The 461,373-nt window shown below is 57.3% G+C and carries 382 protein-coding genes, 3 tRNA genes and 7 pseudogenes (2 of these 392 cut by a window edge); 205 read left to right on the top strand and 187 right to left on the bottom strand.

The window, feature by feature from the left end:
• The 4 genes from QRN85_RS06670 to QRN85_RS06655 all read left to right on the top strand — a co-directional run.
• Nucleotides 1-591: the 3' portion of an ABC transporter ATP-binding protein gene (locus QRN85_RS06670; RefSeq protein WP_112963161.1), read on the top strand. The gene continues 438 nt to the left of window position 1, outside the view; only the last 591 of its 1,029 coding nucleotides appear in the window; the start codon falls outside the window, past its left edge; the stop codon is at nt 589-591.
• Nucleotides 592-653: 62 nt separating this feature from the next.
• Complete coding sequence (locus QRN85_RS06665) at nt 654-1,439, top strand: ThuA domain-containing protein (RefSeq protein ID WP_112963160.1); 786 nt, start codon at nt 654-656, stop codon at nt 1,437-1,439.
• A gap of 6 nt (nt 1,440-1,445) precedes the next feature.
• Complete coding sequence (locus QRN85_RS06660) at nt 1,446-2,495, top strand: Gfo/Idh/MocA family protein (protein WP_113221278.1); 1,050 nt, start codon at nt 1,446-1,448, stop codon at nt 2,493-2,495.
• 170 nt (nt 2,496-2,665) lie between these two features.
• Nucleotides 2,666-4,003: a Gfo/Idh/MocA family protein gene (locus tag QRN85_RS06655; protein WP_284756703.1), complete on the top strand. Its 1,338-nt coding sequence runs from the start codon at nt 2,666-2,668 to the stop codon at nt 4,001-4,003.
• A gap of 275 nt (nt 4,004-4,278) precedes the next feature.
• On the opposite strand, the gene QRN85_RS06650 is transcribed toward QRN85_RS06655, so the two are convergent.
• Both QRN85_RS06650 and QRN85_RS06645 read right to left on the bottom strand, forming a co-directional pair.
• On the bottom strand, nt 4,279-5,028 hold the full coding sequence (locus QRN85_RS06650) for an SDR family oxidoreductase (RefSeq protein ID WP_113219706.1): 750 nt from the start codon (nt 5,026-5,028) through the stop codon (nt 4,279-4,281).
• A gap of 17 nt (nt 5,029-5,045) precedes the next feature.
• Nucleotides 5,046-5,627, bottom strand: a complete 582-nt coding sequence (locus QRN85_RS06645) for a nucleoside 2-deoxyribosyltransferase (protein WP_062588942.1) — start codon at nt 5,625-5,627, stop codon at nt 5,046-5,048.
• Between the two features lie 162 nt (nt 5,628-5,789).
• Here QRN85_RS06645 and QRN85_RS06640 point away from each other — a divergent pair, with 162 nt between their 5' ends.
• Together QRN85_RS06640 and QRN85_RS06635 are read left to right on the top strand one after the other, a co-directional pair.
• Nucleotides 5,790-6,416 (top strand): ribonuclease D, encoded by a 627-nt coding sequence (locus QRN85_RS06640; RefSeq protein ID WP_113221300.1) that lies wholly within the window; start codon nt 5,790-5,792, stop codon nt 6,414-6,416.
• Nucleotides 6,417-6,694: 278 nt separating this feature from the next.
• Nucleotides 6,695-8,305, top strand: coding sequence for a hypothetical protein (locus QRN85_RS06635; protein WP_284756704.1), 1,611 nt, complete (start codon nt 6,695-6,697; stop codon nt 8,303-8,305).
• A gap of 101 nt (nt 8,306-8,406) precedes the next feature.
• Here the strand turns inward: QRN85_RS06635 and rpsA are convergent, their stop codons facing one another.
• On the bottom strand, nt 8,407-10,107 hold the full coding sequence (rpsA, locus tag QRN85_RS06630; RefSeq protein ID WP_062588945.1) for a 30S ribosomal protein S1: 1,701 nt from the start codon (nt 10,105-10,107) through the stop codon (nt 8,407-8,409).
• A 170-nt stretch (nt 10,108-10,277) separates the two neighbouring features.
• Complete coding sequence (gene cmk, locus QRN85_RS06625) at nt 10,278-10,910, bottom strand: (d)CMP kinase (protein ID WP_112963155.1); 633 nt, start codon at nt 10,908-10,910, stop codon at nt 10,278-10,280.
• 226 nt (nt 10,911-11,136) lie between these two features.
• Here cmk and QRN85_RS06620 point away from each other — a divergent pair, with 226 nt between their 5' ends.
• The 4 genes from QRN85_RS06620 to treZ all read left to right on the top strand — a co-directional run bounded on the left by QRN85_RS06620 (nt 11,137) and on the right by treZ (nt 15,054).
• Nucleotides 11,137-11,523, top strand: coding sequence for a TIGR02300 family protein (locus QRN85_RS06620; protein WP_062588948.1), 387 nt, complete (start codon nt 11,137-11,139; stop codon nt 11,521-11,523).
• A gap of 149 nt (nt 11,524-11,672) precedes the next feature.
• Nucleotides 11,673-11,748, top strand: a tRNA-Ala gene (locus QRN85_RS06615).
• A gap of 297 nt (nt 11,749-12,045) precedes the next feature.
• Nucleotides 12,046-13,209: a zinc-dependent alcohol dehydrogenase gene (locus QRN85_RS06610; protein ID WP_284756705.1), complete on the top strand. Its 1,164-nt coding sequence runs from the start codon at nt 12,046-12,048 to the stop codon at nt 13,207-13,209.
• A 54-nt stretch (nt 13,210-13,263) separates the two neighbouring features.
• Nucleotides 13,264-15,054: a malto-oligosyltrehalose trehalohydrolase gene (gene treZ, locus QRN85_RS06605; protein ID WP_284756707.1), complete on the top strand. Its 1,791-nt coding sequence runs from the start codon at nt 13,264-13,266 to the stop codon at nt 15,052-15,054.
• A 67-nt stretch (nt 15,055-15,121) separates the two neighbouring features.
• Here treZ and QRN85_RS06600 read toward each other — a convergent pair whose 3' ends face one another.
• From QRN85_RS06600 to QRN85_RS06580, 5 genes are all read right to left on the bottom strand, one after another.
• Nucleotides 15,122-16,042: an SMP-30/gluconolactonase/LRE family protein gene (locus QRN85_RS06600; protein ID WP_284756708.1), complete on the bottom strand. Its 921-nt coding sequence runs from the start codon at nt 16,040-16,042 to the stop codon at nt 15,122-15,124.
• A 38-nt stretch (nt 16,043-16,080) separates the two neighbouring features.
• Nucleotides 16,081-17,031 carry an ABC transporter permease gene (locus tag QRN85_RS06595; protein WP_284756710.1) on the bottom strand — a complete coding sequence of 317 codons (951 nt, stop codon included), beginning with the start codon at nt 17,029-17,031 and terminating at the stop codon, nt 16,081-16,083.
• Entirely contained in the window at nt 17,028-17,972 is a 945-nt protein-coding gene (locus QRN85_RS06590) for an ABC transporter permease (RefSeq protein WP_284756711.1), read from the bottom strand. The genes QRN85_RS06595 and QRN85_RS06590 overlap by 4 nt, the downstream gene beginning before the upstream one ends.
• Entirely contained in the window at nt 17,969-19,426 is a 1,458-nt protein-coding gene (locus QRN85_RS06585; RefSeq protein WP_284756713.1) for an ATP-binding cassette domain-containing protein, read from the bottom strand. Before QRN85_RS06585 ends, QRN85_RS06590 begins: the two co-directional genes overlap by 4 nt.
• A gap of 101 nt (nt 19,427-19,527) precedes the next feature.
• A complete protein-coding gene (locus QRN85_RS06580; protein ID WP_502870751.1) occupies nt 19,528-20,538 on the bottom strand; it encodes an ABC transporter substrate-binding protein in 1,011 nt (336 codons plus the stop codon).
• Nucleotides 20,539-20,813: 275 nt separating this feature from the next.
• Here QRN85_RS06580 and QRN85_RS06575 point away from each other — a divergent pair, with 275 nt between their 5' ends.
• Both QRN85_RS06575 and QRN85_RS06570 read left to right on the top strand, forming a co-directional pair.
• Nucleotides 20,814-22,043: a GAF domain-containing sensor histidine kinase gene (locus tag QRN85_RS06575; protein ID WP_284756717.1), complete on the top strand. Its 1,230-nt coding sequence runs from the start codon at nt 20,814-20,816 to the stop codon at nt 22,041-22,043.
• The gene (locus QRN85_RS06570) at nt 22,040-22,762 is read left to right on the top strand and encodes a response regulator transcription factor (protein ID WP_062588961.1); all 723 of its coding nucleotides are present in this window, start codon (nt 22,040-22,042) and stop codon (nt 22,760-22,762) included. The genes QRN85_RS06575 and QRN85_RS06570 overlap by 4 nt, the downstream gene beginning before the upstream one ends.
• A 12-nt stretch (nt 22,763-22,774) precedes the next feature.
• Here the strand turns inward: QRN85_RS06570 and QRN85_RS06565 are convergent, their stop codons facing one another.
• A complete protein-coding gene (locus QRN85_RS06565) occupies nt 22,775-23,848 on the bottom strand; it encodes a sensor histidine kinase (protein WP_062588962.1) in 1,074 nt (357 codons plus the stop codon).
• A 349-nt stretch (nt 23,849-24,197) separates the two neighbouring features.
• On the opposite strand from QRN85_RS06565, the gene QRN85_RS06560 reads away from it, so the two are divergent.
• Both QRN85_RS06560 and QRN85_RS06555 read left to right on the top strand, forming a co-directional pair.
• Nucleotides 24,198-25,697: an ATPase domain-containing protein gene (locus QRN85_RS06560; protein WP_284756721.1), complete on the top strand. Its 1,500-nt coding sequence runs from the start codon at nt 24,198-24,200 to the stop codon at nt 25,695-25,697.
• Nucleotides 25,663-27,744: an ATP-binding protein gene (locus QRN85_RS06555; RefSeq protein WP_284756723.1), complete on the top strand. Its 2,082-nt coding sequence runs from the start codon at nt 25,663-25,665 to the stop codon at nt 27,742-27,744. Before QRN85_RS06560 ends, QRN85_RS06555 begins: the two co-directional genes overlap by 35 nt.
• Nucleotides 27,745-27,753: 9 nt before the next feature.
• Here QRN85_RS06555 and QRN85_RS06550 read toward each other — a convergent pair whose 3' ends face one another.
• From QRN85_RS06550 to QRN85_RS06540, 3 genes are all read right to left on the bottom strand, one after another.
• Nucleotides 27,754-28,419, bottom strand: coding sequence for a GntR family transcriptional regulator (locus QRN85_RS06550; protein ID WP_284756725.1), 666 nt, complete (start codon nt 28,417-28,419; stop codon nt 27,754-27,756).
• A 110-nt stretch (nt 28,420-28,529) separates the two neighbouring features.
• Complete coding sequence (acs, locus tag QRN85_RS06545; protein WP_284756727.1) at nt 28,530-30,488, bottom strand: acetate--CoA ligase; 1,959 nt, start codon at nt 30,486-30,488, stop codon at nt 28,530-28,532.
• Between the two features lie 53 nt (nt 30,489-30,541).
• Complete coding sequence (locus QRN85_RS06540; RefSeq protein ID WP_284756729.1) at nt 30,542-31,876, bottom strand: SLC13 family permease; 1,335 nt, start codon at nt 31,874-31,876, stop codon at nt 30,542-30,544.
• 195 nt (nt 31,877-32,071) lie between these two features.
• Here QRN85_RS06540 and mdcA point away from each other — a divergent pair, with 195 nt between their 5' ends.
• The 7 genes from mdcA to QRN85_RS06505 are packed head-to-tail and all read left to right on the top strand — an operon-like array spanning nt 32,072 to nt 38,035.
• Nucleotides 32,072-33,703: a malonate decarboxylase subunit alpha gene (gene mdcA / locus QRN85_RS06535; protein ID WP_284756731.1), complete on the top strand. Its 1,632-nt coding sequence runs from the start codon at nt 32,072-32,074 to the stop codon at nt 33,701-33,703.
• Nucleotides 33,704-33,712: 9 nt separating this feature from the next.
• The gene (mdcC, locus tag QRN85_RS06530; protein ID WP_284756733.1) at nt 33,713-34,042 is read left to right on the top strand and encodes a malonate decarboxylase acyl carrier protein; all 330 of its coding nucleotides are present in this window, start codon (nt 33,713-33,715) and stop codon (nt 34,040-34,042) included.
• Nucleotides 34,039-34,920: a biotin-independent malonate decarboxylase subunit beta gene (locus QRN85_RS06525; RefSeq protein ID WP_284756735.1), complete on the top strand. Its 882-nt coding sequence runs from the start codon at nt 34,039-34,041 to the stop codon at nt 34,918-34,920. Before mdcC ends, QRN85_RS06525 begins: the two co-directional genes overlap by 4 nt.
• Nucleotides 34,917-35,630 (top strand): biotin-independent malonate decarboxylase subunit gamma, encoded by a 714-nt coding sequence (mdcE, locus tag QRN85_RS06520; RefSeq protein WP_284756737.1) that lies wholly within the window; start codon nt 34,917-34,919, stop codon nt 35,628-35,630. The genes QRN85_RS06525 and mdcE overlap by 4 nt, the downstream gene beginning before the upstream one ends.
• Complete coding sequence (mdcG, locus tag QRN85_RS06515) at nt 35,617-36,264, top strand: malonate decarboxylase holo-[acyl-carrier-protein] synthase (RefSeq protein WP_284756738.1); 648 nt, start codon at nt 35,617-35,619, stop codon at nt 36,262-36,264. Before mdcE ends, mdcG begins: the two co-directional genes overlap by 14 nt.
• Nucleotides 36,261-37,127 (top strand): triphosphoribosyl-dephospho-CoA synthase MdcB, encoded by an 867-nt coding sequence (gene mdcB / locus QRN85_RS06510; protein WP_284756740.1) that lies wholly within the window; start codon nt 36,261-36,263, stop codon nt 37,125-37,127. The genes mdcG and mdcB overlap by 4 nt, the downstream gene beginning before the upstream one ends.
• Nucleotides 37,124-38,035, top strand: a complete 912-nt coding sequence (locus tag QRN85_RS06505; protein ID WP_284756742.1) for an ACP S-malonyltransferase — start codon at nt 37,124-37,126, stop codon at nt 38,033-38,035. Before mdcB ends, QRN85_RS06505 begins: the two co-directional genes overlap by 4 nt.
• 27 nt (nt 38,036-38,062) lie before the next feature.
• Here the strand turns inward: QRN85_RS06505 and QRN85_RS06500 are convergent, their stop codons facing one another.
• The 3 genes from QRN85_RS06500 to QRN85_RS06490 form a co-directional block, all read right to left on the bottom strand.
• Nucleotides 38,063-39,253: an MFS transporter gene (locus tag QRN85_RS06500; RefSeq protein WP_284756744.1), complete on the bottom strand. Its 1,191-nt coding sequence runs from the start codon at nt 39,251-39,253 to the stop codon at nt 38,063-38,065.
• Between the two features lie 64 nt (nt 39,254-39,317).
• The gene (locus tag QRN85_RS06495; RefSeq protein WP_284756746.1) at nt 39,318-40,511 is read right to left on the bottom strand and encodes a CocE/NonD family hydrolase; all 1,194 of its coding nucleotides are present in this window, start codon (nt 40,509-40,511) and stop codon (nt 39,318-39,320) included.
• A 6-nt stretch (nt 40,512-40,517) separates the two neighbouring features.
• Nucleotides 40,518-41,093, bottom strand: a complete 576-nt coding sequence (locus tag QRN85_RS06490; RefSeq protein ID WP_284756748.1) for a CocE/NonD family hydrolase — start codon at nt 41,091-41,093, stop codon at nt 40,518-40,520.
• Nucleotides 41,094-41,464: 371 nt separating this feature from the next.
• Between QRN85_RS06490 and QRN85_RS06485 the strand changes: the two are divergent.
• Both QRN85_RS06485 and QRN85_RS06480 read left to right on the top strand, forming a co-directional pair.
• Nucleotides 41,465-42,373: pseudogene (locus QRN85_RS06485) on the top strand (LysR family transcriptional regulator).
• 380 nt (nt 42,374-42,753) lie between these two features.
• Nucleotides 42,754-44,544, top strand: a complete 1,791-nt coding sequence (locus QRN85_RS06480; RefSeq protein WP_284756749.1) for a CocE/NonD family hydrolase — start codon at nt 42,754-42,756, stop codon at nt 44,542-44,544.
• Nucleotides 44,545-44,593: 49 nt separating this feature from the next.
• Here QRN85_RS06480 and QRN85_RS06475 read toward each other — a convergent pair whose 3' ends face one another.
• The 7 genes from QRN85_RS06475 to QRN85_RS06445 all read right to left on the bottom strand — a co-directional run bounded on the left by QRN85_RS06475 (nt 44,594) and on the right by QRN85_RS06445 (nt 54,161).
• Nucleotides 44,594-45,280 (bottom strand): response regulator, encoded by a 687-nt coding sequence (locus QRN85_RS06475; protein ID WP_112960795.1) that lies wholly within the window; start codon nt 45,278-45,280, stop codon nt 44,594-44,596.
• Nucleotides 45,277-47,970, bottom strand: a complete 2,694-nt coding sequence (locus QRN85_RS06470; protein ID WP_284756751.1) for an ATP-binding protein — start codon at nt 47,968-47,970, stop codon at nt 45,277-45,279. Before QRN85_RS06470 ends, QRN85_RS06475 begins: the two co-directional genes overlap by 4 nt.
• Nucleotides 47,971-47,976: 6 nt before the next feature.
• Nucleotides 47,977-48,546 carry a potassium-transporting ATPase subunit KdpC gene (gene kdpC, locus QRN85_RS06465; RefSeq protein WP_062589943.1) on the bottom strand — a complete coding sequence of 190 codons (570 nt, stop codon included), beginning with the start codon at nt 48,544-48,546 and terminating at the stop codon, nt 47,977-47,979.
• A 3-nt stretch (nt 48,547-48,549) separates the two neighbouring features.
• A complete protein-coding gene (gene kdpB / locus QRN85_RS06460; RefSeq protein ID WP_284756753.1) occupies nt 48,550-50,586 on the bottom strand; it encodes a potassium-transporting ATPase subunit KdpB in 2,037 nt (678 codons plus the stop codon).
• 13 nt (nt 50,587-50,599) lie between these two features.
• A complete protein-coding gene (gene kdpA, locus QRN85_RS06455; RefSeq protein WP_284756754.1) occupies nt 50,600-52,309 on the bottom strand; it encodes a potassium-transporting ATPase subunit KdpA in 1,710 nt (569 codons plus the stop codon).
• Nucleotides 52,310-52,327: 18 nt separating this feature from the next.
• The gene (gene kdpF / locus QRN85_RS06450) at nt 52,328-52,462 is read right to left on the bottom strand and encodes a K(+)-transporting ATPase subunit F (RefSeq protein ID WP_284756756.1); all 135 of its coding nucleotides are present in this window, start codon (nt 52,460-52,462) and stop codon (nt 52,328-52,330) included.
• 151 nt (nt 52,463-52,613) lie between these two features.
• Entirely contained in the window at nt 52,614-54,161 is a 1,548-nt protein-coding gene (locus QRN85_RS06445) for a cryptochrome/photolyase family protein (RefSeq protein WP_284756757.1), read from the bottom strand.
• A 378-nt stretch (nt 54,162-54,539) separates the two neighbouring features.
• On the opposite strand from QRN85_RS06445, the gene QRN85_RS06440 reads away from it, so the two are divergent.
• The 5 genes from QRN85_RS06440 to QRN85_RS06420 all read left to right on the top strand — a co-directional run bounded on the left by QRN85_RS06440 (nt 54,540) and on the right by QRN85_RS06420 (nt 58,454).
• Complete coding sequence (locus QRN85_RS06440) at nt 54,540-55,208, top strand: amino acid ABC transporter permease (RefSeq protein ID WP_062589947.1); 669 nt, start codon at nt 54,540-54,542, stop codon at nt 55,206-55,208.
• Nucleotides 55,209-55,217: 9 nt separating this feature from the next.
• Nucleotides 55,218-55,868: an amino acid ABC transporter permease gene (locus QRN85_RS06435; protein WP_284756760.1), complete on the top strand. Its 651-nt coding sequence runs from the start codon at nt 55,218-55,220 to the stop codon at nt 55,866-55,868.
• Nucleotides 55,869-55,902: 34 nt separating this feature from the next.
• A complete protein-coding gene (locus tag QRN85_RS06430) occupies nt 55,903-56,742 on the top strand; it encodes a transporter substrate-binding domain-containing protein (protein ID WP_284756761.1) in 840 nt (279 codons plus the stop codon).
• Nucleotides 56,743-56,756: 14 nt separating this feature from the next.
• Entirely contained in the window at nt 56,757-57,518 is a 762-nt protein-coding gene (locus tag QRN85_RS06425) for an amino acid ABC transporter ATP-binding protein (RefSeq protein WP_062590178.1), read from the top strand.
• Nucleotides 57,519-57,584: 66 nt separating this feature from the next.
• The gene (locus QRN85_RS06420) at nt 57,585-58,454 is read left to right on the top strand and encodes a shikimate dehydrogenase (protein WP_284756764.1); all 870 of its coding nucleotides are present in this window, start codon (nt 57,585-57,587) and stop codon (nt 58,452-58,454) included.
• Between the two features lie 53 nt (nt 58,455-58,507).
• Here the strand turns inward: QRN85_RS06420 and QRN85_RS06415 are convergent, their stop codons facing one another.
• Nucleotides 58,508-59,200 carry a TetR/AcrR family transcriptional regulator gene (locus tag QRN85_RS06415; protein WP_062589950.1) on the bottom strand — a complete coding sequence of 231 codons (693 nt, stop codon included), beginning with the start codon at nt 59,198-59,200 and terminating at the stop codon, nt 58,508-58,510.
• A gap of 121 nt (nt 59,201-59,321) precedes the next feature.
• On the opposite strand from QRN85_RS06415, the gene QRN85_RS06410 reads away from it, so the two are divergent.
• The gene (locus tag QRN85_RS06410; RefSeq protein ID WP_284757235.1) at nt 59,322-61,220 is read left to right on the top strand and encodes a bifunctional sugar phosphate isomerase/epimerase/4-hydroxyphenylpyruvate dioxygenase family protein; all 1,899 of its coding nucleotides are present in this window, start codon (nt 59,322-59,324) and stop codon (nt 61,218-61,220) included.
• A gap of 18 nt (nt 61,221-61,238) precedes the next feature.
• On the opposite strand, the gene QRN85_RS06405 is transcribed toward QRN85_RS06410, so the two are convergent.
• From QRN85_RS06405 to QRN85_RS06380, 6 genes are all read right to left on the bottom strand, one after another.
• Nucleotides 61,239-62,507, bottom strand: a complete 1,269-nt coding sequence (locus QRN85_RS06405; RefSeq protein ID WP_284756767.1) for a glucoamylase family protein — start codon at nt 62,505-62,507, stop codon at nt 61,239-61,241.
• 139 nt (nt 62,508-62,646) lie between these two features.
• The gene (locus tag QRN85_RS06400; RefSeq protein ID WP_284756768.1) at nt 62,647-64,371 is read right to left on the bottom strand and encodes an acetyl/propionyl/methylcrotonyl-CoA carboxylase subunit alpha; all 1,725 of its coding nucleotides are present in this window, start codon (nt 64,369-64,371) and stop codon (nt 62,647-62,649) included.
• Nucleotides 64,368-65,987 (bottom strand): 5-oxoprolinase subunit B/C family protein, encoded by a 1,620-nt coding sequence (locus QRN85_RS06395; protein WP_284756770.1) that lies wholly within the window; start codon nt 65,985-65,987, stop codon nt 64,368-64,370. Before QRN85_RS06395 ends, QRN85_RS06400 begins: the two co-directional genes overlap by 4 nt.
• Before the next feature lie 7 nt (nt 65,988-65,994).
• Nucleotides 65,995-66,801, bottom strand: coding sequence for a putative hydro-lyase (locus QRN85_RS06390; protein WP_284756771.1), 807 nt, complete (start codon nt 66,799-66,801; stop codon nt 65,995-65,997).
• A gap of 3 nt (nt 66,802-66,804) precedes the next feature.
• Nucleotides 66,805-67,581: a LamB/YcsF family protein gene (locus tag QRN85_RS06385; RefSeq protein ID WP_284756772.1), complete on the bottom strand. Its 777-nt coding sequence runs from the start codon at nt 67,579-67,581 to the stop codon at nt 66,805-66,807.
• 10 nt (nt 67,582-67,591) lie between these two features.
• A complete protein-coding gene (locus QRN85_RS06380; protein ID WP_284756774.1) occupies nt 67,592-68,833 on the bottom strand; it encodes an NRAMP family divalent metal transporter in 1,242 nt (413 codons plus the stop codon).
• 251 nt (nt 68,834-69,084) lie between these two features.
• Between QRN85_RS06380 and QRN85_RS06375 the strand changes: the two genes are divergently transcribed.
• The 3 genes from QRN85_RS06375 to QRN85_RS06365 all read left to right on the top strand — a co-directional run bounded on the left by QRN85_RS06375 (nt 69,085) and on the right by QRN85_RS06365 (nt 71,433).
• A complete protein-coding gene (locus tag QRN85_RS06375) occupies nt 69,085-69,732 on the top strand; it encodes a GntR family transcriptional regulator (protein ID WP_062589956.1) in 648 nt (215 codons plus the stop codon).
• 109 nt (nt 69,733-69,841) lie between these two features.
• Nucleotides 69,842-70,717 carry a pyridoxal kinase PdxY gene (pdxY, locus tag QRN85_RS06370; protein WP_284756776.1) on the top strand — a complete coding sequence of 292 codons (876 nt, stop codon included), beginning with the start codon at nt 69,842-69,844 and terminating at the stop codon, nt 70,715-70,717.
• A 74-nt stretch (nt 70,718-70,791) separates the two neighbouring features.
• Nucleotides 70,792-71,433: a carbonic anhydrase gene (locus tag QRN85_RS06365; protein ID WP_062589958.1), complete on the top strand. Its 642-nt coding sequence runs from the start codon at nt 70,792-70,794 to the stop codon at nt 71,431-71,433.
• Between the two features lie 25 nt (nt 71,434-71,458).
• Here QRN85_RS06365 and QRN85_RS06360 read toward each other — a convergent pair whose 3' ends face one another.
• Together QRN85_RS06360 and QRN85_RS06355 are read right to left on the bottom strand one after the other, a co-directional pair.
• Complete coding sequence (locus QRN85_RS06360) at nt 71,459-72,274, bottom strand: lytic murein transglycosylase (protein ID WP_113218385.1); 816 nt, start codon at nt 72,272-72,274, stop codon at nt 71,459-71,461.
• A 193-nt stretch (nt 72,275-72,467) separates the two neighbouring features.
• Complete coding sequence (locus tag QRN85_RS06355) at nt 72,468-73,502, bottom strand: aspartate-semialdehyde dehydrogenase (protein ID WP_062589960.1); 1,035 nt, start codon at nt 73,500-73,502, stop codon at nt 72,468-72,470.
• A 502-nt stretch (nt 73,503-74,004) separates the two neighbouring features.
• Here QRN85_RS06355 and QRN85_RS06350 point away from each other — a divergent pair.
• Entirely contained in the window at nt 74,005-75,891 is a 1,887-nt protein-coding gene (locus tag QRN85_RS06350; RefSeq protein ID WP_113092266.1) for an MFS transporter, read from the top strand.
• Nucleotides 75,892-75,976: 85 nt separating this feature from the next.
• Here QRN85_RS06350 and arsH read toward each other — a convergent pair whose 3' ends face one another.
• The 5 genes from arsH to QRN85_RS06325 all read right to left on the bottom strand — a co-directional run bounded on the left by arsH (nt 75,977) and on the right by QRN85_RS06325 (nt 79,234).
• On the bottom strand, nt 75,977-76,723 hold the full coding sequence (gene arsH, locus QRN85_RS06345; protein ID WP_502870740.1) for an arsenical resistance protein ArsH: 747 nt from the start codon (nt 76,721-76,723) through the stop codon (nt 75,977-75,979).
• Entirely contained in the window at nt 76,680-77,105 is a 426-nt protein-coding gene (gene arsC / locus QRN85_RS06340) for an arsenate reductase (glutaredoxin) (RefSeq protein ID WP_284756780.1), read from the bottom strand. The genes arsH and arsC overlap by 44 nt, the downstream gene beginning before the upstream one ends.
• Before the next feature lie 2 nt (nt 77,106-77,107).
• Nucleotides 77,108-78,169: an ACR3 family arsenite efflux transporter gene (gene arsB / locus QRN85_RS06335; protein WP_113100185.1), complete on the bottom strand. Its 1,062-nt coding sequence runs from the start codon at nt 78,167-78,169 to the stop codon at nt 77,108-77,110.
• A 1-nt stretch (nt 78,170) separates the two neighbouring features.
• Nucleotides 78,171-78,698, bottom strand: coding sequence for an arsenate reductase ArsC (locus QRN85_RS06330; RefSeq protein WP_113092264.1), 528 nt, complete (start codon nt 78,696-78,698; stop codon nt 78,171-78,173).
• A 182-nt stretch (nt 78,699-78,880) separates the two neighbouring features.
• The gene (locus tag QRN85_RS06325) at nt 78,881-79,234 is read right to left on the bottom strand and encodes an ArsR/SmtB family transcription factor (RefSeq protein WP_284756784.1); all 354 of its coding nucleotides are present in this window, start codon (nt 79,232-79,234) and stop codon (nt 78,881-78,883) included.
• Between the two features lie 272 nt (nt 79,235-79,506).
• On the opposite strand from QRN85_RS06325, the gene QRN85_RS06320 reads away from it, so the two are divergent.
• From QRN85_RS06320 to QRN85_RS06295, 6 genes are all read left to right on the top strand, one after another.
• Entirely contained in the window at nt 79,507-80,262 is a 756-nt protein-coding gene (locus QRN85_RS06320; RefSeq protein WP_062589967.1) for a GntR family transcriptional regulator, read from the top strand.
• Nucleotides 80,263-80,394: 132 nt separating this feature from the next.
• Nucleotides 80,395-81,612 carry an ABC transporter substrate-binding protein gene (locus tag QRN85_RS06315; protein ID WP_284756786.1) on the top strand — a complete coding sequence of 406 codons (1,218 nt, stop codon included), beginning with the start codon at nt 80,395-80,397 and terminating at the stop codon, nt 81,610-81,612.
• A 63-nt stretch (nt 81,613-81,675) separates the two neighbouring features.
• A complete protein-coding gene (locus tag QRN85_RS06310; RefSeq protein WP_284756787.1) occupies nt 81,676-82,593 on the top strand; it encodes a carbohydrate ABC transporter permease in 918 nt (305 codons plus the stop codon).
• Nucleotides 82,593-83,423 (top strand): carbohydrate ABC transporter permease, encoded by an 831-nt coding sequence (locus QRN85_RS06305; RefSeq protein ID WP_284756789.1) that lies wholly within the window; start codon nt 82,593-82,595, stop codon nt 83,421-83,423. Before QRN85_RS06310 ends, QRN85_RS06305 begins: the two co-directional genes overlap by 1 nt.
• Nucleotides 83,424-83,435: 12 nt before the next feature.
• A complete protein-coding gene (locus tag QRN85_RS06300; protein ID WP_284756790.1) occupies nt 83,436-84,593 on the top strand; it encodes an ABC transporter ATP-binding protein in 1,158 nt (385 codons plus the stop codon).
• Nucleotides 84,594-85,042: 449 nt separating this feature from the next.
• Nucleotides 85,043-85,684, top strand: coding sequence for a TetR/AcrR family transcriptional regulator (locus QRN85_RS06295; protein ID WP_284756791.1), 642 nt, complete (start codon nt 85,043-85,045; stop codon nt 85,682-85,684).
• Between the two features lie 198 nt (nt 85,685-85,882).
• On the opposite strand, the gene QRN85_RS06290 is transcribed toward QRN85_RS06295, so the two are convergent.
• From QRN85_RS06290 to QRN85_RS06275, 4 genes are read right to left on the bottom strand one after another with little or no spacing between them, the layout of a single operon-like run.
• The gene (locus tag QRN85_RS06290; RefSeq protein WP_284756793.1) at nt 85,883-86,806 is read right to left on the bottom strand and encodes a hydroxymethylglutaryl-CoA lyase; all 924 of its coding nucleotides are present in this window, start codon (nt 86,804-86,806) and stop codon (nt 85,883-85,885) included.
• Nucleotides 86,807-86,810: 4 nt separating this feature from the next.
• Entirely contained in the window at nt 86,811-88,805 is a 1,995-nt protein-coding gene (locus QRN85_RS06285) for an acetyl/propionyl/methylcrotonyl-CoA carboxylase subunit alpha (RefSeq protein WP_284756795.1), read from the bottom strand.
• Between the two features lie 4 nt (nt 88,806-88,809).
• The gene (locus QRN85_RS06280) at nt 88,810-89,616 is read right to left on the bottom strand and encodes an enoyl-CoA hydratase-related protein (protein WP_284756797.1); all 807 of its coding nucleotides are present in this window, start codon (nt 89,614-89,616) and stop codon (nt 88,810-88,812) included.
• Nucleotides 89,617-89,623: 7 nt separating this feature from the next.
• A complete protein-coding gene (locus tag QRN85_RS06275; protein WP_502870752.1) occupies nt 89,624-91,159 on the bottom strand; it encodes a carboxyl transferase domain-containing protein in 1,536 nt (511 codons plus the stop codon).
• 189 nt (nt 91,160-91,348) lie between these two features.
• Here QRN85_RS06275 and QRN85_RS06270 point away from each other — a divergent pair, with 189 nt between their 5' ends.
• From QRN85_RS06270 to QRN85_RS06260, 3 genes are all read left to right on the top strand, one after another.
• The gene (locus QRN85_RS06270) at nt 91,349-92,368 is read left to right on the top strand and encodes an AraC family transcriptional regulator (RefSeq protein WP_284756799.1); all 1,020 of its coding nucleotides are present in this window, start codon (nt 91,349-91,351) and stop codon (nt 92,366-92,368) included.
• Between the two features lie 175 nt (nt 92,369-92,543).
• A complete protein-coding gene (locus tag QRN85_RS06265; RefSeq protein WP_284756800.1) occupies nt 92,544-93,899 on the top strand; it encodes an AMP-binding protein in 1,356 nt (451 codons plus the stop codon).
• 59 nt (nt 93,900-93,958) lie between these two features.
• The gene (locus QRN85_RS06260; protein WP_284756802.1) at nt 93,959-95,386 is read left to right on the top strand and encodes an aldehyde dehydrogenase family protein; all 1,428 of its coding nucleotides are present in this window, start codon (nt 93,959-93,961) and stop codon (nt 95,384-95,386) included.
• Nucleotides 95,387-95,536: 150 nt separating this feature from the next.
• Here the strand turns inward: QRN85_RS06260 and QRN85_RS24500 are convergent, their stop codons facing one another.
• Nucleotides 95,537-95,716 (bottom strand): 2Fe-2S iron-sulfur cluster-binding protein, encoded by a 180-nt coding sequence (locus QRN85_RS24500; RefSeq protein WP_350225058.1) that lies wholly within the window; start codon nt 95,714-95,716, stop codon nt 95,537-95,539.
• Between the two features lie 298 nt (nt 95,717-96,014).
• Between QRN85_RS24500 and QRN85_RS06255 the strand changes: the two genes are divergently transcribed.
• Entirely contained in the window at nt 96,015-96,719 is a 705-nt protein-coding gene (locus QRN85_RS06255; RefSeq protein WP_062589979.1) for an FkbM family methyltransferase, read from the top strand.
• A 531-nt stretch (nt 96,720-97,250) separates the two neighbouring features.
• Here the strand turns inward: QRN85_RS06255 and QRN85_RS06250 are convergent.
• Nucleotides 97,251-97,335, bottom strand: a tRNA-Leu gene (locus QRN85_RS06250).
• A gap of 242 nt (nt 97,336-97,577) precedes the next feature.
• Here QRN85_RS06250 and QRN85_RS06245 point away from each other — a divergent pair.
• On the top strand, nt 97,578-98,093 hold the full coding sequence (locus QRN85_RS06245; RefSeq protein WP_284756803.1) for a disulfide bond formation protein B: 516 nt from the start codon (nt 97,578-97,580) through the stop codon (nt 98,091-98,093).
• Nucleotides 98,094-98,098: 5 nt separating this feature from the next.
• Here the strand turns inward: QRN85_RS06245 and QRN85_RS06240 are convergent, their stop codons facing one another.
• From QRN85_RS06240 to aptA, 20 genes are all read right to left on the bottom strand, one after another.
• Nucleotides 98,099-98,656: an HNH endonuclease gene (locus tag QRN85_RS06240; protein ID WP_284756804.1), complete on the bottom strand. Its 558-nt coding sequence runs from the start codon at nt 98,654-98,656 to the stop codon at nt 98,099-98,101.
• A 225-nt stretch (nt 98,657-98,881) separates the two neighbouring features.
• Nucleotides 98,882-100,309, bottom strand: a complete 1,428-nt coding sequence (locus QRN85_RS06235) for a mannitol dehydrogenase family protein (RefSeq protein WP_284756806.1) — start codon at nt 100,307-100,309, stop codon at nt 98,882-98,884.
• 4 nt (nt 100,310-100,313) lie between these two features.
• A complete protein-coding gene (uxuA, locus tag QRN85_RS06230) occupies nt 100,314-101,510 on the bottom strand; it encodes a mannonate dehydratase (protein WP_284756808.1) in 1,197 nt (398 codons plus the stop codon).
• Between the two features lie 18 nt (nt 101,511-101,528).
• Nucleotides 101,529-102,578, bottom strand: a complete 1,050-nt coding sequence (locus QRN85_RS06225; RefSeq protein ID WP_284756810.1) for an L-idonate 5-dehydrogenase — start codon at nt 102,576-102,578, stop codon at nt 101,529-101,531.
• A gap of 58 nt (nt 102,579-102,636) precedes the next feature.
• Nucleotides 102,637-104,043 (bottom strand): TRAP transporter large permease, encoded by a 1,407-nt coding sequence (locus QRN85_RS06220; RefSeq protein WP_112960763.1) that lies wholly within the window; start codon nt 104,041-104,043, stop codon nt 102,637-102,639.
• Nucleotide 104,044: 1 nt separating this feature from the next.
• Complete coding sequence (locus tag QRN85_RS06215) at nt 104,045-104,620, bottom strand: TRAP transporter small permease (protein ID WP_062589986.1); 576 nt, start codon at nt 104,618-104,620, stop codon at nt 104,045-104,047.
• 59 nt (nt 104,621-104,679) lie between these two features.
• Nucleotides 104,680-105,654, bottom strand: a complete 975-nt coding sequence (locus tag QRN85_RS06210; RefSeq protein ID WP_284756812.1) for a sialic acid TRAP transporter substrate-binding protein SiaP — start codon at nt 105,652-105,654, stop codon at nt 104,680-104,682.
• A 74-nt stretch (nt 105,655-105,728) separates the two neighbouring features.
• A complete protein-coding gene (locus tag QRN85_RS06205; RefSeq protein WP_062589988.1) occupies nt 105,729-106,433 on the bottom strand; it encodes a FadR/GntR family transcriptional regulator in 705 nt (234 codons plus the stop codon).
• A gap of 206 nt (nt 106,434-106,639) precedes the next feature.
• Entirely contained in the window at nt 106,640-107,164 is a 525-nt protein-coding gene (locus tag QRN85_RS06200; RefSeq protein ID WP_284756815.1) for a flavin reductase, read from the bottom strand.
• A gap of 25 nt (nt 107,165-107,189) precedes the next feature.
• On the bottom strand, nt 107,190-107,774 hold the full coding sequence (locus tag QRN85_RS06195; RefSeq protein WP_284756816.1) for a malonic semialdehyde reductase: 585 nt from the start codon (nt 107,772-107,774) through the stop codon (nt 107,190-107,192).
• 14 nt (nt 107,775-107,788) lie between these two features.
• Entirely contained in the window at nt 107,789-108,571 is a 783-nt protein-coding gene (gene rutD / locus QRN85_RS06190; protein ID WP_284756817.1) for a pyrimidine utilization protein D, read from the bottom strand.
• 14 nt (nt 108,572-108,585) lie between these two features.
• Nucleotides 108,586-108,975 (bottom strand): pyrimidine utilization protein C, encoded by a 390-nt coding sequence (gene rutC, locus QRN85_RS06185; protein ID WP_062589992.1) that lies wholly within the window; start codon nt 108,973-108,975, stop codon nt 108,586-108,588.
• A 24-nt stretch (nt 108,976-108,999) separates the two neighbouring features.
• Complete coding sequence (gene rutB, locus QRN85_RS06180; RefSeq protein ID WP_284756819.1) at nt 109,000-109,740, bottom strand: pyrimidine utilization protein B; 741 nt, start codon at nt 109,738-109,740, stop codon at nt 109,000-109,002.
• Entirely contained in the window at nt 109,737-110,828 is a 1,092-nt protein-coding gene (rutA, locus tag QRN85_RS06175) for a pyrimidine utilization protein A (RefSeq protein ID WP_113218412.1), read from the bottom strand. Before rutA ends, rutB begins: the two co-directional genes overlap by 4 nt.
• 360 nt (nt 110,829-111,188) lie before the next feature.
• Nucleotides 111,189-112,178 carry a Bug family tripartite tricarboxylate transporter substrate binding protein gene (locus QRN85_RS06170; protein WP_284756820.1) on the bottom strand — a complete coding sequence of 330 codons (990 nt, stop codon included), beginning with the start codon at nt 112,176-112,178 and terminating at the stop codon, nt 111,189-111,191.
• A 93-nt stretch (nt 112,179-112,271) separates the two neighbouring features.
• Nucleotides 112,272-112,886, bottom strand: a complete 615-nt coding sequence (locus QRN85_RS06165; RefSeq protein ID WP_113092239.1) for a biliverdin-producing heme oxygenase — start codon at nt 112,884-112,886, stop codon at nt 112,272-112,274.
• 99 nt (nt 112,887-112,985) lie between these two features.
• A complete protein-coding gene (gene repC / locus QRN85_RS06160) occupies nt 112,986-114,260 on the bottom strand; it encodes a plasmid replication protein RepC (protein ID WP_284756821.1) in 1,275 nt (424 codons plus the stop codon).
• 194 nt (nt 114,261-114,454) lie between these two features.
• A complete protein-coding gene (repB, locus tag QRN85_RS06155) occupies nt 114,455-115,468 on the bottom strand; it encodes a plasmid partitioning protein RepB (protein ID WP_284756822.1) in 1,014 nt (337 codons plus the stop codon).
• A complete protein-coding gene (repA, locus tag QRN85_RS06150; protein ID WP_082469796.1) occupies nt 115,465-116,679 on the bottom strand; it encodes a plasmid partitioning protein RepA in 1,215 nt (404 codons plus the stop codon). The genes repB and repA overlap by 4 nt, the downstream gene beginning before the upstream one ends.
• A 1,396-nt stretch (nt 116,680-118,075) precedes the next feature.
• Nucleotides 118,076-119,410 (bottom strand): omega-aminotransferase AptA, encoded by a 1,335-nt coding sequence (gene aptA / locus QRN85_RS06145; RefSeq protein WP_284756823.1) that lies wholly within the window; start codon nt 119,408-119,410, stop codon nt 118,076-118,078.
• Nucleotides 119,411-119,550: 140 nt separating this feature from the next.
• Between aptA and QRN85_RS06140 the strand changes: the two genes are divergently transcribed.
• The 3 genes from QRN85_RS06140 (at nt 119,551) to QRN85_RS06130 (ending at nt 121,662) form a co-directional block, all read left to right on the top strand.
• On the top strand, nt 119,551-119,787 hold the full coding sequence (locus QRN85_RS06140; protein ID WP_284756824.1) for a hypothetical protein: 237 nt from the start codon (nt 119,551-119,553) through the stop codon (nt 119,785-119,787).
• 141 nt (nt 119,788-119,928) lie between these two features.
• Nucleotides 119,929-120,957 (top strand): four-carbon acid sugar kinase family protein, encoded by a 1,029-nt coding sequence (locus tag QRN85_RS06135; RefSeq protein ID WP_284756825.1) that lies wholly within the window; start codon nt 119,929-119,931, stop codon nt 120,955-120,957.
• A 3-nt stretch (nt 120,958-120,960) separates the two neighbouring features.
• Complete coding sequence (locus QRN85_RS06130; RefSeq protein ID WP_062590002.1) at nt 120,961-121,662, top strand: FadR/GntR family transcriptional regulator; 702 nt, start codon at nt 120,961-120,963, stop codon at nt 121,660-121,662.
• A 76-nt stretch (nt 121,663-121,738) separates the two neighbouring features.
• On the opposite strand, the gene QRN85_RS06125 is transcribed toward QRN85_RS06130, so the two are convergent.
• The 3 genes from QRN85_RS06125 to QRN85_RS06115 are packed head-to-tail and all read right to left on the bottom strand — an operon-like array spanning nt 121,739 to nt 125,015.
• On the bottom strand, nt 121,739-122,860 hold the full coding sequence (locus tag QRN85_RS06125) for an iron-containing alcohol dehydrogenase (protein WP_284756826.1): 1,122 nt from the start codon (nt 122,858-122,860) through the stop codon (nt 121,739-121,741).
• Complete coding sequence (gene pdxA / locus QRN85_RS06120; RefSeq protein ID WP_284756827.1) at nt 122,857-123,822, bottom strand: 4-hydroxythreonine-4-phosphate dehydrogenase PdxA; 966 nt, start codon at nt 123,820-123,822, stop codon at nt 122,857-122,859. The genes QRN85_RS06125 and pdxA overlap by 4 nt, the downstream gene beginning before the upstream one ends.
• Complete coding sequence (locus tag QRN85_RS06115) at nt 123,819-125,015, bottom strand: sialidase family protein (RefSeq protein ID WP_284756828.1); 1,197 nt, start codon at nt 125,013-125,015, stop codon at nt 123,819-123,821. Before QRN85_RS06115 ends, pdxA begins: the two co-directional genes overlap by 4 nt.
• A gap of 351 nt (nt 125,016-125,366) precedes the next feature.
• Here QRN85_RS06115 and QRN85_RS06110 point away from each other — a divergent pair, with 351 nt between their 5' ends.
• The 5 genes from QRN85_RS06110 (at nt 125,367) to QRN85_RS06090 (ending at nt 131,485) form a co-directional block, all read left to right on the top strand.
• Complete coding sequence (locus QRN85_RS06110) at nt 125,367-126,884, top strand: ABC transporter substrate-binding protein (RefSeq protein ID WP_284756829.1); 1,518 nt, start codon at nt 125,367-125,369, stop codon at nt 126,882-126,884.
• Nucleotides 126,885-127,076: 192 nt separating this feature from the next.
• Complete coding sequence (locus QRN85_RS06105) at nt 127,077-127,991, top strand: ABC transporter permease (protein WP_062590189.1); 915 nt, start codon at nt 127,077-127,079, stop codon at nt 127,989-127,991.
• Nucleotides 127,992-128,041: 50 nt separating this feature from the next.
• Entirely contained in the window at nt 128,042-128,953 is a 912-nt protein-coding gene (locus tag QRN85_RS06100; RefSeq protein ID WP_284756832.1) for an ABC transporter permease, read from the top strand.
• Nucleotides 128,946-130,565, top strand: a complete 1,620-nt coding sequence (locus tag QRN85_RS06095) for an ABC transporter ATP-binding protein (RefSeq protein ID WP_284756834.1) — start codon at nt 128,946-128,948, stop codon at nt 130,563-130,565. Before QRN85_RS06100 ends, QRN85_RS06095 begins: the two co-directional genes overlap by 8 nt.
• A gap of 23 nt (nt 130,566-130,588) precedes the next feature.
• Entirely contained in the window at nt 130,589-131,485 is an 897-nt protein-coding gene (locus tag QRN85_RS06090) for a dihydrodipicolinate synthase family protein (RefSeq protein WP_284756836.1), read from the top strand.
• A 142-nt stretch (nt 131,486-131,627) separates the two neighbouring features.
• On the opposite strand, the gene QRN85_RS06085 is transcribed toward QRN85_RS06090, so the two are convergent.
• Both QRN85_RS06085 and denD read right to left on the bottom strand, forming a co-directional pair.
• On the bottom strand, nt 131,628-132,773 hold the full coding sequence (locus tag QRN85_RS06085; RefSeq protein ID WP_082469797.1) for a PLP-dependent cysteine synthase family protein: 1,146 nt from the start codon (nt 132,771-132,773) through the stop codon (nt 131,628-131,630).
• Between the two features lie 254 nt (nt 132,774-133,027).
• A complete protein-coding gene (gene denD, locus QRN85_RS06080; RefSeq protein WP_284756838.1) occupies nt 133,028-134,017 on the bottom strand; it encodes a D-erythronate dehydrogenase in 990 nt (329 codons plus the stop codon).
• 182 nt (nt 134,018-134,199) lie between these two features.
• Between denD and QRN85_RS06075 the strand changes: the two genes are divergently transcribed.
• From QRN85_RS06075 to pglB, 14 genes are all read left to right on the top strand, one after another.
• Nucleotides 134,200-135,645: an FAD-binding oxidoreductase gene (locus QRN85_RS06075; protein WP_284756840.1), complete on the top strand. Its 1,446-nt coding sequence runs from the start codon at nt 134,200-134,202 to the stop codon at nt 135,643-135,645.
• Nucleotides 135,646-135,678: 33 nt separating this feature from the next.
• Entirely contained in the window at nt 135,679-136,395 is a 717-nt protein-coding gene (locus QRN85_RS06070) for a FadR/GntR family transcriptional regulator (RefSeq protein WP_284756841.1), read from the top strand.
• Nucleotides 136,396-136,563: 168 nt separating this feature from the next.
• Nucleotides 136,564-137,733 carry a fumarylacetoacetate hydrolase family protein gene (locus QRN85_RS06065; RefSeq protein WP_156462132.1) on the top strand — a complete coding sequence of 390 codons (1,170 nt, stop codon included), beginning with the start codon at nt 136,564-136,566 and terminating at the stop codon, nt 137,731-137,733.
• A gap of 3 nt (nt 137,734-137,736) precedes the next feature.
• Entirely contained in the window at nt 137,737-138,270 is a 534-nt protein-coding gene (locus QRN85_RS06060) for a TRAP transporter small permease (RefSeq protein WP_062590013.1), read from the top strand.
• Nucleotides 138,270-139,547 (top strand): TRAP transporter large permease, encoded by a 1,278-nt coding sequence (locus QRN85_RS06055; RefSeq protein ID WP_062590015.1) that lies wholly within the window; start codon nt 138,270-138,272, stop codon nt 139,545-139,547. Before QRN85_RS06060 ends, QRN85_RS06055 begins: the two co-directional genes overlap by 1 nt.
• Nucleotides 139,548-139,593: 46 nt before the next feature.
• On the top strand, nt 139,594-140,598 hold the full coding sequence (locus QRN85_RS06050) for a TRAP transporter substrate-binding protein (protein WP_062590017.1): 1,005 nt from the start codon (nt 139,594-139,596) through the stop codon (nt 140,596-140,598).
• A gap of 167 nt (nt 140,599-140,765) precedes the next feature.
• The gene (locus QRN85_RS06045) at nt 140,766-140,984 is read left to right on the top strand and encodes a hypothetical protein (protein WP_113092226.1); all 219 of its coding nucleotides are present in this window, start codon (nt 140,766-140,768) and stop codon (nt 140,982-140,984) included.
• A 478-nt stretch (nt 140,985-141,462) separates the two neighbouring features.
• Nucleotides 141,463-142,764, top strand: coding sequence for an ABC transporter substrate-binding protein (locus QRN85_RS06040; RefSeq protein ID WP_112960737.1), 1,302 nt, complete (start codon nt 141,463-141,465; stop codon nt 142,762-142,764).
• A gap of 62 nt (nt 142,765-142,826) precedes the next feature.
• The gene (locus QRN85_RS06035) at nt 142,827-143,768 is read left to right on the top strand and encodes a carbohydrate ABC transporter permease (protein WP_113170763.1); all 942 of its coding nucleotides are present in this window, start codon (nt 142,827-142,829) and stop codon (nt 143,766-143,768) included.
• 11 nt (nt 143,769-143,779) lie between these two features.
• Entirely contained in the window at nt 143,780-144,619 is an 840-nt protein-coding gene (locus QRN85_RS06030; protein ID WP_113170743.1) for a carbohydrate ABC transporter permease, read from the top strand.
• 35 nt (nt 144,620-144,654) lie between these two features.
• Nucleotides 144,655-145,743, top strand: a complete 1,089-nt coding sequence (locus tag QRN85_RS06025; RefSeq protein WP_113170742.1) for an ABC transporter ATP-binding protein — start codon at nt 144,655-144,657, stop codon at nt 145,741-145,743.
• A gap of 36 nt (nt 145,744-145,779) precedes the next feature.
• Nucleotides 145,780-146,691 carry an SMP-30/gluconolactonase/LRE family protein gene (locus QRN85_RS06020; RefSeq protein ID WP_113170741.1) on the top strand — a complete coding sequence of 304 codons (912 nt, stop codon included), beginning with the start codon at nt 145,780-145,782 and terminating at the stop codon, nt 146,689-146,691.
• A gap of 57 nt (nt 146,692-146,748) precedes the next feature.
• Complete coding sequence (locus QRN85_RS06015; RefSeq protein WP_113170740.1) at nt 146,749-147,720, top strand: mannonate dehydratase; 972 nt, start codon at nt 146,749-146,751, stop codon at nt 147,718-147,720.
• Nucleotides 147,721-147,788: 68 nt separating this feature from the next.
• On the top strand, nt 147,789-149,141 hold the full coding sequence (gene pglB / locus QRN85_RS06010) for a polygalacturonase PglB (protein ID WP_113170739.1): 1,353 nt from the start codon (nt 147,789-147,791) through the stop codon (nt 149,139-149,141).
• Between the two features lie 20 nt (nt 149,142-149,161).
• Here the strand turns inward: pglB and QRN85_RS06005 are convergent, their stop codons facing one another.
• Genes QRN85_RS06005 through QRN85_RS05990 form a run of 4 tightly spaced genes read right to left on the bottom strand, consistent with a single transcriptional unit; the run spans nt 149,162 to nt 155,587 of the window.
• Nucleotides 149,162-150,301 (bottom strand): alpha/beta fold hydrolase, encoded by a 1,140-nt coding sequence (locus tag QRN85_RS06005; protein WP_113100345.1) that lies wholly within the window; start codon nt 150,299-150,301, stop codon nt 149,162-149,164.
• A 56-nt stretch (nt 150,302-150,357) separates the two neighbouring features.
• Nucleotides 150,358-153,435: an efflux RND transporter permease subunit gene (locus QRN85_RS06000; RefSeq protein WP_284756854.1), complete on the bottom strand. Its 3,078-nt coding sequence runs from the start codon at nt 153,433-153,435 to the stop codon at nt 150,358-150,360.
• On the bottom strand, nt 153,432-154,517 hold the full coding sequence (locus QRN85_RS05995) for an efflux RND transporter periplasmic adaptor subunit (protein ID WP_113170737.1): 1,086 nt from the start codon (nt 154,515-154,517) through the stop codon (nt 153,432-153,434). The genes QRN85_RS06000 and QRN85_RS05995 overlap by 4 nt, the downstream gene beginning before the upstream one ends.
• Nucleotides 154,514-155,587, bottom strand: coding sequence for an efflux RND transporter periplasmic adaptor subunit (locus QRN85_RS05990; RefSeq protein WP_062590033.1), 1,074 nt, complete (start codon nt 155,585-155,587; stop codon nt 154,514-154,516). The genes QRN85_RS05995 and QRN85_RS05990 overlap by 4 nt, the downstream gene beginning before the upstream one ends.
• A 109-nt stretch (nt 155,588-155,696) precedes the next feature.
• Between QRN85_RS05990 and QRN85_RS05985 the strand changes: the two genes are divergently transcribed.
• The 6 genes and pseudogenes from QRN85_RS05985 (at nt 155,697) to QRN85_RS05960 (ending at nt 163,622) form a co-directional block, all read left to right on the top strand.
• On the top strand, nt 155,697-156,320 hold the full coding sequence (locus QRN85_RS05985) for a TetR/AcrR family transcriptional regulator (protein ID WP_113170736.1): 624 nt from the start codon (nt 155,697-155,699) through the stop codon (nt 156,318-156,320).
• 161 nt (nt 156,321-156,481) lie between these two features.
• A pseudogene (locus QRN85_RS05980) lies at nt 156,482-157,117 on the top strand (ABC transporter ATP-binding protein); the annotation flags it as partial.
• Nucleotides 157,118-158,826: 1,709 nt separating this feature from the next.
• Entirely contained in the window at nt 158,827-159,516 is a 690-nt protein-coding gene (locus tag QRN85_RS24495; protein WP_502870753.1) for a ZinT family metal-binding protein, read from the top strand.
• Between the two features lie 388 nt (nt 159,517-159,904).
• Complete coding sequence (locus tag QRN85_RS05970) at nt 159,905-161,284, top strand: GntP family permease (RefSeq protein ID WP_284756856.1); 1,380 nt, start codon at nt 159,905-159,907, stop codon at nt 161,282-161,284.
• 136 nt (nt 161,285-161,420) lie between these two features.
• A complete protein-coding gene (locus QRN85_RS05965; protein WP_062586231.1) occupies nt 161,421-162,224 on the top strand; it encodes a potassium channel family protein in 804 nt (267 codons plus the stop codon).
• A gap of 120 nt (nt 162,225-162,344) precedes the next feature.
• Nucleotides 162,345-163,622: a DUF2254 domain-containing protein gene (locus tag QRN85_RS05960; RefSeq protein WP_113170734.1), complete on the top strand. Its 1,278-nt coding sequence runs from the start codon at nt 162,345-162,347 to the stop codon at nt 163,620-163,622.
• A gap of 57 nt (nt 163,623-163,679) precedes the next feature.
• Here the strand turns inward: QRN85_RS05960 and QRN85_RS05955 are convergent, their stop codons facing one another.
• Nucleotides 163,680-164,660, bottom strand: coding sequence for an AraC family transcriptional regulator (locus tag QRN85_RS05955; RefSeq protein ID WP_284756860.1), 981 nt, complete (start codon nt 164,658-164,660; stop codon nt 163,680-163,682).
• Nucleotides 164,661-165,088: 428 nt separating this feature from the next.
• Between QRN85_RS05955 and QRN85_RS05950 the strand changes: the two genes are divergently transcribed.
• Nucleotides 165,089-168,577 (top strand): autotransporter outer membrane beta-barrel domain-containing protein, encoded by a 3,489-nt coding sequence (locus tag QRN85_RS05950; RefSeq protein ID WP_162734077.1) that lies wholly within the window; start codon nt 165,089-165,091, stop codon nt 168,575-168,577.
• 229 nt (nt 168,578-168,806) lie between these two features.
• Here QRN85_RS05950 and QRN85_RS05945 read toward each other — a convergent pair.
• Both QRN85_RS05945 and QRN85_RS05940 read right to left on the bottom strand, forming a co-directional pair.
• Nucleotides 168,807-168,929: pseudogene (locus QRN85_RS05945) on the bottom strand (IS6 family transposase); the annotation flags it as partial.
• A gap of 94 nt (nt 168,930-169,023) precedes the next feature.
• Nucleotides 169,024-169,692 carry a GntR family transcriptional regulator gene (locus QRN85_RS05940; RefSeq protein WP_284756864.1) on the bottom strand — a complete coding sequence of 223 codons (669 nt, stop codon included), beginning with the start codon at nt 169,690-169,692 and terminating at the stop codon, nt 169,024-169,026.
• 316 nt (nt 169,693-170,008) lie between these two features.
• On the opposite strand from QRN85_RS05940, the gene QRN85_RS05935 reads away from it, so the two are divergent.
• From QRN85_RS05935 to QRN85_RS05860, 16 genes are all read left to right on the top strand, one after another.
• Nucleotides 170,009-171,136 carry a BMP family ABC transporter substrate-binding protein gene (locus tag QRN85_RS05935; RefSeq protein WP_113092190.1) on the top strand — a complete coding sequence of 376 codons (1,128 nt, stop codon included), beginning with the start codon at nt 170,009-170,011 and terminating at the stop codon, nt 171,134-171,136.
• Nucleotides 171,137-171,159: 23 nt separating this feature from the next.
• Nucleotides 171,160-172,287 carry an ABC transporter permease gene (locus QRN85_RS05930; RefSeq protein ID WP_113170730.1) on the top strand — a complete coding sequence of 376 codons (1,128 nt, stop codon included), beginning with the start codon at nt 171,160-171,162 and terminating at the stop codon, nt 172,285-172,287.
• A gap of 2 nt (nt 172,288-172,289) precedes the next feature.
• Nucleotides 172,290-173,216, top strand: a complete 927-nt coding sequence (locus QRN85_RS05925; RefSeq protein WP_284756868.1) for an ABC transporter permease — start codon at nt 172,290-172,292, stop codon at nt 173,214-173,216.
• An 11-nt stretch (nt 173,217-173,227) separates the two neighbouring features.
• Nucleotides 173,228-174,244: a formamidase gene (locus QRN85_RS05920; protein WP_113170728.1), complete on the top strand. Its 1,017-nt coding sequence runs from the start codon at nt 173,228-173,230 to the stop codon at nt 174,242-174,244.
• A 10-nt stretch (nt 174,245-174,254) separates the two neighbouring features.
• Entirely contained in the window at nt 174,255-174,956 is a 702-nt protein-coding gene (gene biuH / locus QRN85_RS05915; RefSeq protein WP_113170727.1) for a biuret amidohydrolase, read from the top strand.
• Nucleotides 174,956-176,011: a cyanuric acid amidohydrolase gene (gene atzD, locus QRN85_RS05910; protein ID WP_113170726.1), complete on the top strand. Its 1,056-nt coding sequence runs from the start codon at nt 174,956-174,958 to the stop codon at nt 176,009-176,011. Before biuH ends, atzD begins: the two co-directional genes overlap by 1 nt.
• Nucleotide 176,012: 1 nt before the next feature.
• A complete protein-coding gene (locus tag QRN85_RS05905) occupies nt 176,013-177,563 on the top strand; it encodes an ABC transporter ATP-binding protein (RefSeq protein WP_113170725.1) in 1,551 nt (516 codons plus the stop codon).
• The gene (locus QRN85_RS05900; protein WP_284756873.1) at nt 177,563-178,231 is read left to right on the top strand and encodes a cysteine hydrolase family protein; all 669 of its coding nucleotides are present in this window, start codon (nt 177,563-177,565) and stop codon (nt 178,229-178,231) included. The genes QRN85_RS05905 and QRN85_RS05900 overlap by 1 nt, the downstream gene beginning before the upstream one ends.
• Nucleotides 178,224-178,577, top strand: coding sequence for a cupin domain-containing protein (locus tag QRN85_RS05895; protein ID WP_113170723.1), 354 nt, complete (start codon nt 178,224-178,226; stop codon nt 178,575-178,577). Before QRN85_RS05900 ends, QRN85_RS05895 begins: the two co-directional genes overlap by 8 nt.
• Entirely contained in the window at nt 178,577-180,391 is a 1,815-nt protein-coding gene (gene atzF / locus QRN85_RS05890; RefSeq protein WP_113170722.1) for an allophanate hydrolase, read from the top strand. The genes QRN85_RS05895 and atzF overlap by 1 nt, the downstream gene beginning before the upstream one ends.
• A gap of 518 nt (nt 180,392-180,909) precedes the next feature.
• The gene (locus QRN85_RS05885; RefSeq protein ID WP_113170762.1) at nt 180,910-181,746 is read left to right on the top strand and encodes a transporter substrate-binding domain-containing protein; all 837 of its coding nucleotides are present in this window, start codon (nt 180,910-180,912) and stop codon (nt 181,744-181,746) included.
• 23 nt (nt 181,747-181,769) lie between these two features.
• Nucleotides 181,770-182,522: an amino acid ABC transporter permease gene (locus QRN85_RS05880; protein WP_113098839.1), complete on the top strand. Its 753-nt coding sequence runs from the start codon at nt 181,770-181,772 to the stop codon at nt 182,520-182,522.
• Nucleotides 182,523-182,581: 59 nt separating this feature from the next.
• Nucleotides 182,582-183,295, top strand: coding sequence for an amino acid ABC transporter permease (locus QRN85_RS05875; RefSeq protein WP_284757236.1), 714 nt, complete (start codon nt 182,582-182,584; stop codon nt 183,293-183,295).
• 12 nt (nt 183,296-183,307) lie between these two features.
• On the top strand, nt 183,308-184,096 hold the full coding sequence (locus tag QRN85_RS05870) for an amino acid ABC transporter ATP-binding protein (protein ID WP_113170720.1): 789 nt from the start codon (nt 183,308-183,310) through the stop codon (nt 184,094-184,096).
• A 2-nt stretch (nt 184,097-184,098) separates the two neighbouring features.
• On the top strand, nt 184,099-185,439 hold the full coding sequence (locus tag QRN85_RS05865; protein WP_113170719.1) for an MmgE/PrpD family protein: 1,341 nt from the start codon (nt 184,099-184,101) through the stop codon (nt 185,437-185,439).
• 14 nt (nt 185,440-185,453) lie between these two features.
• Complete coding sequence (locus QRN85_RS05860; RefSeq protein WP_113170718.1) at nt 185,454-186,749, top strand: LLM class flavin-dependent oxidoreductase; 1,296 nt, start codon at nt 185,454-185,456, stop codon at nt 186,747-186,749.
• 166 nt (nt 186,750-186,915) lie between these two features.
• On the opposite strand, the gene QRN85_RS05855 is transcribed toward QRN85_RS05860, so the two are convergent.
• From QRN85_RS05855 to QRN85_RS05845, 3 genes are read right to left on the bottom strand one after another with little or no spacing between them, the layout of a single operon-like run.
• Nucleotides 186,916-189,999: an efflux RND transporter permease subunit gene (locus tag QRN85_RS05855; protein WP_113170717.1), complete on the bottom strand. Its 3,084-nt coding sequence runs from the start codon at nt 189,997-189,999 to the stop codon at nt 186,916-186,918.
• Complete coding sequence (locus QRN85_RS05850; RefSeq protein ID WP_113170716.1) at nt 189,996-191,117, bottom strand: efflux RND transporter periplasmic adaptor subunit; 1,122 nt, start codon at nt 191,115-191,117, stop codon at nt 189,996-189,998. The genes QRN85_RS05855 and QRN85_RS05850 overlap by 4 nt, the downstream gene beginning before the upstream one ends.
• Nucleotides 191,117-192,541: an efflux transporter outer membrane subunit gene (locus QRN85_RS05845; RefSeq protein WP_113170715.1), complete on the bottom strand. Its 1,425-nt coding sequence runs from the start codon at nt 192,539-192,541 to the stop codon at nt 191,117-191,119. The genes QRN85_RS05850 and QRN85_RS05845 overlap by 1 nt, the downstream gene beginning before the upstream one ends.
• Nucleotides 192,542-192,688: 147 nt before the next feature.
• Here QRN85_RS05845 and QRN85_RS05840 point away from each other — a divergent pair, with 147 nt between their 5' ends.
• Both QRN85_RS05840 and QRN85_RS05835 read left to right on the top strand, forming a co-directional pair.
• Nucleotides 192,689-193,375, top strand: coding sequence for a response regulator (locus tag QRN85_RS05840; RefSeq protein WP_113170761.1), 687 nt, complete (start codon nt 192,689-192,691; stop codon nt 193,373-193,375).
• Between the two features lie 2 nt (nt 193,376-193,377).
• Entirely contained in the window at nt 193,378-194,658 is a 1,281-nt protein-coding gene (locus QRN85_RS05835) for a HAMP domain-containing sensor histidine kinase (protein WP_113170714.1), read from the top strand.
• Between the two features lie 228 nt (nt 194,659-194,886).
• Here the strand turns inward: QRN85_RS05835 and QRN85_RS05830 are convergent, their stop codons facing one another.
• Entirely contained in the window at nt 194,887-195,435 is a 549-nt protein-coding gene (locus QRN85_RS05830) for a TetR/AcrR family transcriptional regulator (protein ID WP_284756885.1), read from the bottom strand.
• A 138-nt stretch (nt 195,436-195,573) separates the two neighbouring features.
• Between QRN85_RS05830 and bdcA the strand changes: the two genes are divergently transcribed.
• Entirely contained in the window at nt 195,574-196,287 is a 714-nt protein-coding gene (bdcA, locus tag QRN85_RS05825) for an SDR family oxidoreductase (protein ID WP_113170712.1), read from the top strand.
• A 77-nt stretch (nt 196,288-196,364) separates the two neighbouring features.
• On the opposite strand, the pseudogene QRN85_RS05820 reads toward bdcA, so the two are convergent.
• The 6 genes and pseudogenes from QRN85_RS05820 to QRN85_RS05795 form a co-directional block, all read right to left on the bottom strand.
• A pseudogene (locus QRN85_RS05820) lies at nt 196,365-196,546 on the bottom strand (IS3 family transposase); the annotation flags it as partial.
• A gap of 9 nt (nt 196,547-196,555) precedes the next feature.
• Entirely contained in the window at nt 196,556-197,428 is an 873-nt protein-coding gene (locus QRN85_RS05815) for a MurR/RpiR family transcriptional regulator (protein WP_350225060.1), read from the bottom strand.
• Nucleotides 197,429-197,519: 91 nt separating this feature from the next.
• Nucleotides 197,520-198,464 (bottom strand): ABC transporter substrate-binding protein, encoded by a 945-nt coding sequence (locus tag QRN85_RS05810; protein ID WP_113170711.1) that lies wholly within the window; start codon nt 198,462-198,464, stop codon nt 197,520-197,522.
• Nucleotides 198,465-198,475: 11 nt separating this feature from the next.
• Nucleotides 198,476-199,444, bottom strand: coding sequence for a FecCD family ABC transporter permease (locus QRN85_RS05805; protein WP_284757237.1), 969 nt, complete (start codon nt 199,442-199,444; stop codon nt 198,476-198,478).
• A 74-nt stretch (nt 199,445-199,518) separates the two neighbouring features.
• On the bottom strand, nt 199,519-200,544 hold the full coding sequence (locus QRN85_RS05800; RefSeq protein ID WP_284756886.1) for a FecCD family ABC transporter permease: 1,026 nt from the start codon (nt 200,542-200,544) through the stop codon (nt 199,519-199,521).
• Nucleotides 200,541-201,356 (bottom strand): ABC transporter ATP-binding protein, encoded by an 816-nt coding sequence (locus QRN85_RS05795; RefSeq protein ID WP_113170708.1) that lies wholly within the window; start codon nt 201,354-201,356, stop codon nt 200,541-200,543. Before QRN85_RS05795 ends, QRN85_RS05800 begins: the two co-directional genes overlap by 4 nt.
• Before the next feature lie 267 nt (nt 201,357-201,623).
• Here QRN85_RS05795 and QRN85_RS05790 point away from each other — a divergent pair, with 267 nt between their 5' ends.
• Nucleotides 201,624-203,804, top strand: a complete 2,181-nt coding sequence (locus QRN85_RS05790) for a TonB-dependent siderophore receptor (RefSeq protein ID WP_284756888.1) — start codon at nt 201,624-201,626, stop codon at nt 203,802-203,804.
• Between the two features lie 116 nt (nt 203,805-203,920).
• Here the strand turns inward: QRN85_RS05790 and QRN85_RS05785 are convergent, their stop codons facing one another.
• The 5 genes from QRN85_RS05785 to QRN85_RS05765 form a co-directional block, all read right to left on the bottom strand.
• On the bottom strand, nt 203,921-204,976 hold the full coding sequence (locus QRN85_RS05785) for a prolipoprotein diacylglyceryl transferase (RefSeq protein WP_113170706.1): 1,056 nt from the start codon (nt 204,974-204,976) through the stop codon (nt 203,921-203,923).
• A gap of 592 nt (nt 204,977-205,568) precedes the next feature.
• Nucleotides 205,569-207,761 (bottom strand): sensor domain-containing phosphodiesterase, encoded by a 2,193-nt coding sequence (locus QRN85_RS05780; protein ID WP_113170705.1) that lies wholly within the window; start codon nt 207,759-207,761, stop codon nt 205,569-205,571.
• Nucleotides 207,762-208,052: 291 nt separating this feature from the next.
• On the bottom strand, nt 208,053-209,870 hold the full coding sequence (locus QRN85_RS05775; RefSeq protein WP_502870741.1) for a methyl-accepting chemotaxis protein: 1,818 nt from the start codon (nt 209,868-209,870) through the stop codon (nt 208,053-208,055).
• Between the two features lie 472 nt (nt 209,871-210,342).
• Nucleotides 210,343-211,017, bottom strand: a complete 675-nt coding sequence (locus QRN85_RS05770) for an RraA family protein (protein ID WP_113170704.1) — start codon at nt 211,015-211,017, stop codon at nt 210,343-210,345.
• 29 nt (nt 211,018-211,046) lie between these two features.
• On the bottom strand, nt 211,047-212,069 hold the full coding sequence (locus tag QRN85_RS05765; protein ID WP_284756889.1) for a hydroxyacid dehydrogenase: 1,023 nt from the start codon (nt 212,067-212,069) through the stop codon (nt 211,047-211,049).
• Between the two features lie 131 nt (nt 212,070-212,200).
• On the opposite strand from QRN85_RS05765, the gene QRN85_RS05760 reads away from it, so the two are divergent.
• From QRN85_RS05760 to QRN85_RS05740, 5 genes are all read left to right on the top strand, one after another.
• On the top strand, nt 212,201-212,896 hold the full coding sequence (locus QRN85_RS05760) for an IclR family transcriptional regulator (RefSeq protein WP_062590081.1): 696 nt from the start codon (nt 212,201-212,203) through the stop codon (nt 212,894-212,896).
• Nucleotides 212,897-212,947: 51 nt separating this feature from the next.
• Nucleotides 212,948-213,907: a tripartite tricarboxylate transporter substrate binding protein gene (locus QRN85_RS05755; RefSeq protein ID WP_062590082.1), complete on the top strand. Its 960-nt coding sequence runs from the start codon at nt 212,948-212,950 to the stop codon at nt 213,905-213,907.
• Nucleotides 213,904-214,365 (top strand): tripartite tricarboxylate transporter TctB family protein, encoded by a 462-nt coding sequence (locus QRN85_RS05750; RefSeq protein WP_062590083.1) that lies wholly within the window; start codon nt 213,904-213,906, stop codon nt 214,363-214,365. Before QRN85_RS05755 ends, QRN85_RS05750 begins: the two co-directional genes overlap by 4 nt.
• 31 nt (nt 214,366-214,396) lie before the next feature.
• Nucleotides 214,397-215,905, top strand: a complete 1,509-nt coding sequence (locus QRN85_RS05745) for a tripartite tricarboxylate transporter permease (RefSeq protein WP_113170703.1) — start codon at nt 214,397-214,399, stop codon at nt 215,903-215,905.
• Nucleotides 215,906-215,991: 86 nt separating this feature from the next.
• On the top strand, nt 215,992-217,176 hold the full coding sequence (locus QRN85_RS05740; RefSeq protein ID WP_113170702.1) for an alpha-hydroxy acid oxidase: 1,185 nt from the start codon (nt 215,992-215,994) through the stop codon (nt 217,174-217,176).
• Nucleotides 217,177-217,324: 148 nt separating this feature from the next.
• Here QRN85_RS05740 and QRN85_RS05735 read toward each other — a convergent pair whose 3' ends face one another.
• A complete protein-coding gene (locus QRN85_RS05735; RefSeq protein ID WP_113170701.1) occupies nt 217,325-219,391 on the bottom strand; it encodes an ATP-dependent helicase in 2,067 nt (688 codons plus the stop codon).
• A gap of 344 nt (nt 219,392-219,735) precedes the next feature.
• Here QRN85_RS05735 and QRN85_RS05730 point away from each other — a divergent pair, with 344 nt between their 5' ends.
• From QRN85_RS05730 to QRN85_RS05710, 5 genes are all read left to right on the top strand, one after another.
• Nucleotides 219,736-221,529: a YbhB/YbcL family Raf kinase inhibitor-like protein gene (locus tag QRN85_RS05730; RefSeq protein ID WP_113170700.1), complete on the top strand. Its 1,794-nt coding sequence runs from the start codon at nt 219,736-219,738 to the stop codon at nt 221,527-221,529.
• 34 nt (nt 221,530-221,563) lie between these two features.
• Nucleotides 221,564-222,664 carry an alpha/beta hydrolase gene (locus tag QRN85_RS05725; RefSeq protein ID WP_062590088.1) on the top strand — a complete coding sequence of 367 codons (1,101 nt, stop codon included), beginning with the start codon at nt 221,564-221,566 and terminating at the stop codon, nt 222,662-222,664.
• A 23-nt stretch (nt 222,665-222,687) separates the two neighbouring features.
• The gene (locus QRN85_RS05720; RefSeq protein WP_062590089.1) at nt 222,688-223,233 is read left to right on the top strand and encodes a DUF4142 domain-containing protein; all 546 of its coding nucleotides are present in this window, start codon (nt 222,688-222,690) and stop codon (nt 223,231-223,233) included.
• 244 nt (nt 223,234-223,477) lie between these two features.
• The gene (locus QRN85_RS05715) at nt 223,478-223,963 is read left to right on the top strand and encodes an MgtC/SapB family protein (RefSeq protein ID WP_062590090.1); all 486 of its coding nucleotides are present in this window, start codon (nt 223,478-223,480) and stop codon (nt 223,961-223,963) included.
• A gap of 90 nt (nt 223,964-224,053) precedes the next feature.
• Nucleotides 224,054-226,258 (top strand): methyl-accepting chemotaxis protein, encoded by a 2,205-nt coding sequence (locus QRN85_RS05710; RefSeq protein WP_284756892.1) that lies wholly within the window; start codon nt 224,054-224,056, stop codon nt 226,256-226,258.
• A 114-nt stretch (nt 226,259-226,372) separates the two neighbouring features.
• On the opposite strand, the gene QRN85_RS05705 is transcribed toward QRN85_RS05710, so the two are convergent.
• From QRN85_RS05705 to QRN85_RS05685, 5 genes are all read right to left on the bottom strand, one after another.
• On the bottom strand, nt 226,373-227,200 hold the full coding sequence (locus tag QRN85_RS05705; RefSeq protein ID WP_284756893.1) for a beta-keto acid cleavage family enzyme: 828 nt from the start codon (nt 227,198-227,200) through the stop codon (nt 226,373-226,375).
• Between the two features lie 7 nt (nt 227,201-227,207).
• Complete coding sequence (locus QRN85_RS05700) at nt 227,208-228,437, bottom strand: MFS transporter (RefSeq protein WP_113170697.1); 1,230 nt, start codon at nt 228,435-228,437, stop codon at nt 227,208-227,210.
• A 15-nt stretch (nt 228,438-228,452) separates the two neighbouring features.
• Entirely contained in the window at nt 228,453-229,223 is a 771-nt protein-coding gene (locus tag QRN85_RS05695; RefSeq protein ID WP_062590094.1) for a cyclase family protein, read from the bottom strand.
• 419 nt (nt 229,224-229,642) lie between these two features.
• The gene (locus tag QRN85_RS05690; protein ID WP_113170696.1) at nt 229,643-231,586 is read right to left on the bottom strand and encodes a methyl-accepting chemotaxis protein; all 1,944 of its coding nucleotides are present in this window, start codon (nt 231,584-231,586) and stop codon (nt 229,643-229,645) included.
• A gap of 678 nt (nt 231,587-232,264) precedes the next feature.
• Nucleotides 232,265-233,032: an EAL domain-containing protein gene (locus QRN85_RS05685; RefSeq protein WP_062590096.1), complete on the bottom strand. Its 768-nt coding sequence runs from the start codon at nt 233,030-233,032 to the stop codon at nt 232,265-232,267.
• A gap of 186 nt (nt 233,033-233,218) precedes the next feature.
• Between QRN85_RS05685 and QRN85_RS24490 the strand changes: the two are divergent.
• The 7 genes and pseudogenes from QRN85_RS24490 (at nt 233,219) to QRN85_RS05645 (ending at nt 240,796) form a co-directional block, all read left to right on the top strand.
• Nucleotides 233,219-234,501: pseudogene (locus QRN85_RS24490) on the top strand (ABC transporter substrate-binding protein).
• Nucleotides 234,502-234,707: 206 nt separating this feature from the next.
• Complete coding sequence (locus tag QRN85_RS05670) at nt 234,708-235,535, top strand: DUF3100 domain-containing protein (RefSeq protein WP_113170695.1); 828 nt, start codon at nt 234,708-234,710, stop codon at nt 235,533-235,535.
• Nucleotides 235,532-236,044: a hypothetical protein gene (locus QRN85_RS05665; protein ID WP_062590099.1), complete on the top strand. Its 513-nt coding sequence runs from the start codon at nt 235,532-235,534 to the stop codon at nt 236,042-236,044. Before QRN85_RS05670 ends, QRN85_RS05665 begins: the two co-directional genes overlap by 4 nt.
• A 58-nt stretch (nt 236,045-236,102) precedes the next feature.
• The gene (locus tag QRN85_RS05660) at nt 236,103-237,260 is read left to right on the top strand and encodes a M20 aminoacylase family protein (RefSeq protein WP_113170694.1); all 1,158 of its coding nucleotides are present in this window, start codon (nt 236,103-236,105) and stop codon (nt 237,258-237,260) included.
• Nucleotides 237,261-237,293: 33 nt separating this feature from the next.
• Nucleotides 237,294-238,229, top strand: a complete 936-nt coding sequence (locus tag QRN85_RS05655; RefSeq protein ID WP_244475535.1) for a LysR family transcriptional regulator — start codon at nt 237,294-237,296, stop codon at nt 238,227-238,229.
• A 128-nt stretch (nt 238,230-238,357) separates the two neighbouring features.
• Nucleotides 238,358-239,245: an NAD(P)-dependent oxidoreductase gene (locus tag QRN85_RS05650; protein ID WP_113170693.1), complete on the top strand. Its 888-nt coding sequence runs from the start codon at nt 238,358-238,360 to the stop codon at nt 239,243-239,245.
• Nucleotides 239,246-239,251: 6 nt separating this feature from the next.
• A complete protein-coding gene (locus QRN85_RS05645; RefSeq protein WP_502870742.1) occupies nt 239,252-240,796 on the top strand; it encodes an aldehyde dehydrogenase family protein in 1,545 nt (514 codons plus the stop codon).
• A 180-nt stretch (nt 240,797-240,976) separates the two neighbouring features.
• Here the strand turns inward: QRN85_RS05645 and QRN85_RS05640 are convergent, their stop codons facing one another.
• The 4 genes and pseudogenes from QRN85_RS05640 to QRN85_RS05625 all read right to left on the bottom strand — a co-directional run bounded on the left by QRN85_RS05640 (nt 240,977) and on the right by QRN85_RS05625 (nt 244,725).
• Nucleotides 240,977-241,357: a RidA family protein gene (locus tag QRN85_RS05640; RefSeq protein ID WP_062590103.1), complete on the bottom strand. Its 381-nt coding sequence runs from the start codon at nt 241,355-241,357 to the stop codon at nt 240,977-240,979.
• Between the two features lie 132 nt (nt 241,358-241,489).
• Nucleotides 241,490-242,387, bottom strand: a pseudogene (gene purU / locus QRN85_RS05635) (formyltetrahydrofolate deformylase).
• 20 nt (nt 242,388-242,407) lie between these two features.
• Nucleotides 242,408-243,298 (bottom strand): bifunctional methylenetetrahydrofolate dehydrogenase/methenyltetrahydrofolate cyclohydrolase FolD, encoded by an 891-nt coding sequence (folD, locus tag QRN85_RS05630; RefSeq protein ID WP_284756900.1) that lies wholly within the window; start codon nt 243,296-243,298, stop codon nt 242,408-242,410.
• A gap of 149 nt (nt 243,299-243,447) precedes the next feature.
• Nucleotides 243,448-244,725: a 2-methylserine hydroxymethyltransferase gene (locus QRN85_RS05625; RefSeq protein WP_113098751.1), complete on the bottom strand. Its 1,278-nt coding sequence runs from the start codon at nt 244,723-244,725 to the stop codon at nt 243,448-243,450.
• A 129-nt stretch (nt 244,726-244,854) separates the two neighbouring features.
• Here QRN85_RS05625 and QRN85_RS05620 point away from each other — a divergent pair, with 129 nt between their 5' ends.
• Nucleotides 244,855-245,748 carry a LysR family transcriptional regulator gene (locus tag QRN85_RS05620; protein ID WP_062590108.1) on the top strand — a complete coding sequence of 298 codons (894 nt, stop codon included), beginning with the start codon at nt 244,855-244,857 and terminating at the stop codon, nt 245,746-245,748.
• Between the two features lie 23 nt (nt 245,749-245,771).
• Here the strand turns inward: QRN85_RS05620 and dsdA are convergent, their stop codons facing one another.
• A complete protein-coding gene (gene dsdA / locus QRN85_RS05615) occupies nt 245,772-247,088 on the bottom strand; it encodes a D-serine ammonia-lyase (RefSeq protein WP_284756903.1) in 1,317 nt (438 codons plus the stop codon).
• A 731-nt stretch (nt 247,089-247,819) separates the two neighbouring features.
• Here dsdA and QRN85_RS05610 point away from each other — a divergent pair.
• Entirely contained in the window at nt 247,820-249,955 is a 2,136-nt protein-coding gene (locus QRN85_RS05610; RefSeq protein ID WP_284756904.1) for a TonB-dependent receptor, read from the top strand.
• A 67-nt stretch (nt 249,956-250,022) separates the two neighbouring features.
• On the opposite strand, the gene QRN85_RS05605 is transcribed toward QRN85_RS05610, so the two are convergent.
• From QRN85_RS05605 to QRN85_RS05590, 4 genes are read right to left on the bottom strand one after another with little or no spacing between them, the layout of a single operon-like run.
• Complete coding sequence (locus QRN85_RS05605) at nt 250,023-250,829, bottom strand: ABC transporter ATP-binding protein (protein WP_284756906.1); 807 nt, start codon at nt 250,827-250,829, stop codon at nt 250,023-250,025.
• Complete coding sequence (locus QRN85_RS05600) at nt 250,822-251,799, bottom strand: FecCD family ABC transporter permease (protein ID WP_284756909.1); 978 nt, start codon at nt 251,797-251,799, stop codon at nt 250,822-250,824. Before QRN85_RS05600 ends, QRN85_RS05605 begins: the two co-directional genes overlap by 8 nt.
• Nucleotides 251,799-252,821: a FecCD family ABC transporter permease gene (locus QRN85_RS05595; RefSeq protein WP_284757233.1), complete on the bottom strand. Its 1,023-nt coding sequence runs from the start codon at nt 252,819-252,821 to the stop codon at nt 251,799-251,801. The genes QRN85_RS05600 and QRN85_RS05595 overlap by 1 nt, the downstream gene beginning before the upstream one ends.
• A gap of 1 nt (nt 252,822) precedes the next feature.
• Nucleotides 252,823-253,908: an iron-siderophore ABC transporter substrate-binding protein gene (locus QRN85_RS05590; protein WP_502870743.1), complete on the bottom strand. Its 1,086-nt coding sequence runs from the start codon at nt 253,906-253,908 to the stop codon at nt 252,823-252,825.
• 384 nt (nt 253,909-254,292) lie between these two features.
• On the opposite strand from QRN85_RS05590, the gene QRN85_RS05585 reads away from it, so the two are divergent.
• The 3 genes from QRN85_RS05585 (at nt 254,293) to QRN85_RS05575 (ending at nt 259,622) form a co-directional block, all read left to right on the top strand.
• Nucleotides 254,293-256,077, top strand: coding sequence for a type I secretion system permease/ATPase (locus QRN85_RS05585; RefSeq protein WP_284757239.1), 1,785 nt, complete (start codon nt 254,293-254,295; stop codon nt 256,075-256,077).
• Nucleotides 256,070-257,377, top strand: coding sequence for an HlyD family type I secretion periplasmic adaptor subunit (locus tag QRN85_RS05580; protein ID WP_284756913.1), 1,308 nt, complete (start codon nt 256,070-256,072; stop codon nt 257,375-257,377). The genes QRN85_RS05585 and QRN85_RS05580 overlap by 8 nt, the downstream gene beginning before the upstream one ends.
• Before the next feature lie 322 nt (nt 257,378-257,699).
• Nucleotides 257,700-259,622 carry a methyl-accepting chemotaxis protein gene (locus QRN85_RS05575; RefSeq protein ID WP_284756915.1) on the top strand — a complete coding sequence of 641 codons (1,923 nt, stop codon included), beginning with the start codon at nt 257,700-257,702 and terminating at the stop codon, nt 259,620-259,622.
• 119 nt (nt 259,623-259,741) lie between these two features.
• On the opposite strand, the gene QRN85_RS05570 is transcribed toward QRN85_RS05575, so the two are convergent.
• Nucleotides 259,742-260,299, bottom strand: a complete 558-nt coding sequence (locus QRN85_RS05570; protein WP_284756916.1) for a hemerythrin domain-containing protein — start codon at nt 260,297-260,299, stop codon at nt 259,742-259,744.
• Between the two features lie 186 nt (nt 260,300-260,485).
• On the opposite strand from QRN85_RS05570, the gene QRN85_RS05565 reads away from it, so the two are divergent.
• From QRN85_RS05565 to QRN85_RS05555, 3 genes are all read left to right on the top strand, one after another.
• A complete protein-coding gene (locus QRN85_RS05565; protein ID WP_284756918.1) occupies nt 260,486-261,028 on the top strand; it encodes a DUF4334 domain-containing protein in 543 nt (180 codons plus the stop codon).
• Nucleotides 261,029-261,030: 2 nt separating this feature from the next.
• Nucleotides 261,031-261,789, top strand: a complete 759-nt coding sequence (locus tag QRN85_RS05560; protein ID WP_284756920.1) for an SDR family NAD(P)-dependent oxidoreductase — start codon at nt 261,031-261,033, stop codon at nt 261,787-261,789.
• Between the two features lie 306 nt (nt 261,790-262,095).
• Nucleotides 262,096-264,330 carry a methyl-accepting chemotaxis protein gene (locus QRN85_RS05555; RefSeq protein WP_284756922.1) on the top strand — a complete coding sequence of 745 codons (2,235 nt, stop codon included), beginning with the start codon at nt 262,096-262,098 and terminating at the stop codon, nt 264,328-264,330.
• A 123-nt stretch (nt 264,331-264,453) separates the two neighbouring features.
• Here QRN85_RS05555 and QRN85_RS05550 read toward each other — a convergent pair whose 3' ends face one another.
• Nucleotides 264,454-266,925 (bottom strand): glycoside hydrolase family 3 C-terminal domain-containing protein, encoded by a 2,472-nt coding sequence (locus tag QRN85_RS05550; RefSeq protein ID WP_284756923.1) that lies wholly within the window; start codon nt 266,923-266,925, stop codon nt 264,454-264,456.
• A 244-nt stretch (nt 266,926-267,169) separates the two neighbouring features.
• On the opposite strand from QRN85_RS05550, the gene QRN85_RS05545 reads away from it, so the two are divergent.
• From QRN85_RS05545 to QRN85_RS05530, 4 genes are all read left to right on the top strand, one after another.
• On the top strand, nt 267,170-268,324 hold the full coding sequence (locus QRN85_RS05545; RefSeq protein WP_284756925.1) for an efflux RND transporter periplasmic adaptor subunit: 1,155 nt from the start codon (nt 267,170-267,172) through the stop codon (nt 268,322-268,324).
• A gap of 3 nt (nt 268,325-268,327) precedes the next feature.
• On the top strand, nt 268,328-271,468 hold the full coding sequence (locus QRN85_RS05540; RefSeq protein WP_062590123.1) for an efflux RND transporter permease subunit: 3,141 nt from the start codon (nt 268,328-268,330) through the stop codon (nt 271,466-271,468).
• A 165-nt stretch (nt 271,469-271,633) separates the two neighbouring features.
• A complete protein-coding gene (locus tag QRN85_RS05535) occupies nt 271,634-272,251 on the top strand; it encodes a TetR/AcrR family transcriptional regulator (RefSeq protein ID WP_284756928.1) in 618 nt (205 codons plus the stop codon).
• 71 nt (nt 272,252-272,322) lie between these two features.
• Nucleotides 272,323-272,778: a ribonuclease H family protein gene (locus QRN85_RS05530; RefSeq protein WP_284756930.1), complete on the top strand. Its 456-nt coding sequence runs from the start codon at nt 272,323-272,325 to the stop codon at nt 272,776-272,778.
• Nucleotides 272,779-272,803: 25 nt separating this feature from the next.
• Here the strand turns inward: QRN85_RS05530 and QRN85_RS05525 are convergent, their stop codons facing one another.
• Entirely contained in the window at nt 272,804-275,086 is a 2,283-nt protein-coding gene (locus QRN85_RS05525; protein WP_284756932.1) for an FdhF/YdeP family oxidoreductase, read from the bottom strand.
• A gap of 230 nt (nt 275,087-275,316) precedes the next feature.
• Here QRN85_RS05525 and QRN85_RS05520 point away from each other — a divergent pair, with 230 nt between their 5' ends.
• On the top strand, nt 275,317-276,057 hold the full coding sequence (locus QRN85_RS05520) for a cytochrome c oxidase assembly protein (protein WP_284756934.1): 741 nt from the start codon (nt 275,317-275,319) through the stop codon (nt 276,055-276,057).
• Nucleotides 276,058-276,061: 4 nt separating this feature from the next.
• A complete protein-coding gene (locus tag QRN85_RS05515; RefSeq protein WP_113098737.1) occupies nt 276,062-276,562 on the top strand; it encodes a CopD family protein in 501 nt (166 codons plus the stop codon).
• Here QRN85_RS05515 and QRN85_RS05510 read toward each other — a convergent pair.
• A complete protein-coding gene (locus QRN85_RS05510; protein ID WP_112960635.1) occupies nt 276,540-277,037 on the bottom strand; it encodes a DUF2231 domain-containing protein in 498 nt (165 codons plus the stop codon). The genes QRN85_RS05515 and QRN85_RS05510 overlap by 23 nt on opposite strands.
• Nucleotides 277,038-277,076: 39 nt before the next feature.
• Between QRN85_RS05510 and coxB the strand changes: the two genes are divergently transcribed.
• Genes coxB through QRN85_RS05495 form a run of 3 tightly spaced genes read left to right on the top strand, consistent with a single transcriptional unit; the run spans nt 277,077 to nt 280,594 of the window.
• Entirely contained in the window at nt 277,077-277,760 is a 684-nt protein-coding gene (gene coxB / locus QRN85_RS05505; protein WP_284756938.1) for a cytochrome c oxidase subunit II, read from the top strand.
• A complete protein-coding gene (gene ctaD / locus QRN85_RS05500; RefSeq protein WP_284756940.1) occupies nt 277,757-280,270 on the top strand; it encodes a cytochrome c oxidase subunit I in 2,514 nt (837 codons plus the stop codon). Before coxB ends, ctaD begins: the two co-directional genes overlap by 4 nt.
• 3 nt (nt 280,271-280,273) lie before the next feature.
• Nucleotides 280,274-280,594 (top strand): hypothetical protein, encoded by a 321-nt coding sequence (locus QRN85_RS05495; RefSeq protein WP_284756942.1) that lies wholly within the window; start codon nt 280,274-280,276, stop codon nt 280,592-280,594.
• Nucleotides 280,595-280,606: 12 nt separating this feature from the next.
• On the opposite strand, the gene QRN85_RS05490 is transcribed toward QRN85_RS05495, so the two are convergent.
• Together QRN85_RS05490 and QRN85_RS05485 are read right to left on the bottom strand one after the other, a co-directional pair.
• Entirely contained in the window at nt 280,607-281,548 is a 942-nt protein-coding gene (locus QRN85_RS05490) for a lytic transglycosylase domain-containing protein (protein ID WP_284756943.1), read from the bottom strand.
• A 14-nt stretch (nt 281,549-281,562) separates the two neighbouring features.
• Complete coding sequence (locus tag QRN85_RS05485) at nt 281,563-282,279, bottom strand: SDR family NAD(P)-dependent oxidoreductase (protein WP_284756944.1); 717 nt, start codon at nt 282,277-282,279, stop codon at nt 281,563-281,565.
• 164 nt (nt 282,280-282,443) lie between these two features.
• On the opposite strand from QRN85_RS05485, the gene QRN85_RS05480 reads away from it, so the two are divergent.
• Complete coding sequence (locus tag QRN85_RS05480) at nt 282,444-284,114, top strand: FAD/NAD(P)-binding protein (protein ID WP_284756946.1); 1,671 nt, start codon at nt 282,444-282,446, stop codon at nt 284,112-284,114.
• Here QRN85_RS05480 and QRN85_RS05475 read toward each other — a convergent pair whose 3' ends face one another.
• Nucleotides 284,115-284,849, bottom strand: coding sequence for an MOSC domain-containing protein (locus QRN85_RS05475; protein ID WP_284757232.1), 735 nt, complete (start codon nt 284,847-284,849; stop codon nt 284,115-284,117).
• A gap of 75 nt (nt 284,850-284,924) precedes the next feature.
• Nucleotides 284,925-286,253 carry an aminotransferase-like domain-containing protein gene (locus QRN85_RS05470; RefSeq protein ID WP_113098731.1) on the bottom strand — a complete coding sequence of 443 codons (1,329 nt, stop codon included), beginning with the start codon at nt 286,251-286,253 and terminating at the stop codon, nt 284,925-284,927.
• 99 nt (nt 286,254-286,352) lie between these two features.
• Between QRN85_RS05470 and QRN85_RS05465 the strand changes: the two genes are divergently transcribed.
• From QRN85_RS05465 to QRN85_RS05440, 6 genes are all read left to right on the top strand, one after another.
• Nucleotides 286,353-287,315 carry a substrate-binding domain-containing protein gene (locus QRN85_RS05465; protein WP_113098730.1) on the top strand — a complete coding sequence of 321 codons (963 nt, stop codon included), beginning with the start codon at nt 286,353-286,355 and terminating at the stop codon, nt 287,313-287,315.
• Nucleotides 287,316-287,367: 52 nt separating this feature from the next.
• On the top strand, nt 287,368-288,258 hold the full coding sequence (locus QRN85_RS05460; RefSeq protein WP_113098729.1) for an ABC transporter substrate-binding protein: 891 nt from the start codon (nt 287,368-287,370) through the stop codon (nt 288,256-288,258).
• The gene (locus QRN85_RS05455; protein WP_112960625.1) at nt 288,255-289,178 is read left to right on the top strand and encodes an amino acid ABC transporter permease; all 924 of its coding nucleotides are present in this window, start codon (nt 288,255-288,257) and stop codon (nt 289,176-289,178) included. Before QRN85_RS05460 ends, QRN85_RS05455 begins: the two co-directional genes overlap by 4 nt.
• A complete protein-coding gene (locus QRN85_RS05450) occupies nt 289,178-289,957 on the top strand; it encodes an amino acid ABC transporter ATP-binding protein (RefSeq protein ID WP_062590209.1) in 780 nt (259 codons plus the stop codon). The genes QRN85_RS05455 and QRN85_RS05450 overlap by 1 nt, the downstream gene beginning before the upstream one ends.
• Nucleotides 289,958-290,056: 99 nt before the next feature.
• On the top strand, nt 290,057-291,238 hold the full coding sequence (locus QRN85_RS05445; protein WP_284756954.1) for a M20 aminoacylase family protein: 1,182 nt from the start codon (nt 290,057-290,059) through the stop codon (nt 291,236-291,238).
• A 29-nt stretch (nt 291,239-291,267) separates the two neighbouring features.
• On the top strand, nt 291,268-292,194 hold the full coding sequence (locus QRN85_RS05440; protein ID WP_284756956.1) for an ROK family protein: 927 nt from the start codon (nt 291,268-291,270) through the stop codon (nt 292,192-292,194).
• Nucleotides 292,195-292,206: 12 nt separating this feature from the next.
• Here the strand turns inward: QRN85_RS05440 and QRN85_RS05435 are convergent, their stop codons facing one another.
• The gene (locus QRN85_RS05435; RefSeq protein ID WP_284756957.1) at nt 292,207-293,340 is read right to left on the bottom strand and encodes a CobW family GTP-binding protein; all 1,134 of its coding nucleotides are present in this window, start codon (nt 293,338-293,340) and stop codon (nt 292,207-292,209) included.
• A 124-nt stretch (nt 293,341-293,464) separates the two neighbouring features.
• A complete protein-coding gene (locus QRN85_RS05430) occupies nt 293,465-294,520 on the bottom strand; it encodes a D-alanyl-D-alanine carboxypeptidase family protein (RefSeq protein ID WP_284757240.1) in 1,056 nt (351 codons plus the stop codon).
• Nucleotides 294,521-294,757: 237 nt separating this feature from the next.
• Here QRN85_RS05430 and QRN85_RS05425 point away from each other — a divergent pair, with 237 nt between their 5' ends.
• A complete protein-coding gene (locus tag QRN85_RS05425; protein WP_112960621.1) occupies nt 294,758-295,921 on the top strand; it encodes a M20 aminoacylase family protein in 1,164 nt (387 codons plus the stop codon).
• Nucleotides 295,922-296,130: 209 nt separating this feature from the next.
• Here the strand turns inward: QRN85_RS05425 and QRN85_RS05420 are convergent.
• A tRNA-Gly gene (locus QRN85_RS05420) sits at nt 296,131-296,205 on the bottom strand.
• A 258-nt stretch (nt 296,206-296,463) separates the two neighbouring features.
• On the opposite strand from QRN85_RS05420, the gene QRN85_RS05415 reads away from it, so the two are divergent.
• The 6 genes from QRN85_RS05415 to pbpC all read left to right on the top strand — a co-directional run bounded on the left by QRN85_RS05415 (nt 296,464) and on the right by pbpC (nt 306,708).
• Nucleotides 296,464-296,973, top strand: a complete 510-nt coding sequence (locus QRN85_RS05415; RefSeq protein WP_113218463.1) for a prolyl-tRNA synthetase associated domain-containing protein — start codon at nt 296,464-296,466, stop codon at nt 296,971-296,973.
• A 57-nt stretch (nt 296,974-297,030) separates the two neighbouring features.
• A complete protein-coding gene (trxA, locus tag QRN85_RS05410) occupies nt 297,031-298,026 on the top strand; it encodes a thioredoxin (RefSeq protein ID WP_284756960.1) in 996 nt (331 codons plus the stop codon).
• 143 nt (nt 298,027-298,169) lie between these two features.
• Entirely contained in the window at nt 298,170-298,841 is a 672-nt protein-coding gene (locus QRN85_RS05405; RefSeq protein ID WP_162723276.1) for an LON peptidase substrate-binding domain-containing protein, read from the top strand.
• A gap of 11 nt (nt 298,842-298,852) precedes the next feature.
• The gene (locus QRN85_RS05400) at nt 298,853-299,041 is read left to right on the top strand and encodes a Trm112 family protein (protein WP_062590162.1); all 189 of its coding nucleotides are present in this window, start codon (nt 298,853-298,855) and stop codon (nt 299,039-299,041) included.
• Between the two features lie 135 nt (nt 299,042-299,176).
• Nucleotides 299,177-304,630 (top strand): alpha-2-macroglobulin family protein, encoded by a 5,454-nt coding sequence (locus QRN85_RS05395; protein WP_284756964.1) that lies wholly within the window; start codon nt 299,177-299,179, stop codon nt 304,628-304,630.
• Entirely contained in the window at nt 304,627-306,708 is a 2,082-nt protein-coding gene (pbpC, locus tag QRN85_RS05390) for a penicillin-binding protein 1C (protein WP_284756966.1), read from the top strand. Before QRN85_RS05395 ends, pbpC begins: the two co-directional genes overlap by 4 nt.
• A gap of 18 nt (nt 306,709-306,726) precedes the next feature.
• Here the strand turns inward: pbpC and QRN85_RS05385 are convergent, their stop codons facing one another.
• The 4 genes from QRN85_RS05385 to QRN85_RS05370 all read right to left on the bottom strand — a co-directional run bounded on the left by QRN85_RS05385 (nt 306,727) and on the right by QRN85_RS05370 (nt 310,893).
• Nucleotides 306,727-307,479 carry an ABC transporter ATP-binding protein gene (locus QRN85_RS05385; protein WP_062590166.1) on the bottom strand — a complete coding sequence of 251 codons (753 nt, stop codon included), beginning with the start codon at nt 307,477-307,479 and terminating at the stop codon, nt 306,727-306,729.
• Entirely contained in the window at nt 307,473-308,540 is a 1,068-nt protein-coding gene (locus tag QRN85_RS05380) for a FecCD family ABC transporter permease (RefSeq protein ID WP_062590168.1), read from the bottom strand. The genes QRN85_RS05385 and QRN85_RS05380 overlap by 7 nt, the downstream gene beginning before the upstream one ends.
• Entirely contained in the window at nt 308,540-309,640 is a 1,101-nt protein-coding gene (locus QRN85_RS05375; RefSeq protein ID WP_502870754.1) for an ABC transporter substrate-binding protein, read from the bottom strand. The genes QRN85_RS05380 and QRN85_RS05375 overlap by 1 nt, the downstream gene beginning before the upstream one ends.
• A gap of 119 nt (nt 309,641-309,759) precedes the next feature.
• On the bottom strand, nt 309,760-310,893 hold the full coding sequence (locus QRN85_RS05370; RefSeq protein WP_062590173.1) for an ABC transporter substrate-binding protein: 1,134 nt from the start codon (nt 310,891-310,893) through the stop codon (nt 309,760-309,762).
• Nucleotides 310,894-311,003: 110 nt separating this feature from the next.
• Between QRN85_RS05370 and QRN85_RS05365 the strand changes: the two genes are divergently transcribed.
• The gene (locus QRN85_RS05365; RefSeq protein WP_284756974.1) at nt 311,004-311,819 is read left to right on the top strand and encodes a class I SAM-dependent methyltransferase; all 816 of its coding nucleotides are present in this window, start codon (nt 311,004-311,006) and stop codon (nt 311,817-311,819) included.
• Nucleotides 311,820-313,322: 1,503 nt separating this feature from the next.
• Here QRN85_RS05365 and QRN85_RS05360 read toward each other — a convergent pair.
• From QRN85_RS05360 to QRN85_RS05335, 6 genes are all read right to left on the bottom strand, one after another.
• Nucleotides 313,323-314,168 (bottom strand): dipeptide ABC transporter ATP-binding protein, encoded by an 846-nt coding sequence (locus QRN85_RS05360; RefSeq protein WP_062588373.1) that lies wholly within the window; start codon nt 314,166-314,168, stop codon nt 313,323-313,325.
• A complete protein-coding gene (locus QRN85_RS05355; RefSeq protein WP_112962094.1) occupies nt 314,165-315,022 on the bottom strand; it encodes an ABC transporter ATP-binding protein in 858 nt (285 codons plus the stop codon). The genes QRN85_RS05360 and QRN85_RS05355 overlap by 4 nt, the downstream gene beginning before the upstream one ends.
• A 1-nt stretch (nt 315,023) precedes the next feature.
• Nucleotides 315,024-315,932, bottom strand: coding sequence for an ABC transporter permease subunit (locus tag QRN85_RS05350; RefSeq protein WP_062588372.1), 909 nt, complete (start codon nt 315,930-315,932; stop codon nt 315,024-315,026).
• A 15-nt stretch (nt 315,933-315,947) separates the two neighbouring features.
• On the bottom strand, nt 315,948-316,952 hold the full coding sequence (locus QRN85_RS05345) for an ABC transporter permease subunit (RefSeq protein ID WP_062588370.1): 1,005 nt from the start codon (nt 316,950-316,952) through the stop codon (nt 315,948-315,950).
• Between the two features lie 143 nt (nt 316,953-317,095).
• Complete coding sequence (locus QRN85_RS05340; protein WP_062588369.1) at nt 317,096-318,694, bottom strand: ABC transporter substrate-binding protein; 1,599 nt, start codon at nt 318,692-318,694, stop codon at nt 317,096-317,098.
• 292 nt (nt 318,695-318,986) lie between these two features.
• Nucleotides 318,987-319,679 (bottom strand): superoxide dismutase, encoded by a 693-nt coding sequence (locus QRN85_RS05335; RefSeq protein WP_284756980.1) that lies wholly within the window; start codon nt 319,677-319,679, stop codon nt 318,987-318,989.
• Between the two features lie 147 nt (nt 319,680-319,826).
• Between QRN85_RS05335 and QRN85_RS05330 the strand changes: the two genes are divergently transcribed.
• The 3 genes from QRN85_RS05330 to QRN85_RS05320 all read left to right on the top strand — a co-directional run bounded on the left by QRN85_RS05330 (nt 319,827) and on the right by QRN85_RS05320 (nt 323,252).
• Nucleotides 319,827-320,891, top strand: coding sequence for an NAD(P)-dependent alcohol dehydrogenase (locus tag QRN85_RS05330; RefSeq protein WP_284756981.1), 1,065 nt, complete (start codon nt 319,827-319,829; stop codon nt 320,889-320,891).
• Nucleotides 320,892-320,992: 101 nt separating this feature from the next.
• Entirely contained in the window at nt 320,993-322,048 is a 1,056-nt protein-coding gene (locus QRN85_RS05325; RefSeq protein ID WP_062588363.1) for a sugar phosphate isomerase/epimerase family protein, read from the top strand.
• Between the two features lie 16 nt (nt 322,049-322,064).
• Nucleotides 322,065-323,252, top strand: a complete 1,188-nt coding sequence (locus tag QRN85_RS05320) for a Gfo/Idh/MocA family protein (protein ID WP_284756983.1) — start codon at nt 322,065-322,067, stop codon at nt 323,250-323,252.
• 146 nt (nt 323,253-323,398) lie between these two features.
• Here QRN85_RS05320 and QRN85_RS05315 read toward each other — a convergent pair whose 3' ends face one another.
• Nucleotides 323,399-323,581 (bottom strand): hypothetical protein, encoded by a 183-nt coding sequence (locus QRN85_RS05315; RefSeq protein ID WP_062588359.1) that lies wholly within the window; start codon nt 323,579-323,581, stop codon nt 323,399-323,401.
• A 391-nt stretch (nt 323,582-323,972) separates the two neighbouring features.
• On the opposite strand from QRN85_RS05315, the gene QRN85_RS05310 reads away from it, so the two are divergent.
• Nucleotides 323,973-324,590 carry a hypothetical protein gene (locus QRN85_RS05310; RefSeq protein ID WP_284756985.1) on the top strand — a complete coding sequence of 206 codons (618 nt, stop codon included), beginning with the start codon at nt 323,973-323,975 and terminating at the stop codon, nt 324,588-324,590.
• Between the two features lie 37 nt (nt 324,591-324,627).
• On the opposite strand, the gene QRN85_RS05305 is transcribed toward QRN85_RS05310, so the two are convergent.
• The 4 genes from QRN85_RS05305 to secA form a co-directional block, all read right to left on the bottom strand.
• Nucleotides 324,628-325,893 (bottom strand): GNAT family N-acetyltransferase, encoded by a 1,266-nt coding sequence (locus tag QRN85_RS05305; protein WP_284756987.1) that lies wholly within the window; start codon nt 325,891-325,893, stop codon nt 324,628-324,630.
• 184 nt (nt 325,894-326,077) lie between these two features.
• Complete coding sequence (locus tag QRN85_RS05300) at nt 326,078-326,992, bottom strand: DMT family transporter (RefSeq protein ID WP_284756988.1); 915 nt, start codon at nt 326,990-326,992, stop codon at nt 326,078-326,080.
• A gap of 172 nt (nt 326,993-327,164) precedes the next feature.
• The gene (locus QRN85_RS05295) at nt 327,165-327,500 is read right to left on the bottom strand and encodes a hypothetical protein (protein WP_284756989.1); all 336 of its coding nucleotides are present in this window, start codon (nt 327,498-327,500) and stop codon (nt 327,165-327,167) included.
• Between the two features lie 177 nt (nt 327,501-327,677).
• The gene (gene secA / locus QRN85_RS05290; RefSeq protein ID WP_112962100.1) at nt 327,678-330,392 is read right to left on the bottom strand and encodes a preprotein translocase subunit SecA; all 2,715 of its coding nucleotides are present in this window, start codon (nt 330,390-330,392) and stop codon (nt 327,678-327,680) included.
• 242 nt (nt 330,393-330,634) lie between these two features.
• On the opposite strand from secA, the gene QRN85_RS05285 reads away from it, so the two are divergent.
• From QRN85_RS05285 to QRN85_RS05265, 5 genes are all read left to right on the top strand, one after another.
• Nucleotides 330,635-331,501: a peptidylprolyl isomerase gene (locus QRN85_RS05285; RefSeq protein ID WP_082469724.1), complete on the top strand. Its 867-nt coding sequence runs from the start codon at nt 330,635-330,637 to the stop codon at nt 331,499-331,501.
• An 85-nt stretch (nt 331,502-331,586) separates the two neighbouring features.
• Entirely contained in the window at nt 331,587-332,828 is a 1,242-nt protein-coding gene (gene argJ / locus QRN85_RS05280; RefSeq protein ID WP_284756992.1) for a bifunctional glutamate N-acetyltransferase/amino-acid acetyltransferase ArgJ, read from the top strand.
• Between the two features lie 18 nt (nt 332,829-332,846).
• A complete protein-coding gene (locus QRN85_RS05275) occupies nt 332,847-333,617 on the top strand; it encodes a GNAT family N-acetyltransferase (protein WP_284756993.1) in 771 nt (256 codons plus the stop codon).
• Nucleotides 333,617-334,030: an 8-oxo-dGTP diphosphatase MutT gene (gene mutT, locus QRN85_RS05270; RefSeq protein WP_113091946.1), complete on the top strand. Its 414-nt coding sequence runs from the start codon at nt 333,617-333,619 to the stop codon at nt 334,028-334,030. Before QRN85_RS05275 ends, mutT begins: the two co-directional genes overlap by 1 nt.
• A 144-nt stretch (nt 334,031-334,174) precedes the next feature.
• Entirely contained in the window at nt 334,175-334,495 is a 321-nt protein-coding gene (locus tag QRN85_RS05265; protein ID WP_062588344.1) for a hypothetical protein, read from the top strand.
• A 67-nt stretch (nt 334,496-334,562) separates the two neighbouring features.
• On the opposite strand, the gene QRN85_RS05260 is transcribed toward QRN85_RS05265, so the two are convergent.
• The 4 genes from QRN85_RS05260 to QRN85_RS05245 all read right to left on the bottom strand — a co-directional run bounded on the left by QRN85_RS05260 (nt 334,563) and on the right by QRN85_RS05245 (nt 340,511).
• Nucleotides 334,563-337,700, bottom strand: a complete 3,138-nt coding sequence (locus tag QRN85_RS05260) for a multidrug efflux RND transporter permease subunit (protein ID WP_062588343.1) — start codon at nt 337,698-337,700, stop codon at nt 334,563-334,565.
• A 9-nt stretch (nt 337,701-337,709) separates the two neighbouring features.
• On the bottom strand, nt 337,710-338,891 hold the full coding sequence (locus QRN85_RS05255) for an efflux RND transporter periplasmic adaptor subunit (RefSeq protein WP_112962105.1): 1,182 nt from the start codon (nt 338,889-338,891) through the stop codon (nt 337,710-337,712).
• Nucleotides 338,892-338,920: 29 nt separating this feature from the next.
• A complete protein-coding gene (locus QRN85_RS05250; protein ID WP_062588340.1) occupies nt 338,921-339,478 on the bottom strand; it encodes a TetR/AcrR family transcriptional regulator in 558 nt (185 codons plus the stop codon).
• Nucleotides 339,479-339,560: 82 nt separating this feature from the next.
• Complete coding sequence (locus QRN85_RS05245; RefSeq protein ID WP_284756998.1) at nt 339,561-340,511, bottom strand: hydrogen peroxide-inducible genes activator; 951 nt, start codon at nt 340,509-340,511, stop codon at nt 339,561-339,563.
• Nucleotides 340,512-340,711: 200 nt separating this feature from the next.
• On the opposite strand from QRN85_RS05245, the gene katG reads away from it, so the two are divergent.
• The 4 genes from katG to QRN85_RS05225 all read left to right on the top strand — a co-directional run bounded on the left by katG (nt 340,712) and on the right by QRN85_RS05225 (nt 346,435).
• A complete protein-coding gene (gene katG, locus QRN85_RS05240; protein WP_284756999.1) occupies nt 340,712-342,901 on the top strand; it encodes a catalase/peroxidase HPI in 2,190 nt (729 codons plus the stop codon).
• A gap of 346 nt (nt 342,902-343,247) precedes the next feature.
• On the top strand, nt 343,248-343,754 hold the full coding sequence (locus QRN85_RS05235; RefSeq protein ID WP_113218605.1) for a putative pterin-binding protein: 507 nt from the start codon (nt 343,248-343,250) through the stop codon (nt 343,752-343,754).
• A 9-nt stretch (nt 343,755-343,763) separates the two neighbouring features.
• Nucleotides 343,764-345,707 carry a putative bifunctional diguanylate cyclase/phosphodiesterase gene (locus QRN85_RS05230; protein WP_284757000.1) on the top strand — a complete coding sequence of 648 codons (1,944 nt, stop codon included), beginning with the start codon at nt 343,764-343,766 and terminating at the stop codon, nt 345,705-345,707.
• Nucleotides 345,708-345,739: 32 nt separating this feature from the next.
• Nucleotides 345,740-346,435 carry an FkbM family methyltransferase gene (locus QRN85_RS05225; protein ID WP_284757001.1) on the top strand — a complete coding sequence of 232 codons (696 nt, stop codon included), beginning with the start codon at nt 345,740-345,742 and terminating at the stop codon, nt 346,433-346,435.
• A gap of 458 nt (nt 346,436-346,893) precedes the next feature.
• Here the strand turns inward: QRN85_RS05225 and QRN85_RS05220 are convergent, their stop codons facing one another.
• Together QRN85_RS05220 and QRN85_RS05215 are read right to left on the bottom strand one after the other, a co-directional pair.
• Complete coding sequence (locus QRN85_RS05220) at nt 346,894-347,412, bottom strand: 2'-5' RNA ligase family protein (protein WP_284757002.1); 519 nt, start codon at nt 347,410-347,412, stop codon at nt 346,894-346,896.
• A gap of 44 nt (nt 347,413-347,456) precedes the next feature.
• Nucleotides 347,457-347,876 (bottom strand): DUF4174 domain-containing protein, encoded by a 420-nt coding sequence (locus QRN85_RS05215; RefSeq protein WP_284757003.1) that lies wholly within the window; start codon nt 347,874-347,876, stop codon nt 347,457-347,459.
• A gap of 131 nt (nt 347,877-348,007) precedes the next feature.
• Between QRN85_RS05215 and QRN85_RS05210 the strand changes: the two genes are divergently transcribed.
• The 4 genes from QRN85_RS05210 (at nt 348,008) to QRN85_RS05195 (ending at nt 352,511) form a co-directional block, all read left to right on the top strand.
• Complete coding sequence (locus tag QRN85_RS05210) at nt 348,008-348,259, top strand: hypothetical protein (RefSeq protein ID WP_284757004.1); 252 nt, start codon at nt 348,008-348,010, stop codon at nt 348,257-348,259.
• Between the two features lie 121 nt (nt 348,260-348,380).
• A complete protein-coding gene (locus tag QRN85_RS05205; protein WP_284757005.1) occupies nt 348,381-349,040 on the top strand; it encodes an ABC transporter ATP-binding protein in 660 nt (219 codons plus the stop codon).
• Complete coding sequence (locus tag QRN85_RS05200; RefSeq protein ID WP_284757006.1) at nt 349,037-351,445, top strand: FtsX-like permease family protein; 2,409 nt, start codon at nt 349,037-349,039, stop codon at nt 351,443-351,445. Before QRN85_RS05205 ends, QRN85_RS05200 begins: the two co-directional genes overlap by 4 nt.
• Nucleotides 351,435-352,511 (top strand): lipocalin-like domain-containing protein, encoded by a 1,077-nt coding sequence (locus QRN85_RS05195; RefSeq protein ID WP_284757007.1) that lies wholly within the window; start codon nt 351,435-351,437, stop codon nt 352,509-352,511. The genes QRN85_RS05200 and QRN85_RS05195 overlap by 11 nt, the downstream gene beginning before the upstream one ends.
• Before the next feature lie 10 nt (nt 352,512-352,521).
• Here the strand turns inward: QRN85_RS05195 and QRN85_RS05190 are convergent, their stop codons facing one another.
• The gene (locus tag QRN85_RS05190; protein ID WP_284757008.1) at nt 352,522-353,223 is read right to left on the bottom strand and encodes a Crp/Fnr family transcriptional regulator; all 702 of its coding nucleotides are present in this window, start codon (nt 353,221-353,223) and stop codon (nt 352,522-352,524) included.
• A 144-nt stretch (nt 353,224-353,367) separates the two neighbouring features.
• Here QRN85_RS05190 and QRN85_RS05185 point away from each other — a divergent pair, with 144 nt between their 5' ends.
• Together QRN85_RS05185 and QRN85_RS05180 are read left to right on the top strand one after the other, a co-directional pair.
• A complete protein-coding gene (locus QRN85_RS05185) occupies nt 353,368-353,604 on the top strand; it encodes a DUF6894 family protein (RefSeq protein WP_062588316.1) in 237 nt (78 codons plus the stop codon).
• A 215-nt stretch (nt 353,605-353,819) separates the two neighbouring features.
• A complete protein-coding gene (locus QRN85_RS05180; RefSeq protein ID WP_062588314.1) occupies nt 353,820-354,329 on the top strand; it encodes a sigma-70 family RNA polymerase sigma factor in 510 nt (169 codons plus the stop codon).
• 165 nt (nt 354,330-354,494) lie between these two features.
• Here the strand turns inward: QRN85_RS05180 and QRN85_RS05175 are convergent, their stop codons facing one another.
• The 7 genes from QRN85_RS05175 to QRN85_RS05145 form a co-directional block, all read right to left on the bottom strand.
• Nucleotides 354,495-355,373 carry an N-formylglutamate amidohydrolase gene (locus tag QRN85_RS05175; RefSeq protein WP_284757010.1) on the bottom strand — a complete coding sequence of 293 codons (879 nt, stop codon included), beginning with the start codon at nt 355,371-355,373 and terminating at the stop codon, nt 354,495-354,497.
• Between the two features lie 12 nt (nt 355,374-355,385).
• Nucleotides 355,386-356,933, bottom strand: a complete 1,548-nt coding sequence (locus QRN85_RS05170) for a gamma-glutamyltransferase (protein ID WP_284757012.1) — start codon at nt 356,931-356,933, stop codon at nt 355,386-355,388.
• A complete protein-coding gene (locus QRN85_RS05165) occupies nt 356,933-357,610 on the bottom strand; it encodes an RraA family protein (protein WP_284757013.1) in 678 nt (225 codons plus the stop codon). Before QRN85_RS05165 ends, QRN85_RS05170 begins: the two co-directional genes overlap by 1 nt.
• Nucleotides 357,607-359,250 (bottom strand): ABC transporter ATP-binding protein, encoded by a 1,644-nt coding sequence (locus tag QRN85_RS05160; protein WP_284757015.1) that lies wholly within the window; start codon nt 359,248-359,250, stop codon nt 357,607-357,609. Before QRN85_RS05160 ends, QRN85_RS05165 begins: the two co-directional genes overlap by 4 nt.
• Nucleotides 359,251-359,313: 63 nt before the next feature.
• A complete protein-coding gene (locus tag QRN85_RS05155) occupies nt 359,314-360,891 on the bottom strand; it encodes an ABC transporter substrate-binding protein (protein WP_284757016.1) in 1,578 nt (525 codons plus the stop codon).
• A 30-nt stretch (nt 360,892-360,921) separates the two neighbouring features.
• Complete coding sequence (locus QRN85_RS05150) at nt 360,922-361,761, bottom strand: ABC transporter permease (protein ID WP_062588303.1); 840 nt, start codon at nt 361,759-361,761, stop codon at nt 360,922-360,924.
• 10 nt (nt 361,762-361,771) lie between these two features.
• Entirely contained in the window at nt 361,772-362,692 is a 921-nt protein-coding gene (locus QRN85_RS05145) for an ABC transporter permease (protein ID WP_284757021.1), read from the bottom strand.
• A 125-nt stretch (nt 362,693-362,817) separates the two neighbouring features.
• Here QRN85_RS05145 and QRN85_RS05140 point away from each other — a divergent pair, with 125 nt between their 5' ends.
• The 3 genes from QRN85_RS05140 (at nt 362,818) to QRN85_RS05130 (ending at nt 367,504) form a co-directional block, all read left to right on the top strand.
• The gene (locus QRN85_RS05140) at nt 362,818-363,744 is read left to right on the top strand and encodes a LysR substrate-binding domain-containing protein (protein WP_062588299.1); all 927 of its coding nucleotides are present in this window, start codon (nt 362,818-362,820) and stop codon (nt 363,742-363,744) included.
• A 128-nt stretch (nt 363,745-363,872) separates the two neighbouring features.
• Complete coding sequence (locus QRN85_RS05135) at nt 363,873-367,217, top strand: PAS domain S-box protein (protein WP_284757023.1); 3,345 nt, start codon at nt 363,873-363,875, stop codon at nt 367,215-367,217.
• A gap of 2 nt (nt 367,218-367,219) precedes the next feature.
• Complete coding sequence (locus QRN85_RS05130; protein ID WP_284757025.1) at nt 367,220-367,504, top strand: hypothetical protein; 285 nt, start codon at nt 367,220-367,222, stop codon at nt 367,502-367,504.
• A 10-nt stretch (nt 367,505-367,514) separates the two neighbouring features.
• Here QRN85_RS05130 and QRN85_RS05125 read toward each other — a convergent pair whose 3' ends face one another.
• The 6 genes from QRN85_RS05125 to QRN85_RS05100 all read right to left on the bottom strand — a co-directional run bounded on the left by QRN85_RS05125 (nt 367,515) and on the right by QRN85_RS05100 (nt 373,916).
• Nucleotides 367,515-368,147: a hypothetical protein gene (locus tag QRN85_RS05125; protein WP_284757026.1), complete on the bottom strand. Its 633-nt coding sequence runs from the start codon at nt 368,145-368,147 to the stop codon at nt 367,515-367,517.
• An 89-nt stretch (nt 368,148-368,236) separates the two neighbouring features.
• Nucleotides 368,237-368,752 carry a DUF1810 domain-containing protein gene (locus QRN85_RS05120; protein ID WP_284757028.1) on the bottom strand — a complete coding sequence of 172 codons (516 nt, stop codon included), beginning with the start codon at nt 368,750-368,752 and terminating at the stop codon, nt 368,237-368,239.
• A gap of 12 nt (nt 368,753-368,764) precedes the next feature.
• A complete protein-coding gene (locus tag QRN85_RS05115; RefSeq protein WP_062588290.1) occupies nt 368,765-369,199 on the bottom strand; it encodes a pyridoxamine 5'-phosphate oxidase family protein in 435 nt (144 codons plus the stop codon).
• A gap of 208 nt (nt 369,200-369,407) precedes the next feature.
• Nucleotides 369,408-370,853 (bottom strand): aldehyde dehydrogenase, encoded by a 1,446-nt coding sequence (locus tag QRN85_RS05110; RefSeq protein ID WP_284757231.1) that lies wholly within the window; start codon nt 370,851-370,853, stop codon nt 369,408-369,410.
• Nucleotides 370,854-370,924: 71 nt separating this feature from the next.
• Nucleotides 370,925-373,066, bottom strand: coding sequence for an acetate--CoA ligase family protein (locus tag QRN85_RS05105; RefSeq protein WP_284757030.1), 2,142 nt, complete (start codon nt 373,064-373,066; stop codon nt 370,925-370,927).
• A gap of 10 nt (nt 373,067-373,076) precedes the next feature.
• Nucleotides 373,077-373,916 (bottom strand): p-hydroxycinnamoyl CoA hydratase/lyase, encoded by an 840-nt coding sequence (locus QRN85_RS05100; RefSeq protein ID WP_062588285.1) that lies wholly within the window; start codon nt 373,914-373,916, stop codon nt 373,077-373,079.
• Between the two features lie 444 nt (nt 373,917-374,360).
• On the opposite strand from QRN85_RS05100, the gene QRN85_RS05095 reads away from it, so the two are divergent.
• Complete coding sequence (locus QRN85_RS05095; protein ID WP_162734023.1) at nt 374,361-374,834, top strand: MarR family winged helix-turn-helix transcriptional regulator; 474 nt, start codon at nt 374,361-374,363, stop codon at nt 374,832-374,834.
• A 117-nt stretch (nt 374,835-374,951) separates the two neighbouring features.
• On the opposite strand, the gene QRN85_RS05090 is transcribed toward QRN85_RS05095, so the two are convergent.
• Genes QRN85_RS05090 through mhpA form a run of 9 tightly spaced genes read right to left on the bottom strand, consistent with a single transcriptional unit; the run spans nt 374,952 to nt 383,637 of the window.
• Complete coding sequence (locus tag QRN85_RS05090; protein WP_284757031.1) at nt 374,952-375,284, bottom strand: hypothetical protein; 333 nt, start codon at nt 375,282-375,284, stop codon at nt 374,952-374,954.
• A 9-nt stretch (nt 375,285-375,293) separates the two neighbouring features.
• A complete protein-coding gene (locus QRN85_RS05085; protein WP_062588281.1) occupies nt 375,294-376,133 on the bottom strand; it encodes an intradiol ring-cleavage dioxygenase in 840 nt (279 codons plus the stop codon).
• A gap of 26 nt (nt 376,134-376,159) precedes the next feature.
• Nucleotides 376,160-377,236, bottom strand: coding sequence for a branched-chain amino acid ABC transporter permease (locus QRN85_RS05080; protein WP_284757032.1), 1,077 nt, complete (start codon nt 377,234-377,236; stop codon nt 376,160-376,162).
• 8 nt (nt 377,237-377,244) lie between these two features.
• A complete protein-coding gene (locus tag QRN85_RS05075; RefSeq protein WP_284757033.1) occupies nt 377,245-378,108 on the bottom strand; it encodes a branched-chain amino acid ABC transporter permease in 864 nt (287 codons plus the stop codon).
• Nucleotides 378,105-378,818, bottom strand: a complete 714-nt coding sequence (locus QRN85_RS05070; protein ID WP_284757034.1) for an ABC transporter ATP-binding protein — start codon at nt 378,816-378,818, stop codon at nt 378,105-378,107. The genes QRN85_RS05075 and QRN85_RS05070 overlap by 4 nt, the downstream gene beginning before the upstream one ends.
• Nucleotides 378,815-379,534, bottom strand: a complete 720-nt coding sequence (locus QRN85_RS05065; protein WP_113091914.1) for an ABC transporter ATP-binding protein — start codon at nt 379,532-379,534, stop codon at nt 378,815-378,817. Before QRN85_RS05065 ends, QRN85_RS05070 begins: the two co-directional genes overlap by 4 nt.
• Nucleotides 379,535-379,593: 59 nt before the next feature.
• Nucleotides 379,594-380,856: an ABC transporter substrate-binding protein gene (locus QRN85_RS05060; RefSeq protein WP_113091913.1), complete on the bottom strand. Its 1,263-nt coding sequence runs from the start codon at nt 380,854-380,856 to the stop codon at nt 379,594-379,596.
• Between the two features lie 31 nt (nt 380,857-380,887).
• Complete coding sequence (locus tag QRN85_RS05055; RefSeq protein ID WP_284757241.1) at nt 380,888-381,946, bottom strand: maleylacetate reductase; 1,059 nt, start codon at nt 381,944-381,946, stop codon at nt 380,888-380,890.
• A gap of 29 nt (nt 381,947-381,975) precedes the next feature.
• Nucleotides 381,976-383,637 carry a bifunctional 3-(3-hydroxy-phenyl)propionate/3-hydroxycinnamic acid hydroxylase MhpA gene (mhpA, locus tag QRN85_RS05050; RefSeq protein ID WP_284757035.1) on the bottom strand — a complete coding sequence of 554 codons (1,662 nt, stop codon included), beginning with the start codon at nt 383,635-383,637 and terminating at the stop codon, nt 381,976-381,978.
• Between the two features lie 428 nt (nt 383,638-384,065).
• Here mhpA and QRN85_RS05045 point away from each other — a divergent pair, with 428 nt between their 5' ends.
• The 9 genes from QRN85_RS05045 (at nt 384,066) to QRN85_RS05005 (ending at nt 391,174) form a co-directional block, all read left to right on the top strand.
• Nucleotides 384,066-384,731, top strand: coding sequence for a TetR/AcrR family transcriptional regulator (locus QRN85_RS05045; RefSeq protein ID WP_284757036.1), 666 nt, complete (start codon nt 384,066-384,068; stop codon nt 384,729-384,731).
• A 128-nt stretch (nt 384,732-384,859) separates the two neighbouring features.
• On the top strand, nt 384,860-385,057 hold the full coding sequence (locus tag QRN85_RS05040) for a hypothetical protein (RefSeq protein WP_062588269.1): 198 nt from the start codon (nt 384,860-384,862) through the stop codon (nt 385,055-385,057).
• A gap of 91 nt (nt 385,058-385,148) precedes the next feature.
• The gene (locus QRN85_RS05035; RefSeq protein ID WP_284757037.1) at nt 385,149-385,967 is read left to right on the top strand and encodes a DUF1206 domain-containing protein; all 819 of its coding nucleotides are present in this window, start codon (nt 385,149-385,151) and stop codon (nt 385,965-385,967) included.
• Between the two features lie 42 nt (nt 385,968-386,009).
• Nucleotides 386,010-386,858 (top strand): TIGR02587 family membrane protein, encoded by an 849-nt coding sequence (locus QRN85_RS05030; protein ID WP_284757038.1) that lies wholly within the window; start codon nt 386,010-386,012, stop codon nt 386,856-386,858.
• A gap of 7 nt (nt 386,859-386,865) precedes the next feature.
• Nucleotides 386,866-387,276, top strand: a complete 411-nt coding sequence (locus QRN85_RS05025) for a TIGR02588 family protein (RefSeq protein WP_284757039.1) — start codon at nt 386,866-386,868, stop codon at nt 387,274-387,276.
• An 88-nt stretch (nt 387,277-387,364) separates the two neighbouring features.
• Nucleotides 387,365-387,673, top strand: coding sequence for a hypothetical protein (locus tag QRN85_RS05020; protein WP_284757040.1), 309 nt, complete (start codon nt 387,365-387,367; stop codon nt 387,671-387,673).
• Between the two features lie 150 nt (nt 387,674-387,823).
• Entirely contained in the window at nt 387,824-389,944 is a 2,121-nt protein-coding gene (locus QRN85_RS05015) for a carboxy terminal-processing peptidase (protein ID WP_284757041.1), read from the top strand.
• Nucleotides 389,945-390,050: 106 nt separating this feature from the next.
• Complete coding sequence (locus QRN85_RS05010; protein WP_284757042.1) at nt 390,051-390,710, top strand: acyltransferase family protein; 660 nt, start codon at nt 390,051-390,053, stop codon at nt 390,708-390,710.
• A gap of 23 nt (nt 390,711-390,733) precedes the next feature.
• Nucleotides 390,734-391,174: an acyltransferase family protein gene (locus QRN85_RS05005; protein WP_284757043.1), complete on the top strand. Its 441-nt coding sequence runs from the start codon at nt 390,734-390,736 to the stop codon at nt 391,172-391,174.
• Nucleotides 391,175-391,184: 10 nt separating this feature from the next.
• Here QRN85_RS05005 and zwf read toward each other — a convergent pair whose 3' ends face one another.
• Nucleotides 391,185-392,561 (bottom strand): glucose-6-phosphate dehydrogenase, encoded by a 1,377-nt coding sequence (zwf, locus tag QRN85_RS05000; protein WP_284757044.1) that lies wholly within the window; start codon nt 392,559-392,561, stop codon nt 391,185-391,187.
• Between the two features lie 18 nt (nt 392,562-392,579).
• Nucleotides 392,580-393,596, bottom strand: coding sequence for a phosphogluconate dehydrogenase (NAD(+)-dependent, decarboxylating) (gnd, locus tag QRN85_RS04995; RefSeq protein WP_284757045.1), 1,017 nt, complete (start codon nt 393,594-393,596; stop codon nt 392,580-392,582).
• 384 nt (nt 393,597-393,980) lie between these two features.
• Here gnd and tkt point away from each other — a divergent pair.
• The 3 genes and pseudogenes from tkt to QRN85_RS04980 all read left to right on the top strand — a co-directional run bounded on the left by tkt (nt 393,981) and on the right by QRN85_RS04980 (nt 399,129).
• Nucleotides 393,981-395,941: pseudogene (gene tkt / locus QRN85_RS04990) on the top strand (transketolase).
• A 257-nt stretch (nt 395,942-396,198) separates the two neighbouring features.
• A complete protein-coding gene (locus QRN85_RS04985) occupies nt 396,199-396,966 on the top strand; it encodes a helix-turn-helix domain-containing protein (protein ID WP_284757046.1) in 768 nt (255 codons plus the stop codon).
• Between the two features lie 255 nt (nt 396,967-397,221).
• A complete protein-coding gene (locus QRN85_RS04980; RefSeq protein WP_284757047.1) occupies nt 397,222-399,129 on the top strand; it encodes a methyl-accepting chemotaxis protein in 1,908 nt (635 codons plus the stop codon).
• A gap of 146 nt (nt 399,130-399,275) precedes the next feature.
• Here the strand turns inward: QRN85_RS04980 and QRN85_RS04975 are convergent, their stop codons facing one another.
• Nucleotides 399,276-399,836, bottom strand: a complete 561-nt coding sequence (locus QRN85_RS04975; RefSeq protein ID WP_284757242.1) for a DNA-3-methyladenine glycosylase — start codon at nt 399,834-399,836, stop codon at nt 399,276-399,278.
• A 107-nt stretch (nt 399,837-399,943) separates the two neighbouring features.
• Here QRN85_RS04975 and QRN85_RS04970 point away from each other — a divergent pair, with 107 nt between their 5' ends.
• From QRN85_RS04970 to QRN85_RS04960, 3 genes are all read left to right on the top strand, one after another.
• Nucleotides 399,944-400,720 carry an SDR family oxidoreductase gene (locus QRN85_RS04970; protein ID WP_284757048.1) on the top strand — a complete coding sequence of 259 codons (777 nt, stop codon included), beginning with the start codon at nt 399,944-399,946 and terminating at the stop codon, nt 400,718-400,720.
• Between the two features lie 135 nt (nt 400,721-400,855).
• Nucleotides 400,856-401,911, top strand: coding sequence for a L,D-transpeptidase family protein (locus QRN85_RS04965; RefSeq protein ID WP_284757049.1), 1,056 nt, complete (start codon nt 400,856-400,858; stop codon nt 401,909-401,911).
• Between the two features lie 27 nt (nt 401,912-401,938).
• Nucleotides 401,939-402,679: a L,D-transpeptidase gene (locus QRN85_RS04960; RefSeq protein ID WP_113097908.1), complete on the top strand. Its 741-nt coding sequence runs from the start codon at nt 401,939-401,941 to the stop codon at nt 402,677-402,679.
• A 12-nt stretch (nt 402,680-402,691) separates the two neighbouring features.
• On the opposite strand, the gene QRN85_RS04955 is transcribed toward QRN85_RS04960, so the two are convergent.
• The 6 genes from QRN85_RS04955 to QRN85_RS04930 all read right to left on the bottom strand — a co-directional run bounded on the left by QRN85_RS04955 (nt 402,692) and on the right by QRN85_RS04930 (nt 408,024).
• Complete coding sequence (locus QRN85_RS04955) at nt 402,692-403,732, bottom strand: response regulator (RefSeq protein ID WP_082469719.1); 1,041 nt, start codon at nt 403,730-403,732, stop codon at nt 402,692-402,694.
• 7 nt (nt 403,733-403,739) lie between these two features.
• Nucleotides 403,740-404,177, bottom strand: a complete 438-nt coding sequence (locus tag QRN85_RS04950; RefSeq protein WP_062588244.1) for a response regulator — start codon at nt 404,175-404,177, stop codon at nt 403,740-403,742.
• A complete protein-coding gene (locus tag QRN85_RS04945; protein WP_284757243.1) occupies nt 404,174-405,628 on the bottom strand; it encodes a sensor histidine kinase in 1,455 nt (484 codons plus the stop codon). Before QRN85_RS04945 ends, QRN85_RS04950 begins: the two co-directional genes overlap by 4 nt.
• A gap of 254 nt (nt 405,629-405,882) precedes the next feature.
• Nucleotides 405,883-406,836 carry an acetyl-CoA carboxylase carboxyltransferase subunit alpha gene (locus QRN85_RS04940; protein WP_284757050.1) on the bottom strand — a complete coding sequence of 318 codons (954 nt, stop codon included), beginning with the start codon at nt 406,834-406,836 and terminating at the stop codon, nt 405,883-405,885.
• Between the two features lie 63 nt (nt 406,837-406,899).
• Nucleotides 406,900-407,853, bottom strand: a complete 954-nt coding sequence (xerD, locus tag QRN85_RS04935) for a site-specific tyrosine recombinase XerD (protein ID WP_112962148.1) — start codon at nt 407,851-407,853, stop codon at nt 406,900-406,902.
• Nucleotides 407,854-407,871: 18 nt separating this feature from the next.
• Entirely contained in the window at nt 407,872-408,024 is a 153-nt protein-coding gene (locus QRN85_RS04930; protein WP_112962149.1) for a hypothetical protein, read from the bottom strand.
• A gap of 171 nt (nt 408,025-408,195) precedes the next feature.
• Between QRN85_RS04930 and QRN85_RS04925 the strand changes: the two genes are divergently transcribed.
• Together QRN85_RS04925 and aroB are read left to right on the top strand one after the other, a co-directional pair.
• The gene (locus QRN85_RS04925) at nt 408,196-408,798 is read left to right on the top strand and encodes a shikimate kinase (RefSeq protein ID WP_062588439.1); all 603 of its coding nucleotides are present in this window, start codon (nt 408,196-408,198) and stop codon (nt 408,796-408,798) included.
• On the top strand, nt 408,795-409,925 hold the full coding sequence (gene aroB / locus QRN85_RS04920) for a 3-dehydroquinate synthase (protein ID WP_112962150.1): 1,131 nt from the start codon (nt 408,795-408,797) through the stop codon (nt 409,923-409,925). Before QRN85_RS04925 ends, aroB begins: the two co-directional genes overlap by 4 nt.
• A 10-nt stretch (nt 409,926-409,935) precedes the next feature.
• On the opposite strand, the gene QRN85_RS04915 is transcribed toward aroB, so the two are convergent.
• Nucleotides 409,936-410,217: a BolA family protein gene (locus QRN85_RS04915; protein WP_284757051.1), complete on the bottom strand. Its 282-nt coding sequence runs from the start codon at nt 410,215-410,217 to the stop codon at nt 409,936-409,938.
• A 114-nt stretch (nt 410,218-410,331) separates the two neighbouring features.
• Between QRN85_RS04915 and QRN85_RS04910 the strand changes: the two genes are divergently transcribed.
• From QRN85_RS04910 to QRN85_RS24485, 7 genes are all read left to right on the top strand, one after another.
• Complete coding sequence (locus tag QRN85_RS04910) at nt 410,332-410,949, top strand: J domain-containing protein (RefSeq protein WP_112962379.1); 618 nt, start codon at nt 410,332-410,334, stop codon at nt 410,947-410,949.
• Between the two features lie 64 nt (nt 410,950-411,013).
• On the top strand, nt 411,014-412,003 hold the full coding sequence (gene cobS, locus QRN85_RS04905; protein WP_062588233.1) for a cobaltochelatase subunit CobS: 990 nt from the start codon (nt 411,014-411,016) through the stop codon (nt 412,001-412,003).
• A 97-nt stretch (nt 412,004-412,100) separates the two neighbouring features.
• On the top strand, nt 412,101-414,005 hold the full coding sequence (gene cobT / locus QRN85_RS04900; protein WP_062588231.1) for a cobaltochelatase subunit CobT: 1,905 nt from the start codon (nt 412,101-412,103) through the stop codon (nt 414,003-414,005).
• Nucleotides 414,006-414,105: 100 nt separating this feature from the next.
• Complete coding sequence (locus tag QRN85_RS04895; RefSeq protein ID WP_350225064.1) at nt 414,106-415,041, top strand: esterase-like activity of phytase family protein; 936 nt, start codon at nt 414,106-414,108, stop codon at nt 415,039-415,041.
• Nucleotides 415,042-415,394: 353 nt separating this feature from the next.
• A complete protein-coding gene (locus tag QRN85_RS04890) occupies nt 415,395-416,645 on the top strand; it encodes an efflux RND transporter periplasmic adaptor subunit (RefSeq protein ID WP_284757053.1) in 1,251 nt (416 codons plus the stop codon).
• On the top strand, nt 416,642-419,752 hold the full coding sequence (locus QRN85_RS04885) for an efflux RND transporter permease subunit (protein WP_284757054.1): 3,111 nt from the start codon (nt 416,642-416,644) through the stop codon (nt 419,750-419,752). The genes QRN85_RS04890 and QRN85_RS04885 overlap by 4 nt, the downstream gene beginning before the upstream one ends.
• A gap of 141 nt (nt 419,753-419,893) precedes the next feature.
• Nucleotides 419,894-421,639, top strand: coding sequence for an ATP-binding protein (locus tag QRN85_RS24485; protein WP_350225061.1), 1,746 nt, complete (start codon nt 419,894-419,896; stop codon nt 421,637-421,639).
• A 23-nt stretch (nt 421,640-421,662) separates the two neighbouring features.
• Here the strand turns inward: QRN85_RS24485 and QRN85_RS04870 are convergent, their stop codons facing one another.
• The 4 genes from QRN85_RS04870 to ugpB all read right to left on the bottom strand — a co-directional run bounded on the left by QRN85_RS04870 (nt 421,663) and on the right by ugpB (nt 425,946).
• Nucleotides 421,663-422,706 carry a sn-glycerol-3-phosphate import ATP-binding protein UgpC gene (locus QRN85_RS04870; RefSeq protein WP_284757055.1) on the bottom strand — a complete coding sequence of 348 codons (1,044 nt, stop codon included), beginning with the start codon at nt 422,704-422,706 and terminating at the stop codon, nt 421,663-421,665.
• Complete coding sequence (gene ugpE / locus QRN85_RS04865) at nt 422,706-423,554, bottom strand: sn-glycerol-3-phosphate ABC transporter permease UgpE (protein ID WP_062588223.1); 849 nt, start codon at nt 423,552-423,554, stop codon at nt 422,706-422,708. Before ugpE ends, QRN85_RS04870 begins: the two co-directional genes overlap by 1 nt.
• Before the next feature lie 10 nt (nt 423,555-423,564).
• On the bottom strand, nt 423,565-424,446 hold the full coding sequence (gene ugpA / locus QRN85_RS04860) for a sn-glycerol-3-phosphate ABC transporter permease UgpA (protein ID WP_062588221.1): 882 nt from the start codon (nt 424,444-424,446) through the stop codon (nt 423,565-423,567).
• A gap of 195 nt (nt 424,447-424,641) precedes the next feature.
• Entirely contained in the window at nt 424,642-425,946 is a 1,305-nt protein-coding gene (gene ugpB / locus QRN85_RS04855; protein ID WP_113091893.1) for a sn-glycerol-3-phosphate ABC transporter substrate-binding protein UgpB, read from the bottom strand.
• 252 nt (nt 425,947-426,198) lie between these two features.
• On the opposite strand from ugpB, the gene QRN85_RS04850 reads away from it, so the two are divergent.
• Both QRN85_RS04850 and QRN85_RS04845 read left to right on the top strand, forming a co-directional pair.
• Nucleotides 426,199-426,918, top strand: a complete 720-nt coding sequence (locus QRN85_RS04850; protein WP_113091892.1) for a GntR family transcriptional regulator — start codon at nt 426,199-426,201, stop codon at nt 426,916-426,918.
• 113 nt (nt 426,919-427,031) lie between these two features.
• Nucleotides 427,032-427,967 carry a dihydrodipicolinate synthase family protein gene (locus QRN85_RS04845; RefSeq protein WP_113097919.1) on the top strand — a complete coding sequence of 312 codons (936 nt, stop codon included), beginning with the start codon at nt 427,032-427,034 and terminating at the stop codon, nt 427,965-427,967.
• A gap of 120 nt (nt 427,968-428,087) precedes the next feature.
• Here QRN85_RS04845 and QRN85_RS04840 read toward each other — a convergent pair whose 3' ends face one another.
• The 7 genes from QRN85_RS04840 to QRN85_RS04810 form a co-directional block, all read right to left on the bottom strand.
• Nucleotides 428,088-428,645: a DUF6030 family protein gene (locus QRN85_RS04840; RefSeq protein WP_062588214.1), complete on the bottom strand. Its 558-nt coding sequence runs from the start codon at nt 428,643-428,645 to the stop codon at nt 428,088-428,090.
• 207 nt (nt 428,646-428,852) lie between these two features.
• Nucleotides 428,853-429,911 (bottom strand): ABC transporter ATP-binding protein, encoded by a 1,059-nt coding sequence (locus tag QRN85_RS04835; protein ID WP_113091890.1) that lies wholly within the window; start codon nt 429,909-429,911, stop codon nt 428,853-428,855.
• Nucleotides 429,912-429,995: 84 nt separating this feature from the next.
• Complete coding sequence (locus QRN85_RS04830) at nt 429,996-430,817, bottom strand: carbohydrate ABC transporter permease (protein ID WP_062588210.1); 822 nt, start codon at nt 430,815-430,817, stop codon at nt 429,996-429,998.
• Complete coding sequence (locus QRN85_RS04825) at nt 430,817-431,755, bottom strand: carbohydrate ABC transporter permease (protein WP_062588208.1); 939 nt, start codon at nt 431,753-431,755, stop codon at nt 430,817-430,819. The genes QRN85_RS04830 and QRN85_RS04825 overlap by 1 nt, the downstream gene beginning before the upstream one ends.
• Nucleotides 431,755-433,083, bottom strand: a complete 1,329-nt coding sequence (locus QRN85_RS04820; protein WP_284757056.1) for an ABC transporter substrate-binding protein — start codon at nt 433,081-433,083, stop codon at nt 431,755-431,757. The genes QRN85_RS04825 and QRN85_RS04820 overlap by 1 nt, the downstream gene beginning before the upstream one ends.
• A gap of 53 nt (nt 433,084-433,136) precedes the next feature.
• On the bottom strand, nt 433,137-433,796 hold the full coding sequence (locus QRN85_RS04815) for a GntR family transcriptional regulator (RefSeq protein WP_062588205.1): 660 nt from the start codon (nt 433,794-433,796) through the stop codon (nt 433,137-433,139).
• 12 nt (nt 433,797-433,808) lie between these two features.
• Nucleotides 433,809-434,693, bottom strand: coding sequence for a dihydrodipicolinate synthase family protein (locus QRN85_RS04810; protein WP_284757057.1), 885 nt, complete (start codon nt 434,691-434,693; stop codon nt 433,809-433,811).
• A gap of 442 nt (nt 434,694-435,135) precedes the next feature.
• Between QRN85_RS04810 and QRN85_RS04805 the strand changes: the two genes are divergently transcribed.
• Entirely contained in the window at nt 435,136-437,715 is a 2,580-nt protein-coding gene (locus tag QRN85_RS04805; protein ID WP_502870744.1) for a DNA translocase FtsK, read from the top strand.
• Nucleotides 437,716-437,836: 121 nt separating this feature from the next.
• Here QRN85_RS04805 and QRN85_RS04800 read toward each other — a convergent pair whose 3' ends face one another.
• Nucleotides 437,837-439,834, bottom strand: a complete 1,998-nt coding sequence (locus tag QRN85_RS04800) for a putative bifunctional diguanylate cyclase/phosphodiesterase (RefSeq protein ID WP_284757059.1) — start codon at nt 439,832-439,834, stop codon at nt 437,837-437,839.
• Between the two features lie 313 nt (nt 439,835-440,147).
• Here QRN85_RS04800 and QRN85_RS04795 point away from each other — a divergent pair, with 313 nt between their 5' ends.
• From QRN85_RS04795 to QRN85_RS04785, 3 genes are all read left to right on the top strand, one after another.
• Nucleotides 440,148-441,194 (top strand): class I SAM-dependent methyltransferase, encoded by a 1,047-nt coding sequence (locus tag QRN85_RS04795; protein ID WP_284757060.1) that lies wholly within the window; start codon nt 440,148-440,150, stop codon nt 441,192-441,194.
• Nucleotides 441,195-441,321: 127 nt separating this feature from the next.
• Nucleotides 441,322-442,143: a bifunctional allantoicase/(S)-ureidoglycine aminohydrolase gene (locus tag QRN85_RS04790; RefSeq protein WP_284757061.1), complete on the top strand. Its 822-nt coding sequence runs from the start codon at nt 441,322-441,324 to the stop codon at nt 442,141-442,143.
• 148 nt (nt 442,144-442,291) lie between these two features.
• Complete coding sequence (locus tag QRN85_RS04785) at nt 442,292-443,743, top strand: sensor domain-containing diguanylate cyclase (protein WP_284757062.1); 1,452 nt, start codon at nt 442,292-442,294, stop codon at nt 443,741-443,743.
• 39 nt (nt 443,744-443,782) lie between these two features.
• Here the strand turns inward: QRN85_RS04785 and eglC are convergent, their stop codons facing one another.
• The gene (eglC, locus tag QRN85_RS04780) at nt 443,783-445,219 is read right to left on the bottom strand and encodes an endo-1,3-1,4-beta-glycanase EglC (RefSeq protein WP_284757063.1); all 1,437 of its coding nucleotides are present in this window, start codon (nt 445,217-445,219) and stop codon (nt 443,783-443,785) included.
• A gap of 145 nt (nt 445,220-445,364) precedes the next feature.
• A complete protein-coding gene (locus QRN85_RS04775; protein ID WP_284757064.1) occupies nt 445,365-446,696 on the bottom strand; it encodes a hypothetical protein in 1,332 nt (443 codons plus the stop codon).
• Between the two features lie 453 nt (nt 446,697-447,149).
• On the opposite strand from QRN85_RS04775, the gene QRN85_RS04770 reads away from it, so the two are divergent.
• The 5 genes from QRN85_RS04770 to QRN85_RS04750 all read left to right on the top strand — a co-directional run bounded on the left by QRN85_RS04770 (nt 447,150) and on the right by QRN85_RS04750 (nt 451,792).
• Complete coding sequence (locus QRN85_RS04770; protein ID WP_284757065.1) at nt 447,150-448,457, top strand: ABC transporter substrate-binding protein; 1,308 nt, start codon at nt 447,150-447,152, stop codon at nt 448,455-448,457.
• 63 nt (nt 448,458-448,520) lie between these two features.
• A complete protein-coding gene (locus QRN85_RS04765; RefSeq protein ID WP_284757066.1) occupies nt 448,521-449,402 on the top strand; it encodes a branched-chain amino acid ABC transporter permease in 882 nt (293 codons plus the stop codon).
• Nucleotides 449,399-450,361: a branched-chain amino acid ABC transporter permease gene (locus tag QRN85_RS04760; protein WP_284757067.1), complete on the top strand. Its 963-nt coding sequence runs from the start codon at nt 449,399-449,401 to the stop codon at nt 450,359-450,361. Before QRN85_RS04765 ends, QRN85_RS04760 begins: the two co-directional genes overlap by 4 nt.
• The gene (locus QRN85_RS04755) at nt 450,349-451,092 is read left to right on the top strand and encodes an ABC transporter ATP-binding protein (protein WP_284757068.1); all 744 of its coding nucleotides are present in this window, start codon (nt 450,349-450,351) and stop codon (nt 451,090-451,092) included. The genes QRN85_RS04760 and QRN85_RS04755 overlap by 13 nt, the downstream gene beginning before the upstream one ends.
• A gap of 1 nt (nt 451,093) precedes the next feature.
• Nucleotides 451,094-451,792, top strand: coding sequence for an ABC transporter ATP-binding protein (locus QRN85_RS04750; RefSeq protein WP_284757069.1), 699 nt, complete (start codon nt 451,094-451,096; stop codon nt 451,790-451,792).
• Between the two features lie 5 nt (nt 451,793-451,797).
• Here QRN85_RS04750 and QRN85_RS04745 read toward each other — a convergent pair whose 3' ends face one another.
• Both QRN85_RS04745 and QRN85_RS04740 read right to left on the bottom strand, forming a co-directional pair.
• Nucleotides 451,798-452,592 (bottom strand): 2-keto-4-pentenoate hydratase, encoded by a 795-nt coding sequence (locus QRN85_RS04745; protein ID WP_284757070.1) that lies wholly within the window; start codon nt 452,590-452,592, stop codon nt 451,798-451,800.
• Nucleotides 452,593-452,721: 129 nt separating this feature from the next.
• Nucleotides 452,722-453,906 (bottom strand): citrate/2-methylcitrate synthase, encoded by a 1,185-nt coding sequence (locus QRN85_RS04740; protein WP_284757071.1) that lies wholly within the window; start codon nt 453,904-453,906, stop codon nt 452,722-452,724.
• An 89-nt stretch (nt 453,907-453,995) separates the two neighbouring features.
• On the opposite strand from QRN85_RS04740, the gene QRN85_RS04735 reads away from it, so the two are divergent.
• Nucleotides 453,996-455,108, top strand: coding sequence for a citrate synthase (locus QRN85_RS04735; RefSeq protein WP_284757072.1), 1,113 nt, complete (start codon nt 453,996-453,998; stop codon nt 455,106-455,108).
• Between the two features lie 65 nt (nt 455,109-455,173).
• Here the strand turns inward: QRN85_RS04735 and QRN85_RS04730 are convergent, their stop codons facing one another.
• Complete coding sequence (locus tag QRN85_RS04730) at nt 455,174-455,626, bottom strand: MarR family winged helix-turn-helix transcriptional regulator (RefSeq protein WP_284757073.1); 453 nt, start codon at nt 455,624-455,626, stop codon at nt 455,174-455,176.
• Nucleotides 455,627-456,102: 476 nt separating this feature from the next.
• Here QRN85_RS04730 and QRN85_RS04725 point away from each other — a divergent pair, with 476 nt between their 5' ends.
• The 4 genes from QRN85_RS04725 to QRN85_RS04710 form a co-directional block, all read left to right on the top strand.
• Nucleotides 456,103-457,734 (top strand): acyl-CoA dehydrogenase family protein, encoded by a 1,632-nt coding sequence (locus tag QRN85_RS04725; RefSeq protein WP_284757074.1) that lies wholly within the window; start codon nt 456,103-456,105, stop codon nt 457,732-457,734.
• Between the two features lie 12 nt (nt 457,735-457,746).
• Entirely contained in the window at nt 457,747-458,889 is a 1,143-nt protein-coding gene (locus QRN85_RS04720) for an ABC transporter substrate-binding protein (protein WP_284757075.1), read from the top strand.
• Between the two features lie 87 nt (nt 458,890-458,976).
• Nucleotides 458,977-460,011: a branched-chain amino acid ABC transporter permease gene (locus QRN85_RS04715; RefSeq protein WP_113170254.1), complete on the top strand. Its 1,035-nt coding sequence runs from the start codon at nt 458,977-458,979 to the stop codon at nt 460,009-460,011.
• Nucleotides 460,012-460,014: 3 nt separating this feature from the next.
• Nucleotides 460,015-461,373, top strand: partial view of a branched-chain amino acid ABC transporter ATP-binding protein/permease gene (locus QRN85_RS04710; protein ID WP_112962179.1) — the 5' portion only. It continues 414 nt past the right edge of the window; only the first 1,359 of its 1,773 coding nucleotides appear in the window; the start codon lies at nt 460,015-460,017; its stop codon lies beyond the right edge, outside the window.

Raw genomic sequence — 461,373 nt, 5'->3', positions numbered from 1 at the left:
GCGATTGTGCGCGATCCCAAGGTTTTTCTGTTCGATGAGCCGCTATCGAACCTTGATGCGGCGCTGCGCGTTGCAACCCGTCTCGAAATAGCCAAATTGAACCGCAGTATGCCCGACACGACAATGATCTATGTTACCCATGATCAGGTGGAGGCCATGACGCTTGCAGACCGAATTTGCGTATTGCGTGATGGCCGTGTGGAGCAGGTGGGCACGCCGCTTGAACTCTACGAGACACCGGTCAATACATTCGTGGCAGGCTTCATTGGATCTCCCAAGATGAATTTTCTGACGGGCAAATTGGCGCAAGCCTATGGTGCGCATACGGTTGGTATCCGGCCTGAACATATTACTGCAACGGCCGCCGACAGTGGCGGTTGGGAAGGCGATATCGTCCATTCGGAAATGCTGGGTTCCGACAGCTACATCTACGTTGACATGGGAACGGAAGAGCCGGTGGTGGTGCGCGAAGACGGCGTTTCTGCCCGCAAGACCGGTGACAGGCTGACCCTTCTTCCCCTGCCCGAACACATCCATCGCTTTGACGCCGAGGGCAAGGCCCTGCCCAAAGCACAAACACGCGCCGCCTGAGGCGCTCGACACACATCTTCACCGGCTGTTCTCCCACATGCCGGAATTTCAAGGAGCATGACATGACCATCAATACCGTCGTCTGGGGCGAGAACATCCACGAACATATCAACGAGACCGTTCGCTCGATCTATCCCAACGGAATGCACAACACGATTGCCGACGCGCTGAACACTTCGCCCGACATCAATGCGACCACTGCCACGCTGCAGGAGCCGGAGCACGGCCTTTCGCAGGAGCGGCTGGACAAGACAGATGTTCTGGTGTGGTGGGGCCACAAGGACCACGGCGCCGTCAACGACGAGATCGTCGAGCGCGTGGCCAAGCGCGTCTGGGAAGGCATGGGCCTGATCGTTCTGCATTCGGGCCATTTCTGCAAGCCGTTCAAGCGACTGATGGGAACACCCTGCGCGCTGAAATGGCGTGAGGCGGGCGAACGCGAGCGCATCTGGACCATCAACCCGCGCCACCCGATTGCGGCTGGCCTGCCGGAACATTTCGAACTCGAGAATGAGGAAATGTATGGCGAGCAGTTTTCCGTGCCTGAGCCGCTGGAAACCGTCTTCATTTCCTGGTTCCAGGGTGGCGAAGTCTTCCGCTCCGGCCTGACATGGCGGCGCGGCGCGGGCAACATCTTCTATTTCCGCCCAGGGCACGAGACCTATCCGACCTATCACGATGCCAATGTCCAGAAGGTCATCAGCAACTCTGTGAAGTGGGCCTACAACCCCGCTGGCGCGCTGACCTCCATTCACGAGGCCCCGAACGTGCCGGTTGAGCAGGCACCGGAAAAGATTGAGGAGCGTGGTCCCAAGCTGCACTCCGCAGGCGAAGCAGGCTACAGGTAATCAATCATGAAACTTCTTATTCTTGGAACAGGTGGCATGGCCAATACCCATGCCATGCACTTCTCGCAGATTTCTGGCGTCGAAGTGGTCGCAGCTGTCGATGTGGATGACGTCATCGTGCGGGCCTTTGCCGTGCGCCACAATATTCCAACGACCTTCACATCGCTGGACGATGCCATTGCCTGGGGCGAATTCGATGCCGTTGCCAATGTCACGCCGGATGCCATTCACCACCCGACCAGCCTGAAGCTTCTGGCGGCGGGCAAGCATGTGTTTTGCGAAAAGCCGTTGGCCGAAACCTATGCCAAGGCCGCGGAAATGGCCGATGCTGCGGAAAAATCCGGCCTCGTCGCCATGGTCAACCTGACCTACCGCAATGTGGCACCGCTGCAGGCCGCGCGGCAGATGGTTCTGGATGGCAAGATCGGCAAGATGCGCCATCTGGAAGCCTCCTATCTGCAAAGCTGGCTGGTTTCCAAAGCCTGGGGGGACTGGATGACCGAGAGCAAGTGGCTCTGGCGCCTGTCCACCAAGCACGGCTCCAACGGCGTGCTGGGCGATGTGGGCATCCACATTCTCGACTTCGCATCCTACGGCGCAGCCAGCGATGTCGACCGCATCTTCACACGCCTTAAGACCTTCGACAAATACGAGGGCAACAAGATCGACGTCTACGATCTCGACGCCAATGACAGCTTCACCATGACCGCCGAGCTTGAAAACGGCGCCATGGGCGTGATCCATGCCAGTCGCTGGGCAACGGGGCACCTCAATGAGTTGCGCCTTCGCTTGCACGGCGACAAAGGTGCGGTCGAGGTGATCCACACGCCCGACTATTCCACCCTGCGCGGCTGCCTCGGCGAGGATGTGGAAAAAGCGATCTGGCGGGATATCGAGGTGGAGCCGGTGGAAACCAACTACCAGAAATTCGCAAAGGCCGTGATGGAAGGTGGCAAGGCAGACCCGGATTTCCGCCACGCTGCGAACCTGCAGAAGGTGCTGGATCTCTCCATCGTCACCGACCGCGAAAGACGCGAAATTTCGGTCACGGCGTGACCGGTTTCTCTCAGCAGAAAACCAAAAGAGGCGGCCTTAGGGTCGCCTTTTTCTTTGCCCGCGCCGGTGAAATGAGTGCATTGCAGCATCGCAATTCCGCTTGCCATGAAATCATATTATGACTTTAATGTTAGATACTACCAATTTACGTTACGACCTTCAGATCGTTGATGCGGGCATGTCGCTGCGGTCAGATACGCAAAGCAAAGGGTAAAGCAGTGAAAATCGCCATTGTAGGGTGCGGATCGCGTCACAAGATGTTCCGAGATTCCGTGACTGAAGATTATGCGGACAGGCACGAAATCGTCGCCTTGTGTGACAGCAATGCTCATCGGCTGGGAGAGGCTGCAAAGGCGATTTCCAGGCCCGGCACCAACGGCGTTCCCACCTACCTTGCCGAGAATTTCGACCAGCTGATTGCCGAGCAGAAGCCTGATACGATCGTGGTCGCAACGCCGGATTTCCTGCATTCGGATTATATCGTGCGTGCATTTGAAGCGGGATGCGATGTTATCTGCGAAAAGCCCCTGACGATCGATCTTGCCAGATTGAAGCAGATTGTCGATGCGCAGGCCCGCACGGGACGCAAGGTCATGGTGACCTTCAACTACCGTTATTCGCCTGCCCGCACGCAGATCAAGGACATGCTGGCATCCGGCGTGATTGGCACCGTGACCGCCGTAGACTTCCGCTGGCACCTCGACCGCGTCCATGGCGCGGATTACTTCCGGCGCTGGCACAGGCAGAAGGAAAATTCAGGCGGCCTTCTCGTCCATAAATCCACGCACCATTTCGATCTGCTCAACTGGTGGCTGGCATCGGCGCCAACACAGGTTTTTGCTTCTGGCCAACGCGCCTTCTACCGTCCTGAAACCGCCGTTGCTTTGGGGTTGCAGGACCATGGGCCCCGTTGCGCAGACTGTCCCGTGGCGCAGCGATGCGCCTTCCGGCTGGATCTTTCCGCAGACGAGCAATTGCGCTCTCTTTACCTCGATGCCGAGGACGAGGATGGCTATTTTCGCGATCGTTGCGTGTTCGATGCCGATATCGGCATAGAGGACACGATGCAGGCCCATATCCGCTACGCCTCCGGCGTAACCGCCAACTATACGTTGACCGCTTACTCTCCATGGGAAGGCCTGGAAATCCGTTTTCAAGGCACGAAGGGGGAAATTACGCACAAGCATGTCGAAGTGCATGGCGTCTTTGGTGGCGTTCGCGCTCATGCCGATGAGGAAGCGGTGACGACGGAGTTGCACCTGGCGGGCGAGAAGCCGGTGATGATCGACGTGGCTCAGGGCAAGGGCACCCATGGCGGCGCTGATCCTGTCATGCTTGGCTACATATTTGCGCCCGATACCATGGAGCCGGACCGCCACAGCCGCGCATCGGACCATATATCCGGCGCATGGTCCATTCTGACGGGCATAGCGGCAAACGCATCCATCGAAACGGGATCTGCCGTTGATATCCAGACAATGCTGAGATCACGTGGCATCCGGATTTAGTGCTGACTGAATGGAGATAAATGTCCCAGAAAGTGGAAAAGCCTGCCGCGGGAGGAGGTGCGGCAGGCTTTAAACTTGATCGACAACTGGGAGGAGGAGTGTTGTCGATCCACATCTCGCGACGCTGGGAGGAGGAGTGCGTCGCTTCGATGATTTAAATATAGCGACGCTGCCGGAATTTAACAGAGCCAGTCTCGCAATGCAGCAATGCATTTATTGCATAGGTGGCTAAACTGTGCCCGGTTTTTCATCACATTCCTGTTGGGGGTGCGTGATCAGCTGTCCCTGTGCACCTGAAACCCGGCAAAGGACTGGTTAACCGGCATTATCTCAATGCTGTTGATGTTGATATGCTTGGGCTGGGTCGCGACCCAGTGGATCGTGTTGGCGATATCATCCGGCATAATGGGATTGACGCCCTTGTAGAGCGTATCCGACGCATCCTGATTGCCGCCCGTCCGCACCACGGTAAACTCGGTTTCGCACATGCCGGGTTCGATTGACGTAACCCTCACACCCTTGCCATGCAGGTCAGAGCGCAGCCCCAGAGAAAACTGGCGCAGAAAGGCTTTTGTGGCGGCATAGACATTGCCACCGGCATAGGGCCAGTGGGCGGCGACGGAGGACAGGTTTATGACGACGCCACGCCGCTCTATGAGACCTGGAAGGAGGTGATGCGTGATGTTCAACAGACCGGTGATGTTTGTGTTGACCATGGTGTGCCAGTCCTTGAGCGGAACCTGGGGTGCTGGCGCTGTGCCAAGTGCCAGCCCAGCATTGTTCACCAATATGTCTACGTCTCGAAATTCCGCTGGCAAGGCCGCAAATTGCGATGCCATCGCCGCTTCGTCGGTAATATCGAAAACCATGCTGTGGAAGTTCTTGCCGAGTTCGTCTGCCAATGCCGCAAGACGATCTGCGCGGCGGCCCGTGCCAATGACTTTCCAGCCGTCCCTCGCGAAGAGACGGGCGGTCGCCAGACCGAATCCCGAGGTCGCCCCGGTGATGAGAATTGTTCCGCTCATATGAATATCTCCCGCTATCAAGCTGTCTTTTTAAGAAGTGTCTCGGCTGCCCGTCGAAGGCATTCCCTGAAGGCCGTCAGGTCGGTGTAAATTGCATCTGCCGGCGCGTCGCCCACGACGACGGCACCGCCTCGCCGAACGATGCCGCCATGGAGCATGAGATTGTCCGCCATATCGAAATTCTCAATGGAAAGTCCATCGGGGCCCCGGTACCGTCCTGTTTCGTCCTGCGTCGCCACCCCACCATAATGGCCCAGGATGCGCGTAAAGTGATTGGCGGCGATATTGGTATAGGCAAAAACCGGCTTGCCGAGGGCACACATGAAGCCCAACTCGTAGCTTGTGCCAGTATCGGCGGCAATACCGCGAAAGGGTGTGAGGTTGGCGATGACAGCATCCGCTTCGAGCATCATTTGCTCGTCGATGGCATTGATATTGCACCCATGGCCAATTTTCGTATCCGCGGGTGGTATTTCCAAGTCGCCCGGAGAAAGGGGCGTAAAGCCTGCCTGACGGGCAAGGTCTGCCTTTGCGTCCAGCATTTCACGTGCATTCGGCAGAAAGACTTCCGGGCCGGCGAGATAAATTTTGACTGACATGGGGATGAAGCACTTTTAAGAACCAGAGACTAGGAAGGCACCCTACCGCGCGCCTTCATGGCCGCGCAAGGCCGCATCCGCCATGAAAAGCGCGATGAAGCGGTATCGCAATCAAGCGCTTTCGGTTATAGCCCCAACACCAATCCAGCCGTGGAGAGAAGAATGGCAGCGACGATCCGTTATCATGAAGGCGATATTTCAAAGGCCGATGCTGACCGCTACACCGGCGCAATCGCCATCGACACGGAAACGCTTGGCCTGATACCGCGTCGAGATCGCCTTTGTGTCGTGCAGCTTTCCTCCGGCGATGGCAGCGCAGACGTCATTCGCATCGCCGCCGGACAGACGTCAGCCCCGAATCTGGTTGCCATGCTGGAAGATCCCGCGCGTCAGAAAATCTTCCACTATGGGCGTTTCGATATCGCTGTGCTGTTCCACACCTTCGGTGTCACATCCTCCCCGGTCTTCTGCACCAAGATCGCATCGAGGCTTTGCCGCACCTATACGGATCGGCACGGGCTGAAGGACAATCTGAAGGAACTGCTTGAAGTCGACATCTCCAAGGCGCAGCAATCCTCCGACTGGGCGGCTGAAAAGCTTTCCCAGGCCCAGCTGGAGTATGCGGCTTCCGACGTTCTTTACCTCCACGCCCTGCGTGACAAGCTGACTGCCCGCCTGCTGCGCGATGGCCGCTATGAGCACGCCGAAGCCTGCTTTGCATTCCTTCCCACCAGAGCCAAGCTTGATCTGCTTGGCTGGGAAGACACCGATATTTTCGCCCACAGCTGATCGTCGGCACCCCTGATACGTAAAATGACATTGACTTCGCGCCACCTTGGTTAGCGGATCGTTAATCTTTTGCGGTCACTCTCTCCTTAGATGATTCGACATTTCCGTTTCGCTATTGGTTTGCAAGACCCGCGACCTTGAGCGATCCACGCACCGCATGAGCGGTCGCCCATAGGACCTGTGATGTCGCAGAGATTCCCATCCGGGAAAGGTGCGAATGTAGCTGATACGCGTCGGCGCAGGACGTTCCGGCCTATCAACAACAAGGAATTGCTGCCATGCTGCCGCCTGTCAGCGCCGTTTCGGCGGTTGATATCTCTTTTCAGCCAGCCAGCACCCGTGCGGAAAACGTAATACCGGCGGCTGCGGCAATCGCTCCGCTCCAGATTGAGCAGGAAGATGCAACAGCGGGGGCCAGCGCAATGGCGCGCGCGGTTTCAGGAGAACTGCGTCTGGCACAGAATGCCGGTGTCCTTGCCGAAACACTCGGAAAACTGCTGAACATTGCCCGCATGGATGGCGAGGCGGCCGAAGCCTATATCGATCGCCTTGTGATCACGATGCAGTCCCTGCCTGCCGACGAACGTGCCGCGCTGGAAAAGCAATTGGGTACCATCCTGCGCGGCGTCACCCTTTCCATGCTCACTGATGCCCTCAGAAACTCGGCAGGGCCAGATGCGGCGCGGCTTGCCGTCATGTTTGAACTTGCCCGTTCCAGCGGCGGCGCGCGCGGCGCCAAGCCGCCGATCTCTTCCTATTTGCAGGATCTGATACCCGCCAACCTGACAGCGCTGCCGCTGCCGGTTCGGGGTGTTTCCATCGCACCAGCCCTGCCCACCAGCCCAATCTCGGAAGCAGCGAAAACCGCCTTGCTGCTGGGTAGCGGAGACGAGCAGATGCCTCGCCCGCTGTCTCAATCACAAGGGATTGGCACCCCCTCGCAAAGCGCAAGCCTGACGCCACCCGCGGCGTCTTCGGGTAACCCGCCCATCCGCATAAGTAACGCGACAGCACTGCCAGCGCAGGCCTCTGTACCCACACCGGCTGCCGGGTCCGCGAGCATAACATCTGTCGCGCCCGGGGCCACGCTTGCAATAGCAGGAGGAAGTGACGGCGAATTCCCACCTGCATCGGCAATGCGTCCTATACCGCCTCAGGCTCAGAACCTTTCGGTGGATGTACATGCCGTCAGGACCACGCTGCCCGAAGAGACGGCAACCATCGGAAGGGCACCGACAGCACCACTCCAATCCGCTGATGGTAAGGCCCCTTCCGCTTTGCCCCACCCATTCGCTGCTGCTTCAGCCAAGGACATGGAAGGCCTGCTTCTGGCTGCGCTTCTTCGATCACCCCCAGCCCAGGCGCAGGTTTTGGATGAGGCAATCGGACTGCCGCCGCAGGCCCTCCCGCCTCAGGATGAGCAGCTCGCAAAGCAGCACGCTATGGCATCGCCAAACATGCCGGCCTCAACGAAGGACAGTGCGCAGGAAGACGCGGTCTCGGGCACACTGCCGCGCCACGAGGCAGCCGTCGCGCATAGATCAGGACCGGCGACAGAGCTGGATGCCGCCCTTTTTACCCAACCCGGCCCGCATTCCGCAGCAGCAGCGATGATGGCCAAGGAAGGAATTCCGCTTCCCTTCGTTCATTATCCCGCTGGAGAAGACGAGCATGAGGGCGATGCGCCGCCGCGCGGGCGGTGGCCATCCTCCGAAGGCGGATATGAGGAGGACAGTGGCGAAAGCCAACCAGATGGCGGCTCCGAACAGGAGGAGCGTGCGGCCGCCAATGACGAGATTATCGACCGTTCCCTTTCCGACGGCGCGAATGATGATGCATCGGCGGGCAGTGCCGAATCCTATTATCTGCGGATGAGCGACGCGTCCTGAGACGTGAGCAGATCGAACAGCTGGCGCCTGCATGGGGCGACAAAAACTAAAAAACCCGCCGGATTGCTCCGGCGGGTTTCTCATTTCAAAGGCAGGGACGATTACTCGCCGCGGTTCTTCAGAGCCGCGCCAAGGATGTCGCCGAGCGAAGCGCCGCTGTCGGACGAACCGAACTGAGCAACAGCTTCCTTCTCTTCTGCGATTTCCAGAGCCTTGATCGAAAGCATGACCTTGCGATCCTTCTTGGAGAAGTTGACGACGCGTGCGTCGAGAACCTGACCAACCGAGAAACGCTCAGGACGCTGATCGTCACGATCACGTGCCAGGTCGTTGCGGCGGATGAAGGATGTGAGGTCTTCGTGTGCAACGAGCTTCACTTCGATGCCACCTTCGTTCACGCCGATGACTTCAGCGGAAACAACGGCGTTCTTGCGAAGTTCGCCAGATGTTGCGGCTTCGCCGACAGCATCCTTGCCGAGCTGCTTGATACCGAGCGAGATGCGTTCCTTCTCGACGTCTACATCCAGAACGACGGCCTTGACGGTATCGCCCTTGTTGTATTCCTCGATGACCTGCTCGCCTGGACGGTTCCAGTCGAGATCGGACAGGTGAACCATGCCGTCAACGTCGCCTTCGAGGCCGATGAACAGGCCGAATTCGGTCTTGTTCTTGACTTCGCCTTCAACTTCAGTGCCGGCCGGATGGCTGTAGGCAAATGCCTGCCATGGGTTTTCGAGGGTCTGCTTGAGACCGAGCGAAATACGGCGCTTGGAAGGATCGACTTCGAGAACGACAACGTCGACTTCCTGGCTTGTGGACAGGATCTTGCCGGGATGTACGTTCTTCTTGGTCCAGGACATTTCGGAAATGTGGATCAAGCCTTCGATGCCTGGCTCCAGCTCGACGAATGCACCGTAGTCGGTGATGTTCGTGACGGTACCAGAGATCTTCTTGCCAACCGGGTACTTGGCAGAGATGCCATCCCATGGATCCGACTCGAGCTGCTTCATGCCGAGCGAGATACGGTGGGTTTCCTGGTTGATACGGATGATCTGAACCTTGACCGACTGGCCAATGTTAAGGATTTCCGAAGGATGGTTGACGCGGCGCCATGCCATGTCGGTGACGTGCAGCAGGCCGTCGATGCCGCCGAGGTCAACGAACGCACCGTAATCGGTGATGTTCTTGACGACGCCGTCAACAACCTGGCCTTCTTCGAGGTTCTGAACGATTTCAGAACGCTGCTCGGCGCGGGACTCTTCAAGAACCGTACGACGCGATACAACGATGTTGCCGCGACGCTTGTCCATCTTGAGGATTTCGAAAGGCTGCGGGTTGTGCATCAGAGGCGTTACGTCGCGGATCGGACGAATGTCGACCTGCGAACGCGGAAGGAAGGCAACAGCGCCATCCAGATCGACGGTGAAGCCACCCTTGACCTGGTTGAAGATAACGCCTTCGACGCGCTCGCCAGCTTCGAACTTGGCTTCGAGCTTGACCCAGCTCTCTTCGCGGCGAGCCTTCTCGCGCGACAGAACGGCTTCGCCCAGAGCGTTTTCAATGCGCTCAACATAAACTTCGACTTCGTCGCCGACCTTGAGAGTGCCGTCCTTGGACTTCGCACCGAATTCCTTCAGCGGAACGCGGCCTTCGACCTTGAGGCCGACGTCAACGATTGCAACATCCTTTTCGATCGCCGTAACGATACCTTTGGCAACATAGCCTTCAGCAAGGTCGTTGGAAGAAAAGGACTCTTCGAGCAGGGCTGCGAAATCGTCGCGCGTGGGTGTAGCTACTGACATTAAATCTCCTGAGAGTGCTCCGCAAGGAACACAAAGCGCCGGGGGTTCGCGTTGATCACTCCCGAAATCCATGCCCGCCTCTTGAACATTGTGAGGCTTTCCGGCGCAGGACATGCTTTCGGGACATTCCGGTCTAAACGGGGTCCGAACTTTCGGGATCCCCGCAAATCTCATTTCTTCAGAGCAGCATCGATGATCGACTTGGCTGCCTGAAACGCCGCCTCTATACCCATTTCCGACGTATCAAGCAAGTGCGCGTCTTCAGCTGGTTTCAACGGACTGTCGGCGCGACCCATATCGCGCTCATCACGCGTCTTCACATCCGCGAAAACGGCGTCGAAATCCGCGGCATTGCCAGAGGCAACAATCTCGTCATATCGGCGTCGCGCACGGACCTCCGGCGAAGCCGTGACATAGAGCTTTACCTGCGCATCCGGGCAGACGACCGTACCGATATCCCTGCCATCCAGCACCGTGCCCGGCTCCTTGCCCGCAAAGCCACGTTGCGCCTCAACCAACGCGCGCCTTACAGCCGGCATGACCGCCACTTTGGAGGCGGCCTCCCCCACCTCATGCCTTGCCAGCACAGCGCGGTCCAGCCCCGCCAGATCCAGCGTCAGCGCCGTCCGCTCGGCCACGGTCTCGTCATTCAGCGGCAAGCCAGCATCCAGCAATGCCTTGGCTGTGGCGCGATACGTCAAACCCGTGTCCAGATGGTGAAAGCCGTAGACCTCGGCGATCCTTCGCGACAGCGTGCCTTTGCCTGCGGCAGCTGGACCATCGATAGCAATGGTGAAAGTCATTATAATATATCCTGCTCTGGCGTAACGAAGGATGATGCTGGTGCTTCTTATAAGTGCCGATACCGATCATCAAGAGAGGCGTGAACCTGGGGCGCTCAGACCGCTCTTGAAGTTTATCTTTGACAGGAAAGGCATCAGCGATTAATGGGACCGGCTAGAATTTACCGTCTACTGCCGGAAACACGGCGTAAACACCGAACTCATCTCACAATTTGAGGCTTAGACAGTGGCAAAAGCGGACCTTGGAACCAAGCGCACAGACCCGGATACCGGCAAGAAATTCTACGACCTGAACCGCGATCCCATCGTATCTCCTTATACGGGCAAGTCCTGGCCGCTTTCCTTCTTCGAGGAAACGACTGCCGCTGCCAAGATGGAGCAGGCTGAAGAGGAAGATGTTGCCGAAGTCGATACCGAAAACACGGAAGTCGAACTGGTGCCTCTGGAAGACGCCGATGGCGATGCCAGCGCTGATGAAATTCCAGATATCGACGGCGACGACGATGTCGAACTCGACGATGACGACGATACATTCCTGGAAGCCGACGAAGACGAAGATGACGACGATGTTTCCGACATCATCGGCGTGAACGGCGACGACGACGAGTCCTGATTTCCACACAATTTTTCGCCCGGCGTCAAAAAAATGTCGTCGGGCGAATTTTTCGGCTTGCCAATGCACCACAGCGCAAGTATCAAGCCGCCACCGAACGCAATCAAACGCTTCGGTTCCCGGAACCGGATAAATGCCGGAACCCTTATGGGGCTATAGCTCAGCTGGGAGAGCGCTTGCATGGCATGCAAGAGGTCAGCGGTTCGATCCCGCTTAGCTCCACCAAATCCTTCAAATTCGTTTCTCCACGCTATTTCAAATCATCATCCGGCGCATTGCTCATACTTGACCGAATACGTTGCTGTTGCGTCGTTCATGCGCGTTTGATCGAAGAAACAGTCCGCGTCCTGTTTGCCGTGCGATAATATCGAGGAACATTCGGTCCTCTGGCGTGTTCCCCATTCAACCTGACTGAAAAGACCATCACAACCGAACGACGCTTGTCCTCAATATTTTGGGGCTGGTGGAGTTTGACCGTTGGCCTGATCCGTCTTCTGGAACTCAGCAAGAAGGAACGCCCACATGAAAGCTCTGACATGGCACGGAAGCGGCGATATTCGTTGTGAAGTGGTGGATGACCCGATCATCCAGGACGACCGGGACGCGATCATCAAGGTCACCAGTTGCGCAATCTGTGGATCGGATCTTCACCTTTATGGCGGGTTCGTGCCCGGCATGCATTCAGGTGATGTCATGGGCCACGAGACCATGGGCGAAGTGGTGGAAGTCGGCCGCGGAAATTCCAAGCTTAAGGTTGGAGACCGGGTCGTCGTCCCATTCACCATTTCCTGCGGCGATTGCCGCATGTGCAAGAGCGGCCTGTTTTCGCTTTGCGAACGTTCAAACCCATCCGGCGCAATGCAGGCCAAGCAAATCGGTTATCCCACAGCCGGACTGTTTGGCTACTCCGAAATGTACGGCCGATTCCCTGGTGGCCAGGCTGAATATCTTCGTATTCCCTACGCGGATGTCGGGCCCATCAAGGTGCCTGAAGGTCTCAGCGACGAACAAGTGCTGTTTCTAAGTGACATTTTTCCGACAGGTTATATGGCCGCGGAAAATTGCGATATCAAACCCGGGCAGACCATTGCCGTATTTGGCTGCGGACCCGTAGGCCTTTTCGCAATCAAGTCTGCTTTCCTCTTGGGTGCAGAACGCGTCATCGCTATCGACACAATTCCGGAACGTCTGGCACTTGCCCAGCAGTCTGGCGCTGAAACGCTGGATTATGATGACGAAGACTTGCAGCAGCGCATTCTCGACATGACCAACGGCCAGGGGCCCGACGCCGTAATCGAGGCTGTCGGCATGGAAAGCCATGGGACCGGAGGCGTCATGGAAACGCTTCAGAGCAAGATAACATCGACAGAGCGGCCCTACGCCCTCAGCCAGGCCATTCTTGCATGCCGCCCCGGTGGCACAGTTTCACTCCCCGGCGTTTTCATCGGCTCTGCCGTACCAACGCCGCTCGGTGCCTTTGTGGGCAAGGGCCTGACCATGAAAACCGGGCAGACGCATGTCCAGCGCTACCTTGAGCCACTGATGCAGTTGATTGTGGATGGCAAGATTGATCCATCGTTCCTGATCACGCACCGCATTGGCCTCGAAGAAGGGCCAGATGCCTACAAGACTTTCCGCGACAAGACCGATGGTTGCGTAAAGGTCGTCATTCGCCCGCACGGTTGACACCCGAGCGAGCAACAAAAGCGTCAGTATTTTTGCAATTACAGGGTTCGTTACATGCTTGATAATCTGGCTCTTAAGGATGGACAGGGAAACAGCCGGGCCGAAGAAGCCTGGGGACCTGTCTTTGTTGCAGGCGGAACAAGATTTCGCCTGTGGGCTCCCGCTCAGCAACAGGTAAAACTCCGCCTTTCCGGCGATCATGCGATGACCCGTTCCGACGATGGCTGGTTTGATGTCTTCATCGACCACCAGCCATTCGGCGAAACTTACGGGTTCGTGCTGGACGACGGGCGCGTGGTGGCAGATCCAGCCTCGCGCCAGCAATTGGGCGATGTTTTCGGCCCGTCGGTGCTGACCGACCCCCGTGCTTACAACTGGGAAAACCAGGACTGGCGCGGGCGACCCTGGCACGAAACGCTGGTCCAGGAGATCCACATAGGTACCTTTACGGAAGCGGGAACCTTTGCGGCGGCAGCGGAAAAGCTCGAACACATTGCACAGATCGGAATAACTGCGGTCGAAATCATGCCGCTCGCGCATTTCCCTGGATCAAGGGGATGGGGCTACGATGGCGTGCTGCAATATGCGCCCCATAGCGCCTATGGCTCTCCCGATGACCTGAAGGCCTTCGTTGACAAGGCGCATCGGCTCGGCCTGATGGTTTTCCTCGACGTCGTTTATAATCACTTTGGCCCCGAGGGGAACTTCCTCGGCGTCTACGCGCCTGAGTTCTTCCGCGAGGGGCAAGACAACGACTGGGGTGCGCAAATCGATTTCAGTCGACAGCCCGTAAGACGCTATTTTATCGACAATGCGATCCATTGGCTGAGAGAGTATCACCTGGATGGTCTACGGCTGGATGCGGTAGACGCGATCAAGGATGACACCAAGCCTCATATTCTCGAGGAAATTTCCTCAACGGTGCGGCGGTCTTTCACCGACCGTCAGGTGCATCTGATGATCGAAAACCCGCCGAATGGCACTGACCTTCTCACGGAGGGGCTTTTTATTGCGGACTGGAATGACGGATTCCACCATGTCATCCGTCGCATAGCCACCGGCGAAACGTCCGGTATCTTTGAAAAATTTGCCGACCACCCATTCGACAAGCTGCGCAAGATCATGTCCGACGGATATCTGGAGCCTGGCGAGCCGATTGTCGGCACGGAGCTTCCTCCGAGCGAATGCCTGCCCCCTACCGCCTTCATTCACTTCCTGCAAAATCACGATCAGGTTGGGAACCGGGCCATGGGCGACCGGCTGCATATGACAGCAGACGATGATTTTTACCGGGCACTGACGGCGATGCTGATCTTGTCCCCGCAGGTGCCGCTGCTGTTTATGGGGGACACCTATAAGGACGAAAGGCCGTTCCATTTCTTTTCCGACTACACGGGGGAACTGGCGAAATCCATCCGCGATAATCGGCCGCCACAGGCCGAGAATTTCGGCGGCTATCCTGAAGGAAAATCAGAGAAGGATATTCCCGACCCCAATGCTAAGGCCACGTTCGAAGGATCAAAGCTAGATTGGGCGAAGGCGGATACCGCTGATGGCAAGGAATGGTCCGCCCTGCTGCGGCGGTTGATCGAAATTCGTCGTGAGACAATCATGCCCTGGCTTCCAGAAGCTGGAGCATATTCCGGCCGCGTGGTGGAGGCGCCAGACGACTGCGTGTTTGTCGACTGGAAAATAGGAAGAGCCATCCTGCAGTTGCGCCTCAATCTTTCCAATCAGCCCGTTTCCGTCCATGATGTCGGAGAACTTATATGGCCGGAACAGACTGCTGCGGCTTCTTCAGATGTCATTCCCCGAAGCGTTTCGTTTTTCTTCAAACATCCCTGATGTGCTGATTTCCGGCCTGCATAGGGCCGGAAATCGACCTCTTCCGAGGTGAGACTCTCAGACTGCGTCAGGGGTGCTGGGCACCGGTGGCGCAGACATACACGGAATATAGCGACCTAGTTGCCGTAATGAACAAGCGGTTGCGGCGCGGACCACCAAAGGTAAGGTTTGCAACTGTCTGCGGCACAAGGATTTTGCCGAGAAGCGTTCCATCAGGCGCAAAACAGTGGACTCCATCTCCAGCACTCGTCCAGACATTTCCCTCAGTGTCCAGACGAAAGCCGTCCGGCAACCCCTTGTCGATGGTTGCAAAAACACGGCCATTGGTCAGACGGCAGCCATCCATCACGTCAAAGACACGGATGTGTCTTGGCCATGTCTCGTCATGGCTCGAAGCCGAGTCAGCGATGTAGAGGAATTTTTCGCAGGGAGAGAACGCAAGGCCGTTAGGTTGGCCGAAATCATCTGCGACGATGGTGAGGTCTCCGCTTACAGGATCGAGACGAAACACGTTGCGGGTGGCAAGGTCGGGCTTCGCCTTATAGCCCTCATAATCCGACATGATGCCGTAGCTTGGATCGGTAAACCAGATGCTGCCATCCGACCTGACAACCACGTCGTTGGGAGAATTCAGCCGCTTGCCTTCAAAGCTTTCGGCCAGCACCGTGATGCGGCCATCCAGTTCGGTACGCGTTACGCGGCGCCCGCCATGTTCGCATGTGATCAAGCGGCCCTCTCGATCCCGTGTGTTGCCGTTGGCGAAGTTGGACGGTGTTCGAAAAATGGAAACGTCGCCGCCGGATGCGTAGCGCAGCAAACGCTGGTTCGGGATATCGCTGAAAATCACGCATTCCAGATCAGCGAACCAGACCGGCCCCTCGGCCCAGCGGCAACCGCTGTACAATTCTTCCAGAGCCGAACTCGGGACAATCAGGTGGCGGAAGCGTGGATCGTGGATTTCGTAAATCCCGGCGCGGGCGTTCGGCATGATGGTTTCCGGTAATTGTTGTTGTGATTTCATGCTGTTCAACGCGCCGATCCGGCGGGTCGGCTGGCAACAACGATGACACTGATGATGATGAGACCCGTCATGATCAACCGCACACCGGCACCGAACCCGTAAGTATTTAGCATCGACACGACCAGGAACATGAACAACGAGGCGCCCCAGATGCCGGGCACATTGGAGTTTCCGCCCGCCACCGCCGACCCGCCGATAACGACGACCGCAATCGACATAAGCAGATATTCCGCGCCCATGTTGAGTGCGGCACCGCCGGAAAAGCTGGCCAGAAGATAACCGCAGACGGAGGCAAGGACGGCACAAAGGACATAGGTGGCCAACCGGCAACCATCCACGGCAATTCCGGCCATGCGGGCTGCAAAGGCGTTCTGTCCGATGGCAGAAATCCAGCGCCCGAACATTGATCTGTCCAGCAGCCACCAGACACAAAGCGACATGAGAAGCGCAACGATGGCCGTGTTGGGCACCCCGAAACTTGTGCCTGTGCTGAAGGAGGCGAGCGCTTCAGGCGGTTTGACCCGCAGGCCGCGATTGTACCAGATGGCCGAGGACTGCACGAGAAAGCTCATCGACAGGGTGGCGATGATGGGCGGTATGCGCAGATATTTGATCAGGCCATAATTAAGAATGCCGATGACAAGGCCAATCGTAACAGAGACCAGAAGGCCGAGCAGGATCATGTTGTCCTGCCCATCCATGACCTTCAGCGCCACCGTTCCTGATAGCGTGATCGTTGCCGGAACGGAAAGATCGACATTACCCGGCCCGAGCGTAATGACTAGCATCTGCCCCAGACCGACGATAACGGAGAAAGCGGCGAAGGTAAGCGTGGCCTGCGAAAGGCTGGCCGTGCTGGCGCCGCCGGTAAAGAGAATGGTCACAAGCCACGTTGCGAGGGCGGCAACGAAGGACCACAGCCAGGGCTTTCGGGAAAGCTTCGCCAGGCGGTTCATAGCGTCTTCTCCTGCCGTCCGCGGCGATTGATGACAAGGCGCAAGGCCAGCACGATGATGAGGATGCCGCCCTGCGCGCCGATCTGCCAATCCGGCGAAATGCGCAGAAAGGACAGGAAGGACCCGGCGAGGGTAAGCGTTAGCGCGCCGATGACGGCACCAACCGGCGAGACCTTGCCACCAACGAATTCACCACCACCGAGGATGACGCCCGCAATCGACAGCAAGGTGTAGCGAAGGGCGATGTTGGCATCCGCCGATGTGGTCAGCCCCACAAGGGCCATGCCGGCAGCAACGGCGAAAAAGGCAGCGGTAGCATAGGCGGCACCTTTCAGCGCCAGCACGGACCAGCCCGCGCGGGCAACAGACCGGCTGTTGCCACCGACGCCGCGAAGCAGGACGCCGAATGTGCTGCGCATGATCAGCAGATGGGAGACGACAGCAATCACCACGCTGGCGACAATGGCCATGGGCACCATAGGCGGCTTTGAAATCAACACGGCGCGAAGCCATGCCGGGGCCTCGCCGCCAGGTGCTGGCAGGATCAGCACCGCGAGACCACCCCAGACGAAACTCATGCCGAGCGTGACGACAATCGAGGGCAGATCGCGCAGGGTGATGATAACGCCGAGAAGTGCATAGACCCCGACAGCGCAGGCCAGAATGAAGCAGGCAAAGACCGGTTGCTGCGGCATGTAGACCGCAGTCACGCAGGCGGTAAAGCTGACGAAGGTGCCCATGGACAGATCAAGATCGTTCACCGCCATGATGATCATCTGCGCGATGGTGGCCAGCGCGATCGGAACCGCCAGGTTGAACAGCAGATTAAGCCCGTTATAGCTCATGGCGCGCGGCTGCATGTAGAACACGGCACACAGCAGCACCAAAAGCGACAAGGCTGGAATGAGGATCGGCAGAAAATTGTTCAGCGGGTTTTTCATGCGGCCTCTCCCGCAAAGGAAGCGGCAAGGATATTGTCCTCGGTAATGCTGTCGCCCTCCAGTTCCGACACGATGACGCCATCGCGGAACACATAGACCCGGTCGCAGAGCCGTACCTCATCCATTTCCGTCGAGTACCAGATGAAGGTTCGCCCGGCAGCGGCCTCGCGGCGCAATGTGGCATAGACCTCCTGTTTGGTGCCGATATCGACACCGCGCATGGGATCGTCCATCAAAACGATGGCGGCATCGCCCGCCAGCGCGCGGGCAAACAGGACCTTCTGCTGATTGCCGCCCGACAGTGACAGGATGGGGTTGGTCATATCTGGTGTGCGAATGCCCATGCGCTGCTTCCAGTCCTCGCCATAGGCCGTTTCAGCGCTGCGGTTGACGGCCGCACGCCGGGAAAGGGCGGGGAGATTGCCGATAGTGAGGTTGCGCAGGATGCTCCAGAGCGGGAAGGTGCCGTTCAGCGCCCTGTCTCCCGCAACGAAGGCCATTGGTTTGCTGGCCGAGGGAAACCATTTGCTGCTGCTTTCGGCAAACAGGTCAAGCAGCGTCGCGGTCTGTCCGTGCCCGCCCAGACCGGCCAGGCCGATGATTTCGCCTTTGTGGGCGTGGAAGGGAATGGTGGAACCCGCGACGGCGGGAACGTCAATGACCTTTGTGGCGCTGACGTCGACGGAGGTAGCGTTGCGCGTGCTTTCCTTGACCACGCTGCCCATGGCCTCCACAAGGCTGCGGACGGTGAAATCCTGCGACGGCCGTGAGGTCACTACACGCCCATCCTTCATCACGACGATGCGGCTGGAGGTGGAGAGGATTTCGCCCAATATGTGGGAAATCAACAGCACCGCCCCGCCACTGCCGACAAAGCGGCGTACATGGGACATCAACTGCCCTGCAAGCTGGGCATCCAGCGACGATGTCGGCTCATCCAGAATGACGAGTTTCGGATCTTCGGTAACGCTGAGGAAATTGATGGCAATTTCCACCATCTGCCGTTCTGCGATGGAGAGCGAGCCGACGGTTGCGAGGCAATCGATACCGTGGCCGGGAAAGATATCGTTGAGCGAGGAACGGATAAGGGTTGCCGCCCGGCTGCGCCAACCAAGCCCTGAGAGCCCGCCATGCATCAGGCGGGTGTTCTCGACAACGGTGAGGTTGGGGCAAAGCGACAGTTCCTGAAACACGCAGCGTACGCCGTGCGCGCGGGCCGTGGCAATGCCACCGCCCTCATCTCCCTCATAGGCGATCTGGCCGTGATGCGGAGACAATCCACCATTGATGACATTGACGATAGTCGACTTGCCCGCACCATTATGGCCGACAAGCCCCACCGCTTCTCCGGGGCGAATTTCAAAATCGACGCCATCAAGCGCCTTGACCGCACCGAATTCGACGCGGACCTGGCGGACCGACACCACCGCCCCGGTTTCTGACATATCCGTCATTCCACGCTGCCGTCTCTTGTGTAAGGGATTTCAAGTCAATGATGCATCACCCGGCAAAGCGTGCCGGGTGAAACGTTCAACACCTGCCGTGCGGTGCCCGCCTACTTGGCGGAGGAAATGACGGCCTTGGCGTCTTCCAGCGAATATTCGACATTGGCCACGCCACCCTTCTGGGTCGTTGCAAGGCTCTTTTCGAGACTGGCCTGATCGATGCTGAGGAATGGTACTGTCAGATCCTTCTTGACCTCCTGGCCATCCAGAATCTGCTGCGCCACCCAGAAGGCGAGCGTCGAGACACCGGGCGCGATGGAAACCGACATGGTTTCATAGCCGCTGGCATCCTTCTGCTTCTTCCACCATTGCAACTCGTCTTCACGGTTGCCCATGATGATGGTTGGCGTCGGGCGCTTGGCGGCTTCAAAAGCCTGCGCCGCACCATAGCCATCGCCACCCTGGGTCACGACAGCCGCGATTTCCGGAAGGCTTGGCAGAAGGCCCGCGACGGCACGCTGCGCCACATCCTGTGCCCAGTCTCCATGCACGGAGCCGACGATCTTGAACTGCGGGAACTGCTTGACGCCCTCATGGATGCCGGCAGAAATCTCGTCATCGACAAAGACACCGGCCAGGCCGCGGATTTCCAGCAGATTGCCGCCCTTGGGCATTTTCTTGGAAAGATACTCGACCTGGCTGCGGCCCATTTCCTTGAAGTTGACGGCGATGCGCCATGCGCAGGGCTCGGTCACGATACCATCGAAGGACACGACCGTGATGCCAGCATCACAGGCTTCCTTGATGGCGCCGTTGAGCGCGGTCGGCGATGCCGCATTGACGACAATCGCATCATAGCCCTGCAGGATCATGTTCTGAATCTGCGCCGCCTGCTCGGTCGCCTGATTTTCGGCCGTGGTGAACGGATCGGCGGCCGCAACGACGCCGGACTTGACGGCGTCCTTGGTCACCTTGTCCCAGCTTGTCAGCATGGCCTGACGCCAGGAATTTCCGGCATAATTGTTCGACAGCGCAATCTTCTTGGCCGACGTTTCCGCAACAGCCGTAGATGCAACAGTGCTCAGCATGGCGGCAGCGGTCGCCGCTAGAATGAATTTCATGGTCATGTCTCTCTCCCTGGGTGCCAGTCCCGCCGGCTTCTTCCGGTGCCGCTCCTCAACGACGTCAGTTCCGGAAGTTTTTTCTCTGGAGCGTTCCTCCAGCGGCAATGATGATGCTCGAATTCCCAGATGCTGTACAGACACATCTGGGCCACGCAGCTGCGGGTTCTAGCAGATCAGTTGCGGTTTCCCGCAAGACATGGGACCTGTGATAAGGAATGAATAGAGACGATACGCAACGTCCGGGAGGGGTGGCGCGTATCCGGGAGGAGACCATGATTGAGGACGCTGCGGCTTCTTCGTTTCGCCAGTACCTGACCATTGCCAGGCTGCTGGCAGGGCAGCTGGATTTCCAGTCGGCCATTCGTACCGTTGCGCAGGAAATCGCGCAGATCATTCCGCACGACCACATGGATGTCTGCATCATCGCGCCGGGCAGCACCTTTCACACAGCCTATGAAAGCGGGCTGGAAACCGACTGGAGCAAAAGACCGCCAGCGCTGATCGAAAACAGTCCGTTGCGGGCGCTGCTCGAAGGCCAGACGGACAGTTTCATTACCGCCGATGCATCGCTCGATCCACGGTTTCATTTCGAGGGCTCGTTCTGCGATCCGATCCACGAACACGGTCTCAAGAGCCGCCTGCATGTTGCCTTGAAAGTCCATGGCGAAACCATCGGCGCGTTGTCCTTCTCCAGCCTGACGGTCGATCATTACGGGCCGCGCGATCTTGCCCGCGCGCAATCCATCGGCGATCTTCTGGCCCCCTATTTCTATGCCATCAGGGCTGCCGAGCAGGCCAAGCAATCGGCCATTGTGGAGGCCGCAGCCCGTGTGCGCGAGGAGGCGCTGCGGCAGGGCGCGGCGCGCCTGACTGAACTTCTGGAGGCGGAGCGACAGCGGATCGGCATGGATCTGCATGACCAGACGCTTGGCGATCTGACCCGCTTTGCCAAACGTCTGGAACGGCTCAGCCTTCTGCCATCCGTGCCCGGTCAGGATCTGAAGCCGCTATTTCGCAGCCTGCAACAATCAATGCAGGATCTGCGTCAGATCATCGAACAGGCTCGACCTTCGGTCCTGCAGCTTTTCGGCCTTGTCGATGCCATCGAAAACCATCTCGAACGGTCGACCCGTGACAGCGGCCTGTCCATGACCTGGGGCCTGAAGGACGGCTCCGACGGCGAGAGCGGCAGGCTGCCGGCCAATGTCGCCATTGCGCTTTTCCGCATCGCTCAGGAAGCCATCAACAACGCCATCCGCCACTCCCAGGCGGACCACATAGCGGTTGCCCTGACGCGTAACGACGACGCGCTGACGCTGGCCATATCCGACAACGGCATTGGCATCGGCGGTGGCAAGACCGAGACGAACATTGGCAGCGGACTTGAGAACATGCGTGTGCGCGCACGGCTGATAGGAGCGCGCTTTTTCTGTGGTGGCAGGAATGGAAAAACCTATGTGCGTGTGACGCTGCCGATTGCGCAGGAGGAGAAAACCCCATGAAGGTTCTCATCGTGGAGGACGATCCGCTTCATCGTTCCTATCTCAACGAAGCGGTCAGAGCAGCGCTGCCGGAATGCGACCTCGTTCTGGAAGCTGGCGACGGGACGGCGGGCGAAAAGCTCGCCCGTGACCACCATTTCGAGTGGATCGTCATGGACCTGCAGATGAGCCCTCGAAACGGCATAGAGGCCGCACGGACAATCTGGCGCGAGCGCCCGCAGACGCGCATTCTTTTCTGGTCCAATTATGCCGACGAGGCCAATGTGCGCGGCATTGCACGCATCGTGCCCGATAATGCCGCCTATGGATATGTGTTGAAATCGGCCTCCGACGAGAGGCTTCGCCTGGCGTTGCGATCCATCTTCATCGAGGCGCAATGTGTCATCGACAGCGAAATACGAGGTATGCAGCAAAAGAGCCTTGGCCATCTGCAGGGTTTCAGCGAAACCGAATATGAAGTGCTGATCGACATCGCACTCGGACTGACCGACCGCATCATCGCGCGACGCCGCAACCTTTCACTCAGGAGCGTGCAGAACCGCCTGCAGCAAATCTACGAAAAGCTCGGTGTCTATGAGCGGTCGGAAGCGGGCAAGGAACCGCGCTACAATTTCAGATCGCGCGCCGTGACCGAGGCAATGCTGCGCAAACTGCTCAATCAGGTCACCCTGGAACGTGCCGAACTTGATCTGCAGGACTGGCTGCGACGGCACGCTTGAAGGCGCGGAACCTTACTCATCCACCGCATCACTGCGCTTGAAGGAAATCGTCACGGTCATTCCCTTGCCCGGCTCAGACTCCACTGTGATCTCGGCATTGGCGTTTCGTTTGACCGATTCCACGATCATGGCGCTGAGCTTGCCGCGTCTTGGCCAATCCGACGCTTCGGCAAGACCTATGCCGTCGTCGGTAACAAGAATCTTGCAGCCAGTATCGTCCACAACACAGCGAACGGCGATCAAACCGCTGTCGCGCCCGACAAAAGCGTGTTTCAGGGCATTTGTCATGAGTTCGTTGATCACGAGGCCAACCGGCATGGCGACGTTGACCGAGACCGGCCAGGTATCGATCTTGAGATCGAGACGAATACCCTCGACGGCATGGGCCGCCATGACCGAAGACGCAATCTGGCTCACATAAATGCCGAGATCGACTGTCTCTGTTTCCTGGCCGCTATAGAGGGACCGATAAAGGATAGAGAGCGCATCGATCCGTCCTGCCAACCGGCCGAACTGAATGCTTTCTTCCTTGCCCTGTGCGTTGCGGGCTTCCATGCGGATGAGCGCCGTGATCATCTGGAGATTGTTCTTCACCCGATGCTGCAGCTCTTTGAGGAGAACATCCTTTTCCGCGAGGCTTTCACTGAGCGCTGCCGTGACATCGGATCTTTCGCGCGAGGACATGGCCAGAAGGCGAAACAGCGGCTCTTCGGATTCATCGACGATCGTATTGGACCAGGCATCCACGACGAGGGTTGCCTCATCGGTCTGAATGGTGAAAGCGCCGAGATATTCCTCGTTCTCCAAAAGTGCAGCGGCCAGTTCCGGACCATCGGCAAGCGGGGTGCCCACAGGCAGCACCGACCATGGCTGGCCCTGCAGCTGCTCCGAAGGCAATGCCGTCAACCGCTCGAATTCGAGATTTCCATAGACGATCTGCTCACTGTCGCCAAATTCGGCTACAGCAACCGCAAAGGGGACATGGTCGAGAAATTGCCGAAAACGATCATCATCCAACGCGGCTGCAAGATTGGGAAGATCGGCGATATTGGCAGGGCTTGGCTGGTCTTTTGAAATGTCATTCATCTGTGAAAATGCTTTCCTGATCAGCCCTCCATAGCACGCCGCAAGCCCGACACACACTGGTTTTTTTGGGACCGGAACCGCAAGAGCGAAAGCACCGATTCATCAGGTCGCAACCGGCAACTGAAAGATGTGGCAGAGCACTTGAAACCGCAGGACCGCGTCCTCACTTTCCAAGAAAGCAGCCAGCCCGATACCTGCCACAGTTGTGAAAGATACTTGAGAAATGTCAAATTTGTGGTTTGCGAACACAGCGCTCGCAACAATCCATTTCATCGTTTAGTTATATACAATATGCGTCCGTTATCTCCAGTATCGGGCTCTAGCCTTAAGCGTTAATCCAGGAAGAAATATGCGAGATATCTTGAGTAAAGCAACCACCGGCGTCGAAGGGCTCGATGATATCCTGTCGGGCGGGCTGTCCCGCCGCCATGTCTTTCTGCTAGAGGGCTCTCCTGGAACTGGCAAGACGACGGTCTCTCTTCAGTTTTTGATCGAAGGTGCGATGCGGGGCGAAAAGTGCCTCTACATCAGCCTTTCGGAGTCGGAAGAGGAGCTGCGCGACAGCGCCGCGTCCCACAATATGGTTCTCAATGAGAACATCGAAATCTTCGAGCTGGTGCCGCCGGAAAGCCTTCTGGACAGCGACCAGCAACAAAGCCTTCTCTACTCCTCCGATCTTGAACTGGGGGAAACCACCAAGCTCATCTTCAGTGCATTCGAACGGGTGAAGCCCGACCGCGTCGTGATAGACAGCCTTTCGGAAATCCGGCTGCTGGCCCAGAGCTCGCTGCGCTATCGCCGTCAGATCCTCGCCCTGAAGCATTATTTTTCGAGATCCGGGGCTACCGTCCTCCTGCTGGACGATCTGACAGCCGATGTGCTCGACAAGACGGTCCACAGCGTCGTCCACGGCGTTATCCATCTGGAGGAACTTTCGCCCAATTATGGCTCAGAGCGCCGCAGGGTTCGCATTCTCAAATACCGTGGACAGGCTTATCGTGGCGGTTACCATGACTTCGTCATTCGCACGGGCGGCGTTGCGGTCTTCCCGAGATTGAGGGCGATTGAACACAAGACATCCTTCAAGCGCGATATTTTAAGCACCGGTATCGAAAGACTGGACGGGCTCTTAGGCGGAGGCATCAATCGCGGATCCAGCACGCTGTTGATCGGCCCGGCAGGCACCGGCAAGAGCATTTTTGGCTTTCAGTTCATCGATGCCGCCATCAAGCGCGGCGAGAAGGCAGCCGTCTTCGTTTTCGACGAAGAACTTGGCCTTCTTTTCGACCGTATGCGCGAGATCGGCATCGATCTGCAGAAACTGCGCGACGAGGGCTTGCTCCACATCGAACAGCTTGACGCCGCCGAGTTGTCGCCGGGCGAATTTGCGCAGCGTGTACGCGAAAGAGTTGCGACCTACGATGCGAAATCCGTGCTGATCGACAGCGTCAATGGCTACCAGGCATCCATGCCGGAAGAAAACGCTTTGATCCTCCATATGCACGAATTGCTGCAATTCCTGAACCGCCAGGGGGCCAATACCTTCCTGACAGTTGCCCAGCATGGACTGGTCGGCGACATGAAATCGCCTGTCGACGTCACCTACCTGGCCGACACGGTGATTCTGCTGCGCTATTTCGAAGCGGCCGGACGGGTCAGACGCGCCGTCTCCGTGATCAAGAAGCGCACCGGGCACCACGAGGACACCATTCGCGAATACAAGATCGACGATCGCGGCCTGACGCTCGGAGAACCCGTTTCCGGCTTTCAGGGCGTGCTGCGCGGTGTGCCGGTGTTGACAGAGCCACCTGGACTTGCGCTCTCGGACAGGAGTTCGGAAAATTTTTGAACCCGGACATCAGGCTATCGTCTACGCGCCCACCGGCCGGGATTACCAGATCGCCGCGGCCCTTCTGAAAGAAGCGCAGATAGCATCCAGACCTGTTGAAACGCTCGCCGAGATGGTCGGGAGCCTCAACGACGACGTTGCCTTCGTCGTCGTGATGGAGGAAACCTTGCGTTCAGCCGATCTGCGCTCGCTTTCGGGATGGGTCAGTGCGCAGGCCGCATGGTCGGACCTCCCCTTTATCGTGCTCACCCATCGCGGCGGCGGCCCGGAGCGCAATCCGGCGGCACTGCGCCTGTCGGAAATCCTGGGAAATGTGAGCTTCGTGGAGCGACCATTCCACGCGACGACCTTCATCAGCGCGTCGCGCACGGCTTATCGAAACCGTCTGCGGCAGTTCGATGCGCGCCTGCAGATCGAGGCTCTGGCCGACGGGGAACGATGGTTGCAGACAGCATTGAACGCTGGTCGTCTGGGCTCCTGGGAGCTCGAGCTTGCTTCGAAGACCTTGATCTGTTCGGCACGGTGCAAAGCAATATTCGGTTATGAATCTGACGATCGTTTCGACTACGATCTGCTTATTGCCGGTGTCCACCCCGATGACCGGGCGCGAATGCAGGCGGCCATTCAGGACACGATCGACAGCGGCCGGGAATGTGCGATTGAACACCGGATCGTCTGGAAAGACGGGTCATTGCACTGGGCCGCAATCAACGCCAAGCTCTATCGCGACAGACAGGGCGTCGCGGTCAAGATGGTAGGCGTTTGTGCTGACATTACGGAACGGATGGAGGTGCTGGAGAAACAGCGCCTGATCAACGAGACGCTGGAGCTGAGGGTTGCCGAGCGAACGGCGGAATTGCTGAAGGCCCATGAAACCATGATGGCGGAAATGGAACATCGCCAGCGCGCCGAAGAACAGCTTCGCCAAGCATTGAAGATGGAAGCAATCGGCCAGTTGACCGGGGGTGTCGCGCATGATTTCAACAATCTGCTGATGGCGGTCATGGGCAACCTGGAACTCTTGGCCAAACATGCCGCGGGCGATGACAGGGCAATGCGGCTGATTGACGGGGCGCTGAAAGGCGCCAAGCGCGGTGCATCGCTGACCCAGCGTCTTCTGGCCTTTGCCCGGCGTCAGGACCTGCAGGTCAAGCCGGTGGACATGCCAAGACTTGTGGAGGGTATGGAAGATCTGCTGCGGCGGTCCGTGGGCTCCGGACTGGTGCTGGATTGGTCGTTGGAGGCCGATATGCCCCTGGCACTTGGCGATGCAAACCAGATCGAACTGGCGCTCCTCAATCTTGTCGTCAATGCCCGCGACGCAACGCCGGATGGTGGCACGATTTCCATTGGGCTGCGAAAGGACAGCAATGCGCGTGCCACGCCAGAGCTTGCCGCAGGCGACTATGTCGTGCTGTCGGTTTCAGACACGGGTGTCGGCATGGACCCGGAAACGCTGAGAAAGGCAATAGATCCGTTTTTCTCGACCAAGGAATTGGGCAAGGGCACCGGCCTTGGCCTGTCGATGATCCACGGACTTGCTCTCCAGCTGAAAGGCGCGCTGGTTCTGCGCAGCGTGAAAGGCGACGGCACGACCGCTGAACTCTGGATCCCGATCAGTGACAAAATGCCGGAGCAGTCTCACGTGGTGGCTGCAGCGCCGCTCCCTGACAATTCCGGCGACAAGCGCCTGAAAATCCTGATGGTCGATGACGATGCGCTGATTGCGATGAGTTCCGTCGACATGCTGGAAGATCTCGGACACGATGTGATCGAGGCGAATTCCGGTATGCAGGCGCTCGATATTCTGTCGCAGGACCCGACATTCGACCTGCTGGTCACCGATTTTTCCATGCCCGGAATGAATGGCGCCGAGCTGTCGCGAAAGGCGCGGGAGTTGCTGCCCGGCTTGCCGATTCTGATCGCCACCGGTTATGCCGACTTGCCCGAAGGCACCGATCTTGAGATCACCCGGCTGGGCAAGCCATACACGCAGGATCAACTTGCCAGCGAAATCGCCAAGGTGTTGAGCTCCAACACCGTGTAAACGGCAACGCTATTCTGCCGCAAGATCGCCTGTGGCCCGCATGAAGCGGGCCAGCGCAACCCCGGCATTGAGCATATGTTCGCGCATCATCAGGCTTGCCTGTGCGGCATCGCCCTGCATCATCGCCCGGATGATGGCCTCGTGTTCGTTGTTGGACGAATGCAGGCGCTGCGCATAGCGTAACTGGGTGCGCCTGAAGGGCAGCAGCCGACCGCGAAGCCGCATCAGTTCCTCGAACAGAAAATCATTATGGGCACTGCGATAGAGCAGTTCGTGGAAAGCAAGATTGAGCTCATCATATTGCTCGAAGTTTTCCTCACGGGCGGCAACCGAGGCCTTCTGGTGAATGTCGAGGAGTTCGGCACGCTCCACCCCGGTTATGCGGTGTGTGGCAAGGCCTACGCACATGGCCTCGATCTCCGCTGTTACTTCAAACATCTGCATGAGGCGCGGCAAGGTCAGTGGCAGGACGAAGGCCCCTTTGCGCGGCCGTATTTCCACCAACCCGCTGGCTTCGAGCTGCCGAAGGGCCTCACGAACCGGGGTGCGAGAGGCCGAAAACCGGGCGCTCAGCGTCCCCTCGTCCAGCACAGAACCGGGGCGGATTGTACCGGTTGAAATCTCATCCGACAGCACGACGCGAATATGCTCACTGATCGAACTTCCGGTGGTCATCGGGCTCTCCTCGCTTTCAGAATATCCGTGACACCAAGACAATGCGCCTTGGTGTCACGCGAGGTTCAGTATCATCGTTGAAGCGACGGCTAAAGTTCCAAATCCGCCTGTCACGCGGCTTCTTGCCTGTTCTGCCTGTTTTCGATGAGGTCATCGACGACGGCTGGGTCTGCGAGGGTCGAGGTATCGCCGAGCGCGCCGAAGTCGTCCTCGGCGATCTTGCGCAGAATGCGGCGCATGATCTTGCCCGAGCGCGTCTTGGGAAGGCCGGGCGAGAACTGGATCTTGTCAGGCGTGGCGACAGGACCGATTTCGTTGCGCACATGCTTGATGAGTTCTGCCCGCAGCGCATCGTCACCCACCTGCCCCGCCATCAGCGTGACATAGCAATAGATGCCCTGACCCTTGATGGAATGCGGATAGCCGACGACGGCCGCCTCCGAGACCAGATTGTGCGACACCAGCGCCGATTCGACTTCTGCCGTGCCCAGCCTGTGGCCCGAGACATTGAGAACGTCATCCACACGCCCTGTGATCCAGTAATAGCCATCTTCATCGCGACGGCAGCCATCGCCGGTGAAGTACTTGCCCTTGTAGGTGGAGAAATAGGTCTCGACGAAGCGCTGGTGATCGCCATAGACCGTGCGCGACTGACCCGGCCAGCTGTCGACAATGCACAGATTGCCATCGGCTGCACCTTCCAGCACCTTGCCCTCGGCATCGACCAGTTGCGGCTGCACGCCGAAGAAGGGTCGTGTGGCCGAGCCGGGCTTGAGATCGGTCGCCCCCGGCAGTGGCGAGATCAGAATGCCGCCGGTTTCCGTCTGCCACCAGGTATCGACAATCGGGCTCTTGTCCTCGCCCACCACGTGGTAATACCACTCCCAGGCTTCCGGGTTGATCGGCTCGCCCACCGTGCCGAGAAGGCGAAGGGACGAGCGCGAGGAACGCTTTACGAACTCGTCGCCCGCGCCCATCAGCGAGCGCAGCGCCGTTGGGGCGGTGTAGAAGATGTTGACCTGATGCTTGTCGATGACTTCCCAGAAGCGACCCTGATCGGGAAAGTTCGGCACGCCCTCGAACATGACGGTGGTGGCGCAATTGGCGAGCGGTCCGTAGACGATGTAGGAATGGCCGGTCACCCAGCCGACATCGGCGGTGCACCAGTAGATATCGCCATCATTGTAATCGAAGACATATTCATGCGTCATCGACACATAGACCAGATAGCCGCCGGTCGTGTGCAGCACGCCCTTGGGCTTGCCGGTGGAGCCTGAGGTGTAGAGGATGAACAGCGGATCTTCCGCCTTCATCTTTGCCGGTTCGCAATAGGGTTTTACCGAGGCGACTTCCTGATGGTACCAGAGGTCGCGGCCCGGCGCCCAGTTGGTCTTGCCGCCGGTGCGGCGCACCACCAGCACCTTGTTGACGATGACATGCTGGCGTGCGGCGATGTGGATGGCCTTGTCGGTGTTTTCCTTGAGCGCAATCGGCTTGCCGCCGCGCACGCCCTCGTCGCAGGTGATGACGAAGGTGGATTCGCAATCGACGATGCGACCCGCCAGCGCATCCGGCGAAAAGCCGCCGAAGACCACGGAATGCACCGCCCCGATGCGTGCGCAGGCCAGCATCGCATAGGTGGCTTCCGGGATCATCGGCATGTAGATGGTCACCCGGTCGCCCTTCTTGACGCCGTGCTTCTTCATCACATTGGCCAGACGACACACCGCATCGTAAAGCTGGTTATAGGTGATCTTCTTGTCGATATAGGGGTTGTCGCCTTCCCAGATGATCGCCGTGCGCTCGCCATGGGTCTTCAGATGCCGGTCGATGCAATTGTAGGAGACATTCGTCAGGCCGTCCTCGAACCACTTGATCGGCACCTTGCCCTTGAACGACGTATTCTTGACCTTGGTGTAAGGCTTGAACCAGTCTATCCGCTTGCCGTGCTTGCCCCAGAACCCATCCGGATCCTCGACACTCTGCTCGTACCATCTCTGGTAACGCTCATTGTCGATCTTCGTGCGTTGTCTCGCGGACTTCAGGACCGGATATAGTTTCTGGGACATGTGCATCCAGCTTTACTGTTGACGTTGACTGAGGGGTGCGATCCGGGCTGGCATCAAAGCCAGCCGGGAGCCACGAAGACGAGCCATGCGAGAAGCGGGCCCGCAGCGACGACAAATGCGCTGTAGTAAAGCAACGTCTTGAAGAACTTCGTCTGATCGACATTCTGGGCGTTGGCGACAACCAGAGCGCCGTTGGTCGAGAAGGGCGAAACGTCAACGATGGTGGCGGAAATGGCGAGTGCCGCAATCATGCCCGGCGTACCGATTTCACCCTGCATGAGCATGGGAACCGCAAGCGGGATCATAGCCCCCATAACGCCGACCGAGGAGGCGAAGGCCGAGACGATGCCGCCGATATAGCACAGGAGAAGGGCAGCAACGAGCGGCATGGCCAGTGCGGACACGGAGTTGCCGACATAGGTGATGGCGCCGGATTTCTCCAGTACCGAGATGTAGGTGATGACACCCGCGATCAACAGCACGGTTGACCATGCAATCTTGTCGACGGCGCCCTTCTGCCCGCGTGGGCAAACCAGTGCCAGAACGACAGCGACGCACATGGCGACCAGACCGACATTGAGGCTGAATGCCAGAGACAGAATGGCCAAGGCGGCAAGACCGGTCAATGTCAGTGCCTGCTCCAGATCAAGCTTGCCGCTCGTCGTGACCTCAGTCATTTCCGATTCACGTTGGCGCGGATCGATCGCCATATGACCGCCACTGCCGCGCACATCCACGGATACGCCCGGTGTGAAGACGTCGCCGGAACCGTTCGCGCCAGCAGCCGCTTTCGATTTCCTGCCCAGAACCATGGCTGCGCCGATGGCAATCAGCAGGTTAAAGCCGAGGCTGGCGAGGAAGAGAACGGTTTCGTCACCCGGCAGGCCAGCGCGCTGAACCACCTGATTGGTGATGCCGCCATAAATGCTGATGGGAGAGAAGCCACCGCCCTGTGCGCCATGGATGACCATGATGCCCATGAGAAGCGGATTGATGCCATATTTTGCCGAAAAGCGCAGGGCAATCGGGGCGATGATGGCAACCGCCGCCGGGCTGACAGCACCAATTGCAGTCAAAAGCGCCGAGACGAAGAACATGACCCACGGAATGGCCGATATGCGCCCCTTGACGGCCCGAACGCAGGCCCGAACCAGCCAGTCAACCGTACCGTTGTTCTGCGCGATCGCGAAAAGATAGGTGATACCGACAAGCGTGACGAAAAGGTCACCCGGAAAACCTTCGAAAATCTGCTTGACGCTCATGCCGACGACGAGCGTGCCGATGATGAACGAGAGGGCAAAACCCAGCGCGCCCATGTTGATCGGCAGGGCAGTCGCCACGATAAACATGACGACGAGCCCGAGTATAGTAATGACTTCTGATGACATGACAGCTCCTCCCGAAAGCCAGTGGGTCGGAGTGGAAGCGGCACCCTCTTGCCGTTCGCCATCCGTGCGGCGTCCCCGCACAACCCATTGGGGTATGTATGCGCAAAAAACGCGAATAGGCAATAATGAATTTATACGTTGATAAAATTTGAGCTGCGGAATACATATGGGCGCAAATGCTGTGGAGGCGCATTCATGTGGACTAAACTTGCGACAAACCGCGCGAGCCGATTGGAACGGGCTTCACCGCTCTCAAACGGCAAGGTGGTCAAAGCAGATGCGATCATTGCTCTCATGGAGGCCGTGATTGAACCGGGCGATCGGCTGTGCATCGAAGGCAACAACCAGAAACAGGCCGATTTCCTGGCAAAGGCTCTGGCAAATGTGAATCCGCAAGTGGTTCACGATCTGCACATTGTCCAATCGGTTCTGGCGCTGCCGGAACACCTCGACGTGTTCGAGAAGGGCATTGCATCCAAGCTGGATTTTTCCTTTTCGGGACCGCAGGCGGCGCGTCTTGCAAGGCTCTTGAGCGCCGGTCAGCTCCGTATCGGCGCGATCCATACCTATCTCGAACTGTTCGGTCGGTACTTTACCGATCTTACTCCGCGCGTAAGCCTCGTTTGCGCCCAGGCAGCGGATAGAGCCGGCAACCTCTATACCGGCGGCAACACTGAAGACACGCCTGTTATCGTCGAATCCACAGCGTTCCGACAGGGCATCGTGATCGCCCAGGTCAACGAGATCGTTGACGTGCTGCCGCGTGTCGACATTCCCACCGACTGGGTCGACTTCGTCGTGCAAAGCCCCAAGCCACACTACATCGAGCCGCTCTTTACGCGCGATCCGGCCCAGATTTCGGAAATTCAGGTGTTGATGGCGATGATGGCCATCAAAGGCATCTATGCCGAATATGGCGTGACGCGCCTCAACCACGGCATCGGTTTCGATACCGCAGCAATCGAGCTCATCCTGCCAACCTATGCGGAAAGTCTCGGCCTCAAGGGAAAGATCGCCACCCACTGGGCGCTCAATCCGCATCCGGCGCTCATTCCCGCCATCGAGGCAGGCTTTGTCCAGAGCGTGCATTCTTTCGGCTCGGAACTGGGCATGGAGGGTTACATCCGCGCCCGCTCGGACGTGTTCTTTACCGGACGCGATGGCTCGATGCGGTCCAACCGGGCGCTGAGCCAGACGGCAGGCCTTTATGCCTGCGACATGTTCATTGGCTCCACCCTGCAGATCGATCTCGATGGCAACAGTTCCACGGCAACGCTAGGCCGTATTGCCGGATTTGGTGGCGCCCCGAATATGGGATCGGATGCCAGAGGGCGCAGGCATGGCTCGAAAGCATGGCTGAAAGCAGGCGAAGAGGCCGCGACTGGCACTATGCCGCGCGGCCGCAAGCTCGTCGTCCAGATGGTGGAAACCTTCCGAGAACATATGGCACCGGCCTTCGTGGAAAAGCTCGACGCGTGGAAACTGGCCGAATCCGCTGGTCTCGACCTGCCGCCGGTCATGATCTACGGCGACGATGTAACCCATATTCTCACCGAAGAGGGCATTGCCAATCTGCTTCTGTGCCGCACGGCAGAGGAGCGGGAGCAGGCCATTCGTGGTGTTGCGGGCTATACGGCTGTCGGCCTTGGTCGCGACAAGCGCATGGTGGAAAATCTGCGGGACCGTGGCATCATCAAACGGCCAGCCGATCTGGGCGTCGATGTATCGCTGGCAAGCCGCGATCTTCTGGCAGCCAAATCGATGAAAGATCTCGTACGTGCATCGGGTGGCCTTTATCGCCCCCCTGCACGGTTCCGGAACTGGTGAGGTTCGACGATGGAAAAACTGGAATATGAATTTGCAGGCGGCACTGTTCTGGCAGCTCGCAACAAGCCCATCCTGTCCGGCGTTCTCGGCTCCGGCAATCTCGAGGTGCTCGTCGAGTCCGGCGATCTCGCTGGCAAATGCCGGGTAGAAGTGGAAACTGCGGCGGTTGGATTTGGAACGATCTGGCAGGCGGTGCTATCTGATGTGTTCGACCGCTGGAAGATCGGCGACGTGAAAGTGTCGATCAACGATGCAGGCGCAACGCCCGCCGTCGTGGCACTGCGGCTGGATCAGGCACTCCAGGCCTATTCGGGCAAAAGCAGCGAGGCGACATCATGAGCAGAAGCTGGTACGAAGCAACAGCGCGTGAGCGCATTGACGGCCTGCTGGACGCAGGCAGTTTCATCGAACTCCTTCCTCCGCAGGACCGCATGACAAGCCCGCATCTGCGGGTCCTCGGCTCCCCCGCCGCCTTCGATGATGGCGTGGCCGTCGGCAAGGGACTGCTGGACGGCAAGCCCGTCCTCATCGCCGCGCAGGAAGGTGCCTTCATGGGCGGCGCGGTGGGCGAGGTGCATGGCGCCAAGATCACCGGGCTTCTGGAGCGCGGACTGGACGAAAAGCCGAGTGCGGTTCTGCTGCTGCTGGAATCCGGCGGCGTGCGGCTGCATGAGGCCAATGCGGGATTGATCGCCGTTTCCGAAATCATGCGCGCCATTCTCAATCTGCGCGCCGCCGGTATTCCCGTCATCGTTCTCGACGGCGGACGCTACGGCGTCTTTGGCGGCATGGGCATAGCATCGCGGCTTTGCTCATCGATAGTCATGTCGGAAGAGGGGCGGCTTGGCCTGTCCGGGCCCGAAGTCATCGAAACCACCATGGGCGTGGAGGAATTCGATGCATCCGACAAGGCTCTCGTCTGGCGCACGGTTGGCGGCAAGCATCGCTATATCCTCGGCGAGACCGCAGGTCTCGTTTCGGATGACATGGATGCGTTCAGAAACGCAGCGATTGGCCTTCTCGGCACGGCAAAACCTCTCGATCTCGATGGCGTTGAAGCGGAACACGCTGCACTCTCTGCGCGCCTTGCCCGTTTTGGCGACGTGCAGGATGCTAGCGATATCTGGTCGGCACTGGATATTGCCGATGTGGACAGGATTCCCCTGATGACAACGGAGGAATTCCACCAGGCCGTCGATGGAAGGAGAAGCGCATGATGACGCCGGAAGTTTTGTTCGACCGCCTGTTTCCGCAAGGCCACGACATTTCCTCAGAGGGTCTCTTCTTCGCGGGGACTGCAAAGGCTGGTTCACAACCGGTATCGGTCATCGGCACGCGCGAAAAGGCGCATATCGGCATCGATCTGGCCATGCGCATGGCGTCAGAGGTCATTCGCATCATGAAGGAGCGTCCGGGCAGCCCGATCCTGCTTCTGGTGGATACTGCCGGTCAGAAAATGAGCCGCCGTGACGAGCTTCTGGGCCTGAACGGCTATATAGCCCACCTGGCCAAATGTATCGATGTGGCGAGACGTCGAGGCCATAAAATTATTGGCCTCGTCTATGGAGAAGCCGTCAGCGCCGGGTTCCTATCGTCCAGCCTTTTGGCGGACGCCTGCTATGCGCTGCCGGAAGCCGAGGTAAGGGTGATGAACCTGCCCGCCATGTCGCGTGTGACGAAAATTCCCGTCGAGCGGCTGGAGGAATTGTCGAAGGACAGCGCGGTCTTTGCTCCAGGCGTTGCCAATTACGTCGCCATGGGTGCAGTGCGTGAAACCTGGAACGGCGATCTCGCCAGTGCATTGGTTAAGGCGCTGGAAGAGAACCCCGATCCCGGCAGCGATACCCGCCGCAACTACGGAGAAGAACGCAAGGGACGGACGCTGGCACGTTCCGTTTCTCATCGGGTGCGGCATGATGCGGCCTGAAAGGCACCGCTTCGTCACGCTCAAATCCTCGTGGCGTGAACACGCGATCCTCTCTCCTTGCGGTATCGCAGCGGGTGAACTGCTTCCTGACTGGGTTGATGCGGGTCGTCCCCTGATCGTGGCTTCCTCCGCCGCAGGAGACGACGAGACGACAATTCGCCTCGGTCTTTCGACCCCAGAAAAACGCAGACTTGGACTTTGCGTGGCCCTAGAGGCCATCAATCGCGTTTTGCCTCCTGTCGCGCTCGAAGATGCCGCCACCAGTGCGCCGGATGAATGGCAGGACACCATTCGGTTGGTATCAAATACAGCAGTGCGGTTCGGGCTCAGTCTCTACGTCTTTGGGTCTCTGGCATGGACACATCTTTCCGGCGAAAACCATTTGCGTGCTGGCTCTGACCTCGATCTGCTCGTTTCCACCTCTACTCCCGAAAGCTACCTTGAAGCCGTTCAGTCGCTTCTCGACATCGCTGGAAAGCCGCGACTGGATGGGGAGTTGCTGCTGACAGACGGTTCGGGCGTCAATCTGCGGGAATACGCTGCGCGGCCCAGCCGGATCCTTATCAAACAGCATGGTGGGCCGAGACTGGTTGAATATTCTTCGCTCATGTCCGTTGCAAGGAGTGCCGCATGACCACGGTGCTTCACCCAGTTGCGGAGCAACCGCGCATTGTCCGGCGGGATAGCAGCCGGGTGCTCGGCAGAATGGCGATCCGTTCGCTCTACACCGAGCTGTCGCTTTATCCGAAACCCGGCCTCGTCAGCCCGGTCGACAACGGTGCCCATGACGATATGAGCATGGCCACCTTCATGCGCAGCCTGTTTTCGCTCAGGACCTATTTCGTCCAGATTGCTGCCGCAGGCGGGTTTGAAAGCCGGTTCATCACCCTCAAGCAACTGGGCATGGATGCCGAAAGACGCATGTTGACAGCCACGGCGGGTATCAACACGCACCGGGGAGCAATTTTCAATCTCGGACTGCTTTCCGCCTCTGCTGGATATCATATAGCCAACCGCTTGCCGCTTGATACCGATGCAATCTGCATGACCGTCGCCACGCTATGGGGCAAGGATCTAATGGCGGACATGCCAGTAGACTCAAATGGCTCACGTGCGATTGCCCGACATGGTGGCCCCGGAGCCAGAGAGCAGGCGGCGTTGGGATACCCGGTTCTGAGGCATGTGGCTGTACCGACATACGACAATGCGTTGAAGCAGTCAGGCGACCGCAATTTGGCAGCGTTGCAAACATTCTTTACGCTCATGTCCGTGCTGAACGACACGAACATCCTGCATCGGGCTGGACGTGAAGGACTCGATTACGTGCACCAGCAGGCACGCGAATTTTTGTCTGACGGCGGCGTCTTCGCCTCTGGCTCCATAGACCGCGCCGCAGAGCTGAATCGGGCGTTCTCTCAACGCCGCATCTCACCGGGAGGAGCGGCTGATCTTCTTTCATGCGCTATTTTCCTTCATGATGTGAGGGCAGGCCAATGACGCTCGGCATTCTATGTCCCGGTCAGAGCGCACAGGCTCCGGAGATGATCGATCGCCTGCGCGACGCGCCAGAGGCAACCGATGTTTTCGTGGCATTTCAGGAGGTGATGGGCAGCTCGATTTTCGAGGTGGTGAGGCAGGGGCGCCTGCACGAGAACGCCATTGCACAACCGGTCATCTGCGCTGTGGAACTGGCGGCGTTCCGGATTGTCAGACGCGCCCTTCCCGCGCCCGATTACTTCGCCGGCTACAGTATCGGTGAGCTGGCAGCATATGGATGCGCCGGGTCGATCAGCGCGAGGGACCTGATCCACCTGGCAAGCCTGAGGGCATCTCTGATGGACGCGGCTTGCCCGACACCTTCCGGCATGATCGCCATTCGTGGCCCCCGGGAAACGAGTGTGTCGCCGATATGCAGCAGCAACGCCGTTCATATCGCAATTCGCAACGGCGAGGACCGCTTTGTCGTCGCTGGACCTCTGGACAATATCGCGGGCGCGGCAAGGGATGCCGAACAACGCGGCGCGCATGTCACACCTCTTCCCGTGCGTATCGCTTCCCATACGCCTTTGATGCATTCGGCCGTCGCTGCCTTTGCAAAGGCATTGGAAGCGGCGGATTTCAAAAGCCCTACCGCGCCGGTCTTGGCCGGTATCGATGGCGGAACCGTTCGTTCTCGCGAAGTCGCCATCCAGCGGCTTTCCGCCCAGCTGGAGACATGCATCGACTGGCGTGGCTGTATGGAAAGCCTCAAGGAAGTGGGCTGCACGACACTGCTTGAACTTCTGCCCGGCGGTGATCTTTCCGCAATGGCCAGAGACGCCGTCCCTTCCATCGCCTCGCGATCGATGACCGAGTTCAAGACACTCGATGCGGCCGCAGAATGGGTTTTGCGCAAGGAGGGCTGAAACCGCTTCGCGCTGCCTTTCCGCGACTTAGCTTGAATGCGCGGGAAGCGTGGCGACCAGATCATGTTTCCTGCGGGATAGGTTGCGCTTGACCGCCATGAGCAAAGCAGCTGCGATGGCGGAAAAGCAGAAAGTCGCCAAACCGAGACCTTCAAAGCCAATGATGGCGACAATGGCGCCGCCCAGCGCCGGGCCAAGTGCAGCGCCCGTCATCATCATGGCAGGTGTCGCAGCGACGGCCCGGCCTGAAGGATCAAGCCGGGACAGCACACCGAAAAGGAAGGTGTGGGTAAACAGAACAATCGATGCGTAAAATAGCGTTGGCGCAGCGAAAGCGTTGAAAACAGTGGCGTTAGTCAATGTCAGCGCCAGAGCCGCCTGGGTGAGTGCGCCAGCGATGCCGACCGCCAGCGCGGGTAAGCGCCTTTGCAGCAGGACTGCCAACACTCCCGGCATGAGATTGATGAAACCGAGCAGAACGAGAAGTATCTGGACCTGGCTCGCGTCAAAGCCGCGCGTCGCTGCTATGCGTTCGATGAATGCAAAGACCATGGACTGATTGAGCATCAGGCAAACGACAGCCGCTATCGTCAGATAGGCAATGAGCGGGACACGGCCAGCGCCGGATTTGGCTTCAACTCCAGCCTCATCTGCAGCATCCTCTCCTTGCGTGGTCTGCTCGGGGAAAAACAGCGCGATAGCGCCCGCGCCAATCGCCATAATGACGACCTGCCCGCCATAAGCTGCGATCTCACCGGGGATGAATGCGAACATCAGGACCGCGAGAACTCCCACCATGACATTTGCAAGCCCGAAATGGCGATGCGGGTTTTCCGTGCGTCCAATACTGCCATGGACCATGGACAGGGCGGAGCCGACGCAAAGTCCCGCTATGCCGTGGATGGCAAGAAGCTTGCCGAAGCTTGATGGAGCCACGGGAAGACCCCAGGCCCATGAAAAACAAAGCGCTGCGGCACAGAAACCCGCAAATGCGATCCAGCGGGGCGACAGGCGATCGAACCTCGGCGCCAGAATGGTGCTCATAACCACGATACCGCCAAGGAAAAGCGTCACCGTCAGGCCCGCCTGCTCTGGTGCCAGCCCATAATGCGCCATCAGTACTCCAATCCAGAGTGGCAATGCCGCCAGATCGATCGTTCCGGCCATGTGGCCGACGTAAAGCGCGGCGATACCGCGCAGACCCTTGCGATTTGACATGTTTCCTCCTCCCGTTTTTAAAAAAGCCCACCGCCTCCAACGGTGGGCTGGCATCATCCGGCCGTTATGGGCAGACCGGCAGTTCTACCCAGCTCGCGCCTTTCCCGGTCTTGATCTTCACCTCCCCGCCGATTCGCTGATGCTCCGGCGTGACATGGAAGAAGGGGAATGAGCGGAAGACGTCGCGCGTCGACACCTCGATGATAAGGCGGTGCCCCTTTTCAAACACCGCGCTCGTCGGTCCCACTGCAATGTCGATGGTGACCGTTTCTCCGGGTGCAGGTGCCTTTTCGCAATCGCGCCGGTGGACCGGACGGTGAGAACCGTCGATCATTCGATCGGGGTCAAGCTCACGACGGGACAGACGTCCCCAACCCAGACCAAGAGGCGTCTCGGGATTGTCCAACCCGTCATAGACGACTTCCGTGCCGTCAGGTGCGATGTCGCGCAGGCAGACAAACAGGTCCGCATCACCTTCAGACGCGGTGACCGTCAGGTGCACCGTGACCGGGCCGACCAGCCGCAAATCGTCTTCCAGCGGTTTGGACGTGAACACCGCGTTCCAGGATTGCTGCAACGGGCGGCTCAGGCCATCCTTGATATAGGCTTGCATCACCGATTCATTCATGTGAACCGCATGGTGTTCGCTGTCATCTTCAGCCGGCTTTTCAAGCCGCGGCGGCTCAATCGGGACTGCGAGAAGATCGGCAGTGGCCGACCCCTGTACCGGATCGCTGCTCAAGCTCATGGCCTCGGCGTCCAGTTCCCATTTCACCCACTGCGTCTGCGGTAGCGGCCATTCCCTGGCCTCCATCCACTCTATGGCACCGGGTCTGCGCACGCAAAGCGTCAGCGGCGGTGTCTCCATCATACCGTTCTGAATGTCCTTCAACCAGAAATCCATGAACTTCTTTTGCGCGGCATATCCCTCTTCGCTGTAGTAGGGCTCAATGTGGCCGCCGATATGGGCACGCAGCCATTTGTGCTTCGAGGCGGACTGGCAAAACAGATCGAAATGCTGCTGAAGCGACAGCAGCGAACCTGTCCAGTTCGCCGCAGTCAGGAACGGAACGTCGATGACAGAAAGATCGGGTGTACGTGCCGCCCAGAACTCATCGAAGAAGGGGTGAGCTATGGCCTTTGCGGGCCAGTTCTCGCGCATACGTTCCAGCTCCTGCGGCGGCAGCGTTCCATAGCCATGCTGGTTGGGCACGATCCACGCGTCAAACCAGGAGTTGACGAAGAAGGTGTTGAACATGCCTTCCTAATAGGTCATCTCGTAATTGTCGCCGCCAACTTCCCAGGGGATCATGCAGGTGAGGTGCGGTGGCTTGTGCGTTGCCACTGCAATTTGCGTTGCCGAGAGATAGGAAATTCCATTTAGACCGACTCGACCGGTACACCAGGGCTGCACGGCGATGGCTTCGATTGCGGCGGCGTAATCCTCGATATCGCGCGGCGACCAGACGTCGGCTACGCCCGGCGAGGCACCAAGCCCGCAGGCATCTACGATGACGACAGCATAGTCATCCGCGACCCATCGCAGAATATCGGGAGCCTCATAGACCGCGTACTCGTTCTTCATAGAGATGCGCGCGTAAACGGCTGGCTCTTTCGTTTCGAAGTGAATGTCCTTGCCGTAGGGCGTAAAGCACATGACTGCGGGATATTGCTGCGTCGTATCAGGCCGGTACACGTCTGCCATAACGATCCGGCCATCTTCGACCTCAATCGCCACATTCTTATCGACACGCATCTTGCCATCGACAAATGAACGAAACGGCGGACGGGTGCTGAAAGTCCTGGTTGCTATCGGATTACTGTCGGCTTGGTTGTTCATGGTCTTCCCTTAAAAAAAGGTCATGGCGAAGCAACCGCAAGCCATCGAAATGGCGTGACGAGTTGTTCGCAGATCTAGTGGACTGAAGATTCGATTTTGGTGCCTGCCAAACAGGCTGGAAGTCACCAACGAGTCATGGTCGGGCAGGATGTATCACCGCCGATATGCCCGCCTGAACGTCGAGCGAAGCAGGTGCCGCGAAACTTCGTGTTAAGGACTAAAGGCCATTTGTTTCCTCCCTGTTGGACACCCTCCAGTGTCGCCTATGGGTAGCTAAGCACATTGCGCACTATTTAAAAAATCGATTGTTTAAATGCGTACTATCCGCAATATGGATATGATAGGCATGGATATCCCGGGAGGTTACGGGGATGCGATTTCAGGGTCTTGATCTCAATCTTCTGGTTGCGCTTGACGAGCTTCTGACGGAGCGCAACCTGACGGCAGCGGCGAACAAGCTCAATCTGAGCCAGCCCGCAATGAGTGCCGAGCTGGCACGCCTGCGATCCTATTTCGGTGACGACCTTTTCAGAATACAGGCGCGCGGCATGGTGCCTACCCCTGTTGCCGAGAGCCTTGCAGGTCCCACCCGCGATGCGCTCCTGCAGATCAAGGCTATGCTTGCCAAGCGGGACGCCTTCGATCCGTCCACGTCACGTCGATGATTTCGGGTTGCCTTGTCAGACTACGCCATGCTCGTGTTGTTTTCTTCCGCCATGGCACAGATTGCCAGCGCGGCACCCAACATCACATTTGATCTGGTTCCATTCGATGACAAGCCCGATGAACTGATCCGTCGCGGTGAGGTCGACTTCCTGATTTTCCCGAATATCTTCCTGTCTGAAGCTTTTCCCCAAGCAAGGCTTTTTGAAGATCGGCTGGTCGCAGTCATCTGGGAGGGAAATAGTATTGTCGGAGAATCCCTGACATTCGCCCAATATATGTCGATGGGGCACGTCGCCAGTCAGTTTGGGCGGTCACACAAACCCTCCATCGAGGACTGGCTGATGCTTGAACACGGGGTAAAGCGCCGTGTCGAAGTTGCGGTTCAGAGTTTTGCGATGGTCCCTCATCTGCTGGTAGGGACAAATCGGGTCGGAACGATGTGCAAACGCCTTGCGGATGAGGTTGCCAAGACCATGCCCGTACGCGTGATGGACCTGCCAATGCCACTGCCCTCCTTTACGGAAGTCATACAGTGGTCGCCAGTACACAATGGCGACCTTGCCGCCGAGTGGGTCCGCAGCATCATTCTGGATGACGCCGAACGCATGAAGTGAACTCCGCCTGCCAGCGTCGAAATACTATATGTAAAAACTTCGGCAGCACCCGTCAAAGCAATCGACACTGAAATCTCCAATCCCGTGCAGGTGAAAGGCGCCTGGAATGCGGTCTGACCAGCATGACCAAACCGCCGTCGTATTTTGGCAAACTTAAGCGGTCATCGCACCGGCCACATATCCATGAAACGAATATCAACTATCCAAACAATCGATTTCGCAAATGGAGATTGCCGTGCCAATTTCCTGTCGGGAAGAGAGGCCAGTCGGCGATGACACCGCGGCATTTGGCAGACATCTGTATGCCTTGACGTCGGCGTGAAGTCTGAAAGTTCCGGGCCCCATCCTCGTTTTTAACCGGTAGGGAGGAACTATTTGCCATGGAAAAATTTATCGAAGCCCTCGGTGTTAATGTCATTTTCGATCCGACGACTCCCTTGTCGGCATCGGAGCCGCCCGTTCCTGCTGTCGACACCAGAACAGTCGAGCTCAAGAAAGGCTATGTCCATGTCGAAGGCGCACTGGCCTTGACCTGTGACATCACGTTCGAACAGGATGTTGCGATCCCGCTGCGAGACGGAACCATCCTCTACGGTGATATTTTCCGTCCTTCCAACCAGAAAAATGTGCCCATCATTCTGGCCTATACGCCCTATTGCAAACGCGGCGGTTGGTGGAACCTGAATTTCAATGCGACCAAATTCGGCGTGCCACAGAGCACGCTGTCCGGTCTTCAGTCCTTCGAGGCACCAGACCCTGCAATCTGGTGCGATGCCGGCTATGCCGTGGCTGTCGTGGATGCCGCCGGCACGTCGAATTCCGGCGGCGATGAAGTCTTTATGGGCACGGCTTCAGGACGCAACGTCTATGATGTGATCGAGTGGCTCGGAGAGCGCGACTGGTCCAACGGCAAGGTTGGCATGGCCGGAAATTCCCAGCTCGGCATGATCCAGTGGGCCACCGCCGCCTTGCAGCCACCGCATCTTGCCGCCATTGCACCTTGGGAAGGCCTGAACGACAGCTATCGCGACGTTGTCATGCGTGGCGGTATTCTGGATACGAAATTTCATGACAGGGACATCGCAGCCTTCATCTTCGGCCGTAACAATCGCGAAGCCCTGACGAAGATGGCGCAGCGCTATCCGCTCTACAATGCCTATTGGGAGGACAAGCGTCCCGACCTGAAGGCGATCACGGTGCCCGCCTATGTCGTGGCAAGTTTCACAAGTGCGATCCATCCGCGCGGAACGCTGGAAGCATTCCGTGGCATGGCCTCGGAGCACAAATGGTTGCGTGTCCACAACAATCAGGAATGGCTCGATCTAGCCGATGCGGGCAGCACGGCGGATCTCCGGAAGTTCTTTGACCGCTATCTCAAGAACATCGACAATGACTGGGATGAAACACCGAAGGTACGGCTGTCCATTCTCGATCCCGGCGGCGAAGATCAGGTCAATCGGCCCGAAACGTCCTGGCCGCTGGAACGCCAGGAATGGCGCAAGCTCTATCTCGATGCGCAGTCCTTCGGACTTTCGGACGCACCTCTTACACCCTCATCGGTGGCGGAATATGCCGGTGACGATCTGACACAATGCGTCAGGTTTTCGAAGGTGTTCGAAGAGGAAACCGAAATCACCGGCTACCTCAATCTCCACCTCTGGGTCGAGGCGGCGGATGCCGATGACATGGACCTTTTTGCCGCCCTTTACAAGGAATCGGCCGTCGGGAAGCGTCTGCATCACATCACGCTTATTGGCCCGCAGGCGCGGGGTTTCGTGAAATCGCTTGAACAGGATGGCAAGCTGCCGGGTACCCTCAGCTACACCGGCCCGCTTGGTCGCCTGAGGGTTTCGCAGCGCGCCATCGATCCCGAGCGGTCGACGCCATCGGAGCCGCTGATCACCCACAAAAGCGAGGAGCGACTGATTCCTGGCGAATGCGTACCAATCGAGCTTTCGCTGTGGCCAACATCCATGGTGGTCCATGCTGGCGAGCGGCTTGTTGTTGAGATAGCGGGGCACCCCGTTGGCCCCCATGCTCACGGAACGCTGCCAGGGGCCATTCTTGATCTGCCGACACGCAATCACGGCAGGCACCGGATCCGCACGGGAGAGCGCTACGACTCCCATCTGCTGTTCCCGGTCATTCCGTCCCAGCAGGCAAAAAAATAGACCAAACGGGAAAGTGGCCGCCGTGGGCGGTCATTTTCTTCATCGGAGCTCAATCACCAACCAGCCGATAACCAACGCCTGGCTCTGTCTGAACGATTTTTGGCTGCGCCGGATCTTTTTCGATTTTCTGGCGCAACTGACCAATGAAGACACGCAAATAATGCAGATCCTCTTCATGGGCAGGCCCCCACACGGACGTCAGAAGGGTTCGATGTGTAACCACGCGGCCAGCATGATGTGAAAGCAGGGCGAGGAGGTCGTATTCCTTGGGAGTCAGGCGAATGGACTGACCGTTCCGCGATACGATGCGTTGAACCACATCGATCACCAAACCATCCGCATTGACCAGCGATGGTGCCTTGCTGGCATCCACGCGGTGGCGCATTGCCGTTCTGATGCGGGCGGTAAGTTCGCCAATGCCAAAAGGCTTTTCGATATAATCATCCGCCCCCAGATCGAGAGCAGCAATCTTCTCTGCCTCCCTGTCCCGTGCGGATAGGATGATGATGGGGATGGTAGACCAGCCGCGGAGGCTGGCGATAACGTCCTTGCCATCCATATCGGGAAGCCCCAGATCGAGAATGACCGCATCGGGCGCTGCCGTTGCAACGGCCTTGAGGGCATCGGCGCCGTTTTCCGCCTCGATGACGTCATAGCCTGCAGCGGCCAGCGCCGGCCTAAGGAAACGGCGGATCTGCGGCTCATCATCAACAACGAGAATACGGGCAAGCGTCATGTCAGTCCTTGCGTTCGGTCTCTTTCCTCTACCGGGAAACGCATGACAATACGAGTGCCTCTCTTCCTCACAGCCGGGCTTTCGGCATGGATGCGCCCTCCAAGGGCTTCAACGAAGCCACGGGCAATGGAAAGACCAAGGCCGGTGCCGGGAGAGCGACCATCCGTTTTGGAGCGGCGGTAGAATTTCTCGAAAATTCGATCAAGCTCACCGGCCGGAATACCCTTGCCAAGGTCCGTTACCGAGAGCACCACCTCCTTGCCATCACAGCGGGCGTAGACATTGACGGCATCGCCGCCGCCGTATTTGGCGGCGTTGTCCAGAAGGTTGAACAGGACCTGTTCCAAGAGCACGCTGTCACCACGCAACAGCGGCAGGTCTGCTGCAATGCCCGTTTCGAAGGGCTGGGCTGGAAAATACCTGCGCGCCCGCGCCACGGCAGAGCGGACCACATCGCCCACATCGACCCAATCGCGCTTGGCTTTTAACGTTCCTGTCGAAATCCGTGTCATGTCGAGAAGGTTTGCGACAAAACGGCTGAGACGCGCGCCCTCTTCTTCTATGGACTGCAGAAGATCGTCGCGGCTTTCGGGCGTCATCTTCTCGCCAAGCTCTCGCAGGCTCGTCACAGCACCGGTGATCGTGGCAAGCGGAGTGCGCAGATCATGCGAAATGGAGGATAAAAGTGCCTCCCTGTAACGCTCGCTTTCCAGCCTCACTGCCTGCTTGGCGCTTTCGGAAGACAGGCGTGCGCGGTCAATCGCGGTGGCAGTCTGGTCTATGATTGCGGAGAACATGCGCTCGGCGTTTGAATCCAGCGCCTCGCTGCCCACCTCGTATCCGCAGACACCGACCACGCCATGCGGGCTGGTCAGGGGTCGAAACTGGAAGCGGCAATTTGGAAGCGTTCCGGTGCCGGCACCTGCAGGTTCGTTTCTGGTATTGGCCCAGCGTGCGGCGGCAATCTCGGCAATACCAAGCTCCGTATCGGGCGGCCAGGCTGCAGCTGTCTCCAACGTATCGCCACTTGCCCGCAGAAAGACGATGTTTCTGTTGATGCCGGCATGAAGCTGGCTGACGGAAGCCCAAAGCACCTCATCGACATCGGCGGTGCCGGATAGCTTGCGGGCAAAATCGTACAGCGCCTGCATGGCGGCGGCGCGGGCACGGGCGGTCTTTGCCTGTTCGCGGATGCGTGATCCGAGACTACCGGCCAGAATGGCCGCCACGACAAAGATGCAGAGCGCAAACACCTCATGCGGCGAGGCGATGGTGAATGTGTAAAGCGGGGGTATGAAAAAGAAGTTGTATGCCAAGGCGGACAGCATGGCCGCCATGAGGGCGGCAGCAAAACCGGCATAGGTCGCAGCGGCCAGGACAGCAATCAGAAACAGCAGTGATATATTTGGTAGATAAACGATGCGGTCGATCAGCGCGCCGATCAAGGCGGCCGGCAAGACGCATAGAAAGGCAATGCCAAGTGGCTTTGCAAGAGTGGGAAGTTTTGGCCAGGCTCTCCTCGTAGACGCCTGACGGCCCGATTTTTCATCGGCAGTGACGAGGTGAAGCCCTATGCCGCTCATTTCCCGCGTCAACGCATCGGCAAGGCTGCTGCGCAACGGGTTTCGAAACCATGAGCGACAGTGAGAGCCGATCACGATCTGCGTGGCGTGCTCCCGTCTGGCAAGTTTCAGGATTTCCGTCACGAAGTTGCTGCCGGTTATGCGCCGTGTCTCCGCTCCCAGTTTTTCGGCAAGCCGGAAGGTGTCATCGATGCGGCGAAGCTCGTCATCATCAAGGGTTTCACGGTCTGAATGCGCAATACTGACGACCAGCCACGGCGCATTCAGCCCAGATGCCAGGCGGCTGGCTACCCGAACCACCTTCTCCGACAGGATGTCGGAGCCGATACAGACCAGAAGCCTTTCTGACGTCGCCCACGGTCCTTCGATTGCGTTCTGACGCAGATAATCTATCATCTGGTCATCAACCCGGTCTGCGGTGCGCCGCAGGGCCAGCTCGCGCAATGCGGTCAGGTTGCCCAGGCGGAAAAACCTGTCTGCGGCGCGTTTGGCGCTTGCCGGAAGATAGACCTTGCCCTCCTGCAGTCGCGTAATGAGCTCGGCGGGCGGCAAATCCACAAGCACGACCTCATCCGCCTTCTTCAGGACAGTATCGGGAACTCTCTCGCGCACATTCACGCCGGTGATCTGCGCAACCAGATCGGAAAGGCTTTCAAGATGCTGGATATTGAGCGCGGTCCATACGTCTATTCCGGCTTCTATCAGTTCCTCTATGTCCTGATATCTTTTGGGATGGCGAAATCCTTCGGGATTGGAGTGGGCCAACTCATCCACGATGATCGTGCCCGGCTTTCTCGCCAGAGCAGCATCGAGATCGAATTCCTGCAAGTCCTTGCCGTGATACGCCACCTGCACACGAGGCAGCTTTTCCAGACCAGCCAACAGAGCTGAGGTTTCACTGCGCCCATGGGTCTCCGTCAGCCCCACGACGATTTCAAACCCGTCTGCGGCCAATCTCTGGGCGCGGTTGAGCATCGCATAGGTCTTGCCGACGCCCGGCGCAGCGCCAAGAAAAATCGTCAGCTTGCCCCGGCGGTCTTTATCCGCCAGGGCAAGCAATGCGTCAGGGTCAGGACGGTTGGTCCCGTAAGGCTCGTTCGTCGGCATTCAATATCAGCTCTTGAGCGCATCCAGCGCAAGGTTGAGTTCTAGCACATTCACGCGCGGTTGCCCGACAATTCCGAAGGCCGCACCCTCGATAGTTTTGTCAAGCAGAGCCCTGACCTGCTCGACAGGGAGTTGCCGCGCAGCCGCGATGCGATCGACCTGCGCCAGGGCAAATTCCGGCGAGATATGCGGATCAAGGCCCGAACCAGATGTCGTCACGGCATCTGCGGGGATGGAGCCCGTAATGCCGGTGGATTTCAACCGCTCGACATCGCCCGCAACGCGATCACGCAGCTTGGCCGATGTTGTGCCCAGGTTCGAGCCGGATGAAGCCGATGCATTATAGGGATCGGGCGACGTCGCGGACGGACGAGACCAGAAATAACGCGGAGACGTGAAATTCTGGCCGATGAGATCGGAGCCTATGACCGCATCGCCGCGCCTGATGACGCTGCCATTGGCCTGTTGCGGCATGAGCACCTGCGCGATGCCGGTGACCGCAAGCGGATAGGCAACACCGGTGACGAGCGTCAGAAGAACGAGAATGACAAAAGCGGGTCTGACAAGTTTCAACATGATTTACACCAGATGCAGGGCCGTAACGGCCATATCGACAAGCTTGATCCCGGCGAAAGGCAGCAAAAGCCCTCCGAAACCATAGATCAGAAGGTTACGGCGCAAGAGTGCAGCAGCACTGGATGGCCGGTAGGCTATACCCTTCAGGGCGAGGGGTATGAGTGCGATAATGATGAGCGCATTGAAGATGACCGCCGAAAGGATGGCCGATTGCGGCGTGGAAAGCCCCATGATGTTAAAGGCGGTGAGTGCAGGATAGGTCGTTACGAACAGAGCAGGGATGATCGCGAAGTATTTTGCAACGTCATTGGCGATGGAGAATGTCGTCAAAGATCCGCGCGTCATCAGCAACTGCTTGCCGATTTCAACAATCTCGATGAGCTTCGTCGGGCTGGAATCGAGATCGACCATGTTTGCGGCTTCTCGCGCAGCCTGGGTTCCGCTCTGCATCGCAACGCCCACATCCGCCTGCGCCAAAGCGGGCGCATCATTTGTGCCGTCTCCACACATGGCGATCAGACGGCCGCCCTGCTGCTCGCGGCGGATATAAGCGAGCTTGTCTTCAGGCGTGGCTTCGGCGAGAAAATCGTCGACACCGGCTTCAGAAGCGATGGCCGCGGCCGTAACCGGGTTGTCACCCGTCACCATGACGGTACGGATGCCCATGGCACGAAGCGCTGCGAAACGCTCCTTGATGTCAGGTTTGACCACGTCTTTGAGATGAATGACGCCGAGCAGACGTTTCCCATCCGCCACGCCAAGCGGTGTACCGCCCGAACGTGCGACGCTGTCCACCGCCTGCATGAATCCGCGCGGAGCATCCTTGTCCGTCAGTCCGGTAAATTTCAGGACCGCATCGATCGCACCCTTTCGCAACTGGTGAGACCCCATATCGACGCCTGAAAGACGGGTCTGTGCACTGAACGCAATCGTGCTGTCGACAACGGCCTTTGGAGTGGAAAGGCCAAACTCTCCGGTCGCAAGTGCCGCAATGGAACGTCCCTCCGGCGTTTCATCCGACAGGCTGGCAAGAAGCGCTGCCTCGGCAAGTTGATGCTGCGTTACACCAGGGGCGGGAATGAAGTCTGCCGCCATTCGGTTGCCGAAGGTGATCGTGCCTGTCTTGTCCAGAAGAAGTGTATCGACATCGCCCGCGGCTTCGACCGCACGCCCCGATGTGGCAATGACGTTGAAGCGGACAAGGCGGTCCATCCCGGCTATGCCGATTGCAGAAAGCAGCCCACCAATGGTGGTAGGAATGAGCGTAACGAGCAGCGCCGCGAGAACCGTGACCGAAAGGACGGTGCCGGAATAGCCTGCCAGACCCCAGATAGTCAGGACGATGATCAGGAACACAAGGGTAAGGCCGGAAAGCAGGATGGACAGGGCGATTTCATTCGGTGTCTTCTGCCGTTCTGCCCCTTCGATGAGCGCAATCATACGGTCCACAAAACTGGCACCCTGCGGTGTGGTAATGCGGATCTTCAGCTGATCGGACAGAACCTGCGTTCCCCCCGTGACGGCAGAGCGATCGCCACCGGACTCGCGGATCACGGGGGCGGACTCGCCGGTGATGGCGCTTTCATTGACGGAGGCAACGCCTTCGATGACCTCTCCATCTCCGGGGATGAGCTCTCCCGCTTCCACCACCACCACGTCGCCCAGCGCGAGCATGGTGGCGGGAACCGTCTCGATGGTGCCGTTGGCGCCAATGCGACGCGCGGTGAGATCGGAGCGGCTGCGTTTGAGGCTTTCCGCCTGTGCGCGGCCACGTCCTTCCGCCACCGCTTCTGCGAAGGTGGCAAACAGGACCGTGAACCACAACCAGGCGGCAATCTGGCCAGAGAAGCCAGCCGCGCCGTTGCCTGCCAGGGCGTCTCGAACAAAAATGACGGTCACCATAGCGGCCACCACTTCCGTCACGAAGATGACGGGTGTTCGTATGAGTTGTCGAGGATCGAGCTTGACAAATGCCTGCTTGATGGCGGGCAAGATGATGGCTGGATCAAAAAGACCAGGTTTTTCCGGCTTTTGTGACATTTATTGTTTTCCTTTAGAAGGTCTGACCGGCCAGCATGGCGAAATGTTCGACGATGGGCCCAAGTGCCAGAGCCGGGAAATATTGAAGCCCGCCCAGGATGAGGATGATACCGACCAGAAGTCCGACAAAGAGCGGACCATCTGTTGGGAAGGTGCCGGTGGAGGCGGGAACGCGGACCTTTGCGGCAAGCGAACCGGCGATAGCCATGACCGGGATGGCGTAGGCGAACCGTCCGAGCAACATGGCGAGCCCAAGCGTTGTGTTGTACCAGCTGGTATTGCCCGAAAGGCCACCTAAGGCCGAGCCATTATTGCCCGCGGCAGACGTAAAGGCATAGAGGATTTCCGAGAGACCATGAGGACCAGCCGTACCGATACTGGCAACGGCAGATGGCAACATGGCCGAGACCGCCGAAAATCCAAGGATGGTCAAAGGCAGAATGAGAACGGCCAGCATGGCGCATTTCATTTCCCGTCCCTCAATCTTCTTGCCCAGAAACTCCGGGGTCCTGCCAACCATCAGGCCAGCGACGAAGACCGCCAGAAGAGCAAAGACGAGCATCCCATAGAGGCCCGAACCGACGCCACCGGGAAGGATTTCTCCGAGCTGGATCAGAAACATCGGCACCAAGCCGCCTAGTCCCGTAAAGGAGCCGTGCATACCGTTTACACCACCATTCGAAAGGCCGGTGGTAACGGCGGCATAGAGCGCGGTCATGGCCTGGCCGAAGCGCAGTTCCTTGCCCTCCATATTGCCCTGTAGGGCATCAACGCCAAGCGCGGTGACGATGGAGTTGCCCGACGCTTCCGCCCAGTAGATCGTTGCAACACCGGCAATGAGCAGGATAGCCATTGCCGACAGCAGCACCCAGCCCTGGCGGCGATTACCGACCATCTGGCCAAAGGTATAGACCAGCGCAGAAGAGACGCACAACATCGCGAAAATGTTGATGTAGTTCGAAAATGCGGTCGGGTTTTCAAAGGGGTGGGCCGCATTGGCATTGAAGAAGCCGCCGCCATTCGTTCCCAGCTGCTTGATAGCTTCCTGGCTGGCAACCGGCCCAAGCGAGATGACCTGCTGGGCACCTTCAAGGGTCGTTGCCGTCACGCTGGCGTCGAGCGTCTGGGGCACGCCGGTCCAGACAAAGACCAGTGCGATGACGAGTGCCAGTGGCACAAGCACGTAAAGCGTCGCCCTGGTCATATCCACCCAGAAATTGCCGAGGGTCGTTGCCTGTGAACGCATGAAGGCGCGCGTAAACGCCATTGCCATGGCAATACCAACCGCCCCCGACAGGAAGTTCTGGACAGTCAGGCCGACCATCTGGCTGAAATGACTCATCGTCGCTTCGCCAGCATAGTTCTGCCAGTTCGTGTTGGTGACAAAACTGACGGCAGTGTTGAATGCGAGATCAGGCGGAACACCGACAAAACCCTGCGGATTGAAAGGCAGATAGGCCTGCAGCCGCAAAATCCCGTAGAGGAAGAGGAAACTCGCCAGCGAAAAGGCCAGCATGGAAAGCGTATAGGCCAGCCAGCCCTGCTCCTTGTCCATGCTGGTGCCACAGGCACGGTAGATGCCGCGCTCAATCGGCACGAGAACAGGAGAAAGAAAGGTCCTTTCGCCCGAAAACACCTTCGCCATATAAAGGCCCAGCGGTTTGACGACGCAGAGCACGGCGAGGAAGAGGAGGCTGATCTGCAGCCACCCGATAATGGTCATGGAAATTCTCCCCGAAGGTCAGAAGCGCTCGGGACGCAACAGCGTCACGACGAGATAGACGACAAGAGCGCCGGCCACGGCCAGCGCGAGCAAAGCTTCGATCATGCCGTCCTCACAATGAGCTGAGCGCGCGGGCGTAAAGGGCAAAGCCAATCAGCACGCAACTGCCAGTGAGAATGAAGACAATGTCGGACATGTGTTTCTCCTATGATGAGGAGGCAACCTTACGTCCGGACCGCGTCAGGGTTCGATTGGGAATAAAGGTAAGGCACATAAGGAAAACATAAAGAAGAGCGCCACCCGTCTAGACCGGCTCTCCTTTATCGAGCTTCTGCAGGAACAGGCGGGCGCTCTGCCTGTAATCCTCGCGTTTTGTATCGCTCATCCGCCGCCATGTCGCGTAAGGCTGGGCCAGCCTTCGATTGCCCGATAGCTTTTCGGCATTTCTGTCCAGAAAATCCCAATAGAGCGCATTGAACGGACATGCCCCCTCGCCGGTCTTGCGGTGAACGTCATAGCGACAGTTTTCGCAGTAATCAGACATTCTGGAAATATAGGCGCCGCTGGCGGCATAAGGTTTCGATCCGAGAAGGCCGCCATCGGCAAACTGGCTCATGCCGATCACATTGGGCAGTTCCACCCACTCATAGGCATCAGCATAGACTTCTAGATACCATTCGTGGACGGCATGGGGATCAAGCCCGGCAAGCAAAGCGAAATTGCCTGTGATCATCAACCTCTGAATATGGTGGGCGTAGGCGTTGTCGATGGTTTCACGGATGACCGTTGCCATGCAAGCCATGTCGGTTTTTCCGCTCCAGTAGAAGTCCGGAAGCGGCCGGCTGGCGTCAAGGAAATTTTTTCGCGCATAGTCGGGCATGAACATCCAGTAGACACCCCGGATGTATTCCCGCCAGCCAATGATCTGGCGGATAAAGCCTTCCACGGCATTGATGGGGGCATCCCCCTGCAGGTAGGCCCTTTCTGCCGCCTGGCATACGGCCAGCGGATCGAGAAAGCCGATATTGATGTAAAAGGAAATGAGCGAGTGGTTGAGGTTCGGATCGTCTCTCACCATCGCATCCTGCGTTTCTCCGAACCGGGGCAGAAACTCGACAATGAACGCGTCCGCTGCCTTTTCGGCATCTTTGCGCGTTACCGCGAACGAAAATCCCTTGGCCTTGCCCATATGGTCGGGAAAGCGCGCATCGACCAGTTCCATGACGGAGCGTGTCGTTTCATCCGGTGCGAAGGTTGGATGACGCGGGCGGAACAAGTCGGTCTTTGCAGGGGCCCGGTTTTCGCTGTCATAGTTCCATCGTCCGGAAACCGGCTGGTCGCCTTCCATCAGGAGACCGGTCTTGCGGCGCATTTCGCGATAGAAAAACTCCATCGTCATCTGTTTGCGCCCTTCGGCCCATTGCCGAAAGTCTTCATGGGAGGCAATGAACCTGCGATCGGTCCTGATATCCACGGACCGGCCCATCTGCTCTTCCCAGTTTTGCATGGCGTGCAACACGCGCCATTCCCCCGGCTCGGTCACAACGATATGTTCCGGGTTGAGGCTGCCAACCGCCCTCTTCAGTTCTCCAGTGAAAGAGCCGGTGTTTTCATCATCATCAAGCCTGATATAGCGGACCTCGAACCCTTTGGCAGAAAGCTCTTCTGCAAAATGCCGCATTGCCGAGAGGATAAGGATTATCTTCTTGCGATGGTGGCGAACATAGGTCGTTTCCTCTGCCACCTCGCACATGAGAACCACGTCGTTGGCGGGGTCAGCGCCCTCCAGCGACGAAATCTCAAGGGATAACTGATCGCCCAGAATGAAGATGAGATTGCGGCAACGGGACATGGCGGGACTCTCTGACGTTTCGAATGAGATACGAAGGCGTGAGCTCAACGGATCAGGGAACGATCTGAGCAGAAAAAAGTGCCGCAGACGGTACAATGTCCCGCGATTGGCGTTCGGCAAGGCACCGATTTGAGTATGGGATAGCAGAAATCCACAGGGCTTGGCGCGGCATTTCTACGACTTTCAGGGCCAGTTTTCGAGATGAGCGCAATCCGTTCCGACGTCGCTTGACACAAATGAACTAACTGGTACAAACAATAGTGTTACGGCCGTCAGCGCGGGAGGCGTGGACGTGCAGTTTGACATCCACCACGGTAAAAGGCGGTGGCGGCTGTGAGGAAAGAGCAGAGAATAGCTCTGGCCGAAGAGGGAGGATGAATGTCTTACACGCTTGATTTTTCGGCTGTCTATGACCGCCTGCCCGAGTTGCTGCTTGCGTGCCTTGCCACGATCGGGCTGGCACTGGCGGGCATGTTCTTCGCGATGATCATCGGCGTTCTCGGTGTCGTCGCGCGCGGTTCGCGTTTCAAGCCTCTGCGAGCGCTCGTCATCGGCTTTGTCGAACTCATCCGCAACACACCGTTTCTGGTCCAGATCTTTTTCATCTTCTTCGCGCTTCCCCAACTGGGCCTGCGGCTGAATCCGACAACCACTGCCGTCGTCGCGCTTGCCTTAAACGGCGGCGCCTATGCCATCGAGATCATTCGCGGCGGTGTGGATGCAATTCCCAAAGGTCAGGTCGAAGCAGGCCTTGCGCTGGGACTGCGACGTGCGCAGATCTTCCGCCACATCATCCTCAAGCCAGCCCTGCGCGCCGTCTACCCATCCTTGACCAGCCAGTTCATCATGCTGACGCTGACGACCTCTGTCTGCACATCCATTGCCGCATATGAATTGACGTCGGTTGCCCAGAGGATCGAGGCGGAAACGTTCCGGTCCTTCGAGGTCTACTTCTCGATCACGCTGCTCTACCTCGTCATTTCCTCCCTGATGATGGGCGTTTTCTCGGTGATTTCTCGCCTTTCTTTCAGCTATCCGGTCAAGTAAGGGGAAACAATGACGCCTATCGGTGCCAACGAATTGTTTTTCCTGATGCAGGGCCTGAAATGGACGCTTGCACTGACGGTCATCGGCTTTATCGGCGGCGGTATCTTCGGCCTGTGCGTGGCGCTTGCCAGAACTGCGGAAAGCCCCATCGGGCAGCGTATCACCGCCGGTTATATCGCGGTGTTTCAGGGCACGCCGCTGCTCATGCAGCTTTTTGTCGTCTATTACGGCGTTGGGCTGGTTGGCCTCGACATCGACGCATGGATCGCGGTTGCCATTGCATTTACGCTTCATGCCAGTGCCTTTCTGGGTGAAATCTGGCGTGGTGGCATCCAGGCGGTGTCAAAGGGCCAGACCGAGGCCGCCAAGGCGCTTGGGCTTCACTACGTGTCCCGCATGAAGGACGTCGTCCTGCCGCAGGCTTTCAAGATATCGCTCCCGGCGACAATCGGCTTCATGGTCCAGCTCATCAAGGGCACGTCGCTGGCCGCCATTGTCGGCTTTGTTGAACTGTCCCGCGCCGGACAGATCGTTTCCAACCAGACCTTCAAGCCTCTGACGGTTTTTGCCATCGTTGGCCTGATCTACTTCCTGATTTGCTGGCCGCTTTCTCTTTGGGGCGCCAGCGTCGAAAAGCGACTGCAGACTGCATCGCGATAGTATCCGTCATCAGCTTTGTTAGGAGGAGCAAAAGATGAAATCCAAGAGTGTAAAACTAAACCGCCGCGCCATTCTTGCATTGGCCGCTGCAACGGTCACATTGCCATTTATCGCACCGGTGGATGCCTTTGCAGGCACGGTCGATGAGGCAAAGGCCAAGGGCAAAGTGGTCATCGGTATTCAGGGCGATAACTCGCCTTGGGGCTTCGTCAATTCGAGCGGCGTTCAAGATGGCCTCGATGCCGACATTGGCAAGGCTTTTGCCGAATACCTCGGCGTGAAGGCTGAGTTCGTGCCGCTGGCCGTTGCCAACCGCATTCCAGCACTGATGACCGGCAAGGTCGACGTTCTCTTCGCCACCATGGGCATGACCGCCGAGCGTGCGAAAACGATCCAGTTCTCGCAGCCATATGCCGGCAACGTCCTGTCCGTCTACGGACCGAAGGACAAGAAGATCGCTGGCTTTGACGACCTTTCCGGTGTCGCTGTCGGCGTGCCGAAGTCGAGCGCGATGGACACGGCAATTACTGCCGGTGCAGGCACAAAGGCCAACATTCTGCGCTTCGATGATGACGCAGCCAACATTCAGGCTCTCATTTCCGGCCAGGTCGAAGTTGTTGGCGGCAATCAGTTCTACGGCGACCGCCTGAATGCAGCCGCAGCAGGCAAGTACGAATCGAAGTTCGATCTGACGACCCTTTACAACGGCGCAGGCACGCGTCCGGGCGAGAAGGACTGGAACGAAACGATCAACGCCTTCCTGACCAAGATCAAGGGCGATGGAGAGCTCGCGAAGATCTACACCAAGTGGATGAAGCGCGACGTTCCAAGCTTCCCGGCATCCCTGCCTGAGATCCCGTTCACAGCCAAGTAATGAAGGAGGTTACCATGCCGCAAGATACCGCCGCGCAGGTTCCGCTGATTGCCCTTGAAGGGGTGGAGAAGTGGTATGGAGCCTTTCATGCCCTGAAGAACATCAACCTTTCGGTTCGCAAAGGCGAGAAAATCGTCCTTTGCGGGCCGTCCGGCTCGGGCAAATCGACCCTGATCCGCTGCATCAACCATCTCGAAGATACCCAGGGCGGCACGATCACCGTCGAGGGAACGAAGCTGACGAGCTCTGCCGCCGCAATCGATACCGTTCGGCGCGAAGTCGGCATGGTGTTTCAGAACTTCAATCTGTTCCCGCACAAGACAATTCTCGAAAACTGCACTTTGGCACCGATGCGGGCAAAAGGTCTTTCCAAAGCCGAGGCCGAGACAATCGCTCGCAAATATCTCGAACGCGTTCGCATTCTCGATCAGGCGGAAAAATATCCGGCCCAGTTGTCGGGCGGCCAGCAGCAACGTGCGGCAATTGCCCGGGCATTGTGCATGGAGCCTAAAGCCATGCTGTTTGACGAGCCCACATCGGCGCTGGATCCGGAAATGGTCAAGGAAGTGCTGGACACGATGATTGGACTTGCCCGAGATGGCATGACCATGATCTGCGTGACCCACGAAATGGGCTTTGCCCGTCAGGTTGCAGACCGCGTGGTGTTCATGGCGTCCGGCGAGATCATCGAGGAAGCCCCGCCTGAAGAGTTTTTCCGTGATCCCAAACATCAGCGGACACGCACGTTCCTTGGCGAAATTCTCGCCCATCACTGACGAGACGACGGACAACAGCGCCAGATGCGGGCTGGGTCACCACATCAATCGACGAGTATGCATTCCATGACAGACAGACCATCCCTGAAAGTCGGGCTGATTGGTGCCGACATCCAGCTTTCCAAGACGCCGCCCATGCATATGCGCGAGGGCCAGGCGCACGGGATCGACTATTCCTATGAGCTGATGGACATCCACGCGCGAAATCTGCCGGAAAGCGCCCTGCCCCAGCTGCTGGATGAAGCGCAGGCACGCGGCTTTGCAGGCTTGAACATCACCCACCCTTTCAAACAACGCGTCATTTCCCACCTCGACGCCCTTTCGGACGATGCCCGTATGCTCGGCGCGGTCAACACCGTCGTCTTTCGCGATGGAAAACGCACCGGTCACAACACGGACTGGTACGGCTTTTTCGAGAGCTTCAAGCGGGGCTTGCCCAATGCGAAACGCGACCGGGCTCTCCTCATCGGCGCGGGCGGCGCGGGAGTAGCGGTCGCCCACGCGGCGTTGAAGCTCGATATCAGGCATCTCGATATCTTCGATCAGGACAAGGAGCGCGCCCGACAGCTGGCAGAACAGCTCAACGAGCGTTTCGGGAGCAAACGCGCCTTTACGGTCGAAGCGCCCGAGAAGTCGCTTCCCCATGCCGATGGCTTGATCCACGCCACACCTGTGGGGATGCCAGCGCATCCGGGAATTCCGGTTGCGGAAGAGCTCCTCGAAAGCCGTCACTGGGTCGCTGATATCGTTTATATGCCGCTGGTGACAGCGCTCTTGGCAGCAGCGGAAGCGAAGGGCTGCAAGACCCTGCCCGGCGGCGGAATGGCCGTGTTCCAGGCGGTTGGAGCGTTCCGGCTGTTTGCCGAGCGGGAGCCAGATTCTGACCGGATGGCAGCGCATTTCAAGGAATTGTGTGAAGCCGAGGCCTTGGGATGAGACACGCAGCACCGCAGCCAAAGCTCTGTTTGAACTTGTCTGCGGGTAAGGCCCTAATCGCCTGTTCCGATGGCTTCCATGTGGTCGACACGAAGCACGTAGCGCAAGACCATGTCGGCAACATGCCTCGACAAGGCCTCCTGCCCCTCATCGGTGAACAGCTTTTCCCCAAAAATGAAGGAAAAGGTAGCGGAATTCGACACGTTGAAAAAGGAAAGTGCGCTGATCTGCCAGTGCAGTTCCAGCGCTTCGATGCCAGCGCGAAAGACGCCCTTTTTCTGACCTCTGGCAAGAACGCCCTCCAGCGCTTCGATTGCGGGTCGGTTCAGCTGACGGATGGTTTCGGACGCCTGCATATGTCTGCCGTGATGGACGTTTTCGATCATCACCATGCGAATGAATGCCGGGTTGCGCCGGTGATGGTCGAAGGTGAAACGACAGAGCTTTTCAAGCGCAGCCCGTGGCTCCATATCGTCAAGCTCAAGATCGCTTTCGCCGCCGCGCACCTTCGCATAGGCCTCTTCAAGCACCTGCTGATACAGGCCTTCCTTGTCGCCGTAATAATAGTAGATCATGCGTTTGGACGTGCGGGTGCGCGCAGCGATTTCATCGATGCGCGCACCCGAGAGACCGTTCTGGGAAAACTCTTCCATCGCCACCGAAAGAATGTCGCGCCTGACGCCCTCAGGGTCGCGCTTGGCCTGCCGCGTTGCGGTTGGCCTGCTCAAAGTTGCGGCTTTCGTCATTGTTCCACCCATTAGCGGTCAGCCCATCCCAAACCGAACCCGTATTATTAACTAATTAGTACATAACACCGGAAAGGAAGGCAATATGGTCACCTCTGGCACGGAGAAGCAAAAGCTGCCGATGCGGACTTCCATCGCAACAGTTTCCATCAGCGGAGAATTCCCCGAAAAGCTGGCCGCAATCGCCAAGGCGGGCTTTGCCGGTGTCGAAATCTTCGAGAATGATTTCCTGACCTACGACGCCTCACCGCGCGAGGTCCGCGCCATGGTTCGTGACCACGGGCTGGAAATAACATTGTTTCAGCCATTCCGAGATTTCGAAGGAATGCCCGACCAGCATCGGCAGCGGGCTTTCGAAAGAGCAGAGCGCAAATTCGACATTATGGGCGAGCTCGGCACAGATCTGATGCTGATCTGCTCCAACGTCTCGCCGATTTCGCTTGGCGGAATCGACAGGGCCGCAAATGACTTCCATGAGCTCGGGGAGCGTGCTGCGCGCCACGGACTGCGTGTCGGCTATGAGGCGCTGGCATGGGGTCGGCATATCAGCGACCATCGCGATGCGTGGGAAGTCGTGCGTCGTGCAGATCACGCCAATGTCGGTATCATCCTGGACAGTTTCCACACGCTTTCACGCAAGATCGATCCCAACTCGATCCGCTCCATTCCAGGCGACAAGATCTTCATCGTCCAGCTAGCCGATGCCCCTCTCTTTGACATGGATCTTCTTTATTGGAGCCGTCACTTCCGCAACATGCCGGGTGAAGGCGATCTACCCGTGGTGGAGTTCATGCGGGCCGTTGCAGCGACGGGCTATTGCGGACCGCTTTCGCTGGAGATTTTCAACGACCAGTTCCGCGGCGGCTCGGCCCGTCTTCTGGCAGAAGATGGCCATCGGTCCCTGATCAACCTCATGGACAAGGTGGGCCGACTGGAGCCAGACATTCGTATTGCGGCACCGCACATGCCAGACCCCGTGGAAACTTCGGGCGTCGAATTCGTCGAGTTTACCACCGGACCATCGGAAAAGGAGCAGCTGGAGACATTGCTGGGCTCGCTCGGTTTTAGCAAAGCCGCACGCCACTGCAACCGCGAAGTCGATTTGTACACACAGGGCGATATCCGCATCGTCATCAATACCGACAGCACTGGAGACAGTTTCGCGGGCGCTTCCTATTCGGTCCACGGCACGAATGCCTATGCTTTCGGGCTTGGCGTCAAAAACGCGGCTGCAGCCCTGGAGCGTGCTGCGGCCCTGGGCGCGACCACATTTCTTGAACCTAGAAAAAGCGGCGAGGCGTCTATCCCGGCCATTCAGGGTGTCGGAAACGGCGTCATCTACTTTCTTGACGGCTCTCCGGCCCTTTCAGACATATGGAAAAAGGAATTCGTGCCCGTCGAAGGTTCCATCGGCGCCGATGCCGGTTTGACCAGAATAGACCATCTCGCCCAGACGACGCGCTATGACGAAATGCTGACATGGCTGTTGTTCTATACGTCGATATTTTCGATGCGGCGCACATCCATGGTCGATGTGGTGGAGCCGGGCGGGCTTGTCCGCAGCCAGGCAATAGAAAGCCTACCCAAGCCTGATTTCCGCCTGACCATGAACGGCGCAGACAACCGCAAGACCTTTGCCGGCAAGTTCCTGGCTGAGGGCTTCGGCACCAGCATCCAGCACATTGCTTTCTCCACCGATGATATTTTCGCGACCGCAAAGCAGCTTCATGCCTGCGGTTTTCAGCCTTTGCCGATTTCGCGAAACTATTATGATGATCTTGAAGCCCGTTTCGGACTGGAGCCGGAATTGTCAGATGCGCTGCGCGCATCGAGCATTCTGTATGATCGCGATGAGAATGGCGAATATTTCCAGATTTATAGCCAGACCTTTGGCGAAGGCTTCTTCTTCGAAATCGTGGAACGGCGGGGCCAATATAATGGCTACGGTGCGATGAATGCCCCATTCCGCATCGGCGCGCAAAGACGAATGTCTCGCCCGGCAGGAATGCCTCGGGATTAAAGAAGACAGCGCTCGGAGTTAGTTCTCTCTGCTTTCGTGCCGGAAGCCAAGGTTATCCAGACCCCGGCGGACTTCCGGCGCGTTCATGAACAGCCTCCATAGAATACCGGAGCGATAATTTTCCATCATCGCGACGATAGGCCCCTGATCTATGGCCAGATGCGTGTCTGCAATCCAGTTCGACCCGGGCGCAAAGGCATCGACAAAGCCATAGCGACCGATGAGCTTGCCATCCTGATAACAAGCAAATGCCCGTATTGCCCGGATTGCCTCGTCGGGCATCACCGGAAAAGCAGATAGGGCAGCGGTGGGTGCAATGACACCGTCATCGTTGGAAGGCGAATGAACGCGATATCCGTTCGGGCCATCGCTCGCCGTCATGCCCCAGAAATCCTGCCCGGAAAATTTCGACAGGCAATAATCGTGGTTGATGCGCGTATGCGCTTCCACCTGCTCCTGATAGTGACAATAGCGGTCTGACAAACCCCTCGGGTCCAGTCCGCAGAAGGAATATTGCGAGAGAAACAGCGGGCCACCAAATGGCTCGCCTAAAGGCAGGACTGTGCCCATATAGCTGTTACCGTTGACCATTGCCCCTGAGCGCGCCCAACCTTGATGATAGTTGATGGCATTGATGGAATGGTTCTGCGAACCTGCGGCGAGGATGTAGCAAACCAGCGCCTCGTTCCAGCCGCTGATGGCAATATCGAAGCACCATCGGTATTTCGGGCTCCAATGCCACCACAATGGCCCATCGGACCCTTGTGTGTACCAGTCCCATTCCGCCGCGGTTACAAGATCGTGGGCGAGGTTGCGGAACCTGGTTTCGGCCAGCGTCAGCCCTGAGAAGTACTCGCGGGCGCAGATCAGCCCCTGCAACAGAAGTGCTGTTTCCACCAGATCACCGCCATCGTCCTTCGGACCGAATGGAATGACCTTGCTGGTCCCCGCATCCACGAAATGTGCAAAGGCACCGTGGAATCGCTTCGCCTTTCGCAAGCTGTGGACCATTGTCGTCACACGTTCCAGAGCCTGGTCGCGTGTGATCCAGCCTCTCTCGGCACCGACGATGATAGCCAGAAAGCCGAAACCGGTTCCGGAGATGGAGGCGATCTCGTTGATCGGCGTCCCGTCGGCTCTCAGACGGTCGCGCACCAGTCCAGATACCGGATGGCTACCGAGCCAGAAATATTCAAATGTCCGGTGATGGATGTCGTCCACATCATCAGGTACCGCTTTGTCTGGCGACCGAATGCTCTGGCCGAATGCCGTAACCCTGGTATCCAAAATGCTGTCCGGTCTCGTTACGATACAGTGCTTATCGTCAACTACATCAGCATATTAGGGCAGCTATGGGGCAAAATGAAAGCTTGGCCAAGATCGACAGAAGGCGTCACGTCGTACTGTCGATTTTGGCCAAGCGCGGTCATTCGTAGATGACCACCACGTCACCGGACTGAAGGTAATCACCTTCTTTTACCCGTAACCGCACCGTGCCGGATTTCGGCGCGATGAGTTGCGTTTCCATCTTCATGGCTTCCATCACCGCGACGAGATCGCCTTGCGACACCTCGTCGCCATCGGCCACCTTGAATGATTGCAAGGTGCCTGAAACTGGGGCCATGATGCCGTCCTGCTGTGTGGCGGTGGAAGTTGAAGCCGCAGGCCGATCTGTCCCAACCCCGCCTAGTCCAGCCAGCAGAAGGTGAGGCAGGCCGACACTTGTCCGTTTGCCATCGATTTCCAGCCATGTGCGGATCATCGTGGCGTCGTCAACCGGAGCGGGCCGCTCCATTGCTTCCGGGATGTCGGCAAAATCGGTTTCAATCCAGCGCGTATGAACCTTGAAGCCGTCCTCAGCCGTAAAATCGGGAGAGTCGATTGCGGCACGATGAAAGGGAAGAACGGTGGCGATGCCTTCGATCTTGAATTCCTTCAGCGCACGGCGGGCGCGGCGCAAAACCTGTTCACGGTCCGCTCCGGTCACAATGAGTTTTGCCATAAGCGAGTCGAAAACACCGGGAATGGTCGATCCCGTGACCACGCCGCTGTCGAGCCGGATACCGGGTCCAGACGGGGGCTCGAAGAGCGAGATCGCGCCCGGTGTCGGCAGGAAGCCACGACCGGGATCTTCGGCATTGATACGAAATTCCATCGAGTGACCACGGGGTTCCGGGGTCTCGGTCACGCGCAATGCATGGCCCTCTGCGACGCGGAACTGCTCGATGACAAGATCGATGCCCGTCGTTTCTTCTGTGACAGGATGCTCCACCTGAAGACGTGTATTGACCTCAAGGAAGGAAATGGTGCCATCTACTCCCAGCAGGAACTCGACCGTTCCGGCGCCTGAATATTTGGCTGCGGCGCATATTGCCTTCGCAGCTTCGTGGATTTTCTGCCGCTGCTCGCCACTTAAGAACGGCGCGGGCGCCTCTTCGATCAGTTTCTGGTTCCGGCGCTGCAGTGAACAATCGCGGGTTCCAAGCACGACCACATTGCCATGCTTGTCGGCTATGACCTGCGCTTCGATGTGACGTGGGCGATCCAGAAACCGCTCCAGGAAGCATTCGCCGCGCCCGAAGGCTGCCGTCGCTTCACGAACGGCGGAATCGTAGAGATCGGCGATCTCATCAAGCTTCCAGGCAACCTTGATGCCACGTCCGCCACCGCCATGTGCGGCCTTGATGGCCACCGGCAGGCCGTGTTGCTCTGCGAATGCGACAACCTCGGCTGCGGTCGCAACCGGACCGTCGCTGCCTGCAACAAGCGGGGCGCCGACACTGGTTGCAATGCGGCGTGCCTCGACCTTGTCACCCAATATCCTGATCACCTCAGGATCAGGGCCGATCCATATCAACCCTGCATCGATGACGGCCTGAGCGAATTCAGCCCGTTCCGACAAAAAGCCATAGCCGGGGTGAACCGCGTCGGCACCGGAGCGGCGGGCAATGGCAATCAGCTTTTCGATGTTCAGATAGGTGTCTGCGGGTCTAACGCCTTCCAGCGCATAGGCCTCATCGGCGAGCCGAACGAAGACGGCATCCTGATCGGGGTCGGCGTAGACCGCCACGGATCCGATACCATAATCGCGACAGGCGCGGATGATGCGCACCGCAATCTCACCGCGATTGGCAATCAGTACTTTCTTCATGGCTGCTCTCCCGATATTTTTGTTTTCCTGGTCGCAGCAATCTCTGCGAAGGGCCCAAGCGGGCGAAACTGTATCTTGGCGTTGATGGGTATCTGGCCCGCGAGATCAAGATGATACTCTGCAACAGCGCCCACGACGGGATATCCACCAGTGAGCGGATGGTCCGCGAGGAACAGAACTGGCTGCCCGCTATGGGGAATCTGGATCGCGCCGGTCGCGGTGCCTTCGCTTGGGAGTTCTGCACTGTCCCTGCGCTCCAGTGGCTCATCACCCGCCAGCCGAATGCCCACGCGGCTCGACTGGGGTGTGACCTGCCAAAGCTGGCTCGTCAGTGTTTCGACACCTTTTTGCGTGAACCAGTCCGTCCGGGGACCATAGACAATGTCGAGTGTCACAGTGTCACCGGAGCTGGGCAAATCGAATGCCGGAAGCTCATGGATTGAAACGGAGGAAAGCCCGCTCTTGTCATTGCGCAGCTCCAGCACGGATCCCGCCACGATGGCCTCAGGCCCGACGACGGCGAGGGTATCCGTTGCAGCGCTTCCCAAGACCGGCGCGACATCAAAGCCGCCGCGAACCGCGAGATAGCTCCGCATACCCTTAGCCGGATTTCCGAATTTGACCCCATCGCCTGGTTCGAGGGATATCGGAGTGTATGTTCCAGTCTCAAAGCTGCAGGATGCGCCTTCTACCGTGATGACGCATGGCGCGCCTGCCACGCCGATCACGGCGCGCGTCGTGCTCTTGAAGGAAAAGCCGCCCAGTGTCAGTTCCAGACAGGCCGTGTTGACGGGATTGCCGACAATGCGATTGGCAGCGTTGAACGAGGAACGATCGAGAGCCCCCGACGCAGACACGCCCTGACCGGTCTGCCCGAAGCGTCCCAGATCCTGAAAAATGGCCGGGATCGGTGCTGACAAAACTTCAAAGCGGGCGGAATTGGAGGTCGAGCGGACATCGGCGCCCGTTGATGGGGTCTCAGCCGTTTCAACCTCTTTGCCGGACTTCTCCATATCGAAAAACCGCACGCGATAGCCGGGCTGCAAGATAGCGCCAGGGTCCCGTCCAATGTCCCACATTTTCAAAGGCGTGGTGCCCAGTATCTGCCAGCCGCCGGGGCTGTTTTGTGGATAGACGCCGCTGAAAGCACCCGCGAGAGCAACAGATCCGGCCGGAATACGGGTGCGCGGGCTTTGACGGCGCGGCACATGCAGGGCTGGATCGCCACCGACGAGATATCCGAAGCCGGGAGCGAAGCCACAGAATGCGACCGTAAACTCACTCTCTGTGTGGCGACGAATAACCTCTTCGACACTCAGACCCGTCAGTTCGGCAACGTCGGCGAGATCCTCGCCATCGTAACGAACCGGAATTTCAACCAGCTTGTCCGAGGGCACGATCTTGGCAGACAGATCACGTGTTGCGATTTCACAAGCCAGATCTTCAGCACTGATATCGGCGGGCCTGAAGCGGATCATCAAGGTACGGGCAGCGGGCACCGTCTCCTCAATGCCCTTGATGGGATTTGCTTCCAGCGACGCGAACAGGGCAAGCGTCTGATCGAGATCGGCGAGCTCTACCAGAACGGTTGTGAGGCTTGCGGGGAGAAAGCGCATTCTGTCCTCACGCATGATAGGCCGAATCCGGGATGTCAGTGATGAACATATGTCCCGGCGAATGGGTAATTGCGAAGGGAACGCCGGATGCCATGACCGCAGCCTGAGGTGTGACACCGCAGGCCCAGAACACCGGGACTTCACCCGGCTCTATGCGCACGGCATCTCCGAAATCCGGTTTGGCCAGATCGGCAATCCCGATTTCCTCGGGCGAGCCAATGTGGACAGGAGAACCGTGAACCGCAGGGAACCGTCCTGAGATCGTTGCAGCATCCGCAACCCGCGACGCCTGGATGGGACGCATGGAGACGACCATGTTGCCCTGTAAGCGACCGGCCGGACGGCAGGGCTGGTTCGTCAGATACATCGGCACATTGCGCTTATCCGTCATGTGGCGGATTTCGATGCCTGCCTCCACCATCGGCGTTTCGAAGGTGAAGCTGCAACCGATGAGGAATGCCACGAGATCGTCGCGCTCGGCCCAGGCAGCCGTCGCGTCAGCGGTTTCCTCAACCATCTTGCCATCTCGCCAGATTCTGTAGAGAGGCAGATCGGTGCGAAGATCCGCACCCGGCGCAAGCAAGGTCGTCGGCACGCCGGGATCGGACACGTCCAGCACCGGGCATGGCTTTGGATTGCGCTGCGCATAAAGCAGAAACTCGAAAGCCCAGTCTCGTGGCAGGACAATCATGTTCGCCTGGGTAAAACCGGGCGCGATGCCCGATGTCGGCGCAACCAGGCCATCGCGATAGCTTTGCCTTGCGTTGCGTGCGGCAGATGCATCGGTGTGGCTCAGAAAGGATGTTGGGTTCATGCCTCACACTCCCTGTTGCGTAATGGCAAACGAACGGATTGCGATGGCTTCAGCTTCGAACCGCTGACGGATCTGCTTCGCGATAGCGACGGCACCGGGGCTGTCGCCATGAACACAGATGGACTGCGCATCGATTTTGATGATGCTTCCGTCGATGGCTTCCAGGGTTCCCTCACGCGCAAGCTGAACCATGCGCGCGGCAATCGCATCCGCATCATGCAGGACGGCACCCTCTTCTCGCCGGGACACCAACTGTCCCTGCGGTGTGTAGGCACGATCGGCAAACGCTTCCGACACCACCGACAATCCGGACTTGCGGGCCAGCTCCAGAATGGGCGCGTTGGCGAGCCCCATCAGAACCAGAGAGGAATCAATGGCCTTGATCGCATCGATGACGGCCTGGCCCTGCTTTGCGTCATTGGCGATGCGATTGTAAAGGGCGCCATGGGGTTTGACATACCGGACAGACGCACCTGCGGCCGAAGCGATGCCTTTCAGCGCACCGATCTGGTAAATCACATCGGCGATCAACTCATCTGTGGTGACGTCCATGTCGCGCCGGCCAAAACCGACGCGATCCGGGTAGGAAACATGGGCTCCAATGACCACGCCATTGGCGACGGCGGCCTTGACGGTGCGATAAATGCCCGCCGGGTCACCCGCGTGAAATCCGCAGGCGATGTTGGCGCTGGAAACGACGGAAAGCATTGCGCCATCGTCACCCATGCTCCAGGCACCGTAGCTTTCACCGAGGTCGCTGTTCAGATCAATGGAGGCCATGTTTTTCTCCTTACGCCGTCAAGAGTGCGAAGATTGGACCGATGGATTTGTAGCCCATGTACCACGTGAGCGCGCAGGCGATAACGCCAAGCACAAGAAGCCAACGGGGATAACGATAGCCTTCCATCAGATCGGAGCGCGCCCAGGCCGCATAAATGAAGATGGACAGACCGATTGGAAGGATGAGACCGTTGAGTCCGCCAACGAATACAAGCATCTGAGCCGGTGGCGTGGTGATGACCATATAGAAGAAGAGCGATACTGCGATGAAGATGACGGTGGCGATGTTGCGGCCACGTTCGGTGATATTCTTGTTGAAGATGGTGATGAAAGACACCGAGGTATAAGCGGCACCAATGACGGATGTGATGGCAGCAGCCCAGAGAACGACGCCGAATATTCTCAGACCTATATCGCCAGCCGCAACCTGGAAGGCCTGCGCCGCAGGGTTTGCGCCCTTGCCCGAGACATCGATGGCAACGCCGCTTGCGACAACGCCGAGGATGGCGAGAAACAGCACGTAACGCATGACGCCGGTCACCGCTATGCCTGTCAGAGCTGCCCGGTTTACAGAACCGAGATTTTCAACGCCGACCATTCCCTTGTCGAGCAATCTGTGGGCGCCGGAATAGGTAATGTAGCCACCGACGGTCCCGCCAACGATGGTGGTGATCGTCGCGAAGTCGATCGTGGATGGGAGAAATGTCTGGAACAGCGCATCTCCAACCGGTGGACCAGATGCAAAAGCAACGTAGACGGTCAGCACGATCATCAGAATACCGGCAAAGATGATGAACCGGTCGACAGCCATGCCAGCGCGCTTGGAAAGGAAGATGCCGATGGCGAGGAGTGCGCTCAGCACGCCGCCCCACTTGGGATCAAGGCCGAGCATCGCATTCAGACCAAGCCCGGACCCGCCGATATTGCCGATGTTGAAGAACAGCCCGCCGACGATGACAAGAATGGCGAGAACATAGCCAGAGCCAGGGATCGCCGCGTTGGCGATGTCGGACGCTCTCATGCGGGTCAAGGTGACGATGCGCCAGATATTCAGCTGCACCACGAAGTCGATGACAATCGAGGCGAGGATTGCAAAGGCGAAGGCCGAACCGAGTTTGGCGGTAAATGTTGCCGTTTGCGTGATAAAGCCAGGCCCGATGGCCGATGTTGCCATCAGGAAGATGGCAGCTGTGAGCGACGCGCGTCTTGACCGGGCGAACTCGACAGTCTGGGCAATTTTTGTTTGCTCCATGGATTTTCTCCTTATTGCAACCGCCCCTCGCGGTGCATTGTTGGAAATCTTGTCCGCATCTACAAAATTGTCAATATTGTTGAACAATTAAATTTTATCGTTCTTTCATTTTGAGCAATATTTGGGACGAATGCGTTGAAAATAAGCAGGATTTTTACGTGCCATGCCTATTATTTATGGTATTGCAACCCACAGGAGACAGCCGATTTCCCGTTTCCTCAAGCCAGCTATTGCCAGATGAAGAGAAACCCATGACCGAACCTTTGCCGCTTGCGGATCGTGTGGCGAAAGATATTCGCGACCTCCTGATCACGGGTGCACTTGCGCCGGGGCAGCGGCTCTCAGAAGCGGCTTTCAGCGAGAGACTGGACATTTCGCGCAATTCCCTGCGTGAAGCGTTCCGGCTTCTTACCAAAGACGGGCTGTTGCGACACGAAGCCAATCGCGGCGTCTTCGTTTCCGTCCCCAGCACTGACTCCATCATCGATATTTACCGCGTCAGACGAATGCTGGAATGCGGCGCCCTGCGCCAGGCATGGCCCAAGCACCCGGCGGTGGCAGTCATGCGTGGGGCGGTGGAGCACGCCAGAAAACAGCATGATCTGGCTGACTGGCGCGAGGTTGGCAGCGCCAATATGAAGTTTCATGCAGCCGTGGTCGATCTTTCGGACAGCAGCCGATTAAGCGATTTCTACGCACGCGTGGCGGCAGAACTTCGCTTGAGCTTTGGACTTCTGAAGGATCCAGAGCAGCTTCACTCCCCCTTTGTGGACATGAATGCGCAAATTCTTGAGCTCGTCGAAAAGGGCGAGGTCGTTGAAGCAGCGTCCCAGATGGAGCTTTACCTCAATCTGTCGGAGCGGACAGTTTTGAAGGCATTGGAGCGCATAGCAAGGTAGCCCCCGGCGCGCTTACTTATTGGTGGAAAGCTGAAAGCCGATGTGCCATGAGGAGCCAGGAAAAGATGCTGCTTGAGGCAGCATCGTCTGACCAGTCGAAGAGTGTGCCATGCAGGATAATACCAACGGCTCCGTAATCGTCATTTCAAGCCACGTCATGCGTGGCTCCGTTGGCAACCGGGCCGCTGTATTCGGGCTGGAGACGCTCGGTTTTCCGGTCTGGGCCGTTCCCACGATTGTCCTGCCCTGGCATCCCGGCCACGGCCCGTCAACGCGCCTGCGCTTCGACAATGGCGATTTCGACAGGGCAATGCAGGAGCTTGCCCAATCCCGTTGGTCTGGGGAAGTCCGCGCTATCCTGACCGGTTATTTCGGCAGCGCAGAACAGGTCCGCTCGGTCGCAAAGCTCATTCGGGAAATGAAGGAACGCAACCCCGACCTGCTCTATCTGTGCGATCCTGTCATGGGCGACAAGGGCGGCCTTTACGTGCCCGTCGAAACGGCACAGGCCATTCGCGATGAACTGGTGCCACTGGCAGCCGTTGCGACACCCAACCGCTACGAGCTTGCCTGGATGAGTGGCGCCGAGCTTGAGACCAACACTGATATCATGGATGCGGCGCTGGCGCTTGGCCCTGCAAAGATGCTCGTTACATCGTCCGTTCCGATGATGAGTGGTGGCATCGGCAACCTGTTCCTGAGCGGAAGCCACGCCCTGTTGGCCGAGCATCGTGCCATCGAAAACGTGCCCAATGGGCTGGGAGACCTTCTTGCCTCACTTTTCCTGGCACGCCTGCTTCAGGGTTGCAGTGATGAAAAAGCGCTGCAACTGGCCACAGCCAGCGTCTTTGAAGTTCTGGCCAGAACGATGAAGCGCGGCGTCAACGAACTGACACTGGAAACCGACGCATCCAGCCTTTCCACACCAATGGCAATGGTTCAGATGCGTCATCTCTTGCATCCTTCCCGAAGCAAGCGCAAATAGCGGAGCGAAAAACGGGTTTCAACGCGCTGGCTTCGATGGTGAGGCTGGCCCCAAGACGATGGTACTGCGATATCATGAAAGATTTTCCAGACTACCTGCTCAACGGCTACAAAAACTTCATGAGCGGCCGTTACATCGATGAACGAGAAAGATACCGCGTCCTTGCCGACACCGGGCAGAAGCCGCAAACGCTCATCATTGCCTGTTGTGACTCCAGATCAGCACCGGAGACCATTTTCGACTGCGGCCCTGGCGAATTGTTTGTCGTCAGAAACGTCGCCAACATGGTGCCACCCTTTGAGCCGGATGGCCAGTATCACGCAACCTCAGCCGCCATCGAATATGCCGTTCAGGTCCTGAAGGTCAAAGATATCGTTGTTATGGGTCATGGACGTTGCGGCGGTATTCAGGCCGCACTCGATCCCAACCTCGAGCCCCTGTCGCCCGGTGACTTCATCGGCAAGTGGATGAATCTGGTCAAATCGTCCGCCGAGCAGATCCAGAGCAACGATGTGATGACGGCGTCCGAACGCCAGACTGCGCTGGAGCGCGTCTCGATCCGCAACTCGGTCAAGAACCTGCGCGGCTTTCCCTTTGTGAAAGCGCAGGAGACAGCCGGCAAGGTGAAACTGCACGGCGCATGGTTCGATATCTCGACCGGCGAATTGTGGGTGATGGACAGCAAAACGGGCGACTTTCGCCGCCCGGATTTTTGAAGTCTGAAAGCGATCGGCGGCTGACCTATTGGCCGTCGATTGCCTTACCGATGAAGGCGATCGACTGTTGATAGACACTTGCTGCATTCCATCCCTGGATTGCCGCAAAGTTTGCCTGTCCTTGCTGATATCCCGCACCACGCTGCCAGCCGTGACCGACGAGGAAGTTTGCGGTCGATGCCAACGCATCTGCACGTGAGCCGACGAGGTCTATACGACCGTCGCGATCGAAATCGACGCCATAACGAACCACGTTGAGCGGCAGGAACTGGGTCTGGCCGATTTCACCATGGGCAGCACCCTTTGCCGTTGTGCTGAGATTACCGCTACCGACAAGCTTCAGGGCAGCATAGAGCTGTTCGGTAAAGTAGTCGGAACGACGGCAATCATAAGACAGAGTCGCGACGGCAGACAGCGTATGCTGGTTGCCCATGAAGCCGCCAAAGCCGGTTTCCATGCCCCAGATTGCCAGAAGCGGGCCGGCAGGCACACCATAGGCGCGTTCGATATTGGCAAAGAGCGAAGCGTTGTTCTTCTTCATTGTCTTGCCACGGCTGATGATCGCCTGACCGCCGCGCTTTTGCATGAATTGCTCAAATGAGAGCTTGAAACTGTGCTGACCACGATCGGCCCGAATGGTCGCCTGATTATAGGTCACATTCGAGAAAGCCTTGTCGAGAACGGAGGGGCTGACGCCGCGCCCTGCAGCTTCCTGTTTGAACGCACCGACCCAGGCGTTGAAGCCTGCTGATGTATTGCCGCATTGCGCCGCCAGAACCGGTGAGGCCGCAAGCGCCGCCGCCAATACTACGCCAACGGAAAAAGCTTTCATTGCCCGCATGAGAATTTGCCTTCAATATTTTGGGATTATACCCAGACCTGTCGCCACACCGCAGAGAATGCTTGGATTTTCAAATTGCCTAGCTAAGTCATAACCGGCAAATAAACTGCCCGTGATGCAGACACATCGGAAAACCCGCCCATTACAGCAGCTGAGTGGACGGGTTATAGTTAATAGATGTTAAAAAACCGTATCAGGCAGCAGCCTTGCGCGGCTTGATAAGACCCCGGTTGACGAGAAGCTCAGCAATCTGGATCGCGTTCAGGGCAGCGCCCTTGCGCAGGTTGTCGGAAACCACCCAGATGTTGAGACCATTCTCAACAGTCGCATCCTCTCGAATACGCGAAATATAGGTGGCATCTTCACCAGCGCATTCAACCGGCGTGATGTATCCGCCATTTTCATGCTTGTCGATAACAAGGCAGCCGGGGGCTTCCCGCAGGATGTCGCGAGCCTGATCGGCCGTGATTTCGCTTTCGAATTCAATATTGACCGATTCCGAGTGACCGATGAAGACGGGAACGCGCACGGCGGTGCAGGTGACCTTGATCTTCGGGTCGAGCATCTTCTTGGTTTCGGCCAGGACCTTCCACTCTTCCTTCGTGTAACCGTCTTCCATGAAGACGTCGATGTGGGGAATGACGTTGAAGGCGATGCGCTTGGTGAACTTCTTCGCCTCGATCGGGTCAGCAACGAAGACCGCACGGGTCTGCGAGAAGAGCTCATCCATGCCTTCCTTGCCGGCACCGGAAACGGACTGGTAGGTGGAGATGACCACGCGCTTGATCTTGGCAAAGTCATGCAGAGGCTTCAAGGCAACAACAAGCTGTGCCGTGGAGCAATTGGGGTTTGCAATGATGTTGCGCTTGCTGAAGCCCTCAACCGCATCGGGGTTGACTTCAGGCACGATCAGCGGAACGTCCTGATCATAGCGCCAGGCAGAGGAGTTATCGATCACGACGCAACCTTGCGCGCCGATCTTTGGTGACCACTTCTTGGATACATCGCCACCGGCCGACATCAGGCAAATATCCGTGTCGGAAAAGTCGTAGTTTTCCAGGTTGGATACCTTCAGCGTACGATCTCCATAGGAGACTTCGGTACCCTGGCTACGAGCCGAAGCCAAAGGAACGACTTCGTCTGCCGGAAACCCGCGCTCGGCGAGAATATTGAGCATTTCACGACCGACATTGCCGGTAGCGCCTGCGATTGCAACTTTGAAACCCATGATAAAGCTCTCTTTCTGCCTCTCCTCTTTTTGGTGAGGGGAACCCGCATAACTGCGGCTTCCTTCTTCCCCGACCAAACCGGGGAGAGAGCGGCGGGCCAGAGACGTCAGACGGTTTTAATCGTCGTTTTGGCCGTAATTCGGATGGAATAGAAAAAGCGCGATTCGCCACCGGCAGACCCTGCCGGATTGTGCATGACAACCATGTCTTGGACATGTCTGATCAAGATCGCGCTCCTTTTCGAGGCAAACCTATTATGGTGTTTCGACTATCTGTCAAGCGCAATCAAAGGGCAAAACCGTCTTCACGCTGCCAAAGCCGCTCCAGCCATCAGCAATTTCAAACCCCTTCCTTAGACTAAAGTCATAAGCCGAAAGCATTGCTCTTCCTTTTGCTAATTATCTGTCACTCTGTTGTCAGGTGCATCACACCGCAAGGGCAGCCTGGAGGAGAGCGTGGCTGCAGGTGATGCGTCGATTGACATTCTGTGGAGGACAGACAATGGCAAACATAGCGACCGCAACTGCGGAAAAAGCCCGTCCGATGACGGGTGAAGAGAAGAAGGTAATCTTTGCCTCTTCTCTTGGAACAGTGTTCGAGTGGTATGACTTTTACCTTTATGGATCGCTGGCGATCTATATTGGCGCGAACTTCTTCAGCCAGTATCCGGAAACAACGCGCAACATCTTCGCGCTTCTGGCATTCGCCGCTGGCTTCCTCGTGCGTCCGTTCGGCGCATTGGTGTTTGGCCGCCTGGGCGACATCGTCGGACGCAAATACACCTTTCTCATCACAATCCTGATCATGGGCTTTTCCACTTTCGTGGTGGGCATTCTGCCGGGCGCTGCCCAGATCGGCATTGCCGCTCCCATCATCCTCATCCTGCTGCGTATGCTTCAAGGCCTGGCACTGGGTGGCGAGTATGGCGGCGCGGCGACCTATGTTGCCGAGCACGCCCCCAATGGCCGCCGCGGCTATTATACATCATGGATCCAGACGACAGCGACACTCGGCCTGTTCCTGTCCCTCGTCGTCATTCTCGGTGTGCAATTTGCTGTCGGTCGTGAAGCCTTCGCCGACTGGGGCTGGCGCATTCCGTTCCTGCTTTCCGTCATCCTGCTCGGCGTTTCCGTCTGGATCCGTCTGAAGATGAATGAATCCCCTGCCTTCAAGAAAATGAAGGAGGAAGGCAAGACATCCAAGGCTCCTCTGAGCGAGGCTTTCGGCCAATGGAAGAATGCGAAGATCGCCATCATCGCACTTCTGGGCGCAGTCGTCGGTCAGGCGGTCGTCTGGTACACGGGGCAGTTCTATGCGCTGTTCTTCCTGCAGAGCATTCTGAAGGTCGATGGCCAGTCCGCCAATATCATGGTGGCATGCGCCCTGCTTCTTGGCACCGGCTTCTTCGTATTGTTCGGATGGCTTTCCGATAAGGTCGGACGCAAACCCATCATCATGGCGGGTCTGGTTCTGGCCATGCTGACCTACTTTCCGCTGTTCAAGGCACTGACATGGGCAGGTAACCCGGCTCTTGCGCAGGCCCAGGCTTCAGTCCGTGCGACCGTCACCGCCGCGCCTGGCGACTGCCGGTTCCAGTTCAATCCAACCGGCACGGCAAAATTCACCACATCCTGCGATATTGCCACCGCATTCCTGACAAGAAACTCCGTGCCCTATGACGTTGTCGAAGGGCCTGCGGGTCAACCAGCAACGGTCAAGATCGGTGAGCAGACCATCACCAGCTACGACGCCATTGCCGCAGGTGCCAACGCTGCCGCCAATGACCGTGCCTTCCAGAAACAGATCAACATCGCGCTCCATGACAGCGGTTATCCGCTGGTACGCGGTGCCGCGCAGGTTCCGGCTGCCAAGCTCGATGCTTTCATCGCCGCGAACCCTGAACTTGGCCTCAACGCCGACGCAGTGCGTGCAACACCGGCAAAGACGGTTCCGGCAGACAAGCTTGTGGCCGATAAGCTCTTGACTGCGGCAGAGGTCAACGGCGTCACTGAAATGCCTGTCTACAGCGTTGCTGGCGGTGGTACCTTTACCATGGTTGCCGATCCGGCAGCCGTGAACTGGGTTGTCATCATTGCCGTGCTGACCGTTCTCGTCATCTACGTGACCATGGTCTACGGCCCGATCGCAGCGCTTCTGGTCGAACTCTTCCCGACCCGCATCCGCTACTCCGGCATGTCCCTGCCCTACCACATCGGTAACGGCTGGTTCGGTGGTCTTCTGCCCGCAACAGCATTCGCCATGAGTGCGGCCAAGGGCGATATCTATTATGGCCTGTGGTACCCGATCATCTTCGCAGGCATTACACTCGTCATCGGGCTTCTGTTCCTGCCGGAAACGAAGGATCGTGACATTCATCAAATGAACTGACAGAACCTTTGATACTGAAAACCCGGCGATACCATCGCCGGGTTTTTTTATGCGAGATTTGAAAACCTCCGTTTGTCAGGCAAGGTCAGATGGACCTGAGAGACACCCGTTCTTCCAACTCAGCCGCTTTTTCCTTCCGCTCGCTGTAGCGATCGGTCAGATAGGTCGAAACATCGCGGGTAAGGATGGTGAACTTTACCAGCTCCTCGCAGACATCGACGACGCGATCATAATAGGACGACGGCTTCATCCGTCCGTCCGCATCGAATTCCTGAAACGCCTTGGCGACCGATGACTGGTTGGGGATGGTAATCATCCGCATCCAGCGACCGAGAATGCGCATCTGATTGACGGCATTGAAGGACTGACTTCCGCCGGAGACCTCCATCACGGCCAGCGTCTTGCCCTGTGTCGGGCGCACGGAACCGATTGCCAGGGGTATCCAGTCGATCTGAGACTTCATGATGCCGGTCATTGCGCCGTGGCGTTCAGGACTGATCCAGACCTGCCCTTCCGACCATTCGGAAAGCGCGCGAAGCTCCTGTACCTTTGCGTGGCTGGCAGGTGCCTCGTCTGGAAGCGGCAATCCGGCCGGATCGAAAAGCCGCACCTCGCATCCAAACCGCTCAAGCAGGCGACGAACCTCGAAAGCCAGCAGACGGCTGTAGGAAACTTCGCGGAGAGATCCATAGAGGATCAATATTCTGGGCTTATGCGTCGAGAATGCCGTTTGCAGCATCGCGGGCTCAATCGGCTGAAGGGAGCTTTCCAGAAGCGCTGGGAATGTTTCAGACAATACGCTTTCCTTCCTGATCGAGAACCTGCTCTCCATCTTCCTTGGTGAAAGACCCTTTGAAGGCATCAGCAGGAAGGATGTCGAGCACAACTTCCGAGGGCCGGGCAAGCCTGGTGCCGAGCGGAGTGACGACGAATGGCCTGTTGATCAGGATCGGTGTCGCGATCATCGCCGCCAGCAACTCATCATCGGTCAAGTCCGGATTGTCGAGACCGAGTTCGCCGTAGGGGGTGCCCTTTTCACGAATTGCCGCGCGCACGCTCAGCCCCGCATCCGAAATCATCTTCGCAAGTTGCTCTTGCGATGGCGGATTGTGGAGATATTCGATGACGGTTGGCTCAATCCCCGCGGCTTTGATCAAGGCAAGCGTATTGCGAGACGTTCCGCAGGCCGGGTTGTGGTAGATGGTGACATTCATATTCATGTCCTTTCGGTAGCTGCTGCTCGTTTCGAGACTGCAGGCGATGCTTCGTACCAATCCTTCGAGCGGTTCACGATCCAGACGACAGACAGCATCACCGGAACTTCAATCAGGACGCCGACGACCGTCGCCAGGGCCGCACCGGACTGGAAGCCGAACAGGCTGATTGCCGCTGCAACGGCCAGTTCGAAGAAGTTGCTGGCGCCGATCAGGGCGGATGGCCCGGCGACGCAATGCCTCTCGCCCGCCATTCTGTTCAACAGATATGCGAGCCCGGAATTGAGATAGACCTGAATAAGGATCGGTACAGCCAGCAGGGCGATGATGGTCGGCTGGGAAATGATTTGTTCGCCCTGAAATGCGAAGAGAAGAACCAGCGTCGCCAGCAGGGCAACAAGCGACATGGGCTGCAGCTTTGCCAAGAGGCTGTCCAGTGCGCGACTGCTTCCGTCCGCGGTCAGCCGTTTTCTTAAAAGCTGCGCGATCACAACCGGGACGACGATGTAGAGACCGACAGAGAGCGCCAGTGTTGCCCATGGCACCGTGATTGCGGAAAGCCCGAGCAGCAAACCGACGACCGGCGCGAAAGCGACGACCATGATGGCATCGTTGAGTGCCACCTGCGACAGCGTAAACAGCGGTTCACCACGGGTCAGATTGCTCCAGACGAAAACCATGGCGGTGCATGGTGCCGCAGCCAGGATAATCAGCCCTGCGATGTAGGAATCGATCTGATCTTGCGGGAGATAGGGGCGGAACAACCACCCGATAAACAGCCATCCGAGAAGCGCCATTGAGAACGGCTTGATCGCCCAGTTTATGAAAAGCGTAACCCCGATCCCGCGCCAATAGGACCCGACCTGCCCCAGCGACCGAAAATCGATTTTCAACAGCATGGGAATGATCATCAGCCAGATCAGGATTGCGACGGGAATATTGACCTTGGCAATCTCCGCAGCCCCAATCATCTGGAAAAAGCCGGGCATCAGATGTCCAAGGGCTACTCCAACTGCGATGCAGAGAAACACCCAGATCGTCAGATATCGTTCGAATGTGGACATTTCACTCGGCCTTTGCGGACTTGACCGATGCGCCTTCAAGCGAGCCGATCTGGCGAACGTGCTGTTCGAGGGCCAGGCGGTCAAGCGAGGCGATTGGCAAATTGATGAAGGCGGTGATCCGGTTTTTCAAAAACCGTGCAGCTTGAGCGAAAGCGCGCTGAATTTCGACCTCAGTCCCAACCACAGCCGCCGGATCCTCGACGCCCCAATGGGCGGTCATCGGATGGCCGATCCATACCGGGCAGGCTTCACCGGCTGCGCTATCACAGACGGTGAAGATGAAATCCATCTCCGGGCTGCCAGGCTCAGCGAAAACATCCCAGCTCTTCGACGAGAAGCCCTGCGAATCATAGCCGAGCGCATTCAGTTCCTTCAGCGCATGGGGATTGACTTCGCCCTTCGGCTGGCTTCCGGCGGAATAGGCTTTAAACCTGCCTGCACCTTCCTTGTTGAGAATGGATTCGGCCAGAATAGAGCGGGCGGAATTGCCCGTGCAGAGAAACAGTACGTTATAAATTTTGTCAGTCATGGGTGTGGTCCGTAATGAGGTTGGTGTCATGTTCATCGTCATGATGGTCGCCTACAATTACAAATTGACGACATCTGGTGGGTTGCAAGCACCGCAGCCGGCACATCAGCACGCGGCAGCGCTGTCGAGCGCCTTGTAGAGACGGACGTCGTCACCGGACACTTGGCAAAGCGTGATCGCGCTCAACATGGCTTCGCCAGCGGTGCGCAGCATGGCGTCAGTTCTGCAATCAGCGGCGCGCAAAGCTCGGTCGATCCGCCACAGCAGTCTTTCAGCAGGAACAGCGTCAAGTCGCGCAAAGCGTCGAGGTCGGCCCGGTAGATGATTGATCGGCTCTGACGCTCGCTTCTGACCAAGCCGGCACGAGAGAGTGTGGCCAGATGGGCAGACATCGTGTTCTGCGGAACATTGAGCAGACGCGCCAGCTCTCCAGCTGGCACGCCATCGGGCTCGTGGCTCACGAGCAATCTGAATGTCTCAAGCCGCGTGTTTTGAGCCAAGGCCGCGAGTATCGAAATAGCATTTTCGTTTTCCATATATCCAGATTAATGGATTTATTATTCCCGTCAAGACTTTTCAGAACTTCGTTGTTAACTTCGAAATCATGGTCAATCTGGGCATTGCCCTGGCATGGGTATCATTCCATGAGCATTGGTAACGGGACACCTCACGGCGCGGATGTCCCTTTCCGCCTGGACATCGATTTTGTGCCCCAGGCCAAGCGGAAACTAGCCCTTGTGAAATTTCACAACATGTTTTATATCGGCATGAGGCTGGCTTTCTGGATCGCAGTGGGAGGAGACCGGAGATGGCACGCAAGCAAACCAAGCCCGAACTCGTAACCGACGGCCAAAAACCGCAGCGGGCAAACCGGGTGAATTTTTTTGATCTCGCCTATGAACGGATCGAAGAACTCCTCATCAATTGCGAGCTGAAACCCGGCCGCCAGTTGACCCTTCAGGAACTGCAGGATGTGACAGGCCTTGGCCGCACACCTGTCCACAATGCCGTCAGCAGGCTTGCCGCAGATACACTTCTCATCGTTTTGCCGCGACACGGCCTTCGGGTTGCCCCGATCGATCTGGCGCGGGAGCGGCTGCTTCTGCAATTGCGCCGCGATATGGAGCGGTTTGTCGTGCGCCTGGCAATCGAACGCGCCAGCCTCTCCCATCGCAATCAGATGCTGCATATAGAACGCGCGCTGCGCGAGCGCCGCGACAAGATTACCCTGACCGAATTCAACCTTCTGGACCGCCGGATAGATCAGATCCTGCTTTCTGCCGCGAACGAGCCTTTCCTTGAGCATACGCTGCGCCCATTGCACACGATTTATCGTCGCATCGGTTTTATCCACCACACATTGACGCTTGGGAAGGCAGATCTTTCACAGACCGTCGACTGCCATCTGTCGGTGCTCAATGCCGTCGCCAATAGACATCTCGACACCGCGATATCAGCAACCGATGCACTGATCGGCTTCGTGGATTCGATGTTCGACGAGATGGAGGTAGGGATGGACCCCCGGCTTCTGGACTGTAGCATCGAGCCGATTTTCAATATCTGAAGCGTAGGAAATACCGCGCAATAAAGCCAATTGCGCGGCGTCTCACTTTATCTTCGACGCTGAAATATCACGAAATTCTAACTGATGGTGACGCTGGGGAGGTGTCGCTACAACGCTCAGGGAGGAGCAAGAATGAAAATATCTATGAAATCACTGATGGCGGCCACGATGGTGGCTGCTCTGGTCCCTTGGGGCGCCACAGCATTCGCAAAGGAGAAGATCACTTTCGCAGCAGCCGTCTTTGCCGAAGCCGGACGTGGTGACCGCGTTAAAGCATGGCTTCAGAAATTCAACGAAAGTCAGGATAAGGTCGAAGTCGAAGCAATTGCGATTCCCTTCTCCAGCCTGGCCAATACCGTCTTCACCCAGATGGGTGGCGGTGGAGGCCCGGATCTCGTTCGATTTGACCAGACCGATTTTTTTGCTGCGGTGCCGTCCGGTCGGCTGCTGCCACTCAACGACCTGATCAACGACAAGGACTATGAATTCCTGGGGCCCGACCGCTTCATGAAGGTGAAGGACGTTCGTTACGGTCTGCTCTTCGATACCACGGGTTACGCCCTGCTTTACAACAAGGATATCCTGCCTGAGCCGCCGAAGGACTTCGATAGCTTCCTGGCTGCCGCCAAGGAAAAGACGAAGGATGGTACCTTCGGCTATGCTTACCGCGCCACGATGGCCGAGCGCGCAGGTTTCTGGCAGGATTTGTGCAATTATGTCTTCGGCTTTGGCGGCCGCTGGAGCGACAAGGATGGCAAGCTGACGCTCAACAGCCCAGAGGTCATCAAGGGTGTAGAAGCCTATAAGAAGGTTTACGACGCAAGCGTAACGCCAAAGGGTGCTGATGCAGCAACCTATCGCCGCATGTTCTGGGAAGGCAAGATTGCCATGAACGTCGACAATGGCGGCGTGGCAGCCATTTTCCACCAGAACGCGCCACAGCTGCCCTTTGCCGCTGCCCCTTCGCCGTTTCCTGACAAGGCCCAGGGTCTCATCATGACGGCGCTTGTCGTCAATGCCAACACCAAGCACAAGGATGCGGCCGGATCATTTATCAAATGGGTCTATTCGCCCGAAAACCAGAAAGCCCTTCAGGCCGCCATGGGAACCGGCGTCGGCACCAAGCTGGATATGTCCGCCGAAGAACAAGCCAAGCAACCCTGGCTTAAAGTCTACGAGGGGCAGATGCAGAACGCGCTTCCGCAACTCGTCATGGGGCACGAGAGCAAAACGCCTGAAATTCAGCAGATCGTCCTGGAACAGGTGCTGAAAGTCCTTCTCGAAAATGCAGACCCGAAAGAAGCGATGGACCGCGCGCAAACTCTGGTCGAGCGCCGCGTTCTTCGGTGACACAACAGCGGAGGCTCGACACGGGCCTCCGCATAACCACCCGCTTTCAGTTTGAGGTCAATCATGGAACGCGCCCGACACGTTCGAGCACGGCTAGACGGCCACCCGTGGACGCCATATCTCTTCGCCGCCCCTGTCGGCATCTATCTTCTGCTATTTCAGTTCTATCCGCTGGTACAGCAGCTCTACATGAGCTTTACCGCGACGGACCTGTTGACACCGGATATCAATCCGTTCGTCGGCGTGGAGAACTATGCCTTCCTGATTGAAGACGGCGAACTGTGGAAAGTCTTGTGGGTTACGGCGATCTATACGCTGGCCTGCGTGATCTTCGCTATCGGCGTCGGCCTCGGATCGGCGCTGCTTCTCGATTCTCCGTTTTTCGGGCGCGGTGTCGCCCGCGCGCTTGTCACCATTCCCTGGGCAGCGCCTTCGGTGGCAGTCGCCCTTATCTTCACCTGGATTTTCAATTCCCAATACGGCATCTTCAACCGCATCCTGACTGCTTTCGGCCTCCCATTGGGCAGCGAAAACTGGCTGGATAATCCAGGCCTGGCTTTGCCAGCCATTCTCCTGACCACCGTGTGGCAAATCTTTCCGTTCTCATCGGTCGTCATTCTTGCAGCACTTCAAGGTGTGCCGCAGGAATTGAAAGAGGCGGCCGTCATCGACGGCGCAGACCGCCTGAACATTTTCAAGACGGCAACCTGGCCCACCATCCAGCCGACCGTGCTGATGCTGACACTCTTCGTCACCATCTGGTCTCTGCGACGCTTCGATCTCATCTGGCTGATGACGCAGGGCGGGCCGATTGGAGCGACCAACACCCTCGTCATCGAGCTTTACCGACAGGGCTTTGTCTATCGTGATCTCGGCACCGCCGCCTCCTTCGGCATGATCGGTCTCTCCATCGCTCTTCTGGTGACCGTCATTTATTTCAAGGTCACCCAGATGACCGAGCAGGCACAGGGAAAACGGTGATGAGCACTCGACACAACGGCCAGCACCTTCGCATCCTCTTGGTTCTTCTCATGCTGGGCTTTGCCGCTTTTCCGATCTACTGGATGTTCGTGACGTCGATGACGCCGTCATCGGAGTTGTTTGCGACCTCGCCCCGGCTGCTGCCGGAATGGTCGCAACTCGGCATCTACCTTGAGGTTTTCAACACGATACCGGTCGCAACCTGGCTGAAAAACAGTTTTCTCGTCGCAGCGGGAACAACGGTGCTCAGTATCCTGCTTGCAGTCTTGCCAGCCTATGCCCTGTCTCGCTTCAGGTTTACGGGGCTGGCCCTTCTGGGCTTCGCCCTGTTTGCGACGCAGATGCTGCCGGAAGCAATGCTGGTGGTGCCGCTTTATTCAATCTTCGCGGACCTCAATCTTTTGAACACCGCCTCTGGCCTCATCCTCGCCAATACCGCCTTTGTCGTGCCGGTCATAACGTGGATCATCAAGGGCGCCATTGACGGCATACCGATCGAAATTGAGGAAGCGGCGCGGGTCGATGGATGCTCACGGCTGGATATCGTGCTCGGCATCGTCATTCCGCTCATCGCCCCCACACTCGCAGCCGCCGCAGTCATTTCCTTTTTCCATGGATGGAATGAATATGTTTTCGCTCAAACGCTGATCAGCAGCGAGAACATGCGGACCGCTTCGGTCGGTCTTGCAAGTTTCGTCGGCGAGCTTTCCACGCCCATCCATTCCGTCATGGCGGTCGGCGTCATCTACACCCTGCCTGCCATCGTCTTTTATCTTTTCGCCCAACGCTACGTGGTCGCCGGAATGACCGCTGGCAGCGTCAAAGGCTGATAGGAACCTGTCATGTCCGCTATCGAGCTCATCAATATTTCCAAGAAATTCGGCGCGAAGGAAGTCATTCGCGATATCGATATCTCCATCGATGAGGATGACTTCCTCGTTCTGCTGGGTCCCTCCGGCTGTGGAAAATCCACGCTGCTGCGAATGCTGGCAGGGCTGGAAAGCATTTCAGGCGGTCAGATCATGATTGGAGGCAAAAGGGTCGACCAGCTGCCGCCGGGTGATCGCGACATCGCCTTCGTTTTCCAGTCCTACGCACTCTACCCGCATCTCTCCGTTCGCAGGAACATGTCCTTTCCCCTTCTGATGCAGGAATTTCGCCTGTGGCACCACCTGCCTTTCATTGGCGGCATTGCAAAACGCCGCATTGAAAACTCTGCTCGCATCGTTGAAAAAGTCGGCAGGATTTCGAAAATCCTGGGCTTGACGGAGATGCTGGACAGGTTTCCCCGCACATTGTCCGGCGGACAGAGACAGCGCGTTGCCCTTGGTCGCGCCATGGTACGCGAGCCTGAAGTCTTCCTTATGGATGAACCGCTCTCCAACCTCGATGCAAAGCTGCGCACCTCCATGCGCTCGGAAATATCGAGGCTCCATAAGGAGATCGGGGGAACCTTCGTCTACGTGACCCACGATCAGGTGGAAGCAATGACGATGGGCACCAAGATTGCCCTTATGCGAGATGGCATCATCCAGCAGTTCGGCACGGCACGGGAAATCTATACCGATCCGGCAAATACCTATGTCGCGCGCTTCATCGGCACACCACCAATGAACCTCATCGTCGCGAAACACCAGGGAGACATCTTGACGGTGGGATCAACAACCGTTCCCATCAACCTCCCCACTTCCGGGACAGAAAGCGATGTCCTCCTTGGCGTAAGGCCCAACGCAATCACATTGACCACCGAGCCCAGGCCGGGCTCACTGCGTGGCGAGGTTGTCATGGTCGAACATGTCGGTGCCGATTCAATCATCGCCGTGCGCCTCACCGATGGCAGGACAGCCCATAATGACGACGGTGACCTCGATGCGGTCATGGTGACAGTTCCCGGCTATTGTGAATTGTCGATGGGACAGCCGGTATCGCTCACAATCGATCCTGATCAACCAATCCTGTTTTCGGCCACGTCTGGACAGCGGATAGCCAAATCCGGCTAACGCCCAGCCGGGCTGCCCGGGGCGGGTAATCCGAGCCGCCCCATGGAAAAGTGGTCAAGCCTTGGAAGGGGGACGACAGAAAGTCGATCCCCTTCACATCTGCATTGCCTTTTCTCTTTGCTCACGACGATGGAAGCGGCGAAGTCCTAGGCTACGTCGCCGGGATCATGCGGTTGTGTCCATGCCGAACCGATCACCCGTGACGCTTCCGCTTTGCGTCGCTGACGATCAACCATGGTGATGCCAGGCTTCCGTGGGCGCTCCCTCTCACTTCACCGGTCAATTGATCCGTCAGTTCTCTCGACGTCACTCCTGGATTTGAGGTAGAGACGATCGAAAGTGTTCAGAACTTGCTTAAGTGCATTTACTGGGCCATCTCGTTGATCCAAACAGAGCCAATCTTGATGACAACGGATGACTGCCACTTTCGATTCTACCAAGGAGATAGTGTGACCGAGCCGCGGGATACGAAGACAAGAATCATGGACTCCGCCGAGGCGCTGTTTGCCGAAGCCGGCTTTGACGCCGTTCCCATACGCGAGATCATGCGCCGCGCGGATGCCCGGCTTGGTTTGATGAGTTACTATTTCGAGTCGAAGGAGGCTCTGCTCGAAGCCGTCATCGCGCGGCGGATCGATGTCCTGAGCAGTGAGAGAAAGAATCGTCTGCTCGTTTTTGCCGGAACCAGTGAAAGCTCGATCGAAAAGATCGTGGATGCCTTCATCGATCCTTTTCTTGAGATGATGACGACGAAAAACGACGGCTGGCGAAACTATGGCAGGCTGATTGCCCACCTTGCCCAATCAAGCCGCTGGATCGAGCTCATCCATAGATATTTCGACGCAACGTCCGAACTTTTCATTGCTGAACTCAAGAGAATTTGTCCGAATGTACCAGACGACAAGGTCGTACGCGGATACGTCTGCACCGTAGGGGCGATGCTGCACATATTCTCCATCACCGGCCGGATGCGCATGTTATCCGATGGCAAAGTGGATGATGAGGATATCGCCAAAAGTGGCGCAGACCTGAAGACATTCATTTCCAGCGGCTTGAAAGGCACGTTAACTGAGGGCGAGAGACGGAGCTAAACGTCCTGGCATCAGCCCACATGCCTACAGATGCAGAAAAGTGGGGTGTAAGGGCAGAGATGAGGTGGAGGAAATCAGGTGACTGACGAGGAAACCGGAGTGCCACCAATTAGCGAGATGTTTTTAAAACCGGTCGCGTAATTATCTTTCAAGACAGGGCTGTGAACGCAAGCGGCGACGGGGCCCTATAAAGCCGCGTCACCTTCGCAATTTGCCTGTCAGTGCTTTCGTTACCCGCGAAAGCTCAGCGCGACCCGTGACGTCAGCAATCCATAAGGCCGTTTCCGCCAGCTGCTCCAGGTCTATATCGCGGCAAAGGCCAAGGTCCTGCAGCAAATAGACCACCTCTTCCGTCGCGACGTTGCCGGCTGCCCCAGCTGCATAGGGGCAGCCGCCCAAACCGCCGACCGAGCTGTCGAAGACGCGTATTCCGGCATCCAGTGCGGCCTGAATATTGGCGATGCCCATGCCGTATGTATCGTGGAAATGGCCAGCGAGCGCCGATAGGGGAGCTTCTGCCGCGACCGCTTCAATCATCCGCTTCACCCTGGCTGGCGTGCCCACGCCGATCGTATCACCCAGCGATACTTCACGCGCACCATTTTCCAGCAGCAGACGCGTGACGCGCGCCACAGCGCGGGGATCGATTGCTCCCTCATAGGGACAGGCGATGGCGCAGGAAACGTAGCCGCGCACCGGCAGTCCGGCCAGCCGGGCAGCTTCGAACACCTGACGAAAGCGCGCAAAGGACTCATCGATGGAACAGTTGATGTTGCGATGGGAAAAGGTCTCGGAGGCAGAAGCAAATACCGCGACCTCTCGCGCTCCGGCTGCCCTTGCAGCCTCGAAACCCTTGATATTGGGCGTAAGCGCCGAGAGAGTGACATTCTCCAGCTCGGATGCCCTGGCGCAGGCCATCATCACATCTGTACTGTCCGCCATCTGCGGAACCCACTTCGGCGAAACGAAAGCGGTGGCTTCGATATGGTGAAGCCCTGCCTTGGCAAGACGCTTTACCAGCTCGACTTTCACCTCCGTCGCAACAATCGCGGCTTCGTTCTGCAATCCGTCCCTTGGGCCAACCTCTACGATGACGACCTTGTCTTCGTTTGCTCGCTGCATCACCCTATCCCTGTACCGCAGGCTGGAAATCGACGAGTTCCGCCCCTGCCAGCACCTGATCGCCAACTGCATAATGGAAGCTGGCAAGCGTTCCATCTGACGGCGCAGTGATCGTGTGCTCCATTTTCATCGCTTCCATGATGAGCAAAGGATCTCCCGCCTTAACGGATGCGCCGGCCTCCGCAAGAAGCGCAATGACCGAGCCCGGCATCGGCGCACGAAGGCCGCCGCTGCCGGTCTGCGTGCCGCTTTCCCACTGGAGATCAGGCAGTCGGCGCACCACATAGCTCTGCCCGGAATGGAAGACATGGCGGTCGTCCGCATCCTTGACGATTGTCGCCTCGCATCGGCGCTCTCCAAGGTACACGCAAATTGTCGCTTCGGCGCCGCTTCTGCGCGCATGACCTTGTGCGAAAACAGATGTGTCCCGCGCAGAAGAAAGCGCTAACGTCCAGCCCTTACCCGAGGAAAAGGCCGTTATCTTGCAAGTCTCACCCCTGCAGGAAAGCTCGATCCGACGTTCTGCTCGACCGCTCAGCCTCCAGCCGTCAATCGCCGTCCATGGTGATGCGTTTTGCTCTGGCTCATCACGCAGAAGTTCGTCCAGAGCCGCGAGATACCACACCTCGTCAGGGACCGGTGAAGCGGCAAACAATGCCTCCTGTTCGCGCTCGATCAGGCCAGTATCGAGGTCGGCCCCGGAAAAGGATGGTGTCTGGACAAGGCGGCTGAGGAAGGCGACATTGGCGGTCAATCCGACGATCTGGATCGAGCCCAGTGCTTCGCCCATGCGTTTCAGCGCCTCTTCTCGATCCGCCCCGTGGACGATCAGTTTGGCAATCATGGGGTCATAATGAGGGGATATGGCATCGCCTGCGTCAACCGCGCTGTCTACCCGCACCCGGGCATCCGTTGCGGGCAGCCTTAGATGCCTGATGGTACCGATTGACGGCAGGAACCCCGCGTCCGCGTCCTCCGCATAGATACGCGCCTCTATAGCGTGCCCCATCAAAAGCACGTCCTGCTGGCGTAGCGGCAATGGCTCGCCGGACGCAACGCGCAACTGCCACTCGACGAGGTCAAGCCCGGTCACCATTTCCGTGACAGGATGCTCCACCTGCAGGCGGGTGTTCATTTCCATGAAATAGAAGGATCCGTCCTGGTTCGCGATGAACTCGACGGTTCCTGCCCCGACATATCCCACCGCTTTTGCCGCCTTTATAGCAGCAGCGCCCATGGCGGCACGTCGCTCATCCGTCATTCCGGGTGCGGGCGCTTCCTCCAGAACCTTCTGGTGCCGGCGCTGTACCGAGCAGTCGCGTTCATTGAGATGGATGCAGTTGCCGAAGACATCCGCAAAAATCTGGATTTCTATATGGCGCGGCTTGAGGATATATTTCTCGATAAGAACATGATCGTCGCCGAAGGCGTTGCGCGCCTCGCGTTGGCAGGAGCCGAGCGCATCGGCAAAATCCTCCGGGCGGTCGACGCGCCGCATTCCCTTGCCGCCACCGCCCGCAGAGGCCTTGATAAGGACGGGGTAGTCGATAAGGTCCGCTTCGCGCTGAAGCAGCGCCGGATCATTATCCGCACCGTGATATCCGGGCACGAGCGGCACACCCGCCTTGCCCATCAGCTCCTTGGCGGCCGACTTGGACCCCATGGCACGAATGGCGGCCGCAGGTGGACCGATGAACACGATGCCGCTCGCAGCGCAGGCTTCGGCAAAGTCGTCATTTTCAGACAGGAAGCCGTAGCCGGGGTGAATGGCCTCGGCGCCGGTGCGTCGCGCCGCAGCCAGAATCCTCTCGGCAACTAAATAGGATTCACGGGCAGATGCAGGTCCAATGAGGATTGCTTCATCCGCAAGCCGCACGTGCCGCGCACCCGCATCCGCCTCGGAATACACAGCCACCGTAGCAATGCCCATGCTCCGCGCGGTGTGAATGATGCGGCAGGCGATTTCCCCGCGATTGGCGATCAGGATCTTCTTGAACATGACTTTAACCTGATCCTTTCGGCCGCTCTGCGATCCAGCCGGGATCGCGCTTTTCGAGGAAGGCAGAAAGACCTTCGCGTGCCTCCTGGCTCGCCCGGCGCGCTGCGATCAGCTCCGCCATTTCCGACACCAGCGCGCCGTCAATGGTGCGCCCTGAAATCCGCCCGACCAGCGACTTCGCTTCCTGAACAGCCTGTGGGGCGCCTCTCAGCAGAGCGGCGACAATCCCCTCGACAACGTCATCGAGACTGTCCCTGTCGCTGACCTCATGAACGAGACCCAACGCATGTGCGCGTGTCGCGTCCATACGCTCCCCGGTCAGAAAATACCGGCGGCAGTGGCGTTCACCGATCGCGGCGGCAATCAGGGGGCTGATAACGGCTGGGATCAATGCAAGCCTGACCTCCGATGTCGCAAACACCGCATTTGGAGCAGCGACTGCGATGTCGCAGGCTGCCACCAGCCCCATACCGCCGCCAATGGCTGCACCCTGAACACGAGCAATCAGCGGTTTGGGGCATTCACGCAATGCCAGGAACATGCGCCCCATGGCCGCAGCATCGGCAGCATTGTCTTCAACGGAGGCAGCGCCTTGCCGTTTCATCCATGCAAGATCTGCTCCCGCCGAAAAGTTCGCCCCGCGTCCGGCAAGGACCAGAACACGCACACGCGCGTCTTTGGAAAGCATCTCTATGACATCAGTCATTTCCCGAACGAGGTTTTCATCAAAGGCATTGTGCTGTCCGGGCCGGTTCATCCAGACCGTTGCGACCTTATCATTTATCTCGAGTTGAAGCGTTTTATAGGTCATGGGAACCTCACATGCGGAAAAGGCCGAAGCGCGTTTCGCCAATCGGCGCATTCAGCGCGGTCGAAAGCGAAAGGCCAAGAACGCGACGGGTCTGGGCAGGGTCAATAATGCCATCGTCCCACATCCGTGCGGTCGAATAATAGGGATGGCCCTGCCGTTCATATTGGTCACGGATGTTGTTTCTAAACGCATCTTCTTCTTCGCCAGGCCATGTCTCTCCCTTGGCGGCAGCGCCGTCACGACGAAGCGTTGCAAGAACGGATGCGGCCTGCTCCCCACCCATGACGCTGATGCGCGCATTGGGCCACATCCAGAGAAAACGCGGACTATAGGCACGTCCACACATGCCATAGTTTCCGGCACCAAAACTTCCGCCAATGACGAGCGTGAGCTTGGGAACCGCCGCTGTGGCGACAGCTGTCACAAGTTTGGCCCCGTGCTTGGCGATGCCTTCATTCTCATAGGCGCGACCGACCATGAAGCCGGTAATATTCTGCAGAAACAGCAGGGGAATGCGGCGCTGTACACAAAGCTCTATGAAGTGCGCACCCTTCAGAGCCGCTTCACCGAATAGAATGCCATTATTGGCGATGATGCCGACCTGCATCCCATAGAGCCGGGCAAATCCCGTCACCAGCGTCGTGCCATATCGCGCCTTGAATTCGTCGAAACAGGAGCCGTCGACCAGACGGGCAATGACCTCGCGCACATCATATGGTTTGCGTGTATCCGAGGGAATGATGCCGTAGAGGTCTTCGGCGGGATAGATTGGTTCGTCGTATGGTGCGGCGGCAATGTTCTGCTCTGGCAATGTCGAAACGATGCGTCTGGCAATGTGGAGAGCGTGCGCGTCGTTTTCAGCAAGATGGTCGGCAACACCGGAGATGCGGGTGTGCACGTCTCCACCGCCAAGATCCTCGGCCGTGACGACTTCACCCGTCGCCGCCTTTACCAGAGGTGGCCCTCCCAGGAAGATGGTGCCCTGCTCACGGACGATGACCGTTTCATCGCTCATGGCGGGGACATAGGCCCCACCCGCCGTGCAGGAGCCCATGACAACGGCGATCTGGGCGATCCCTGCCGCCGACATCTGTGCCTGATTATAGAAGATACGGCCGAAATGATTTTCGTCCGGGAAGAATTCGTCCTGCAGAGGCAGGTAACCACCACCTGAATCCACGAGATAAAGGCAGGGAAGACGATTTTCTGCGGCGATTTTCTGGGCACGCAGATGCTTCTTGACTGTCATCGGGTAATAGGTGCCGCCCTTGACGGTCGCGTCATTGGCGATGATCATGCATCGGCGGCCTTCGACATTGCCTATGCCTGCCACGATGCCGGCAGACGGTGCTTCACCGTCATACAGCCCGTGCGCTGCGAGCTGACCGATTTCAAGAAATGGCGATCCCGCATCCAGCAGGCGATCGACGCGTTCGCGCGGCAGCATCTTCCCGCGGCTTGTGTGGCGTTTGCGCGCGACGTCACCGCCACCCAAGGCCGCCTGCGACGTTTTACCAACGAGATCGGCAACCGCATCGGCCATCGCCTGCGCATTGGCGCGAAATTCTGCCGAAGCGGAGTTGATGCTTGTTGACAAAGGGTTCACGTCCGGCCTCCTCTACTGCAGGCGTTCCCCCGCGCCGGCAATTATTGACTTTCGCGTAATCTAACGTTTCAAGATACTCAAATCCCGTCAAAGAATTGATGGATAGTGCCAAGGGGGTAGGGGTCGATGACCCATGCAAGAACGCCGTCCGGCTTTGCCTCGGCCATTGTTTCCGCCTATCACATGCGGGGCATGAACCCGCAGGAAGCGCTTGACGCAGCCGGTCTGGCACTTGGTGAACTTCATCCGGACAGCAGGATTACGGCGGACCAGCTTGAGCGCCTCTCAAACCACGCCATGCGGGAGCTGGACGACGAGGCGCTTGGCTGGTTTTCCAGACGGCTGCCCTGGGGAAGTTACGGCATGTTGTGCCGCGCCTCCCTGCCCTCCGCCACCCTCGGCATAGCCATCGCGCGCTGGTGCCGCCATCACAACCTCATAGCGCAGGATGTTGAACTCAGCCTCAAAGCCGACAGACATCTGGCTGAGGTTCGGATCGAAGAGAAGCGCGACCTTGGCATTCTGAGAGAGTTTTGCCTGGTAAGCCTGCTGCGCAATCTGCAAGGTGTGGCCTCCTGGCTCGGCGACACGCGCATACCCCTGATCGATGTCGAATTTCCCTTTGCGGCACCGGCCCATGCTGAAAGCTACCGCTATCTGTTCGATGGACCTGCCTCGTTCCGAGCAGAGCTTACCACGCTTCGTTTCGATGCGGCCTATCTGGCTCTGCCCGTCCTTCGCGATGATGCCGCCCTGAGGCAGATGCTGCGCCGCCCGCTGCCGTTGATGGTGCGCCAGTATCGCCGTGACCGTCTCCTGTCTCGCGAAATCCTGCGCTTGCTGGGCGATATGCCTGCGGCGAGTGCCGATGAACTGGCCGAGAAGCTGAATCTGTCGACCCGCAGCCTGCACCGGCACATCAAGCAGGAAGGGACCTCGTTTCAGGCTCTGAAGGATCTTTCGCGCCGCCGTCTGGCGGAAAGACTGCTTGCATCGACACCATGGCCGATCAAGCGAATCGCGCGCGAATGCGGTTTTGACGCCGAGGCAAGTTTTGTGCGGGCGTTCAAATCCTGGAGCGGCCAAACCCCACGCGCTTATGCTGTCAACGCCCGCCAGGGCAGGTCGGTGCACGCCAAAGCGTGAAAGCTGCATGGGATCGCGATGCCTCCCTGCAGTTGTCTCAATGCGTCAATTCTTTGGCAGGATTTGATGCCTGTTCGACTATAGCTTTCCCGAAGATCAAGACGCAACCCGGTGGGACGGGGCGCTGATGGGAGGGGACCTGGATGATCGAATTCAATGCCGCGGTGGTGCGCCAATGCTGCAATCCCGTGTGAGCGGCGACCGGATCGTCCTGCATCTGCCGAACGGCTGGCAATGGGTGGTTGCCTATCACGCAATAGCCAGGCTGGGTGCGGTCGTCGTGCCTGCAAATTTCCTCCTCAGCGCCGAAGAGGTCTCCTATATCGTTGAGGACTCCGAAGCGGCTGCCCTGATCGTTCCGGCGGAACGCCGTGCCTCTTTCACGACGAGAGCCCAGGTTTACACGCTTGGGGAGGCACCGGAGGCCGAAGAATTGACCCGCCTTCTCGACGGTGACTACATGTTACCCGTCGAGCGCAATCCGGAAGACCTTTTTACCATCGGATATACGTCCGGAACGACCGGTCGGCCCAAGGGCGCGACCATGAGCCATGAAGGCCTTTTCGCCAGCCTTTCGGGAACAGCCACGATCCACGTCCGCCATGAAGGCGACGCGGTGTTGACGTCCCTGCCTTTCCCGCATGTTTACGGAAACATCGTCATGAACGCGACGTTTCTGGTCGGTTCGCGGCTGATTACAACGCCGCGCTTCGATGCAGCTGAGGCGTTGCGCCTCATCGGCGAGGAAAAAGCCACCCTTTTCGAGGGGGTGCCGACCATGTTCTACCAGATGCTGGCCCACCCCAGTATCGGCGATGCCGACTTGAGCAGTCTGACACGGTGCACCGTCGGCGGGCAGACCATGCCGACCGCCAAGATAAATGCCGTCACAAGCCGCTCTGGATGTCCGCTTCTGGAACTGTGGGGCATGACCGAAGTTGCAGGGCCTGCCGTTACCCATTCGCCATACTGGAGCCCGAGACCCGGTTCCATCGGCTTGCCGATGCCCGGCTTTGAGACACGTATTGCGGATCTGGAGGATTCGTCGCGCGACGCAGCACCGGGTGCAGCAGGTGAACTCATGGTGCGCGGCACCATGGTCACCAAGGGCTACTGGCGCAACGAAGCTGCCACAAAAGAAACCATCAATGCGCAGGGCTGGCTTGCGACCGGCGATATTGCACGTGCTGACAAGGACGGTTTCATCTTCATCGTCGACCGCAAGAAAGACATGATCACTACCGCGGGCTACAACGTCTATCCTGCTGAGCTTGAGCAGGTCATTGCCATGCACCCGTCTGTCGCAATGGTCGCCGTTGCCGGCACCGCCGAGAAGGGCGAAATCGCCCAGGCTTTCGTCGTGCCTCACCAAAATGCGGTCTTGAGTGAAGAAGACCTGATCGCCCACTGCCGCAAGCATCTGGCATCCTACAAGATTCCGCGAAAGGTCATTTTCGTTGAGGATCTTCCTAAAAACAGCACCGGAAAAATTCTACGCCGTTCGCTTCGAGAAGCTCAGGCAAGCGTCTGACGGCGCTTTGCCTTCATCACTATGTGCGCGTCCATGCGCGGGGAATGGGAGGTTCCATCATGTCCGTGAATTTCAATGCAGACTATACGATGACCATCGACGGCAAGGCAGTCACGGCCGCGTCGACATTCGAGGTGTTCAATCCCGCAACGGAAGAGGTGATCGCAACCGCACCTGACGCCAGCCGCGAACAGCTGGAAGCAGCCGTTTCCGCAGCCAAGGCAGCCTTCCCCGCATGGTCGAAACGCCCCTTGGCCGAACGTCAGGCCTTCGTTGCACGTCTTGGCGATGCCATCGAAGCCCATGCGGCCGATTTCATGCGGCTTCTGACGCGGGAACAGGGAAAGGCGTTCAAAGGGGCCGAGTGGGAAGTCGGCGGATCTTCCATCTGGTGCCGGGAAATCGCCAAGCAGGAGCTGCCCCTACACGTCGTCGAGAAAACCGATGACCGGACAGTGGAAACAAGGCGCGTTCCGCTCGGTGTCGTCGGTAGCATCACCCCATGGAATTTCCCGATCCTCCTTGCCGTGTGGAAGATTGCACCTGCGCTGGTTGCCGGCAACACCATGGTCCTCAAACCATCGCCTTACACCCCTTTGTGCACACTGAAACTGGGTGAGATTGTCCGCGACATCCTCCCTCCGGGCGTCCTCAACATCGTATCGGGCGGCAACGAGCTCGGCTCGTGGTTGACCCAGCATAAGGACATCAGCAAGATCAGTTTCACCGGTTCCACAGCCACTGGGCGCAAGATCATGGAAGCGTGTTCCGGAAACCTCAAGCGCATCACGCTGGAGCTCGGCGGCAATGACCCGGCAATCGTTCTGCCTGACGTAGACATCGAGAAAACAGCTGAAAAACTATTCTGGGCCGCCTTCCAGAACAGCGCCCAGTTCTGCGTGGCTGCCAAGCGGCTCTATATCCATGAGGATATCTACGATGAACTGGCAGCGGCGCTGGTGGCCTATGCCAGAACCGTGAAAGTGGGCAATGGCGCCGACCAGGGCACGGATCTTGGCCCGATCCAGAATCGGATGCAGTTTGAAAAACTCAAGAACCTTCTGGCAGACGCAAAGGACAAGGGACTGCGTTTCCTGCTGGGCGGCGATATCGGGCAAGGCAAAGGCTTCTTTGTCCCCGTGACGATCATCGACAATCCACCAGAGGACAGCCGAGTGGTGGTCGAAGAAGCCTTCGGTCCCGTCCTGCCTCTTCTCAAGTTCAAGGATCTCGACGATGTCATCGACCGCGCCAACAACACGGAATACGGCCTGGCGGCCTCCGTCTGGGGCAAGGACGTGGTCAAGGCACGCAGCATTGCCGAGCGGATAGAGGCAGGCACTGTCTGGGTAAACGAAATCCACAGTTTCTCACCGCATGTGGCATTTGGCGGCCACAAACAATCGGGTATCGGGATTGAAAATGCGCTTGAGGGCTTGAGCGAATACACCAATTCACAAACACTGGTCATCAACGCAGCTGCCTAAGATGCCGGCCTCCGGAGCGGCGCATGAATGTGCCGCTTCCTTAAACGCGTTGCTTTTGGGTGGGGACGGTTCTCCGTCGACGTGCATTTCCAAGGCGACTTGTTTGTCATGCGACGGAGAAAAAGAACGCTTTCAACATCGCATGTCTCCTTAAAAGTCGATCACCATGTCGCTGAGCGGAATTGACTGGCAGGTCAGGCAGCGGTCCGTGTCAAGTTCGGTTTCAACGGGACAGAGAAACTGCCCTGCGGTCACCCTGACCGCGCAGCTTTCACATTGCCCGACCTGCCAGCCGTTTGGTAGCAAGAACCTTATGCCAACGACCGCCATCACGCGGCTAGACGGCTAAGACAATCCAGTGGACGCAGGCTAGCAGGCAGGTGTCTATCATGGCGACGATCTGTGAAACATAACCCCGCTTATGGATAAGGGGCCTCGCTTCGCTTTGCCTGCGTCCTCAATTGTATTCTCACTCTTAATCTGCGTCGCCACAGGCGGCTGTAATTAGCAGGAAATCAAGCGCAATATAGAGAATGCTGCGAACACATGTTTCATTGACGCCTCTGTAAAGTCTAGCGAAACGCTACAACAACAAATATGAACAGTTCCAAGATGATCAGAGGCCCAAATGAAAAAACTGATACGATCGCTGAAAGCCCGAGCAAGAAAACTGGTGAACGCAAAAACCGTCAAAATTGACGGAATAAGGCTTATTTCCGATGAAAGGCGAGTGCCTGCTTACCTCCGCCGCTTGATGTTTAAAGACGTTTACGAGGACACGGAGAGGAACCTGTTGCTCAAAACGGTGACGCCTCATTCGGTCGTGGTAGAGTTAGGCACGGGAATGGGGTTTATATCCATGCTTGCGGCTAAAATATGTGGTGAAAAGCGCGTGTTCACTTATGAGGCGAACCCCCTAGTTGAGCCGATAATCAGAGAAAACTACGCGCTAAACGACATACATCCTCATCTGACCATGAAGGCCGTGACCAAAGATGGTCGGGACTTGGAATTCCATGCAGCAGAAAATATCATCTCGTCCAGTGCGTTTGAGCGCGATACACCGAGCAAGCGTTTCAATGTAAGCAGCATTGCTTTCAACACTGTTTTGGAACTCAGGTCGCCTGACATACTCATTATCGATGTTGAAGGAGCCGAGCATGAACTGCTTGTCGGTGCGAATATGCACACTGTTCGTGATATCATTGTTGAGCTTCATCCGCACATCATCGGTGAGGACAAAGTCGAACAGGTGTCTGCCTTCCTGATCGCTCAAGGATTTTCGAAAAATGCTGTTGACCGCAAGACCGCGCACTTCTCAAGATCGCTGTAACGCGATTGTTAAGGGTTAAATCGAAAGCCCTAACACGTCCCTCAACATCGCTATTTCCGGCGCGGACAATACTGTAGCGCGGCCAGCACCTCCCGGGAAAGCAGCGCCAAGGAGGTCGCGGGCCCGTATCCCAGAGCGCATCATATGGATCCAGGTACTAAGCTGCCGTGTGGATTTTTCTGAGTTGCCCCCGTGCCGCTCGTGACCGCATCCATGCTTGCGGCTTAATCTGTCATACCGCGGATGGAGTTTAACAATTTGCAAGTCGGCTCAAGTGCTGGAAGTCAACAACTTTGTGAAAGACCCATTCCCGTGAGGGCTCATCCAGGCCGACAGACACTTTGATAGCATCTGAAAAACCGCTGGAATGTTGTTGTTTAGGGTCAGCATGACGGAGAATACATCGCCAAAAAAGCTGTCGCTGGTGTCGGACACATCAGCCATGAAAATGTCCCACGCGAACAAGGGTTATAAAAGGTGGGACAAAAACATCTTAAAAGCACAACGATTTCAATGGATTTCAAGCTGTAGTGGTGCCCCTTGCCGGAATCGAACCAGCACTCCTCTCGGAACCTGATTTTGAGTCAGGCGCGTCTACCAATTCCGCCAAAGGGGCACTTTGGATGCTTACATCTTGGTATGTCGCGGACTATACGAACAAGCCATGGGAGGTCAACTTATTTTTGCAAAATTAGTGCGCTTAGAAGACAGCACGTACAGCGCTTGAATTGTTGACGAAGGTGCGAATTGCAAGCGTCGCTGGACTGGATTAGAGGCTATGGAGCGTTTTCAATTCGGGCCGCTTCGCTGGGTCATATCATGGGCGGTCCCAAGGCCGCGTAGAGTGAGGAATTATAGATGGAAAGTGCAGTTTCCGCAGAGAAGAACCGAACAATTTCGGCGGTTCTGGTCACCGCTGGAATGATTTTCACGGTGGGCTCTGCACTTGGGTTCCAGCATATCGGCGGATATACACCGTGTGCGCTATGTCTGTTGCAGCGCGATCCCTATTATTATGCGATACCCGTCGGAATTCTGGCGATTGCGGCGGCCATGTTCAAATTGCCGTCATGGCTGACACGGTCCGCGCTCGTCCTGATCGGGATCGCGATGCTGATCGGCGCCGCTCTTGGTGTTTATCATTCCGGTGTTGAATGGGGCTTCTGGCCAGGGCCCATTACCTGCTCGACCGGAGCGCCTTCATTGACCACGAATGCCGGAAACCTCTTGAATGACCTCAACGCTGTAAAGCCGCCATCGTGCAACGACGCTGCACTGCGCGTCCTTGGCCTTTCCTTTGCCGGATGGAACGTGATTGCAAGCGTCATTCTTGCAGCCATCGCGTTCTTCGGAGCGAGCCGCAAGACGGCCTGAGGCTCTTATGGCTGCAGTTCGGTATCCCAGTACAGATAGTCCATCCAGCTTTCGTGCAAATAATTGGGCGGGAAAGACCGCCCATTGTTATGCAGGTCCTGAACGGTTGGCTGGTATGGCTTCTGACTAGGGAACATTCCGGCAATCCGGGGCAGCTTGCTTCCCTTTTTCAAATTGCAGGGCGAGCAGGCCGCGACAACATTGTGCCAGGTCGTTTCGCCGCCATGTGCGCGCGGGATGACGTGATCGAAGGTCAGGTCGTCCTTTGAGCCGCAATACTGGCACTCGAACTTGTCGCGCAGGAAGACGTTGAAGCGGGTGAAAGCCGGATTTCGGGTTGGCTGAACATAGGTCTTGAGGCTGACAACACTTGGCAGCTTCAGGGAAAAGCTTGGTGAACACACCGCGTGATCATATTCTGCGATGATGTTTACACGGTCAAGAAACACGGCCTTGATCGCGTCCTGCCAGGACCAGAGCGACAAGGGATAATAACTCAGCGGCCTGTAGTCTGCGTTCAAAACGAGCGCGGGCAGGGCCTGTGGTGAAACTGCAATCGTCAAGGGCGTCTCCTGATCGATTCGGCATCTGCACCTGTATATTAGGTCTGTTGTTACAGGATTGTGAAGCCCATAAATGAAGTGCTAAAAGAAAGGCTTATTTCAGGCATTCGGCCATAAAACAGCGCTTGCTCGCAGGCCGCTTCCACTAGGCCAATATCTTCACGAACGCCACTCGAGCGGGAATTAACGATCAGCAATTCCCGCCATTGAGCCTCCCAGGTCGCCTCAGGTTTTTTCGACGTCGGCCGTCATATCGAAGCTGGCAAGTTCGCGATTGACAATATCGCGCCAGCTTCGGTCTTCGATCAGTTCCTGAGGGAAAAGTCCTGTGATGGAAAACAGGGGGGCGGAGGGATCTTGCCGGTCAGCCTGCCGGATTGCGGCCAGGATTTCGTCGCGACGTGGGTCGTTCAGATCACCGCGCTTGTGGATTGAGGCAATCCAGAGCGCGACAACATAGGCAAATTCCCTTGCCTCCCCACCAGCCTTCAACGTTTCTACAGCTGCGGCAAGAATACGTTGCGGCAGCTTCTGGCTTGTGTCCATCGCAATCTGCGTGTTGCGATGCGCAATCGTCGGATTGGCAAAGCGTTCCAGCAGTTGATGTTTGTAAGCGGGAAGATCGATGCCGGGCACGGCGCCAAGGGTAGCGGTTGCGGCCTCCATATGGCGCTGGACGATCTCAACGAATTCGGGGACGGCCATCACGTCGCGCACGAAGTCGAGATCGTGTAGAATACCCAGATGGGCGATGAGCGTGTGAGAACCGTTGAGCAGACGCAGCTTCATGTCTTCGTAAGGCGCAACGGCATCGGCAAATACCGCACCCGCCTCTTCCCATGCGGGCCTGCCTGCAACGAAATCATCCTCGATGACCCATTGCATGAACGGTTCCGTCTCGATTGCCAGCCGGTCCTCAGCACCCAGCAGTGCGGCGGCGCGGGCGCGTGTTTCGTCCGTTGCCGCCGGAACGATGCGATCCACCATGCTGCACGGGAATTTTCCATGGCTCCCTATCCAGTTTGCCAGGGCCTGATCCCGCCTGCCTGCCATCTCCAGCACGAGACGACGCACCACCCTGCCGTTGGAGGGCAGGTTGTCGCAACACAGGACCGTAAAGGGATCAATCCCCCTCTCCCAACGTCTGAAGAGGCCCTCGACGAGAAAACCGATGACGCCTTGCGGCCTGGTTGGTTGCGCGATATCGGCCGCCACCGCTGGGTGATGGAAATCAAGACCGCCCGTCAGCGGATCGAGCCCATAGGCCTTCTCGCTCACGGTGAGCGTCACGACGCGGATATCCGGGTTTGACAAATAGTCCAGTACGTCCTGCTGACTTTCAGCGGCACAAAGCCAGTCGACTGTCGTGCCGATCACCTCTGCTCTATCGCCTTCGGCACTGCGCACGATGATTGAATAGAGACCATCCTGCTTTTCCAGGGCACGAACGGGTTCCGGGGAGCGCAAATTGACCGCAACAATACCCCATGGCCCAAAGCTCTTTTCCAGCGCGCGCTGCGTATAGACCGCCTGATGGGCGCGATGAAATGCTCCAAGCCCGATATGGACGATACCGGGTTTAAGTTCGCGCCGGTTAAATGAAGGCGACAAGACCGCATTTGGCAAAACGGTAGAATTCGAAAGCGTGTCCATGGGCCTATACTCGACCGTAGTGAGGATGAAGAAGGGCGCGCTCTATGCCGCGGAGTTCCGCAAGCCCCTTGAGACGCCCAATGGCGGGATAGCCGGGTTGCGCGCCGCGCGTGAGATCATCGAGGATTTCCTGCCCATGGTCCGGCCGCATGGCAATACGGTGGTCTTCGCGCCCTTCCAGACGTCGGCGCTTTTCCTCCTCAAGCAATGTGGCGATGACGGCGACCATGTCCGTTGCCCCCTCCAGATGTTCATCCTCGAAGAAAGAGCATGGAACGGCCTCCGTATCACGCGTGACATTGCGCAGATGCACAAAATGAATGCGGTCAGCAAATCGTCTCGCGATCTGTGGCAAATCATTGTCCGGACGGGCGCCCAATGAACCGGTACACAGGGTCACGCCGTTGGCTCTGCTATCGACCTTGGAAAGCATGTGCGCATAATCGGCCTCTGTCGACAGGATACGCGGCAAGCCCAGCAAGGGCCATGGTGGATCATCCGCATGGGCGCAGATGTTGATCCCCACCTCCTCTGCCACAGGCACGACCTGCGACAGGAAATCGACCAGATTGGACTGGAGCCTCTCGCGATCGATGCCCTGATAGGTTTTGAGTTTTTCCAGCAGCTGTTCCAGCGTGTAGCCATCGGCAGAACCCGGCAGACCGGCACCGATGTTTTTGCCAAGGGCGGCGATCCTGTCGCCGCTCAATTCGGCAAAGCGTTTGGCGGAGGCCTCGATCAGCCATTCCGGGTAATCATGGTTCGCGTCCGGCCTTTTGAGAATGTGGATATCAAAGGCAACGAAATCGGTCAGGTCGAAACGCATCGCCTTGGCGCCGTGGCGGGTTTCCCAGCGCAGGTCGGTGCGTGTCCAGTCCAGTATCGGCATGAAGTTGTAGCACACGGTGCGAATGCCGCTTCGGGAAAGTCGCCGCAGGGTTTCCTGCCAGTTGACGATATGGGCTTTCCAGTCTCCGGTCTGGGTCTTGATGTCTTCCGACACCGGCACGCTTTCCACCACATCCCAGTAAAGGCCACCCGCCTTTATGTCCCGGTGTCGTTTCTCGATCTCATCCACCGGCCATACGGCTCCGGTGGCAATGTGGTGCAGCGCACTGACGATGCCCTCGGCACCGGCCTGTGCCGCATCCCGCACCGTTACCTTGTCAATTGGCCCAAACCAGCGCCAGGTATGCTTCATGTCTATGTCCTTCAGATATCAGTTCGAGCCGCCGAGGAGGATCTGCACCTTGCAGGCGACGGATCTGTCGCCTGCCTGTTCGAACGCCTCGGCAACGCTTACGAGTGGAAATTCGTGGGAAATGATGGGCCGCACGTCGATGGTGCGGTCCGAAATGAGTTTGACGGCGAGCGCAAATTCCTGATCGAAACGCTGGGAGCCGCGCCAGACGATTTCCTTGCCGACGAGAGCATTGAGCGGGATGGTCATGTCTCCGGTCACGCCCACCTGCACAATCGTGCCGCGCGGTCTTATAGCAGCGAATGCAGAGCGCAGGGCAGGTCCGGCAGCGGAACAATCGAAGACAATGTCGAAACTGCCCTTGCCTTCCTGGAATGGTGCAAGCCCTTGCGGATCGGTGAGAACGTTGATTGTGCGGGTTGCGCCCATGGCAACAGCACGAGAAAGAGCCGCATCGGCAAGATCGGTTACGACGATCTCTCCGGCACCGGCGTGCCGTGCGGCAGCCACCGTCAACAGGCCAATCGGGCCCGCCCCGGTCACCAGCACGCGGCTGCCAGCCACGTCGTGCGCCTGCGCAACGGCATGGAGGCAGACGGCCAATGGCTCGGCACAGGCAGCTTCGGCGGAGGTAGAATTGTTTTCGAAAGCAAAACACTGTTCTGCCGGCACCACAAGCCAGTCCCTGAACATGCCCTGCTCGTGCGGCAGGCGCATGGCGCTGCCCATGAAACGCATTTCGAGACAATGGATCGGCAGGTTGGACTTACAGTAATGGCACTCACCGCAGGGCTGGGACGGGTTGACCGCAACAAGCGCGCCAATCGCCAGTCCACTTACGCCCTCCCCTAGTGCCTCGACATATCCAGATGCTTCGTGGCCGGAAATGATTGGTTCTCGCACCTGGACAGGGCCGAAACCACCATCCTGATAATAGTGCAGATCAGAGCCGCAGATGCCGCCTGCGGCCATGCGCAGCAGCACCTCCCCGACGCCGGGCTGCCTGACGTCCTGTGTTTCGACCTTGATGTCCTGTTTGCCGTAAAGACGCGCCACGCGGGTCAACATGCACTTCACTCTCGTATGGGTGGGAAATCCCGCGCGAATGATCGCGCGGGGTGATGACTTAGCGGATCAGGCCCATTTCCGTCGGCAGCCACAGCGTGATGGCTGGCACGAAGGTAATGAGGATGAGCGCCACGAAGAGTGGCACCAACCAGGGAAGAATGGCCATCGTCGTGCGTTCCACCGATAGCCGCGCGACGCGCGACAGCACGAACAGCACCATTCCCAGCGGCGGATGCAGAAGGCCGATCATCAGGTTCAGCGTCATGATCAGCCCGAAATGCACCGGGTCGATATCGAACTGCAGAACGAGCGGCAGCAGGATCGGCACCAGAATGGTGATTGCAGCAATCGTATCGAGGAAGCACCCGACAAACAGCATCAGCAGATTGACGAGCACGAGGAATATCCACTTGCTGTCCGTCAGGGTAAGGATTGCTGACGATAGAACCTGCGCCGCCTGACTGACCGTCAAAAGCCACGCGAAGACGGAAGCTGCCGCAACGATGAACAGCACGGAGGCCGTTGTTTCGATCGTCTCAAAGGTCGCCTTCGCCAATGTCTTGAGCGTCATGGTCCTGTAGCGGACGAGACCGAGAAAGAGCGACCACAAGACCGCCGCAACCGCCGCTTCGGTGGGCGTGAACCACCCCATCGTCATACCGCCGATCAGGATGACCGGGGTCATCAAAGCCATCACGGCGGAAAAGTCGAAATACCAGTCACAGACGATCAGAACCGCAAGCACGATGACGATTGCAAGGTTCAGCGACATGCCCAGCATTGTCAGCAGATAAATGCCGACAGGCACCATCATGACGACCAGCACTTCCAAAGATGCGCCAAAAATCGTTTTCAGGCTGAATGGCGTGTCCGAACCCCAATTCTTGATATAGGCGAAGGCCGCCACGGTGATCATCATCAACAGCGTCATGACGACACCTGGAACGATGCCAGCCATGAACAGCGCGCCAATCGAGACATTCGCCATCATTCCATAGATCACGAATGGCAGGGACGGCGGGAAGATTGGACCGAGTGTGGCCGAGGCGGCGGTGACGCCGACGGCAGCCTCCACCGGGTATCCATGGTCCTTCATGGCCTTGATTTCGATGGTGCCGATACCGGCCGCATCGGCAAGGGCTGTTCCGGACATGCCGGAAAAAATCACCGAACCGATGATGTTGACCTGCGCCAGCCCGCCTTTCATCCAGCCAACAAGTGCGACGGCGAAGGAGTAGATGCGGCCGGTAACGCCCGCAACATTCATCAGATTTCCCGCAAGGATGAAGAATGGCACCGCAAGCAGCGGAAAGCTTTCGACACCCGCGATCATCCGCTGTGCCGCTATGATATCGGGAGCAACGTTGTAGGACACGATATAGAGCAGCGACGACACAGCCATGGAAATGGCGACGGGAAGGCCGATGAGCATCAGAAGAAGGAAGGAACCGATGAGAACCAGCATCTTACACTTCCTCCACGCTTTGAAACTCTTCAGGCCGTTCAAGAACGGAATAGCCACGCCGCAGATTGGCGACGAAGACCTGAATGGACCGCAGGAACATCAGCACGAATGCGGCAAAGACCGTGTAGAAGACGATGCCGCGCGGCAAGGCCACCGTTACCATCTCCTCATCCGCGACGATATCGAGATACCGCCACATCAGCCAGGATGCATAGGCAAAGAAGCCCATTCGCAGCACATCCACGGCAAGCGACATGATGCGCGTCACATGGGGTGGCAGGTAGTGATAGAGCACGTCCACCTGAATATGGCGTGACAGGCGCACGCACATCACGGAGCCCATGAAGACGACGCCGATCAGGCAGTTGACGGCGATTTCCTCGGTCCATGCATAGCTGTCATTGAGGACGTAGCGCGTGAAGAACTGCAGGAACACGCAGCCCGTCATGACCCAGAAGAGGGCAAGCGTGATCCAGTCTTCGAACGAATAGACAGAGAGATCGGTATCCGGCGGCGCCTCATCGAATGTATGGGCGAGTTCCTCAGGCGTCACCTGAGTGTGAAGTTCCTTCGACATTGAATTGTCCCGGCTGAGAAGAAAGGGCGGCGCGATCCGAAGACCGCGCCGGATGCGGTCTATTGAATGGCGCGAATGGCTTCCCAATCGGCCTTGTCATAACCGAAGTCCTCGAACTTCACCTTTTCCAGCACGTTTTTCTCGAAATCGGCCTTGTCGACTTCCGTCACCGAAAGACCGCGCGCCTTGAAATCGTCGACCAGCTTGTTTTCCCGTTCCTCGATGATCTTGGTCGTCTTGGTTGCCGCTTCCTGCATCACCTCGACAAAGATCTTCTTGTCCTCGTCCGAAAGGCTTGCCCAGCGGCTCTTGGAAACGACCGTGTTGAGATGATCAACGATGTGTCCGGTCAGAATGATGTTCTTCTGGACCTCGAAGAATTTCTTCGCCTCGATTGTTGTCAGCGGATTTTCCTGCGCATCGACGGTGCCGTTCTGCAGCGCCAGATAGACCTCGGCAAAGGCAATCGGCGTGGTGTTTGCACCACAGGCCCGCGGCATTGCGAGATAGGCGGGAACATCGGGCACACGCATCTTCACGCCAGCAAGATCGCCGCATTTGGCGATAGGCTTGTTGGCTGTCGTATGGCGTGTTCCGTAGTAGCTGACTGCCGTAATGACGTTGCCGGTCTTGTCTTCATAACCCTTGGCGAGCCGTTTGAAGACATCGCTCTTTTTGTAGGCGATCAGATGCTCAGGGCTGCGGAAGATATAGGGGAAATAGGTGACACCGATGGGCTTGTAGTCGCGGGCGGCGAAGCTGGAGCCGGAGATGATCATATCGACCGTACCGAGTTTCAAGCCCTGATTGATATCGACTTCCTTGCCAAGCTGCGAGGCGGGGAAGACATCGATCTTGTAGCGTCCTTCGGTGCGCTTTTCGATCTCCTTTGCGGCCCAGACGGATTCCGTATGGAATGGTTCGGTCGTCTCATAGACATGCGCCCATTTCAGCGCGGTCTGCGCCTGAGCCGAACATGCGGCGGCCAAGGCAAGAGCGGTTGCGCCTAGCAAGGCGGATAATCTTGATATCATTGTATTCCCTCCCGGATTGAAATCAGATCGTCTTGTCCCGGCACCGCCCTCTCTCCTGACGGCGCCGGTTTTTCCTACGGCTCCTCCCCGAAGCTTTCGGAAAATCTTTTCTGCGACAGCGTAAGATGCCGCCGCATTGCGTTGCGGGCGCCGACCGCGTCCTTGGCTGCAATGGCGTCGCGGATCACGCGATGCTCCTCAAGCGCCAGTCGCCATGTGTGGGGGCCTTCGAAATGGCTTGCCAGCCTCTCGAAATAGGGTGTCATCCGCCGGTCGAAGATCTGACCCGTCAGGCGATGAAGTGTCGCGTTCCCAACGATATCGGTAATTGCCGTGTGGAAGGCGCGGTCTTGCACCAGCATGTCGACGGGGTCCCCGATTGCCCGTTCCATCTGCAGCAGGCATTCGTCGAGATGCTTGATACCCTCAGGCGTCGCCATCATCGCCGCCTCTTCGGCGATCGCACCTTCGATAATGCTGCGTGCCTGCAGTATCTCGAATGGGCTGTCATTCTCGTCCACCGGCAGAACTTTCGATGCAGCCTGAGGCGTTCGCTGGCTGACATAGACGCCGGAGCCCATGCGAATCTGGATATGACCCTCCACCTCGAGAACGATAAGCGCCTCGCGAATGGTGGGGCGGGAGACGGCAAAACGCTCTGCGAGATCACGCTCGGCAGGCAATTTTGCGCCGGGAACCAGTTCCCCCGTTTCGATCAGCGCACGTATCTGGTCCGCGACCTGCCGGTGCAGGCGGCGCGGCTCCAAAGCCACGAACATGAAGTCCTCCCAGACTGGTAAAATGGTCTTACCAATTACGGCGCAGTAAAGCGCACCCTGCCGCAAAGTCAACTGGTGAGTTATGAATTGTTAATATTTGTCTATCGGGCGCGTTTTGACGATGCGCGTCTGCCTGGAGCCGGCGATGGCAAGCGGCGGGAATCTCATCAGAACGTCAAATCCGCACTTATTCGGAATCTTAGGCATCAAATTTGCCGGTAGCTGCGCCTGAAATAGACAAGTGCTTCGTCTTCGTCGCTTACGATGGATTCCACCACATCGCAGATCAGAATATCATGTGTGCCACCATCATGCACTGTTCGAATGCGGCAATCGAAAGAGGCGAGCGCACCGGAAAGCAGCGGCGAACCGGTTTCATGTGTGGTCCACTCCCCTGCGGAAAAGCGCACATCCATAGGGGTTTTACCGCCGAACAGCGCGCTTAGATCCTGCTGGCCCGCCGCAAGCGTATTGACGCAGAGAACACCGTTTGCGGTCACATATTTGTAAGCGGAGGAGTTGCGGTTAAGGCAAACCAGCAATGTCGGTGGATTGTCCGAAACGCTGCAAACTGCCGTGGCGGCAAAGCCCGCCCTTCCCTCAGGCCCATCGGTTGTGACGATGTTGACGGCACCGGCCAGTTGCGACATGGCGTTTTTATAGTCCAGGCTGCTCTGCTCGGCAGTCTTGGTCTCCATCTCGGCATCCTTTGTAAGAGACAGCGTCTGCATCTTCTCTATCCTTTTCAGTTTCTTGTCACGCCAGAAGGCAGGCATCATCGAAGGGCAAACGCGGCAGACGCGCGAACAGTTTCGACGTGTCGCCATAGCCGAGATTGATGAGGAAATTGGATTTCCACGATGTCCCGGCAAAAAATGCCTCGTCGACCCTGGCCTTGTCAAAGCCTGACATTGCACCGGTGTCCAGCCCTAGCGCACGTGCAGCCATGATCAGATATCCCGCTTGAAGGCTGGCATTTCGAAAAGCCGTTTCTTCAGCCATCGCAGGGCTTGAGGTAAACCATGCTCTCGCGTCCGTATGCGGAAACAGGAAGGGCAATTTCTCATAGAATGTTGCATCCATTGCAGCAATCACAGTCACCGGCGCCGTCATGGTCTTCTCAAGATTGCCCGAAGAGAGGCATGGTTTCAGCTTTTCCTTTGCCTGAGGCGACCGGATGAAAACAAATCGGGCCGGGCAGCAATTGGCCGATGTCGGACCCATTTTGGACAGATCATAAATCTTCGCCAGAAGCTCGTCGCTCACTGGCTTGTCCTGCCAGCCATTGTGCGTACGGGCATCCGTAAACAATGCAGCAAGTGCCTGCTGGTCAACTGTCATATCTCAATACCTTATCAAGCTTTGCGAGCGAGCAGAAACCTTTCCAGCTCGCGATTGAAATCATCCGCTTCGGTTATGTTCACCGCATGTGCCCCCGCGTCAAAAACCATGAGCTCGGCATGTTCCAGTCCTTCGGCAAGGCGCAACGAGCGCGTATAGGGCACGAGCAGATCATCCTTGGCAGCGATGACGAGAGTGTTGCTCTTTATGTCCCCAAGCCGGTCATCAATGTCGAAACGGCGCAACGCGTCTATGCGGCGCAGAACATTGTCCCTGCCCTGGAAATGGGCGACGCCATGGAGATCGTCGCGGGCCAGACGCTCTGCATTTTCGGACATCCACACCGCTGGATAGAGAAACAGCGGCTGCGCCCGCACAAACGCCTCGACGCCTGTGTTTTCCAGAAGGGCAATTCTGGCTTCGAAGCAACGCAGGGAGTGCTCGTCCACCTTGCTCCAGGCATTGATGAGGACGAGACGGTCCAGATAATTCGGCCAGCGCAGTGCGATATCAAGTCCGATGAGCCCGCCAAGCGCATGTCCCATGAAGTGAAATCTTGCAATACTTAGTTGGCTTACGATCTCCATGACGTCATCTGCCATGGCGGCGATGCCACCGTCCACGGGTACCTCTCCGCCGGTTCGGCCGGTGCCGCGGTGGTCATAGATGACGACGCGGAAATGCCGTTGCAGCACGTCCATCTGCGGCGCCCAATAGGCCCCTGCCCCGCCCAGACCCGAAGACAGGACAATTGTTTCCGCATCCGGCTCCGTTCGACCCGAAACCTCGAAGTGCATGTCACGCCTTCCTGTCATCGGCTGCCGATATGGGCAACTGTTGCGATTTCCACGAGGGCATCGGGCTTCACCAACCCGCACTGAATGCAGTAGCGCGCGGGCTTGTCTCCGGGAAAATACTCGGCATAGACCTTATTGACCGCCTGGTAGTTCGCCCAGTCGGTAATGAAGATGTGGTTCATCGTGACATCCTCCATCGTGCCGCCGGCAGTTTCGATGACGGTCTTGATGGTTTCCAGCACATGCCGTGTCTGGGCTGCGGCATCGCCGACATGCACCACATCATTGTTCTTGTCGAAGGGCAGCGTGCCAGAGACATAGACGACGCCATCGGCAAGTGTGCCGGGAGAAAAGGGCGCTATCGGCTTTTGTGTGCCTTCAGGAACGATAATGGTCTTTGGCATGTCTGTTCTCCTCTTGAAGTTTGATCAGTCTTCCATCGGGGCTGCTTGCGAGATGACGGCGCAGAAATCATTGACGGTCGCCACCCAGCCGAAGAATTTCTCGACATTGTAGACGGTCGCCTGCTGGATGAAATCTGGACCCAGATGGTGGGTCGCGTCCTCCAGCATCACCCCGAAATATTCGAGATGGAACGCGTCGCGCAGGGAGCTCTCGACACAGACATTGGTGGCAATGCCGACGAAGACGAGATTGCGGATGCCCCTCGCCCGCAGTACGCTGTCCATGTTGGTGTTGAAAAAGCCGCTATATCGCGTCTTGGGTACCAGGATATCACCGGGTTGCGGCTGCAGCTCGTCCACAATGGCGTAGTCCCATGTGCCCTTTGCCAGCAGCTTGCCCTGCAATTCCGGCCGCGCCCGCATGGTTTTCAGGGCGTTGGACTTGTGCCAGTTGGGAGAACCCGGCCCACCGGCCTCGACATAGTCACTGTCCCAGCCATTCTGGAAATAGATGACCTGCACCCCGGCGGCCCGCGCCGCATCAAGCGTCTTGCCGATATTGGCGATGGTGGATTTCGCGCCGGAAATATCAAAACCGGCGAGATCGACATAGCCGCCTTCGGTCGAATAGGCGTTCTGCATATCCACTACCACGACTGCGGTTTCGCTGGGTTTCAACGAAAGCGGCTCCGGGCGCGCGGGCAGCGTTACGCTGTCCAGGTTGCTTCTGAGAGGCTGGTAACCGGAAATGCCGCTATCGGTCATTCTGCGGCCTCCAGCACGGTGGTGATGTGTTGACGGCTCTTCATCAGGGGCTGCACATATTTGCCGAATTTCTCGATACCCTCCACAAAGTCATCGAAAGTCAGCATGACGCCACCCGTGCCCGGAACTTCGCTCATCTCGTCCAGCATGGCCGCGACTTCCTCATAGGAGCCAATCAGCGTTCCCATGTTGATGTTGACGGCTGAGACAGGGTTCGCCATGTGACGGACATTGGTATCGGCACCGGACTTCGTATCGACAGAGCTTTGCAAACCAAGCCATTTGATCGCTTCCTGATCGGCGCCTGCCTTGTAATGCTCCCATTTTGCCCAGGCGTCCTCGGATTTTTCCTCAGCCAGAACCATGGTTAGCACCACGGAGCGGACATCACGGCCGGTTTTTTCCGTCGCCGCCATCAGCCTCGTATTGGTCGGCGCAAAGGCGGTGGGCGTGTTCACACCGACGCCGAAGCAGAAACTGTAGTCCGCGAACTTTGCGGAAAATTCCATGCCCTTATCGGAAGAGCCGGCACAGATGAGCTTGACGTCTCCCTGCGGCACCGGCTTCATCCGGCAATCATCCATCGTGAAATACTGGCCTTTCAGGTCCGATTGTCCCTTGGTCAGCAGTTCCTGTAGGACGGTGGTGTATTCGCTGAGATAGGCGTAGCGGTCGCCAAAATAATCATCGCCCGGCCATAGACCCATCTGGCTGTATTCCGGCCTTTGCCACCCGGTGATGAGGTTGATGCCGAAGCGGCCGCCGGAAATGGAATCGATGGTTGTCGCCATTCGTGCCACAATTGCTGGCGGCATGACCAATGTTGCCGTCGTCCCGAACAGCTTGATCTTGGACGTGACTGCGGCCAGCCCTGCCATCAACGTGAAGGATTCCAGATTGTAGTCCCAGAACTCCGTCTTGCCACCAAAGCCCCGCAGCTTGATCATTGAGAGCGCGAAGTCGAAGCCGTATTTTTCAGCGGCCAGGGTTATCTGTTTGTTGAGCTCGAACGTCGGCTTGTATTGCGGAGCGTTCTCCGAGATCAGCCAGCCGTTGTTTCCGATGGGAATGAATACGCCGATTTCCATGTGCATTCTCCAGTTAGCGCCCGTATCAGGTTCTCACATGGGAATGCAGGTTCTGTGCCAGTTCTTTATTTTAAATGACTTCAATGACTTGATAGGCGCACACTTCAATAATTTTATCAAATGATAAATTTTTTATCGTTCGGTAAATTTATGTGCTCAAATTTGGAGCAGCGATTTCAGAGAAGCGCGGCGGTGCCGCGTGTATCGCAGCAGCTTTCTTTTTTACTTTGCGATGTATTGCTGTGGCCGTGCTCGACCAAAAAAGAGGCGCCGCACTTTCGAACGGCACCTGTTGAAAAACACGCTGTCGTCTTCACGCGAGTTAAAACGCTCAGGCTTCAGATTTCGCCTGGTCTTGGCTCAGTCCATCTGGACATTTGCATTCTTGACCACAGGCTCCCACTTGGCGATTTCCTTTGAAACATGCGCCTTGAGTTCATCGGGAGTGGAGCCGACGATCTTCGCGCTGAAATCAGCCATGCGGGCGGCGACATCAGGGTCTGCCAGTGCTTTTTTCGCAGCAGCATTGAGGACATCGACTGCTGCTGCCGGAGTGCCAGCGGGTGCAAAAAGCGCATTCCAGGTGTAGGTCTCATAACCCGGCACCGTTTCGGCAATAGTTGGCACGTCAGGGAAAGAGGATGCGCGCTCCGCAGTCGTGACACCCAGCGCGCGCAACGTCCCGGATTTCATATGACCTGACGATGATGGCAGGTTGTCGAACATGATCGAAACCTGATTTCCCAGAAGATCGTTTAGTGCCGGGCCTGACCCCTTATAGGGCACGTGCTGCATGGATACGCCCGTCATGGCCTTGAACAGCTCACCCGACAGGTGAAGCGGCGTTCCGTTGCCGGAGGACGCATAGGCGTATTTGTCGGGTTCAGCCTTCAACAATGCAATCAGCTCGGCAATCGTCTTTACCGGAAGCTGAGGATTGACCACGAGAACATTGGGCACGACGACCAGCAAGGAAATCGGGGCGAAATCCTTTTCCGGATCATAGGGCTTTGTCTTGAGAATGAGCGGGTTAAGCGCATGTGTAGCGACGGTGCCCATCAGGATGGTGTAGCCATCCGGTTCCGCCCGTGCGACGCGGTCTGCGCCCAGATTGCCGCCAGCGCCGGCAACATTCTCGACCACGACCTGCTGGCCAAGCTCCTGCCCCATTTTCTGGGCGATAACGCGGGCAACAACGTCCGTCGAACCACCCGCTGCGAAGGGGACAACGAGAGTAATTGTCCGATCAGGGAAACTTTGCGCCTGGCCTGATCCGGCAAATGAGAGAAAACCGGCTGCTGATGCAGCAAGCGCCAGCGCAGCGCGCCGGGTGAAATGCTTGTAAGTCATTGAACCTCCTGTGGAGCGGCCTCCCCGCCACCGTGCCAGTTTAGCTCAAACCTTCTCCAGAGCAAGCAACACCTAAGTCTTGCCCGCCCGGAGTTAAACCATCATTTCCCGTGCATAGGCATGGACCGTCCGAAAGGCGTCCTGCGCACCGGCAATCGCCCGGCCTTCTTCCTCTTCACTCAGATCGATAGTGTCGAGCGCTGCGACAAAGGTGCGCCAATGCAATCCCCGCCCCTCAGGCGCACCGGCCAGATGTCTCGCACCGAAGCTGTCATCAAGGCCGAGTTTCGCGGCGTCCTTCAACAGAAACGCAGCCCCCAGATTTGAACCCTCAACGACGTAAAGCCAGCCAAGGGCTTCTGCGAGATCGAAAGATGTATCCTCCGCACGGAAACGGACCTCTCCGCCTGCAGGTGCTGCAATGTCCAAATCTGCAAGATCCTGATCGACATAGCCAAGACGTCTACGGCCCTTTAGATCGGGAAGAAGCTCGCTTAGACGCTCATTGGCAAAGAGTGCATCGAGATCCCTGTGAAAGAGATATTGTGTCTGAACGAATTTTCCGAAATTGGCACGGTTTTCAAAGGGTTTTGCAGACATGATAAAGCTGTCGAGCTCCTCATGCGCCTGGCGCGTCGCTGCTTTGAGGCGTTTCGTCCGGCTGGGCTCAAGCTCGGGTGTGGTCGTCGCCAGTTCTGCAGCAGTCATATTCGTTTCCTTTCAAGCTCAATTACGGACATAGAAATCTTTCACTTCGGAGTCAATTTATGCCTCGCTCCTTTGTTGGAACGTCGAGATGACTTTTGGTCAGCATAGCGAGCGGGCTGGTGAAAGATGTGATGTCATGCGTGCCCGAAGCAGAGCCATCAGCATTGGCTTTATGGAGAACTGCATGGTTTTCGATTTCTCCGTAAGAGTTCTGAGATAGCCTCCGGCTGATTGAATCACGTCGGACTTCTCAAGAATGCACGCTATGATTGCGTTCGTATTCTGTGTTCCCATAGCCTGCTCGGCTTCATCATAAGCGGATTGGCTGATGGAGAGCATCGATTTAACGACATTCCCTGCATGTTTCAGATCATTCCAGTCTCTGACCGCACCGCCTGGACCGTAAAGGGTAATTTCCGGACACGCCTTGAGGAGTGTAGCGAGATCAAAACCTGCTTTGCTGACGGCTTCCAGGTCTTTTTCAGAATTCCTGACTGCACTGACAGTCTTCGATGCCTGATTGGTTGCAGCAAGCTCAACATTCGAGACTTCGTTCTTGGCCGCCGGCTGCTCATCTTCAATAAGGGATTCGGATTCTGAACTCTGTATAAGCCGCTCATTTTGATAGGCATTGGCGCTTATTTTTTGGCTTTCTACGTGTTTTTCCAGTTGGTTAGCCATTTCAGCACGCAGTTTTGAAAGATCTGCGAGAAGAAGCTCCAGAAAAGGGGCCTTTGATTTGCGATCGAGGGAAGAAATCAACGTGACGTAACGATTTCGGATGCGATCCCAGTCTCCCTTTATCTGATCCTCAATAGCGATTTCACCGAACTTGACGATGTCGCGGCGGCAGAGGGTGATTTTCTCCCGCAGTCTTTGGAGGTGCAGGCGTTCCTCGACGACCTTTTCGGCGATTGATTGGATCTCGTCCGCGCGGGAAATGAGCGGAGCAAGAGAAAAACCATAGGCATCACTAATGCCGCCGCTCCGGTCCTTCCTGGCATAGCGCTTTCCATTCGGGCTGTCCTTGCGAATAATGAGCCCGGCTTGAACCAATGCTGCCAGATGCCGACGCAGTGTCTGCTCCGGCATTCCATGAGCACGCAGGGAAAGCTGCTGATTCGACGGGAAAACCACAAGACCGTTTTCCTCAGACAGTTCTGCCTTTGGATAAAAGCTGATCAGTGCATTGAGCACAGCCAATGACCTGTCGGAAATACCGAGATGGGGTCGGGCTTCGCAGGTTGCTCGAAACAACTTCCATTTATCTATCGAACGCGCAGGATCGATGTTTCTCGACGCAAACTGGGTTGCGAGCAGGCCAATAGAAACCCCTCGCCGCCCGAAAGGCGTCGTTAGATTATCACTGTTCATGTCTTTCACCTTCAAAAAGGCAAAAGAAAATCGCTCACCGAAAAAATATCGATGCCAAGACTCTTGACTATGATTCGCGGAAATGAGATTCTTTGGGTGCTTAGATCAAAGAAAGGCTTCCGTGCGGCAACGTTCGGGGGCTTTTTTCTTTTGTGCTTACTGCTCCTGTTAGTCGTTAATCGGTTATGACGGTCTCACTGCTTGGAGCGATGCTCTTCAAACAGCGTTTGTAGGTGTTCGAGAACGAAGGCGGCGAACTCTGGTGCCTGCCGACGATCGATCGAAATATCGAGCCTGTTGTCCGTCTCGACAATCTTCGCCAGCTTCTGGCCGCTCTCGGTGGAGAGAACACCAGTCTTCTTTGGCTCGGGCTTCGGCTTCAGAAACTCCAGCAGTGATTTGAACCGCTCTTCGGATGGAAGACGCGCTACGCTATCGTCACGAAGATAGGCGCGGGCAGCCTCATTGACCTTGGACGAAGAAAGTTGTTCGGCGAGGTCCATCCAGTTACGACGACCGACGCCAGGCGCAGGCCCGATGCTATCAACGATATCGTCCGGAATACGCCCAACGACAGACAGCATGTTTGACAGATCGCCCTTGTAGAGAGACATGGCGGCCATGATTGTCTCACGCGTGAACCGCATCTGCAGCTTCTGGGCAAAGCGGGCCTTTTCGATATAGCTGAGGTCCCGGCGTTCGTTGTTTTCCTGGCCCTGGGCAACAACAAGCTGCTCATCGGTTAGATTTCTGACGACGGCGCGGACAGGAATGCCAATTTCGGCAACGGCACGCAAGCGGCGGTGACCGAATGCCACCTGATAGCGACCGGGATGGTCAGGGTGAGGGCGGACCAGAATTGGAACCTGCTGCCCCTGTTCACGAATAGCCTCGACCAAGCCAACATCGGCCTCTATTGACGACGGCATACGGTCGGGAATGAAGGATGGATCGACATCTGCAGGATCGAGTGCGACGATCGTCAGGCCTTCAGCGAGCTTCTTTTCGATTTCTTCTGCGCGCCTTGACCGTTCAGACACCTCGTTGAGCGACTGCCCGATCATGCCGACGGGCGAGTGAACGACATCAGTCACCAGTTCTGGCGAACCAAGAATGGGACGAATACGAGGACGTGCGCGCTCTACAGGCGCATCATTGTTCTCACTGGACTTACCGCCGAGGTTGGCGAAGATTTCTTTTCTGCTCATGCAGTCCTACCCCAGGCCTTCTTGATCAGGCCTTCAATTTCAGCATTTACATTTGTCATGGATTCCAGTGCGCGATCGTAAGTCGATCTGGTGAACTGGGTACGCTCCACCTCAAACAGGGTCTGGTTGGTCAAACCGGCGTCTGAAACGGCCGTCGTCTTGAGCATGGGATGATTGAGAACATGCTCGCCGAAAATCGAGCGCAAGAAAGCGACCATCTGATTTTGAGGTCCGTCGCTCGGCTCAAATCGGGTCACAAGATAGCGCATCCAGTGATAGTCCGATGTTGCGCCAGCTCTGCCGATTTCGGCGAGCAGGTCGCCTGTCATCGCGAGAAACTGGTTCATGGACATCACGTCGAGCATCTGCGGGTGTACGGTGACAAGAACGGACGTTGCCGCGGTCAGTGCCGACAGAGTGAGGTAGCCCAATTGCGGTGGGCAATCGATGACGACGATGTCGTAGAAATTTTGAGCCTGAGCAATCGCCTGACCGATACGGGCGAAGAAGAGCGTATCGCCAGGAGCGCGGCGCATGAGGGCACGTGGCGTATCATGCTCGAATTCCATGAGCTCCAGATTACCCGGGATGATATGGAGATCCGGAATATAGGTCCCACGGACAATCTCGGCGATCGGCCGCTGTTCCTTGTCGTAGCGAATTGCGCCGTAGAGCGTCTCGTTTGGTCCGACGTCCAGTTCAGGCTGGTGGCCGAACAGCGCCGAGAGACTGGCCTGTGGGTCGAGATCGATCGCCAGAACCCGATAACCGCGCAGGGCAAGATATTGTGCGAGATGCGCAGACGTTGTCGTTTTTCCAGAGCCGCCCTTGAAATTCATGACCGCGATCACCTGAAGGTCTTCACCTTCACGGCGGTGCGGAAGATAACGACGTGTGCCGCGGGCTCCCTGATCCAGAAACTTCCTGATCTCGTGAATGTCTTCGACGGAATAGCTGCGCCGCCCGCCACTGTTTGCCACGGCAAGCTCCGGCTGCTCGGAAGCGATCTGGCGCAGGTAGGCCTCACCAATACCGATAAGCTTCGCTGTTTCCGATGGAGAAAAGTTTCGCATGCTTTTTTCGGCAAGCGGTGCGAAGGTATTTGCATTGTGTGCTTGCAGCTGCGCAGACAACGCGGCCGAATGCTGTAATATGAGCCCCGTGAGATCGGGTGCCTTGCCAGCAGATTTCAGATCGGCGCTTTGTGTCATATCTCATCTTTTCCGCTTGTTGGATCAGTTGCGGTTTTTTCCGCTGAAATCGGTTTTTACCGCAACTGGGATATAAGCGCCGATTCTCTTTCCGGTGCAATAGGCATTTGTGTTACCAAGACATGAATCTTTTCAGGCTGGTAAGGGCGTTTTTTTGCAGTGGACGTGAAAGATTTTCCCGTCTGCGGCGACTCTTCTCAGAAAGTTTGCCGCGGCTAACTTCAGGATCTTGAGGCGAGCGTCTGTGGATTGATCCGTCGCTGGCGCTGAATGGCACCTCCCAATTGCGGAGGGCGATGTCGGGACTGCGTTAGTCACCGCATAAATTTCGTCGCGCTCGGCTGCTCTAACATGCGCAGATATCTCTCATGATATATTCCGGGATGGCTGCCGCATTCGCTCTCGGATGCGGGTGAAGCTTTAACGGTGCTGGGCAGCGAACTGTGCTAGATGCAAGAATGTCGTATCGATTTTTGAGCTATAGTTATTTGCTCTCGTTCTTTTCCCTCCGTTGACTGCCAAATTTGGTTGAAGGTGGGGGTGGGTGTGAGCTTGAATTTCACCCATCAGTGTTGGTGCCTAAAGTTTGCCGCGGCTAACTCGATCGAGGCGCGCGCCACCCGTTTGAGATCGCATCGTTAGATTGCCCCGCGCAATGACGAGAGCATCGATGCCGGTCCGCGTTAGCTGATAGCTTTTGCCCCGACGTTGCTTCACTAGGCATGAGGTCATTCTCTGATGTGAGAGGGTCGCTTGTACGGAGCGCGAGGTCTGCCTTGTTCAGTCCTCCTTCTGATTGCTGAATTCCCGACCTCACGCCGGTTGAGGTAGGCATCCGTGATCGCAGACGGACTTGACCTTGAGATCGAGCTGCGCCGGTCATAGCGAGTGTTTCTTTTGTACCCAATGATCCTGTCTCCAAACCGAATCCATCGGTTGAGCAAATGCCTCTCTGAGAGACGGGACAGATGCGCCTAGCGCGATGTGATCACTCAATCGGCGGCTAGATTTCGAGCACTTCGCTCGTTCCATCGAGATCTTTGGTGAGCTTTTGTAGATGAGCAAAACGGCACCATGGGGTCGTCGCATGATCTGACTGCCACGCGTAAATGTCATTTCAGGTGCCTTGACAGGAGCGCGGACTTGGGGGATTACTTGCTCGTCCTAGGCTGAAGGCCAGACTCATCGACGCCAACGGAGCGTCTGAGCAACTCAGGACAAACAATCGAGAAAGCTTTGAAAAGCGTTATACGAAGTGATGAAACGAAACGCCGTTTTCGCTTTCATTTCCCTGTTTTTCCTGAATGAAAACAGTTCGATGATGTGATGTAAAATTTAAGAAAAATTTAGCGTTTGAACCAGGGCGACCGTTGGCCGCCCCGGCTGCGTTCTGGCGTTACGCAGCGCGGCGCAAGGCATCTCCGATAATGGAAACGATGTCGCTGATCTGACTTTCCTCGATGATCAGGGGAGGGGAGAGTGCAATGATGTCGCCCGTGACGCGAACCAGCAATCCCTTCTTGAAGCAGTCAACGAAGACATCGTAAGCGCGGGTTCCCGGAGCACCGTCCCGGGGCGTGAGTTCGATAGCACCGACGAGACCGAGGTTTCGAATGTCGTGGACGTGAGGAGCACCCTTTAGCGAATGGAGGGCTTCTTCCCATGCCTGAGCGAGGGAAGCAGCGCGTGTCAGCAAGCCTTCCTTCTCGTAGATTTCGAGCGTCGCGATACCCGCGGCGCAGGCTACCGGATGTCCGGAATAGGTGTAGCCGTGGAAGAGTTCGATCTGGTTTTGTGGTCCCTGCATCAGCGCGTCATAGATGCCGCGTTTTGCAAAAACCGCCCCCATGGGAATGGCCCCGTTGGTGATGCCCTTCGCGGTGGTCACCAGATCCGGCACCACGCCGAAATAATCCGTCCCGAATGGTTTGCCGAGGCGACCGAAGCCGGTGATGACTTCATCGAAAATCAGCAGGATGCCGTGCTTGTCTGCAATAGCGCGAAGTAGCTCCAGATATCCCTTAGGCGGCAGGATGACGCCGGCAGACCCTGACATGGGTTCAACGATAACCGCAGCGATCGTTTCCGCACCGTGAAGGGCAACCAGGCGCTCAAGATCTTCCGCCAGTTCGACGCCGTGCTCGGGCATTCCCTTTGAATAGGCGTTGCGATCGACATCGAGTGTGTGACGCATATGGTCTGCGGAAATCTGCGGGAAAACGCGTCTGTTGTTGACCAGCCCGCCAACGGAAATTCCGCCGAAGCCGACGCCATGATATCCCTTTTCACGACCGATGAAACGGGTGCGGGTGCCTTGGCCGATTGCTCTTTGATACGCGATCGCAATTTTAAGCGCGGTATCGACAGATTCCGAACCGGAGCCGGTAAAGAAAATACGATCGAGCTGGGCATCAGGACCGCCGGGCGCATTCGCCGCGAGTTTCTCGGCAAACTCGAAGGCAATCGGGTGGCCCATCTGGAACGTGGGGGCGAAATCCATGGTCGACATCTGCCGCTCTACAGCGGCGGTGATGCTCTTGCGGCCATGGCCGGCATTGACGCACCAGAGACCGGCGGTGCCGTCCAGAATCCTGTTGCCGTCAATGTCGGTGTAATACATGCCTTCGGCACTCGCCAGAAGGCGAGGGGATTCCTTGAACTGGCGGTTGGCAGTAAAGGGCATCCAGAAATTTGAAAGATTGGGCAGGTTTGATTTGCTGTTGTGATCCATTGGGTTTCCCTCTTAGAGATGCCTATCAATCCTGCACTTATCGCTATCGAACAAGTCTTTTTCCGCATTGTCCTAGGCAATTGTTTGAGGAAGCAGAGATCTAAATATGTCTCGGTCGCTGCGTGTGCTGGAGCCGATGGGTGAGACAGGGCAAACACCGCTCACGCATTGGCCCGAGACAGAAGCTCCTGCGTTTCCATGGAATAGAATTCTGTGCCGACAATGGCGTCGTTGAAGACGCATGGCTCGTTGGATGGGTCATGATCTGCCTGCCGCGGCCGGACATCGAGGCGCGCCACTACATTGTGACGCCCGGATTGCCACAGTGGAGAAAACCAGGCCTTGGCGTGGTGGAAATGGCGACTGTTACCAATTGAACCTGGCGATCAGGCATCGGTGGAGGGTATGAAAGGTCTCGGCGAAACTGACCTCTATAATTTGTCTGGAAATATCGATCAAAGATTGACAATAAAGAGTTTTTTTGAATTATAAGATGACAACTTTATAAGGTAAATGTCATGTTGGCGATTCTCGCGGACGATTTGACCGGTGCGCTGGACTCGGCAGCGCCGTTTGCCGCACGCGGGCTTCGCGCGGATGTTGCGCTTGACCTGACGGCCGTGGCCGAAATCATCGCGGACAAGCCGGATGTCATTTCGATCAACCTGAACACCCGCGAGATCAGCGCCGATGAGGCAAGGTTTGCCACGGCTGCAGCGATTGGCTTCTTGCCAGCCAGGACGCGTCTCTTCAAGAAAGTCGATTCCAGGCTTAAGGGCAATATTGCCGCCGAGCTCGAGGCCATCCCATATTCCCGCGCACTTGTCGCACCTGCCATTCCGGCATTTGACCGCATTGTAGAGGCAGCGCATGTCAAAGGGCATGGTATCGATACACCGATCTCAATTGCGGAGTGTTTCGGGTCGCATTTTGTCCGTGTCGAAGCTCCAGATACGCTGTCTCATGACGACATGGAAGATGTGCTTGCCGCAGCCGAGAACGACGGTACTGACCTTCTGATCGGGGCGCGTGGCCTTGCCGAGGCGCTTGCCTGCCGCATGACGGGAGGGGAAGTCCCGCAGGTGGCGATCGTGCCGCCTGGCCGAGCCATTTTCGTTATTGGCTCGCGCGATCCGATTACACTCGCCCAAATCGACGCACTGCGCGCGACGGGCGCGGTGAGTTATGTAGCAGCGCCAAACGGTCATATCTCTGGTGGCCTTGAAGCCAATGCCGCGCTGACATTGATACAGGCAACGCCGGGTCCCAGTGAGACAACCTCGCAGGCGGTTGCTGACGCTCTAGGTGGCGGCCTTGGGGCCATTCTATCCAGGAATGACGCCACATTGCTTCTGTCTGGCGGTGCCACGGCGGATGCCGTGATGCGAAGCCTTGGTGTATCCCGGCTCCATCTCCATGGTGAATGCTTGCCGGGCTTGGGTGTTGCCTCCGAAAATGGGCGCTATATCATAGCCAAATCAGGCGGGTTCGGCCATTCCGATACCCTTAAGATTATTGCAGAGATGGTTCTGCGGAAGGCAAGTTGAGACATGGGACTGGAAGCCGGAATCGCTCGCAAAGGCCTTCCCGACATCGTGTTCGAACGCATGTTGCGGGCGATCAAATCAGGTGCCTACAAATCTGACGAGCGGCTGCCCACGGAACACGAACTTGCGGCCGAATTCGAGGTGTCCCGTCCGGTTGTTCGCGAGGCTCTCAAGCGCCTTCGCGACCAGGGTCTGATCTATTCCCGCCGTGGTGCGGGGAGTTTTGTCCGCTCCGTGGGCTTAAGGCAGCCGCTCGGTTTCGGGCAGCTGGAAAATGTCGCCGATCTCCTCAATTGCTATGAATTTCGCCTGACACTCGAGCCTGCCGCCGCTGCGGCAGCGGCCAGCCGCCATGATGCTGAAAGTCTGAAAGCCATCAGGCAAGCGTTGGAACTGCTCCGCGACGCGACCAACAGACAATCGCACCGCGAAGATGCTGACTTCCAATTTCATCTTGCTATCGCGCGCGCCGCGCAAAACACCTATTTCTCGACAGCCATGGAAGCCCTGAAAGACCACATTGCCGTGGGAATGAAATTTCACGGTGCTTCGATCAGACGGGAGGCCTCTGGGCTGACCCGCGTTTTTGCCGAGCATGAGGCTATCGCCAACGCAATTGCGGATCGCCGGGAGGAGGATGCGCGAAGGCTTATGTTCGAGCACCTTCAGGGATCGCGTGGAAGGCTTTTTCAGGCGTCGCAATAGTCTTTCGCTGATTCACGAGACTGCACGAACTGACAGATTGAAGGGCAGCGAGACCGCGCTGCCCCGATGGTTCGCGTCAGAAACTGGCTCTATAGATAGCAAGAACGTCATCAACGCTCATATCGGCCGGATTGTTGTCCATCAACCGACGGATGGCGTGGGCATCCTCAGCGTAGCGGGATAGATCGGTTTCCGTCGCGCCGTGCCGGGCAAGCGACATTTCTATTCCGAGATCGCCACAGAACGCCAAGGCGGCGTCACGTAACTGCGCCTGAGAAAGGCCACTCCCGAGACCGAGCGCCTCGGCAACTTCTGCTGTCTTTGCCGAAACGACTGGCTGGTTGAAGGCAAGGACGTGCGGAAACACGATGGCATTGGCCAGACCATGCGGCAGGTGTAGCAGCGTTCCAAGCGGATAAGCAATGGCATGACCTGCCGCCGTATTGACGGGCCCGAGGCAAATGCCACCATAATAGGAGGCCAGCAGCAAGCCCTCGCGCGCTTCACGATCCGACCCGTCACGCACCGCTCGGCCCAGATATTTCCCAACGAGGTGAAAGCCCATCCTGGCGAAGCCATCGATCATGGGATGCGCACGCTTGTTGGTAAAAGCTTCGACACAATGCGCCATCGCGTCCACGCCTGTTGCGGCTGTGACCGCTGGCGGTACGGAGTAGGTCAGCTCGGGATCTAGAACTGCGAGATCGGCAATCAGATGGGGGCTTTCAACCGCGATCTTGTTGCCCTTGACCGGATCGGTGATCAGAGAGCGGATGCCCGCTTCGGAACCTGTACCCGCAGTGGTGGCAATCTGCGCCAGCCGCGTGCGCCGGCCAGCCACCCTGTTGGGTCCTGCGACATCTGCGAGCGTCTGCTCACCATCCCACATCGCTGCCACCAGCTTGGCCACATCCATGACAGAACCTCCACCCAGGCCTATCACCAAATCCGGCTTGGCCGTACGTGCTGCCGCAAGTGCCGCATCGAGCGTCGAGATTTCCGGTTCGCCCGAAATAGCATCGAACAAAGCGACTTTGCCCGGTAGCTTCAGGCGCTCAACGAAGCTGCCCGTGATCGGTGAGGCGATGACCAGCGTCGACGAGACTTCGCCGACCCAGGTGGAGACGTCTCCGATCGTTCCGGCACCGACGATCAGCCGTTTTGGCTGATGCAGGGTAATGACTGGGGTGCTGGTCATGCCTGCGCTCCCTTGGAAGTGCTGCCAGCCACAAGCTTGCGGGCATAGGCGATGGCGGACAACATATTGCCGTGGTTGGCGATGCCCTTGCCGGCGATGTCGAAAGCCGTGCCGTGATCCACAGAGGTACGGTCGATTGTCAAATCAACGGAAACATTAACCGCCGTATCGAAAGCGACGAGCTTGATCGGGATGTGTCCCTGATCATGATACTGCGCCACAACAAGATCGAACCCGCCGGAATAGGCGCGGTGAAACACCGTGTCGGCGGAAATCGGACCATAGGCATCAATGCCTTCGGCGCGAGCGGCGGCAACAGCAGGCGCGATTTGGTCGTCGTCCTCTGTGCCGAAGAGACCATTTTCACCGCAATGGGGGTTGATACCGGCAACCGCGATACGTGGGCGCTCGTAGCCGGTGCGTTTCAGGTGTTCGTTGCCAGCTTTGATCGTCGCGAGGACCCGTTCCGTCGTTGCCCGGCGGATCGCCTCCTGCAACGATACGTGGGTGGAAACGTGGATAACCTTCAACTTTTCCGAGGCCAGCAGCATATAGGCGGCGGCTGATTTGGTCAGGCTGCGCAACATGCCGGTGTGTCCATCATAATGGTGACCTGCGAGATTGAGCGCTTCCTTGTTGATGGGGGCCGTGACGATGCAGCCGATCTTCCCGGCTTCGGCGTCGCGCACTGCCTTCTCGATAAAGCGGAACGCAGCGTCACCGGCGACGGGCGAGAGCTGCCCCCAGGCCAGTGGTGCACCCTCGACCGTCAAATCGACAACGTAAGGCGCCAGATTTATATTGACATTCAGCGCCTTGCGAGCCGCTTCCAGGGTTGGAAGATTGCCATAGATGCGGGTGGCGGCGCGGTTCGCTTCATCCATCTCGGCCAGCGCCCGTACCGTGATTTCAGGCCCTACGCCGCAGGGGTCGCCCATGGTAATGCCAATGATATTGCTCATGATTTACTCCCGTCTGCCGCATGTGCCCAGCCCGGAGCCAGACGAACATATTTGATAGCGCGCCGATAATAGGTATAGGCGATGTGAAGCGAGCCATCGGCTCCCTCAAGGAGCCACGGATAGGACATTTCCTTGTTGTGGCCATCGATCGAATTGTTCGAAAGGCAGGTGCCAGGCCCCTCTTCAATGATGATCCGCTGCGGAAAGCTTTTTGCGCCATCGCTGGAAATGCAGACGCTGACAGGCGCGCGCGGCACACCCCAGATGGGCACGCAACCGCCATCGGGGTCGGCATCTGGCCGGTCGTCATCTTCGCCCAGCTCATCATAAAGCGAGGCGCGTCGGTCGCTCGACATATCGGCATTGATGGGATTGCAGATCATCGCGATGCGGCCATCGTGCAGACGGATCGCGGCGATCGAGGAATTGTTGTTGGGCACATCCGTTGGCTGAGGTTGCGACCACGTGCGGCCGCCATCAACACTTTCCGTGCGATAGACGAAATCGGACTGACGACGGCGAAACACCGCTGCCAGCTTTTCATCCCCGATGGAGACCGGGCTCATATGCACACAGCCAGTGGACTGGGCGACATCCTCCAGACGCCAGGTCTCGCCGCCATCTTCGGAAATGCCAACCGCAGCACGGTCATGACTGCCGTTCCATTTCTGGCCTGGACGCTGGATGCACCGGAAGATCGGTAAAAGCCATGCACCATCTTCGCGAACCATAAGCGGGGCACGAACGAAACAGCCGCGCGGCAGGTCGAGATATCGCCCGTCGCCAGCCGTCAGTCTGGTCGGATCCGACGCGTCGCGCGAAACCTGCGCCATGCGGATACGGCATTCATCCTGATTGCCGGATGGCTGCGACGTGTGGAACAAATACAGTGTCTTGTCGGGTGCCGAAAACAAAACCGGGTTCTGCTCGGAGTGATCGGGATCGAAGCTCAGCCGCTGCGGTTCGCCCCATTGATCGGACCCTGCCGTCAGAACTGACGCGAAGATGGAAATATCCGACTTTCCTTCCAGCGTGCCACCGAACCAGGCGCAGATGAGCGCGCCATCATCGGTAAGGTGCAGGAAGGATGCATGGTTCTGAATCATGGGCGAGGCCAACACGGCTTCGTGTCGCCCCTTTCCAGCAGCTTCAACCTTGCCGGTCATGACGGTTGCAATCATTTCAGGCGTCATTTTGGCCTCCTCTTACAACCACGAAAATCATCAAATTTGCAAAGTTGTCAAGTTTGAAAAATCTCGTCAGTTGCAAACTTCAGGTCGCTTCGGCGTCATAAATAATTGTAAATACTGTATTTTATATGTTTGTATTTTGCACAAATAGATCGAAACGAATAATTAATTTGACAAACTTGCCGAGAAATTCCATGTTCAGCGTCAGCCCAGTTAAGGCGCCGTCGGGCAATGATCCGTCTACGGTGGCGCGCAGGGTTTCACGGAGGAATGCTTTCAAACCGCGCAGCAGTCATGCCGTCGCGAGGTGAAGATCAAGCGGTGCGACCAGCACCCACAAGGGAGGAGAATGACATGAAAACCTCGCGTCTTTTCGGAGCTGTTCTGGGTTCCGTTCTCGCATTCGGGCCCGGCATCGCGCCGGCCAACGCCGCCTCGACGGACATCAAGATCGTTTTGCCTGAGGAGGCCGACCTGCTTGAGCCCTGCATGGCAACGCGCTCCAACATCGGCCGCGTCATCATGGAAAATGTCAGCGAAACGCTGACCGAGCTCGATGTCCGCGGGAAGAAAGGCGTCATGCCGCGTCTGGCAGAAAAATGGGAACAGACAGGCGATGGCGTCTGGCGGTTCCATTTGCGTCAGAATGTGAAATTCTCCGATGGCAAGACGTTCGGTGCCAAGGATGTCAAATACAGCTTTGACCGCATTTTCAGCGACAAGAATATTTGCGAGTCGCGCCGCTATTTCGGGGGCATGAAGTTCGACGTGAAGGTGGTTGACGAAAACACCATCGATTTCAAGGTTGACCCGGTTCAGCCGATCCTGCCTCTGCTGCTGTCGCTCGTTACCATTGTTCCAGAGGGAACGCCGCTGGAATTCGTGCGCGAGCCTGTTGGCACCGGCCCTTACAAGCTGTCCAACTGGACGCCGGGCCAGCAGATCGTTCTCGAGGCCCGTGACGATTACTGGGGCAAGAAGCCTGCCGTCACAAAGGCCACCTATCTGTTCCGTGCTGATCCGGCCGTTCGCGCCGCCATGGTTCAAGCCGGTGAAGCCGATCTGGCGCCTTCGATTGCCCAGGTGGACGCCACCAACGACAAGACAGACTTCTCCTATCTCGACAGTGAAACCGTCTACTTGCGCCTTGATGGCAACATAGCGCCACTTAACGACGTTCGCGTTCGCAAGGCGCTGAACCTTGCCATCGACCGGCAGGCCTTTATCGGCACGCTCGTTCCGCAGGATGCCGTGCTTGCAACAGCTTTGGTGCCGCCAACCACGCTTGGTTGGAACCCTGACGTCAAGGTCTTCCCTTACGATCCGGATCAGGCAAAGAAGCTGCTGGAAGAAGCGAAGGCCGCTGGCGTTCCGGTCGACACGCCTATCACCATCATTGCCCGCACAGCCAATTTCCCGAATGTGACGGAAATCATGGAAGCCGTGCAGGCGCAGTTGCAGGAAGTTGGCTTCAAGGTCGAGCTTCGGTTCGTCGAAGTGGCGGAGCACGAGGTCTATTACTCCAAGCCCTTCAAGGAAGGCCGTGGCCCGCAGATCGTCGCTGCCATGCACGACAATTCCAAGGGTGACCCATCCTTCACCATGTTCTTCAAATATGACAGCAAGGGCACGCAGTCCGGTTTCGCCGACAAGAAGGTCGATGATCTGATCGCCCGTGCCTCTGCTGCCACTGGTGAAGATCGTGCAAAACTCTGGTCGCAACTCATGACTTACGTCCATGACGATCTGGTTGCCGATGTCCTCCTGTTCCACATGGTCGGTTATTCGCGGGTGTCGGAACGCCTGGATTTCAAACCAACCATCGCCACCAACTCCATGTTGCAGCTCTCTGAGATCGGCCTCAAGCAGTAAGCATGAAAAGGCACCATCCGACCCCTGATCGATCATCATCAGGTCGGGAGGGTGGTGCCCGTCAACAAAGGTCAGGGCGGCACGCATCCCGTTGCCATCCTGTCCATTCAACAAGAGGGCGATTGATCGTCCTGTCGATGTGAAGTGGACGGCGCAATGCCAGTCGCCCATTCCAGCTTGATCGAGGTCTCAATGCTCAGATTCATCCGCAAACGCGCCCTCGCCAGCCTTATCTCGCTGATAGGGCTTCTGATCATGGTGTTTTTTCTCTCCCGCCTGACCGGCGACCCCGCTTCCTTGTTTCTTCCCGTGGAAGCCTCCGCTGAAATGAAGGCCGAATTTCGGGCGCTGCATGGGCTGGACCAGCCACTCCTCGTTCAATTTGTGCAATATGTCGGCAACGTCATGACCGGCGATCTCGGCGAAAGCCTGCGCAAGGCCCGCCCCGCTCTCGACGTCGTTCTGGAAGCTTTTACCTGGACGCTTTGGCTTGCGGTTATCACGATGACGCTGGTTACCGTCTGTGCCATCGTCGTCGGGTCGCTGGCTGCGTTCCGCACGGGTGGTTTCTTCGATCGCTTTTCCTCGATGGTCTCGCTGATCGGGGCATCAGTGCCTGATTTCTGGCTTGCCATCGTTGCCATCGTCGTATTCGCCATCCAGCTCTCCTGGCTGCCAACGTCAGGCACCGGCACATTCTCCCACTGGATTTTGCCGATCTGCGTTCTCTTCGTTCGCCCCTTCGGCATCATCGTGCAGGTCGTGCGCGGATCGATGATCTCGGCGCTATCCTCCGCCTACGTCAAGACGGCCCGCGCCAAGGGCGTAAAATCCGGCCCAATCATTTTCATCCACGCACTGCGCAATGCGATGCTGCCCGTGATTACCGTGATCGGCGACCAGGCCGCCAGCCTGCTCAATGGCGCTGTCGTTATTGAAACGATCTTCGGTTTCCCCGGTGTCGGCAAATTGATGATCGACAGTATTCTACAGCGTGACTTCAACGTCGTGCTGGCGGCAATCCTTGTCACCGCTTTCGCAATTTTCCTCATGAACCTCGTGATCGACCTGGCCTATGCTTTGCTCGATCCGCGCATTCGCTATTGAGGATCGACATGAACATGGCCTCTCAATCCCCCAAAACCGCCGATAACGGCATGGCAAAAGAACCAGTTACCGAAGAAGCGAGCGCCATCGTGCGTATGGCGCGCATGCTGTGGGCAGACAAGTTTGCACTCTGCGCCGCAATATTCCTCGTCGTCGTGATAATCCTCGCGATCGTCGGACCCACCCTGCTCAATGAGCTCGCCACCAAACAGAACCTGAGAGGCCGCAACCTCGCGCCCTTCGATTTCAGTCGCGAATGGTTCATGTGGCTCGGTGCCGATGCGCTGGGGCGCCCGCTCTGGCCACGCATCATCGCTGCCACCCAGAACACGATCCTGGTCGCGGCCGGTGCCGTCTTCATCTCTGCCGTTGTTGGTACACTGCTGGGATTGATAGCCGGCTTTTCATCTCAACGCACCAGCCAGATCATCATGCGGCTTGCAGACGTCATCATGTCCTTCCCCTCCCTGCTCGTGGCCGTGATCGTGCTTTACATTCTCGGCTCTTCGATCCTCAACCTGATGCTGGTCCTGTCGATTACGCGTATTCCCGTCTATCTTCGCACCACCCGCGCAGAAGTCATGGAAATCCGCAGCCGCATGTTCGTGCAGGCGGCACGCGTCATGGGCGCTTCTTCAAAGCGCATTCTGTTCCGGCATATCCTGCCCGTTGTTCTGCCGACGCTGACGACCCTGGCGACGCTGGATTTTGCCTATGTCATGCTGGCGGAAAGCGCCCTTTCCTTTCTTGGCATCGGCATTCAACCGCCGGAGATTACCTGGGGTCTGATGATCAGTCAGGGCCGTCAGTATCTTACCAATGCCTGGTGGCTGTCTTTCTGGCCCGGTCTGGCGATCATCCTGACCACGCTATCGCTCAACCTTCTGTCCAACTGGCTGCGTATCGCGCTTGATCCCGTCCAGCGCTGGCGCCTGGAGATGAAAGGACCGAAACATGGCTGATCATTTGCTGGAGGTACGTAATCTCTCGGTGGATTTTTACACCGCGACGGGCACCGTCCACGCTGTGCGCAACATTTCCTACCATCTGGATCGCGGCGAAACGCTTGCCATTCTGGGTGAGAGCGGTTCAGGCAAGTCTGTTTCCTCCTCCGCAATCATGAACCTGATCGACATGCCGCCCGGCAAGATTTCATCCGGCGAAATCCTGCTCAACGGCAAGGACCTCCTGAAAATGGGTGCGGATGAGCGTCGGGCCGTCAATGGCCGTTTCATCGCCATGATTTTTCAGGATCCACTCAGCCACTTGAACCCGGTCTATACGGTGGGCTGGCAGATGCGCGAAGCCCTGAGAACCCACGGTATCGATAACCGCCAAGCGCAGGCAGAAGCCTTGCGTCTGTTCAAGCGGGTCGCCCTCCCAGAACCTGAAAAGGCACTTGATAAATATCCACACGAATTTTCCGGCGGCCAGCGCCAACGCGTTATGATCGCCATGGCTCTGGCGCTGAAACCCGACCTGCTGATAGCCGACGAACCAACGACGGCGCTGGACGTGACGGTGCAGGCGGATGTTCTGGCGCTGTTGAAAGAACTCCAGCGCGAAACCGGCATGGGCGTGCTGATCATAACCCATGATCTCGGCGTCGTCTCAGAAGTTGCCGATCGCGTTGTGGTGATGGAAAAGGGCGTGCTTGTCGAAAGCGGCACCGTCCGGGAGGTCTACCGCAATCCACAGCACCCCTATACAAAGAAGCTGATCGCCGCTGCCCCCGGCAAGGGCGAACTGCACGAGCCAGCTACCGATGGCGAGCCGATCCTGAAGGTACGCAACGCGCGCAAATCCTATGGCGGTTTTGAAGCTCTCAAAGGCATTTCCTTTGATCTGAAGGCTGGTGAGACGGTTGCCGTGGTTGGAGAAAGCGGCTCTGGAAAATCCACACTGGCCCGCATCCTGCTGCGGCTCGATGACCCCGACAGCGGTACAGCACACTGGAAGGGTCAGGATCTTTTTGCGCTTTCGCCGGGCGAGCTGTTCAAACTGCGGCGTGATCTGCAAATGGTGTTTCAGGACCCGACACAATCGCTCAATCCGCGTATGACGGTCTATCAGTTGATCTCCGAGGCCTGGGTCATTCATCCGGAGATACTGCCTAAGGCCAAGTGGCGCGCACGCGTCGCAGAATTGCTGGATCAGGTCGGGCTGTCGCCAGAGCATATGGGTCGCTATCCCCATCAGTTCTCAGGCGGACAGCGCCAGCGTATCGCCATCGCCCGTGCACTGGCACTTGAACCGCAGCTGATCGTCTGCGACGAAGCGGTCTCAGCACTCGACGTATCGGTACAGGCGCAGGTGGTCAGCCTGCTCGACAAGCTGCGCCGGGAGATGGGGATTGCTTTCATCTTTATTGCCCATGACCTGCCTCTGGTGCGCGATTTCGCGGATTACGTCATGGTCATGCAGAAGGGTGAGATCGTCGAATTCGGCACGGTCGGGCAAGTCTTCGACAATCCGCAGCAACGTTATACGCAAGCCCTGATCTCTGCCACGCTCGACCCTGACCCGGACGTGCAGGCAGCCAACCGCAATGCCCGCCTCGCCAGCGTTTCCTGATTTGAATGACCGGAGTAAAGCCGATGACCAAAAAAGCCTTTGTCGCGATCGTAACCTGTTTCAATGATGACGAAACGATCAACTACGAAGCCACCCGCGCACAGGTTCGCCGTCAGGTGGTTGCTGGCAACAACATCATGTGCGCTGGCACCAATGGTGACTTCACCGCGCTCACCCATTCTGAAAAAATCCGGCTGCTGGAGGAAGTGGTTGATGAAGTTGGCGGCAAGGCCGATGTCATCGTCAATGCCGGAATGCCCGCAACTTTCGAGACGCTGCAGCTTGCCAGAGAATTTGACCGTATCGGCGTCAAGGGCATCGCCGTCATCACGCCGTTCTTCATTGCCTGCACGCAGGACGGCCTCGTTCGCCACTTCTCGACGGTGGCAGATGCGGTAAACACGCCTGTCTATCTCTACGATATTCCTGCGCGCACCCAAAACCACATCGAACCTGAAACGGCGCGCAAGCTGGCAGGCCATGGCAACATTGCCGGCATCAAGGATTCCGGAGGCGCACAGGAAACACTGGAGGCCTATCTGCAGGTTTCAAAGGAGGTTGAAGGCTTCGAGGTCTATTCCGGTCCCGATCATCTGGTTCTCTGGGCGTTGCAGAACGGTGCTGCGGGCTGCATTTCCGGCCTTGGTAACGCCATGCCGGATGTTCTTGCAGGTATTGTCAAAGGCTTTAACTCAGGGGACATCGAGGAAGCTGAACGGCACCAGTCCGTCTATACCGCTTTCCGTACCGACCTTTACGCCCATGGTTTCCCCCCTGCCATGGTCAAACGCGCGCTGTATTTGCAAGACGCGTCTGTCGGCGCCAGTCGACAGCCGGCGCTGATGCCTAATGCTGAGCAGGACGCCAAAATTCGCGACATCCTGCAAAAATATAATCTGCTGTCCGGGGCGGACGCTTAAAATATCGCAGAAAGCGATATGGCAGGCCGAAAAAGCGGCGCGTCGTCACAATGCGCCGCAATATCCAGGTCAACTATGACCTTTTGCTGTACCGCTCATTTACGGAAAGCGTTGCGGCCCGGCGTAGACAGGCCGCTTCCCCTTATCCAGCTGTATTTGGCACAAGGCTTTCATCGTTCAAGTTCAATTCCCCGGTGTCGATGAAAGTTTCCAGCATGTCACGGTAGGGGGTGATGTCGATGTTGTTCCTCGCCAGCCAATCGGCGTTATAATAGGTGGCGGCATAGCGGTCGCCGCTATCGCAGATGAGCGATACGAGCGAGCCCTGCTTGCCTTCCTTCATCATGGCCGAGGCAATCCAGCACAGCCCGAAGAAATTCGTCCCTGTCGAACCGCCGACCTTTCTGAACAGGCGGTCAGACAACACGTGCATGGCGGCGATGGATGCGGCGTCCGGGATTTTGATCATGTGATCGATGACACCGGGAATGAAGGATGGCTCGACTCTGGGGCGACCAACCCCCTCTATGCGGGAGGGTGTGGCGCAGGTGACGTTGCGATCCCCTGAGACATAGGACGTATAGAAAGCGGAGTGCTCGACATCGACCACGCAGAGGCGGGTCTTCAGATTGCGGTAGCGAATATACCGTCCGATCGTTGCCGATGTGCCGCCCGTGCCCGCATTCATCACCACCCATTCGGGCTCCGGATGCTCCTCGCTTTTCATCTGTTCGAAGATGGAGTCAGCAATATTGTTGTTTCCGCGCCAGTCCGTTGCCCGTTCCGCATAGGTAAACTGGTCCAGATAGTAGCCTCCGGTATCAGAGGCCAGTTTTTCCGCAGCAAGATAGACTTCCGACGGGCGGTCGACAAAATGGCATTTTCCACCGAACCGCTCGATGGCCTCGACCTTTTGCGGGCTGGTGGAATGCGGCATCACTGCTATGAATGGCAAATCGAGAAGATGAGCGAAATAGGCCTCGCTGACAGCTGTCGAGCCTGAAGATGCCTCTACAAGCGTGGTTCCCTGCGCAATTTTGCCATTGCAGATGCCGTAGAGAAAGAGAGAGCGTGCCAGACGGTGCTTCAGGCTGCCGGTGGGATGGGTCGATTCATCCTTGAGATAGATCGAGATGCCGCGCAGCCCCTTGAAAACGGGTTTGACGAGATGCGTATCGGCAGAGCGCCGCCCGTCACCCTGAAGGATGCCGATGGCACGCCGTGCCCAATCACGATTTTCACAGGCGGGCAGGGCGGTAACGGGCGGCATATGCAGACATTCTTGCATCAGGCGTCACTCCGCTCAAGGGAAATCGAGCGCTCTGGCCCATAAACAGGACATTCAATAACCGCGGTCGTCACGATGATTTATCTCTCCGAGATGGCAATTTTAGAAATAATTTCTATTATATTGTCAAAATTTGGAAAGTCTATCCCGCTGGCCGCTTCCGTCTCTAATTTTGTCAGTTTGCAAGCCCCCATACGTGCCTGGGGGCTTCGCTCTATTGGGCAAGAGTCATGCTCTTGCTGGCCTGCGCCGATCTAGTTCGGCAGTTTTCCGCCAAGTTCATCCTCGATATGGACCTTGATGATCTCGTCAAAGGATGTTTCCGACTTGAAACCGAGTGATTTCGCCCGTGTTGCATCGAAACCGGGCGCCCAGCCCGCGACCATTTTCATGATTGCCTCATCCGGCTTTCGCTCGATAAGCGCGACAGCGCTGTCGCCAGCAACTCTCCGCAGCGCTTCGATCTGCTCGCCAACGGTCGCACTTAGTCCCGGCATCGAAAGCGCCCGGCGCGGGCCAACCTTTTCGAGGTCGATCGTTGCCCCATGGATCAAAAATCCGACCGCTGATCTTGGAGATGTGTGCCAGTGGCGAACGTCTTCCGGGACTGGGAGGATAGCAGGTTTGCCGACAAGTGGTTCTCGCAGGATGTTGGAGAAGAAGCCGGATGCTGCCTTGTTCGGCGCTCCGGGGCGGATGCAGATTGTCGGCAGGCGGATGGCGATGCCATCGAGAAAGTTGCTTCGGCTGTAATCTGACAGCAGCAACTCGCATATTGCCTTTTGTGTGCCGTAACTGGTGAGCGGCGTGGTGTGATAGTCGTCGGCGATGGGGTAGGGTAGGGGCGCGCCAAACACCGCAATCGATGACGTGAACACAAGGCGCGGCTTGTAATCGTCCACACCATTGGCCAGCCTGATGGCATCGAGGAGATAGCGCGTGCCGTCGAGGTTGATCCTGTAGCCCTTTTCAAAGTCCAGTTCGGCTTCGCCGGATACAATTGCGGCGAGATGGAAGATGACATCGGGTCGCATTTCGACCAGTTTTTCAGCTTCCCCCGGCGCAGACAGATCGCTTTCCATGCAAGTGACAGTGCCGCTGAAGCCGGACGGTTTCGCAGGCACGATGACGTCTACCAGCGTCATGGCATCAATCGATTTGCCCCCCAGATGGCCATCGCTGGAAAGCCTGTCCGCCAATTTGCGACCGACCATTCCAGCCGCGCCAATGATCAATATATGCATGTTCTCTCCTCCGCTTGTTCACCGGGATCGTCAGTCGCCGCGACATTCTGGCGAACTGAAAAAATCCGATTGTAAGGTTGTCTGATAACCTTATATTGTCGAGTTGAAAAGGGATATGCCGCGCGCCTGTGGACCAGTTAGCGCGCCATGCGTCTCCGACGAGGCGCAGAGAAGAGGGAAAAATGGATATAAACACCGATCGCATCGTAGGAGATCTGCAGCGTGCCTTGTTAACCGCTCTCGGTGGCGGCGTCGTTTTGACCGACCAGGGCGAGATATCTCGCTATTGCAGGGACTGGCACGGGGATGTGACGAGTGGTGCCGTGGCTGTTTTACGCCCCCGCTCGACCGAAGCGGTGAGCGCGGCTGTTCGTGTCTGCAGTCAACTCGGCATCGCCATCGTGCCGCAAGGTGGCAATACGGGACTTGTATTGGGAGGCATTCCAGATCAGCCGGAAAATCAGGTGGTTCTCAGCCTGGAACGCATGACAAGCCTGCGAAAGATCGATGCGGATGATTTCTCTGCTGTCGTGGAGGCGGGCTGTATTCTGTCTGAATTGAAGGATCGCGTTGCGGAACAGGGCATGTTCTTCCCCTTGGCGCTTGGTGCACAGGGTTCATGCCGCATTGGTGGCAATGTTTCTACCAATGCAGGAGGTATCAACGTATTGCGCTACGGCATGACGCGCGAGCTGGTGCTTGGAGTGGAAGTCGTCCTGCCTGATGGCACCATTTATGATGGCCTTTCAACCTTGCGGAAGGATAATCGCGGCATCGATCTCAAGCAATTGTTCATCGGGGCCGAGGGTACGCTCGGCATCATCACCGCCGTCTCACTGAAGCTGATGCCGCATCCTGACCAGATCTCCACCGCCCTTCTGGGCGTGAATTCTCTTGATGATGTCATTGCATTGTATCGCCGTGCCCGGCGTGATTGTTGCGATCTTATGTCCGCATTCGAGTTCATGCCACCGCTTGCCTTCACCCTAGCAAGGGAAGCCATGCCGGATCTGCCCCTGCCGCTTTCAACCAACTATCCCGCCTATGTACTCATGGAAATTTCGGGCTCTGGTCTGGTTGATGTCGCCGATTTGATGGAGCGATTTCTGGAAAACGTCATGACGGACGGACTTGTGCTGGATGGGGTTATCGCCGCCTCCCAGGCGCAAGCCCGCAATCTGTGGCTGGTGCGCGAAGGCATGAATGAAGGGCAAGCAAAGCGCGGTGCGCATATGCGCACTGACATCTCCGTGCCGCTTTCACGCCTTGCCGATTTCGTACGCGACGCCGAAGCGGCGGTTACGCGCGCCTTGCCGGACTGCGTCAGCGTATCCTATGGCCATGTCGGGGATGGTAACGTTCATCTCAACGTCTTGCCTCCCACCGGCCTTGCAAAGGTTGAAAGAGACGAAGCGATTTACAGGGCAAAGGTCGTGGTGAATGAGGTCGTCGATATCTACAAGGGCAGTATCAGTGCCGAACACGGTATCGGTCGGCTGAAGAGATCCGACTTCGAAGAGAGATTGGCTGCGCCGCAACGCACCTTGCTGACGGCCGTGAAAAACGCGATTGATCCGGCTGGCATCATGAACCCCGGCTGCCAATTGAAATTCGAAGGCTTATCGTAGAATAGTCTTGCGACACCAAAGGCGGACACATGCATGGCAGCGGACTTTAGCCAGATCAGACGTAATGAGCATCTACCGGCACGTATAGCCGGTCACATTGGCAAGGAAATCGCCGAGGGCCGCATCCTGCCGGGCGAAAAGCTGCCGACCGAGCATATTCTGGCAAAGACTTTCGGCGTCAGCCGGTCCGTCGTGCGGGAGGCAATCGCCGAGTTGCGCAATGAAGGTCTGGTGGAAACGCGCCAAGGCATCGGTGCCTTCGTTTTGGAAGGGACGGGACGCGGTTCCATCCGTATCGAGCAAACCGACCTTTATGACAGGGAAAGCTTTCGCAGCCTGTTCCAGCTTCGAATGCCGCTTGAAATTGAAGCGGCGGGTCTTGCCGCCGTGCACCACGATGCGGAGGATCTGCGGAAGCTGGACGAAGCGCTTGCGCAAATGACGGGTGCGGAAAAATGGACTGATCAGGGCATTACCGCCGATCTCATGTTCCATCGTGCGTTGGCGACCGCCACACATAATGAGTATTTTCCTTTGTTCGTCGGCTTCATCGCGGAAAGAATCAGTCTGGCAATCAATGCCGCGCGGGCATCTGCGGTGCTGGAGGAAATTGTCGAGACGACGATTGCCGAACATGTCGCCATTCGCGATGCCGTCGTGACGCGCGACCCGTTGAAGGCTCGTGAGGCAATGCGACATCACGTCGAAGGGGCGGCCTCGCGTCTCGCGCTGACCCTTGAGATCTATTAGACGACGCTGGACCGGTTCCTGTAGAAACTTCAAATTTACCGCTTCAGGAGTGCTGGACATGCGGAATAAGTCATACTAGAAGTTTCGTGAGGACAATTGTCAGACATCCTGACAATTGGGCAAGCGGCGCTGGAGGGCGCGCTTGCGAGCATATTTGGAGGGTCATCTTTGCCGCTTGAACGTGTACTGCGCGCAGAATCCATTCTGCCTGACGATGTCGATCACGCCCTGCTTCTCGGGCGGGTGTGGTCAAATCGTTTGTCGGGCCCCTGCATCGTCATGATCTCTGAGGGTCGTGTCCTCGATCTCACGAGCATGGCAGCGACGATGTCGGCACTGCTGGAAACCGAAAATCTGGCCGAAGTTCTTAAGGATTCCAAGGGCTTTGACGATCTGGGCAGTTTGCAAAGCTTTCTGGATGGTGAGACAGGCAAGCTGCTCGCTCCCATTGATCTGCAGGCGATAAAGGCGGCCGGCGTCACCTTTGCCGACAGCATGCTGGAACGTGTTATCGAGGAGCAGGCCAAGGGCGACCCGGCAAGGGCACAGGACATCCGCGCGCGGCTTGCGCCGGTCCTCGGTGACAGTCTCCGCGGCCTCGTTGCCGGCTCGCAGCAGGCCGCCAAGGTCAAGAAGCTGCTTCAGGATATGGGCCTGTGGTCACAATATCTGGAAGTCGGCATCGGCCCGGATGCTGAAATCTTCACCAAGGCGCAGCCGATGTCTTCCGTCGGGTGTGGCGATCTCGTCGGCATCCACCCGATTTCGCAATGGAACAATCCCGAGCCTGAGGTGGTCCTCGTTCTGCGTTCGGATGGAACGATCCTTGGAGCCACACTTGGCAATGACGTCAATCTTCGCGATGTTGAAGGGCGCTCGGCGCTGCTTCTGGGCAAGGCGAAGGACAACAATGCGTCATGCTCGATTGGCCCCTTCATCCGCCTGTTCGACAGCAATTTCACGATGCAGGATCTCCAGAAGGTCCGTGTCGCTCTCGAAGTTCATGGCGAGGACGGCTTCGAGATGACGGGCGAAAGCCCGATGGAAGCAATCAGTCGTTCCCCGGACAATCTTGCCTCGCAATTGCGAAACCGAAATCATCAATATCCCGATGGCGCTGTCTTGTTCCTTGGCACCATGTTCGCTCCGGTCAAGGATCGCCGCGGCCCCGGCGAAGGATTTACTCACGAGGTCGGTGACCGCGTCGATATCTCGACAGCCAGTCTCGGACGTCTGGTCAATTGGGTGGAGCGAACGGATGCCTGCCCGGAATGGACATTCGGCGTGCGCGCGCTCATCCGCAATCTGGCGGAACGCGACCTTCTGGGGAGGGCTTGAGCCATGCAAAGAATATCGGATCTTTTTTACCGCTTTCTTGAACTGCTGCTGATCGTCCTGCTCTCCGGCATGGCCATCATGGTCTTCGTCAACGTGATCCTGCGCTATGGTTTCAATTCCGGCCTCAATGTCTCGGAGGAACTTTCTCGCTATTTCTTCGTCTGGCTGACATTCATCGGCGCGGTCGTCGCGTTCCGGGAACACAGTCATCTTGGCATTGAAACGCTGGTCATGTTTCTTTCGCGGCGTGGCCGGATTTTCTGCATGATCCTGTCCAACCTTGTGATCATCCTCTGCTCCAGCATTTTCTTTTGGGGCACATGGAAGCAATTTCCCATCAACGCCAGCATGGCTGCCCCGGTAACGGGCATGTCGATGATCTGGGTTTACGGGATCGGCCTGTTCACCGGTGCAGGCATGACCATTATTGCGCTCGAACGGGTGCTTCGTCTGGTCACTGGACGGGTAACAGATGAGGAAATTGCCGCCTTTGCCGGGGAAAACCTGACCATTGAGCAATTGGCGGAGCGCACCTGATGACACTTCTCGTCTTTCTAGCGTCGCTTCTGGGTGCAATGGTCATCGGCGTGCCTGTGGCATTTGCCCTGATGTTTTGCGGTGTCATGCTCATGTGGTTCATGGGCATGTTCAATACGCAGATCATCGCGCAGAACATGATTGCCGGTGCCGACACCTTCACGCTTCTGGCAATCCCTTTCTTCATTCTGGCCGGCGAATTGATGAATTCCGGCGGATTGTCTCGCCGCATCATCGACTTTGCAATCGCCTGCGTCGGTCATATCCGTGGCGGGCTTGGCATCGTGGCAATTCTTGCGGCCGTCATCATGGCCAGCATTTCGGGATCTGCAGCAGCCGATACGGCTGCCCTTGCCGCCATTCTGCTGCCGATGATGGCCAAAGCCGGATATAATGTGCCACGCGCTGGCGGATTGATTGCGGCCGGAGGCATTATCGCACCTGTCATTCCCCCATCCATGGCGTTCATTGTCTTCGGTGTGGCTGCCAACGTTTCCATTACCCAGCTCTTCATGGCGGGTATCGTGCCCGGCGTTCTGATGGGTTTGTCGCTGGTGATCGCCTGGCTGATCGTGGTTCGCAAGGACAAGGTAGAGCCTTTGCCGAAGGCACCGATGTCCGAGCGGCTCCATGCCACCGGACGTGCCGCATGGGCACTGGGAATGCCGGTCATCATTCTCGGCGGCATCAAGGCCGGCGTCGTGACACCAACCGAAGCGGCAGTGATTGCGGCTGCCTATGCCATGTTCGTTGGCATGGTGATCTACAGGGAGCTGAAGCCGAAGGATTTGCCACGCGTCATCTTGCAGGCTGCCAAGACCACATCTGTCATCATGTTTCTGGTCTGTGCGGCGCTGGTTTCGGCGTGGCTCATCACGGCTGCCAACATTCCTGCCGAGATCGCCGGATATATCGAGCCTCTGATCGACCGCCCGACACTTCTGATGTTCGTTATCATGGTGCTTGTGCTGGTGGTGGGAACCGCGCTCGATCTGACGCCGACGATCCTTATTCTGACGCCCGTCCTGATGCCCATCATCAAGCAGGCTGGCATCGATCCCGTCTATTTCGGTGTGATGTTCATCATGAACAACTGCATCGGCCTCATCACGCCGCCGGTGGGTGTCGTGTTGAACGTCGTCAGCGGCGTCGGACGCATTCCGCTCGGCAAAGTCACCATCGGTGTCTGGCCGTTCCTGCTGGCCCAGACCATCGTTCTGTTTCTGCTCGTCCTGTTTCCGGACCTCGTGCTCGTGCCTGCTCGCTGGCTGCGATAGCAGCCTGACGCCATACTGTCGTTTTCAATGATCCAGGGAGGATATTATGAGAAAACTGCTTCTAGCCACCACGGCAATCGCCCTCAGCCTGTCAGGTGCCCTTCCGGCATCGGCTGAGTTCAATGCCAGAAACATTCGTATTTCCAACGGCATCAACGCAGACCATCCTGTCGGCAACGGCATCAAGGCCATGCAAGCCTGCCTCGATGAAAAATCCGGCGGCAAACTGAAGATTACTGCCTTCTGGGGCGGTGCTCTTGGCGGCGACCTGCAGGCGACCCAGGCCCTTCGCTCCGGTGTGCAGGAAGGTGTGGTTACCTCATCATCGCCACTCGTCGGTATCATTCCGGCGCTCGGCGTTTTCGATCTTCCCTTCCTGTTCTCGACACCGCAGGAAGCCTATAAGGTGCTTGACGGCAAGTTCGGCGACATGATGAACCAGAAGCTGGAAGCCGCAGGTCTGGTCAATCTCGCCTACTGGGAGAATGGCTTCCGCAATCTTTCCAACTCGGTGCGCCCTGTGACGAAGTGGGAAGATTTCTCGGGCATGAAGGTTCGTGTCATGCAGAACAACATCTTCCTCGACACATTCCAGAACCTCGGAGCCAACCCGACGCCGATGGCCTTCGGCGAGGTGTTTTCCGCCCTTGAGACCAATGCCATCGATGCACAGGAAAATCCCTATGTGACGATCGATACATCCAAGTTCTTCGAGGTTCAGAAATACATCACCGAGACGAACCACGCCTATACGCCGTTCCTGTTGCTTTTCTCGAAAGCCATCTTCGACACATACACAGCAGAAGAACAGGCAGCCCTCCGGGAGTGCGCGGTTGTCGGACGTGACGAGGAACGGAAGGTCATCCAGGAGCTGAACAAGACCTCGCTCGAGAAGATCAAGGAGGCCGGGCTGAAGGTTAATGTTCTCTCTGCGGAAGAGCAGGCCCGTATCCGTGAGAAATCGATGGTCGTCTATGAAAAGCACAAGGCCCAGATCGGTGCTGACGTTGTCGATGCCATCATGGCGGAGCTGAAGGAAGCTCGCAAGTAATCCCAGCTCGCCAATCGCAAATGGAGGGTCGAGGTCAAAAGCCTCGGCCCTTTTTTATTGGGCTGGTTTCGGTATCGCCGCTTTGCGCCCACGTGGATGACCCTTGCCGCAGGAGGCGGGAACGAACTGCGCCTGGGGCTGTTAGATGCACATAAGGAGTTTCTCAAATGAACAACAACGATCCTAAAAGTGCAGTAGAGGGTGATGCAAAAGGCCAATACGCGCCTTCGCAGGCCGATCCCAAAGCTTCGGGAGTGGCGAGTGCGAAGCCCACAGTCGTCACGCATTCGGAAGACGCGACCGTCAACCGCGATTCCCCTCGAAAGGAAAAGTCGGACAAGGACTGGGACGTGAACTTTGACGAGACTGATCCAGACAAGTCCTGAACAGCAGAGCATCAATTGACCTCCGCGACACGGCTCCCTCAAACCGAGGGGGCCGTTTCTCATTATCAGCGCGATGAGTTTTCTAAACTTATCATATGTATTTTGAATTACTAAAATATAGCGGCGGCTGTGGACCCCGTGACTAAAAATATCCGGTCGTTCTGCTATCTGCTCTGATTGAATATTAAAAAGAAAATCGGAAAAATAAGTAATAACAATAAGATCGTCGCTCCGACGGCAGCAGCCTACGGCGTAGCTTTAACCGTTTTTCGCTCGTAAAGTCAGCGAGTCACGCTCGAAGCATCTCGTTTCTTGATTGACCTTTAGGTTGTTTTTCCAACGAAACGGGCCTGTCTTCATCCCGGCTCTCAGCGGTCGAGCATATAAATTTCTTGTAACATCGTATAAGTTAGGCTAACTCATCATTTGAGTTTGAGCAGTCGTCCGGCTGTTCTGGGAGAAAGCTTGGGAGGTACGAATGCAAAGAAATTCTCTGAAGGCGCTGCTGATGGGTTGCGCAATCTGCTGCGGCAGCATCGCGACCGCCCAGGCGGAAAGCATCAGCGTCTGGTCCCGGCAGACCGATGAATCCATCAGCGTCCTGAAGGCGCTGACCGATGCCTTCACTGCGGAAAGCGGTATCACGGTGGAGACTTTCAATACCGGGATCGACTTCGAGCAGCGCCTTGCGCGCGCTGCGGCAGGTCGGACCTTGCCGGATATCGTGCTGAATGACACCACTGCCATGGGCCAGATGCGGCAGATGGGCATTCTCGAAACTATTGATGCCAGCAAGATCGACGGTAGCCAGGATGTTTCGGCTTCGGCCTGGGACGGCGCCAAGGCGAACGATGGCAAGATTTATTCCGTTCCAATTTCCGCCCAGTCCTTCGCCATGTTCATCCGCAAGGATTGGCGCGAAAAGCTCGGCCTGCCCCAGCCAAAGACCTGGGAGGACGTGCGCAAGCTCGCCGAAGCTTTCACGAACAAGGATCCCGATGGCAACGGCAAGGCAGATACGTTCGGCATGGCGATTCCCGGATCGACCACAAGAGGCTACGCCAGCTGGTTCATGAGCAGTTTCATCTGGCAGGCCGGTGGCGATTACGTCAAGCAGGAAGGCGATGGTTTCGTTCCGACGCTGAATACGAAGGAGGTCGCGGAAGCGCTGACCTACATGCGTGGGATGATTTGCGACAAGCTAGCGCAGCCGGGCGCGATCAATGCCACAACGGGTGACACCCTGCCGACATTCCGTTCCGGGCAGACGGGGATTTTCGTTTCCGGTCCGTATCACATTCCTCAGCTGGATGCAGAACCGGGCAAGGATGTCGTTGAAGTGGTGATGATGCCAGCGGGTCCCGGTGGCGTTGCTTCTCTTGCGGAAGGCACCAGTGCCTATCTCCTTAAAAGCGTGAAGAACGTCGAGGCTGCAAACAAGTTTCTGGCGTTCCTGATCTCGCCAAAGGGACAGGAGATTGCGATGGCGCAAGGCTCTGGAAAGACACCTATTGTCCGTTTGCCGGTCAACAACAAGGTCGATGTCAACAAGGTCCGCAACGATCCGCGCTGGATGGTCTTCAAGGAAACATTCGACAAATACGGACACTACATGCCCGCTGTTCCCAACTGGACTGCGATCCGTACCGTCACGGGTGAAGGCTTCAACCGTATTCTGGCGCAATGCGATGCAGATGTCGCCAAGGAACTCGAAGCGCTGAACAAGCAGGTCGCGATCGAGCTTAGCGGGCAGGATGCCCTGTCGGCTTCCCAGCAGTAAATGTTCTTCCCGCGTTGCCAAAAAATGGCCGCGCGGGACAGGCCCTGTTCAGCGAGGTGCACATGTCCGTCACATCCCAGGTTTCCCCTGTTGGAAAAGCAGCCGTTCGGTCTGCGCCCAAACGCCACCGCGCCCGAAAGAGCTTTCGTGCATCCTTGACGCCATGGCTGTTTCTGGCGCCTGCCTTGATCATTTTCACATGGTTCAAGTTCTATCCCATGGTGTCGGGCTTCTCGATGTCCTTCTATGACGTCCAGTTCTACTCGGACAGCAAATGGGTTGGGCTGGACAATTTCTACCGCGCTTTCAACGATCTGGCCTTGAGAGAGGCAGTGGTTCACACGACGATCTACGTCATTGTAGCGACGCTTTCGGCCTCCTTCATCGCCTTCTTCATGGCCTTGGCGCTTGAAGGGCCAGCGCGTCACCTCTCCGTCATCCGCACGGCGGTCTTTCTGCCAGCGATTACCAGCGTCGCCATTATCGCAGAAATCTGGCGCATTCTTTTCAATTCGGCAGATTACGGTCTGGTCAATTCCGTCATCGGCTTCTTTGGCATTGCGCCGCAAGGGTTTCTGAGTGATCCCAATCAGGCACTGTGGGTGCTGATCCTGATGAGCGTATGGAAAAGCGCGCCCTATGACATGGTCATTTTTGTCGCCGGGCTGGTTGGCGTCAACCGTGAACTCTATGATGCGGCGAGCGTCGATGGAGCAAGCCACTGGCGCAAGCTCTGGCACGTTACGCTACCCGGAATCATTCCGTCCATTTCCGTCGTTCTTATGCTGTCCTTCATTCGCGGTTTCCGGGTCTTTGCGGAGGTCTATGCCACCACCGGCGGCGGCCCTGCGGGATCTACTTCCACCATCATGACGCACATCTACAAGGTCGGCTTCGAAGAGCTGAATTACGGCTACGCGTCCGCCGTCTCCCTGATGCTGCTTGTCTTTACCGTTCTGCTGACGGTTCTGCACATGACCATCAAATCCAGACTTACCCGCTAAGGAGGCCATAGATGAAAACTCCCCTCTGGCTGACCCTGATCCGGTATGTTCTCTATGCGGTGCTGATTGCCGTCTTCGTAGGCCCATTCTGGGGTGCACTCGTCACGGCATTCAGTGGCGTCAGCCTCAAACCCGGTGAACTGACGCTGATCCCGCAGAGCCCGACGCTGGAAAATTTCCGCATCGCCCTCGTGGACATGAAGGTGTGGCGCTACCTGACGAACTCGGTAATCGTCGTGATTGTCGGCACCGCCTTGCAGGTTACCGTCAGCGCGCTGGCGGCCTATGCGCTGGCGCGCAAGAAGTTTCGTGGTGCTGCTGTCGTCAGCCTTCTCATCCTATGCACGCTCATGCTGCCTGAAGAGGTCATCGCCATCCCGCTTTATCTGGTGATGCAGAAGGAACTGCCGATCATCAACGTTTCGATCTACAACACCTATCTTGCAATGATCCTGCCGGTGGTGGGGTGGGCTTTTTCGATCTTCATGCTGACGGAGTTCATGCGGGCAATCCCGCTTGAGCTGGAAGAGGCTGCCCGCATCGACGGTGCAAGTGAATGGCAGATATTCTTCCGCGTCATCCTGCCTCTGGTCAGGCCCGCACTCGGAACCGTGCTGATCTTTGGCTTCATCATGATCTGGGATCAGTATCTGCTGCCTCTCATCGTCGTAAACGACAAGGATCTGATGACGCTTCCGGTGGCACTTGGCTCCCTGCGCGTGGACGATACGATTACACCAAACATACTCGTTGCTGCGACGCTTGTGGCCATGGCGCCGAGTGTCATCGTCTATCTCCTGCTTCAGCGGCAGTTCAATCGCGGCATCATGGCAGGCGCGGTCAAAGGCTAATTGCGCCGAGGCGCCAGTATATTCAGGAGGAAAATATGGGTGCAGTATCCCTGCGGAATGTTTCCAAGTCATTCGGTGCCGTCGATGTCATCAAGGACGTGTCCATCGACATAGAGGATGGCGAGTTCTGCGTGTTGATCGGGCCGAGTGGCTCGGGCAAATCGACCCTGTTGCGCATCATTGCCGGACTGGAAGAAGCCAGCAATGGCACCATTGAGATCGGGCAGCGTGACGTGACCGACCTGGAACCGAAAGAGCGCGATATCGCCATGGTGTTCCAGAGCTATGCGCTCTATCCCCAGATGACCGTGCGCGAAAATATGAGCTTTGCGCTGCGTCTGGCGAAGCGCCCCAAGGAGGAAATCAAGAAGAAGATAGACGACGTCGCGCATATGCTGGACCTTGAAAAACTCCTCGATCGCCTTCCCAAGGAGCTTTCCGGCGGACAGAGGCAGCGTGTTGCCATGGGGCGTGCCATCGTGCGCAATCCGTCGGTGTTTCTTTTCGACGAACCTCTTTCCAATCTGGATGCGAAGCTGAGAAGCCAGGTTCGCGGCGAAATCCGCGACCTTCATCAAAAATGGAACACCACCTCCGTCTATGTGACCCACGATCAGGTGGAAGCGATGACGATGGGTCAGAAGATCGTTGTGTTGCGGGATGGACGTGTCGAACAGGCTGGAACGCCTCTGGAACTTTACGATCTGCCCAACAGCGTGTTCGTCGCAAGCTTCATCGGCTCGCCAGCCATCAACCTGTTCAAGGCGAAGGTGAGCGAGGACGCCAGGACATTGCTTCTCGACAATAGTCAGAAGGTGCTGCCCATACCCGGCAATTATCCAGACGCGCGCGGGCGTGACGTGATCATCGGCGTGCGGCCGGAATATCTGGAAATTGTCTCTGAAGATACCGCTGATGCATTGCCTGCAACCGTTCACGCTGTTGAGACGACGGGTTCCGATACCACTGTCATCTGCGACAGTCCGGTAGGGCAGATCCTAGCCGCGTCCAAAAGCAGGAGTTTGCTCAACGCAGGAACAAAAATCGGCCTCAAAATTGCCGAGGGCAAGGCATTGATCTTCGATGGGCAGACCGAGCAGCGTCTGAAACCGGCCAGTTCGTGACCCGCAAAACCACTGGAATGAAACGGATCTGGTGACATGACCAAAGCTGGTACATCGGTCTTTACGGCTGAACGGATCGCAAGGACCGCTTGCACCATCGGGGAAACGCCCGTTTGGGAGCCTGAGCATGATCGCGTGACATGGATCGATGTGGCTGCTGGATATCTCCACAGAATGACGTTCCCCGATGCGACCATCGAGAGGTTCGCGCTACCGACAAGAGTGGGTGCGATCGCCTTGCGGGTGGATGGTGGTTTCATTGCTTCGACGGAGCGAGGTTTTGCAACGCTCGACATCATTGACGGTCAGGTCTTGCTTGAAGCGGGCTACGGCCCGCAACTGGAAGCGGGGTGGCGCATGAATGATGGCGCATGTGACAGGCAGGGACGTTTCTGGTCCGGGTCAATCGCGCCCAACACCTCGACACCAGGCGCTTTCGGCACATTGTTCAGCATCGGAAACGGCGGCGAAGTCGTTCAAAGGGGCGGAAGCTTCCGAACGCAGAACGGCCTTGCCTGGAGCCCGGACGGGCTTTGCATGTATGTCTCGGATTCCAAGCCGGGCTATTCGCAGGTCATGGTGCATGATTTCGAACCATCGACAGGACATTTTAGTGGCGGACGCCTGTTTGCCGATGTCGAGACACTGGGCGGACGGCCCGATGGAGCGGCAATCGATGTCGACGGCTGTTACTGGATTGCCGCAAGCGACGGCGGGCAGATCGTCCGTCTGACACCCGATGGCGTGGTGGATGCGCAGATCCGGATAGACGTGCCAAATCCCACGAATATCTGCTTCGTCGGTCCCGACATGAGAACGGCGTTCATAACGACTCTGCGGGCCGATGGTGTTGGCCCGGGAGGCGATGTCTATGCCGTGCATCTTCCGTTTCAGGGCATGAGTGAGCCTCGATACCAGCCAGGCCTGTCGCAACAATCGCAGGGATAGCGAAATTGATTGTCGTCTTTATCCCCCAAACCAAAAGACCCCAACCGGAGTAACGATATGTATCTCGGCACACAAATCCCGGCCCGCCATGATGACGATTACAGGGTGATGAAGCAGCTCGGCGTCAGCAATGTTTCCGCAACGCCGCCCGGCGACTGGCGCACGTGGGACCGCCCGACGCTGGAGGCATTCCGGGAGAAGGTGGAGAGTTTCGGTCTGACGCTCGACATGACGCAGTTGCCGATGCCCTCGACGCGAGTGGACAGAGACGTTCCCTGCAAGGATATCATGTTGGCTGGCCCGGAGCGCGATAGCCAGATCGATGGCATCTGCCGCCTGATCGAAAACTGCGCAGCAGCAGGCATTCCGTCCGTCCGGTACAATTTCAACTACATCGGCATTCCAAGAACACCCATGGAACCCGGCCGGGGTGGATACATGGCTGAGGCATTTCGACTGGATCTTGCCAATCCGGACGAGCCGACACCAGCCGGTATCGGCGATATCGATGAGGACACGATCTGGGAGCGGGTGGATTACTTTCTGGCGCGTGTGGTGCCTGTTGCCGAATCCGCCAATATCCGCCTTGCCTGCCATCCGCACGATCCAGCCACGCCACCAGGCTATATGGGCGTAACGCGCGTTCTGGGATCGGTAGAGGGAATGAAGCGGTTCGTTTCAATGCATGAGAGCCCGGTTCACGGTCTCAACTTCTGCATTGGCACCCTTGGAGAAATGGTCGAGGATGTCGGGCAGGTACCGGAAATCACCCGCTGGTTTGGAGAGCGGGGAAAGATCATGAATATTCACTTCCGCAACATCGTCGGTAAGCGCTATTCGTTCCGGGAAAGCTTTCCTGAAGACGGCGACATCGACATGCCCGCTGTCATCGATGCATTGCGTGATACCGGCTACAAATACATGGTCATGCCTGACCACGCGCCGACGCTTTCCGGCGAAAACCAGCAGCAGGTGGCCTTCGCATTTTGCTACGGCTACATCGCAGCTCTGCTGCAAACCCGTTGCTGATGCAAAGCCAAACCGGTTGAAGTTCCGCCTTCGCGATAACATTCCAGCACACTATGTCAGGTAGTCTCATGTCTCTCTCCCCCACGATCCATATTGCCGCACAACCGGACGACCTCACCGAACAGCTGCAATCGCTTTTCGACAGGCATGAAGGCATGCTGCACATCGTCCTGGAGCCGGGCATTCACCGGTGCGGCGGGTTGCGTCTGCGCTCTAATCTCACGATCGAGATCGTCAAAGGTTCAGAACTGCATTTCATTCCCGATTACGAGGCCTATGCCCACACCATGGTTGCGATCGTCGCGGAGGAAAGCGATCGCGCAATGATGACTGCGGTCGGAGAGAGCAATATTGCCCTCGTTGGAGGTGGCCGCATATTCTGCGCGGGATCGACGCTCTATACCCATGGTGAGGATGGCGACATGGGCACATTGGTCGCATCGCGCTATCGCCCCCGCATTCTCGTTCTGGACGGCTGCAAGAATATCCGCATTGAAGGTCTGCGGATCGACGATTCACCAATGTGGACGATGCATTTTGCTGCCTGCGATACTATTCAGGTCAAGGGTGTGGCGGTCGATAACGACCGGCGTATGCCCAACACGGATGGCATCGTGATCGATGGCTGCCGAAACGTGGACATCATCGACAGCGAGTTCCGCACGGCCGATGATGGCATCGTGCTGAAGACGACACGACGTGAGGATGGAACCCTTACCGGACCATGCGAGAATGTCTCCGTGCGCAACTGCGTCGTTGAAAGCAGATCCTGCGCCCTCAAACTTGGTACGGAAAGCTTCTCTGCGTTCCGCAACATCTCCTTTGAAGATGTCCGCATTGAAAAATCCAATCGCGGTCTCGGAATTTTCTCACGTGATGGCGGGGTGGTTGATGGCGTGCGCTTTGTCCGCATTTCTGTGGATTGCCACGAAACGCCGGCTGGTTTCTGGGGCTCGGGCGAAGCTATCACGATTACTGTGCTGGACCGTCGACCAGAGGAGTTTACGGCCGGCAAGGTCTGCAACGTGCTTATCGAAGACGTCGAAGGCACGATTGAAGGTGCGATCAATATGGTCGCCGAAACCGAAGGCGGCATTTCCGATATCACATTGCGAAACATCGCATTGGAGCAAAAGGCAGGCCCACTGAAGACGGGACTGCGCTACGACATTCGCCCGACCATCGATGATCGTTTCGACCGCTTTCCGATTGGAGATAAGAGTGCCGGACGCGTCAACGCCTGGCGCTTTGGCCCGGATGGCCAGATTATTGGCCTGATTGCATATCCGGGTGGGATGCCAGCCATCTTTACCAAGGGTGTGTCCAACCTTGTCACCGAAAATATCAGGATCGGCCGTCCCGAGCCGCTGCCGGAAAACTGGAACCGCGAGATTGTGGTGAACGCTGCTGCTTCAAGCTGACAGCAGCGTTCACGACATTCCTATTGTGGGCTGACGAGCTGGCCTGCCAGTCTGAATGGGCTGGCCACGGCGGCACCAGCTGCGTCGAAAACAAAGGCGCCGATGTTTCTGCCATTCGTGCGCATTTTTGTTTCCGCCTTGTCCAGATTTCCTGCAAACTTTGCCAGCGAAGCATATCGGTCGTGGCCAAGCCCATCTGACGACTGCAGCGATGAAATGTCGATGACGGTGAGATGCTCGGCTTTGGCGGTTTTTTCGATAATGGGATCGTGGATATCCAACAGGCCGACGCGAGGACGTTCTCCTCCGACGAAACTGGAGATGCTGAGTGCGTTATCCTGTTTCGAGACAAGCAGAACAATGGGATTGCGGATACGGCCAATATCCTTGAGCTGTGCCTGGAATACGTCGGTGTCGATATCCGGTGCCGCCAGCACAATTTGCAGCTTTTGCAGGACGTCGTCACGGCCCTGAAGTTTCAGCTGCCTTGAGACTTCCATCGAGAGAAAGCCTCCCATGCTGTGTCCGAACAGAATGATGCGTTTGATCTTTGGTGATCGCCCAAGTGCCTTGAGAAGCGCATCCAGCTCCGTGCGTGAATACAAGACGGCATCCCTGTCGGCGACGTAGCCGGCAACGCTTGCAGCCGAGGGCCAGGAGAACATGATCGGAGGGCTCATTGCATTGGCGTCTGCGGCAACCTGCGCTGTTCGAAACAAGGCCTCCTGGTAGGAATAATTGTAGCCATGCACGAAAACAGCGACTGTCCCATCGAATCTGGCCGCCTGCGTCGCTTCCCGCACAAGCGCGTCGAGCGAGAGCTTTTCGCGTTCAAGCACGATGTAATCGCGTTTCGGGTCCGGCTTGGCGGTAGGGTACTTTATCGCCGCACCGTTTCTGTCTTTCGGAATGGAAAAAACGAAACGGTCGTAATGAAGGTTTTGGCCCCACCGGTTTCCAAATGTCCCGTCCTTCGTTTCGCGATCGCGATTGGTGACCGCAAGCACGCTTAGCGTTTCAGCTGCGTCATTTTTCAATGCCACGGGCTTGAGAACATCCGGGCTTGGGCGCGAAACGCAGCCGGTCAGGGCAAACAGGACTGCAATCACGCTGAGGAGACTGAAACGGCCTCTGTCGCTTCTAGAGAGGGAAAGAAACATCATGGGGGTCGCTTTATGGAGGGAAAAAGGTAACGGGGCGTCTGGCGCCCCGTCTCTTAGCAGGCAGGTGCCGGCGTGTCTGTCGGCTCGACATCATCTTCGCGTGGAATTCTGAACCAGGCAACATAGAGAGCTGGAAGAAACAGAAGCGTGAGAACCGTTCCGACAACGATGCCGCCCATCATGGCGTAGGCCATCGGCCCCCAGAAAATCTCGCGAGAGATGGGGATCAGAGCCAAGGTGGCTGCTGCCGCCGTCAACATGATCGGCCGCATTCGGTGTTCGGTCGCTTCTATGACGGCTTTCCAGGGCGACATGCCTTCACTTCGCAGTTGTTCGATCTGCACCACAAGGATGACCGAGTTTCTGATCAGGATCCCGATGAGGGCAAGAACACCGAGGATCGCCACGAAGCCCATTGGCGCGTTGCTGAGCAGGAGCGCGGCGACGACACCGATAAGAGCAAGCGGGGCAACAGCAAAGACAAGGAACAGACGACTGAAGCTTTGCAGCTGCAGCATCAGGATCGTTGCCATTGCCAGCAGCATCATCGGCGCAACCGCGGCGATTGGCCCCTGCGCATCGGCACTGGATTCCACCGAACCACTAATCTCGACCTTGTAGCCTGCGGGCAATGTTTCCGTGAACTTCGCGACTTCGGGCTTCAAGCGTTCGACAATGGTTGCCGGCTGCGTCGTGCCCAATACCGCAGCCTTGATGGTGATGGTCGGAATACGGTCTCTGCGTCCAATCATGGGCTGTTCGAGTTCATAGCGGAACTTCGCGACAGCCGAAAGAGGGACGGATTTGCCGTTCGAACCTGCCAATTGGAGGTTCTTCAAGGTTTCGATAGAGCCGCGTTCGACGTCTTCTGCCCGACCGATGACGTCGATCAGGTAGATATCGTCCCGGATCTGCGTCGTGGACGTTCCCTCTACAATATCGTTGAGCAGGGTCGCGATATCCTGGGACGAAACGCCGAGCTGCCTTGCCTTGTCCTGCAGGACATCAACCTTCACCACACGCGATGGTTCGTTCCAGTCGTAGGTCATGTTGGACAGGAGCGGATTGGAGCTGATGATGGTGCCGAATTGCTGCGCATATTGGCGCACCTTCTGCACATCAGGTCCGCTGATGCGATATTGAACCGGCTTTCCAACGGGTGGGCCAATATCGAGCAGTTTCACAAAGGCGTCGGTGCCTGGGAATGTCTGCGAAAGGTAAGACTGCAGATCATCTTTCAGCCGATTGCGCGCTTCCACATCCTTCGCCACGATAACCGTCTGGCCGAACCAGCTTGCCGGGCTCTGAACATCGTAGGACAGGATGAAACGGGGTGCGCCTTCTCCGACATAGGTTGACCAATGATCGATATCGCCGTTTCCGACAAGCTTGTCCTTCTCGAACTGGGCCATTTGCCTGTTGGTTTCGGCGATGGTGCTGTTTTGCGGCAAGCTCCAGTCGATGATAAGTTCAACGCGGTCCGATGCCGGGAAGAATTGCTGCTGAACGAGACCAAGGCCGCCAATGGAAGCGCCGAACACCAATACCGTCGCTCCAATCGTGAGCCAACGCCACCGCATGGCAATCAGAAGCAGCCAGGCAAAGGCGCGCGCAGTACGTCCCTTTTGCTCATGATGCGATTTCATCGTCTTCGGAAGGATGACGACGCCCAGCAATGGTGTGAAGACCACCGCAACGATCCATGAAACGACGAGCGACACCGCGATGACGACAAAGAGCGTGAAGGTAAATTCGCCAGCCGCGCTGCTGTTCAGGCCGATGGGAATAAAGCCTGCAACCGTGACCAGCGTTCCCGTCAACATGGGGAATGCGGTAGACGTGTAGACGTAGGTTGCTGCCTTTCTCAGGTTGTCGCCAGCCTCAAGTCGCGACACCATCATTTCGACGGCAATCATCGCATCGTCCACGAGCAGGCCGAGCGCGATAATGAGCGCACCGAGTGAAATTCGCTGGAGCGAAATGCCCGTATATTCCATGAACACGAAAGTGATTGCCAGCACGAGCGGGATGGAAACGGCAACCACAAGTCCTGCCCTAACGCCAAGGCTGATAAAGCTGATGGCAAGCACGATCACGACAGCCTCGAAGAGGGCGGTTGTGAAGCCCGAGACCGCTTCCTCAACGACGGCGGGCTGGTCGGACACGCGATTGACCGAGACGCCAATGGGAAGGTCGGCAACGACACGTTTGATTTCTGCGTCGAGATTTTCGCCGAAGGTCAGCAAATTGGCGCCGGGCGTCATGCCGATTGCAAGACCAATTGCGGGCTGTCCATTGAAGCGGAACAGCGACGATGGAGGGTCGACATATCCGCGCTTGATCGTCGCAACGTCGGTCAGCGGGAAATAACGGTCATTGACCCTCAGATTGATGGCTTTGAGGCTTTCCTCGGATGCAAATGCACCGCCCACTCTCAAGGCAATTCTTTCAGGACCGGCATCAACGAAACCGGACTGCGTGACCGCGTTCTGGGACTGCAGTGTCTGGATGATGCTCTGTCGGTCCAGTCCGAGCGCGGCAATCTTGCGCGTCGAGAATTCGAGATAGATGGCTTCGTCCTGCGCGCCGATGACGTCAATCTTGCCTGCATCCGGCACTGTCAGAAGCTTGGCACGGGCGTCCTCGACAAGGTCGCGCAACTGGCGCTGGGAAACGCCGTCTGCCGTAAAGGCGTAGATGTTTCCGTAGACATCGCCAAATGTATCGTTGAAGAATGGACCGACGACACCGCTGGGAAGATCTCCCTTGATGTCGCTGACCATATTGCGAACGCGGACCCAGTTGCCACTGACGTCCCTTGCCTTGGTGGTGGGAAGCAGTTCGACATAAATCGTCGTTTGTCCGGCCTTGGTCTCGCTGCGCGTATAGTCGAGTGCATCAAGTTCTTCGAGTTTCTTCTCGATGCGGTCCGTGACCTGTTTTGTCACCTCCTCTGCGGAGGCTCCCGGCCACTGCGCATTGATGATCATCGTCTTGATCGTGAAGGAGGGGTCTTCCTCACGGCCGAGATTGATGTAGGAGAATGCACCCGCCAGGATGAAGATGATCATGAAATACCAGACGAGCGAACGGTGCTCGAGCGCCCAGTCGGAAAGATTGAACGGTTTCACTGGGCATTCTCCTGGTCAATGCGAACGGCCTGGCCGTCTTTGAGTTGGTTCACGCCCGCCGTCACCACGCGGTCGCCGGCATTGATGCCTTGGGCGACGATCACAGTGCCGGTTGAGGCTGGGGTAGCTTCAAGGGTAACTTCACGGGGAGATACCGTGCCGCTCTTGTCATCCACGATCCACACGAAGGTTTTTGCACCTTCCTTGCGGATGGAAGACGAGGGAACCTTGATGACGGGCGCCGATGTCGCCGTGGCACTTGCCATGATGACGGCTCCCAGACGCAAGGCTTCCGGAGGATTGATCAATGTCAGTTTCGTGCGCCGCGTGCGGGTCGCATCGTCGGCCTCGGGTGCTATTTCACGAACGACAGCCTTGGTGTGAATTGCCGGATCGAGCTGCAACGAAACATCGAATTCCGCGCCGGGCTTGAGAAGCGAGCTTCCGGCCTCCGGCACGTCGATCACGGCATCGCGTTCTTCCGGCCGCGCCACTGTAACAACGCTTTGACCCGCGGAAACGACCTGCCCGACCTCGGCAGATGTTGTGGTGACGACACCATCGAATTCGGCCAGGAGGCGGGAGTAGCCCAGTTGCTCCTCTGCCTTATCAAGGTTAGCCTTCGCCTTGTTGACATTCGCTTCAGCGGTAGCCCGCTCCTGCTGTGCGCTTTCAAAGGTTGCTTTGGCCGCGGACTGGCGCTCGAACAGGGTCTGTTGGCGTTGTTCATTGGTTGCCGCATTTGCCAGCTGTGCCTGGGCATTGGACAAATCCGACTGCGCGCTTCTGACGGCCAGTTCAAGAGAGAGTGGATCTATCGCGGCAAGGACCGCACCTTTTTTGACGACGTCCCCAACCTGGACATTTCGTGCCACGATGCGGCCGAGGATGCGAAAGCCGAACTGGGTCTCGATGCGTGCTTCCACCGTGCCGGGGAGGCTGAAAGCGACTTCCGGTGCCGGCTGTGCAACCATGAAAAGCACAGGACGAGGCTTTTCGGCAGGCGCTTCATCCTGTTTTTCGCAGGATACAAGAAAGGTCGCCGCAAGAAGCAGCGATATCAATGTTGCTTGGACCTTCATTGGGCGGCTCCCTTGTAGGCCACGACTTCGCCGGCAGACAGGAATTTGTTGCCACTGGTCACCACGGTTTCTCCCTCGGAAAGTCCCGCGCGAACTGAGAAGCGTTCATTTGAATAGTCTGCAACTTCTATCTTCCGCAAGGACACGGAACCTGCCTTGGGATCGACGATCCAAACTGCGGGTTGTCCGGAAATCGATGCCATTGCCGACCAGGGCAATTGCATCATGCTTTTCGGCTTGTAACGCGCGGTCGCGGCGACGGCGCTGCCAAGGCGAACATCAGCATTGGCGTCCAGCGCCAGCTTTATCCTCACGGTGCCAGACGATGTATCGATGGTTGGAGATACCTCACGGACGGTCGCCTTGATCGGTTGCCCGCCTGAAAGCATACGCACCATGATATCGTTTTGAATTTCACCGCCAATAAGAACGCTTTCGTCCGCGTTGATCACCGCATCGCGGGGGCCATCGTGCGCCAGCGTGAAAACCAGTTGTGCGGCCTGCGCAACTTGTCCAACTTCGGCGTTTCTTGCGGTAATGATGCCATCGGCATCGGCTTTCAATTCCGTTTGCTCAAGGGCATCGCGGGCAGTATCCACCTGCGCCTGTGCGGACTGGACCGTGCCCTGTGCTGTCAAAAGCGCTTCCTGCGCTTGGTCGAGGGCGGCTCTGGTGGTCACACCGGTATTGAAGAGACTTTGCTGGCGGTCGAAGGCCTGTTGCGCCTGCATCTGCTGCGCTTCAGCCGACTGAAGTGTCGCCACCGCAACCTGAAGATCGGCTTTCTGCTCCTCCGGGTCGATGCGGGCGAGAATCTGGCCCTGCGACACGTGGTCGCCGACGTCGACCAAACGTTCGGTTATGCGGCCGCTAACGCGAAAGGAAAGATCGGACTGAACGCGCGCGCTGACTTCTCCCGTGATCGAGATTTGATCGGTGGATTCAAGCGATTTGACCTGAACCGTTTCGACCAGACGCTTGGGCTTTTCCACCTGCTGGTCGTCGGGTGTGCAAGCGGTCAGGCCCGCCAGGGATGCCGCCGCCAGGGCACTAATAGCAAGACTTCTCATCTATTGCCTCTTGAACCGTGATGAAACCCTGATACATTTGACTTACCGGACAGTCAATGAAATTATTGTATGTTCGAAACGGCTGAAATTTAATGGTTAAGGATAGCATATGAAACGGCTGACGCGCGCCGAGCAAAAGGCACTTCGGCCCACCCAAATTCTTGAAGCAGCATTCCTGGAATTCGTGGAACGCGGCTTCGCGACGGCGAGAGTAGAAGATATCGCAGAGCGCGTTGGCGTAACGAAAGGCACTGTCTACGTCTATTTCCCGACCAAGGAAGAGCTTTTCGCAGCAATGATCCGCTATACGGCTTCGCCACTCGATGATCTGGTGGCGGAGAGCCGTGAGTTGAAAGGCACATGCCCCGAGCGGCTGATTGCGATGTTGCATCTGCTTTACAAACGGCTTCTGGACGACAAGAGGCTTCGTCAGCTTCTGAGGTTCGTCATTTCGGAGGGCACACGCTTTCCCCAGGTCATCGCCACGCACCACGATGATCTGATCGCGCCAATCCTGGCCTGCATACAGTCCATCCTGGACGAGGGCGTAGCCAATGGCGAGTTTGTCGGGGGCCCGCGGGCCACGGCGCGCATCGTTTTTGCTCCTCTCGTCGCAATAGCTGTCGATACACTGGTCCACGGTGATAGCCGCGAACTGGAGGTGCCCGACTTCATGGCGGCCCATCTTGACCTCGTGATGGGCAGTCTTCTGATCCGAAATCAGGACCGTTGAACGCCTGATGTGCTTTTCAAAAAAGACTTGGCAAAATAAATTAAACGGACGGTTCATTTATTTTTTTGAAGTGTAACCTGATGTGGCATCCCTTCATTGGTTGAGGAGGCCAAGAGGGCGAGGCGGCATCGATGGAGGATTTGCGTCGTGCCGAGGCATGTCCGCGTTTCTATGAGGTAACCGGCGGGGCTATCCTGATCGACGGTATCGATATCAGGGAGATGACCCTGAAGTCGCTGCGCTCCAGCATCGGCATTGTCGCACAGGATGTTTTCCTTTTTGCAGGCACGATCCGCGAGAATATCGCCTATGGCCGTCTGGGTGCCACGGAAAGTGACATCGAGGAGGCGGCGCGGCGCGCAAGGCTCGACACTGTGATTGCGGCTCTTCCGGGCGGCCTCGATACCATCATCGGCGAGCGCGGCGTCAAGCTATCAGGCGGCCAGAAGCAGCGGCTGGCCATTGCCCGCATCTTCCTCAAGAACCCGCCGATCCTCATTCTTGATGAGGCAACCTCGGCGCTCGATACCGAAACGGAACGCGCGATCCAGCAGTCACTCGCCGATCTCTCCCAAGGCCGCACGACGCTGGTCATTGCTCACCGGCTCGCCACCATCGCCAATGCCGACCGCATCCTCGTTGTAGAAGACGGCCACATCGTCGAACAGGGACGCCACGCAGACCTTATCGCCCGAAAGCATGGTCGCTATAGCCAGCTCCATGCTGCCCAGTCCGCAGGCCACGTGACTGCTACCAGCGATCAGATGTCCTTTGCGGTGTCGGTTTCTGGCGATTGACGAGGGAGGAAGGCGAACGCGCCTAAATCGCCATTGCTGTATCTCTCCACCTGTGCAGGAGCGCAAAGCAAGGCCGTTTGCACAATGGAAGCCGCCAAAGCGGGCGACGTAGCGAGTAAGCCTGCATATCGCCTGCCCGGAAATGAATGTCCAATACTGTCGCGCGGTCGCGTCTTCAATGGCGTCCTGTGAGTTAAAATAATTTGCTGAATATTTGAGCGCCAGGGGTTGCGCACGCTTCACACCGATCATAAACGTTATAGCATTACATGGGGCACTGAGCGTAGATGCCTTTAGGATGGAGCTACAGCGTCGTCGTGACTGATATTTGCCTGACCTCTGACAATCTAACCCGCGCGTCGTGGAGCATCGCGCTTCGGGAGCAGGAGCGAGTGTGTCCAGCATCGTGTCTTCGCACCGCGGTCGGCTGCCGACGAACCTGCACCTGCCTCCAACGTCATGATGCTTCACGGCGTTAAACCCCGGCATCTATGACCTACCGCAGCTGAGATGCCGTCTAGTGAGACGAAGAAATCCACAACGACAATGTTATGTAATATCATTAAAAGGAGAGAAGAATGGGACATTTAATTCGAAGCGTATCTGCGCTGGCGCTGTCAGCGACCCTTTTGGGGTCGGTGGCTCATGCGCAGGACGATGAAGACAGCAAGACGCTGTACCGCGTCTTTGTGGGAGACCATAAGGATCCAAAGGTCACGGCGTTTGATCTGAGTAAGCCCGAGAAGCGCTGGACGTTCAACACGGTCGGCCAGAATAAGCTGTACAGCGTCAATGAAGGTGCAAGTGTCGTCGCCGTTCAGTCTGACAATGATGCCGTCAACTTTATCAATAGTGGCATTACCCTTCACTCTCATGGTGACCATTCCGACATCGAGATTACCGATCCGCAAGTCGTGACAAAAGCCCTGACCGGCCCGCGCCCCTTTCACGTCATTGATCACAACGGCAAGATTGTCATCAACTTCGACAAGGGCGGTTACAACGAAATCGTTGATGCACATGAACTATCCGATGGCGAGATTGAAACGACACGCCTGAAACAGGCCCGTGCTCATCACGGTTTTGCCGCGCCTGTCGGAAATGGCTGGGTAACCACGGTTGCCTCCGATGCCCCGGTCGAAGGCAATGTGGCTCCGACCCGTGTCGGCTTGCGTGCGGTTAAGGAAGACGGCACGCCCACAGGCGATGTGGTGACCTGCACAGACATTCATGGTGAAGCATTTTCTGGCGCCTTCCTCGCCGCTGGATGCAAGGAAGGTATTTTGGCGGTGACCGCGAGCGCTAATGGCCCAGTGGCCAAGATGCTGACCTATCCCGCCGCTTTGCCGAAGGACCAGACCACCGGCACCCTGCTGGGCGCAAAGAGCATGCAGGTATTCCTCGGCAACTACGGTGCCAGGGGTCTCGTCGTCATTGACCCCGCCGATGAGCCGCACTTCCGTTACATCGAGCTCCCCTTCCGCCGTATCGACTTTGCCCTGGATCCTGTCAACGTTCGCTTTGGTTATGTGCTGACGGAAGACGGCACGCTGCATCAGATCGACATTCTCGGCGGCAAGATTTCCAAGGGCGCCAAGGTAACCGAACCCTATTCCATGGACGGGCACTGGAACGATCCGCGCCCTCGGATCGCCCTGGCTGGAGACGAAGTCGTCATGAGTGATCCCAACGCCGGACTGGTACGTCGTATCTCCAAGACGGACCTGAAGGAAGTCGGCGCGATAAAGGTTGAGGGCAAGCCCTACAACATTGTGGTTGCTGGTGGCAGCGGCCAGGTCCATGAGCACGCTGACGGTGAAGCACACGACCATGCCGGTCATGATCATGCTCACAGTCATGGCGACCCGAAAATCTACGCCGGTTACTTCGAGGACAACCAGGTAAAGGACCGCCCGCTTGCTGACTATGTTGGAGACTGGCAGTCAGTCTATCCTTACCTCAAGGATGGTAGCCTTGATCCCGTCTGGAAGCATAAGGCTGAAAAGGGAACGGCAACCGTAGAAGAAATTCGTGCCGAGTACGAAGTCGGATACAAGACTGACGTAGAGCGTATCACCATCGACGGCGATGTCGTTACCTTCTTCAAGGACGGTCAGCCGTCGAAGGGCACCTACGCCTATGATGGCAAAGAAATCCTGACCTACAAGAAGGGCAATCGTGGCGTACGGTTCATCTTCAAAAAAACAGGCGGTGACGCGACGGCTCCGCAATACATCCAGTTCAGCGACCACGGAATTGCTCCGAACAAAGCAGACCATTACCACCTCTATTGGGGTAACGACCGCGCAGCCTTGCTGAAGGAAGTCACCAACTGGCCGACTTATTATCCGTCTTCATTGAAGGCAGAAGAGATTGTCAGCGAAATGAAGGCTCATTAATCGACCAAACCAACGACGACAGCATCCGGCCTTCACTGGACGGATGCTGCTCCATCGGAAAAGTTCATTCCTTTTGTTAAGCGGGGTAGGGCTCAATCTGTGCGACATCAGTTTCCGCGCGGCTGCCTCGCGCCCACCCCGCATTATCAACAAGTCCCTGTCGCAGATTTTCCGGAAGTCGCTGGTTCGATTTCGTTCAAGAACTTGGAAATGTCCTAAAACAGCGCGACACTCATTCATGTTACTGTTAAACCCCCGTCTCGCGTTGAAGACGAGCGGTTGCTTCTTGATAAGGGACCGATCTCGTTCTTGGTAAGCCAAACACTCAGTCACAAGCGATTGTTGAAACGGGCGGCGAAGTCAGCGTCCTCAGTAAAGGAGTATTCATTTGCCGGAATTCGAACAGACATTGTCTGCGGGTACCTTGATTTCCATAGCAGTGGGCGCGGTTGCGCTTCTGTTGTTGCTCATCATAAAATTTCGCGTTCACGCCTTCGTGGCACTCATTCTCGTCAGTTTCTTGACCGCGCTTGTCACGGGCATACCGACGGCAAACATCATGAATACGCTCACGACAGCCTTTGGCTCCACGCTCGGTGGCGTGGCGCTTCTCGTGGGGCTTGGCGCGATGCTGGGCAGGCTATTGGAAGTATCCGGTGGTGCGCAGGCTCTGGCCGACGATCTTATCCAACGTTTTGGCGAGCAACGTGCGCCTATGGCTTTGGGCATCGCATCTCTTTTCTTCGGCTTTCCTATCTTCTTTGACGCCGGCCTCGTCGTTATGTTGCCTGTCATGTTCACCGTCGGACGCCGTCTGGGCGGAAGCCTCTTGCTTTACGGAATACCGGTCGCGACTGCGTTTTCCTGCATGCACGTTTTCGTGCCTCCCCACCCTGGCCCCGTCGCCGCATCTGAATTGCTGGGCGCTGATGTTGGCCTGCTCATTATCGTCGGCCTCATTGTTGCTGTGCCAACGTGGATCGTGGCGGGTCATTTCTTCGGTCAGTGGATCGGGAAGCGCATCTTTTTGCCGGTGCCTGACGATGTCTCGGAAGCAAAATCGTCTGACGATGGCGTCTCCTTACCCAGCTCCGGCCTGGTGGTTGCGCTTTTGCTTTTGCCGCTGCTGTTGATTTTCATGAACACGGGGCTTGATTTCGCGCGCGCGCAGGAATGGGTGAACAAAGATGCTGGCTGGTTCCAGCTCTTGCGCGCCATAGGGTCCACACCGATCGCACTCCTCATATCGGTTCTCGTCGCGGCCTTTGTGCTTGGCCCGATGCGCGGTAGAGACCCTCTGAAGGTCGAGCGTATCGTCGATTCGGCTCTTGGTCCGGTCTGCTCCGTTATTTTGATAACCGGGGCCGGTGGCATGTTTGGTGGTGTGCTTCGCGCATCCGGTATTGGAAACGCGCTTTCGAGCGCGCTAGCGGATATCGGCATGCCCGTCTTTGTCGCCGGCTTCCTGATCGCCACGGCGCTGCGCGTTGCGCAGGGTTCTGCGACCGTCGCCCTCATCGCCGCGGCTGGACTTATCCAGCCTGCGGTCCAGGCGGCGGGTTACCAGGGTGTGGAACTGGCGGCTATCGTCATCGCAGTTGCATCGGGTTCAGTCATGCTGTCCCATGTCAACGATTCCGGGTTCTGGCTTGTTGGTCGTTTCTTCAACATGGACATCAAGACCACATTCAAGACCTGGACCGTGATGCAGACGCTGGTGGGGCTCCTCGGCTTTGCTCTGTCGGGACTGATCTTCACTTTGGCTTGAAACGAGCTTTGAAAAATGACAACCACCGGTCAGCTGGCATCCGTCAGACCGGTGGTCGTCTTACACTCCGATCAGTTCGACTTGGAGAGCAGCGCTTGACGTTGACCTGTGGGTGGCGGACCTTTATCCGTTAAGAATGACACCAGACGTAGAAGCCAAAAGCCCCTTGGCAGGGCGGATCGAACAGCTGCAAAGCAAGCTGCGCCGTATCGAACGCGGACGCGACACATGGGCTCTGCGCTGGCAGGCGGTGCTCGCCGTGATCGATGTCAGCATCATCGCATTCTTTATCTTCGGCCCTTTCCTGCGCAGTGGGCCGTCATATCTGATTATCGATTATCTCATCGCAATCTGGATCCTGGCCGAAATTCTCGCGAGGGCTTTTGCGACCGGCTCAGTCGTGGCATCCCTCAAGCGACCGATGACATGGATCGACATCGTCATACTGGCAACGCTTCTGTTTCCCAATGCTCTCTTCAACTTCGCATTTCTGCGGGCAATGCGATTGTGGGCGGTCGGCGAGAGCCCGCTCTTTGCTTTCGTTCTCAGACGGCTGGGTTGCCATCAGTACAGGGACGTCGCTCGCGCATCGCTTAACTTTTTCGTTTTCCTGTTCATGGTAACAGGGTTCGTCTACACTACGTTTTTCTACCACCAGAGCGGTCTTATCGGCTTTGTCGATGCGCTTTATTTCACCGTCGCCACGATGACCACGACGGGCTTCGGTGACATCACCTTGCCCGGGCCGTTAGGAAAGTTAACGTCCGTTGTCACGATGATCGTTGGTATCTCGCTGTTCGTCAGGTTGGCACAATCGATCGTCAGGCCCTACAAGGTCATGTACCCATGCGAAAAATGCGGTCTCCAGAGGCACGAAGTTGACGCGGTCCACTGCAAGGCTTGCGGTCATTTGCTGAACATTCCGAACGACAACGATTGACGGTGTCATTGCGTTTGCCCTTTCAATAGCCGGTGTGCGATAAGCGCCGGTTCTACTCCCGCCGGTGAAGCGAACATCACCTGTGCCAGTTCCGCCGCATCGTTTTTGAGATGGATTCGAATGACATCACGCTGGGCATGGTTTTTTGCAAAGGTTGCGCGCCGCATCTGGTTTCGGGCGACATTGTTCTCGATACTTGCCGTTGCCACCGCTCTCATCGCCATTGTTGTCAGCCCGTTTATTCCAAGTGACCTGCCGACCAAAATCGGCGCTGACGCCGTTGACAACATCCTCGGCATTATTGCTTCCAGCATGCTGACGGTGACAACATTCTCCCTCAGCACCATGGTCTCAGCCTATTCGGCGGCAACCAGCAACGTCACGCCGCGCGCGACAAAACTGGTGATGGAAGACAGCACGACGCAAAATGTTCTGGCAACTTTCGTCGGCTCATTCCTGTTCAGCCTCGTCGGTATCATTGCGCTGAGTACGGGCGCTTACGGTGATCGCGGACGGGTCGTTCTTTTTGTCGTGACCATTGCGGTTATCGTGCTGATCGTCGTGACACTGCTGCGCTGGATCGATCATCTCTCACGACTGGGCCGCGTGACAGAGACGACTGAGCGGGTGGAGATTGCCACCATCGACGCCATGCGCGCGCGACGTCAGAGCCCTTATCTCGGTGGCAAGAGGTTAACCGATGAGAAGGATATTCCGGTCTCGGCGATCGATGTTTTTATCGACAGAATTGGCTACATCCAGCATCTCGATACCGGCGCACTGTCCAAAATCGCAACGGACGCAAGCGCGCGCATTTTTGTACGCGTGATCCCAGGACAATTGATCAATCCTAAATGTCCGGTAGCATCCATCTATGGTGTCGCAGAGGACAAGATCGCAGACGTCCTGGCCTCGATCCGAACATGTTTTTCCGTGGAGGATACCCGATCCTTCGATCAGGATCCAAGATTCGGCGCATCGGTCCTTGCCGAGATTGCATCCCATGCCCTTTCGCCCGCGATCAATGATCCCGGTACTGCGATCGATGTCATCGCCCGTGCGCTCCGCGTCCTAGCAGTCTGGGACGAACCTGTAGAGGCCTCGGATCACGAAGCCATCCCATATTCAAATGTCTATGTCCCGGCCATCCAGCTCGATGACATTTTCGACGACCTGTTCACGCCGATCGCCCGCGATGGCGCAGCGATTGTCGAAGTCGGCCTTCGCCTCCAGAAGGCTTTTGGTGTTTTAGCACGGTTCGACGCGCTTGGCTTTCGAGACAATGCCATCCGACATTCGACGGAGGCGCTATCTCGAGCTGAGCTTGCTTTGAGCCTGGAAAGCGACAAACAACGCGTAAGAGCAGCTGCTCAGACTGTCTCCTGCGAGACCGTTTAGGACGCTATGACTAGTCGCCCGGCGTAGGTCGCGACAGCTTCTCACTGCCTGAGATACTTATAAAATCGCCAGTTCCACTGCGAAGTTATCGGGTTGATCAAGCCCAGCGCGCCAGGGGAGTTCATCGTAGATTTCCAGTCCGGGCGCATCGCCAAACTGTTGCAGCTTTTCCGACACCCAGATGATGATGGCGCGGTAGGAGGAAAACACAGTGTGATACGGCCCACGATGTCGCGCCCGCGCAACGCGGCTGCGTGGCAAAGACATCGCTGAGAAAGGTGTCCCATGCAGTGAGGCAGGCATGGGTTGCGGTGCTTCGATCGCGCAGTCGTAGCGCATCAGGCCACGCGGAGTGATCTGCGGGTCATCCAGCGATATGCCAAAGAAGCGCTTGCCCCGCGTGTCGATTTCGGCTTCCTCCAGCAATCTGGCAAAGGCTTGCCAATACTCGCCCACACGGGCATGCGAACCGAAGAAGCGCACGGCCAAAAGGTTCAGCGTATCGCGTGAGTCTGCGCTGACATGCCGGGCAAGTTCATACTCATGCGGTTCAGACGGTGTCGCGGCAGCACGGGACCACACCCTGTATTGGCTTGGCCCGTGGCCGAACTGCCGCAAAAACGCCCGCGAAAAAGCTTCCGTACTGTTATAACCGACCGCGACAGCAATCTGCAGAACGGACGTCTCCGTCATCTTCAACAGCATTGCCGCCGTCTCAAGCCGTTGGCGCCGGGCAAAGGCCCCCACGGTTTCGCCCATTACTGCGCTGAACCGGCGCTGAAAATGGTGCAGGCTGAGCCCCGCCTGTGCAGCAACGGCCTCGAGCGGGACGATCGGCAAGGCAGAGGCGCGATAGCCCTCCATCGCGCGCAATGCATTGAGGATAGCCGGATCATCCAACAGCATGGGCGGGAGACGCGTGCGCAGGGGCGGCTCTAGCGGTCCGATGGAAGGCTGCGAAAATTCCAGCGCACCGGCAATGGAGTTTTCGTTGCGTGTCGGCTCCTGCGCGGAACGGGTATCGGGTTCAAAAATCATATTAAACCTCAAATATATTTTCGGCCCGCGAGCCGCTGCACGTGGGCAATATGCACCCATGCATAAGCCATAAAAAAATGATTCACAGCAGCACAATGCTTCGAAAACAAAAAATTTTACAAACCGCATTTTCGATCAAAAAGCAGTGCGTGCTGGTTGCTACCCTGCGCGCAAAATATGCGAATTGCGGCGCGTCGGTTTAACGCAGTGAAACGAAAAGGCACGGACGGCCACCCCCTGGCAAGCAGCTGTTCAACGGCGGAGCCGGGCAATGGATCACGTCGAGATGTGTAGTGGAGCCACAAGATTGGGTCTGCGGTTTCGTCAACAAGTGGAACGTCGAGCCATGCGGCTCTTCGCGGGAATGAGGCACTCCGTGCGGAAAACGTCCGGGCTGGTGAGCGAAATTGAAGCATGGAAAGCATGGCATGAAGAGCGAAAAAAGTGAGACCCGCGGCAAAGACACACCCTCCCGCACCGATCACGCTAAATCACGCGCCGAAAAAGCGGCGCTCGCCCACAGCGGCCATGTCGGCTTGCGCCTTGTGGCATCCCCTCTAGCCATCGCAGTCTTTGGCTCCACGCTTGCGCTTCCACAGACCGGCTTGGCGGCAGACGCGGCTGGCGGTGCCGTCATGACGATATATGGCGGGATAGGGGGAGCCGGAAACGGTCACGGCGGTGCCGGTGGCGACAACAACGGCTCCGGAACCATCACGAACAACACGTCCTCAAGCAGCAATGGCGCAGGTGGCAATGGCGGCACCAGCGCTGTCGGCGCAGCCGGAGGCAGTGGTGGCGCGGCGGGAAGCGTTGCGACCGGCCCATCCATTGCCGTGACCAGTGATATTACTGGTGGCGATGGTGGTGATGGGGCAGCAAGTGTCAGTTATAGCAGCGGCGGCGGCGGTGGCGGTGGCGCAGGTCTGCAGGCAGGCAGCGCCAGCATCACGGTCAGTTCGGGCGTCAACGTTTCTGGTGGCAATGGCGGTGATGGCGGCGCGTCCCACAGTGGCGGCGGCGGCGGCGGTGGCGGTGGTGCCGCGCTGGTCTCCAACATTGCAGGAGCAACCATTGGCAATGCGGGCACACTGACCGGCGGTGATGGAGGAAATGGTAGTAGTGGCTATGCCGGAGGTGGCGGTGGCGGCGGTGACGGTTTGCTGGTCGCGGGCAGCAATACGACCGTCACCAACACTGGCAACATCACAGGTGGCTCAGGCGGCGCAGGTGGCTCAAGCGGCACGCCGGATGGCAGCCGGGCTAGCTATAGCGGCACTGGTGGTGCCGGTATCGACCTGATGGGGGGCAACAACACAATTATAAACAGCGGCAACATAAGCGGCGGCAATGGCGGATTAAGCAGCTTCAGCAGCATGGCTGGCGGTGTGGGCATCATCACCTATGGCGACGATACGATCACCAATAGCGGCAGCATTTCGGGCGGCATGTCCGGCAATGGTGCGACGCGTGCCAACGCCATCCTGTTCAACGGTACAGGAAATCGGCTTGAATTGCTCACGGGCTCGGCCATTACGGGCAATATTGAATTTGCCAACAGCAGCGGCGGCACCATCGCTGCGCTCAACAGCGGTATGAATTTAACCAACGCAATCGTGCTGGGGAACGCCTCTGCGCTGACCTTCGACACCAGCACAGGACAAGCGCTTGAGGCATCCGGCATCATCTCCGGTTCAGGAACAGTGGCCGTCAGCGGCGGCACATCCGCAATCGTTTTTAGCGCTAACAATAGTTACACAGGAACCACCGCGATTTCTTCTGGCGCCACATTGCAGCTCGGCAATGGCGGTACGACAGGCAGCCTCGGCACCGGCAATGTCGTCAATGACGGCACGCTGGGCGTCAATAGAAGCAACACGGTCTCAATGAACAATAATATGAGCGGAACCGGTAACCTGACCCAGGCTGGCACCGGCACCACCATTTTGAGCGGGAACAACAGCTATACCGGCACGACAACTATTTCCTCCGGGACACTGCAAGTCGGCAATGGCGGTACCTCGGGCACGCTCGGCAATGGCGATGTGGTCAATGACAGCGCCCTCGTCATCAATCGCAGCGACAGTCTAACTATTGGTAGCTCGATCAGCGGCACGGGCACGCTCACCCAGGCTGGAACCGGCACCACCATTCTAACCGGCGGCAACAGCTATGCGGGCACCACGACCATCTCTTCCGGTACGCTGCAGATCGGAAATGGCGGCACGACAGGCACGCTCGGCGCGGACAATTTGGTCAACAACAGCGCGCTTGTCGTCAACAGAAGCGGTAGGCTGACGCTCGGCAACTCGATGAGCGGAAATGGGACCTTTACGCAGTCAGGCACCGGCACGACTGTGCTGACCGGCAACAGCGCAGGCTATAGCGGCAATATCTTTATCGACAGCGGCGTCTTCCAAGTTGACGGCATTATTGGTGGAAACACAACGGTCAGAAGTGGCGCCACGCTTTCAGGCGCCGGAACAGTCGGCAGTACCGTCATCAACTCCGGCGGCATACTTTCGGCAGGCGGCAACAGTATCGGTACGCTCACGGTTGACGGCACGCTCCAGCTAGATGATGGCTCCACCTTCCTCGTGGATATCGCAGGCAACGGCACCAGCGATCTGGTAACCGCAACCGGAGACGTGAGTGTCGACGGCACCGTCGTCGTCACAACGCTGGATTCAAAGAGCAGCTATGTCTCGGGTCAGACCTATACCATCCTTTCGTCCGACACGAATCTGACAGGCACCTTTGATGGTGTGACGACCAGTTCTAGCTTTCTCCAGCTACAGCTCGATTACACGGCAACAGGGGTCGAGCTGATAATCACCAAGGTCGGAAGCTTCGCAGACGTCGGCTATACGCCAAATCAGCGGGCCACGGGGCAGGCACTCGAAACGCTGACGCAGTCTGGCTCTTCGCTTGCACTCTACAACAAACTGTTGATGCTGTCGGATAATGAGGCCGCGAGCGCTTTCGACATGCTGAGCGGCGAAATCCATGCCAGCCTGAAAACGGCGATATTGGAAGACAGCAGTTATGTGCGGGATGCCATGACGGCGCGCCTGCGTGGGGCTAGGAATGACTGGGACGAAGGCTTCTGGTCGTCCGGCTACGGCGCCTGGGGCAAAACCGGTGGCGACAGCCCGAACGCGGCCAGACTTCAAACTTCGACAGGCGGATTGATTATCGGTGGTGACGCATCGCTGCCCGGCGACTGGCGCGTCGGCATCGCGGCAGGCTATGGAAAGTCCCGTGACACACTTGATGATCGCGCCTCAAGCGCCGACATGGATAGCTACACCGTTGGAACCTATGCCGGCACACAGGTAGGCAAGCTTGCCCTGCGCATGGGCCTCAGCAATAGCTGGCACACAATCGACACCAATCGCAATTCCAGCTTCTCAGGCTTTGAGGAGAACAACAGGGCAGCCTACGACGCCCGAGCTATGCAGGCCTTTGGTGAAGCGGCTTATGTCATCACGGATGGGACCACCACATACGAGCCTTATGTCGGGCTGGCTTACGTGAACCTTCATACGGACGCCTATGATGAGAATGGAACCGCCGGGCTTCATGGAGAAAAAAGCAACCAGCAGGTGATCTACAGCACCCTTGGTGCCCGAATGGATACGCCCCTGCAACTCGGTGACAAGACCGGCCGGTTGCATGCAGGATTGGGCTGGCGCCATGCGGAAGGCGATACCACCTCTTCGGCAACCCACGCCTTTGACGGGTCTGATGCGTTTACCGTGACGGGCGTCCCCATTGCTGGCGACACAGCGCTTCTGGAAGCCGGGCTGAATGTGCCTCTGCGGGACGATGCAGATTTCTCCCTTTCCTACAAGGGCCAGTTCGCGTCACATGCGTGGCAGAACAGCGTCCTGGCAAATCTGCGTGTGAGGTTCTAAGGCATCCTCTCCATCCCAGCTCCTTCCGGCCCCTGCACCCACTTGCCAAGCCGGGAGGAGCAGCGTCTTGCCACGTATTTTGTCGGTTAACTAGCTGTTGGCCACTACGTTGAAAATTTTGCTCGCGATGTAGCGGAGTGTAGCCATAATTCTGAATGGGCGTGTCGCAAAGCTGGCGATAGGGCGCAATGAGCCGATAACCACGCAGCATTTATGCCTCGTTGACCTTTTAATGTCCGAAGAGGCTCGCGAGCAGATCGCTTTGATCGTTGACGGTCCAGTCGCCGGAAAAGCCGAAGCCTTTCTGCAGCCACAACATCGCTTCGAGCCCGGTGATGATTCGGCGCGCCTTTTTGGAGGGCTGGAAGCCCCGATCTTGGCCATTTCCAAATTCTGCGAGTTTGTAAAAGGCCTGCTAGAGGTTTCCGATCACACAACACATTCCGCTAGTGGGCGACGAAGATAAGGCTTGCATCGCTAACTATAGAAACGTGCTGATATGCCGATTTGCCCGCTTCCAAGCTGTCTTGCCGAAGAATGGCGTTTACGATTTCCTCGTGCTCCTCATAAGACTTGCGGAGTCGACCCTGCAGGCGGAATTGGGCGCGGCGGAAGGGGGCGAGCCGCGCGCGGGTTTGCATGACCATCTCGGCGATGTGGTCGTTGTGTGCGCCACGATAGAGACGGTTGTGGAATTCAGTATTGTAAGCGGCATAGTCTTCCTCGGCAGCTTCGGCAACGAGGCGTTGTGATTGGCGGTGCTCGGTTGCCAGAGCGTGCCGTTCGTCAGAGGTCATTCTCTCCGCGCAAAGCCGGGCACAAATTGCCTCCAGTTCGGCCATCGCCTCGAACATGGAGTGAAGATAGGCGCCTGTGACATTCGTCACGACAGCACTGCGGTTCGGTTCGCGTTCCACCAGCCCCATCGCACCCAGCTCTCTTAACGCCTCGCGCACAGGTGTTCTTGATACTTCAAAACGTGCTGCCAGCGAGCCCTCATCCAGTTTCGTACCTGGCGGCATCTTGCCCGTAACGATCATGTCAGCAATCGAGCGCGTCATCTGCTCCACGGTTGTTCCGGTCCGAATGACCTCTCTGCGTCTGACCTGTTTCACGAATTCCGCCTGCTTTCCCTCATGGCATACAGATGACGCCCGCGACCTGCGATGTCAAATCCGGTGCGGGCGTATGTGAAGTTGCATGCAAAAACCACACCATCCGGCTGGACCACACACAGCTGGAATAGCGGATTGCCTGAAGGCTGTGACGCACATTTATTCATCTTCAGGCATGCTTAATCTGTATGCACTTTTTATGCTTGCAGCGATACGAAGAAATATATCGATATATTTCAGTGCCTTGGAATCTGGCATGCGCATTGCATACACTTTGATGCGTACAAAACTCGCCGTAGCCCCAGGGAGCATCTCGATGACCAAATTCCTGCCTATCAATCGCCGCCACTTCCTTCAGACATCGGTTGCCGGCGCTGTCGCCGGTCTGGCTCCGGGCTTTCTTGGTGCCAAGGCCTCAGCACAAACCGCACTCACGGTCGGCTTTATTTATGTCGGCCCAAAAGATGACTATGGCTATAATCAGGCCCACGCCGAAGGTGCTGCCATCATCAGGGCGATGCCGGGCATCACCCTGATTGAGGAAGAGAATGTTCCAGAGACCGTCGACGTTCAAAAGACCATGGAGTCGATGATCAATCTCGACGGTGCCACGCTCCTCTTCCCGACGTCCTTCGGTTATTTCGACCCGCATATGCTGGCCATGGCCGCCAAATATCCCGATGTCCAGTTTCGCCATTGCGGCGGTCTGTGGCAGGAGGGAAAGCACCCGAAAAACACTGGATCCTATTTCGGCTATATCAGCCAGGGACAATATCTGAACGGTGTTGCTGCCGGTCACGCCACCAAAAGCAAGAAGATCGGCTTCGTTGCGGCAAAGCCAATCCCGCAGGTGGTCCAGAATATCAACTCCTTTCTTCTGGGCGCACGCTCCGTTGATCCAGCGATTACCTGCCAGGTGATTTTCACAGGCGAGTGGTCGTTGGCCGTGAAGGAGGCAGAAGCCACCAATGCTTTGGTGGACCAGGGTGCAGATGTGATCACCTGCCACGTGGATAGCCCGAAAGTCGTCGTTGAAACGGCAGCCGGTCGAGGCGCCTTTGTTTGCGGGTATCATGCCAACCAAAGTCCGCTCGCTCCCGAAAAATATCTGACGGGCGCGGAATGGAACTGGGGCAATGTCTACAGCAAATTCGTCAAGCAGGCGCAGGACGGCGAGCCGCTGGGCAACTTCGTGCGGGGCGGCATCAAGGACGGCTTTGTCAAGATGAGCCCGCTAGGTCCCGGCGTGTCCGAGAAAGCGCGCACGCAATTTGAAGCGACGCTCGCCGAGATCAAGACCGGCAAGTTCTCCGTCTTCAAGGGTCCGCTCAAGGACAACAAGGGCAATGAGGTTGTCGGTGCTGGAAAAGCCTATGCCGAAGATGCCATCGAGCTGGAAAGCATGGCTTACCTCGTTGAGGGCGTTATCGGCTCCACCTCCTGATTGGCACGAGCGGGGAAAGCACCATGACCTCAAAGGCAAACAACCGGGCCTTGGCCATTGCGTCTGACCATCCCTCCGCGCTGCGGCCACTTCTCGCGTGGTTGGCGCGGCGTGCCGAGCCCGCGGCGATCACGGTCGGCGCGGTGGCCGTGGGGCTGGCGCTTTTCTCGCTTTTCATTCTCGCAGTGGGCAAATCACCGCTCATGCTGTTTCAGCTGATGTATACCGGCGGTTTCGGCAGTTGGTTTTCGGTTCAAAACAGCCTCAGTCGCGCGGCACCTCTGCTTTTGACAGCCCTGTGTGTCGCCCTGCCTGCGCGGCTCGGCCTGATCATCATCGGTGGTGAAGGTGCCGTCGTTCTGGGCGGCGTGGCAGCAGCAGCGGCGGCTTTGCCGCTTGTCGGCACAGCATCGCCCACCATGGTAATCGCGGCGATGGCGTTAGCGTCCATGGCGATGGGTGGCCTCTGGATCGGCTTTGCGGGCTTTCTGCGTCACTACAGGGGCGTCAACGAAACGATTTCCTCACTGCTTCTGGCCTATATCGCTATCGCACTAATGAATCAGCTTGTTGAAGGGCCGTTGCGCGACCCGGCAAGTCTCAACAAACCTTCGACTGCACCGCTGCCTGCTGAGTACATGATGGGAGACATTCCCGGCATGGATGTTCACTGGGGACTCGTCATCGGCATCGTTGCCTGCATCGTCTCATGGGTTCTCATCGAGGTGACAAGCGTCGGTTTTGCCGCACGCATCGCTGGCGGCAATGTGCGTGCTGCACAAATTCAGGGGCTGCCGGTCGGCAAACTGATCTTCGGTTTCACGGCACTGGCAGGCTCTTTTGCAGGTCTTGCAGGCATGATCGAGGTGGCAGCGGTGCAAGGTAGCGCCAATGCGACAATTGCCGCCGGTTATGGCTACACCGGCATCCTTGTCGCCTTTCTGGCCCGCCACAATCCGCTGGCCATCATACCGGTTGCGATCCTCCTGGGCGGCCTCGATGCCTCTGGCGGCCTGATCCAGCGGCGCATGGGCCTGCCGGATGCCACCGTTCTGGTGCTTCAGGGGACGCTCTTCGTCGTCATCCTGTTCTGCGAGATGTCTTACGGCCGCTTCAAGGTCTTCAATCCCGATCTGTGGAAAAGGAGTTGACGATGGACGACACCGGTATCGGCATGTGGGGTGTCCCCCTTGCGATCCTCGCGGGCGCAATCCGGGTCTCGACGCCCTTCATCTTCGTCAGCCTTGGTGAGACAATCACCGAACGATCCGGCCGCATCAATCTCGGGCTGGAAGGCACGCTCGTCTTCAGCGCCATGACTGCCTATGGCGTGGCTGTCATGACCGGATCGGCGTGGCTCGGCGTTCTCGCCGCCATGGCCGCTGGTGCAGTTTTCGGTCTGCTGCACGGCTGGATCTGCAAGTTTCCGAAGGTCAACGATATCGCTATTGGCATTGCAATGATGCAATTCGGGCTCGGGCTGGCCTTCTTTCTCGGCAAGTCCTTTATCCAGCCGGTCGCACCGAAGCTGCCTTCGATCCCGCTCGGCGGGTGGTCGTCGCTCGGTCAGGTACAGGCGGCTCTCAATATCAACGTCCTGTTCTTCGTCGGCGCAGCACTTGCCCTCTTCCTCCATTGGGCTTTCAAGAACACGAAGACCGGCCTCATCCTGCGCGTTGTCGGCGATAGTACCGATGCGGCCCGCGCCATGGGCATCAACCCGGATCACGTGCGGTTGCTGGCGACGGCAGCGGGTGGCGCATTGGCGGCCATTGGCGGCGCCTATCTGTCGCTGTTTTACCCCGGCACGTGGAACGAAGGCATTTCGTCCGGTCAGGGCCTCATGGCCGTCGCGCTGGTCATTTTCGCCCGCTGGAACCCCATCGGCTGTTTCCTTGCCTCCCTTCTCTTCGGCGGCGCGGGTGCGCTGGGCCCGGCACTGCAATCGGTGGGCGTCACCCAGGGCTATTACCTGTTTTACGCCGCCCCTTACGTGCTGACGCTTGCCATTCTGATCGCCACATCCTCGCCTGTCCGGTCCATGGCCGGGGCGCCGGGTGCGTTATCGCTGACAAAATAAGGAAGACGAATATGAATGGTCTTGGTGGCCTCAACAAATCCGACCATGGTGTCGGCATCGGCCTTGTCCAGCTGCAACTGCCCGTCACGGTGACGAAGGCGGATCTTGCCGCCCAAACACAGGTCATCGTCGATCTCGTTGCCAAGGCGCGGCGCAACCAGCCGGGCATGGACCTCGTCGTGTTTCCGGAATACGCCCTGCATGGCCTGTCGATGGATATCAATCCCGACATCATGTGCACGCTGGATGGCCCGGAAGTCGCAGCCTTCCAACAGGCGTGCCGCGACAATGCGATCTGGGGCTGTTTTTCCATTATGGAGCTGAACCCCGGCGGTATGCCCTACAATTCCGGCATCGTCATCGATGATACCGGAGAGTTGAAACTCTATTATCGCAAGATGCACCCCTGGGTGCCGGTCGAGCCATGGGAACCGGGCGATCTCGGCATTCCTGTCATCGACGGGCCGAAGGGTGCCAAGCTGGCGCTCATCATCTGCCACGACGGCATGTTCCCGGAAATGGCCCGGGAATGCGCCTATAAGGGTGCGGAAATCATGATCCGCACGGCAGGTTATACGGCACCGATCCGTGAGAGCTGGCGCTTTACCAACCAGTCCAACGCCTTCTGCAATCTGATGGTCACAGCCAATGTCTGCATGTGCGGCACCGATGGTACTTTCGACTCCATGGGTGAAGGCATGATCTGCAATTTCGACGGCTCCATCATCGCCCATGGCACCTCCGGTCGCGTCAACGAGATCATTACCGCTGAGGTCCGGCCCGATCTCGTGCGCGAGGCTCGTCTTGGCTGGGGCGTGGAAAACAACATCTACCAGTTTGGCCATCGCGGATATGTGGCCGTGGCGGGCGGCGCGCAGGACGCGCCCTATACCTACATGCACGACCTCATCGCCGGGCAATACCGCCTTCCCTACGAAGATGCCGTGAAGGTGACGGATGGCACCTCCTGCGGCTTTGAAAAGCCCACAAGGCTTTATGGAAAAATCTCAAAACCGGCTGACAAATAGGAGAGACATCATGGATGCGAAGGTTGAAACCGCAGGGCATTATATCGCTGCCGATCCCTATCCTTGGCCCTATAACGGGGCCTTGAGGCCGGACAATACCGCGCTTGTCATCATCGACATGCAGACTGACTTTTGCGGCAAGGGCGGTTATGTCGATCACATGGGCTATAATCTGGCCATGGTGCAGGCGCCTATCCAGCCGATCAAGTCGGTGCTCGCCGCCATGCGGGCCAAGGGCTATCACGTCATCCACACCCGCGAGGGGCACAGGCCTGACCTCGCCGACCTTCCGGCCAACAAGCGCTGGCGCTCGCAGCGCATCGGTGCTGGCATTGGTGATGCCGGACCCTGTGGGCGCATTCTAACACGTGGCGAACCGGGCTGGGATATCATTCCGGAACTCTACCCGGTCGAGGGTGAGACGATCATCGACAAGCCCGGCAAGGGCTCCTTCTGCGCCACGGATCTTGAACTGATCTTGCACCAGAAGCGCATCGAAAACCTTATTCTCACCGGCATCACCACTGATGTTTGCGTCTCCACCACCATGCGCGAGGCGAATGATCGCGGCTTTGAATGCCTGCTGCTGGAGGATTGCTGCGGCGCGACCGACTACGGCAATCATCTAGCAGCCATCAAGATGGTGAAGATGCAAGGCGGTGTCTTTGGCGCGGTCTCCAATTCCAAAACGCTGGTGGAGGCACTTCCCTGATGCCGTCCATGCGTGCCCATGTCTATCGCGTTGCCGCAGACGGACCCGATGACGTCTCCGGCGTCGAAGCCCTGATTGCACGGGGCCTCGATCCGAGAACCATCGTCGCGGTCCTTGGCAAGACCGAAGGCAATGGCTGCGTCAATGATTTCAGTCGCGGTTATGCCAGCCAGAGTTTCGAAGGGCTTTTTCGCCGCTACGGGATCGAAGGCGTAACAACCGTCATGTCGGGCGGCACGGAAGGCGCGCTATCGCCGCACTGGACGATTTTCACCCGCGAGGCGGTCAACGCCTCGGGCGAGCGGGCGCTTGCCATCGGCACATCGCGCACACCGCACCTTCCCTTCCACCATCTTGGTCGACGCGAACAGGTGACGATGGTGGCAGAAGGCGTGCGCGCCGCCATGCGCGATGCCGGTATCGACAATATCGCAGACGTTCATTTCGTTCAGATCAAGTGCCCGCTGCTTACCCTTCGCCGCATTGAAGAGGCGCAAGAAGGCGGAGAGACTGTTGCAACGCGTGACACGCTGAAATCCATGGGGCTTTCACGCGGAGCCTCGGCTCTGGGTGTCGCAGTCGCATTGGACGAAGTCGAAGCCAGCGACATAGCGGACGCGGACATCGGCACACGGCAAGATCTGTTTTCTGGATGCGCCTCCACCTCGGCTGGCGTCGAGCTGACGGATCACGAAATCATTGTGCTCGGCATGGCAGACGGATGGTCCGGCCCCTTCGCCATAGACCATGCGATCATGCAGAGCGCTATCGATACCGCTTCGGTACGCGCGGCGCGCGTCCGTTTGCCTGAAAGGGCGAGGATTGCCGCAGTCCTTGCCAAGGCAGAGCCTGATCCTTCCGGAAAGGTCGGCGGCAAACGCCACACCATGCTGGACGATTCCGACATTTCCGGCACCCGGCATGCGCGCGCCTTCGTCGGTGGCGTACTGGCAGGCGTCTTCGGCATGACCGACCTCTATGTATCCGGCGGTGCCGAACATCAAGGACCACCCGGCGGCGGGCCTGTCGCCATCATCGTTGAAAAGGAGAGTTGAGTTGAGCGTCATTCGCGATACGCCCCTTCCACAGGCTGGCCGCGCCATCGGCATCCAGACCCTGGCCATGACGATGCGCTTCGGCAGTTTCACCGCCCTCGATAACGTCTCCATCGACATACCCGCTGGCAGCTTCCACGCTCTTCTTGGAGAAAACGGTGCAGGCAAGTCGACCTTGGTCAAATGCATCATGGGCTTTTATCACGCGACGTCAGGCTCGCTGTCCGTCAATGGTCGAGAGGTATCGGTCGCTTCTCCCAAGGATGCAGCGCTTTATGGGCTTGGCATGGTCTATCAGCATTTCACGCTGGTACCGTCGCTTACGGGTGCTGAAAATCTCGTCATCAGCCGCGCGAAAGTCCCTGCCGTCATCAGCTGGGCGAAAGAGCGTCGCGACCTTTCCAACTTTATGGAGCGTATGCCGTTTCGTATTCCGCTGGACCGCCCGGTCAGCGAACTTGCCGCTGGTGAAAAGCAGAAGCTCGAAATCGTCAAGCAGCTCTATCTCGGTCGTTCCTTCCTCGTGCTGGACGAGCCGACGTCTGTTCTGACACCGGCGGAAGCTGACGAGATGCTGGGTCTGGTGCGCGGCATGACCGAGCGAGGCGAACTGACGGTCCTGATGATCAGCCACAAATTTCACGAAGTGACGAAGTTTGCCGATTCCGTCTCGATCCTGCGGCGCGGCAAACTCGTCGGAACTGGAAAGATCGGCGATCTGTCCAAGGCCGACATGGCGAAGATGATGATCGGCGATGTGAAGCTTGCCGAGCTCGATAGCCGGCGACCGGTGCGTGAGACGGCTGACCCCGTGCTGAAAGTCGATGGCATCACCGCACCCGATAGTTCCGGGTTGAAGACCATCGACATCGCTCACCTTGCCGTTCGTGCCGGCGAGATCGTCGGCATCGCTGGAATCTCGGGCAATGGGCAAAAGGAGCTTGGCGAAATTCTCGCCGGACAGCGACCGATCACGACCGGTCGCGTCACCGTCAACGGCGGGACCTATGGAGCGACACGCGCTGAAACCCGCAAGAACAATATCCGCTTTATACCGGAGGAGCCGTTACAGAACGCGTGCGCGCCGAAAATGACGGTGAGCGAAAACCTGGCATTTCGAAGCTTCGATCTGAAAGCCAATGGCAAAAACGCCATGTGGCTGAACAGGCGCAATATGCGCGAGAAAGCGAAAGCATTGATTTCCGATTTCAAGGTAAAGACCGCGTCCTCCTCGTCACCCATTGCCGCACTTTCAGGTGGCAACGTCCAGCGGGCGGTTCTGGCACGTGAACTCACAGGGGATGTTGATCTCCTCATCGTTTCCAATCCCTGCTTTGGCCTCGACTTCTCGGCAGTCGCGGAGATTCGCGCTCGCATCATGAAGGCCCGCAATTCCGGCACAGCCGTTTTGCTGTTGTCGGAAGACTTGGACGAGTTGCTGGAAATGTCGGATCGCATTCTGGTCATCTCGGAAGGCAGGCTGGTCTACGAAACACCTGCGCTCGGCGCCGATATCGGTGTCATCGGCGCTCATATGGCAGGACATCACTGATGGTCGAAATCAAAGCCCAACCCTTTGCTTTTCCAGCGCGGCTGAAGGAAATGGCGCTCATCGTTATCGACATGCAGCGCGACTTTCCAGACCCCGGAGGCTTCGGGGCGAGCCTTGGCAATGATGTGAGCGGAATCGCCAGGATCGTTCCTGACGTCAAGCGTCTGATCGAAGGCTTCCGCACAGCTGGTCTGCCCGTCATCCACACGATGGAATGCCATCGCCCCGACCTTTCCGACCTTCCCCCTGCCAAGCGCGATCGCGGCACTCCCTCGCTGAGGATCGGCGATCTCGGCCCGCTGGGTCGCGTGTTGATTGCCGGGGAGCCTGGGACCGCGATCCTGCCGGAACTGGCACCCATCGAAGGCGAGGTCGTGATCGAAAAACCGGGCAAGGGGGCATTTTACGCCACCGGTCTTGGGGACGTGCTGAAAAGCAAGGGCATAACACAGCTCGTTTTTGCCGGCGTAACGACCGAGGTCTGCGTGCAGACGACAATGCGGGAAGCAAATGACCGTGGTTTCGAGTGCATCCTCGCTGAAGATGCGACGGAAAGCTACTTCCCCGATTTCAAGGCTGCCACGATTGCGATGATCCGCGCCCAGGGTGCCATTGTCGGCTGGACGACAAAGATAGACGACATTCTGGAGGGGATTTCCCATGCCTGAGACAACACGCCCATCACTGACATCGGGCGGATGGAAACAGCTGCCTTTTGAAGCCTTTCGCGAGGGCGTCACGATCCACTGGATTCACCGCTTTGAAGGCGACCAGCCGGGCGTCGCGCTTCTCAAATACGAGCCCGGCGCAGCGGTACCGCGCCACCGCCACGAGGGCCTTGAAACCATTCTGGTGCTGGATGGCATCCAGTCTGACGAGACGGGTGACTTTGATTACGGCAGTTATATCGTCAATGCGCCGGGCACGGAACACTCCGTCTGGAGCGCAAGCGGATGCGTGGTGCTGATCCAGTGGGATCGGCCCGTGACAATATTGAAAGAGGACATGGCTTAATGCGAACGACACCCGCGCTCGATATCACCTCTCTGCACAGCTTCTACCAACAGGGTGGCAGCATTTTCGAGATCATAGAGGCGGTTTTTGCCCGTATCTCGGAAGTAAACGATCCCGGCATTTTCCTCCATCTGGCCGACAAAAAATCCCTGATTGTTGAGGCGGAAAAACTGGGGGGCTATGATCCGGCCAAGCCACTCTTCGGCGTTCCCTTTGCTGTCAAGGACAACATCGATGTCGCCGGCATGCCCACCACGGCTGGATGCCCTGACTACACCTATCATCCCGATAAAGACGCGACCGTCGTTCGTTTATTGAAAGAGGCTGGCGCTCTCGTTATCGGCAAGACCAATCTCGATCAGTTCGCCACCGGACTCGTGGGCGTTCGCTCACCCTATCCGATCCCGAGGAATGCCATCGATCCGACGCTCGTCCCGGGAGGGTCGTCATCCGGCTCGGCAGTGGCGACGGCCCATGGCATCGTCAGCTTCGGGCTCGGCACCGATACCGCTGGCTCCGGTCGCATTCCGGCGGGTCTCAACAACATCGTTGGGCTAAAACCCAGCGTCGGGGCCCTATCTTCGACAGGCGTCGTGCCTGCCTGCCGGACGCTGGACTGCGTCTCCATCTTTTCGCTTACGGTTGATGACGCATGGAGGGTGTTTTCCGTTGCGGCCCAACAGGATGAAACCGACGCCTATTCAAAAGACCTTCCGGCCAAAGGCTATGGGTCCAGTCCGCCTGTGCTGAAGATCGGCGTTCCCGCACTGCAGGATCGGAAATTCTTCGGTGATGAGGCTATGGCGGCGGCTTATTCTGATGCACTGAAAACGCTTGAAGAGCACGGTCATCATATTGTTGAAATGCCTTTTGCCGATTTCTACGATGCCGCCAATCTTCTTTACGAGGGCGCTTGGGTTGCAGAACGCTATGCGGCCGTGCAATCATTTTTTGATACAAAAGAAGAAAGCTTCCATCCGGTCACCCGGGAAATCTATAGGGGTGCGAAATCTCTCACCGCAGCGGAAGCCTTCAACGGGTTCTACGCCTTGCAAGCGCTGAAGAAAAAGCTTGCCCCCGCCATTGCCTCGGTCGATCTCCTTTGCGTGCCGACCGCGCCGCGCCACTATACGCTAGCTGAGCTTGCGGCAGAACCGATCCGAGAGAACTCTCGCCTTGGCACCTATACCAACTTCGTCAACCTGCTCGACATGTGCGGCATTGCGGTTCCAACAGGCAAGCGCCCGGATGGTCTGCCAGCCAGCGTGACCCTGCTTGCACCCTCCGGCAAGGACGGCTTGACCGCGACAGTTGCGCGCGCGCTTCACGGCGCCAGCGGCCTTCCACTCGGCGCCACCGTGCGGCCCGAACCTGCAGCCACCGCCGCGCCTGAGCCTGAGGCCGAAGCCGGCGGCGAACTGATCGATCTGGTCGTCGTCGGGGCCCATCTGTCCGGCATGCCGCTTAACCATCAGCTCAAAGAGCTAGACGCCGTGTTCAAACGCACGGCCAGAACCCAAGGCTGTTATCGCCTCTATGCCTTGCCAGGCACCACACCCGCAAAGCCAGGCATGGTGCGTGTCGGTGAGGGAGAGGGCGGCGAAATCGAGGTTGAAGTCTGGGCACTCGCTCCCGCAGCCTTCGGCACCTTCGTCGCCTCGATACCCGCCCCGCTTGGTATCGGAACCGTAACCCTTGCAGATGGCACCACGGCAAAAGGCTTTCTCGCCGAGCCGATTGCTTTGGTAGGAGCCTCAGACATAACGACGTGGGGCGGGTGGCGCGGCTATACTGTCGGAAACAGCAATTTTTAAGCTTTGAAGATTTGGTGCATATTCGCTGTAGCAGAGGGATAGAGTTTTAGGTGGCCGAAGCTGCCGATAGTGATCTACGCGGCCCGCCATACATTTCGGAGAGGATAGCTAGCCGCCTGCTTGGTGAAAACAATATCGAGACCAACCCATTTCAGGCTAATTGCAGTCAATGCATTTTCTGACCTGCATGCATCAATGGCATGGTATAGTCTGCCATCCAAGCTATTTCCTTCTAGAGGAGAGCATCCGCGACCTGGCATCCAGGAGTTGATCAATAGCCATCGTGTCTTCTGAAATTGGACGGCCAGGAGTTGACGAACAGCGCCCTGCCAGTCCCAAGCCGACATTCTCACCTCAGAACGTCTGGATCACATTCTCGCCTAGGATATCTCCCTTCGACCACGCCTAGTTCATTCCTAGGATGTAAAATTATTTCTTTTTTGGTTCCACTCTTGGAATATCTCTCCTCGCTGCGAATAACGCCTTTGGCTATGTTTGCCGCAAACGAGGAGTCATCGATGTTTGCCAAAGCCATTACTAAAGCTATTTTCGGGGTCTCCATTTCGCTTGCAACACTGGCGAGCACTCAGGCTTTTGCGGATGCCACGCTTGACCGGATAAAGGGTCGTGGCAAGCTGACCGTTGGCGTTATTCTCTCAGGTGCGCCGTTTGGATTTATCGATCCAAAGTCGCAGGAGCAGAAAGGCTACAATGTGGACCTCGCGAAAGCGCTGGCCGCGGATCTCGGCGTGGAGCTGGAAACAGTCACTGTGACGCCGCCAAACCGGGTGCAGTTTCTGCAGCAGGGCAAAGTCGATATCCTCATTGCCAACATGCAATATACTGACGAGCGCGCCAAGATTCTCGACTACGTGCCAACCGCTTATGACCGGGCCGGTGGCGCTGCTGTCGTGCGCAAGGATAGCGGCTTGAAGGATTGGGCTGATCTCAAGGGCAAGCCGGTGTGTATCTCGCAGGGTTCGAATTATGCCCAGCCGCTGGCGGAAGAATATGGAGCCATCGTAAAGGCTCTGCCAAGCCAGCCTGAATCGCTGCTGGCACTTCAGGGCGGCAATTGCGTTGCAGCGGTGCATGTCGGCGCCACGGTGGGCTTGCTGCTGGTTGACCGTGCAGACGAGTGGAAAGACTTTGCCATTCCGTTTCCAACTGAGCTGATCCCGTCCGACTCGGTGATCTGGCTGCGCAAGGACGAAAGTGACACCAAGACTGCTCTTGATTCCGCTGTGAAGAAGCTTCACAAATCAGGCAAGCTGCTTGAGATGGCGAAGGAAAACCGCTTGCTCAATACCAAGTATCTGGAAGAAGAGAACAAGAAGCTTTCTGCCGTCCAATGAGCGGAAGCCCGCGGTAAATCCTGATGAATGATGTGAATTTCACAAGCCTGTTCGTCGACCTGACGAGCAGGCTTGGTCTCAATTATGAATTCCTGGCAACGGGTTATGAGGCGCAGATCTGGCGCGATGGTTTCATAACCACGCTCTATCTTGTCGCCATCACTATTCCCGTCAGTCTGGTATTCGGATTGATTTTTGCAGGCTGCCTCACATCAGGCAGGCTTTGGCTGTCTGCGCCGGTGCGCGCCTTTGTTGAGCTGACCCGCAACACGCCGACACTTGTGCAGCTTATGTTCAGCTTTCTCGTACTGAACACATTTGTCTCCAACCTGTTTGGCGGGGCGCAGCACAATCCCCTGTCTCCCTTTTTCTGGGTGGTTGCCGTAGTTGGGCTGCATGTCGCGGCGCTGCATGCGGAAGCCATCCGCGGCGGCATTGAGGCTGTCCCGTCATCGATGATCGAGGCGGCGCGAGGCATGGGCTTCAGCCAGTTCGAAATCCTGCGTTATGTGCAGATACCGCTGGCGTTTCGCGCTTGCCTGCCCGCTATTGTCAACGGGCTGATCAGTCTGGTCAAATCGACAACCGTGGGCAATGCCATTGCCGTCAGTGAAATCACCTATGCGTCCATCATGGTATGGACACAGCGCGACAACGTCGTTGAGCTGATGATTGTCCTTCTCGCCTTTTTCAGCCTGATCAATTTTCTCATCGCCCGCGCCGGTTCGTGGGTGGAGCGAAAGCTGGCCGTTCCGGGATACGGGTTATCAGCATGACACAGACCCATGCACCCAAGGAAAGCAGCGGTATTCTGCGTTATGCCGGGTTCGTTGCCATGCCGCTTCTGGTTGTCGTCTGGTCCCTTGTTGACCTGACACTGGGCAAGGAACTGGTGACGTGGCTTCCCTATCTTGCGTCCGGCTTTTTGATGAATATTTTGATCACACTCTGCGCGATCACGATCGGCACGACGGCAGGTGTTTTGCTCGGCCTCATGCAACTGGCGCCTTACTGGTTCATTCGCTGGCCAGCGGCCATCTACGTCCAGATTTTTCGTAACGCACCGGCGCTCGTTCTGATCTTTGCAACCACCTACATCTTTCCCTTTGAGGTCGTATTGTTCGGCAACTATCTGGCGTTTCCTGACTGGATCAAGGCGGTGATCGGCCTTGCCATTCTTGCCAGCGCCTACATAGCCGAAATCACCCGGGGTGCCGTGCTTTCCATACCGACGACGCAGTGGGAAGCGGCCAAGGGGCTTGGCTTTTCCCGCATGCAATCGCTCCGTTTCGTCATCCTGCCGCAATGTGTGCGCCGCTCGCTGCCACCATGGATGAATGTCGCGTCTTCGATTGCCATGGGTACATCGCTTGCTTCGCTTGTGGGCGTGCATGAATTGATGCATGCCGCGACCGACGCCAGCACCGCGGTACGCAGGCTTGATTTCACCATTATTGCCTATGTTGTCGTCATGGCTGCGTTTTTCACGCTCTGCTACCCGATATCCCGGCTTACCCGCCGCCTCGAACAGCGTTTCAACGCGGGCTGAAGGATTTTGACGATGACCGCATCGAACGATTCCGAAATCGTGAAACTTGAAGACGTCCACCTGTCTTTCGGCAATACGCAGGTGCTCAAGGGCATTGATCTCACCGTCAATAAAGGTGACGCCGTCTCGATCATCGGTCCCTCCGGCTCCGGCAAATCGACCCTGCTGCGCTGCATCAACGCGCTGGCCATGCCGCAAAGCGGCAGGATCACCGTGGCGGGGGCAAGGGTGGACACGCTGACGAAAGAAAGCGAGCGTATTGAACTTCGCAAGCGTGTTGGCATCGTGTTCCAGCAATATAACCTGTTTCCGCATCTGACCGTTCTCGACAATATCGTGCTTGCGCCGACGCGCATTCTGGGTGCCGACCGCACGGCGACCGAGAAACTTGCGCGCGAATTGCTGGAGAAAGTCCGGCTGTCTGAAAAGGTTGATGCCTATCCCGGCCAGCTTTCCGGTGGCCAACAGCAGCGCGTGGCGATTGCCCGTGCATTGGCCATGAAGCCGGAACTCGTTCTGTTTGACGAGGTTACATCGGCGCTCGACCCTGAAACGGTGGGCGAGGTTCTGTGGGTTATCCGCGACCTCATCCGTGATGGCATGACCAGCATCCTCGTGACCCACGAAATGCGTTTTGCCGAGGAGATCAGCGACACGGTTGTGTTTACCGAAAATGGCCGCGTCGTGGCCCACGGTTCGCCGAAGGAGATTTTTCACGATTCCGACAATTCCCGTATCCGACAATTCGTCGGCGGCTTGTCCGGTGCCCGCGCCTCGGTGCGTGACGGCGAAGGTATCTGACCATGGAGAATGCCAAATTCACGACTGCCTTTGCCAAGGCAATCGTCCAATCCGATCCGAGCGGGGATCACGCTGCAATGGATGCGGCGCGCACGGCGATAACGGATTTTCTGGCCTGTATGATTGCCGGAGCCAACGATCGCACGGCGGGTATTCTGGCCAATGCCATCGGTGCCGATTTGCCGGGAAAGGCAATCCTTGTCGGACATAGTAGACAAACAGATCCGCTGGTCGCGGCAGTGCTAAATGCATATGCAGGCCATGTGCTGGATTATGACGATGTTCATGCAAGCGTTCGAGGGCACCCGACAACAGTGATTGTGCCTGCACTGCTGGCGCTGGCCGCAGAACGAACCTTCAGTGCAGATGCTTTTATCGCGTCTTACATTGTTGGGCTGGAAGCCATGGCGCGGCTGGGGCTTTCTGTGGGCTCCAGGCATTACGAAAACGGATTTCATGCCACGGCAACGCTTGGGCCCGTGGGTGTCGCAGCCGCGATCTGCCACCTGAGCGGCGCATCAGTGCAAGAAACTGCCGTTTCGCTTGGACTGGCCGCGACACAGGCTGCCGGGCTGCGGTTGCAGTTCGGGTTTGATGCAAAGCCTTATCATGCCGGCATGGCCGCACGGTCCGGCCTTCTCGCGGCACGATTGGCAGCGGCAGGCTTTGGTGGCGCGCCTGATTTTCTGGACAATCCGGTCAGCTTCTACGCCGCCTATGCATTTGGCGCAGCACAGCCGGAACTGACGAGCAAAGACTGGGGTGAGCCATGGCAGATCCTGTCACCCGGCCTGACGCTCAAAGCCTATCCCTGTTGCACGGCGAGCCATCCTGTCGCCGCGCTCGGCATCGACCTTCACGGCGAAAAGTTGAAAGCCGAGCAGATTGACAGGATCACCTTCACCTATCCGCCCGGGGCGGATGCGGCTTTGGTCGTGACAAGCCCGCGCAATGGCATCGAAGCGCGGTTTAGCCCGGAATATGTGTTTGCCGCCGCATTGCTCGATGGCACATTGCGGCTTGACCATTTCGATGAACGTCCGGTCGAGAGCCGCATCATGGCGCTCGCCAGCCTTGCCGGCCGCCAACATGATGAAACGGCACCGCGCATGACGAGTGATCCGACCACGCGTTTTGTCGTGCTGGATATTGCGCTCAAAGATGGCAGCACTATCCAGCGTCGCTTCAATGGTCTGCCGGGCGTGACTGATCCGACGCAAAAATTCCAGGACGCAACTGCGGGCAAACCGATTTTTGCAGATATTCCGGACCTTGTGCGCAGCATGAGGAGTGAGGCAGATTTTGCCCGGCTTCTTGAACTGCTTAATCAGAACTTCGTTTGACGAGAGATTTTACCATGAGTGCCAAGAGAAAAATTCATCTGGGTCTTTTCCTTCAGGGTGCGGGCCACCACGTTTCCGGATGGCGTCACCCGAATGCGGAAGCAGGCAGCGAAAACTTCGATCTGCTGCGCCGCGTTTCGCAAATGGCCGAGCAGGCGAAGTTCGATATGGTTTTCCTGGCGGACGGCCTGACCAGCGGTGTGGATGCGCATCCGTCGACAATTGCGCGCTTCGAACCGCTGACATTGCTTGCCGCACTTGCGCTGGTGACTGAGAAGATCGGTCTGGCCGCGACGTCCTCGACCACCTATGGCGAGCCTTACCACACAGCGCGCTCCTTTTCCTCCATCGACCATCTCAGCCACGGTCGTGCCGCCTGGAACATCGTGACGACATCCTATGCCCGCACGGCGAACAATTTTTCGAAATCGCACCCGGAGCATGACGAACGTTACGCGGTGGCCGAAGAATTCGTCGATGTCGTTCGCGGACTGTGGGACAGCTGGGATGATGACGCCTTTATCAAAGACAAGCAGAGCGGCGTCTATGCTGACCCGAACAAGGTGCATATGCTTGACCACGCGGGTAAATATTACTCGGTCAAAGGTCCGCTCAACATTCCCCGTTCTCCACAGGGCCATCCGATCCTCATTCAGGCCGGGTCATCAGGCCCCGGACAGGATCTCGCCGCCCGCACGGCTGACGTGGTGTTTACGGCTCAGCAGAGCCTCGCCGAAGCGCAGGCTTTCTACAAAAGCCTGAAGTCCCGCGTCGAGAAGTTTGGCCGCAGGCCCGACGATGTCGCCGTCATGCCCGGCTTCCTGCCGGTGATCGGTCGCACCTCCAAGGAAGCAGCGGAAAAACTTGCCGAGCTTGACCAGTGGACAGATCTGAAAAGCGCCATGCCGCTTCTGGAAGAGCGCATCGGCCACAGCCTTGCCGACTACGATCCCGATGGTCCTCTGCCGGATCTGCCGATATCGGACCAGTTGCGCAGCCGGGCCGAATTGCTGACGGCTCTTGCACGCCGCGAAAGCCTGACGATCCGTCAGTTGGCCCTGCGTGTGGCCGCCGGTCGCGGCCATCACATCGTCCTTGGCACGCCAGTCGAAATTGCCGACCGTATGCAGGAATGGTTTGAAGGACGCGCCGCCGATGGCTTCAACGTCATGCCTCCCTTCTTCCCGGAAGGCCTTGAGGACTTCACGCAGCTTGTTGTCCCGATCCTTCAGGAAAAGGGTCTGTTCCGCACGGAATATGAGGGGTCAACGCTGCGCGATCACCTCGGTCTGACGCGCCCGCCGCTGTAACGAACCCAACACATCCAGCGGCATCAGTAGCGCATCTGGTCATCTCTTTCTCCGGTGCCAAGCAAATCACATGGCGGGATCGTCTCGAACGATATCGGCGTCTGTCGGACGTCGTGACCTAATGCAGCGCCTGGGTTGCCACCGGCAGGTCTTGACCGCGTGAGACTTAGGACGGGGACGATTCCTTCGCCTGTTTGATCTCGCGCCTTCCAGTCTTCGCCTTAAGCCATACAAGTGCGTCATCCAGAAAGGTGAAGACCACCGGGATGACCAGAAGGCTTAGGAAAGTGGATGTAATCAATCCGCCTATCACAACGACACCCATGGGCTGGCGAAAGCTTGAGTCTCCCGAGACGAGACTGAGAGCTGCTGGCAGCATGCCCCCGGCCATAGCGATGGTCGTCATGATGATGGGGCGTGCTCGCTTGTGGCAGGCATCGACAAGGGCATCATAACGGGACATGCCAGCCCGGCGCGCCTCGATTGCATACTCCACAAGGAGGATGGAGTTTTTTGACACAATCCCCATCAGCAGGATCAAACCGATAACGGCGGGCATTGAAAAGCTGGTTCCTGTGAGCACCAAAGGTAACAGGGCCCCGCCAAGCGCCAAAGGCAACGCCATCAAAATCGTGACGGGTTGCAGGAAATCATGAAACAGCAGGACCAGAACCGCATAGATGCAGAAAATGCCGATCGCCATGGACGTGCCGAAACTGCTGAACAGTTCGCTCTGTCGTTTCAATTCGCCCTGCTCGACGAATTTCACACCCTGCGGCAGGTTTTTATAGCTGGGCAGTTGTGCGGCCTCTGCTGTCACCTCGGAGAGGTTTCTGCCATTCAGCTCTACTGAAAGCGATACGTTGCGCGATCGGTCAAGTCGGTCGATCTGGCTCGGACTGGAGCCTATGGAGATATCGGCGACAGCTCCTAGCGCAACCTTGCTGTCCTTACCCTCGACGGGGACAAGTGAGATCGCATCAAGCGATTGACGGCTCTCGCTGTCAAGCATGACACGGATGGCGATCTGGCGTTCGGGCAGATTAAGCTTCGACAAGGCTGCATCATAGGCACCCGCCGTCGCCACTCGAATAGCCTCGGCAATGGCCTTGGACGTAACACCAAGCGAGGCCGCTTGCGCAAGATCGGGTTTGATGGTGACCTCCGGCGTCTGCATGGCCGCAGAGGAGGTGACATTGCCGATGCCTGGAAGAGTGCGCAGATCAGCCTCAAGGCTCGCTGCCGCATTATCAAGAAGATCAGAGTCGTCGCCTGCTAGCGTGAGCGTGAGTTTTGTACCGTTGCCTCCAGAGCCTATTTCCAGACGAACGCCGGGCAACTGCTCCAAGGCTTTCCGTATGTCATTCTCAATCTGCGCCTGCTTTATATCGCGGTCGTCGATCGGTGTCAGATTGACGACGAGCGTGGCACTGTTGGTGCTTGAGTTCGACGTGCTGTTCATCCCGCCCGTAGAGGCAGTGCCAGTTGCCTGAAACACCGAGGTGACGTGGTTTACACCTGCGATGATCTCTGATGCCTTTCGCGCCGCCTCGTCGGTCGCTTCAATCGTCGATCCATATGGCGTGGTGAGGGTAACTTGCGTCTGGCTATTGTCAGAAGCCGGGAAAAAGCCTGTCGACAAATGCGACAACAGCAGGATCGTTAATGCCAGAAACCCGACCGTCCCAAGCACGGGAATCCAGCGGCGGCGTAATGCACCTTTCACAAGCCAGAGGTAACCGCGCATAAGGCGGCCGTCCTCGTCATGTGTCTTGCCGCTGGCCTTCATCATATATGCCGCCATCATTGGCGTTACCAGTCGCGCAACCAGAAGCGAGGCGAGAACGGCAACCGACGCCGTGATACCGAACTGCTTGAAGATAATGCCGGGAATGCCCCCCATGAAAGCGGTTGGGAGGAAGACCGCGACCAAGGTAAACGTGGTGGCAATAACAGCAAGGCCGATCTCGTCAGCGGCCTCCATCGCTGCCTCGAAGGGACTTTTGCCCATGTTGAGATGTCGCTCGATGTTTTCGATCTCGACAATGGCGTCATCCACGAGAATTCCCACCACGAGGGAAATCGCCAGCAGGGTGATGGTGTTCAACGTATAGCCAAGCAGATACATCACGAGGAAAGTCGGAATGATCGACAGCGGCAGGGCAACAGCCGCCAAAAGCGTCGCACGCCAGTCGCGCAGAAACAACCAAACGACGAAAACGGCGATCAGGGCGCCCTCATAGACCATGTGCATAGAGGATTCGTAATTTTGCTCGGTGGGCACGATGGTATTGTAGGCTTCCTCAATCGTCACGCCTGGATTGGCCGCGGCAAATGCCTTCATCGCGTCGCGAACTTTCTCCGTCACTGCCGTATCCGAATAACCTTTTGAACGCTTGATCTGAGCGGCGATTACGGGTTTGCCGTTCAGGTACGCAAGCGAGGTCAGGTCGTTGTGGGTATCCGTCACCGTTCCGAGTTCGTCCAGTCGAACCCAACTCCCGGCTGGCAGAGGGATAGGTAAAGACCGGAGCTGTTCGACACTGTCTGCCGTTGCCAGCGTCCGGACAGACTGACTTTCGCCGCCAATCCTGCCCTTGCCTCCAGACAGATCAGACTGGACCGCTTCGACCTGGCTGTTGACATCATTCGCGGTCAAACCGAGGCCCTCGAGCAGATTTGCGTTGAGCTCTACCCTGACTTCTCTATCGACCCCTCCGAGGCGGCCGACTTCACCAACACCGTCCACCGCCATCAGCGCGCGCGACAGATCGTTGTCGATGAACCAGGACAGCTCTGCAGAATCCAATTTGTCTGAATGCACGACGTAGGTGATGAGTGGCGAGGCGTTCAACGACTGTTTCGAAACGATTGGCGCGTTCATTTCTTCCGGCAGGTCGTTATTTGCCTGGTCGACAGCACTCTTGACCTCATCCAGTGCTTCCTGGGTGTCCTTTCCGACCTGGAAGGCAACAGAGATGCTGACAGAACCATCGGTAATCGTTGTTGTAACGGAGTCCAGCTTGGAAAGGCCCGTGAGTTCATCCTCGATCTTGCGAGCCACTTCCGTTTCGAGCTGCGACGCCGCCGCCCCATCCAGCGAAGCACTGATTTCGATGGTTGGAAGATCCATATCGGGGAAATTCTGGACGTCGAGACGATTGAAGGCCCACAGACCACAGGCGGTCAACAACACGAAAAGCAGAACGGGCGGAACGGGATTGCGGATGGACCATGAGGAGAAATTCATTTTGCTCGCTCCTTCCCGGCGATCGTGGCACCGTCAGACACTCTGACAACCGAGCCATCTGCGAGGAAAGCGCCACCTGCTGTGACGACCCTGTCCGCCTTTTCGATACCAGAAACGATCTCAACACGGTCGCCCTGTCGGCGGCCTGTTTCGACGCGCTTGCGCGCAACGGTTACCTTGTCGGCCTCATTCAGAATGAAGACATAGGAAAATCCGTCCCGGAGCGTAACGGCGGTCGCTGGCACCGTCAGTGCATCGGTGTGGTCGAATTCGAAGTAGCCGCTGGCGAGTATGCCGGTCTTCGGGGTTTGCATTCCTGCCTCGGGCTGAAGGGTCACATAAACCGTGACCCGACCGTTATTCGTGGACGTGGTGGGTGAAACCAACCTGACCACGCCACTTATATGACCGTCAGGCGTCGGTATAACTGCTCTGGTTCCTTGCTTTACATCGGCCAACCGCTTGACCGGCAATTCGGCCTGCCATTCGACCCTGCTCTGCCGGATGAGCTTGAACAGCTCGTCACCGGCATTCACGACGTTACCGAGAGAGGCCGAACGTGCCGATATGATCCCATCATCGACGGCATATACCTTTGTCCGGTTCAGTGTCAGTTGCGACGATGCCAGCGCTGCTTTCGCAGAGAGAACGTCGGCTTTTGCCTTGCGCTCGCTGATCAGATACTCCGTCGTTTGCTGCTTCGACAACGCACCGGACCCCGTCAGTCCTCGGGCGCGATCCGCATCCGCAACCGCTTGATCCAGCGCCGCTTCCTGCTTTTCGACGGTGGCCCGTTGCTGTTCCAGATCCGCCTGCGCCGTATCAGCGGAAAACTGCACCAGCAGGTCTCCCTTTTTAACTGTCGCACCGATATCTGCTTTGACGTCGATGATTTTAAAGCCGCTGACCTCGGCGGCGATGACTGCCTCATCCCATGCGGCAAGCCGACCACTTGCCGGAATAGTCACCGGCCAGTTCAAGAGCTGAGGATTGGAAACGCTGACTGTCAAAGCTGCGGCTTGAGAGCCGGTCTGTGCGGCGTCTTCGCTGCGGGCCGAGTGTGGCATGAAAGTTATGGCAACCGCCATGGCGAGAGAGGAAAAAGCGAAGCTACGCATCAGTGTGTTCCAGTCGTGAGGGCATTCGAGGCGCCAGACGGAGCGGACCAACCGCCTCCCAGGGACTTGTAGAGTGCGATCCAGTACCGGACCGCGTCGCGCCTGATTTCGATGAGTGTTATGGCGGCAGACTGCGCAGAGCGACGGGCTTCTTCGCGGTCCAGAATACTGGCCCCGCCAGACTTCCAGTTCTCATCAACCGATCGGAAATAGCTCTGGTAATTGTCGGCTGCAATTTTGGCGTCGTTAATACGCTTCAACGCGGTATTGACGTTGATCAGCGCTGTCTCAACGTCGGATACTGCGGTCAGAACGCCGGATCTGTAGCTTGCGACAGCAACGTCGTAATCCGCGACAGCACTTCGCACTGCCGCCCGTCGCGTGCCTCCATCGAACAGCGGTATCGATAAGGCAGGACCAAACGACCAGGGAACCGACCTGCCGGATACGGTAGCCTCGCTGATGGAAATCGATCCACTTAAACTCAGACTTGGGTAGAGATCAGCTTTTGCTGCGCCGACATCTGCGATCGTCGCTGCTACCTCGGCCTCCAGAGCATTGACGTCAGGCCTTTGCCGCAAAGCCTCTGCCGGGACGGAGGTAATGCGCACGACTGACGGCTGTGGAATACGGCTCTTTCCCTTATTGAGCAGCTTTCGAACCGAAAGCTCGTCTGCGGCCGTCAGCTGAACAATCGACTTGACGAGGATTTCACAATCCCCGTGTTGAGATGTCAGGCTGGACGACGATGTTGCCGCGCTGGCTCGCGACAGCGCGAGATCGGCGGTCGAAGTAAAGCCAGAATCTGCGGATTTTTCAGTGGCCCGTATCGTCTCTCTTTGCGACGCAAGCTCATCTCGATAAAGCCGTTCCAACTGGCGGCAGGCGCGATATTGGACGTAATAATCGCCCAACTCAGCCGCGACGGAAACGCGTGCGTCATGCCACGACCAGACCTTGCCTTCAGCTCTCGCAGCCGCGGCTTGTGTCTCTTTCTTGGTCTTTCCAAACAGATCAAGCTCCCAGGAGGCATCCAGTCCGCCACTCTTGCTCGTTCCGGCTCTGATTTTGTTGAGGTCATCTCCCTTGTTTCCCTCACGCGACGCAGAAGCGGACCCATCGAGTGACGGGAATAGGCCAGCTCGTGCCGAATCGAGCGACGCGCGGGCCTTATCGATGTTGGCAACCGCCTCCTGAATGGAGGGATTCCCTCGCTCTGCCAGATCGAGCAATTCCGTGAGCGAAGGATCTTTAAAACTGGCCCACCAGTCTACGAGATCAGCGGAGCGGCCACCATGTGGCAATGTCTCGTGCCAGTATGAAGCCACGACGGAATGGGAAGGCTTGAGGTCGCCAATGGCCGTGCAGCCAGTTAGCGACACAAAAGTAGTGACGATGGATATGGAGGAAAAAAATCTGCGCATGCGTTAAGGCTGCCTTGAGAGCTGACGCCTGCACTATAGGGATGGTGATGTTAATGTCGGTCAAGAACGTGTTAAGTTATGTAAAAGTGCTGTATTTGCAGGCGCCAGGCTTTAGAGGTGGAAGCATCGACGCGACGGATGCAAGATATGCCCAAGGTGCTTTTAATCGACGATGACATCGAGCTGACAAATCTGCTCTGCGAATACCTGACCGAAGAAGGCTTCTCTGTTACCACCACGAACGATGGCAGAACCGGTGTGGCCGCAGCCACAACCTCGTCGATCGATCTCATTGTTCTTGACATCATGATGCCACGCATAAACGGCCTCGATGTGCTGCGGAAAATCCGGCAGGTCAGCGATGTTCCGGTTTTGATGCTCACCGCCCGCGGAGACGACATCGATAGAATTTCCGGCCTCAATCTGGGCGCGGACGATTATGTTGCCAAGCCCTGTTCGCCAGGAGAGTTGGCGGCTCGAATTCGCGCCATTCTGCGTCGTTCCGGCCGGAGCGAGCGGGATGGATCACTGGAAATGCTAAAGACCGGCGCACTGATGCTCTATCCGTCAAACCGCAGAGCGGAGTGGCACGGTTCCCAGCTCGAACTGACGGGTACCGAGTTCAGCCTGCTCGAGGTTCTTGTCCGGTCCGCCGGGCAGCTCGTATCCAAACAGGATATTTCCCTTCGCGCCTTCGGCAAACCTCTGACGGCATTTGACCGTCGCATCGACGTCCATATCAGCAGTATCCGCCAAAAGCTTGGAACGCGCGAAGACGGGCAGCCCTGGATTCAGGCCGTAAGAGGACGCGGCTATCAGCTGTTAGAGGGCTAGCGATGCATCGACTGTTCTGGAAATTCTTCACCGTGGTTTGGCTGGCCATGGCAGGGTCAATAGCGCTGTTGTTTGCCATCAGCACCCTGTTCCAATCTCCTTTTGAAGAAGAAGTCACCAGCCGCGAAAACAGGCTTGCCTTGGACATAACGGCCCAGGTCTTGCAATCAGATGGATTGGACGCTGCACAGAAGCTGGTGGCAGCCATGCAGCGCACCGGTCGAGAATTATCCATTCGCATCAGCCCGGTTGGTCCAGCAATCGACTGCGTGGTAAAGGCGGGACATGATCTGATCTTGAACACGGTAAGCGACGGGAATTGCTACGAGGTCGAAATTGCCGGCTCGCATCAGGGTGTCATTTCGAAAACCTGGCCGCGGACAGTTCCATGGTTGGCCGCACTTCTGGCGGCAGCGGGAGCGGCTTACTGGCTCGCTCGATACTTTATCACCCCTGTAGAGCAACTCAGATATGGGCTGCGAGCCATAGCAGATGGCCAACTTGATGTTCGAATAGCCCATACAATTGGCAGCAAGCGCGACGAAGTCGCCTCTCTGGCGCACGACCTTGACATTACGGCAGCACGGCTTCAGGAACTCCAGATTGCACAGCAACAGTTGTTTCACGATGTCTCTCACGAGATACGCTCGCCCCTGTCTAGATTGCAGGCAGCCATAGGCGTTCTACAACAAAACCCAGCGCGGTTGACGGCAATGATCGAGCGGATGGGGAAAGAGGTCGAGCGCTTGGACGAATTGGTCGGGGGAATTCTGACTCTGGCCAGGCTTTCGGAAAGACAGGCTACCCGCTTTGACCGGCAAACCCTCGATGTTGTCGATCTTGTCAGAGAGATTGTCGAGGACGCGAGTTTCGAGGGCCAGTCCCGCGATATCAAAGTTCAATATGAAGGCGTCGATACATTCGTCGCTTCGGTCAATGGTGAATTGATCTACCGGGCTCTAGAAAACGTGATCCGCAATGCGATTGCCTACACCCGAGACAAAACGTCTGTTCTGGTCACCTCGAAGGTCCACGGTCAGCAACTTACGCTGTCGATCCAGGATGAGGGCCCCGGCGTAGCGGAGGCGGAACTGGACGCTATTTTCCAACCGTTCTCACAAAGCTCGACCGTCACGACCCGCTCGGGCTTTGGCCTCGGCCTTGCCATCACACGTCGCGCCGCCGAATGGCATGGCGGCGGCGCATTTGCCACCAATACGCCGTCAGGCGGGCTGCGCGTAGACATCACCATTCCAGCGAGTTGTCGAGATACAGGACAATGAGCTAGCCGGCGCGAGAGATATCGCCGGCGCTGAACCCTGTGTGGACGGCGGATTTCGTCACGTGCAATGGGCCATCGAACCAGTGAACCCTATCTCGAGCAGCCCGGTTTCACAGCGCAGTACGGCAAGTCTCACGATCAACTCGCAAGATTCTACCAACTCGTCACTAAGAATGCATCCAGGAATGCAAGGCCATCAACGGAAATGGTGAAATCTAAAGGCCCACCCTCAGTCCAATCTCGTTGAATTTTTCTCAGGTGAAAGCGCCTGCTCAAGAACCGAGCTGGCGAGCCGGGCTGTTGCTAGCAAGCGGGTCAGGTCGCTGCCATTGCGCGCCTTGGCTGAAAGCCCGGACATTGTTGTACTGATATAGTCGGTAACGCTTGCAGCCGCTTCCGGGTGGCGTTCGCTGATATAATCGCGGATTACGGTCTCTGCAGCGATAGTGCAGGCCAGCGCCGCTTCGCGCACTTCTGTGTCGTTGCAACGGGTGCTCTCCAACACAAGGCAACCGGCTGCGGGATCGGATGAATAGCGACGCGCAGCCTCCTCTAGAACCTCAGCGAGAGCCTCCGCAACCGGACGATCTGCGCGCAGAATCTCTTGGAGAGGAATGGCCCCGGTCGTGGCCCAGCGGTCGAGAACGCGAGTGTAAAGGCCCGCCTTACTGTCAAATGCAGAGTAGAAGCTGGGAGGATTTATGCCCAGCGCCTCTGTAATATCGGCGACACTGACTGCATCGTATCCACGCGCGTGGAAGAGCTGTTGAGCCGTCATAACTGCGTCGTCCGGATCGAAGCGACGAGGACGTCCCCTCACTTTTGATATTTTTGTAGGGTTCATTATAAAACTCGTTGACTTTGATTTCAGCTTCTTTATGTAGCATATACTACATTAATTAGCAAGGAGATCGCCATGACCGCATTCCAGGATAAAACAATTCTCGTGCTCGGTGGGAGCCGCGGCATTGGCGCAGCAATCGTGCGGCGTTTCGTGTCCGATGGCGCTAAGGTGACGTTCACCTATTCCGGCTCACGTGAGGCGGCGGAAAAACTTGCCGCCGAGACAGGCAGCACTGCGATCATGACGGATAGCGGCGACAGGGACGCTGTCATTGCAACGGTGAGAGAAAGCGGACCCTTGGACGTGCTGGTCGTCAACGCCGGCTTTGCAGTATTCGGCGACGCTTTGGAACAGGATCCTGACGCCATCGATCGTCTTTTCCGGGTAAATATCCACGCGCCCTATCACGCCTCTGTCGAGGCTGCCCGGCAGATGCCTGACGGTGGCCGGATCATTGTCATCGGCTCTGTCAACGGGGATAGAATGCCCGTGCCTGGCATGGCCTCCTACGCTCTCAGCAAGTCCGCCCTGCAGGGCATGGCGCGGGGGCTCGCGAGAGACTTCGGCCCGCGCGGCATTACAATCAACATTGTACAGCCAGGACCAATCGACACAGATGCCAACCCGCAAGATGGTCCGATGAGAGATCTGATGCATAGCTTCATGGCCATCAAGCGTCATGGCCGACCCGAAGAAGTGGCAGGCATGGTAGCCTGGCTGGCCGGGCCGGAAGCCGGTTTCGTGACCGGCGCCATGCACACCATCGACGGCGCGTTCGGGGCTTGAGGTAACTATTCTCTGATTGGGCAAAGCCAACCTTCCTCGCAATAGAGCAGGTTGATGCGATTGAAACCGGACGGCTATCCATCACGCTGAAGCAAGATGAACATCGAGGATAGCCGAACCGGCGGCGCTCATTAGCCAGATCGAGCAGCTTCGCACGTAACTCGACCTCCGGCGGTCGAGAGGATCGATAGCGGATCGTCTTTCGGTCGGCGGATATGATCTGGCAGGCCCGCCACTCCGAAAACCCCCTTGTAACCTTGCTCGTCCCTCAGCGCTTGTTTGGCCTGATCTGATGACGCAGTTCCACCAGTCGGTCCAGTGTTTGCAGCGTTTTGTTGCGGTTCTTGCCTGCCAATGCCAATGTCAGGGCCTCGACGAAAACGAGTGAAGCGCTGTGCATCGCGACCTTTTCCTTTTTGGCGCGAGGCAACACGATGGTTGCTTTCGTATGTTGCGCCAAAGCCGTTTCCTCTTTACCGACCAATGCGATGATCGGAACCGAAAGCCGTTGAGCCTCGGCAATTGTCGTCATCACTTCCCGGTGCGGGCGGCCGTGGGCGAGGATCAGCAGGACGTCGCCTTCTTCCATCTGGACGATCTGTTCGGCCAGCATGATGCCAGTTCGGTTCAACTCGTAAGACTGAAAGCCGGATCTTATGAAATTGCGCGACGCGTAGGTCGCTATGATGCCGGATGCGCCGATGCCGAAGACGCCGATTTTCCGGGCCTCGCTCAGCAGGTTGACGGCTGTTGCGATTGATCGGCGATTTTCTTCCGACGACATGGCCTGCATGGCATGTCCCATATCCGCTACCACAAAATCGACAGCCGAATTGGCATCGTCCGAAAGCTCTTCCGCAGTCGCCGCCATTTTTTCGGATGGTGAATCGGTTGCGCCAAGATGGCTTTCCAGCGTTTCCTTGAGGTCGACCAATCCCTCGAAGCCCAATGCCTGGATGGCCCGGATGACGGTTGCATCCGAGGTTCCGAGTTCCCGTCCGATCTCCAGCGCGGATTGTGCCAGAACCGTATGCCTGTGCTTGTCGATGTAATCAGCTACCGCGAGCAGACCAGGAGAAAGCGTAGCCCGTTTCTTCTTCAGCCGCTCCCCAAAAAGGTCTGTGTGTCTTCTCTTCAACACGGAATTGCGCATCGATACCTTGGTCTTTACGTCAAAATTAGCAATTGTCGCACAGTGCCCGCACATGGCAGATTTTGCAAAGCCGAAAGCTTCATCGAACCATCGGGCGCGGCGCTATCGAGGATTTGACAACCGCAGTCATTAAAGCCATCGCCGCATAGCTGTTGGATATGGCCTCTTCCCGGGACACCATGATGTAACGCCCTTGAATGCAGGCTTTGAGAAAGCTGCAAAATTCAGGCACGACTTTTTCCATGGCGGCGATTTCCTCCTTCGAGGTTGCTCCAGTATCCGAGCGATAGGGATCGAAGATGAAATCGGCATCGACATCCGCAAGTCGCTCGCCGCTTACTTCTATGCGTCCGCCCTCGGGAATATCGTCAATGATCTTTGGAAAGCGAAAGCCCGCATCTCTGAGCACCTGACCTAGCGCGCGGTAGGTGTGGTAAATGCTGATCTTGCCATTCAGCGGCTGAATGACCGAAACTGTAGTGTTACCCGTGTCGACTGCCGTCTTCAGTTCCGCAATGCCTGCGCGATATCGTTGGTCGAGAATGGCGAGCCTGTCCTGCGTCTTTGTCAGTTCCGCAAGCTTTTGATACGCATGCGCGGTCCCAAGGCTCGTGGGGTCGAGGACGATGGTTGGCGCGATTTTTTCAAGCGTGGAAACCGGGGTAGGACGTCCGGTAGCGGTTATGATCACATCCGGTTTCTGTTCAGCCAGCGCTTCAAGATCGATATCGACCGCGCCGAGAAATGCCATGTCAGAATTGCTGAAATCGACGCCGGTCAGTATTGCACTCGAACGTAGGTAAGGCTTGCCGTCGGTACCGATCCTGCCATGGCTAGCGATGGGCAATATGCCGAGTTCGATCAAGGGAATGGTGACATCGATATCGTGCAGCGAGGCAATGCGCAGGGTCCTGTCAGGGAGTTGGACGCTACGGCCTGCATCATCGATGAAGGTGCGCATCTCTTCTGCTGCAAGCGGGTTTAAAACCGATAGAAAAAAACATGCGATAAGAAGCAGGCGCATGATGTTGCCTTTCAAAGTTGATCGCGGCGACGCCACAGAAGGAGAAGAAGAACGGGTACACCGATCAGGGCCAGAACGATGCCTGCTGGGATTTGCAGGGGTGCAAAGGCCTTGCGGCCAACCGTGTCTGATACCACAAGAAGTGTAGCACCAATCAAGAAGCTGCCCGCAAGAAGCGATTTTTGCCCGCCACCGATAAACATCCGCGCCGTATGCGGCGCGATGAGGCCGACAAAGCCGATGCTGCCCACGCAGGACACGGCGGTCGCCGTCATCAAAACAGGCGCGCAAAGGTGGATGATGGCAAGCGTCTTCGCCGGCACACCCAGGCCGACGGTTGCGCTGTCTCCCAGAATCGAGACATCTGCCCAGCGGGCGGTGGCGAACATCAGGATGCAACCGGTGAGCAGGCCCGTAAGCGCTAACGGCACCATGTCCGGCGTCACGGTTGCGAGGCTTCCCGCCAGCCATGTCAATGCAATCTGAACGCGGTCAATATCCGAAACGGTGATCAGCAGCGAGATGACAGCGGAAAGCAGCCAGGAAAAACCGATGCCGATCAGCACGAAGCGCAGGCGTGACAGTGACCCGGCAATGAGAGCGACTGCCGCCGCGACCGCAAAGCCTCCGGCCATTCCGAGGAAAGGCCGAAACCCCAGGGGCGTATGCGGAAAAGCGATGATCGCGAGGACAATCACCAAAACCGCTCCTTCGCGCACTCCCAGCAAGCCCGGGTCGGCAAGTCCGTTTCGCGTCAGCGACTGGAGTGCCGCACCTGAAAGCCCTAGCATGGCACCGCAGCTCAAAGCTATGATCGTACGCGGGAGCCTCAGATCGCCGATGATGGATAGGCCGGTGGCGTCTGCCGGGTTGCTGGCCAACGCCAAAAGCTCGTTCCAGCCCGCTTGCCCGCTTCCGGAGACCAGCGCCAGCAGGCTGACAGAGAGAAGCCCAATAACGAGCAATGTCACGACGAGCATGCGCCGGGGATGAAGTCTGAGACCAACTGCGTGACATCGCAGGAGCCAATAGCCATTGCCGAGCTTTTTCACCGTCATCGCAAGACCCTCGCGACGACGATAATGAAGACGGGTGCCCCCACGAAGGCAGTCATCAGCCCCGTCGCCAGATCGTGCGGCGCGGCGATTGTCCTTGCCGCTATATCAGCGGCAATCATGAGATTGGCGCCGAGCAATGCGGAGAGCGGGAGCGACATCATATGCCGCCCATCCGCTAAGCGGTGGGCAACACCCGCAACGATAAGGCCAACGAAACCGATTGGCCCTGCGAGCGCGACGGATGAGCCGCAGAAAAGGGCAGTGGCGGCAAGACCGATGAGTTTCGTTTGCCTCACGGGCACGCCAAGCCCCGCTGCCGTCGCATCTCCCAGAGCCAGAACATCGAGCCGAAGCGCGATCCATACCGTCAGACCGAGAGCAATCGTAAGCAGCGGCAGCGCGCTGGAGATGTTGGCAAGCGAAATGCCTGAGAGGTCCCCGGCCAGCCAGAACCGCATCTGCTCCAGCGTTTCCTGGTCGAGGATGAGTATTGCCGAGACGCAGGCCGAGGCCAGAGCCGAAAGCGCGATGCCACAAAAGGTGACCTTCGAGATGGTCATGCCCGTGCGTCCCGCAGAAGATAATGCAAGGATGATCGCGAAGAGCACACCGCTTCCCATGGTCGCCGCAAGCTGGCGGCTCATCGAAAGCGCCAGCATGTTCGCGGGCAGCGCCGTCATGATGACGATGGCGAGGCTGGCTCCGGCATTGAGGCCGAGGATATGAGGTTCCGCCAAGGGGTTTCGCAAGATCGACTGCATGAGACGACCTGCAATCCCGAGAGATGCGCCGCAGACGATGGCGGCAAGCAGCCGCGGCAGGCGCAGCTTCAAAAGTATCTGCTGTTCAAAGCTCCCATGGTCGCGGGCAAAAATCGTATCGACAATGAACTGTGCCGATACCGGTCGCGCGCCGACGCCGAGATGAAGGAGGCCGAGCATCACGATCATGACCAGGCCACATGGCAGCCATAGAGACCGAAATCCGTTGCCGGTACTTTTCATCGCCGCAGTCAGGCTCACGCGACCTGTGTCCTGGGGTGAGGATCAGGCAAAAAGATCGGCTTGCCGGTTGTGGGGTGCCAGACGGATGTAACCTTCGTATCAAAGACGGTTTCAATATGTTCCACTGTGCATTGCTCAACCGTTTCAACGACGTGATGGATCGCGCCACCCTTCATAAGGACTAGTCGATCCGCATATTGAAGGGCGGCATTAAGGTCGTGCAGCACGGCAACGATGGTCTTGTTGGCCGTGCGTGTCAGGCTCGATAGAAGCTCCATGACCTCGACCTGATAGCGAAGATCGAGAAATGTCGTCGGCTCATCAAAGAGAATTGTCGCTGTGTCCTGTGCAAGGGCCAGTGCAATGAAGCAGCGCTGCCGCTGGCCTCCCGACAGGCTATCAACCGTTCGCGACGACAGCTCTGCAATGCCAGTCATCTCCAGGGCGCGGTTTACCGCGTCCTCGTCGGTCTCATCCCACGACATGAGGATTCCGCTATGGGGGTACCGTCCACGCGACACCAAGTCGTAAACCTTGAGGCCTTCAGGTGTAAGCGGCGCTTGCGGCAGAAGCGAAAGCTTGCGCGCGACGTCTTTTGTGGGCAGCTTGCTGATATCGTGTCCATCCAGATGCACGGTGCCGCCCGAGGGCTTCAGGATGCGGCAGAGAACGGAGAGCAGGGTCGATTTGCCTGATCCGTTCGGTCCCGCCAATGCGGTGAATTTACCCTTGGGAATGACCAGCGAAACATCCGAAAGCACCGTCGAGCGCTGGTAACCCGCAGTTACAAGCGCGACATCAAGCGCGTTGCAATCGCCGTCAGTTCGCATTCACTCAGCCATTTCGTTCAAAAAAATATACGCGTCGTGTCTATTATATGAATGTAGTAGTCAACAATAATCAACGGATGTGGCCTGCAGGTAGCAGGCTAAAATCGGGCGGCAGGTGTGGTTTAGAGCCTGTTACGCTCCCCTTCGGTCCCGCGATTTCGATTGAAGGCCGTCCGTTTTCCGGATTTTAAAGTTGACTACTACATTCATGAAAATCATGAAGCCCTCTTGAGAGATTGATTTTGCATTCATGGGGACTGAATGAACATGGGATTCGACAGATGCGAGATGCAGGCAGCATTGATCGTGCTTTCGGTGGCGGGAAGCCTGAGCGCTCCGCCGGCGATGGCGCAGGAGATCGCTACCATTAAGAAGTCGGCCCGTCAGTCTGAGCAGGGTCAAAGTATCAAGACGGAAAAATCTACCGTTCTCACGCCCATCGTTGTCGACGGTTCGGGCGCTACGAATGGTTATCAGCCAAGATCGACCAGTACAGCCACGCGCTCCGACACCCCGCTGATCGATATTCCCCAGGCGGTCAATGTCGTCAGCCATTCGGTTCTGGAAGACCAGAACGCCACCAATCTCGATGAGGCACTCGGCAATATCAGTGGCGTTACCCAGACCAACACGCTGGGCGGGACGCAAGATTCCATTATTCGCCGTGGGTTCGGTGACAACAGAGACGGATCTATTCTTACCAACGGATTAAAAACAGCCATCCCGCGTTCGTTCAATGCCATGACGGATCGTGTTGAAGTGCTCAAAGGTCCGTCCTCCACCCTTTATGGCATTCTCGATCCTGGCGGCATGGTCAATGTCGTGACGAAGAAGCCGGAAGAGACGTTTTCAGGCGAAGTCTACGGCAACCTTTCAAGCTTCGGAGGTGGCACGACGGGCGTCGATGTTACCGGCCCGATCGAAGGCACCGACCTCTCCTATCGCCTGATCGGCGAATACAAGGATGTTGAATACTGGCGCAACTTCGGTGAGAGCAAGCATTGGCTGGTATCTCCATCTCTGAAATGGACCGGTGAAGATACCGAAATTACCGCGACCTATATGCATGAGGATTATAGCGTGCCCTTTGATCGGGGCACGATCTTCGACACGACCACGGGCCGTGCCGTGAATGTGGATCGCAAGATCCGTTTTGACGAACCCTATAACATCACTGACGGAAAGTCCGACCTCTTCCAGGTCGAGATTGACCACCGGCTCAATGATAACTGGAATCTTGGTATCGATTACAGCTACAGCCGCAATGTCTATTCAGACAACCAGGCACGCGTATTAGGCTATAATGCAACGACTGGCGTCCTGACGAGAAGAGCGGACGCGACGGATTATTCCACGATTTATAATAACGCCGTGCGCACAGATCTTACCGGAGAGGTCGATGTCGGAGGAATGCAGCATGACCTCCTGATCGGGGCGTCCTACGATTACAGCGACACGCTTCGCACGGATATGCTTCGTTGTGGAAACTCTACCAGTTTCAATATGTACAATCCCGTTTACGGCAATCTACCCGAATGCTCGACTGTCTCCGCATCCGATAGCGATCAGACTGAAAAGCTTTCGACGGCATCTGTCTATATGCAGGATTCGGTTCATCTCAGTGACCAATGGATTGTCGTCGGTGGTTTGCGATATCAGTATTATGACCTGCTCGCAGGCAAGGGGCGTCCGTTCAAGAACAACACCGATAGTTTTGGTGACGCCCTCGTTCCCAATGCGGGGATCGTCTATAAACTCACCCCAGACGTTGCCCTCTACGTGAATGCCGCCAAGACGTTTCGCCCGCAATCTTCCATTGCCAGCCTGTATGGCTCTCTGAAACCGGAAGAGGGGATTTCCTATGAGATCGGCTCGAAATTCGAGCTTCCCTCCGGGCTGACGGCAAACGTCGCTCTCTATACGTCAGACAAGGAAAACGTTGCGTATAGCGCGGTTGAAAGCGGTGTCAGTGTTGTCAAGGCGGCGGGGCTCGTTCGCGCACGGGGTGTGGAGATGGATATCGCCGGTTCACTCACGTCTGACCTCGATATCATCGCCAGCTATGCTTATACGGATGCTGAAGTCAAAGAGGGAGAAAACGCGGGCAAGCGGCCCGTCAATGTCGCCCGTCACACTGGTTCACTGTCTCTCGCCTACGACATGGGTGAAGTTGGTCCCGCCGGCAACAGGTTGAAAATTGGCGCGGGCATCCGCGCGGTTGGCGACAGGGCGGGTATCAATGACAACTCTTACGATCTGCCCGGATACGCCGTTGTCGACGCTTTCGCAGCATACACTTTTGCATCAGAACGACCGATCACCGTTCAGCTCAATCTTAAAAACATTTTTGATCGAACCTATTACACCTCTTCTATCGGAAGCACGGCCTTTGGAAACCAGATCGGAGAGCCGTTCAATGCTACGTTGACAGCACGCCTGAACTTCTAGGTGAGGTCTGTGCTTGCCGCTAACCGTTGGGGGGTATGCGTGTTGGTCCTCAAAAGAAGAACCTCTCTTGCGCGAGCAAAAGAGGTTTCAGCAACAATTTCATTCAGGCGACACAATCACGCTTCTGCGTAGTAGGTCTCAACGAGGCTTGCCTTCGGCTCATCGCTTTCGGTCTCACTGAGCAATGTGTTTTTAGCGACCGATGGGTCCTTATGGACGATAGCGTCGAGAAGCCCGCGAAGTAAGCGTTCTTTCTGCACCTCTTCAGCCCGGCTGCGGGCAGCTTCCGCCGCGGCTTTTTCTTCATCGGCAAAACGACGCGAGGACAATCTTGCTTCAATAACATCAAATCTGAAGGTCTGTTCGGTACGGGCAGAAACATGTGTTGATGCCGGCTGGTCAATACCGACATGCTCTGTCGTGCCGGGCTTGGACGGCGAGGTCGACTGGGGTGTAGACCCGTTATTGCCCTGCACCGGCGCTGGCCAAACGGTACTATCCTCTTCGACGGATGCCCCGCTCTCGGATTCGCTGCTGTTTGCGTTTGGCTCATCGGCGGCGGGTTCGGCATCAGTTGATTGCGGCTGCTCCTGTGTGCCAGTCGGCTCAGGTGCCGGGTCCCCTACCGCTTCCGATGAGTCTGCTGTTGTGGGGGTGGTTTCTGTGTCTGGGCCTGCCGAAGGCGACTCTTCGTTGGCATTTTCTGGTGGGGAAACGGTTGACTGGTCTTCGCCGCTGACGGATGAGCCATCTTCGGGCGGAGCAGAGGACGTCGGTTGTTCTTCTCCACCACCGGCAGATTCCGCTGGTAATGGACTGGACTGTTCCGTGCTTGCCTCCGTAGACGCACCATCGCTCGCCGATGGCGCATTGCTGCTTTCCGGGGCGTCAGATGTTTCGCCTACTGGTTCAGAACCTGAAGACGGCGACGGCGATGGCGAGTAAGTGCCGTCGTCTGTATCTGTATCTTCGTCATCAGCAGGGGCAGGGGTACTGGCTACAGGCTGGGTCGAGCTTGCAGGCGAAGTGGAGCTCTGGCTGGACGGAGCAGGAGAAGACGCATCACTTGTCGTCGTGCCCGACGAGCCAGTTGTGGTTTGTGTGCCCGACGTTTGCGTGTTGGAGCCGGCGTTCGTCGGAGTCGATTTTGGTGGAAAGAGTGCTTCTAACATGAGGGCGTGCCAAAGTTGCGATTGGCTGACTTGCTAAAGCTTGCCCCCTCAAATTTATGTGCATTTTGATTATCAAATTTTAATGAATTAGCGGAGCCTGCCTCAAGAGCCGCGATTATGGTCAATAACAACTTACTTTTATCGCGGTGCCCTGTGCTCACCTTTGCCGCGGTTGTCGTCGACGTCTGCTCAAAGCGCACTCACCGCAACGCGGATCACGACGCTATTTACCCGAAATCCCTGCAACAAATGGCACGGTAATCAAGCGATCTTCTGCGCGCCATTCGATATGACGCCGCTGCTAATGAGGGTGTGCTGGGGCACATGCATCGATTTCCGGTGTTGAAACGAGTAGCCTGCCGGTGGGACGCGAGTTCTTCAGACGAATGTCAACGTCATAGCCCCTATGATCACATAGGGTCTGGTGATGCTAAGGTCAGAGAGAGGCTCGCGAATGACGACCCGTTCGCAGGCCTATCGGGATCGCAGCGGATGCCGACGGTTCCTGTCTCGTCAAAAGCTGCGATCCTCGCCTCCAGCCGTCATAATTTCTCAGCACCGCAATGAGAGCTAATGTTCTTGAGGTGCTATCTCAGCCACCCACTGCGGTCTGGTTTGCGTCTGTTGTCAGGTAAAGGCGTGTGAACTCGCTCGCCTTCATCGGGCGCCCGTAGAGATAGCCCTGTCCTTCGTCGCACGCATAGTGCTGCATCAGATGTTCCTGTTCGAGTGTTTCAATGCCCTCAGCAATCACTTCGAGGTCAAATCCCGCTGCAAGTTTGGCGACCGCTTCAACGATTGCCTCATCTTTCTTGTTGCGCTCGCTGCCGCTGACAAACGATCGATCAATCTTTAGCCGGGTGACAGGATAGTCCTTCAAAAGGCTAAGCGATGCGAAGCCGGTTCCGAAGTCATCGAACGCAATTCCTACGCCGAGCGAGCGGAGGTAATGAAGGGGCTCCATAATTCGCTGTTCATTTCGCAGAATGATATTTTCCGTTATTTCCAATTCCAGCGCCGTTGCCGGTAAATGGCTGTCCGCAAGCGCTGCCTCGACGGATTTCGCAAAATCCCGGGTCCTGAATTGTGCTGCAAACAGATTGACGCCGATCCTGAAATGCTGGCAACCGGCCTGCCGCCAATGCGCTGCCTGCGCACATGCCGTGCGCAATATCCATTCGCCCACGGGAACAGCAAGAAGGCTTGCTTCCAGTACAGGCAAAAAGGCGGCAGGCGAGACAACACCAAGCTGTGGATGGTTCCATCTTATCAGCGCTTCTGCACCGGACAGGCTGCCATCGCTGAGCTTGATCTGAGGTTGGTAATAGAGTTCAAACTCCTGATTTTCCCAGGCTTGGCGGATTGAGGAACTCATGGCTCCCTTCTTCAAAGCCGTTTGGCGAAGCTCAGGTGTGAAGATGCGCACGAGGTGGCGACCGTCTGCTTTGGCCTGATACAGGGCCAGATCTGCGTTCCCCAGCATCCGCTCACTGTCGTCTTCCGGCCCCGATTTCAGAGAAATGCCGATACTGGCCCCGATATGGATGGGCTCGTTCTCGAATTCTATCGGTTCCTCGATAACGGAGATGAGGGTCGAAGCAAGCTGACTGGTTTTTATCGGGTCGACCGTTTCAGACATCACGATGACAAACTCGTCCCCACCCAGCCGGGCCACCATATGGTGGTCAGGAACGCTTTCTCTCAGACGGCGTGCAACAATCTTGAGGACAAAATCCCCCGCAGAATGCCCCAGCGTATCGTTCACGTCCTTGAAGCCGTCCAAATCAAGAAGGAGGAGCGCCAAAGGCTCATCGTCTTCGCAGGCCTGACGAATACGCCGCTTCAAACTCGACCTGTTTGCAAGGCCGGTCAGATCGTCGTATTCCGCAGCATGTTTCAGCTGTTTAACAGCTTCCAGACGGCTGGTTATATCCCGGATAATGGCCCCGAATTGCGGCTCGCCCGCCTCGTTCCATTGAGAAAGGGAGAGCTCTATCGGAACTTCGGAGCCGTCACGACGCTTCGCCGTCAAATTGATGGAGGTTCCAATGATGCGAGCGGGACCGCCGGATGCCACTCTGGCGAGACCCGCCCCGTGCCTGGCACGCATCGCGTCCGGCATGATGATGTCGAGAGGTTTGCCAAGCGCTTCTTCCTTGGAATACCCAAAAATCTCTTCTGCAGAAGCATTCCATGACGTGATCTGGTTTTTGCCGTTTGCGCAGATGATGGCGTCTGGAGATGTGGATGTGATGTTGATGAATTTGTTACGGCTGGTCTCGCTTTCCCGTTCCAACCGGCGCAATTCCATTCTTTCAAGGACCATGGCTGCCAGATCCTGAAGGACTCGCTGGTCACGAGCCGAGAACGTCATCCTCGGTTTCGGATCGATCAAACATAGGCTTCCAAGCGCATGTCCTTCAGCCGTGATGAGTGGTGCGCCAGCATAGAAGCGAATGTTCGGGTAGCCTGTAACCAACGCATTCGTTCGGAAGCGCTCATCCTTGGATGCATCCGGTATGACAAAGACTCTGGATTCCATGAGTGCGAAGGTGCAAAACGAAACATCTCTTCCGGTTTCGCACACATCCAGGCCGATACGAGCTTTAAAAAATTGCCGATCACGATGCACCAGAGAAATCAAAACGGTCGGGACGTCGAAGATTCGTGACGCCATCTGTATGATATGGTCGTATTCCCGCTCGGGCGCCGTATCCATCAGCGCGAAGCTATCCAGAACCTCGATTCGTTTTTCGTCATTATTGGGAATCGGGTAAAGGCTCATCACAATCGCTCGCTGGATTTATATCACAAATGAGCAAAAGCGAAAAAGCTTAATGCAGAGTGATTCCAAGACGAGAATTTGAGCCAGTACATCAAACCGTGCGATTAGCCTTTATGAGTTCTAAATAAATTTAAAGTGGTTCTAACTGAAGTAAAAAATGACATCAGTGCAAACAGATATGGGCGACCCACGCTGGCCGCCCATAATCCAAGCTATTCGTTTATTGTAGCCGTCGCAGTGTCCGATCATCTTCGCAAAGAAATTTGAGCGGACATTTTATCTGCGATTTTCCTAGAACTCTTCCCAGCTTGCTTGTGCCGCTGCGGTAGCTGAGGCACTCGCCGCCCGACGAGGGGCCACAGCTACGGATGGGCGTTGCGCTGCCGCGTGGTAATTTGCCGATGGTGCGCTTTTTGTCGTTGCCTGCCGCTTGATCTCGACAGGCTTTGCTGTTTGCGAGTGTTTCACAGCTTCAAAACGGAACTGATCGAGCAATTCGAACAGCGCGGCAGCTTCGTTGGCGAGTTCGTGGCTGGCCGCCGTTTGTTCTTCCACCATGGCAGCGTTCTGCTGCGTGCCCTGGTCAACTGAATTGATGGCCCGGTTGATTTCGCTCAGTGCAGTCGACTGCTCACGGGAGGCCTCCACGATCGCTGTAATATCGCCATTGATGTTCTCGACATGTGACGCGATCTCCTGCAGAGCCGTCCCCGCCTTCGTTACCAGCGCCACACCATTGCTGACGTAGGAGCCGGATGCGGTGATGAGGGTTTTGATCTCCTTAGCCGCTGTCGCTGAGCGCTGTGCAAGTTCACGCACCTCTTGAGCAACCACGGCAAATCCTTTGCCAGCCTCACCGGCGCGCGCCGCTTCGACACCGGCATTCAGTGCCAGCAAATTCGTTTGAAACGCGATTTCATCGATCACGCCGATGATGTTGGAAATTGCTTTCGACGATGCGTCGATCTGATCCATGGCGCTGATCGCTTCACGAACGACATTGCCCGAGTGATTGGCGTGGTCCTTGGTGCGAGCAACAAGACGACCAGCTTCCTCGGCACGCTGGCTGGAATCTTTCACGGTGGTCGTGATCTGTTCCAGGGCGGCAGCCGTTTCTTCAACAGAGGCCGCCTGCTGTTCTGTCCGCTTTGCCAGATCGTCTGCAGAAATACGGATTTCGTTAGAGCCAGCGGTAATCGCCTGGGCATTCTCTGCAACCGCAGCGAGCGCGAGCTTTAGTTTCTGGGATGCCGAATTAAAGTCCGTTCTAAGCCTCTCCAGGGAGGGGATGAATGGTTGCTCGATCTGCTGGGAGAGATCTCCGTCCGCAAACCTTGTCAATCCTAGCGCCAGCTGCTCGACATTTTGAACGCGACCGGTGATGTCGGTGGCAAACTTGACGACTTTGATGATCTTCCCGCTCGGGTCGAACACCGGATTATAGGACGCCTGGATATGGACATGACGTCCACCCTTGCCAATGCGCAGAAATTCGTCCGCGACGAACTCACCCATGCGCAATCGGGTCCAAAATTCCAGGTATCGTTGGGAGTTTGCCTCCGTAGGCTCTACAAACATGCGGTGGTGTTGACCGACTATTTCGTTCAGCGAATATCCCAGCGCCTTCAAGAAGTTTTCGTTGGCGGTGATAATCTTGCCTTCGGGTGTGAATTCGATTGTCGCCTGGGCGCGTGCGACCGCAGCCAGCTTAGAACCACTGTCCAGGCCATCCATCTTGGTCTGTGTGATGTCGTTTGCGAACTTGATGATCTTAAGCACCTTTCCACTGGTGCTTTTCACGGGGTTATAGTTCCCTCGAATCCAGATTTCGTCGCCATTCTTTGCGATGCGCTTGAACTCGCTGCACTCAAATGTGCCGCCCTGAAGCTTTCGCCAGAATGCGGTATATTCAGAAGAACCAGCATATTCTTTATCGACAAAGATGCGATGATGCTGTCCGATGATTTCTTTCTCGGTGTACCCCATCAAATCGCAAAAATTCTTATTCGCTCTGAGGATAGTGCCGTCCGTCTCAAATTCGATGATGGCGAAGGAGAGATCGAGTGCCGAGAGGACCAGATTGGAGTTGGAAGCAAAAATGTTCATCATGGAGCGCGCCTGGAGTGAGGGAATTGCTGTGACGGTTATATCCCAAGATAATTAATATATTTTACTAAAGTAGAAATTGCATTTATGTGGGCGCCCAGGTCGTCTTACTCCAAGGCGTTTGGTGCCTTGCAAGGGTCAGTGGGATCAGATCATTGCAGTCGGCAAGGCAGTCCAACGGAGTGCCGAAGGGTTGAGAGAGGCGGTATCGGCCGACTGACAGCCGCGAGTGCAAGGCCGTGAAGAATCTCTGTGAATTGGAGATTTTGGGCGAAAGGCTATGGAAGCAGCACAGCTGCAATTCTTGAAATGCCGCTGAGCAGCCAAGCCAAATGGGCGAAGTAGACTATTCATACTCCGAAGAAGGATTCTTTGCTTCGCCAAAGAAATTGAAGTGGGGGGCTGCGGTTTGAGCCCTTTCAAGGGCTAGGAGCATGAGTGGCTGAGGCGTGGATATTTCCACGCCTCGAGCTTTTCAAGCTTCGATGAAGCAGCCGAGCCGGGCCAGAGAGGCATCGACCCAAGCACGATCATTTTTGCCCAGTTTGATGTTTTCCATCTGCTTCGTTTCGGCCGCATGCTTTTTCGAAGCGGCTTCGAACACGGTTTCGACTGAGGCAAGCGGGACGGATAGAAGACCGTCGGCATCGCCGCAAATGAGGTCGCCGGGTTCGATGACCATGCCGTTGATAGCGATGGGTACATTCACTTCGCCGGGGCCATCCTTGTAAGGGCCGCGATGGGTTACGCCTGCGGCAAAGACGGGGAAGGATCCTGCCAGCAGTTCTTCGCTGTCCCGAATGGCGCCGAAGATGACGATGCCGCCGAGGCCGCGTTGGGCCGCGTGCGCAACCATCAATTCGCCGATGATCGCATTGCTAAGATCACCACCGGCATCAACGACGACGATGTCGCCCGGCTCGGCGATGTCGAGGGCCTTGTGAACCATCAGATTGTCGCCGGGGCGGGCTTTGACAGTCACGGCTGCGCCGACCATGCGCGGGCCGGTATAGAAAGGACGCAGCGGCGCGCCGCCAGCCGTCATGCGCGACATGACATCGCTGACATTGGCGACCGGGAGCGTTCTAAATTTGTCGACCCAGTCAGCGCTGACATTCTGCTTACGCTTGCAGACTCTGAAACCTAACATTTCAATTCCTCCGTATTGTGTTGGGTGGGTTAGTTCTGTTCGAGGTTCTGGTTGGCCAGTGCACGCCGGTCGAACGGCACGCCGGTGAGCACATCGACAATGTGCTGTGCGCTCTGCACGGCCATGTTGCGCAGCGCCGAACGGCTCGCGCCGCCCACATGGGGGGTGGCGATAAGGTTTGGCAGCCCCCAGAACGGATGATCCTGTGCCGGGGGCTCCTGTTCGAAGCTGTCGAGCGCGGCCCCTGCGATGCTTCCTTCTTTCAAGGCCTCTAGCAAAGCAGCTTCGTCAATCACGGCACCACGTGATGTGTTGACGATGAAAGCGGCTGGCTTCATCAGCTTCAATCGCTCGGCATTGATGAGATGATGCGTCTGTGGCGATAGAGGGCAGTGCAGGCTAACGATGTCGCTTTCTGCCAGAATGTCCGTCAGCTCGCGGCTAACTCGCGTGCCGTCCGCGTCCTCTGCAAATGGATCGTAGGCGCTGGTTTCCATGCCAAGCCCTTGGGCAAGCTTGGCGGTTCTGCGGCCGATTTCACCAAAGCCGATAATGCCGAACTTTGCGCCAGCAAGGTCGCGACCGACATATTTTGTCTTTGGCCAGGCACCGCCTTTGACCGTGTCGCTCAGCGTGCCGATATCTTTCATCAGCGTTACAGACAGGGTAATCGCCAGTTCCGCGACCGATTGGGCATTGGCAGCAAGCGCGCGCAGCACGGGGATGTTACGGGATGTTGCGGCATCCAGATCGATATTGTCTACGCCGCTACCGTGTTTCGCGATCACGCGAAGACGCGGCGACGATCCGATGACCAGATCGTTTATCTGCCCCTGGCGTACGAGGATGGCATCGACTGCGTTGGTCCTTGCGATGTCGGCAAGATTTCCAGAACCGCTATAGCCATCGGCGTAAATCGTCTCGATTCCATTTTTTTGGAGAAGTTCCGTAGCTTCGGGCGCCAGTTGCGCGCCTGTGACGAGAACCTTGTGACCTGTGGCAGCCGCCGCGGACGGGTTTGCGGTCGCCGCCGCCCTATTGATTTTGCTCACTAAAACCTCCCGAATTTCGGTGCGTCGCTGCGCATGGGAGCGACGGTTGACGAATCCTCATTATCGGGTATTGTACTAAATGAAAAGGTGTTGTACTCAGTACAACGCTTTTTTACGGGAGGTTAAGACCAATGCCAGGCAATTCTTCAGGTGTTGCAGCTGTTGAACGGGCTGTTTCGATGCTGGAAGCTTTCACGGATGTCGACTATGCGTTGACGCTGGGTGAGCTTGCGCGTCGCACTGAACTCGACAAATCCACGGTCCTTCGCATTGCGCGTTCGCTCGCCAAATCCTCCATGCTCGTCCGCAATGAAGATGCCAGCTGGCGGCTCGGCCCCAAGCTGGTGCGTCTGGGCGGGCTGTATCAATCGACATTCAAATCTTCCGCCGTTGTTGAGCCTTTGCTTGCTCAAATCAGCGATGAGAGCGGCGAGAGCGCTGCCGTCTATATCAAGGAAGGCGATGTGCGCGTTTGCCTTCATCGCCATGATTCAACGCAGTCGATCCGCCATTCCGCCCGTGTGGGCGATACGATGCCGCTGGATCGCGGTGCGCCGGGTCGCGTCATTCTGGCGTTCACCGGTGTTTCCGGAAAAATCTACGATGACATTCGCGCCCAGGGCTTTCACGTCACCATCGGTGAGCGCGATCCGCAGGTCGCCAGCATCGCCGTACCCATCTACCGTGAAGGTCAGGCCCTGTTCGGTTCTCTGGCCTTGACCGGCCCGCCATCGCGTTTTGGCGATGAGGCCATATCCAAAAATCTCGAAATTCTCCGCGTTGCCGCTCGCAAGCTGAGCACCGCGCTTGGAGGAAATCCCGGCTAGTATCCGAGCGGGCGCCGGGCCTGCACAGCGTTCCTTGGGAGGAGCATATCGATGAATATGATGAGGATTGCAGCTTTGGCAGCCGGTACCTTGCTGGCGACAATCGGTTCTGCACAGGCTGAATGGCCTAAAGATCGGCCAATTCAGATGATCGTCGCCTTTGCACCGGGCGGAAGCACCGACGTCATGGCGCGTGCCATGCAGCCCTATCTCGAAAAAGAACTCGGCGCAGACATTGTGATCGAAAACCGTCCGGGTGCGTCGGGCGAAATCGCCTATACCGCCTTGGCAAAGGCCAAGCCGGACGGCTACACCTTCTCCTTCATCAACACACCAGGCTTCTTGTCCATGCAGGTGCAGAGAAAGCTGGGTTACGATCCGAAGACCATCAAGCCGGTTGCGCGCATCGTCGATGATCCGGCAGCTATCGTCGTTCCCGCGGCATCGGACATCAAAACTCTGGCGGATTTCGTCGCGGCCGCAAAGGCAAAGCCCGGTGCGGTTTCATTCGGCTCATCGGGCATCGGCACGGATGATCACCTCGCAATCATCATTCTGGGATCGGAATCCGGCACGACGATCACCCACATCCCTTTCAACGGCGCTGGTGAAACGCGCACGGCCATCCTCGGTGCACAGGTTACCGGTGGGGGTCTCAATGTCAGTGAGTTCGGCGGAAACGATACGTCGGGTCTGCGTATGATCAACACATTTGGAAAAGAGCGCTCGCCGCAGCTTCCAGACGTACCGACTGCCATTGAGTCCGGTTTCAATGTCGAGATGACATCAGAGCGCGGCATCGCCGCTCCGCGTGAGGTACCGGCTGAAATCACGGATCGTTTCGCTGCGGCCATCAAGGCAACGCTCGACAATCCGGAATTCCAGAAACAGGCCAAGCAGATGGCCTTGCCACTGGCCTATCTCAGCGGACCTGATTGGGAAAAGGAAATGCCGACACGTCTCGCCCGTTTCCAGAAAATCTGGGATACAACACCTTGGGTGCAGCAATGAGCACGGAGCCTGCAGTCAAAGGTCGGGACCATCCCGATATGCTGGCGGGCGGCGTGATGATATTTCTGGGAGCGCTTGGCCTTTGGGCCGCGCGCGACCTGACATACGGCACTCCGGCGATGATGGGCCCCGGGTTTCTCCCGAAGTCGCTGTGCGCCATCATTGCGCTGATTGGTGCGGTCGTTCTCATCAAGGGTTTGTCCAAACCCCAGGAGGCGTTGGACGCGATCAACCCCAAGCCGCTCATCATTCTGGTCGTGGCCATTGCAGGGTTCGCCTTTGCAGCAGAGCGTTTCGGCTTCGTACCGGCGACCATCTGGTTGCTGGTCGTCGGAAGCCTTGCCGACCCGGAGTCGCGCTGGAAAGAGATTTTTATCTCGACCGCCGTGCTCACCTCTCTTGGCGCGCTCCTCTTCGTTTACGGACTTGGCGTTCAGATGCCTATCTGGCCCTTCTGATTGCCTGTCCTGACTTGATCGGATCATTTCGATGGCATTTTTCGACGTACTCATGCTTGGCTTCTCGGAGGCCCTGACACCCACCAACCTGATGTTCTGTTTCCTCGGCGCGCTGCTGGGAACGCTGATTGGCGTGTTGCCCGGCATCGGACCAACTGCAACCGTGGCAATTCTGCTGCCGGTTACTTTCTTCCTGCCGCCGCTCGGCGCCTTGATCATGCTCGCGGGCATTTTCTACGGGGCTCAGTATGGCGGATCGACAACGGCTATTCTGGTCAATCTTCCTGGCGAGGCCTCGGCGGTTGTGACCGCGATCGACGGTTATCAAATGGCCAGAAAGGGCAGGGCGGGCGCCGCCCTTGCCATCGCGGCACTCGGATCTTTCTTTGCCGGTACTGTGGCAACCATTGCACTGGCGATTGCCGGCCCAACGCTGTCTTCCTTCGCCCTGTCCTTCGGACCGGCCGAATATGTGGCGCTGTGTATCTTCGGTCTGCTCGCCGCCACCATTCTGGCTCATGGTTCGGTGGTCAAGGCCATCGGCATGGTGTGCCTGGGCCTCGTGCTGGGCATGGTCGGTATCGACGTCAACAGCGGGTCGGCCCGCATGACATTTGGATCGACCGATCTTTATGACGGTATCGATTTCGTCGTTATCGCGGTCGGTCTGTTCGGCATTGCGGAAATCGCCACAAACCTTGAATCCAAGGAGGTTCGCGGTGTCTTGCAAAGCAAGATCGGCAGGCTTTGGCCGACCCGCGAAGAATTCAAGGATAGCTGGGCGGCCGTGTTGCGCGGCACCGGTGTCGGCACCATCCTGGGCGTTCTGCCGGGTGGTGGCGCAACCTTGAGCGCGTTCAGTGCCTATTCGGTCGAAAAACGTATTTCCAAGACGCCGGAGAAATTCGGTCACGGCGCTATTGCAGGTGTTGCAGGGCCGGAAGCTGCGAATAATGCGGGTGCGCAGTCTTCGTTCATACCGCTTCTGACACTTGGCATTCCGTCCAACTCGATCATGGCCATGATGCTGGGTGCAATGACCATTCACGGCATTACGCCCGGCCCATCGGTCATCCAGAACCAGCCGGAATTGTTCTGGGGTCTCGTCGCCTCGATGTGGCTCGGCAACGCCATGCTGCTCGTCATTAACCTGCCGCTCATCGGTCTTTGGGTAAAGCTGCTGCAAATCCCTTATCGCCTGATGTATCCTGCCATTCTGCTGTTCTGCTGCGTCGGTGTGTACAGCGTCAGCAATCGTGGTTTCGATGTGGCTTTGGTGATCCTGTTTGGCATCTTGGGCTATGTTCTGCGCAAGGCGAAATGCGAACCGGGTCCGCTTCTGCTGGGCTTCGTTCTAGGTCCGCTTCTGGAAACCAACCTGCGCCGCGCCATGCTTCTGTCGCAGGGTGACTGGCTGGTCTTCTTCGAGCGCCCCATCAGCGCGGTGCTTCTGGCCGTGACAGCGCTGATGCTGCTGACCCTGATCCTGCCAACCATCCGCAAGAACAGAAAAGCCGCCTTCGAAGCGAGCGAAGACTGACAGAGGGGCGCCGCGAGGCGCCCTTTTCGCTTCGGTAGGGAAAAGAAATTGACCTGCGTCGGCATGATGCAATCTGTGAGCTATCCATGACATTACCTATTCCCGGCTTTTCGTCTGCTCGCCGTCTGCGCGGCGTGCTCTCTCTGGACGATTTCGAGAGCCTTGCGCGACGCCATCTGCCAAAGCCGCTATTTGGCTATATTGCCGGGGCCAGCGAGACCAACGCCTCGCTGCGACAGAATGCTGCTGCGTTTCAGGACATCGCTTTGCTGCCGAGGGTGCTGCGAAATGTCTCGGGCAGAACCACAAAGACCACCTTGTTGGGCGAGGAGTGGAACGCCCCCTTTGGCATCGCACCCATGGGCATCAGTGCCTTGATGGCCTATCGGGGAGATCTCGTCTTGGCGAGAGCAGCGCAGGATGCCGGTATCCCCATGATCATGAGCGGTTCGTCCCTGATCCGGCTTGAGGAGATCGTCGAGGCGGCGCCCCGATCATGGTTCCAGGCCTATCTTCCCGGTGAGCCGGATCGGATCGATGCGCTGATCGACCGCGTCGCATCGGCGGGGTATAAAACACTCGTGCTGACCGTCGATACCGCCGTCCTGGCAAATCGCGAGAACAACATCCGAGCAGGTTTCTCAACACCGCTACGACCAAGCGCTCGTCTTGCCTGGCAGGGATTGAGCCACCCGGCATGGAGCATCGGCACCTTCGGTCGCACGATCCTCAAGCATGGCATTCCCCATTTTGAAAACTCCTATGCCACGCGCGGTGCGCCTATCCTTGCGTCCAACGTGATGCGCGACTTTGGTAAAAAGGATCATTTGAGCTGGGACCATCTCAGCCGGATCAGGGAGAGGTGGGCTGGAAATCTGATCGTGAAAGGCATTCTTCATCCCGAAGATGCGGCCATTGCCGTACACCGCGGAGCAGACGGTATCATCGTCTCCAACCATGGCGGCAGGCAACTGGACGGTGCCATCGCGCCACTGAAAGCACTTCCGGCAATAGTAGATAAGGTGGGGCCTGGGACAGTTGTCATGATCGATGGGGGATTTCGCAGAGGCACCGACGTCGTAAAAGCGCTGGCCCTCGGTGCTAAGTTTGTTTTCGTCGGCAGACCGTTTCTATACGCGGCGACGGTTGGTGGCCAAGCCGGTGTGGCAAAGGCTGCCGCTATCCTTATGGATGAGCTTCATCGCAACATTGGCCTGCTTGGTCTCACGGGAATTGACCAATTGTCTTCCGCGGTCATCGAGCAGCAATAAGTCGACCAGGCATTGCTGTCTCTTCCTAACCGCCTGCCAGCCATAATGCGCTGCCAGAATTTCGACGGTATGAAGCACCGGGTCGTCGTTGCGCCTGCGTTGACGTGCGGCAGTCGGGCGTGGTTTGGAAGCGACGCATTGGTCGCCCCTATTTCCACATGCCGCGCATGCGTGCGCCGACATCAATGCGGATTTGCTGGGCACTGCGTTCAGACGCTGCGGGTGAGACTTTCGGCCAGGCCATTGGTTCGAAATACTGCAACAGGGTCGCCGGGATGAACCGGCTTCTGGCAGCGTAAACATGCCGATCGCCCTGCGAGTTCTGACCGTGGGTGAAAAACCGCTGCGGCGTAATCAGCGACAGGCTGTCCTTGGCACGCGTCATGCCGACATAAAGCAGGCGTCGCTCTTCTTCGAGTTCCTGCGTCGTTCCGGTGCCGAGGTCCGACGGTATGCAGCCATCGACGACGTTGAGCATGAAAACGGAGCGCCATTCCTGCCCCTTGGCCGAATGGATGGTCGACAGGATGAGGTAGTCTTCGTCGAGCAGCGGGACACCCGCCTGATCGCTGGTCGCATCCGGTGGATCAAGCGTCAGTTCAGTCAGGAAACGCTCTCGGGAAGGGTAGCCGCTGGCGATTTGCTCGAGTTGCAGAAGGTCGGCCTTGCGCGTGTCGGCATCTTCATGGATGCGATCAAGATGCGGTTCGTACCAAAGACGGGCCTGCGCGATATCCGATGGCCAGCCTTCATGGGTTTTTCGAAGGCCGCCCAACAGTTGAACGAAGGACGTCCAGTCCTCCCCCGTCTTAAGTGGCGGCGGAATTTCAGCAAGCGCCAAGAGCGGTTCGGGGTCGGATGCGATCGTGTCGAGAATGGTGCCAGCTTTCTTGGGACCAATGCCAGGCAGCATCTGCAGAAGACGGAAACCGGCCACCCGGTCACGGGGGTTCTGGGCGAAACGCAGGACTGCCAGCATGTCCTTCACATGGGCACTGTCGAGGAACTTCAGGCCGCCGAATTTGACGAAAGGAATGTTGCGGCGGGTGAGTTCTACTTCAAGCGTGCCGCTGTGGCTGGAAGTGCGAAACAGCACCGCCTGCTGCTTCAGCGTCATCCCGACCTCGCGGTTTGCCAGCACCTGCTCAACGATGAAATTCGCCTGTTCGGTTTCGTCCTTGACGGTCACGAGTTTCGGTCGCTCCAGCGACTCCCGTTCCGTCCACAGGTTCTTGGTGAAACGCTCGCGCGCAAGCTCGATCACGCCGTTGGCTGCTGCCAGAATGGGCTGGGTCGAACGGTAATTGCGATCGAGCGTGATGACGTCCGCTGCCGGACTGAACGATGCCGGGAAGTCGAGAATGTTGCGAACTGTTGCTGCCCGAAACGAATAGATTGATTGTGCATCATCACCTACGACGGTCAATCCCCGTCCGCCGGGCTTGAGCGCCATCAGGACAGACGCCTGCAGCTTGTTCGTGTCCTGATACTCATCCACCATCACATGGTCGAAACGACTGCCGATATCGTCGGCGAGTTCGGGATCGCTCACCATCTGCGCCCAGTAGAGCAGCAGATCATCGTAATCGAGCACGTTCTGCGCCTGCTTTGCCTCGACATAAGCTCCGAACAGTTCCTTCAACTGTTCCTCCCAAGAGGCGACCCATGGATAGTGCTGGCGAAGAATCTCGTTTAGCGGTGTCTCCGAGTTAACGGCGCGCGAGTAGATCGAGAGACAGGTGCCCTTGGTCGGGAAACGGCTTTCGGTTTTGGAAAATCCAAGCTCGTGGCGCACGAGGTTCATCAGGTCGGCGCTGTCTTCCCGGTCGTGGATTGTGAAGTCGAGATTGAGACCGATCTGCTCGGCATACATCCGCAGCAGTCTGGCACCGATCCCATGAAACGTACCCGACCACGCAAGCGCGTCAGTCAGGACGGCAGCATTGGCACCCAGAACATTGCGGCAGATACGCTCGACGCGGCGGGCCATTTCCGAGGCGGCCCTGCGCGAAAAGGTCATGAGCAGAATACGGCGCGGGTCGGCACCATTGACGATAAGGTGCGCCACACGATGCGCCAGTGTATTCGTCTTGCCGGAGCCCGCCCCAGCGATGATCAACAATGGCCCCGCTGCGTTGCCCTCAGCCAGCCCAACGCCATGCTCGACGGCCTTGCGCTGCTGCTCGTTCAGTTTTTCCAGATAGGCAACCGCCATCCCGTTTTCCTTGATGTGTGCCTACTTTGAATTCGGCATGGAAGAATCCTCTTAAATCGAGAGTGACGCTTCAAAATTGCCTTGCGAACAAAGTAAGAACTATCAGGTGGCAGAGATATTGAAAAGTCCTTCATTAGCATGACGCGATAGTCGTCAGTCTTACGGGTCGAAGCTTTCGTGTCAGCCTTCAGCGACGTTTGAAGACCACATCGCAAGTGCTCTTCACACCATGGGCATTGTAGCTGTTCGGGAGGCAGCGTACGTCTGTCATTGGCCAGCACAAATCACAGGAACTTTGAAGAGTCTCGCATGTTCGGCATGTGAAGTCTTTGGAGGAATACCTAATGATACGTCGTGTTACCGGCGCTGCGTCAATTTTCGCAGCACTTCTTGGCTGCAGTGCGTCTTACGCCCAGCAGGGCGATGGAACTGAAGTCCAGATCACTACAAACGTTTTCAAGCCCAATAAGGTCGCTGCGACGAGTGAGCGGATTGGTGAGTTGAAGGTGCCCGACGGCTTCTCCGTGAAGCCATTCGCCCAGGGCCTTGGCAATAGTCGCATTATCGAGGTCTCCGACAAGGGATTCATCTATGTCAGCCGTCGGGAAGAGGGCGATGTGCTGCTCCTCAAGGACGAGAATAACGATGGCAAGTCCGATGGCGCGCCTGTCCAGGTCGTGTCCCGCGCACAGGCGCATGGGCTGGCAATCAAGGATGACAAACTCTACCTTGTCACCGTGAAAGAGGTCTTCGTTGCCGACATCAATGCCGATGGAACGCTTAGCGAACTTGAGATGATCATCGGCGATCTGCCGGATTCCGGCCAGCATCCAAACCGTGTTCTTTCATTCGGCCCTGACGGAATGCTGTACATAAGCGTCGGCTCTACCTGCAATTCCTGCAACGAAAGCAATCCTGAAAACGCAACGATCATTCGCGCGACGCCGGATGGCAAGAGCAGAACGATTTTCGCGTCAGGCCTGCGCAACACGATTGGTTACGATTGGCAGCCGCAGACTGGCGAACTCTGGGGCCTGGATCATGGCATCGACCTGATGGGCGACGAGGTTCAGGCCGAGGAACTCAACAAGATCGAGCAGGGCAAGCAATATGGCTGGCCGCATGTCTATGGCGCGGGTGACATATATCCACAGTCCACGCCAGTTGGCGGTGTGACAAAAGAGCAATGGCGCGATCAGAGCCAGCCGATGGTGATCGGTTACACGGCGCACGCGGCGCCCATGCAGATGAAGTTCTATAAGGGAACGGCCTTTCCAGCGGAATTTGCGGGAGATGCTTTCGCTACCATGCGGGGATCATGGAACCGAAACCCGGCATCAGGTTACGAAATTGTCCGGGTTCACTTCGAAAACGGTCAGCCCAAAACCATCGAGCCGTTCCTGACCGGCTTCCTGACGGATGGCGGCAGGACGCATTTCGCCCGTCCGGTCGGCCTTGCCGTCGCTAAAGACGGCTCGTTGTTGATGGCGGATGATGCCAACGGCGTCATTTACCGGATTGCCTATACGGGCGAAGCCAAAAAAGCAGAGACCGCACCCACGGCCCCCGCCGATGTTATGGAAGCACAGGCGAAAAAAAGCGCAGATGTGCCATTGGCTTTGAAGCGGCCCGAGACGGAGTCCGAGGGAAAGATCACCGTCTCCACAGATGCTTTCTCGAACAATGCAGCAATGCCCACGAGATACAGTGAATATGCTGATGGCGTTTCGCCTGCGCTTCGCTGGAGCGCTGTGCCAAAGGCTGCGTCTTACGCCATCATCATGGAAGATCCTGACGCTTCGCCGCTCAAGCCCTTTGTCCATTGGTTGGCGTGGAACATCCCCGCGACAGTGACGATGCTTCCAGAAGGCTTGCAGGAACAGCTTCGCCTCGTGGAGCCGGAGGGTGTTTTGCAGGGTCGCAACACATCTGGAACACACGGTTATTTCGGACCAAAGCCACCTGCGGGTGACAAGCCTCATCACTACCATATCCAGGTCATCGCACTCGATTCCATGATTGATCTGCCACCGACGTCCGACCGCGATGCGCTTTTGGCTGCCATGTCTGGCCATGTCATCGGAAAGGGTGAGGTCGTCGGGACTTATCAGCAGAAGATCGAACCACCCAAGCAATAACAAAATGTCACACCGTAGTTTCAAAGGAAATCTTATGCCTATCTCACGTACTTCCATCGGCGCCGCGAGCCTTGCGGTCCTCTTGCTTTCTTCTTCGGCATCCGTATGGGCCCAGCAGCCCGCCCCGGCGCCAGCCCAACCGGCTCAGCAGACGCAGCCGACTGAACAGGCGAAGCCCGATGCCCAGATGCAGGCTGTCCTGGACGCGCTGAAGGGGCTGGATGCCAAACCCTTTTCTGGCCTGACCGTGCCGCAGGCCCGCACGCAGGCAAGTGCCGCCGATGCCGCGCGCACGGTGCAGCGGGACAAAAAGATATCGCCGATGCCAGAGGCGGGTGTTGCGACAAAGGATATTGCCATTCCGAGTGCCGGCGGCGCGTTGCCAGCCCGTGTCTATGTTCCCGAAGGCAAGGGGCCATTCCCTGTCGTGCTGTACTTCCACGGCGGTGGCTGGGTCGTGGCTGATATCAATACCTATGATGCGACGCCAAGAGCGCTTGCACTTGGTTCGAAAGCCATCGTTGTTTCTGCAGATTATCACCATGCGCCAGAGAGCAAGTTCCCGGCGCAGCATGACGATGCCTGGGCTGCCTACGCGTGGACCGTTGAAAACATTCATACTTTGAATGGTGACGCCAAGCGGATTGCTGTTGCGGGTGAAAGTGCCGGCGCCAATCTGGCCGCCAATGTTGCTCTGATGGCGAAGGAAAAGAAGACAACGATGCCGGTGCACCAGTTGCTGGTCTATCCAATCGCTGGCAACGACATGAACACGCCGTCCTATCAGGAAAATGCCAACGCGGCACCGCTCGGCAAGGCCGATATGGAGTGGTTCGTTTCGCATGTCTTCGCGTCCAAGGATGAGACCGCCGATCCGCGGATCAATCTCGTCGGTCGCAATGACCTTGAGGGACTGCCATCTGCAACCGTCATCACTGCGCAGATCGACCCGTTGCGTTCTGAAGGACAGGCCTATGCCGATAAGTTGAAGGCAGCGGGCGTGATGGTAAATGCGCTGAATTACGAGGGCGTGACCCACGAATTCTTCGGAATGGCCAAGGTGGTGAATAAGGCGAAGGACGCTGTCGATGCTGCCAATGCCGACCTCACGAAAGCATTTTCCAAAACGAAGTGATCGCGTCACAAAGGACCATAACTATGAAATTTTCAAATCTATCCTACCTCGCATTATCCGCTGCCCTTTTGAGCCAGCCGCTCATGGCGCAGGAACAGAAGCCAAAACCTGCTGGCGATGCCGCACCCATGATGGTCATGGACCGGCCAACCTTCGTCAGCGTCGTCTCGAGCTCCAACGAGTTCGAGATCAAGTCCAGCGAACTGGCTTTGCAGAATGCGGAGTCCGGCGATCTCAAGGACGCGGCAAAGATGATCATCGCCGACCACCAGAAGGCGGGTGCTAAGCTCAAGGGTATCTTGGATAAAAAGGGAGAGCCATTGCCATCCCCGATCGTCCTTGCACCCAAGCAACAGAAGATGATGGATCAATTGCAGGCTGCCAAAGGCAAGGACTTCGACACGCTTTACCTCGACATGCAGGTGCAAGCACACATGGAGGCGATTGCGCTGTTTCGAACCTATGCAGGGTCCGGTGACGACCAGACCGTCGTTGGGTTCGCGAAAGAAACTCTACCCAGCCTTGAAACGCATCTGTCGCACGTGAAGATGGCCAGCGCCAAGCACTAACACTGCAGAAATGCCCCACTGACGAGCCTATGCCTTCGGCGGTCCTTAGCAAGCCGCTCGAAGGCATTTTCCTGTCAGCCGATAAGCGCCAAGCCGTAGCGACCTCGTCGCAGTGAAGTGTCGTGGCCACTCAATAATCCGGCTAAGAAAAATCCACCCCAAATTCGGAACCCGCCTTTTCGGACCGAGTTGAATGCAACGACTATCTATTACGTCCGGAATCGGTTGAAGCGGAGGGATTCATTTGAATGATTGGCTCTTATCAGTTGGCGTTGAACTAAACTTCTTCCCGCATCTGATTGCATTGTTGGTGGCATATGTTCTGGCGCTCCCAATTGGTTGGGACAGAGAGCAGAATGAGCGAAGTGCGGGATTGCGGACATTTCCCTTGGTCGCGATTGCAGCCTGCGGCTTCATACAGGCCGCAGAGACGATAACTCTTGGCAATGCTGAGGCAACAGCCCGTGTCGTGGAAGGTCTCATCAATGGCGTCGGTTTCATCGGGGGTGGCGCGATCCTCGTCGGTAAAATGGGAACGCGGGGCACAGCGACAGCGGCCAGCATCTGGGCTACGGGCGCCATCGGTGCCGCGGTTGGGCTAGGCTCCTATGATACTGCCATTGTCCTTTCGATCGTTACCTTTTTGACACTTCGGGTGATGACGAACTTCAAGTCCCCGGCAAACCCGGTTCGCCTTCAGGCCGATAAGACGGAGGATGAAGGACATTGACGACGACCTTTGCCCAGAAAAGCGCTTAAGCAACTCTTGAGCTTTTTCGGATAAGCTTTTTTTCAGATGAATTCATTGTCGGGGGGACAAATGGGCAATCGGGTTCGTAAACCTATTTGGGTGAAAATGACGGCTTACGGCTTTGGAGCCGTTTTGTTTGCGAGTGCGACTATCGGAGGGCAGGCATGGTATGGCCAGTCCATTGCGAATGAAGACGCACTTCGCAGCAAGGCAAAAAGCGACCTTTCTCTTATTCAGACGGATATGGGTGCGACGCAGAGAGCGGCGGCGGCAGTCGCCTTGGCGATCGCCAGCGATCCCGACACCGCAAAACTCATTCTTGGAAAAGAAAAGGACGCTATCCTGGCCAAATACGGGTCCGGCCTTCCTGCCATCTCCAAGGAAGGTGGCCTGCAATTTGTGACCTTCATCGATGCGAAGGGCGTCGCAGTTGTGCGCCTTCATGCCCCTGACAAGTCTGGTGATGACATGACTGGCCGTCGCAAGATGGTTGTCAAAGCTCTTGCCACGGGCAAGGTCGCCGCAGGCATCGAGACCGGCCGCGCCAGCATCGGCATGTATGCGTCAGCACCGGTTATCGCTGACGGCAAGCTCGTTGGCCTCATCGATGTCGGTACTGAACTGTCGAACCCCTATTTCGGCCCCATTGCCGATCGAATCGGCGGCGAGATCGCCGTCAATGTGGTGGCCGACGGAAAACTTCAACTTCAGGCATCAACACTGGACGGAAAGTCCATGCTGACGCCAGAGCAGGTCAAGGCGGCTTTTGAAGGCAAGCCTGTGTCCGAGACGATACTGTCGGAGGGAAGGGATATCGTCGTTCAGGCTGTACCCTTTACGAATTTCTCGGGCGAACCGCTTGGCGTCTTCGAGGTCGGAGCGGACGCTACGCAAATTCTCGCGGCAAGCTCCCGATCGCTCTGGACAACGGTTGCCGGAAGCGTTGCCGTGTCACTGCTCTCGCTGATCGGCTTCCTCCTGTTTGCCCGGTCTTTCTCGAAGGTGATTGGCAATTTGACAAACACCATGTCACGACTGGCAGAAAATGACCTCGACGTAACGATCGAAGGCAAGGAACGCCCCGACGAGATAGGAGCGATGGCGTCCGCCGTTCAGGTCTTCAAGGAAAATGCCGTACGTGCGCGCTCGCTTGAGAACGAGGCAACAGCCAGCCGTCAACAGACCGAAGAAGAACGCCAGAGGGCGAGTGAGCTCGAACACAAGCGGACGATCGAGATGACGGAAGCGACCCGTTTGCTTGCCGACGGATTGCATAAACTCTCTCTGGGCGATCTGACCTATCAGATCAAACAGCCGCTTTCTGCGGATTTCGAAAGTCTTCGCTCTGATTTCAATCAAGCCGTCAGCCAGCTTCGCGAGACATTGAGCGCCGTTGCGCAGTCCACCTCCGCAATCGACAATGGCTCACGAGAAATCAGTTCGAGTGCAGATGACCTGTCACGCCGTACGGAGCAGCAGGCAGCTTCGCTTGAGCAGACGGCGGCGGCGCTGGACCAGATTACGACGAATGTTGCCAACTCCACCAAGCGTGCGGACGAAGCGCGCAGCGTCGCCATCCAGGCTAACCAGAGTGCGCGCCAGTCTGGCGCAGTGGTGGCCTCTGCCGTCCACGCAATGGGCAAGATCGAACAGTCCTCGGGCCAGATTTCGAGCATCATCGTCGTTATCGATGAAATTGCATTCCAGACGAACCTGCTGGCCCTTAATGCCGGTGTAGAAGCGGCCCGCGCCGGTGAGGCCGGAAAAGGCTTCGCTGTCGTTGCACAGGAGGTTCGCGAACTGGCCCAACGGTCCGCAAAGGCTGCAAAGGAAATCAAGGAACTCATCCGCAATTCAAGCGCCGAAGTTGAAAGCGGCGTGACGCTGGTGAGCCAGACGGGTGATGCGCTGAAGGCCATCGAAGAATATATTGTCACGATCAACCAGCATATGGACGCCATTGCAACATCGGCTCGGGAACAGTCCGTGGGTCTTGCGGAGGTCAATACCGCCGTCAACCAGATGGACCAGGTCACACAGCAGAACGCTGCAATGGTGGAAGAGGCAAACGCTGCCAGTGCGACGCTGGCAAATGAAGCAAGAAATCTGCGAGAGCTGGTGTCGCGCTTCAAGGCGGACAATTCGTCAGCTAGGCCAACCTCTGCCTCGCCAGACGTCGACAAGCCCCATTCTTCGCCCGCAAGAACGATGTTGAAAAAGGTCGCCAGCTCGTTTGGATCGAACGCGGTTCGGGACGACTGGCAGGAGTTCTGACTCCTTTCAGCGAAGTGAGTGGCCATCAGCCATAGGACATCAGCCGTTCTGGCACTCAGTCGCCAATTGGGCTTGCTGACCGGGCCCCTTTGTACGAGGGACCCGGCAGATGCATCAAGCTGTTCTCAAGTCGAGCGTTGCACGGGCATCGGCAGGTGTCGCAACCTGCCGGTTGGCTTCACTGACGATGCGACCGGCGCGGTAAACGAACTCGGCATTTGATGCCGCAAGGCGGTTCTTGGCGTAGAGGACGTTATCCTCCATACCCACGCGGATGTTTCCGCCCATGGCCACTGCCGTCATCAGTATAGGCATATGTCCGCGACCGATGCCGATTGCCGACCAGTGAGCGTCCTTTGGAAGCAGGCCTCGCAGATAGACGAGGTTCTCGACCGTCGCCGTCGTTCCCCCCGGTGCGCCCAGGACGAACTGATAGTATGCGGGGGCCTTCAGGACCCCCTGTTTGAGATAATACTCGGAGTTATAGTACATTCCTGCGTCGAAGATTTCGATCTCGGGTTTTACGCCGTTTTCGATCATCACCCTTCCGAGCTTTTCGAGAAAATGCGGGTGATTGATGAAGAGCGTGGAGTGCGCCCAGTTCATCGAACCGCAATCATAGGAGGCCATTTCGGGCTTCAATTCCACGAGATGCATCATACGGGTCTCGTCGGTGGCGTTCAGGTCTCCTGACGTGGTGAGGTTCAGCACGATGTCGCACCGTTCCCGGATGAGGCCGACGGTTTCGCGGAATTTCCCGATATCCATCGTACCTGTGCCCTCATCGTCCCGCATGTGGAGATGAGCAATAGCGGCACCGGCCTGCCAGCATTCGAAGACGTCGTCTGCGATCTCGCGCGGTGTTAACGGAATGGCGGGGTTATGTTCCTTCGTCGGCCACGCACCCGTCGTGGCGACGGTGATAATGGTATTTTCGTTCATCTTAACCTCATAGGTCCTTGGGGCCGGAAGACGCCTTTTGGGCATCTATGTTGGGCAGGGTAAGCATCGTCAGCCCTGCAAGCAGGAAGAAACCGGCGCAAATCATAATGCCCGTCGCAAAACTGTATTTCTGGGCGATGAAACCCATGACAAACGGTGCGAAGGCAGAGATGCCGCGCCCGATATTGAAGCAGAAACCGGCGCCAAGGGTGCGAATGCGGGTTGGAAAAAGATCGGGCAGATATGACCCCATCAACCCGACAAAGGCGGTAAAGAATGCGTAGACCGGTCCCATGACGAGCAGCGCGGTGGGATCCGTCATCGAGATATAGATCGGCAATGTGATCGCCGTTCCCAGGAAGGAAATCACGACCGCTTTCTTTCTGCCGATACGGTCGGCGAGATATCCGAAGACATTGTATCCGATGAACATGCCGACGTTGAGGACGATGAAGAACATGAACGCAGTATTGGCGGGAAGTCCGCGTTCCTTGATCATGAACATTGGCAGCCAGGTGCTGGCGCCCCAATATCCGATCAATCCGCAGCTTGCGACGAGCGTTGCAAGAATGGTGTTTCGAGCAAGCTCGGGAGCGAAAATATCCTTCACCGACGTCATCGCGCCGTCAGACTTCGCCTTTTGCCGCTGCCATGCCTCCGATTCCGGTACGAATAGCAGGTAGTAGATCGCCGCAAGCATTGATCCGCCACCGGTTAGAAACAATGCGTGCCAACCAAATTGCGGGATGATGAGGTAAGCCAGAAACGAGGCGACCCCCGCACCGACCGGGAAGGAAGACAACACGAAGGACGCAGCTCTGCCTCGCTGGTGCGAGGGCCATGTTTCCGAGATATAGGAGACAATGATGCTCCAGACGCCGCCAAGACCCAGACCCGCGAGGAAACGCAGAATGAGAATCTGGTGCCAGCTATTTGTCAAGTAGATCGCCATCGTCAGCAGGCCGAAGGAGGTCAGGCTCCAGAACAGAACCTTGCGGCGACCAAAATTGTCCGCCGCCCAGCCAATCGCGATGCTGCTGAAGCCGATGCCGACCATGGTCGCGGTCGCCAGCAATCCGCCATCCGCTGGTGATATCGCCAGATCCGTGATGATTGCTGGCATTGCCATGGCAAGAAGAAAGATATCCATGGCGTCAAACATGTATCCGGCAAAACCACCGATCATCGTATGCCATTTGACATCAAGTTTTTCAGAAATTTGATTTGAGTTGTTCATGGCCATATCCCCCCTTTAAGCGTCAAGAACCGCAACAGCGCGACACCAGCCCGCGCTTGCGTTTTTGATCTTGATCGGGAAGCAGGAGAGCTTGAAACCGAACGGCGGCAGAAGGCCGAGATTGGTCAGTTTCTCCATGTGGTAATACTCTTTTTCGATGCCGGCGAAGTGCCCCTCCCAGATGATCGAGGCATCTCTGGTCTTTTCGAATTCCTCGGCAATCAGGCTGAGTGGGCGGTCCCAGCTCCAGGCATCCGTACCTACAATCTTTACGCCCTGTTCGAGAAGGTAGAGCGTGGCCTCACGGCTCATACCGCATCCTGCGGAGAGGTAATCGGCAGAGCCCCATGCTGTCTCGGCGCCTGAACGGATGACGACAATATCGAGCGGCTTCAGCCTATAGCCAATGCGCTTCAACTCGGCCTCTATGTCGGCTGCCAACACTTTGTAGCCATTCGGCTTTTGGGAAAAATCGAGTACGACTCCATCCGAGAAGCACCATTCCAGCGGTGCCTGGTCGATCGTGCGGGCTGGCTTCCCGCCATCCATGGTCGGATGATAATGCCAGGGCGCATCAAGATGAGTGCCGCTATGTGTGGTCAGGCTGACATATTCAATCGCCCAGCCCAGTCCTTTTGGCAGGTCGGATTCCTTCGCGACAGGAAAGAACTGCCGCATATGCTCTGCGCCTTGTCTGTGATCCCGATAGTCTATCGTCGTCGACATGGAAGGCGGATCGCACGGCGTTCCATCCTCCAGCGATACGCTGAGGTCGATAATTCTCATTGGTTCTCCACCCAATTATACGGTCACTGCAGATGCAGTGGTCCCCCCATTTTTCCTCTCACCACCGTGCCCGAAGCCCGGCGCATCCGAAGGTTAGAAAAAATAGACGTACGTACAACCTTTTTTAATCTGACAGCTGTTTTGTTTTTCAGAGGGTCAACGAGTGACCGCAGATTGGGAAAATCGATCACACACGGGAAATAGCCGCGCTGCTGCCGACGGACGTGCTCCTCCAGAAGGCCGTCGGGTTAAAACTGGATCTCTGATGGAGTGGAGGAAAATCAGCGTCGGGTCGTCGAGACGCTAAGGCCCGACAAACCTAGGGGGGTGGAATAGGTGAAGTGGATTTCGACACTTGCGACAAAACGAAAAACAGGCGGCCGGGTTTGGCCGCCTGTTTTTGGGTTGCGGGTGGGCGCTTAGAACTCTTCCCAGCTATCCGGTGCCGCAGCGGTGTTGCCGCCGCCTTTACCCATGGCGCTCGCGACCTTCGCAATCATGCGGCGCGCAGGGGAGGGCGCCGGTTTTTGATCGCTTTTGACGGCGACTGGCTTGCTTCTTGCCGCCTCGACAGAGTCGATGCGGAACTCGGACACGATCTCTCGCAGGCGTCGGACTTCTTCGGCCAGCGTGGAACTGGCGGCTGTCGATTCCTCCACCATAGCAGCGTTTTGCTGCGTGACCTGGTCCATCTGGTTGACCGCAGTGTTGACTTCCGAGAGGCCGACCGACTGTTCACGAGCCGACGTGGCGATGGCATCGAGTTGTGAGTTGACGACCACAACCTGCTCTTCGATGACCTTTAGTGCGTCGCCCGTTTCCTGAACCAGCCGCACGCCTGTGCTGACCTCGTCGACGGAATTGCGGATGAGATCCTTGATTTCCTTTGCCGCCTGCGCTGAGCGCTGAGCGAGTTCGCGCACCTCCTGTGCAACGACAGCAAAGCCTTTTCCAGCCTCGCCAGCACGTGCCGCTTCGACACCGGCGTTCAGAGCAAGAAGGTTGGTCTGGAAAGCGATTTCGTCGATGACGCCGATGATTGATGAAATCTGGTTGGAAGACTGCTCGATACGCTGCATTGCGGATACTGCGTTGGAGACAACCTCACCCGACCGGCGCGCAGACTTGTTGGCTTCCATTGCCACGTGGCGAGCGTCTTCTGTCCGCTTTGACGAGCTTGAAACGTTGGTGGTGATTTCGTCCAGAGCCGCTGCAGTTTCTTCCAGAGATGCGGCTTGCTGTTCGGTGCGCTTCGAGAGATCTTCGGCGCTTTGGCTGATTTCGCGAGCCCCGTTATCAATGGAGCCGGTAGCACTCGCCACTGCCCGCAAGCTGTCGCACAGCTGTCTGACGGCTGCGTTGAAGTCCGATCGCAGCGATTCAAAGTCTCCTGCAAAAGGTTCGTCCAGCTGGAAAGTAAGATTGCCGTTCGACAGTTGCCGCAGACCTTCTGCCAGTCCGGATGTAGCCTGTGCCATCTCTTGCGTACGCTGACGCTCGACCTCGGCGTTGCGCAGCCGCTCCGCTTCACCTGCACTGCGGGTGGCCTCTGCGGAGCGTTCGAGGTCCAGGGCACGCAGTCCATTGTCCTTGAATACCTGCACGGCCTTGGCCATAGAGCCGACTTCGTCACGCCGATCAATGCCATCGACAGCAACATCGAAGTTTCCAGTGGCGAGCACGCTCATCGTGTTCGACAGGTTGCCGATAGGTTTGACCAGCCAAGCTCGCACTGCAACAAAGCCAAGCACGAGTACCGCGAGGATAACGCCTGCCACAAGGCTTAGCGTTTTCAGCGCCGTGCTGTCGACGAAGGCCGATTGCTCGTCACCCATGGCGTTTGCTTCTTCCGTGACCGCTGTCGTTACGGCTGTAAAGCGCGGTGAAAGGCTAGCGAAGGCCGGTTGGCATTCTTTCAGAAAGATCGCCTGCGAACTGGAAATATCCGTCTCCGACGTTGCGGCCCGTCCTGCTGCAATCGTTGCCGAGCAGGTCTCATTGAAGATCTTGAGGCCATCCGCCTTCAACTGTTTGATGTCGCCGTTCTCAGGCAAGAGGGTGATTGCTTTGTCGATGAATTTCTTGAAGCTGTCCTCGGCATCCTTGATGGAAGCAGCGGCACTGGCATTGTTTTCCGCAGTACGGGCCATTAACAGATCGCCAACACTTGCGCGAAATGCCTGCAGGCTGCGGTTTGCGCGCGCCAGAGACAAGGCTGCGGTCTGGTGACCATCCATAAGAGACTGATAACTTTCATCAATTTTATGCAGTTGATTGGTCTGGTAAACTGCGAGGGCGACTGCGAGAAGGCCGAAGGTGGCCATGATCGCGAGAAATTTTCCGACGATAGGGACGTGCTTCATTTTGTCTCCTGGATTGCATCTTAGAGGGGGTTATTTTTTTGATGCCACTCACAAATAACGCCGCAAAAGCCACTGGGAGGCGGCACACGGCACGCATGGGTGTTTACTCCGTGCCTAGATCGTCGGATCTCACAGAAACGGGCCGAACTGGGCGCAGTCGAATGGCGGCTTTGACGGCCCCATCCAGGCATCCGATTTGTCTTTCAAATGAAATGAGAGCAGCACGCCTCGTTCGTCACGATATTACTGGTCTCTGTCAGTAACGCGAGTGGAATATACGAAGTAAATAATTTAAACATAGTTAATTTTTAATATGACCGAGAAAATAAAATATAAAAAAATATTTTTACCAAGTAATATTTTGTGAATACATAAATTATTTCCTTCGATTTCTTGATTTTGATCAATTTTCCCTTCTGACGGGAGATGAAATTTTTGAATTAAAAATTTACACATGAATGATGCTGCTCTTAATTTGTTTTAAGTGCAAAGTTTCGCGTCATACTGACCGCGTTCCTGGATTTTAGGAAGGCGACAAAGGCGCGGGCGAGGTGGTGGAGGCGTCGACAAACGCAACGCGCCCGGTCTTATTGCCGGGCGCGAAAATTCATATACGTCTGTGGTGTAGCGCCGGAAGAGACGGAGCAATTCGGCAGGTCGGTATGGCAGTTCTGCCTGTTAGGCCGCGATACTGCTCAGCATCTCATCGGTCGGCGGTAGCGCCAGTGCCTCAAACAAGGGTTTGGAGAGGAGGTAGCCTTGCACCAGAGACACTCCGAGGTCTCTCAGGGCTGCGAGTTCTCCGCCGGTCTCAACCCCTTCGCACAAAGGAACGATATTGAGATCGGCCAGCATGTCGAGCGTGTGTTTGACGATCTTTCGCCGTACGGGGTCCTTGTCGATGCCACGTATCAGATCCATGTCCAACTTGACGATGTCAGGTTGAAAATGTGTGAGCAGTCCAAGGCCCGAATGGCCAGCACCGAAGTCATCAATCGCCGTCTGGAAACCCATCTCCCGGTAGGTGCGCAGGATGTTGAGGATGTGCGCAGTGTCCAGCTTTTCTGTCTCGGTAAATTCGAAAATGATGCGATTCAGCGGGAAGCCGGTCTTCATGGCAGTGGCAAGCGTCAGGCGAATACAGGCACGTGGCTCGTAAACGGCGTTGGGCATGAAATTGATGGAGAGCTTGGCGGTGTCGGCCGGGTCGTACAGCTTTGCAGCAAGCTCGATTGCTTTCACCCGGCATTGCTGGTCGAAGGCATATCGATTGCTCTCGTCGACCTGCGTCAGAACGGAGCCAGCCCCTTGGCCCTCTGCACCACGCACCAAAGCCTCATGTCCGAAAATTGATCCTGTCGTGATATCCACGATAGGTTGGAACGCCATCGAGAACGGCAAATTGAGAGCCGCACCCTCATGGCAGCCTTGGCACTTCGTCGACATTAAAAACCATCTCCATCTTTATCTTAAATCAGCATATGCAAATTCAATTAAATATCCCTTCTTTTGACCGGATTAAATCGAGCAAAAAAGCGGTAATTTGCTGATGATTGCTCCGGCCTCGCCCATTGCTTAAGTCGCCGTAGCCATTACGGAACAATTGAAATCGTAGGACGCGAGCGGCTCTCCATGGCCGTACGCAATCTGCTCGCAGAAGGCTTGGCCTACGCCTTGGGCACGGGTGTCAAATTTTCCAACGGGGAAAGCTTCAATGCCGACGACGTCGTTTTCACGCTCAACTATATCGTCGATCCCGCAAACAAGATCGTGGTCTATGACAAGGTGAAATGGATAAAGTCGGCTGAACGGCTGGACGATTACAACGTCCGCGTCCACCTTCAGGCAGCTTACCCCGCCGCTCTCGAGCTGTTCAGCATGTCGGTGCCGATTTATCCCGACGAGTACTATCAGAAGGTGGGTGCGTCTGGAATGTCCACCAAGCCTGTAGGCACAGGTCCCTATGAGGTCGTATCCGTTACGCCGGGATCGAGCATCACGCTCCAGAAAAACCCTGAATATTTCGCAAGTCCGAAGCCTGCGGCGAAGATTTCCAAGGTCGAAATCCGCACCGTCAGGGACATCAATACGCAGCTTTCCGAACTGATGTCGGGCAATCTGGATTTTATGTGGCAGTTCCCCGCTGAGGTAGCGCAAAAGCTGAAGAGGGCGGGCGATTTCAAGGTCGAATCGGTCGAGACGATGCGGATCGGCTTCCTCGTTCTTGACGCCATGAACCGTTCAAGTCCCAAAAGCCCGATGGCCGACATCCGGGTTCGAAAGGCAATGAACCATGCGATCAACCGAGATGCTATCGTCGCTGGTCTGGTCGGTGAGGGTTCGAAAAAAAAGCCAGCGCCTGCTCTCCCATCCAGTTCGGATGCGAGACGGATGTGACCGAATATAATTATGATCCCGCAGAGGCAAAGAGATTGCTGGCGGAAGCCGGCTATCCCAACGGCTTCACGGTCGAGATGGGTGCCTACCGCGATCGATTGCTGGCAGAAGCCATGATCAATGATTTGGCGGCGGTCGGCATCAAGATCAACTTCAACATGATGCAGAATTCAGCCCTGGGTGCACGACGAATGGAAGGCTCCATGCCTTTGGCTTATCTGACGCATGGCTCCAGCTCGATCGCCGATGTCTCGGCTATCACGCCTGAATTTTTCGGCTTGGGTAAACAGGATTATGCGGGAGACAAGGAAATTGCAGCACTATTGAGTGCCGCGGGTTCCACGATCGATGTCGCGCAACGCAAGGAGAAATATTCCGCCGCCTTCAAGCTCATTGCAGACAGGGCCTACTGGGTTCCGCTTTGGACCTATCCTTCGACGGTTGCAACATCCCAGGAACTGAACTTCAAGGCCACATCCGACGAGCTCGTACGCTTTTACGACATGTCCTGGAATTGATAGGAAGCCGCTACGCAAGCGACAGCGTAGCGGCTTTCATCCACGTGTGACCGGATGAGAAAGATGACGATCCATTAGCGAAGCGTTGCTGAAAACAGAACGCTTCGTTGCTTTAGCTGCCACTACCCATCAAGAACTCTGTCGCCATACTCTTTCGCCAGCCGCTATAAAAACAACATCTGCGGTGAGACGAGAGGAACAAATCAATGAACAAATTCACAGCCAATGGCTGGGGACTGCATTTTATCGTCCTGGCCATCGTCATTGTGGCGGAGGTCATCGGCATCAGACGGCTGCCTATCGGGATTGGCACCGTGGTGTTTCTACCGATCCTTTACGCCTTTGCCATCGGTATCGCACTCAACCCCCATATCCTGAAGAAAACAGCGGCACTTATTCCACCGAAAGCGGTGAAGTTATCGGGCACGATGATCACGATTGCGATCATGCCCTTTATTGCCCGATTTGGAACGACCGTCGGTCCGCAGATCGATGCCATCATCGAGGCGGGGCCGGCGCTGGTCATTCAGGAACTGGGCAATCTGGGTACGATTTTGATTGCGTTTCCTGTGGCCGTCTTTCTGCTGCGCATGGGTCGCGAGTCTATCGGCGCGACATATTCCATCGATCGTGAGCCCAACCTGGCCGTCATTGCAGATCGTTACGGGCTGAACAGCCCTGAAGGCGCGGGCGCCATGGGCGTCTATGCGACGGGCACCCTCATCGGAACGTTTGTTTTCGCCATCATGCCGCCTTTGATTCATTCCCTGGGCTGGTTCGATTACCGCGCTCTTGCCATGTCCTGCGGTGTCGGTTCGGGCAGTATGCTTGCAGCCTGCACGGGTGGACTGGTTGCCATCATTCCCGAGAGCAAGGACGTCATTCTGGCTCTGGCTGCTGCCAGCAACATTCTGACATATGCGACGGGTCTCTATGTCGGCCTGTTCGTTGCCCTGCCGCTCACGGAATGGCTTTACCGCAAGGCGCGCCCGAACGACCCTGCCAATTCTGCCCTGAAGGAGACACGTGTATGAGCATTCCTCACGCCACCCCCGTGGAACACGAACTTCCGCAGCATGGTGAAGACGAGCGCAAGATCAACGTCATCAGCTATTCCGGCCTTCTGATCGTTGCCTGTGCCATCGGCCTTGTCTCCAACTGGATCGCTACAGGCACCAATCCCATTGTCGCCCTTCCGGGAATGGTGGTTCTTTACGCCCTTTCCGTCGCAGGGCTGCTGATGGCACGTTACATCCCCTTGTCTCTTCCCTCCGTCGCGTGGACATCCTTGCTGGCCATTGTGGTGACGATCCCCGGTGTTCCCGGTTCCGCCTGGACACTTGCGCAGGTTCAGTCGCTGAACTTTCTGGCGCTGGCCACACCGGCGCTGGCCTATGGTGGCCTTGCCCTGACAAAGGGTGAGTTCGACATTGCGCGGAAGTCCGGCTGGAAGATCGTTATCGTGGCGATCTGCGTGATGTTCGGGACCTATATGGGCTCGGTCGTGATCGCTGATCTTTCATTACGGCTGAGTGGCAACTAAGAATGACGTGTGGTCGCCATGTTCGGCGACCACACCCACGACGAAAGGGAGTGACGCGATGGTTTCGATTTCGGGCGAAGAGATAGAAGAAGCGATTGGCTGGAGACACCATCTTCACCAGCATCCTGAACTCGGCTTCGAGGAACACGAGACATCGGCATTCATCGCCACACGTCTGGCGCAGTGGGGATACAAGATCCACACAGGCTACGGTAAAACGGGCATTGTGGGCACTCTGTCCAAGGGAAGTTCGCAACGGGCGATTGGCATCCGTGCCGATATCGATGCCCTGCCGATTGCCGAACAGTCAGGTGTTTCCCATGCCTCGCGCACACCCGGCAAGATGCACGCATGTGGACATGATGGCCATATCTCCATGGCGCTTGCAGCGGCGCGTGCTGCAAGCCGGTCCGAATTCGACGGAACCGTCCACTTCGTCTTCCAGCCTGCCGAGGAAAACGAAGGCGGCGGAAGAGCCATGGTCGAGGATGGGCTGTTTCGCGATCTTCCCATGGACCGCATCTTCGGTCTGCACAACTGGCCGGCGCTCGAGCTTGGAAAGCTGGTGGCCCGCGATGACCGGATGATGGCGGCTTTCGGAACATTCGAGATCAAGGTTACCGGTCGGGGCTCCCATGGCGCAATGCCGCATGAGGGGGCAGACCCCATCGTGGCGGCGTCCCAGATCGTCTCCGCGCTTCAGGCGATTGCCAGCCGCAATGTGTCGCCACTCGAATCCGCTGTTGTCTCCGTCACCCAGATCCATGGTGGCGACGCCTGGAACGTCATTCCCGAAGAGGTTGTCATCAAGGGAACGACACGCTGGTTCGAAGAAACCATCGGTGCAAAGATCAAGGATCGCATCTCGGTCATCGCCAACAATGTCGCTGCAAGTTTTGAATGTAGCGCGTCCCTGGATTATCTCTCCCGCTATCCCGCGACGATCAACGATCCCGAAAGCGCACGGATCGTGCGTCAGTCGGCAGCCAGCCTGTCGGAGATCGAGATCGTTGATGCGCAACCGAGCATGGCCGCAGAGGACTTTGCCTTCATGTTGCGTGAAAAGCCGGGATGCTACTTCTGGCTTGGTGCGAAGAAAGAGGGCAGAAATCCGGGCCTGCATTCGTCCTTTTTCGATTTCAACGACCAATTGCTGCCGTTGGGAGCGCGCATGTGGCTGGCGCTCATCGATAGCCAGCTTCCTAAAGCCGGATAGATCACGCTGGCGTCCATGACATATTGACTGCATTTGCTTGATGGCAAATATGCTGCCATGGAAACGCTGGATGCCAAAGCCTTAAGAATATTCATTGCCGTCGTGCGGTGTGGTTCGATCCGTAGCGCCGCTGAGCATCTCGGCGTCGCTGCTTCCGTCGTCAGTCGCCAGATCGCTGATACCGAGAAGAATGTCGGCCTACCCCTCTTTAACAGGACCAGCCGTGGCGTCGGTTTGACGGATGCCGGGGGCTTGGTTCTGGACCATGCCCAGCGCGTCATCGAAGACAGCGGCCTGCTGTCTGAACAACTGAACCAGTTGCGCGGTGTTCAGCAGGCGCGCGTGCGTGTGTGCTGCGGCGAAGGATTTCTGGGAGATCTCATCGAGCACGGGCTTAAAAGTTTCGCCAATGTGTATCCTTCCGTCAGCTACAATCTGACGCTCGGCAGTACCGACAAGGTGCAGGAAGATGTTGCAAACGGCGATGTCGATATCGGTATTGCCTACAACCCGGTCATAGATACGCGCATTCGTTCGCTGGCTATTTCCCGCCAGCCGCTGTGTCTGGTTGCTGCACCGGGGCATCCTCTGCTTCTCGAGCAGTCGGTCTCTCTGGAAGCCTGCCTTGAAGCGTCGCCCTACGCGCTTCTGACCAAAGGGCATGGCGTCACCCAGCTTGTGAGCCGCACCGCTGCGGATGTCGGTTTAGCCGTGGCGCCCATGTTGGAAACGCCATCTATCGATGTGCTCCGGCGTTTCGTCATGGCGGGGCTGGGAATAACCTTTCTGCCGCGCTTTGCCGTCACCACCGAGATTACTAGAAGCGCACTCGGCGTGGTCGAGCTGAGCGATCCCCTGCTTGCTCAGGCAAGCGCCTACCTCATGGTCAAGGCGCGTCGTCGGCTGCCGATATCGGTCGAGCGTCTCGGCAGTTTCCTGGCGTTCGAAATGACCGCTTTCCAGCAGTAAGTTGCGTTGCTTGGCGAGCAACGCGCTGTTCCCTGTCGACCAGCTATCGGGATCACACGAATAATGACAGCCTGTCTTCTTGATTGACCGCCTTATTGCTCGGGCGGCAACGCGAAGAGGTTTACAGAATGTCTAACAATAATAAGGGAATAGTCGGGGTCGTCGGCCTTGGCAGCATGGGCCTTGGAATGGCCCAGACATTGGCAGCAAGTCAATTCGAGACGCTTGGATTCGACCTGTCGGAGGAGCGTCGGGCGCTGGCAGCGAAAAGCGGTGTGACGCCGGTTTCAACGATCAGCGAACTTTTCGAAAAGTCAGCATTTCTCGTCTTTTCGCTACCCACGGCAAAGGACGTTGCCGGTGTCGTCAACAACCACATCGGTGTTCTCGACGCCCGTCAGGGGCAAAAGATCGTCATCATCGATACCTCCACCTCCGAACCGGATGTGAGCAGGGAACTTGCCGACAAGCTGGCAGGGCTCGGACACGGCTTTCTCGATGCTCCGGTCAGCGGCGGACCAGCCGGTGCGGCGAGTGGCAAGCTGACCATGATGATCGGTGGCTCGGATGAAGATGTGGCCGTTGCGGGGCCGGTTATCGAGGCCATGAGTGCCAAGGCGCTGCATGTGGGACCAAGCGGCGCAGGCAATGTTGCAAAGCTGGTCAACAACCTTCTTGCTGCGGCGCACATGGTTACGACCAGTGAAGGACTGAAACTGGCCGCTGCGGCCGGCATCGATCCGGAAGCTGCATTGCGTGTGCTGAATGCGGCTTCCGGCCGCTCCATGATCAGCGAGGTCCATTTCCCGACCTGGATCATGTCCGACCGTTTTGATAGCGGCTTTTCAATGGGGTTGATGCGCAAGGACGTGCGGCTGGCAAGCGAGTTGGCCGCCCGCACGGGTGCAGAGCTTCCGCTGGCAGATGCGGTGGCAAAGCTTTGGGCAGGTTCCACCGAACTCAACGACACAGACGACTTTACCCGCATGGGCGCTTTCAAAAGCGCAGGGAAGTAAAGGGAGATGACGATGACAGATATGAGCACCGCGCAGGATCAGGGCGCCCGCATTGGCGAGATTTTGAAGAGTGTAGCGGGTACGACTGAGATCGGCAGCTTTGTTGACGGTCAGATGGTCAACGGCGGCGGCGATGAGTTGTCGCTGACCGATCCGTCCAGCGGCAAGGTTTTTGCGACCTTCAAGGACGCCGACCAGAGCGTTATCGATGCAGCGATGGATGCCGCAGCTAAGGCGCAGAAGGAATGGATGAAGCTGACGGCCTCCGCACGCGGACGCGTCATGTTTGAGATCGGTCGTGAAATCCGCGCTCATGCCGATCAGATCGCCGAGATCGAAAGCCGGTCCGCAGGACGCCCCATTCGCGATATTCGCGGTGAGGTGGTCAAGGTTGCCGAGATGTTCGAATATTATGCGGGCTGGTGCGACAAGATCCATGGCGAGGTCATTCCTGTGCCCACGTCTCACCTCAACTATACCCGCAATGAGCCTATTGGTGTCGTTGTCCAGATCACGCCGTGGAATGCCCCGCTGTTTACCGGCGGCTGGCAGATCGCACCGGCGATTTGCGCAGGCAATGGCGTCGTCATCAAGCCATCTGAACTCACTCCGCTCAGCACCATCCTGCTCGGCATTCTGTGCGAAAAGGCCGGTGCGCCGCGCGGGCTCGTCAATGTCATCGCGGGCCAGGGCGTTACCGCCGGACAGGCGGCTGTCACGCACTCCAAGACGGGACTGGTTGTCTTTGTCGGCTCTGCCTATGCGGGTTCCCTCATTGCATCTGCCGCCGCCAAGAGCGTTGTGCCGTGCATTCTCGAACTTGGTGGCAAGTCCGCCAATATCGTTTTTGAAGATGCCGACATCGACCGGGCCATTCTGGGCGCACAGGCCGCCATCTTCGGCGGTGCCGGGCAAAGCTGCGTGGCAGGATCAAGGCTTCTCGTCCACCGCTCCGTGCATCAGAAATTTGTTGAAAGATATGCGCAGGCCGCAAAGCGCATACCGGTCGGCAACCCGCTTCTCGATACGACGCAGATCGGCCCAATCAACAACTTGCGCCAGTGGTCGAAAATCGACGAGCTTGTGCAGAAGGGCATCGGCGAGGGGGCGACACTCGTCGCCGGTGGCGGCAAGCCGACTGAACTTCAGGAGACCGGCGGATTCTACTACGCGCCGACAATTCTGGACAATGTCTCGCCGCAGGCAACCCTTTCCAAGGAAGAAGTCTTCGGCCCTGTCGTCGGTGTAACGCCTTTCGACACTGAGGAGGAAGCCGTCGCTCTCGCCAACGACAACCCCTATGGTCTTGCAGGCGCTGTCTGGACACAGAATGTCGGCCGTGCACACCGTGTTGCTTCGCAGGTGCGTGCAGGAACCTTCTGGATCAACGGCTACAAGACGATCAGCGTGATGTCGCCATTTGGCGGCTTCGGGAAGAGCGGCTATGGCAGATCGAGCGGTAAAGATGCGCTTCTGGCATACACGCAGACCAAGAGCATCTGGGTAGAAACAGCTGCCCAGCCTGCTGTCGCTTTCGGCTACGTCGCCTGATAAATTCTGGTCTACGCATGTAAAACACCCGGCAACTGAAAAGTGCCGGGTGTTTTGCGTTCAAGGGGTCACAAATGGTTCAGCCGAAGGCCAATGTGACGTGGCAGGAATTTGTCGTATCGCCATAAAAAAAATTGGCGACTCGAAGGCCGCCAATTCGGTTTCAGCCTGTGCACGCTCTCATGGGATAGCGATAACGGCCTCGATTTCAACCTTTGCGCCCTTGGGCAGGGCTGCGACCTGATAGCAGGCGCGGGCCGGATAGGGCTTCTCGAAAAATGTCGCATAAGCCGCATTGATATCGGCAAAGGCGCCGAGGTCCGTCAGTAGAACCGTCGTCTTAACTGTGTTCGAAAGGCTGGTCCCGCCGGCTTCAGCGATGGCTGCAATGTTTCGCAAGCATTGTTGTGCCTGCGGAACCGGGTCCTCACTGTTGAATTCCCCGGTTGCCGGGTCGATCGGCAGGGCGCCGGATACGAAAAGCAGATTGCCCGTGCGGATCGCTTGCGAGAATGGGCCGACGGCGGCTGGCGCTTTGTCTGTGTGCACTTCTTGCAGCATTTGTTATCTCCGATAAAAGCTCGCCCTGGAAACCTCGCCGCTGGGCAAGGCAGCGGTCATCACGTGCCCGCCGCCTTTTCCCATCGAAAAGTTTCGACGGCCGCACCTTGGTTGGTTTATCCAGGCTCAGACTCAGCCCATGCGTTCTGACGCGTAGGAACCCGGCGATGGCGGGAAGACCACCGTCTTGTTGCCGTTGATGAAGACGCGGCCATGAATGTGCGCGTGGATGGCGCGGGCGAGAACCTGACTTTCCACGTCACGGCCAAGGCTGACATAATCTTCGGCGCTTTGTGCGTGCGTCACGCGGACAATATCCTGCTCGATGATCGGGCCCTCGTCCAGATCCGCCGTTACATAATGGGAGGTCGCACCGATGAGTTTCACGCCGCGCTCAAAGGCCTGCTTGTAGGGGTTCGCACCCTTGAAGCTCGGCAGGAAGGAGTGATGGATGTTGATGATCCGGCCGGACATCTTCCTGCACATATCATCCGACAGCACTTGCATGTAACGGGCGAGAACGATGAGTTCCGCGCCGCTTTCTTCAACGATGCGCATCTGCTCGGCTTCGGCAACCGGTTTGTTTTCCTTGGTCACCTTGATGCAGTGGAAGGGAATGTCGTGGTTTACGACGACGCGCTGATAATCCATGTGGTTGGAGATCACGCCGACGATATCGATCGGCAGCGCGCCGATCCGCCAACGGTAGAGAAGGTCATTCAGGCAGTTGGCCGAAGCGCGACACCATGAGGATGACCTTCTTCTTCTCCATTTCATCGGAGAATTCGGCGTTGGCTTCGTATTTCGCAGCAATGGCGCCGAAACCTTCACGCAGTTGGTCGAGTGTCCGGCCTTCTTCAGACTTGAAGCTGATCCGCATAAAATAGCGTCCGGTATCGGCGTCGTCGAATTGTGCGCTATCGGAGATATTGCATCCATTGTCTGCCAGATAGGATGCGATGGCTGCGGTAACGCCGCGGATAGAAGGGCAGGCGACGCGCAGGGCGTAGCGAAACTGACTGCTGGTCATGGTTCGGTTCCCGTTTGTAGTTAGGCTGCCAGCCCATGCTGGCGGCGAAATGCTGTAAGTGTGTTGGAAAGCAGGCAGGCAATCGTCATAGGTCCCACTCCGCCCGGAACGGGAGTAATGGCTCCGGCATGGCCCGCTTCATCATAGGCGACATCGCCGACGATCCGCGATTTACCGTCCTGAACGATCCGGTTGATGCCGACGTCGATGACCACGGCGCCGGGCTTGATCCAGTCGCCGCGCACAAGGCCGGGACGGCCTACGGCAACGACGAGGATATCGGCAGCTCTGCACAGTTCCTGAGTATTGCGGGTCTTGGAATGCACGATCGTGACCGTGCAATTGGCGTTGAGCAGCATCTGCGCCATCGGCTTGCCGACGATGTTGGATTTTCCGATAACGACCGCGTTCAATCCCGCCAGATTGTCACCGAGCCGGTCCTTCAGCAGCATCATGCAGCCAAGCGGCGTGCAGGGAACGAGCGCTGGCTGACCGGTGGCAAGGCGGCCGGCATTGGCGATGTGGAAGCCATCGACATCCTTGTCGGGATTGATGGCCTGGATGACCGCGCTCGGATCAAGATGCTTTGGCAAGGGTAACTGCACCAGAATGCCGTGAACCTGCGGGTCGGTGTTGAGCCGTTCGATCAGGGACATCAACTCCGACTGCGAAGTCTCGGCCGGTAGCCGGTGTTCGAAGGAATTCATCCCGGCAGCTACGGTCTGGCGGTGCTTGGAGCCCACATAAACCGCGCTTGCCGGATCATCGCCCACGAGCACGACGGCCAGGCCAGGGACTTTGCCGGTTTCGGTCAGCAGGCCAGCGACATCGCTCTTGAGGTGCTCGAGCATACCGGCTGCAAAAGCCTTGCCGTCGATGACGTTTGCTTGTTGAAGTCTGTCCATTCCCATGTCGTTGTCTTTCCTGAGAGCGAAGATTGGCCTGAAAGCGAAGAGCGGCCTGAGAGCGAAGAGTGGATGCATCAGGCAGGTATGAAGATGCCGCGCGTGCAGGCTGCCCGCGCGGCATACATCAAGCGTTCGGGCGATGAGATCTTGTATCAGTGGCCGTAGACGGGGAAACGGCGGGTCAGGTCGGCAACAACTGCCTTGGCACCTTCAACCACGTCGTCTGCCTTGCCTGCAGCTTCAGCATCGATCAAATCAGCGATGACGTTGCCCAATGCCTTGAACTCGCCTTCCTTAAGACCACGCGTCGTGGCGGCTGATGTTCCCAGGCGCATGCCTACCCATTCAGCCGGACGTGGGCTGTCGCCAGGGATCGGGTTCTTGTTCGATGTGATGTTGGCACGCGCCAGAACCACCTCGACCTGCTTGCCGTTCAAGCCCTTGCTGGAAAGATCGAGCAGCACGATATGCGTATCCGTTCCGCCTGACACGATGCGGATGCCGCGCTCGATGAGCGTGTCGGCAAGTACCCGCGCATTCGCCTTGACCTGATGGGCATAGACCTTGAAATCGTCGCGAAGTGCTTCGCCGAGGCAGACGGCTTTCGCGGCCAGAACGTTGCTGTGCAGGGAGCCCTGAACGCCTGGGAATACGGCTGCCTGGAGTTTCTTGAACCACTCTTCGTTGTTGGTCAGAATAAGACCACCACGTGGTCCGCGCAGCGTCTTCGTCGTGGTGCAGGTCACGATATCGGCATGTGGAAACGGCGATGGGTGAGCGCCACCTGCCACGAGACCGGCGATATGCGCCATATCGACCATGAAGTAAGCGCCGACCTTCTTTGCGATCTTCGCCATGCGCTCGAAGTCGAGTTCGCGCGGATAGGCCGAGCCGCCCGTAATCAGCAGCTTTGGACGAACCTCTTCGGCAATCCGTTCCATCTCGTCATAATCGATGACTTCGTTCTGCGGATTGACATTGTAGTTGTGGGCCTCGAACCAGCGACCGGACAGGTTGGCCTTCATGCCGTGCGACAGGTGGCCACCGGCTGCCAGATCGAGCGCAAGAACCTTCTCGCCCGGCTTCATCAGAAGGAAGAACACGGCCAGATTGGCCTGGGTGCCGGAGTGAGGCTGGACGTTGGCATAAGCGCAGTTGAACAATTGCTTGGCGCGGTCGATCGCCGCCTGTTCCACCACATCGACAAATTCGCCGCCGCCATGGAAGCGGTTGCCGGGGTAGCCTTCCAGCGTCTTGTTCGTCATCTCATGGCCGAGTGCGTCGAGCACCGCGCGGCTGACAATGTTTTCAGATGCGATAAGCTCGATCTGGTTCTGCTGGCGGTCTCGCTCATTTGCAAGCGCGCCTGCAACGAGAGGATCACGCTCCTCGACACTGGTTGCGAAAAAAGCCTTTGCCACGTTGTCCATGGTCCCTCTCAAAAAGTTCCGTTTTCCTTGAGATGAGAAACTAAAGTGGAGAACGATCCAGAAAAAGTTAATAATATTTTCTTATAGCGTAAGCTGTGCTAATCATTTTCCGTCACCGGGAGAGAAATCATGGACGTTGGCCGACTGCGTGCGCTCAGAGAATTGTCGATCCGAAAAACAATGGCGGCTGTGGCAGAAGCGCTTTACGTATCCCCTTCTGCGGTGTCCCAGCAAATTGCATTGCTGGAAGAAGAGGTTGGCATAAAGCTGATAGAGCGGCGCGGACGCGGGGTCGTCATGACACTGGCGGGCCAGAAGCTCGTGGAGCGTGCGGAAAAAATACTGACGGAAATCGAATCCGCCAAGGTCGATATCTCTGAGCTGAAAAGCGTGATCTCGGGCGAGTTGCGCGTAGCCGCATTTCCATCCGTTGCGGCCGCACTCATTCCGAAGGTCGTGCGTCAGCTGTCGGAAATCCACCCTCATCTCACCATCCAGTTCGAGGAAATGGAGCCGGAGGAAAGCGTTGCGGCACTTCGCAGTTGGCATACGGACATAGCCATCATCGATGACCTCAACATGCCAACAGGCGCGCTGGACCCGAACATAGAAACCATCTACCTGACCGAAGATGTATTCAATGTGATGGTATCCAAAGACCACAAGCTTGCCGAGCAGCCGACCGTAAAACTGAAGTCACTCCGTGACGAACGGTGGGCAATCGACACGGCCTCGGAAACCTACAACAGCATGCTGGTGGAGGCGTGCCGGTCCGTTGGCTTCAAGCCCAACATTGTTGCGCGCTGTAAGGGCTTTGAAGTCACCATTGCCATGATCCGCGAAAACTACGGCATCTCGATGCTGCCGGGTCTGCGCGCCAGCCACGACCTTGAAGACGTATGGGTATGCAAGGTCGTGCCGGAGATCAGGCGCAAGATCTTCTTGGCGTTCCGCAAATCAGAGAAACGAAGCCAGGCGATACAGATTTTCATCGATCACATGATGGCGAAATCAAAGCCCTGAATGGCGGATTGAATAGGCAGCTCTCAGGCCGCCAAAGCCCTCTCAAGGAACGATTCGTACTGGTCCTGTGGCACGAACAGGCCGCCGGTTGTCCAGACCACATGGGTCGCCTTTCGCATATCGCTTATGCCCTGCTGTTGGCAAAACTTTTGGCCGGAGCGATGATTGACGAGGAAATCAGGCCCGGCGAAGGCCGCCGCCGCCGATGGCTCCAGTCGAATGTTCTGCGTTTCGTGGGAAAGGCGCAACCAGCGAAAAAGATCGGCGTCTTTGACCGTGAACACGCCCGCGAGCATGTTGCGCATGACCCTTGCGACAAAGGCTGACATTCTGGCAACGGCCATTCCGTCGGCTTCCGTGCGGTTCGTCAATCCCACGTCATAGACAGATACGAGTTCTTCCGAACCGCTCATCATGTGAACCATGGCACAGGGAGACTCGACGGGTTCTACGAAAAAGCAGTGTACGTTATCACCAAATACTTTTTTGGCACCATATGTCACACCGCCCGGCGCGCCGCCGATTCCGCAAGGCAAATAAAGGAAAAGCGGATGTTGCGCGTCCACCACGATCCCAAGAGCGTGGAGTTGCTCGGCAAGTTCCGATGCCGCAACGCTGTAACCGAAAAACAATTGTTGAGATTGCTCATCGTCCACGAAATAAATCGAGGAATCCTGTTCTGCCTCCAGCCGGGCGTTCTCCACAGCGACCGTGTAGTCGGCCTGATGCTGGACGACATCGACGCCGAGCTTGGTAAGCCGTTCAACTTTCCACGGCTTTGCGTCCGAAGACATGTGAACGGTAGCCCTGAAGCCAAGCGCGCGTGCAGCAACGCCAACGCTAAGACCGAGGTTGCCGGTACTCCCAACGGCGATGGTGTATTTGGAAAAGAGTTCTTTCGCGTCTTTTTCGGAAAGCTTGCGGATATCATCGTTCTTTCCAAGGATTCCCTCACGGATTGCAAGAGATTCCGCAAACAAGAACACCTCATACACCCCGCCGCGCGCTTTTATCGAGCCCGCCACGGGAAGAGCGTTGTCGGCTTTGACCAGCACCCTGCCGAACGCCTCGCTGCCGTAACCAAGTGCCTCGCGAAGTGCCGTCAACTCAATGAGATCCGAACGAATGGCGCCTCCGCTGGCCTCAAGCTCTGGAAAACAGGTCTGAAGCAAGGGTGCAAGTCGTTCCCAGTTCGCCTTCGCCTCGTCCACGAGCTGTGGCCGAACAGGAAGATGAGCGTCATTGATCGACCCGTTTCGATACTCGGTGTTTAGCCACAGCGTGGGACGCGAAGCCAGAACATCTTCGCGGGCTGGGTCGTCTGGTAGCGTTATTGTCATGTCCAACCTTCAATTGTATATCTAGCCGTGTCAGCTAAATCGAACCCGGATGCTTCGGTGCATGGTTGCCCGAAATTTAAGATGAAAGCCCACCATCTGCATCCTCTTTCCCGAACATTAGACACCGTCATCCGCGAATAAAAGTTAATACTTTTTTGTGATTACATTACCTCTTCTAATCAATCGCTCGCGATCGGGTCTCTACATTGAGATAATTTGGTCCTCACAAAAGGCCCCCGAAATCTTAGAGCGAGATTGGTCGCCGCCATCGGAAAATCGATCTTGCGAGCGCCATAGAACCGACGTCACAAATGGGCAGGACTGCTTCAGGATGAGGTCGAACTGATAGGTTCGCCGAGGTGCTGCTTCTGCGATGCTCTCCAGAGAGCGTGAATCCAGATGGCTGGTTTATGCCTCGCGCTTGCAACAGATGGGTCTTTCGAAGAGCAGTGAGCCACTGCAGAACATCGGCACCTTCTCATTCTCGCGTGAAACGAGCATAGTTCGAACGGTCGACATTTTTCTCCGCGTTCCCTGAGGCATCCGCAAGACGCAGATGCATATGGCCTCCTGCTGGTCCGGCGGACAATAGTCTGTTCTTCAGGGGCCTGTAATATGATGCAGATTTGCAACGCTCGGATGTTGTAAGGTCAAGTTGCAATAAGGTGATTGAAATACTCATCTTTCATCGATTAGTTACCCCTCACTAGGGTTACTGGTGTGAGGGGATAATGACATTTTTTAATAATTTGCGGTCACTTCGTGGCTCGACGGCCATTGCCATAGTGGCAGGGGCAGTTTCTATCGGGCCGGGCACGCCGATTGCGATGGCTCAGGATGCTGCGACGACTGAAGAGGATACAACGACACTTCCAACGATCGTCGTTACCGGGGAAAAATTTGGACGCGATCAGTTTACTACCTTCACAAGTGTCGAAGTTTTTACGGGTGGAGAGCTTCATGATCTCGTCCGGCCGACACTCAATGATGCGCTGAACAGCGCGCCCAACATCCGCTCATTTTTGAGCGGCGAAGGTAATTCTGACATTGTAATTCGCGGTCTAAGCTCCGAGGGTGTAACCGCTCCGAGCCGCTCGAACCCGGTCATTTCTGTGGTGGTGGACGGTGCGGAACAGGGTGTTGAGGCAACGCGGCGTGGAACGCGAGGCGTCTGGGATGTCGAGCAAGTCGAGGTTCTGCGTGGCCCGCAATCCACTATACAGGGGCGCAATGCCCTCGCGGGCTCGGTCGTCATCAAGACGAAAGATCCGACCTATACTCCGGAAGCAAGTTTTGAAGGCGTGACTGGAACTGACAAATACAGATCGGGCGCCTTTGCCGTTTCAGCACCGATCGTCAAGGACGAATTGGCATTTCGTATCGCGGGACAAGTCTTCCGTGGAGAAAACGGTATCCACTATGTCGATCCGTCTATTTCAGATGTAGGCGAAAACGAATTCGAGGAAATTCGCGGCAAGCTGCTGTGGGAACCAGCCGAATGGGCCGGATTTAAGGGCCTTTTCACTGTCAGCCGCACACATGACAAACCGGCATGGGGGGCTGTGAGCGGTCCTGACTTCTTCGCTAGACGTTTCGATGCCACGACTGCAGAACGGCGGGATACATACGTCAACCGTTACATCGCCGACTTGAGTTATGAATTTAACGAAGACTGGAAAATACAGTCGATTACCTCCTTCGTAGACACGGATGTGGATATCAACTCTCCTCGGACTTCGACGCTTACGGCGTTTCAATTCATTCGCGACGACACGCGTGAGGGCGGTGATTTCTCCCAGGATATCCGCTTGACCTACGGATCGGAAGATTCGCAGTTTTCGGGTGTCTTCGGTGTTTTTGCGGGCCGATCCACCTTCGATCTCGATTCGAACATTCAGGCGGTTGCAGACCCGTCCATTCCGTTCATCCTGCCATTTCAGCTGCTACAGGCAAAGAACGAAAGCGAGACAGTCGCGCTCTATGCGGACACCCGCTACGAGTTCGTCGATCGCTGGACGTTGCTGTCGGGTGGACGTTTGGTTCATGACAAAGTCTCGGCAAATTACACGGGGAGCCTTCTCGATATTTCCACGTTCGGGTACGTCCCTCTTACCGAAAACAATTCGGTTTCAAACACCGAGTTCCTGCCGAAGATCGGCCTGGCCTTCGAATTGGACGAGAATCAAAATCTGGCCGCGACCGCCACTAAAGGCTACAGACCGGGCTTCTCTGAGCTTGTGATTGGCACCACGACAGTCAACAAAGTCGACCCTGAAACTCTCTGGGCCTATGAACTTGCCTACCGTTCCAAGTGGCTGGAAGACAGGCTGCAGGTTAACGGCAACATCTTCTACTACGATTATAAGAACCAACAGGTTCCGCTTGAATTCGACCCTCGCTTCCCTGGCCAAACAATCAGCCTCAATGCTGCGGAATCGCATTCCTACGGTGCGGAACTCGACATTCGCTACAGTTTCGATAATGGCCTAGAGCTGTTTGGTGGCTTGGGTCTGATGAAAACAAAATTCGATAAGGGCGACTTCGCAGGCAACGAGTTTCCCGAAGCACCGTCTCTCACCGCCTCTTTCGGTGGCATTTACAAGCATGAGAGCGGTCTCTTCGCAGGTGGCGACGTGTCCTTCACCGATGGCTACTACAGCAAAGGCGACGTCAACAATCTGCGGTCGCTTGATTCGTTTACTGTCTTGAACGCAAACGTTGGCTACGAGAAAGACAACTTCAAGATCACTGCCTTTGCCCAAAACCTTCTGGATGAAGAGTATCTGACCTCGATTGCGACCAATGGACAAACCGCCACAGTCGGCGAAGGTCGATCATTCGGCATACGCGTAAACGCCACCTTCTGAACAATCTGACAAGCCCTTCAGGCTTCTTCAAACCCGCCAGGCCGTCCAGCTTGGCGGGTTTTTCGTTCTACGGGGTAACGTCATCCACGGGAACGCAGATCGGAGCCTTGCTCTGCGGTTCGATCATGATCGTCACATCCACATCGAAGACGCGCTTGACCGTTTCTGGTGTCAGGACATCGGCGGGTGCACCTTCGGCGACAATTGCACCCTGTTTCAAAAGGACGAGATTGTCAGCGTAGCGGGCCGCCTGATTGAGGTCGTGCAGGACCGCAACGACGGTCACGCCGCGTTCCCGAACAAGCTTTTGCGCCAGACGCAGCGTATCGATCTGATGGGATAGGTCGAGAAACGTGGTGGGTTCGTCGAGCAAGAGAACGCTGGTTCGTTGCGCCAGGGTCATCGCAATCCAGGCGCGCTGTCGCTGGCCGCCCGAGAGAGTATCAAATGTCTCGCCCGCCAGATGTGCCGTGTCGGTCACCGCGAGCGCCTCTTCGCAGGCTTCGTCGTCCTCCTTCGTCCAGCGGCCAAAAAGGCTACGATGCGGATAACGGCCCTGCCTGACCAGATCCTTCACCGACATGCCCTCTGGTGCCGACTGATTTTGGGAAAGAAGCCCGATATGTTGCGCCAGTTCCCTTCGCCCAAACGTCGAAATCGAGCGGCCGTTCATCATCACGCTGCCGTGCTGTGGCCGGATAAGACCAGCCAAGGCACGCAACAGGGTCGATTTTCCGCAGCCATTGGGACCGAGAAGCACCGTGAAGGCCGCTTCAGGAACGGAAAAATCGAGTTTGCGCAGGATAAGCCTTGCACCGTAGCCGATCGAAGCCTCGTGCGTTTGAAGGATAGGGAGGCCAGACTGTTCAGACATTTCTCTTCCGCCACATGAGATAAGCAAAGAATGGCGCCCCCAGAATAGCCGTCATCAAACCGACGGGCAGCGGCGCTGGCGTAAACAATGTGCGCGCCGCAAGGTCAGCTCCCACCACCAGAAGTCCGCCAGAAAGTGCCGTGACCGGCAGCATGAGGCCATGAGAATGCCCGACGAGCGAGCGAGCAATGTGCGGCGCGATGAGACCCACGAATGCCAACAGACCGGCCGCAGCCACTGCGGCACCAGACAGGACCGCGCAAAGGACGAACATCACGGCACGGATCAGTTCGACGCGTTGCCCTCGCGCCCTTGCGGTCTCGTCGCCCAAGATCAGCAGGTCCATTTCCCGCGCGATCAGGGCACTGCCCGCCATGCCGATCGTGAGCCATGTCGCAAGCGTGCGGATTTTATCCCAGGTGCTGTTATAGATGCTGCCGGAAAGCCAGACCATCGCGCGCTGCACCGCCTGGGGCTCTCCGAAGGTCGAGATGAAGTTTGCTCCGGCCCCGGCGAGCGAACTGAGGCCAATGCCGATGAGAATGATGCGCAGCGAAGAGCTGCCGCTGTTCCATGACAGGGCATAGATCGCGAGCGACATTGCGAGGGCTCCGGCAAAAGCAAGCCACGACAGCAGGTGTGTGGGAGGCACCTCAAACCTGACGATGACGATGACCGCTGCAAGGGCCGCGCCGGCATTGACGCCGATCAGACCCGGTTCCGCCAATGGATTTCGCAGCACTGACTGGGCAATCATGCCCGCAACGGCAAGCGACGCGCCAACAAGGAAGCCCATGACGAACCTTGGAAGACGAATATCGCGAATAATCTGTATGGACTGTGCATCCGCCGCCGAACTGTCGGTGAGGACCGCAAGGATCTGCGCCATTTCGATATGGTGGTCGCCAATCGCCAGAGCCGCAAACAGCATGGCGACGGATAAGCCCAACAGGATGAGAACGCTGCGCATCAACCGATCCCACCGGCGCGCGACCGCGCCAGCCAGATGAAGAATGGCGCGCCCACCAGGGCAAGCGTCACGCCAACCGGGACGTCGATACCGGTCAGACTTCGTTGCAGACCGTCCGCCATAACAACCAGTAAGGCCCCCGAAAGCGCACAGAAAGGCAAGATCCAGCGATAATCGGTGCCGAGGCTCAAGCGTACCATGTGTGGCACCACAAGTCCGACAAACCCTATAGGGCCTGCCAGTGCGACCGAACTTCCTGCCATCAGGACCACCAGGGCTCCCGCAACAAGTCTCCATAACAGGACATTCTGCCCCACCGCTTGCGCGACATCCGCCCCGAGACTGAGCGTCGTCACCTCCCTTGCAAGCAGCAGAGTGGCGGCGACTCCAGCAAGCGCAAAGGGCGCAACGGCTGCGACGGAAGCCATTTCCTTCCCGGTCAATGAACCAACCGACCACAATCTGATGATGTCAATGGCCTTCATGTCAAAGATCAGGATGGATGCGCATATCGAGGCGAGGAAAACGCTCAGCACTGCGCCCGACAGGGCAAGCTTCACAGGCGTTACACCCGATGCGCCCGCTGACGCGATCACGTAGACGATGGCCCCGGCGACAGCGGCGCCTCCGAAAGCAAACCAAAGGAAGACAAGCGGCGATTGAGCGTCGAATAAGACGATGGAAATAACCACGGCAAAGGCGGCACCTGCGCTTATGCCCAGCAAATCCGGGGAAGCCAATGGATTGTTCGTAACCGCCTGCATCAGGGCTCCGGCCACACCCAGCGTCGAACCCACGATGATGGCGGCAAGAACGCGCGGAAGCCTGATTGTGGAGATAACCAGATCCTGATGGGTTGTTCCCTCTGAAATGATCGCAGACAATGCATCGCTGAGTGATATCGCGGTGGTCCCTATGGTCAGTGACCACAGGCTTAAAGTAGCAAGCAGCAATGCCAGCAGGCCGAAAGCAACAATCCGTGTCGCAGGGATGTTACGCCCCGCCGACTTGATGACCTCCATGTCAGGGCCTCGGGATGATGTAGGTTTCGATGTCATCGAGAACCTTGTTGGCCGAAGCTAGACCGCTGAACTCCATCCAGGTCGCTGCGTCCACGCGGTAGACGCGGCCCGCTTTCACAGCTGGCAGCATTTTCCAGAACGGACTGGCGAGCACCGCCTCATGCCTGCCGCTGGTGGCTGAATCGTTGGATCCGCCAACGATATAGAGCAGGATATCTCCATCCAGCCCAGCCAACCCCTCGAAATCAAGGCGTTTCGTACCGACCTTCTTTTCGGATGTTTCGAAATCCGTGCGCTTGACACCTGCCTCTCGCAGCACCTCAAACGGTGCCCATGCGTCCGGTTCATCGAGGTAGACCTGGAATTCCCAAGGCGTGATGCGAACGACGGAGACGCGCAAATCCTTTGGAATCCGCTCGCGAACAGCCGCAACGCGTTTTTCATAGTCAGCGAAGCGATCTTCGATTTTACCGTCGACGCCGGCGACGTTTGCCAGCGTGCGATAATATTCTTTCCAGTTCGCCCCAGTCAGCAGTGCCGTGGGTGCCAGCCGCGATGCCATCTGGTACGCTTCCTCACCCAGGAAGTCGCTGCCAATGATGAGATCGGGCTGAAGCGCGACGATTTTTTCAATGCTGGGCTCCATGAAAGACCCGAGATCCACCACACCCGCAGCCTCGGCTTTTGCTTTCAGATCTTTATCGCTCATCCCGAAAAGCGGCGCGCCGACGACAGGCAGGCCAAGCTCCAGTGCTATGCCAAGGCTGAACGTCGGGACAAGGGAAACGATACGCTTCGGCTCCTTGGGCGCACAGAGAGGCGGATGGAGAAAAGCGCCTTGCTGGATAAGCCTGCCGTCGCATTGGGCGAAAACAGGGGTAGACAGCATAATACCTAGTAAAGCCCAAACGACGACTCGCATGAAGAACCTAAATATGAGGTTTGTGTTCATGTTAATTAGCCCGCCGAGCCGGCCGGCGCAATATGGAGAGAGCAGCGTGATGCAACCACAAAACCCTTGCACCGACCGGTGCTGCACATAGAGCACAGCTGCCGGCAGACCGCTGCCCGTATCCTTGAAGTGCAATTCGTCTCATCCGCTCCTTTCTCGAAAAAAACCGGCGTTTGACCGCGTTCATTCCGGCAGAGGCGTCTCGGATGTGACGGCTGTCGATGCATGGTTTGTGGCGGTCCTTATTCCGCGATACCTGAATTCGTAGTCACACGGTATCGGGGTTTACAGGCTGCCCGGTGGGGCTATTTTCGAGGCTAGCTCGCGTGTCGATGTGTGGTCAGTGTGGCGGAGCCGGGCGAAGGAGTTCGGTAGCCGTGCTGCATGACGGGGCGAGTGTGGAAACGGGCCTTCCCGGTGATGCCGGTAGCGCCATTGTCTTTGCCTGAATTCGTGGAAATCAAAGTGTTCGGATCGTTCCAGCATTCTCTTTCGCAGTCAGATGCGGATGCCGACGCTATGTCGTTGAAATGGGTCATTCTGGCGATTGCGTTGATCAGCGGCGTTGTCAACGTGCTGGCACTGACCTCGCCGCTTTTCATGCTGCAGGTTTATGACCGGGTTCTGGCGAGCGGAAGTGTGGAGACACTGGTCGGATTGGCGATCCTTGCCACGGGCATGTTTGTCATCCAGGCGGGTCTCGATATTATCCGTGCCCGCATCCTGCTTCGTATCGGTGAAGCCTTCGATGCCAGTTTGTCGAAGCGCGTCCATGACGCTGTCGTTCGGTTGCCGCTTTTGGGGCACTCTCCGCGAGATGGGCTGCAGCCGTTGCGGGACATGGATAATGTTCGCAGCTTCCTGGCCGGTTCGGGGCCAACCGCGTTTTTCGACCTGCCCTGGATGCCGCTCTATCTGTTCATTTGCTTCGCGTTCCATTTCTGGATTGGAATGACCGCGCTAGTGGGCGCCATTTGTCTCATTGCCCTGACGCTTCTGACGAACCTTTTTTCTCGCAAATCCATCCGCGAGGTGACGGCGCAGAACATGCAGCGCAATGGCCTTCTTGAGGATGCCAGACGCAATGCCGAGATTACTCGGGCGATGGGCATGGGCAAGCGCGTTGCGTTTCGCTGGGCAAGAGTTAACCGCGCTTATCTGGATGCCAACCGAAAGGCCGGTGACGTTTCTGGCGCGTTTGGAAGCATCTCCAGAATGGCGCGCCTGATGTTGCAGTCGGCAATTCTGGGTGTCGGTGCCTATCTTGTCATTCGCCAGGAAGCGAGTGGCGGGGTGATGATTGCAAGCTCCATCATGATGGGGCGGGCGCTGGCACCGGTCGATCTGCTGATTGCCAGCTGGAAGCCACTGTTGATGGCTCGGCAAAGCTGGGCGCGACTGAAGGACTTGCTGACGAAAATCCCGAGGGACAGTGCGATGACGCCTCTGCCTGCGCCGCAAAGGGAACTGCGCGCCGAGGCTCTCATCATCGTGCCTCCCGGTGAAAAAAAACCGACGGTAACCGGTGTGCAATTCATTTTGGGCGCCGGAAGTGCGCTGGGCGTTATCGGTGCCTCGGGCTCGGGCAAATCCACCCTGGCACGCGTGCTTGCCAATGCCTGGGTGCCCGCCTCCGGCAAGGTCCGGCTTGATGGCGCAAGCCTCGACCAATGGGAGCCGGAACGTCTGGGCTCCCACATCGGATACCTGCCGCAGGATGTGGCACTGTTCGATGGCACGATTGCTGAAAACATTTCTCGCTTTGATGACGAAGCAGATCCCGCTGCGCTCGTTGCTGCGGCAAAGGCTGCAGGTGCGCACGATATGATCCTGCGTTTTGACAAGGGTTACGAAACGCGCGTGGGCGAGGCCGGTTCGGCACTGTCTTCCGGTCAACGACAGCGGATCGGTCTTGCGCGGGCGCTCTATCGCGATCCCTTCATCGTGGTGCTGGACGAGCCCAATGCCAATCTCGATGCCGATGGCGAAGCTGCTGTCGTTGCCGCCATCGCCGCGGTGCGTTCGCGGCGCGGCATCGCCATCGTCATCGCACATCGGCCAAGCGCGATGGCCGCGGTTGATCTCGTTCTGGTCATGGAAAATGGGCAGCAACGTGCGTTCGGCCCTCGCGACGAGGTTTTGTCCAGGGTCTTGAAAAAGGACGGGCAAGGGGATGTCCCACGGCAAGGATACCAAGCCTCTGGCCACGGCGTGATGCCGATCCGCGCCGTGGCGAGGGGTGAGGCAAAAGTGCCCGACTTGCAATTGGCCGAGGTGAAGGCGAGGGAACCCAGCGATGTCTGAAACCAAGCCCTTTGATCTTCAACGCTCCCTGCGCAGGCATCTCCAGGCCGGTGTCTTCGTTGGCGCGCTTCTGGTCTGCGGGGTGGGTGCCTGGGCGTCGACAATCGTGCTGTCCGGCGCCATCGTGGCGCCTGGGCAATTCGTGGTCGAATCCTATGTCAAAACCGTCCAGCATCCAACGGGCGGGGTGGTCGGTGAAATTCTGGTAAAGGAAGGCGATCAAGTCAAAGCCGGTCAGGTCGTCATGCGGCTGGACGCAACGCAGGCCCATGCCAGCCTCTCCATTGTCAGCAAAAGACTCGATGAGCTAAAGGCGAGACTGGCAAGGCTGGAAGCCGAGCGGGATGATGCGCCGAATATCGCCTTTCCCGAAGACATGACGGCTCGCCTTGATGATTCCGATGTTGCGTCTGCGCTGCGTAGTGAGGAGCGGCTCTTTCAGTTCCGTAAGGCTGCCCGCGATGGCAAGCAGGCGCAATTGCAGGAGCGCGTCGCGCAATTCCAACACGAAATTGAGGGGCTGAGGGCGCAGGAAGCTGCATATGCCGACGGAATCGACGTGTTGAACCGCGAAATCACGTCGTTAAGCGGGCTTAGGCAGCAGGGTGTGGTTTCGGATCAAAGGTTGAATGGCCTGAAAACGCAGATTGCCACTTTCGGAGGAGAGCGCGGCGAGAAGATTGCCTATCAGGCTCAGGTGCACGGGCGCATCGCAGAGACAAGGCTTCAGATACTCCAGATCGAGCAGGATTTGAAATCGGAAGTCAGTCGAGAATTGCGTGAGGTGCAGGGGCAGATCGGTGAGTATGTCGAGCGGAAGGTGTCTGCCGAGGATACGTTGAAACGGATCGATATCGTTGCGCCACAGTCTGGTACGGTCCATCAGCTTGCCGTTCACACCGTGGGTGGCGTGATTGGCCCGGCAGAAAAGATCATGTCGATCGTGCCAGCCGAAACGGATATGGCGCTGGAAGTGCAGATCGCGCCAAAGGACATCGATCAGATTAGTCCTGGACAGGCAGCTCAGTTGCGCATGTCTGCATTTAACCAGCGAACCACGCCAGAGCTATCGGCGCATGTTACGCGCATTCCCGCTGACCTCACCACGAATGAAAGGACCGGCGCTTCCTACTATGTCGCACGACTAAAGGTTGATTCACACGAGCTGGAAAAGCTGGGCAATCTTCGGCTTGTACCGGGAATGCCTGCCGAAGCGATGATCAAAACTGGGGAAAGAACAGCTTTCTCATACCTCCTGAAGCCACTATCGGACCAGATAAACCGGGCGTTCAAAGAATGATCAAAGCAAACTCTAAAATATGCAACCTATTGATTTTTATTATTTATGTATCGCAAAAATAGTATTTTACCTGGTTTTCCGAAGCTGAAAATTAGTTTTATTCACCAACGTATTTATGCCTAAGCTATTTAAATCATTTTGTTATTTGGCAATTATTCAATTTGTTAACCTCGTTTAAATCAGTTTTATTGAAACTCGCCTCCCATAAGTCGCTTCATGAGGAAGTGGCCACTTTAACGACAGCCCGATGATAGCCATGCAAACAATAGTTGCGCTTCATGGCTGTGTTTGTCGATTAATCTTGGTTTACTGAGGCTCCCATATGTCTTTTCTTCAAAACGCGAAAATTCGCACCAAAATACTTTCCCTGATAGTTCTGGTTGCACTCTTGGGTTTTATGGGCGTCTCCTATGTCGCCAAGAGCTTAAAGGATGCCGATAACCGCTATTCCAAGTTCATTGCCGAAGACTCCCTGGGCTCGATCGAGTTCTTTCGCGCCAATAGCTCACTTATTTCTATGGGCTATGGCATGACACTGGGTGTGGTGCTTCGTGAACAGGGTGGCGACACCTCCAAGATTGAAGAAGTTTACAAGAATGACATCGCGAATGTGTCCAGCAGACTTGAGAATGTAAAGAAACTGCTGCCTGAAATCAGTGCTGATGTCGATCCATTCATTGCCCGGGTAAAGACCATTTCTGCTTCAGGTGACAAAGTTTGGCAGCTGGCCCGTAGCGGCGATTTTGCCGGCGCTCGCAAGACGCTGACTGAACTCCAGCCCATGATAGACCAGTGGCGCACCGACATCCGTGTTACGAGTGAGCGTAACCTCAAGCGGATCGGGGAAAAATCGGACGCCTTGACCGAAGTTACGGACTCGACGATTTTCAGTGCTCTCGTTGCTCTTGGTGTCATGTTCCTTTGTGCAATCGCGGCTTCCCTTTTCGTGTCGACGCAGGGCATCACCCGTCCGATTGAACTCTTGCGGGCACGCATGATGTCGCTGGCCAAGGGTGAAACCGAACAGGAAGTCGGTGGCCTGGATCGACGCGACGAAGTCGGCCAGATGGCCGAAGCCGTTGCGGTATTCCGCAACAACGCAATTGAGCGTGAGCGGCTTGAAGCCGAGGCCATCGCCAATCGTAGCCTGTCTGAAAAGGAGCGTATTGCGCGCGAAGAGCAGAAGGCGAAGGAGGCGGCAGATACGTCCCATGCGGTCGATAGCCTGGCCGATGCCCTTTCACGACTGTCTGACGGTGATGTCTCCTATCGCATCAGCCAGCCATTTGCCCAGCATCTGGATGTCGTCAGAGCCAACTTCAATTCTTCTGCCGAAAAGCTGCAATCCGCTCTTACCCGGGTCGCAGGCAATGCGCGGGGTATCGATGCGGGCGCCAACGAAATCCGTTCCGCAGCCGACGATCTTGCCAAGCGCACGGAGCAGCAGGCCGCGTCGGTCGAGGAGACCGCAGCAGCACTTGAACAGATTACCACCACCGTCAAGGATTCCACGCACCGCGCGCAGGAAGCCGGCCAGTTGGTCGCCAAGGCCAGAGTTGGCGCCGAACAATCCGGTGACGTGGTTCGCAAGGCTGTCATCGCGATGGAGCAGATCGAGAAGTCTTCTTCCGAGATATCCAACATCATCAGTGTCATCGACGAAATCGCCTTCCAGACCAACCTTCTGGCGCTCAACGCCGGTGTGGAAGCGGCCCGTGCCGGTGAAGCAGGCAAGGGCTTTGCCGTCGTCGCGCAGGAAGTGCGTGAACTGGCACAGCGCTCGGCCAGTGCGGCCAAGGACATCAAGGCCCTGATCATGACCTCCAACTCCCATGTGCAGGATGGCGTGCAGCTCGTTGGCGAAACGGGTAAGGCGCTTGAAACGATCGTGACTGAAGTACAGGAAATCAACCGTCACGTCGTTGCTATCGTGGATGCCGCGCAAGAGCAGTCCTCCGGTCTGCAGCAGATCAACACTGCCGTAAACCAGATGGATCAGGAAACGCAGAAAAACGCAGCCATGGTGGAAGAGCAGACCGCTGCAAGCCATAGCCTGGCGCGCGAAGCGGAATCGCTGAACCAGCTTCTTGCCCAGTTCAAGCTGGGTAGCGGGCAGGAAAGCCCTGTTCGCACAGTCTCGTCCAATGAAAGACCTGTCCAGTCACCCGCTCGTGCCCTTGGCCGTAAAGTCGCCACCGCTTTCAATGGCAATGCAGCGGTAAAGGCTGAGTGGGAAGAGTTCTGAGGTTTTCTGTCGCCTGCGTAGCGAGGCCATAAGCCACGTTACGCGTCGCTCTGTGAACGCACACGAAAATGCTCTGCCCATCGAAATTATGGGCAGAGCATTGGCATATGCGGAATTGACTAGAGAGCGCGGTAAAAGCCCAGGGCCTCTTCCAGCTCCGTCTGCTCGTAGCCGAAATGTGACCGAACCACGCGGTCGATAAGACAGAAGGTCTCCTTTGCTTGCGCAAATGTTTCGGCGCCAGGGTCGGCGAGAAGGGCTGCAACATTTTTCGAAAGCGTCAAAAGCAATTCGTGGATCACGTCGTGTTCCTGCATGAGGCGTTGGATGACCGCTTTCAAGCCGTCGTTCGCCCCCGCCAGAATGACAGGGAATATGTCACCATCTTCAGCGGAGTGATGATAGTTGAGAAACTCGCATTCCCGCCCGCAAAGGTTTCCGAACCGCACATAATTTCTCATCATATCGAGCGTTTCGATCTTGGTCGCAAGCGTTCCGGCGTCCAGCTCGCCCGCTTCCACCTTCAGCATCATGGCCTTGGTTTCGTCGAGCGCGTCGATATGCATGGCATGGATCATGGCCAGCCGCTTTCCCGCCATTCGATCTGCCGCAGTGGCTTGCGGAATTGGCGGTGCTCTGGGGCGTGTATCGTCTTCGAGAAGGTCAAATACGTTCATTTTCAATCCATGGCGATCTGCTCACAGGGAGCGTTGGGGGGATCGGATTTCCTGTCGCCGCTTGAATTAGGCACGAAGGTCTCTATCTGCAACTGCGAGAGGAGTTGGTAGCGTGTTTGTTTGAATGATCGCCGCAAGCGGTGCATGAAATATATATTTTATTGGTAGAGCCGAGGTTGGATTAATATGACCATAAGACATATACTTGAGACGCGACGCGCCAGCCCGGATGAGATACTCGCGGCTTTCGACGGCCTTGAGCCAGCGACACTCGATTTCATGACTGGACGCTGGCGGGGTTTTGAAATCCGCACCGGCCATGGGCTAGATGGCCTTCTGGAGCCAAGTGGCTGGTACGGCAAACTGTTCGAAAGTGCCGAAGCGGTGCATCCGCTGCTGTTTTACGGTCCTGCGAAGCGCAGTCTTTATGCTGTCGATCCGATGCTTGTGCCATTGTTTGCCCCGCTTCCCCGTTCATCCGTTCTTGGTCTGGCAATGAAGGTAGCGCGGCCGCTTTTGCAGACGAGCCTGCCGAAGGCAAGATTGCGGATGATCGAGTTTCGAGGGCGCTCGACAGCGACCATGGCCTATGACAGCAAACCTATCTTTGATCATTTCGCGAAAATTGATGATCGCCGTGTGCTGGGCATCATGGACCTGAAGGGTATGCCCGGTCCCTATGCGTTCTGCCTTGAGCGTGATGATACTCCAATGGAGATAAGGCTTTAGTCATGACGGATGTAACTGTTATCACAGGTGGCGCCAGCGGTCTTGGGCGTTTACACGCGCTTCGTCTGGCCCAGAAAGGCGGCTACGTCGCCATCATCGACCTCAACCGGGAAGGATTGCAGGACGTCAGCGGGCACGATTCCCGCATCAAGCCATTCTCATGCGATGTGACGGATCACGATGCACTCGAGGCGACCGTGGCCGAAATCGAGCAAACGCTTGGACCCGTAACATGTCTCATCGCCTGCGCAGCAATCATGCCGGGCGGTGAACTTGCAAAGACCGACCCGGCCAAGATCAATAAGGTCATGCAGATCAATTATTGCGGCATGGTCAACGCCACCGGCGTCCTCCTCAAGCGAATGTTGCCGCGTCGCAAGGGTGATATTATCATTTATGGCTCGACAGCCGGTATTGTCCCCATCGATCGGTTTGGCGCTTACGGCGCAACGAAAGCGGCGGTCAATCATTATGCGAAAGTACTCATAAATGAGAACCGCAACAGCGGTCTGCGGTTTCAACTGGTATGCCCGCCAGCGGTGGACACCCCGCTGATATCGCAGGTCGCAGAAGCGGGACCTGACTTCTTACGAAATGGCCGGACATCGATCTCCCAGATGGTCACGCCAGAGGTTGTCGTTGAATCTGTCGAGCGAGCTCTGGAGACCGGGCGCGAGGTCAACTATCCAGGCCGTGGCAAGTTGATTGAACTGGCATATCGTGCCTTCCCCGGTATCGTGCGCAGGGTTTCAAATAGTTGAATGTGAACGCGGAGACCTGTCTCGCTCTCAGTTGCTGCTTTGACGCCTCAGGTTTTCGCAGAATTGAAAGGATATCACGGTAGAAAGCGATCTGCCCAAACCAGTGTCTCATGTTGTATTCGATATCGATCAATTAGAAATATTTGAATATTCTCGATCGGAAAGGTGATGTGAGCTTTAGCGAATGGTTGTACTAAAAAATATTCTTTCCTGTATTTGCAATAGTTGGCATCCGTAATTTTTTATCAATCAATGATTTTTATTTTCCTTGGCGGGTGAGCGCACTGCGTCGTCAAGGGGGCTTGAATGCATATATCGGTAAGAAAATTTTCGTTTCGAACACAGTTGACGATGCTGGCTCTGGTGCCGCTGCTCGCGACCATGGTTCTCGGCGGCATTCTCAGCCAAAGCGCCTACACGAATTTTCTGGGACTGGAGAAGGCGGTCCACCTGGTGCGTCTGGCCCGCGCGGGTGCCGCACTTCAGCGCTCCATGCCAAATGAAGCAAGTGCGCTTCCGGCCGATAGAGCAGCTGCGCGTAAAGAGACGGATGATGATTATGCAAAATTGATCGATGCATATGACACCGCATTTTCTGATGGAAATGAGGACGCCGGCCTCGCGGCCTTGAAGGCAAAAATGGTTCAGAACTTTGCCAATATCTCGGAATATCGCAGAAAGGTCGACAGCGGCGACAAGGATACCCTTCTGCCTTTAAAGCATCTCCAACCCATATCGGCTGTCGGTCTGGACATTACCAGTCGAGCAGGAAGCCTTGTCGAGGACTCGGAACTGTCGCGCGCCATCCGCGGTTATTACTCGTTCCTGCAAGCCAATAATGGTTACCTTATCTATGTCACCCTGGGTCGTAAGTATGCCCAGAATGGGTCGCTTCAGTATGATGACCTGAAGCATCTTTTCGCAGCCAAGGGGCTGATCACGAATGCTTTGAAGCCGATGCAGGAATTCTTGCCGCAAAAGATTATGGATGAGCAGGAGCGCTTTTGGCAGTCGGCTGATGGCAAATTCATTGCGAACATCGTCGACAAGATGACCAACAATGTCAGCAGTGCTCCGAGCACCGCAGACCTCAGCACCTGGAACGCGGCCATGAATCTACGCCGTGACGCCTTTGCGACGATGTCGAGGGCGATTGTGGACGACATAGGTGATCTGGCACAGACGAAAATCGATGTGGCGAGCCGCCATCTCACCTTCATGCTTGCCAGCCTCGGACTTTTGATTGTGCTGACGGTCGCCTTGTCCCTTTCAGTGTTCAAGGCACTCTCTTCGGCCATTCGCGGTATCTCTGGCCGTATGGGCGCACTTGCGGATGGCGATCAGGAAAGCGCTATTCCGAGCCTCGGGCGGAAGGATGAAATCGGTGAGATGGCTCATGCGGTCGAAATTTTCCGACAGGCAGCCATTCGCAACGCGGAACTGGAGGCAGATGCCACGTCCAGCCGCTTGCGCGCAGAGGCCGAGCGCGCAGAAATGCAAGCTTTGGCCGAGGCAGAGGCGGAAAGTCGTCTCGAACAGGCAACGCGCACATTTGCTGCCAGCCTGAAGCGACTTGCGCAAGGCGACATGCAGTGTGAAATCGATACACCCATGGCACCACAGTTCGAAGGCTTGCGCGCGGACTTCAACACATCGCTGCGTCAACTGAGGGATGCGCTGCTTTCCGTCGGAAACTCTGTCGAAACCGTCACAGGCGGCGCCAGGGAGATATCGGACGCATCGGACGATCTCGCCAAGAGAACCGAACAGCAGGCGGCATCCCTGGAGGAAACCGCTGCAGCACTCGAACAGATTACCTCTAACGTGGTCTCAACGTCCAAGCGCACATCCGAAGCCCGCGATATCGTCCGTGATGCCCGCAGCCATGCGGGACAATCCGGCGCAGTTGTTCGCAATGCGGTTGCAGCCATGGAGCGGATCGAGGAAGCATCGCGCCAGATCAACCAGATCATTTCTGTCATCGATGAAATTGCATTTCAGACCAACCTGCTGGCACTGAATGCCGGTGTCGAGGCGGCGCGTGCCGGGGAGGCCGGAAAGGGCTTTGCCGTGGTTGCCCAGGAAGTGCGTGAGCTTGCTCAACGCTCGGCCAGAGCGGCCAAGGAGATCAAGGGCCTGATTAACAACTCCACGCTGGCCGTTGCCGAAGGTGTCAAGCTGGTCAGCGACACGGGCGAGGGGCTCAACACAATCGAAGAGCTTGTTCAGGTCATCAACACGCATATGGACGCAATTGCCACGGCGGCAGAAGAGCAGTCGTCGGGCCTTGCGCAGGTCAATACCGCAGTCAACCACATGGATCAGGCCACGCAGAAAAATGCGGCCATGGTCGAGGAAATGAATGCGGCAGGAGCAGGGCTCGCGCTGGAAAGCCGCAAGTTGAGCAACCTCCTCTCGCAGTTCCAGCTTGGCGCCAGCAGTCATCAATTGCGGATGGCTGCCAGCCAGATGAAGACCGGAATGGGGTCCTCGGAGGGTGGCTATTCGTCATCGACTGGTTATCGCGAGAAGGCGGCCTAGGTCAGGCAGCTCATCGTTGCACAAGGGTTTAGAAAGGGGCGCGGAAGCACCCCTCTCCAGATCCGAAAGTTCAGAAATTGACAGAGACTGCCCGGGCTTCCGCAGGGGCAGTCTTTTTATTTCTTAAACAGAAACGCTGTCCACCGGACCCAGCCATTCATGTGGATTGGTTATCCTTACGGTTTCGCGGACATCGCCAGCATTTGCCGCCAGTATCAGATCATATTGCCCCTTCTCCGACCGGAAAGCAGCGGCCTCGACGTCGTAATAGCTGAGGTCGCGCAGTTTGATTTTCAGGGTAACGGTCCGGGTCTCGCCGGGCGAAAGTTCCAGCTTGGCAAAGGCCCGCAGCTCTTTTTCTGGCCGAGATACCACTGAGTTTTGTGGGCGCACGTAGAGCTGGACGACTTCCGATCCCTTGCGGTCGCCGACATTGGTCACGTCCAACATAACGTTCAAGCCGTCTTCACCCATGGTTTCTGCCGAGGCTCTGGCGTTCGCCCACTCAAAGCGCGTATATCCCAAACCGAAACCGAATGGAAAAAGCGGCTCGATATTGCTGGTGTCGTGGTGTCTATATCCGACGAAGACGCCTTCATCATAGCGAACATGGCCTTCTTTCCCGGGGTAGACGAGTGGATTTTCTGTAAATGCCGAGTTGTCCGAGAGAGACTTTGGAAATGTTTGCGGCAAGCGCCCGCCGGGTTCCTGATCGCCGAAAAGGACATCGGCGACGGCGTTGCCCAACTCTTGGCCGGGATACCACATCTGCAGCACCGCCTGCACCTTTCCAAGCCACGGCATTTCCACGGGCCCGCCCGTTTGCAGGATGACGATCGTGCGTTGGTTGACGGCAGCAACCCTTTCGATCAGTTCCTCCTGTCGACCCGGCAAGCGCATGTCCGGAAGGTCGAGCCCCTCCGTGTCCCACTGACCATTGCGACCGACGAAGAGCAGGGCAACATCGCAACCTGCCGCCTTTGCGACGGCCTCGTCCATGGCGTCATCACCAAGCGGTTTCTCGACGCCGAAACGGATTGCGGTCAGATGGATGCCGTCATCGGTCGGTGCCGGCGAGCAATATTCGATTGTCACCTTATACCGGCGGCCAGCCTCCAGCGTCAGCGTCTGGCGCTGCTCATTGTTGGCGGTGCCGAAATAATTGTCGCCGGGGCTCCAGCCGTCATATCCGTTGACGAGCAATGCGTCGTCTACATGCAGCTTTGCGAGCCCGGCATTGGTCATGCCGAAGACATGCTCGCCCGCTTGTGCAGCAACATAATGCGCGGTGATCCGTGCGGAAAAATCGGCCGGATCAAGCTCTGGCGATGGCAGGTCAAACCAGAAGAATTCGCCCTTGGAGGCCGTCTCACGGCACACCGGCGCACCGTCAAGCGTCCTGCCCTTGAAATACTCGACCTCCATTTCCCCTTCGAACACGTCGATAAGGCGGTTGTTGCTGCAGCCGGCGGCGTAGTGAACATTGTTTGCGTTGGAAAGCGCCGAGCCTATTCCTTCCAGCGGGCTGACCGTGTAATGCGCGGCAATCTGAGCGCTTCCGCCACCCATGACGCGTGCTTCCCGCGCATTGGGGCCGATAACGGCAATGCTGTCGAGCGTGGTCTTCGAAAGTGGCAAGGCGCCGTCATTTTTCAGCAACACGCAGCCATCCGCGCCAATCTTGCGAATAAGGGCGCGATCCTGCGGCAGGTCGAGGGCGTGCTCGGTGAGATCGGGTGTGGTTTCAAAAGCCCCGACCTTCGCAAGAAGGCTGAGAATACGGCGAGCAGCCTCCCGCACGGTTGCTGCGTCGACATCACCTTTGCGGACGGCTTCGACAAGCTTTGCGCCGCGGTCGCGGCTTGGGCCCGGCATTTCCAGGTCCAGCCCGGCATTGACGGTGGCGGCGGTCGAATGTGATCCGAACCAGTCCGACATAACAATGCCGTCAAATCCCCATTCCTTGCGCAGCACCTGCGTCAGCAGCCATTCGTGTTCACTCGTATAGGAGCCATTCAGCCGGTTATAGGATGACATCACCGCCATCACGCCCGCAGTCTTTACCGCATGTTCGAAGGGCAGGAGATACAGCTCCCGCAGGCTGCGCTCATCAATATCCGAAGATATCGTCTGCCTCTCGATTTCGGATTCATTCCCGACAAAATGCTTGATGGTCGCAGCGACGCCCTTGCTCTGCACGCCCTTGATATAGGCGACCGCAAGTGCTGCGGTCAGCAGCGGATCTTCGGAATAGCATTCGAAGTTGCGCCCGTTCAGACCGGAGCGGTGAATGTTGACTGTGGGCGCCAGAAGAACGGACGCGCCTTTGCTTTTGGCCTGCCCCGCCAGCGCCACGCCCATCTGTTCCACAAGGGCCGGATTCCATGTCGCGCCCAGCGCAATCGCTACCGGGAAACAACCTGCCTTCACGCCAGCCACCAGTGAGCCCGCACCACGTGCCCCGTTCGGGCCATCGGTCACCTTGATTTTCGGAACCCCAAGCCGTTCCACCGGCACCGTCGTCCAGAAGTCAGCTCCTGACAGCAGCGAGACCTGTTCCTCAAGTGTCATCTCTCTCAGAATTTTCTCGATCATCCAAACCTCCGTTGACGAATTGCACTGTCATATTGCGCGCGGCAGGGTTGTCCTGCGCCATCCCCTCTAGCGCGTAGCACGTATCAGGATACAGCTCCAGATGATCGAAATAGGGCGTAAATCACCGCCCGGATATTCAAACGAAATAATTCACTTGATATTTACATTCAGAATGTATGTATACGAGATTATGCGGCGATGCGTCTTGTCGTCCGGCAACACCCGTGCATCGAAAAGGTGGAAAATGGTCCAGAAAACTCAGTTCCGGCGTGGGCAGACGGTCGGCCTTGCCCTTATCCTCTCAAGCGTCGTCCTTCCCGGGAAGGTCATTGCCCAGCAACCTCCAACTCCCAAGGTCACGGTGGAGGAAGCAAAGGTCGAAGACTTCACGCTGACCGCCCGCCTGCCAGGCCGCATCAAGCCGTCCACGATTTCCGAGGTCCGGCCACAGGTCAACGGCATCATCCGCGAACGTCTTTTCGAGGAAGGCGCGAAGGTCGAGGCCGGACAGGCTCTCTACAAGATCGAAGACGAGACCTATGTCGCAGCGGTCGAATCGGCCAAGGCGAATGTGGCTCAGGCTCAGGCGAGTTACGACTTCGCTGTTGTCGACGCGCGACGTGCGGAAGAAACATTCGCAAACAATGTCGGCTCTGCGTCCAATCGCGACACCAAGATCGCTGACCGGAACAAGGCGCAGGCTGCACTTCAGGTGGCGCTTGCGCAGTTGAGAACCGCTGAAATCGATCTCGATAGAACGACCATCAAGGCACCTATTTCGGGTGTTATCGGCTTTTCCGACGCGACTGCAGGTGCGCTCGTGGCCGCGCAGCAGACGACAGCATTGACGACAATCCGCGCGCTCGACACGATCTATGTCGACGTCACGCAATCGGTAAACGATCTTTTACGGTGGAATTCCGACAAGCGTGCTGGCGGTGGCCAGGCCATGTCCGTCGCAACCATGATCCTCCCCAACGGCCAGACTTATCCCATCAGGGGTGATCTGAAGGCTGCCGAGCCTCGTGTCGAGCCGACAACCGGCATGGTGACCCTTCGAATTTCCTTCTCCAATCCGGACCATAAGCTGCTGCCTGGTCTTTATGTCGAAGTCGAACTGCCACAGGCCGTCACCAAGAATGCGACACTCGTGCCACAAAGCGCGGTGATGCGCGACGCCAAGGGTCAATCTTCCGTTTGGCTCGTGGAAGATGGCAAGATCGTACCACGTCCGGTCACAGTCGTTGCTGGCGCTGGCAATCGCTGGGTCACGAGCGATGGTCTAAAGGCAGGCGACAAGATCGTCATGACCGGCTTCCAGAAGGTGAAGCCAGGCGCACCGGTCGAAATTGACACGCAGCCGGTGGTACAGCCAGCCGCTCCGGCAGGGAGCAACTAATCCATGGCGCGGTTTTTCATAGACAGGCCCATCTTCGCGTGGGTCATAGCGATCATCATCATGGGGCTCGGCGTCCTGTCGATCCTGCGTTTGCCCATCTCGCAGTATCCGTCGATTGCCGGACCCGCCGTCGTTATCGGCGCAACCTATCCCGGCGCATCGGCTGAAACGGTCGCCGATACGGTCGTCCAGATCATCGAAAAGGAAATGACGGGGCTAGATGGCCTGCGCTACATCGAGTCGTCGACGACCTCGACAGGTCGCGCCTCCATCACACTCAATTTCTCGCTCGGTACTGATCCCGATATTGCTCAGGTTCAGGTTCAGAACAAGCTGAGCCAGGCCGAGGCCAGCCTGCCTGCGGAAGTCACCCGCCAGGGTGTTACGGCCGAAAAATCCACGACGGGCTTCCTCATGGTTATCGCTCTGATTTCCGATGACGGAGCTCGCACTGCGGTCGACCTTTCGGATTATCTCAACTCCTACATGGTCGAGCCGATCTCCCGCCTTAAAGGCGTTGGCAAGGTTGAAGTCTTCGGTTCGGAATATGCCATGCGGATCTGGCTGGATCCGCTGAAGCTGAAATATTACGGCCTGTCCCCCAACACCGTCATCAATGCCATCAGCGCGCAGAATGCACAGATTTCTGCGGGTTCGTTTGGTGCGATGCCGGCACCCAAGGGGCAGCTGCTGAATGCGACGGTGACCGCACAGTCACTTTTGAAGACACCTGCGGACTTCGAGCGTGTCGTTCTGCGCGCCGATACGGATGGAGGCTTGGTCCTTCTGCGTGACGTCGCTCGCGCTGAACTGGGTACGGAAAACTACGAAATTGCTGGTTTCTACAATGGCAAGCCCGCATCGGGCATGGCTATTCAGCTCGCATCAGGCGCAAATGCGCTGGAGACGGCGGAGCTGGCCAAGGCGAAGGTTGCCGAACTCGGAGAATATCTTCCGGCGGGCGTGAGTTACGTCATTCCCTATGACACAACGCCTTTCGTATCGCTTTCCATCGAGGCGGTGGTTCACACGCTCATCGAGGCGATTGCGCTCGTCGTTCTCGTCATTCTCCTTTTCCTTCATAACTTCCGCGCAACCCTTATCCCGGCGCTTGCGGTTCCAGTCGTGCTTCTTGGCACCTTCGGCATCATGGCAGCGCTTGGTTTTTCCATCAACACGTTGACGATGCTGGCCATGGTCCTTGCCATCGGTCTGCTTGTGGATGATGCGATTGTCGTGGTGGAAAACGTCGAGCGTATCATGCGCGACGAGCATCTCGATCCGGTCGAGGCGACAAAGAAGTCCATGGTTGAAATCCAGGGCGCTCTCATCGGCATCGGTATGGTGGTTTCAGCGGTTTTCGTGCCGATGGCATTCTTCGGCGGTGCCACCGGCGAAATGTACAAGCAGTTTGCGGTTACCATCGTGTCTGCCATGGCGCTGTCGGTCATGGTCGCATTGATCTTTACACCGGCTCTCTGCGCCACGATCCTCAAGGCGCACGATCCCCATGCCAAGGCCGGGTTGGCCGTTCGGTTCAGCAACGCTTTCGAGCGTCGCTTTTCCTGGCTTACGGATCGCTATGGCAAGGTCGTGTCCGGCTCTGCGAAACGACCGATCCGCATGTTCCTCGTCTATCTGGTTCTGGTTGGCGTCATGGTGTCGCTTTACCAGAAAACGCCCACATCCTTCCTTCCGGATGAAGACCAGGGCAGCCTCCTGACGATCATCCAGACCCCGCCCGGAACGACTGCCGAAAGCACGGAAGCCGTGCTGCGCAAGGTCGAAAACTATTACATGAACGCCGAAGGGAAGAATGTTGCGTCCGTATTCTCGGTGCGTGGATTCTCCTTCGCCGGGCAGGGCCAGAACATGGGCATGATGTTCGTCAAGCTCAAGGATTGGAAAGAGCGTGAGGGCAGGGAAAACTCCGCCCAGGCCATCGCGGCCCGCGCCTTCGGCCCTCTGATGGGCGGCATCAAGGAAGCGATCGTCGTTCCGCTCGTGCCACCCGCCGTCACGGAACTGGGCAACTCCAACGGCTTTACCGCCTATCTTCAGGCGCGCGCTGGCCAAAGCCATGAGCAGCTTCTGGAAGCCCGCAACATGCTGCTTGGCATGGCTGCCAAGAGCCCCAAGCTCATGGCGGTTCGACCGAACGGTGTGGAAGACGCCTCCCAGTTCGAACTCAACATCGATTGGGGCAAGGCTGGCGCGGTGGGATTGAGTGCGGCGGATGTCGGCGCGTTCCTGACGACCGTGTGGTCAAGCTCCTACGTCAATGACTTTCTCTATGAAGGTCGTATGAAGCGCGTCTATGTTCAGGGTGAGCCGGATGCCCGCACCGGGCCTGAAGATCTTGCCCTGTGGCGCGTTCCCAATGGCAACGGCGACTTTGTCGATCTTTCGACCATTGCCAGCCAGAACTGGGTTTTCGGACCCCAGCAGGTCAGCCGCTATGACGCCTTGCCAGCCATGGAGCTTGAAGGGTCTCCCGCAGCAGGCTTTTCCTCGGGTGAGGCGCTGGCGGAAATGGAAGCGCTTGCAGCAAAGCTGCCGCCCGGCTTCAGCCTGCAGTGGACGGGTATGTCCCTTGAGGAAAAGGATGCTGGCGCGGGGGCTCTGCCGCTTTACGGTCTGGCGCTCGCAACCATGTTCCTTTGCCTGGCTGCCCTATATGAAAGCTGGACAATTCCGGTCGCCGTCCTGCTCGCCATGCCGGTTGGTATTCTGGGAGCGCTTCTGGGCGCATGGATCGGCGGTCAGTCCAATGGCGTCTATTTCCAGGTGGGACTGCTGACGGTCGTCGGCCTCACCGGCAAGAACGGCATTATGATTGTCGAATTTGCCCGTGAGCGCATGGCCAATCTGGGTGAGGGCGCATTCGACGCGGTCTGCCAGGCAGCGAAGCTTCGCTTCAGACCAATCTTGATGACGTCTCTTGCCTTCGGCTTGGGTGTCATTCCGCTGGTCATTTCCACCGGTGCCGGCGCCGGCGCTCGCCACGCCATTGGTTATGCGACCTTCTTCGGCACGGTAACGGGCACGCTTCTGGCAATTGTCATGGTGCCGGTGTTCTTCGTACTGGTCACGAAACTGTTCCGCTCCCGCAAGGCGAAACAGGCAGAACCGAAAACAGTGTAACGACGGAACCGACTGTCCCGACGCGCAAGGCCCGTCGGGACAGTCATAAGCCGGGAGGCGGATGGCGGCTGGGTCTGGATCATTTTTTAGCATGCCGCTGATTTGCTTTGCCCTATTTCACCATATAGAAGCATATTCGAAAATAGGTGATTAGAGAGGCGTAGGGTGAGAAGAACCAAGGATCAGGCTGCGGAAACCGGGCGTCAGATCTTGCAGGCTGCCGAGACCCTCTTCCTCGATAAGGGCTACGACAAGGTCAGCCTTGAGGAAATCGCCACGCAGTCCGGCGTTACCCGCGGCGCCATTCATTGGCATTTTAAGAACAAGCAGGGTCTTTTACTGGCGTTGAGAAACGGTGCGCAGGAGCCGTTCCGGCGTTTCGCCGACGAACTTGCCGAGGGCAAGGGCTGTCCTTCCATCGAAACATTGATCGACATTATCCAGGACATGTTCGCGCGGTTCGAAAAGGACCCGCGCCAACGCGGTCTGCTGCTTGTCATGATGCGGCTCGATATTGTGCTGACGGAAAATGACGAGGAAGGGCAGGATACGTTTCCAGAAGAAATGAATGATCTCCTTCTTCGCATTTTCACCGCCGTCGACGCAGGCCCGGGTCTCGCGGCACCCTGGACGCCTGAAAAGGCCGCCTCCATGGTTTCTGCCATCGTCGGTGGGCTCGTGACGGAATGGGCATTGCGGCGTGGCAAGTTCAGACTTTGCGTGGACGGCGCGCTTTTCATCCGCACCCTGCTGTCGGGCATTCAGCGGCAGCCATTGCAGTGACACTGACGTCAAAAGAAGAGCAGGTGCATGGCAGTGCTTCCGGGCCAAACTCGAGCGTGTCGAACGGAGCCATGCTCCATCTTTATATCGACGGCTCTTACGATGCTGCCAGAAAGAAGGGCGGCTGGGCTTTCGTAGCGACGAGCGACGAAAACAGGATCACTTCGTCCCATGCCGGTAGCTTCGATGGCGATAGCAACAATACGCTGGAGCTCGTGGCTGCCGTCAAGGCGCTTGAGTGGGCCATGACTAACATAGACGCTGCCGCCATCACCATCTGGTCTGACTCAAACTACGTCGTGGAAGGGTGCAATGTCTGGCGCCCCATCTGGAGCAATAACGGCTGGAAGCGTTACAATCCGAACCCGAAAAAGCGCAGCCGAATTATACCGGATGCGGACCTGTGGAAGAGCATGGACCTCATGCTTCGGCAAAATCCAGGCGTCGGGGTTGCATGGTGCAAGGGCCATAATGGAAATGTCGGCAATGAGCTTGCCGACAAGCTTGCCAGAGAGGCCAGCTCTTAAGGCTGGCCAACTCGCAGCGGTCGTGTCAGGCAGGCTCAATCCGCACCGGCACCGATTTTGCAGCAGGCGTTTTGCTTTCTTCCGCATATTGCCAGAGCGGTATGAGAGGGTTGCATTCCGGGTAATATGCAGCACAAGTTCCCGATGGCAGGTCGTAATCGATCACCTGAAAATTGGTCATCGTCCGCAAGATCCCGTCATCGACGGCGGTGGTGATGCGTGCCAAACCGTCCTTCGCAATGCCAAGCCGGATGCGATCATCGGCGCTCATCATCACGATCATTCGCGATTTGTGGATGCCGCGCAGGCGGTCATCGTAACCATAGACCGTGGTGTTGAACTGGTCATTGGACCTCAGCGTTATAAGCCGCAACACATCGCCGTCCTCGGCGGCAGCAAAACTGGCGTTCAAGGATTTCGGCAGCTTGAAGTTCGCCTTGCCGGTGTCCGTGTGCCATTCGCGGTGGCGTGCGGGCACAGGTCTGGGGAAGCCGCCGGGTATGTCGAGCCGCCCGTTGAAGTCCCTGAATGGCTCGGGATAGGTGGCCTCGATGGCGTCCCTGACCAGCGCATAATTATTGACCCAGTCTTCCCACGGCACCTTTGGGTTGGGTTCCAGCGCATGTTTGGCGATCTCGGCGACGATGCGCGGTTCCGACAGCAACTCCTCATGCGCGGGCTTGTACTTCCCGCGCGAGGCGTGGATGCAGGTCGTCGAATCTTCCATGGTCACGATCTGCGGCCCTGACAGCTGCTCGTCGATCTCCGAGCGGACCAGCGTGGGAAGAATATAGGTCGTCGCCGCTGTTACCAGATGGCTGCGGTTCAGCTTGGTGGCAATCTGCACCGAAAGGTCGAGATCGCGCCATTTGCGCTCCATCAGTTCGCTCTCGGGGATGGCACGCACAAAGTTGCCGCCAAGGCTGATGAAGGCTTTGACCGTTCCCTTCACAATGCCTTCGCAGGCCTCGATGGTGTTCAGTCCATCTTCGCGGGGTGGCTCAAAGCCGTATTGTTCCGCAAGAAGGTCGAGAGGAACAAGCTCGGTCTTCTCAGAAATGCCGACCGTACGCTGGCCTTGAACGTTGGAATGTCCGCGCACCGGACAGATGCCTGCGCCGGGCTTGCCGATATTGCCGCGCATCAGCAAAAGGTTGATCAGCGTTTGAACATTGTCCACGCCATATCTGTGCTGCGTCAGGCCCATGCCATAGATGGCGATCACTGCTTTTGCCTTGGAGTAGGTCCGCGCCGCCGCTTCGATAGAGGCCGAGCTTAGTCCTGAAACCTGCAAGATCTCGGCCCAGTCAGTTGACCGAACCTGTGCCTCGAAGGCTTCGAAGCCATGCGTGTGCTGCTGGATGAAGTCCTCGTCCAGAATGCCGGCCTCACCCCGCGCCTTCGCCTCGTCGTGCCATGTGAACAGAAACTTCGCCATGCCCATCATCACGGCAATATCGCCACCGGCGCTCACCTGATAATATTGCGTGGCAATCTGCGTTGCCTTGTTCGTGGCCATCTGGCCGGGACGCTGGGGGTTGACGAATTCCTGCCAGCCGCGCTCCTTCAGGGGGTTGAAAACCACAATCGGGACATCCCGCTCACGCACTTCCTGCAGGCTGTGCAACAGTCGTGGAGAGTTGGTGCCGACATTCTGACCGAAGGACAAGATGCAATCGGTGTGCTCATAATCATGCAAAAGTATCGTGCCGACGGGGGTGCCGATGCTTTGCGGCAGGGCAACCGAGGTTGTCTCGTGGCACATGTTAGAACTGTCGGGAAGGTTGTTGTTGCCATAAAGGCGGGCCAGAAGCTGATACATGTAGGATGTTTCGAGCGAAGCGCGGCCTGAAGCATAGAAGACGACCGATGATGGCTCGAAACCCTTGAGCTTCTGCCCGATGTCTGCAAACGCCTCCTGCCAGCTCACGCTCACATATTTGTCTGTGGTCGCGTCGTAGCGCATCGGGTGCGTCAGGCGGCCTTCGTTTTCCAGATCATAGTCCGGCAACTTGAGAAGTTCGCTGACGGTATGCTTCGCGAAAAACTCTGGCGTCGTTCGCTTGGATGTCAGGTCCCAAAATGTTGCCTTTGCGCCGTTTTCGCAAAACTCGCCCAGATGCGGCTTGCCAGGTTTTGCCCATGCGCAGCTGGTGCACATATAACCGCCGACCTTGTTGTGATCCTTCAGAAGCCCCGGCGCCGTCTTTATGGCGCGTTGCTGGATCACATCGGCAAAGACTGATTTGAGAGAACCCCACCCGCCTGTGGGCATCGTGTATTGCTTGTATTTGACTTTTTGTTCCACCCGGTCACCTCATGGCTCTGCGTGATGAGCCAACAGATGAGCCTTGCGATGGTTCCACGCGCGGGATGATGCCGGGCTCGGAACTGCATCACAGTGCCGTCATGGACACACAGGCGACGTTGCGGAAAACTTTTTGTGATCCTGTCAGGGAACTATTTTGGAACCCTTGGGTGGGGGGCGCGTTGCGGGAATGAGGAGACACGTCACGCATCGCACACGGGGGTAACAATTTGCCGAGCACACTGGATCCCTATTGCGGGCCTGCTCCAGACAGCCAGGATCTTCAATATGCTTGGAATCTCGATCCTGTTCTCGTTCTGGCAATGGTATCCGTCATCGCAGTTCTGCACGCTCGGTCAGATGATCGGCATCGCGGATTGACCATACTGCTGTCACTTGTCCTCGTCATCGCCTTCGTCTCCCCTCTTTGCGCCCTTTCAACGGCACTGTTTTCAGCCCGCACCATCCACCATATCCTGGTCGGTTCGGTCGCCGCGCCAATCGCTGCGGCATTGCTGCTTGCCTCTCCTATGAAGGCCTTGAAGGTCCCGGCAGAGGCGGTCTTTCTTCTTCACACCGTCGTTTATTGGACGTGGCATCTACCATTCGCCTATGATTTCGCGCTGTCGGGTACTCTGCCATACTGGTTGATGCAGGCTGCCTTGATCGGCTCATCCGTGTGGCTGTGGCTGCGGATCCTGTCTGAGAAGACGTCGATGCTGTCGTCCGTGGGGCTGGCGGTCGGGACGATGGTGCAGATGGGCTTTCTCGGGGCAATCCTGACCTTCGCACCCCAGCCGCTTTTTGCGCCGCATCTGTTGACGACACAGGCTTTCGGCTTCACCCCACTGGGCGACCAGCAGCTTTCCGGCGTTTTGATGTGGACGCTGGGCTTTGCGCCTTATGCAGCAGCTGCGGTCTTTGTCTTGCGCAAGCGATTGTTCTGCGGCCACCAAGCCTTGGGAAACTGAGCCCATGGCAGTCTGGCTCAAATTCATTCACATCGCGGCGATTGCGCTCTGGGCGGCGGGCATTGTCAGCCTTCCGGGCCTTTACGTGCAACGTGCTCATATCAGCAAAGATCAGGATCTTTTCCGGCTGCAAAAGATCGTCCGCTTCTCCTATGTCAGAATTCTTTCGCCCGCAGCATTCGTCGCCATTGCGTCGGGAACAGGGCTCATTTTCCTGCAGGAGCCCTATAGCGGCTGGTTTTCTGTCAAGCTCATGCTGGTCGGGATGCTCGTCGTCATCCACGTCATGACGGGCCTCGTTATTATCAGGCTTTTTGAGGAGGGTGAGGTCTATCCCGTCTGGCGCTTCGTTACCGCAACAATCCTCAGCGGCGGGGTCGTGTGCGGCATTCTTTTCGTGGTGCTGGCTCGTCCCATGGTCGATTTTTCGGTGCCCCCCGGCTTCTTTGAACCGGGAGCACTGAAAAGCATGATCTCGAAGATCAGTCCTTGGCCGATACCATGAGGCCGATGCCGTGATCGAAAATCAACTTCCCACCGTGCCACCCGGCCAGTCCTGTCAGGACAGCAGCCAGAAGGGACAATCCCAGCCCATGCGGCAAGATATCGATGGTCGCGGTCACGCGGCCACCCCAGTTCGCTCCCATAACCCCGATCAGAGCCATCGCGGCAATGCCATGGGCCCAGCTTGCGACGCGGGCGCGAATGCCGGCGACCAGCAGAAGTTCTGCGGTGCCGATCGTGCCTGCGGCCAGTCCACTGAAGAATGCGCCACCGGAAGCCCAAAGCCCCGCGCGCGCCCAGAAGTCATCGGCGCTCCACCAGTAGAAAACGTCGGTCCCAAGTGTCGCAATCACAAGCGCAATAGGGAAATGAACCGTCATGGCATGGAGCGGATGACCCGCAACGGCCACGGCGGAATTCGTGGTCTTTTCTTCCACCTTGGAAATGACGGGGTTGGGACTGCCTGTATCTGCCATGGGTTACCTCCTGATGTCAGGTCAACACGCGTATCGCCGATGCGGTTCCGGCCGCTAACGGCAGTTTTACCGCTTGCTGCGGTTCTAGCCGGGTGTTCCGGCGATCTTTCAGTTCTGGATCCAGCAGGTCCGTCCTCTCAGGCTATAGCGGGTCTCTGGTGGGCCATGCTGGCGGGCGCGGTTGGCCTTTTTACCCTCATCATGATGCTGCTCTACATCGTTTTCTTCGCGCCCCGGCTGGTTGAAAACGTCACGCCGAAACAATGGATCGGATGGGGCGGTCTCGCCATGCCCATACCCGTCCTTCTGGCACTCCTTGCCTATGCCTTCGTTCAGGGCGAAAAACTGTTCGGCGCAGAAGCACTGGAGCCCGCTGTCACCGTAACCGCCACGTCAAGGATGTGGGGCTGGGATTTTGTCTATGAGCAGGACGGCAACCAGATCAACAGTCAGGACGTCCTTCATATTCCTGTTGGTCAACCCGTCAGAATTCTGACGACAAGCACGGATGTGATACACAGCTTCTGGGTGCCAAGGCTCGGCGGCAAGATCGACGCCATTCCGGGACAAACAACCAGCATCGTCTTGCGAGCGGATGTTGAGGGCACATTCGGCGGCATTTGCGCGGAATATTGCGGCGAAGGTCACAGCGCAATGAATTTCCGCGTGCAGGCCCATAGCGTTGAGAATTTTCAAAACACACTCAGGACATTGCAACAGTGACGGACCGCGAAACGACCATAGAACCCATCTCCTCGCTTGCCCTGCATCGGCAGCTGGAAGCCGTCTGGCGCAGCGGCAAGGGTCTGAAGCGGCTCGCTGCCGTCAATCACAATGTCATCGGCATCCGCTTCATGGTGACTGCTCTGGTCTTCTTCGCCATTGGCGGTTTCCTTGGCATGTTGATCCGCACCCAGCTTGCGACCGCTTCCAATGCCTTCATGGATGCCGCGCAATATGCGCAGGTTTTCACCATGCATGGCACCATCATGATGTTCCTGTTCGCCATCCCGTTTTTCGAGGGGTTGTCGATCTATCTGTTGCCCAAGCTGCTCGGGGCCCGAGATCTCGCCTTTCCCAGATTGTCGGCTTACGGATACTGGTGCTACCTCTTCGGCGGCTCGATGCTGATCGTCGCCTTGCTCGGCGGTGTCGCGCCAGATAGCGGCTGGTTCATGTACACGCCCCTGTCCTCGTCGCGTTACAGCCCCGGCATCAATGCCGATATCTGGCTTCTGGGCATAACCTTCGTCGAAATCTCCGCCATCAGCGCGGCTATTGAGATCGTCGTCACCATCATACGTATGCGTGCGCCGGGCATGTCGCTTGTCAGAATGCCGATCTTTGCCTGGTACATGCTGGTTGTCGGCGGCATGATGCTGGTCGGTTTCCCCCCCTTGATCCTCGGTTCAATGCTGCTGGAGGCCGAACGCGCCTTCGGCCTGCCGTTCTTCGATCCTGACCGGGGAGGGGACCCGCTTTTGTGGCAGCATCTTTTCTGGCTGTTCGGGCACCCGGAAGTCTACATCATCTTTCTGCCCGCAGCGGGCGCCTTGTCCACTATCATCCCCGTGCTCGCCAGAACGACGCTGACCGGCTATCACATCATCGTCGCCTCGCTCATGGCCATGGCCTTCCTGTCCTTTGGCCTGTGGGTCCATCACATGTACACGGTCGGCATTCCGCATGTAGCCTTGTCGTTCTTTTCAGCGGCAAGTGCGCTGGTCGCCATCCCCACAGCCATCCAGATTTTCGCGTGGCTTGCCACGCTTGCGCAGGGTAAACCCCGCCTCAACATTCCCATGCTGCATGTCTTCGGATTTTTCTTCGTCTTCGTCATCGGCGGGTTGACCGGCGTCATGCTTGCCATGGTGCCCTTCGACATGCAGGCGCATGACACGCATTTCGTTGTTGCCCACCTTCACTACGTGCTGGTCGGCGGCTTTCTGTTCCCCATGCTGGCCGGCATCTATTACTGGGTTCCCCATATCAGCGGGCGCCAACCGGTGCAGCACCTGTCGCGCGCCGCCTTCTGGATGATCTTCATAGGCTTCAATCTGACCTTCTTCATGATGCACCTGACGGGGCTTCTGGGGATGCCGCGCCGCACTTTCGCCTATCCGGAAGCATCGCCTTGGGAGTGGCTCAATCTTCTGTCGTCCTTCGGCAGCTTCATCATGGCCATGGGCTTCATGCTGGTGGCGCTGGATATCGTTCTGATCTTCCTCTTCGGGAAGCCTTTCCGCCGCAATCCGTGGGGCGCGGGGACGCTGGAATGGGCCATGCCGACGCCGCCAGCGCCTTACAGTTTTGCCTCCATTCCTGAGATTGCCACGCGTGCCGACAATCTTCCGATCAATCGCCTTGCCGCACAACTCGCCGCTGGAAAAGGCTTTCTCGGCTTTTGTCGAAATGGCTGGATGGAAACAATCGGTGTCGATGCGGTTTCTGGAAAGGCCAACCAGATCATCGTTCTTCCGACGCCGACCTATCTGCCGCTCTATACCGCCCTTGCCACCGGAGGGGTGTTCGTCAGCCTTCTGTTCAAGCTCTATCCTGCATCTGCTGTCTTTGCTCTGCTCACCCTCGGCCTCTTCCTGCTCTGGACATGCAACAATGCCGCCAGAACCGACTGGGGCGAAATGATCGCGTCGCCATCGTCACGTCTGCCGCTTCATTTCGAACATACCGATGCACCCAGCATATTGGCCATGCGCCTCACGCTGGTTGCCAACGCCACCCTGTTCTCATCCCTTTTGTTCGGCGGAGTTTTCCTGTGGGTCTCGACACCCGCAGGGGAAGGAATTCCGGCCTCACAAGCCGGAACTGCGCATCTGTCAGCCCTGGCATTTGGCCTTATTGCCACCTGTTGCGGGGCGGGTGGCAGTGCGCTTGGCCGGGTCATCATCGGCAAGGCCATGCTCGTTGCCTCTTTCGCGGCTTATGTCATCGCCGCCGCTCTCATCCTTCTTGACCTTTCCATGAATTCCACCGCGAGCGCTCACGCACTGGAAGCGGTCAAATTCGCGGTTTCCAGCTATCTGCTGGTCCATCTTGTCCTGGGTACGGTGTTTTCCGGTTTTTGTCTCTACCGGCTCCGTAGCGGCTATGTTTCGGCGACACGACAGAACGATCTCGTTATCGGAAGGCTCTGGCACGGTTATTGTCTCGCCGTGGTTCTGATTGCTGCCATATATCCCTATCTGTTGGCCGCCTTGCAGCCGGGAGGGTAAGTCATGCGGTACCGGATATTGTTTGCTCTCGCAGGCCCGCTCATTCTCTGGGCCGGTTATTTCTCCGCCATTTACGGCCTCCAAGCTGTTGGCTGTCGGGCGGGATGGGATGTCATGATGCTGGGTGGCATATCGCTGCTGCGGTTAACGACCATCGTCGCCTTTGTGGTGGCAGTCTCGGTGTCGGCGCTCTTGTATCTGCCTCACAGGAAGGTCGAGGCGGGCGGTGAGACAATCCTGCCTATTGCCAGATATGTCGCCTTGGCAGGGTTGGCATCCACCATCATCGTCTTTGCCGGGGTGTTCTGGCTCCAAATGTGCTGAAGCAAGGTTTCGCTAGCGGTTTTTAAATACGGTGCACGGAACGCCTGCGGCACGAATGTCCTGACACAGGCGGTTGGCTTCGGCGCGCGTTTCCCGTCCAAGCCGTGCCGCATAGCGCGGTCGGTTGCCAAAATTTCCGCCGCGCTGTCGCACCACCAGTGCCCGCTCTTCGTTGAGCGGTGAAGGCAATCGGCTGACCGCGCGTGTAAACAGTCGCTCGACAATGGCGGGTCGATAATGGGCGGCAAGCTGGACGCCCCATGGCGCCCAATCTGCTGAACCCGCAAAAACCGGCTCCTGCATCTGGCGGGTGTCGGCAAGCACAAGGCAGGCGTCCTGAAACGGCAGATCCTTGTTCAGTTCCGGTGCTGCCGTCTGGGGCGGGGAATCCTTCCACGTCTCCACGGGCTGCCCGGTAATTGCAAAAACATAGTCGCGTGTTTCTATCTGGAGTCTTCCACCGGCGAGATAACGCGAAAGCCCGTTTTCTCCGGCATTATACGCTGCTGCCGCAAAACCGAAATTTCCGAAGCGGTTCTTCAGCTCGTTAAGATAGGCAGCCGATGCGTCCAGTGCGTCTATGACATCGAAACTGTTGTTCAAGCCGCGAAGCCTGGCCGTGCCGGGCATGAATTGCGCAATGCCTTCCGCCCCCTTGTGGCTGACCGCTTCCGGGCGAAACAGGCTCTCACGCCAGATCAGCCGGGCGAAAAAAGCGGGCGGGACCGTGTGAACCCGGGCAAAATGCTCGATCGTGCGACACAGGTCGGCGTTGAAGGTTTCCCGGCGCAGGCAGAGGCGTTCGCTTTCGTTCGCCCGCTCGTAAAGGCAGGGCTGTTCACGCTCCTCGCTCGCGAAAGCTGTTTGTGATGGAAGACTGGCCGCCATGCAGGTAGCCGCTACACATCCCATGGCGATTGCCGATTTCGCTCTATCAGAGAGACGCGACCCCATTCGGAAACTCCGCACTACCAGGGAATGCTACTCCCATCATAGGCAATGAAGGTTCCGCTCGCCTCGGCGGTCAATCCATCGAGTGCGGTCAGGATCGATGCTGCCGCCTCGTCAGGTGCCACGGTGCGGTGCCCCCCGGCGAAAGGTTCGGAAAGTTTCGTTCGCACGGTTCCTGGATGGATGGCACCCAGCACAGCCTGCGGGTGGGTTCTGGCATATTCGATGGCTGCCGTATGGACAATCTGGTTCAGCGCAGCCTTCGATGCCCGGTAGGACATCCATCCACCAAGCCTGTTGTCGCCGATTGAGCCGACGCGTGCCGACAGGAAGGCGGCGATGGCGCGCTGCTTGCGGTCGAGAAGCGGCAGGAAATGCTTGGCGATCAGGGCAGGCCCCACGGCATTGATCGCGAACTGTTTCAGCATCGCCTCGGGTTCTACCTGACGCAGGGCCTTTTCCGGCGAATGTCCATCGACGCCAAGGACACCCGTTGCGCAGATCAGAAGCTGGATCGGCTCAGCCCCAAGACCCTTTGCCGCGGCTTCGATACTGTGCTCATCGGTCAAATCAAGCCCGTCGTGCCGCCGCGAAAGGCCGATGACATCTGCACAATTCTCGTCGTTGCGCAGATGGTCGAGGAGTGCCGATCCGATGCCGCCACTGGCGCCGATGATGACGGCCCGGTAGCCGGAGTGAAGCGAGGTCAGAAGATTGCTGTGCGATGAATCCATGGGCGAAAAACGTGTTCCGGCGAGCTAGGTTCAAATGTGAGACGGCGAATGCCGTGGCATCGCTAATATTCCGCCAATGCTGTTCCTGTCGCAAGGGAACTTCGAAGGCTCCTCGTGGTTTCTAAGAACGCCATCGGGCGTTTCTTACGGGGTTCATTCTATCCATGTCATCGAAAATTGCTATCATTGGGTCCGGTCCTACGGGAATATATACGTTGAAGGGACTGGTGGGCAAAGCTGAGCCGCTTTCGATCACCATCTTCGAAAGCGAAGCCGATCCGGGCAAGGGTACGCCCTACCATCCGGACCTCAACGATCAGGCAATGCTGTCCAACATCGCCAGCATCGAACTGCCACCTGTCTGCGAGACTTTGTCCGATTGGCTTCGCCGCCAGCCGGACGAGGAGTTGCAGCGTTTCGGCATAGAGCGTGCGTTGATTGCCGACCGTGAATTCTATCCTCGCGTTGTTCTGGGCGAGTTTCTCTTCTCGCAGTTTTCGCAGTTGATCGAGATCGGCAAGGCCAATGGCCACAGCATCGACGTGAGGGCATCGCATCGCGTGCGCGATATCGAGTTGCGTCAGAAGGATATACGCCTGAGCGTCAGCGCGCCTGATGGCACGACGGAGGAATTCGCCTTCGATCACGTGGTCATGGCCACGGGCCACGATTTCCCGGAAACGACCGAGGTCAAGCCGGGCTACTACATGTCGCCATGGCCGGCTCCCGCCTTGAAAAAGATCGGGCCATGCAGGGTCGGTATTCTGGGCACGTCGCTCAGCGGTATCGATGCCCTCATTACGGTTGCGACCGCACATGGATCCTTCCTGCTGGATGAGCAGGGCGTTCTGCAATATCATCCCATGGCCGAAACGGACGGTCTGCACGTGACCATGATGTCGCGAAAGGGCGTCTTGCCGGAAGCCGACTTCTATTGCGAAATTCCCTATCGTCCCCTGCAATTCTGCACGGAAGCGGCCATCGAAACCCTCATCGCCACACGCCGTCACGACCTGCTGGATGCTGTGTTCGAGTTGTTCAAGGCCGAGCTTCTGTTCTGCGATCCCGAATATGCCTCCCGTATCGGCCTGTCATTCTTGACGGTTGAAACCATTGCCAAGGCCTATTTCAACGACCGCGAAACAACACCGCCTTTCCAGTGGGCGGCGCGCAATCTGGCGGAAGCGGAAGCCAACAAGAAGGCCAAATATACGGTGGAATGGCGCTATGCCATCTTACGGATGCATGAGGTGATCGCGCTGGCAATTCCGCATCTGGACGAGAAGGATCTGGAGCGCTTTCATAAATACTTCAAGACCGTCTTCGTGGATGATTACGCCACCGTGCCGCACGCCTCGATCCAGCGGCTGCTGGCGCTCTACCGTGCAGGCAAGCTGGATATCCAGGCACTTGGGAACGAAAGCGAGATCGACAACGAAAGCGTGGAGCGCGGAGCGGTCGTGCGGGCGCAGGGCAACACCTACACTTTCGATGCCTTCATCGATGCGACCGGCCAGCACACGCTCTCGGCGCGCGACATCCCCTTCCCGACGCTGAAGCAGCAGGGCGTCATGCGCAAGGCCACAACAAGCGCGGTGCCCTCTCTGGTGGATGGCGAAGGTGCATTGGTTCGCACGGGTGGCGTTGATCTGGACGAGAAGTTCCGCCCCATCTTTCAGGACAATCTCACCAACAGGCTTTATTGCGGCTCCATCGCCTTCCTCTTGCACAAGCTGCCCTTCGTTCAGGGTATCACCAGCGCCCGGGATATCGGCAGTGTCGTGTCCAAGGCCATCCTGGAAACGAACGCGCAACTGCAATTGTCGGCGGCCTGATCAGGCCCCGACGATCTCTGCTTCATCCCCTATCGAAATCATGGCGCAGCGTTCGGTTGAGCCATAGACGCCGAAGTTTCTTCGGTTCTTTCTAAGAATCGTCCGCAGGATGTCGGCGTTTTCCTGTAAATCCGGCTGTGGAATCAACGTCATTCCACAGCGTTTCGTCTCTTCGCTCACGGCAATAAGCGCATCTCCGAGCCGCAGGCGCTGCCCCGGCCACGTGGCCTCGCAGAAGTCATCGCCGCCCGGCATACGAAGAACGATATTGGGGCGAAACCGTCTGCTCTCCACGCTCTCGTTGCCCAGAAGGGCCGAAAGCTGCTCCAGCGAATTTGTTGTCAAAAGGTGCAGTGGGCTGGGCTCATAGCGGTTTGTTGCGATATGTGCGTCGGGCTCTTGGCCCACATCAGCCTGCCCGTAAGGCCATGCCGCTACCTCGAAGCCGAAATGTTCCGATAGCCGCACGCCGATGCTGTTGCCAAGCACGGACAGCCAGTCACCATCGGGAAAGCCGATTTCCGGCACATCACCCGCCATTCTTGCATTGAGGAAGAGTGCGGGGCGCCAACGCGCCTCTTTTTCCGGTGCGGCGATCTGGCGGTTTTCGACATCGACAATGCCCCAGCCTCTATCGCCCGCGATACCATGTTCCGCAAGCTCCACCGACATCAGCCTTTCGCCGCCCAGCGAGCTCACAGGATATCGCCAGATTTCTTCAACAGTCCCCAACACGTCCACGCTGTTCCGATCTTTTTCTGTCCGTCAGAAACAGGGAACTACATGCGGCGCTGCTGGTTCCCTGCTACCTCACACTGTGCTTGCCAGCGCAATCGCATCGGCAACGCTGTCCCACTTGTCTTCGCCAAGCATAGATGTGGCCACGCGAATATAATCGCCGGGCAAAAGCGAGAATTTTCGTCCGGGATTGATGGCAATGTTGCGCGCCGCCAGCGTTACGGTGGCAAAACCCTCGGAGGCAACCGGCAACCACAGGCAAAGCCCGCTGCCGGCGGAAACCGGCACACCCCGACAGTTGAGCGCATCGGCAAGCCCATCGCGCCGCTGCTGATAGATCGCGCGCGCCTTCGCCACCATGTCGAAACTGTGCGGCTCTCGTAGCAGCCATGCCGTGGCGCTTTGCAACACGCGGCTTGTCCATCCGGCGCTGAATGCCCGGTAGGACTGGATCTGCTCGACAATGGATGCAGAACTGGAAAGCACCGCCAGCCGCAAGTCGGGTCCCAGGGTTTTTGAATAGGAAACGATGTGGATCGTCCTTTCGGGAAAACGTCCACCCAGAGATTGAGTGGGAATGCCGGCAATATCGCCCAGCCCGTCATCTTCGATAATGAGGGTCTCGGTGCCATCGAGGATATCGCCCAGTTCCGCCAGCCGGTCAGGGCTGACGGTCTGTCCCGTCACGGAATGCAGGCGTGGCTGAAACAGGAAGGCGGTCGGGCGCTGCTGCAGGACGGCGTGAAGGGACTGCGGCGTTGGTCCGTGCTCATCGCACAGAACAGGAATGATCTTGACGCCAAAATCCTCGAGAATATCCAGCAGCCGCATGGCTGTCGGATTTTCGATGGCAACCGCTGAGCCCGGTGAAACGAGTGCGCGGATGGCTGTATAGACGGCGTTGTAGCCGCCATTGGTCACCAGAAAGGCCTCCGGCTCATAAGCCCAGCGCGCAAGCGCCGCCTCATGAAGCTCCGGGATGATCCGGACCCGCTCGTAATCATTGAGCTTTTCCACCCTTGCGGCGTGGGTCAGCGCCTGTGCCAAGGGTGGCAGGAGTGAAGGGTCCGGCACGGCCAGGGTCAGATCCAGCGCGTTCGGTCCGTAATTGCCGGCACTCGCAAATCGCTCCGGCTTGGCCACAAAGCGGTCGCCGCTCACCCATGTTCCATTCCTGCCACGCCCGGTAATCACCTTGTGACGCCTCAGGTCAGCCCATGCTTCTGAAAGCGTCGCCGGGCTGATCTCCAGCTCATAGGCCAGATCGCGGATGGAGGGCAGGCGGGTGCCCACCGGCAGAACGCCCGCGCGGATGAGGGCACTCGTTTCCAGTGCAATGCCGCGAATGCTCCGATCGCCTATTTTTTCAGCAAGCCACTTGGCGGAGTAGAGATCGTCCATAAATTCACCTTTTTAAATGTTCAATAACGTAATAACATTTGATGTTTGTAATTTGAACATTTAACTTTTTCTTATCGAGATTTTTTTGAGAGCATGTGCATGACCGTAACGCTTCGCCTCGCACTCCGTGACTGGGACTATATGACCCCTCTCGTTCTCGGAGATGTATCCTCGCCCCGCCTGAAGGTCGTTGTAGACCGCGTCGGCACCCTCATTTCCAATGTCGGAACGGATCCTCTGTTCGACGCCGCGGAAATGTCTTTCAGCCGTTATGCGCAGATGCGGCATGACGGGGATGAAACGGTCGTTGGTGTGCCCAATTTCATCATGCGCGGCTTCCGGCACCGCTGCATTATCACTGCCAAGGACAGCCTGGTTCGTCAGCTGTCGGACCTTGCAGGAAAGAAGATCGGCGTTACCGGCTGGCGGGATTCCGGCAACACATGGACCCGCGCAGCCCTTCGCCGCGAAGGTGTCGGTGTTGAAGACGCGATGTGGTATGCCGGACGCCTGACGAAGGATCACCCCATTACCGACCGGCTGGACGGTTTTGGCAGGCCAGGCCGCATCGAGGCGGTGCCCGGAGAGCGACCCATGGTCGATCTTCTGCTGGAAGGCGGGCTGGATGCCGTGTTCACCCCCTTCATGCCGAAAGGGTTTTTCGACAAGGATTCGGCGCTGCGACAGGTTCTGGACGATTATCGCTCCGCCGAAGTCAGTTACTTCAACGATGTCGGCTACGTGCCGGGTATGCATCTCATCGGCTTCAAGGCGGGCGTTGTGCGCGAACATCCGTGGATCATGGATGAATTGAGCGATCTTCTGGACGCATCGCAGAGCATGTGGCTGGAAAAAAGAGAGAAATACGCCGATACGACACCCTGGATGATTGATGAGCTGCGCCGCTGCGCTGCCGATCTTTCTCCTTCGTGGAACCTGAACGGGCTTGCGGCCAATGAAAAGATGATCGGTGATTTTGCAAAGGAGCTGCATGAGCAGAAAATCCTGCCGCGGCTTCTGTCTCCCGCCGATCTGTTTCCAAGCCAGGCCGCCAGCCGCTGACGCGGCCTTGCGGACACGACATTATTTCGCGTTGAACAAAAAGGGGAATTCCATGCAATCGAAATTCATCACATCCGTCGCTCTTCTCGGCCTGATGCTGGCCGCACCGGCAATGGCGCAGGACGCCGCCATACCGAAGCAGGAGATGAACAAGGAACTCAACGCCCGTCTGCCGGAGAAAATCCGCACCGAAGGCAAGATGGTCTCCGTCAATAACGGCTCCTTTCCTCCCTATGAAATCGTCACCGGAACGGAAATGACCGGCGCCAGCGCCGATCTGACGGAAGCTCTGGGACAGCTTCTCGGCGTCAAGATTGAGCACGCCACCGTCGGCGGTCTGCCCGCATTGCTTTCGGGCGTCAACTCCGGTCGCTACCAGTTTGCCTTCGGTCCGGTTGGTGATTTCAAGACACGTCAGGAAGCCAACGACTTCGTTGACTGGGTGCAGGAATTCGTCGTCTTCGCCGTCCAGAAGGGCAACCCCAAGGGCATCGTTTCGCTAGATACGGCCTGCGGCAACCGCATCGCCGTCATGGCTGGCGGATCGGCCGAAAAGGTCATCAAGGCGCAGGTGGAAAAGTGTGTTGCCGATGGCAAGAAGCCGGTCGAGGTTCAGTCCTACACCGACCAGCCAAGCTCCATTCTGGCGGTCCGCTCCAAGCGCGCCGACGCATTCTTCTCATCGCAGGCACCGCTCACCTATTTCGTTTCCCAGGCCAATGGACAGCTTGAGCTGACCGGTATTGGCGAAAAGAACGGCTTTGACGATCTGTTCCAGGGTGCCGTCGTGCCAAAGGGCTCTCCGCTGGGCGAACTCCTGCGGGATGCCGTCAAGGTTCTCATCGATAACGGCACCTATGACGTCATCATGAAAAAATGGGGCCTGGAAAACAACACCATCAAGACACCGGGTATCAATCTGGTGGGAGTTGAAAAGAAATGAGTGTCGCCAACGCAGAGACCGCATCGCCTTCAGGCGGTGCGGACCCGCGCGATGTGGCCAATGCCCATCGCCCGTTTCAGACCGGCCGCGCCACATTGTGGTTCATCACGCTGCTGATTGCCGCCAACTTCGCCTGGATCGTCGCCAATAACGAAAACTTCGGATGGCCGGTCGTTGCCCAATATTTCTTCGATCCAACCGTCATGCAGGGATTGTCCGTCAGCCTTGGACTGACCGTCGTTGCGATGCTGATCGGCGTTGTGCTGGGCCTGTTGCTCGGCGTTGCCCGCATGTCGCAGGATGTGCTGGCCAGTTCCCTCTCCGGGCTGTTCGTCTGGTTCTTCCGGGGAACGCCGCTGCTGGTCCAGCTCATCTTCTGGTACAATCTCTCCACGCTCTTTCCGGAAATCTCCATCGCCATCCCCTTCGGTCCCACGCTTGTCAGCTGGGAAACGAATTCGGTCATCACGCCGATGACAGCCGCCATCGTCGGGCTTGCGCTCAACGAAGCCGCCTACATGGCCGAGATCATTCGCGGTGGTCTGCTGTCGGTTGATCGTGGACAGTCGGAAACGGCGGAAGCCTTCGGCATGACCAAGGCCCGCGCTCTGTGGCGCATCATCATTCCACAGGCCATGCGCTCCATCGTGCCGCCCACCGGCAACCAGTTGATCAGCATGATCAAGGCGACATCGCTGGTCAGCGTCATCGCCATGGCCGATCTGCTCTATTCGGTGCAGTCCATCTATAACCGCACCTTCGAAATTGTGCCGATGCTGATGGTCGCGGTCATCTGGTATCTGCTCATCACTTCGGTTCTCAATATCGGCCAGGGTTACATCGAGCGTTATTATGGCCGGGGCGACCGTCGCACCGCCACCGCTCAGGCGCCCACCGTGCATGAGGAGGCAACGCCGTGATCACTCCCGTTCAAGACAAGCAGCCGCTGGTTCGGGCGCGCAATGTCCACAAGGCGTTCGATCAGCTTGAGGTGCTGAAAGGCATCGATCTGGATGTCTTTCCCGGCGAAGTCGTCGTCGTGCTGGGTCCTTCCGGCTCGGGAAAATCCACCTTCCTGCGCTGCATCAACCATCTGGAATCCATCAATCGCGGCTCCATCGAGGTGGATGGTGAGCAGATCGGTTACCAGCTGAAGAAGGACAAGCTGATAAAGCTGTCGGGAAATGCCATTGCCGCACAACGGCGCAATATCGGCATGGTCTTCCAGCAGTTCAATCTCTATCCGCATATGACGGCCTTGCAGAATATCATCGAGGCGCCCATCGGCGTCCACGGGGAAAGCAAGGCGCAGGCGATAGCCTATGCCCGGGAGCTTTTGCAAAAGGTCGGCCTGTCGGACAAGGCGGATAATTATCCCCGGCAACTGTCCGGCGGCCAGCAGCAGCGCGTGGCCATTGCCCGTGCGCTAGCCATCAAGCCCAAGCTGATGCTGTTTGATGAACCGACCTCGGCGCTTGACCCGGAACTGGTGGGCGAAGTGCTGGCGACCATGCGCGATCTTGCCCGGCAGGGTCTGACCATGATCGTCGTTACCCACGAAATCGGCTTTGCCAAGGAAGCGGCGGATCGCGTCGTCTTCATGGATGGCGGCCATATCGTGGAGATGGGCAAGCCGGAAGATGTCATCGGCAATCCGCAGCATCCGCGCACGCAGGCATTCCTGTCTCGCTTCCTTTGATCCAATCGCAGCAATGCCCCGCCATCGTCGGGGCATTGCCCGTTACCGAAATTGCGGCGCGCTCCTTTCGCGTGCCTGCTTCATCCGACTGGAGTTCCCATGACAGTGCTCGACAATGCCTATACACGCGTGTCCGATCTTGCCGATCTGGAGGCCGAACTTGTAGAGACGCGGCGTTACCTGCACGCCCATCCGGAACTGTCTTTCGAAGAAGTGCAGACAGCGCGTATGGTTGCGGAAAAGCTGGAAAGCTGGGGCTACGAGGTCACCCGCAATGTCGGCGGCCACGGCGTTGTCGCACGGCTGACGGTGGGTGAAAGCAAGAAAAGCATCGGCATCCGTGCGGATATGGATGCGCTGCCCATTCTGGAAGAAACCGGCGCTGACTATGCCAGCACGGTGCCCGGCAAGATGCACGCCTGCGGTCACGATGGTCACACCACGGTTCTTCTCGGTGCCGCGCAGCATCTGGCCCGCACGCGACGTTTCAATGGCACCGTCACGCTGATCTTCCAGCCAGCTGAAGAATCGGGGCGTCCGAGCGGCGCTCAGAGAATGATCGATGACGGCCTGTTCGAACGCTTTCCCATCGACGCCATCTTCGGCCTGCACAACCATCCCGGCGCGCCGGAGGGTGCGCTTCTCCTGCGGTCCGGCCCGATGATGGCCTCGGCCGATACGGCGAGAATCACCATCAAGGGCAAGGGTGGTCACGCATCGCGCCCGCACCTGACCATCGATCCCGTTGTCGTCGCGTGCAATCTGGTCGTTGCCCTTCAGACCGTGGTCGCCCGCAACATCGATCCCACCCAGACCGCCGTCGTTACCGTCGGCACCATCCATGCGGGAGAGGCGGTCAATGTCATTCCTGAATATGCCAAGCTTGCGATCAGCATTCGCTCGTTTGATGCAGGCATTCGCGATCTTTTGCAGGAGCGAATTACAAAGCTTACCAATTCGGTTGCCGAAGGCTTCGGAGCCTCCGTCGAGATCGATTACGAACGTGGCTATCCCGTTGTCGTCAACTCGGAAGAGGAAACAGAGTTCGCCCGCGCCGTGGCAGAAGAGCTGATTGGCTCGGACAATGTCTCGACCTGCCACCTCATTCCCGGCAGCGAGGATTTCGCGTGTTTTCTGGAGCATAAGCCCGGCAGCTTCTTGCGGCTTGGAAACGGCATGAATTCGGCGATCCTGCACAGTGCAAAATATGATTTCGCCGATGCGAGCCTCACCGTCGGTGCCGCTATGTGGGCGAGACTTACGGAGCGTTATCTGGCATAAGGTCTCCGAATCTGGAAGGGAGCCTTGCTTTGATCGTCTGCTTCGATATTGGCGGCACCGCCATCAAGGGTGCTGCCGCCCATGCGCTGGATGACGTTCGCCCCCTTCCAAGGCGCAAGACACCGACGCAGGATTTCGATGCCTTCGTTGCGGTGTTGAAGTCCGAAATCGCCAGCATCGGCGGCGCCCCGGATTGTGTCGCGCTGTCGATCACCGGCATCATCGATCCAGATACGGATAAATCCTTCATCGCCAATATTCCCTGTGCCCATCAAAGACCGCTGAAAGCGGATCTGGAAGCGGCGCTTGGGCTGCCTGTCCTCATCGCCAATGATGCGGATTGTTGTGCGCTGGCTGAATATGGTGTCGGCGCTGCCCGTGGTCATCGCGTCGTGTTCAGTGTCATCCTCGGCACCGGTGTCGGCGGCGCACTGGTCATCGATGGCAAGCTCATCAACAGCGCAGGCGGCTTTGCGGGGGAGTGGGGCCACGCCCCCGTTGCCGCCACCCGCGCGGGAAATCCCCCGGTGGACCTGCCGCGCTTTGCCTGCGGATGCGGACTGGAAGGCTGTCTCGATGCCATCTGCAGCGCGCGCGGCATGGAAAAGCTGCACCGACATCTGACGGGAGAGCAATTGCTCGCCGAGGAGATTGTCGAAAAATGGCAGGCCGGCGAGGCCGGCGCGAGCCGCACCATCGATATCTATATCGACATGCTGTCTGGCCCGCTGGCGCTGGTGGTCAATGTCACCGGCGCTACGATCGTACCTGTAGGCGGGGGCCTGTCCAATGCGCCGGCCCTGATCGAAGCGCTGGATCAGGCCGTGAGATCCCGAATTCTCAGGCGCTTTTCACGCCCTCTTGTCGTGAAGGCGCAGTGCACGGTCGAGCCAGGCCTCGTCGGTGCTGCCGTGCTCGGCTTTAATTATGTGCGGACACTGACACATTCCGCTTGAACGCCAGAGGCGTTAGAAACGCATTCCCGGAACCGCCAGCGGATTGTCCACCACCGCTTGCCGGTCGGGCTTGTCGATGCGCACGGAGCCGATAAAGGCCCCGAACAGGTCCTTGACGAACTCCTCCGGCAGACCGTCTGTTATCAGCACCATGCGCGTGCGTCGGTCCGCCGGGTCTGGCCATGCGGCAAGACGCTGCGGCGGGTGAAAGATCGACTGAACCCCATGCAGCACCAGCGGCCGGTCGGGATTGTCGGAAAGCTGCACAATACCCTTCATGCGCAGAAGCTTCTCGCCATGGGCGGAGCGCAGCAGATCGATGAACATGTCGATCGCCATCGGGTCGATCGGCTTGTCGTGAATGATGGAAAAAGAGCGTATCGAGGCATTATGCCGGTTTACGTCATCATGATGATGGTGGTGATGATGCCCATGCCCATGCTCATCATGCCCATGATGGTGCCCATCGTCATGCGCAGCTTCGTCGCCCAGCCAGCGCGAGACATCGCCAAGCTTGTTGCCTGCGTCGTAAAGTCCGTTCTCCAGAAGCGCCACCGCCGACCAATCCTCGGCATCGCCATCTTCAACAGGCGCGCGCGGGTTGAGGGCGGAAAGTCTTTCCTTCAGCGCAGCCACCTGTGCCTCTTCCGCCAGGGAGCGCTTCGTCAATACCAGCCGGTCGGCAACTGCCACCTGCTTGACCGCCTCCGGGTGACGATCCAGCGTCGCCGCGCCATTGGCCGCATCCACCACGGTCACCATGCCATTGAGGGAGAAGTTCTGCGCAATCACGGGATTGCCGATAATGGACTGCATAACCGGTGCCGGATCCGCAAGGCCGGTGGTTTCGATCACGATGCGATTGACCGGTTTCAGCTTTCCCGTCTGGATCCCGTCCATCAGTTCCGCCAATGTGTCCACCAGTTCGCCACGTACCGTGCAGCACAGACACCCTTCCGCCAGCTCGATGATTCCGTCACCGGACCGTTCCACCAGCAGATGGTCGATGCTGACATCGCCGAACTCGTTGATGATGATGGCGGCATCCTGCATGGCAGGGTCTTTCAGCAGCCTGTTGAGCAGCGTGGATTTTCCCGCGCCGAGAAAACCCGTGATGATGGAAACCGGAATACGATCGAGTGCCATGAGGCGACCTGTAGTGTTAGAACATTACATCTTGATGCGGTCTTATATCAGCAATCGGCTGGCAAGAAAGCGTCATTTGCAGCAAATGCGGCTCGCTGATGATGCGAACCGCTGCCGGCCGGCCTTAAAATGCCGGGCGTGGAATGGGGATAGGCACATTGGCCGGGCTGCCCTTGGCAGCAGGACCTGTCGCCGGGCTGGTAGCCGTGTTGATGGCAACGGTCTCGCTGCCGGGAATGAGACCCGCATAGGAGTAAACCGGCGGACGGCTCATTTCCTGCACGAAAGGTGACTTGATGATCATCCGTCCCGCCTCGTCGCGGCTTTCGCTGCGCACCTTTGCGGCCTTGGGGTTGCAGATCGCCGCGCTGATGTCGTTGACGCCCTCGGTGTCGCCATAGGGAGCCAGCGATGCCAGCGACGTGCCCTGGCCGGAGGGAGAGGTTAGGCCCATCTGCAGAAGATCCGCAGACTGGTCGGTGCGTCCGGCAAGGCTGTCTGCACCCAGCACCACGGTGATGACCTGGCGTCCATTGCGCGATGCCGAGGACACCTGGTTGAAGCCGGAGGCGCAGATAAAGCCGGTCTTCATGCCGTCAGCACCCTCGAAGCGGCCCACCAGCATGTTGTAGTTGGCGTAATTCTTCTTGCCGGTGCTGACACCTTCCAGCGAGAAATATCCGGCATATTCGGGAAATTCCCGTTTCAGGATGAGCGCCAAAAGGGCAAGATCGCGTGCGGTGGTATATTGTCCCTTGCCGGGCAGGCCGTTGGGATTGATGAAGCGCGTCGAAGACATGCCAAGGCGGGCCGCCTGCGCATTCATCTGGGCCACGAAATTTTCGGTGCTGCCGCCAACCGTTTCGGCAATGGCCACGGCAACGTCATTGGCGGATTTGATCAGCAGCAGCTTCAGCGCGCTGTCCAGCGTCAGCTTGGAGCCCGGCTTGAAATACATCTTGCTGGCGGGCTGGTCGGCTGCCTTCTTGCTCATGACAACTTCGGTCGTCGGGCTCAGCCTGCCAGTTTTCATCGCGCTGAAGGCAAGATAGGCGGTCATCAGCTTGGTCAGCGAAGCAGGATACCACTTGCGAAACGCTTCCTGATGCGAAATCACCTTGCCGGTGCGCACATCAACCACCATCTTGGGGTTGGCGTGTGCTACGGACGTCATGGCCATAACACTGGCGGAGATCGCGGCAATGGTTTTTACAAACCGCCCTGCGGCACGGCGGCGTGGGGAGTTATCCTGCAAGACGTATCCTCGAATTCCCGAACTTGTTTCGGAATTTGCAATATTCACCATATATGGCCTAGCAATGGCAAACTCCATTGATTGCGTCAATTATGCGGCGCAATATCCACCGGTCAGGGGTGCGCTTTGTCAGGTCTGGAATGGAACATCGGGAATAAATGAATGCCTTTATTGAATAGAGCGGCGGAATTGCAGGCAGAGGCCAGCGAGTGGCGGCGTCATCTTCATCAGAACCCTGAACTTCTTTATGATGTGCATGAGACGGCTGCCTTTGTTGCAGAAAAGCTTTCCTCCTTCGGCGTCGATGAGGTCGTGACAGGCATTGGCCGCACCGGCGTCGTCGGCGTCATCCACGGCAGGCACGGCAAGGGCCGCACCATCGGTCTGCGCTCGGATATGGATGCGCTTCCCATTGTCGAGGAAACCGGCAAGGAATGGGCATCGAAAGTGCCGGGCAAGATGCACGCCTGCGGCCATGATGGACATATGGCGATGCTGCTGGGTGCAGCAAAGCATCTGGCGGAAACACGCAATTTCGCGGGCTCCGTGGCCGTCATCTTCCAGCCCGCCGAAGAAGGTGGTGCAGGCGCCCTTGCCATGGTTGAAGACGGCCTGATGGATCGTTTCAAGATCGATGAAGTCTATGGAATGCACAATATGCCGGGTATTCCGCTTGGCTCGTTTGCCATTCGCAAGGGCGGCATCATGGCTGCACCGGACAAATTCTCCATCGTGGTCAAAGGACGTGGCGGCCATGCGGCCCAGCCGCACCGCACCGTGGACCCGATTTCCATCGGCGCGCAGATCGTCACCAACCTGCAGCTTATCGCCTCGCGCAACGCAGATCCCATCCGCTCAATCGTCGTTTCCGTCACCCGTTTTCAGGCCGGTTCCAGCCACAACATCATTCCCAATGAAGCCCTGATCGCCGGCACGGTCCGCACGCTGGATGAAACCGTGCGCGATATGGCCGAGGCTCGAATCAAGCAGATCGCCGAAGGCATTGCCGCAGCCAATGGCGCAGAAGCCGAGGCGGTCTATGAGCGATACTGCCCCGTCACCGTCAACCATGCCGACGAAACCGACCATGCCATTCGTATCGCCCGCGAAGTCGCAGGAGACAAGAATGTCGATCCGGACGTCGATCCCTCCATGGCAGGCGAGGATTTTTCCTACATGCTGAACCAGCGCCCTGGCGCCTTCATCTTCCTTGGCAATGGCGAAACCGCAGGCCTGCACAATCCCGGATACGACTTCAACGACGAAGCCATCGCCTACGGCCTGTCCTATTGGGTAAAGCTGGCAGAGCAGCGTCTGGGCAGCTAACGCTATCAGTCGCGACCGTGCTCATCGTGCGGTCGCAGCGCTCACAGAAGACCCAGGCAGGCAGACAAACCGAAGCAGAAAGGCTGGAGTAATTTCGCCGAGACGTGTTTGCTCGATGACCCGAAGCAAGCTCAAGCACTGAGTAAATAGTCTAGAAATTATGGCCCGATACTCGGGCCAAGGACAAATTTTTCTCGTCTGAGGAAAATTGGAGCGGGCGAAGGGATTTGAACCCTCGACCCCAACCTTGGCAAGGTTGTGCTCTACCCCTGAGCTACACCCGCTCATAATCCGCTGGTTCGGGGTAGTTCGCTGAACCGCGGGTCGCTGCGTTGCGGCGACGAGGGCTATATCGCTCAACCGCTTTTTAAATGCAACAGGGAAATGACAAAAAGGTGCAGAAAAAAGCAAAAAACAGGACAAGTAACGGAAATCATTTGATTTTTTTGATGAAGAAATCTCAAGCCGCATTGCAAAAGGGCTTTTGAGGGCCTAATGACAATGGCACAGAGTGACGAATCCATTGATGCGAGAAAGCCGATATGAGCGAGCAATCCACCAAGACAGCGCAGGACCTTTTTGCTTTGCTGGATGGGCTCGGCATTGCCCATACGACCTATGAGCACGAGCCCGTGTTTACCGTCGCAGAGTCGGAATCGCTGAGAGACCGTATTCCCGGCGGCCACACCAAGAACCTTTTCGTGAAGGACAAGAAGGACAGATATTTCGTCCTCACCGTCGAGGAAAATGCAACGGTGGATCTGAAGACGGTGCATAAGGTGATCGATGCATCGAGCAGGGTGTCTTTCGGCAGGCCGGAAAAGATGATGGAATATCTGGGTGTCGTTCCAGGCTCCGTTACCGTCTTCGGCGCCATCAACGATACGGGAAACCAGGTAACCTTCGTACTGGACAGCGAGTTGATGAAACATGACCTCATCAACGGCCATCCGCTCTCCAACGACGCAACCACGACGATTGGCCGGGATGATCTCATTCGCTTTCTGGAAGCGACGGGTCATGCGCCGCTCGTCTTGAAAGTAACCGAGTAAAGTACGATCTTTGCGCCAGTGAGTGGCGAGATCCTGCGCAGTGAACGGAGACCTTGAATGAGCGGAACCAACAACCCCTACGGAACGTCCATGGGCGGACACATGACCGGCTCCGTGCAATATGGCGGCGGCGCGCCAGCGTCTTCGCCCACGCCCGCGCCCGCGAGTGCTGAGGCATCCCACATCAAGGATACGACCACGGCGGCCTTCTCGAAGGACGTCATGGAAGAATCCCGTCGACAGCCCGTGCTGGTGGATTTCTGGGCGCCATGGTGCGGGCCCTGCAAGCAGTTGACCCCCGTTCTGGAAAAGGTCGTCAACGAAGCCGGTGGCCGCGTCAAGCTGGTCAAGCTCAATATCGATGACCACCCGTCCATTCCCGGCCAGCTGGGCATCCAGTCCATTCCCGCCATCGTCGCCTTTCAGGATGGTCGCCCGGTCGATGGTTTCATGGGTGCGGTGCCGGAAAGCCAGATACGGGAATTCATCGACAAGATCGCCGGGCCTTCGGCTGATGATCCGGCTGCGGAAATCGAAGCGGCTCTGGCTGAAGCAAAGCAGCTGCTAGCCGATGGCGATCATCAGGGTGCCGCTCAGCTTTTCGGCTTCGTCATGCAGGTCGACCCGGAAAATCCGGTCGGTGTCGCAGGCATTGCCGATTGCATGATTGCGCTGGGTGAATATCAGCGTGCGAGCGATCTCCTGGCCTCGGTGCCGGAAGACCTCCTGGCGGACGCGGCGGTTCAGGCTGTTGCCAGGAAGCTGGCGCAATATGAAGAGGCCCGTGCCCTGGGTGATCCTGCTGCTTTGGAGCGGGAGCTTGCAGCCAACCCTGACAATCACGATGCGCGTATGAAGCTTGCCAAGATTTTCAACGCGCAGGGCCGACGCGACGACGCAGCCGACCAGTTGCTGACCGTGATGCGCAAGGACCGCGCTTATGAAGACGATGGCGCGCGCAAGCAGCTGGTGGAGTTCTTCGAAAGCTGGGGCTTCAAGGACCCGGCAACGGTTACGGCGCGTCGGAAACTGTCTTCGATATTGTTTTCTTGAGGATCGGCTTGCGCTTGATGGGCGCAGACCACATTTATAGGATGATGCGTAAAACCTGTGCTGGCATTTCCATGGCACAGGCTCACGCGCCGGTATCGCGCTGTAAACATGGTGCGATGTATCTATAAGAGAGGGATTGATCCATGCATGTCGGAAATGCCAGATATCTGAAAGACTCCGATCTGCCCGACGTGGTGCCCGTTTTCCCTCTGCCCGGTGTGCTGCTTTTGCCGGAAGGGCAGCTGCCTCTCAATATTTTCGAGCCGCGCTACCTCGCCATGTTCGATGCGGCAATTGCCGGCGATCGGCTCATTGGCATGATCCAGCCAGCCCTGCAGGGTTCGGATGGTGCCCTGGGTGCGGGTCCGCTCAGCCAGGTTGGCTGTATCGGTCGCATCACCTCCTTCTCTGAAACCGGCGATGGCCGCTACATCGTATCGCTGAGTGGCGTCTGCCGTTTCCGTGTTCTGGAGGAAGTTTCCAACGGTAACCCCTATCGCACCTTCCGTTATGCGCCTTTCATCTCCGATCTGTCCGGAGAGTACGATGAAGACGCCGTGGACCGCGAAAACCTGCTGCGCGTCTTTCGTGCCTTCCTGGATGCCAATCAGCTGGAGGCGGATTGGGAGAGCGTGGAGCGGGCGGGCAACCGCGTGCTTGTCAATTCACTGTCCATGATGTCGCCTTTCGGTCCCGCTGAAAAACAGGCTCTGCTGGAAGCGCCGGATCTGAAATCGCGTGCCGATACGCTGATTGCCATCACCGAAATCGCCCTTGCCCAAGGCAGCGCCGAAGGCGGAAGCACTTTGCAGTAGAGGGGAGGGCCATGGACACGAAGCTCAGCAATGTCGAACCCAAGCTGCTCGATCTTCTCGTCTGCCCGCTGACCAAGGGGCGCCTTTCCTATGACCGCGAAAACGCTGAGCTGATCTCGGAAAAGGCAAAACTCGCCTATCCAATCCGCGATGGCGTCCCGATCATGCTGATTTCCGAGGCGCGCCATATTGAGGACTGAGGGCCTCACCCTGCCATAGGGTAAGGCGGTCGCGATGCAAATCTGCGCGATGGCTTAAAAGCATAGTCCTTTGCGTTGACTTTCGATTTGAAATCCGACCAGAGTCCCCCCGTCATGCATACCGGGGAGGGCCTGATGTCGATGCGTGCTGTTCTAGGAAGTCTTTTTGTCGTTGCCGCCACTCTCGTCGTGCAGCCTGCGCTTTCGCAAGAGGCGTCGCGAAAAATCGTCACCACGCAGAATGGTGATTATTTCGGCTTCGATCTTCGCACGGAACAGAATGTTTCCCTTCCCCAATGCGAAACCATTTGCCTCAATGATACCTCCTGCAAGGCCTTTACCTATAATCCCAAGGTAAAATGGTGTTTCCTGAAGTCGGATTTCAACCAGCTCAACGCCTTCCCGGGGGCGATCGCAGGCAAGGTCGTGGCTGTCGCAAGCGAGCCGGATATCGGCGCACCACAGCGTCTTTCCTTTGTGGAGGACACGCTCTACCGCGAAGCCCGGCGTTTGAAATCCGGACTGTCGTCGGCAGAGGGCGATGAGGCGCAGGGTGTCGAGGCCTTCCTTGCGCAAGCACAACAGCTCGTCGCCGCCCGTGATGTTCCAAAGGCAGTCGAGAGCTACAAGTCTGCCCTGGCGCTCAATCCCGATGACGGTGCCGTCTGGGTGGAAATGGCGCAAACGGCGATGGCTGCTGAAAATGATTATGAGATCAGAGGACAGGCGGTGGTCGCGGCTCTCAATGCCTATCAGTTGAGCCGCACCCTTGGCGCCCGCACCACCGCGCTCAATGTGCTCGCACAGGCATTTGAAAAGACGCAGAGCTACCGGGCGGCGATCAATGCCTATAAGGCAAGCCTTGCCCTGTCGGATGACGCACAGACGCGGGCGGCCTATGTCGATCTGCGCACCCGCCAGGGCTTCCGCGTTTCCAACAATACGGTCGATACGGATAGTGTCAGCCCACGGGCCTGCATCCAGTTTTCAGAACCGCTGGTCAAACAGGGCGTCGATTATTCCTCCTTCGTCACGCTGGATGGCGCGGCCCCGAAAGCCATTGAGGCAAAGGGAAGCGAAATCTGCGTTGAAGGGCTTGTGCATGGCCAGCGCTACAAGATCGCGCTTCGCTCCGGCTTGCCCTCTTCGGTCGATGAGCCGCTGGAAAAGCAGGTCGATCTGGATGTCTATGTCCGCGACAGGTCCGGTTCGGTCCGCTTTACGGGCGAAAATTTCGTGCTGCCCGGCACCGCGCGGCGCGGCATTCCGCTTGTGTCTGTCAATATAGATCACGCCGATCTCAAGCTGTACCGGGTCGGAGACCGCAACATCACGGCGCTGCTGACCAGTTCGCAGTTCCTGACGCAGATGGATGGCTACGGCACGGATCGCATCGAGAACGAGATCGGCGAACTGGTCTGGCAGGGCGGCATCGATATCCAGAACGAGCTGAACAAGGATGTCGTCACGTCCTTTCCGGTGGATGAGGCCCTGCCGCAACGCAAGCCCGGCATCTATGTGCTGACCGCCGTGCCGCCCGGCACCGCGCCAGATAATTGGGATTCGCGCGCCACGCAATGGTTCCTCGTGTCGGATACCGGCATCACCACCTATGCCGGCACAGATGGGCTCAATGTCTTCGTCCGTGCGCTCAGCAGCGCAAAGCCGCTGGAAGGTGTGGCGCTTCAGCTCTTGGCAAAGAACAATGAGGTGCTTGCGACAGCAACCACGGATGCGCAGGGCCGCGCGATGTTTTCTGCCGGGCTGATGCGCGGTACTGCCGGTCAGGCGCCTGCCATCATCACCGCGCGCAACGGCGATGGCGATTATGTCTTTCTGGATATGACGCGCGCCGGTTTCGATCTGTCAGACCGTGGCGTGACGGGCCGGGCCGCGCCCGGTGCCATCGATGTCTTCAGTTGGACGGAGCGCGGCATCTACCGCGCCGGTGAGACCGTCCATGCAGCGGCTCTCGCGCGCGATATCGAGGGCAATGCGGTCGAGAACCTGCCGCTTACCTTCATCTTCTCCCGTCCCGATGGCGTCGAGGATCGCCGCTTCGTCAGCGACGGCAAGGCATTGGGTGGCCATACGGTCGATTATTCCCTGCAGGAAAGCGCCATGCGCGGCACCTGGACCATGCGCGTCCATACCGATCCAAAAGCCGCTGCCATCAGCGAGAAATCCTTCCTCGTCGATGATTTCGTGCCTGATCGGACCGAGTTTGATCTCACCAGCAAGGCAAAGGAGATCGACCCTGCGGCGGATACCGCCATCGAGGTCGATGGCCGCTATCTCTATGGCGCGCCCGCTGCCGGGCTTGAGCTTGAGGGCGAGGTCGCGCTGAAGCCGACGCGCATCCGTGATGGCTTCGAAGGCTACATGTTCGGCTTGGCCGATGAGGAAACGGAAGAGGAAAGCCGCACGACGCTCGACGCGCTTCCAGCGCTGGATGAGAACGGCAAGGCCACGTTTGATGTCGCCCTTGCCGACATGCCCTCCACCACCCAGTTTCTGGCCGCCGATATCACGGTCAGAATGCGCGAGGCCGGTGGCCGCGCGGTTGAGCGGTCCCTGACCCTGCCGGTCAAATCCGAAGGCGCGATGATCGGCATAAAGCCGGAATTTTCCGGCGATCTGGCCGAAAATTCCATTGGCCGCTTCCACGTCATCGCCCTTGGGCCAGACGGTGCGAAACAGCCCATGGCTGGCCTCACATGGAAACTGATCAAGGTCGAACGCAATTATCAATGGTACCGTCAGGGCAATTCCTGGCGCTATGAGCCGGTCGTCTACACCAAGCAGGTTGAGACCGGCACACTGTCGGTCGATCAGAATGGCGGCGAGATCTCCGTCCCTGCCGCATGGGGCCGCTACCGGCTGGAAGTCGAGAGCGCGCAGGCCAATGGCCCAACTTCAAGCGTCGAGTTCGATGCTGGCTGGTTCGTTTCGGCGAGCTCCACGGAAACGCCGGATGCGTTGGAAATTGCGCTCGACAAGCAGAGCTACAAGATTGGTGAGACCGCCAGGTTGCAGGTCACATCCCGCTATTCCGGGCAGTTGATGGTCACATCGGGTTCGGAAAAACTGATTTCGGTGCAGACTGTCGAGATTGGCGACAAGGGCGGTGAAGTCGAAATTCCCGTTACGCAAGAATGGGGCGCGGGCTCCTATGTCACCGCCACGCTTTTCCGCCCCGGCGATGCGCAGGAAAGCCGTATGCCAATGCGAGCCATCGGCATCAAATGGCTGAGCGTCGATCCGGCAGAGCGAAAGCTCGGCATTGCGCTCACGCTTCCCAAACAGACCATGCCGCGTCAGGCTTTGGAAATTCCGTTGCAGGTCTCAGGGGCCGGTGTGGGTGAGAAAGCCTATGTCACCGTCGCCGCTGTCGATGTCGGCATTCTCAATCTCACCCGTTACGAAGCGCCAAAGCCAGACGAATGGTATTTCGGCCAGCGACGTCTGGGCCTTGAAATCCGCGATCTCTACGGACGCCTCATCGATGGCTCGCTTGGTGCCACGGGGCGCCTGCGCACCGGCGGGGATGGCGGTCAGGTCGCTTTGCAAGGCAGCCCGCCAAAGGAAAAACTGGTCGCCTTCTTTGCTGGTCCGGTCGAACTGGACGCCGAAGGCAAGGCTGTCGTCCGGTTCGATATCCCCCAGTTCAACGGCACCGCACGTGTCATGGCAGTTGCATGGAGTAAGACCGGTGTCGGACATGCCCAGCAGGATGTCATCATCCGCGATCCACTTGTCGTCACGGCCAGCGCTCCGAAGTTCCTCAGCCCCGGGGATGTCTCGCAAATGCGGATCGACATCGCCAATACCGATGGCCCCGCGGGAGATTATACGCTTGGCATCGCCAGCAACATGGCGCTCACGGTCGATCAGGGTGAAGTCTCGCAAAGCCTTGCGCTGGAAAAGGGCGGCAAGACATCGCTGACCGTGCCATTGACGGGCGAGAACCCCGGTAATGGCGCGATTACGATCACGCTTGCCAATTCAAGTGGGCTGTCCCTGCAACAGGTGCTGAACATTCCGGTCCGCCCGGCCGTCCTTCCTGTCACCGTCAGGCGCAATATCCAGATCGCCCCCAACAGCAGCCTTTCCGTGGATGGAAATCTTCTGGCAGACAGTATGCTGCTCGGCTCCTCCGTCGCGGTCAATGTCACGCGCTCGCCTGCCTTCGATGTTCCCGGGCTGGTCATGATGCTGGACAAATACCCCTATGGCTGTGCGGAACAGACCACAAGCCGCGCCTTGCCGCTGCTTTATGTCTCCGAACTCATGAAGCAGCGCGGCGGCGCTGACGATCCAGATATCCGCAAGCGGGTGCAGGATGCGATCTATCGCGTCCTGTCCTTCCAGTCCTCATCGGGCAGCTTTGGCCTCTGGGCTCCGGGAGAGGGTGATCTCTGGTTGGACGCCTATATCACCGATTTTCTGACGCGGGCGCGGGAGCAATCCTTCGATGTTCCTGAAACCGCCATGGTGCAGGCGCTCACCAATCTGCAGAACGGTCTGGCCTATGACAGCAACGTCAAGGATCGCGGCAACGAGATCGCCTATTCGCTCTACGTCCTCGCCCGCAATCGCAAGGCCGCCATCAATGATCTGCGCTATTACGCAGATACGGCGCTGAATGATTTTCCAACACCACTGGCAAAGGCGCACCTGGCATCCGCCCTGTCTCTTTATGGAGATGCGGCGCGCTCGAAATCCGTCTTCGGCGCATCGCTCAGCATGGCGGCTGCCACCGCCAGGGTCAGTCTCGCACGGGCGGACTATGGCTCGGCCTTGAGAGATGGCGCAGCCTCGCTCGCACTTGCCGCAGAAAGCCGCCCGGTACCGGCGGTCGTTCCGCAACTGGCCAGCACGGTTGCCAAGGCATGGGATGCCAAACCGCACACCAGCACGCAGGAACAGGCCTGGATGCTGCTTGCCGCCCGCGCGCTGAAGGGTGAAGACAAGGATGTGCGGCTGGATATCAACGGCACGCTGGAACAGGGCGGCTATAGCAAAAGCGTCAGTGGTGACGAGTTGCTGCAATCTCCCATCAAAATAGTCAATGCCTCGAAGGATACGGTGACGGCGGTCGTCACCACGGTCGCGCCACCCGCACAGCCATTGCCTGCAGGCGGCGAAGGCTTCGATATCCAGAAAACCTACTACTCCATGGATGGAGAAGAGGTGAATATCAGCGAAGCCACGCAGAATGAACGCTACGTCGTCGTCCTGAATGTCGTGCCGAAAAACGACTGGCAATCGCGCATCATGGTCACGGACCTCTTGCCGTCCGGCTTCGAAATCGACAATCCAAGCCTCGTCAACAGCGCAGCCTTGAGCAATTTCGACTGGTTGCCGGAAACGCAGGCAGCCCATACCGAATTCCGCTATGACCGCTTTGTGGCTGCTCTCGACCGTTCCGCAGGCGATGCGTCCGAGATGACCCTTGCCTATGTCGTGCGTGCCGTCACCCCCGGCACCTACGACAATCCGGCAGCGACGGTGGAAGATATGTACCGGCCGCAATTTTCCGCGCGCACGGCAACCGGTCGCATGGAGGTCCGCGCGGCGCAGCAATGATCAGGTGGCGGGCGTTCATCAGCGGCTTTGTCGTCGCCACGGTTGCGACAGGAGCCGTCCTCTATGGCCTTGACCGGCTGGACCGCGCCTATCCTCCGCCGCTGCGCAACGCCCGCCTCGTATCGCAGGAGGTGCTGGATGCGGATGGCAGGTTGCTTCGTGCCTTCGCAACGCCGCAGGGCCGCTGGCGGCTCAAGACTTCGGTTGCAGATGTCGATCCGCAGTTCGTTCGAATGCTCGTCGCCTATGAGGACCAGCGCTTCTTCGATCACGGCGGCGTGGATTTTCAGGCGCTGGGTCGCGCCGCATGGCAGTTGCTAACGAACGGTCGCATCGTGTCCGGCGCCTCCACCCTTTCCATGCAGGTCGCGCGGCTGATAGAGCCGCGCACGGACCGTTCGCTCAATGCCAAGCTTCTGCAGATGGTGCGGGCTTGGCAGATAGAGCGGCGGCTCAGCAAGCAGCTGATCCTTGAGCTCTATCTCAACATCGCGCCTTATGGCGGCAATCTTGAGGGGGTGCGCGCGGCAAGCCTCGCATGGTTCGGCAAGGAACCCCGGCGGCTGGAGACGGCAGAAGCCGCCCTTCTGGTATCGCTGCCGCAATTGCCTGAAAAGCGCCGCCCGGATCGTTTTCCGCAGGCAGCAACGCTTGCCCGGCAGCGCGTGTTGGAACGCCTTGCCGTCTCGCAGGTCGTGGGACAGGGTGAAGCCGCCCGCGCCTCTGTAGCGGCCATTCCCGCAAAACGGCTGGACCTGCCGTCTTTCGCACCGCATCTGGCTCAGGCGGCGCGCTTCAGGTCTCCCGACGCGTTGAGCATCGGCACGACGCTTCGCCTGCCTGTCCAAAGAGAGCTTGAAGCTCTCGCACAGCGTTCCGCCGAAAAGCTTGGGGACAGGGTCTCGGTTGCCATCATCATGGCCGATAGCGCCACCGGTGAAATCATTGCGGATGTCGGCTCCTCGGATTTTCTCGATCATGCTCGCCGGGGCTGGGTGGATATGTCCCGCGCGGTACGCTCTCCCGGTTCCACGCTGAAACCCTTCATCTACGGCCTTGCCTTCGAAAATGGTCTGGTTGCGCAGGAAAGCATCATCGAAGATCGCCCGGCGGATTTTGCGGGTTACAGGCCGCGGAATTTCGACATGCAGTATCAGGGCGATGTCTCCATTCGTCAGGCGCTGCAACTGTCCTTGAATGTACCCGCCGTGCGCCTGCTGGATGCCGTCAGCCCGGCTGCGCTTATGGTGCGCTTCCGCCGTGCCTCGGTGCAGATGGTGTTGCCAAAGGCAGAAGCGCCGGGGCTTGCCATTGCGCTTGGCGGCGTCGGCCTGTCGCTGGTGGATCTCGTCCAGCTCTATGCCGCACTTGCCAATGGCGGCCAGCCCGTGCAGCTTGGAGATGGAGTGCGCGCACGCCCCGCGAGGCTGGATGTGGATCCGCTATTCTCAAGGGCAGCAGTCTGGAATGTTACCGATGTCCTCTCCGACGTTCTGCCGCCGCTCGGCATGAAACAACGCGGCATCGCCTATAAGACGGGCACGAGTTACGGTTATCGTGATGCATGGTCGGTCGGCTTTGATGGACGTCATGTCATTGGCGTGTGGGCCGGGCGTGCCGATAATGGCTCCGTTCCGGGTCTTGCCGGCTATGCGTCCGCAGCCCCCATCCTGTTTGAAGCCTTTGCCAGATCAGGTGTCGCCATCACGCCGTTTCAGCCGCCACCGCCGGGTGTTTCCCGGCTTGTCTACCGGGACCTGCCCGCAAACCAGCGCCGTTTCAGCGTCACCTCGGGTGGGCTTTTGTCGGCCTCGCGGCGTGAGCCATCGCCGCAGATCGTCTATCCGCCGGAGGGTGCCCGCATCGAACTGTCCAGCCAGGATGGCGCGCTGGCGCCCTTGGTTTTGAAGTTGCAGGGCGGACGTGCCCCATTTCACTGGCTGGCCAATGGCAAGCCCCTGCCACAGCCAACCCGCCGCCGCAGCAGCGAATGGGTGCCGGAAGGGCAGGGCTTTTCCACTCTTACCGTCATCGACGCAGATGGCAGAGCCACCAGCGTCAGGGTCTTCGTTGAATAGGTGTGCGAAGTACTGGCCTCAGGCCGTCCCATCCACGAGAACGAAGGGTTGTCCGCGCGAGCACATTTCTATGCGGGCATCCACCTTGTAGATGTCGCGCAGCATGTCCGGTGTAATCACGGTCCCGGTCTGGCCGCTCACAACCATTTCGCCATTCGAAATGACAATCGTGTGCTCGCAATAGCGCAGGGCGTGGTTCAGGTCGTGCAGGGCAATCAGCACGATCATGCCGTTGCGGCGGGCAAGCTGGGTAATGAAGTCGAGCACTTCCACCTGCCGGTGCAGGTCAAGCGCCGATGTCGGCTCGTCCATCAGAAGCACTTCGGGCTTGCGCACCAGCGCCTGCGCCAGCGATACCAGCTGCCGCTGGCCGCCGGAAAGTTCGCCAAGCCCCCGGAAGGCAAGGTTGTGGATGTTCAGCGCCTTCAAGATCGCATCGATTTCGGCCAGTTCGTCGTCATGGACTTTCCAGCCGCTGCCCTGCTTTGCCGAAAGCAGAATGGATTCGTAAACGGTCAGCACGGCATTGGCGCCGGTGTCCTGCGGCATGTAACAGATGGTGCGCGGACCCTGTTCGGTCTGCGAAAGCGTTACGACGCCGGGGCCCTTGATAAGACCGGCAATGCGTTTGAACAGGGTGGATTTTCCGGCTGCGTTGGGGCCGATGACGGCCGTCACGCTTCCGGCTTCCAGCATGTCCATGGTCACATTGGCAAGAACGGTGGTGCGCCCATATTGTGCGCCGACGTCCTGAAGGGCAAGGGCTACCATGCGCGTCTCCTGTTGGAGAAAATGAGGACAAAGAAGAAGGGCACGCCCACCAGCGCGGTGATGACGCCAATCGGCAGAATGGCGCCAGGGATCAGGACCTTGCTCACAACCGAGGTGACGGACAGCAGCAAAGCTCCGCAAATGACCGAGCCGGGCAGGAAGAACCGTTGGTCCTCGCCAACGACCATGCGGGCAATGTGCGGTCCGACAAGGCCGATGAAACCGATGGTGCCGACGAAGGAAACCGGAATTGCGGCTAGAAGGCTCACTGTCAGCATGGTCTGCAGCCGCAGGCGGCGCACATTCACGCCCATGCTGGCGGCCTTGTCATCGCCCAGCCGCAACGCCGTCAGCGCCCAGGCATTTTTCATGAACAGTGGCACGGTCAGCACCAGGATGGCGGCTGTCACATAGACCTTCGGCCACGTCGCCTTGGTCAGGCTGCCCATGGTCCAGAACACCACGGCGGCAAGCGCCTGTTCGGAAGCCAGATATTCCAGCAGCGAAAGGGCGGCGTTGAAAGTGAAAACGAGTGCAATACCGAGCAGAACGATGGTTTCGACGGAAACGCCGCGCATCGTCGAAGCGAAGTGAATGAACATCGCCGCCAGCATCGCCATCAGGAATGCGTTGATCGGCACCATATATTCCACGGCACCGGGGAAAATCGCAACGCCGCCGACAAGGGCGAGCGCCGCACCGAAGCTCGCGGCAGCCGAAATGCCGAGCGTGAAGGGGCTGGCAAGCGGGTTGGAAAGGATCGTCTGCATCTGCGCACCGGCCACCGACAGCGAGGCGCCAACCGTCACCGCCATCAGCGCGATCGGCATACGGATATCCCAGATCACCACGCGCAACTGGTTTGCCACCGCCGCCGGATCCATGATCGCGCCGATCACTTCAGACAGGGAATAGCGCGCCGGGCCGAGCGCCATGTCGGTGGCGATGCTGAGACACAGGGCCACAACAAGGCCGATCAGGATCAGGATGCGACGCGCGGCAAGGGCGCGATATTGCTCGCGCCCCGTTGCCTTGATCTCAGTTTCCACCAGCGTGGCCATCAGTTGGAACCTTTTTCAAGCGATACGAAATATCCGGGCTTATAGCTCACCGGCAGGAATTTTTTGTGGAATTCGTCAAAATTCTTTTCCGGGTCCAGATCCGCAAAGAGTTCGGGGTGGAACCACTTTGCAAATTGCTGAATGGGAACGAACTCATAAGGCGCACCGTAGAACTGGTGCCAGACCGCATGGGCGTTACCCTTCTTGACAGCCTCCAGCTCGGTAAAGGGTGTGCGTGTCATCAGCTTGGCAAGGCGCTCGCGTGCAATCGCCATGTCTGCCCCGCGGCCAACCGGCACGAACTGGTTGATGTCCGACTCCGCCGCCCAGTTGGAGCCTGTTACGATCACATGCTCAGGGTTTGCCACCAGCAACTGCTCAGGATTGAGATCGCCGAACGTGGTCTTGATGACATCGGCTGCAATGTTGTGGCCACCGGCCTGTTCCACCATGGCGCCGAAGTTGACCGGACCGAAGGTGCGGCAGCAGGTGTTCTCGCCGGAAATTCCCGGCGCCCGCTCGATGAAGACGTTGGGACGCTTGAGGTCCTTGGTGGCAGCAAGCTTGTCCGTCACCAGCGCAATCTGGTCGCGGCGGTAGGCGATGAATTCTTCGGCCTTCTTTTCGGCACCGAAGATAACGCCGAGATTTCGGATGGAGTTTTCGCTGTTCTTGTCCGGGTTGAGGCGAAAATCGACATAGACGACCTTGATGCCCGCTGCCGCGGCCTTTTCCTCAAAGCCGCTTTCCTTGGCCGTCTTTTCCACTTCAAGGTTCAGCGTAATCACATCGGGCGACAGGGAAATGGCCTGCTCCAGGCTGAAATCCCCCTGTGGCAGATAGCCGAACTTCGGCAGCTTCGCGATCTGCGGGAAGCGCTCCAGATACGCCTGGTAGCTGTCGGGATCCTTGGTGATCACGTCATCGCGCCAGCCGACGATGGTGTCGAATGTCGTGTCGTTCTTCAGCGCCGCAATCACGTGGATCTGCCGCGCCTCACCGACGATGACCCGCTTTGCGGGCGCGTCGATCTCCACCTTTCGCCCGGCGGAATCGGTTATTTCGGCTGAAAATGCGGGCGCTGAAACAAGCGCGAGCATGAGAGCGGCGATCCGCTTGAACGGGCTGAGCGACATGGTGGTCCTTTCGATCCTCTGGAGTGGTGACGGAGCCTTCGGTTCGGCTCCGCCAACGGTTGCACCGGCGCGGCCTTCGCGCCTTAGCTGTCGTTCTTCAGCGATACGAAGTAGCCATCCTTGTATTCCAGCGGCAGGAAGCGGGAATGCAGTTCCTTGAAGGTCGCCTGCGGGTCCAGATCCTTGAACAGGTCAGGATGCAGCCACTTGGCAATTTCCTGGATGGCGACGAACTGATACGGGTTGTTGTAGAACTGGTGCCAGATGGCGTGGACATTGCCATCGGCGACAGCCTTGACGCCGGTGAAAGCAGGGCGCTTCGTCAGGTTTTCCAGCTTGCGGTGTGCTTCCTTCAGGTCCGCACCGTAGCCCACGCCCACCCAGTTGCCGCCGGGCACATAGGCATCCCACTTGCCGCCGGTGATGATGATCTGGTCCGGGTTGGAGGCGATCACCTGCTCCGGATTGACCGTGCCGAAAGTGCCGGGAATGATGTCCTTGGCCATGTTGATGCCACCGGCAATTTCGACCATCTTGCCGAAGTTTTCATTGCCGAAGGACATGCAGCAATCGTCCGAATAGCCGCCTGCGCGCTCAACGAAGACAACCGGCTTCTTCGGCTTTTCCTTGTCGAGGATGTCGGTGACTTTCTTGATGTTGTCGGCGCGGAATTTGATGAAGTCTTCCGCCACATCTTCCCGGCCCATCAGCTTGCCCATCACGCGCATGCTTGGCTCGGTGTTTTCCATCGGCTTTTCGCGGAAGTCGACATAGACGAGCGGAATGCCGACCTTGCCGAGCTTTTCGATGTAACCGGCTTCCTCGGTCGCCGTCTTGGCGTCGATGTTCATCAGGATCACGTCGGGCTTCAGCGAAACGGCCTGCTCGATATCGAAGGTGCCGTCCTTCATCCCGCCGAATGTCGGCAGCTTTGCAATGTCTGGGTACTTGGCAAGATAGGCCTGGTAGGTTTCCGGGTCTGCCTTGGCAAGATCGTCGCGCCAGCCAACCACATGCTCGAACGGGTTGCTCTTGTCGAGCGCCGCGAGGAAGTAGATCTGTCGGCCTTCGCCCAGAATGACGTGCTTGACCGGCACGTTTACCTCAACGTCGCGGCCCGTCACATCCTTGATGGTGACCTTGTCGGCAAGCGCTGGCAAAACAGTGGAAACGAAAAGACCCATTGCAAGAATGGCGGATTTGCCTCTAATGCGCATCGAAATTGTTCTCCAGTAAAACTGACTGCGCTTTAAGGATTTATGATTGACGTAGTCAAGTTTTATCTTTTAGAGCTTTTCAAAACTGGCAGTCGTGAAGGTTGGACGTCATGGGCGGTGCGGATAGTTACGGGACCAACTTTGGTCTTCGGGATGAAATCAAGGCATATTGGTCGGCGCGCGCCGCCACTTTCGATCTTTCGCCCGGCCACGAGATTTTTTCCGAAGAAGAACGGGCAGCCTGGCACCGTCTCGTTGAAAAACATCTTGGCCGTGGGGAAGGCAGAAGCGCTCTTGATCTTGCCAGCGGCACTGGCGTCATTTCGCATGTCATGGATGATCTCGGCTATCGCGTTACGGGGCTCGACTGGGCCGAACCCATGCTGGAGCGGGCCAAGGCCAAGGCAAAGCATCGCAATCGCTCCATCACCTTTCGCATGGGCGATGCCGAAAATACCATGGAGCCGGATGCGGCCCATGACGTCATCATCAACCGCCATCTGGTCTGGACGCTGGTAGATCCGAAAGCAGCCTTTCAGGAGTGGCTGCGGGTGCTCAAGCCCGGCGGCAGCGTCCTCATTGTCGATGGTGATTTCGTGAATGTCAGCCTCGCTGAAAAGCTGTTGAAGAAGCTGGCGGATAAGCTGTTGAAAATGGGTGTCCTGAAGCCGGAACCGGTCCATATGCCCTCCGACATGGCCGGAACGCATAACAGCATCCTGTCACGCGTCTATTTCTCGAAAGGCGCCCGCGCCGAAGCCGTCGCCGCCCTTCTGCGGGAAGCGGGTTTCGAAGACGTGGTGATCGATACGGACCTGCGCGAGATCCACAAAACGCAGGCGAAAAACTGGAACATCCTCAAGGCCACCGCCCGCGGCATCCAGCACCGCTACGCCATCCACGCCCGCCGCCCCACATCCGGCTGATTTGCGGCCCGGGTATAGGTTTCAGACCGTCACACCAGCTTTCGTCACCCGGCCACTTCCTCTCGTCCACCCGTGGCACATCCTCTCGTCGGCATCTTGAGGCACTCTCCCCCGTCATCCCGGACTTGATCCGGGATCCAGCCGCCTTGCGTCTGCAAGGCGAGAGGACTCAAACAACGGGGCGGTCGTACGAAGACGTCTCCCGGCGCGCAGACGCGCGCCTGCTGGACCCCGGATCAAGTCCGGGGTGACGGAGGGTGGGGTGGCGCCGCACAAAAATACCCACGCCAAATCAACACCTTGCCGCTTCCCCCCGCAAAAACCCTCAAAATTCTTTCTGCATTTCATTCACACCCTCTGCACCTGAAGCACAATTCTCCCGTTCCGCCCTCGGATACACCGCAAGGCGTTGCGGCGAGGCGGGATCGGCGCTGGTGGGTAAGAGGCTACGCATCCTCTTGGTCATCGGGGTCGAGCAGCAATCCCCCCGGCGGCAACGGGAGGAGGGTGACGCGGTTTCGGACCGGCTGTCGTCACGCTCTCGATGCCCGACCTGGTTGCGTGGATGGCGTCGTCAGGCTGAACCACAGTCTGAAGTCGCCCTTCCATGTGCCAGGAGCCTCGTCGCCGGGTGTACCGACAGCTCATCGTCCCTCTGGTCGAACGCGACCACAAGGGATTGAAGCGAAAGTCAGGCGGTACACAGGAAGACGCTGCATCTGCCCCGCCCGTTCATTGAGACGGTGCGGACGGATCGCAAGGGATGCACCTGGCCGGGGCTGGCGGGTGCGGATCTTGCGGGAGACGGGTCGTTCCGGTCTGCGCCTTGATTTTTCGGCGCGGGCAGAGGCGAAGGCAGGTGTGGCTGAACTGGCAGGGTGCCTTTCCGCAAGGGATGGCACCACCCGGATGGGAAGGGTCGGGCCTTGGCAATGTCCGACCGGCTCTCCGGCAAGGTTTTACCCTTGCCATCCGGTGTCTGCCAGCCGTGGCAAGAGGATTGCTGTTTGGCCAAAAGAGCCGAACGGGGCGCTGAAAGGTGCCACTTATAGACTACCCAACGAGGCAGCTTGCAGCGCCCCGTCCGACATACCCATGGCCGCAAATGGTCATGGGGCCAGAGAAGGAAGCATACCACGGGCAGCCTCTGCCGCGTGAACGGCGAAGCTTGGAATAGAGGTCGCCGGGTTTTTTGACAGGATTGAATGGACCGAGCAGCGCCTGCCGCCGTAAGCAGCCACGCCGCTATCCGCAAATGGAAAAGCCCGGAATTTCCGGGCTCAGTCTGCAGGTGAATGTCACTTCAATGAGGACTGTCCGGAGTAGTACAGCCATATGCGACTTGAGCTCCAAGGGGAGCCATACCCAGTGTGATCCGCCTCTAAGATCGCGAAAGAGGCTAACGCTCCGCCGAGGCTGAGCGGTACCACGGCGTTAAAGTCATAAGACTTCAAACGTGCCACACCAGCGGCTTCAAGCCCGGCAGGGCCGGGCTTGTCGATTTCAACCTGCCTTTGCCAGTTTCTTGGCGGCAACGCGGGCGCGGATGGACTCCACGTCTGCCTTAGGTGTCGCGGCAAAAAGCGTGCGGGTATAGGCATGTTTCGGGTCGGAGAAAACCTCCTCGCGTGTGCCATATTCCACGGCTTCGCCGAAATACATCACCATGACTTCGTCAGCGATATATTTGACCACCGAAAGGTCATGCGAGATGAAGACATATGTCAGGCCGAACTCGTCCTGCAGGTCGGCAAGCAGGTTCAGCACCTGTGCCTGCACCGAAAGGTCGAGCGCCGATACCGGTTCGTCCAGCACCAGCAGCTTCGGGTTCAGCATAAGCGCGCGCGCAATGGCGATACGCTGGCGCTGGCCGCCGGAGAACATGTGCGGATAGCGGTTGTAATGTTCAGGCCCCAGACCCACGCGCACCAGCATGTCATTGGCTTTTTCGCGGCGCTCTGCCGAGGACATGTTCGTGTTGATCAGCAGCGGCTCGCCAAGGACGTCGCCGATCTTCTGGCGCGGGTTCAGCGAACCATAGGGGTTCTGGAACACGATCTGCACCTTCTGGCGCATCTCAGCCGTCAGATGGCCGGGACGGGTATCGACCTTCTGCCCATCGATCAGCAATTCGCCAGAAGTCGGCTCGTCGATGAAGGTCAGCATCCGGGCCAGCGTGGACTTGCCGCAGCCGCTTTCGCCGACGATTGCCAGGGTCTTGCCGGTTTCGAGGGCGAAAGACACCCCTTTCACCGCATGAATGATCTTCTCCGGCTTCATGAAGCCGCCGGGCAGGCGGTAATCGCGCTTCATGTTGCGGATTTCGAGCATGGTGTTGTTGGCGGTCATGCTGTTTCTCCCGCAGCAGGCGTGGGCGTGCCGTCAAAGAATTGCGAAACGGTCGTCAGGCGGTCACCGGTCGCATTTTCGGGCAGGGCGGCCAGCAGTGCCTTGGTATAGTTGCTCTTGGGGTTCTCAAACAGGGAAAGCACATCGGCCTCCTCCATCTTCTTGCCCTTGTACTGCACCACCACGCGGTCGGCGGTTTCCGCCACCACGCCCATGTCATGGGTAATCATGATGAGGCCCATGCCGTTTTCGGCCTGCAGCTTCATCAGCAGATCGAGGATCTGCTTCTGGATGGTCACGTCAAGCGCGGTTGTCGGTTCATCGGCGATCAGAAGCTTCGGGTTGCAGGCAATGGCAATCGCGATCATCACGCGCTGGCACTGGCCACCGGACATCTGGTGCGGGAAATGCTTCAGTCGCTCTTCCGGGTCGGGCAGGCCGACGAGGGTGAACAGTTCGATGGCGCGGGCGTGGCGCGTCTTCTTGTCCATGCCCATGTGGATGCGCAGGACTTCCTCGATCTGGAAACCAACGGTGAAGCAGGGGTTGAGGCTGGCCACCGGTTCCTGGAAGATCATGGCAATGTCCTTGCCGATCAGTGTACGGCGCTCGGACGCGCTGATCTTCTGGATATCCTTGCCCTGAAACAGCATACGGTCGGCGGTAATGCGGGCGGTCCAGGGCAAAAGCCCCATCACGGCCAGCATCGAGACGGATTTGCCGGAACCGGATTCTCCGACGATGGCGAGGACTTCGCCCTTCTCGACGGAAACGGAGATGCCGTCCACGGCGCGGAACCAGCCATTGGCAGTTTCAAACTCGACGGTCAGATTATCGACTTGCAGAAGTGCCATGTCAGGACCTCTTCAGTTTCGGGTCAAGCGCATCCCGCAGTCCATCGCCCACCAGATTGATGGCGAGAACGGTGATCAGGATGGCAAGGCCGGGGAAAGTAACGACCCACCAGGCGCGCAGAATAAATTCGCGCGCTTCGGCAAGCATGGTGCCCCATTCAGGCGCGGGCGGCTGGGCACCCATGCCAAGGAAGCCAAGGGCGGCCGCATCGAGAATGGCGTTCGAGAAGGACAGTGTGGCCTGAACGATGAGCGGGCCCATGCAGTTGGGCAAAATGGTCTTGAACATCAGCCGCAACGGACCGGCACCAGCCAGACGGGCGGCGGTGACGTAATCGCGTTCCTTCTCGGTCATGACGGCGGCGCGCGTCAGGCGCACGAAGTGCGGCTGAAGAACGAGCGCGATGGCGATCATGCCATTCGTCAGGCCGGGGCCCAGAATGGCGACGAGAACCAACGCCAGAAGCAGCGACGGGAAGGCGAGAATGATGTCCATCAACCGCATGATGACCGTGTCCAGCCAGCCGCGATAGTAACCGGCGATGACACCGATGATGATGCCCGTTGTCAGCGAAAGGCTGGTCACGAAGACGCCGATGAACAGTGAATATTGAGCACCGTGGATCAGTCGCGAGAGAATGTCGCGACCAAGCGGATCGGTTCCGAGCGGGAAGCTCCAGTTGCCGCCCTGCATCCATGCCGGGGGCAGAAGGATGGTATCGCGGTACTGCTGGAACGGCGAGTGTGGGGCGATGACCGACGCAAAAACGGCGACGATCACGATGATGGCGAAAACATAGAGGCCGATGACGGCGCCGCGGTTTTCGGAGAAGTAATGCCAGAATTCGGACAGCATCTGGCGGCGCATCGCCGCGCTGCTGACCGGCTGGCTCTGAGTGGTTTCAGCCATGGAACTAGTCACCTCTTAGTGGCGGATGCGCGGGTTGATCAGGCCGTAAAGCACGTCGACAACAAGATTGACGAACATGATGATGCCGGCGATCAGCAGCAAGCCACCTTGAATCACGGGGTAATCGCGACGGAAGACGCTATCGACCATCCACTTGCCGATGCCCGGCCAGGAGAAGATCGTCTCGGTCAGGATCGCACCTGCCAGCATGACGCCGATCTGCAGGCCGATGGTGGTGATAACAGGGATCAGCGCGTTGCGCAGCGCATGCAGTCCCACCACGCGGAAGGGCGACAGCCCCTTGGCACGGGCGGTTCTGATATAATCGTCCGACAGCACTTCCAGCATGGCCGAGCGCGTCTGGCGGGCAATCACCGCAAGCGGGATTGTGGCGAGCACGATGGACGGCAGGATGAGGTGGCTGACGGCGGAGGCGAATGCACCCTTCTGGCCCGACAGCAGCGAGTCGATCAGCATGAAGCCGGTGACCGGCGGGAAGAAGAACATCAGCGAGATGCGTCCCGAAACCGGCGTCCATTGCAGGATGCCTGCAAACAGGATGATCAGCAGCGGTCCCCACCAGAAGATCGGCATGGAATAGCCGACCAGCGAGACGCCCATCATGGTCTGGTCGAAGAACGAGCCGCGCTTGATGGCTGCAATCACGCCGGCGGGAACGCCGATGACGATGGCAAGGATGATCGCGCAAAGGGACAGTTCGACGGTTGCCGGAAAGAGGGCAAAGAACTGGTCGATGATCGGCGACTTGGACACGATGGACGTGCCGAAATCACCCGACAGGATGCCTTTCAGATAATCCAGATACTGGATGACCATGGGGCGGTCCATGCCAAGGGCGGCGCTGATCTGCGCGTGCCGCTCTGGCGACATGACGCGTTCGCCGGACAAAAGAGCGACAGGGTCGCCCGGCAGAAGCCGGATGAACATGAACGCGATAATGGAAACCCCGATGAAGGTCGGGATGAGCACGGCGATACGCCGCACGAGAAAGCCAATCATGAAAAACCTTCGATCTGTTCCGCGCGGGAACCTATGCGCTGGCAGTAGCGACCTTTTCGGTCTGCTTCTTGTTGTGTGTGGGCAGAACGCAAGTGCCGCGCGCCTTGAACCAAGACACGCGGCATTTTCAGATGCGTCCGGTATTACTCGGCGATATCAACGTTTTCGAACGTGAAGTCACCCAGCGGGCTCTGGACGAAACCTGTGACTTCCTTGCGCATCGGAACGACGGACAGGGAGTGGTCGATGGTGGCCCATGGAGCCTGCTTCTTGAAGACAACCTGAGCTTCTTCGTAAAGCTTGGTGCGCTCAGCCTGATCGGTGGTGATCTTGGCCTTCTTCACCAGTGCGTCGAAGTCCTTGTCGCACCATTGTGCACGGTTGTTGCCGCCAACGGCATCGCAACCCAGCAGCGTGTCAAGGAAGTTGTCCGGATCGCCATTGTCACCGGTCCAGCCGAGGAAGACTGCGCCGTCACGGTCCTTTGCCTTCGAACGGTCGAGATATTCGGCCCATTCGTAGGAAACGATCTCGACCTTCACGCCGATCTTGGCGAAATCATCCTGAATGACTTCGGCAGCGCGGCGGGCGTTGAGCATGTAAGGACGCGAAACAGGCATCGCCCAGACCTTCATCGAAAGATCCTTGACGCCAGCATCTGTCAGCATCTTCTTTGCTGCTTCCAGATCGTATGTGTCGTCTTCGACCTTGTCGTTGTAGGACCACATTGTTGGTGGCAGCGGGTTCTTGGCAGGTGTTGCCATGCCCTGGAACACGGCGTCAACGATAGCCTTCTTGTTGATGGCCTTGTTCAGCGCCTTGCGGACTTCCGGCTTGTCGAAGGGAGCCTGCGTGGTGTTGTAGGCGAGGTAGGCAACGTTGAGGCCTTCCTGCTCCAGAACCGTCAGGGACTTGTCTTCCTTCATCGACTTGACGTCTGCAGCGTTCGGGTAAGGCATCAGGTGGCATTCGCCAGCCTTCAGCTTCTGGAAACGAACGGCGGCATCGGTGGTGATGGCGAATACGAGATCGTCGATCTTTGGCGCGCCGCCCCAATATTCCTTGTTGGCCTTGAAGCGGATAACGGCATCCTGCTGGTAGGCGACGAAGGCGAATGGACCGGTGCCAACAGGCATCTGGTTCAACTGGGCCTGCTTGCCTTCCGCGGCGAGCTTGTCGGTGTATTCCTTCGAAACGATCGAAGCGAACGGCATCGCAAGGTTCGCGAGGAACGGAGCTTCCGGACGGTTCAGGGTGAACTTGACCGTCATGTCGTCGACTTTTTCAACGGACTTGATCAGCTTGGGGAAGCCCATGCCTTCGGCATATTCCCAGGACGTGCCAGTGACATATTGATGCCATGGATTGTCGGTCTTGATCTGGCGCTCGATGGAGAAGACGACGTCGTCGGCGTTCAATTCACGTGTTGGCGTGAAGAATTCGGTGGTCTGGAACTTCACGCCCTTGCGCAGCTTGAAGGTGTAGACGGTGCCGTCCTGCGACACTTCCCAGCTCTCGGCCAGGCCAGCAACTGGCTTGGTGGTGCCGGGTTCGAATTCGAGAAGGCGGCTGTAGACGGTGTGGGCCGAGGCATCGAATGTGGTGCCTGCGGTGTAAAGGCCCGGATCGAACCCTTCCGGGGAACCTTCTGAGCAATATACGAAGGTTTTTGCGCTTGCGGCACCCGCAAAGCACGTCGCCGAAAGCAGAGCCGCAGCGATTAGGCCAATTTTGTATCTCATAATAGAGCTCCCAATTTTTGTATCCGGCTCGCTTATTCCGCGACTACCGATGCAATGTGGTTATAAGAAACCTTGCACATACTCAAGCGGGGAACTTAAACGATTCAGGTCATTTTTGACCAAATGTTCAACTTCCCGCGATTTTGATACTAATTTAGGCGGAAGGATTAGAATCTTTGTCTAGAGAATGAGACAAAATCTGCTGCATCTTCGCTATCTGGCACTATTTCAGGCAAGAATGGCGCCCCGAATTCTCAAGGCGCCATTGATATGAAATCTTGATGACAGGCGATCAGGCCTTGGTCATCTTGTCGCCGACGATCCGCCAGTTCACGAGATTTTCAAGAACGGCCTTGATGTGCGCCGGTTTGCGGTTCTCATAATCCACATAATAGGCATGTTCCCAGATATCGATGCCGAGATATGCGGGTCTGCCGACGGCGACCGGGTTGTTGCCGTCCTCATAACCAACAAGGGCAAGCTTGTTCTGGTCATCGCGGGTCAGCCATACCCAGCCGGTGCCGAAGACTTCATCGGACGTGGAAACGGCTTTCTCTACGAACTTGTCGTAGTCGCCGAATGCCGCATTCAGTTCTTCTGCGGCCTTGCCGTCGGGCCTGTTCGGTCCGCCCGGCGTAAACTGCTCCCAGTAGACGATGTGGTTCCAGGCTTGTGCGGCGTTGTTGAAGATCTTCTTGTCAGCCGTCTTGGAAGCGGAAGCCTTCATGATGGCTTCCAGATCCATATCCGCATAGGGCGTGCCCTTTGCCAGTGTGTTCAGCTTGTCGAAATAGGCTTCGTGGTGCTTGCCGTAATGCAGGCCGACGGTTTTTGCGGAAATGTGGGGTGCAAGAGCGTCTTCAGCAAAGGGAAGCGGTGGCTGCGTCAGCGGCAGTGCTGCCTGTGCAAGCGATGGTGCGGAAAGGGCGGATGCCGCAGCGGTTGCCGCTGTCGCCGCCATGATGGCGCGTCTCGTCAATAGCATTTTTCTGTCTCCTCTGGATGACGCTTGGGGGTTATCGTCGATGGCAAACAGGTTCGGCTAGGAAAAGTTTCTTTTAGAGCTTGCTTATTCGGGAGCTCTCTATTTTGTTATCCCAATTGCAGTGATGATGATGTCTAGGAGGACGCGATGCAGTCTCAGGGTAAATCGGGCGAAGAGCGCGCGTTGGTGCTGGAGGAAAAAGGCAAGCTGTCGTTACGTGCCTTGCCGCTAAATGAAGAGGTCGGGCCTCACGATGTGCGCATCGCCATCCATACGGTCGGCATTTGCGGCAGCGATGTGCACTATTACACCCATGGTGCCATCGGAAATTTCGTGGTGCGCGAACCTATGATTCTCGGGCATGAGGCTTCCGGTACCGTTACCGAGGTCGGGTCCCAGGTGACCACACTTGCGGTCGGCGATCGTGTCTGCATGGAGCCGGGTATTCCCGATCCCATCAGCCGTGCGAGCCGGATCGGTCACTACAATCTCGATCCTGCCGTACGTTTCTGGGCTACCCCGCCCGTCCAGGGCGTGTTGCGGGCATCCGTCGTTCACCCGGCTGCCTATACATTCAAACTCCCTGACAATGTGTCGTTTGCTGCAGGCGCTATGGTCGAGCCGCTGGCGGTGGGTGTGCAGGCGGCCACCCAGGCAAAGGTCAAGCCCGGTGATATCGCTGTCGTTATCGGCGCCGGTCCCATCGGTCTGGTAACGGTTCTGGCGGCCCTTGCGGCGGGATGTGCGCGGGTGATTGTGTCCGACGTCGATCCGGTCAAGCTGGACATGGCGCGTGGCCTTGGCCCCGTCGAGACGGTCAATGTGCGCGAAAGCAACCTTGCCGAAGAGGTGTTGAAATCCACCAATGGCTGGGGCGCGGATGTCATTTTCGAGTGCTCCGGTGCAGAGGTTGCCATCACGCATGTATTCGAGCCCTTGAGACCCGCAGGCACCGTCGTGTTTGTGGGGATGCCGACAAAGCTGGTCGCCTATGATGTCGTGGCAGCGCAGATCCGCGAAGCACGGGTGGAGCATGTCTTCCGTTATGCAAACGTGTTTGGTCGCTGCGTCGACATGCTTGCATCCGGCGCTATCGATGTTGCGCCGCTGATTACCCGCACCTTTGACTTCGAAGACAGTATCAAAGCCTTCGATATCGCCGCTTCCGCGCCAGCGGGCGAGGTGAAGATGCAGATTCTCATGCCTCGTTGATGTTTGAGGGTTGCACGAAATTTACCAGCGGTTAGCTTATGCCGCGTTGTGGGCGGTGAGGCTGGAACCGTTCAACTGTATCGATGCAGGAGGAGAAATTCATGAAGACGATCAAGGGACCGGGACTTTTTCTCGGTCAGTTTGCAGGCGATGCCGCACCGTTCAATACGTGGGATGGCATTACCAAATGGGCGGCTGAGAAGGGTTATCTGGGGGTGCAGGTGCCGACTTGGGCCGGACAGCTGATCGACCTTAAGAAAGCATCTGAATCGAAGGATTACTGCGATGAATTTGCCGGTGTCGCCCGTCAGAACGGCGTTGAAGTGACCGAGCTTTCGACCCACTTGCAGGGTCAGCTTGTCGCTGTGCATCCGGCCTATGACGAAGCGTTTGACGGTTTTGCAGCACCGGAGGTGCGCGGTAACCCCAAGGCGCGTCAGCAATGGGCTGTCGAGCAGGTGAAGATGGCGCTCAAGGCATCGCGTAACCTGGGCATCGACGCCCATGCGACATTCTCAGGCGCGCTTGCATGGCCGTTCATATACCCCTGGCCGCAGCGGCCCGCCGGTCTGGTCGAGGCCGCCTTTGACGAGCTCGCCAAGCGCTGGACGCCGATCCTTGATTTTGCGGACGAACAGGGTGTTGACGTCTGCTATGAAATCCATCCCGGTGAAGACCTGCATGATGGCGTAACGTTTGAGATGTTCCTGGAGCGTGTGAAGAACCACAGCCGCGCCAACATGCTCTACGATCCCTCGCATTACGTGCTGCAATGCCTGGATTATCTCGACAATATCGACATCTACAAAGACCGCATCAAGATGTTCCACGTCAAGGATGCGGAGTTCAATCCGACCGGCCGACAGGGCGTTTACGGCGGCTACCAGGGCTGGGTCGAACGGGCAGGGCGGTTCCGCTCGCTGGGTGACGGCCAGGTGGATTTCGGCGCAGTCTTTTCGAAAATGGCAGCGAATGATTTCAGCGGCTGGGCTGTGGTGGAATGGGAATGTGCACTCAAACATCCTGAAGACGGTGCAGCGGAAGGTTCCGAATTCGTGAAGGCGCATATCATTCGCGTTACGGAAAAAGCCTTTGACGACTTCGCCTCCAGCGGCACCGACGATGCTGCCAATCGCCGAATGCTCGGCCTTTCATAAATTCCGAGGAGACAATATGACGATCGAAGGAAAGACGACCGACAGGGCGAACAAGCGCATTCGCCTGGGCATGGTAGGTGGCGGTGCGGGTGCCTTCATCGGTGGTGTGCACCGTATGGCAGCGCGACTGGACAACCGGTTTGAGCTTGTGGCGGGAGCTTTGTCTTCCACGCCGGAAAAATCAAAGGCTTCTGGCCTCGAACTGGGTCTGGACGAAGACCGCTGCTATGGCTCATTCGAGGAGATGGCGGAGCGGGAAGCTGCCCGTGCCGACGGCATAGAGGCTGTGGCAATCGTAACGCCCAACCATGTGCATTACCCGGCTGCGAAAGCTTTTCTTGAGCGCGGCATCCATGTCATCTGCGACAAGCCGCTAACCTCGAACCTGGAAGATGCCAAAAAGCTTAAAGCCGTTGCCGAGAAGGCAGATGCGCTGTTTGTGCTGACGCACAATTACACCGGTTACCCGATGGCGCGTCATGCCCGCGAGCTGGTTGAAAGCGGCGCGCTGGGCGACATTAGACTGGTCCAGATGGAATATCCTCAGGACTGGCTTGCCGAACCGGTTGAACAGACCGGCGCAAAGCAGGCGGTGTGGCGCACCGATCCGGCACAGTCAGGGGCAGGCGGTTCTACCGGCGATATCGGGACACACGCCTACAATCTTGGCTGCTTCATTTCCGGGCTGGAGGCCGATGAACTTGCAGCCGATGTGCACACGTTTGTGGAAGGCCGTCGTCTGGACGACAATGCCCACGTCATGCTGCGTTTCAAGCCCAAGGACGGCAAGGCGCCGGCCAAGGGTCTGCTGTGGTGCAGCCAGGTTGCGGTGGGCAATGAAAACGGCCTGAAAGTGCGCGTCTATGGCAGCAAGGCCGGTATCGAGTGGACGCAGGCTGACCCGAACTATCTCTGGTTCACAAAGCTGGGAGAGCCAAAGCAACTGATTACCCGCGGGGGTGCCGGAGCAGGCGCTGCTGCAGCCCGTGTCAGCCGTATTCCGTCCGGTCATCCGGAGGGATATCTGGAAGCCTTCGCCACCATCTACACCGAGGCCGCAAATGCCATCGATGCGAGGCGGGCAGGCACAGAGCCAGACAAGGCCGTGGTCTACCCTACCATCGATGATGGTGTGAAAGGCGTGGCATTTGTCGAAGCATGCATAGCCTCGTCCAGACAGAATGGCGGCTGGGTAAAGCTTTAACGGCAATCGCGCGCCGGAATGCTTGAGGCGCGCCATTGCGTGAGTGCAAGAAGGGACGGATCAGTCCCTCTTTGCCTCAAGTTTGTTGAACAGACCTGCAATGCAAAGGTGGCGACATCCATTCGCCACCTTTGCGCAGGCACATCTTAAATCACTGGATAGAGCGACCAGAAAAACAACTCATGTTCCTTGTCGCGATCATGGTTTTCCTGCTCGTCATTGACCTTTTGCTCCTGTGGGGAGCCGCCGTCTCTTTTCAGTTTTTCTTCCTGAGCCTTGCGACCAAGTCCGAACAGATCGAATGAAAGCATGTTGAAGCCCGCAACCATTTTCGTTCCTCTTCGTCACATGTGTTAACGACAGGTAAAGTTTTGCGCGTTGCCACGATTTCGTCAAGATAGCCGACGGAATTAGTCTGTTAATGCGACGCGGGAATTGACGTTTTTCATTTCTAAAATTTGCTAATATACGCGATTTTTTTGTGGCCGATCGCCAGCGGCGCCCTTACCACGGCACCTCACATCTTGTGTTTGGTAATTCAGCTCCCGAACTCATCAGCTTTACGCTTATGAGCAGAAATGCGTCGTTTCCCCCGTGATCACATATTAGTTACACCTAATAATAAAATCTTTTCATTTTAGCAAATGCTCATATCTTAGGTTTTCCGGCGGCTTAGAATGTATTTGTGTCAAACGAGCCCGTGCGGAGGAGGAGAGTGATATGAGAAAAATAACATCTTCTTTGATTTTGAGTGCCTGTCTGGTCCTGCCATTCCAGGCAAACGCGCTTGACGTCAGCGTAGGCGGAGTGAGCGCAAGCGTGGGTGGCAATGACCGGGGTGGGATCAGCGCCAATGCATCTGTCGGGGGAAGCGGCGGCATCAATGCGGGGGCGGATGTCGGCGGACGAAGCGGTGGCGGCTTGGGAGCAGACGTCAATGCTTCGGTTGGCGGAGCAAGTGGACTGAACGCGAATACCAGCGCCAATGTGGGCGGGCGGGGCGGCGTCAATGCTGACGTGAATGCCTCTGTCGGCGGATCGAGAGGTCTCAATGCCAATGTCAATGTCGGCGTGGGGCCGACGACGGGCGTCGGCGTTGACGTGGGAATAGGCTCACCGGGAACGCCTGGGGGGCCAGTCACCCCCGGCACGCCGGGCGGCACGATCAGCCCAGGGACAATACCTCCGGGAGCCATTCGCGACGCCATATATTCCTACAACAACATGTCGCGTAACGAGCGTGTGCAGTTGGCGAAACGTTGCGTAGACATTCTGAATGGTGGCTACGACGCTGCCTTGACGAAACTCTGCCGCATGATCCAGACGGCATCGCGATAGGAAATAGGGAGGAGCGGGCTTTCCTGCTCCTCCAATTCTATTTCCTGGCCAGCGACATGATGCGTTCGCGCAAAACGCGGGCGAGATTCCGGGTGTTTCTGTACATGTGAACCTGGGCGGCAACCTGTCTCACATCGCGGTCGCTGTTCTGCGCCAATCCGATGACGAGTGTTCCCATTTGTGCGGTCTCCGCCCAGAAGCCGGACAGCTCCCGATCTTCATCAACAGCGCAGCTATCGGTACGGATGATGTTCGCGTCATCAAGATGCCATTCCGTCAGGCGTTGCATGAGCAACTGATCTATCTGATATGGCTGATAGGTTTCATCGATCGCGATCTTCCACAAATAGGCTTCACCCATTGTCATGAAGACGACCGCAGAGGCGATGGCTTTGCCATCTAGGTTCAGGGTGTGGATACGGACCGCATCGATCTCCGCAAGATTGGTAATCGCTTCGCGGGCAAACGCCGCTCTGTACCGATCACTGACCAGTGCGGAGCGCTTGCGTCCCTTCGAACCGCTGGCCTCGAGGGCAAGGAATTCCTCGGTTCGCAACCGTATGTCCTGCTGCTGTCTCGCGACCTCGTAAGAGAGAGAACCACTACCCTCGATATGGCGCCAGTGTTTGCCCATTGTCTGAAATTCGACCGGCGTGAGCCTGTTTTCCAGATAGGCCTGCGCGTCGATTTGGCTTTCCAGCATCACACGGTGATGAGGTTCTGCGGTGGTCAGTGGCAGGTTGCGGCTGAGTGCGATGGCCTTGACCATCCGCACGAACGGCCCGTCCAGTCTCAGCATGGGCAGGACAAGGACGTGCGGCAGGCGTAGTTCCGGTTGGGAAAGAGCGTCCAGCAAATTGTCGATGGTTTCCGCTGCGCCCTCGGCGTCGACAAGGGGTGTGCCGAGAGGGCCGAACGGATTGGCCCAGGCACGTAGGATTGTCGGGCCGATGGAAAAGCCCGGCTTTTCGACCGTGAACGGCATCAAAAACCGCATCCGGCTGCGACTGCCGTTTTCGTCACGCATCAGGGCGAAGCGGACGGACCGGTCATCCACGCGTGGCATGGCCGGGGCAAGCAGCTTGCCGGTAAAGAAAATATTGGGCTCAAGCACTCGATTGGACAGGAAATCGAGTTCTTCCTGCAGGTCATAGCCCAGTTGAGCGGGATATATGCAGAACTCACGGCCGGAGCGACCGACGCGAACACTGCTATCTGCGGCTGGTCGTTCCGGCAAAGGCTTTGCCAGAAGTGCCGCGAACCGAGTGTCTCTGATATCTGGATCGTTCGGGTCGCTTGCCATGCCTATGCTATGCCGTCCTTCTCATGGGTTGCCGCGACAATGTGAAGCTTACCGGCGCCAATACTTTTGTTATCAACGACCACGACAGTATCCATATCACCAATTCAACTGACAGGTGGTTACTATTTCATATATTGAAACACAGGCAATGTTGAGCATCTTCCACCGGTAAAATTGAGATTTGCTAAAAATCCCTCTCACATGTGATATCCGGTGCCAATAGCTGCGCTGTCCGGCGTTTCGGATACAGTCCGAGAACGAGTGCGCAGCCAGCGATGATAACGAGCGCTCCGATGGCCTGGATTACAGAAAATGGCTCGTCCAGCGCGACCGCCCCGACGATGACAGCGATGATGGTGACCACGAACTCGACGCTGATCGTTTTCGTGGCTCCAATCAGGGAAACGAGCCGGAAATAGGTGATGTAGGTCAGCGCGCTCATGATGATGGCAAGGCTGAACAGATAGGCGAAATCGGACAGGTTGGGCGTGGTCGGCACGGGTATCACGATCAGCAGGGGAAGGGTCATCAGGCCGCCTGCAAGGAAGGACCCTATCGTGATTTCCCAGGCGCCGGAGCCCCTGAGGTGGCGGCTTGCATAATTGCTTCCGAAGGCGGCACAGATGCAGCCCAGCAGGCAGGCGCTACAGCCCAGGGCGAAGGCGGCGGTGAAGGGGACGGCGGGAAAACCAACCAGAATGACAATGCCGCTGAAGCCGAGGATCATTCCGATAAGGCTCTGTGCAGAAATTCTCTCCAGCCCCCACAGCTGACCAATCAGCATGGAAAACAAGGGGATGCTGGCAACCAAGATCGCGGCCATCGCCGTTCCGATGATGGGCGTGGCGTATGAGAGACCGACCAGCTGGCCGGCGACTGTCGTTGCGCCAACCACTGCAAACGCCTTCCATCCCGCACTGAAATCCAGTTTCCGTCTGGCAACTCGCGCAATGATGAGGAGCGTAAGGCTGGCAATGAAGCAGCGCAATGTGACCGCCCCGACCCAACCAAAAGCCGCAACGGCATGAAGAACGAGGAGAAACGAAAGACCCCAGGCCACCGCAAGAAACATATAGGCAGCAAATTCTGCGGGCTTCATAGGGGGCGGTCCGAAGTTGGAAAACAGGGAAAGCGCCAGAGCGTTTCCAGCAGGGAAACGCTCTACGAGAGCCAGCCCGGACCGTCAAACGAATTATAATGAATGCTCGGTTTTGTGAGCGGCGCTAAGGATGCCGAGGCGGGAGTTCGCTCACCGCCTGCGGCTTTGGTTCTCACTCTTCGATTGTGTATTCGCCCAATTCGCACAGGTCTTGCGTATCGGTGGTGGTGTCCAGATCGGGGCTGTCCTGGAACTCGAACCGCATGTCGTAGTCACAGACATCGCGGCCATCGGCAATCGTGATTTTAATGCTCTCGCCGGGGGCCAAGGTGTGATTTCCGAAAACATCGCCTTCCCAATCTTCTTCGTCCACGGGGGAGGTGTAGAAGTGGGTCAGAACCGAATTCGTGCCGTTCTTGAGGACGAAGACCAGATCGTCGGCAAAACTTGGCGTTGCAAAGGTCAATGTGGCAATTGCTGCAAGGGCGTTGATTTTGAAAGCGTTCACAATTTCACTGCCTGAAAATGGTTGAAGATACCGTTTCTCATAAGCCGAAACCGCTGCACCGATAAAGGGGGTGGCTACCCCTTGTGCCAGACCATTTTTGGGCCAAAAGGCCCTTTGCAAACGAAAATGGCCCACGCATCGGTGGGCCAATTCAATAACGCACGTTTCGAAAGCGGCTTATGCCTGCTCAAAAATACCGTGGCAATGCTTGTACTTCTTGCCGGAGCCGCAAGGGCAGGCTTCGTTGCGCCCGATTTTGCCCCAGGTTGCGGGGTTGTTGGGGTCGCGCTGTTCCGGCGGGACGTAGATGGCGCCCGAGTCACGACCGCCTTCGGAAAACTCATCTTCACCGGTGACCGGATCGAGATGGTGCGGCGTCATTTCCGGCAGCTCGGGCTGTGGCGGATCACGCACCAGCTCAACGCGCATGAGTTGCGCCGTCACGGCTTCGCGCAGGTTGGCCAGAAGCGCCTGGAAGAGTTCGAAGGCTTCTGCCTTGTATTCCTGCAGCGGATCGCGCTGCGCATAGCCGCGGAAGCCCACAACCGAGCGAAGGTGATCCAGATTGACGATGTGTTCGCGCCACAGGTGGTCGATTGTCTGAAGAATAACGGAACGCTCGACATAGGTCATGACTTCTGGGCCGAAACGCTCTGTCTTTTCAGCGACTGCCTTGTCCGCAGCTTCCGTGATGCGCTGAAGGATATCGTCTTCTGCGATACCTTCCTCTTTCGCCCACTCATCGACCGGTAGATCGAGATTCAGGAACTGCTCGATGCCAGCCTTCAGGCCCACCATGTCCCACTGTTCAGCGTAGGCGTTTTCCGGAACATGCTTGGTGACAAGAACCTCGATCACCTCGTTGCGCATGTCGGATGCCGTCTCGCTGATATTCTCGGCTTCCATCAGTTCGAGACGCTGCTCGAAGATAACCTTACGCTGGTCGTTGAGAACGTCGTCATATTTCAGAAGGTTTTTACGGGTTTCGAAGTTGCGTGCTTCGACCTTCTTCTGCGCGCGTTCCAGCGCCTTGTTGATCCATGGATGGACAATCGCTTCGCCTTCTTTGAGGCCAAGCTTCTGCAGCATCGAGTCCATGCGGTCGGAACCGAAGATGCGCATCAGGTCATCTTGAAGCGACAGGTAGAACTTCGAGCGGCCAGGGTCACCCTGACGGCCGGAACGACCACGCAACTGGTTGTCGATACGGCGGCTCTCGTGACGCTCGGTGGCGATGACGAACAGGCCGCCGGCTGCAAGCGCCTTGTCCTTGAGAACCTTGATCTCTTCGCGAATGGCTTTTTCCTTCGCGTCGCGCTCAGCGCCTGGCTCCATGCCTTCGAGCTCACGCTCGAGACGCATATCGACGTTACCGCCAAGCTGGATGTCGGTGCCTCGACCGGCCATGTTGGTGGCGATGGTCACGGCACCGGGAACGCCTGCTTGAGAGACAATATAGGCTTCCTGCTCGTGGTAACGCGCGTTCAGGACCTGGAAATTTTCAAAGCCGGTCTGGCGAAGCATTGTCGCCAGTAATTCCGATTTTTCAATCGAGGTGGTGCCGACGAGAACGGGCTGATTGCGCTCGTGCGCAGCCTTGATCTCTTCAATGATCGCCTTGAATTTCTCTTCGCCTGTCCGATAGACTTCGTCGTCTTCATCGATACGCTGGATCGGAAGGTTCGTAGGCACTTCGATGACATCGAGGCCGTAGATGTTGCCAAATTCTTCGGCTTCCGTCGAAGCAGTACCGGTCATGCCCGCGAGCTTCTTGTACATGCGGAAATAGTTCTGGAAGGTCACCGAAGACAGCGTCTGATTCTCAGGCTGGATCTGCACCTTTTCCTTGGCTTCGAGCGCCTGATGCTGGCCTTCCGAATAGCGTCTGCCCGGCATCATGCGGCCAGTGAATTCGTCGATGATGACGATTTCGCCATTGCGGACGATGTAGTCCTTGTCACGCTGGAACAGCTTGTGGGCCTTCAGCGCGTTGTTGATGTGGTGGACGATGGCGACGTTCTCGACATCGTAAAGCGATTCGCCCTTGAGCAGGCCAGCCTGCCGCAAAAGGTTCTCCAGCTTTTCTGTGCCTTCTTCGGAGAAGTTGGCAGAACGCTGCTTTTCGTCGATTTCGTAGTCTTCCGGCGTCAGGGCCGGAATGAATGCATCGATGGTGTTGTAAAGGTCGGAGCGATCATCCAGCGGTCCGGAAATGATCAGCGGCGTGCGTGCCTCATCGACCAGGATCGAGTCGACTTCGTCGACGATCGCGTAATGGTGGCTGCGCTGCACCATCTGGGCCTTGTCATACTTCATGTTGTCACGAAGATAATCGAAGCCAAGCTCGTTGTTGGTGGCGTAGGTGATATCGCAGGCATAGGCCGCGCGGCGCTGGTCATCGTCCAGACCGTGCACGATGACACCCGTCGTCAGGCCGAGAAAGCTGTAGAGCCGCGCCATGGTGGCGGCGTCGCGCTGTGCCAGATAGTCGTTGACGGTAACAACGTGAACGCCCTTGCCTTCGAGCGCATTGAGGTAAACCGCAAGCGTCGCGACGAGCGTCTTGCCTTCACCGGTCTTCATTTCCGAAATGGCGCCCGAATGGAGAATCATCGCACCGGTCAGCTGCACGTCGAATGGCCGCATTCCCAGAACGCGCCGGGATGCTTCGCGCGCCACCGCGAATGCAGGGACGAGGATGCTGTCCAGCGTCTTGCCATCGGCAAGCTGCTGGCGGAATTCTACCGTCTTGGCGGCAAGCGCTTCATCCGAAAGAGCCTTCATCTGCTCTTCCAGCGCGCCGATGGCGTTGATATTGCTTCGATAAGAGCGGACACGGCGTTCATTTGCCGAACCGAACAACTTGCGGGCTATTCCGCCGAGACTGACCATCTTAGTGGCCCTTTCTGAAATTCCGTTTTTGCCCGGGATGCGCATTCTGTCACCGTAATAAAGTACAAATGACAGACTTCACCCTGAAACGTATCTGGACGCGAGGTTGCGTGACAGATAAGAGGGGGGGCAAATGATGTCAACGGTTCTGCCCGTTACAGAATGGCCACATTCCGGTGTTTGGAAGTTTTTTCAGCCGGAAAACCACGTCTGGAGCCGGCATTGTCTCCGAAAGGTTTAATATGTTGCGCTATAATAGAATTGCGGCTGCTGTCATCGTAGCTACGCTTGGGCTTCAGTTTCCTGCTTTCGCACAGGAAGATGCCGTGGTCGCAAAGGTCGGCGATCTGGAAATCCGCCAGTCCGAACTTGATCTTGCCATGAGCAATCTCGACCCGCAGCTGGCCCAGCTTCCCGACGAACAGAAGAAGGTAGCGGCTCTCTCCGGCGCGATCGACGTCAAGCTTCTCGTCAAGGACGCGACGGCAGAAGGTCTGGAAAAGACAGAAGACTTCAAGAAACGCCTTGCTTTCATTTCCGACCGTGAACTGCACAACGCCTACTTCCGCAAGCATGTCGTGGATGCCGTGACCGACGCCGAAGTGAAGGCGCGCTACGACAAGGAAGTTGCTGCTCTTCCACAGGAAGAAGAAGTCAAGGCTGCTCATATTCTGGTCGCGACCGAAGAAGAAGCCAAGGACGTCATCAAGCAGCTGGACGCAGGCAAGGATTTCGCAGCACTGGCCAAGGAAAAGTCCACCGATTCCAACAAGGATGACGGCGGTGATCTGGGCTGGTTCGGCAAGGGCCGCATGGTTCCTGAATTCGAAGAAGCCGCATTCAAGCTTGAAAAGGGCGCCTACACCAAGGAGCCTGTGAAGTCGCAGTTCGGCTTCCACGTCATCAAGCTGGAAGACAAGCGCGTCGCACCGCCACCGGCTTTCGATCAGGTCGAAGCACAGGTTCGCCAGCTGGTCATGCGCGACAAGTATGTTGCGCTGATCGAGAAGGCCAAGGCCGCTCAGAAGATCGATATTCCTGATGAGGCCATGCGCAAGGCCTATGAGGAAGCCAGCAAGCAGCAGGCCGAACAGCCCGCTCAGCAGTAAGCCAGACATTATCTGCGGGGCGGCGACAAGCCGCCCTGTTTCTTTATCGGTTTTATTCCATCCCCATTATGCAGGTTCCTGTTCCATGTCCGCTGCCGTTTCTCCGCTCGCTCCGAAATCCTTCCCAGACATGCCCGCTTTGCGAGGTGTGCGAATGGCAACGGCTGCTGCCGGCATCAAGTACAAGAACCGAACCGATGTTCTGTTGATGGTGTTCGACAAGCCTGCCAGTGTGGCGGGTGTTTTCACCAGGTCGCGTTGCCCGTCTGCTACTGTTGATTTCTGCCGTGCGAACCTGGCTGGTGGTGTTGCCCGTGCCGTTGTTGTCAATTCCGGCAATGCGAATGCCTTCACCGGTGTTAAGGGCAAGGCAGCGACAGAGCTGACCGGCAAGTCTGCCGCAGAAGCCGTTGGCTGTGCTGCGAGTGAAGTTTTTCTTGCTTCGACCGGGGTCATCGGTGAGCCGCTGGACGCCACGAAATTTGCCGGTGTTCTCGGACAGATGAACAAGGATGCGACCGGCGACTTCTGGCAGGAAGCCGCCAAGGCCATCATGACCACGGATACCTATCCGAAAGTTGCAACCCGTACCGCCGAAATCGGTGGCATTACCGTCACCATCAACGGCATTGCCAAGGGTGCGGGCATGATTGCGCCCGACATGGCGACGATGTTGTCCTTTGTCGTGACCGATGCCGACATCGCCGCACCGGCGCTGCAGGCCCTTCTGGCGGCTGGCGTCGGTCCAACCTTCAATTCGGTTACGGTCGATAGCGACACATCCACATCCGATACGCTGATGCTGTTTGCGACCGGTGCCGCCGCTGCGGACGGGCAGGCGCGTATCGAAGATGCCAATGACCCAAAGCTCGCTTCTTTCCGGGATGCGTTGAACGCACTGCTCAAAGACCTTGCGCTGCAGGTTGTTCGTGACGGTGAAGGCGCGCGCAAGATGGTGGAAATCACCGTAACGGGTGCTGAAAGCGACGCTGCGGCAAAGAAGATCGCACTTTCGATCGCAAACTCTCCCTTGGTCAAGACCGCCGTTGCGGGTGAAGACGCAAACTGGGGCCGTGTCGTCATGGCCGTCGGCAAGTCAGGGGAACTCGCGGATCGCGACCGGCTTGCTATCTGGTTCGGACATGTCCGCGTTGCCGTCAATGGCGAGCGCGACCCCGAGTATTCCGAAGCGGAAGCCAGCGCCGTGATGAAAAACGAGGATATTCCGGTCAAAGTCGACATCGGGCTTGGCAATGGTACTGCAACGGTATGGACCTGCGATTTGACCAAGGAATATGTCGAGATCAACGGCGACTACCGGAGCTGATCTGTGGGGTCTCTTGATATGCGCAGCATGCCAATCAATCTTCCGCTTGTCCGCAGGCTGGAAGCCGTTAGCTTTCGGGCATGGCCTGCCTCGTCCGTCATCTATGATGGCAGCTGGCAGATTCGCCTGACCGGGTCTCACCCATCCAAGCGGATCAATTGCGTCGTGCCGCTCGATCCATCCGACTATGGACATTGCGACGTTCGTCTTGAAAAGGCGCGCAAGCGTTTTGAGGATTTCGGACGACCGCTGATCGTGCGCGAGACGGCACTCATGCCGCCGCAATTGCGCGATCATCTTACGCGTGATGGCTGGACGGTATTCGAAGAGGTCGATGTCATGACCAGCGACATCGCCAATGCGGAGCTTCCGGAAACGATGGCACATCTTCCAAGCCATGATATCGGGCGGTTCGTGGAAGCAAGCCTCAAAGTTAGCGGCGACGATCCGTCGCTTCGATCCGCAATTGCGGAGATCGTCACATCCATCAAGCCGACACTCGGCCTTTTCACGAAGGAAGAGGTCGAGGGCGAGCCGCAGGCAACTGTGATTTGCGTGCAAGACAATGATCTTGCCGGCATTCTCTCTCTTGAGGTTGCCGAGCCGATCCGACGTCAGGGCACGGGTTCGCAGATCCTCACATCGGCGCTGCGCTGGGCCCGCATCAGCGGCGCGAAGACCGCCTGGCTCCAGGTTGTCTCGACAAACCGACCGGCTATCGCACTTTACCAGAAGTTCGGCTTTTCGACGGCCTATACCTATCGCTACTGGCGCAAGGATGCTGCCTGATGGCCGAGGCTGGCAGAAGCATATTGCTGGTCGCCGCCTGCGCGCTGGTGGATCAGGATGGTCGTATCCTTCTGGCGCAACGGCCCGAGGGTAAATCGCTTGCCGGACTATGGGAGTTTCCCGGTGGCAAGGTGGAGCCGGGCGAAACGCCCGAGGAAACGCTGATCCGGGAACTGGAAGAGGAGCTTGGGATCAAAACCAAAGTTGCCTGCCTTGCACCCCTGACATTTGCCAGCCACAGCTACGACACCTTTCACCTGCTGATGCCGCTTTACGTGTGCAGGCGTTACGAAGGCATTCCGCGCGGAGCCGAGGGGCAGGCAATCAAGTGGGTCAAACCGCAGGCATTACGGGATTACCCCATGCCGCCAGCAGATGAACCACTGATCCCTTATCTTCAGGACTTATTGTAAAGCCTTTTTTAAAATAAACCTGTGAAGAAGGGATTTTCACGGCTTCGTGCGTACCAAAACGGGGCGCCATTAACCTTTCATTCAGCACCATCTGGCAGATTCACAGGCTGAATAATTGGTAAATGGCGCGTAGCGAGGCCGAAAATGAACGAAGATTTCTGGAAAACAGTCGAGGATCGCCAATCCTATTCCGAGAAGTCGCGCAGAATTGGCGTTTTGAATGTCGCGCTGCTGTTCGGTATGGTTGCCATCGCCCTTTCGCTCATCGTCACTCCCATGCTGGCTGGTAAGACACCGCCTTCCCGTTTCGCGCAGGTGCCTGATAGTTTCGACATGATCAGCACAGGCTCGATCAACCGCAGCGAACAGCCAAAAAAGTCCTACAGCATTCGCCGCAGTATCACGCAGCCCATGCCCGGCTCGGTCTGCATTGTCGATGGATATTCCAACGGCCGCGACTGCTGAAGTTCACGACAGCTCTGATTTGAAACGACAACGCCGCAGATCATCTCTGCGGCGTTTTCGTTCAGGCTCAACCCTCTATGGGCTTGGCTTCTTCCGCAGGCGGCTCTTCCGTCGGTCTTTTCGTGCGCATCAATGTGAGGACGAAAACGAAGAAGGCCGGGACGAAGAAGATCGCAAGGACCGTTGCCGAAACCATACCGCCAAGCACGCCCGTGCCGATGGCGTTCTGGCTGGCAGCACTTGGGCCGGTGGCGATTGCAAGCGGCACCACGCCCAATGTGAAGGCAAGCGACGTCATGATGATGGGGCGGAAGCGGACACGCGCTGCCTCTACCGCTGACTCCATGAGCGACTTGCCCTCGGCATAGTAGTCCTTCGCGAACTCAACGATCAGAATCGCGTTCTTGGCGGAAAGGCCGATAATGGCGATCAGGCCCACCTTGAAGTAGATGTCATTGGGCATGTCACGCAGGATGACCGCAAGTACCGATCCGATGACGCCCAGAGGAACCACCAACATCACGGCAAGCGGAATGGACCAGCTTTCGTAAAGTCCGGCAAGCAGCAGGAACACGAAAAGGATGCTGAGGCCGAAGAGGAATGGGGCCTGCGAACCCGATTTGATCTCTTCCAGTGCCTGTCCCGTCCATTCATAGCCGATGCCTGAGGGCAGTTCCGAGGCGAGCTTTTCCATTTCCGCAATCGCAGCGCCCGTGGAATTTCCCGGAGCGGGAGAGCCGGCAATACGGATCGTCGGATAGCCGTTATAGCCAACGATCTGCGGTGAACCCTTCTGCCATTGCGCGATGGCAAAGGAGCTGAGGGGCACCATGCCGCCACTTGAATTGCGGACATTCAGTTTCAGCAGGTCTTCGACCTGAAGGCGGTCGCGATCCTGCGCCTGTACGACGACGCGCTGCATTCGGCCCGAGTTCGGGAAGTCGTTGATGTAGGACGAACCGAGGTTGGCGGTGATGGTGTTGTTGATATCGGCGAAGGTGACGCCGAAGGTATTGGCCTTTTCGCGGTCGATGACGAGCAGAATCTGCGCAGCGTCGGGAAGACCTTCCACGCGCATACCGGCAAGGATGGGGCTCTGCGCCGCCTTCTGCATCAACTCGGCAGAGGCAGCCGAGAGGGCCGCCTGGCCGATTCCGTTGCGGTCCTGTAGCCGGAAGGAAAAGCCGCCGGATGTGCCGAAACCTTCGATGGGAGGAGGCGAAAGCGCAAAGGTTGTCGCGTCCTTCAGACCAAAGAGTTTCATGTTGGCGCGGTTGGCAATGTCCTGGGCGGAATTGTCGGCACCGCGCTCTGACCAATCCTTGAGCGTGATGAAGGCAAGGGCCGCATTTGCGCCGTTACCAGAGAAGCTGAAGCCCTGGATGGCAACGACGTCCTTGACCGACGGCTCCGCCGCAAAGATCTTTTCGATCTGCTCGATGGACGCAGTGGTGCGGTTGGCACTTGCCTCTGGCGGACCCTGGATATCAACGATCAGGAAGCCCTGGTCTTCATCCGGCACGAAGGCGCTCGGCAGGCTGATGAACAGATAGCCGAGGCCCGCGAGAAGCGCGAGATAGATGACCATCATCCGCCCGGCGCGACGCGCGCCGCCGGTGGCCGCCCTGGTATAGCCATGAGTCAGGGAATCAAATTTGCGGTTGAACCAGCCGCCGGGGCCCCGCTTCTCGTGATGTCCGGCCTTGATCGGCTTGAGGAATGTTGCGCAAAGCGCTGGCGTCAGTGACAGCGCCAGAAATGCGGAAAACAGGATGGATACGACCATCGTCAAGCTGAACTGGCGATAGATGATGCCCGTCGAGCCAGGGAAGAAGGCCATGGGAATGAACACGCAGGCCAGAACCAGCGTAATACCCAGAATAGCGCCGGTGATCTGGCGCATGGCTTTTTGCGTGGCGGCCTTGGGCGACAGGCCTTCCTCGGCCATGATGCGTTCGACATTTTCCACAACGACGATAGCGTCATCAACGAGGATGCCGATGGCAAGCACCATCGCGAACATCGTCAAAACGTTGATGGAAAATCCGGTGGCATACATGACGGCGCAGGTGCCAAGTAGCGCCACGGGCACGACAAGCGTCGGGATGACGGTGTAGCGGAAGTTCTGCAGGAACACGAACATCACCACGAAAACGAGGATGATGGCTTCCACCAGCGTATGAAGCACCTTCTCGATAGACGCGGAAACGAAGGGGCTCGTGTCATAGGGAACGGAATAGGCAACGCCGGTGGGGAAGAAGCGGGACAGTTCCTCAAGCTTTGCCGACACCGCCTTGGACGTGGCAACGGCGTTACCGGTGGATGAAAGCTGAATGCCGACGGCGGCGCTTGCCTGACCGTTCAAGCGGCTGGAGAAGTTGTAGGTTTCCGCACCGAGTTCGATGCGGGCGACATCTTTCAGGCGCACACTGCTGCCATCGGGATTGGCACGCAGGACGATGTTTCCGAATTCCTCAGTGTCTGTGAGCTGGCCTTTGACAAGGACGGTCGCCGTCAAATCCTGTGTGACCGGATTGGGTGCCGCGCCGATCTGCCCGGCAGCAACCTGAGCATTTTGGGCGGTGATGGCGCTGTTGATATCGGCGGCGGTGAGATTGAGGCCAACGAGCTTGTCGGCGTCGATCCACACGCGCATAGCACGTTGGGCAGAAAATAGCTGTGCACGGCCAACGCCTTCGATGCGGCGTAGTTCACCGAGAACGTTTCGGTTGAGATAGTCACCAAGGCCCACCTCGTCCATGGTTCCGTCGGTCGAGGTCAACGTGATGAACATGAGGAAGCCGGAGGCAGCTTCTTCCACCGTCACGCCCTGCGCCGCAACGGCTGACGGAAGGCGGGCTTCGACACGGCGAATGGCGTTTTGCACATCAACGGAGGCCTGGTTGATGTTTGTGCCTGCCTGGAAGGTCGCGTTGATGGAAACCTGGCCCGACGTATCCGAGGTGGACTCGAAATACATCAGCCCTTCAACGCCGTTCAACTCGTCTTCGATAAGACGGGTGACGCCCTGATAGATGTCCTGCGGCGATGCGCCCGGGTAACTCGTTGAAATGGTGAGCTGCGGCGGCGCGACCTTGGGATACTGCGCGATTGGCAGGAAAGGCAGCGCGATGACGCCCGCGATGGAAATGAAAAGCGCGAAAACCCAGGCGAGGATCGGCCGTCTGATGAATAGTTGTGCCATGGGAAACCCTTACTGCTTGGGTGTTTGCGCGGTTGCTTCAGCCGGCTTTTCCGGCTGCCACGGTTCCGGCGCGATTTTGCCTCCAGGCTGGACTTTCTGTGCGCCATCGACCACGATTTTCTCGCCAGCCTTCAGGCCGTTTTCGATGACCCACTCCGAACCGATGGCCTGACCGAGTACGACAGGACGAGCCTCGGCTGTGCTGTCTTCCTTGGCAACATAGACCAGAGGCTTGCCATCTGCAGTACGGACAATCGACCGCTGCGGTATGGTGATGGCGCTTTCACGCACGGCCTGTTCAATTCTGACGCGCACATACATGCCGGGCAGCAGATCCCGACGCGCGTTCGGAAATTCGGCGCGCAGCGTAACCTGACCCGTGGTGGAATCAACGCTTGCGCTGGCAAAGAGCAGACGGCCAGGATCCGAATAGACGCTGCCATCATCAAAGACGAGACGCACGCTTGCCTGATCAGGCGCGGTGCTTGCCAGCTTGCCTTCCTCGACAGCTCGTTTCAAAGCCATCATATCCTGCGCCGACTGGGTGAAATCCGCGTAGATGGGATCGATCTGCTGAATGAGGGCAAGATTCTGGGTTCCGTCAGCGGTGACCAGCGCGCCTTCGGTGACCAGTGCGGCGCCGATAATGCCGGTAATCGGTGCACGGACTTCGGTATATTCGAGGTTGATGCGCGCCTCGTCCAACGCGGCCTGCTGAAGCGCAACATCTGCCTCTGCCTGGGCAAGCGTGACGGCGGCCGTATCGTAGTCGATGCCGGTCGAGACGTTGCGTTCGCGCAGATTTTTCTGACGTTCCAGCTGCTGGCGTGCATTGTCCTGTGTGGCCTTTGCGCGTTGCAACGCAGCTTCTGCGCTTGCTACACGCACTTTGAACAGTCGCGGATCGATGCGGTAGAGAACGTCATCCTTCTTGACGAGCGTTCCCTGCTGGAACACGCGCTCCTGCAAGATGCCAGAGACTCGCGCGCGGACTTCGGCGACACGCGTCGCTGCAATTCTTCCGGGCAACTCATTGATAACGGGAACCGATCTGGCCTTCAGTTCGAGAACGCCGACTGCCGGGGGTGGCATCTGCATTCCTTCCTGAGCATTCGCGCCATTGGCAGCTATGGTTAGGGCAATGGCCGAGATGAGTGGCAACAGCCTTGGCAGAGACATTCTGCTTTGCATTATATCGTCCTCTTTATCACCGCGGGTGATCAGGTTTCTTTGGGGGAATTCAAATAAATGGCGCGGATATCTTCGAGAATTGCCAGCCGGGCTTCCGCATCCCACTGGTAGAAATTGAAATATTCGGTGCAGGAAAAACCGGTGAGTGCCAGATACGCAACCAGAGCCGCCCGTGGTTTTTCGCAACCGCTAATGTCTTCAAGCTCCCTGCGGGTCCAATCCTGCATTTTTTCGTGCAGCTTTTTCTCGCCGGACATGGCGGCACTCAACGCAAGACACACCGCCTTATCGGTATCATCAGGCTCTTCTTCGGCCACGGTGATGCGAGCAAAAAGCTCAGGGTGTGCCTGATCTTTGGACGTTTCGACGCAGGTACGGATGTGCTGCTGCTCTGAGAAAAGCCGACGCTCTATCAATGCTTCCAGCAAAGCCGCTTTCGATTTATGATCGTAGACGACCCTGGACTTGCTGACGCCCGCTTCCTGAGCAACGGCATCGATTGAAACGCCGACCGCGCCAAGACGCAGGATGACGCGTTCTGCGGCATCCAGGATGTCATCGGCACTGATCTTCCGCGTACGGGCCATATTTGCTCACTATCTAAAACAGAAATTCAAATACGAACGTTCGTGTTTTAAAGCAAGCGTAAGAACATACAAAATTAGTTGATTATCGGAAACTTGATTTGGGCGAACCCGAAAACGTCCTTTTCGCCGTGCGATCTTCGCGAATCCGCGCTGACGATTGCCGGATGATATCGGAGATGGGCAGCAACTGCTTGATCAGCGGCGTGTTGTTTCGCCATATCATGCCGATGGACCGCACAGGAGCAGGGGCATCGAAACGGGAGATTGAGACATGCGCGGAGCGGGTCTCCAGAGACACCGCCATCTCCGGAATGAGTGTGATGCCGATGCCGGCACTGACCATCTGTACCAATGTCGACAGAGAGCTTCCTTCCATGACCTCGCGTGGCTGGCTGGAGCCAACGTGGCAAAAGGCCAAGGCCTGATCTCTGAAGCAATGGCCCTCTTCAAGAAGCAGCAGCCGCATCTGTGGAAGTGCGCCCCTGTCCGGCACGGGCTTGCCTTCATCTTCATGCCTTCGTACCAGAACGAATTCCTCATCGAAGAGCTTTATCTCGCTCAATGAGGGCTCCGACACTGGCAGGGCCACGATGGCAAGGTCCAGATCGCCCTGCTTCAATTCCTCGATCAATTTTGCAGTCTGCGTCTCTCGTATCTGGAGCTCCATGCCATCGAAGGCGGTATTGAGGTCATTGATGATGACAGGGAGCAGATAGGGTGCGACCGTCGGTATGACGCCGATGCGCAGGCGGGAAAGAAACGAGTGTTTCGCGGCTCGCGCCATTTCGCCCAGTTCATCCACATTGCGGAGAATCTTTCGCACGCGAACGGCGAACGTCTGACCGAAAGCGGTCAGCCTCACGTCCTTTGCGCTGCGCTCGAACAGCTCATGGCCAACCTCCTCCTCAAGTTCCTTGATTTGCATGGAAAGAGCAGGCTGCGAAATGGCGCAGGCATCTGCCGCAAGGCGGAAACGACGATGCCGTGCGAGAGCTTCAAAATAGCGCAGCTGTTTGAGCGTCAGATTCTTCATAAGGATATCTTATCGCGGCAATCAGTAAATCCAACTTAAATTTATCGGAACTAGCCGTTAAAAGGTCTTCTGGAGCGATTAGATTTTTCTTCGGGGCAGACGGACATGGTGCGTCCGCTCTTAAAGACGACCCAAATCCTGCGATTTTTGACTGAGAACTCTCATTTTTAACGCCACACATATGTGACTTGGAGGATATCATGGACCAGAAAACCGATAGCGCGGCTCAATGTCCAGTAGCCCACGGCCAGACTCCCAAAGCTGTCAGAGGAAATCGTGACTGGTGGCCAAACCAGCTCGACATCCAGATCCTGCATCACGGATCTTCTCTCTCCGACCCGATGGGCAAAGACTTCAACTATGCGGAAGCGTTCAAGCAGCTCGATCTTGATGCGGTGAAGCGCGATCTTCACGCCCTTATGACGGATTCGCAGGACTGGTGGCCAGCGGATTTCGGCCACTATGGCGGCTTGTTTATCCGCATGGCGTGGCACAGTGCCGGAACTTACCGCATCACCGATGGCCGCGGCGGAGCCGGTGCCGGCCAGCAGCGTTTTGCGCCGCTCAACAGCTGGCCAGACAATGCCAACCTCGACAAGGCGCGCCGTCTTCTGTGGCCGATCAAGCAGAAATATGGCAACCGCATTTCCTGGGCGGATCTCATGATCCTCACCGGTAACGTCGCGCTGGAGTCCATGGGCTTCAAGACATTCGGCTTTGCCGGTGGTCGCGCCGACGTTTGGGAGCCGGAAGAGTTGTTCTGGGGTCCGGAAGGCACCTGGCTTGGCGATGAACGCTACAGCGGTGAGCGCGAACTGGCCGAGCCTCTGGGCGCGGTGCAGATGGGCCTCATCTACGTCAATCCTGAAGGTCCGAACGGCAATCCTGATCCGTTGGCCTCTGCTCGGGATATCCGCGAGACCTTTGCCCGCATGGCGATGAACGATGAAGAAACCGTCGCACTGATCGCGGGCGGTCACACATTCGGAAAGACGCACGGCGCTGGAGATCCATCGCTGATCGGCGTCGAGCCGGAAGGGGGCGAAATCGAGGATCAAGGTCTCGGCTGGAGAAGCAAGTTCGGCAGCGGCATCGGCAAGGACGCCATCACGGGCGGCCCGGAGGTGACATGGTCACAGACCCCGACGCAGTGGAGCAACTTCTTCTTCGAAAACCTCTTCGGATTCGAATGGGAGCTGACCACAAGCCCGGCGGGTGCCAAGCAGTGGGTCGCCAAAAATGCCGAGCCCTCCATTCCCGATGCCTATGACCCGTCGAGAAAGCATCTTCCAACAATGCTGACCTCGGATCTGGCTCTGCGCTTCGACCCGGCCTATGAAAAGATTTCCCGTCGCTTCCTTGAGCATCCTGAGCAGTTTGCCGATGCCTTTGCGCGTGCGTGGTTCAAGCTGACGCACCGCGACATGGGACCGAAGGTGCGCTACCTCGGACCAGAAGTTCCAGCGGAAGATCTGATCTGGCAGGATGTCGTACCCGCAGTTGACCACCCTCTCATCGACGACAGCGATATCGCCAACCTGAAGGCAAAGGTCGCGGCTTCTGGCCTGACAGTGCAGGAACTGGTCTCGACAGCCTGGGCTTCGGCATCATCCTTCCGTGGTTCAGACAAGCGTGGCGGTGCCAATGGCGCACGCATTCGCCTTGAGCCGCAGAAGAACTGGGAGGTCAATCAGCCTGCACAGCTCACCAAGGTTCTCGGCGTATTGGAAGGCATTCAGCGTGACTTCAACGCCGCTCAGACCGGGGGCAAGAAGATTTCTCTGGCAGATCTGATCGTGCTTGCCGGTGCTGCAGGCATCGAAAAGGCTGCAAGAGAAGGCGGCAACGACATCGTCGTGCCATTCACGCCAGGCCGGACGGATGCATCGCAGGAACAGACCGATGCAGCTTCCTTCGCCGCACTGGAGCCGCGTGCCGATGGTTTCCGTAACTTCATCAGCAAGACGCGTCGCCAGTTCATGAAGCCTGAAGAGGCTCTTGTGGATCGTGCGCAGCTTCTGACGCTGACTGCGCCGGAGATGACGATTCTGGTGGGTGGTCTGCGTGTGCTTAATGTTGGAGAGCCGGAACATGGCGTCTTCACAAAACGCCCCGGCATTCTGACCAACGACTTCTTCGTCAACCTCCTCGACAACGATTTGCAGTGGTCGCCGGTCGCAGGCAAGGATGGCGTCTACGAAGGCCGCAGCCGCAAGACCGGTGAAGCGAAATGGACCGGCACGCGAGTCGATCTCATTTTCGGTTCCCATTCTCAATTGCGGGCTCTCGCGGAAGTTTACGGATCTTCCGACGCAGGCAATGCCTTCACCAGGGACTTTGTTGCCGCCTGGAACAAGGTGATGAACGCCGACAGGTTCGACCTGAAGTGATGTGACCAGCATTTATCCCTCCATTTGCTTTGGAGGGATTTTCCAAACCGAGGATAGCACCGGGCGAGGTTATTGCCACGCCCGGTGGCTAAGTGTTTTATATTCTTAAACCATTCTCAAAACATCTTGCTGTTTTTCCTAACCTCCGTCAAAAACATGCGGTAACGTGAATTCACGCAATGGTCATTCTGAGGCTAGGGCGGGACGATGCGTTGCGAGAAGCCAGAGCCTCGAAATATTAGAAAAAATCTATGTAAGAATATTGTATCGAATTCTGATATAAGATTTTAGAAATTGATTAGCTCGGCCAATGGTGAGCCATGGGGTCTATCGAAGGACAAAAACGATGTGTTTTGTGCGGTCATTTCTAAGCGCCGTCTTGGCGATCACATGGATTTCATCCGCACAGGCCGGCTCTTTGCCGCAGCCGGTCGGGAAGACCATATTGACGATCTCGGGGCAAATTTCAAACACCAATGCGGACGGCGTCGCAAGATTTGATCGAGACATGCTCGAGGCGCTCGGGATTACGACCGTTCAGACAACGAATCCATGGTATGATGGCCGAACGGTTTTCGAGGGCGTGCTGCTCAAAAAATTAATGGAGACGGTAGGGGCCAAGGGCGAGACTGTAAAAGCCGTCGCACTGAATGATTATGCAATAGCTATACCGATGGCAGACTTTGAAAAATTCAACGTTGTTCTGGCCATGAAACGGGATGGGAATTACATGGAAGTTCGTGAGAAGGGACCCCTCTTCGTCATTTACCCCTATGACAGCACGCCGGAACTTCAAACGCAGATTTACTATACGCGCTCCGCCTGGCAGGTTGCGAAGCTTATAGTCGAGTAAAGGTGCCGATTGCGCAAGGTATTGGCGGTCATTATCTGCTGCTTCGTGTTGGCTACAGGCTACATCGCCTACGTCATCGCCGAGCGGCAAACTGCGTTGCAGAAATTTGCCCGATACAATGATTCGTGGGCCGTCAGTCAGACCGTTTCCGAATATCTGCGTCTCCAGAACAGTCTTTATGGCTTCGTTGTGGATCCGGAGCGCGTCACCCACGACACCCTTCGCCTGCGAATGGACATCATGCTTGGGCGACTGGAGCTTCTCAAGCAGGGCAAACTCGGAGCATTCATCGCCTCGCGCGCAGAATGGCAGGATCTCGTCACGACCCTGAATGCGATCCTGCTGGATCTGGATAAAAATCTGGAACAGTTGCAGCCGCCACAGGTAAAAGCGCTTCTGCCAAAAATGAGCGAGCTGGACGGGCCGCTGACGACATTCGCGTCATCCTCCGTTGCCTATGACGTCGATCTCATCGATTCCGTCCATACGGAGGTGCGAAATCTCCATCTCATCTTTACCGGCCTTGCGGGCGGTCTGATTGTTTGCGGTGTCGCCCTTATTCTGCTGCTGAACCGCCACAACAATCTTCTTGATCGCGCGCAGAAAGACATGCGCGGGCTGACCGAGGAATTGCAGGCGGCAACGCTGGAATTGCAAGCCAACAACGTTCGGCTTGAGCACGATGCCTATCACGACGCGTTGACGGAATTGCCCAACCGCGCCTTCTTCCGCAAGGAGCTGGACGAGCGTCTGGGCGTCAAAGATGCTCGCACTGCAACGATCCTCCTGCTGGACCTGGATGGCTTCAAGGATATCAACGATACGCTTGGGCACGATGTTGGAGATGCGCTGCTTCAGGCTGTCGGTATACGCTTGTCGTCCTCGCGGGCGAAGAGCGACATGATCTGCCGCCTCGGTGGTGATGAATTCGCGGTCATATCGAGCGGCATGAGTGAGGAAGATGCCGTCGTGCTTGCCGACGCCCTCATCGATGAAATCAGCCAGCCCTACAATTTGGGTGAGCTCGAGATCAAGATCGGTACCTGCGTCGGCGTCGTCGTGTCGGACGATGCGACCAATGCTGACGAGTTGTTCAAGAGGGCGGATCTGGCGCTTTATGAGGCCAAACGGATGGGGCCGGGGAGCGCGAGCGTCTTCAAGGTCCATATGCAGCAGCAACTGACCGAGAAGCGGTCATTCGAAGCCGACCTTCAGCTCGCACTGCAGAACAACGAAATGGAAGTCTACTATCAGCCGCAGATGCTGACGAAAACGCGCGAAATATGCGGTTTCGAGGCGCTTTTGCGATGGACCCACCCCGTGCGTGGTCGCGTACCACCCTCCGATTTCATACCCGTTGCCGAGCGAACCGGTCTCATCCATTCGCTTGGAAAATGGGCGATGGATACGGCCTGTCAGGAGGCAAAGTCGTGGAAGGGAGATCTCAAGGTTGCGATCAATCTGTCGCCCGTCCAGTTCCACAGCACGACGCTTATCCAGAATGTCGTCAATGCCTTGGAGAAAAGCGGTCTGGATGCGCACAGGCTGGAGCTTGAAATTACCGAGTCGGTCTTGCTCAACAGAAGCGAGCAGACGCTGGAGACATTGGCAAAACTGAAGGATGTCGGCATCAAGATCGCCATGGACGACTTCGGCACCGGCTATTCGTCGCTTGGAAATCTCCGCGGCGTGCCGTTTGACAAGATCAAGATCGACCAGTCTTTCCTTCGTGATGTGGCGACCGATACGGATGCTATGGCTATCGTCGAATTCGTCGTCGGCATGGCCAGAAGCCTGAGAATGACGACGATTGCCGAGGGTATCGAGACCCAGGAGCAGTTCGATTGTCTGACCCGGCTCGGATGCGATCAGATGCAGGGCTATCTGATCGGGCGACCCGCTCCGGCCGAGAAGCTTGACGTCTTCAAGCGCGCGGTCGAAAGACTATCATGATCACTTTGAGACAGTTTTTAAGGGAAATGTGAATGGAACGGCTTGACGTGCACGGTGTCCGGCTCGATTTGGCGCGCGAGGAAGTCTCTCCGGTGATCTGGAAGGCGCTTGAGGATGGCAGTTACGAAGCCAAGGAAGCCCGCAGCATTCTCAAGGCGATCAAGCCGGGCGACCGAGTTCTGGAACTGGGCTCCGGCATCGGAATCATCACTTCCATCATTGCCGGCATCAAGGATGTGTCCGTCTGGGCGTTCGAAGCCAACCCCGGCACAGCCGCTCTTGCGACCCGGGTCATCAAGGCAAATTGTGCTGACAATGTCGTCTTTTCCCAAGGGCTGCTGACAGCACACGGACCACATCTGCATCCATTTTATGTTCGCAAGGATCTGTGGATGTCTTCCATGGATGAAAACCAGGGGCCGTACGAAAAGCGTATCGAAATTCCCTCGGAGAATATCGACGAATTCATCAATCGTCATCGAATCAATGCCTTGGTCATGGATATCGAAGGGGCAGAGCACGATCTTTTGCAAAACGCTGAGCTTGTTGGTGTCGAGAGGATATTCGTGGAGCTGCACGATCATCTCTACCATCTCGCAGGCATTCGCGACATTACACAGGCCTTGGCGCTAAAGGGATATTCATATGATCCTCGCGGATCCCGGGGGCCATGTGTTCTGTTTAGCAAGGACGACACACCCAGAGAATACGACCCCGAAGTCGACTGACGGTCCAATCATCCCCCAAGGGACGAGGCATGGGTGATGGGCGACTGCCATCGTTTTTGCATGGCAGGGCTGTGGATTTGGCTATTTAACGAGCAGCGAAAAATGGTATCTTTGGGTCATCGAAAGCGATGCACTCCTCCCGCATCACTTCGCAATCAGACGAACCTATCCTCCTCCCAAGGGACGTCTGTTGGAACAGTGACACTCCTCCTCCCAGTCGCTGTTCAATATTTCGAAAGCCTGCCGCACCTCCTCCCGCGGCAGGCTTTTCGTCTTTTGGGGGCCAATAAAAATCGATTTTGTGATTGTCTACGCAGCGTCTGTTTCTAAACGACGGTGTCGTCGATGAAGCCCCCGCGCAGGATGATGGACAAGGTGCGCCACGGGACACCGCAGCCACGCAGAATTCCAATGTGTCAGTCGGATAATCGGGCTAGGTTGCCGTTAAAGAGTTCTCGTTAGGGCGATGTCGTGAAGGGAACGGACAGGCAATGCTGCCATGGTCCGCCAAGGTAACGCCAGAGGTCGAGACCCGTTACACATAGGGAGCTTTTCTGGAAGGATTGATCAAGGTCCTTGTAAAGCGCGTCCGCAGCCGGTTTCGCGACCTTGTTCTGCACCGTGATGTGGGGCTGCCACTTCTGCATATCTTGCCCGCCAAGCCATGGTCGAAACAAAAGCTTCAGGCTGGCGTGAACCTGCTGCAGTTGGTCACTGGATATCGTGAAGGCGACGCCAGCCCCAAGGTGGCGCAGACCGACGATCTCGGCCCTGATCGCCGAATGTTCTGAAGCGACCTGAGTAAGGCGGTGCTGCACCTCGCCTATGTATTCGCCGGGAAGCCTATGGAACAGGGTAACGTGGGCTCGCAGAAAATTTTTGTCTGCCGGGAAATACTGTTTCCGCAGCGTATCGAATGGCTGGAGATCCTGCTCCAGTATCTGTGCCGTGACAATGAGCGGTTCGGATGTCTTCAACTTCTAAGCAACCTCTTCACGGACGGTAGAATTCTGGCTCGCAATTATTTCTGGCCCGCCCGGCGCATAGGCATACTGTCGATGAGATCGAATATATCTTTCTCTTTCAAAACGTCATCGCTCCTTAGCTTTTCGCCTCCGTCCTTCCCGATGAGAACGGCCGTGAAGTCCGATCCGGCTATGCCGGCTTCAGCGCGGAGCGCTGCGGCATCAAGCCGGGGTGCCTTCCCATAGACCGATTTGACGTCCGTTTTGCTGACTTGCAGCAACAGCATGTCCCGGTCGTCCATTTCAGGGGTGCGGTTTTTCAGAAGGTCGACCTGTTGGTTCAACCGGGAACTTCCGTCCTCGGCGAAAAGCACCAGTATCCGCTTGTTCCACTTCAATTCTGCCAGACTATCCATTGCGAACCCATTCGTGGTTGAGGCTATCAACAGGGAGATGACGATAAGGATCTGCTTCATATTCGTTCTCCTCCTGCAGGTCTTAACGCCGTTTCGTCCACTCGGTTCATTGGCTACCAGCTTGAGACTGACATATGGCCGGAACATCTGCCAGTCGGCGGCGTTTTAAGCCTGTTCAAAAGGAGTTGACGATGGCAGTTACTTATCATGTAGGCGAGCACGACGGCGGATATGCCTACCGGCTTGGAGATGTATGGTCAGAGACATTTCCCGATCACGATTCAGCTCTTGAAGCCGCCAAGGATGCGGCGCGCAGGCAACAGATCGGGGGTGAGGAAGTGGATATTTCCTTCCAGCTGGCTGACGGCCATTGGCAATCCCAACACGTTCACGGCGGCGACAGGCCGGAAACCGATGTCGTTGACGACACGGAAGTGAAATAGGGACGACAGGGGGCGGATGACGCCCCCAAATTTTTTAAACGCAATCTTGGCGGGCCGGAGCAATGGATATTTATGTGCTCCGGGCATAAGCTTTGCAAAGCCGAAATGCGACGCCGATTCCATGCAGCTATCCATCGAAAATGTCACCAAATCCTACACGACGCCGGAAGGCCCGGTTGAAGTGCTAAGGGGGATCGACCTTATGGTCATCGCCGGAGAGAGCGTGGCGCTGACGGGGGAATCCGGCAGCGGCAAGAGTACTCTTTTGCACCTTGCCGCTGGGCTGGATGCGGCAGATAGCGGCAAGGTCATGGCCAATGGCCGTGACATATCGCGCCTGGATGAGGGTGATTTGGCGCAGTATCGGCGCAAGGAGGTTGGGCTTGTGTTTCAGCAGTTCAATCTGGTGCCTTCCCTCGATGTGGCCGCGAACATCTCTTTCCACGCAAAACTGGCCGACAGGCATGATGCCAAATGGCAGGCCGAACTGATGGAGAAGCTGGGCCTCTCCGCTCTTTCAAAGCGATATCCCGAGCAACTGTCTGGCGGTCAGCAGCAGCGCGTTGCTATTGCGCGCACGCTTGCCGCGCGGCCCGGCATGATCCTGGCGGATGAACCAACCGGAAATCTGGATGAAGCGACGGGTGACGCGGTGCTGGACCTTATGCTGACGCTGAGCAGGGGCGCCGGTTGCTCGCTGCTTCTTGTGACCCATTCCGAACGACTGGCGGCGAAGCTGGACCGAAAAGTCCTGTTGCGGCAGGGAAGAATTGCCACATGAACGTGGCCGCTTTTTTCGTTTTGCTCTCGCACTGGCGCCATCGGCCAATACAGCTTGCAACACTGGTGCTCGGGATAGCTCTGGCGACGGCCTTGTGGTCCGGCGTTCAGGCCATCAATGCGGAAGCAAGGGGAAGCTACGCGCGGTCTGCAGCCCTATTGGAGCAGAGCGGACTTGAGCAACTGGTGGCCAAGGACGCCGACACCATTGCCTTGAAAACCTATGCCGCGCTGCGACGCGCAGGCTGGAACGTCTCCCCCGTGATTGAAGGCGACTACCGGTTGGGAGGACAGCGGCTGCGGCTGATTGGAATTGATCCCCTGACAATGCCGCCCGAGGGGCGGGTGGTGTCGATCTCCGGTTCGTCAGATCTTGCAGACTTCATCGGCGGCATGGATGTCCTGGTCGTTTCACCCGCTACGGCAAAACGACTTGAGGGAGAGAAGAACCTTCGCCTGCGCGTATCCGATGTCATTCCTGATGATGCCGCATTTACCGATATCGCCGTGGCCGACCGGCTTTTGAAGCGGGGCGGGGCGCTGACGAGACTTGTCGTGGCACCCGATCAGCGTGTCGATCCTCCAGCGCTTGAGAGGATTGCTCCGGACCTCAGAATAAAGGCGGCGGGTGAGCAGCCGGATCTGGCCCGCCTTACCGACAGTTTTCATCTTAACCTGACTGCATTCGGTTTTCTCGCCTTCGTCGTTGGTCTCTTTATCGTTTATTCCGCCACCGGACTATCCTATGAGCAGCGCAGGGCGACGTTCCGCACGGTGAGAAGTCTCGGCCTATCCCTTCGGGCTTTGACATCAATGCTTCTTATCGAGATCCTCGCACTTGGCGTGCTGTCGGGGTTGCTGGGCATCGTGATCGGTTATTTCATGGCCTCCCTGCTTTTGCCCGGTGTTGCAGCAACGCTGCGAGGGCTCTATGGCGCGAGCATTTCCGGCGGCCTTGCCTTGCGCCCGGAATGGTGGCTGGCGGGTCTTGGCATGGCCGTTGCCGGAACCTTGCTTTCGGCGATTCAAAGCCTGTGGCGTGTTCGCAAAATGCCCATCCTCGCCTCATCCCAACCACGCGCATGGATGCGAGCATCGGGCAAAGGCTTGAGGGTACAGGCAGGCATCGGCGCATTTCTTCTGGTGCTGGCGCTCGGTCTTGCCATAGCGGGGTCCGGTCTGGTGGCAGGCTTTGCGGTGCTTGCTGCGCTGCTTCTGGGTTCAGCCCTTATCCTGCCGGTGCTCCTTTCGGTAGGGCTTACACTTGCGCAGCGTCTATCCAGCCGAGCCCTGACATTCTGGTTCTGGGCAGATACGCGCATGCAGCTTCCAGGCCTATCACTGGCATTGATGGCGCTGCTGCTTGCCCTCTCGGCCAATATTGGCGTCGGAACCATGGTCTCCAGTTTTCGCTACACATTCCTTGGATGGCTGGATCAGCGTCTGGTCTCCGAACTCTATGTGACTGCGCGCGACGAGACCGAGGCGGTGCGGCTGGCTGAATGGTTGAAACCGCGCGCAGACGCGATGTTGCCGAGCATGAGCATGTCAGCAAAGGTTCTCGGTTCGGATGTCCAGCTTTCGGGCGTTGCAGATCATCCCACTTATCGCGAACACTGGCCGCTTCTTCAATCGACGCCGGATGCGTGGGATGCCGTTTCACAAGGACGTGGGGCGCTTGTCAACGAACAATTCTGGCGTCGAAACGGCGTGAAGATCGGGCAGGATCTCACCCTGCCGGGTAGCTGGACGGTCAAGATTGTCGGCATCTATTCGGATTATGGAAATCCCGAGGGCCAGTTGATGATCGGCGCAGAGCCGATGAAGACCCATTTTCCGGATGTACCCATATTGCGCTATGGCGTCCGCATAGACCCTGCGCAGGCCCCGGCACTGGCGGGTCAACTGACAAGCGAGTTTGGCCTGCCAAGAGCCAATATTATCGACCAATCTGCGCTCAAGCAGCAATCCAGAGCAATTTTCGAGCAGACGTTCGTTGTAACCGGCGCGCTCAACGTGCTCACTCTGGCCGTTGCCGCCTTTGCCATGTTTGCCAGTCTGCTGACCCTGTCCGGCATACGGATCGCGCAGCTTGCGCCGGTTTGGGCAATGGGTGTTCGCCGCCGCGATCTGGCGATGATGGAGGTATTCAAGACTGTGGCACTTTGGTTCGTGACATTCCTCGCAGCCATCCCGGTGGGTCTTGCACTGGCCTGGGTGTTGCTGGTTATCGTGAATGTGGAAGCCTTCGGCTGGCGCTTGCCAGTCATGGTCTTCCCTCTAGAGTGGGCAAAGCTTGGTGCTATCGCCCTTATCGCCGCGATCTTATCCGTGTTGCTTCCGGTGCTTCGGCTAGCGAACAGCAAGCCCGCCGATCTGGTAAGGGTATTTGCCAATGAACGTTAAGCAACTTGCCATAGCGAGCCTCGCCATCGTGGTTCTGGCGCTGTCATTCATGCCCATCAGGTCTCAGGCCCAGGGTTTTGCCGGGCTTGGGTCTACGGCTGAAGGCTTCACCGTGCCTGAGCCCGGAAAACAGCTTGCCTTTCCGAGCGATCACGGCGCGCACCCGGATTTCCGGATAGAATGGTGGTACATCACGGCCAATCTGGAAACGGCGGATGGACGAAAGCTTGGCGCGCAATGGACGCTGTTTCGCTCGGCTCTTGCCCCGGAAGACAAGAAGGGCTGGGCGAGCAAGCAGATATGGATCGGCCATGCTGCCGTAACGACTGCTGAAAAACATCATGTCGCAGAGCGATTGGCCCGTGGCGGCGTTGACCAAGCAGGCGTCAACCCTGCGCCTTTTGAAGCGTGGATCGATGACTGGTCCATGAAAACCTCCTCCGCCGGAACCGACGAGCTTGACCATGTGGAGTTGCGCGCGGCAGGCAAAGATTTCGAATACAAGCTAAACCTCGACGCTCGCGGTCCCCTGGTCTTGCAGGGAGACAAGGGTTACTCCGTCAAATCTCTGGCGGGGCAGGCGAGCTATTATTATTCCCAGCCATTTTATGAGGTGAACGGATCCGTTATGCTGGACGGCTCCCTGGTCAAGGTGACCGGAAACGCCTGGCTCGATCGGGAATGGTCGTCCCAGCCGCTTGCCTCCAACCAGACCGGCTGGGACTGGTTCTCGCTCCATCTGGCATCAGGCGAAAAGGTGATGGCCTTTCGACTGCGGGATTCCGCGGGTGGCTATATTTCTGCGAACTGGATCTCCGCAGATGGTAAAACGACCCCGCTTTCATCCGCCGATGTGGTGCTGGAGCCCATTCGCACCGCGCGGGTCAATGAACGTGACGTTCCGGTTGAGTGGCGCATCAAAATTGTTGGCAAGGGTCTGGACATCAAGCTACGTGCGCTAAACGAACAGGCGTGGATGACGACCTCCACGCCATATTGGGAAGGGCCGATCACCATTGATGGCAGCACATCCGGTGTCGGGTACCTCGAAATGACCGGTTACTGAGGGGCCAGCGTTAGTGAGCGTTTTCCCGATGAGAGATCAGTCGACGGTATTCGGCCTCTGGAATGCCGTAGGAGTCGCCGGCCTTTTCTTCGAGCGCGGCACGGTCTCGGACGGTGATAAGTGCACGTTCAGCGCGAATTGCCCTGTTGCCCTCAAGCTTGTGCAGCGCGTCTGTGACGCTGGGCCGCCTGACCCCGAGCATGACCGACAAAAAGTCGTGCGTCAGCGGAAGCTCGTCACCCAAACGGTCCTGGCACATGAGAAGCCATCGCGCGAGGCGTTGTTCGATATCGTAGCGACCATCTGCCAAGGCCGTGGCGGCGATCTGTATCATGAACACATGTGCATAACGCAGCAGCAACTCCCTGATCGCACGATTGGTGTCTATCAACTCCGTGAGGTCTGCTGATGCGATGCGCAAAGCGGTTCCGCCAGCCTGCATGAACGCCTTGTGAGGGCTCGAATCGACCCCCAGCAGCACCGGTACGCCGGAACAGCCCTCGTGGCCAATGCAGCCAACTTCGATTGATTTCGTTGCGAAAACGACCTCAGACGACAAGCCGCTCTCGAAAAAATAGACGTTGGTGATCGGCTTTTTGCTCTCAAACAGGGTCTGGTCCTGATCGAGTGTCACGAGCTCGGCGCGCGACCTTACCAGCGCGGCGTCCTTCTCGGGAAGAGTTCTCAACAGACCGTTATTTGTCCAAGTCACGCGGTGCCCTTTTCTTCGGTCCAAAGGCGATGCGGGCGAAAGCGTTTTGGACCAAATAAAACGCTTCCCTTATATGTCACGAATTTCACTCCGATGAAACTTTACTGGACGCCAAAGGTTCGGGTCCAACAGGGGAGAATCGCAATGAGATATTATTTTCACGTCCGAAGGCACTCAGAATTGCAGAGAGACCCGGAAGGTGCCGAGTTTGAAACGCTGGAAGATGCATGCAACGAAGCTCTGTGCGCAGCCCGTGAAATACTGGCAGAGAGAATGATCCGGGGTGAAGTGATTGATGGCGAGGTGTTCGAACTAACGAATGAGGCTGGCGAAATCATTCGAACAATTCCCTTCAGAGAAACGGTGCGATTTGATGAATGAAACTCACTCTCACTTTCACCTGCTACACGTATGAATTTGCCAAAGTTGCTATTTTGGTGCCCTGAAATGCCAAGGCTCCAGCAGTCTTTTCCTCAGCTTTTCCCATTTTTCAAGTGTAACTTATAGAGCGTACGTTAACGTACCCACTGCCTTCCAGTCGGAACGATGCTGGCGCCGAAGACTTCATCTACCTCTACCTAAGGAGGAGATTAAGCATGGCAGCAGAATTCAGCATTCAGCAGGAACTGGTCGCTCTCATCCCCGCGCTCCGCAGATTTGCGTCCCGGTTTCACCGAAGCACGACAGATGCCGATGACCTTGTTCAGGATACGCTTCTCAAGGCCCTGAAAGCTCTTCCCTCCTTCACGCCGGGTACAAACCTTAAATCCTGGCTGTTCACGATCATGCGCAATGCACACCACACGGCCTATCAGAAGGCCAAGCGCATCACAGTGGGAACGGAAAATCTCGAATTTCTGATGCCGGCAGCGGAATCTCCGCAGGAATGGGCTATGAGAAAAAAAGAATACGACAGAGCGGTGGCGGCAATGCCGGTCATCTATAGAGAAGTATTCCATCTTGTCGTAGAAGACGGTCAGGCCTACGACGCAGCGGCCAGCAAATGCCGTATCTCTGTTGGCACCGTTAAAAGCCGCGTCAATCGCGCCAAACACTTCCTCGCCGACCGCATGGGCGACACAATGGCAAACGTCGCCTCCATATGATTGGGCGGGGCCATCAAGAGGTGGCCATAATGACGATACACGATTGGCGCGCGGTCGCCGCTAGGAACCTGGGGTAACCTCAAGCGTCGCATTGATACCCCAACTCTGGAAAGAGTTTGCGCGAGGCGAGGGGCAGAAATATCAAGATGGGAGAGGGCAAACTCCTCAAGTCTTGACGCTCTGCACAAAGTCCCTGCAAGCCTCGCCAAGCCTTGCGAGATTTGCCTTCAGTTCGGAGTAGCCTGAGGTTTTCTGGCGGGTGGTTTCATCCATATAGAGTTTTCGGTTAATCTCAATCTGGATGCTGTGGCGGTTCTTTTCCGGGGCGCTATAGGCGGAGACGAGTTCGGCGCCGCGAAATGGCACGTTGAGAGAGACAGAATAGCCGAAGCTCTTGAGCGTTTCACAGACCATTCCCACGAATTCCGGCTCGGCGCTTGCCCCATCGTAATCACCAATCACCATGTCCTTGCGAATGGTTCCTGCCGGATCCGGGGATAGCGCGTGGCCGATAGCGGGCATGGAATGGCAATTGACGTGGTAGACCTTCCCGAACCGCTCATGGGTGCTGTCCAGCAGTCGTACGAGCTCACGGTGGTAGGGACGCCAGTAGGTGTCGATACGGTGCTCAAGTTCCTTTACGGTCAGTTTGCGCCCGTACATGGGTTGGTCTCCCCACGCGTAACGCCAGACCAGACCCATGCCGCGTCTGGCAGACGCACTGTCGCGAACCGGATGTGGCCACAGCCCTTCGACGAGATCCAGATCGACATCTTCAAGGGACCGGTTGAGATCCAGAAAACTGCGGGGAAATTGCGCGGTCAACAGCGGGGCGCCGATTGACGGAGCGAAACTGAAGAGGTCATCGACATATGTGTCGGAAGCTTGAAGGACCATGTCATCCGATACCACGCGCTCGAAATCATCAGGGATTGCCAGCCCGCTATGTGGCGAGTCGAAGACCATCGGGATGCCTGGCGCACTCGCTGGAATGATCGATAGCACGCCCTCGATGTCGAGGGGCTCTGCAAAATGGTCTGTCATTGGCGGTTCCTGCTATGCCGTGGCTGCGAAGGCGGCGGGGTAGGTGGTGTCTGGCATCCCGACGAATTCGCCGTTGCGGCGGCCGATCATGCCCGGCGCGGCGAAGGGTCTGGGGAAAACCGTTTGTGCTGCGGGTCTGATTCTGCCGATGCGCTCCAGCGCCTCCACATGGTCCGCAGGCATGTCCACATTGACGATGATGTCGTTGTGGGGACCTGTCGTCATGCGTGGCGTGTTCATCGCGTCTTCCACATCCATTCCGGCGTGGACGATCATGCCCGTCAGCTGCGTCAGCGCCGGGACAATCTGGTTGCCTCCGGCTGCACCGTAAGCGGCAAAAGTGCCGTTCTTATCCGTCAGGATGACGGGGCACATATTGCTTGGAGCATAGGCTTTCGGCACAAGCGAGTTCGCCCGCCCAGGTGTAGGATCGAACCACGACATGCCGTTGTTCAAGAGAATGCCTGTCGAAGGTGACAAGGCCCGCGCACCGAAGCGGTTGAGCAGGGTGAAGGTGATCGCCACCATTCGGCCCTCGCCATCCACGGCATTGACCTGAGTGGTGCTGGTCTTGTTGGTGGTTTCTGCGGGGTTGAGCCTGCGGCGATGCGCGCCGAAAGACTCCCACAGTGCCTGCGACATGGTGGCGAAGAAATCGCCATCGACGGGCCCTGGACCTCGCTTTTCATCGAAAAACGAAAGCGCATCGAACAAACGCTGTCCGGCGCTGGTCTCTCCCGGCACATGGACGATCTTGTCCTGCAAGGCCATGCTGCGCGCCGGGTAGATCAAGGCTTCGTAATCGGCAAGATCGTCCAGCGTCATGAAACTGCCGCCAGCCTGCAAATCGGAAATGAGGCGCTGACCGATGGAGCCGCCATACAGCGCGTCAGGTCCCTCAGCCGCCAGCGTCTGAAGCGTGTCGAAAAGTGCTGGTGTCGGCAGCACGCTGCCTGGCTCTGGTGGATGGCCGCCGGGCAGAAACACGGTGCGGGCGCCTTCATCGTCAGCAAGACCGGAGGCGGCGATGGCGATGGCGAGCGTGGTGTGCCAGTCCACCATCAGGCCTTGTTTCGCCCGCGCAATGGCCGGGGCCAATGCGTCTGCGAAGCCGATTGTTCCGTGCCGTTTCAATGCCTGGGCAAAGCCGCGAACACAGCCGGGAACGACTGCCGCGGTAAAGCCATCGACATTTCTGTTTTCAACGGACGCCGGATGGCCGATGAACGTCTTGATGCCTGGATCTGGCCTATAGAAGTCAATATCGAAGGAAGACGGGACACGACCGGTAAACTCGATCGTTTCGACCGTGCCATCGGGCTGCGCAATCAGCATGTAGCCGCAGGCTGCAAGGCTTGTCATCCACGGTTCGACGGTTTGCAAGGTGAAGGCCGCTGTTACTGCCGCATCGACAGCATTGCCACTGGCCCGCAGCACGGCGGCACCTGCTTCTGCGGCCACATAATGCTGCGACGTAACGACACCGCGTGAACTGACGCCTGCCACCTTGCGGGTGACGCTGCGTTCGACGCGAAGGTGGTCAAACTGCGGGTTTTCCATCAGCTCGCCTCCATGGCTGAGGCCACCATTCTGCTTGCGCCCGAGAGATCGCCAAGCTTTTCACCTGCTTCGATCTTGCCCTTATGGCGGCCCGCCCGCGCCTGCCGAGCCTCGGCCTCAACCAGAACGTCGAGAGCTTCATCTGTGGGAATGACGAGAATGCCGCTTGCATCTGCGACAACGATATCGCCCGGCATGACGGGCACGTTTCCGCAGGAAATGGGCAGGTTGAGCGAACCGCCCAGATCATTCAGGCGGGTCGTTATGGCGGAAACGCCGCGCGCCCACAGGGGCATCCCAAGCTCGACTATTTCTTCCACATCCGTGCACGGGCCATCGATGACGACGCCGACTGCGCCTGCTGTTTTGATCGCGAAGGCAACGCCACCACCGATACAGGCATGCCGATCATCGCCTAGCCGGTCTACGAATAGAAAGTCGCCGGGACGGATGAAGGAAACGGCATGATGCAGAAGGGTCGAGTCCGTGGCCGGAATGGCCAGCGTCACGGCGGTCCCGACCAGGGTCTGCTTGATGTCGACAACGGGTGAGATGGAATGGCGGACGAAGCCGCGATGACGGAAATGCCCTATTGTGGCGACTTCGACGCGTTCAAATCTCGCCCGCAGTTCAGGATCGATCTGCGCAGGCAGAGCGCCAATATGATATTTCTTCATGGGATTTCCTTTGAGAATGTCGGTGCGTCCTGGACGGGCCTATGCTGCCATCCCTTGCCCGGGACGGCGGCCAGCAATTCCTTGGTGTAATCGTGTTTGGGGGCACCGAAGAGGGTCGCCGGATCGCCGCGCTCAACGATGCGTCCTCGACGCATGACCGCGATATTGTCGCATATCTGGCTTGCGACGCGCAGGTCGTGGGTAATAAACAGGATGCCGAAGCCCAGCCGCTCCTGCATCCTTGCCAAAAGCTCGAGCACCTGTGCCTGCACCGAGACATCCAGTGCGGAAACGGATTCATCGGCAATCAGCAGTTCCGGTTCGACCGCAAGCGCCCGCGCGATGCAGATGCGCTGCCTTTGGCCGCCAGAAAATTCGTGGGGAAACCGCGTGGCAGAGGCACGGTCCAGTCCGCAAGCCTCAAGCAGATCGAGCGCACGGGCCATGGCTTCTTTCGAGTTGAGGCCGTGGACAATAGGTCCTTCCGCGATTGCGTCGCCTATACGCTGACGCGGGTCGAGAGCCGTATAGGGGTCCTGAAAGACAATCTGAACCTTGCGGCGGGCCTCCCTCAACGCTTTGCCACGAAGGCCGGCAAAATTCCCATCGGAGATGAAGATATCGCCGCTTTCCGGCTGCACGAGGCGGATGACGCATTGCGCCAGCGTCGATTTCCCCGAGCCGGACTCGCCGACAAGACCCAGCGTTTCACCTCTGCGGATGGTGAGGTCGACATTATCGACGGCTTTCACCGTTCGGCCAGTTCCGAATACGCCTTTGAGCGAAAACGTCTTGATGATGTTTTTCGCAATCAGAACCGGTGCCCCAAGGCCATCCCGCTCCTTTCTGGGCGTCAGTGTCGGTACCGCTGCCAGCAAGCGTTTCGTATAATCTTCACGGGGGTGGTTGAGCACCTCGTCCTTTGTGCCGATTTCGACCAGCCTGCCTTTCTGCATGACCGCGACGCGGTCGGCAATTTCTGCGACAACGCCGAAATCATGGGTGATGAAGATGATGCCGGTGCCGTGCCGTTCGCGCAGTTCAAGCATGAGCTTGAGGATCTGCGCCTGCGTCGTGACATCCAGTGCGGTGGTTGGTTCGTCAGCAATCAGGACCGCCGGATCAAGCGCAAGAGCTGTGGCGATCATGACGCGCTGGCATTGTCCACCCGACAGTTGGTGGGGGTAGGAATGGAAGATCTCTTCGGGATTTGGGAGGTGGACTTCCTGAAACAGCTTGATGACACGTTCCTTGATCTGCGCCTGCGACAGGGACGTGTGGACTTTGAAGGCTTCGGAGACCTGTTCGCCAATCCGGAAAATGGGATTGAGCGCAGCCGTCGGCTCCTGAAAGATCATGGCGATGCTGCGGCCTGTGATGCCGCGTCTCGTCGCATCGTCGATTGTCAGCAGGTTCTTGTTTTCGAACATCACCTCGCCGCGTGGCGCGCCGAGGTTGCGCGGCAAAAGACCCATCGTCGCCAGCGCCGTCAAGGACTTGCCGGAGCCGGATTCGCCAACGATGCACAGGATCTCTCCCTTGCCGATCGAGAGCGACAGATCCTCGACGGCAAAGCCGCGATCGGCGCCCTGCGGCAAGGGAACGCTGAGATGAGAGATGGACAGCCGCATGTCAGTCATTGGTATCCCGCCTTGTGAATTCCGGGAGACGCCATTTGCGTCTCCCACGCACCGAACCGCTCATCAGACGAGCTTGAAGTAGTCACCATAGATGCGCATTTCACCGTTCGGCTTCAGCCGGAATTCGATGCCTTGCCGATGGGCGCAGTTATAGACGCTCTTCCACATGTAATAGCCGGGCGTGACGCGTTGCCATTCATCCGACAATGCGAGGTAAGCCTTCTTGCGTTCTTCGAAGTCTGTGGCGGCTTCGAATTTCTTGCCGAGTTCAAGGAATTCGGGCGTCGGATCCCACGTCTTCCACGTTGCAGTAGACCTGGAGGCGGTTGGGCCCCAATCGAGCCAGAGAGGCTGATAGGGGTCGCCGGGAATGAAATCCGAGCTCATGGACATGTTCATCATGTGGTATGGGCGGCGATAGACAAGTTCGAAATTGTCCAGAACCTGTGCCTGAACATTCACGCCGATTTCGCGCCACTGCTCGATCATGATCTCTGCGGCGGCTTCGTAGTTGGGATAGAACTGGCGAGTGATGTGCCAGATGAGGGTTTCGCCCTTGTATTTCGTCTTCGCCACGAGAGCCTTTGCGGCTTCCACATCATAGGGCAGCTTCACCGGCAGGTTCGGATCGTAGAACTTGCCGTATTCCTTGAAGTTGAACGGGACAGCGGGGTGTTCGGTCGTGCCGTTGAACAGCGCCTGGACGATGGCGTTCATATCGATGGCCTGGACCATGGCATAGCGAAGGTTCGGATCGACAAGAGGGTTGTCGACAGGGTCTGCGCGTGTGTTGAAGGCAACCGCCGGATAATTGTCCGCGAGAACACGCTTCAGCGTCACGCCGTCATAGCCCTCAAGTGTGGCCTCCTGATCGGTCGGAATATTGACGATGAAATCGAACTCCTTCGAGACAAGCCCCGCCATGCGCGCTGCGAATTCTGGAACGATCTTCCAGTTGATCTTCTGTGCCGGTGGCGGGCCAGCCCAGTAGTCGTCAAAGGCGTCAAGAACCATCACCTCACCGGAGCGGAACGTCGTGACCCTGTAAGGACCCGTACCGATGGGCTTCTGTCCGAAGGCATCCACACCAACGTTGAGATAATATTTTTTCGGAACGACAAAGCCGATATAGCCAGTCAGCTTGCTGGGAATATTGGGGTCCGGATTGACCGTCTCCAGCTCGAATGTGTATTTGCCTGTGGCTTCGACGCGCTTGAAGCCCGCCGCAAATGTCTTGCCACGTGGCTCAAAGGGTTTTTCTCCCCAAAGGCGTTCTGCCGAAAGCGAAAAGACGGCATCCTCTGCGGTCATTTCACTGCCATCGTGGAATTTCACGCCTTCACGCAGGGTGAAAGTCCAGACGTTTCCGTTTTGCTCCCATTTCGTCGCCAGCTTGGGCGCAAAAATCAGGCCGTTCTCGTCATTTATGTAATCGCGTTCGACAAGCGTATCGTAGAAGTTCGGAAAAATCCGGCGTGAGGTGGTGGATATGCCGTTGATCGGCGCCATCGTGGCCCAGAGATTATCGACGGCGATGTTCAAGGTTGGCCGCTGCTGGGCGTGAGCAATGGGCACGCGTGCGGCCAGACTGGCTGCGCCTGCTGCAAGAATAAGACTTCCAACTTCACGTCTGGTAAACATTTGTTCTTACCTCTCCTGGTCTTGTTCTGTTTATGCGTTACGGCCCTGCAGCATCGGATCCAGCCGGTCACGCAGCCAGTCGCCAACGATGCTCATGGAAAGTGTCACGAGGAAAATGACCGTGCCGGGCACGACCGATATCCACCACGCTGTCGAAAGATAATCGCGTCCGTCACCAAGGATCTGGCCAAGGCTGGTCTGCGGTGCCTGAATGCCAAGGCCCAGGAAGCTCAGCGATGTTTCCAGCAGTATGATCTGCGGAAAGGTCAAGGTGACCTGAACGATGAGTGCGCTTGCGACGTTGGGAAGCACATGTTTCAGGTAAAGGCGTCCGTTGCCTGCACCCAAAGCAACAATGGCCTTGGCGTAGGGTTGGTTGATGGCTGAAAGCACCACGCCGCGGGACAGGCGGGCATATTTTTCCCAGCCGAACAGACCCATCAGCAGAATGAAGAGAACGAGGCTGTTGCCGAAGAAGGCCAGCAGCGTAAGCGTAATGAGAATGAAGGGCAGCGAAGCCTGGAAATCCACCAGCATCATCAGTGCTTCATCGACAAAGCCACGGAAATGCGCTGCGATAAAGCCGATCAGCGAACCGAAAACAGCGCCTATGATTGTGCCCGCCAGAGCCACCGTCAACGACATCTGCAGGGCCGCGATAAGACGGGCAACCATGTCACGACCAATGCGGTCGGTGCCCAGCGGAAAATTCGGGTTGCCGCCGGTGAGAAACGCCGGGGGCTTCAGGCGCGCCAGAAGGTTCTGCTGCGTCACACCATGCGGCGTAAAGATGTTGCCGACGATGGCGACGAAGACTGCCAGAGCGAGCACAATGATGGCAAAGATGAGAATGGGAGAGCGGCGCTTCATCGTTGCAATCCTAATTCGAGACGCGAATGCGCGGATCTAGCAGACCGTAAAGCAGGTCCACGATCAGATTGGCGATAACCATTGTCATGGCCATGACGAGCACCAGAGCCTGCACCACCGCAAGATCCCGCGACGAGACGGCGGTGACCAGCAGCCGTCCGACGCCCGGCCAGGCAAACACCGTTTCGACGACAATCGCACCGCCGATGAGCTCACCCAGATTGAGACCTATGATGGTAACGATCGGAATTCCGGCATTGGGCAGCGCATGGAAAACAATTCGCTTCCAGTAACTCACGCCTTTTGCGGCTGCCGCACGAATATAGAGCTTGTCCAGCACCTCCAGCATGGCAGACCGGGTGAAGCGCGCCAGGGTCCCTGCGGTAAAGGTCGCGAGCGTCAGGGCGGGCATGATGAAATGCCATATCGTGCCCGTGCCCGAACTCGGAAGCAACTGAAGACCTAAGGAAAACAGCAGGATGAGCAGAATGCCGAGGAAGAAGTTCGGAATGGCAAAGCCAAAGACGGCAGTTGCCATGATGAGGTTGTCGAAGGGCGAACCGCGCTTGATGGCGGCAAAGATGCCTGCGGGAATGCCGATGACGATGGCGCCCGCATAGGCAACGAGGCCGAGCATGATGGTCCACGGCACGCGCTCGGCGATGATATCGATGACTTCACGGCCATCGCGATAGGAAATACCGAACTGGCCTGTCGCCATCTGGCCGATATAGCGCAGATACTGTACCCACAGACTATCGTCCAGACGCCAGAGCGCGCGGAACTGCTCGATTTCCTGGGGTGTCGCGTCGGCCCCCACAAGGGCCACAACCGGATCTCCCGACGTTCTCAACACGACGAATGTGAACGTAATGACAAACCACAGCGTCAGAACTGTGCGCAAGATTTTTAGCGACCAGAATCGTGTCATGGTGCTCCGTTTTCTGGAACCGATGGTTCAGCTATTCCCGTTATTTCTATATTTTTTTAAGAGATAACCATGGGAATAGATTATTATCTATTACAAAATAACCATGGGATTGATATGTGTAGCGTATGAAATACGGCATAGAGTTTCGTCACCTTCACTATTTCGCCTGCGTCGCAGAGGAGCTGCATTTCAGCCGCGCGGCTGACAAGCTGGGCATGGCACAGGCTCCGCTCAGCCAGCAGATCCGTCAGCTTGAGGAACGTATTGGCACACGCTTGTTCCTGCGCACGACACGAAGCGTGAAGCTGACTCCGGCTGGTGAAATATTCCTGAGACATGCGATGGAAATTCTAGGTGGCATCGACCGGGCCGTCACGCACACCCGTTCCATTTCCGGAGACGATGGTGGAAAGATTTACGTCAGCGGGGTTCATGTTGCGTTGTCGCACATCCTGCCGGAGGTGATCGCCGAGTTTCACAGGAAGTATCCCAATATCCAGGTGGACGTGCAGCTGTTGGGAACGGCGAGCCAGTTGGAGATGCTCCAGAGTGGCAAGGTCCAGGTCGCCTTCATTCGCCCGACCAACCCTGCGGGATTCCTGAAGACCGATCACCTGTTGAAGGAAGGTTTCGTCGCTGTTTTGCCCAAGCACCACCGCCTGGCCGAGCGGGATGACATTGGCGTTCGTGATTTTGCCGGGGAGCCGATCATAACCTACGCGCCGACAATCGGTGCGAGCTATCACCATGCCATCATGGACGCGTTCCGTCGTGCAGCGATCTATCCGATGATCGTCCAGGAAGTGTCCCACACGCTCGCCATCGCCACACTGGTTGCAGCGGGCGTGGGCATTGCAATCGCGCCATCGTGGCTCGCCCACAATCTCAGCCCCCATCTGGTTTACCGTCCTCTGGATGAAATACCTGATGAGGTCGAACTGATCATTGGCTGGCAGGCCAATGAAACGTCGAAAGTCATTCTGGATTTCATCGAGATTGCAAAGAACACATGTGCTGGCCGCAACCGGCTGCGGTCTATGGTGGGGCGTTAAATACGATAGGGCCGGTGGAGGCCTTTCTCGCGCGGGGCACCGGCAACACGCTAGTTTTATAAGCCATTGCTTTACTGTTATGCCAATCGATTGTAGGCAGGATCGCGAATATATCGGGATGAATGAGAATGAATGTTTCGGCTGGCACCCAGACGCAGTGGATCAAGACTATTCTGGATGATCTGGCTGCCAAGCCTGTAGGGGCATATGACGCGTGGCCTGCAACGCTCAAGACCATGTTCGGTACGGTTGCTGCTTCTCCCCATCAGGTCATTCTATTCTGGGGCCCGGAATATCTGGCCATCTATAATGAAGCCTATGCACCCACAATCGGCCTGAAACATCCCGCCGCCTTCGGCAGTCGTGCCTGCGAATATTGGGCGGAGCTTTGGGACGACCTCGAACCCCTGCTCGATCAGGTGAGGAACAAGGGCGAGCCCGTCTATATCAAGGACAGACCCTTCTACATCGAGCGCCATGGCGAGCCGGAAACCGTTACTTTCGACATAGCCTATTCGGCCGTTCCCGATGACACGGGACAAATCGCCGGCGTGCTTTGCATCGTCAGCGAAACGACCGAGCGCACCCGTGCGGAACAACGGCTAACCGAAAGCGAGGCGCGCTTCCGCAACATGGCGGACCACGCTCCAGTGATGATGTGGGTGGTGAACGAGAGTGGTTACTGCACCTACCTGAACAGCCGCTGGTATCAATATACGGGACAGACTCCCGAGCAGGCTGAAGGTTATGGTTGGCTTGACGCTACGCACCCCGACGACAAGGCGCGGGCGACGGAGGCTTTTCTAGAGGCCCTGGCGAAGCAGGAGAGTTTCAGGCTCGAGTACCGCCTACGGCGTCGGGACGGTGTCTATCGCTGGGCAATCGATGCAGCCGAGCCGCGTTTTTCGCCAGATGGCAATTTTCTTGGCTATATCGGCTCCGTCATCGATATCGACGAGCGTCACGAGATAGAGCAGAAGCTGTGGGAGAGCGAAAACGGGCTTCGTGCGCTGACAAATTCCATCGACCAGATGGTCTGGTCCACGCGCCCGGACGGCTTCCACGATTTTTATAACACGCGATGGTATGATTTTACCGGAGTCGAGCGGGGCTCGACCGATGGTGCGGGCTGGAACGACCTGTTTCATCCCGAGGACAGGGACCGGGCTTGGGCTGTCTGGCGCGAGTCTCTTGAAACGGGCAAGCCTTATCATATCGAATACAGGTTGCGGCATCACTCAGGGCAATATCGCTGGGTGATCGGGCGCGCCAAGCCGATCACGAATGCCGATGGCAAGATTACGCGCTGGTACGGTACCTGTACCGACGTCCACGAGCTGAAATCTGCCGAGTTGAGCCGCAGTGCCATTGTGGCATTTGACGAAGTAGCGGCACGGCTGCACGACCCGGATGCAATCATCAAGGCCGGATTGGAGGCCGTGGTCACGACGATGAAAGTCGGCCGCGCTGGCTATGGGACAATCGACGAGAAGACTGAGACGGTCCATATCAGTCACGATTGGACCGTTGAAGGGATGCCCCCCTTGTCCCCTCTGCATAAGCTTCGTGATTATGGACAGCTCATTGAAGGTTTGAAGCGCGGGGAAGTCGTTGTCATTACGGATGCTCGTCTTGACGGGCGAACCCGTGATCAACAGGAGAATTTCGACGCGATTTCCGCTAGGTCGAGCGTGAGCGTTCCGCTGCGGGAAAGAAACGGGCTGGTTGCGGTGTTGTTCGTGAACAATCCCAACACCACGGAATGGAGCGCAGAGGAACTGACGTTCCTGAAGGATATGGCCGGACGCATTCGCAACTCGGTGGAAAGGCGTCGCGCCGAAAACGATCTGCGCCAGCTGACCGATAATCTCGAGGAGCAGGTTGCGCGGCGGACCGAAGAGCTGCGCAAATCCGAAGAGCGGTTGAAGCAAAGCCAGAAACTTGAAACGATTGGCAAGTTGACGGGCGGCGTTGCGCATGACTTCAATAACCTTCTGCAGGTTGTCGCAGGCAATTTGCAATTGTTGCAGAAGGATGTCGCCGGAAACGAGCGCGCCGAGCGCAGGGTTACCAATGCCATGGCGGGCGTCAGTCGCGGCGCCAAGCTTGCAAGTCAATTGCTCGCTTTCGGACGGCGGCAACCGCTCGATCCGAAGGTGATCAATGTTGGCAGGTTCCTGCGGGACATGGATGACATGTTGCGCCGATCTATCGGGGAAGCCGTCGAGATTGAAACGATCATTGGCGGTGGTCTGTGGAACTGTCTCGCCGACCCTACGCAGGTCGAGAATGCCATACTCAATCTGGCAATCAACGCCCGTGACGCCATGAGCGGGCAGGGGAAGCTGACGATCGAAGTGGGCAACGCATATCTGGACGACCAATATGCGGAAAAGCACGAGGATGTCAGCACCGGCCAATATGTGATGATATCGGTAACCGACACCGGTTCAGGCATTTCACCCGAAATGCTCGATCAGGTTTTCGAACCCTTCTTCTCGACCAAGCCGGAAGGGAAGGGAACTGGCCTTGGCCTTTCCATGGTGTTCGGCTTCGTCAAGCAATCCGGCGGCCATGTCAAAATCTACTCGGAAGTTGATCACGGCACGACCGTGCGAATGTATCTGCCAAGGGCAAACGCGTCTGAAGACCGTGAGACCGTCAACCTTTCGGGCCCTGTTATTGGCGGGAACGAGACTATTCTTGTTGCCGAAGATGACGATGAGGTTCGCGGCACCGTTGTCGAAACCTTGACCGATCTCGGATATCGGGTTGTCAAGGCACCGAATGCCGATGCGGCACTGGTTGTGATTGAGGCCGGTGTGCCCATCGACCTGCTGTTTACGGATGTCGTCATGCCGGGAACGATGAAAAGCCCCGAGCTTGCCCGCCGTGCAAAAGAGCGTCTGCCTGATATCGCGGTGCTCTATACGTCCGGCTACACGGAAAACTCCATTGTACATGACGGGCGGCTGGATCCCGGCGTGGAGCTTTTGTCCAAGCCCTATACGCGTGAGGCGTTGGCCAAGAAAATCCGGCACGTGCTGGCAAATCGGGCACAGCGTATTGAGGCAAAGGACCGCTCTATCCCGAAACGTGCGCAAACGGTTCCGGCCGTTGAGGCCACCGTAAGCAAACGCATTCTGCTCGTGGAGGATGATCCGCTCATTCGAGCAAATACGGCCGAATTGCTCATTGAACTCGGCCATGAAGTTATGGAGGCGGAAACCGGCGCTGAGGCTTTGCGGCAGGCGGCAGATGGCGATCTGGATATTCTGGTTATGGACATCGGTCTGCCGGATGTGAGTGGCGAGGATCTTGCGGGTCAACTGGCGGGCATCAAGCCCGATCTCAAGATCATTTTCGCGACCGGTCACGCAATCCGCTCGCATGCACAGCCAGGTGCAGTTTCGTTGATTAAGCCCTACAACAAGGACGACCTTGCCGCAGCGATTGCCAAGGCCACTGCGTAGCCATGCCGGATGCATCCGGAGACAAGGCTGCTTGGGAGGTGCTGCAAGCGCTGTCTCGCTTTCCGGACGGCTACATACGCGGAACCTTTGATGGTTCGGTCTGGGGCGTTACAGTCAGGCGTTCCGATGATGGCAGACGTATATGGTTGTTTGCGGAGGATCTGGCTGGCACGGATATTGTGAGCTTCAATATCTATCGGCTGAGCTCTGGAGGCAGTGTGCTAAAACCCTGCGAAATGTCTTCCGAAAAGATTGTGGCATTCATGCTCGGTTTTGTCGCCGATTAGGCTCAAGGCATCAGCGCAAAAAGCCTTCCGCGCTGAAATCTTCCCAGCCGCGCAGATCTGCGTCTGGCTTGTCTGCGGAAGCGTCTTTTGACTTGGCCTTTGTCTTGGCGCCTTTGAGAGAGCGCGTCAGCTTTGCCTTGTAGGCAGCGCGTCTCCTGTTTTCCTTCGCAGCGGCGGCATCGTCCTCGCGCCAATCTTCAATGATGCCGCTATCGAGCAAGCCCACCACCATTTTCGGGTCGAAGACATGGAAGGTTATCTTCTTCGCCCTTCCTCGCAATTTTACTGTCCGCGTGCCAGCACTCGGCAATCTGCCATCGGCAAGCCAGCGGTGCCTTTCGGTTGCGGAGATTGTCAGAATATCCTGTATCTCTCTGGGGATAACCGGCAGGTCTTCGATCTTTTCAAGGCATTTCGAGACAATTGAAGACACGGCGTTGAAAGCCGCTTTTTCCGCTTCCGGCATGATGAGGCTCAGCGTCGTGCCATCGCTGGTCAGTAATTTTTTATAGGCCAGTGGCACCTTCGCCCTAAGCTCCAGCAGCAGGCCGTGCGCTCGTACCGCTGAGCCGAGCGTCGCCGATGCAGGAAGCTGCCAAGTCTTGATGATCTCGACGTGATCGTTTTTCTTTTGTTTCGGCATCGCTTGAACACATGGGTGGCGCGTGGCTGCGTTTCAATAAACGCCACGAGGCTTTGTTTGATCGGACCGGAATGCGATAACTCCCGATATCACCTGTTCAACAAGGATATGGTCTTTTCATCCGGTTGACCACCATAGAAGCGCTTCAATGCCTCTTCGAACAGGTTGCCATCAGGGCTGATGGCGTCAAAGAGTGTAAGACAGGAGCGAAACTTCAAATCGTCGGGCGACCCGAAAATTTCGTGCGCCGTCTTGTCTTTGTGACCCATCACGATGCTGACGCAGTTCTTTAACCGGTCACCCAGAACCTGGTGGTTTAGGTAGGAGCGCGCTTCGGCCTCGGAACCGATGGAGTAGATTTGTGCCATTGACGATGAACCGAGCCCGGCAATCTGGGGGAAGATGAACCACATCCAGTGCGTTCTTTTCTTCCCGTCTGTCAGTTCCTGCAGGACTGTTTCAAAGACAGCATCCTGCGCCTGGGTAAACCGGTGTAAATCAGATGCTGGGCTATCTTTTATCACCCGGCGTTCCTCCAAGGAGAACAGTTGTGTAGAACGACACCGAGCCGATGTGTCAGACATCGGCCCGGACTGGTAAACCATGCATCTGCCCGGTCAGAGCGAAATGGAACCCTCGTCTGCGCCATCCCAATAGCGTATGTTTTTAGCCCTGACGGCGATCATGACGATGTCGGGCGTATCGATGCCTTCCGGGAAATAACGGTCCAGATCCTTCGTCCAGTGCTCTTCGAACTGCGACTTGTCATCAATGAGAGAAGCATTGCCCTCGACCGTGATGAAAAGCGGTGACCCGCCCAGCATGCCAACCGCTCCGGTATAGGTGAGACTTACGTTGTTATCAGACCTGATTTCGCTGACTTTGTTTGATGAGCCATAGGCGAAGAAATAGCTGTCGCCATCATATTCAACATCGCCATTGTTGCTCATCGGCCGTGCAGTCAGTCCGTTTACGGACGATCTTGTGTTCAACATCGCGAAGTCAAGCTTCGCCATTTTCTTGGAAAGGTCTTTCAGACTGAGGTCAGACATATGCGCTCCGCATGTTGCGAGGATGAAGTCTGTCCAACTGCTGGCAGAACCAATGGTTCCGAGGCAGCAATCCGCGTTTCCGATGGAAGGCGGTCATCCGGCACCTGCTCGCTGAAAAAGTGTCGAAGCCCGGGCTGAAACGCAAAAGACACTCAGGCGATCGCCCAAGTGTCTTTCGTGGAAACACCCTTGCGGGTGGGGAGAACGCTTAGAATGGGTAGTGCTGGCCTGGATCCTCAACCGTGATCCAACGCAGGTCGGTAAATTCTGCAATCGCTGCCTTGCCGCCGAAACGGCCATAGCCACTTTGCTTTACGCCGCCGAATGGCATTTGCGCTTCGTCGTGCAGGGTCGGGCCATTGATATGGCAAATGCCCGACTCGATGCGCGCAGACATCTCCATCGCCCGCTTGATGTTTTGGCTGAAGATGGCCGACGAAAGGCCGTATTCGGTATCATTGGCAACCCGCAAAGCTTCCTCATCATTGGAAACGCGGATGATTGGCTTTACCGGGCCAAAGGATTCGTCCGAGTAGACCTTCATATCGGGCTTCACGTGATCGAGAAGCGTTGCCTCTACCACGGTGCCGGTGCGTTTTCCGCCAGCTACAAGCTTGGCACCTTTCGCGGTCGCGTCGGCGATGAGGCTTTCCATTCTATCAGCGGCTTCGGAGCTGATGAGAGAGCCCAGCACGACATGGCCACGAGGGTCTCCGGCGGGAAGCTGCGAGGCACGTGCGGCCAGCTTCGCCACGAACTCATCGGCAATCGCGTCCTGCACGATGATCCGTTCGGTCGACATGCAGATCTGTCCCTGATGCATGAAGGCTCCGAAGATTGCAGCATTGACGGCGCCATCGATGTCGGCATCGTCAAGGACGATCAACGGTGCCTTGCCGCCAAGTTCCAGCAATGCAGGCTTGATATGCTCGCCGCACAGCTTCGCGATGATCTTTCCGACCTTTGTCGAACCGGTGAAGTTGACGCGGCGGACTGCCGGATGAGCAATCAGGGCAGCGACAATATCGCCCACATCTTCCGGCGCATTGGTGATGACGTTGATCACGCCAGCAGGAAGGCCCGCTTCAACCAGTGCTGCGCCGATCAGGCTATGGGTGCCGGGGCACTGCTCTGATGCCTTGAGGATGACGGTATTGCCACAGGCGATGGGCATTGCAATTGCGCGTGTGGCGAGAATGACCGGTGCATTCCACGGCGCAATGGCAAGGCAGACGCCCGCTGCCTGGCGAATGCCCATGGCCAGCGTACCAGGCTTGTCGGACGGAATGACTTCACCCGTGATCTGGGTTGTCATGGAAGCCGCTTCACGCAGAACATTGGCCGCGAGCATGACGTTGAAACCCGCCCAAGGCCCGGTTGCGCCGGTTTCCTCGATCATGAGCGTCGTAAATTCCGCGACCTTGGAAGCCAGAATGTCGGCGGCCTTCAACAACAGCGCGCGGCGCTGCAAGGGGCCTGTCTTGGACCACTCTGGAAACGCTGCGGAGGCTGCTTCTACCGCAGCATTGACATCCTCGATGCCAGCTGCTGCGGCACGTGTGGCCAGCTTCTGCGTGAAAGGGTCCAGCCTGTCATAGGTCCGACCGCTTGCGGCAGCGCGTGAAACGCCATTAATCAGAAGGGAAATATTCATAACGGTCTCCTCTTTTCCTCACCCCGGCAACAGTTGATTATAGTAATATTCCGTTGCCTTCGAATGGTTTGTTATTGATGTGACGGACTGTTGAATATGAGCGCGTCGAGCGCGACTGCTCCCTCGCTCTCGGGATAAAGCACGACCGGATTGAGGTCGATTTCCGAGATGGAAGGATTGGCCAGAAGCAGCCCGCCAATATGCGAGATGATGTCTGCCGCCGCCTTGATATCCAGTGCTGGCGAGCCACGGAAACCATGCAGCAGCTCTGCCGCCTTCAACTGGTTCAACTCTGCGATGATGGCATCGACTGTCAGATCGGGAGGCAGCAGGCGAACATCCTGATGGATTTCCGCCGTTACGCCGCCAAAGCCTGCGAGGATGACGGGTCCCCAGTCCGGGTCGTTGCGAGCGCCGACAATGAGTTCGACGCCGGATTTTCCCATGTGCTCCAGCAGCACGCCATCCAGCACCAGGCCCGGGCGATGATGGGCAATGTTGCCTTGCAGACGTTGCCAGCCCTCTTTCAGAGCCTCCGCATCCGCCAGTTTGAGAATGACGCCGCCGGCATCGCTCTTGTGGCTGAGATCCGCAGACTGGGCCTTGAGGACCAGCGGGTAACCGACCTCCTGTGCCACAGCAAGGGCTTCATCCAGCGAGGTCACGAAATGTCCCTTGGGGAAGGGAATGCCGCAGGGTGCGAGAAGCTCTTTGGCCCGGTATTCGGGGATAACACCTTCGACAGTCGAGATGCCGATATCCGTCAACTGCTGACCGCTTGCCGGGGTGAAATCTCGCTTCGCGAAATCGCCAATCCGCTTCAAAGCCCTGAAGGCGCGCTCTGTCGATGGGAAATAGGGTATGCCATGCGCCCGCAAACGTTCAATATATTCTGCTGGGAAGGGGGCGCCTTCATCCAGACCGGCAAAGATGAGCGGTTTCTGCGAAGTGCTGTTTTCGACGGCTTTGAGGATGGGCGGCAGCTTGATGCCAGATGTGACAGGGTCCGTCTGAATGATGCAGGCGACAACGCTGCCAAACCGGTCGTCGTGCAGGAGAGACGTGAGTGTTCTCTCGTAGAGGTCCGGTTCGACAAGGCCCTGTGCGGTAATATCGAGCGGGTTGCTGACGCCGACAAAGGCTGGCAGGGTAGCGCGCAGCTCGGGCGCATTGGTGTCATCGATGGCTGGCAAGGCAAGGCCAATTTCCTCGCAATGATCGAGCATCAGCGCCTTGAACGCACCGGACTCGCCCATGATTGCCGGTCCTTCGGACGGTATCTGCTTGCAGCGAAGCAGGATTTCGGTGATATCGCCCAGCTCTTCCAGGGTTTCTGCAAAGATGACGCCCGCCCGCTCGACGTGAACACGCATGACCTGGTAGTCGCCCGTCATCGCGCCCGTATGGGTAGCAGCAGACTCACGCGCAGCGCTGCTCTTGCCGGGATGAAGGAGAACAATCCGCTTTCTCTTTTCACGGGCCTTGCGTGCGGCTGCAAGGAAGCGCGACGGCTGACGGAACTGCTCGACAATCAGCGCCATCACCGATGTCGATGGGTCTTCAAGTAGATACTCGACATAATCTTCGACGCCGCTGCCGGCCTCATTGCCGGTCGAAACCGAGTAGGAAATGCCAAGATCACGGCTTGCAAATGTCACGCCGAGCACGGCTGCCATGGCGCCGCTTTGAGACACGATTGCGACGCCCGCCCGGCCATCGAGAGACTTGGTCTGCGTTTCGATGAAGGTGAGGGGAATGTGATCGATATGATTGACCATTCCCAGGCAATTCGGTCCTTCAACCACCATGCCGACCTCAGCGGCGATCCGGCTGATCTCGCGCTGCTCGGCCAACCCCTCTTCACCGCCTTCGGCAAAACCGGCGGAGAAGATGACAACCGAGCCGACACGACGGCGCGCGAGCGCCGTCACGGATTCCAGAACCGCGCCGCGTGGAATGGCGAGGACGGCGGCATCGACGCCTTCAGGCAGATCGTCGATGGATGGCAGGCACGGCCTGCCGCCAATCTCGGCCCGTTTCGGGTTGATGAGATGGATGTCTCCCTTGAACCCATTGCGCTCAAGATTTGTGAGGACCGAGGCGCCGAGTGCGCCCGGCTTGTCGGAAGCGCCGACAATGGCGACAGATCCCGGACGCAACAAGCGTTCCATGGCCGCCCGTGACCGGACGTCAGCGTGATTCTGGCGTGTCATGGGCCTCTCCTCAGCCGCCGTGCTTCGATTTGTCGTAAGCGCCCAGACCCGGCTTGTAGGTCTTGTCATCAATGAACTGCTTGATGCCTTCCTTGCGCCCCTCATTATCGAAGCTGTTGGCTGCTTCCTGCGCGCGGATCAGGTAATCCTCGGCATTGTCGTAGGTCATTTCGCGCACGCGACGGATCGCATCCTTTGTCGCCTTCAAGGCATGTGTGTTCTTCTTGAGGAGAACATTGGCAACCTCGGTCACGCGTGTCCGCAATTGGGCGAGCGGCACAGATTCGTTTACGAAGCCCCAGCTTGCTGCGGTCTTGCCATCGACGTTTTCACCCATGAGCGCATGGTACATGGCGTTGCGGAATGATGTGAGTTCAACCGCGACCTTTGCAGCGCCGCCGCCGGGGAGAATGCCCCAGTTGATTTCACTCAGGCCGAACTGTGCTTCGTCTGCCGAAAATGCGAGATCGCAGGCAAAGAGAGGACCGTAGCCGCCACCGAAGCACCAGCCGTTCACCATCGCAATGGTTGGCTTCTGGTACCAGCGCAGACGACGCCACCAACCGTAGCTCTCCCGCTGGGCCTTGCGCGTGCCCTGCAACCCCTGTGCTTCGGTCTCTCTGAAGTACTCCTTCAGATCCATACCGGCAGACCATGCAGTGCCTTCACCCGTGAGAACCAGAACGCCCACGTCCTCGCGATGCTCAAGCTCGTCCAGAACCTCCATCATGCGGCGATTGAGCTTCGGGCTCATGCAGTTGCGCTTTTCCGGGCGGTTAAAGCTGACCCAAGCGATACCGTTTTCGACGGAAAATGCGACGGTATCTTTTTCGGAGCGTTCGGTTACCATTGTTGTATCCTGCTGTTGAATGTTCTTGAAATTCTGGCCGTTACGGCATCCGGGCCTGGCGCAATGCCGGCATCTGTTGAGTGCAGGCAAAATCAGTGGGAGGGCAGATCCGGTACAATAAGGCCGCCCCAAATCTTGGTGGGGCACATTGAAATCAAAGCCGAAGGGAAAGGCACGTGACGGCCGCGGCGCTCATTCGATGCGCTCGCGTCGCTGTGGCGTCTGCCCGGGCGGCTGTAAAGTGGATTATATAAGGCTGGGTTTGCAGATCCCTCCTCAAGGTCGACAAACAATTTTCCTCAGATAATAGTACGTAGCACGTACAAATAATGTATGCAATACGTACTAATTATTTTCAAGGAATCAAGCGGTTTGATTCCATTAGCTTTGACTGTATCAAAGCGCACCGGGCGTTCTCCGGTGACGATGGAAGGAATGAAGATAGTGGCCAGAGCCTCGAACATCGAAAGCACCAGAAGCGGTGAAGGCGTTGATCTGGGAAGTCTCAACGATCTCATCGGTTTCCACATCACGCTGGCTCAGCTGGCGGTCTACAGGGACTTCAGCAAGGCGCTTGCAGAGCTTGAGATTACGCAGAAGCAGTTCTCGGTCCTTGAGATCATTTTCAGCAACCCCGATGTTTCCCAGATCGATATTGCACAGGCGCTGGACACCGACAGGGCGACAATGATGGCGCTTGTGGAAAAGCTGGATCAGCGAGGCTTCATCGAGCGCCGACAGTCCTCCGATGACAAGAGGCGCCAGAAGCTGACCCTCACACCGCTTGGGCTGCAGAACCATGCCGAGGCCAGCAGGCTGATCAAGCAGCATGAAAAGGATGTTTTTTCGAGCCTGACAGCTGCCGATACGACAGCGCTTCTGAAAATTCTGCGCAAAATTTACCAGGGCAAGTCGTAAGACACGAAAAGCCCCGCGGGAACAGGCTTCCCGCGGGGTTGTTGCACGAGATGGGTCGTTGCGTCTTATCATTAGCGGGGGCGTGAGAGCGATATCGCCCCGGAGCCGGGCTGCGTCTTACTTCACCGCCACATAGGTCTGCGGGTCCAGCATGTTGGAGCGTACGGCAACATGCAGCCCCGTGGTTTCAGACATGGTTTTCTGGATCAGCTTGCAGACCTCGGTAATCCTTTCCCGTGTCCGCTCGGGGCGTGGCAGCAGAAACATTTCCGTATTGACCTGAGGTTGATCGTCCAGCCCGAAAATATTGATGACCGAAATCTGGCAGGCGGAGACATCGACAGCCAGTTCACGACACAGCGTGGCGCGGAGAGGCTCCAGCGCGCCACGGATCGCGGCTGTCGCCTTTGGATGCCGGTCGAAGTCGATGTGGATTTTCAAGATTGGCATGAATGCACCTTACGCAGCATTGAGTTTGAAGTTGAACGGGGAGCGCCAGACTGCGGGGCCATTGGTCGCTTTCTCAAATGGTGCAACCAGAGTGTCCTTCACGCCAAAAACGGCGTCGGAGGAGATGTATTGGTCATCACCGACGAATGTGTGCGTAACGACCGTCTGAAAGCCGGGTGCTGTGACGATGTAATGCATATGTGCCGGGCGGTATGGATGGCGGCCAAGGTGTTCCAGCATTTTGCCCACGGGTCCGTCGTCTGGAATGGGATAGGAAACAGGCTTGATGCCGATGAAGGAGTAGCGTCCGTCTTCACCTGTGACGAAGATGCCGCGATTGTTCCATTTTGGCTGAATGCCGGGTTGCTGAACATCGTAGAAACCATCGGCATTGTCAGACCACACATCGATGGTCGCGCCTGCAACGGGATTTCCGTCAAGGTCGGTCACCATGCCTTCAAACAGGCATGTTTCACCCTTTCCATCCAGCGTGATGACGTCGCCCATCTGCCTTACCGGCGCGTTGGCAACATGGAAGGGCCCAAGAACCGTATTTTCAGTCGCACCCGAGGGGCGACGATTGTTGATGGCGTCCACAAGCATGGACAGGCCAAGCGTGTCAGAAAGAAGGATGAACTCCTGCCGCTCGTCCGAGCAAATCTTCCCGACCTTGGTTAGAAAATCGATGCCGAACTCCCACTCGGCTTGCGTCAGATTGATCTCCTTGGCGAAGGCATGGAGATGCCTTACCAGACAGGTCATGACTTCAGCGACACGTGGGTCGGTCGAGGGGCCCATGCGGGCATTGACGGTCTCGACGGAGTTTTCCTCGGAGAAATACTGGGACATGCAGCAATCCTTTCTTGATTACAAATTCAGTGGGAAGCGGTGACAGAGGTCGCTCGCGGGCGCGGGGACGCTGCCGTCCGTTTTGGCGCACGGTGTCGCAACGGTAGTATGTCGATACCGAAGCGGCTGGCGAGCGTGCCCCACACGCCCTTACGGGCAAACAGCATGGTGCCGATGCCGACTGCGCCAAGCAGGATCAGGTAGACAGTGCCGTAATCGGCAAATGCCCGCTGCAGCGCGTAGAAAATGACGGCACCCACGATGGGGCCTGGAAGGGTGCCCAAGCCGCCAATGACCACGATGAAGATAACGAAGGCCGTCCAATCGATGACGGAGAAGGCGGCATCCGGCGTGATACGGGTAATCTGAAGAAACATGAGGCCGCCGCAGATTCCCGTGCCAAGCGCGCAAAGGACGAAGACAGCCAGTTGCAGGCGCAAGGGATCGACGCCGACTGACCGCGCCGCGGCGCTGTTGTCGCGGATGGCCTGCAGTCCAAGCCCCATGCGCGAGCGCAGGAAAAGATAGGATGCGAACAGCGTGCATGCCGCCAACGCCAGCGCCAGCCAGTAGACCAGCGCATCGGCTGCCGCCGCGCCGGAAATCTTCATCAATGCCTGGATGTGGTCGACACCGATCATCTCCTTCGAAGTTCCCTTGGGCAGCGAGGTTCCCGTTCCGCCACCCAGCGCCTTGATCTGTCCTGCGACCAGTCTCGCGATATCGGCGACAACCCAGGTGCCGATCGCAAAATACGCGCCGTTCAGCCGGAAGGCGAAAAATGCCATGGGGACGGAAAGAGCCATCGCGCCCAGCCCGCCTATGCCGATGGCGAGCAATGGATCGAGATCGAACAGGATGATGGCAGCGAACATTACATAGGCGCCCACACCCACAAAGGCTTGCTGCCCCACCGAAACAAGACCTGCGAAACCAGCCAGCATGTTCCAGTTCATTGCCAGGATCAGCAGTGTCAATAATCCGAACATGTCCTGAATAATGGCGCGCGATGTAAAGAACGGTGCTGCCACCAATGCCAAACCCATGGCGATTGCGGCCAGACAAAGGGTGAAGCGACCAACGGATTTTGGGGACGGAAGCATGATGAACCTTAATCTGTCGCCCTTGGAAACAGGCCGCGTGGACGGACAATGAGAATGACGGCAAAGGCGATGTGGCCGGCGAGAATTTGCCACTCCGGATTGACCGCCGCGCCGAATGATTGGGCAAGCCCGATTACGATGCCGCCGATCAGCGTTCCCCAGAGACTTCCAAGACCACCGATGATGACCGCTTCGAACGCATAAAGCAGCCGCGCCGGTCCAATCGACGGATCAAAATTGGCGCGAATACCGAGATACAAAGCGGCAATTGTCGCAACGACCATGGCAATGCCAGTTGCGATGGCGAAAATCTTCTTTGGACGAATGCCCATCAACTGAACCGTCACGGCATCGTCGGATGTCGCGCGAAATGCGCGCCCCAGCGCCGTCCGGTAGAATAGCTGGTTCAGCAGCCAGATGATGATGACCGCCGAACCCAACGTCATCAACGGTGTTATGCCAAGCGATACCGGACCCACGGATACGGAACTGGCTTCTATGGTGCCTGCGGAAAGTTTGCGGCTATCGGCGGAAAAGCTTTCGAGCAACCCATTCTGAATGACGACGGAGAGACCGAAAGTCACCAGCAGAGGCGGCAATATACCATCATCCAGAACGCGGTTGAAGAGCAGGCTTTGCAGCAGCCAGCCGATGGCAAACATGATCGGCAGTGCGATTAGCGCCGCAGCAAAGGGGTTGAGGCCGAGGGCCGTTGCGATCACCAAGACAAGATAAGCGGCGAGAACGATGAGATCGCCATGAGCAAGATTGACGAGCCGCATGATGCCAAAGACAAGGCTTAGCCCCGCCGCAAACAGGGCATAGAGGCCACCGAGCAGAATGCCCTGCATGATCGTATCCAGCCATATCATGCTCTTACTCCGAAATAGGCGTCGTGGATGGCGGATCGAGAAAGGCTGTCTGGCGCGCCTTCGAGCGTGATCCGGCCTTCCATCATGCAGTAGATTCGATCCGCGACCTTGAGGGCCTGCCCTATGTCCTGCTCAACGATGATGATCGACGCACCCGATGCCTTGATCTTCGGGAGAGCGGCGTAGATATCGCGGATGACGACCGGTGCCAGACCAAGTGACAGCTCGTCACAGAGCAGGACGCGCGGATTGCTCATCAGTGCCCGTCCCACGGCCACCATCTGCTGTTGTCCACCGGAAAGCGCTGTGCCGGGTTGATGGCGCCGTTCCTTCAGGATCGGGAACAATTCATAGATCGCCTCCAGCGACCATGGCCCCTTCACCTTGCGCACATGCGCGCCTATCAGCAGATTTTCCTCCACGGAAAGAGAGGGAAAGAGCTTGCGTCCCTCCGGCACCGTTGCAATTCCCATTTCGAGAATATCGGGCGCCGCTTTCGTGTGGACCGGTGCGCCGTCCAGAACAATCGCCCCGGCGGATGCCCTGACAATGCCGGTGACGGTTCGCATCAGCGTCGTCTTGCCTGCGCCGTTCGCGCCGATAATGGCCACGGTCTCCCCGGAGTTGAGGGCAAGGTCGACGCCGAAAAGCGCCTGAAAGTCGCCGTAGCCCGCCGTCAGGGCTGAAATCGAAAGCAGGGGCTGGGTCATGCTTCGATCCCCAGATAGATCTCCCGCACCTGTGGCGATGCCATCACCCGGTCAGGTTCTCCAACCATCAGGACCTGTCCGAAGTTGAGAACGACAAGGCGGCTGACGACATGTGTCAAGGCGTGCAGCACGTGCTCGATCCATATGATCGATGCGCCTTGCTGGTTTATGTCCTTGATAGTCTTGACGAGTTCATCGCACTCACCTTCCGTCAGGCCACCCGCAATCTCATCGAGTAGAAGAATTTTGGGTCGCGTGGCCATGGCGCGGGCAAGTTCCAACCGCTTTCTGCTCAGCAGCGGAAGGCTGCCCGCAAGACAATCTGCCTGAGGCTCCAATCCGGTGCGAGACAGAAGCTCCATGCAGAAATCCGCAGCGTCCGCAGCCGTCATGGCGCCACCAAAGCGGGCGGCGACCAGAAGGTTTTCGAACACGGACAATCCGCTAAAAGGCTGCGGGATCTGAAAGGAGCGGCCAATGCCTGCCTTGCAGCGATCCATCGCCGAAACGGCTGTGATGTTGCGGCCTTCCAGCAGGATTTGACCGCTGTCCGCCGCAATGTTGCCGGTAATCAAATTAAAGAGCGTCGATTTCCCGGCCCCGTTCGGGCCAATGACGCCGAGAGCTTCGCCCTTGGCGAGTTCGAAGGAAACATTATCTGTGACCTTGAGCGCGCCAAAGGACTTCGACACCGCGTTGAGCGAGAGTATCGGCATGACATTGTCCGTCGTGGTTTAAGGTTTGGCATTCCGGGCGAGGCCGGGATGCCGTCGGTTCAGTTCAGTGCTTCAAGCTTGCCGCCCGTTGGGATTTCCGGTGCCCTTGAATTGTCGACGATGACGAGATCGAAGGTGCCATCTGTCTGGCGGCGCCATTGGCCTCCCACCAGTGGTGTCTTTGCAACATTCTTCCGGGCGAAAGGCGGCACGTTGTCCTTGCCCCAGCCGATATTGCCAACGACAGTGTTGAGATTTGTAGCGCCGATTGCCTCGACCAAAGCCTCGCTGTCAGTGGGGTCAGAGGCCCTCTTCAGCACATCGGCAGCGATCTCGAAAAGGGCATGCGTAAAGCCGACCGGCTGGGTCCACTGCCGCTTCGAAGCTGCGGAAAACGCCGCTGCGAGATCGTCACAGCTTTCTCCCGTCAGCGATGACTTGAACGGGAACTTGGGCGACCAGTAGACCTCCGCCGACAGGTTGTGACCGCGATCACCAAGGGCGACGATGCTTTCGGGGAAAAGCAGGGCTTTGGCAATGGAGGCGATTTTTGGCTTGTATCCCTGCTGAGCGGCCTGCGTCCAGAAGGTGGTGAAGTCCGGAGGAATGGGAATACCCGTTACAATCTCGCAATTGGCTTGCTTGAAAGCATTAATCTGTGCGGAGAAATCGTCCGTCAGGTTCTGGTAGCGGCCGGTATCGGTCAGCTTGTAGCCGGGTTTGCCGAGAGCTGGCGGCATTCCCACATCCGAAGCCCAGGCATTGCCATCGCCGTCATTTGGCCAAAGCGCACCGACCTGCTTGTTGGTGTTCAAGCTTTCCCACATGTTCAGGAACACGGAGACATTGTCTTCAAGCCCCCAGAAGAAATGGTAGACGAAGTCGAACGGCTTCCAGCCACTGGCATCGAGCGGATTTCCCTGCTGACCGATGAACCATGGCTGCCAAGGCGCGACGGACGAAATGACGGGAATTTCTTCCGATTCAGCCACGCTGCAGACCGGATTGGTCGTCTCAGGCGTCGAGGCGACAAGGATCAGATTGACCTCGTCGCGGCTGATCAGTTCCTTTGCCACTTCCGCCGCCCGGTTGGGGTTGGACTGGCTATCCTTGACTACGACCTCGATATCGAGGCCGGACGCTTTGGTCGACTCCAGAAAACGCGAGACCATGTACGCATCGGCCTGCGAAAAGGCCGAGAGCGGGCCGCTTTGTGGCGACACATAGCCGATCTTGATTGTCGTGTTGCTTGCCCGGGCGGGCATGGCAAAACTGGCGGCCGTTGCGGCCGTCGCCTGCAATAGAGTACGTCTGGTCAGCATCTCGTTTCCTCCCACAGAATAGATGATGAAATTATAGCGGCCTGGTCCCCTCCCAAGCCGTGCGGATCAAGGTCTTGATGCCGTCCAGCTCGATTGGCCGTGGATTGTAATAGGTGTTCACCAGTGCCAATTCCGCAGCCCTTTCAATGTTGGCTTCGGAAAAGCCAAGGCTGGAAAGGCTGAGCGGCGCGCCAAGGCTGGCGGCAAAGTCGAAAAGCCCGACACCGGCCGATGGCTTGCCGAAAAGGTCGGCAACCGGCTTCAAAAGCTCCGGCGCTGCCTGCTCGGTATAGGCGGTTGTGTGCGGCAAAAGGACGGAATGGGTTTCAGCATGGGGCATGTCGAAGCTGCCGCCAATCGTATGGCAAAGCTTGTGGTGCAGGGCCATCGAGACCATGCCCAGAACGCTGCCGCACAGCCAGGAGCCATAAAGTGCTTTTGAGCGCGCATCGAGATTATCCGGTGTTTTTACGATGTCGGGAAGGGCGCTACTCAGGGCCCTGATGCCTTCCATCGCCATCATGCTCGTCACCGGGTTGCGATCCGGCGCATAGAGAGCTTCTACCGCATGAGCCATGGCATTGAGGCCACTGGTAACGCTCATCGCAACGGGCAGGCCGCAGGTCAGCTCCGGATCGTATATGACCGTTTCTGGCAGTATTTCCGGGCCGCGCACCGTGGTTTTGAGGCCGTTCTCGGTCTCACCGACGATGTTGGTGACCTCCGAGCCGGCATATGTGGTTGCGATCACGATCTGGTCGCTGCCATTGCGACGCGCAATCGCCTTGCCGAGCCCGATCGTCGAGCCCCCGCCGAGCGAAACGACGCAATCAGCCCCGGAGGTTTCATAGGCCAGCAAAGCCTGGGACGTCACATCGACCGGCGTGTGCATCACGGCTTTTGCAAAAACGCCTGCCGAAAGATCTCCAAGCGAAGAGGCCAACTTCTCGGCATCCGCTTTCTGAAATGGCGTCGCCAGCACGAGGGCGCGGCGTCGCCCCAGTCTCGAAATTTCGTCTGCCAGTTTGGTGCGGCTCCCGCACCCAAAAAGGATGCGGGCAGGGCTGGCAGAGTAGATGAAGGATGACATATCCATCAAGGGTACCCGTTTCTGGCCGTTCAGGCCGCAGCCTGTTCGGACAATTCCGTCAGGTGAAGATGGGAAACCACCTCGTCAAAGCGACGACGAAGATCTTCCGGCGAACTGGCTGTCGCAGCGACATAGAAATCGGGCCGCAGGATCACGTAGGTTGCGCCGATGCCGTTCAGCCAGCGGGCGTAGGTTCCCTCGACGTCAACGACCTCGCTGTCTGTTCCCATCGAGCCGATACGAACCGTGTGCCCGGCGATAAGGTCGAGAGACCGCTTTTGCTCGAGGGAAAGCGCGTGAGCCGGATCGGCATCGAGGCCAACCACCATCCAGCCGAAGCCGACGGCCTGGTCGAACCGATCACGCTTGCCGTTTGCCTCGACAACGCCTTGTACGGAAAGCTCTCCCGCATGGGCCGTTTCGGGACACCAGATGCCTGGCCCCAGCTGGCATACGTCGGTGGCAACCGGCTTTCCATTGCGCTCCACGAGGTCACGCTTCATGCGCTCATCGCGTTCTGCAGCCTGCGCAGGATCGGCGATGCAGATAATGCTGCCCAGTTCCTGGCTGAAATTGATGTAGTATTTGGCGTGCTCGATACGCTCCGACGAATAGCTGTCGAGGATGTCCGGCTGGACACGGCCTTCCAGAATGGCGTTCAGGCGCCAGCCGAGTGCAAGCGCGTCGCGAATGCCCGCACACAGGCCTTCGCCAGCAAAAGGCGGCATCAGATGCGCAGCGTCACCCGCGAGCGCACAGCGTCCCTTGTTCCAGACCGTTGCCCAGCGGGCCTGGAAACGATAGACCGCGCTGCGCTCCAGCTCGGCATTTTCCGGTGTCAGGCCCCAAGGCTTCAACAGCTCCCAGGCATTGTCGGGCTTTGCGAGTTCGGTGGGGTCCTCGTTCGGAAGGACCATATATTCCCAGCGACGCCGTCTTGGACCACCGGGGACCGGACCGGGACCGCCCGGCACAACAGTTGTCGGCCGCTTCGGATCGCAGAGCTGCCACTGCGCCGGTTCGCCCGGGCGGGAGGCTACGTAATCAAACTTGGGCAACATGTCGAGAATGAGCCAGTCGAAGAAGTAGCCCTTGTCTTCATTCTCGATGCCGAGCGACTGACGCACCATGCTGTTTGCGCCGTCGGCTCCAACAAGGTAGCGCGCGCGGATCTGGCGGCTTTCCGAGCTTTGCTGATCCTCCAGCGGGTTGCGCTTGATTGAGAGTGTAACGGAGTCGCTGTCCTGCTGAAGCTCGATGGCCTCAAAGCCTGTAATCCTCGTGATGGAAGGATACTGAGCCGCGATATTGGTCAATCGCGTTTCGAGTTCTGGCTGGTTGAACCAGTAGCGAACGCGCCAACCGGATGCCGACAGGCTCTGCCAGTCAACAATGTGAATGTTCTCGCGCTCCGCGTTTTTCCAGTAATAGAGTTCGTCGTGATAATTGATGGCCTCGTCATTCTCGGAATCGATGCCAAGGCTTGCCAGAATTCGCGCAATTTCGTGGTCATAGGTTACCGCGCGCGGGCGGCCATAGGCCTGGCTCCAGCGTTCGACCAGCGTAACTTTCTTGCCAGCCTTGCCCAGCAGGATGGCGAGAAACGTGCCGACGGGGCCCCCGCCGACGATTGCGACGTCCGCATCGAAATTGTCCGCGCCGTGTTGATGTGAATTGTTCCGAGACGTCATGATCCCTCCTGCTATGACGCGGCAACTGGCGTAAGGACTTCGGTTCGCTGATCGGATGTGTTGACAGTGTAACCGTGGAAATCAGGACGCCGAGCGCCGCAGGGCAAGCTCATCACTTCCCTGAATTCCTCATGTTATCTGCGGTCCCCCCGACAACGCTCCCTCGTCATCTGCCAGATTGCCAAGCCTCTCTCCTTGCTTGACAAAAGCAAAATGACATTACGTCAAAAATGAATGGTGTTCAATAAAGAAAATATCTCATTAATGCTTTGCTCTCATTATTAAGGTTTGGCTTATATGAGTGATGCGGTTAAAACCTCTGCCTGGCAGGGCAAAGCAGCATATCTCTTGCAAAATTCAGGCTTGAGACTATTTCACGGTTGAATGCTCTTCAGCCTTATATAAAGTCCCCTGCCATGGAGACTCACGTGAAGACCACAGACACTGAAGGGCGGGTTGCCCGTCGCCAGCGCCGAAATCGAGACGCCCTGTTGAAGGCGGGTCATGAGGTGATATCGGAAAAAGGTATCGACGCCGCGACCATGCTGGAAATTTCCGAGCGTGCGGACGTCGCTTCAGGCACAATCTACAACTATTTCAAATCGAAAGAAGAACTGGCAATCGCGGTTCTCGAGCTCGTCATGGAACAGCTCGCGCGGCGGATTGAAGAGGTTACAAACGGCTTTTCCGATCCGGCTCAGGTCTATGCCTATGGTATGCGGACTGTACTGGAAACCGCGACAGGCGATATGAGATGGCGCCAATTGCTGCATCGCTCCGAGGTTATCGCGAACGCCACATTCCAGCGAATGGGTCCTTTCGCGATCCGCGACCTGCGAAATGCAACGGCTGCGGGGCGTTTCTCCAACCCCGACCCTGAGCTTACCTGGCGGATGTCCTGTTTCAGCATCGTCGGTGTCTCTCTCGCCATCACGAAGGGCCATCTTCCACCGAAAGCGATAGATGAGGCGCTGGTGCGGCTTCTGTGCATGGCTGGCATGAGTGAAGCCGATTCCCGCGAACTGGCAAGCCGTCCATCCCCTCCGCTCGCACCGGAGGCCGAGGCAGAGCGCAAGCACGCAGCACGGATTTGATACGACCGTGTTGCGGCTGCATGCGCAGCCAATGGCCAAGAGCGCAGTAAAGAGTTCCGCCTGTATCGAGCAAACCGGGAACCGCCCGGGTGCTCAGTCGTTTGCTCTTTGATACAGAGGAGATGACAATGTCCATTATCAATCCCCAGCCCGGCAACCCTGCTGAAACACCGCGTGGCCCGACCGGCACCCCAGGCATCCCAGATCGCGTACAGGAAAAGCCACCTGTTCCGCCGATTAATGACCCCGGCGATACGAAGAACCCTAATGATCCTACCCTCAACCCGGCGCTTCTGCCCATTGGCGATCCGGCCGGTGCGGCCTGACAGGCCGAGACCACGGCGAATAAAGGACCGCTAAGTGCTCGATCGGAACCCTTTTCGTCACAACTCGTTTGAAGGCGAAAGGGAGAGACGCATGGGGTCCGACAAGTTTGAATTGCTCGCAAGGGCTGGCTATGGCGCGCGTGGGATTGTTTTCATTCTCATTGCGGGCCTTGCTCTTTTTTCCGGTTTGGGTGGCGGGAGCACAGATTCGAAATCTGCTCTCGATGCGATCCTCAACCAGCCGTTTGGACAGATATGGCTGGTGCTGGTTGGGCTCGGGCTCGCGGGGTTCGTTTTCTGGCGTCTTGCCCAATCGATTGGTAATGCAGACAATCAGAAACCTGACGCCAAGGGTTACATTATCAGGGCGGCTCTTTTTGGAAGCGCCGTGACCTATGCGGGTCTGGCCCTATATGCAGTATCACACGCTCTCGGTTATAGCACAGGGCAGGGCAGCGGCGGCGGAGAGGCCAGCCTTGCGGCTTGGGCAATGTCTCAGCCTTTCGGACGGTACCTCGCCGGCGCGATCGGTCTTGGCTTCGTTGTGGGCGGTGCTGTTACGGCTTTCAAAGGTGTAACGCGCCGCTTCGAGAAATATCTCAATGTTGGCCAGAGCCACGCCCTGACGCTCGTCTGCGTGTACGGTCTGGTTTCACGCGGCGTCGTGTTTGCGATTGTCGGCGTTTTCTTCTGCTACGCTGCATTCACCGTAAATCCAGATCAGGCAGGTAGTATGAGCGACGCTTTGACGTGGGTCCGCGGCCTTCCCATGGGCGGAGTTCTCTATCTTATTGTCGCAATCGGACTCGCTGCTTTTGGCGTGTATAATTTCGTTGAGGCCCGCTACCGACAGGTACAAACTCCCGACTTGAACAGCATACGTGCCGAGTTGCCAAAGGTGCGTGGCTAATCCAGCCACGGATTGGGCTAACCAGGGGAGGGGCGTGTGGCCATGGATGGGTCTTTCGACAGGCGGAAGTTCTTGATCGGCATCGCTCGAGGTGCGGGCGGCGCTCTTCTGTTCGCGCTGCCAATGCTGATGACGATGGAAATGTGGGAGCTGGGCGTCTACATGTCGAGAAGCCGACTTCTCCTGCTCCTCACCCTCAATATACCGCTTTTGATATTGCTTGCGCATAAGGTCGGCTTCGAGAAGACCTCTACCTGGCGCGATGCCGTGCGCGACGCGGCCATCGCCTATGCGCTCGGGATCGTTTCCAGCGCGCTCATCTTGGCGGGTATGGGCGTGTTGCGTTATGATCAATCCCTACATGAAATCGCGGGAATGGTCGCTCTGCAAGCGGTGCCGGCAAGCATCGGCGCCATGCTCGGCAGAAGCCAGTTGGGCGGTCAAAGCCAGGACGATGATAGTGAAAATGAAGATCAGGATCCTGTTCAGAAAAGCGAGAGCAGCTACTTTTCCGAATTGTTCTTGATGGCGGTCGGCGCTTTGTTTCTCGGTCTCAACGTGGCGCCCACGGAAGAAATGCTGCTTGTGTCCGTCAAGATGACACCATGGCACGGCATTTTTATCATACTGGCGTCATTGGCTGTGATGCACGGATTTGTCTACGCGCTGTCGTTTCGCGGAAGCCACGACCTCGCGCAGGGGACGCCGGGCTGGCACGCCCTGGTGCGTTTCACGCTTCCGGGTTATGTCATTGCTGCCTTGATCAGCGCCTATTGTCTGTGGACCTTCCACCGCATCGATGACCTCGGAGTGACCCAGGCGCTGATGGCAGTCGTCATCCTGGGCTTTCCCGGTGCCGTGGGCGCTGCCGCCGCGCGTCTCATATTATGAGGACATCATGACCAAAAACGCTGACGGCAAGAATATCGAAGCGAAGCATCCCCATTGGATAGAATGGCTGACAGGGATGATTTCGGCCATTCTTGTCGTTGTTCTCATCGGAATAATCGCCAAGGATGCCTTCACGGACAAGGATCTCGTACCGGATCTCTCTGCAGCCGTAACAGGAATGGAACAGCGCAGCGGCGGCTATCAAATCGCATTTGACATCACCAACAAGGCAAGCGTCACCGCTTCACAGGTCAGGGTTTTAGGCGAACTGAAAGAGGGTGATGAGGTCGTGGAAACTGCAGAAACCGTTCTGGATTATGTCCCCGGGCGTTCCCATGCCAAGGGCGGAATGGTCTTCAGGTCCGACATTTCAGGCAAGACCGTTGCCTTACGTGTGTCAGCTTTCAACGAGCCATAGGCAGTCAGTCCTTCAAAGAAATAGAACACCTTCCGCAACATCGCCTGGACTTGTGAGTTCTTCTTGTGAACCTACAAAGGAGAGAAGAATGGAAGACGACAAGACGATGAGCGTTCGCGCGCGGTTTTCTACACGTGAAGCTGTTGAACTTGCGGTGGAGCATCTCGTTCAACAGCACGACATCCCTCGAGCCGACGTTTTCATCCAGTCTGCGAACGCGTTGAACACCGCCGGTACGCAGGCGGCGGGCGGCGATGTTTCTCAAGGGTTGGAAGCGCGTGACGATGCCGCTCTGGAGGGCGATATCGAGGTGTCGGTCGACGTGAGTGAGCGCCAACTGGCTGACGTCGAGAAAGCGCTTACCGATGCTGGAGCTTCGGATATTTCAAAGCACTGACCAGCATTGAGCCTACTCAAAACGGTGCTGCCAGCAGCACCGTTTTTGCTTCATCAAATCACGATCTGGGGATTGGGTTCTTAAAAGATCGCAATTCCCTACTCAAATGGGTTAAGAGCTTCAAAGCACAATAATTGGGAATAATGCGGGATGCGCGTTAAGTATTTTGTTTTCGGTCTGCTCTTATCTGTTGCACTACCCGCCTATTCTCAGGAGGCCGCGCCTCCACCTAAGCTGGAGCCCGTGCCAAGTCAGGCGCAAGCGGCCAATCTCAGCGCGCAGTTTCTGGAACGATACGCCTACAAGCCGGTGGCGCTGGATGACGCGCTGTCAGCCACTGTCATGAACAAATTCATTAAATCGCTGGATCCCGACCGCATGTTGTTCATGCAGGCCGACATCGACAATTTCATGAAAGACAGCACCAATATTGATGATGCGATTGCCAGCGAAGACCTGGAAATCCCGTTCGACATTTTCAACGTCTACACAAAGCGAGTCGTGGAGCGCATGAGCTATGCGCGAAGCCTCCTGAAAGAGAATTTCGACTTCACCGTGGATGAGGATTACCCGATCACGCGGGAAGACGCGCCATGGGCCCAGACCGAGCAGCAAAGCCATGAGCTTTGGCGCAAGCGCGTGAAGAATGACTGGCTGCGTCTGAAACTCGCCGGTCAGGCCGATGCATCCATCCGCGAGACATTGGACAAGCGGTACAAAAACATTCTGGACCGCGTCTATCCTTACAAGAGCGATGACGTCTTCCAGTCTTTCATGGCCGCCTACACGACGGCGGTGGATCCGCATACGGATTATTTCGGCGTATCGGCATCGGCTGAATTCGATATTTCGATGAAGCTTTCGCTCGTCGGGATCGGTGCCGTGCTGCAGGAACGCGATGGTTATACGACCATTCGCGAACTGGTCGGCGGTGGCCCGGCACAACTCTCCGGCAAGCTCGCCGTGGGCGACCGCATCATCGGTGTCGGTCAGGGGGAAGATGGCGCCATCAAGGAAGTCGTTGGAACGCGACTGGACGAAGTGGTGCAATTGATCCGTGGTGCGACGGGTTCCGTCGTTCGTCTCGACATCCTGCCTGCCGACGCTGGCGACAGCGCCGGTCACCGCGTCATCAGCCTCGTCCGCGACAAGGTCAGCCTCGAAAAGCAGGCTGCGAAAAAGACCGTCGTGCCTGTGACGGAAGGCGATGTTACTCGCAAGATTGGCGTCATCACGTTGCCAACCTTCTACGAGGATTTCGACGCGCGACGTAAGGGCGACAAGGATTACCGAAGCGCCAGCCGCGATGTTTCCAAACTCCTTGGCGAACTCAAGCAGGACAAGGTTGATGGTGTCCTGATCGACCTGCGCGACAATGGCGGTGGATCGCTCTCCGAAGCGATCGAGTTGACCGGTCTGTTTATCGGGAAAGGCCCTGTTGTCCAGCAACGCGACGCTCAAGGCACGATCAAGGTGGAAAGCGACGATCTGTCGGCGCCCGTGTGGAAGGGTCCGGTTGGAGTGCTCATCAATCGGGGCTCGGCATCTGCCTCGGAAATCTTCGCGGCGGCAATTCAGGACTATGGTCGCGGTGTTGTCCTGGGCGAACCGAGCTTCGGCAAGGGCACCGTCCAGACAGTTGTCGATCTTGATCGCGCGGCAGGAAACAACAAACCGGAACTCGGGCAGCTGAAGCTGACGATCGCGCAGTTTTTCCGGGTTGATGGCGGCACGACACAGCTGCGTGGCGTAACGCCGGATATCAGCCTGCCAGGTTTTTCCGACCCCAAGGCACTTGGTGAATCAAGCTACGACAACGCCTTGCCATGGACACAGATCAAGCCTGCGAAATTCGTCCATGATGGCCACATAGCCGAGTTTCTGCCGCAGCTTAGAAGTCTGCATGAGGCGCGTACCAAAAATGATCGCGACTTCCAGCGCTTCGTCGAAGATGTTGCAGACCTGAAGGCACAGCGGGAGAAGCGGACAATCTCTCTCAATGAAGCCAAGCGTCGAAGCGAGATGGAGGCCACTGCGGCACGTTTGAAAGCCCGTCAGCAAGATGGCGCGGGAGCTGTGCCGGAGCAGGATGATGGGTTGCAGGCCAACGAACGCAGCATCAGCGCCAACCTCGCCATCGAAAACGCCCGGAAAAACGCAAAGGACGTTCTGCAGACCGAGTCGGCAGCTGTTGTGGCCGACGTTGCCACGATGAAAAACATGAAGGCGGACGCAAAAGGCCAGCAGACAAAATCCGATGGCCAGAACTAGCTCCATGCTACGCTCGGCAAGTGCGTTGACGCCATCTTACCTGTAATGTGAACCGGGAGTGCCTGAATGCGTTTCAGGCACTGACTTTCTGCCTACAGGATGTGAGATGACCCAGATCGACGCCCCGCAACGTTTTGTCCTGCTTGATGGCGTCAGGGGCATCGCTGCGGTGGCCATCGTCCACCGCCACGCCGAAGCGTTTTTCGGTCGGCCGGAGGCGTCGAGCTATCTGGCGGTCGATCTTTTCTTCGCACTTAGCGGTTTCGTGCTTGCTCACGCCTATGGCGAAAAACTTGCCGGGCGCAGTGTCACGCCCTTCGCCTTCATGAAGGCGCGATTTCTGCGGCTTTATCCGCTCTATGCTATCGCGCTGCTATCTATGGCGCTGTTTTTCGCAACACTCTATTATCTGGACCTGCCGACGCCCATCGATGATCTGCACCGCAAGATCAGCCTCGCAGAGCTGGCTTTCGCACTATTGACGGGCGTTATGTTCCTGCCTGCTCCTTTCACGTTGACGCTGAATGGCGCCTTGTTCCTCATCAGTCCGGCTTGGTCTCTCTTTAACGAACTGGTGGTCAATCTTGCCTATGCGATCAAGGGCGCGCGTGCCGGTACGAAAGGCATCGCAGTTGTTTTGGGGGCCAGCGCTGTCGTTTTGATCTTTGCCGCATTTCACTCGGGCAAGCTTCATCTCGGATTTCGCTGGCACGAGATGTATGCGGGAATGGGACGGGTGTTTTCTCGTTTTTTGCCGGTGTCCTGATCTACCGCTACAGACGGGTGGCGATGGAGGTACGACCACTCCTCGCCACGCTTTGCCTTATCATTGTCGCTTGCGTGCTTTCCGTCCCCATCGAAGACGACATTCGGCCCTACTATGATCTGCTCTTCGTTCTTCTGGGCTGGCCACTCCTGCTTTCCATCTGCTGCGCAATTGCGCCGGGGCCATGGGTCGCCAGACTATCGGATTTTCTGGGAACGGCATCCTATGCCGTTTACGTGCTTCATATTCCGCTTCTCGCCTGGACCGTTTTCCTCTTTCCCGCACTCACAGAGCCAGAATTTGCGATCTATGCCGGTTCGGTCTTTATCGTTGTCACTGTTCTGCTCTCCTGGAGTCTCACGGTCTATTTTGATCAGCCTGTTCAAAAGCGGCTGAAGCGCTGGCTGAAGGCTGGAGCAAGTGGCGACAAAGCCAAGGCCTCCAGCCTTCCTGAAGGCGCATAAGAGATCGCGACTATGTTTCCGGATTGATCCAGCCATTTGGTGGACCAAAGCCAGCCATCTCGTCGCCCGGTCCCCATGTGCCGGGTGCGTAAGTAGCGGGAGCAGACTTGTTGTCCAGAACGGGCTCTACGATGCGCCAGGCAATTTCGCTTGCATCCTGGCGCGTGAAGAGTTGGGTATTGCCGTTCATTGCGTCGCTGATCAGGCGCTCATAGGGCTCCATATCTCCCTGATCGTCATCGACGGCGCAAAGTTCGATCTTTTCACCCGTCATGGCATCGCCAGCCGCTTTGCGCCGTGCTCCGATTGCGACGGAAACTTCTGGCGCGATGCGAAAGCGGATATAGTTGGCGTCCTGCGGCGCAATGTCATCGAACACGTTGAGCGGCGGCGGTTTCAGGCGGACGACCACTTCCGTTGCATGAACCGGAAGGTTCTTTCCCGCGCGGATGAAGAACGGTACATCCTTCCAGCGCCATGTATCGACGTAAAATCGCACCGCAGCAAATGTTTCCACCGATGATTCTGGCGCTACGCCCGGCTCTGAGAGATAGCCCTCGAATTGCCCCCGGACCACGTCCTCGTCCTTCAATGTGCGGACAGCTTTGAGGACCTGAACCTTTTCATCGATAAGGTCGTCTGCGGAGCGTCCCGAGGGCGGCTCCATCGCCAGCAGCAACAGGATGTTCAGGAGGTGGTTCTGGATGACGTCGCGAATGCATCCGACTTCGTCGTAGAAGCGTCCGCGGCCCTGAACACCAAAGTCTTCCGCCATGGTTATCTGGACACTCTCGACATGGTCGCGGTTCCAGATGGGTTCGAGAAACGAGTTTGCGAAGCGGAAATACAGCAGGTTCTGGATCGCCTCCTTGCCGAGATAATGGTCGATCCGGAATATCGACTTCTCCTCAAAGACGATGTGCAACACCCGGTTCAGCCAGCGGGCGGATTGCAAATCGCGGCCGAATGGCTTTTCCACCATCAGCCGCGCGCCCGCAGCACCGCCGGATTGCTCAAGACCCTGGATGACGGGCTCGAACATGCTGGGCGGAATGGCGAGATAGTAGAGAGGATGCCTGCCATCGCCGATGGCTTCCTTCAATTTGTCGAAGGTCGACTGATCCCGGTAATCGCCGCTCACATAGCGCAAAAGGGATGCCAGCCTGGCGAACACCGCCTCATCGACGGTGCCAACCGCCCGGCTAATGCCTTCCCTTGCACGCGCGGTGAGTTTTTCGATATCCCAGTCGTCGAATGCGATACCGATTATCGGCTCATTCAACATGCCTCTCTGCACCAGCGCGTAGAGCGCCGGAAATATCTTCTTGTAAGCGAGATCGCCTGTGGCTCCAAAAAGGACCAGCGTATCCGATCGTATTTCGGTCATGGTAACAGCCCTCGCTCTCTACTTGTCGGAAACCGGCTTTTCATGGTGGCCGCCAAAGGCAAACCGCATGGCTGAGAGCATCTTGTCCGCATAGAGGGACTCACCCTGCGACGTGAAGCGCTGAAACAGAGCGGAAGACAGGACCGGTGTCGGGACGCCCGTGTCTATCGCGGCCTTGAGCGTCCATCGGCCTTCTCCGGAGTCCGAAACCCTGCCGCCATATGCGGAAAGCTCAGGGTCTTGCCTCAGCGCATCCGCCGTCAGGTCCAGCAGCCAGGAACTGATGACACTGCCATGGCGCCACACCTCTGACACAGCCGCCATGTCGATATCGAACTGGTAATATTGCGGTGTCTGTAACGGGCTGGTTTCCGCATCGACATCCCGCGACTTTTTGCCGGCATTGGCAGCTTTCAGGATGTTCATGCCCTCGGCATAGGCCGCCATCATGCCATACTCGATACCATTATGAACCATTTTGACGAAATGCCCGGCACCGGTTGGCCCGCAATGTAGATATCCGAGTTGCGCGGTTCGCAATCCTTCGTTTGTGGCATCGGCGCTCGTTGATGCTCCTGGCGCCAGCGTGGCGAAAATCGGATCGAGATGGCGCACGGCCGCCTCTGACCCTCCGATCATGAGGCAGTAGCCCCGCTCCGCACCCCAGACGCCCCCACTGGTGCCGACATCGACATATTCGATGCCGAGCGCCCGCAACTCTTCCGCCTTGTCGACATCGTCGTGGTAAAAGGAGTTGCCGCCATCAATGATGATGTCGCCCGGCGCCATCAGGGCTGCGACTTTGTCAACATTGGCGCCGGTGATGGCTGCTGGCAACATCAGCCAGGCACAGGCTGGCTTTTGAAGTTTGGAAACGAAATCGTCAATCGAGCTAGCACCCGTTGCGCCTTCCGATACCAGGGCCGCGACGCTTGCCGGATTGATATCGTAAACCACGCATTCGTGGCCGCCTTTCAGCAGGCGACGAACCATATTGGCGCCCATTCGGCCCAGTCCCATCATTCCGATCTGCATGTGATCATCCTTTGCGTCGTGACTTTGCGGTGAGAGCGTGCGTCTAGGCGAGGTGGGATGTGGTGTAGAGCACGCTGGATTTGCTTTAACCGGATATCCTTGTGGTGGTTCCGGTATGACTGAAATGTCGCGGTCCAAGCTCGTCGGCAATTGCGACATATCGATGTTTTTACGCTCGGACAGGAGACTCACATCGACGTGAAACCTGTCCCCCTTGGAACATTTGTTGGTGCAAGGGGCTTTCCCCATGACGACGTCGCAACTGCGCACATGTCGAGGAGCTTTCCCTTGAACGATCAAACCACCACCACGGCCGAAAAGGCTGTTCCACCTGCCCGCGATCCTCACCTGAGAGAGCTGGCCAATTGTATTCGCTTCCTGTCGATGGATGCTGTCGAACAGGCAAAGAGTGGGCACCCCGGTATGCCCATGGGCATGGCTGATATCGCCACGGTGCTATTCTCCGAATTCCTGACCTTCGATCCCCAGGATCCTTACTGGTTTGATCGGGATCGTTTTCTGATTTCGAATGGGCATGGCTCGATGCTGCTATACAGCCTGTTGTACCTCACCGGTTACGAAGACATGACGCTGGACGAAATCAGGAACTTTCGGCAGATCGAAAGCCGCACAGCCGGGCATCCCGAATATCACCATGCGACAGGAATCGAAACGACGACTGGCCCGCTTGGGCAGGGACTGGCCAATTCCGTCGGCTTCGCTTTCGCCGAAAGAATCATGAATGCGTCCTACGGTGATGAGCTGGTGGACCACTTCACTTACGTTTTTCTGGGTGACGGTTGCCTCATGGAAGGGATCAGCCAGGAGGCGATCTCGTTTGCCGGGCATCGCAAGCTGGGAAGGCTGATTGCCTTCTTTGACAACAACTCCATTTCCATTGACGGCGCGACGAGCCTTGCCGAGTCAGATGATCAAACCGCGCGTTTTCGTGCATCCAACTGGCATGTCATCGAAATCGATGGCCATGACACGGATGCGATCCGGGATGCCATCATCGAAGCGCAGAAGGTGACCGACAAGCCAACGTTGATTTCGTGTCGCACGATCATCGGTTTCGGTTTTCCGACAAGGGCCGGAACGCAGAAAGCGCACAGCGATGCGCCGGGCGCGCAGGAAATTGAAGGTGCCCGTCGATTGCTCGATTGGCCATACCCACCCTTCGAAATCCCGCAGGAGCTTCTTGATGCGTGGCGGGAAATTGGCAAGCGCGGTCAGGAAAAAAGAATGGCTTGGCTGAAGCGTGTGGAAGAGAGCACCGGCGCGAAAGCGAAAGCTTCAAGCGTAGAATGGACGGAGAGTTGCCTGAAGGCTGGCGCGAGGCTATTACCAGCGCGAAAGAAGAACTCTCGAAAAGCGAGAAAGACCTTGCGACGCGTCAGTCGAGCGGCATCGTTCTCAATCACCTCTATGATGCCATTCCGGAGTTGCTTGGCGGATCAGCTGATCTGACGCCATCAAACAACACGAAAGCCAAGAACCAGATCGAGATTGCGGCTGGAGAGTTTTCGGGGTCCTACGTTCATTACGGCGTCCGCGAGCATGGCATGGCTGCCATCATGAATGGAATTGCCTTGCATGGTGGGTTGATACCCTATGGCGGCACCTTCCTGACATTCTCGGACTATTGCCGTCCCGCGATCCGGTTGGCCGCCATGATGGAAATCCGCACGATCTTTGTGATGACGCATGATTCCATCGGGCTTGGTGAAGATGGACCCACGCACCAGCCGATCGAGCATCTGAGCGCGCTCCGTGCCATACCGCAACTCGCGGTCTACAGGCCCGGCGACTCTATCGAAACTGCGGAATGCTGGGAGTCTATCCTCGATACACCGAGACAGGCTGCCCTCATCGCCTTGTCTCGCCAGCCGATGCCGCAGCTGAGGCGCGGCACAGATAGCGAGAATCTCTCTGCCAAAGGCGGTTATGTCCTTCTGGAAGCGGAGGGCGGAGAGCGGGAGATGACGATCTTCGCCGCGGGATCAGAGTTGCAGCTTGCGGTAGAAGCCCGCGACACCTTGCAGGCGGACGGCATACCGACGGCGGTAGTGTCGATGCCGTGCAGGATGCTGTTTGAGAAGCAGGATATGGCCTATCAAAACGCTGTGGTTGGCAAAACGCGGGCGCGTGTCGCCGTAGAGGCGGGGGTTCGTGACTCCTGGGATCGATATCTCGGTCTCGATGGCAAGTTTGTCGGGATGCATCGGTTCGGCGCGTCCGGCAAAATTGACGACGTCTACAAGAAATTCGGGATAACGACCGAGGCGGTCATCTCGGCCGCGCGTGAATCCATTCTTGCCGCAAAAAGCTCTGAAACTCTATAAATCGGCAGGTCGCAGGATCTCCACGAGATGATCCTGCGACTTTTTTCATAAAAAATGAACGGAAATACAACCTTCCCACGAAGAATATAAGAATTAATAATTGCTACATTATTCAGCCGAGGATATATATATTTGCGGATTCGCTGTTTCTATATCTTGATACAGAAATATATAATTTAGTTGTATTGAATGTGGCTTTTCTGATTCGAGTAGTTTTCTTAAATCAATTGAGTCGAAAAGCTTAGGGAAAATCTGGTATGACTGTCGAAGTGCCAGTCGAAGAGTTGGCGCAGCTTGATGAGCAAGTTGTCAAAATTCATACAGCCTCTGATATTTGTCAGCTGGTAGAGGCGTTAACCGGAGCAATCAGGTGGCTCGGTTTTGATGACCTTGCCATTGCCGTCAACAAACGGAATCCATATGATTCGACATTGACGCCCGATATCTGCAGCAGACCGGAGCCGTTCATCGGCATATATCAGAAGCGGAGGCTCTTCGAGAACGATCAATATCTCAAGCGATGCCTGTCCAGCGGCACGCCCAAATGGGCGACGGTAGATGTGAACCATCCTGAGCCCTTTGTTCGTGAGTTAAGCCATTTTCTTCTGTCGCATAATATCCATTCGGCAGTACATGTTCCTCTGCCAGCAAAGAAAGGCTGCTCCAGCAGCATGATTGCAACGGCGTCCCGAACAGACGTTCAACGCACTGATATCCTTAATAAGTTGGCAATTCTGGCTCGTGCCTCCATGATGAAGCTGGAGCTTTTGCGGTCCGTACCCTGCGAACTTGCCGACAAGGAAGAAAGACTTGATCTTCTGACGGCGCAGCAGATTGAAATATTGAAATGGGCGGGTGAGGGAAAGTCCAACTCGACGATCGCTGTCATCATGGGGCTCAGCAAGGCTGGCGTCGACTATCATTTCCGGGCAATTATTTCGAAGCTTGGCGTTGCCAGCAGAACGCAGGCCGTTGCGATCATTGCGCGTCAGAATGATGCCGCGCTGAGGGCCAAGAACGCTTGATTGGCGAAGGCACAGCTCTTCGCTAGTTTTACCTTAAAATCAGTGTGTTGAAAACTGATTAACTGGTTAGTTCACCATCGCATCTTTTCGAATAAATTTGAATTAAATGCTGCACAGGCTTTAGCGGACCCAGATGGCCAAGGGTTCACTCCGCGGACATGTGTGCTTTCGGCATCCAATGAATGGGTGCGGCCTCGCAGATGCAATATGGAATGACGCCCTGAAACAGGGCGCGTAAGATACGGAAATCGCAGAATGCTTCTCGACAATCTTGCCATAAGAACCAAGATTCTTGCTGTCGTTGTTCCCCTGTGCCTGGCAGGTCTCGCCTCGACATCTTACGTCTCGAAGCAGATGAAGGATGTTGGACACGTTTACTCCAACTTCATCGAAGTTGATACGACGGCGTCGGTCGATATGGCCCGCGCGAGTCGAAGCCTCTCTTCCACCGCTTATGCCGCCTATCAGATCATGGCCTATGAGGTTGGCACAGACGGTTTTGAAGCGGCCACCAAGCTTTACGACAGTTCGAAAAAAGCCTTACGCCGTCGCCTCGCTGAAGCTGCTGGAAAAATTCCTTCGGAGGCAGCTTTCGTCAGTGCCGTATCGAACGAAGCTGAAGAAATAATCGCCATTACGGAAAAAGCAGTCGAATTTGGTAGCAAGGATGACAACAAGAGCGCCCTTGCACAGCTCGCCCTCGCAGATGCCAAAATCGTTCCGCTGGGAGATAAGCTTGTGGCGTTTAACGAACGTCGTGCAGCTCTGTTGGCGGCAGAGAACAAAAAGCTTGGCGACCAAGTGAATGCGACAATTCTGTTCACACTGACGACGGTCGGTATCGTTTTTTTACTCGGAATCATCGTCGCGCTTTTCGTGGTTGCCAAAGGGGTAACGACGCCCATTGCAAGTTTGCTGAACAGAATGGCTTCGCTGGCATCAGGCGAGACAGAGGCGCCAATCGATGGCGTGGAACGCAGGGATGAGATCGGGCGAATGGCTGCTGCTGTGCAGGTGTTCCGTGAAAATGCGCAGGAGCGTCAGCGTCTTGAGCGTGAAACGGAGGACAATCGCAGCATGAGCGAAAAAGAACGTGCCGCGCGTGAGGCTCAAGCTGCGAAAGACGCCTCGGACGTGAAATTCGCCGTCGACAATCTCGCCGAAGGCCTTGCAAAACTGTCAGAGGGCGATGTTTCCTATCGCATTCAACAGCCCTTTGTCGCTGGACTGGACACCGTAAGACAGGATTTCAACAATTCGGCTGAAAAACTGCAGGTCGCTCTCGGCCAGGTCTCTGAGAACGCCCGCGCGATTGATGCTGGTGCAAACGAAATCCGCTCTGCGGCCGATGATCTCGCCAAGAGGACGGAACAGCAGGCTGCTGCCGTTGAGCAGACCGCTGCGGCATTGGAAGAAATAACGACGACGGTGCGCGACTCGACAAAGCGGGCACATGAAGCGGGGGACCTTGTCTCGCGTGCCAAATCCGGTGCCGAAAAATCCGGTGAGGTCGTCCGTCGGGCAGTGATGGCGATGGAGAAGATCGAAAGGTCATCGGCAGAGATTGCCAATATAATCGGCGTTATCGATGAAATCGCATTCCAGACCAACCTGCTGGCATTGAACGCAGGCGTTGAAGCAGCGCGTGCGGGTGAAGCAGGAAAGGGCTTTGCGGTCGTGGCCCAGGAAGTGCGCGAGCTCGCGCAGAGATCGGCAAAGGCTGCAAAAGAAATCAAAGCGCTGATCACAACCTCCAGTGAACAGGTTCAGGAAGGTGTTGAGCTCGTCGGTGAAACGGGCGAGGCCCTGGAAATGATCGTCAGCGAGGTCCAGGAAATAAATCGTCACGTGTCGGCCATCGTTGAAGCCGCCCAGGAACAATCTTCAGGCCTTCAGCAGATCAATACGGCTGTCAATCAGATGGACCAGGATACGCAGAAGAATGCGGCGATGGTCGAGGAGTCGACAGCGGCCAGCCACACATTGGCCGGCGAAGTAGCTGCACTCAATCATCTTCTGGCGCAATTCAAACTGTCGGAACAGAAAGCCGTAGCAAGCTCGGCAAAACCAGCCGCACCGTCGCCCGCCCGCGCCTTGGGTCGCAAGTTGGCAACGGCCTTCTCAGGAAATGCAGCACTCAAGGCAGACTGGGAAGAGTTCTGATTGCCGAGGGGTGATCGGGTGAGGGTTTAAAGTTTCCGTCTGGTTTCGACCGGACGGGGCAGCTCGGCGGGACCTGTGGGGGCAGGTCTCGTCGAGTTTGCCATTTCAGCATTCGGAATATGCCCAGGAATGTTATTCCTGATAGGTCAGGGTGAGGTCTGAAACCTCCGGCTGAGGAAGCGTGAACCAAGAAGGCCGAAACGCCAGGGATAATCGGCAGCCTTCGATATGCCGATACGCGGACCGGTGACCACAGAAAAGCCTGTCATCCCTGATCTCAGAAATGCGGTTTCTCCCGACAAGGATGTGCCATCCGCCTCACTCGTTATTCCCATGGCCTGCGTTAGCTTGCCCGGACCGGAGCAGAGATTTGTGAGGTTATCACTGTTTCGGCGCATCTTCATCAAGTCCAGGCCCATCGTCGGCTCGATCGCTCGTATTAAGACCGCCGATCCCGGTGTGCAGACCACGTTCGCGCACCAGTGCAGCCCATAGGAGCGGTAGACATAGAGATGACCGGCTGGGCCGAACATGGTCCTGTTGCGCGTGGTCGGGCCGTTGAAGCTGTGCGAGGCAGGATCGTCCGATCGGTAAGCCTCCGTTTCAACGATTATGCCGCCCGTGTTGTTAAAAACAAACTCGCAGCCGATCAGCGCTTCGGCAACGGTCACGGCATCTCGGGAATAAAAGCTGTCTGGAAGGATCATCGGGAACGGGCTTTTTACTGGAACCACGCTCGGTGTGCGCTGTTCTCATTTCAAGATGTGTACTGATTGCGCCAGAAACGCAATGTCCAATAGGAAGGGAATGAAGCATGGGGTCTGCAAAGGTAGCGCTGGTTACGGGTGCCGGGTCAGGAATAGGAAGGGCTACAGCCCTGGCGCTGGCGAAAGATGGATTTGCCATCGGCGCCGTTGGCAGAACGAAAGATGAGCTTGATAAGGTCGTGGCAGAGATCAAGGCCGCAGGCTTTGAAGCATCCACCCTGGTAGCAGATGTTTCACGAGAAGATGAGATCGGCAATGCAATCTCACAACTGGTAGAGCTCTATGGTGGCCTCAACGTGGTTGTCGCCAATGCAGGAGTAAACGGTGTCTGGGCGCCAATTGAAGATCTGAAGCCTGACGAATGGGACCAGACCATCAACATCAATCTGCGTGGCACATATCTGACCATCCATAAATCGGTGCCCCACATGAAAGCCTCAGGCGGTGCAATCGTCATTGTTTCATCCATCAACGGAACACGAACCTTCACCTCTCCCGGCGCAACTGCCTATTCGGTAACGAAGGCCGGGCAACTGGCAATGGCACAACAGCTGGCGCTCGAACTGGCGCGCTACGCCATCCGGGTCAACGCCGTTTGTCCCGGCGCGATCGATACCGAAATAGATGACAACACGCGTATCCGGTCGAAAAAGGAAACGGCTATCCCCGTAAAGTGGCCCGAAGGGACGATCCCTCTTTCTGACGGTCGTCCGGGAACGAGCGAGGATGTTGCTGATCTGATTGCGTTTCTCGCAAGCGACAAATCCCGGCACATTACCGGCACGCCCGTGTGGATCGACGGAGGGCAGGGGCTGCTCGTCTGATCACTCACTTTGTTGTGTATCTATGATTAACGAGGCTTTAACGTAAATTCACGACCCTTATCCCTCAAGAGTTGCCGTTTTGCGGTCAACTTCTCCATGTAGGGCTTCGCTTACGGTGGCGGGTAAGGCGTTTTGATGAGCAGTGTGAAAAATTTGCGGGCAGGACCTGAGGGACTGCGGGGTTTGATCCATGGTTCGGTAAAGGCAGCAAGTGTTGCGGCAATCTGTGCCGTGCTCGCGGCGTGCACCTCGATGGGCTTCGACAGCGCCGATCGTGCTCCCCCAAAGCTGTCATCCAAAATTGCTGCATCCATGTCAGCGAAGGGAATGAAGCCTGAAAGCCCGGTTCTGGTCCGCATTTTCAAACAGGAAAGCGAACTCGAGGTCTGGAAAGTGGACAAGTCAGGGCACTACGCCCTGTTCAAGACCTATCCCATGTGCAGATGGTCGGGAAAGCTGGGCCCCAAGACGAAAAGCGGCGACCGTCAGGCACCGGAAGGCTTTTACCATGTCTCTGCTGGAATGCTGAACCCGAATTCACAATATTATGTTTCCTTCAATCTCGGCTATCCCAATCGGCTGGAATCGGCCCTCGGCTACACGGGCGAGGCACTTATGGTGCATGGTGCCTGCTCGTCTTCTGGCTGTTATGCCATGACGGACCAGCAGGTTGGCGAAATCTACGCCATTGTCGACAGGGCACTGAAGGGCGGACAGAACCAGTTTCAGGTTCAGGCCTATCCGTTCCGTATGACCGCGCGCAACATGGCAGCATACAAGAGCGATCCGAACCTTGGCTTCTGGAAGACCCTCAAGGAAGGCTATGACTATTTCGAGCTGACAAGGCGCCAGCCCAAGGTGTCCGTTTGCGGTAAGCGCTATGTGTTCAACACGGAATTTGCCGGCGGAGAGCCATCCGATCCGCTGGCAAGCTGCCCGCCAGCGGTCAGCCAGCCGGAGCCGGAAGTCGCCGCGAAGCTTAACGCCGAACAGCAGAAGCTCGCAGCAGCACTCGGTGGCGGAACTTCCAGCGCGGTCAATGCTTATGTCGACGGCGGAATGCATCCAAGTTTTCGTGCCATCCTGAAAAATGATGGTCCAAAAAGCATGGCAGCGAAGGTTTCCGGCACGAAATACCCCATCAGCCGCCCGGAAGCGGCACTCGCGGACCCGTTTGCGGGCTCGAGATGATCTATTTGACGAGGACAATATTTGAAAATGCTTGATTCGACCCGTCGGTCTTTCCTTTTGGGTTCGGGAGGCCTGGCTTTGTCGGCGCTTGCCGGATGTAACACCACGCAGCGCGAGGTGGTGCAGAGTGCAAGACCCGTAGCCGATCCTTTCTATGCTGAAATCTACGGTCCAAAACCGGACGAGATGTTTCCGCTTCCTGCCATTCCCTACGAAAAGATCGATCGCCGCTTCTACCGGCAGATGGTGGACAATCCGACTGGCGAGCGTCCCGGCACCATTGTTGTCGATACCGCCAATCACTTCCTCTATCTGACCTATGAGGGCAATCAGGCCATGCGCTATGGTGTGGGCCTGGGCCGTGCCGGATTCGAATGGGCGGGCAGGGGCGTCATTCAATACAAGCGGCAGTGGCCACGCTGGACGCCGCCTGATGAGATGATTGCCCGCCAGCCGGAGCTTCAACCCTACAGTGCTGCCAATGGCGGCATGGCGCCTGGGCTGATGAACCCGCTTGGTGCCCGCGCTCTTTATATCTTCAAGGATGGTCGCGATACGATCTACCGGCTGCACGGATCGCCGGAATGGTGGACGATCGGAAAATCGGTATCGTCCGGCTGTGTGAGACTGATGAACCAGGACATCATCGACCTCTATAATCGTGTGCCCGATGGCACACCGATCGTCGTCATGTCCGGTGCCGCTGCGGCTCCGCAAATGGTCATGGCGCCAGACGCCTCCGTGGGCCCGGGCCCGGATTATTATTAGGATCTGACAGGATCAGTGCGATAAATCGGCCTCTTCCCACTGGATGCGAATTCTTGCTCCAGTGGTGGCAGGTCCTGTTGACTGCGTGATGTCTGCCTTCAGGCTCTGAGCCATGGCGGTAATGAGCCGCGTGCCAAGACCCGTGCCCTTTGGCTGATCGCTATCGCCAATGCCTACGCCATCGTCTTCGACAAAAAGTCGGATTTGGCCGTCTTGCCGCTCCAGACGAATGCGAATGTCGCCTTCACCTTCTGGATAGGCGTATTTCAGCGCGTTGGTCGTCAACTCGGTTACGATAACCCCCAGCGCCACGGCCTGATCGGGCGAGGCCTTCACATTGGCCATGTCGGTTAGAATACGGATTTTCTCATTGTCGCGCGCCGAGCGGCCGAGATCCTGAATGATGGATGAGAGGTAGGAATCGAGCTCGACCTCCCCGACATTATAGGCGGTGTAAAGACTGCGATGAACACCTGCGATGGCCGAGATGCGGCTTTGGGTCTCAAGTAGCGCGGTGCGCGCCTCCTCGGTCGCCACCGCGTTAAGCTGCATCCGTATCATCGCGGAGACCAGCGAGAGGCTGTTGGCGATGCGGTGATTCATCTCCTTGGCCATCAGTTCGGCGCGTTCCTTCGCCTGCAGCAGTTGCGCTTCCGCTTCTTCCTTCGCCCGGCGCAGCTGGAAGTTTTCAAGCGCCTGCTGGATGGAGTTCAGCAGAAGCGGGAAGAAGTCGTCGCCGACATTCTTGATGACATAGTCCGCCGCGCCCGCCTTCAGGGCATCAATGGCAATCTGTGCTTCGCTGGCGCCCGTAACGTAAAGAACCGGGATGGTCCGGCAGGCCTCTCCGATGGCAGCCAGGAATTGCAGCCCGGTACCGTTCTGGAAGTAATGATCGAGCACAACCGCATCGAATGTGTTGGCCTCAAACTCTTTCAGACCAGCGGCAACGGATGCTGCATGGACCACCGCTATGTCGTGACGGCCGAGCACGCGCTGAGCGAGCTTAGCCAGCGTCGGATCGTCATCGACATACAAAATGTTCAACGTCATTAAACTTTCACGGGACCTGAATAACGGAGAAGAAAAGTCCAAGATTGCGGATTGCGGTCGCGAAACCCTCATAGTCTACCGGCTTGGTGATATAGACATTCGCGCCAAGATCATAGCATTTCTGTATCTCGGTCTCGTCATCCGTTGTGGTCAGCACGACAACAGGCAGGCGCTTGGTGTGCTCATTGCTCTTGATCTGCTCAAGGATCCGTATTCCTGACGTGTCCGGCAGGTTCAAATCCAGCAGGATCAGCAGGTAGCGATCCTTGCTCACAAGGCCGTCCCGTTCCGGGCCGAGAATGTAGTCCAGCGCCTTGTGGCCAAGGGTGAAGGGCACAATCTCATTGTTGACGCCGGCACGTCTTACGTTCTTTTCGATAAGGCGCGCGTGACCTTCATCGTCTTCGATCATCACGATCGTTACTTCTTGTCCTGTGGCTTTCATATATCGCTCCCGCGCGTAATTTTTCGAAGGTCCGTCGGCAGTGTCAGATGGAATGTGCTTCCTTTGCCGAGCTCGGACGCGACCGTAATGTCTCCACCTAAATTTCTTATTAGCGACCGCACATGAGCAAGGCCGATGCCTTCGCCTTGCTGATCCTGCTCGCCCGCACGGCGGAAAAGCTCAAAAATCCGCTCGAAATCGTCTTCTGCAATCCCGCGGCCATTGTCGCTGACATCAATGCGAACGATGCCACGGCCCTGCGGCAGAATGCGGGCGGAAATCTTCAGCGGTCTTCCGGGCATCTGGTATTTGACGGCGTTGTCAAAGAGATTGCCCAGTATCTGGTCCAGCGAAATGCGATCGCTGATGACCGTAAAGCTTGGCACGTCGATGTCTATGCTGCCATCCACCGCGCTGACCTGATGCTGAACGCTTGCTCCTGCCGCAATCAGCAGATCCTTGATGTCGACTTTTTCAGCCTGAAGCTTGCGTCGGCCATCGCGGGATATTTTCAGGATCGCATTGATGAGCTGGTCCATCTTGCGGGTCGAGGAACGGATGAAGCCAATCGCTTCCGGCAGGTCTTCCTTGACCGCGGTCTTTGCATCCTGCACGTCGCGCTCGGGCAGTGCTGCGCCATCCGCCAGAACATAGGCCTGCACGGGCTTCAGCGATGCATCGAATTCCGACAGAAATCCCATGATGTTGACCAATGGTGCGCGCAGATCGTGGGTTACGATATAGGCAAATCTCTGAATTTCCTGATTGGCGCGAATAAGATCGCGCGTTCTTTCGTCGACGCGCTCTTCGAGCCCCCGGTTGAGTTCATCGACCTCTTCTCGTGAGCGCATCAGTTCGCGAATGTATTTCATGATGAGCGCAAGGGCACCGATCAACACGCCGGTGATTGCGACGGCGCCGACGATTGTCACCCAACGAAGGTTTTCGGCAGCGGAAAGCTGATTGGCGACAAGGATGCGAAGGTGATCGTCGGTGATTTGCTGGAAACGATTGAGCGTTTCACGGATCTCGCGCATGTAGATCAGACCAGTGTCACGGCGGACCAGATCCACGGCATCCTGCGTGCGGTTGGCGCGCATGAGGTCTATGCCCTCACCGATCTCTGCGAGCTTTCGGTCGAGATTGGCCTGCAGGCCCTCTATGTCCCCCAAATACTCCTGCCTGTCACCAATCCTTTCGACAAGAAGAGCGCGTTTGGCCGCCAGTGTGTTGACCGCCTCGCGGTAAGGAGCAAGATAGCGCTCGTCGCCGGTCAGGAGAAAACCGCGCTGCCCCGTCTCGGCATCCTGCACTGTTGTCAGCACATCCAGAATCGAAGCGCGCAGCCGCCGCAACGAGGCAGTTTCCTGCGAATATTCATTGTTGGCCTGCACCAGCCATAGCGATGTTGCCACCATGCCGACGAGCAGAGCAACGCCTATTCCCAGCATGATGAGTGTTCGGCGAATGAACGCAGATAATTTTGCCAACGAATGCCCCGCAGTTTTTAAGCTGTTTCGTAAGTAATCCGCCAGCGATGCCTTATGCAAGACGTTGGTGCATCAATGGTCGAGTTGTTCACTTTTATCGAACAGAGGCGGTGACGATTCTCGCGATGTAAGCGGACTCTGTGGGTGGAAGAAAAAAAAAAAGCCCGCCAGCAATGCGCCGACGGGCCGATTTTCTTGAAGGAATTGACGCCTGCTTAGAGGTTACGCCCGATATCGAGGAATTTTTGGCGACGCTCTGCGCGCAGCTGTGTTCCAGATTGCGGGATCAGTTCCTTCAGTGCTGCCTCGATCGTCTTGCCGGTCGCATCGATGACCTTGGCAGGGTCGCGATGCGCGCCGCCCATCGGCTCGGGAATGATAGCGTCGATGACGCCGAGACCCTTCAGATCATCCGAGGTGATCTTCATGTTGGTTGCTGCTTCCTTGGCGCGGGTGGAATCGCGCCAGAGGATGGAGGCTGCACCTTCCGGTGAGATAACCGAATAGATCGCGTGCTCAAGCATGTAGACGCGGTTGCCGGTGGCGATGGCGATTGCACCGCCCGAGCCGCCTTCACCGATGACGACCGATACGATAGGAACTTTCGCGTTGAGGCACATTTCCGTCGAGCGCGCGATGGCCTCAGCCTGGCCTCGTTCTTCGGCGCCAACGCCCGGATAGGCTCCGGCCGTGTCGATCAGCGTGACGACGGGCAGCGAGAAACGATCCGCCAGTTCGAGAACACGGATGGCCTTGCGGTAACCTTCAGGCCGAGGGCTGCCGAAATTGTGCTTCAGGCGTGACTTTGTGTCGCTGCCCTTTTCCTGGCCGATAATCGCAACGGGCTGGCCGTTGAACCGAGCAAGACCTGCCTGGATCGCTGCGTCCTCGGCAAATTTGCGGTCGCCGGCCAGCGGCGTGAAGTCCGTGAACAGGGCCTTGGCATAGTCCACGAAGTGCGGACGCTGCGGATGCCGCGCGACCTGCGTCTTCTGCCAGGCGTTAAGCTTGGAGTAGATGTCCTGCATCGCGTCCTGGACGCGGCTTTCAAGGCGTGAGATCTCCTCCGAGGTATCTATACTCTCGTCTTCGGCAGCGAGTTTCTTTAACTCGAGAATCTTGCCTTCCAGGTCAGAGATAGGTTTTTCGAAGTCGAGGTAGTTGTGCATGAGATCCGTTTCCGATCGTTTTGCGCAAGGTTTGACCGGGTGGTCCCGGCGGTTCCGGTCGCTCTATTCAAGGTTTTTGGCCTGTTTGGCAAGAGGGTGGTGCGTTTGTACCAGCTCTTGAAGCCGTTCTTCCAGCACATGTGTATAGATTTGTGTCGTTGAAATGTCCGAATGGCCCAGCAGTTCCTGCACTGCGCGCAGGTCTGCACCGTTCTGGAGAAGGTGGCTGGCAAAGGCGTGGCGCATGACATGCGGCGATATTGCCGATGGCGAGAGCCCCGCGCGGATGGCAATGTCCTTGAGGTCGCGGGCAAAGACCTGCCGGGGGAGATGCCCCTCCTTGCCACTGGAAGGAAAAAGCCAAGGGCTTTCCGGCTCACCTTCCTTTTTTGGAACAAGGGCGGATCTCGCCCGGTCATAAGCTTCCATCGCCTTTATGGCCGCCCGCGACAGCAGCACCATACGGTCCTTGTTGCCCTTGCCACGGATCATCAGAAACCGACCGTCATGACGCAGAACCTTGGCTGGCAGCGATACGAGTTCGCTGACGCGCATTCCCGTGGCGTAAAGCAATTCCAGCAGGAGATGCATCCGGATACGGGAAATCTGCCCCGGCCCTTCTGTTTCGGCTTCCTTCGATGCCTGCGCAAGAAGCGTCGTAACGTCTGCCACGCTCATAATTTTTGGAAGAGGGCGTCCTTTTTTGGGTGCGTCCAATATGCCGGTCGGATCGTCGCCACGCAGCCCTTCCGAATAGAGGAACTTGTAGAACTGCCGCATGCAGGACAGGCGACGGGCCTGCGAAGACGAGGCAAAGCCGTTGGCAGAAAGAGATTCGAGATAGGCGGAAAGATCGCTGGTCGTAGCCTCTGATATCGCGATGTTGCGACGATTGAGAAAGTCTCGCATGTCGGTAAGGTCGCGCTCGTAGGATGAGAGCGTGTTTGCCGCTGCCCCTCGCTCCGCACTCATCATTTCCAGAAAACTGTCGAGCCTTGCGGCGTCCTGACTGGCCATTGAAGGGATTTTCCGTCGTCAGGGCGTGGGTGGATTGAGGCGCTCGGATGGTATCCGCACCGTCACTTCACGCGGCTTCGGTTCCACCAGCATCACCAGCGACACCATGCTGCCGTAGATGATGCCAGCGATGGCTGCCAGCACGAACAGGAAACGGAAGAGGGTGGGCATGGACACTCCGGTGCACGTGTTGGGCGACATATGAGATGCGGTTTGGGGAAGGACAAGGCCGAGGTCCGGTTATCCTTCGCGTGTTTCATATGATTCTCTTTCTATAAGGCGCAATTAGGCTTGACGCTTGGTAAACATTTGCAGATACCGATGCCAAACGGGCCATCATTCATGAGCGAAACCAACATAACGGTCCACCCCGGCACGGGTGGGAAAAGTCTGGGCGAAAGAGCACGAGCCAAGCTCGGCAGACGAAACCTCGTTTTTGTGGGTTTGATGGGGGCGGGCAAATCCGCCATCGGTCGGCTTGTTGCCCAGCAACTCAAAATCCCCTTTGTCGATACGGATGTCGAAATCGAGCGCGTATCGCGCATGACGATATCGGAACTGTTTACCGCTTACGGGGAAGACGAGTTTCGCGCGCTGGAAATGCGTGTCATCAAGCGGCTGCTGCGTGCCGGACCAAAGGTCGTGTCTACTGGCGGTGGCGCGTTCGTGAATGAAGCGACCCGCAGACAGATCAAGCGCAGCGGCGTTTCCATCTGGCTGAAAGCCGATCTGGACGTTCTCTGGGAGCGGGTCAACAAGCGCGATCACCGGCCGCTTCTCAAGACCGAGAACCCCAAGGCAACCCTGTTGGGGTTGATGGAGAGGCGCTATCCTATTTACGGGGAAGCCGACATAACGATTGAATCACGCGATGTCCGCAAGGAGATCATCGTGAATGAAGTCCTGCAGGCAATTGCAGGGGCAGAACAGAAGGCCTCATCATGACCGTCCACGAAACCATTGAAGAACGTCTTGTTCACGTACCGCTTGGGGAACGCGCCTATGACATCTTGATTGGTCCGGGTCTGATAGGCCGCGCAGGCGGTGAGATTTCCTCTCGCCTGAAAGGAAAGCGCGCCGCCATCGTAACGGATGAGCATGTCGCACCGCTTTACCTCGAAGCTTTGATGGATGGTCTGCAGACCGATGGTATCGAGGCGGTTTCGCTGACGCTTCCGGCTGGTGAAAAGACCAAGAGCTTCGATCATCTGGTAACCGTATGCGACACCGTGCTTGCTGCGCGTATCGAGCGTAACGATGCCGTCATCGCACTAGGCGGCGGCGTTATCGGCGATCTGGCGGGGTTTGCGGCTGGCATCGTGCGTCGTGGCGTGCGCTTCGTGCAGATACCGACGTCTCTTCTGGCGCAGGTGGATTCATCCGTCGGCGGCAAGACCGGTATCAATTCGCGTCACGGCAAGAACCTTCTTGGCGTATTCCACCAGCCCGACCTCGTCCTTGCGGATACGGCGGTGCTCGATACGCTGAGCCCGCGGGAGTTTCGCGCCGGTTATGCGGAGGTGGTTAAATACGGTCTGATCGACAAGCCTGAATTTTTTGAATGGCTGGAGAAGAACTGGAACGAGGTTCTCTCAGGTGGACCAGCCCGAATTCAGGCGATTGCTACAAGCTGTCAGGCCAAATCAGATGTCGTCGTGGCGGATGAAAAAGAAAATGGCGTCCGTGCGCTGCTCAATCTCGGCCACACTTTCGGCCATGCTCTGGAGGCGGCGACGGAATATAACAGCGAGCGCCTCGTGCATGGTGAAGGCGTTGCCATCGGTATGGTGCTCGCGCACGAATTTTCCGCACGTCTGAACCTGGCCAGCCCGGATGATGCGGCAAGGGTAAGAGCACATCTTGAGGCTGTCGGATTGCCGACGACCATGAAAGATATCCCCGGCAAGCTTCCCGATGTGGAGATGCTGATGACGGCCATCGCCCAGGATAAGAAGGTCAAGGGCGGTAACCTGACCTTCATCCTCACCCACGGTATCGGCAAGTCATTTGTTGCCAATGATGTGCCTGCTTCGGAAGTAAGATCCTTCCTCGGCGAAAAGCACCCCGGCTAACAACACATCGTCAAAAACGCGTCTTTTCTCCGGGCGCTGCAATTTCCAGCGCGAGTGCGTGCAGGCCGGCATCCAGTTCCGGCTTCAGCACTTCATTGAGCGCGCGATGCCGGTCGACGCGTGACTTGCCGGAAAAGCTTTCCGATACTATCTGAACACGCATATGGGTCTCACCCGTTCCGGTGATATCCGGATGATGTCCGGCGTGCATGTGGCTTTCGTCGAAGACGTTGAGCCGAACCGGCGAAAACGCCTCGTTGAGCTTGTTTTGAATACGCTCGCGCAAGGACATGTGTTCGGACTCCAAATCACTGTTGATCATAAAAAGGGGCTACCTAGAAACCCGTAACATTCTGCTTTGTCAATTCTTGTTGTGCGCGTTTTCGCGCACCATAATCAGGATATCATGAAACTGGATTCGAAATACTTCGACCGCATTCGCACGCGCCGTAAACGGGAGCGGGAGCCTGAGGTACAGGCCCCGACATGCCAGTGGGATGGCTGCGACAAGCCGGGCGTTCATCGCGCTCCCGTCGGCCGCAATGCCGAGGGGCAGTTTTTCATGTTCTGTTTTGAGCATGTGAAGGATTACAATAAAGGCTACAACTATTTCTCCGGCCTGTCTGATAGTGAAATTGCGCGTTATCAGAAGGAAGCGATAACCGGCCATCGCCCTACCTGGACGGTGGGCGTGAACAAGACCGCGAGCGATAGCCCGCTGCATTCCACCCTGCGTTCGGGTGCTGCCAATGCCCGTATCCGTGATCCGTTCGGCTTTGCGGGGCAGGGGCGCTCGGGCGGCCCGCGTTATCAGCAAAGCCGCAAACTCAAGACGCTGGAACAAAAAGCCTTCGATACGCTTGGTCTTTCTGTGAACGCCAAGCCTGAAGAGATCAAAAGGAGCTATAAGGACCTGGTGAAAAAACATCATCCTGATGCCAATGGCGGCGATCGCGGATCGGAAGAACGTTTTCGTGCTGTAATTCAAGCCTACCAATTGTTAAAGCAATCCGGTTTCTGCTAAGCCCTTTCATGTGATCGCCTGAAAGATATGTGGCCGGGTGGCTGCTACCCGCCTTGGAGACGTTATGAGCAAAATTGACCTCGATATTACCAATCTGCCGGACACGACCGTTTCGGTGCGTGAAGTCTTCGGTATCGACTCGGACCTGCGTGTGCCCGCTTATTCGCAGGGCGATGCCTATGTTCCTGATCTCGACCCGGATTACCTGTTTGACCGCGATACGACGCTCGCCATTCTCGCGGGGTTTGCCCACAATCGTCGCGTGATGGTGTCAGGCTTCCACGGTACCGGCAAGTCGACCCATATCGAGCAGGTCGCAGCACGGCTCAACTGGCCTTGCGTTCGCGTCAATCTGGACAGCCATGTCAGCCGTATCGATCTCGTCGGCAAGGACGCCATCGTGCTGAAGGACGGCAAGCAGGTAACCGAATTCAAGGACGGTATCCTCCCCTGGGCCTATCAGCACAATGTCGCGCTGGTCTTCGATGAGTATGATGCCGGACGCCCTGACGTGATGTTCGTTATCCAGCGTGTTCTGGAATCCTCTGGACGCCTGACCTTGCTCGACCAGAGCCGTGTTATCCGTCCTCACCCCGCTTTCCGCATTTTCGCGACGGCGAACACCGTAGGTCTGGGTGATACGACCGGTCTCTACCACGGTACGCAGCAGATCAACCAGGCGCAGATGGACCGCTGGTCCGTCGTCACGACGCTGAACTACCTGCCGCATGAGCAGGAAGTGAACATCGTCGTTGCCAAGGTGAAGAGCCTCGACAATCCAAAGGGTCGTGAGACTGCGTCCAAGATGGTCCGGGTTGCGGATCTTACCCGCTCGGCCTTCATCAATGGCGATCTTTCCACGGTCATGAGCCCGCGTACGGTCATTACCTGGGCGGAAAACGCGGAAATATTCGGCGATGTCGCCTTTGCCTTCCGCGTGACCTTCCTCAACAAGTGCGACGAGCTGGAGCGGACGCTCGTGGCCGAGCAGTACCAGCGCGCATTCGGTGTTGAGCTGAAGGAAAGCGCCGCAAACATCGTTCTGAGCGCCTGATATTCCCCGGTTTACCGGAGAGCATCACCGATGAGTTGAAGACGTCACCCGCAAGCCGTTTGGCTTTGGGTGACGTTCAGAATCGACAGGAAAGACAATGGCAGGCCGTGGCGACAATGTAAGACCCAAGTCGGGTATGGTGATCGATGCCGAACCTTTGCGTCAGGCCATCACCGGATGCGTGCGGTCGATTGCCGGTGATGCCGAAGTCGAGGTTGTTTTCGCCAATGAGCGGCCCGGTCTGGCAGGCGAGCGGATGCGCCTGCCTGAAATCTCCAAGAAGCCCACTGCGCAGGAGATTGCGGTTACCCGCGGCCTGGGTGATTCCATGGCATTGCGCCTCGCCTGCCATGATAGCGATATTCACGCGAACATGGCCCCGCAGGGGGCGGATGCACGGCTGATCTTCGATGCTGTGGAGCAGGCGCGGGTCGAGTCCATCGGCGCGCGGCGGATGCCGGGAATGGCATCGAATATCCGTGCGATGAATACGGAAAAATACGCCAAGGCCAATTTCGTCAACATCAACACGCAGGAAGATGCGCCACTGGCGGAAGCTGTCGCCATGATGGTGCGTGAGCGCCTCACAGGCGAAAAGCCGCCGGAAAGCGCCGGCAAGGTGCTGGATCTCTGGCGCCCCTTCATCGAGGGCAAGGCGGCGGCTGATCTTGAGGATTTGTCCAAGGTCGTCGAAGACCAGAAGGCTTTTTCGAAGCTCATCCGCAAGATGCTGACGTCCATGGAGATGGCTGAGGATTTCGGCGACGAAGACGATCAGCCCGAAAGCGAAGAGGCCGAAACCGACGAAGACCAGCCAGCCAGCAACGAGACGCAGGAAGAGCAGGTCGAGGAAGAAGCCGGTTCCGATGCTGCCCCCGCCGAGGAAAGCGAAGCTTCCCAGGAGCAGATGGAAGACGGCGAGATGGACGGCGCCGAGATGTCCGAAGACGAAATGTCCGACGACCTCGACGAGGATTCCGAGACGCCGGGCGAGACCCGTCGGCCAAACAGCCCCTTCGACGACTTCAACGAAAAGGTTGACTACCGCATCTTCACGCAGGAGTTCGACGAGGAAATCCACGCCGAGGAGCTTTGCGATGACGCGGAACTGGATCGCCTTCGTGCTTTCCTCGACAAGCAGCTCGCCCATCTTCAAGGGGCAGTCGGGCGTCTGGCCAACCGCTTGCAGCGCCGCCTGATGGCGCAGCAGAACCGCTCCTGGGATTTCGATCTGGAGGAGGGGTACCTCGATCCCGCACGTCTGGTGCGTCTGATCATCGATCCCATGCAGCCGCTTTCCTTCAAGAAGGAACGCGACACGAAGTTCCGCGACACTGTCGTTTCGCTTGTCATCGACAATTCTGGCTCCATGCGTGGCCGTCCCATCACCGTGGCTGCCACCTGCGCCGATATTCTGGCGCGGACGTTGGAGCGCTCGGGCGTAAAGGTCGAGATTTTGGGGTTCACGACGAAGGCCTGGAAGGGCGGACAGTCGCGGGAGCAATGGCTTGCGGGCGGTAAACCGCCATCGCCCGGTCGCTTGAACGACCTGCGGCACATCATTTACAAGTCGGCAGACGCGCCTTGGCGGCGTGCACGTCGCAACCTCGGCCTCATGATGCGCGAGGGGCTTCTCAAGGAGAATATCGACGGCGAGGCTTTGATGTGGGCGCATAATCGCCTCATCAACCGTCCTGAACAGCGCAAGATCATGATGATGATTTCAGATGGTGCGCCGGTTGATGACTCGACTCTCTCAGTCAACCCCGGCAATTATCTGGAGCGCCACCTGCGCGCCGTTATCGAGCAGATCGAAACGCGTTCATCCGTGGAACTGCTGGCCATCGGCATCGGACATGATGTGACGCGCTACTATCGTCGTGCGGTCACGATCGTGGATGCCGATGAACTTGCGGGCGCCATGACGGAACAGCTGGCTGCATTGTTCGAGGACACGAGCACTGCGCCGCGTCGTGGCAGCAGGATGCGCCGTGCAGGCTAGGCCTTTTCGCGCATCTACTTTGTTGCGATCCTTGTGTCGGTTGGTCGGTAACACGGCCGCTGTCGTCGCCTTGCCGTTCTTCACCTTTGCTCCGTCGAAAATGGCCGCTTCGACGCTGGACGTGGAGGTGCGGTCTAAACCCATCGTGGCTTTCAGCACCAAGTCGAGCCAGAAGCGCTTCGGCCAGCTGGAATTCGTCGGCGGCTTGATTTTCACGTCGCCTGAGCCTTTGTTCGGTGCCATTTCCAGCATTCGTTTTCTACCTGACGGCAAAGACTTCATTGCGGTGCTGGACACAGGCCACTGGATGAGTGGACAGGTCGAACGCAATGCCGATGGTGTTCTGTCCGGTCTTTCCCATGTCAAAATAGATCCCATCCTCGACGAGACAGGGAACGAGGCACGTCGCAAGCGCGACATGGATGCTGAGGGACTGGCAGTGCGGGGAGATACTGCCTTCGTCAGCTTCGAGCAGTTCCCACGCATCGGTGTGTTTTCAACGAAGAACCTTGCAGCTGCAACGCCCACCAGCAAAGTGCCGCACCTTCTTCCTGATCAGGAACTCAGGCGCAACGCCGGTTTGGAGACGCTTGTGCTTTCGCCAGCATCGAGCCCGCTTCAGGGTGCACTCGTCACCGTCACAGAGGCGAGTGTCGACACTCGTGGCAATCTCTACGCCGCTGTTCTGGACGGACCTCGAAAGGGTCTTTTCTTCGTTGCCAAGGATGCTTCCTTTTCAGTGACGGACGGCGCGTTTCTGGAAAATGGCGACTTGCTTCTGCTTGAGCGCCGCTTCAATCTCGCAGAAGGCGTGGGCATGCGGCTGCGCAGAATTTCTGCCGACACGATCAAACCCGGCGCAGTCGTCGATGGACCCATCCTGTTGGAAGCCGATCTCGCGTACCAGATCGACAATATGGAGGGGCTGGATGTGGTGAAAGGTGCCGATGGCTCGACCCGCCTGATCTTCGTTTCAGACGACAACCATTCCTTCTTGCAGCGCAGTCTCATGCTTGAATTCAAGCTCACCGACTAGATTGATTGCGCTTAAATGCGACTGGCTGGATGTTGCGTTGAACGAGAGCTATTCGAAATAGCTTACATATTACAGTAATTTAATATTATGCGGGCTTCCGTTTTGAGCTGTTGCGGCGTTAAGTGCTCAACAGGAAGAGCGGTGGCTGCACCGTTTGATCGGCTCTCATCGGATGCGTTCCCCGGAGCCGACACTGCCAGCCCCTCACGTCCTACCTGATTTTTTATGAAGTAACGAAATGCCGTCGTCCCGGTAGGGCGCAAGCGATCCTGAGCTGGGCTAGGCTCCGCTGATGGACGCTTGTGGAAATGCGCCTTTTGTCCATCGGATAAGCCTCATTCAAGGACCTCCGCATGAAATACGTCGTCACGATCCTCGTTGTTGCTGCTCTGTCTCTATTGGTTTTCGTTTATCGCAGCGAATTCGAAGCCTATCTGCCTGGCTGGGTCGCTCACCCATCCGGGGGCTCGCAGGGGGCTGTCTCAACCGCCAGCGCTGCGGCGGGTAATGGTGGACGACATGGCGGCGGAGGGGGGCAGGGGCAAGGCCGCTCCGTGACGGTCACCACGGCTGTTGCCAAGAGCGGCTCCATTCCTGTTTTGCGTCAGACAATCGGCACCATCGTGCCGGTTGAATCGACTGCACTGACCAGCCCGATTTCGGGCATCGTCGCAAACGTGCTCGCAAAGGACGGTTCGGAGGTCCGAAAGGGCGATCTTCTGATCCAGTTGGATGACCGCACAATAAGGGCGAATATTCAACGCGACGAAGCGCAATTGGCAAAGGATCAGGCGATCCTCGATTCAGCCAATTCAACATTGTCCAGAGTTGAAACCCTGAGCAAATCCGGCGTCGATACACAGCAGCAGTTCAGCGATGCCGCCGCAACGGCAAAGCAGGCGGCAGCAACGGTACAAGTCGACCAGGCAAATCTGGCCGCAGACAATGTCACCCTTTCCCAGACGCAGATCCGCGCGCCTTTCGATGGCAAGTTGGGGGCCGTGCTGCTTTCGGCAGGCGCTTACGTCGCGCCGGGCGCGGATGTCGTGCTGCTGACGAAAATGAAGCCTGTCTATGCCGAATTCTCTTTGCCGGAGCCGGATCTCGATCTTGTCCGCGCCAATTATGCGAGCAAAACGCTGACGGCTGAAGTCCATTCGACGCAGGACAATAGCAACGCCTCTTCAGGCGATATCGTCTTCATCGACAACAATGTCGACGCCGCCTCCGGCACGTTCAAACTGCGCATGCTGCTCGACAACCAGGCGGAAAACTTCTGGCCGGGGCAATCCCTCAAAGTCATCGTCAGCGCGGGCAAAATGGACAATCTCGTGACCGTGCCGATGGTTGCGCTTCAACCGCAGTCGGGTGGCTATGTCTCCTTCGTGGTCAAGCCGGACAAGACGGTTGAGAAGAGAAAGGTCACGCTTGCGCTAAGCAGTGGTAATCTGGCTGGCGTTTCCCAGGGCCTTTCTGATGGAGAGCAGGTAGTAACGGAGGGGCAGGCAAGTCTGGTCGAAGGCACGCGGGTGACCGTCAATGCACCCCGGTCTGGTGCTAACGATCCGAAGGCGGAAATATCGCAAAACGGTGTCTCGCTATGAATATCTCCGAGATATTCATCCGCCGCCCGGTCGCAACCATTTTGCTCATCATCGGTGTGCTTTTGGCCGGTGCCGCAGCCTATCGGAACTTGCCGGTTGCTGCTCTTCCGCAGGCGGATTTCCCGACAATCAACGTGTCCGCCCAACTGGCGGGTGCGGCTCCCGATACGATGGCAAGCTCGGTTGCCACGCCACTCATCAAGCAGTTCGAAACAATAGCCGGTATCGATACGATCACGGCAAGCTCGTCGCTCGGTAACACGCAGATCACCATACAGTTCAACCTGTCGAGAAATATCGATGCCGCCGCAGCCGATGTGCAGGCAGCAATTGCACGTGCCCAGAGGCAGCTGCCCGATAACATGACGACGCCGCCCAGTTATCGAAAGGCCAATCCTGCGGATGCGGCGGTGGTTATTCTGGCGCTGACGAGCGATGGCGCCGATCTTACCAAGATGGATGATCTTGCGGAGAATATCATTTCGCCCGCGTTGTCGACCATATCAGGCGTCGCGCAGGCGCAGATATTCGGCGCTAAGACCTATGCGGTGCGAATAGAGGTCGATCCCTCCAGGCTGGCCAGCCGTGGCCTGTCGCTAGAGGGGCTGTCGAACACGCTGGCGGCAGCCAACGACCAGTCGCCAGTGGGCACGCTGCAGAACTCCTCGCAAGCCCTGACCGTGAAGGCCTCCACGCAGCGCACGGACGCGTCGTCATTCCGCACACTGATCATCGCCAACCCGAATGGCAGGGCCGTGCGGCTGCAGGATGTTGCTACCGTCAATGACAGTGTCGAAGTGCTCAATCAGGGCAGCTGGCTTGATGGAACCCCCGCCATCGTTCTTGCCGTGCAGCGGCAACCGGGGGCAAACACCGTTCAGGTCGTTGATGCCATCAAGGCAAAACTTCCGGAGTTGCAGGCAAACATGCCGGCGGATATGCAAATCCACGTCGTCAACGATGCTTCGGTTTCCATCCGGGCTGCGGTGGCAGATGTGGAGACGACGCTGATGGTGACGCTGGGACTCGTGGTCCTCGTCATCTACCTGTTTCTGCGGCAGGTCTGGGCAACGCTCATCCCGGCAATTGCGGTGCCGCTATCTCTTGTCGCGACGTTGGGCGCCATGTATGCGCTTGGATTTTCCATCGACAATATTTCGCTGCTTGGCCTGACGCTTTCGGTCGGTCTGGTGGTGGACGATGCCATCGTGATGCTGGAAAATATCGTCCGCAAGGTCGAAGAGGGCATGCCCGCGTTTCAAGCCGCCGTCGAAGGCAGCAAGGAAGTGACGGGCACGATTATCTCCATGTCGATTTCCCTCGTTGCCGTGTTTCTGCCGATCCTGCTGATGGGCGGCATTGTCGGACGCGTTCTCAATGAATTTGGTGTGGTCGTCACGCTCGCGATCATGGCTTCGGCAATCGTCTCTCTTACGGTCACGCCCATGCTGGCGGCACGGCTGCCACATCACCAGGCGCCTGACCATGCCAGGAAAACACTCTTCGATCGCGCGACAGACGGCTACAGCAGGTCCGTTGGCTGGTGCCTCAATCATCGCTTGCTGGTCATGTTGATGTTTGTGATGACGTTGGTCGGCTCCGGCTGGATGTTTGCCAGCCTTGCGCACAGCTTCTTTCCAACCGAGGATCTTGGTTTGCTGACGGTTTCGACGCAGGCCCGACAGGACATTTCCTACAAGGCCATGAGCGAATTTCAGGCAAGGGCGGCGGCAATCGTCTCTGCCGATCCTGCTGTCGCGCACGTAACCTCCACGCTCGGGTCCGGCCCCGGTGGTTCGGCACTCAATTCCGGCAACCTGCTTGTCCAGCTCAAGCCCGCCGATGAGCGACCGGCGCTGGCGGTAACGCTGAATGATCTCAGGCACGCGCTATCAGGCATAGCGGGCTTGCGAACCTTTATCACGCCGCAGCAGAGCTTGCGCTTTGGCGGGCGCAGCACCCAGAGCCAATATCAGGTCGTGTTGCAATCCATCGATGCCGCGGCGGCACGCCAATGGTCCCAGACGTTGGCAGATGCCATGCGTTCGGACTCCGCCCATTTCGTCGATGTTGCTTCCGATCTGCAGGACAGTGCCCTGCAAGCCCATATCGATGTCGACAATGATCGTGCCAACAGCCTCGGCGTCACCTCGCAAACCATTCGAAAAACGCTTGAGGCGGCATTTGGCAGCTATGTCGCAACGCAGATCCAGACAACCGGAAACAGTTATGATGTGATCGTGGAATATGATCAGTCACTGGAGTGGACGGAGCAATCGCTCGGCGCGATAAGGGTTTCATCGGCATCGGGCGCTCTGGTTCCAATATCCAGCTTTGCAACAATATCCCGTGTATCAGGACCGGTAACGGTGAACCAGACCGGCCAGCTTACCTCCTTGACGCTTTCGTTCAACCTTCCTGCGGGCGTATCGTTGGGCGATGCGACAGCGCAGATCGACTTGCTCAAACAGCAGATACAACTCCCATCCACCGTTACGACAAACCTTGCCGGAGCCGCCCAGATATTCAAGCAAACGAGCGACAGCACCGGCCTGCTCATCGGCGCTGCAGTTCTGACGATCTATATCGTGCTTGGGGTTTTCTATGAAAGCTTCCTCCACCCGCTGACAATCCTGTCCGGTCTGCCATCGGCCGCATTTGGTGCCTTGTTGACGCTGAAGCTTTTCGGTTTCGACCTCTCCATCATTGCGCTGATCGGTTTGCTGATGCTGATCGGCATCGTCAAAAAGAACGCGATCATGATGATCGATGTCGCGCTGACATTGCAGCGGGAGGAAAACATGCCCACGCTGAAAGCGATCCATGAGGCGGCCGTCCGGCGGTTGCGACCCATTATGATGACCACCTTCTGCGCTCTCTTCGGTGCACTTCCTGTAGCGCTTGGAACAGGTGCGAGTTCGGAGCTCAGGCAGCCACTTGGCGTGGCCGTCGTCGGCGGTCTCATCGTCAGCCAGATATTGACGCTCTTCATGACGCCGGTCGTGTTCGTTGAGATTGAGCGCCTGTCCGATGTGATCAAATCGCTGTGGGGTCCTGTCGCACGACGGCCGGTTGTCAATGCCACACATGACGCCAGCCGGACCTGAGGAGTCTTTGATTTTCTAGGGCTAATGCCAATTTCCGCTCGTTTGCCCGTGAGAACTAATGCATTTACCCTACTTGCGGACATGTGGGAAAGTGCTAACGTCTCACGCAACACGGCCATAGTTCCGGGAAAGTAGAACGATATGGCACTGCAGGATTTCGCATCCACCAATATAACATCTCTTTCGGGCCTGACTGAAGCCATTGCAAGAATTGCACGGGCGCGGAAACGTGAAGAGGTTGTCGAAACTGTGCGCGCCTCTGCCCGAGGCCTGGTGGGTTGTGACGGCATTGCAATCATCCGTCGAGATCGCGATCTTTGCCATTACATCGAGGAAGACGCCATCGGCCCGCTTTGGAAAGGGCGGAAATTTCCGGTCGCCTCCTGCATCAGCGGCTGGGCTATGTCGAATAGAAAGACTGCGGTCGTTCCTGATGTCTCCAAGGATGAACGTGTCCCTCAAGACCTTTATTCAGGCACATTCGTCAAAGCCTTGATCATGGCACCCGTTGGTGCCGACAATCCTGGCGGTGCTACGGGCGCTATCGGTGCCTATTGGTCGCATCCCTATGAGGCTACTCAGTGGGAAATCGATACGTTGGAGGCGTTGGCCAGTGCAGCAGCTTCGGCTTTTGAAACCGTTGATCTGATCGGATCGCTTTCGAACGATCTGGCACAGGCGCGCAGCCTCTTGCCTGATTACAGCGATGACCGGGGTGATTTGTCGAAGGATGTGGAACGCGTCGCTGGCATCAGTGCGGTCCCGGTCATTCTGGATGTTGTCCTACGCATGACAGGCATGGGCTTCGCCGCTGTCGCGCGCGTCACGAAAGACAGATGGATTACCTGCCTGTCGGTCGATCATTTTGGTTTTGGCCTGAAGCCCGGGGATGAATTGCCGATTGAAAGTACATTGTGCAATGAAATCCGCGATCATCGCGAGGCGGTGGTGTTTGACGATGCCGAAGTCGATCCGTTGTACAAGGATCATCACACGCCGCGTCTTTATGGATTGCGCAGTTACATCTCCGTGCCGATTATCCTTTCCAACGGTCAGTTTTTTGGCTCTCTTTGTGCCATCGACCCCAAGCCTGCCAAGGTGAACAATCCTCAGGTACTTGGTGCCTTGAGGCTTTTTGCGGAACTGATCGGACACCATCTCGATGCGGATGAAAGGCTGAAAGCGGCTGAGCAATCGCTTGAGCGTGAGCGGCAAGTGTCCGAATTGCGCGAACAATTCATCGCGGTGCTGGGCCATGACCTGCGTAACCCCATCGCTGCCGTGGACGCTGGCACCTCGCGCCTTATCAAGGAAGGATGGACTGAGCGTAGTCCGCTTATCCTGAAATTGATGAAGGCAAGCATAGGGCGCATGGGAGGTCTGGTGGATAATGTCATGGACCTGGCACGCGCACGGCTGGGCGGCGGCATTTCGCTCGACCTGGGCGAACACGATATCGCAACCACCCTTTCACATGTCATAGACGAACTTCTTGTGGCTCATCCCGAGCGAAAGATCGACATCAACGTCAACCTTTCGACGCCGATGCGCATAGACCGCTTGCGGATCGCCCAGATGTTTTCCAATCTTGTCTCGAACGCTTTGACGCATGGCGTTGAAGATGGGCCCATAACGGTCACGGGAGCTCTGGCGGATGGATTGCTGCGTCTGTCGGTCAGCAATCAGGGCGAGCCGATCCCGCCGGACACGATGGAAAAACTGTTCCAACCATTCCGGCGAGGCGATGTGCGCCCCACTATGCAGGGATTGGGGCTGGGGCTCTATATCGCTTCCGAAATCGCCAAGGCGCATAAGGGCACGATTACCGTTCATTCCGACCACGCGGAAACCCGCTTTACCTTCGAAATGCCTGTTTCCGCAGCCTGACGGTCAACGACGTTGATGGCGCCTCAGTCGAGACGCCGTCCTTCGCTGTCGAAAAGGTGGAAACGCGCCGGGTCGGCGGTTATTCTCAGCTTTTCCCCGATCTCTATCGCAGAGCGGCCCGGTACGCGGAAAACGATGGCGCTGCCATCCGCCATCTCCCCGTGAACGTAGCTTTCTGCTCCTACCAACTCAACGGCAGCAACCTCGACATCGATCTTGAAGGGGCTGCTCGACGTTTCATCGGCAATGACGATATCTTCCGGGCGGATACCGATTGTCTTTGCACTCGACGGGATCATCCCATTATCAGGCGCTTTCCACGCCGCTCCGTCGAGCGGCAACAGGTTCATCGAGGGGGAGCCGATGAAGGTTGCCACAAAACTGGTTGCTGGCTTTTCATAGAGTTCAATGGGTGTTCCAACCTGCTCGATGCGCCCGGCGTTGAGAACGACAAGCCGGTCTGCAAGCGTCATTGCCTCCATCTGGTCGTGGGTCACATAGATGCTGGTTGTCGCCAGAGAGCGCTGCAAACGGCGGATTTCGACGCGCATCTGGACGCGAAGCTTTGCATCGAGGTTCGACAGAGGCTCATCGAACAGGAATGCCGATGGCTTGCGCACGATCGCACGCCCCATGGCGACACGTTGGCGCTGGCCACCGGAAAGCTGGCGCGGCTTGCGTTCAAGGAACTGCTCGATTTCCAGCGCACGTGCCGCCTCGGTGATACGCCGATCGATCTTGTCCTTCGGTGTGTTCCGGTTTTTCAAACCATAGGCCAGGTTCTGGCGCACCGTCATATGCGGGTAGAGCGCGTAGTTCTGGAACACCATGGCGATGTCGCGTTCTGCTGGCTCCAGATCGTTGACCCGTTTGCCGGCAATATGGACATCTCCGCCGCTGATGCTTTCCAGCCCGGCAACCATGCGCAAAAGCGTCGATTTTCCGCAGCCGGATGGGCCCACGAGGACGATCATTTCGCCATCCTGAATGCTCAGCGAAACACCTTTGATCGCCTCGACATTGCCGCCATAGACCTTGCGGACGTCCTTGAGTTCGATAGTTGCCATTACTTTTCAGTCTCCACCAAGCCTTTTACAAACCAGCGCTGCATCAACACCACGACGAGAACCGGAGGAATGATCGCAAGGATGGCCGTGACCATCACGTAGTTCCAGGGTGTCGAGGCATCTGCAAAATCCACCATGCGGCGCAGGCCAATTATGATTGTGTTCATTTCGGCGCGATCCGTAACCAGAAGCGGCCACAAATATTGCGTCCAGCCGTAGATGAAGAGGATCACGAAAAGAGCCGCTATGTTCGTCGTTGAAAGCGGAAGCAGGATATCGCGCATGAAGCGGAAAGGTCCGGCATTGTCGATGCGCGCCGCCTCGACCATCTCCCCGGGGATCGTCAGGAAGAACTGACGAAACAGGAATGTTGCGGTCGCGGATGCCATCAAAGGCAAGGTCAGCCCGGCATAGGAATTGAGCAGGCCCAGATCGACGATCACCTTGTAGGTCGGCAGAATACGGACTTCCACCGGCAACATGAGGGTGACGAAGATCATCCAGAAGAAGCCCATGCGGAATGGGAAGCGAAAGAATACGATCGCGAAGGCAGAAAGAAACGAGATCACGATCTTGCCAACCGCAATTGCGATGGCAACGACGAAGCTGTTGAAGAGAAGTCGTTCCAGACTGACCCCAACCACCCGTTCAACGCCGCCGGAAATGGCTTCGTGATAGTTTTCCACGAGGTGTCCGCTGGGCAGAAGCGAAAGTGGTGGTCGCAGGATATCGGTAGATGTCGCCGAAGACGCGATGAATGTGTAGTAGATCGGAAATGCGACGATGATGATGCCGAGGATGAGCATCAAATGCGCCATCAAGGTTGCTATGGGTCGGTTCTGAATCATTGTCTGTCCCTCAACCGTAATGCACGCGTCGCTCGACAAAGCGGAACTGGAAGGCCGTGAGCGCGATGACGATGATCATCAACACAACGGATTGAGCCGCAGACGAGCCGAGATTGAGATTGACGAAGCCGTCGTTGTACACCTTGTAGACGAGCGTTTCCGTAGCCTTCGCGGGGCCACCGCCGGTGACCGAATGAATGATGCCGAACGTGTCGAAGAAGGCATAGACGGTGTTGACGACAAGCAGAAAGAACGTCGTCGGTGCAAGAAGCGGAAAGATGATCGTCCAGAATCTGCGGGCACCGCGCGCACCGTCGATGGCAGCTGCTTCCAGCAGTGATTTCGGGATAGCCTGCAGACCGGCCACGAAGAACAGGAAGTTATAGCTGATCTGTTTCCATGCAGCAGCGGCAACAACCAGTGTCATGGCCTGATTGCCGTCCAGCAACGGATCCCAGGCAATGCCATTGCGGCGCAGGATGTAGGCGAGGGTGCCCATGGCCGGATTGAACATGAACAGCCAGAGCATACCGGCAACCGCAGGCGCCACGGCATAGGGGATGATCATCATGGTGCGGTAAAAATTCTTTCCTCGCACGACAAGATCAGCGGCTGTGGCAAGCAGGAGTGCCACGCCCATCGACAGTAGCGCGGTTGCGATGCTGAAGACGACGGTCACCTGAAGGGCGTGCAGATAGTTCGGGTCGGAAAGGATGTCCGAGAAGTTGGCAAGGCCGACAAAGCTGCTTTGAAGGCCGAAAGGATCTTCCCGCATTGCCGATTGGTACAACGCCTGGCTCGCGGGCCAGAAGAAGAAAATGACGGTGAGCACAATCTGCGGTGCGACCAGAAAATAGGGAAGAATCTTGTTGGGAAAGACAACGCTTTGCACGTCGGGCTCCTTTGAGGCGATGCTGGCAAGCCGATAAAGCCGCGACCTCGATCCCGTAAGGATCTGAACGCTTGACCGGTGAAGACGACATCGCCATAGGCAGATTTGGAACATATGGAACGGTGTGGAATATTTATTCCAGACCGTTCCAGTTCATCGCAGATACGCTTGTACCTGCTGCAATATCAGGCTGGTTTATCGACCGATTGCCTGCTTGATGGCTGCGTTTCCGCGTTCGACTGCCTTGTCCAGGGCGGCCTTGGCGTCCTGCTTGCCAGCCAGCATGTTTTCAAACTCTTCGTTCATGATGTCTCGAACCTGCGGGAGATTGACGAGACGGACACCCTTTGAGTTTTCTGTCGGCGGCTTGCCCATCATCTGCAGAAGCGGCGTTTCGCGTGCCGGGTTCTTCTGGTAGAAGCCGGATGACTTCGTGTCCTCATAGGCTGCAAGCGTGACAGGCATATAGCCCGACACCTGATGCAGGCGCGCTTGGATCTTGGTCTGGGACAGGAAGTGGAAGAATTCCGCAGTGCCCTTGTATTCGTCGTCGGACTTTCCGCCGAAGACCCAAAGGCTCGCGCCGCCGGGAATAGTGTTCTGCGGACGGCCTTCGCCTTCGTAGTAAGGAAGCTGGCCGATGCCGTAGTTCATGCCGCTCTTCACGATATCGCCCAGACCGCCCGAGGATTCCGTGAGAATGCCGCATTCGCTCGACGTGAAGAGTTGCTTGGCTTCCGATGTGCGACCGCCATAGCGGAAGGTTCCGTCCTTGGCCAGATCCGCGATCGCCTGGAAATGCTTGACGAAGGGCTCTGCGTTGAATGCCAGTTTCACGTCCGTGCTGGCCAATCCGTTCTCATTGCTGCCATAGGAAAGGTTGTTCCAGGCTGCAAAGTTTTCGGTCTGAATCCATGTCAGCCACGTAGAGGTAAAGCCGCACGGCGCCGCGCCGCTCGACTTGATCTTCTTTGCGGCTTCGAACACTTCAGGCCATGTCTTTGGCGGATTGTCGGCGTTCAGGCCAGCCTTGGTGAAGATGTCCTTGTTGTAATAAAGAATAGGCGACGATGAGTTGTACGGGAAGGACAGCATGGTGCCGTCTGGCTTCGAATAATAGGCGACGATGCCGGGCAGGTAGTCTGCCTTGTTGAATTTGTAGCCACCCTTCTCCAGCACGTCAGCAACCGGGACGATTGCGCCCTGCGCGCCCATCATCACACCGCTGCCGGCATCGAAGACCTGAATGATGGCAGGAGGCTGCTTGGCGCGAAACGCTGCGATGCCCGCATTGAGCGTTTCACCATAGGTGCCCTTGAAAACCGGCATGATCTTGTAGTTGGACTGGCTTTCGTTGAATTCTTTTGAAAGCTGCTCGACAACTTCGTTGTTCGCGCCAGTCATGGCGTGCCACCACTGGATTTCCGTAGCGGCCATGGCACTTGATGCCATCAGCATAGCAGTAGCAGCGGCTGTAACCGAAGCGAGAACGACTTTCATGGAATTTCCTCCCTGACCATGAACGCAATTACGAAGCGACCGGAATCGCCTCGTTACTCTTTGCTCACTTAATCCAGTAGCCGCAACCCTTTTTTCATCGATTCGACGGCTATGCACATTAGCGCCAGTGAAAATAACGGAAACTCACTGGAAATGGTCGCGAAGAAGGAATGTGGCTGCCCGTTGGGATTTTGTTCTGGGCAGGAATATCGTAAATGGACATATCGATGTGATTGCGGAGACGGGAACGATATGGCTGCGAGCGAAAAGCTGGACGAAAAGGAAAAGCAGACGCACCGCAGGGGTTTTGGGGTTTCAACCGTTTATGAAACGCTTCGCAATGAGATCATCGAACTGAGACTTGCTCCAGGCAGCCCGATCGACGAAGTCCAGCTTTCGGAACGTTTCGAGCTTTCCAGAACACCCATTCGCGAGGCGCTGGTCAAACTGGCGGCGGAAGGTTTGATCACCACATTGACGAACCGCGCGACCATCGTCTCGCAGATCGATTTTCTGGGCCTGCCAGAGTTCTTCGATGCCTTGACGCTCCTGTACCGGGTAACCACAAGGCTGGCTGCCGCCCGGCACAGCGAAGATGACATTGTAAAAATCAGGGCGCTGCAACAGGCATTCGAAACGGCCGTCACCCAGAGGGATGTGCTCGCGATGATCTCGACCAACCGGGATTTCCATATTGCAATCGCCGTGGCAGGCGGAAACCGATATTACACGGAGCTTTTCACGCGCCTGCTGGACGAGGGGCGTCGCATTCTTCGCCTCTATTATTCCTCGTTCAATGACCTCTTGCCGCGCCAATATGTCACCGAGCATGAAGACATGATCAAGGTCATCGTCGAACGTGACATTGAAGGCGCCGACAGAATTGCGCGTGAGCACGCGGACCAGATCGTCCAGCAAATACGATCCTATATTGCCGCAGATGGCCGGGAAAGTCTCAGCCTTTCCCTGTGAAGCCGTCTGGGACGCACGCTCTGTATTTTATTTGTCGACAAGTTGGCGATGCCGTGTTAGGACCCTTGCACGATTGATCGGGCCGCGGCCCCAGCTTCAGCAAGGCGACAAACATGGCAGATTCCATTTTTACTGGCTGTATTCCAGCGCTTATGACGCCCTGCAAGGCAGACCGCACCCCTGATTTCGACTCGCTCGTTAAAAAGGGTAAGGAGCTGATCGCTGCTGGCATGTCGGCGGTTGTCTACTGCGGTTCCATGGGCGACTGGCCGCTGCTGACGGATGAGCAACGGCAGGAGGGCGTGCGTCGGCTGGCAGAAGCCGGTGTTCCCGTTATCGTTGGAACAGGAGCGATCAACACGAAATCCGCTGTCAGCCATGCGGCACATGCGGCCAAGGTTGGCGCCAAGGGCTTGATGGTCATTCCGCGGGTTCTGTCTCGTGGGTCATCAACCGCTGCGCAGAAAGCACATTTTTCCGCTATTCTGGAAGCTGCCAACGGACTTCCCGCCGTTATCTACAACAGCCCCTATTATGGCTTTGCCACGCGCGCCGACCTCTTCTTCGATCTCCGCTCGCGCTACTCCAATCTGATTGGCTTCAAGGAATTCGGTGGCAAGGCCGACATGACCTATGCGGCAGAAAACATCACCTCAGGTGATGACGACCTGACCTTGATGGTGGGCGTCGATACCGGGGTTTACCACGGCTTTGTCAACTGCGGAGCGGGCGGCGCCATCACCGGCATCGGCAATGCCTTGCCGAAAGAAGTCCTGCATCTCGTCTCCCTCTGCGAAAAAGCTGCCAAGGGTGATGCAGCCGCTCGCCGCGATGCTCGTGAACTGGAAGAGGCGCTGACTGTCCTGTCCACCTATGATGAAGGCCCAGACCTCGTCTTGCACTACAAGTACCTGATGGTGCTCAATGGTGAGAGCGAATACAGCCTGCACTTCAATGAAAGCGATGCGCTCAGCGACTCGCAGCGTCGCCAGATCGAGAACCAGTTCACGCTGTTTAAAAGCTGGTATTCCTCACGCTATCCAAACTGATCAGTTCTTTCCGGACATGGAATAGAATAGAATAGAATAGAATAAATAGAATAGAATGGATGCGCCTTTTCGGGCGCATCTTGCCTTCCGGCGGTCCTGTTGGCGCCATCAATATTGGTCTTAGTTCGCAACAGTTCCCGTCAGATTGAAACGCGTTTCGTCCATCCGCTCACGCTTGTATACGAACTCGATATTGCCGAACGCGATGGTGAAGTCTTTTTGAGCGGCCAGCATCGCGGCTAGATCCTTGACGTGGATGCGCTCCCCGACAATTGCCTGAACCAGCTGTGCGGCCTGAGACGCCAGTTCCTGACGCGACAGGACAGAGCCGAAATTCAGCTTGAGCCTGAAATTACTCCACACTTCGGCCTTCACACCACGGATCACCACGAAAACGGAGGGCTGGTGCGAGGTTTCCGGATAATCGATGAGGTAGCTGCACTCCCATTCGCCGCTTTCTCGTGCCAGGAAGGCTGGCCGTTCTCCAGCACCCAGATCAGCAAGGCCACGACACCTATTCTCATCGAAACGGGTTGCTGGTCGTGCACCAAGCAGTCTTCCGGATTTCAGACTTCCAACTTTGGGCGTTTGCTGCGGCCGCGCACCATCAACGACGGTTGCGTTGGCAAGCGTCGCGTTGAGACACAGAATTAGGAGCAGTATGAATGATCTCGCCATTCGCCCCGCGCAGGCCCCTGTATGATTCATACCCATGGGTGGTCATTACAGGTGTCTGGCCAAAAAATCACTAAACTTCGCGTAAGCTGCCGCAGAGTTTGTTTGGCGAAGCGCAAGTGTTGGTGTTTGCGGACCCAAGGTCGCGCAGGCAGCATGGCCGTGCTCGTTGCAGCACATGCTATCCGCCTTTTGTTTCACTCAGCTTTGTCAGATGCGCTTGCCTGTTTCCCTGTCAAACAGATGCACCGAAGCTGGATCGACGGCAATGCTGACCGTATCGCCGAAACGGATATCCAGCCGCTCCCGGAACAGGCAGGCAATATCTTCGCCCATGCAGTCCAGCTTGGCGTAGATTTCGGAACCGGTCCCCTCCACCAGTTCGACGCGCCCGGAGATGCCGTTTTCGGCAACGCGGATATGTTCCGGGCGGATGCCGTAGACAAGGTCACGACCGCCAAGTTCTGCGGGGTTTGCAGTCTGTGGCATGGGCAGGGTCAGCCCCTTGGTCGTACGGAACACGCCCTCTTCGACACGGCCCCTGATAAAGTTCATGGCGGGGGAGCCGATGAAGCCTGCTACAAACAGGTTTGCGGGCCGGTCATAGAGCTCCAGCGGTGCGCCGATCTGCTCAATGACGCCATCATGCAGCACGACAATCTTGTCGGCCATGGTCATGGCTTCCACCTGGTCATGCGTGACGTAGATTGTTGTGGTGCCGATGCGCTGGTGCAGTGCCTTGATCTCGCCGCGCATCTGCACACGCAGCTTGGCGTCGAGGTTGGATAGCGGTTCATCGAAGAGGAAGACCTGCGGATCGCGCACCAGAGCGCGGCCCATGGCAACGCGCTGGCGTTGGCCGCCGGAAAGCTGGCGCGGGTATCGGTCCAGCAACTTGTCCAGACCCAGAATGCCAGCCGCCTTGTTGACCTTGGCGGCGGTCTCATCGGCGCTGACCTTCTTGAGCTTTAAGGCAAAGCCCATATTGTCCTTGACCGTCATATGCGGATAAAGCGCATAATTCTGGAACACCATTGCGATGTCGCGATCTCGCGCAGGCAGGTTGCTGACCTCGCGCGCCCCGATGTGGATTTCGCCATCGCTGACCTCTTCCAGCCCCGCGATCATGCGCAACAGGGTCGATTTTCCGCATCCCGATGGTCCGACGAGGACCACGAATTCGCCATCTGCAATATCGATGTCGATGCCGTGGATGACGTTGACTGCGCCGAAGCGCTTTTGAACATTTTGAATATTGACCGGTGCCATGGTTTTGATCCCGTGATGAAAGCAATTCCAGCAAAGATGCCAAGCGGTTTTGCGTTCGGAGTTGCGTTAAGCAAAAGAGGTGGTTCAGCCGCCCTTGACGGCGCCAGCGGTAAGGCCCGCAACGATCTGTTTTTGCGCAAACATCGTCAGCAACAGAACCGGCAGGGTGACGATCAGAGCCGCCGCCGCAAGCGGCCCCCAGCTGACCTGCTCGAAGGACAGCATGTTGTAGACGGCGACGGGCAGGGTGCGCGTTTCACGACTTGCCAGCACGATGCCGAAGACAAAGTTGTTCCAGGAGAAGATGACCGCGAGAATGAATGACACGACGATGCCGGGCTTTGCGATGGGCAGTGCCACGAGCCGGAAAACCTGCCACGAAGAGGCACCATCCATGCTGGCTGCTTCTTCGAGCTCCTTCGGCGTCGTCTCGAAATAGCCGATCATGATCCAGACGACGATCGGAACAGTGACGACGAGATGGATGATGATCTGTGGCCAGAGCGTGCCGAGCAGGTTCAGCCATTGGAACAGAAGAAACAGCGGAATGAGGAAGGAGAGACCGGGCGTCATGCGTGCAATCATGATGACGATGGCTGCCTTTTCGGCCTTCAATCGCGCAATGCCGTAACCTGCGGGAACGCCGATGACGAGCGCAAGAAAGGTTGCTGCCCCCGTGACCAGAACGGAATTCCAGAAATAGAGGAAGAAGTTGTTCTCCTCGAAGACCTTCACGTAATTCGACCATGCGAAGCGTTCCGGGATGAGGATGGGTGGATAAGCACCGTTGTCGATCTCGTATTTCAAGGACAGCGAAATCATCCAGATGAAGAAAAGAATGACCGGCGAGATCATGACCAGTGCCACAAAAAACAGGCCGATACGGTCGAGGGTCTTGCGTTTCATCAGCGGGACTCCATCTCGTTCCACTGTGTTCTTGCGCGCACCATCAGAAGCACGAAGGACAGGGCAATGATGACGATGAAGAAAACGACGGCCATGGCTGAGCCGTAGCCAATATCGTAATAGGCGAAGGCTGTGTTGTAGAGATAGATGTTGATGGTTTCCGAGGCCGTGCCGGGCCCGCCCTGCGTCATCGCGTAAATGATATCAAAGCTTTTGACGGCATCGATGGAGCGGATGATGACCGCAATCATCAGAAACGGCGCAATCATGGGCATGGTCAGGTAGCGGAATTTCTGCCAGGCATTGGCGCCGTCGATTTCAGCGCTTTCGTAGGGTTCACGGGGCACAGCGGCAAGGCCGCCAAGGACGATGAGCATCACAAGCGGCGTCCACTGCCAGGTTTCCACGAGGACGAGAGACGGGATCACTGTGGACTGGTTGTAGATCCACTCGAGGGGCCCTATGCCGATGAGCGAGAGCAGATAATTCAGCACACCCAACTGCGGGTGGAACATCATGGTCCAGACCAGCGCGATGGCCACCGGAGTTGCCATCATGGGCATGACGAAGACGCCGCGCAGGAAGCCGCGCAATGGGAATTGCGCATCGAACAGAAGGGCTGCCAGCGTACCGAGAAACAGAGGCGCGACAACTGACAGCGTCGTATAGACCAGCGTGTGCCAGAGTGATTCCCAGAACCGAGCATCGCTGGCCAGACGAATATAGTTGTCCAAGCCGATGAAGCTCTGCTCCTGACCCAGCGTCCAGCGCTGCGCGCTCATCCAGAGTGTGAACACCCACGGAAACACGATGACCGCTGCAATGACGACGAGTGCGGGAATGACGAAAGGCCAGTAGTTGGGAGCAAGCCGCGTGGGCTTGCTCCTTCTGCTGATTGTTTTTGCCGACGCGGCAGTTTCTATGCTGACGGACACCATTATCCCTCGCTGCGTGCCAGAACAGGTGCGAACTGCTCGGTCGCCTTCTTGAGTTCGGTTTCCGGGTCTGCCCCGCCGATCATGTTGGTGAGACCGACGCCATAGATATCGCGGAACTCGGTGACGGGAATGATGACGGGAAGGGCAAGCCTGGACACCTTGCCGGAACCGACGACGGCGTCCAGCCATTCGGCAGGCATCTTGACGCCTTGCCGAACCTTCGCGTCTTCCAGAATGGACTGGCGGAACGGGACGCCCGCACCCGCCTGCAACAGACGCGCACCCATTTCATGCGAAATGGCCCATTGGCAGAACAGGTAAGCAGCTTCCTTTTTGGTGGAGGCTTCAACGACGCCAAGACCATCCCCGAAGGTGCCTGCAGCCTGCTGGGCCGGACCCTTTGGCATGACACCGTAACCGGCCTTGCCGACGACGCGGGACTTTTCCGGGTTTTCGATGGGCGGAGCAAAGCCGACACCATCAAACCACATGCCAATCTTGCCCTGAAGGAAGGCAGATTGCGCTTCTGCCCAGTTGAAGCCGGAAACACCCGGAGGGGCCGACTTCGTCATCAGCCGCTGGTAAAGCTTTGCGGCCTCGACAGCTTCACGCGTCGTGGTGTCGATCTTGCCGTTTACGATGGGAGCTGCGCCATAGCCCAGCATCAGAGATGTCCAGACGGGCGTGTTGGCGTTCTTCAATCCGCGCGCCACGAAGCCGTAGGTATTGGTCGACGGGTCGGTGATCGCTTCTGCGGCGGCAACAAGTTCATCGAAGGTCTGTGGATACTTCAGGCCCTTGGCTTCGAACAGTTCCTTGTTCCAGTAGAGGATCCAGTAATCCACGGAGAAGGGCAGCGAGCGAAGGACGCCATCGCTATCCTTGGCAAACTGCATTCCCGCTTCGGCAAAATCACTCTCTACCAGCGAAGGGTCGGTGAGTGTCGGATCTTTCAGGAAGCCACTGATATCGGCCAGCCATTTGCCTTTTTCGAACTGGCGCTTCTGCACGTGGTAGCTCAGGTGGACCACATCGAAGCTCGGTCTGCCGGAAGACAGCTCGATCACGACCTTCTGCCGTTGCTGCTGTTCAGGCGTCGCCTCGGCATTGACCTTGATGCCGGTCAGTTCCTCGAATTCCTTGATGTATTTCAGCAGTGTTTCGCTGCGCGGGCTTTTGACGAGATTGACCTCGAGCGTGGTCCCGGCGTGTTTCTTCCAGTCAACCGCTGCCGAGGCGGGACGAATGCCGAATGCAGCCGTACCGGCAATGGCTGCCGTTCCGGCCATGAAGGCACGACGTGTAGGATTAAGCAGAGAGTATGTCATGTTTTCCTCCTCTTGTGTGGCCGAAAATCTCCTCACCCCCGGCCGATTGTTTTTTAGACCGCGAGAGCCCTGTCCCTCGCATTTCTGATATGGGCGACCAGCCTTTCGGCCGCCTCCTCGGGCAAGCGTTGCTCGATGGCTTCCAGAATGGTCAGATGCTCGGCCATGACCGACTTGACGTGACCTGCAATTCGAAACCGCTCCTGGTTGATCAGCCGCATTTTGATGGAATTTACCCGGTAGGCATTCGAAATGATGGAATTTCCAAGTGAATCGATAAAGGCATCATGCATTCCCCAATCGATAGCCTGCGCTCTTGCATCCAGTTCCGGCGATGTCGTTCCGCTTTGCGCGGCCTCGGCAATGTTGCGGTGATTGGAGATCATCTCTGCAATCGTGTCATCGGAAGCCGTGCGGGTAAAAATCGCAACGGCTTCCTTTTCCAGGAAAATACGAAACTGAAACGCTTCGCGGATCAGGTTGATATCGATATGGGCGACCTGAAGACCGCGCTGGGGAACGGTCTTGATCAACCCATCCGCTTCCAGCCGTGGTATGGCCTCACGAATTGCCCCTAGCGGGAGCCCGGTCAATTCCACCAGACGACGTTGGGATATGAACTGGCCGGGGCGAACATCGCGCGCAAGCAGGTGATGCGTAAAACTCTCATACGCCTTTTCCCGCAATGTCGTCTGCTCGCCAGTCTCGTCCATGAAAAACCCTTTTCAGGCCGCCTGCCTGTTGAATAAAGTATCGAATGCGGCCTGAAGCTTCTTACAATTTTCAGCGGAAATGGAAACCAGGGGAGGGCGCACCGTGTGCCAGATTGTTTCCCCCGTGACGTGCGAAACCAGAACCTTGACCGCCGGTGTCACGGGGTTCTTGAGGAGCTCTGCAACCAGATCCACGATCCGATTGTCATCCAGGCCATCCACCGCCATGGCCCGAACCTCCTGTGGCAGGAAGTTGGCGCAGCCGGAAATCGCGCCCTGTCCGCCAAGGCGAACGCCCTGTGCCAGATGCCGTTCATCGCCAATCAGAATGACGAGATCCCGATGCTCGGAAAGCAGGCGCTGCGTATAGGGCCAATCGCCTGAGGAGTCCTTTACGCCTGTGACGACGCCCGGAAAGGCGTGGCGCAGGCGGCCGATGAGTTCTACCGAAAGTCCCACCGCCGTAACGGACGGAATATTATAAACCAGAATGTCCCGGCCGGTATCGCCAAGCTGATGGAATACGGATGAGAACCACTGAAACAGCCCTTCATCACTAACGTTCTTAAAATAGGACGGAGGTGCAAGAAGGATGTTGCGCGCCCCGGCTTTGAGAGCTTCGCCCGCCTGGTCTGCCGCATCCTGTGCCGAATCCACCAGCACGCCTGTGACCAGCTTGTTGGCAGCAATACCCGCATTCAGAAAAGCTGAAAGGATCTCGGTCCGCTCTCTCGAGCCAATCGAACTGCCTTCGCCAGTGGTGCCGAAAAGGGTAACGCTATCGCAGCCCGCGGCCAGCGAACGCTTGGCCTGAGCGATCATGGTCGGAATCTCGACCGCTCCATCCTGCGAAAATGGTGTCGTAAGTGCTGCCGATAGGCCGAATTTACCAGTCAATTGCCTGCTCCTCCAAAACTGACAAACGCTTGATACGACATTAACATGTTAGTTGTAAAGCCTGCAGTGCTCAGTCCTGTGGAAAGAATTTGATCCTCGGACAAAATGGCGCGGGGTCTGCGTGGAAAACGAGTTCTAAGTTGGGAAAACACTGGCTTTAAAGGGGTTTTTCCCGATTCAGCTCATTTTAGAAAAGCGTGTCTGACGGGACACAGCGAAGATTAAGATTGTTAAAATTGGCTTTTGGGAGGCTCTTGGCAATATGTGATTAACCTTTATTTTCTATCTCATTTGCTGTGCCAAATGTCCGTTTATGATGAGTGTACAGGCTGTGATGCGTTTTCCCCGTTCGAATTTAAATAATTCCGTCAATACGATAGAAGAGAGGGGACAGAAGCAGCCCGATGCGGAGCCGCAGGCAACGCAAAATGGGGCCAGCGGAATGATTCCGTTAACGCCAGACCAGCGTGCCGTTATGGGTCGTAACGCTGATCAGATTGCTGCGAATGCTATCGAGGGTCGCGACGAGATGCCCCTGTGGCAGAACGCCTTTGTTCTCGGCCCCAATGTGCGGTTTACGCGTACTCCGCAAAATATCGTTGCCGGAAAACAGGCGACAGCTGCGACCTCCCCCAAACCGGATGGGGATGAGGCGGTATTCGCTCCCTCGCACGCTGCCAGGCCGGAGAGCGATCGCCCTGCCGCGCCCAAGCTGACAGAGGAAGAGCGCCGCATTGCAAAACCAGCCGTGCTTCCCCAACCTCCAGGAGCGACGGGTGCGCTTGCGCTTACATATCGTTTGCGGCGCGAACTTGCCTTGAAGCAACAGCAGGAAGCCTCCGCTCCGGCTGACGCGGTGACGACTGTTGAAGACTCTCCATCCTCTGCCGCGTCGTCTGACGAACAGATCGATGTTGCCTGCTTCCCCGATACTCAAGGCGCTTCGGTTCAGGCCAGGCTTGATGTTCCCGCCTTTGCCGATGCATTGTCGGATGAAATGTTCTGGGAGGCCATGAGCCTCGATATGGGCGACGCCATTTTGCCGCCTTCGCGCCCGATGCGGCTTGCCGAACTGGCCCGCATCAAGGCCAGCAGCGTGGCGGCTGCCGCTCCAGTACAGCCAGCTCCCGCCCAGGCGAAAGTCACCCCCCGGCCGCAACCGGTCCAGGTCATTCGCCAGTTGCCACCAACCATCGAAAAGCCGGTCTTTGCGAGATCAGTTGATTCACCCGTTTCGCTCTACCGGCAGGTAGAGGTCCGCGCCGTTCCCGAGGCGGATAGCGCCCAGCCTGAAGCGCACCATGTCGAAACCTCTGTGGAAGAACCGGCCCAGGTCGTGGCCGTCCCAGCCGAGCAGCCTGTCGTGCCAGTGGTTCAACCCGCTGCCGTAATAGAGCCGCGACGGGAAATGCGCACGGTCGCGCGCAACAACAATCAGCCGATGTTTCTGGATGCGCCGGTGTTCAGCGACGGCGAATACGAATATCCACCAATCGATCTTCTGCAACAGCCGCAGGTTCTGCAGACGACAACAATGACGCCGGAAGCACTGGAGCAGAGCGCAGGTCTGCTGGAAAGTGTTCTGGAAGACTTTGGCATCAAGGGCGAGATCATCGATGTTCGCCCTGGCCCTGTCGTGACGCTTTACGAGTTCGAGCCTGCCCCCGGCGTCAAGTCGTCCCGCGTTATCGGCCTGTCGGACGATATTGCCCGCTCGATGTCTGCACTTTCTGCCCGCGTGGCTGTCGTGCCGGGCCGCAACGTCATCGGCATCGAACTGCCGAACCCGGTTCGGGAAACGGTTTATTTCCGTGAACTGATCGAGTCGCCCGATTACGCGGAAACGCGGATGAAGCTTGCGCTTTGCCTCGGCAAGACAATTGGTGGCGAGCCCGTTGTCGCCGAGCTGGCAAAGATGCCGCACCTTCTTGTTGCCGGTACCACCGGCTCCGGCAAATCCGTCGCGATCAACACGATGATCCTGTCTTTGCTTTACCGGCTGAAGCCGGAAGAGTGCCGGCTCATCATGGTTGATCCTAAGATGCTGGAACTGTCTGTCTATGATGGAATTCCGCATCTGCTGACGCCAGTCGTGACCGATCCCAAGAAGGCCGTCATGGCGCTGAAATGGGCGGTTCGCGAGATGGAAGACCGCTATCGCAAGATGTCGCGTCTGGGTGTGCGCAATATCGATGGCTACAATGCCCGTGCAGCATCGGCGCGCGCCAAGGGCGAAACCGTCATGTGCAACGTCCAGACCGGCTTTGATCGTGCAACGGGAGAGGCGGTCTACGAGCAGGAAGAAATGGACCTGACGGCGATGCCATATATCGTCGTGATCGTCGACGAGATGGCCGACCTTATGATGGTCGCGGGCAAGGAGATCGAGGGCGCAATCCAGCGCCTGGCTCAAATGGCGCGTGCTGCGGGTATTCACCTCATCATGGCCACACAGCGCCCATCGGTGGATGTCATCACCGGCACCATCAAGGCCAACTTCCCGACGCGCATTTCGTTTCAGGTCACGTCGAAGATCGACAGCCGAACCATCCTTGGCGAACAGGGTGCCGAGCATCTTCTGGGCCAGGGCGACATGCTCCACATGGTTGGAGGCGGCCGCATAGCGCGTGTGCATGGACCGTTCGTATCGGACGAAGAGGTCGAGAAGGTCGTTGCACATCTGAAGACGCAAGGCCGTCCTGAATATCTCGGCACCGTCACGGAAGACGCAGATGAAGCCGATGATGCTGAAGAAGAGGACACAGCTGTCTTCGACAAATCAGCCATGGGTGAGGACGATACCGCTGACCTGTACGAGAAGGCGGTCAAGGTTGTGCTGCGCGACAAGAAGTGCTCGACCTCCTATATCCAGCGTCGCCTTTCGATCGGCTATAACCGCGCTGCCTCGCTGGTTGAGCGCATGGAACAGGAAGGCATTGTGGGCCCTGCCAATCACGTCGGCAAACGATCGATCATCATGGGTGAACGTGATGTGTGTGAGGTACCGGGCGCTGTCGACTAGGGTGTCTCCTCGTTATTTGGACACGCTATAGCAACACCCTGTCGTTCAAGTTGCCTGCAGAAATTCAAAAACCCGGCGAGGTCATCGCCGGGTTTTGTGCATCTGGCACTCTCTTGCCGGATCAGATCGGGCGGATGAGACCCGTGCGCGGCAGATAGGGCACCCTGTTGCGTTTCAACTTTTCGATGGCGGCAGGACGACCTACGTAATAGCCCTGAACCTGATCGATGCGAAGTTCCTTAAGCAATTCCATCTGCTCCGCGGTTTCGACACCTTCAACGAGGATCTTGTGGCCGCGGTTGCGGATCAGGTCGACAATATCGCTCAACATCGCCTTGCCGCGAGGTGTGCAGGCATCATGCAGGAACGACTTGTCGATCTTGACGGTATCGAACTCAACCAGCCGCAGCCAGGACAGCCCGGCAAAGCCGGTGCCGAAATCGTCGAGCCAGATTTTGACGCCCAGTGTTTTCAGATCGCTGATGCAGCGAAGAACGTCGGAGTTCATGTCGACCTCAAGGCCCTCGGTGATCTCAAGGGCCAGTCGTCCTCCAGCCACTCCCATTTCACCGAGAATGGCGGCGACCGATGTAGCGAAGCCGGGGCATTTCAGTTGAATTGGGGAAACGTTGACGCTGACGACGGAGGTTTCTTCGCAGCTTAGAACCTGTTGGCACACCGTGCGGATTGCCCACAGGCCAAGATCGGTGATCACCCCGGTCCGTTCGGCGATGGGAATGAAGATGCTGGGAGGAACAAGTGTGCCGTCCAGAAGTCGCAACCGCATGAGTGCCTCTAGCCCTGTGGCCCTGTCGGTCGAAAGTGTCTTTATCGGCTGATAAACCAGAGATACGAGGTTCTGGGCGATTGCTATATTCAGCAGCGCCGCGACATTCTCGGTGTCGTCGCTGTTATTCGGGTCGTTCGGGTCGAATAGTTTGACAGTGTTCCGGCCATTTGCCTTGGCAAGATAAAGCGCGCGGTCCGCTTCATTGATGAGGCGTTCCAGCTTCGCATCCGGGTGCGGACGCGTATAGGAGACGCCGACGCTGACGGTTATGACAGACGTCCCATCTCTTCGCCTTTCATGTGTCAGTGAAAGGTCTTGGACTGTCTGCCGCATCGTTTCGGCGATTTCTTCAATGTCTCGGGCGGTGGTGAACCGCGCCAGGGCTATGAACTCCTCGCCACCGTAGCGACCGATGACCGCGTCGAAACGGCTCATACTGTCCTGAAGCGTTTGCGCCACCTGCACCAGGCAGCGGTCGCCTTCCTGATGGCCATAGAAGTCGTTATACTTTTTGAAGAAATCGACATCGATGAGGAAGACTGCGAAGTTCCGCTCTTTCTCGGTCCATTCGTCCCACAAATGCCGCAGGCGTCCGTCGATTGCCCTTCGATTTTCAAGGCCGGTCAAAGGATCGGTGTTGGACAGCCGCAGCAAGGCCACGCCGCGCTCTTCCGCCTGGCGTTGTTGCACCTTAGCCTCGATCGCGTTGAGGAACACGTGATAGCGTTCACGGTTCAGTCTAAAGTTCACATAGCTGGTGAAGACAAAGCACGAGAAATAGAAGGTGCCGAAGGCGATCTGATAATAGATGTCCTGATGGAAATAGCTGAGCGCCACGAAATAAGTCAGCAAGACCAGGCTGGACGTAAATATGGACAGGCTGAAATTGAAGGTAAAAAACAGGTTGGCGCCCATCATGAACATCGCGCCGAACACCATGTAATAGGACATGTTGGTGGCATAGGATGTCATCATCGCCGGCATGAGCCAACCGACATAACTGCATATCAATGCCGTGGCACAGGCAATGTCCAACTGGTTCGTTTTGGCACCAGCCCGGATTTGCATTTCCAGTGTCAGAAGGGCGCAGATACTGACGACAAACCGCGCGAACATCGTGTGTGGTGCAACATCTGGCACCAGCAAAATATCCATCAGCGAAAACATCAGGTAGATGGGGACCGCCAGCCATAAGCCTTGCCTTATGGCTTTGCGTCGCTGGACGTCAGCCTCTTCCAGGAAAAGAGTCCGCAAAGCGTCCTTGGATCGCTGCGGCGACGCTTCCTGATGCAAGTCAAGTCCTGCCGTATCTGCTAAAGTGTGCGTCATGCACTTTTCCATAGGTTGCAATAATGTTGCAAGTTTATCGGATCGAGACTTGCAGAAGTTATTGCTAAATTCTGCTGTTTTACTTCCGGTTCTCTCATCTGTCAGACTCAAGTTCAGGTTGCAATCATGGTAACAATATAAGCATTCCTATTAAGTTTCTTTAAATCGCCAAAAAACTACAACTGACTTTAGATTTACCTTAATAAAAGGTTTTCGAAAAAAGCATGTTTTCACGGCTTTTCGTAGATTGACTCCTGCACTGGTCGCAGATGAATTAACACAAAGTTAACATAGTGTTAATCAGGAGCGATATATGTCCCAACTTGCTACTGCAAACTTTGATGGTGAAAGTCTCATTACCCCAGAGACTATCTCGGACGAAATATTCGACACAAGAGCGAGCAATTTTGAAGAGAAATTTTTGCTTGCGCAGGCAGACGTCTCGCTGGTTCTCAATTTGGCACATCAGCAATTCGTAAACGGCAGGGCGCCGCAGGATATCATCCATAACGTTGCTGGCCAGCTCCATTTTCTCAGAGAGAAATACCACTCAGGAGTGTGGCGGGAGATCATTCCTATCATTCAGGACCATGAGGTCTCGGACTACTTCCTGCAGGACCCCTTCACGCTGTGGTCTTTCGAGAAGCCTCGCGGATACTCGGGCGATGCGCAATTGCTAGATTTCATCTATGGTCACGAGAGTGTTCAGGATCGTATCGCTGCCGCATCGCCACTTGGTATGGCACTGTATGAATACACGAAAGATGCTTCATCCTCGGTGGCCGTGCGGGAGCGCCGCGACATATTGACGAAATATGTCGATCAGATCGCAGCTTCCGTCGGGAATGACGCAGAAATTCTGACCATCGCAGCCGGGCATCTGCGCGAGGCAAATCGTTCTGTTGCGCTGGCCAAGGGCAAGATCAGGCGTTGGGTTGCTCTTGATCAGGACCCTCTGAGCGTCGGCGCCATCACACGCGACTTTGCCGGCACCTGCATCGAGGCCGTCGATGGCTCGGTGCGTGGCATTCTGTCTGGTCGCCAGCAGCTTGGCACGTTCGATTTTGTCTATGCTGCAGGTCTGTATGACTATCTGGTCGACAAGGTCTCGATCAAGCTGACCCAGCGTTGCCTGGACATGCTCAAGCCCGGCGGTACTTTCCTCTTTGCCAATTTCTCGCAGGATATCGGCGTTGACGGCTACATGGAATCCTTCATGAACTGGGCTCTGTTGCTGCGCACCGAGGAAGACATGTGGCGCATCATCAATGCCAGCATCGATCCGGAAGCGTTCGAGGCCGAGGTCTTCTTCGGCGAGAACCGCAACATCGTCTATGGCGTCATTCGCAAAAAGGCGTGACGTCCTTTACCCAGACGTCACGCCGCCTTTGATGGCGGCGTGACGGCGCCCGCTTAAATCGCGATTCCCATGACGCTCGAAACACTCTAAGGAAACTTGGGAGATAGCATGGCTTTGGAGCGCGGACATGGAAAACAAGCGTTATTATTCTGACTTCGGCGGCCTTCCTGGCCAAACTGAACTTCTATCCAGCAAGGCGACCTTTACGACCGCCTATGCCGTTATACCAAAGCGGGTCATGTCCGACATCGTGACCAGTGTTCTGCCGCACTGGCGCGAAACGCGAGCCTGGATCATTTCGCGCCCGATGACCGGCTTTTCCGAGACATTTGCCCAATATGTCATGGAAGTTCTGCCAGGCGGAGGAAGTGACAGGCCCGAACCGGACGCGCGTGCGCAAGCCGCTATTTTCGTCGTCGACGGCGAGATGAGTATCGAACACGCGGGCAAGCGCCATGCGCTGCGGGCCGGTTCATTTGCCTATATTCCTGCGGGCGAGGCCTGGAGCCTTCGCGGCGAAGGTACGGTGCCGGCCAAGTTTCATTGGGTGCGGAAGGTTTTCGATGTCGTTGACGGCCTTGAGTTGCCCCCGGCGATCTTCACGCATGAGGATGAGCATGAATTGTCGGCCATGCCCGACACAGGCGGAAAATGGGCGACGACGCGTTTCATAGACCCGGCGGATGGACGCTATGACATGCATCTCAATATCGTCACCTTTGAGCCGGGCGCGACAATCCCTTTCATGGAAACCCACGTGATGGAGCACGGGCTTTTTGTGTTGGAAGGCAAAGCGGTCTATCGTTTGAACAATGATTGGGTTGAAGTTGAAGCGGGTGACTTCATGTGGCTTCGCGCCTTCTGCCCGCAGGCATGTTACGCAGGTGGGCCCGGCCGCTTCCGGTATCTGCTTTACAAGGATGTAAATCGTCATGTGAAATTGTGGTGACCAGGCCTCTAGACGCCCCATATTGCTTTCCACTCCGGGCGGAAATTAGCGAAATCTTTAATTCGGGGAGTGAGGTTGTCGGCCAAAGTTTTGCGCGAATAACCGCGCGCAAACAATCTTCCAGGACCGCTTAGCGGAGATCGACACTATGCCTGAAACTTTCGAAGCAGATGTTTTCAACCTCGCGCCCGTGGCAATGTGGATCGAAGATTTTTCCGGCGTGAAGCGGCAGTTCGATATCTGGCGCGGACAGGGCATTACCGATATCCGAAGTTACCTGCGCGAAGACCTTTCCCGTGTGCAGGAATGTTCGCAGAAGATACGAGTGCTCAGCGTAAACGAAAAAACCCTCGAACTCTTCGCTGCCCGGGATTTTGACCATCTGCTCTCGAATATGGATCGCATATTTCGTGATGATATGCTGGAAGGCCATATCACCGAACTGGAAGCACTGTGGGAGGGTAAGGCGCGCTTTTCCAGCCATGCGGTCAACTATTCCCTAAGTGGCCAGCGCCTCGACATTCAGCTGCGCGGCGTCATCCTGCCCGGCCATGAGGAGACCTTTGAGCGTATCCTCATTACCACTGAAGATGTCACGGAGCGCGAAGAGGCGAGAAGGCTTGAGCAGAGCAACCGCCGATATGCCGAGAGCATGTTCAAACATTCCCCGGTGTCGCTATGGGTCGAGGACTTTAGCCGTATCAAACGGATGATCGATGACCTGAAGGACGGTGGCATCGTCGACTTCCGGGTCTTCATGGATGTTCACCCCGAATTCGTGCTTCAATGCATGAGCGAAATCCGGGTGATCGAAGTCAACAAGGCGACCCTCGATCTCTTTTGTGCTCCCGATGAGCAAACCTTGCTGCGTCGGTTGCGTGATGTCTTCCGCGATGAAATGGACAAGCCATTTCGCGAACAACTGATCGATCTCTGGAACGGAAATCTTTTCCATCAGCGTGAGGTCATCAACTACGCGCTCGACGGGACGGAACGTCACGTCCTTTTGCAATTCTCCGTCTTTCCGGGCCACGAGCAGGACTGGTCGCTTGTGCAGGTCGCGCTAACGGACATCACGGCGCGCAAGAAGGCCGAGGCATATCTCGAATATCTGGGCAAGCATGATGTTTTGACCAAGCTTTATAACAGGGCATTCTACACCGACGAGTTGAACCGGCTTGAGCGCAAGAGCCTGCGACCCGTCTCCGCGATCATCATCGATTTGAATGGCCTGAAGGTTGCCAACGATACGCTTGGCCACGATGCGGGCGACAAGTTGTTGCGGCGGCTTGGAGAGGTTCTCAACGGCGTGGTAGCCTCGCCCAACAGCGCGGCGCGGATCGGCGGCGATGAATTTGCTATTTTAATGCCTGGCGCTGACAAACAGGTGGCCGCCAATCTGGTGGAAACCATCTACGAACTGTTGAAGATCAACAACCAGTTCTATTCAGCGTCGCCACTCGGGATTTCTATCGGTGTGGCAACCAGTGAGCCGGGAGAAACACTAGAGGCGATGGTGCGCAGGGCGGACATGAGCATGTATGAGGTGAAAAAGGCGCACTATGCCGAAGCTTCTTTAAAAGCGATGCCCACCGGTTAGGTGGGCACCTGAGAAGCGGGGAAAAGCCCTGCGTAATTGTCAGACGAGCAGGTTATCCGCAGGAACTTGCTGGCTTAATGCCGCGACATCCGGGTCGTTGATCGAGTAGGCATGGATGTAATCGATCTTCATTTCGGAACCATTTGGCAGCCCATTTGCAGGCGTCCCCGCTATGCCGCCTACGGCAAGGTTGACGATCATATACATGGGATCATGCATGTCGGCAGGCGTGTCTATCTGAGCTATCGCGACGTCGTCGAAATACCAGGTAATATGGTCTGCCTCCCAGAGAAGCCCGTATTTGTGGAATCCCTCGGTGCTTGAGACGTTGACGTTGTTGATGCTGGAGGTTTGCTGGCCGGTTGCGTTCGAGTGCGCCGAAAGGATCAGCGAGTTTGGATTCTGACCACGCATCTCGATGACATCGAGCTCCGGCGGCCATGTTCCATCCGTCGGCAGCAGCCAGAAGGCTGGCCAGGTGCCCTGGTCGCTGGGCATATCGGCGCGAATTTCAAAGTAGCCATAGGTCTGGGAAAAGGATGCATGCGTAGTCAGCATACCGGACGTATAGTCATAGCCGTTGACTGCGTCCGAGATTGAATCCGGGGTAGGGGCGGCCTTGATGGTCAGAACGCCGTTCTGGACGGAGAACGGATTGACTGACGAGGTGGGCTGATAGGCAGGGTTTATGTACCACTGTTGTTCGGAGTTGGAATGAAGGCTGCCGCCCTCGTTTCCGGCCCACCAGAACTTCGGTTCCCATACGCCCGTCTGGCCGTTGCGCAGCGACAGGGAGTTGAACTCATCCGAAAAAGTTGAGGTGAGTTGAGACCGATCGAGGGATAGCCGAAACTGATCAGCGTTCAGGTCGTCCGCCGTCGTGTTTGCCAGCACGACACTTTCGCCATTGTCGAAGTTCAGCCACAGATCAGCGCCCTTCTGGGTGGACGCAGATATCAGATTGTCGAACGACGTGACGCCGTAACCATCGAGCCGAATGATGTCGTCGGAACCGAAATCCGTGACGAGATCCGTACCGTTACCCTTGGCGAAGACAAAAGTATCTGCCCCGCCCGCGCCCGTCAGCACGTCATTGCCCGCGCCGCCGTCTATCGTCTGCTTGCCGGACCCGCCGCTGATGATGTTGTCGATGGAATTTCCGAAGGCGTTTCGCCCGTCACCGGTGACGATGAGGTTCTCAAAATTGTCGGGAAGCGTGTAGCCCATCCATGTGTTGATGGTATCGACACCTTCGCCAGCCGACTCGGCCGCGCGATTGATGGTGGAATAGAGGTAGTAAATGTCATCTCCGGTGCCGCCGCGCATGGTGACATTGACGCTGCTGTCACCCCACATGGAGTCGTTTTTGGCGGTACCATAGAGGGTTGGTCCGGAGCCTGTTGCGGAGAAAAACCCGGTGGACGTATCGCTGTAATAAAGCGGTTTGCCGAGTGCATTCAAGATTGATCTGGCCATCGAATTTCCCCCGTTGACACTGCCATCCAAGACATTTGCTGGTGCCAATACTGTACCAGCGAAGCCCGTGATGTTTGTGTCGAAAATGAGATAAATGGGGTCGCGGCACCTGTGAAAAATCAAGGGTTAGAGCCGTGGTCAAACATTAGCCAACGGATGGTGTGGACAGTAACCACAGGCCGAAAACCGTGTAGATGACCATCGCGACTGCAAGAAATATCTGTGACCGTGCGGCCACTTTTGAGCTGCGAAAGGCGTCCGCGGCGATCGCGTGTGCGACGACAATGCCTGCGACATGTCCCATCACGATAATGAGTGTTTGTGCAGCCCAGATGATGCGAACACCTTCCAGATTCTGCAGGAAGGACGCGGTCACATGCATGTCGACGGTGCCGAAGAGGTCCCAGCCAAGGGCAAAGGGATCTGAGATCACGACCATCAGATACTGGCCGTTGATCAGGAGTTGCGTGAGATAATGCGCGCAGTGGAACGCAATCGAAATAGGCACGATCGAATAGACAAGGCGACCGGCAAGGTCCTGGAGCTCACTCCAACCCTTGCCCGCAAGGTACAAGCCGGCGGCGACGCTGAGGTAGAAGACCAGCATTAACACGATGGGAGTGATGAGCAGGCCAAATGAATTGGCAATCATCACGCCGCTTCTTCCGGGGAATTCAAGCGGGTTGACATCGATGAAACCGAGCCAGGTGAATGTCTCGGAAAATCCGTCGAATGTTGCGGTGCCAAGTGTGAGCAGAATGAAAATTGTGCCGGACAGCGGAAGCGTTTCGGCACTGAGACATCTGGCTCCGGGCCAGCCGATTGAAAAGCTTTTGCGGTGCCCATCAGTCGTGATGCTGAAGACTGAGAACAAGCCAATCATCCGAAAGAAGATGGAAAACGGCTCGCCGACGCGCATCCATGCCCGCTCACCGAAAACGATCATCGCTGCAAAGTTGATCGCCCAGTAGCTCGAAACCGCCATTGCCAGCCGGGTCGGGTCCTCCGGCGCAATCGAGACGAGCTCGAACCATGCAAAACCCGAGAACTGGAGAATGGCGGGAACGTAGCCGATGGCCGATGGCAACGCCATGATCGGCTCGCGGCCCACCGCTGTTCCCGACACCCTGCGGAGTGCCGAAAGGACACCGGTCCACGGGTTGAGCCATGGCCAGAGATTGCCGAGGATTGCCTGCAGCATCGTCAACCCTACCCAGCCCACCGTCCAGATCAAAAGCGGCAACGGGTTGCTCAAGGGATCATCGACCGAGAGAAATCCGGCCACCACGCTCACCCCAAGAATGGCGAATGATAAAAGGCTGAGAGGCGCCTTTGGGACACTGAGGGATTGTGCCACCGAGAATGTCTTTCGCGGCAGCTCGGCAAACCAGCGTGTCGGAGCGACCGTCAAAAGCAGGAAGGAGAGGAGGACCGCAAGTCCTCCACCGGCGAGATAGAACTGTGTCGGAAGGAGCATGATCAATCCACGCTCTGCGCCGTGGGCAAAGGCCTGCGTGCTACCTGCAGATGTTGCGATAAGCAACGTCAAGTATCCAAAATTGCGAGGCGCGAAGCAAAGTCGCTGAAATGTCGCTTTTATGCGAAAAATTAGTGGCGTTTGCGACGTTTTCTCTCCCATTTTTGCCTGTGCCCTCCAAAATTGAACAAAGAAATCAGATCAAAAATCTCTCTATATTGAAAATTCTATAATTGTAATCTCGAGACATCTACGCGATCTCGATTTTAAATCACATGGTCAAAGATTTAGCCCGTTGATCTGTCCCCACTATTTTTTCGTTTTCTGTTGTTCACGTATTTACGCAAAGATCAATGCACGGCATAAAACGCCCTCTGGATTCTGGCTGGCGCAGTTGGTGTCAAGGGTGCTGTGCAGCATATTTGGGCATGATGTCCATGAGTGGGGGATGAAATGGCTGATGAGACGATGACACGCAAGACTGGGCTCACGCGCCGATCGACGCTTCTGACGTTGGGAGCGGCTGCGGGGGCGGGGATTGCAAGCAGTGTGGCGCCGGGCTTCGTGCGCTACTCTCAGGCCCAGACATCGCAACCTGTCAAGCTTGGACTGCAACTGCACAGGACCGGCATCGGTGCTTCTTACGGACGCTGGTACGAGCGCGTCGCCAAGGCCGCCGCCAAGATCATCAATGACGAAGGCGGCATCAATGGCCGTCCGCTGGAAATCATCGTGGAAGACGATGGGACCGATGCCAAGCGCGGTGCAGAGGTGGTGGAGAAATTCGCTGCACAGCACAAGGTAGATGCCATCTTCGGTACGCTTTTTTCGCATGTCGTCATTGGGTCTGCCCCACGCGCGGGAGAGCTGAAAATGCCCTATGTGGTTGTTTCCGAAGGCTTCCATGTGGCCTCGGGGAAGTTGAACCGCTATTGCTTCCAGCCCTGCATCACCGATGTACGCAGCCAGGTCACCGCCATGGCGCCATGGATTTCGCAAAATCTCGGCAAGAAGGCGACGATGATATTCCCGGATTACGCATTCGGGCATGACCACCGCGATTACTTTTCTGCGGCCTTGAAAGCCCACGGCGGTGAGGTTCTGGAACTCATAGCCATTCCACCGACAGAAACATCCTTTACCCGTTATCTGCCGCGCATTCCCTCCGACACGGAGGTTCTCTATCACGTGATGGTCGGACCATCAGTCCTGACTTTTGTTACGGAGCTGGGTCAGTTCTACGGCTCGCAGCGCCCGCAGATTTTCGGGTTCATCGATAGTCTCGAGGCCGTTGATCTTGCGACGCCACAGCTTTCCTACCTTGACGGGACATATTTCTGGGAAGGAATGCCGCGCTACGCCCAGAAAGATCAGAGCCAGTGGGACAAGATCTATCGCGCCGCCGTTGGAATTGACGAGAACGGCGCCAGTGCTGCCGATCCCAAGGACATCTCGACCTATTCGCATATGTTCGGCGTTTGGGAGAGCCTGTTCGTCATCAAACAGGCAATGGAAAAGGCCGGTTATCGAGGTCAGCAGGACACGCCAGCCTTCATCGAGGCCATGGAATCCCTTGAAACATTTGCGGAAGGCCGCGATCATCCGCAAGGCGACAAGCGGTTCAACGGCAAGAACCACCAATGCTATGGCCACCAGTATATTTCCAAGGTCACCGATGGAAAGCTGGGCGTTGTCCACAAGACATCCATCGAGGATGGTGCATATGAGGTCACCGCGGATTATACGAAGATGTCGCTTTGACCTGACGACGCATGAGGCGCGGGGGTCTGATCCCAGCGCCTGAGAATATTGAAGGGAAAACGCGTGGCATTTGGCCCGTTCCTGTTACTTGCCACGCTGGAAGGGCTCTTGCAGGCGGCGGTCCTGACCTTGACCGCGCTCGGCCTGTCCCTGGTTTTCGGCGTGATGCGTGTCGTCAACGTCGCGCATGGCGAATTCTATATGCTGGGTGCGGTTATGGCATGGTGGATTACCACCATGATTGGCCTTCATCCCGCCGCCGGTTTCTTTCTCGCATTGCTGTTCAGCCCGCTCATCGTCGGTGTTGTTGCTTTTGCGGCAGAGCGGCTGGTGCTGCGCAGGCTCTCCTATGATCCGGAGTCGACCATCGTTGCCACAATCGGCATGCTTTACATCATCCAGCAAACCGTTCTTCTGACCTATGGGCCGGACGCAAGGCCGGTTGCCGCACCCTTCTATTACCGTCTGCAACTGCCCTGGTTCGGCTACTCTGCCTATAATCTCTTCGTCATTGTCGCTGCGGGCGTTCTGCTGACTGCCGTATGGTATGTTCTGACCCGGACACGCATCGGCCTCATCATGCGCGCCACCCAATATGACCGGGAAACGGCGCAGAGCTTCGGCATTCCAATCGATCGGGTCTATGGCTTTGTCTTTGCCGCAGGTGCCATGCTTGCAGCCATCGCAGCGGTGCTTATCGTGCCGATCCGTCAGGCCCATTATCTCATGGGGCTCGATCCGCTGCTGCTCTCATTCATCGTCGTCATCATTGGCGGGCTTGGCAGTATACGCGGAACTGTGGTGGCCGCTCTGGTTATTGGTTTGAGCGACGGCATCATCTCCGTTTTCTTCTCGCCTACCCTTGCAAAGATGATCTCGACGCTCCTCGTCGCACTCGTTCTGGTGTTCAAACCCGAAGGCCTGTTTGGAGCGAGAGAGCGATGAAAACTGCAACGCGCTCCCGTATCTTCGCCTTGCACTGCCTCGTGCTCGCCCTGATCTTCAGCCTGAAATATTTGCTTCCTGATTATCATCAGCTCGCCATGACGCGCATCATGGTGCTTGCGATTTTTGCCATGGGATACAATTTGCTGTTCGGCTACACCGGACTCTTAAGCCTCGGCCACGCCCTGTTTTTCTCAAGCGGCCTCTATGGCGCAGGCCTGGCAGCCTATCATCTCGACTGGAGCGTTCCTGCCGCCTTTGCTGCCGGGATTGGTGTCGGCTTCTTCGTTTCGCTGGTCATTGGACTGATCTGCCTGCGAACGACCGGTGTCGCCTTCATGATCGTGACGTTGATGTTCTCGCAGGTGGCCTATCTCGGCAGCCTCTATTTCTCGGAATGGACGCGTGGTGAGGAGGGGCTGATGTTGCCACAGGCTGCGCGCGGCTTCGAGCTTTTCGGATATGTCGTCGATCTCACCGATGCTATTACGCGCTACAACATCGCATTTGCGCTCATGTCCCTGACCCTGTTGATGACATATCTCGTTGTTTCGAGCCCGGCGGGCCGGGTGCTGATTGCGGTGCGCGAGAACGAGCCACGTGCGATCATGCTGGGTTACAACACATTCCGGCTGAAACTCATCGCGTTGACAATGTCCGGCACGCTTTGCGCCATGGCAGGCGCGACTTACGCGCTGCTGTTTGCCTATGTCGGATCGTCTTTCGGCTCGATCCAATACTCGATCGAAGCGCTGCTCTTCACCCTTCTGGGCGGTGCGGGAACGTTGCTCGGGCCCATTCTCGGCACCGTGTCGATGTTCTACATCATCGATATCGCAAGTGAGCTCACCTCCGCCTACATGCTGGTCGCGGGTGTTGCCCTGGTCTTGCTTGTTCTTTTCTTTCCGAAAGGTATTCTCGGCTCGATCCGCGAAAGGTGGCTGCCATGGCTTCCGTGACGCTGCTGTCCACAAAGGGCTTGAGCCGCCATTTTGGCGGGCTGAGAGCGGTCGATGACGTGCACTTCGAGATATCCGCCGGGGAAATTCATGCTCTGATCGGCCCCAATGGTGCGGGCAAGACAACATTCGTCTCACTTCTGTCCGGTCGGATAGAGCCGACCGCCGGAAGCATCAGCTTCATGGGAGAGGACATCACCGGCGATGCCGCCTATCAGCGTGTGCGCAAGGGCATCGCCTATACGTTTCAGATCACCAGTATATTTCCGCGGCTCAGCGTGTTCGATAACGTCGCGCTTGCGGCCCAGAATACCTTGCAACGACGGGCGGGCTGGCTCGGTTGGAAGTCTGTTGATCTCGCCCGTCATGCCCTGTCGGCGCTGGAGAAGGTTGGCCTGGCGGACCGGGCGGATGCCAAGGCGGGCACGCTGGCCTATGGCCACCAAAGGCTGCTTGAGGTTGCGATGGGTCTGGCGCTTGCGCCGAAACTCATGATCCTTGACGAGCCGACCCAAGGGCTTTCTGACGGCGAGATCGATCGCTTCTGCCATCTTGTCGAAGCCATATCGAAGGATACGACGATCTTGCTGATCGAACACAATATGGCTGTTGTCATGCGGCTCGCGCAACGCATCACGGTGCTGAACGGTGGGCGGCTTTTGGCGACGGGTGCGCCCGAGGATATTCGCGCCAACGCGCAGGTCCAGGCCGCCTATCTGGGAGGAAGCTGAAATGCTTTCCGTTCGCAATCTTGAGGTCTATCACGGCGATGTCCGTAGCTTGAAGGATGTCTCGTTCGACATTTCGCCCGGAGAAGTGCTTTGCCTTCTGGGGCGGAACGGAGCGGGCAAGACGACGAGTTTGCGTGCAATCATGGGGCTTGCGCCGGTTCGCAGCGGGTCGGTTGTTTTCGATGGTGTCGAACTGACGTCTCTGCCGCCTCATGCAATTCCAAAAACAGGTATTGGATACGTGCCGCAGGGCAGACGCCTGTTTGCAGAGATGACGGTGCGGGAGAATCTTGAGATAGGTTTGATGGCGCGCAATACGGATCGCGCCATTCTGGACAGCATCTTTTCGCTTTTCCCCGTTCTGAAATCGCGACTTCAGCAGGTCTCGGGCACGCTGTCCGGTGGCGAGCAGCAGATGCTGGCAATGGCCCGCGCCCTTTGCCTCGATCCGGCATTGATCCTGATGGATGAACCCACCGAAGGCCTCATGCCATCGATGATCGCAACGATACGGGACGTCATCCTGGAGCTGAGGGCGCGTGGCAAGGCGGTATTGCTGGTGGAGCAGCGCATGGAGGCTGTTTTGTCCGTTGCCGACAGGGTGTGTTTCGTAGAAAACGGTGAAACGAAAGCCACCATGGCGACGGACGCTCTGCGCGTCGATCCGGATCTCGTCAAAGCCTATGTTGGAATCGTCTGATCGGCTCAGACAGGCAGCCTTATCGTCATTTCCGGCAGATCGCCCCATCTTGCCTTCACCACGGATTGACGTGACAGGCGGATCAGGCCGCACAGGCTGCCGGTTGTCACGACCTGCCCGCGCTTCAATCCGCCAAGATGGTCGATAGGCAGGTTGGCATAGGCAACCAGCGGAGTGAGCGGGTTGCTCTGCGGATGTTTCGGCGTGGCAGCAAAAAGAACCTCGCCATCACCTTCAACAACAAGCGCAGCAAGCGTTGGGTCTTCGTTGGTCAGGCGCTGGGCGAGCGCAATATCGATTTCTGGTCCCAGGACAAAGGAGTGATTGCCGAGGCGGTCTGCCAGAAACAGCGGCAGCGGCGATTTGTTTTCTTCGACGAGGCGGTAGCTGCACAGTTCTGCGCCCAGATGGACCGACGCCACATGTGGCAGGACATCTTCCACCGTGTACTCCCTTCCCGTTTCCGGTGCAGGCAGATCATCGGACAGCACAAAGCAGACCTCGATTTCGATGGCCACGGCCCCCGGCTTGGGAATCTCGAAGGAGGTTTCCGTCTTCATGTCGTAAAGATCCAGAAGAGGAGCCGCGATGGCACGTCCGTTGTTGATACCAAGCTTCCAGCCCGCGACTTCCTTGCCGATAGAAGCGGCAGCAATTGCCTGCACGGCCATGCCGGTTTCAATGCTGGATGGAAGCAGGCCAGCATTCTCAAGCTGGGAGACGCCAAGCGATGACTGCCGATTTTCAGCCTGGGCGAGAACAGCGCCAAGTCTTATATTCGCCTCTGTCATCGTCGTCATGTAAAGCCTCCCGTAACGTCACGTCCTTCCAATTTCATTACAGTCATTTACGATGCTGGCAAGTGAAGCGCATATTGCACTTGTGGAAATACATGGTCTTCAACACATATTCATCGATGCCGATCTCATTCACCTGTTTATCGGCTCTGGTCCTTCGTAACGGGCGCGCGGGCGAATGAGCCTGTTTTCTGAAAACTGTTCGAAAGCGTGCGCAAGCCAGCCAACAGTCCGGCCGATGGCAAAAAGGCTGAGGGCTGCGCCCGGCGGAAGGTTGAGTTCACGCCGCAGGCTGACCAGCGCCACGTCTATTGTTGGCAATTTTCCGGTCGTATCGGCGACGGTGTCGATCAGTGCCTGACGTGTGGGATGGGGTTTAAGGAGAGCCAGAAGTATCGCGGCCCTGGGGTCGCCCTCAGGATAAAGCGGATGGTCGAAGCCAGGCAAACCGTCTCCCCGGCGCAGCCGGGTTTCCACCACCGTTTCAGGGTCGGCTGCTGCTTCAATTTCATCGAACAGAAGTTCAACGAGACTGGTCATGCCACCATGCAAAGGTCCGCTCAGCGCAGACAGTCCGGCGTCGATACAGGCCCCAAGGGAAGCGCCGGTTGACGCGACGACGCGGGTGGCAAAGGCGGATGCATTTAATTCATGATCGGCCAGCAATACCAGCGCAGACCTCAGAATATCTGCTCTGGCTTCATCAATTTTCCAGGCTCTGGCGAGGTGGAGGTGAGTGGGCAGGCTGCTGGGCTGGCTATTGCTCGCCGCTGCCGTCATGCTGCGTAAAAGCGTGGCTGCACCCGGCCATAGCCTGCGCTTGTTCCTTTGCCAGGCCGTCATCCGGCCAGCGTCGACAAAGCAGAGCAGCGCCTTGCACCGTTCCGTCATCGGCAGATCCGCTGCCAAGCCAAGCAGGGACGCGTCCCACGCCGGCTCTGCTGCGTCCGCGAAGGGATTTTCGTCGCCACAGTTCCAGAGCAGTCGTGCGACATCCTCAAGCGTCTTGCTCTCGGCAAGCGTCACTGCATCGTGGCCGCGATAGAACAGGTGGCCGTTATGGATCAGGGTCAGGTTGGAGGACAGCACCGGCAGACCCCAGTCGAGTGTCGATGCGGCGACGTCTTTCGGTCTTTTGCCAAGCAACTTGTTCTTCTTCAACTGGTCGATGTCGTGACTGTTGTACAAGCGGCGTCTTGGATCGTCAGGCGCCCCCATTGTTCGAATGAGGCCACGGCTGACATAGGCATAAAGGCTGGCGCGGTTGATGCCGAGTAATTCGGATGCCATCGCGGCATCGATGAAAGGGTCCTGCACGGAATTTTCTCTACATTGATTGGTTGAATCAAGATTGATTATATTGATTCAATCATGATGTCTGTGGGTGTCAACCCATGAGGCTCACCATGACCATTTCATCACACATTGCTCCTGCTACCGAAACCACGAGCCCAGGCTTGGAAAACACCATTGCTGCCGAAACGATTCTCAGCCATGTCGATGGCGCAGCGGGCCGGCTGATCGTCCGGGGATATGATCTCGACCAGATTTCAAGCTGGAGCTTCGAGGCACTCCTTGCCCTGCTTTGGAAAGATCTTGCGCCCGGCCAAGTCACCGAAGCCGATGTGCAAACTGCATTGGGGCAGGCCCGCGCTGCAGCGTTCCATCTCGTTGAACGTCTGCTGCCGACCCTACCTCACCTTTCACAGGTAGAAGCCCTCCGCTTCCTGCTGGCGGCGCTGGCAGACTCACAAACGGTTCCACATCATGTCATGGCCGTTGCTGCCGTGCCGGTCTTTGCGGCAGCCATTGCACGAAATGCAGCGGGTTCTGCACCTGTAGGCCCCGATGCTTCACTGGGTCATGCCGAGGACTTTCTATTCATGCTCCACGGCACGCGTCCTTCGGAAGAAAATGTGAGGGCGCTGAACACGTACCTCGTCACAGTGGCGGACCATGGTCTGAATGCCTCCACATTTGCCGCGCGTGTCATTGCATCCACCAAGGCGGGCATGTTTTCATCCATCATCGGCGCATTATGCGCACTCAAAGGACCGCTCCACGGCGGTGCACCGGGCCCGGTTCTGGATATGCTCGATGCAATCGGCAGCGAAGATAACATCAATGCCTGGCTATCCGCCTCGCTTGCCCGTGGTGAGCGGCTGATGGGTTTCGGCCACCGCATCTACCGGGTTCGTGACCCGCGCGCCGATGTCTTGAAACAGGCGGTCGGCCTCCTGCGCCATGGCGGTGGCCGTATTGGTTTTGCGGAGGCTGTCGAAGCCGAAGCACTGGCGCTGCTGGCCGAAAAGAAGCCGCTGCGTCCCTTGCAGACCAATGTCGAGTTCTACACGGCGCTTGTGCTGGAAGCTGTCGGTTTCCCGCGAGAGAGCTTTACCAATGTCTTTGCTGCTGGCCGGATGGGCGGCTGGACGGCACATGTTCTGGAGCAGGAGCGTCTCGGCAAGCTCATCCGTCCACAGTCGCGCTATGTCGGCCCGCAGCCTTCGCAGATGTGATGCCTGACGCTTCGAGCGTCGATCGTCATGCCGAAAGATCGCACCGTGGCCTGTTGACGGTGCGGTCAGATGCCGATGAATTTTCGCAAAAGAGCCAGCAGTTGCTCCCTTTCGGCTTCCGATAGCGCTGCTCCCACGCCTTGCTCATAGGCAAAGAACCATTCCGAAGCGGCTTCCGCTTCGGTCTTGCCCATGCTGGTCAGGGTCAGTTCGACCGCGCGTCTGTCTTCGTCCGGTATGTTGCGCGAGAGCAGGTTCCGGTCCTCAAGCGCGCGGATGAGTTTCGTCATATGCGCCCGCTTTATCATGAGGCTTTGGCCCAGAATGCTTTGGCGGATGCCCGGATTGTTGCGAATAACCCAGAGGACTGAGAACTCCCCCGGCTTGAGGCCGCGCCCTCCCACCTCTGAAAAGAAGTTCTCGAACACCTTCAACTGGGCCAGTCTCAGCATGAAACCCGGCGCTTCGTTGAGGCCGCCCAGATCCACCTTTTCATTGCCGTGAACCAGCATATCCATGTCTCATCCTAAATATCGGTGCGCTGCAGATTTTCCAGCCACGTCCCAACACATCAAGCGTCCGTTGTAGCACTCTTATCTGATGCGTTTGAAGGAATGGAAGAGCGGCAGTCGCGTATCTGCGCGCCGATACTTGTTCAATTCGCTTTCACGTTTCCGCTGAGCCCTGCGTTTTTCTGCGGCGGTTGCGCTGTGGCGAGGCCTTCTCGTGGGAAACGCAAGTGTGATGTCGCGCGCCTCGTAATGATTGTTTACTTAGAGATTGTTTCCTTGTAAACAAAATTTAGAGGAGGCTGACATTCGTCCTCCTTGATATCGCGCGATTGACGTCTGGGAGGAGTCATGAACGAAAGCGAAAGTCGACTTGGCGTTTTTCCGTCGCCCGGCGGTCATTTGTCCGTCTCTGACGAGGTGAACTGCGCCTCGGCGTCACGACGGGTCGCACATTCCCTTTTCTGCGCCGAGGTTCTGGCGCAATGAGTGGCTTTGACCATCAAGTCGAGACAACGCTGGCGCTCTTGCGCAACACTCCCGGCTGGCAGGAAATATGCGCCGCCAATCCCGATCTTGATGACTTCACTGTCAATTCCATTGTTTCCGAAGCGGCAACCTTCGCCGAAACCGTCCTCGCACCGCTCAACGCGATTGGCGATCGGCAGGGCTGTCGCGTTGTTGACGGTCGCGTCATCACACCGGCGGGATTCGGTGACGCTTACAGACGTTTTTGCCAGGCGGGCTGGCTGGCGCTGGATGTGCCAGAGCGGTTTGGCGGGCAGGGGCTTCCCCACACGTTGCAGGCGGCTTGCGCTGCGTTATTCGAGCGCGGATGTGTCGCCCTCATGATGCTGGCCGGCTCTTCAAGAGCGGCGACCTTTCTGCTGGCAGAGTCTGCGCAAGCGAATGTCGCGGAAGAGTGGATCGCCAAACTCCTTGCCGGAGACTGGTCTGCGACCATTTGCATTTCAGAGCCCGATGCAGGCTCCGATGTGGGGCGCATTCGCACCCGCGCGATGACAGAAGGCGGCGAGTGGCGCGTTGACGGCACCAAGTGCTGGATTTCCTTCGGCGATCACGACATCACGGACCGCATTGGTCATTGTCTGCTTGCCCGGACCAGCGACGAAGCAGGGACCAGAGGGCTTAGCCTGTTTCTTGTGCCGGATCACATTGACGGACATCGAAATGGTGTCTTGGTTGAGCGCATCGAAGAAAAGCTTGGACTGCACGGCTCGCCGACATGCGTTCTGCGTTTTGAAAAGTCGCGGGCAATTCTGCTTGGGCAGGAGGGGCGAGGGCTCCAGCACCTGTTTACAATGATAGAGCGGATGCGGCTTGTGACGGGTTGCCAGGGGCTTGGGGTTGCCTCTGCGTCTGCAGATGTGGCCGAAGCCTATGCGCAGGACAGGCGACAGGGTGGCTCACCCAGCGCGAGACCCGTGCCGATCTCTACGCATCCCGATGTGAAGCGACAGCTACGCATCTTGCGGCGGCAGACGGAAGTTCTGCGTGCCGCCACGCTGGAACTGGCGGCAACGCTTGATCTGGCGTCCCTCTCCACCGATGAGGACGACCGTTCCTTCCATCAGGATTTAGCGGCCTGGATGCTGCCACTGGTCAAGAACTTCGGAGCAGAAATCGGTTTCGATACGGCAAACCGGGCGATCCAGGTGCTCGGCGGTGCCGGTTACACGCGCGAATGGCCTCTTGAGCAATATCTGCGCGATAGCCGGGTGATGTCGATCTATGAAGGCACGACTGGAATGCAGGCGCTGGACTTTCTGACGCGACGGCTTTGGCGAGACGAAGGTCGTGGTCTGGCGGCGTTCGAAACACTTGTGATGCGCGACATTGCCGCCTCTCAAAACGCAGCTGAGAATGAGCGGGCGTTGAGCGCACTCAGATCCTTTCAGGATGCAAGTGAGCAAATGCGCCTTTTGTCAGCCCAGACTGAGGCGGCCTTGTTCAAGGCAGACGATTACATGCGCTGCGGCTGGGAGGCGGTTGCAGCGTGGCTTTCACTGCGTTTGCCGAGGGGCGACGCCGAAACGGAACATGGCCAGTTCGAGGGCGCGGCTGCAGCGCCCCGGATGGCATGCTTTGCAAATTAACGGGAGGACGACATGAAGAATTCAATGATTAGGCTCGGTGCGCTTGCCAGTGTGGCGCTCACGCTTGCCGCTTTTCCTGCCTTCGCCGATATCACGATTGGTGTGACGATACCCACCACCGGACCGGGTGCCGCGCTGGGTATCCCATTGAAAAACTCGGTAGACCTCTGGCCGACTGAAATTGCCGGCGAAAAAGTGAAGGTCATCGTGCTTGATGATGCGGGTGATCCTTCTTTGGCCACCACGAATGCGCGACGGTTCGCCAATGACGACAAGGCGGATGTGATTGTCGGTACCGCACTCGTGCCCGGGGCCATCGCGGTTGCTGGCGTCGCGGCCGAGGTGGGTGTTCCGCACCTTGCCCCATCGCCGCTGCCGCCACCTGTGGCCAAGGGCTGGAGCTTTGTCTTGCCGCAAAATGCCGAACTCGTGTCTCGCCATCTGTTTGCGAAGATGCAGGCAGATGGCGTTAGAACGCTGGGCTATATCGGCTTTTCTGACTCCTACGGCAATCAATGGGTCGATCAGTTCAAGAAGCTGGGGGCCGAATACGGCCTGAAAATGGTGGCCGAGGAGCGATTTGCGCGGCCTGATACATCCGTTGCCGGGCAGGTGCTGAAAGTGGTTGCTGCCAGGCCGGACGCGGTATTCATCGGTGCTTCCGGCACAGGTGCAGCGCTGCCGCAACTGGGTCTGCGCGAGCGTGGCTTTACAGGCCCCATCTATCAGACCATCGGCGCCGTCACCTTCGATTTCCTGCGCATCGCCGGAAAAAGCGCCAACAACACCGTTTTTGCTTCGGGCCCGGTAATGGTGGCAGAAGACCAGCCGGACACATCGGAAACCAAGGCTGAGGGCCTTGCCTATGTAACCGCCTATGAAGGCAAATATGGCGCCGGCACCCGGACACAGTTCGGCTCACACATGCAGGATGCTATGATCATCCTCAAGAAGTCTGTTCCCGTGGCACTGGCAAAGGCAAAACCTGGCACCAAGGAGTTCAGGGATGCGCTGCGCGATGCCATCGAGAATGGCGGACCGTTCCCGGCAACCCATGGCGTTTTCCAATTCTCACCATCCGATCACTACGGCCTTGACGACAGGGGCATTGTGCTTCTGACCGCCAAGGACGGCAAGTTCAATTTGATTAAATAGTCGAGCTGACAAAAAGGCTGCGTTTCGCGCAAGAAACGCGGCCTTTTTCTTGTCTTGCCAGATCATGCATTCAACCGGGGAAATGGTGTGGACGCCACGATTGCAACTTTTCTAATTCAGGACGGCGTGACCAACGGCGCGATCTATGCGCTTTTGGGACTGGCGCTTGTTCTGGTTTTTGCGGTGACGCGCATCATTTTCATCCCGCAGGGAGAATTTGTTGCCTATGGCGCTCTCTCTCTGGCGCTTCTGGACGAGGGCAAGGTCCCGGGAACCGCGCCAATGTTGGTGGCCTTCGGCGCGGCAGCGTTGTTGCTTGACCTGTGGCAGATGCGTCGTGATTTCCAACTGTCATCGCTGGTTCGGGCTCTAGCGGCCAATGTCGCTGTCCCCGTTGCGATCTATGCACTTTTGGCGCTGACTGCGCCGTTGGAATTGCCATCCCTGCTTCGTGCCGCGCTTGCCGTTCTGCTTATTGCGCCCATGGGTTATTATATCTACCGCATCGTCTACCGTCCTCTCGTCGACGCGTCTGTGCTGGTTCTTTTGATTGCCTCGCTGGGTGTCCATCTCGTGATGATGGGGCTTGGACTTGTGTTCTTCGGACCGGAGGGACTGCGCGCGCGCCCGCTGTCGGAAGACAGCTTCATGCTGGGCCCGTTGAACGTAACGATACAAAGCCTGTGGATTTACGCCGTTACCATCATCATCATTGTCGGGCTCTACCTTTTCTTCGAGAAAACCCTGCTCGGTAAGGCGTTGCGGGCAACCGCCGTAAACCGGTTGGGGGCAAGGCTTGTTGGAGTGCGAACGCAATTGACCGGGGTCACCGCACTTGTCCTTGCGGCAATCATCGGCGCTGTTTCCGGCGTCCTGATCGCACCGGTCACCACGATTTATTACGACACAGGGTTCCTGATCGGGCTCAAAGGCTTTGTCGCGGCAATACTGGGCGGACTGGGCAATTTTCCTGTCACTGCCATCGCCGCGATCGGCGTGGGGTTGGTCGAGGCATTCGCCTCGTTTTTTGCCAGCGCCTACAAGGAGGTCATCGTGTTTGGGCTGATTATACCTGTTCTGGTGTGGCTTTCATTCGGTGCCAGCCACCATGAGGAGGATTGATCAATGAGCAACCGCCTCCCTATACTCCCAATCATTGGCCTGCTTGTCGTGGCAGCCTTTCCGCTTTTGCCGGTGCCACCGTTCTGGCTCACCCTGGTCAACAACATCGGGCTTGCGTCGCTGGTGGCTATCGGCCTTGTGCTGCTGACCGGTGTCGGCGGGCTCACCTCTTTCGGTCAGGCCGCATTTTGCGGTTTCGGGGCCTATACAACTGCGGTCTTGACGACGGCCTATGGCGTGTCTCCGTGGCTTACCCTGCCGCTGTCCCTTCTCATGGGCGCGGTCATGGCGCTGCTGCTTGGCTTCATCACCGTGCGCCTTTCAGGCCATTTCCTGCCGCTCGGCACCATCGCCTGGGGTTTGGCGCTATACTACCTGTTCGGAAAGATCGAAATTCTGGGACAGTATGACGGCATCACCGCCATCCCGCCACTGTCGGTGGCCGGATATGCCTTTATCAGCAGCCAATCCATATTTTACGTCATCTGGGGCTTTGTCATTCTCACAGCCATCGGCGCGACGAACCTCCTGGACTCTCGCGTGGGACGCGCCATCCGGGCGCTGCGAGGCGGTGCCCAGGCGGCAGAAGCCTTCGGCGTCAATATTGTCCGTGCAAAACTGACCGTTTTCGTTTTTGCCGGTGTTCTCGCAGCCCTCTCCGGTTGGCTCTATGCTCACATGCAGCGATCCGTCAATCCAACACCATTCGGCTTGAGCATGGGCATCGAATATCTGCTGATGGCCGTTGTCGGCGGCGCGGGTCACGTCTGGGGCGCTGTCTTTGGCTCAGCGGTGCTGCTTGTTCTAAAGGAAGTTTTGCAGCGTTTCCTGCCCGATCTCGTCGGTACGACAACCAATGTCGAGATGGTCGTTTTCGGCATCCTGCTTGTCGTCATCCTCCAGGTGGCGCGTGAGGGTTTGTGGCCGCTTTTGACCCGCTGGGTCGGCGTCAAGGTTCGCGAGCGTCAAATATCGAAAAACGCGCGTGCTCTGGATCGCCGCGCCTTGCCGCAGCGAGGAGGTCCTCTGCTTTCCGTCGAGACTGCAAGGAAAGAATTTGGCGGATTGGTCGCCGTCAATGATGTCAGTTTTCGTGTCAGGGCGGGTGAGGTCGTCGGCCTGATCGGCCCCAACGGAGCCGGGAAAAGCACGACATTCAACCTGATCACCGGACTTCTCGGCTTGACGAAGGGCGCTGTGACCTATCAGGGGCAGGCGATTTCGGGGTTGAACCCGCGCGACATCGCACGTTTCGGCATTGCCCGTACCTTCCAGCATGCGAAAATCCTGCCTGACATGTCCGTGCTGGAAAACGTGGCTCTCGGCGCGCATCTGCGTGGGTCGGCAGGCGTGGTGCGCAGC

This window comes from Agrobacterium sp. fls2-241-TYG-188a, assembly GCF_030209845.1.
The sequence above is the reverse complement of the archived record's forward strand: the minus strand, read 5'-3'. Positions and strand labels throughout refer to the sequence as shown.

What these genes read in the sequence shown, in the direction of transcription:
- QRN85_RS06665 (WP_112963160.1), top strand. Translation starts at nt 654, where the DNA reads ATGACCATCAATACCGTCGTCTGGGGCGAGAACATCCACGAACATATC.
- QRN85_RS06660 (WP_113221278.1), top strand. Translation starts at nt 1,446, where the DNA reads ATGAAACTTCTTATTCTTGGAACAGGTGGCATGGCCAATACCCATGCC.
- QRN85_RS06655 (WP_284756703.1), top strand. Translation starts at nt 2,666, where the DNA reads ATGCGGGCATGTCGCTGCGGTCAGATACGCAAAGCAAAGGGTAAAGCA.
- QRN85_RS06650 (WP_113219706.1), bottom strand. Translation starts at nt 5,028, where the DNA reads ATGAGCGGAACAATTCTCATCACCGGGGCGACCTCGGGATTCGGTCTG.
- QRN85_RS06645 (WP_062588942.1), bottom strand. Translation starts at nt 5,627, where the DNA reads ATGTCAGTCAAAATTTATCTCGCCGGCCCGGAAGTCTTTCTGCCGAAT.
- QRN85_RS06640 (WP_113221300.1), top strand. Translation starts at nt 5,790, where the DNA reads ATGGCAGCGACGATCCGTTATCATGAAGGCGATATTTCAAAGGCCGAT.
- QRN85_RS06635 (WP_284756704.1), top strand. Translation starts at nt 6,695, where the DNA reads ATGCTGCCGCCTGTCAGCGCCGTTTCGGCGGTTGATATCTCTTTTCAG.
- rpsA (WP_062588945.1), bottom strand. Translation starts at nt 10,107, where the DNA reads ATGTCAGTAGCTACACCCACGCGCGACGATTTCGCAGCCCTGCTCGAA.
- cmk (WP_112963155.1), bottom strand. Translation starts at nt 10,910, where the DNA reads ATGACTTTCACCATTGCTATCGATGGTCCAGCTGCCGCAGGCAAAGGC.
- QRN85_RS06610 (WP_284756705.1), top strand. Translation starts at nt 12,046, where the DNA reads ATGAAAGCTCTGACATGGCACGGAAGCGGCGATATTCGTTGTGAAGTG.
- treZ (WP_284756707.1), top strand. Translation starts at nt 13,264, where the DNA reads ATGCTTGATAATCTGGCTCTTAAGGATGGACAGGGAAACAGCCGGGCC.
- QRN85_RS06600 (WP_284756708.1), bottom strand. Translation starts at nt 16,042, where the DNA reads ATGCCGAACGCCCGCGCCGGGATTTACGAAATCCACGATCCACGCTTC.
- QRN85_RS06595 (WP_284756710.1), bottom strand. Translation starts at nt 17,031, where the DNA reads ATGAACCGCCTGGCGAAGCTTTCCCGAAAGCCCTGGCTGTGGTCCTTC.
- QRN85_RS06590 (WP_284756711.1), bottom strand. Translation starts at nt 17,972, where the DNA reads ATGAAAAACCCGCTGAACAATTTTCTGCCGATCCTCATTCCAGCCTTG.
- QRN85_RS06585 (WP_284756713.1), bottom strand. Translation starts at nt 19,426, where the DNA reads ATGACGGATATGTCAGAAACCGGGGCGGTGGTGTCGGTCCGCCAGGTC.
- QRN85_RS06580 (WP_502870751.1), bottom strand. Translation starts at nt 20,538, where the DNA reads ATGAAATTCATTCTAGCGGCGACCGCTGCCGCCATGCTGAGCACTGTT.
- QRN85_RS06575 (WP_284756717.1), top strand. Translation starts at nt 20,814, where the DNA reads ATGATTGAGGACGCTGCGGCTTCTTCGTTTCGCCAGTACCTGACCATT.
- QRN85_RS06570 (WP_062588961.1), top strand. Translation starts at nt 22,040, where the DNA reads ATGAAGGTTCTCATCGTGGAGGACGATCCGCTTCATCGTTCCTATCTC.
- QRN85_RS06565 (WP_062588962.1), bottom strand. Translation starts at nt 23,848, where the DNA reads ATGAATGACATTTCAAAAGACCAGCCAAGCCCTGCCAATATCGCCGAT.
- QRN85_RS06560 (WP_284756721.1), top strand. Translation starts at nt 24,198, where the DNA reads ATGCGAGATATCTTGAGTAAAGCAACCACCGGCGTCGAAGGGCTCGAT.
- QRN85_RS06550 (WP_284756725.1), bottom strand. Translation starts at nt 28,419, where the DNA reads ATGACCACCGGAAGTTCGATCAGTGAGCATATTCGCGTCGTGCTGTCG.
- acs (WP_284756727.1), bottom strand. Translation starts at nt 30,488, where the DNA reads ATGTCCCAGAAACTATATCCGGTCCTGAAGTCCGCGAGACAACGCACG.
- QRN85_RS06540 (WP_284756729.1), bottom strand. Translation starts at nt 31,876, where the DNA reads ATGTCATCAGAAGTCATTACTATACTCGGGCTCGTCGTCATGTTTATC.
- mdcA (WP_284756731.1), top strand. Translation starts at nt 32,072, where the DNA reads ATGTGGACTAAACTTGCGACAAACCGCGCGAGCCGATTGGAACGGGCT.
- mdcC (WP_284756733.1), top strand. Translation starts at nt 33,713, where the DNA reads ATGGAAAAACTGGAATATGAATTTGCAGGCGGCACTGTTCTGGCAGCT.
- QRN85_RS06525 (WP_284756735.1), top strand. Translation starts at nt 34,039, where the DNA reads ATGAGCAGAAGCTGGTACGAAGCAACAGCGCGTGAGCGCATTGACGGC.
- mdcE (WP_284756737.1), top strand. Translation starts at nt 34,917, where the DNA reads ATGATGACGCCGGAAGTTTTGTTCGACCGCCTGTTTCCGCAAGGCCAC.
- mdcG (WP_284756738.1), top strand. Translation starts at nt 35,617, where the DNA reads ATGATGCGGCCTGAAAGGCACCGCTTCGTCACGCTCAAATCCTCGTGG.
- mdcB (WP_284756740.1), top strand. Translation starts at nt 36,261, where the DNA reads ATGACCACGGTGCTTCACCCAGTTGCGGAGCAACCGCGCATTGTCCGG.
- QRN85_RS06505 (WP_284756742.1), top strand. Translation starts at nt 37,124, where the DNA reads ATGACGCTCGGCATTCTATGTCCCGGTCAGAGCGCACAGGCTCCGGAG.
- QRN85_RS06500 (WP_284756744.1), bottom strand. Translation starts at nt 39,253, where the DNA reads ATGTCAAATCGCAAGGGTCTGCGCGGTATCGCCGCGCTTTACGTCGGC.
- QRN85_RS06495 (WP_284756746.1), bottom strand. Translation starts at nt 40,511, where the DNA reads ATGTTCAACACCTTCTTCGTCAACTCCTGGTTTGACGCGTGGATCGTG.
- QRN85_RS06490 (WP_284756748.1), bottom strand. Translation starts at nt 41,093, where the DNA reads ATGAACAACCAAGCCGACAGTAATCCGATAGCAACCAGGACTTTCAGC.
- QRN85_RS06480 (WP_284756749.1), top strand. Translation starts at nt 42,754, where the DNA reads ATGGAAAAATTTATCGAAGCCCTCGGTGTTAATGTCATTTTCGATCCG.
- QRN85_RS06475 (WP_112960795.1), bottom strand. Translation starts at nt 45,280, where the DNA reads ATGACGCTTGCCCGTATTCTCGTTGTTGATGATGAGCCGCAGATCCGC.
- QRN85_RS06470 (WP_284756751.1), bottom strand. Translation starts at nt 47,970, where the DNA reads ATGCCGACGAACGAGCCTTACGGGACCAACCGTCCTGACCCTGACGCA.
- kdpC (WP_062589943.1), bottom strand. Translation starts at nt 48,546, where the DNA reads ATGTTGAAACTTGTCAGACCCGCTTTTGTCATTCTCGTTCTTCTGACG.
- kdpB (WP_284756753.1), bottom strand. Translation starts at nt 50,586, where the DNA reads ATGTCACAAAAGCCGGAAAAACCTGGTCTTTTTGATCCAGCCATCATC.
- kdpA (WP_284756754.1), bottom strand. Translation starts at nt 52,309, where the DNA reads ATGACCATTATCGGGTGGCTGCAGATCAGCCTCCTCTTCCTCGCCGTG.
- QRN85_RS06445 (WP_284756757.1), bottom strand. Translation starts at nt 54,161, where the DNA reads ATGTCCCGTTGCCGCAATCTCATCTTCATTCTGGGCGATCAGTTATCC.
- QRN85_RS06440 (WP_062589947.1), top strand. Translation starts at nt 54,540, where the DNA reads ATGTCTTACACGCTTGATTTTTCGGCTGTCTATGACCGCCTGCCCGAG.
- QRN85_RS06435 (WP_284756760.1), top strand. Translation starts at nt 55,218, where the DNA reads ATGACGCCTATCGGTGCCAACGAATTGTTTTTCCTGATGCAGGGCCTG.
- QRN85_RS06430 (WP_284756761.1), top strand. Translation starts at nt 55,903, where the DNA reads ATGAAATCCAAGAGTGTAAAACTAAACCGCCGCGCCATTCTTGCATTG.
- QRN85_RS06425 (WP_062590178.1), top strand. Translation starts at nt 56,757, where the DNA reads ATGCCGCAAGATACCGCCGCGCAGGTTCCGCTGATTGCCCTTGAAGGG.
- QRN85_RS06420 (WP_284756764.1), top strand. Translation starts at nt 57,585, where the DNA reads ATGACAGACAGACCATCCCTGAAAGTCGGGCTGATTGGTGCCGACATC.
- QRN85_RS06415 (WP_062589950.1), bottom strand. Translation starts at nt 59,200, where the DNA reads ATGACGAAAGCCGCAACTTTGAGCAGGCCAACCGCAACGCGGCAGGCC.
- QRN85_RS06410 (WP_284757235.1), top strand. Translation starts at nt 59,322, where the DNA reads ATGCGGACTTCCATCGCAACAGTTTCCATCAGCGGAGAATTCCCCGAA.
- QRN85_RS06400 (WP_284756768.1), bottom strand. Translation starts at nt 64,371, where the DNA reads ATGAAGAAAGTACTGATTGCCAATCGCGGTGAGATTGCGGTGCGCATC.
- QRN85_RS06395 (WP_284756770.1), bottom strand. Translation starts at nt 65,987, where the DNA reads ATGCGCTTTCTCCCCGCAAGCCTCACAACCGTTCTGGTAGAGCTCGCC.
- QRN85_RS06390 (WP_284756771.1), bottom strand. Translation starts at nt 66,801, where the DNA reads ATGAACCCAACATCCTTTCTGAGCCACACCGATGCATCTGCCGCACGC.
- QRN85_RS06385 (WP_284756772.1), bottom strand. Translation starts at nt 67,581, where the DNA reads ATGGCCTCCATTGATCTGAACAGCGACCTCGGTGAAAGCTACGGTGCC.
- QRN85_RS06380 (WP_284756774.1), bottom strand. Translation starts at nt 68,833, where the DNA reads ATGGAGCAAACAAAAATTGCCCAGACTGTCGAGTTCGCCCGGTCAAGA.
- QRN85_RS06375 (WP_062589956.1), top strand. Translation starts at nt 69,085, where the DNA reads ATGACCGAACCTTTGCCGCTTGCGGATCGTGTGGCGAAAGATATTCGC.
- pdxY (WP_284756776.1), top strand. Translation starts at nt 69,842, where the DNA reads ATGCAGGATAATACCAACGGCTCCGTAATCGTCATTTCAAGCCACGTC.
- QRN85_RS06365 (WP_062589958.1), top strand. Translation starts at nt 70,792, where the DNA reads ATGAAAGATTTTCCAGACTACCTGCTCAACGGCTACAAAAACTTCATG.
- QRN85_RS06360 (WP_113218385.1), bottom strand. Translation starts at nt 72,274, where the DNA reads ATGCGGGCAATGAAAGCTTTTTCCGTTGGCGTAGTATTGGCGGCGGCG.
- QRN85_RS06355 (WP_062589960.1), bottom strand. Translation starts at nt 73,502, where the DNA reads ATGGGTTTCAAAGTTGCAATCGCAGGCGCTACCGGCAATGTCGGTCGT.
- QRN85_RS06350 (WP_113092266.1), top strand. Translation starts at nt 74,005, where the DNA reads ATGGCAAACATAGCGACCGCAACTGCGGAAAAAGCCCGTCCGATGACG.
- arsH (WP_502870740.1), bottom strand. Translation starts at nt 76,723, where the DNA reads ATGGAGAGCAGGTTCTCGATCAGGAAGGAAAGCGTATTGTCTGAAACA.
- arsC (WP_284756780.1), bottom strand. Translation starts at nt 77,105, where the DNA reads ATGAATGTCACCATCTACCACAACCCGGCCTGCGGAACGTCTCGCAAT.
- arsB (WP_113100185.1), bottom strand. Translation starts at nt 78,169, where the DNA reads ATGTCCACATTCGAACGATATCTGACGATCTGGGTGTTTCTCTGCATC.
- QRN85_RS06330 (WP_113092264.1), bottom strand. Translation starts at nt 78,698, where the DNA reads ATGACTGACAAAATTTATAACGTACTGTTTCTCTGCACGGGCAATTCC.
- QRN85_RS06325 (WP_284756784.1), bottom strand. Translation starts at nt 79,234, where the DNA reads ATGGAAAACGAAAATGCTATTTCGATACTCGCGGCCTTGGCTCAAAAC.
- QRN85_RS06320 (WP_062589967.1), top strand. Translation starts at nt 79,507, where the DNA reads ATGGCACGCAAGCAAACCAAGCCCGAACTCGTAACCGACGGCCAAAAA.
- QRN85_RS06315 (WP_284756786.1), top strand. Translation starts at nt 80,395, where the DNA reads ATGAAAATATCTATGAAATCACTGATGGCGGCCACGATGGTGGCTGCT.
- QRN85_RS06310 (WP_284756787.1), top strand. Translation starts at nt 81,676, where the DNA reads ATGGAACGCGCCCGACACGTTCGAGCACGGCTAGACGGCCACCCGTGG.
- QRN85_RS06305 (WP_284756789.1), top strand. Translation starts at nt 82,593, where the DNA reads ATGAGCACTCGACACAACGGCCAGCACCTTCGCATCCTCTTGGTTCTT.
- QRN85_RS06300 (WP_284756790.1), top strand. Translation starts at nt 83,436, where the DNA reads ATGTCCGCTATCGAGCTCATCAATATTTCCAAGAAATTCGGCGCGAAG.
- QRN85_RS06290 (WP_284756793.1), bottom strand. Translation starts at nt 86,806, where the DNA reads ATGCAGCGAGCAAACGAAGACAAGGTCGTCATCGTAGAGGTTGGCCCA.
- QRN85_RS06285 (WP_284756795.1), bottom strand. Translation starts at nt 88,805, where the DNA reads ATGTTCAAGAAGATCCTGATCGCCAATCGCGGGGAAATCGCCTGCCGC.
- QRN85_RS06280 (WP_284756797.1), bottom strand. Translation starts at nt 89,616, where the DNA reads ATGACCTATAAAACGCTTCAACTCGAGATAAATGATAAGGTCGCAACG.
- QRN85_RS06275 (WP_502870752.1), bottom strand. Translation starts at nt 91,159, where the DNA reads ATGGCCGATGCGGTTGCCGATCTCGTTGGTAAAACGTCGCAGGCGGCC.
- QRN85_RS06270 (WP_284756799.1), top strand. Translation starts at nt 91,349, where the DNA reads ATGACCCATGCAAGAACGCCGTCCGGCTTTGCCTCGGCCATTGTTTCC.
- QRN85_RS06265 (WP_284756800.1), top strand. Translation starts at nt 92,544, where the DNA reads ATGCTGCAATCCCGTGTGAGCGGCGACCGGATCGTCCTGCATCTGCCG.
- QRN85_RS06260 (WP_284756802.1), top strand. Translation starts at nt 93,959, where the DNA reads ATGTCCGTGAATTTCAATGCAGACTATACGATGACCATCGACGGCAAG.
- QRN85_RS24500 (WP_350225058.1), bottom strand. Translation starts at nt 95,716, where the DNA reads ATGGCGGTCGTTGGCATAAGGTTCTTGCTACCAAACGGCTGGCAGGTC.
- QRN85_RS06255 (WP_062589979.1), top strand. Translation starts at nt 96,015, where the DNA reads ATGAAAAAACTGATACGATCGCTGAAAGCCCGAGCAAGAAAACTGGTG.
- QRN85_RS06245 (WP_284756803.1), top strand. Translation starts at nt 97,578, where the DNA reads ATGGAAAGTGCAGTTTCCGCAGAGAAGAACCGAACAATTTCGGCGGTT.
- QRN85_RS06235 (WP_284756806.1), bottom strand. Translation starts at nt 100,309, where the DNA reads ATGGACACGCTTTCGAATTCTACCGTTTTGCCAAATGCGGTCTTGTCG.
- uxuA (WP_284756808.1), bottom strand. Translation starts at nt 101,510, where the DNA reads ATGAAGCATACCTGGCGCTGGTTTGGGCCAATTGACAAGGTAACGGTG.
- QRN85_RS06225 (WP_284756810.1), bottom strand. Translation starts at nt 102,578, where the DNA reads ATGTTGACCCGCGTGGCGCGTCTTTACGGCAAACAGGACATCAAGGTC.
- QRN85_RS06220 (WP_112960763.1), bottom strand. Translation starts at nt 104,043, where the DNA reads ATGCTGGTTCTCATCGGTTCCTTCCTTCTTCTGATGCTCATCGGCCTT.
- QRN85_RS06215 (WP_062589986.1), bottom strand. Translation starts at nt 104,620, where the DNA reads ATGTCGAAGGAACTTCACACTCAGGTGACGCCTGAGGAACTCGCCCAT.
- QRN85_RS06210 (WP_284756812.1), bottom strand. Translation starts at nt 105,654, where the DNA reads ATGATATCAAGATTATCCGCCTTGCTAGGCGCAACCGCTCTTGCCTTG.
- QRN85_RS06205 (WP_062589988.1), bottom strand. Translation starts at nt 106,433, where the DNA reads ATGTTCGTGGCTTTGGAGCCGCGCCGCCTGCACCGGCAGGTCGCGGAC.
- QRN85_RS06200 (WP_284756815.1), bottom strand. Translation starts at nt 107,164, where the DNA reads ATGCAGACGCTGTCTCTTACAAAGGATGCCGAGATGGAGACCAAGACT.
- QRN85_RS06195 (WP_284756816.1), bottom strand. Translation starts at nt 107,774, where the DNA reads ATGACAGTTGACCAGCAGGCACTTGCTGCATTGTTTACGGATGCCCGT.
- rutD (WP_284756817.1), bottom strand. Translation starts at nt 108,571, where the DNA reads ATGCACTTCGAGGTTTCGGGTCGAACGGAGCCGGATGCGGAAACAATT.
- rutC (WP_062589992.1), bottom strand. Translation starts at nt 108,975, where the DNA reads ATGCCAAAGACCATTATCGTTCCTGAAGGCACACAAAAGCCGATAGCG.
- rutB (WP_284756819.1), bottom strand. Translation starts at nt 109,740, where the DNA reads ATGACCGATAGCGGCATTTCCGGTTACCAGCCTCTCAGAAGCAACCTG.
- rutA (WP_113218412.1), bottom strand. Translation starts at nt 110,828, where the DNA reads ATGGAAATCGGCGTATTCATTCCCATCGGAAACAACGGCTGGCTGATC.
- QRN85_RS06170 (WP_284756820.1), bottom strand. Translation starts at nt 112,178, where the DNA reads ATGACTTACAAGCATTTCACCCGGCGCGCTGCGCTGGCGCTTGCTGCA.
- QRN85_RS06165 (WP_113092239.1), bottom strand. Translation starts at nt 112,886, where the DNA reads ATGACTGCTGCAGAACTGGCGACGACCACACCCGAGCTTGAGCCCAGC.
- repC (WP_284756821.1), bottom strand. Translation starts at nt 114,260, where the DNA reads ATGAACAGTGATAATCTAACGACGCCTTTCGGGCGGCGAGGGGTTTCT.
- repB (WP_284756822.1), bottom strand. Translation starts at nt 115,468, where the DNA reads ATGAGCAGAAAAGAAATCTTCGCCAACCTCGGCGGTAAGTCCAGTGAG.
- repA (WP_082469796.1), bottom strand. Translation starts at nt 116,679, where the DNA reads ATGACACAAAGCGCCGATCTGAAATCTGCTGGCAAGGCACCCGATCTC.
- aptA (WP_284756823.1), bottom strand. Translation starts at nt 119,410, where the DNA reads ATGGATCACAACAGCAAATCAAACCTGCCCAATCTTTCAAATTTCTGG.
- QRN85_RS06135 (WP_284756825.1), top strand. Translation starts at nt 119,929, where the DNA reads ATGTTGGCGATTCTCGCGGACGATTTGACCGGTGCGCTGGACTCGGCA.
- QRN85_RS06130 (WP_062590002.1), top strand. Translation starts at nt 120,961, where the DNA reads ATGGGACTGGAAGCCGGAATCGCTCGCAAAGGCCTTCCCGACATCGTG.
- QRN85_RS06125 (WP_284756826.1), bottom strand. Translation starts at nt 122,860, where the DNA reads ATGACCAGCACCCCAGTCATTACCCTGCATCAGCCAAAACGGCTGATC.
- pdxA (WP_284756827.1), bottom strand. Translation starts at nt 123,822, where the DNA reads ATGAGCAATATCATTGGCATTACCATGGGCGACCCCTGCGGCGTAGGG.
- QRN85_RS06115 (WP_284756828.1), bottom strand. Translation starts at nt 125,015, where the DNA reads ATGACGCCTGAAATGATTGCAACCGTCATGACCGGCAAGGTTGAAGCT.
- QRN85_RS06110 (WP_284756829.1), top strand. Translation starts at nt 125,367, where the DNA reads ATGAAAACCTCGCGTCTTTTCGGAGCTGTTCTGGGTTCCGTTCTCGCA.
- QRN85_RS06105 (WP_062590189.1), top strand. Translation starts at nt 127,077, where the DNA reads ATGCTCAGATTCATCCGCAAACGCGCCCTCGCCAGCCTTATCTCGCTG.
- QRN85_RS06100 (WP_284756832.1), top strand. Translation starts at nt 128,042, where the DNA reads ATGGCAAAAGAACCAGTTACCGAAGAAGCGAGCGCCATCGTGCGTATG.
- QRN85_RS06095 (WP_284756834.1), top strand. Translation starts at nt 128,946, where the DNA reads ATGGCTGATCATTTGCTGGAGGTACGTAATCTCTCGGTGGATTTTTAC.
- QRN85_RS06090 (WP_284756836.1), top strand. Translation starts at nt 130,589, where the DNA reads ATGACCAAAAAAGCCTTTGTCGCGATCGTAACCTGTTTCAATGATGAC.
- QRN85_RS06085 (WP_082469797.1), bottom strand. Translation starts at nt 132,773, where the DNA reads ATGCAAGAATGTCTGCATATGCCGCCCGTTACCGCCCTGCCCGCCTGT.
- denD (WP_284756838.1), bottom strand. Translation starts at nt 134,017, where the DNA reads ATGCATATATTGATCATTGGCGCGGCTGGAATGGTCGGTCGCAAATTG.
- QRN85_RS06075 (WP_284756840.1), top strand. Translation starts at nt 134,200, where the DNA reads ATGGATATAAACACCGATCGCATCGTAGGAGATCTGCAGCGTGCCTTG.
- QRN85_RS06070 (WP_284756841.1), top strand. Translation starts at nt 135,679, where the DNA reads ATGGCAGCGGACTTTAGCCAGATCAGACGTAATGAGCATCTACCGGCA.
- QRN85_RS06060 (WP_062590013.1), top strand. Translation starts at nt 137,737, where the DNA reads ATGCAAAGAATATCGGATCTTTTTTACCGCTTTCTTGAACTGCTGCTG.
- QRN85_RS06055 (WP_062590015.1), top strand. Translation starts at nt 138,270, where the DNA reads ATGACACTTCTCGTCTTTCTAGCGTCGCTTCTGGGTGCAATGGTCATC.
- QRN85_RS06050 (WP_062590017.1), top strand. Translation starts at nt 139,594, where the DNA reads ATGAGAAAACTGCTTCTAGCCACCACGGCAATCGCCCTCAGCCTGTCA.
- QRN85_RS06045 (WP_113092226.1), top strand. Translation starts at nt 140,766, where the DNA reads ATGAACAACAACGATCCTAAAAGTGCAGTAGAGGGTGATGCAAAAGGC.
- QRN85_RS06040 (WP_112960737.1), top strand. Translation starts at nt 141,463, where the DNA reads ATGCAAAGAAATTCTCTGAAGGCGCTGCTGATGGGTTGCGCAATCTGC.
- QRN85_RS06035 (WP_113170763.1), top strand. Translation starts at nt 142,827, where the DNA reads ATGTCCGTCACATCCCAGGTTTCCCCTGTTGGAAAAGCAGCCGTTCGG.
- QRN85_RS06030 (WP_113170743.1), top strand. Translation starts at nt 143,780, where the DNA reads ATGAAAACTCCCCTCTGGCTGACCCTGATCCGGTATGTTCTCTATGCG.
- QRN85_RS06025 (WP_113170742.1), top strand. Translation starts at nt 144,655, where the DNA reads ATGGGTGCAGTATCCCTGCGGAATGTTTCCAAGTCATTCGGTGCCGTC.
- QRN85_RS06020 (WP_113170741.1), top strand. Translation starts at nt 145,780, where the DNA reads ATGACCAAAGCTGGTACATCGGTCTTTACGGCTGAACGGATCGCAAGG.
- QRN85_RS06015 (WP_113170740.1), top strand. Translation starts at nt 146,749, where the DNA reads ATGTATCTCGGCACACAAATCCCGGCCCGCCATGATGACGATTACAGG.
- pglB (WP_113170739.1), top strand. Translation starts at nt 147,789, where the DNA reads ATGTCTCTCTCCCCCACGATCCATATTGCCGCACAACCGGACGACCTC.
- QRN85_RS06005 (WP_113100345.1), bottom strand. Translation starts at nt 150,301, where the DNA reads ATGTTTCTTTCCCTCTCTAGAAGCGACAGAGGCCGTTTCAGTCTCCTC.
- QRN85_RS05995 (WP_113170737.1), bottom strand. Translation starts at nt 154,517, where the DNA reads ATGAAGGTCCAAGCAACATTGATATCGCTGCTTCTTGCGGCGACCTTT.
- QRN85_RS05990 (WP_062590033.1), bottom strand. Translation starts at nt 155,587, where the DNA reads ATGAGAAGTCTTGCTATTAGTGCCCTGGCGGCGGCATCCCTGGCGGGC.
- QRN85_RS05985 (WP_113170736.1), top strand. Translation starts at nt 155,697, where the DNA reads ATGAAACGGCTGACGCGCGCCGAGCAAAAGGCACTTCGGCCCACCCAA.
- QRN85_RS05965 (WP_062586231.1), top strand. Translation starts at nt 161,421, where the DNA reads ATGACACCAGACGTAGAAGCCAAAAGCCCCTTGGCAGGGCGGATCGAA.
- QRN85_RS05960 (WP_113170734.1), top strand. Translation starts at nt 162,345, where the DNA reads ATGACATCACGCTGGGCATGGTTTTTTGCAAAGGTTGCGCGCCGCATC.
- QRN85_RS05955 (WP_284756860.1), bottom strand. Translation starts at nt 164,660, where the DNA reads ATGATTTTTGAACCCGATACCCGTTCCGCGCAGGAGCCGACACGCAAC.
- QRN85_RS05950 (WP_162734077.1), top strand. Translation starts at nt 165,089, where the DNA reads ATGAAGAGCGAAAAAAGTGAGACCCGCGGCAAAGACACACCCTCCCGC.
- QRN85_RS05935 (WP_113092190.1), top strand. Translation starts at nt 170,009, where the DNA reads ATGACCAAATTCCTGCCTATCAATCGCCGCCACTTCCTTCAGACATCG.
- QRN85_RS05930 (WP_113170730.1), top strand. Translation starts at nt 171,160, where the DNA reads ATGACCTCAAAGGCAAACAACCGGGCCTTGGCCATTGCGTCTGACCAT.
- QRN85_RS05925 (WP_284756868.1), top strand. Translation starts at nt 172,290, where the DNA reads ATGGACGACACCGGTATCGGCATGTGGGGTGTCCCCCTTGCGATCCTC.
- QRN85_RS05920 (WP_113170728.1), top strand. Translation starts at nt 173,228, where the DNA reads ATGAATGGTCTTGGTGGCCTCAACAAATCCGACCATGGTGTCGGCATC.
- biuH (WP_113170727.1), top strand. Translation starts at nt 174,255, where the DNA reads ATGGATGCGAAGGTTGAAACCGCAGGGCATTATATCGCTGCCGATCCC.
- atzD (WP_113170726.1), top strand. Translation starts at nt 174,956, where the DNA reads ATGCCGTCCATGCGTGCCCATGTCTATCGCGTTGCCGCAGACGGACCC.
- QRN85_RS05900 (WP_284756873.1), top strand. Translation starts at nt 177,563, where the DNA reads ATGGTCGAAATCAAAGCCCAACCCTTTGCTTTTCCAGCGCGGCTGAAG.
- QRN85_RS05895 (WP_113170723.1), top strand. Translation starts at nt 178,224, where the DNA reads ATGCCTGAGACAACACGCCCATCACTGACATCGGGCGGATGGAAACAG.
- atzF (WP_113170722.1), top strand. Translation starts at nt 178,577, where the DNA reads ATGCGAACGACACCCGCGCTCGATATCACCTCTCTGCACAGCTTCTAC.
- QRN85_RS05885 (WP_113170762.1), top strand. Translation starts at nt 180,910, where the DNA reads ATGTTTGCCAAAGCCATTACTAAAGCTATTTTCGGGGTCTCCATTTCG.
- QRN85_RS05880 (WP_113098839.1), top strand. Translation starts at nt 181,770, where the DNA reads ATGAATGATGTGAATTTCACAAGCCTGTTCGTCGACCTGACGAGCAGG.
- QRN85_RS05875 (WP_284757236.1), top strand. Translation starts at nt 182,582, where the DNA reads ATGCCGCTTCTGGTTGTCGTCTGGTCCCTTGTTGACCTGACACTGGGC.
- QRN85_RS05870 (WP_113170720.1), top strand. Translation starts at nt 183,308, where the DNA reads ATGACCGCATCGAACGATTCCGAAATCGTGAAACTTGAAGACGTCCAC.
- QRN85_RS05865 (WP_113170719.1), top strand. Translation starts at nt 184,099, where the DNA reads ATGGAGAATGCCAAATTCACGACTGCCTTTGCCAAGGCAATCGTCCAA.
- QRN85_RS05860 (WP_113170718.1), top strand. Translation starts at nt 185,454, where the DNA reads ATGAGTGCCAAGAGAAAAATTCATCTGGGTCTTTTCCTTCAGGGTGCG.
- QRN85_RS05855 (WP_113170717.1), bottom strand. Translation starts at nt 189,999, where the DNA reads ATGAATTTCTCCTCATGGTCCATCCGCAATCCCGTTCCGCCCGTTCTG.
- QRN85_RS05850 (WP_113170716.1), bottom strand. Translation starts at nt 191,117, where the DNA reads ATGCGTAGCTTCGCTTTTTCCTCTCTCGCCATGGCGGTTGCCATAACT.
- QRN85_RS05845 (WP_113170715.1), bottom strand. Translation starts at nt 192,541, where the DNA reads ATGCGCAGATTTTTTTCCTCCATATCCATCGTCACTACTTTTGTGTCG.
- QRN85_RS05840 (WP_113170761.1), top strand. Translation starts at nt 192,689, where the DNA reads ATGCCCAAGGTGCTTTTAATCGACGATGACATCGAGCTGACAAATCTG.
- QRN85_RS05835 (WP_113170714.1), top strand. Translation starts at nt 193,378, where the DNA reads ATGCATCGACTGTTCTGGAAATTCTTCACCGTGGTTTGGCTGGCCATG.
- QRN85_RS05830 (WP_284756885.1), bottom strand. Translation starts at nt 195,435, where the DNA reads ATGACGGCTCAACAGCTCTTCCACGCGCGTGGATACGATGCAGTCAGT.
- bdcA (WP_113170712.1), top strand. Translation starts at nt 195,574, where the DNA reads ATGACCGCATTCCAGGATAAAACAATTCTCGTGCTCGGTGGGAGCCGC.
- QRN85_RS05810 (WP_113170711.1), bottom strand. Translation starts at nt 198,464, where the DNA reads ATGCGCCTGCTTCTTATCGCATGTTTTTTTCTATCGGTTTTAAACCCG.
- QRN85_RS05805 (WP_284757237.1), bottom strand. Translation starts at nt 199,444, where the DNA reads ATGCTCGTCGTGACATTGCTCGTTATTGGGCTTCTCTCTGTCAGCCTG.
- QRN85_RS05795 (WP_113170708.1), bottom strand. Translation starts at nt 201,356, where the DNA reads ATGCGAACTGACGGCGATTGCAACGCGCTTGATGTCGCGCTTGTAACT.
- QRN85_RS05790 (WP_284756888.1), top strand. Translation starts at nt 201,624, where the DNA reads ATGGGATTCGACAGATGCGAGATGCAGGCAGCATTGATCGTGCTTTCG.
- QRN85_RS05785 (WP_113170706.1), bottom strand. Translation starts at nt 204,976, where the DNA reads ATGTTAGAAGCACTCTTTCCACCAAAATCGACTCCGACGAACGCCGGC.
- QRN85_RS05780 (WP_113170705.1), bottom strand. Translation starts at nt 207,761, where the DNA reads ATGAGCCTTTACCCGATTCCCAATAATGACGAAAAACGAATCGAGGTT.
- QRN85_RS05775 (WP_502870741.1), bottom strand. Translation starts at nt 209,870, where the DNA reads ATGATGAACATTTTTGCTTCCAACTCCAATCTGGTCCTCTCGGCACTC.
- QRN85_RS05770 (WP_113170704.1), bottom strand. Translation starts at nt 211,017, where the DNA reads ATGTTAGGTTTCAGAGTCTGCAAGCGTAAGCAGAATGTCAGCGCTGAC.
- QRN85_RS05760 (WP_062590081.1), top strand. Translation starts at nt 212,201, where the DNA reads ATGCCAGGCAATTCTTCAGGTGTTGCAGCTGTTGAACGGGCTGTTTCG.
- QRN85_RS05755 (WP_062590082.1), top strand. Translation starts at nt 212,948, where the DNA reads ATGAATATGATGAGGATTGCAGCTTTGGCAGCCGGTACCTTGCTGGCG.
- QRN85_RS05750 (WP_062590083.1), top strand. Translation starts at nt 213,904, where the DNA reads ATGAGCACGGAGCCTGCAGTCAAAGGTCGGGACCATCCCGATATGCTG.
- QRN85_RS05745 (WP_113170703.1), top strand. Translation starts at nt 214,397, where the DNA reads ATGGCATTTTTCGACGTACTCATGCTTGGCTTCTCGGAGGCCCTGACA.
- QRN85_RS05740 (WP_113170702.1), top strand. Translation starts at nt 215,992, where the DNA reads ATGACATTACCTATTCCCGGCTTTTCGTCTGCTCGCCGTCTGCGCGGC.
- QRN85_RS05735 (WP_113170701.1), bottom strand. Translation starts at nt 219,391, where the DNA reads ATGGCGGTTGCCTATCTGGAAAAACTGAACGAGCAGCAGCGCAAGGCC.
- QRN85_RS05730 (WP_113170700.1), top strand. Translation starts at nt 219,736, where the DNA reads ATGATACGTCGTGTTACCGGCGCTGCGTCAATTTTCGCAGCACTTCTT.
- QRN85_RS05725 (WP_062590088.1), top strand. Translation starts at nt 221,564, where the DNA reads ATGCCTATCTCACGTACTTCCATCGGCGCCGCGAGCCTTGCGGTCCTC.
- QRN85_RS05720 (WP_062590089.1), top strand. Translation starts at nt 222,688, where the DNA reads ATGAAATTTTCAAATCTATCCTACCTCGCATTATCCGCTGCCCTTTTG.
- QRN85_RS05710 (WP_284756892.1), top strand. Translation starts at nt 224,054, where the DNA reads ATGGGCAATCGGGTTCGTAAACCTATTTGGGTGAAAATGACGGCTTAC.
- QRN85_RS05705 (WP_284756893.1), bottom strand. Translation starts at nt 227,200, where the DNA reads ATGAACGAAAATACCATTATCACCGTCGCCACGACGGGTGCGTGGCCG.
- QRN85_RS05700 (WP_113170697.1), bottom strand. Translation starts at nt 228,437, where the DNA reads ATGAACAACTCAAATCAAATTTCTGAAAAACTTGATGTCAAATGGCAT.
- QRN85_RS05695 (WP_062590094.1), bottom strand. Translation starts at nt 229,223, where the DNA reads ATGAGAATTATCGACCTCAGCGTATCGCTGGAGGATGGAACGCCGTGC.
- QRN85_RS05690 (WP_113170696.1), bottom strand. Translation starts at nt 231,586, where the DNA reads ATGAAGCACGTCCCTATCGTCGGAAAATTTCTCGCGATCATGGCCACC.
- QRN85_RS05685 (WP_062590096.1), bottom strand. Translation starts at nt 233,032, where the DNA reads ATGTCGACGAAGTGCCAAGGCTGCCATGAGGGTGCGGCTCTCAATTTG.
- QRN85_RS05670 (WP_113170695.1), top strand. Translation starts at nt 234,708, where the DNA reads ATGAACAAATTCACAGCCAATGGCTGGGGACTGCATTTTATCGTCCTG.
- QRN85_RS05665 (WP_062590099.1), top strand. Translation starts at nt 235,532, where the DNA reads ATGAGCATTCCTCACGCCACCCCCGTGGAACACGAACTTCCGCAGCAT.
- QRN85_RS05660 (WP_113170694.1), top strand. Translation starts at nt 236,103, where the DNA reads ATGGTTTCGATTTCGGGCGAAGAGATAGAAGAAGCGATTGGCTGGAGA.
- QRN85_RS05650 (WP_113170693.1), top strand. Translation starts at nt 238,358, where the DNA reads ATGTCTAACAATAATAAGGGAATAGTCGGGGTCGTCGGCCTTGGCAGC.
- QRN85_RS05645 (WP_502870742.1), top strand. Translation starts at nt 239,252, where the DNA reads ATGACGATGACAGATATGAGCACCGCGCAGGATCAGGGCGCCCGCATT.
- QRN85_RS05640 (WP_062590103.1), bottom strand. Translation starts at nt 241,357, where the DNA reads ATGCTGCAAGAAGTGCACACAGACAAAGCGCCAGCCGCCGTCGGCCCA.
- folD (WP_284756900.1), bottom strand. Translation starts at nt 243,298, where the DNA reads ATGGGAATGGACAGACTTCAACAAGCAAACGTCATCGACGGCAAGGCT.
- QRN85_RS05625 (WP_113098751.1), bottom strand. Translation starts at nt 244,725, where the DNA reads ATGGACAACGTGGCAAAGGCTTTTTTCGCAACCAGTGTCGAGGAGCGT.
- QRN85_RS05620 (WP_062590108.1), top strand. Translation starts at nt 244,855, where the DNA reads ATGGACGTTGGCCGACTGCGTGCGCTCAGAGAATTGTCGATCCGAAAA.
- dsdA (WP_284756903.1), bottom strand. Translation starts at nt 247,088, where the DNA reads ATGACAATAACGCTACCAGACGACCCAGCCCGCGAAGATGTTCTGGCT.
- QRN85_RS05610 (WP_284756904.1), top strand. Translation starts at nt 247,820, where the DNA reads ATGACATTTTTTAATAATTTGCGGTCACTTCGTGGCTCGACGGCCATT.
- QRN85_RS05605 (WP_284756906.1), bottom strand. Translation starts at nt 250,829, where the DNA reads ATGTCTGAACAGTCTGGCCTCCCTATCCTTCAAACGCACGAGGCTTCG.
- QRN85_RS05600 (WP_284756909.1), bottom strand. Translation starts at nt 251,799, where the DNA reads ATGCGCAGCGTTCTCATCCTGTTGGGCTTATCCGTCGCCATGCTGTTT.
- QRN85_RS05595 (WP_284757233.1), bottom strand. Translation starts at nt 252,821, where the DNA reads ATGGAGGTCATCAAGTCGGCGGGGCGTAACATCCCTGCGACACGGATT.
- QRN85_RS05585 (WP_284757239.1), top strand. Translation starts at nt 254,293, where the DNA reads ATGTCGTTGAAATGGGTCATTCTGGCGATTGCGTTGATCAGCGGCGTT.
- QRN85_RS05580 (WP_284756913.1), top strand. Translation starts at nt 256,070, where the DNA reads ATGTCTGAAACCAAGCCCTTTGATCTTCAACGCTCCCTGCGCAGGCAT.
- QRN85_RS05575 (WP_284756915.1), top strand. Translation starts at nt 257,700, where the DNA reads ATGTCTTTTCTTCAAAACGCGAAAATTCGCACCAAAATACTTTCCCTG.
- QRN85_RS05570 (WP_284756916.1), bottom strand. Translation starts at nt 260,299, where the DNA reads ATGAACGTATTTGACCTTCTCGAAGACGATACACGCCCCAGAGCACCG.
- QRN85_RS05565 (WP_284756918.1), top strand. Translation starts at nt 260,486, where the DNA reads ATGACCATAAGACATATACTTGAGACGCGACGCGCCAGCCCGGATGAG.
- QRN85_RS05560 (WP_284756920.1), top strand. Translation starts at nt 261,031, where the DNA reads ATGACGGATGTAACTGTTATCACAGGTGGCGCCAGCGGTCTTGGGCGT.
- QRN85_RS05555 (WP_284756922.1), top strand. Translation starts at nt 262,096, where the DNA reads ATGCATATATCGGTAAGAAAATTTTCGTTTCGAACACAGTTGACGATG.
- QRN85_RS05550 (WP_284756923.1), bottom strand. Translation starts at nt 266,925, where the DNA reads ATGATCGAGAAAATTCTGAGAGAGATGACACTTGAGGAACAGGTCTCG.
- QRN85_RS05545 (WP_284756925.1), top strand. Translation starts at nt 267,170, where the DNA reads ATGGTCCAGAAAACTCAGTTCCGGCGTGGGCAGACGGTCGGCCTTGCC.
- QRN85_RS05540 (WP_062590123.1), top strand. Translation starts at nt 268,328, where the DNA reads ATGGCGCGGTTTTTCATAGACAGGCCCATCTTCGCGTGGGTCATAGCG.
- QRN85_RS05530 (WP_284756930.1), top strand. Translation starts at nt 272,323, where the DNA reads ATGCTCCATCTTTATATCGACGGCTCTTACGATGCTGCCAGAAAGAAG.
- QRN85_RS05515 (WP_113098737.1), top strand. Translation starts at nt 276,062, where the DNA reads ATGGCAGTCTGGCTCAAATTCATTCACATCGCGGCGATTGCGCTCTGG.
- QRN85_RS05510 (WP_112960635.1), bottom strand. Translation starts at nt 277,037, where the DNA reads ATGGCAGATACAGGCAGTCCCAACCCCGTCATTTCCAAGGTGGAAGAA.
- coxB (WP_284756938.1), top strand. Translation starts at nt 277,077, where the DNA reads ATGCGGTTCCGGCCGCTAACGGCAGTTTTACCGCTTGCTGCGGTTCTA.
- QRN85_RS05495 (WP_284756942.1), top strand. Translation starts at nt 280,274, where the DNA reads ATGCGGTACCGGATATTGTTTGCTCTCGCAGGCCCGCTCATTCTCTGG.
- QRN85_RS05490 (WP_284756943.1), bottom strand. Translation starts at nt 281,548, where the DNA reads ATGGGGTCGCGTCTCTCTGATAGAGCGAAATCGGCAATCGCCATGGGA.
- QRN85_RS05485 (WP_284756944.1), bottom strand. Translation starts at nt 282,279, where the DNA reads ATGGATTCATCGCACAGCAATCTTCTGACCTCGCTTCACTCCGGCTAC.
- QRN85_RS05480 (WP_284756946.1), top strand. Translation starts at nt 282,444, where the DNA reads ATGTCATCGAAAATTGCTATCATTGGGTCCGGTCCTACGGGAATATAT.
- QRN85_RS05470 (WP_113098731.1), bottom strand. Translation starts at nt 286,253, where the DNA reads ATGGACGATCTCTACTCCGCCAAGTGGCTTGCTGAAAAAATAGGCGAT.
- QRN85_RS05465 (WP_113098730.1), top strand. Translation starts at nt 286,353, where the DNA reads ATGACCGTAACGCTTCGCCTCGCACTCCGTGACTGGGACTATATGACC.
- QRN85_RS05460 (WP_113098729.1), top strand. Translation starts at nt 287,368, where the DNA reads ATGCAATCGAAATTCATCACATCCGTCGCTCTTCTCGGCCTGATGCTG.
- QRN85_RS05455 (WP_112960625.1), top strand. Translation starts at nt 288,255, where the DNA reads ATGAGTGTCGCCAACGCAGAGACCGCATCGCCTTCAGGCGGTGCGGAC.
- QRN85_RS05445 (WP_284756954.1), top strand. Translation starts at nt 290,057, where the DNA reads ATGACAGTGCTCGACAATGCCTATACACGCGTGTCCGATCTTGCCGAT.
- QRN85_RS05435 (WP_284756957.1), bottom strand. Translation starts at nt 293,340, where the DNA reads ATGGCACTCGATCGTATTCCGGTTTCCATCATCACGGGTTTTCTCGGC.
- QRN85_RS05430 (WP_284757240.1), bottom strand. Translation starts at nt 294,520, where the DNA reads ATGGCCATGACGTCCGTAGCACACGCCAACCCCAAGATGGTGGTTGAT.
- QRN85_RS05425 (WP_112960621.1), top strand. Translation starts at nt 294,758, where the DNA reads ATGCCTTTATTGAATAGAGCGGCGGAATTGCAGGCAGAGGCCAGCGAG.
- QRN85_RS05415 (WP_113218463.1), top strand. Translation starts at nt 296,464, where the DNA reads ATGAGCGAGCAATCCACCAAGACAGCGCAGGACCTTTTTGCTTTGCTG.
- trxA (WP_284756960.1), top strand. Translation starts at nt 297,031, where the DNA reads ATGAGCGGAACCAACAACCCCTACGGAACGTCCATGGGCGGACACATG.
- QRN85_RS05405 (WP_162723276.1), top strand. Translation starts at nt 298,170, where the DNA reads ATGCATGTCGGAAATGCCAGATATCTGAAAGACTCCGATCTGCCCGAC.
- QRN85_RS05400 (WP_062590162.1), top strand. Translation starts at nt 298,853, where the DNA reads ATGGACACGAAGCTCAGCAATGTCGAACCCAAGCTGCTCGATCTTCTC.
- QRN85_RS05395 (WP_284756964.1), top strand. Translation starts at nt 299,177, where the DNA reads ATGTCGATGCGTGCTGTTCTAGGAAGTCTTTTTGTCGTTGCCGCCACT.
- pbpC (WP_284756966.1), top strand. Translation starts at nt 304,627, where the DNA reads ATGATCAGGTGGCGGGCGTTCATCAGCGGCTTTGTCGTCGCCACGGTT.
- QRN85_RS05385 (WP_062590166.1), bottom strand. Translation starts at nt 307,479, where the DNA reads ATGGTAGCCCTTGCCCTTCAGGACGTCGGCGCACAATATGGGCGCACC.
- QRN85_RS05380 (WP_062590168.1), bottom strand. Translation starts at nt 308,540, where the DNA reads ATGGCCACGCTGGTGGAAACTGAGATCAAGGCAACGGGGCGCGAGCAA.
- QRN85_RS05375 (WP_502870754.1), bottom strand. Translation starts at nt 309,640, where the DNA reads ATGCTCGCGCTTGTTTCAGCGCCCGCATTTTCAGCCGAAATAACCGAT.
- QRN85_RS05370 (WP_062590173.1), bottom strand. Translation starts at nt 310,893, where the DNA reads ATGCGCATTAGAGGCAAATCCGCCATTCTTGCAATGGGTCTTTTCGTT.
- QRN85_RS05365 (WP_284756974.1), top strand. Translation starts at nt 311,004, where the DNA reads ATGGGCGGTGCGGATAGTTACGGGACCAACTTTGGTCTTCGGGATGAA.
- QRN85_RS05360 (WP_062588373.1), bottom strand. Translation starts at nt 314,168, where the DNA reads ATGACCGCCAACAACACCATGCTCGAAATCCGCAACATGAAGCGCGAT.
- QRN85_RS05355 (WP_112962094.1), bottom strand. Translation starts at nt 315,022, where the DNA reads ATGGCACTTCTGCAAGTCGATAATCTGACCGTCGAGTTTGAAACTGCC.
- QRN85_RS05350 (WP_062588372.1), bottom strand. Translation starts at nt 315,932, where the DNA reads ATGGCTGAAACCACTCAGAGCCAGCCGGTCAGCAGCGCGGCGATGCGC.
- QRN85_RS05345 (WP_062588370.1), bottom strand. Translation starts at nt 316,952, where the DNA reads ATGATTGGCTTTCTCGTGCGGCGTATCGCCGTGCTCATCCCGACCTTC.
- QRN85_RS05340 (WP_062588369.1), bottom strand. Translation starts at nt 318,694, where the DNA reads ATGAGATACAAAATTGGCCTAATCGCTGCGGCTCTGCTTTCGGCGACG.
- QRN85_RS05335 (WP_284756980.1), bottom strand. Translation starts at nt 319,679, where the DNA reads ATGCTATTGACGAGACGCGCCATCATGGCGGCGACAGCGGCAACCGCT.
- QRN85_RS05330 (WP_284756981.1), top strand. Translation starts at nt 319,827, where the DNA reads ATGCAGTCTCAGGGTAAATCGGGCGAAGAGCGCGCGTTGGTGCTGGAG.
- QRN85_RS05325 (WP_062588363.1), top strand. Translation starts at nt 320,993, where the DNA reads ATGAAGACGATCAAGGGACCGGGACTTTTTCTCGGTCAGTTTGCAGGC.
- QRN85_RS05320 (WP_284756983.1), top strand. Translation starts at nt 322,065, where the DNA reads ATGACGATCGAAGGAAAGACGACCGACAGGGCGAACAAGCGCATTCGC.
- QRN85_RS05315 (WP_062588359.1), bottom strand. Translation starts at nt 323,581, where the DNA reads ATGGTTGCGGGCTTCAACATGCTTTCATTCGATCTGTTCGGACTTGGT.
- QRN85_RS05310 (WP_284756985.1), top strand. Translation starts at nt 323,973, where the DNA reads ATGAGAAAAATAACATCTTCTTTGATTTTGAGTGCCTGTCTGGTCCTG.
- QRN85_RS05305 (WP_284756987.1), bottom strand. Translation starts at nt 325,893, where the DNA reads ATGGCAAGCGACCCGAACGATCCAGATATCAGAGACACTCGGTTCGCG.
- QRN85_RS05300 (WP_284756988.1), bottom strand. Translation starts at nt 326,992, where the DNA reads ATGAAGCCCGCAGAATTTGCTGCCTATATGTTTCTTGCGGTGGCCTGG.
- secA (WP_112962100.1), bottom strand. Translation starts at nt 330,392, where the DNA reads ATGGTCAGTCTCGGCGGAATAGCCCGCAAGTTGTTCGGTTCGGCAAAT.
- QRN85_RS05285 (WP_082469724.1), top strand. Translation starts at nt 330,635, where the DNA reads ATGTTGCGCTATAATAGAATTGCGGCTGCTGTCATCGTAGCTACGCTT.
- argJ (WP_284756992.1), top strand. Translation starts at nt 331,587, where the DNA reads ATGTCCGCTGCCGTTTCTCCGCTCGCTCCGAAATCCTTCCCAGACATG.
- QRN85_RS05275 (WP_284756993.1), top strand. Translation starts at nt 332,847, where the DNA reads ATGCGCAGCATGCCAATCAATCTTCCGCTTGTCCGCAGGCTGGAAGCC.
- mutT (WP_113091946.1), top strand. Translation starts at nt 333,617, where the DNA reads ATGGCCGAGGCTGGCAGAAGCATATTGCTGGTCGCCGCCTGCGCGCTG.
- QRN85_RS05265 (WP_062588344.1), top strand. Translation starts at nt 334,175, where the DNA reads ATGAACGAAGATTTCTGGAAAACAGTCGAGGATCGCCAATCCTATTCC.
- QRN85_RS05260 (WP_062588343.1), bottom strand. Translation starts at nt 337,700, where the DNA reads ATGGCACAACTATTCATCAGACGGCCGATCCTCGCCTGGGTTTTCGCG.
- QRN85_RS05255 (WP_112962105.1), bottom strand. Translation starts at nt 338,891, where the DNA reads ATGCAAAGCAGAATGTCTCTGCCAAGGCTGTTGCCACTCATCTCGGCC.
- QRN85_RS05250 (WP_062588340.1), bottom strand. Translation starts at nt 339,478, where the DNA reads ATGGCCCGTACGCGGAAGATCAGTGCCGATGACATCCTGGATGCCGCA.
- QRN85_RS05245 (WP_284756998.1), bottom strand. Translation starts at nt 340,511, where the DNA reads ATGAAGAATCTGACGCTCAAACAGCTGCGCTATTTTGAAGCTCTCGCA.
- katG (WP_284756999.1), top strand. Translation starts at nt 340,712, where the DNA reads ATGGACCAGAAAACCGATAGCGCGGCTCAATGTCCAGTAGCCCACGGC.
- QRN85_RS05235 (WP_113218605.1), top strand. Translation starts at nt 343,248, where the DNA reads ATGTGTTTTGTGCGGTCATTTCTAAGCGCCGTCTTGGCGATCACATGG.
- QRN85_RS05225 (WP_284757001.1), top strand. Translation starts at nt 345,740, where the DNA reads ATGGAACGGCTTGACGTGCACGGTGTCCGGCTCGATTTGGCGCGCGAG.
- QRN85_RS05215 (WP_284757003.1), bottom strand. Translation starts at nt 347,876, where the DNA reads ATGAAGCAGATCCTTATCGTCATCTCCCTGTTGATAGCCTCAACCACG.
- QRN85_RS05210 (WP_284757004.1), top strand. Translation starts at nt 348,008, where the DNA reads ATGGCAGTTACTTATCATGTAGGCGAGCACGACGGCGGATATGCCTAC.
- QRN85_RS05205 (WP_284757005.1), top strand. Translation starts at nt 348,381, where the DNA reads ATGCAGCTATCCATCGAAAATGTCACCAAATCCTACACGACGCCGGAA.
- QRN85_RS05200 (WP_284757006.1), top strand. Translation starts at nt 349,037, where the DNA reads ATGAACGTGGCCGCTTTTTTCGTTTTGCTCTCGCACTGGCGCCATCGG.
- QRN85_RS05195 (WP_284757007.1), top strand. Translation starts at nt 351,435, where the DNA reads ATGAACGTTAAGCAACTTGCCATAGCGAGCCTCGCCATCGTGGTTCTG.
- QRN85_RS05185 (WP_062588316.1), top strand. Translation starts at nt 353,368, where the DNA reads ATGAGATATTATTTTCACGTCCGAAGGCACTCAGAATTGCAGAGAGAC.
- QRN85_RS05180 (WP_062588314.1), top strand. Translation starts at nt 353,820, where the DNA reads ATGGCAGCAGAATTCAGCATTCAGCAGGAACTGGTCGCTCTCATCCCC.
- QRN85_RS05175 (WP_284757010.1), bottom strand. Translation starts at nt 355,373, where the DNA reads ATGACAGACCATTTTGCAGAGCCCCTCGACATCGAGGGCGTGCTATCG.
- QRN85_RS05170 (WP_284757012.1), bottom strand. Translation starts at nt 356,933, where the DNA reads ATGGAAAACCCGCAGTTTGACCACCTTCGCGTCGAACGCAGCGTCACC.
- QRN85_RS05165 (WP_284757013.1), bottom strand. Translation starts at nt 357,610, where the DNA reads ATGAAGAAATATCATATTGGCGCTCTGCCTGCGCAGATCGATCCTGAA.
- QRN85_RS05160 (WP_284757015.1), bottom strand. Translation starts at nt 359,250, where the DNA reads ATGACTGACATGCGGCTGTCCATCTCTCATCTCAGCGTTCCCTTGCCG.
- QRN85_RS05155 (WP_284757016.1), bottom strand. Translation starts at nt 360,891, where the DNA reads ATGTTTACCAGACGTGAAGTTGGAAGTCTTATTCTTGCAGCAGGCGCA.
- QRN85_RS05150 (WP_062588303.1), bottom strand. Translation starts at nt 361,761, where the DNA reads ATGAAGCGCCGCTCTCCCATTCTCATCTTTGCCATCATTGTGCTCGCT.
- QRN85_RS05145 (WP_284757021.1), bottom strand. Translation starts at nt 362,692, where the DNA reads ATGACACGATTCTGGTCGCTAAAAATCTTGCGCACAGTTCTGACGCTG.
- QRN85_RS05140 (WP_062588299.1), top strand. Translation starts at nt 362,818, where the DNA reads ATGAAATACGGCATAGAGTTTCGTCACCTTCACTATTTCGCCTGCGTC.
- QRN85_RS05135 (WP_284757023.1), top strand. Translation starts at nt 363,873, where the DNA reads ATGAATGTTTCGGCTGGCACCCAGACGCAGTGGATCAAGACTATTCTG.
- QRN85_RS05130 (WP_284757025.1), top strand. Translation starts at nt 367,220, where the DNA reads ATGCCGGATGCATCCGGAGACAAGGCTGCTTGGGAGGTGCTGCAAGCG.
- QRN85_RS05125 (WP_284757026.1), bottom strand. Translation starts at nt 368,147, where the DNA reads ATGCCGAAACAAAAGAAAAACGATCACGTCGAGATCATCAAGACTTGG.
- QRN85_RS05120 (WP_284757028.1), bottom strand. Translation starts at nt 368,752, where the DNA reads ATGGTTTACCAGTCCGGGCCGATGTCTGACACATCGGCTCGGTGTCGT.
- QRN85_RS05115 (WP_062588290.1), bottom strand. Translation starts at nt 369,199, where the DNA reads ATGTCTGACCTCAGTCTGAAAGACCTTTCCAAGAAAATGGCGAAGCTT.
- QRN85_RS05110 (WP_284757231.1), bottom strand. Translation starts at nt 370,853, where the DNA reads ATGAATATTTCCCTTCTGATTAATGGCGTTTCACGCGCTGCCGCAAGC.
- QRN85_RS05105 (WP_284757030.1), bottom strand. Translation starts at nt 373,066, where the DNA reads ATGACACGCCAGAATCACGCTGACGTCCGGTCACGGGCGGCCATGGAA.
- QRN85_RS05100 (WP_062588285.1), bottom strand. Translation starts at nt 373,916, where the DNA reads ATGGTAACCGAACGCTCCGAAAAAGATACCGTCGCATTTTCCGTCGAA.
- QRN85_RS05090 (WP_284757031.1), bottom strand. Translation starts at nt 375,284, where the DNA reads ATGCCAATCTTGAAAATCCACATCGACTTCGACCGGCATCCAAAGGCG.
- QRN85_RS05085 (WP_062588281.1), bottom strand. Translation starts at nt 376,133, where the DNA reads ATGTCCCAGTATTTCTCCGAGGAAAACTCCGTCGAGACCGTCAATGCC.
- QRN85_RS05080 (WP_284757032.1), bottom strand. Translation starts at nt 377,236, where the DNA reads ATGCTTCCGTCCCCAAAATCCGTTGGTCGCTTCACCCTTTGTCTGGCC.
- QRN85_RS05075 (WP_284757033.1), bottom strand. Translation starts at nt 378,108, where the DNA reads ATGATATGGCTGGATACGATCATGCAGGGCATTCTGCTCGGTGGCCTC.
- QRN85_RS05070 (WP_284757034.1), bottom strand. Translation starts at nt 378,818, where the DNA reads ATGACCCAGCCCCTGCTTTCGATTTCAGCCCTGACGGCGGGCTACGGC.
- QRN85_RS05065 (WP_113091914.1), bottom strand. Translation starts at nt 379,534, where the DNA reads ATGCCGATACTCTCGCTCAACGCGGTGTCGAAGTCCTTTGGCGCGCTC.
- QRN85_RS05060 (WP_113091913.1), bottom strand. Translation starts at nt 380,856, where the DNA reads ATGCTGACCAGACGTACTCTATTGCAGGCGACGGCCGCAACGGCCGCC.
- QRN85_RS05055 (WP_284757241.1), bottom strand. Translation starts at nt 381,946, where the DNA reads ATGTCATCCTTCATCTACTCTGCCAGCCCTGCCCGCATCCTTTTTGGG.
- mhpA (WP_284757035.1), bottom strand. Translation starts at nt 383,637, where the DNA reads ATGACGTCTCGGAACAATTCACATCAACACGGCGCGGACAATTTCGAT.
- QRN85_RS05040 (WP_062588269.1), top strand. Translation starts at nt 384,860, where the DNA reads ATGTCCATTATCAATCCCCAGCCCGGCAACCCTGCTGAAACACCGCGT.
- QRN85_RS05035 (WP_284757037.1), top strand. Translation starts at nt 385,149, where the DNA reads ATGGGGTCCGACAAGTTTGAATTGCTCGCAAGGGCTGGCTATGGCGCG.
- QRN85_RS05030 (WP_284757038.1), top strand. Translation starts at nt 386,010, where the DNA reads ATGGATGGGTCTTTCGACAGGCGGAAGTTCTTGATCGGCATCGCTCGA.
- QRN85_RS05025 (WP_284757039.1), top strand. Translation starts at nt 386,866, where the DNA reads ATGACCAAAAACGCTGACGGCAAGAATATCGAAGCGAAGCATCCCCAT.
- QRN85_RS05020 (WP_284757040.1), top strand. Translation starts at nt 387,365, where the DNA reads ATGGAAGACGACAAGACGATGAGCGTTCGCGCGCGGTTTTCTACACGT.
- QRN85_RS05015 (WP_284757041.1), top strand. Translation starts at nt 387,824, where the DNA reads ATGCGCGTTAAGTATTTTGTTTTCGGTCTGCTCTTATCTGTTGCACTA.
- QRN85_RS05010 (WP_284757042.1), top strand. Translation starts at nt 390,051, where the DNA reads ATGACCCAGATCGACGCCCCGCAACGTTTTGTCCTGCTTGATGGCGTC.
- QRN85_RS05005 (WP_284757043.1), top strand. Translation starts at nt 390,734, where the DNA reads ATGGAGGTACGACCACTCCTCGCCACGCTTTGCCTTATCATTGTCGCT.
- zwf (WP_284757044.1), bottom strand. Translation starts at nt 392,561, where the DNA reads ATGACCGAAATACGATCGGATACGCTGGTCCTTTTTGGAGCCACAGGC.
- gnd (WP_284757045.1), bottom strand. Translation starts at nt 393,596, where the DNA reads ATGCAGATCGGAATGATGGGACTGGGCCGAATGGGCGCCAATATGGTT.
- QRN85_RS04985 (WP_284757046.1), top strand. Translation starts at nt 396,199, where the DNA reads ATGACTGTCGAAGTGCCAGTCGAAGAGTTGGCGCAGCTTGATGAGCAA.
- QRN85_RS04980 (WP_284757047.1), top strand. Translation starts at nt 397,222, where the DNA reads ATGCTTCTCGACAATCTTGCCATAAGAACCAAGATTCTTGCTGTCGTT.
- QRN85_RS04975 (WP_284757242.1), bottom strand. Translation starts at nt 399,836, where the DNA reads ATGATCCTTCCAGACAGCTTTTATTCCCGAGATGCCGTGACCGTTGCC.
- QRN85_RS04970 (WP_284757048.1), top strand. Translation starts at nt 399,944, where the DNA reads ATGGGGTCTGCAAAGGTAGCGCTGGTTACGGGTGCCGGGTCAGGAATA.
- QRN85_RS04965 (WP_284757049.1), top strand. Translation starts at nt 400,856, where the DNA reads ATGAGCAGTGTGAAAAATTTGCGGGCAGGACCTGAGGGACTGCGGGGT.
- QRN85_RS04960 (WP_113097908.1), top strand. Translation starts at nt 401,939, where the DNA reads ATGCTTGATTCGACCCGTCGGTCTTTCCTTTTGGGTTCGGGAGGCCTG.
- QRN85_RS04955 (WP_082469719.1), bottom strand. Translation starts at nt 403,732, where the DNA reads ATGACGTTGAACATTTTGTATGTCGATGACGATCCGACGCTGGCTAAG.
- QRN85_RS04950 (WP_062588244.1), bottom strand. Translation starts at nt 404,177, where the DNA reads ATGAAAGCCACAGGACAAGAAGTAACGATCGTGATGATCGAAGACGAT.
- QRN85_RS04945 (WP_284757243.1), bottom strand. Translation starts at nt 405,628, where the DNA reads ATGCTGGGAATAGGCGTTGCTCTGCTCGTCGGCATGGTGGCAACATCG.
- QRN85_RS04940 (WP_284757050.1), bottom strand. Translation starts at nt 406,836, where the DNA reads ATGCACAACTACCTCGACTTCGAAAAACCTATCTCTGACCTGGAAGGC.
- xerD (WP_112962148.1), bottom strand. Translation starts at nt 407,853, where the DNA reads ATGGCCAGTCAGGACGCCGCAAGGCTCGACAGTTTTCTGGAAATGATG.
- QRN85_RS04930 (WP_112962149.1), bottom strand. Translation starts at nt 408,024, where the DNA reads ATGCCCACCCTCTTCCGTTTCCTGTTCGTGCTGGCAGCCATCGCTGGC.
- QRN85_RS04925 (WP_062588439.1), top strand. Translation starts at nt 408,196, where the DNA reads ATGAGCGAAACCAACATAACGGTCCACCCCGGCACGGGTGGGAAAAGT.
- aroB (WP_112962150.1), top strand. Translation starts at nt 408,795, where the DNA reads ATGACCGTCCACGAAACCATTGAAGAACGTCTTGTTCACGTACCGCTT.
- QRN85_RS04915 (WP_284757051.1), bottom strand. Translation starts at nt 410,217, where the DNA reads ATGTCCTTGCGCGAGCGTATTCAAAACAAGCTCAACGAGGCGTTTTCG.
- QRN85_RS04910 (WP_112962379.1), top strand. Translation starts at nt 410,332, where the DNA reads ATGAAACTGGATTCGAAATACTTCGACCGCATTCGCACGCGCCGTAAA.
- cobS (WP_062588233.1), top strand. Translation starts at nt 411,014, where the DNA reads ATGAGCAAAATTGACCTCGATATTACCAATCTGCCGGACACGACCGTT.
- cobT (WP_062588231.1), top strand. Translation starts at nt 412,101, where the DNA reads ATGGCAGGCCGTGGCGACAATGTAAGACCCAAGTCGGGTATGGTGATC.
- QRN85_RS04895 (WP_350225064.1), top strand. Translation starts at nt 414,106, where the DNA reads ATGGCCGCTTCGACGCTGGACGTGGAGGTGCGGTCTAAACCCATCGTG.
- QRN85_RS04890 (WP_284757053.1), top strand. Translation starts at nt 415,395, where the DNA reads ATGAAATACGTCGTCACGATCCTCGTTGTTGCTGCTCTGTCTCTATTG.
- QRN85_RS04885 (WP_284757054.1), top strand. Translation starts at nt 416,642, where the DNA reads ATGAATATCTCCGAGATATTCATCCGCCGCCCGGTCGCAACCATTTTG.
- QRN85_RS24485 (WP_350225061.1), top strand. Translation starts at nt 419,894, where the DNA reads ATGGCACTGCAGGATTTCGCATCCACCAATATAACATCTCTTTCGGGC.
- QRN85_RS04870 (WP_284757055.1), bottom strand. Translation starts at nt 422,706, where the DNA reads ATGGCAACTATCGAACTCAAGGACGTCCGCAAGGTCTATGGCGGCAAT.
- ugpE (WP_062588223.1), bottom strand. Translation starts at nt 423,554, where the DNA reads ATGATTCAGAACCGACCCATAGCAACCTTGATGGCGCATTTGATGCTC.
- ugpB (WP_113091893.1), bottom strand. Translation starts at nt 425,946, where the DNA reads ATGAAAGTCGTTCTCGCTTCGGTTACAGCCGCTGCTACTGCTATGCTG.
- QRN85_RS04850 (WP_113091892.1), top strand. Translation starts at nt 426,199, where the DNA reads ATGGCTGCGAGCGAAAAGCTGGACGAAAAGGAAAAGCAGACGCACCGC.
- QRN85_RS04845 (WP_113097919.1), top strand. Translation starts at nt 427,032, where the DNA reads ATGGCAGATTCCATTTTTACTGGCTGTATTCCAGCGCTTATGACGCCC.
- QRN85_RS04840 (WP_062588214.1), bottom strand. Translation starts at nt 428,645, where the DNA reads ATGGCGAGATCATTCATACTGCTCCTAATTCTGTGTCTCAACGCGACG.
- QRN85_RS04835 (WP_113091890.1), bottom strand. Translation starts at nt 429,911, where the DNA reads ATGGCACCGGTCAATATTCAAAATGTTCAAAAGCGCTTCGGCGCAGTC.
- QRN85_RS04830 (WP_062588210.1), bottom strand. Translation starts at nt 430,817, where the DNA reads ATGAAACGCAAGACCCTCGACCGTATCGGCCTGTTTTTTGTGGCACTG.
- QRN85_RS04825 (WP_062588208.1), bottom strand. Translation starts at nt 431,755, where the DNA reads ATGGTGTCCGTCAGCATAGAAACTGCCGCGTCGGCAAAAACAATCAGC.
- QRN85_RS04820 (WP_284757056.1), bottom strand. Translation starts at nt 433,083, where the DNA reads ATGACATACTCTCTGCTTAATCCTACACGTCGTGCCTTCATGGCCGGA.
- QRN85_RS04815 (WP_062588205.1), bottom strand. Translation starts at nt 433,796, where the DNA reads ATGGACGAGACTGGCGAGCAGACGACATTGCGGGAAAAGGCGTATGAG.
- QRN85_RS04805 (WP_502870744.1), top strand. Translation starts at nt 435,136, where the DNA reads ATGATTCCGTTAACGCCAGACCAGCGTGCCGTTATGGGTCGTAACGCT.
- QRN85_RS04800 (WP_284757059.1), bottom strand. Translation starts at nt 439,834, where the DNA reads ATGACGCACACTTTAGCAGATACGGCAGGACTTGACTTGCATCAGGAA.
- QRN85_RS04795 (WP_284757060.1), top strand. Translation starts at nt 440,148, where the DNA reads ATGTCCCAACTTGCTACTGCAAACTTTGATGGTGAAAGTCTCATTACC.
- QRN85_RS04790 (WP_284757061.1), top strand. Translation starts at nt 441,322, where the DNA reads ATGGAAAACAAGCGTTATTATTCTGACTTCGGCGGCCTTCCTGGCCAA.
- QRN85_RS04785 (WP_284757062.1), top strand. Translation starts at nt 442,292, where the DNA reads ATGCCTGAAACTTTCGAAGCAGATGTTTTCAACCTCGCGCCCGTGGCA.
- eglC (WP_284757063.1), bottom strand. Translation starts at nt 445,219, where the DNA reads ATGGCCAGATCAATCTTGAATGCACTCGGCAAACCGCTTTATTACAGC.
- QRN85_RS04775 (WP_284757064.1), bottom strand. Translation starts at nt 446,696, where the DNA reads ATGCTCCTTCCGACACAGTTCTATCTCGCCGGTGGAGGACTTGCGGTC.
- QRN85_RS04770 (WP_284757065.1), top strand. Translation starts at nt 447,150, where the DNA reads ATGGCTGATGAGACGATGACACGCAAGACTGGGCTCACGCGCCGATCG.
- QRN85_RS04760 (WP_284757067.1), top strand. Translation starts at nt 449,399, where the DNA reads ATGAAAACTGCAACGCGCTCCCGTATCTTCGCCTTGCACTGCCTCGTG.
- QRN85_RS04755 (WP_284757068.1), top strand. Translation starts at nt 450,349, where the DNA reads ATGGCTTCCGTGACGCTGCTGTCCACAAAGGGCTTGAGCCGCCATTTT.
- QRN85_RS04750 (WP_284757069.1), top strand. Translation starts at nt 451,094, where the DNA reads ATGCTTTCCGTTCGCAATCTTGAGGTCTATCACGGCGATGTCCGTAGC.
- QRN85_RS04745 (WP_284757070.1), bottom strand. Translation starts at nt 452,592, where the DNA reads ATGACGACGATGACAGAGGCGAATATAAGACTTGGCGCTGTTCTCGCC.
- QRN85_RS04735 (WP_284757072.1), top strand. Translation starts at nt 453,996, where the DNA reads ATGACCATTTCATCACACATTGCTCCTGCTACCGAAACCACGAGCCCA.
- QRN85_RS04730 (WP_284757073.1), bottom strand. Translation starts at nt 455,626, where the DNA reads ATGGATATGCTGGTTCACGGCAATGAAAAGGTGGATCTGGGCGGCCTC.
- QRN85_RS04725 (WP_284757074.1), top strand. Translation starts at nt 456,103, where the DNA reads ATGAGTGGCTTTGACCATCAAGTCGAGACAACGCTGGCGCTCTTGCGC.
- QRN85_RS04720 (WP_284757075.1), top strand. Translation starts at nt 457,747, where the DNA reads ATGAAGAATTCAATGATTAGGCTCGGTGCGCTTGCCAGTGTGGCGCTC.